Genomic DNA, 453996 nt, shown 5'->3' with positions numbered 1-453996 from the left:
TCGGCATGAAGGGTCACCCGGTCCCCACCGACGAAGGGGGCCGCATGGACCTCGACGCCCTGGAGGACGTCCTTCGCGGCGGCGACGTCGGCACCGTCGTCCTCACCGCGGGGACCACCGGCCTCGGCGCCGTCGACCCGATCGACCGCGCGCTCGCCCTGAGAGACCGCTACGGCGTGCGCCTCCACGTCGACGCCGCCTACGGGGGCTTCTTCACCCTGCTGGCCGGCGCCACCGGCCCCGAGGGGCTCCCGCCCGAGCCCTGGCGGGCGATCGCCCGGTGCGACTCGATCGTCGTCGACCCGCACAAGCACGGACTCCAGCCCTACGGCTGCGGGGCCGTCCTGTTCCGCGATCCCGAGGTGGGGCGCTTCTACCTCCACGACTCGCCGTACACCTACTTCACCTCCACCGAGCTCCACCTCGGCGAGATCAGCCTGGAGTGTTCCCGGGCGGGCGCAGCAGCCGCCGCGCTGTGGCTCACCTTCCGCCTCGTCCCGCCCACCCCCGCCGGTCTCGGCCGCGTGCTGGCGGCCGGCCGCCGGGCCGCACTGCGATGGGCCGACCTGATCTCGCGGTCCGACGCGCTGGAGCTCTACCAGCGCCCCGAGCTGGACATCGTCGGATACTTCCCGACCGTGGACCCGGCCACCCTGTCCGCCGTGGACGCCGCGTCCGCGCGGGTACTGACCGCCGGGATGAACGACGGCGATCCGGTCTTCCTGAGCACCCTCAAGGCCGGTCGTGAGGCGTTCACGGTCCGCCACCCCGGGATCACCGCGGACGTCGACGGTGCGCGCATCCTCCGCAGCGTCCTGATGAAGCCGGAATCCGAACAGCACGTCGAACGCCTCCACGACCGAGTGGAACAGCTCGCGCGGCCGCACTGACCGCAACCTGCGAGCGCCGCGGGTCTGCCGCGTCCGTGGCGGTGACGGCGGTGGGGGTGGCGGAGGCGGGATGCGTCGGTGAGGGCCGATCCCCGCACTCGGTGCGCCAGGCGGGTCGTCACCGGGGGCGGCGGGGCGCGGCCTCACCGCCGGGCGGGTCCGCCAGGACGATGCGGGCGATGATGCGCTTGCCGTCCGGCTGCCGCTCGACGACGAGGTCATGGGCTACGGCCTGGACGATCTCGAGGCCGTGCTGGCCGATCCGGCCGGGGTCGGCGGCCCCCACCGCCGGCACGGTGGGATCGCTGTCCCGGACCACGACCTCCACCATGGCTCCGGCGACGCGCAGCTGCATCAGCGCCGGTCCCGGCGCGTACTTGCGGACGTTGGTGACCAGCTCGCTGACCACCAGCTGGGTCAGGTCCATCGCGCGCGAGGAGACGTCCACACCGCGTTCGTCACGGGCCCGGGCGAGGAAGTCGGCGGCATCGCGGCGAGCCTGGGCGATGCACCCGTCACCTCCGGCCAGGGCGTACCCCGCCTCGATCAGGTCGGCGCCGAACCCCGTGCCGCCCTCGTCGTCGGATCGCGATTCCACCAGGCATCGTCCTTCTGCTCCCCACTCACGGGTGTGCGTGTACCCGCCACGTTGTCATGCATGTCACGGGCCGTGTTCTTCGGCACAGCCGGTCGGGAGCGGGCGGCTGACACCGTACGGCAGAATTGCTCTCACAGACGCTGCCCCCGGCAGCCTAGGTGCGATTGAGGAAACGGTGACTGACAACCAGGAAACGGGCCGATCCGACCGGCTGTCCGTCGAACACGCCAGCGTCGGCGACATCCGTGTCGTGATCCTGCGCGGCGAGATCGACCACGACGTCAAGGACGCGCTGAGCGAGGCACTGCTGTCCCGGAACGGCGATCAGGGGCACCGGATCGTGGCGGACCTCAGCGGCGTGACCTTCCTGGACTCCAGCGGCATCAACGTGTTCGTCCAGGTACACCAGCACGTGAGTGCCGCCGACGGGTGGCTGCGCCTGGCCGCCGCCCAGGAATCGGTGGCGCGGGTCGTCCAGCTCGTCGGCCTCGACGCGGTGCTCTCCTGCCACAGCAGCGTCGAACAGGCGCTCACCGCCTGATCGCCGGTCTGCCCGGCCGGCCGGCCTCGGGCCGCTCGCTGCGAGCGGGCGGCCCCGGGCGGGAAGCCGCGGATCAGGAGTCCGTCTCCGGTCCGTGGCCGGCGGCGCGGTCGGCGTCTAGTCCGGCGACCAGGCCCCGCAGGACCGGCCCGTACTCGGGGTGGGCGAGCGCGAACGCCATCTGCGCGACGAGGTAGTCGGCCGGGTTGCCGGTGTCGTACCAACGCCCCTGGATGACCTGCCCGTACACCGCGCGGGTGGCGGCGTAGGCGTTGATCGCGTCGGTCAGGTAGACCTCGCCCGTCCGGTGCTCGTACCAGCGGCGCGTCTGCTCCCGCAGTTCGTCGATGATCCCGGGGGTGACGACGTAGCCGCCGATGGCCGCGTACGACGACGGGGCGTCGGCCGGCCGGGGCTTCTCGACCAGGCCGGTGATGCGCAGAGTGCCTCCGCCGAGGTCCTCCTTGACGATGGGCACGCCGTATCGCTGCGAGTCGCCCGGGTCCATCGGCAGCAGGGCCAGGACCGGACACCCCGTCAGTTCGTAGGCGCGGATCAGCTGTTGGGCGCGGGGCACCTCCGCCACGAAGACGTCGTCGGGCCACAGCACCAGGACGGGCTCGTCGCCGAAGGCACGGGCGGCGTTGAGGACAGGGGTGCCGTTGCCGTACGGGCCTTGCTGGTCGAGGTAGGTGATGTGGCCCTGCCGGGCCAGCTCGGCGACCTCCTCCACGGCGTCCGCGTAGGCCGTCTTGCCGTCCGCGCGAAGCTGGGCGACGAGGGCGGGGTTGGGCCGGAAGTGGTCCTGGATGAGGCTCTTGCCGCCGGAGACGACGATGGTGATGTCGGTGATCCCGGAGTCCACCAGCTCGCGCACGGTGTGCTCGATGACCGGCTTGTCGCCGACCGGGAGCATCTCCTTGGGAATCGCCTTCGTCAGGGGCAGCAGACGGGAGCCCAGTCCGGCGGCGGGGATCACGGCCCTGCGGATCGTCGGGGACATGAGGTCTCTCTCGGTCGAGCGGCACACCGTACCGGCCGGCACGGCACAGGCCGACGCTACCAACGCCCGCGACCGCCGCCGCCCGGACGCCGGTCTCGCCGGCCGTTCACGACGCGATCGGCGCCGGCGGGCTCCGCGTCGCCGCCCGGCCGGTCACCGCGGAACACCCGATCGGGGTCGGCCGGCCGGCCCTGCCACCCGGCCGTACGGCCTTCGGGGGAACTCCGGGGCGGCCCCGCGATCCGGCAGCCGACGCGTGGTACGGGCATGAGATGTCCACACCCCCTGATCAGCCCGCTGCGCCGCCGGAGCGGCGCAGCGGCGAAGGGCCGCGCGTTCCGGGTCTGCTGCGGACCGCGGCCGCGTACGCATGGAGGATCATCGCCGTCGGCGTCGTCGTCCGCGTCGCCTTCTCCGTGCTCGGACAGTTTCACCGGATCGCCGTCGCCGTCTTCCTCGGCCTCGTCATCACCGCCGTACTCCGCCCGGTGGTCGGCCTCCTCGCCCGGCTCATGCCCCGGCCGCTCGCGGTGGCCACGGCGCTCATCGGCGGAATCGTCCTCGTCCTCGGCGTGCTGGCGCTGGTCGGCGAGACCGCGGCCGATCAGCGAAGCGGGCTGGAGAAGGAGTTCGTGGCGGGCATCGACCGGATCGAGCGGCAGCTGGAGGACGCTCCCTTCCGGCTTCCCCCGAACGCGTTCGACGATCTCCAGTCCCGGATCGGCGATCTCCTGTCGAGTCACCGCTCCACCCTCATCAGTACGGCGCTCAGCGGGGCGAGCCGCCTGGTCGAGGTGCTGACCGTGCTCGCCCTGGCCCTGTTCTGCGCGGTCTTCTTCACACACTCCGGCGACCGGCAGTGGCAGTGGGTGTGCGACCAGCTGCCCGACGACGCACGGCGGCGGTTCACCGTCACGGGCCACGCCGCCTGGCGGACGTTCACCGGCTACACCCACGGCATCCTGCTGGTGGCCGTGATCAACGCGGTCCTCGTGGGCATCGCGCTGTTCGCCCTCGGTGTGCCGCTGGCCCTCCCGTTGGCCTTGCTGGAGTTCCTGGCCGCGTTCATTCCGCTGATCGGCTCGCCGATCGCCCTTGCGGTCGCGGCCGTCGTCGCCCTGGCGGCGAAGGGGCCCCTCATCGCGCTGCTGGTCGTGGCCCTGATCGTGGTCATCGGTCAGATCGAGGGCCATCTGCTGCATCCCATCGTGATGAGCTGGGCCGTCCGGCTGCATCCGGTGGTGGTCGCACTGGCGGTCGTCGGCGGAGCGGTCGCGGCGGGGGTCATCGGCGCCGTGGTCGCCGTACCGCTGGTGGCCGTCGTGTGGTCGGTGTACCAGGCGCTGCGCGATGCTCCCGAGGCCCCGAGTTAGATCCGGCCCGTGCCGTGGCCGGGACGGTCAGGGCGAGGCCGCCTCGGGTCTGTGTCCCCACGCGGTCAGCATGCCGGCCGACAGAGCGGCGCATTCCTCGGAGCCCAGGTACCGCACCGCCGCGTCGATGCCCGCGTCGTCGACCAGGCCGGTGGCCAGCATCGTCGCCCTGCTCCGCTCCCACGTGTCCGCCCAGAAGCTGCTGAGCGGACCGCCCGGCAGCAGCGGCGGCACATGGACCTCGGCGGCGACGGACACGAGCCCCGCGTCGCGCAACAGGTGCGGGTAGGACGGCACCCAGGAGACATCGGTGCCGATGGTGGCCCGCAGCCCCTCCCACATCGCCCGCATCGCCGCGCTGTACGGGGTGGCGGGCGTCCGCTCGTTCGTCAGGTCGACCGCGTCACTGAGCACCAGCACGCCGCCGGGTGCGACGAGTTCGGCCAGCGCACAGATCAGTCGCTCGTGCTCGGGCAGATGCATCAGCACGAACCGGGCATGGACGAGCCGGAACCGGCCGGGCGCGGAAACCGGGGCGGTGACGTCGGCCTCCAGCACACGGAGTCCGGGAATGCGACGCGCCTCGAGGAAGCGCACGTCCCGGTCCACCGCGAGCACGCTCGCCACCCCGGCCTCCTCCAGCAGCCGGCGGGAGACCGTGCCCGTGCCGGCGCCCACGTCGAGGCAGTCCCACCCCGGGCCGACGCCGAGCGCCCGCAGCCGCGCCATGGTGATGTCGTCGTAGGCGAGCGCGCCGAAGTCGATGCGCTCGTCCTCGCCGGCCTGTTCGGGGCGGAAGACGCTCTCGCCGTAGCGTCCGCCGTGCGGCGTGTCCCCGCTCTCGGCGGCGCTCACGTCGCGATCGGTGTGACGCCGGGGGCGCAGGCCCTGTCGAGTCTCGGAGCCCGGCCGGCGAGGGGCCGAAGCGGCGGGAAGTCGAACGGTTTCATGGCCGGGCCTCTTTACGCGCGATGGGCGGTGCCGGGCGGCGGCCCGTCCCGGGGCCGCCGCTTCACCGATCCTGCACGGACACCCACGCGTGTGGACGAGGCGCGCCGCGTCTGGGCCGATCGGCCCAGGGACGCCGACGGGGCGAGTGAAAGACCCTCACGAGGAATCCGCACAGAGACGTTTGTTCGGGCGCGGACGGTGCACACGAGAAGCTAACACTGTCCTTATACGAGGAAGCGGAGACGCATCATGGGCATCATCGCGTGGATTGTCATCGGCCTGCTCGCCGGCGCCATAGCCAAGGCCTTGATGCCGGGCAAGGACCCCGGCGGCATCATCGTCACCATGCTCATCGGCATCGTCGGCGGACTGCTGGGCGGCTGGCTCGGCAAGGTGATCTTCGGCGTCGACTCCATCGACGGGTTCTTCGACCTCTCCACCTGGATCGCCGCGATCGTCGGCTCCTTCATCCTGCTCGCCCTCTACCGCCTCGTCACCGGCAACCGTCACTCGCATCGCCACGCATGACCTGCCGATGACGTACGCGCCCCTGGCGCGTGACCGGCTCCCCCCTGCTCGCGGGGTGGGAGCCGTCGGCGTACCCGGCGCCGCCCCTCCCGCAGTCGCGCGGATCACGGACGCCCATGACGCAAAGGCGAAGGGGCCCGGCGGTGAGCCGGGCCCCTTCTTCTCGTAGCGGGGACAGGATTTGAACCTGCGACCTCTGGGTTATGAGCCCAGCGAGCTACCGAGCTGCTCCACCCCGCGTCGGTGATGCCACTCTACACGGTGGCGACGGCGGGGCGGTGCGGGGCCGTGCCGCGGTGTCAGCCGCGGACGATGTTCTCGGCCTGAGGTCCCTTCTGGCCCTGGGTCACGTCGAACGTGACCGGCTCTCCCTCCACCAGTTCCCGGTAGCCGTTGCCGGAGATGTTGGAGTAGTGGGCGAAGACATCCGGTCCGCCGCCGTCCTGGGCGATGAATCCGAAGCCCTTCTCGGAGTTGAACCACTTCACGGTGCCGCTGGCCATGCTGCTTGTCCTTCAGTTCTCGCCGGGGGTCCCGGCTGGTCCGTGTACGGGGCCTGCCCGTGAGCGGGAGGCACCCGGCTCCGTTCTACCCCGCCGACGCCGGGGTTATCCGACTATTGCGCCGGTCGCGGCGCGTCGTGTACCCGAGCAGGTGACGAGGGTGGCTGTCGCACGGCCCGTCCGAGGGTGTGGGCCCGGTCGGCCACTCGTGCGGGCGGGCCTTCGTTCTTCGTTGATCCACACCGACGTGGGGTAGACGCGATGACATGACGCAAGCAGTGCAGGCAGGACTGTGGGGACTCGTGGCGGGCTCGGCGCTGCTGCTGGGGGCGGCGCTGGGGTACGGGCTTCGGGTGCCGCAGAAGGTGATCGCCACCGTGATGGCCTTCGGCGCCGGAGTGCTGATCTCGGCGGTCTCCTTCGAACTGGTCGGGGAGGCCTACGACGAGGCGGGGCTCGCTCCCACCGTCCTCGGCACACTCATCGGGGCCATGGCCTACACCGGAGGCAACGTGTGGCTGGCCCGCCGGGGCGCCCGGCACCGCAAGCGCTCGGGCGCCGAGCGGACCAAGGCGCAGCCGTCGGAGGCGGAGCAGGGCGGTTCCGGGGCGGCGCTCGCGTTGGGCGCGCTGCTCGACGGGGTGCCGGAGTCCGCGGTCATCGGTGTCAGTCTGCTCGACGGCGGCGCGGTGAGCCTGGTGACCGTGGCGGCGGTGTTCATCAGCAACGTACCGGAGGGGCTGTCGAGTTCGGCGGGAATGAAGCAGGCCGGACGGGGCGCCGCGTACGTCTTCGGCGTGTGGGGAGCCATCGCCGCCGCGAGCACGGTGTCGGCCGTCCTCGGCTACACGGTCGTCGGAGCCTTCTCCCCCGCGGTGATCGCCGCTGTGACGGCCGTGGCCGCGGGGGCCATTCTCGCCATGATCGCGGACACGATGATCCCCGAGGCCTTCGAGGACGCCCATCTGGCCATCGGCCTGATCACCGTGAGCGGCTTCCTCGTGTCCTTCGCCCTGTCCCACGTATGACCCCCGTGAGCACAGCACCGGTCCGCCTGGACGCGCCGGAGTCGACCCGCGGCGCGGGCCACGGTCCGCGAGGCGGGTGACGGTCCGCGAGCCGGATCGTCGCCCGGATCGGGACGTCAGGTGAAGTACACAGCCGCCTTGTCCAGGGCATGGCGGCTGAACATCCCGCCGTACATGACCCTGCCCCGGTACATGGTGACCCGGCTGACCCCCGAGCCCGCGGTCTCCACCGTGAGGGGCCGGCCGATCACGGACGTCCCGAGGATCCGGGCGTCCGCCGCGACCCAGGTCCGCGCGGCCGGCTGGACGGCGCCGCTGACCATGGCGGGCAGGACCATCGCGGCGTTGCGGGCGCCGGCCAGGCCGCTGCGGATGCTCTTCGCGTAGTCCATGGCCCACCCCGTGAACTGGGCCATCGACGCTTCGTCCACCGCGGGGGCGGCGGCGGCGAAGACGAACAGTTCCACCTTGGTGCCGAACCATCGCGCCTTGCGGTCCGACCGGGTGCCGATCACCACGGGGCAGTCACGCCAGACGGATGCGGTCACCTCGCATCCGTCTGACGCCAGCCGTCCGCGGAGCGCCTCCAGATAGGCGCCGGCCGGGTCGGTCGGTCGCGCCCCATCGGTTCGCTGCTGAGTCATACGCGAGCCCTCCCCCGTCGCTGTCACAGGCCGTCCGACCGGCCTGGGCCGGGTCGGACGTCAGCCCATGATCGCGCCTGAGGGAGGCCGCGTAAATACTTCCCCGCTGTCACACCGTCACGAGCGGACGATGCGGCGCACGTTGTCCACGTCGCCGCAGCCTGCCTTCAGCTGCCGCTCCCTCTCCTCCAGGAACGCGTCGCCGAGTTCCTCGCGGCGTTCCATGGCGGCGTTCTCCCGGGCCCCGTTGAGGATCGTGCGCTCCTCCTCGTCGGCGTGGTGAGTGACAGCCTGCACGAGCTCTTCGAGCTTCTCGTCCCACTCCTCGGAGCCGACCTCGTCGACTTCCAGGAGCTCGAGGAGCGCCTTGTTGCCCTCCTCGTGCTCCTCCTCGCCGTGCTCCACCTCTTCGTCGTCGATCTTCTTGTAGCGCTTGAGGGCGGGGTACACCTTCGCCTCCTCGGCGAGGGCGTGGGCGATCAGCAGGTCGGCGAACTCCCGCAGCGCGGCTGCCCGGTCGGCTTCGACGCTGCGCATCAGACGAAAGAGATCTTCCATTCTTCTGTGGTCCTGGAGAATGAGTTCTACGACGTCTCGTGTCTCGGCCATGGAACAGGTTTCACTTTCGTACGAGGGAACCTTGCCGGATCCGACTACCCCCGCCCACCGTCTTCAACAGTCGGAACTCAGACGTCCGCGAGCCGGAGGGCCCGCTTCGGCCCGGCACGACGTCAGCCGGCGGTGAGTGGCCGTTCCGGTACGACGGTGCCACCATGAAATGAGCGGGGTGTGCGGCCCCCCATCTCTGCTGCGGCGTCGGAGAGTACGCGCCCGGGGAGACTCGCCGCGGCATCGAGACGTTTCGCGCCCCGACGGGCGGTGCGGCCATGCTCGCGCATGAGGTACGGCCCGGACGCTCCCCTTTCAGGAGGGACCCCATGGCCAAGCGTCTGATCGTCTGCTGTGACGGCACATGGAACTTCGCGGACCAGCCCAGCAGGACGAACGTCACCAAGGTCGCCCTGTCCGTCCGCCCACAGGACGGGGACATCACGCAACGCGTCTACTACCACAGCGGTGTCGGCACGAACCGACGGGAGCGGTTGCGCGGCGGCGCGTTCGGCGTGGGACTGTCCCGCAACATCGTCGACGCCTACCGATTCCTGGTCGACAACTACGAGCCCGAGGACCAGCTGTACCTCTTCGGGTTCAGCCGGGGCGCGTTCACCGCCCGCAGCCTGGCCGGTCTGGTGCGCAACTCCGGCATCCTGCGCCGGGAGTACAGGGATCGGGTCGGCGAGGCCTGGACCCTCTACCGCAACCGAACGGAGAAGCCGACGGGTACGGCGTCCACGTTGTTCCGGCGTTCCTACGCGCACGAGACGGGCATCCGGTTCATCGGGGTGTGGGACACCGTCGGAGCTCTGGGCATCCCGATGCCGGCGTCGCCCCGGCTCGCGGCCGGCGTGAACCACTTCAACCGCCGCTGGGCGTTCCACGACACCACGTTGAGCAGTTGGGTGCAGGGTGCGTTCCATGCGCTGGCCGTCGACGAGCAGCGCTCGCCTTTCCCGCCCACGTTGTGGAGCCAACGGACCGACAGGGACAACGAGGAAGCACTGCGTCGGCGCGGCGGCAACCCCCAGGAACTCAAGCAGGTGTGGTTCACGGGGGTGCACTGCGACATCGGCGGCGGCTACGCGGAGCCGGCTCTGTCCGACATCCCCCTGCTCTGGATGGTGGGGGAGGCGACCCGCTGCGGCCTGAAGTTCGAGGACACGGCGTTCAAGTGGCCCCAGCCGGGCGCGGCACCGTCCGACGACTCCACGGACATCACGGTCGAGCCCGACGTGATGGGCACTCTGCACGACTCGCGGACCGGGTTGTACCGGTGGGTCCCCCCGGTCCCGCGGCCCATCGGCGAGGCCGTCGGCGGCCTCGAATTCGTCTCCGACACCGTCCTGCGACGCCATGACGCCGACCCGGCCTACCAGCCGACGAAGCTCACCGACTACCTCAAGGCCTCGGACCCGAAGGTCGAGACGATACGCCCGCGGATCCCGGGCGCGGACCGGTAGTCGTCCGCCACGGATCGATCGCCTCGCCTCGCCTCGCACCAGATTCTCGGTGGTGCACGGAGTGCGCCCGTTCGTCGCTCACGCACCGTCGTCGGCGCGCACCGTTCGGTGCGGTCTCCCGCTGTTTCCGCGTTCGGGCGGGCGTCGCGGACACTGGACGGCAGGAGAGGGGAGGCCGACCGTGCTGACCACCGTCCGTGAACACCTCGGGCAGGCCCTGTTCCGCCGCGTCGCCGGCCCCGACGGGCCCACGACCCGCGCCCTCATCCACGACACCCCCGGACCTCGCTGGTTCGCCCCTGAGCGCCCGATCCGCATCGTCCACGGCGACGCCTCCATGTTCATCGGCGGGCTGAGCGCACTGCTGCTTCAGTCCCTGCATCCCCTCGCCATGGCCGCGGTGGCCGGGCACTCCGGCTACCGCGGCGACCCGTGGGGCCGGCTCCAGCGCACCAGCACCTTCCTCGCCGTGACGACCTACGGCACCGCCTCGGACGCCCAGCGGGCGGTGGACCACGTCCGCGGCATCCACCAGCGCATCCACGGGACGACGTCCGACGGCGTGCCGTACCACGCGGCCGATCCGCATCTGCTCGGCTGGGTGCACGCCGCCGAGACGGACAGTTTCCTGCGCGCGCACGAACGCTACGGCGCCGATCCGCTGGACGCGGCCGGCTATGACGCGTACGTCGCCAACACCGCGCGCGTCGCCGAAGCCCTCGGTGTGAGCGACCCGCCACGCGACCGCCGGGCGCTGTCCGAACGCCTGGCCGCCTACCGGCCGGAGCTCACGGCGACGCCCGAGGCCAGGGCCGCCGCCCGTTTCCTGCTGTTCCAGCCTCCCCTGCCCCTCGCGGTCCGACCGCTCTACGGGGGACTGGCCGCGAACGCCGTCGCGCTGCTGCCGGACTGGGCCCGCGGCATGCTGTGGCTGCCCCGCGTCCCGGTCGTCGAGCAGTTCGCCGTACAGCCCGCCGGACAGATCCTGACCCGCACCATCCGCTGGGTCATGACGCCACCGCGCCGGCCCCGGCCGGCGTGAGCGTGCCGTCGGCCGCCCGTCGCCACGAACCTCGGCCGCCCGTCGCCGCGGCCCTCACCGAGCCCGGCGGACCGGCACGTTCCAGGACCCCTCGAGTGGGCGCGGTCCTGCTGTGACACCGACGCCGGCCGCGGGCGCGCCCTGGTCAGGCGGTGGACTTCTGCTGTGGCGCCCCGTGCTGGTTGCGCAGTTCCTCGTTCATGCGCTGCGCTTCCTCGAGTTGGTCTTCCAGGATGACGATGCGGCAGGCGGCCTCGACAGGGGTGCCCTGGTCGACGAGTTCGCGGGCACGCGCAGCGACGCGCAGTTGGTAGCGGGAGTAGCGGCGGTGACCGCCTTCGGAGCGCAAAGGGGTGATCAGACGGTGTTCGCCGAGGGCGCGGAGGAAGGCGGGGGTGGCGCCGAGCATCTCGGCGGCCCGGCCCATGGTGTAGGCGGGGTAGTCGTCGTCGTCCAGAGGGGCGACCGGGCGGGTACTGCGTGGGGGCATAGACCTCTTCTTCCGGGGGACGCGTCGGGGGGCCCGGGTGCCGTACCGGCACCCGGGCCCCGAGCTGTCAACACCATCTGCCGGCCGACTGCTCCGGCACCTTGTTCCGCAGAGTCCGCCCGGAGGGGCGGGGCTGCGGGGATCGCTGCTGCGTGACCGGGGACCACCTTCCAATCCGGGGTCTGCGGTACCCGGGCGGACTTCCTCCGCGCCCGGGCGATCCGATGGCGTCTGCTCCTTACTTTCGGCTACACGGTTGCACTGCTCACTGCTGGATACCGCGGGTACTGCTCGCGACCCGGTGGGCCGCGTCCTTCTTGGACCGCATGTGCGGCAGTTCGTGTCTGCCGCACCCTCTCGACTTCTTGAGTACGAGAGAAACAGTAACCCAGCAACCGATCCATGTCTACCGTCGCCAGCATAGATTTTCTCGATCATCGTCACTCGGTCTTCTGACCAGGCCACATCCGGAAGACTGCCGTCGCACAGTCGGAACCGGACCCCATGGACCCGGACCTCCGTGGAACCGGACTTCCGTGGACCCGGACCACCGTGGACCCGGACGCGCCATCGGCGGCGACCAGGCCCCCGGCCGTTTCGGTGCGGGACGGGCGCCTCCGGACCCGGGCCGTGGTCGCGCCCGCCGATCACACCCCACGGGCCCTGCACCTGATGGATACTGACGCTCCCTGACCGGCGGAACGAGGAGCAACGGCAAGTGACCCGCGACGATCGCACCGGCCCACCCAGCTTCGGCACCGAACGAGACATGCTGCGGGCCTTCCTCGACTACCACCGCGCAACGCTCGCCATGAAGTGCGAGGGTCTGACCGACGAGGAGCTGCGGCAGCAGTCGATGCCTCCGTCCACACTCTCCCTCCTCGGCCTGGTGCGGCACATGGCGGAGGTCGAACGCGCCTGGTTCCGGCGGGTGTTCGAGGACAACGACGCCCCCATGGTCTGGTCGGACAAGATCGACTTCCAGGCCGCCTACGACGCGAGCGCGTCGACCAGAGAAGAGGCGTTCGGCGCCTGGCAGGCGGAGGTGGAGAACTCGCGCCGGGTCGAGCGGGCCGCCGAGTCCCTGGATCAGGCCGGCTACCAGCCGAGGTGGGAGGAGGATGTGTCGCTGCGGATGGTGATGGTGCACGTGCTCCTGGAGTACGGCCGTCACAACGGACATGCGGACTTCCTGCGCGAAGGCGTCGACGGAACCGTGGGCGCCTGAGCCGACGGAAGAGGTCACCCGAGAAACAACGTCCGCACTCTCGACAGACCTGGGGTAACCGGCGGTAACTTCTGGCGTGTTGTCATCACAACCGCTTTCCCTCCCCAGGAGGCACTCCCCCATGCGCAGACTTCTCGCCTGCCTGACGGCCGCGGCCGCCGCCATCGGCGCGCTCACCGCGGCCGCGCCTTCGGCGGCGGCCGCCGACTCGGGCGCCTTCAGCGTCCTGTCCTACAACGTGGCGGGCCTGCCCGCGATCATCTCCAGCGCCTCCACACCGCGCGACACCAGCACCACGGCCATCGGCCAACGGATCGCGCCGTACGACATCGTCCACGCGCAGGAGGACTTCAACTACCACGCCTACCTCTACGCCGCCGACACCGCGCACGCCTACCGCACCCCCACCAGCGGCGGCGCCGCCATCGGCAGCGGCCTCAACACCCTCTCGAAACTCCCCTACGACGAGGACGACTTCGAGCGGGTGCGCTGGAACACCTGCACCTACGGATCGGGTGACTGCCTGACCCCCAAGGGCTTCACGTTCATCCGCGAACGGCTCGCCGAGGGCGTCTACGTCGACTTCTACAACCTGCACGCCAACGCCGGCACCAACGACGACGACCTCGCCGCGCGCGCCGCCAACCTCGCCCAGCTCACCGCGTTCATCGCCACCCACTCCGCCGGCAACGCCGTCGTCGTCATGGGCGACACCAACACCCGCTACACCCGCTCCGGCGACACCATCGCCGAGTTCGCCGCCGCGGGCGGACTCACCGACGCCTGGGTCAAGTTGGTCCGTGGCGGCACCCCGCCCGCCAAGGGCAGCGACGCCTTGGTCTGCGACCAGACCGGCCCCACCGTGCCCAACACCTGCGAGGTCGTCGACAAGGTCCTCTACCGCGGCAGCGCACTGGTCACGCTCAACGCCACCTCCTACAACAACGAGCACGCGAGGTTCCTCACCGCCGACGGGCGCATGCTCTCCGACCACGACCCCATCGGCGTCGGCTTCTCCTGGTCGCGCAACCCCGCCTACCAGCTCAGCGACCAGTTCGGCGGACCGCACGGCGACTACTACAACGACATCACCCGGGTCCCGGCCGGGGCCCGCGCCACCACCGTCGCCCTGCGCACCGGCGCCCGCGTCGACCAGGTGAGCCTCACGCTCGCGGGCGGCACCACCCTCACCCACGGCGGCAGCGGCGGCACCGCCGCCTCCCTGACGCTGGGCGGCGACGAGTACCTCACCACCGCCTACCTGTGCCAGGCCCAGAAGGACGGCCACACCCGGATCTTCTACGCCAGGTTCACCACCAACCTCGGCCGCACGCTGGCCGGCGGGACCACGACCTCCACGTGCGTCACCCGCACCGCGCCCACCGGCTGGCAGATCGCCGGGTTCCACGGACGGTCCGGCGACGCGGTCGACAAGATCGGATTCGTCTACACCCGGCGTTGAGCCGGCCCTCGACGAACCGCCCCGGGCCGGGGCTCGACGCCGAATGGACAGCCCGCTCCGCTGGCCGGACTCGGCTCATGACCCCTGGCGCCCGCCCCCTCAAGGAGCCCGCCGCCCCGCCTCGGCGCAGTGACGCCGAGCGCAACCGGGCGAGGCTCATCGCGGCCGGGCGCACCGTGCTCGGCCGCGACGGCCTGAACGCCTCGATGGCCTCGGTCGCCCGCGAGGCGGGGGTCGGCATCGCCACCATCCTGCGTCACTTCCCGGCGAAGGAAGACCTGGTCGCCGCCGTCTTCTCCGACCGCGTGGACGCCCATGCCGACGCGGTGGCGGTCGCCCTCGACGACCCCGACCCCTGGCGCGGCTGCGTCGGCCACCTCGAGGCCGCGTGCGCGATGCAGGCCGCCGACCACGGGTTCGCCGACGTGCTGACGACGACCTTCCCCTCCGCCAAGGAGATGGAGAAGCGCCGCGGCGAGGCGTACGAGGCGATGGTGCGGCTCATCGACCGCGCCAAGGCGACAGGCCGCCTCCGCGAGGACTTCGACCCCTCGGACCTGGTCCTGATCCACATGGCGAACGCCGGCGTCGTCAACGCCACCGGGGAGGCCGCGCCCGACGCCTGGCGACGCGTCGTCGCCCTGTTCGTCCAGTCCCTCGAAGCCCCGGCCCGCGGTCCCCTGCCGGCCTCCCCCGAACACGACGCCCTGTACCGTGCCATGCTCCGGGCCGGTCCGCAGGGCGCGACCTCACCGAAGCCGCGGGAAGGCGACTGACGTCCCGCCTCGGTGCCGGGCCCGTCACCTCCCCTTCGGAGCGGTCGATACGACGCCGACCGTGCGGGTCACCGTAGACGGCGCCCGTCACGATCCCGGCCTCAGCCAAGTCGGGCGAGTCGGCGCAGCAGCGCGCCGCGGCCCCGGTCCGGCACGGTCCACAGGGTCTGGCCGCTGACGCCCCAGCGTTCCAGCAGCGCGTTGGCGGCGAGGAAGCCGCTCGTGGCGGCGCGTTCCATGAGCGCCACCGGCAGTTCCGTGCGCACGAGGTCGCCGGCCACCACCAGGCCCGGGTCGCAGGTGCGCACGGTGGGCCGGTCCTCGTAGCCGCCGACCGGGAAGAGGGGGCAGTCGGACCGCCACTCGTGCCGTTCGTCGACCACCCTCGCCGCTCGCGTCTCCGGATACACCCGGTGCAGTTGCTCCACCAGCCGCTTCTGCTCCACGTCATGGGCCGGGCGGTCGGGCAGCGCGTAGGCGTGCAGTTCGACGACCGAGCCACCGGTGCGGGAGGACCAGCGCGCGGCCTCGCCCTCCCAGCGTTCCAGCACGCTGACGTTGTCGAGGCTCCCGTAGCCGCTGGTCCCGAGGAATCCCGGGCGGTCGGCGGCGACCGGGCGGTCCAGCCACAGGCGTGAGACGAGGAAGGGCGGCGCGGTGCGCAGCCTGGTCGTCCGCTCACGCCAGGCGGCGTCCGCCAGCTGTGGGGAACGGGCGACGAGGGACCGCAGGCCCGCCGCGTCCAGGGCCAGCACGGTGGCGTCGTAGCGCCGCTGCGCGGCGTCGGCGGCGACGAGGAAGCCTCCGTCCGGGGTCGCTTCGACCGCCTCGACGGGGGTGCCGGTGCGCAGGTCGACTCCGTGGCCGCGCAGATAGCCGGCGAGAGGATCCCAGAGAGCCGCGGGGAAGGGCTCGTCCGGCACGTCGAACAGCAGCCCCTCCGACGAGCCGAGGAAGTAGATGTGGAACATCAGCACCATCTCCGCCGCCGAGAGATGGCGAGGGTCGGCGAAGAAGCTCCGGGAGAAGACCTCGAACGCGAGGTGGTGGGCGGCCTCGGGGAAGCCGATCGACCGGAGGAAGTCGTGGGCGCTGACGTCGTCGAGCCGCGCGTAGACCTCGGGGACGCGCACGTCCAGGAGGGGCAGTGCCGCGACGGGGTTCATGCGGGCCAGATCGCGCAGTCCGAAGGTCGGGCTGAGGGCCACGAATCCGAGAGCGCTCCAGGGCGGGGTGCGCGGGACGTGCCGGAAGCTGTCGTGCATGCCGTCGCCGTGCCGCAGGGGGTAGTCGGGCAGCCCGCGCAGACGTCGCAGCCCCGGATCGGTGCGGCGCAGCAGTCCGCGCAGGTTGTAGTACTGCCGGAAGAAGGCGTGGAAGCCCCGGCTCATGGTGACTTCGCTGCCGTCGGCGAGGACGGTGGGCCGGCCGGCGAGGCGTCCTCCCAGGGCGTCCTCGCGTTCGTAGAGCGTGACGCGCACTCCCCGTTCGGCCAGGGCCGTCGCCGCGGCCAGTCCGGCGATGCCGCCGCCCACGACCGCGGCCGTCGGACGACGGTCGCCGGTCAGGCGGGGCGCGCCCGGCGCGGGGAGCAGGGTGCGGGCGCGGCGGTCCCTGCCGCGTCGGGGCGCGGTCGGCCGCGGGGAGCGGGTCATCGGGCGTTCTCCGCGGCGAGGTGGGGGCGGCGGGCGACGACGGTGTGGGTGACGCCGGTCTGCCAGCCCGGCAGGGGCAGTACCCGCACGTCGCGCAGGCCCGCCGCGCCGACCCGGGCGGCGAAGCGGTCCGCGGTGTCGAACTCCACGACACTGCGCCACAGATGGCGGTAGAGGCCGCCGTCGCCGAGCACGGTGGCGACGGGCAGGACGAGGCCGCGGCACACGCCCGTCCACACCGCGCGGTGAACGGTCCGGCCGCTCAGCGTGTACTCGTGGACCGCGAGCCGGCCCCCTGGCGCGAGCACGTCGTGCACCGACGAGAGCACGGCGTCGGGGTCGGTGACGTTGCGGAAGAGATAGGCGGCGAAGACCGCGTCGAAGGGGCCGTGCACGCCTGCCTCGGCCAGGCGCTCTGCGGGGGCCCGCACGAACGTCACCCCGCTCCGCCACGGTTTCCCGGCGGCGCGCTCCAGCATGCCGGCCGACGCGTCCACGGCGGTGATCTCGGCGTCGGGCAGGACGGCGGCCAGGGCGGCCGTCGAGGCGCCCGTGCCGCAGCCGAGGTCCAGTACGCGAAGGCCGGCGCCGCCGTCGGGCAGGCCGAGACGGCGTGCCGAGCGGCGCAGGTGCCCGTGGTAGCCGGGGTTGGCGGCGACCAGGGCGTCGTAGCTGCGGGAAGCGTGGTCGAACGCGGCGGCCAGGTCCTCGTCGCGCAGCAGGGTCATACGGTCTCCTCGGTAGGGGTGCGCGGAACTGCTTGCGAGCCCGGGGGTCACGGTCCGTGACGGGGCCTGCGGGGAAGCCAGGGGAGCTCGGCCGCGCTGCGGAGCATCGGCAGGACGGGGGTGCGGATGCCGACGGAGAGGTCCTCGTGCAGACGGGTCTCGCCGTCGAGGAAGCGCAGCAGCCGTCGCATCGGCACCTGGGCGAAGAGCCGGGCGAAGAACGCGGCGCCGTCGACGCGGCCGCTGTCCAGGGCCCGCAGCATCACCGCGTCCATGGCACGCGAGCGGGCCGAGTGGGCGGGCGGGGGCAGCGGGTCGCGGCCCGCGCGCAGGGCTTCGGCGACGGCCCGCGTCTGGCGCTGGACGGCGGAGAACGTGTACCCCGTGGACGGCCGGGTGGCGCCGCCCGCCGCGCCGATGCGGAAGACCGACGGCGCCGTCCGGCGGGGGAAGCGGGCGTCGGTCATGGGGATGACGCCGGTCTCGGTCGCGGTGACCTCGAAGCGGCCGAGGCGCAGCACGTCGCCGGTGTAGCGGCGCAGCGCCTCCTCGTAGGCGTGTCGTGGGAGGACGGCGCGGGAGAACTCGGTGTACTCCACGAGTGCCCGGTGGCGGTCGGTGGGCAGCAGGTAGCCGAAGGCGAGTCCCTGCGGGGGCTGCGGCACCCGGAAGTCCATGAGCAGCGCCGTGCCGGGGTCGAACGCCGGGCGGTCGGTGCGCACGAACCAGCCGCGGAAGTGCTGCAGCAGGGTGGTGCGGGCCGCCGGGAGGCGGGCGAGCGGCCGGGAGTCGAACACCCAGCGGGCGTGCACGGTGACGGGGCGGCCGTCGTCGGTGCGCGCGAGGATCTCGGCGCCGCCGGCGTCGCCGCGCACCGTCTCGACGGCCGCCTCCAGCCGTCGCACGTCGTCGCTGTGGGCCAGGGCGTGGCCGACGTGGCGTTCGAAGTCGTCGGAGCGCAGCATCTTGTAGCGGAGCGGGGCGATGTCGTCCTCGGACGACCGGCCGGCGGGGTCGTGTACGCGCAACCGCCGCCATTCGGCGGTCACGGCGTCGTCGTAGCGCCCGTCCCCCGCTTCCCAGTAGCACCAGGTGCGCCGCGGTGGCCGGAGGGGGCCCGGCGGGGGGTCCAGCAGCACCGTGGACACCCGCCGGCCTTGCCGGGCGGGGTGCGAGAGGCGGTGGGCGAGGGAGAGTCCGGCTGCTCCCGCGCCCAGGATGGCCACCTCTGCGTGCAGCACGAGCCGCTCCCTCCGTCCGGCGCTCCCCACCGGCGGCGCGTCCACGGCCGGTGATCTGTCAGAAGCATTCACCCGGGGAGGCCTCGGCGGATGCAGGCTCCGCCGGGTTGTCGGCCGTGTGGGTCCCACCTGCCCGATCCGAAGGGGGACGGGACGCGGGGGCGGGGGGCAGTACGGCGGAGGGGGCGGCCCGGGGCGGGGCGCGGTGGAGGGCGGCTCAGGGGCTCGGCTTGCGCCGCCGGCCCGGCGGGAGTCGGGTGAGGCGCAGGAGCGCGGCCTTCGTCGCGTCGAAGGAGCACTGCCACACCTGTCGGCAGACGCGCCGGAGGGAGCGGACACGCGACGGCGGGAGCAGGGGTGGAGGCGGCCGCAGCGGCGGGCCCGGCCGTCGGCGGTCGGCGTCCAGGTGGGCCCGCACGGTCGCCCACACCCGGGCGGGGGGCGGGTGCAGCGTCTCGCCCGGACGGTGGAGGCGTCCGGCGGCGGCAGCGCGTTCGTAGGCGGTGAGCCGTTCGCGGCAGATGTGACACAGGCTCAGGTGCCGTGCGGCGCCGGCGCCCCAGGCGGCACGCTCGCCGTCCAGGGCGTGAGCGGCCAGTTCGGCGGAGGGAATGTGGGGCAGCGCCCGCCACTCGGCCACGCCGGCGCCTCCTTCCTGCGGCCGCGCTCCGGTCGCCTCGTCACCTCTACCGGGGGACGGGGGACGGCGGATGCATCGCGGATACCTGCTCGGCGCGGTGGCCGGCCGGGCCGACCGGTCGTGAGGGTGACCCGCAGGTAGTGCGGAGGCCGCCCGGACAGTCGCGTCGCTTGTGCGTCGGATCACCCGGCGCGGTCGTGGGCGCCGCCCTCCTGGAGGCAGCGGCCGAGCCGGTGCAGACCGCGCCTGGCGTGGCTCTTGACCGTGCCCAGGGGCCAGCCGGTGAGTGCGGCGATCTGCGGCTGCGTCAGGTCGTCGTAGAAGGCGAGCGTGAGCACACGTCGCTGGGCGGCTGGCAGTCTGGCGAGCTCGCTGCCGACGAGGACCCGGTCGAGCACGGCCTCGGGCTGTGCGTCGTGGTCCACGGACCCGACCGACATGCGTGCCCCGGCCGCCGCCACCAGCTCGGCGCGTCGTGTGCGGGCCGACAGGGCGTCGGCGATCTTGCGGCGGGTGATCCCGACGAGCCACGCCCCCAGCGCACCCCGCTCCGGAGCGAACCCGGCACGTCCCCGCCAGGCGGCCAGGAACACCGTCTGGGTGACGTCCTCCGCTTCCCGGGCGTCCGCGAGGGAGCGCAGCGCGAGCGTGTGCACCAGTGCACCCCACCGGTGGTAGACGGCGGCCAGACACGCCTCGTCACCGGCGACGAAGCCCGCCGCGAGTTCCTCGTCGGCCAGGGAGTCCTCCGTCGGGGCCCGCAGCGGGGCACTGCCGGCGGTCTGCTCGGTGACTGGGCGTGCAGTCATGACGCTGCTCCTCGTGCGGGCGGTGACCATGCCGTCTCGGGCGGATGCGCCGGGGAGGTTCCCGTGCGGGGGCTCCCCTGCCGACGCGTCGGTCGCGGACGGCGGTCGCGGCTCCCTCACCATGCGAAGCGCGCGCGAGGCGCGACAACTCGCGTCGTCTGTGCATCGGTTTGGAGCCCGCTCCGGGTGCGGAGTCGTCGCTCGATCGCCCTTTCGGGCGAGAACCGACCGCACGTTCTCCCCCGATGGCGCATCCGTGGCGGCCTCGGCTGCGGAAGGCATTACGTCAGACCCGAAGCGACCGTGGCGAGAGGAACCGGGATGCGTCCCACCGAGGCGAAGGATCTTCCCGTGCCCGAGAAGGCACCCGATCCTCGGACCGAGCGCCCGCCGAGCGCCCGCCCCCGCCCTGCGGACGGCCGCTGCTCCCCAGGCGGCCGCACTCAGCCCCCGCCGGTCCCGCACGACCGGCCGGACGCGAGCCGCCCCGACGCCGTCGAAGCCGTCGAAGCCGTCGAAGCCGTCGAAGCCGTCGAAGCCGATGTGCCCGCGGCCGTGGGGCGCGTCCTCGACGCCCTCCTGGCCGAACGGGTGGAGCACGCCGCCGCCCTCGACCCGGTGTTCGGCCGTGACCTCGCCGAACGCGTCGCGCGGTGCACCGTGGAGGGCGGCAAGCGCATGCGCTCCCAGCTCGTCTGGTGGGCGCTGCGCGCCTGCGGCGGCGGAGCCGGGGAGGCGGAGGCCGCCCTGCGCGTCGGGGCCGCCCTCGAACTGATCCAGACCTGCGCCCTCGTCCACGACGACGTCATGGACGGCTCCCGGCTGCGCCGCGGACGGCTCGCCCTGCACGCGGACGTCACCGCCCAGTACGCCGACGCCGTGCCCGCCGACCGCGCCCGGCGCTTCGGCGAAGCCGCGGCGATCCTCGCCGGGGACCTGGCCCTGGCCTGGGCCGACGACACCGTCGCGGCCGTCGAGGCGCCCCGGGAGACGGTCCGCGCCGTGCGCGACCTGTGGAGCACGATGCGCACGGAGATGGTGGCCGGGCAGTACCTGGACATCCAGGGCCAGGCGACCTCCTCGGCGTCCCTGGCCCGGGCCGTCCGCGCCGCCTGCCTCAAGAGCGCGCTGTACTCGGTCGAACGCCCGCTGGCGCTCGGCGCCGCCCTGGCGGGAGCGGACGCCGCGCGGAGCGCGGCCCTGTGCTCGGCGGGCCGATGCGTCGGCATCGCGTTCCAGCTGCGCGACGACCTCGCCGACGCCTTCGGCGACCCTCTGCGCACCGGCAAACCCGCGGGCGGTGACATCCGGGCGGGCAAGCCCACCTACCTGGTGGCGGTGGCGCAGGCCCGTGCCGAGTCGACGGGCGACCGCCGCGGCGGCGCCGTCCTGCGGCGTTCCCTCGGCCGCGCCGACCTCTCCGAGAGCGGTCTCGCCGAGGTCCGTGACGTGCTGGTGTCCACCGGCGCCCGTGATCTCGTCGAGGCGAAGATCGACCGGCTGGTCGCCCAGGGGATGCGCCACCTGGACTCCGTCGTCCTGGAGCCGCAGGGCCGAGAGCGCCTGCGACGGCTGCTGCACGCCTCGGCCGGCACGACCCCCGCACCCGCACCCCAACCCCACCCCGCATCCGGAGCGTGCGGAGCGGAGGATGGCGGCCTGCCGCTCTCCCTCCTCCTCTCCGCCGGCGCCGACGGAGTCCTGCGATGACCAGAACCGTTCCCGGACCCACGGATCACGTCGTGGTGATCGGCGCCGGGCTCTCCGGCCTCGCGGCCACGCTGCACCTGCTCGGCGCGGGGCGCCGGGTCACCCTGCTCGAACGCGACACGCTGCCCGGAGGCCGCGCCGGACGCCTGGAGCGTGCCGGCTACCGCATCGACACCGGGCCCACCGTGCTGACCATGCCCGACCTCGCCGACGAGGCGTTCGCGGCGGTCGGCGAGAACCTTCGCGACCGCGTCGACCTCATTCCCCTGCACCCCGCCTACCGGGCGCAGTTCGCCGACGGCAGCGGCCTCGACGTGCACACCGATCCGCAGGCGATGGAGGCGGAGGTCGAGCGCTTCGCGGGCGTCGCGGAAGCCGCGGGGTACCGACGGCTGCGCGCGTGGCTGGAGCGGTTGTACCGGGCGCAGATGCGGCGCTTCATCGACGCCAACTTCGACTCCCCCTTCCAGTTGCTGACCCCGGACCTGGCCCGGCTCGCCGCCCTCGGCGGATTCGGACGGCTGGACGCGAGGATCGGCCGTCATCTGCGCGACGAACGGCTGCGCCGCGTCTTCTCCTTCCAGGCGCTGTACGCCGGAGTCACGCCGGCGCGGGCCCTGGCCGCGTACGCCGTCATCGCCTACATGGACACCGTCGCCGGCGTGTACTTCCCCCGCGGAGGCATGCACGCCCTGCCGCGGGCCATGGCGGACGCCGCCGCGAAGGCCGGCGCCGATCTGCGGTTCGGCCAGGACGTCGCCCGGCTGGAACGCTCCGCCGGCCGGGTCACCGCCGTCGTCACCGGCCAGGACCGCATCGCCTGCGACGCCGTCGTCCTGACCCCGGATCTGCCCGTCTCCTACGCGCTCCTCGGCCGCACACCGCACCGCCCCCTGGGCATCCGGCACGCGCCGTCGGCCGTCGTCCTGCACGCCGGAACCGACCGCACCTGGCCCGGACTCGCCCACCACACCCTGTCGTTCGGAGCGCGGTGGCACCGAACCTTCGACGAACTCACCCGCGAGGGGCGCCTGATGAGCGACCCGTCGCTGCTCATCACCCGTCCCACCGCCACCGACCCGACGCTCGCCCCGCCCGGCCGCCACCTCCACTACATCCTGGCCCCCTGCCCGAACACCGACATCGGGCCGGACGCCGCCGCCTGGAGCGACCTCGCGCCGCGGTACCGCGACAGCGTCCTGCGGGAACTCGAACGGCGCGGACTCCACGGCATCGCCGACGCCGTGGAGGAGGAGGTCCTCGTCACTCCCGCCGACTGGACGGCCCAGGGGCACGCGGCCGGCACGCCGTTCTCGGCCGCCCACACCTTCGCCCAGACCGGCCCCTTCCGGCCGCGCAACCTCGTCCGCGGCACCGACAACGCCGTGCTGGCGGGCTGCGGCACCACACCCGGGGTCGGCGTACCCACCGTGCTGCTGTCCGGCAAGCTCGCCGCGGCACGGATCACCGGCCGGCACGCACCCCCCGGACCGCGGCGCGGGCGCACCCCCTCCACGACGGCGGTCGCGCCGGCCGTGTCGCCCCTGCAGGAAGGAGCGCGCCCATGACCGCCCGGGAACTGGACGCGGCCCGCATCACCGAACCGGCGCTGCGCGCGGCCTACGCACAGTGCCGTCGGCTCAACGCCCGGCACGGCAGGACGTACTTCCTCGCCACCCGGCTGCTCCCCGTGGAACGCCGTCCCGCCGTCCACGCTCTCTACGGCTTCGCCCGCTGGGCCGACGACATCGTCGACTCACTGGAACCCGGCGTCCCCGTCCATCGCCGCGCGGCCGACCTCACCCGCCTCCAGGAGCGCCTGCACCGCGGGCTCCGGGACGGCCGCAGCACCGAGCCGGTGGTCCTCGCGCTCGCCGACACGGCGCGGCGTTACGCCATCGACCACCGGCACTTCCACGACTTCATGGCGTCCATGCGCAGCGACCTGGAGGTCACCGACTACCCGACCTACGCCGACCTGCGCGCCTACATGCACGGCTCGGCCGCGGTGATCGGGCTGCAGATGCTGCCGATCCTGGGCACCGTGGTCCCCCGCGAGGAAGCGGCCCCGCACGCCGCGGCCCTGGGGGTCGCCTTCCAGCTGAGCAACTTCCTGCGCGACGCGGGCGAGGACCTCGACCGCGGGCGCGTCTACCTGCCCGCCGACCTGCTGTCCGCGCACGGCGTGGACCGCGAGCTGCTGCACTGGAGCCGGAGCACCGGCCGCCGCGACCCGCGGATCCGCGCGGCCCTGGAAGCCTTCGCGCACCTGACCCGCGGCGTCTACCGCGAGGCGGCGCCGGGGATCGCCATGCTCGACCCGGTGTCCCGTCCCTGCATCCGCACCGCGTTCGTGCTGTACGGCGGCATCCTGGACGCCGTCGCCGACGACGGATACACGGTGTTGCACCGCCGGGCCGTGGTCCCGCGGCGACGGCGGGCCGCGGTGGCCGCCGACGGGCTGGTGCGTCTGCTCGCCGCCCGCGCCGCCGCCCGCCCCGGCCGCCGGACGGTGCTTCCCCCCTTGTCCGCGTCCGCCGGACGACGGCCCACGGCGTCCGGGAGCGCCGCGGAGACCCTTCAAGAGGAGGTCGTGTGAGCCCTGACCGTCACCCGCGCCGCGGACGTCTTCCGCTGTCGCTGCGCAGGCGTCCGGTCGCCTGGGAGCGACAGCGTCCGACCTGGCGCGAGGCCCGTCCGGCGGTGATCGCCCGGGCGCTCAAACGTGCGCAGGCCCGTCCGTCGGGCAACTGGTACGTGGTGGGCGCGAGCCGGGACGTCGGCGACGACCGACCCCTGGCCCGCACGATCGCCGGACGGGAGATCGTCGTCTGGCGCGACGCCTCGGGCCGGCTCGTCGCCGGGCCGGGAATCTGCCCGCACCTGGGGGCGCCGCTGCGCGACAGCCCCGTGCGGTGCGGCGCCTTGGTCTGCCACTGGCACGGACTCGCCCTGCGCGGCGGGCCGTTCGCGGGCTGGGACCCCCTGCCCGCGCACGACGACGGCGTGCTGGTGTGGGTGCGCCTGGACGACGTGGGCGGCGAGCCTCCTCTCGAAGCGCCGGTGGTGCCGGCCAGGCCCGCACTGGCGGGCGCGGTGTCCGCGGTCTACGTGGGCGTCGGCACGTGTGAGCCGGAGGACGTCGTGGCCAACCGGCTGGATCCGTGGCACGGCGCCTGGTTCCACCCCTACTCCTTCGTCGACCTGACCGTCGTCGACGCTCCCGCGACGCAGGCGCGGAGCACGGCGGAGGCACGGGGGACGAAGGAGGCGCACGGGACGACGGAGGCGAACGCCACACAGGCGCACGACGCGGAGGGGCAGGACGGAGAGGGGCAGGACGCCTTCACCGTCGACGTCTCGTTCAAGCTCGCCGGCCGGCTGGTGGTGCCGGTCCGTGCGGTGTTCACCGCTCCCGAGCCGCGCACGGTCGTCATGCGCATCACCGAGGGCGAGGGCCTGGGCTCGGTGGTGGAGACGCACGCGACGCCGCTCGGGAGCGACGACCGGGGCAGGCCGCGTACCGCGGTGGTGGAGGCCGTGGTGGCAGCGTCGGACCGCCCCGGCTTCGGCGTGGCGCGCGCGTTGTCGCCGCTGCTTCGTCCGCTCGTTCGTGCCGCCGCCGGACGACTGTGGCGTGACGACCTGGCCTACGCGGAGAGGCGCTGGCAACTGCGCTCGACGGGACGTTTCCCCGGCTGAGCAGAACCCGTCCCGGTCCTCACCGCCGTTCCCGGTGGGCGGGCGTCGCGGGCAGGGCGTCGAGGGCCGTGCGGAGGAACGTGAGCGCGCGGGGGAAGTCGTGGAGCCGCTCGGCCAGGACGCCCAGCCCGAGACGCAGGCTGTGGGCGGGCACCCCGCGGGCGGTGAGGATGCCGGCGCTCCACGTGGTGAACGTCGTGAACAGGTCGGCGTCGTCGACGTAGAGGGCGGTGGCCAGGAAGTCGACGATGTGGGCGAGGTCTTCCGCGGTGCGTTCACGCTGGGCGGGCGTGTAGGAGCGCATGGCGGGCAAGCGCTCGTCCAGGTCCGACAGGCAACTCCGGACCAGGGTGGTCCGGCTGCCCTTGACGAGGGTGTACTCCTGGTCGGCGAGGTGCGAAAGGTCATGGATCCCATGGCGCCGGTCCGTCCGTGGCGGGGTGACTCCCCGGGCCAGGCGGTCCGCGGCGGTGCGGGCGTCGGGGGCCCAGCCGTCGGCCTGGACGAGGCGGGCGTAGCGCCCGTCCGGGCCGAACGCGGCGCCGCCGACCATGACGGGGACGCCGAGGGACTGCACGGCGGTCACCGCCTTGTGCGCGGCGGGCAGATGGGTGGGGATCGAGGCCGACAGCAGCACGGCGACGGGGTTGGCCCGGTGCACGTGCGCGACGAGATGCGGGGTGGGGGTGTGGGCGCCGAGGAAGTCCACCCGCCAGCCCCGCCGGACGAGCACCTCGGCGAGCAGCCGGGCGGGGAGGAAGTGCCACTCGCCGTCGACGCAGGCCACCGTGATCCGCCCCCGCTCGTGCGGCCCGGACGGTACGGGACGGCGGTGGGCGAGAGCCGCGACGATCCGGTCGGTGATCGCGCTGGCGGCGTGCTCCTCGGCCACGCTGATCCGGTCGGCGGCCCACTCCGCTCCCACGCGTTGCTGCACACCGGCGACGACGTCCAGCAACAGCGCCTCCTCGTCCGCTCCCGCGTCGGCCGCCGCGGTCACCATCCGTACGGCGGCCGACTCGTCCCTGCCGATCACGGCGGCCCACAGCCGGGCCGACAGCGCCGTCGGGTCCGTGCCGGTCCCGGCGCCCGCCGTCACCGCCGTGCTCGGCGCGCAGGTCGGTCCCGGTGCCCGTCGACGACGCGGCCCGGGCCGTCCCCGACGGCGGAGTTGGTGATCGCGAGGGTGGCGAGGTCGTCGTGACTGCCGTCGCCCAGCCACTGCGCGGCCAGCATCTGCACCCGTTCCACCACCGCCCCGGCGGGCATCCGCGCGCACTCCCGCAGGGCCGCCTGCAGCCGGGCCTCGCCGTAGAGCTGGTCGCCGAGCGGGCCGCCGCGGGCCTCGGTGACGCCGTCCGTGTACAGCAGGCACGTCTCCCCCGGCGCCAGGACCACGTCGGCGCTGCGTGCGGTGATCTCGGGCAGTGCGCCCACCAGGGTTCCGCCGGTGTCGGCCTCCTCGACCCGGCCGTCGCCGCGAATGATCAGCGGCGGCAGATGCCCGGCGCTGGTCAGCCGCAGTTCCACCTGATCCGCCCGGCGGCGCACGGAGGCCAGCACCAGCGTCGCGAACCGCGTGTGGTGGGAGTCGAGGAGCGCGTTGTTCAGGAGGGTGAGGACCTGCCGGTGGTCGCCGGACAGCGGCAGGAGCGCATGCAGCACGCTGCGGATCTTCCCGGTCAGCACGGCGGCCTCCAGCCCCTTGCCGGCCACGTCGCCGAGGACGACGAACGTCTCCTTCGTCGGGTCCGCGCCGGGGTGGACGTCGTAGAAGTCACCGCCGACGAGTTCGTGGTCCTGCGACGCCCGGAAGGCGCCCGCGTACTCCACGCCGTGGACCCGTTCCAGCCGCGGGGGCAGCAACTCCCGCAGCAGTGTGGCCGTGATGGTCGCCTGCTCCGCGTACAGACGCGCCGCGGACAGGGCCGCGCCGGCCCGCGCGGCGAAGAGCCCGGCGAAGACCTCCTCGCCGTCTGTGAAGGCACGGCGGGTGCCGGCGCGCAGCAGTATCAGCACTCCGGCCGGGACCCCGTGCCCGGGCAGCGGCGTGATGATCACCGATCCGATCGGGCCGTCGAAACCGGGCGGGAGGGCCCACTCCGGCAGGCCGTCAGGGTCGATCCAGCGGGTGGGGACGGGCGGGAAGCCCTGCAACGCCTCCGCGAGTCCGGGCACCGCCGCCGCATCGACCTGCGCAACCGTCCGGGAGAGCGCGCCGCCCGCCCGCGCGTACGTCAGCGAATGTCGGCGTCCTCGGGCCGGGGCGACGATGACCGCCGCGTCGGCCAGATGATCGGCGGCCATCCTCGCCGTCACCTCCGTGCAGCGGTCCACGTTCAGTGACGACAGCAGCGCGCCGGAGATGTCGGCGAGCAGTGCCGTGCGTTCGCGTTCGCCGAGCAGCGCCTGCTGGACCGAGCGGAGATCGGTGTCCTCCACCAGCCACCACACCACGCTCCCGCCCTCACCGGGCGAGGGATGTGCCGCGAAGGTGCGGCCCGCGACCGCGCCGGAGGCGGCAGCGGCCGACGGTGTTCCGGTCGCTCGCAGGCTGCCGTGCGCCGTCGCGAGCCAGTGCGGCAGGCCGCCCTCGGCGAAGTCGTTTCCGGACTGGTGGGAGAACAGGCTGTGGGCCGCGGGGTTCGCTTCGACGAGGGTCCCGCCGGCGTCGACGACGAGCACGGGGCAGGGGGCGCTCCACGCGGCGCCCATGGCGACGCCATGTGGAATGTCGGAGACATCCGGAGAAGCAGTCACGAGCGGGGGAGCGCGGCGCGCACCCCACCGCCTCTCCGCCGGTCAGAAAAGGTTGCCATCCGGCAACCATCCCCCATCGTCCGGTCCCGTGCAACGTCCGGGGTGATTCCTCACGACTTCACCACCTCGACGTGACGCCGTCCCGCGCGGCCACGAGCCCGCGGGCGACGGCGTCCGGACGCCCGCCGTCAGGCGGCCGACCACTGGTGGGGCCTGCCGTCCCGCCATTCGACCCATCGTGCGTCGTCGAGCACGCCGTCCGGGTCGGCGACGCCGGCAGCTTCGAGGAACACGGTCAGATCGTGGTCCGAGTAGGCCGTGCCGAGGATCTCGTCCCGCCCGCCGGTGTGCACGGTCACCCGCCGGCCGCCCGACGGGGACGGCCGGTGGACGACGATCGGAGCACCGGCCACCCCTCCAGCGTGCCTCCCGGCCGCCGCCGGAGCCAGTCCGCGGCGGCCGGGGTCCGACGCGACGGTGACCGCGGCGGTCGGGCCCGCGACGGGGGGTCCGTTCAACCGTTCGGTTGACGCCGGGTTCCGTCTTTCGCCGCCCCGGTCGATACGGACGGAGGACGCGAGGCGGCGTCGCGCCCGCCCACACTGGCAGGGCCCAGGCGCCGGGCCCCTACGCCACCCCCTCAGAGAGGCCTGTTCAGCGTGTCCAGTTTTCTCAGCAGACGACATGTCCTCGCCACCGGCGCCGGCGCCGCTCTCGGCCTCGGCACGGCAGGCGCGAACGCGGCCCCGGCGGCCGCCGCCCCCACCTCCGCCCGACGCGCGGCCGGAGCCGGGGCCGAGGAGAAAAGGACGCTCGACGAGCTGTACCGGGCCGCCGTCGCGGAAGGCGGCCGGCTCGTGGTCTACGCCGGCGGGGACACCCCCACCCAGCAGGACTTCACGAAGGCCGCGTTCCGCAGCCGCTTCCCGGACATCGACCTGACGCTCATCGTCGACTACAGCAAGTACCACGACGTCCGCCTCGACAACCAGTTCGCGACCGGCAGCGTGGTGCCGGACGTCATGCAGCTCCAGACCCTCCAGGACTTCACGCGCTGGAAGGACCAGGGCCGTCTGCTGCACTACCGGCCCGCCGGGTTCTCCCAGGTGCACGACGGCTTCAAGGACCCCGAGGGCGCGTGGGTGGCCGTCTCCGCCCTCGCCTTCAGCTTCATGTACGGCCCGGCGGCGGCCGGCGCCCACCCGCCGCGCACCCCGCTCGACCTCGTCGACCCCCGGTGGAAGGGGCGGATCGCCTCCTCGTACCCGCACGACGACGACGCGGTGCTGTACCTGTACTCCCTGTACGTGCGCAAGTACGGGTGGCAGTGGGCGGCGAAGCTCGCCGCCCAGGACGTGCGCTTCGCCCGGGGCAGCCACTCGCCCGGGGCGGCCGTGGTCGCCGGCGAGAAGGCGATCGGCATCGGCGGCGCGGGCACGCTGACCGCGCCGTCGTCCTCACCGGTCCGCTTCGTCGTCGCCGACGGCCACCCGTTCATGTCGTGGGGGCAGCGCGCGGCGATCCTCAAGCAGGCCGCCCATCCCACGGCCGCCAAGCTGTTCCTCAACTGGCAGCTGTCTTTGGATGTGCAGAACGGCTCCTTCAACGGCTGGTCCGTGCGCACCGACGTCACCCCGCCCAGCGGTCTGAAGCGGATCTGGGAGTACCCGAACGGCAACCTGGACGGCTTCCCCCGCTTCATGGCGGACCGGGCGCAGGTCGAGCGCTGGAAGCAGACCTTCGCCCTGTACTTCGGCGAGGTCCAGGGCGAGCCGACGCCCGGCCGGCTGGGGCTGCACCCGGGGGCGTAGCCCGCGCGGATCAGTCCGCGCGGCGGGGGCCGCCGGCGCGCCGGAGAGACGACCGGCGGCCGGCGGTCCTGGCCGGACACGGCCCGCAGCGGCGGTGGATAGACTCGGGCGCCTGTCCGAGTGGATCATCCGCCCAGGGAGTTCGCCGTGACCGACCACGTCTCCGTCCGCACCCTGTCGTCGGCCCGCCGCGGCGCCCTGTCGACGCTGGACCGCGTCCCGCATCTCGTCTTCTTCTCCGTCGTCGGCGCCGCGTCGGTCCGCCTCGTCCGTGAGCCGAACGAGCTGTGCACGGAGATCGTGGCCGTCAGCGGACTGCTCGCAGTGGTCTATGCGGCGGGCCTCATGATGTGGAGCAGTTTCGGCCGGCCGGCCCGCCGTCTGTGGGTGAGCACCCTGCTGCTGCTCTGGACCGCGCTCATGGTTCTCAACCCGCCGCCCCTGGCCGCCGCCTACGCCTGGTGCGGTGTGCCGCTGGCCTGCCTGGTCCTGCGCGCCCTCGGCCGGCGCGGCGCGACGGTCGCGCTGGCCGGCATCACCGCGGTGCTGTTCGGCCGGCTGAGCCACCAGGCGGGGGGATTCGACGCCGAGCTGGTCCTGATCCCGGTGGCGGCCGTATGGGGGACCGTGACGTTGTACCGCACGATGCAGCGGGACGCGGCGGAGCGTCAGCGGCTGCTGGCGGAGCTGCGCGGGACGCGGCGCGTCCTGGCGGCCGAGCAGCGCAGGGCGGGCGCGCTGGCGGAGCGTGAGCGGATCGCCAGGGATCTGCACGACACTCTCGCGCAGGAGCTCGCCGGCCATCTGATGCTGCTGCACGCCGCGGAACGGGATCTGACGGAACGTCCGGACGCCGCGCGCGACCGGGTCCGCGCGGCCGTCGACGGTCTGGACGCGGGCCTCGCGGAGACCCGGCGGATCATTCACGACCTCACGCCGTCCGCCGTGGTCGAGTCCGGCCTCGAGGACTCGTTGAGACTTCTGTGCGGCCGCGCACAGCAGGAGGGGACGGCCCGGTGCGTGACGTTCCGTTCGGTGGGGGCTCGCCCCGCGGAGGTGAGCGTGGAATCGGCGGCCACGCTCTTCCGGATCGCCCAGAGCTCGCTCGCCAACGTCAGGGAGCACGCGCGCGCCGGGAACGTGCTGGTGACGCTTCGTCAGCGGCAGGGCACCCTCGAGCTGGAACTGCTGGACGACGGCATCGGTTTCGTCCCCGACGCCGCCGTCGCTGCCGCGGCACGGGGCCGGGGCCTCGGTCTGCCGGCGGCTCGGGCCCGGCTGCGCGAGCTGGACGGTGACCTGCACGTCGACAGCGCTCCTGGTCGGGGCACGCGGATACGGGCCGTGGTCGCGTCCCGACGCAGGTCGGGCCGTGCGCTGCCCGCGGCCACGGCCGTGAACCGGTGACGGTGACCGGAGTGCGGCTGCTGATCGCCGACGACCATGTGGTCGTCCGCGCGGGCCTGCGGGCGCTGCTGGAGGGCGAGCCCGGCATCGAGGTGGTCGGGGAGGCCGGCAGCGGCGAGGAGGCCGTGCGTCTGGCGCGGGAGGTCACGCCCGACGTCGTCCTGATGGATCTGCGGTTCGCGGGCGCCGGCCGCGGCATGGACGGCGTCGAGGCGGTCCGGCGGCTGACGGCCGAGTCGCCGGGCCTGCCGGTGGTCATGCTGACCAGTTACGCGGGTCGGGCGGACGTCGTGCGCGCGCTGGAGGCCGGTGCACGCGGGTACGTGTTGAAGGCCGGGCCGCCCGAGGAGCTCTTCCGTGCCGTGCGCGGCGTGGCCGCCGGCGGCATGGGTCTGACGTCGGAGATCGTCGAGGGTCTCGTCGGCCGGGTGATCGGCGACCGGACCGATCTGACGCAACGTGAGCTGGACGTCGTCCGGCTGATGGCGGAGGGGCACGGCAACCGCTCCATCGCGGAGGCTCTCTTCCTGAGCGAGGCGACGGTCAAGACGCATCTGGTGCGCGTCTATCGCAAACTCGGGGTCGACAACCGGGCGGCAGCCGTCTCGGAGGCGGCTCGCAGGGGCCTGATCGACCTCTCGCCCTGAGCCCCCCGGTCGCCGGGCGGCTCCCTGATCGCGGCATGATCGGTACGGTGGAGCAGGGCGACGAGAGGGGCTGCGGGACTGTGAGCGAGCACCCGGCGATCACGACGGCCAAGGAAGCCGCGGATGACGAGCTGATCCTGGCGTTCGGGCGTCTGCAGGGCGCGGCCAACCGGCTCGAGTACATCCTCGGACGGGCCCTCGAGGTGGAGTGCGGGATCAGCCACCTGATGTTCGAGGTGCTGCTGATCCTGGGGCGGGCGGGCACGCCGGGTCTGTCGATGAGGGCCGTCGCCCAGGAGCAGGTGCTCACCACGGGGGGCGCGACCCGGTTGGTGGACCGTATGGAGGCGGCGGGTCTGGTGGCGCGGGTGGAATCCCCCGCGGACCGGCGGGGGAAGCTCGTCAGTCTCACCGCGCTGGGCGAGGAGACGGTCGTCCGGGCTGCCCGAGTGCACGCCGAGAACATCCGCCGCCACTTCGTGGAGCCGCTTCCGGCGGACCACCGCGCGCAGTTCGCCGAGGATCTGCGCGTCCTGAGCCACGCGGCTCGGGACACGCTGCCACGGCTGCCCTGACCTCTGCCGGGCCGGTCACCGGGGCGCCGGGAACCGGCCCGGCTCCTGTCCGAGGGGCGTCGACGGCCCTTCCCGCGTCCTTCCCCCCCGCCCTTCCCGTCGTGCCGCACGAACCGACGAATCTGGTCCGAACGCTTGACGTCAGGCTCAACTGACCCTGCAGAACTCGGCCACCGGCGGCTCGCAGGACCGGGAGCTCGTCCAGTAACACCCCCTCATCCCCTCACCCCGCCGCCCCGGCCGGGTGGTCCTGGCTCCGGACCGCGCCCGCCGGAGTCCGGTCCCGCCCGGCCGGAGCGCGGGCCGTCAGCGCCTCCAGCAGCAGGTCCACCGCCTCCTCGCGCGGGTCAGGTCCAGGAGGCGGGTCCGTCGGGCGAGATGCCCGTGTGGGATTCCAGGGTCTGCAGGAGGCGCGCCTGGAACCCTTCGTCCCGCGACGCGGGATGCGGGGTCTGCGTCCGGCGGTGGTGCCAGTAGCCGCCGGTGCGCGGAGTCACGTCGGGGTGCGTGGCCAGCCAGGTCTGGGTCCGGTGCCCGGCGGTCAGGTCGTCCGGCGCACCGGCGCCGCCCATCCGGGTGGGCACCCAGCCGGGGTCGACCGCGTGGCTGGAGGTGCCGGCCCAGCGCGACGCGAAGGCGAGCGCGAGCGTCGTGACCCACAGCTTGCTGTCGTCGTAGGAGGCGGTCCCGGCCGACAGCCGCGCCAGATCGGTGGAGCCGGTCCGGTGGAGGGAACTGCTCAGGTAGACGAGCCGGGCGGGTCTGTCCATCAGCGCCGTCAGCACATAGGGCGCGACCGTGTTGACGGTGCTCACGTCGGGAGAGTGCAGGACGCCCGCGTTGTGGACGACGACGTCGAAACGGCCGAACGCCCGGGCCTGCCGGGCGACGGCGCGGATCTCGTCGAGGACGGCGAGATCGCCTGCGACGACGCCCTTCCACCGGGCGGCGTTCCCGTCCGAGAGGCGGGCGGGGTCGCGGACGTGGACGACCACGTCATGCCCTTCGTCGGCCAACGCGTCCGCCGTGTGGCGTCCGAGGCCGCTGGACGCGCCGGTCACGAGGATCATCGCCATGTCGGTCGTCTCTCGTCGGTGGGGTGACGGGCCGGGTGAACGGAAGTGGTCACTGCGGCGGCCCGGCCGGGGAACGCGGAGTGGAGTCGGCGGGGCCCTGGGTGGCGGCCCAGGAGGACAGCAGGCGCAGGCCTGCTTCGGACGACGAGCCGGGCTCCGCGGTGTAGACGGTGACGTTGAGCCCGGGTTCGGCACTCATCGCCAGGGACTCCCAGGCCAGGGTGAGTTCGCCGACGACGGGATGCCGGAAGCGCTTGACGCCTGTGCCGTGACGGGTGACGTTGTGGGCGCCCCAGCGCGTGCGGAACGCGTCGCTGCGGGTGGACAGTTCGCCCACCAGGTCGTGCAGGTCCCTGTCGTGGGGGTTGCGGCCCGCCTCGGTGCGCAGCAGGTCCACGGTCATGTCGGCCGCGAGGTCCCAGTCCCGGTAGAAGCGGCGGGCCGCGGGGTCGAGGAACTGGTAGCGGGCCAGGTTCGGCGCAGGCCCGCCGTCGGCGTGGCCGTCGTAGACGTCGCTGTAGAAGGCGCGGGCGAGCAGGTTGGCCGCGAGCAGGTCCAGGCGCCCGTTGACGACGATCGCGGCTCCTGCGGTGACGGCGTCCAGGGTCCACTGCAGACTGGGGTGCAGGGTCCGCTGCCTGCCGGAGCGCGCCCGGGGACGGGCGAGTCCGTCGGAACCCTCCTGGGCCTGGGCGAGGTGCAGCAGGTGGGCACGCTCCGCGTCGTCGAGTTGCAGCGCGCGGGCGACGGCCTCGAGCACGGCGGGCGAGACGCCGGCGAGGTTGCCGCGCTCCAGTTTCGCGTAGTACTCGACGCTGACGTCCGCCAGCGCCGCGACCTCGCTGCGACGCAGACCCGGCACCCGACGCCGGGTGCCGGCCGGCAGCCCCGCCCGCTCGGGGGTGATCTTGGCTCGCCGCGAGGTGAGGAACTCGCGGACTTCGTCACGATGGTCCACGCCTTCGACCGTACGCCGGGTGCTCGGCCGGAGGGATGCACTGCCGGTACACCCCTCGTCGGTGCCTCGCTCCCCGCACGCGAGGAGGGTTACCTGGGTGACGTCGGCATCGGAAGCCGACCGCGTCGGCAGCGCCCGCACAGCGCGCAGGCGCGGGAACGCTGCGGATCGCCGCCCGGTCGGGCGCCTCGGGCGCCACCCCCACGAAGCGAGGAGACACAGACATGCGTGGCGTAGTCATGTACAAGGCCGGTGACGTCCGGGTGGAGGAGCGGGACGACCCGGAGATCGTGGAGCCCACCGACGCGATCGTCCGGCTGACCGCGACCTGTATCTGCGGATCGGACCTGTGGCCCTACCGCGGGATCGAGCCCGCCGATCACACGGCCATGGGCCACGAGTACGTGGGCGTGGTCGAGGAGATCGGCTCCGCCGTCAGGACCGTCGAGGTGGGCGACTTCGTCGTCGGGTCGTTCGTCATCTCCGACAACACCTGCGAGATCTGCCGCTCGGGCTACCAGTCCGGGTGCGTGCACCGGGAGTTCGTGGCGCAGACGGTCGGCACCCAGGCGGAGAGAGCACGCATCCCCCACGCGGACGGCACCCTCGTGCGCACTCCGGGACAGCCGGACCCGGAGCTGATCCCCTCGCTGCTGGCCGCCTCCGACGTGCTGGGCACCGGCTGGTACGGCGCGGTCGCCGCCGAGGCCGGACCCGGCAAGACGGTCGCGGTCGTCGGCGACGGCGCGGTCGGCCTGATGGCCGTCCTCGCCGCCGGACAGCTGGGCGCGGAGCGGATCATCGCGATGTCCCGCCACCCCGAGCGGCAGGAACTGGCACGGTTCTACGGCGCGACCGACATCGTGGAGGAGCGCGGCGACGCGGGTGTGGCGAAGATCAGGGAACTCACCGGCGGGCTCGGCGCGCACTCGGTGGTCGAGGCCGTGGGGACCCGTGAATCGACCATGCAGGCGATCGGCGCCACCCGGCCCGGCGGGCACATGGGCTTCGTCGGCGTCAACTACGACGTCTCGATCCCCGGCTTCGACCTGTTCCTGGCCGGCATCCATCTGGAGGGCGGGCCCGCCCCGGTGCGCCGGTTCCTGCCGGACCTGATCCAGCTGATCTGGGACCGCGTGATTGACCCCGGCAAGGTCTTCGACCTGACCCTGCCGCTGGAGGAGGCCGCGGAGGGCTACCGGGCCATGGACGAGCGGCGCGCCACCAAGGTGCTGCTCACCTTCTGACCCCCGTGCGGACAGTGACCGACGGCGGCTGCGGCGCCGCGTCCGGTCGTGAGGACGACGGCGGGCGGACGGGGGCCGGATCGCCGTCGGGCGGCCGCCCTCACGGACGCGGTTCCACCGTGATGTGCGGCGACAGCGCACGAAGGAAGTCCGGCGCGTCGAAGACCTCACCCGCGGAGACGACGCCGACCGCCTCGGTACGTCCCGTGAGAACGCGGCCGACGGCCTCGACCACCAGGGGCGCGGTGACGGCGTAGATGTCCCGGCCGCGGGCCACGGCCCGCCGTTCGGCGTCGCCGGAGCGCACGACGACGTCGACGAGAAACGTCTGGTCGGAGCGCCCCTGCTCGTCGGCGGCGGCCGGCACCGGGGTGTCGGGGGCCGCGATGTCGCGGGCCGCCTCGACGGTCATGTAGGTCCGCACGTCGGGGATGGACAGGTGGCTCGGCACGGTCACGACGTCGGCCATCGTGAACTCCCCGATGACGGAGCGCTTCCCCAGCGGCTCGGGGAAGGACCACTCCAGGATCGGCGAGGCGTCGTCGCGGTACTCCAGCCGCCCCCCGGCGTAGCGCACGCGCCGGCCGTCGCGCCGCTGCCGGGAGACCGCGCCCGCCGTGCGCGTCCCGGCGGTGGGATGCCAGCTGCTCAGCCCGTACGCGATGTGGGCCTCGTCGGCCGTCGCCCAGTCCTGCGCCACTGCGGTGACCAGCAGGTCGCCGAGGCCGCCGAAGAAGGCCATCGCGGGGACGACCAGCGTTCCCGCCTCCCGTGCCCGGTCGGCGAAGCGCGCGAAGGTGTCGACGTTGGCCTCGATCTCGGCCGCCACGTCGAGGTACGGGATGCGGGCCCGCAGCGCCGCCTCGATCACGGGGGCGGCCGTCGTGGCGAAGGGCCCGGCGCAGTTGATCACCGCCGCGGCTCCGGCCAGCGCCCGGTCGAGGGCGGCCGGGTCGTCGACGGACGCCGGGCGGGCCTCCCAGCCCGTCTCGTGTGCCAGCGCCTTCAGTCGGACGGCGTCGCGGCCGGAGAGGACCGGAAGGAACCCCCGCTCGCCGAGCTCCGTCACCACGAACCGCCCGGTGTGTCCGTAAGCCCCGAACACCGCCACCCGCTGTCCCGTTCCCATGGTCTCTCCTCCGCACTGGATCGTTCGGTTGAGCGCTCTCGGTCCGCCGCGCTCCGTCATGAACATCGTCGCGGAGTTCCGCTCCCGGCCGCGACGGTCCGGAACGCCATGCCTCGTACACTTCCGGACATGACCACCGTCGCGCTGGCCGTCACCGACGGCATGCTGCACTTCGAACTGTCCCTGGCCTGCGAGGTGTTCGGCTCCGATCTGACCGGCGTGGCGGACCCCTGGTACCGCTTCTCGCTCTGCGGACCGACCGCCGTGCGGGTGGGCCACTTCCGGCTGGAGCCCGACCACCGACTCGACCGGCTCGAGCACGCCGACACCGTGATCGTGCCGGGCTGGGCCGACATCGACCGCGATCCGCCGGCCGAGCTGGTGGAGGCGGTGCGCGCGGCCCACGAGGCGGGCGCCCGCGTGGCCTCGCTCTGCACGGGCGCCTTCGTGCTGGCCGCCGCCGGTCTGCTGGACGGCCGGCGCGCGACCACGCACTGGGCGCACGCCGAGGAGCTGGCCGCGCGGCACCCGCAAGTGACGGTCGACCCGGACGTCCTCTACGTCGACGACGGTCGCGTGCTCACCTCCGCCGGCAAGGCCGCCGCCATGGACCTGTGCCTGCATCTCGTCCGCCTCGACCACGGATCGTCGGTCGCCAACACGCTCGCCCGCCGTCTGGTCGTGCCGCCGCACCGGGACGGCGGCCAGGCGCAGTTCGTGCGGACGCCGGTTCCCGCACCGGGCAACCACCCGCTCGCCGAACTGTTCCCCTGGGTGCTGCGCCGGCTGGACCGTCCGCTCACCGTGGAGGACCTGGCCCGCCGGGCGCGGATGAGTTCGCGGCATCTGGGCCGTCACTTCAGGTCGGTCACCGGCACCACCCCGCTGCAGTGGCTGCTCACTCAGCGGATCCGCCGTGCGCAGGAACTGCTGGAGACCACCGACGACACCGTCGACGCCATCGCGACGGTCACCGGCATGGGCACCGCCACGACGCTGCGACGACACTTCAACCGGACGGTCGGGGTGCCTCCGGACGCCTATCGCCGCACCTTCCGCTCCCGCAGCCTCCCCCTGGCGCACAGGCGACAGCCGCCGACGGTCCGCCCGTCGTGACGCAGCGTGTCGACATGCCTTCGGTTCACCCCCGGCCGGGCGACCCAGTCCGTACCCCTCCCAAGTGTGGGCAACTATGAAAAAATCGCACATGAGGCAGAAGGAGGTCCTTGTGAGCGATCCTGCCGACAAGCTCGGCTACGGGAGCATGAAGCTCGACCGCGCGGGTCAGGCCGAGGCCTTCGACGCCATCGGCGACCACTACGACGAGGCCTTCCCCCACAAGGAGGGACAGGTCGCGTCCGCCGAGTGGCTCATCGCCTCCCTGCCGGCCGGCTCCCGGGTCCTGGACCTGGGATGCGGTACCGGGGTCCCGACCGCCCGCCGACTGGCGGAGGCGGGGCTGCAGGTGGTCGGCGTCGACCTGGCGGACCGGATGGTCGCGCTCGCCCGCGGGAACGTGCCCACCGGAGTGTTCCACCAGGCCGACATCGCTGACCTGCGGCCCGGAGGCCCACGCGACCTCGGCCGCTTCGACGCGGTGACGGCGTTCTTCGCGCTGCTCATGCTGCCGCGCGCGGAGATCCCCCTCGCCCTGCGGACCGTCCACCACCTGGTGCTCCCGCACGGACTGTTCGCGCTGTCGATGGTCGAGGCAGATGTGGACGACTTCTCCATCCCGTTCATCGGCAGGACGATCCGGGTGTCCGGCTACCTCCGGGAGGAGCTGCGCGAGATCGTCGAGGCGACCGGCTTCGAGGTCGTCGAGGAGACCTCGTACACGTACGCTCCGGCGACCGCGGACGTCCAGCCCGAGGTGCAGATCTTCCTGCGGTGCAGGCGGCGCGCCTGACAATCCGGATCCACCCTCCCCGGCGGGCCCGCAGGGCAGGAAGGACGCGCGTGACGAACCACCTCGGAGCCGACGCAGGCTCCGGCGACCAGACGGCCGGGGTGCACGATCCCGCTGCTCGCAGGCACGGACGGGAGCGTCCCGCTGCGTCCCCGGGGGCCGCAGAGCGCGCCCAGGGAGCACCCGTACGGCCCGACGACCCTCCCTGTCGCCGGGGCGGCGGCCGAGCGGTGCGCCTGCCGGCCGCGGAGGCGCCCGCGGAACGGACGAGGGACGCCGGGCGCGACGCCGCCGAGCCGCAGACCGACCGGTTGCGGTACCTCGACGCGGCGACCCGGGAGATCGCCCGCGGCATGAACCTCGACGAGACGCTGCGGGAACTGTGCCGGGCGGCCGTACCGGCCTTCGCCGACCTGGCATTCGTCCACCTGTACGCGCCGCTTCCGGTCGGTGACGAGATCGCCTCCTCTCCCGGTGTCCTGCGACTGCACGCGACGGACCGCGCCCCCGGGGTCAGGGCGACCCCGAAAGGGCCGCGCCCGACGCCGTCGGCCGCCGACACCGTCCGGGCGGCGGAGGTCGTACGGAGCGCCCCCACCGGTCGGCTCGCCCGGCTGCTGCGGGCCGGGCGGCCGGTGTTCGGGGACCTGCCGGGCGTGCGCTCGGTGGTCGCCGAACTGCTGGGGGCGACTGACGCTCCCGGCGTGGTGCCGCCCGGGCGGCGGCTGATCCTCGCCCCCCTGCACGGCCGCAGCCGCGCCATGGGCAGCGTCGTCCTCGTCCGCGGGCCGGGCCGGGCGGACTTCACCGGCGACGACCTGCTCGTCGCCTCCCAACTCGCCACGCACACCGCTCTCGGAATCCACAAGGCCGTGCTCTACGCCCGCGAGGCGTCCGTCGCGGACACGCTCCAGCGCACGATGCTTCCGCAGTCGCTGCCGGACCCGGCCGGAGTCACGCTGGCCGGCCGCTATCTGCCGGCCTCGCGGACCGCACAGGTCGGCGGCGACTGGTACGACGCGATCCCGCTGCCCGGCAACCGCGTCGCGCTGGTCATCGGCGACGTGATGGGCCACTCCATGACCTCGGCCGCGATCATGGGGCAGCTGCGCACCATCGTGCAGACGCTGGCCGGGCTCGACCTGCCGCCGGACGAGATCCTGCACCACCTCGACGAACAGGCGGAGCGTCTGGGCAGCGAGCACACGGCGACGTGTCTGTACGCCATGTACGACCCCGTGCTGCACCGGCTGCTGGTGTCCAACGCCGGCCATCTGCCTCCGGTGCTCCTCCACCCCGACGGCAGGACGGAGGTGCTGCCGGCCCCGCCCGGGGCGCCGATCGGTGTGGGCGCCGGCGGCTTCGAGTCCACCGAGATGCACGCCCCGGCCGGAGCGACCCTGCTGTTGTACACCGACGGCCTGGTCGAGTCCCGCGACTCGGACGTGCTGACCGGGGTGGACCGGCTGCGCGCCCGACTGCGGACGGCCGCCTCGGGATCCGCGCCCCCGGCGCTGGAAGAGCTGTGCGATCTGGCGCTCGGACCGCTCGGGTCGGGAGGCCGGGACGACGACATCGCGCTGCTCGCGGCCCGTTTCGAGGGCATCCCGCCGGAGACCGTCGCGTACTGGTACATGGCCCCGCGTCCGCAGACCGCGCGGCAGGCCCGCCGACTGACCCGCAGGACCCTGCACCTCTGGGGCCTCGACTCCCTGGTGGAGTCCACCGAGCTCCTGGTCAGCGAGGTCGTGGCGAACGCCGTGCGCTTCGCCTCCCGTCCGATCGTCCTGCGGCTGCTCCGCACGGACGTGCTGCGCTGCGAGGTGGAGGACGACTCACCCCTGGTGCCCCGGATGCGGCACGCCCGGCTGAGCGACGAGGGCGGGCGCGGACTCTTCCTGGTGGATCAGCTGGCCGGGCGCTGGGGGGCGACGCGGATCAGCGTGGGAAAGGTCGTCTGGTTCGAGCAGTCGCTGTCCTACGGCCAGGACCCCGGCTGACGGAAACGGGCGGTGCGGGAAACGGGCCGTCCGCAGCCCGGCCGGGGCACGCTCGCCCCGGCCGGAGGGGTCACGGTCGATCACGGTGGAGGGGCGGCTGCGGGGAGATGGGAGCACGCCCCCGCAGCCGCCCGGCCTGTCGGCCGGGGTCGTCAGAGCGCGGTGAAGGTCCACAGCAGGTTGGTGCTGGAGCCGTAGGTCCACTGCTTGGTGAGGGCGCCCGAGGCGACGCTGCCGCCCCCGTCGAGCACCAGCCCCGTGGTGCGGTTGGCGATCGAGTAGCGGTCACCGCCGCGCGGCGTGATCGTCCACTGCTGGTTGGGGCTGCCGTTCCAGGCGGCCTGTCGGGCCGGCGAGCCGTCGACGGTGACGCCCCAGCCGTCGGCGACCATGCCGTTGGTGCGGTTGACCAGCTTGTAGAAGCCGCCTCCGACGTCCACCGCCTGCCACTGCAGGTTGGGGCTGCCGTCCCACGACCACTGCTTGAGGTTGGAGCCGGAGGCGACGTTGCCGCCGCTGTCCAGGGCCAGGCCGTCGGTGACGTTGGTGATCCGCAGGTACGTCGCCGGGTTGAACTGGACCTTCAGGGAGGCGATCTGGTCGTTGTTGCCGGTGGCCCGCAGGTCGGGGTTGTCGGCGGTGAAGGTCCACGAGGTGCCGGTGAAGTTGTCTCCGGAGTAGCCGATCAGCTGGTAGCCGGGGGACGGCCGGAGGGAGGAGATCGTGCGAAGGGCCAGGCCCGACGAGGCCAGATCGGCCGCGCTGTGGTCGCCGAGGGCGAGCACGGCGGACACGCCGGAGTAGCCGGTGTCCGCGAAGGCGATCACCCCGGCTTGCGGCCGCAGTTCCGGGATCGTGCCGGAGAAGGCGAGCTTGAGCACGTAAGCGTTGGCGCTGTAGGGAGCCGAGGAGGGCAGGGCGACCGTGAGGCCGGACGCGCTCTGCGTCGGCGTGGCCAGGTTGATGTAGGTGCCGGCGGTGGAGTCGAGGAGCTTCACCGAGGTCAGTGAGGAGAGGTTGATCCGGTCCGAGCCGAGCGTCTTGATCGTCAGGGAGCTGCCCGGCCAGCCGAGGACGGTGGCGTACAGGACGTTGTTGGCCTTGTTGCGGGTGAAGCGGATGTCCTGTGCGGTGCCGGCCGTCGGATTGGTGAACGCGCCGCCTCCCATCTTCGTCGGGCCTTCGCCGTACACCGTCCAGGCGCGGGTCGAGTAGATCGACTCGCCGAAGCGCTTCAGGTAGTCACCCATGCCGAGCAGGATGTCCTTCTGTCCCTGCGGGATGGTGCCGTCGGCCATCGGCGCGATGTTCAACAGCACGTTGCCGTTCTTGCTGACCCGGTCGATGAACGAGTGCAGCATCTGCTTGGCGCTGTAGTAGCCGATGCCCTGGGTGTAGCACCAGCTGCTGTTGGAGATGCTGTCGTCGGTCAGCCAGTACGGGGTGGTGAGGTCCGCGGGGCCGCCGCGCTCGTAGTCGAAGACCTCGCCCTTGCCGTTGAACCCGTCCTTGTAGGTGGCGACGACCTCTCGGCCCCAGGCGTTGGCCCGGTTGTAGTAGTAGGACAGGAAGTTCAGGCGCTGCTGCTCGTCGACCGCGTCCAGATTGAAGTCCTGCCACAGGATGTCGGGCTGGGAGCGGTCGACGACCTCCTTGAGCTTGTCGTACCAGAGCTGGTTCTCCGCGGTCGAACCCAGTTGCCCGTAGAGCTTCTTGAGGCTCGGGTCGGACTGTGCGGGGGCGTTCTCGTAGAAGCCGGTGAAGTTGTACGCGTGGTGCATGGCCACCAGCAGCTTGAGGTTCTTGGCGCGGATGGCCGTGGTGAACAGCTGCAGCAGGTCGAGGTGCGGGCCCTTGGCGACCGAGTTCCACTCGTTGACCTGGCTGTCCCACATCGAGAAGCCGTCGTGGTGCTCCGCGACCGGGCCGGCGTACTTGGCGCCCGCGTCGGCGAACAGCTGCGCCCACTCGTCGGGGTCGAAGTTCCCGCCCGCCGACTTCAGCTTCGGGGCGAACTGGACGTTGTTGCCCGCCAGGTCCTTCGCGCCGTTGATGAAGTTGTGGTAAGGCCAGGCGGAGGGCTGACCGTAGGTCGCGATGTGGTGCTGGTTGGCCTTGCTGCCGCTCGCGTACATGTTGCGCGGATACCACTCGTTGTCGTACGCGGGAACGCTGAAGACACCCCAGTGGAAGTAGATGCCGAACTTGGCGTCCTGGAACCACTCCGGGGCCGGCGGGTGCTGGTCCACCGAGTTCCAGTCCGGCGTGTACGTGCTGGGGGCGGCCTGCGCGCCGCCCGCGCCGAACAAGCCGCCGGCGACCGTCGCCGCGGCCACGAAGGTGGCTCCCGCCAAGAACTGGCGTCTGTTGATCGAACTCGGCATGACACATCCCTGGTACGAAGGGGGTGGCGGAGGAGGGTGGCGCCCGGCGTGGTCCCTGTGCCGGGTCGCTTCGTTACGCATGAAGGTCGACCATGCGTCCTTCCCGTGTCAACGGGCGTGCAGGGATGAAACCCGGTTATCGAGCAGGCTCTTTGCCGCCTATAGCCCATTTTCTCCGCTTTCGTCACGCCGCAGACATGGCATGTTTCGCAAGTGAATCGCGGTGAAGACACATCACGGATGAGCCACGATTGATGGGATGGATCGGTAATCAATCCAGCTCCCCCAAGGTTCGAGCACCGCAGGCCAGCCGGAGATACGCAGCAAATCGCACCAAGGGCTAGACACGCCGCCAATCGGCCACCTATAAACATCCCATCTCTCCTGGACGGCGTCACACGGTCGTCGCCCATGCGAAACATCTCCCGCTACGGGACCAGCGCGAGGAAGTACCCATGAGACTCAGAACCGCCCTCTGTTCCGCTGCCTCCATCCTCTCGGCGATGACCCTGCTCAGCGCGTGCGGCGGCTCCGGCGCCACGGCCGGCGCCGACGGCAAGCCGCTGGTCGGCGTCGACTACCCGCGGTCCGACACCGACTTCTGGAACTCGTACATCAAGTACACGCCGGAGTACGCCAAGGAGCTCGGCCTCTCGCTCAAGACCACCAACTCGCAGAACGACGTCGCCAAGCTGACCGCCAACGCGCAGACTTTCATCAGCCAGGGCGTCAAGGGCCTCGCGATGGCCCCGCAGGACACCGCCGCCATCGCGCCGACACTGGCGCAGCTGGAGGCGAAGAAGATCCCCGTCGTCACGGTCGACACCCGCCCTGACAGCGGCAAGGTGTTCATGGTGGTGCGCGCCGACAACCGCGCGTACGGCGAGAAGGCCTGCCAGTACCTGGGCACCAAGCTCGGCGGCAAGGGCAAGGTCGTGATGCTGGAGGGCGGCCTGGACTCCATCAACGGCCGTGACCGCACCGAGGCGTTCAACGACTGCATGAAGAAGAACTTCCCGGACATCAAGGTGTTCGGTGAGGCCACCAACTGGGACGGCGCCGTCGCCGCGCAGAAGCTGCAGACCGACCTGACCGCCAACCCGGACATCAAGGGCGTCTACATGGAGTCCAGCTTCGCACTGGCCGGCACGCTCCAGGTCCTCAAGCAGAAGGGCCTCCTGGTCGGTCCCGAGGACAAGAAGCACGTCTTCATCGTCTCCAACGACGGTATTCCGGAGGAGCTGAAGTCCATCGCCGCCGGAAAGATCGACGCCACCGTCTCCCAGCCGGCCGACCTCTACGCCAAGTACGCCCTGTACTACCTCAAGGCCGCCATCGACGGGAAGACGTTCAAGCCCGGCAAGACGGACCACGACAGCAACATCATCCAGGTCCGCGACGGCGTCCTCGAGGACCAGCTCTCCGCTCCGCTCGTCACCGCCGACGGCGGCACCTACGGCGGCGTGCCCAGCCTCAAGAGCGACGACAAGTCCCTGTGGGGCAACAACCTCGGCTGACGAATCGCCAGGACTTCAGGCCAACGAACACAAGGCGGTTGAGATGAGCGACGGGGAGCGAGCAGTCACCCCCGCCCCCGCCCCGGCGGACGACGGACGGGCCCAGACCGGCCCGCCCGTCGTCGAGGCGACGGGCATTGTCAAACGATTCGGTCAGACGGTCGCGCTGAACGGCGCCCAAATCACCATCAGGCCCGGCGAGACCCACGCTCTCGTCGGCCGCAACGGAGCCGGCAAATCGACGCTGGTCTCCGTCCTCACCGGACTTCAGTCCCCGGACGAGGGCTCGGTCACCTTCGGCGGCGCCGCCGCTCCCCGGCTCGCCGACCGCGACGCCTGGCGGCAACGGGTCGCCTGTGTCTACCAGAAGTCGACGATCATCCCCACGCTGACCGTCGCCGAGAACCTCTTCCTGAACCGGCACGAGCACGGCCGCGGCGGGCTCATCACCTGGCCGGGGGTCCGACGCCGGGCGCAAGAGCTGTTGACGACCTACTCGGTGGACGTGGACCCGCAGACCCCCGCCGGTGAACTGAACGTGGAGCAGCGTCAGTTCGTCGAGATCGCCCGAGCGCTGTCCTTCGGCGCCCGGTTCATCATTCTCGACGAGCCGACTGCCCAACTCGACGGCGCAGCGATCAACCGGCTCTTCGACCGCATCCGCGATCTGCAGCGGCAGGGCGTCACCTTCCTGTTCATCAGTCACCACCTCCAGGAGATCTACGAGATCTGCGACATGGTGACGGTGTTCCGGGACGCCCGGCACATCCTGACCGCGCCGGTCGCCGAACTCCCCCACGCCGACCTCGTCGCCGCCATGACGGGCGAGGCGGCGGCCGACAGCACGGATGCGCGGGCGAGTTCGCTGGACTCCGCCGCCACCGCGGCCCTGAACATCAGCGGCCTGCACGGCGAGACCTACCAGGACGTCAGTTTCACGGTGGGCGCCGGGGAGATCGTCGGGCTCGCGGGGGCGGCCGGCAGCGGTCGTACGGAGGTCGCCGAGACCGTCGTAGGACTGCGGGCGCCGGCTGCGGGCGAGGTGCGGATCGCCGGAACGCGCCCCCGGTCGGGCAGCGTCCCGGCGGCGCTCAAGGCGGGCGCCGGGTTCGTGCCCCAGGACCGCCACCACCAGGGCTTCGTCCCCGACATGTCGATCGCGGACAACGCCACCCTGTCGGTGCCCCACCGGCTCGGCAGGAACGGCTTCGTCAGCAGCCGCACCCGGGACGGGCTCGCCGAGGACATGATCGAGAACCTGGCGATCAAGACGCCTGGTCCCGAGCTGCCCGTGTCGGCGCTGTCCGGCGGAAACCAGCAGAAGGTCGTCATGGCACGCGCGCTGGCCGACGACCCCAAGCTGCTGGTGCTGATCAACCCGACCGCGGGTGTGGACGTGCGCTCCAAGGAGTTCCTCCTCGGCAAGGTCGAGGAGACCGCGGACACCGGCACCGGAGTGCTCATCGCCTCCGACGAGCTCGACGACCTGCGTATGTGCGACCGGATCCTGGTGATGTTCCAGGGCCGTGTGACCTCAGAGATAAGCCGCGGCTGGCACGACCACGACCTCGTGGCCGCGATGGAAGGAGTGGACCTCGATGCCTGAAACCGTCGTCGCGGAAACGCCCGCGCCGAAGGCCGCCGAGGCACGGGCCGAGCGAACCGCGCTGTTCGGCGGCAAGATCCCGCTGGCGAAGCTGCGTGACCTCGCGCTCGTCCCCGCGATCGTGGTGATCGCGATCATCGGGCAGATCGTCAGCCCGATCTTCCTGCAGCCCGACAACCTGATCAACGTGCTGCAGCAGATGGCCGAGATCGCGGTGCTGGTCCTCGCCCAGACGATGATCCTCATCGTCAAGAAGATGGACCTCTCGCTGGAGTCGACCATGGGCCTCGCGCCCGGTGTCGCGGCCTGGCTGGTGGTACCGACGGGTGCGACACACGGCCTCGGGCTTCTTCCGGGCGCCTGGGCGGTCCCGGTCACCCTCGCCGTGGGCGCGCTGATCGGTGTGATCAACTCCCTGCTGATCATTCGCTTCGGCCTCAACGGCTTCATCGTCACCCTCGGCATGCTGATCGTCGTGCGCGGTATCCTCACGGGCATCTCGGGCGGCCAGACCTTCTTCCAGCTCCCGGAGTCGATGCTCTACCTGGGCACGGCGGAGTGGTTCGGGATGCCCGCCTCCATCTGGCTCTGCCTGCTGCTGTTCGCCGTGGCCGTCGTGGTCCTCGGCTGGACCAGCTTCGGCCGCTCCCTGTACGCGATCGGCGGCAACGTCGACGCGGCGAAGGCGGCCGGCATCCGCACCGACCGGGTGCTGTGGATCGTCCTGGTCACCGGCAGCGTGCTCGCCGCCCTCGCCGGCCTGATGCTGTCGGGCCGCCTGGCCTCGGTGGCCTCCGCTCAGGGCAACGGCTACATCTTCACCGTCTTCGCCGCCGCCGTCATCGGTGGAATCAGCCTCAACGGCGGCAAGGGCACCATGTTCGGGGCCTTCTGCGGCATCCTGCTGCTCTTCATGATCCAGAACGTGCTGACGCTGGGCGGTGTCCCCGCGCAGTGGATCGGCGCCCTCAACGGCCTGATCATCCTCGTCGCCCTGATGATCTCCCGCATCACGGGCGGCAAGGTCCAGGAGTGATCCCGGGCGGCCGTGACGGGTCCCCCCGGACCGCGCGGCCGCCGGACTCCGCCTCGTTCCCCCATCTCGTCGCAGGGCCGTCACCCCCTGCTCCTTCAGGAGTTGCCCCATGTCCTCCGCTGCGTCCGCCGCACCGGCCTCCGCCCGCATCACCGCTCTCGATGTACTGGACGTGCGTTTCCCGACGTCCGAGCACCTCGACGGATCCGACGCCATGAACCCCGAGCCCGACTACTCGGCCGCCTACGTCGTCCTGCACACCGACGCCGGGGACGGCCTGGAGGGCCACGCCCTGGCCTTCACCACCGGCCGCGGCAACGACGTCCAGGCCGCCGCCATCGCGGCACTCGCCCCCTACGTGGTGGGCCGCTCGGTCGACGAGGTGTGCGGGGATCTCGGCGCGTTCTCCCGCTCGCTCGTCCACGACCCCCAACTGCGCTGGCTGGGACCGGAGAAGGGCGCCATCCACATGGCGACCGGCGCCGTCGTCAACGCGGCCTGGGACCTGGCGGCCAAGCGCGTGGACAAGCCGGTCTGGCGCTTCCTCGGCGAGATGTCGCCCGAGGAGCTGGTCGCGCAGGTCGACTTCCGCTGGCTCAGCGACGCCCTCACGCCCGACGAGGCCCTCGAGATCCTGCGCCGCGCCGAACCGGGCCGCGCCGAGCGCATCGCCGGCCTGCTGGAGCGCGGCTACCCCGCCTACACCACCACGCCCGGCTGGCTCGGCTACTCCGACGAGAAGCTGGCCCGCCTCGCCCGCGAGGCCGTCGCCGACGGCTTCACCCAGATCAAGCTGAAGGTCGGCGCCGACCTGGAGGACGACGTACGGCGCATGCGCACCGCCCGCGAGACCGTCGGCGACGGCATCCGCATCGCCGTGGACGCCAACCAGAGATGGGACGTCCAGCCCGCCATCGACTGGATGCGCGAACTGGCCCCCTACCAGCCGTACTGGATCGAGGAGCCCACCTCCCCGGACGACATCCTCGGGCACGCCGCGGTCCGTAGGGCACTGAGCCCGATCAAGGTCGCCACCGGTGAGCACATCGCCAACAGGGTCGTCTTCAAGCAGCTGCTCCAGGCCGGTGCGGTGGACATCGTGCAGATCGACTCCGCCCGGGTCGGCGGAGTCAACGAGAACCTCGCCATCCTGCTCCTGGCCGCCAAGTTCGGCGTGCCGGTCTGCCCGCACGCCGGCGGTGTCGGCCTGTGCGAGATGGTGCAGCACCTGTCGATGTTCGACTACGTCGCCGTCTCCGGCACCCTCGAGGACCGGGTCATCGAGTACGTCGACCACCTCCACGAGCACTTCGTCGACCCGGTGCGCATCGCCGACGGCCACTACCTCGCCCCCACCCGTGCGGGACTGAGCGCGGAGATGCACCAGGAGTCACTGAAGGAGTACACGTACCCCGACGGCCCCGTCTGGTCCGTCCGTGTCTGAGGACCGTCCGCCGACCGGGCCCGGGGAGCTGGTGGACGCCCACCACCATCTGTGGGACCTGGACCGCCGGCCCCAGCCCTGGCTGGACGAGCCCGGCCTCGAGACCATCCGCCGCACCTTCGGTGTGGACGACCTGCGATCGGCCGCGACGCGACCGACAGCGGGTCGGGGGCTGGCGAGCACCGTGGTCGTCCAGTGTGTGACCTCCGTGCCGGAGACACGGGAGCTGCTCGCCCTCGCCGGCGCCGAACCGCTGATCGGCGCGGTCGTCGGCTGGGTCGACCTCACCTCCCCGTCGGTCGCGGACGTGCTCGACGAACTGCTCGCCGGCCCGGGCGGCGGGTACCTCCGCGCCCTGCGGCATCTCGTCCAGGGCGAGCCGGACCCGCAGTGGCTGCAACAACCGTCCGTGGAGCGGGGGTTGCGGACGGTCGGGCAGCTCGGACTGGCCTACGACCTGTTGATCCGCGACCACCAGTTCGACCAGGCCGTGCGGCTCGCCGAACGTCTCCCCGACCTGCCGCTCGTGCTCGACCACGCGGGCAAACCACCCGTGGCCCGGGGCGAGCTGGGCGACTGGGAACGCGACGTACGACGCCTGGCCGCCCACCCGCAGGTGCGCTGCAAGGTCTCGGGCCTGGTCACGGAGGCCGACCACCGGAAGTGGACGATCGACGACATCCGCCCCGTGTGGGACGTCCTGCTCTCCGCCTTCGGACCCCAGCGGCTGATGTTCGGCTCCGACTGGCCGGTCTGCCTCCTCGCGGGCGGCTGGAACAAGTGGGCCGCGACCGTAGAGGAACTCCTCCTCGGCTGCTCCGCCGCCGAGACCGAGGCCGTCCTCGCGGGCACCGCGACCGGCTTCTACCGCCTCGACCCGGCGAACCCGAAGGCACCTGAAAGCAAGAAGGGAACACCGTGCTCCTGACCGACCTGCTGCACCCCGGAATCCTCGAAGCCCTGGCCGGCGCCGGTCACGGCGCCCGCGTACTGCTCGCCGACGGCCACTACCCCGCGAGCACCGCCACCGGCGACCGCGCCCGCATCGTCCATCTGAACCTGGCGCCGGGCCTGTTGGACGTCACCACCGTGCTCGACGTCCTGACCACCGCCCTGCCCCTCGAGTCGGCCCACGTGATGGTGCCGCCCGAGGGGGCGCCCGAGCCGCCCGCCATCGGCGAGTACCGCGCCCGGCTGACGCCCGTCCCCGTCGAGACGCTCGGCCGCTTCGAGTTCTACGACGCCGCCCGCTCGCCCGACCTGGCGCTGGCCATCGTCACCGCCGACGTCCGTACCTACGCCAACCTGCTGCTGACCATCGGCGTCCGCGCTGAAGGGACCCTGACGACACGATGACCACCCTCGCCGTCCGCTACACCGCTGCCCGCACCCTGGACACCGCGCCCGCCGAGACCTCCCCGCCGGGTCCGGGCGAGGTGGAACTGGCCCCCGCCTTCGTCGGGATCTGCGGCACCGACCTGCACATCTTCCACGGGGACATGGACACCCGGGTCCGCACGCCCGCCGTCCTCGGACACGAGATGTCCGGCCGCATCGTCCGCGTCGGCCCCGACGTCGACGACTGGCAGCCCGGAGACGCCGTCACCGTCATGCCCCTGCGCTGGGACGACACCTGCCCCGCCTGCCGAGCCGGCCACCAGCACATCTGCCAGCACCTCGACTTCATCGGCATCGACTCCCCCGGCGCCATGCAACAACGCTGGACCGTCCCCGCCACCACCCTCGTCCGCCTGCCCGACTCCCTCCCCCTCGACCACGCCGCGCTCGTCGAACCCACCGCCGTCGCCGTCCACGACGTCGCCCGCGCCGCGGTACGCGAGGGCGAGAAGACCGTCGTCGTCGGCGGCGGACCCGTCGGCGTCCTCATCGCCCTCGTCGCCCGAGCCGCCGGCGCCGACGTCCGCGTGATCGAACTCAGCGCCCACCGACGCGCCCTCGCCGAACAGTCCGGACTCACCGCCTGGGACCCCACCGCCGCGAACGTGCCCGAACTCGTCCGGGCATGGACCCAGGACGCCGGCGCGGACGTCGCCTTCGAGGTCTCCGGCGCCGCCGCCGGCGTCGACACCGCCGTCGACGTCCTCGGCGTACGCGGCCGCCTCTGCCTGGTCGCCATCCACCCCAAGCCCCGCGAGATCAACCTCCACCGCTTCTTCTGGCGCGAACTCACCCTCGTCGGAGCCCGGTTGTACGACCGCGGCGACTTCGAGAAGGCCGTCGCCCTCGTCGCCGACGGCACCGTCCCCGCCGACCTCCTCATCAGCAAAATCGTGCCCCTCACCGAAGCACCCGCCGCGTTCGAGGCACTCGAAGGCGGCGGCGACGTCATGAAGATCCTCGTCGACTGCACCACCCGGACCACCCACGCAGACACAGACGCCACCCGGGGAGCCGCCGTATGAACGCCTTCGACCTCACCGGCAGGCTCGCCGTGGTCACCGGCGCACGCCGCGGCATCGGTCGGGCCATGGCCCGCGCACTCGCCCAGGCCGGCGCGGACGTCATCGGCGTCAGCGCCACCCTCGAGGAGACCGGCAGCGACGTCGAGAAGGACGTCACCGCCGCCGGCCGCACCTTCGAGGCGATCCGCGCCGACTTCGCCGACCCCCAGGCCGTCCACGCCCTCGGCGCCGACCTCGCCGCACGCGAACGGCCCGTGGACATCCTCGTCAACAACGCGGGCACGATCCGCCGCGCACCCGCCGCCCAGCACACCGACACCGACTGGGACACCGTCCTCCAGGTCAACCTCACCGCCCAGTTCGCCCTGACCCGAGCCGTCGGCGCCGCGATGGCGGCCCGCGGCCACGGCAAGATCGTCTTCACCGCCTCACTGCTCAGCTACCAAGGCGGCATCACCGTGCCCGGCTACACCGCCGCCAAGCACGGCATCGCCGGACTGACCAAAGCCCTCGCCAACGAATGGGCCCCGCACGGCGTCAACGTCAACGCCCTCGCCCCCGGCTACATCGCCACCGACAACACCCAGGCCCTGCGCGACGACCCCGCCCGCAGCAAAGCCATTCTCGACCGCATCCCCGCCGCACGCTGGGGCAACGCCGACGACCTCGCCGGCGCCACCGTCTTCCTCGCCTCCGACGCCGCCGCCTACATCCACGGCACCGTCCTCCCCGTCGACGGCGGATGGCTCGGTCGATGAACACCACTCACCCCACCACCGATCCGGCCTCCGTCCTGGCCGGTGCGCGGGTGATGCCCGTGCTGACCATTGCGTCCGCGACGACGGCCGGCCCGCTGGCCGAGGCACTCGTGGCCGGCGGCGCCCGGTGTGCCGAGGTCACCTTCCGCACCCCGGACGCCGAGCAGGCACTCGAGGCGATGGCCGCCCACGGCGGACTCACCGTCGGCGCCGGCACGGTTCTCACCCCCGGACAGGTGGACCGGGCCGTGGCGGCGGGCGCCCGCTTCGTCGTCTCACCCGGCTTCGACGAACAAGTCGTCGCCAGATGCCGGGAGTCGGGCGTCCCCGTGATACCCGGTGTCGCCACCGCCACCGAGCTGATGCGCGCCCTTCGCGCGGGCCTGGACACCGTGAAGCTGTTCCCCGCCGAACAGCTCGGCGGCCTCGCCACGCTCCGGGCGCTCGCCGCGCCGTTCCCCGGGACGCGCTTCATCCCGACGGGCGGCATCCGCGCCGCCCACCTGGCCGCCTACCTCGCCGAACCGTCGGTCCTCGCGGTAGGCGGCACCTGGCTCGCGCCTCCCGGTCATCTCGAGCGGGGCGACTACGGGGAGATCCGCCGGCTCACCGCCGAGGCCGTGGCGAGGAGCACGTCATGACCGACGTGGTGGCCCTCGGCGAGGTGATGCTGCGCTTCGACCCGGGTGAGGGACGCATCCGCACCGGCCGGACCTTCCAGGTGTGGGAGGGCGGCGGCGAGTACAACGTCGTACGGGGTCTGCGGCGCTGCTTCGGACTCCGTACCGCCGTCGTGACCGCTCTCGTCGACAACGCGGTGGGCCGGCTCGTCGAGGACCTGATCCTCCAGGGCGGTGTGGACACCTCCCTCATCCGGTGGACACGGGACGACGGGATCGGCCGCACCGCCCGCAACGGACTCAACTTCGTCGAACGCGGCTACGGCATCCGCGGCGCCCTGGGTGTCAGCGACCGCGCCCACACCGCCGTCTCCCAGCTGCGCAAGGGCGACGTCGACTGGGACGCCGTGTTCTCGGCCGACGTCCGCTGGTTCCACACCGGCGGCGTCTTCGCGGGCCTGTCCGACACCACCGTCGACGTCGCCGACGAGGCGATGGCGGCCGCCCGCCGCCACGGTGTCACCGTCTCCTACGATCCCAACTACCGCCCGAGCCTGTGGACCGGCCGGGGCGGCCCGGACCGGGCACGCGAGGTGGACCTGCGCCTCGCCCGCCACGCGGACGTCGTGGTGGGCGCGCTGGGGCTGGCCGGCCCGCGCCCCGGCGCCGTACGCGTTCCGGCCGGTGAGGTACCGGACGCGCTCGCGGGAGTGGCGGGACTGGTCCCTTCGGCCAGGGTGCTGGCGACGACGCTGCGGGAGGTGCCCTCGGCCGGGGTCAACGATTGGTCCTCGGCCGCCTGGTCCGCCGAAACCGGTGTCGTCACCGGCCCCCTGATGCCCGGACTGCACGTCCTGGACCGCATCGGTTCCGGCGACGGGTTCGCCGCCGGCCTGATCCACGGCCTGCTGAGCGGTGACGACCCCTGGCCCGGCCCGTTGACCGCGGCCGGTCTGGAGCGGGCCCTGGCGTACGGCACCGCTCACGGCGCGCTCACGATGACCACCCCCGGGGACGTCTCCATGGCCTCGCTCGCCGAGGTCCATGCGCTGATGGAGGGCGGCTCGGCCGCCGTCAGACGCTGACCGGGCGCCGGACGGCCCCGCCCCACCCGTACTCGCGAGGAGCACAGTTGACACACCAGAGCATCGGACGCCGGACCATCGCGAACACCCCCGTCGAGCTCACCGGGCTCGGCTTCGGGGCGTCCGTCATCGGCAACCTCTACCGGGTCACTCCGGCCGACGACGCGGCCGCCGCCGTCGAGGCCGCCTGGGAGGCCGGCATCCGCTACTTCGACACGGCGCCGCACTACGGGCTGGGCCTCTCCGAACAGCGCCTGGGTGCGGCCCTGCGGCACCGCCCCCGCGCCGAGTACACCGTCTCCTCCAAGGTCGGGCGGCTGCTCGTGCCCAACGAGCGCCCCCGGGGCGTGGACAGCGAGGGCTTCGTCGTGCGGGACGACCTGCGCCGCGAGTGGGACTTCAGCCGTGACGGCGTCCTGCGGTCCATCGAGGACACCCTCCACCGCACCGGACTGGACCGCCTCGACATCGTCTACCTGCACGACCCCGACGACCACTGGCGGCAGGCCGCGGACGAAGCCCTCCCCACCCTCGCCGACCTGCGCGACCAGGGAGTCATCGGTGCGATCGGCGCCGGCATGAACCAGTCGGCCATGCTGGCCCGCTTCCTGCGCGAGACCGCCGCCGACGTCGTCATGCTCGCCGGCCGCTACACCCTCCTCGACCAGTCCGCCCTCGACGACGTGCTGCCCGCCGCGCAGGAACACGGCAAAAGCGTCGTCGCGGTCGGCGTCTTCAACTCCGGCCTGCTCTCCCGCGACCGGCCCGCCGACGGCATGAAGTACGACTACCAGGACGCCCCGCCCGACCTCGTCGCCCGCGCCCGCACCATCGCCGACGTCTGCACCGCGCACGGCACCACCCTCCCCGCCGCCGCAATCGCCTTCCCCCGCACCCACCCCGCCGTCGTGAACGTCACCCTCGGCATGCGCAGCCCCGACCAGGTCGCACGCAACGCCGAACTCCACCGGCGACACGTCCCCGAAGCCCTGTGGGACGACCTCCGCGCCCAGGGCCTGATCAGGTCCGAGGAGCCCGGGGTCACCGGCCGTGCGGGGAGTGCGCGATGTCCCTGACGGACAAGGCCATCGAGCAGATCCGTGAGCTGATCCGCACCGGGGCCCTGCCCCCGGGGTCGAGGCTGCCCCCGGAACCGGACCTGGCGGCGCAGCTGGGGCTGTCCCGCAACCTCGCCCGCGAAGCGGTCAAGGCCCTGTCGGTCGCGCGGGTCCTCGAGATCCGCAGGGGCGACGGCACCTACGTCACCAGTCTGCAGCCCAGTCTGCTGCTGGAGGGGCTCGGCGGGGCGGTGGAACTCCTCCAGAGCGACGCAGCGGCGCTCCAGGATCTGATGGAGGTACGGCGGCTCCTCGAACCCATGGCCACCGCGCTCGCGGCCACCCGGATCACCGATGCCCAACTGGCGCAGCTCGAAGCCCATTTGGAGGCGATGCGCGAGGCCCGCGACGACGTAGAGCGACTCAACGCGCACGACGCCGCCTTCCACCGGGCCGTCGTCGCCGCCACCGGCAACGAGACCCTGCTCGCCCTGCTGGAGAGCGTCTCCGGCCGCACCCTGCGCGCCCGCATCTGGCGTGGCCGGACGGACGCCCGGTCCGCGGGCCGCACCCTGGCCGAGCACGAGGCGATCCACCGGGCGCTGTGCACCCGCGACGCCGCCCTCAGTCAGGCCGCCGCGCTGCTGCACGTGAGCACCACCGAGCGGTGGCTCAAGGAGCACCTGCGCGCCAACGGGCCGCTGGTCACCGCGGCGCCCGCCCAGCGCCCGCGCAGCGGCACGGCGGACGCCGCCCCCGGTCGGCGCGGCCCGGGACGGCGGGGAACCGGGCCCGGATGACGGGCCCCGGCCCGGTACCGGTGGTCACGGCCGTCGGGCGAGGCGGGCGGGAACGGCCGGATTCCGTAGGCGGTCCGCCGGGCGGCGGCAGCGCGGCGGCCGACGGTGGCGGTCACCTCGCCGTACTCGTCGGTGAGGTCGGTGCCGGGAGCGCCTCCCGTCCGACGTGCGGCGCATGGCCGACAGTGATCCGGGGGACTCCGGGGTGACGGTGTCCCCCGCCGGTGCGGCCGGGCCGGCGCCACGTGAACGACAACGACGAGAACAACGAGCACAAGGAGCAGTCGTGAACGCTTCCGAGCCCCTCGCCCTGCAGCGGGAGATCGCCAGGGAACTCCAGGTCGCCGAGAGCTTCGAGGCCGGGGCGGAGATCGAGCGCCGGGTGGCCTTCCTCGCGGAACGGCTGACCTCGACCGGGCTGTCCTCCCTCGTGCTCGGCATCAGCGGCGGCGTCGACTCCACGACCGCCGGCCGGCTCTGCCAGCTCGCGGTCGAGCGGGCCCGGGACGCCGGGCACGACGCCCGGTTCTACACCATGCGGTTGCCCTACGGAGTCCAGGCCGACGAGCACGACGCCCAGCTGGCCCTCTCCTTCATCAACCCCGACCGGGTGCTGACGGTGGACGTCAAACCCGCCAGCGACGCGGCTCTCGAAGCTCTGCGCGCCACCGACGTCGCCTTCCGGGACGCCGGCCACGAGGACTTCGTGCACGGCAACATCAAGGCCCGGCAGCGCATGATCGCCCAGTACGCGGTGGCCGGCGCCCACCACGGCATGGTCGTCGGCACCGATCACGCCGCCGAAGCGGTCTCCGGCTTCTTCACCAAGTTCGGCGACGGCGCGGCCGACCTCATCCCCCTGTCCGGTCTGACCAAACGCCGGGTGCGGGCCGTGGCGGACGCCTTGGGAGCGCCCGCCGAGCTGGTCCGGAAGGTTCCCACGGCCGACCTGGAGACCCTCGACCCCGGCAAGGCGGACGAGGATGCGCTGGGCGTCGCGTACGACGAGATCGACGACTTCCTGGAGGGCAGACCCGTCACGGAGCACGCCTTCGAGACGATCGTCCGGCGCTATCACCTCACGGACCACAAGCGGCGCCTGCCCATCGCCCCGTAGCCCGACGAGGGACGCCCCGCCGTGGGGCCACCGGCGCGGTCGGCCGCGGTGGCGTGAGCTTCGTGCCCCTCGCAGCTCAGGCCGAGGAGGAAGGGCGAAGGCGGAGGGCGTGTCGCGGTTCCGTGAAACCGGCCGGCCCGTGCGACACGTCCCGGTCCGGGGCGGGCCGGGGAATGTGGCCGGCCCAGTCCAGGATCTGCACGGCGGCTCCCGCGGCCTCCAGTCCCCGGCAGTGGGCGTGGTGCCGGCGGGCGATGCCGTCCAGGTCGAGGTGGGCGCCGAAGGCGGGATCGGCGGCGAGACGGCGCGCATAGGCCCACAGGTGCGGATGCCCGGCGATGCGGTGGACGGCGGCGGCGTCCAGGTGCAGGCGGTGAACGGTGTCGAGCTGCACCAGGGTGACCCACAGTTGCACATCGGCGGCCGTGACGGCGTCGCCGAGGACGAACTGCCGGTCGGCGAGCCGACATTCGAGGGAACCGAGGACGCGCAGCAAGGAGCCGAGCGCGCTCTGCCGTTCCGCCGCGTCACCGCCGGCCTGGCCCGCCCGCTGGGCGGCTTCGTTGATGTGCCGCTCGCAGAGGCGGGCGACGGCTTCGATCTCCTCCTCCGCGCCGCGGGGGTGAAGGGCGGGCCGGGCCAGTCCGTCGCCGTCGAAGTGGCCTACGAGGTCACGGAGGATGTCCGGAGCGTGGGTGCTGACGATCCGTCCGCTCCAGTCGTCGCTCAGGACGGGCGCGGCGGCCGGCCCGGGGTGCCGGTGTGAACTGGCCTCGTACAGCGGGCGCAGCGCGGAGTGTCCGCCGTCGGGGCTGTCGGGCACGGCGGGGAGCAGGACCACCGGGAGCGTCCGCTCCAGTCCGAGGAGGCTGTGCGTCACGGCGATCTGCAGACAGTGCGGACAGGACGGCGAGAGGTGGAGGCGGTAGCGGCGTGGCGCCGCGTAGTAGCCGCTGCCGTCATGGCAGCCGATCCTGCCCCGCAGCGGCGGGGCGGAGGCGAGGGACGGCGCGGTGGGCAGGGGTGCGGCGGGCATGGGTCTCCCTGGGTCCGGGGCCGGCTTCTGGTTCTCAGAAGTGCGACGGGGCAGCGCACATGGGCTGAGGGGCGCGCGGCGGCGTCGGCGCGCGCCCGTTCTCGACGGGAGTGGGGCGCTGGTGAGCGCCGGCGGTTCAGCGCGGCGGGCTTGTCGCGCTGCAGACCCGCAGGAGGTCGATGTGGCGACGGGAGGTCAGCAGGAGCGGCGGTCGGTCCGCGCATTCGGCGCGGTCGGCGGGTGACTCCGCACGACGCTCCATCTGTTTCCTACCCATTCACTAGGAATCTCTCCTCCGGAGTTTCGGGGCGGCCGCCGCGCCCCGTCAAGAGGGCCGCACACCGTCTCACCCGGCGTCTCACATCGTGAGAGCATGCGGTTCCGGCCGCTCAACTCGTCGCCGCGCTCTTCCGCGGTCGCCCGGCGCCGGACCGGTGACAGGCGGAGGCAGGGGCGGCGGTGCTCATCCGGCGGCCGCCAGGAGGGCGGTGCGGCCGCCGAGGGCGTGGGAGAACTGGTCGACGACCTGGGCCAGGCTCTCCCCCGTGCCCGGCGTGACGGTCAGGGTCCCGTCGTCGGCCACGGTGATGTCCTTGTCCAGCGTGAACCAGCCCTGGACGATGTGGGCGGCGCCCATGGAACTGAGCACCGGGCGCAGGGCGTAGTCGATCGCCAGGACGTGGGCCGTGCTCCCGCCCGTCGCGAGGGGCAGGACGGTCTTCCCGGCCAGGGCGTACTGCGGCAGCAGATCCAGCAGGGACTTGAGCAGTCCGGAGTAGGCAGCCTTGTAGACGGGCGTGCCGATCACGACACCGTCGACGCGGTCGAACAACTCGGTCGCCTCGACGATCGCCGGATGCCGGAAGTCGGCGCCGAGGAGCGCCTCGGCGGGGATGGTGCGGACGTCCAGGGGGATCACGTCATGCCCCTGGGCGGTGAGCCGCCGGTCCAGGTGACGCAGCAGGCGGGCGGTGCGGGAGGCGGGGGACGGACTTCCGGAGACGGACAGAACGGTGGCCATGGCGGACCCTTCGCGAACAGGAGGCGGGCGTGCATCGTGGTGGAGCGTGGGCGTGAAGCGTGGTGGGCGTGAAGCGTGGTGAGGGTGGGGTGTGGTGGCGGGGGCGCGTGCGGCGGCGTGTCGTGAGGCGCGGCGGCACCCTCCGGGAGCGGCGCGGTGCGGGGTGCGGCAGGTCGTCAGACAGAGGGAGGGCGACTCGGTTTGGCGGGGGCCGGTGGTCATGCGGATCCGCCTGCAGTCGCGGGCGGCCGCCGCGCGCTCGGGTTCGGCGACGACGCATCGGGCTGGACCGCGCCGCCGGTGCGCCGCCGGTGCGCGTCAGGTCTCGCGGGCCGATCGGTGCGCGGATGCGGGGCGTTGTGCCGGCGCCTGCGTACGACGGGACCACGCGGCGAGGCACTCGGCCCGTGACGGGGTCACCGAGAGGGGGAAGGGCCGGTCAGACGGCCCGCTGCCGGGTCAGGCGCAACACGCCGCGGACCACACGCGACCGAAGTCGATGTGGTCGCGGGTGACCAGGCGCTGCTCGGCGTTCATGCGATCACTTGAGCAGGACATCCCGCATCTCGTCAACTACCGCCCGAATGCCGGACCTGCGCCTCGCCGTGGCGTTCACGGCGCCCGTCCGGCAAGCTTCCCTATATTTCCTATCGGATAACTAGGAAAGCATTGACGGCCCGCCCGCCGGATGCGCAGGATGATGCACATGCCACCCATGCACGACGTGAGCCGCGCGCCCTGTACGGCTCCGCTCCGCGCATGTCCCGGACACCCCCGCACCGCCACGCGCACGTGATGCCCGCCCCCTGTTCGCCGCATCCACCGCATCCACGCCGACCCCGAGGAGACCGCCGTCATGGGCGTTGCCACCGCGCCGTCCGCACCCGCCTCGCCGCACCACCGGACCGCGCCGGACCGTGCGCACTGGCTGCGCGCGGCCCGCGAGACGGCGGACGACCTGGCCACGGACGCGGTGACCAGGGAGCAGGCGGGCAAGGTCCCGTTCGACGAGGTGTCGCGACTGCGTGAGGCGGGGCTGCTGGCGCTCCTGGTCCCGGCCGGGCAGGGAGGCGGCGGCGCGGACTGGAGCACGGCCTACGCGGTGGTCCGGGAGATCGCCGCCGCGGACGGCGCGATCGCCCAACTCCTCGGATGTCACTACTTCCTGGGGTGGGCCACCCGGTCGCTCACCGAGCCCGGTCGCGCCGCACTGGTCGAGCGGCAGTCCGTGGCGGAGGGCTGGTGCTGGGGCGGCGGCCTCGCCCGCCGGGAACCGTGTCCGACGCTGACCAGGACGGCCCAGGGGTTCGTACTGGACGGCCGTCAGAGCTACGCGTCGGGGATTCTGGTCGCCGACCGCATCGCCGTGCGCGCGGTGCGGTCGGACACCGGCGAACCGCTCGCCGTCGTCGTCGACCCGACCGACCACCGGGTGCGGACCGACGGCGACGCCGGGGCCTTCGGCCAGCGGCTCGCGGCCGGCGGCGCCGTGGAGTTCGACGCCGTGCCCGTCGCCCCCCATGACGTGCTCGGCTCCCTGTCCGCCGACGAGGACGTCCTGTCTCCCGCGCTCGCGCTGACCTCGCCCGTCGGACGCCTCCTCTCCGTCCAGCTCCTGCTCGGCATGACCGAGGGAGTGCTCGCCGAGGCCCGGGAGTACCGCAGCGCGGGCCACGCTCCCTGGCATCCCGCCTGGCCGACGGGCTCCTCCCAGGACCCGCACGTGCTGACCGCGTACGGAGAACTGACCGTCCTCGCCCGCTCCGCCTCCGCGCTCGCCGGGCAGGCGCTCTCGGCCGTGGAGGGCGCACTGGCGCGCGGCGCGGACCTGTCCTACGACGAGTGCGCGGAGGCGTCCGTCCTGGTGGCCGTGGCCGAAGCCGCCGCCACCAGGGCCGCGCAGGAGTCCACCACCCGCGCCCTCGACATCATCGGCGCCCGCTCCGCGTCCTCGCGTCTGGGCTTCGACCGCTTCTGGCGCAACGCACGGGCCCACACGCTGTACGAGCCCGCGTCCCACCGTCTGCGCGACGTAGGCGACTACTTCCTCAACGGCGCCCACCCTCCGTTCGTACTGCCCGCCTGACCTGCGGACTCAGGCCCGGACCCAGGCAGGCCAGACCCCGCCCGGAAGCCACCGTCTCACTGGGTGAGATAAGGCTGTCCATCATACGAACACCCTCTTGGGGGAAGCGCGCGCTTCTGCCACGATCCCTATCAGCCAGGTAGGAAAACTAGGGATCAGGGGGTGGCCATGAGATCGTTCGACCGCACCAGCCGGGCACTGCCCCTGCTGACCTCGCGCCGTCACATCGACCTCGGCCGTACCTCCAGCGCCTTCTGTCGGCCTTTCTGACGCCACAGCAGCTGCACTTCTCCGCATCAGCGCTGACTTCCCGTCCGGCCGCCGCACTCGGCGCGCCGGACACCCCGGCTCGCCGCTCCCCCCACTCCCCCGCGCTCCGTCGCCCCGCCCGCCACGGCTCCTCTGCCACCGGCGGCCGAGGCGCGGTGTGCCGGTGCACGCGGAAGGCCGTCGTCCCGACCGCCCGTAACGCCCCGCTCTCTCCGCTTCCCTGAAAGGACACTGCCGTGTCTGCCGCAAGACCGCTCGCCACACTGCGCGCCATCGCCGCCCTCGCCGCCCTGCCTCTCCTGCTCACCGCCTGCGGCTACGGTTCCGAGGCCACCGACGACGACGGCGGCAAGCAGACCGCGGTGGCGGCGGACGCCAAGAAGCTGTCCGCCGACGAGGTCAGCATCGGCTACTTCCCCAACCTCACGCACGCCACCGCGCTGGTGGGCGTCCAGGAGGGCCTGTTCCAGAAGGAGCTCGGCGGCACCAAGATCAAGGCGTCCACCTTCAACGCCGGCCCCTCCGAGATCGAGGCGCTGAACGCCGGCTCCATCGACATCGGCTGGATCGGCCCCTCCCCCTCGATCAACGGCTACACCAAGTCCAAGGGCAAGAACCTGCGCATCATCGGCGGTTCGGCGTCCGGCGGCGTGAAGCTGGTGGTCAACCCCGACAAGATCAAGACCCTGGACGACCTCAAGGGCAAGAAGATCGCCACGCCGCAGCTCGGCAACACCCAGGACGTCGCGTTCCTCAACTGGATCGCGGAGAAGGGCTGGAAGGTCGACGCGCAGAGCGGCAAGGGCGACGTCTCGGTCGTCCGCACGGACAACAAGATCACCCCGGACGCCTACAAGTCCGGCTCCATCGACGGCGCCTGGGTGCCGGAGCCGACCGCGTCCAAGCTGGTCGCCGAGGGCGCCAAGGTGCTGCTGGACGAGTCGACGCTGTGGCCGAAGAACCAGTTCGTGATCACGAACATCATCGTGTCGCAGAAGTTCCTCAAGGAGCACCCGGACGTCGTCGAGGCCGTGCTGCGCGGCTCGGTGAAGACCAACGAGTGGATCAACGCCAACCCCGACAAGGCGAAGGCGTCCGCCAACACGGCGCTGGAGAAGCTGTCGGGCAAGGCGCTGCCCGCCGAGGTCCTCGACCCGGCCTGGAAGTCCGTCACCTTCCTCGACGACCCGCTGGCCGCCACGCTCGACACCGAGGCTCAGCACGCCGTCAAGGCCGGTCTGCTGGACAAGCCCGACCTCAAGGGGATCTACGACCTCGCGCCGCTGAACAAGGTTCTCAAGGCCGCGGGCAAGCCCGAGGTCAGTGACGCCGGCCTCGGCGCCGAGTAGCGGCAATCCCCCACAACCGAACAGCTCCCAGGAGGTGACGACCATGGCCACCACGATCGCCCAGGCTGCCGAGACCGCCACGGCGGCGACCCACGCCGCCCGCATCGCGCACGTCTCGAAGTCCTTTCCCGCCCCGGGCGCTCCCGGCGGACATCAGCTCGTGCTGGACGACATCACCCTCGATGTCGCACCCGGCGAGTTCGTCACCCTCCTGGGGGCCTCCGGCTGCGGCAAGTCCACGCTGCTCAACCTGGTCGCGGGACTGGACCGGCCGTCCGCCGGCTCGATCGCCACGGACGGCCGGCCCGCCCTGATGTTCCAGGAACACGCCCTGTTCCCGTGGCTGACCGCGGGCAAGAACATCGAACTCGCCCTCAAGCTGCGGGGGGTCGCCGCTCCCGAACGCCGCCAGGAGGCGGAACGGCTCCTGGACCTCGTCCGGCTGCGGGGCGCGCACGGCAAGCGCGTGCACGAACTCTCCGGCGGGATGCGCCAGCGCGTGGCCCTGGCCCGTGCGCTGGCCCAGGACAGCCGACTGCTGCTGATGGACGAGCCGTTCGCGGCCCTCGACGCCATCACCCGTGACGTGCTGCACGACGAACTGACCCGGATCTGGCGCGAGACGGGACTGTCGGTCCTCTTCGTCACGCACAACGTGCGGGAGGCCGTGCGCCTCGCCCAGCGGGTGGTGCTCCTGTCCTCACGGCCGGGGCGCATCGCCCGCGAGTGGACGATCGGCATTCCGCAGCCGCGCCGCATCGAGGACAGCGCGGTCGCCGAGCTGTCCGTCGAGATCACCGAAGAACTGCGTAGGGAGATCCGCCGACATGGCCAGCACTGACACCGGCGTCACCGTCGACGGGGACGGTCACCCGGAAGCCGGACGCCCCGGGGACCCGCACGACCTGACGGGGCTCGAGGCCGGACTCGACGCGCTGGACGCGGTGCAGACCGGCCGTACGCCGCTGCGCGAGACCCTGCTGCGCAAGGTGCTGCCGCCCGTCACCGCCGTCGTCCTGGTCCTCGCGGTCTGGCAGTTGCTGGTGTGGTTCGAGGTCGCCCCCGACTACAAGCTGCCCTCGCCGGCCGACGTGGGGAGCGAGATCCGCGACGCCTGGGTGCAGGGCACCCTGCTCGACTACATCTGGACCAGCGTGTCGCGCGGGCTGCTCGGCTTCCTCCTGGCACTCGTCATCGGCACGCCGCTCGGCCTGCTGGTCGCTCGGGTGCGGTTCGTCCGGGCCGCGATCGGCCCCATCCTGTCGGGACTGCAGTCGCTGCCGTCGGTGGCCTGGGTGCCGCCCGCCGTGATCTGGCTCGGGCTGGACGACTCGATGATGTACGCCGTGATCCTGCTCGGCGCGGTGCCGTCCATCGCCAACGGCCTCGTGGCGGGCGTCGACCAGATCCCGCCGCTGTTCCTGCGGGCCGGGCGCACCCTGGGCGCGACCGGGCTGCGCGAGGCCTGGCACATCGTGATGCCGGCGGCGCTCCCCGGCTATCTGGCGGGTCTGAAGCAGGGCTGGGCGTTCGCCTGGCGGTCCCTGATGGCTGCCGAGATCATCGCCTCCTCGCCCGACCTGGGCGTCGGTCTCGGCCAGCTGCTGGAGAACGGCCGCAGCAACTCGAGCATGTCGCAGGTGTTCCTGGCCATCTTCCTGATCCTGCTCGTCGGCATCGCCATCGACCTGCTGATCTTCAGCCCGCTGGAACGACGGGTGCTGCGCGGCCGGGGTCTGCTGGTGACCCACTGAGGCGACGGCGGGAGCCGCGGCCTCAGTTCGGGCCGGCGCAGAGCTTGTCGCGGGGAACGGGGGAACTTCCCAGCTTCTGCTGTACCTGGTCGAGATCCGCGAGGAACCGGCCGGGGTCCCTCGTCCCGGCGGTTGCGTAGTCGAGGACGGCCCGGTAGAACGCGGCCGACACGTCCGGCGTCATCGCGTCGGCGGCGCCGAAGCACAAGGTGTAGCCGGAGTGCGGGCGGAGCATCCGGGCTATCCGCCGCTGCACCGAGGTGGCGTAGCGGGTGACGTGGCTGTCGGCGGAGAAGGCCGCGCCCGCCTCCTGGTCCACCCACAGCTGCTGGGCGCTCGTCCCCGCGAGGAAGGCGATGAACGCCTCGGCGCCCGGGTTGTCGTCGGTGAACATGCCGACGAAGTCCGCCGAGACCTCCAGCCGGCGCGTCGGGGAGGAGGTCACGAAGTCGTGCTCGTGCCCCTTGTCGAATCCCATGGCGGACAGCGCGCCGTGCGCGAGGGAACACCTGGGGGGCTCCGTGGTCATTCCCGCGGCCGCCTCGCCGAAGTTACGGACGGCCGCGCCCCGCACGCCGGCGCCCATCAGGGCGCGCCAGGTGGTCCAGGCCTCGTCGAGCTGGGGCGAGCTCCACTTCTCGCCGCCGGTCAGCCATTTCGTGTAGAAGTCGGCGCCGGACCGGGCCAGGAGGATGTCCGCGATCCAGTCCGCGCCCGGCCAGCCGGAGGTGGGACCGGACTCCAGTCCCAGGCACCAGACCCCCGGCGTGCCGAGGTCTGGCGGCGCGGACCGCCCGGTCGCCGGCTTCGCGAACCAGGCGAGGCTCTTGACGTCCGCCTTGACGGGCACCGCGTAGACCTTGCCCCGCACCGTGGCCAGCCCGCGGAACGGCTCCAGGTAGGCGCCGGTGGGCACGTCGAGCGGCTGCAGTCCCCGCTCCTTCCCGGTCCCCCTCTGTGCGTAGCCGTGGACGGCTCCCACGCTCGGCAGCATGGCGAGGTCGGGCGGCGCCCCGGCCGTCACGGCGGCGTCGAGCTGCTGGGTCAGGGCGCGGGTGACCTGGACGTCCACCTGGATGCCGGTCTTCTTCTCGAACGCCGTCAGAACCGAGTAGAAGGCCTGGAACTCGTCACCGGACCAGGGGATCATGATCGTCACACGGTCGGGCCCGGACCCGCCGCCGCAGCCGGCCGCGGCCAGCAGCAGGCCGAGGACCAGGACACAGCGCGTGAGCCGCGCCGTCAGCGTCTTCCTCATGGGCGCGGGAACCTGTACTCGGAGAGACGGGGGCGGTAGCCGAGGTAGGCGAGCACCGCGGCGACCGCGAGGAGGCCCAGCGTGAGCGTGGTGGTCAGCCAGTGCCCGAGCAGCGGGGTCTGGTGCAGGGCCAGGGTGTCGCGTCGGCTCAGCCGGACGGCGGTGATCCCGACCGCCGCGGTGGCGGCCAGGGCGACGACCAGGGGCAGGCCGACGAAGCGCCGGAAGCGCCGGGCGACGACGTGAGCGGTCGCGAGGACGCACACGAGCATGACGGCCGTCGGCCCGACGAGCAGGGAGCGGACGTACACGGGGTTCAGCCAGCGCGACCCCTTCTGCGCGTCGAGGGCTTCGTTCTGCAGATCCTCGAGGTCGGTGAGGGAGGCCGTGAGACCGCCCGTGCCCGGAATCCATTCCCCCGTCCGCGGGTCCTTCGCCCGTGGCGCGGTCAGGGCCAGCCGGGCGGAGTCGAGGATGCCGGGACCGCTGCGGGCGTAGTCGCGCACCGCGGTGTTGGCCAGTTGCAGACAGGTCGTCAACTGGCTCTGGACGTACTCGAACTGGGTGCGGCCCCGGTTGCCCGCCTCGTTGCCCGCGGCCGCCGAGGTGACGAGGGTGTTCACCCGCGCGGTGTCGTTGGCGAACTCCGTGCCCGTGCCGATCAGTGTGACCTGCCGGGTGGCGGCGACCTTCGCGAGCGCCGCCTCCGCCGCCACTGCCGTACCGCGCGCCTGCTCGATGTCCTCGACCGCGGCCTCGGTGCGCCGGGCGGCGGCCATCTGTTCTCCGGCCTGGGCCGACACCAGCAGGTAGAGCAGCGCTGTGGCCGCCACCATGGCGAGGACGCCCGCCCTGAGCCAGCGCAGCACTCTGACGGGGTGGACCGCACGCGCCCGCCGGCGCCCGTCGGCGGCTCGCTCGCGCAAGGACCGCCGGGTCCGGCCGGTCGTCGCGCTCACGGGGCGTCCACCGGCCCGCCGTCCGGCTCGTCGACCGTCGTGTCGAGGCGGTGGCCGCACTCCTCGCAGAACGTCGCCGAGTGCGCCGACGGCGGCGTGCCGCACCGGGGACAGCGGCGGACGGCGGCGTCGCCCGAGGGCGGTGGGCGCACCGCGTCGACGGGCGGGGCCGCGGTCTTGGTCGAGTCGAGTCCCAGTCGTTGCACCTGTCCGCGGGAGACGTCGCGGCGCAGGTGCGGCAGGTCGTCGGGGCCGGTGACCGACACCGAGCGCAGCAGCCGCAGGCGCGCGGCGTCGCGCAGTTCCGCGGCGAGCCGTGTCGCGATGCGCAGTTCCCGGTCGGCGCGTTCGTGCTGCCCTTTCTGCCAGGCGTCGGCGCAGGCCCGCATCGCCATGCCCAGCTCGTGCTCGTTCTCCACGCGGGTGAGGTCGGCGGACGGCGGGATGCCGAACCCGGGTGACCCGCGCCGCCGTACGACCATGGCCCGGGGCTCGCTGCACGGCACGCGTGTCCCGTCCATCTGCTCGGCGTGCAGCGTGACGCGGACGGCGCGCAGGTCCTCCCCGACGGTCAGCGCGTCGGGGTCGAAGCGCAGGGACACCTGGTACTGGCGGGTTTCCGGCGGCCACGAGCCGAGGGGTACGTGGATCTCGTCGCCGTGCCGCCGACGGGCCGTCAGCTCCGCCTCCACCGGGCGGGTCTGACGGACGAAGCCCAGCCGGAACCGGCTGTTGAGGCGCAGGCCGAGGTAGACCCGGGGCACCACGACGCGCTGGGCCTGCCGCATGGTCCGGGTGAAGTCCTGTGCGAGGTCGGAGGCGTTGACGACGGCTTCCGCGCTTCCGTGCAGTGCCTGGGTGATCCGCAGCAGCTCCGCGTAGTTCCAGTCCTCGCCCAGCCCCCGCGCGTCGCAGACGAACCGGTCGGTGCACGTCTCCAGGACGCCGTCCAGTTCTTCGGGTGTCTCGTGCTCGTCCTTGCCGTCCGTGTAGAGCACCGCGTGGCGGACGACGCCGGGCGAGGGCACCGACGCGAAGAGGCGGTCCGCGCAGGCCAGCCACCGTCCGATCGCCGTGCCGCCCTCGGCCGGCTGGCCGATGATCCGGCTCTTGGCCTCCTGCCGGGTGTCGGCGTCGACCGATGCGAGGCCGCCGGTGGCGGGGAAGACGACCTCGGCCTCGTGATGGCCCGCGACGACGCCCAGGAGGGTCCCGTCCCGCAGGGCGTCGACGGCAGCGCACATGGCGCGTTTGGCCTCGTCCAGCTTGCCGTGGCCGGCCATCGACAGCGACCTGTCCATGATGAGGACTTCGGCGCTCTGCGTCGGCGTCGCGGGCCCGGCGGCCGGACGGGCCCGGACCGTGACGAGGGCGTCGGCGCGCGTCTCGTCGTGTGCCAGGTCGGCTGGTGCGTCCACGTCCACTTCGAAGCTGAGCCCTGTCAACGGCGGCCTGTCCCCCACCGGCACCACCCGACTGTGTCCCGTGTGTCCCGTGTGTCCCCTGGATGCCTGCGCATCTCCGTATGCCCGTGCGTAGCGACTCAGGAGCTTAGCGTGTCGGGTCCCGCTTCGACATGGGAACGACCGGTTCGCCGGCGCAGCGCCGGCCACCGCCAGTCCAGCGGCGGGCGAAGCCGGTTCGCCAGGTCCACGAGGGCCACGTAGGCGCGCTCGGTGGGAGCGTGCGCGCCCAGCCCGCGGACCGCTTCGGACAACCTCAGCCGGTCGTGGATGCGCAGGAACTCGGCGTACTGGATCTCCGCCTCGAGAGCGGCGGCCGCGGCGTCGTCCACATGGAGACCGTCCAGCGCCGCACGGGCGCCGGCCAGGTCGTCGTGCGTCGGCGGGGCGGGCGGGGTCTGCCGGACGGGGACGGTGACCAACAGTCGGATGACCGCGACGCGCGCCTCGCGCTCGTAGCGGAACTCCTGGGTGAGCCGTTCCGCGGTGGCCACCGCCTCCGCGCGCCGGCCGGACAGCAGGTGCACCCTGGCCAGCCCGAAGCCGGCCCCGCCGAGCGCGGGCGTGGTGTCGAAGACGGTGCCGTAGTGCGAGCGGGCGACCTGGTGGTCGTCGCGGAACTCGGCGCACAGGCCGAGCGCGAGCTGGGGGATCAGCTCACCCGGGAGGGCCCGCCGCACCTCGGTGAAGTGTCCGGCGGCTCTGGGCACGTCCTCCCGGGCCAGCGCGATCAGGCCGGAGTACCAGGCGTGCAGCCAGTGCCAGTCGGGCAGTCCCGCGTGCGCGAGCGCCTGTGCGGCCCGGGTGACGTCACTGCGGCGCAGCGCCAGCCGGCTCTCGGCCAGCGCGTTTCCGGCCGCGTCACCGATGCGCGGATCGTCGGGGTCGGACAGGGGTGTGGGGAGCGCGCCCGCGATGTCGCGGGGGCCCGGGCAGGAGAACGGCTCGGGCATGGTCAGCAGGGCGTCCCCGGTCGCGGTCGCCCGGACCCAGTGGTCGAGGGGACGCGCCGTGCCCAGCCCGCCGTGCAGGGGCTCGGTCATCGAGCCGAAGAGCGCCGACGGCCGGGCCACCTGCCGGCCGGCCGGCGGCGCCGCCACGATCTGCCGGACCACTCCGCTGAGCTGCTCGCCGAACTGCCGTGCCGAAACGAATCTCCGCTCGGGCACGACGACGTCCGTGGCACGGTCCAGCAGCAGCATCAGCGAGTCCACCCCCGGCGCCGCCCGGTCGGCGCCGTGCGAGCGGCACACCTCCCGCAGGGTCATGCCGAGGCCGTACAGGTCGAATCCGGGCGTGGGCCTCACATGCTCGGGATCGCCCTCGGGCGGCGCGTACGCCTTGGTGTAGGCGACGATCGGCCCTGCCTCCTCCTGCGAGCGCACCGCGCCGAAGTCGATGAGGCGCACCCGGTCCAGCGGCGCGGCGGAGCCGGCGGAGCCCTCCTCCCGGAACCGGATGACGTTCAGGGGTTTGACGTCGCAGTGCAGCAGCCCCCTGGCGTGCAGGTAGTCGAGCGCCTGGAGGATGCGCACGCCGTGCGCGAGGAGCGTCTCGAGCCGGTCTCCGTCGCGCGCCGACAGGGCGACGCCCGGCACGTACTCGAGCACGAGGTGGGGTCCCTCGGGTTCGTAGCCGAGGATGCGGACGATGCTGTCGTGCCGGAGCCCGACCAGCACGTCCCGCTCGTGCTCGGCCGTTCTGGCAACCGACCGGTTCAGCGCCTTGAGGACGACCTGCGTCTCGAGGTTGCGGTCGTGTGCGAGATACGCGGCGCCGTAGGCCCCCGAGCCGAGGACCCGCTCGACGTCGTAGCGTCCGGCGATGGTGAGGCCGTGCGGCTGGGCGAAGTCGAAGCGGGTTCCGCAGTCGGCGCAGAAGCCCGCGGTGCGGCCGGGCTCCCCGCCGTGCCCTCGGCCCACCGGCTGCCCGCAGACGGGGTTCGCGCAGAACCGGTGTTCCTCGGCGACCGGGCCGACCACGGGAGGCGGCGGCTCGGGGAGGTCGGCAGCGGGGCCGGAATCGATCAGGCCGAGGCCGTACCAGGGGTCCGGACGCACCTGCGCCACGCCGACGCTGACGCCCCGTGGCGATCCGACACGCTGTTCCCGGGCCACGGCGGCGGACGGGGCGGCGCGTTCCGGCGGCAGCGGGCGGCGGTCGCACACCGCGCAGAACCCCTCGTCGTCGATCTCGCCCAGGCCGCAGTCGGGACGGTTGCACCTCGGCAAGACGTCACCTTTCGTCGATCCGTCGGTTGACCTCGGCGGTGTGCAGCCGGACCAGCCTGCGGGCGGCCGCGAGGTCGATCGGCACGGTCTGCAGGGCGCGGGCCGCCGGGGCGTGCAGCTCGGCGAGCCGCCGGTCCTCCTCCCCGAAGAACCGCGCCGCGCGAACCCGGTGCAGTTCGAGGCTCGTGGCGAGGTCGGCGTGGTCCTCGGCCAGCCGCCGCAGCGCCCGGTCGAAGGCGGCGACCTCGGCGCGGGCCTCGAGGGCGCGGTCACGGACCGCGGTCAGCTCGGGGTCGGGCTCGGTGGTCCGGGCGACGGCCAGCCGGATCCGCAGGCGGGGCGCGGCGCTGCGCGGCGGGCGGGGCGCGCCGAAGAACTTCCCGCCCCACCGCGCCCACAGCCGTGCCGCCGCCTCCTCCTCGGCGGCGAGCTGTCCGACCGCCGACTGCGCCTGGGCGGAGGTCACGCTCGCGGAGGCCGGTCCGACGACGGGCGCCGGGTCGAGGGACACGTCATGGGGGAGGTCCTCCGGGGGCTGGTCCTCGAAGCCCAGGACCAGCCGCAGACCGCTCGAGCGGGCCCGGCGTGCCAGCGGCCCCAGCAGATCGCGTACGAGTGCCTCCGGGTCCGCGGCCCGGTCGACGCGGGCCACCACCAGGCACGCGGGAGGCCGGCGACGCGCCAGCCGGCGCACCACGTCCCGGTCGTCCTCCGCGCGCAGCCCGAACCGGCCCGTCAGGTACCGGCGCACCTCGGCGACGGACCTGCCGCAGGCGTCGTAGGCCGCGTCGATGGAGCCGAGTCCGAGGACGGTGTCCCCGGGGGCCCCGGTCAGCTCGGCGTCGGACACGGTCGCGCGGGCCGCCGGGTCGGCCGTGCGCACCAGACGCACCAGCCACGAGGAGCCCGCGCCGACCGAGGCGTCGGTGCCGACGGCCACGGTGCCCGACCAGTCGCCGTCGAGCAGCCGGGTGAGCTCCTGGGTGAGCGCGAGGCGCAGCGGGTCGTGCAGCACGTCCTGCGGCAACTCGCCGCCGGACGGGCTGAGTTCGTCGGTCCGGTGGCCGCCGGTGAACTCCTTGATGGCCGGCAGGTACGTCAGCAGCGTCTCGGTCGGCAGCATCCAGGCCGCCCGGGCGTCGCCGTTGACGTAGTCGGCGACCACGATGCCGATGACGCTGCCCTTGAACTCGCCGTCCAGCGCGATGACTCCGGCGCCGGAGTAGCCCGCCTCGATCCACGGGTCGCCGACGCGGATCTGCCGCAGCAGACCCCACTCGCCCTCCCGGCCGCCGGAACCCGCCAATTCGGCGTCCGTCCCTATGCCGTAGGGCTCGGCCTGCGGAAAGCCGTACACCCGTACCCTGCCGCCGGAGATCGGCACCTTCCACAGGGTGGTCCTGGTCGCGCAGTCGACCGGCTCGTCGAGTGCGAGCAGTGCCACGTCGCCGCGCCGTGTGCCGTGCTCGTGCACCCACGATCCGGGGGCCACGCGCGCGGTGCGCGTCCACTCCGGACTGCACGCCACACTCCTGATCCGCACGCAGGACGCCGTGCCCTGCGGCTGCGCTCCCGCATACCGGACGACATGGGCGCAGGTCAGCACGTGCCGGTCGTCGAGCAGCACCCCGGCACCGCAGGGAGCCCCACGCTCGTCGTCCACCCTCACCCGCCACGCGTTCTCGCTGTGGTGATGCAGCGCCATCCCTCAACAGTAGGACAACTCCCGCCCCAGGGGCCCGAGATGACTCGAACGCGGTGTCACCCGGCGTGGGCCCGGGCGTACTGCAACCGGCGCCGGATAAGAAACAGATAAGGATTCAGGCATGCAGGGCGTGGAGCGGGGCACACGGCGTGACGGAGGTTGATAACCATGGTTCCCTTGCTGCTGGTTCTTCTGCTCGCCCTGATCCTCTTCGGCGCCGGGTTCGCCCTCAAGGCGCTGTGGTGGATCGCCGTGATCGTCCTCGTGGTCTGGCTGGTCGGCTTCTTCGCCCGCTCGACCGGAGCAGGCGGGACACGGGGCCGCTGGTACCGCTGGTAGAGCGGGCCGGCACACGTCGGCAGGCACGACGTGACATGTGGGTGGGGCGCACCGGACACCGGTGCGCCCCACCCACATGTGCGCAGCAACCTCACCCGACGCACACACGCCTGCTCGTATCGTCGGCCTGCCCGTGGGTAGGTGGTTGGTCAGCTCGGGGCCGGCGCCTGTGCCGGCAGGGAACCCCGGCGCCTCCAGCAGGCGCCGGCCCCGAGTCGGTCGTCGTGCGGTGGTTCAGGCGTTGGCGTGCCCGCGCCATGCCGTCCTGCGCGGCGCGGCATGGTGCACCGGCTCGCTCGTCCGGGAGAGCCGCTGCCGGCCCAGCCACAGGGACGTCACGGACAACAGCCCCGTGAAGACGAGGAGGAAGAGCACCGACACCCACATCTGGCGGCTCCCCGGGTCCTCCCATCCCGTCCAGCCCGCCGACGCGGCCCACAGGACGGCACCGCCCGCGTAGACGGGGCGGATGCGCCGCAGCTGCCGCACGGCACGCACGGATTCAGCGTGATCGATTTTCGATGCCATGTCGGCCCAGGTACCCCGATCCGCGCCCTCCACCGGAATGACGCGGACTACTTTCCGGGGACTACGTGTTCGGGCCGGGCTACAGGGGGTGCTTGTGGGCGAGGGCGGTGACCCGGGCCTTGAGGGTGTGGGTGTCGGAGGCGGGTTTGTGGGTCTGGGCGATGACGTCGGCGACCTCGGCGAAGTCCTCGGCGGTGAAGCCGCGGGTGGCCAGGGCGGGGGCGCCGATGCGCAGCCCGGAGGTGACCATCGGCGGGCGAGGGTCGTCGGGGACGGCGTTGCGGTCGACGGTGATGCCGACCTCGTGGAGGCGGTCCTCGGCCTGTCGCCCGTCGAGGGCGCAGGCGCGCAGGCGCGCAGGTCGACGAGACCAGGCACGACGACAGCCCGGAAAAGGGGAATGCCCGGCGGGCGGTGCGCACAGTTGCGCACCGCCCGCCGGGCATGTCAGGCCGGCACCCGCGTCAGGCGTCCGGCGTCACTTGATCCAGGCGTCCACCTTGGCGCGGTTGGCGTCGACCCACTTCTTCGCCGCGGCCTCGGGGGTCATCTTGTCGACCGCGATGTACTTGGCCACGACGTTCTGGTCGTCGTTCGTCCAGTTGAACTTCTTCACCAGGTCGTAGGCCGGGCTGCCGGACTTGGCGAACTCGGCGCTGACGACCTTGTCGAGGTCGTACACCGGGTAGTCGCACGCGATCTTCTCCGCGTCGGCGTCGCAACCCGTCTTGTAGGCGGGCAGGTTCACCTTGACCAGCGGCACCTCGGAGAGGAACCACTGCGGCTCGTAGAAGTAGCCGATCACCCATTCCTTGTTCTTCTCGGCCTTGCGGTAGGCCTGGATGAGCGCGGTCTCGCTGCCGGCGTACACCACCTTGAAGTCCAGCTTCAGGTTCTTCACCAGCGCCTCGTCGTTGGTGACGTACGACGGGTCGCCGTCGAGGAGCTGGCCCTTGCCTCCCGACTCCGAGGTCTTGAAGTTCGCGGCGTACTTGTTGAGGTTGTTCCAGTCGGTGATGTCCGGATGCGCCTTCGCCAGCCACGGCGGCACGTACCAGCCGATGATGCCCTTGTTCCCGGTCGAGCCGGCCTCCACGGCCGTCTTCTGCTGGGTGATGTACTTCTTCTTCAGGTCGTCATGGCCCCAGTTCTCCAGGACGGCGTCCACCTCGCCCGTCCCGAAGCCCTGCCAGGCGATCTCCTCCTTCAGATCCTTCTTGGTGACCTTGCAGTGCAGGTCGTTCTCCGCGACGTACGCGACGACCGCGGCGTCCGCCTCGTAGCCCACCCACGGGTTGACCGCGAGGTTGAAGGCCCCGCACTTGCCCGCGCCGCCCGCGCTGCTGCCGGACTCCGAGGAGCTGTCGCCGACCTTCGCACCGCCGCAGGCGGTGAGGGTGAGCCCGAGAACCGCCACGCCCACCGCGCCGGCTCTCCAGTGTTTCGCTTGCCTTGCCATGGCCAGTAGCTCCTTACGCGCTGGTTCGCCGCGCCGCGGCCTGAGTGATGCGGTCGAACATGACTCCGAGAAGGACGATGGCGAGCCCTGCGGCGAGCCCCTTCCCGAACAGTTGGCCCTGCGAGAATCCGGCCACGACGTCGTAGCCGAGGGCGCCCGCGCCTACCAGGCCGCCCACCACAACCATCGACAGCACGTAGATCAGGCCCTGGTTCGTGGCGAGGGTCAGGGCGCTGCGTGCCATCGGCAGCTGGACCTTGGTGATGATCTGCCAGGTGTCGCACCCGGCGGCGGTGGCCGCCTCCACGGTGGTCGTGGGCACGTTCCGCACCCCGTCCGCGATGATCTTGATGGCGACGGGGGCCGCGTAGACGACGGCGGCGACGATGGCCGTGAAGCGGGTCGCGCCGAACAGCGCGAGGAACGGCACCAGATAGACGAACGGCGGCATGACCTGCGCCGCGTCCAGGCTCGGCCGCAGCATGCGGTCCACCAGCCGGTTGCGGCCCATCCACACGCCGAACACGACGCCCAGCAGCATCACGAGAAGGGTGGCGACCACGGTCGAGGCCAGCGTCGTCATGCTGTCCGACCACATCCCGGTGGCGACCAGCAGCCCCACGCACACCGCCGTGGTGATTCCGGCCCGGCGGCCGCCGAGCACGACGCCGAGCGCGATCAGCACGGCGCCGACGAGCCACCACGGCGAGTCGGTGAGCAGCGACTGGAAGGGGTTGAGCAGTGCGTTGGTGATGAGGTCGCGGACAGTGTTGGTGAGGCCCGACAGGTTGTCCTGGACCCAAGTCGTCGTGGTGTCCGCCGCCCTCGCGATGGAACTGCCGACGCCGCCGTCACCGGGGAACTCGGCCGCCCACAGATAGGTGTGCGACATGAAGACCAGGACGGCCGTGACGGCCGCGCCCGCGGCGAGCAGCGGGCGGCGCCAGGCGAGGAACCGGTTCTTGGAGCGCCGGGCTTCCTCCTCGCGCACGCTGGCCGCGGTGGTGACCCGGTCGAGGACGATCGCCAGGACGACGATGGACAGACCCGCGTTGAAGGCCGTGCCCACGTCGAGCGACTGCAGCGCCTGGACGACGGTCTTGCCGAGGCCCGGGGCGTCGATCAGGGCGGCGATGGTGACCATGGCCAGGGCGGCCATGATGGTCTGGTTGACGCCCATCACCACGGTCCGTTTGGACATCGGCAGCAGGACCTTCACCAGCGCCTGCCGCCGGGTCGCCCCGAGCGAGTCGGCCGCCTCCACCGTCGTCTCCGGCACGGTCCGGATGGCGTGCGCGGTGATGCGGATCGCCGGCGGGGCCGCGTAGATCACCGTGGCGATGCTGGCGGAGGCTCCGCCGATGAGGAAGAACAGCGTCAGCGGGGCGAGGTAGACGAACGTCGGCATCGTCTGCATGAAGTCCAGGAAGGGCGTCATGATCCGGTGGAAGCGGTCGGACAGCCCCGCCCACACGCCGAGCGGGATCGCGAACAGCAGCGCCACGAAGACCGCGGACAGGGTCAGCGCCAGGGTGTCCATGCTCTCCTGCCACAGGCCCTGCAGCCCGAGGAAGGTGAACCCGGCCACCGCCAACAGCGCCACCCGCCAGTTGCCGAAGGCCCAGGAGACATAGCCCGCGATGCCGACGACGCCGAGCCAGCCGATCTGCGGGACGGGCCGGGCGCCGGACGGCTGCGAGATCAGCTCCTGCACGAACGTCACCAGGTTGTCGATGACCAGGCGGATCTCGTTGAAGAAGTAGAGGAAGAGCGGGTTGGAGTCGCGGTTCGCGCCGATCGAGTCGTTGACGTCGTTGAACCACCGGTGCAGATCCGTGAGGTCGGCCGCCGCCAGCGACAGCGTCTGCCTGCCGCGCAGCACGGCGAACAGCGCCAGCCACAGGACCAGGATCGCGGCGATCAGCAGCGGCCGGCTGACGGTGCGCGCGCTCCTGACGGGGGCGAGGGGCTCCACCGTCCCGGTCTTCTCCGGTTTCTCCACGACTACGGTCATCGCAGGTCGCCTTCCTGTCCGGCGACCACGGCGAGGATCTCCTCGTCGCCGACGATGCCGAGCAGCTTGCCGTTCTCGACGACCTTGACGGGCTTGTCCGCCGCGAGCACCGCCCGGGTCGCCTCGCGCACCACGACGTCCGGGCCCAGCTCGGGGCCGTCCAGGGCGTCGCCGTCGGCCGGCGGGCGCATGATCCAGCGCAGGGTGAGCACGTCGGCGCGGGGCACGTCCTTGACGAACTCGCGCACGTAGTCGTCGGCCGGGGCGCCCACGAGCTCGTCGCCGGTACCGCACTGGACCGTCTTGCCGTCACGCATGATCAGGATCCGGTCGCCCAGCTTGAGCGCCTCGGACAGGTCGTGGGTGATGAACACCATCGTCTTGCCGACCTCGTGGTGCAGACGGATGACCTCGTTCTGCATGTCGCGGCGGATCAGCGGGTCGAGCGCCGAGAACGGCTCGTCGAAGAAGAGCACGTCCGGGTCGCCGGCCAGCGCCCGGGCCAGGCCGACACGCTGCTGCATGCCGCCGGAGAGCTGGTCGGGATAGGAGTTCTCGTAGCCGGCGAGGCCGACCAGCTCGACGACCTCCAGGGCCCGCTTGACGCGCTCGGCCCTGCCCATGCCGCGGATCTCCAGGCCGAAGGACACGTTGTCGACCACCCGGCGGTGCGGCAGCAGACCGAAGTGCTGGAAGACCATGGAGAACTTGCGGCGGCGCAGGTCGCGCAGACGCCTGTCGTCGGCCTGACGGATGTCCTCGCCCTCGAAGACGATCTCGCCCGCGGTGGGCTCGATCAGCCGGGTGAGACATCGCACCAGGGTGGACTTCCCGGAGCCGGACAGCCCCATGACGACGAACACCTCGCCGGGCGCCACCTCGAAGTCGATGTCGCGCACGGCGGCGGTGCAGCCGGTGCGGTCCATCAGCTCACGGCGGGTGAGACCGCACAGCTCCTCGGACTCCGGCACCCGGTCGGCCTTCGGCCCGAACACCTTCCACAGATTGCGCACGGAGATGACCGCGGTGCCGTCCGAGTCCGGGAGCGAGCCACGCCGCTGTGGCGCCTCGGTCTGTGTGGGGGTCACGATCGACCTCATTTCGGCGTTCAGCCGCTGAACCAGCGCTGCGGCCGGGGTTGGATGTTCTGCCAGATGTGCTTGGGCTCTCGGTACTCGCTCAGGCCGGTCGGTCCCAGCTCCCGGCCCACGCCCGAATGCCCGAAACCGCCCCATTCCGCTTGCGGCACATAGGGGTGGTAGTCGTTGATCCACACAGTGCCGTGCCGCAGCCGCCGGGCGACCCGCTGGGCCTTGCCGGCGTCCTGCGTCCACACGGCTCCGGCGAGTCCGTACTCGGTGTCGTTGGCGATGCGCACGGCATCGTCCTCGTCGGCGAAGCGCTCCACGGTGAGCACCGGACCGAAGGACTCCTCGTGCACCACGCGCATGTCCTGCCGGCACTCGTCGAGCACAGTGGGCAGGTAGTAGTGGCCGCCCGCCAGCGCGGGGTCGCCGGGGCGTTCCCCGCCGCAGCGCAGGACGGCGCCTTCGGCGAGGCCCGCCGCGACGTACTCCTCGACCTTGGCCAGGTGCTGTGCGGAGATCAGCGCCCCGGTCTCGGCCTCGGGGTCGAAGGGACCGCCGAGGCGGATCAGCCGGGCCCGGCGGACGACCTCGTCGACGAAACGGTCGTGCAGGCAGTCCTCGACGATCAGCCGGGCCCCGGCCGAGCACACCTGGCCCGAGTGCAGGAAGACCGCGGTGAGGGCGAAGTCCACGGCCGTCTCAAAGTCGGCGTCGGCGAAGACGACGTTGGGGTTCTTGCCGCCCAGTTCCAGCGCCACCTTCTTCACGGTCGAGGCGGCGGTGGCCATGACGCCCCTGCCGGTGGCCAGGCCGCCGGTGAAGGACACCATGTCGACCGCCGGGTCCTCGCAGAGCGGTGCGCCGACCTCGGAACCGGCGCCGAGCACGAGGTTGGCGGCGCCGGCCGGGAGGCCGGCCTCCTCGAGCGCCTTCATCAGCAGGATCGAGGTCGAGGGGGTCAGCTCGCTGGGCTTCAGGACGATCGTGTTCCCGGCGGCCAGGGCCGGGGCGACCTTCCAACTCGCCTGCAGCAGCGGATAGTTCCACGGGGTGATCAACGCGCACACCCCGATCGGCTCGTAGACGACCCGGCTGACGGCGTCGTCGCGGCCGGTGTCGATCACGCGGCCCGCGTCGGTTCCGGCGATCCCGCCGTAGTATCGGAAGCACGAGACGACGTCGGCGATGTCGTACTCGCTCTCCACGAGCCGCTTGCCGGTGTCGAGCGACTCCGCGCGGGCGAAGGTCTTGATGTCGCGCTCGATGATGTCGGCAGTGCGCAGCAGCAGTGCGCCGCGCTCCCGCTCGGGGGTGTGCGGCCAGAGGCCGGCGTCGAAAGCCTCCCGGGCCGCGGCGATCGCCGCCTCGGCGTCGGGACGCGTCCCTTCCGAGACGGTCGCCGTGAGCGTGCCGTCAGCGGGACATCGGATCTCCCGGCACCCGCCGGCCAGCGGGTCCCGCCATTCGCCAGCCACATACAGGTCTGCCACGCCCCGAGCCTTTCAAGAGAACTTCGTTGCGCATTGTGCACCCAATTGCTTGTGATGGAACACCTTTGCGAATGTCCAGACGCACGTCAAGGGGTTGACAGATGACGATTTCGCTCGGCGAGCAGTCGGGGGGCCACCCTCGGCCGGAGCGGGCGCCGGGAGCGCCTCCCGGTGGGCCCCGGCGGGCGGGTCGGCGTCGCCCGCCGGAACGAAGACGTCGTCCACGCCCGCCTCCCGCAGCCGGTTCGCAACGCCCTTCAGGTGCGCGTCGTCGCGCAGCAGCCGCGCCGGCACGTGCGGGACGACGCGGTAGCCGTGGCCCGCGAGCCGGACGGCGAAGTCGACGGTCGGCTCCAGTCCCCTGACCGGCGAGGCCGTCACGGTGACGGCTGATCCCGCGCGGGACGTGCGCCAGGACCTTGTCCTCGGTCGACCTCGCGGGCAGCACCTCGTAGCGGACGCCGTCCAGCAGCGCCGCGAGCCCTGGGCCGCCCAACCCCTACTCCGCCCGCAGCCGCGCGTCGCGGTGACGGTAGTAGGCCGCCGCCGACGGCGCGGCCGGCTTCCTGCCGAGGATGAGGTCGGCGGCCTTCTCGGCGATCATCATGACGGGGGCGTAGATGTTGCCGTTGGTGACGTAGGGCATGACGGAGGCGTCCACCACCCGCAGTCCGTCCACGCCGTGCACGCGCATGCTGGTGGGGTCGACGACCGCCATCTCGTCGGTGCCCATCTTGCAGGTGCAGGACGGGTGCAGGGCCGTCTCGCCGTCCTTGGCGACCCAGGCGAGGATCTCCTCGTCCGACTCGACGGACGGTCCGGGGGAGATCTCCCCGCCGTTGTAAGGGGCGAGCGCGGGCTGGTTGAGGAGCTTGCGGGCCACCCTGATCGCCTCGACCCACTCGCGGCGGTCCTGCTCGGTGGAGAGGTAGTTGAAGCGCAGTGCCGGGTGTTCGCGGGGGTCCTTGCTCTTGATCTTCACCGAGCCGATGGCGTCGGAGTACATCGGACCCACGTGCACCTGGTAGCCGTGGCCGCCGGCCGGCACGGAGCCGTCGTAGCGGACCGCGATGGGCAGGAAGTGGAACATCAGGTTGGGGTAGTCCACGTCCTCGTTGCTGCGGGCGAACCCGCCGGCCTCGAAGTGGTTGGTGGCGGCCGGGCCCTTGCGGAACAGCCACTGGAGCCCGATGAAGGGCGCCCGCCACTTCGCCAGGTACGGCTGCATGGAGACGGGCTGCTTGCAGGCGTACTGGATGTAGACCTCCAGGTGGTCCTGCATGTTCTCGCCGACGCCCGGGAGGTCGTGGACGACGTCGATGCCGAGGGCGCGCAGTTCCTCCGCGTTGCCGACGCCGGAGAGCTGGAGCAGCTGCGGGGAGTTGATCGCGCCGCCGCAGAGGATGACCTCCTTGGCGCGGACCTGCTGCGGGGCGCCCTTGCCGCGCCGGTACTCGACGCCGACGGCCTTCTTGCCCTCGAAGAGGACGCGGGTGACGAGGGCGCGGGTGGTGACGGTGAGGTTGGGCCGCTTGCGGACGGGCTTGAGGTAGGCCTTCGATGCCGACAGCCGGCGACCGCGGTGGACGTTGCGGTCGAACGCGGCGAAGCCCTCCTGCCGGTAGCCGTTGACGTCGTCGGTGGGGGCGTATCCCGCCTCCTCGGTGGCCTTGAGGAAGGCCCCGAAGAGCGGGTTGGAGGCCGGCCCGCGTTCCAGGACGAGGGGGCCGTCGTGGCCGCGGAACTCGTCGTCGGGGTCGGCCGCGAGGCAGTTCTCCATCCGCCGGAAATAGGGCAGGCAGTGCGCGTAGTCCCAGGTCTCCATCCCGGGATCGGCGGCCCAGCGCTCGTAGTCCATGGGGTTGCCGCGCTGGAAGATCATGCCGTTGATGCTGCTGGAGCCGCCCAGCACCTTGCCCCGCGCGTGATAGACGCGCCGCCCGCCCATGTGCGGTTCCGGCTCGGACTCGTACTTCCAGTCGTAGAACCGGCTGCCGATCGGATAGGTCAGCGCCGCCGGCATGTGGATGAAGACGTCCCACGGGAAGTCCGACCGGCCCGCCTCCAGGACCAGAACCCGGTTCGCCGGGTCCGCGGAGAGTCTGTTCGCCAATGCGCTGCCGGCCGACCCGCCGCCGACGATGACGAAGTCGTACTGCGTAGCCATGGTGCCTCGTCTCGCTCGCGCCGTAGATACGGGACGCATGCTAGTACCAGTCCCGCCATGCGCACCAGGTTGCGCGCCACGCAACTTCCGATGTCCCGGTTCCCGGCGCCGACACTTGCAATCGCGTTGTTTACTGCGCGTATAGTTTCGCTGTGAGCAACTACAGCCTTGGCGCAGAAACATCCACTCCCCAGGCCGGCGGCGTGCAGTCGGTCGACCGCGCCGTCAGCGTCCTGGAGATCCTGGCCCAGCGCGGCGAGGCGGGCGTCAGCGAGGTCGCGGCCGAGATCGATGTTCACAAGTCCACCGCGTTCCGCCTGCTCGGCGCCCTGGAAGCGCGCGGACTGGTGGAACAGGCCGGCGACCGCGGCAAGTACCGCCTCGGCTTCGGGATCGTACGTCTGGCCGGCGCGGTCACCGGGCGGATCGACCTCACCCAGCAGGGCCGCCCGGTGTGCGAGGAACTGGCGGAGGAGATCGGCGAGACGGTCAACATCGCCGTGCTCCAGGAGCACTACGCGGTCAACCTCTACCAGGTGCGCGGCCCCGGCGCCGTCACCGCGCAGAACTGGGTCGGCCAGCTGACCCCGCTGCACGCCACCTCGAGCGGCAAGGTCCTGCTGGCCCACCTGCCGGCCAAGCAGCGCACCGCACTGCTCGCCGAGGCCGGCCTGAAGAAGGTCACCCCGCACACCATCACGGCGAAGACGAAGCTCGAGCTCAACCTCGCCGAGGCCCGGGAGCGCGGTTACGCCTGGGCCCGGGAGGAGCTGGAGATCGGCCTGCACGCCATGGCCGCGCCGATCCGCAACCGGGAGGGCGACGTGATCGCCGCCGTGAGCGCTTCCGGGCCCTCCTACCGGTTCACCGAGGAACGTCTGCACGAACTGGCTCCGGTACTGCTGAAGGGCGCGGAGGAGATCAGTCACCGCATGGGCTACCTGGGCTGAGCCACCCGGCTGCCGCCGTCACGCCCGCCGGGTGCCGAGGCGCTCGTTCACCCAGTCGTGGAAGGCGCCTATGTGGTGCTCGCTGGGCACCAGCACGCCCCCCCTTGGCGTACATCCGCGAGCTCATCCCCGGCTGGGTGCGCTCACAGGCGTCGAAGTCCTGCCGGTTGACCCGGTCGAAGAGCTCCACGGACCGGCTGACGTCCTTCCCGCTCTCGACGACGTGCGGCAGATACAGCCAGTCGCACTCCACGATCGTGCGGTCGACCGCCACCGGATACATCCGGTGGAAGATCACATGGTCCGGCACGAGGTTGATGAACACCTGCGGCCGCACGGTGATCGCGTAGTAACGACGGCCCTGCTCCTCCGCGACGCCCGGGATACGGTCCAGACCCTCCGAGCCGTCGACCGTGAACCCCCGCACCTCCTCACCGAACTCAGCGCCGTGGCCCACGTAGTACTGCGCGGCGTACCCGTCCGCGAACTCCGGCAGCACCTCGGTCAGTTCCGGATGGATCGTCGCGCAGTGATAGCACTCCATGAAGTTCTCGATGATGAGCTTCCAGTTCGCCTTCACGTCATAGACGATCCGCCGGCCGACCGACAGATTGTCGATGTCGTACCGCTCGATCGACTCCACGTCGCCCAGCCGGGCGACGACCTCACCGATGACGTCCTCCTCGAAGGGCGGCGGATCCTCCGCCAGACACACCCACACATAGCCGAGCCACTCCCGCACGGCCACGCTCACCAGGCCGAACTCGGTACGGCCCACATCAGGCATCTTGGTCAGGTTCGGCGCCGCGACGAGCTTGCCGTTCAGGTCGTACGTCCAGGCGTGGTACGGACACTGGAAGGCCCGCTTCACCTCGCCCGACCCCTCGGTGCACAGCTTGGCCCCACGGTGCCGGCAGACGTTGAAGTACGCGCGGACCGAGTGGTCCCGGGCCCGGGTGACCAGAATGCTCTCGCGGCCCACGTCGACGGTGCGGAAGGCGCCCGGCTTCGCCAGCTCGGAGGCCCGCGCGACGCAGAACCACATCGTCTCGAAGATGCGCTCCTGCTCCTGGGCGAAGACCACCGGATCGGTGTACGAAGAGCCGGGAAGAGTGGCGATCAGGCTGTCGGGCAGGCCGGTCGAGGTCACGGGTCACTCCTCGGTGAACGTCGCGGAGGGGTCAATCGGACGCCGGGAACAGCGACTCCGGACGGCGTTGGGTGTGGAGCTGGCGCCGCGGGCCGGTGGGCCGACGGCGCGGTACGGCTCGCGTGCGGTGTCAGGCCGGCACTGCCGCGAGCTGCTTGCGCCAGCGGGTGAACAGCCGCGGCTGGTTCATCCCGAGGACGGCGACCGGCCGGCCGGCCCGCCGGTAGACGGCCAGGACGTTGCGATCGCCCGGGGCGCCCTCCTCGATGCCCACGCTGTCGGCGCGGGCCGAGTGACCGGCGAACTGGATCTTCACGCGGTACTGGTCGGACCAGAAGTACGGCGGCTTCGGCAGGCCCGGTTCCGTCTCGCCCCAGGACAGCAGGGCCGCGACGGCGGCGTCCGGCCGCTCCCGCGCACCCGTCCAGTGCTCGACCCGGCGGTGCGCGCCGGTACGGGGGTCGTACCAGTTGGCGCAGTCGCCGACGGCCACCACACCGCCCAGTCCGGTCCGGCCGTCGGCGCCGCACTTGACGCCGTTGTCGAGCTCGACGCCGGATCCCTCCAGCCACTCGACGCACGGGCGGGCGCCCACCCCGACCACGACGATGTCGGCGGGCACGGTGCTGCCGTCCTCGAGCAGGACGGCGTTGACGCGCCGCTCCCCGCTGAGCCCCTTCACGCCCACGCCGCACTGCAGGCGTACGCCGTGGTCCGCGTGGAGCCCGGACACGACGGCGCCCATGGTCTCGCCGAGCGCCGCGGCGAGCGGTGTCGCGGCCGCCTCGATCACCGTCACGTCGAGTCCGAGGGCGCAGGCGGTGGAGGCGACCTCGGCGCCGATGAAGCCGCCGCCGATCACCGCCAGCCGCCCGCCGGCCGCCAGCTCGTCCCGCAGGGCCCGGGCGTCGTCCAGGGTGCGCAGGACGTGGACGCCGGCCAGCCCTTCGGCGCCGGGCAGGGTGCGCGCGGCAGCGCCGGTCGCGATGACGAAACCGTCGGCGCGGACCTGCCGGCCGTCGGCGAGCCGGACGGCGCGCTCGCGGCGGTCGAGCCCGACGGCACGGGCGCCCAGCAGCCATTCGGCCCCCAGGTCCTCGTCGTCCGTCTCCAGGGCGAGGTCGGCCTCGGTGAGGGCGCCGGCGAGGAACTCCTTGGACAACGGGGGCCGGTCGTAGGGGCGGTGGAGTTCGTCGCCGATGACGACGAGCCGCCCGTCGTAGCCCTGTCTGCGCAGCGAGCGCGCCGCCGACAGGCCGGCGAGCGAGGCGCCCACCACGGCCACGGTTCTCACGCGGGGCCCGTGGCAAGCCGCGCCGCGATGCAGGGCGGCAGGTTGGGGGCGTCCATGGACAGCCGGACGTGGATCATGCCGTCCTCGACGACGACCTCGTGCGTCCGCACGGGCAGCTTGGCCGGCGGTGAGTCCACCGCGCCGGTCCTGAGGTCGAACTTCGAGGCGTGCAGGGGGCACTCCACCTCGCAGCCCTCCAGCCAGCCGTCGGCGAGCGAGGCGTCCTGGTGGGTGCAGGTGTCGTCGATGGCGAAGAGCTCGCCGTCGTCGGTGTGGAACACCGAGACCGGCGGGTCGACGTCGAGCCGGTAGGCCTCGCCTCGCGGGAGATCGGCGAGACGGCACGCGGGAACCATCATGACACCTCGGTGCGTATAACGAAACGGATTGCGGTAAGCGCAACATCAGTCTGAGGTCGCCCAGAATGCTTGTCAAGGCATCCAAGGGCCTGGACGGGTGGCGAATTCGCGTTGCATATCACGGAACCCCAAGCGTGATAGGCAACAACGCGCCTTCTCCGCGGACGCGCCGACACCGAGGGCCGGCGAGAGTTCGGGCACCCTTGCCCCGCGCGACGACGGCACAGGCCTGGTGCGTCACGGCCACTCCTCGGCTGATACGAGAACAACGACAACCACGGGAACCACAGGAACCACAGGAACCCATGAGCATCTGCGAGAGCATTCGTTGATGTTGCTCATTACGGCACACACCTCATGAATCGCAACAAGCATCGTGGAGGGTCGACCGGCGGTCAAGGAGTCGGCACGCCGCAGAGTCGCCCGGGAGCGCCCACGGACAGGAAAGGGCGCCGCCCGCTCGGTGAGCGTGGCGGCGCCCGGGGCGTCGTCGGGGTTACTTCCGGCCGCGCCGCAGGAAGAGGAAGGCGAGGGCGGCCGCCGCGGCGAGGCCGATGACCGCCTTGCGGTGATCACGGACCGGCTCGGGCGCCTTGTCCTGCCACAGCTGTTCGGCCTGCTCCGCCCTGGTCCTGACCTGCCCCGCGGCCGCGACCGCCTTGTCCTTCACCGGAGCGGGGACCTTCTCCTCCAGGGCGTGGGCCGCCTCGGCCGCCTTCGACCTGGCCTGTTCCGACAGGTGCGTCGCCTTGGCGCCCGCCTGTTGCTTCAGCTCGGCGGCCTTCTCCTGGGCGCGGGCCTTCACATCCGTCTTCGCGGCCAGCGACTCGACCGTCGCGCCGAGTTCATGGCGCGTCCGCTCGACCTGGTGGCGCAGCTCGTCGGGGCCCGCGGGCTCGTTCTGGGAGGGCTGGGTCATCGTCGTGCACTCTCCTTGATCTCCGACACATCGGCTTTCACGCTTTCCACGGCCCGCTGGGGCACCGGAGGGGCGGCCCGGCCGACCTGCTTCCTGCCGGTCAGCGCCAGCACGGCGGTGATCACCGCCAGCACGCCGGTGACGATCAGGGCGGCGGCCCACACCGGGAGCGGCACCGCCAGCCCGGCGATCGCGGCGGCGATCAGCGCCTGCAGGGTGAGGACGCCGAAGAGACCCGCCCCGCCGAACAGTCCGCCGCCCTTGCCGTACCGCTTCCCCTTCTCCACCATCTCCGCCTGCGCGAGGCGCATTTCGCCACGCACCAACTCGCTCAGCTGTTGCGAGGCGCGTTGCACCAGTGCGCCGACCGACTCCCCGCCGTCCCCGGCGCCGCGGTCGCCGGACATGCCGTACCGGCCCGTCTCATCCATCGTCATCACCCCTTTTCAGCGTGCGGTGCCGACCGAGTACCCGCCGCCCGGCGAGAAAGGCATACGGACCGGACATACGGACCGGACGACGGGGCCGCGCCGTGACGGCCGGGCCGGGCGGCCATGTCAGGGGGCAGCGACCACACAGGTGCGCACTCCGGTGACGTAGTTCAGTTGCGGCCCGTATCCGGCGAAGGTCGCCCGGTCGCCCGGTGCGATACGGCGGCAGGGCGCCGGCTGCCCGTCGAGGTACTCCACGGTGACGTCCTGGGAGGCTGCGCAGTCGTTGACGACGGTGGTGTAACGCCAGTCGGAGCTGTGGTGCACGCAGTCGGGCGCGGGCTCCGGGGCGCTTTCCGCCGCCCGGCCGGCACCGGCGACGGGGAGGAGCCAGGCGAGTGCGGCCACGGCGAGTACGCCGGCGCGTATCGGAGGACGAGTCATGGCATGCCCCTTTGGGGGTCGGGGGGAGGCGGACGGGCGTCATCCTCACCAGCTCGACGGTTCTTGCGCAAAAGAATGCAAGGGATTTCAGCCGTGCTCCAGGGCTCAACCACCGGGGCTGTGGTCCAGAGCTGAACCACCCGGCGCCGCCTCGGGCGCCGCAGGCCGCGGTTCGGCGGCTCTCGGCACGATCCACCGACCCCCGAACGGCGGAACCCGGGTATGACGACCGTCCGCGGCCGGGCGGGTGCACCCGGTTGGCCCCTCGCCCCGCGCGGTGGCACCGGTCGTTGCCTAGCGTCGAGGCGAAGGCCACCTCGGCCGGGAGGAGACGCCCATGCCACGCCGTGCCACCGTCGCAGGCATAGCCGCCGCGGTCCTGACCGTCGCTCTGCTGAGCGGCGTCGCCCACGCCCAGGACCTGAACTGCAGCGACTTCACCTACCAGGAAGACGCCCAGGCCGTCTTCGACCAGGACCCCAGCGACCCCAACCGGCTCGACGAGGACCGGGGGCCGGACGACGGCATCGCCTGTGAGGCCCTTCCCCACCGGTCGCTGCCCACGCTGGTCCCCGCGACGAGCATCCCCGCACCACGGCCGACCGGCCCCGCACCGGCCGTCACCGGTTCCGCGTCCGCCTCGAGCAGCCCGGCGCCGCTGCCCACCCTCGGCGTCCGGGGCGGCGTCGGCGGCGCCGTCACCGCCGGCCCGTCCGGCTGGGACGTCGGCATCGGCGCGACCCTCACCACGGCGGGCCTGCTGGCCGCGGCCGGCTGTCTGCGACGTCGCCGGCGCCGCCTCTAGGGCGAAACACGCCCGAGTGCCGTGACCCGCCCTTCGCGATCAGGGCTCCCCGTCCGGATCAGGCCGTGCCGCCGGGATGCCGTCCGGGACCCTCGGTCTGCGGGGTGAGCGGAGTCGGCGAGAGGACGGTGTCCTCCTCGCCGGGCTCCAGGAGGGTGGCCGCGGCGCCGACGATGAGCGGGTCCGGACGGCCGACCGCGCCCGGGTCCTTGGCCGCGTACTCGACGCGGTGCAGGAGACTGCGCATGGCTTCGAGCCGGCCCCGTCGTTTGTCGTTGCTCTTGACGACGGTCCAGGGCGCGTGGTCGGTGTCGGTGGCGCGGAACATCTCGACCTTGGCGGTGGTGTACTCGTCCCAGCGGTCGAGGGAAGCGAGATCGGTGGGCGACAGCTTCCACTGGCGCACCGGGTCCACCTGGCGGATCGCGAACCGCGTCCGCTGCTCGGCCCGGGACACCGAGAACCAGAACTTCACCAGGATGATGCCGTCCTCGACCAGCATGTCCTCGAAGAGCGGGCACTGCTTGAGGAACAGTCCGTGTTCACGCGGCGTGCAGAACCCCATGACCCGCTCGACCCCGGCCCGGTTGTACCAGGAGCGGTCGAAGAAGACGATCTCACCCGGTCCGGGGAGGTGGTCGACGTACCGCTGGAAGTACCACTGCCCCTTCTCGCGCTCCGTGGGCTGGGACAGCGCCACGATGCGGGCGCCGCGGGGGTTGAGCCGTTCGGTGAAGCGCTGGATGGTGCCGCCCTTGCCCGCCGCGTCCCGCCCCTCGCAGATCACGACCAGCCGACCGCCGGTGTCCTTGATCCAGCGCTGCAGTTTCAGCATCTCGATCTGCAGGACGCGCTTGGCGCGCTCGTACTCCTGGCGCCCGACCTTCCGGCCGTAGGGATAGTTCTCGCGCCACGTCGTGATGGGCCGGCCGGCCTCGTCGAGCAGCACCGGCTGTTCCGGCCGGCGGTCGTCCACTGTCAGCCCGTCGAGCAGCCGGGCCTCGGCCTCGTCACGATCCATGCGGTCCGCGCCTCCCTGGTGTGCGTCGTGGTCCACCGTCGACTTCCCCGGTGTCCCGGCGACATGTGGGTTCCGTGCCGGCGTCGGCCCGAAACACGCAGGCCGTGCAAGCTCCCGCGCCCGCCCGATGCGCCGGTGGCTGCAGCCGGGGTACGCGGAACGGACCATGCAGACCTTCCTGCCGTATCCGGACTTCACCGCATCGGCCGCCGCCCTGGATCCGCGGCGGCTGGGCAAACAGCGCGTGGAGGCGCTGCAGGTGCTGCGCGGCCTGACCGTCGCGGGCTACGGGTGGCGCCACCATCCGGCGGTGCGCATGTGGACCGGCTACGAGGAGGCCCTGGTGCGCTACGGCCTCGAGATCTGCGGCGTCTGGACGGCGACCGGTCGCGCGGACACCTGCGCCGCCTCGCTGCTGGCCGGCTTCGACGGCAGACGGCCCGGCGTGCGCACCCAGGAGGAGCTCGCCGAGGCCCGCGAACTGCCGCCGTGGCTGGGCGACGACCCGTTCCACCGCAGTCACCGGTCGGCGCTCGTGCGCAAGGACCCGACGTTCTACACGGCGCGGTTCCCGGACGTGCCCGACGATCTGCCGTACGTCTGGCCCGCCTCCGACCGGGGCGGCGGTCGTCTCGAGCGTGGGCGGGCTTGAGGCCGCCCGGGCGCACGTCGCCGGCATCGCCCGACCGCCACCCATGTCCGATATGTGGCAAATCTGCGCATAGCCCGTGGGAGGGCGGATACCCGAGCGGCATGATGCGGACACTGAAGCGCCACGGACGGCACAACGGGCACGCCACGGCCGCCCCCGAGGCGGAGAACGGCCGGGCCCCCGCCGCGGGACCGGACGGCCAGGCGCAGGAGCAGGCTCCCACCGCGGGGCCGGACGAGCAGGCACAGGACGCCCACACCGCGGGGCCGGACGCACAGGTGGAGGAGCGGGCCCCGGACAGTCCGTCGGAACTGCCCGGACACTCCTGGAAAGCGGTGCTCAAAGGCACGCTCAGGGAGTTCAAGAAGGACGAGCTGACCGACCGGGCGGCGGCCCTCACCTACTACGGGATCCTGGCGCTGTTCCCGGCGCTCCTCGCACTCGTGTCCCTGCTGGGCATCATCGGGCAGTCGGCGACGCAGCAGGTGCTGGACAACATCCAGAAGCTCGCCCCCGGGCCCGCACAGGACATCCTGCGCAACGCCGTGCGGCAGATGCAGAGCGGCAGCGGGCTGGGCTCGGTCATGGCGATCGTGGGTCTGGTGCTCGCGGTGTGGTCGGCGTCCGGCTATGTAGCCGCGTTCATCCGCAGCGCGAACGCGGTCTACGACGTCCCCGAGGGCCGGCCGGTCTGGAAGGTGCTGCCGGTCCGGGTCGGCGTCACCGTGGCCCTCATGGTGATGGCCGTGATCAGCGCGCTGATCGTGGTGTTCACCGGCGGACTCGCACGTCAGGCGGGCACCGCCCTTGGAGTGGGTGACGCAGGACTGACCGCGTGGTCGATCGCCAAATGGCCGGTACTGGTCGTTCTGGTCACGATGATGATCGCGCTGCTGTACTGGGCGACCCCGAACGCGAAGGTCCGCGGCTTCCGCTGGATCACGCCGGGAAGCTTCCTCGCGCTGCTGATCTGGATGATCGCCTCCGCCGGGTTCGCGCTCTACGTGGCGAACTTCGGGTCGTACAACAAGACGTACGGCACGCTCGCGGGCGTGATCGTCTTCCTGGTGTGGCTGTGGATCACCAACCTGGCGATTCTGCTGGGCCTGGAGTTCGACGCGGAGCTGGTGCGCCAGCGCGCCGTCGTCGGAGGCCACCCGGTCGACGAGGAGCCGTACGTCCAGCCGCGCGACACCCGCACGTGGGACGAGGGGGACCATCGCCGCCTCGGCTCCTGACGTGCGGGCGTAGGCGACAGGCCGTTCGCCGACCGGGACGGGACAGGGCGGCGGACGTGGCTACGCTTGGCAGGATTCGCTCATCACGGGATAAAATCTGACAAAAATTCCCTAAGGAACCGAAGATGGGTCCTCGTGTCAGCCTTCCGGCCGGGAAGGGCCGGTCCCTCGTCCGTGCGTTCATGGCGCTCACGGTCGCCGCCGTCCTGGCCCTGTCCGGGGCCTGCGCCGGGGACGACGGTGGCAGCGGAGGGAAGGACAACCCCACGGTCGGCCTGCTGCTCCCGGGCGGCGGGGCCTCCCGCTTCGGACAGTTCGACCGGCCCCTGATCGTGAACAAGCTGAAGGAACTGTGCCCGCGCTGCCCGGTCACCGTCGCCGCCACGCCCGACCCGGCGGTCCAGCGACAGCAGCTGGAATCCATGATCACGCGAGGGGTGGACGTGCTGATCGTCGCCGCCGTCGACCCGGAGCTGCTGCGCCCCTCGGTCGAGGCCGCGCACCGGGCCGACATTCCGGTCGTCGCCTACGACCGTCTCGCACAGGGCCCGATCTCCGGATACGTCACCTTCGACGGCGCACAGGTCGGCAGGCTCCAGGGCGAGGGGCTCCTGACGGGCATGGGGGCGAAGGCGGACGGCGGACAGATCGTCATGATGAACGGCGCCACGACCGACCCCAATGCCGCCTGGTTCAAGCGGGGAGCCCTCTCCGTCCTCCAGGGCAAGGTGAAGGTCGGCAAGTCGTACGACGTCGTCGGCTGGCGTCCGGAGAACGCCTTCGTCGACATGCGGAGCGCCATCGCCGCGCTGGGCGGGGACCAGATCGACGGTGTCCTCGCCGCCAACGACAGCCTCGCCGGCGCCGTGATCTCCGCCCTTCGGGCAGCCGAGGTGCGTCCGCTGCCGCCGATCACCGGCCAGGACGCCGACCTCGTGGCCGTCCGCCGCATCGTCAGGGGCGAGCAGTACATGACCGTCTACAAGCCGTTCAAGCCGGCCGCCGACGCGACGGTCGAGATGGCCGTCGCCGTGGGACGCGGCGAGTCGGTCGGATCGATCGCCACCGGCACCGTCGACAACACCACCACGAAGGACATCCCCGCGGTCCTGCTCCCCGCCGTCTCCGTCACCGTCGGCACCATCAAGGAGACTCTGGTAAAGGATGGTATGTACTCCATTGCTCAGATATGTCCCCCGAGTCTCCGGGCCGCCTGCGCCGAAGCCGGACTCATCTGACGGGCATTGCCGGAAACCGACAGGAGGTGGCCCGTGGCGGTTCAGCCCTTGCTGGCGCTGCGCGGCGTCTCCAAGCGGTTCGCCGCCGTCCAGGCACTGGTGGACGTGGAGCTGGAGATCAGGGGCGGAGAAGTGGTCGCCCTCGTGGGCGACAACGCCGCGGGCAAGTCCACGCTCGTCAAGGTGATCTCTGGCGTCGGGCCCGCCGACCGGGGCGTCATCGAGTGGCGCGGCGCACCCATACAGATCAAGCGACCCCAGGACGCCCAGCTGCTGGGCATCGCGACCGTCTACCAGGACCTCGCGATGTGCGACAACCTCGATGTCGTCGGCAATCTGTTCCTCGGCCGGGAGATCCACCGGCTCGGCGTCCTCGACGAGGTCGAAATGGAGCGCCGCACCCGCGATCTGCTGCACACCCTGTCCATCCGCATCCCCGACGTGCGGGTGCCCGTCGCCGCCCTGTCCGGCGGGCAGCGGCAGGTCGTCGCGATCACCCGTTCGCTCCTCGGCGAGCCCCGACTCCTCCTGCTGGACGAGCCCACCGCCTCGCTGGGCGTCGAGCAGACGAGTCAGCTCCTCGACCTCATCGAGCAGCTGCGCGACCGGGGTCTCGGGGTTCTGCTCATCAGCCACAACATGGGCGACATCAAGGCCGTCGCCGACCGGATCGCCGTCCTGCGCCTCGGACGCAACAACGGTGTGTTCGACGTGAACACGGCCTCCCAGGAGCAGATCATCGCCTCCATCACCGGCGCGTCGGACAACGCCGTCGGCCACCGCTCGACCCGGGCCGAGGAGACCTGGCCGTGACGGGGAGGGAGAGCGGGGCGCGCGCCGACGCGGACGCGCCCGGCGCCGGGCGGCTGCGCGACGGGCCACGGCGCGGCGTCGCAGGCTTCCGGGCGTGCGCCGACGCGGTGGCCCGCCGGCTGCACGCACACGACCTCGGCCCGGTCCCCGTCCTGCTCGCTCTCGTGGTGACCTGGACGATCTTCCAGATCCTGGACCCCAACTTCCTTTCGCCGCGCAACCTGTCCGTGCTCAGCGTGGACATCGTCGGCACCGGCATGATCGCCGTGGGGATCGTCTTCGTGCTGCTGATCGGCGAGATCGACCTGTCGGTGGGCTCGCTCGCCGGCCTCGCGGGCGCCGTGTTCGCGGCGCTCAACGTGAACCTCGGAATGCCGGAATGGCTCGCGGTGATCATCGCCGTGCTCTGCGGTGCGGCCGCCGGGGCGGTGCACGGGTTCTCCTTCGCCCGGATCGGCGTTCCCGCGTTCGTCGTCACCCTCGCCGGCCTGCTCGCCTGGAACGGCGTGATGCTCTACCTGCTGGGGACGGAGACCGCCATCAACTTCAGCGAGACCGGTCTGGTCGCCACGCTGACCAGCCGCTACTTCAGCGCCCCCGCCGTCACCTACGGCCTCGCCACGCTCGCCCCGGTCGCTTGCCTCCTGGCCTCCCTGCGTGAGCGCAGACGCCGCGAAGCCGCCGGGATGCCCTGCCGGCCGGTGGGCGGGATCTGGGCGCGCGCGGTCCTGCTCGCGATCGTCGCGTTCGCCGCCGTCCTGGTCCTGAACCGGTTCGAGGGACTGCCCCTCGCCCTGCTGATCTTCCTCGCGGTCGTCGTCGCCTCCGACCTCTTTCTGCGCCGCACACCGTACGGCCGGCAGATCCTCGCCCTCGGCGGCGGCGTGGAGGCGGCCCGGCGGTCCGGCGTGGACGTGACGCGCGTACGGACCGCGGTGTTCGTGGTGTCGGGAACGCTGGCGGCGGTCGGCGGTCTGTTCGTCGCGTCACGGCTCACCTCGGCGAGCCAGGTGCCGGGCTCCGGCATGCTGCTGATCAACGCCATCGCGGCGGCCGTCGTCGGCGGCACCAGCCTGTTCGGCGGGCGCGGCTCGCCCTGGTCGGCGCTGTTGGGCGTGCTCATGATCCAGTCGATCGCCTCCGGCATGGCACTGCTGGGAGTCGAGCCCCCGGTGCAGTTCATGGTCACCGGCGGGGTGCTGTACGCCGCGGTGGTCCTCGACTCGCTGGCACGCCGCGCCGCGCGCGCCCGGGGAGGCCCCTGACGGCGCGGCTCGCCCCGGCGGCCGGAAACCCCTGTGCACCCCTCGCACACCACTGCGATCATCCCCGAACGGACGACGGTCTCGTATCGCTGGTCATCCGGCACAGGTACGCACTCGGGCGATGTCACCGAGGCGCCCGACGGGGACTCGGAGTTCATCGACCTGCCCCTGGACCAGGTGCGCAGCGCGTTCATCGTCCCGCAGGTCAACATCTACACCGGCGAGGGCTTCGACGAGGTCGAGGAGTCGTGCTTCGGTTTCATGGTGCGCGACGGCGAGCAGAAGGGCCGGCCGTTCGAGCCGCGCACGGTGCGGATGAAGTCGGAGCTGCGCGGGGTGGGCCGGGTGGCGCTGCCGCTGGTGTTCCGGCGCGAGGACGACGGCCGGTGGCGGGCGAAGGGGCTCCACCTGTACCTCCGGGGCATCTCGTCGGCCAACCGGGTCGAGGACAACCAGGCGTCGGTGTCCACGGTGGTGCGCGCCCTCGTGGAACGCGAGCTGCTGACGGTGCGGTATCTGATCGGGCTGATGTCCGACGGCGCCACCGCCGTGGATTTGTGGGCCGGCGGCCCGGTGCCGGACGAGCCCGTCACGTACATCGGCCTGGAACGGCCCGAGTGCCTGCACCCCGGCTCCCGGGTCGTCACGCTCGAGAACCTGCGCGACCTGATCCCGGGCTGAGTGCCGGCGTTGGCCGCGGCGAGGCCGGGCCGGTCTGATCCACTCCGTGCAGGGCAAGTCGGGGGGTTACGCCCTCACCCGGCCCCCTGAGATGATCTCCGTCCTCGATGTGGTGGACGCAGTGGACGGGACCGGCCCCCTCTTCGTGTGCACGGAGATCCGCCGGCGCGGCCCGATGGCCACCCCCGCCGAGGGCTGCACGACGCCTTGCGCGATCTCGCGCGCCATGGCGGCGGCCGAGGCCGCGCGCCGTGAGGCCCTGCAGGCCGTCAGCGTGGCCGACCTCGCGGCGGAGGTCGAGTCGGACTACGGCGCGGGCGCGCTGAACGGCATCGCCGCCTGGCTGGGCACGCCGGGGGCTGACGAAGCGACCCGCGGGCGCCGGACCACCGCGCGGTCCGGAACTTCACCGGTGCGGAGCCCGCGGTGAGCGCGGCCTGCCCGGGTCCCCGCCGGCTGCGAGGCCGACCCGGGCCCGCTGCATGCGCCGGGACGACGCACGGCGCGGTCGTCGGGGCTCAGGCGTCGAGCACTGCGGCGACGGCCTCGATCTCGACGAGCTGGTCCTTGTAGCCGAGCACGGTGACACCCATCAGGGTGCTCGGGACGTCATGGTCGGCGAACGCGTCCCGGACCACCTCCCAGGCCGTCACGAGGTCCTGCTGCCGGGCCGACGCCACGAGCACCCGGGTGCTGATGACGTCGTGGAGCGACGCGCCGGAGGCGGCGAGCGCCGTCCGCATGTTCTCGACGGCCTTGCGAGCCTGGCCGGCGTAGTCCCCGACAGCCGCCGTGGAGCCGTCCTCGTTCAGGGGGCACGCGCCGGCGAGGAAGATCAGGCGTGACTCCGCGGGCGCCGTGGCCGCGTACGCGTACTCGGCGACGTCGGACAGGGCGGCGGAGCGGATCAGGGTGACGGCACGGGGCACGGTCTGCGGGTCCTTTCCCGGGGGACGAGGAGCCCGGACATCCTGTCAAAGGCTCCAGGCCGGCCGCCTCTCCTTTTCCGACGGCGTCACCGGGGACCGCGGTTCAGTCTTCCCGGACGTCGTCACCGGTGACCGGTGTCAGCCGACGCGAGGCGCGAGGCCGAGACCGGTGAGCGCAGCCTCGCCCGCGGTCGCGTGCGTGTCCCCGGCGAGCAGCAGGGTCCGGGCCGCCTGATAGCGGCAGCCCGCCGCCTCGAACGCCGCCGCGACGGTGAGCAGTCGCGCCCGGTCGCCGTCCAACAGTGCTTCGGAACGGTCCAGTTGGGCGGTGGCGACGGGGTTTCCGGCGACCAGGCCGCGGGCGTCCCCGATCCGCTCGCGGGCGTCCGGGTGTCCGGCCAGCGCCGACGCCTCCGCCCGCACCGTCGCATACCAGTGCAGCCAGACCCAGGTGACCCACTTCCACACCCGCTCCGGCGGCGGCGCCACCCGCTCCAGGGCCGCGTCGGCTTCCCCGTGGTGGAGCGACACCGTCGCGTCGAAGACCGCGCCGTAGCCGTGGCGGTGCTCGGACTCGTGACCGGCCTCCTGGACGATCGCGAGCCACGCCGCCCTGGCCTCGTGATCGCCGCGCAGCCCGTGGACCATCGCGACGGACGCGGCGGCCGGGCCGAGCGAGAACGACCGCGGCCGGCCGCCGCGCTCCCACGCGTCGAGGAAGCGCGCACCGCCCGCGAGCACGTCGGCGGCGGCGCCCGCGTAGGCGTCCGCGACCAGCAGCCAGGAGACGGCGTGATGGCCGGCCTCGGCCAGCAGCGGGTGCCCGGCGAGCTGCCTGCCCCACCGCCGGGCCTGTTCCAGCTCGCCCACCCCGAGTGCGGTCGCGGACGCCATGGCGAGGGCGTCCATGCGCTCGTGCGCGGCGGCGGGCGTGCGCGGCGCCGCGCTCAGAACGTCGATGCGGCGGCGGGCGGCGTCCGCCGCCCCGAACGGCCGGCCCGCCCAGCTGTGGGCGCCGGAGAGCGCGTCGAGGGCCGCGGACTCGGCCACCGCGTCCTTCGCACGCCGGGCCAGTTCCACGGCCCGCTCGGCGTATCCGACCGTCTCGTGCGCGGTGTTGTCCGTGTCGCCCTGGACCGCGCCGAAGGCGTCCGCCACCACCGCGGCCTCGGCCAGCGCCACCGCGGCCCCGGCCGCCGGGCCCGCGTCGCGGGACAGTTCGCGCGCCTGCGCGAGCAGGCCGGCCGCCTCCTGCGCGGTGGGGACCCGTGCGAACGTGCTGGAGAAGCGGTACGCGACGGTGGCGGCGGCCGCGAGGTCACGGCCGGCCTCCGTCGTGTCGCCGGCCCGGCGGGCCGCGTCCGCGGCGGCACGGTGCAGACGGAACATGTCGTCGCCGAGCCGACGGCAGCCGGCCACCCCGGCAGCCCGGCGCAGCGCGGCGGCGGCGCCGGCCGGGTCGCCCGCGGCGTCGGCGAGCGCGGCCGCCTGCTCGAAGCGCTGCTGGGCCTCGCCGACCAGGGTGCGGGCGAAGGCCAGGCCCGCCAGGGACAGTGCGAGACGACGGGCGTCCTCGCGCCGCCGCGGACCGTCGGCCGCCCAGGCCAGGGCGGTCCGCAGGTCGTCGGCCGTGCCGTCGAACCGTGCCCAGCGGCCATCGTCAACGAACTCCGCCGACGCATCGGCCCGTTGGGCGTCCTCCAGGGCGGACGCGGCGGCGAGGCACCAGCCGAGGTGGCGTGAGCGGACGTCCGCCCACTCGCCGGCGTCGGCCAGCCGCCGGGTCCCGTACTGGCGGACGGTCTCCAGGGCCCGGTACCGGACCCCTGCCGAAGTCGGCGTCGCGGTCAGCAGACTCTGCTCGGCGAGTCTGCCGAGGCCGTCGGCGACCGCGGCCGGGTCCAGCGGCGCGAAGGCGGCCACCGCGCCCGCCGCCTCGGCCGTGAAGGGCGCCGCGAACACCGAGATCCGGCGCAGCAGCGCCCGGTCCCGCGGCTCCAGCAGGTCGTGGCTCCAGTCCAGCACCGCCCCCACCGAGCGGTGTCGGTGGTGCGCACGCGGCCCTCCGGCGAGCATGCGCACCTGGTCGGTGAGGCCGGCCGTGAGTCCCTCCAGCCCCAGGGCGGGATACCGCGCGGCCGCCAGTTCGATGGCCAGCGCCATCCCGTCGAGGCCGGCGCAGAGGGCCGCGACGCCCTCGCGCGCCGCCGCGTCCGGAGCGCGGCCGGCCGCCGACGCCCGCTCGACGAACAGCGCCACGGCCTCCGACTCCGCCCCGTCCGCCCAGGACAGCGGCGGCACCTCGAAGGCCCACTCGAACGGCACCAGCATCCGGGCGCGGCTCGTCGCGAGCACCTGCACTCCCGGGCAGGCCGTCAGCAGCCGCTCCACGAACGGGGCCACGCCCTCGACGATCTGCTCGCAGTTGTCCAGCACCAGCAGGGCCCGATGGCCGGCCAGCGCGGCGAGCACCGTCTCGTCGACGCCCCGCGCCGGCTGCTCGCCCGTGCCCATCGTCGCCGCGACCGCCGCGCCCACCCGTCCCGGATCGGTGACCGGGGCCAGATCCACGAACCACACCCCGTCGGGGAAGTCGCCGGCCGTCTGCGCCGCGACCGCCAGCGCGAGCCGGGTCTTGCCCACCCCGCCCGGCCCGACCGCGGTCACCAGCCGGCGCGTCTTCACGGCTTCGGCGAGGTCGGCGCGCTCGCGCGTCCGGCCCACGAACGCCGTCAGGGGTGCCGGCAGGGCCGGTGCCGGGCGCGTCGTCTGCCCGGCGCGGGCGAGGTCGGCCGCACGCCGGGACAGGGCGCGCCGGTCCGGAGCCCCGAGCTTGCGCAGCAGCGCGGAGACGTGGGACTCCACCGTGCGTACCGAGATGAACAACCGCGCGGAGATCTCCGCGTTGCTGAGGTGCTCGCCGAGCAGCTCGAGCACTTCCGCTTCCCGGGCCGAGATCACTGGAGTGGACACCGGGACATTATCCGCGGCGACCGCTCCGCGGCCCCGGGCGGTGCGGGCCCTCCCCGTGGTCCGGTCCGCGGTGCGTTCCGTGGCCCTCCCCGTGGTGCTCCCCGTGGTGCGTTCCGTGCTGCTTTCCGTGGTGAGCACGGACGCGGCGGCCACAGCGCTCGGGAGAGTCTGTGACCACGGCGTTCGAGCCCCGGCAGGGACACCACGGCGCCGCTCGTGACCACACCACCGACCGCAGGAGCGACCATGACCGGATCGTCCGCACCGGCGTCCGACACCACGGATCCGCTGCCCGGGCCCACGGGGGCCGGCCCCCGCCCCCGCGCCGTGCGCCGCCGCGACACCGAGCACCGGCTCGCCCACGACGTCGACGTCTGGGTGGCCAGCGCCTCTCCCGACGGCACACCCCACCTCGTGCCGCTCTCCTTCGACTGGGACGGCCGCACGCTGCTCATGGCGACCTTGGCGGACAGCCCGACCGGCCGGAACCTGGCAGCCTCCCGGACCGCCCGGCTGGCCCTCGGACTCACCCGTGACGTCTGCATGATCGAGGGCGAGGCCGAGGTCCTCGGCATCGACGCCCTGCCGCCGCGGCAGGGCGACCGGTTCGCCGACCGCACGGGCTTCGACCCGCGCACCCTCACCACGCCCTACCGCTGGTTCCGCGTCACCCCCCGCCGCATCCAGAGCTGGCGCGAGGCGGACGAGCTGGCCGGCCGCGAACTCATGCGCGACGGCCGCTGGCTGGCCTGACCGCCCCCGTGCCACCGTTCAGCCGCCCCGAAGTACCCGTCTGTACATACGATCTGATGGACCGTCGACAAAGGAGATCCTCGATGACGAACACCCAGCAGCCCGCCGCCGGCAGCGCCGCCCCCGAGAAGTTCGACGGGTTCACGGCCGAGGAGCGCGCCGCGATGAAGGAACACGCCCGGGACCTCAAGACGACCGCGCGCCGCAGCCCGCGCACCGCGAAGGCGGACGGCGAGAAGGACGTGCTGGCGAAGATCGCCGACATGGCGGACGCCGACCGCGTCCTCGCCGAAGCACTGCACCGGATCGTCACGGCGGCCGCCCCGGACCTGGCGCCCAAGCTCTGGTACGGCATGCCCGCCTACGCCAGGAACGGCAAGGTGGTGTGCTTCTTCCAGAGCGCGCAGAAGTTCAAGACCCGGTACGCCACCCTCGGCTTCAGCGACCAGGCGTACCTCGACGACGACGCCATGTGGCCCACGACGTACGCCCTGACGAAGCTGGACGCCGCCACCGAGAGCCGCATCACCGAGCTCGTCGCGAGGGCGGCGGGCTGAGGCGGCCGGCTGAACCGCCGGCGCGCCGGTGGTTCAGCCCCCTTCGCGTTCCACGGGAAGCCACAGCTCGGCCTCGGCCTCGGTTCCGTCCGGCGACAGACGGGTGCGCAGGATCTCGGGGCCGGGGCGGCCGCGGTAGGGGTTGGCGGGGAACCACTCGGTGAACACGTCCCGCCACAGGACCTGGATGGCCTCCGGCACCGGTCCTGAAGTGGTGAACACCGCCCACGTACCGGCCGGGACATCCAGCGGGGCGGTCCCCTCGGGCGCTTCCGCGGACGTGATCACCCCGTGGTAGTAGTCGAGTTCGGTGCCCTCCGCGCGGCTCGGGTCCAGGTCGTCGCAGACCGCGACGACACCGTGCGGCTCCTGGTCCGAGAGGGTCCGCAGGCCCTCCAGAGCTTCCGGGTCGATCCCGCGCACGAGGTCGATGATCGCCTGGTTGGGCCCCAAGTGCACCAGTGGCACCCGGGCCTTGAATCCGACGACGGTGAAGTCCGTCCTGTCCACCACGCGATAGCGCATGCTGCTGCTCCCTTCGACGGTGAGACGGAAGGTCAGCCGGGGCTGGGAGACGAGCGCGGCGCCGGTGCGCCGGGCCTCGCCCGGGCCGACGCCGTGCACGGCGCGGAACGCCCGCGCGAACGCCTCGCCCGAGCCGTAGCCGTAGCGGACCGCGATCTCCAGCAGCGGCTCGCGCCCCGCGAGCACGTCGGCGCCCGCGACCGTCAGCCGCCGACGCCGGACGTACTCCGACAGCGGCATGCCCGCCAGCGCGGAGAACATCCGGCGCAGGTGGTACTCCGAGGTGGCCGCGGTGCGCGCCAGCACCGCCACGTCGACGACCTGGTCGAGATGGCTCTCGATGTGGTCCATGGCCTGGTTGAGCCGCTCCAGCACGCCAGGTCCCCTTCCTTTTCGTGATCACCACGCTAGGCGTGCCGCACCCCGGCCGACCCGACATCCTGTGCCCGATCGGATCGGGCGCACGGGACGCGTGAGAGGTGGATCACATTTCGGCGGCCGATGTCACACCCGGGCCCCCTCACGCCCTCTCAGTTCGCAATGCACCCGCGACGGAAGGCCCGAGAATGCACGACCCCCTGCCCGGCTCGCCGGTGCGCCCCGAGCCGGTGGACCCCGAGCCGGTGGCGCCCGGTGTGACGCAGGTCTTCCACGACCACCGTGAGCTGCTGTTCTCCCTCGTCTACAACATGCTCGGCAGTGTCGCCGACACCGAGGACGTACTGCAGGAGACCTGGCTGTCCTGGGCGGCCAGGAACCGGGCGCCTGACGCGGAGCGGATCGACCATCCGCGCGCCTACCTGGTGCGGATCGCCGTGAACGCGGCGCTCGCGCACCGGGACGCCGTCGACCGCCGTCGCGAGACCTACGTCGGCCCCTGGCTCCCCGAACCGCTCGTCGGCCCCCTCTCCGGGACTGCCGCGCCTGACGACGCCGCCGACGCGGCGCTGCGCGCCGAGTCGGTGTCGATGGCCGTGCTGGTGGTCCTGGAGACGCTGACCCCGCTGGAACGCGGGGTGTTCGTGCTGCACGAGGTGTTCGGCTACGCCCACACCGAGATCGCGGAGATCCTCGGCCGCAGCCCCGCGGCGATCCGTCAGCTCGCCCATCGGGCCCGCGAGCACGTGCACGCCCGCCGGCCCCGCTACGAACCCGACGCGCGCCTGCGGCAGCAGGTGACCGAGCGGTTCCTGGCCGCCGCGCTCGGCGGTGACCTCGATGCGCTGCTGCGGATGCTTGCGCCGGACGTCACCCTGTGGGGCGACGGCGGCGGCCGGGGGGTGGGGGGTCTGCGACCGCTGCACGGACGGGAGAAGGTCGCCCGGCTGTTCGCCGCCGTCGCGCCCCGCTCGGGCCGGGGACTTCACATCGCCTATCGCAGCCTCAACGGCGACCCGTCCGCGGTGCTGTTCCTCGGCGACACCCCGTACGCCGTCCTCGTCCTCGACCTCACTCCCGACGGCGACCAGGTGTGCGGCATCTACGCGGTCGCCAACCCGGACAAGCTCTCACACGTCGACTGACGCCCGGCGGCGTCGACCGAACCACGAGGAATCCACGTGATGCGAAGAATGGTGTCCTGGCCCGGCGGCAGGACGGCGAAATGGGTCGTCCTCGCCGTCTGGGCGCTCGTCCTGATCCCGGCCCTCCTGCTGGCCGGGCGACTCGGTGACGTCGAGGAGAACGACAACGCGGCCTGGCTGCCCGGCGACGCAGAGTCGACCGCGGTCGTCGCCCGGGCCGAGCGGTTCGAGCTCGCCGACACCCTGCCCGCGATCGTGCTCTACGACCGCCCGGAGGGCGTCTCGGCCGCCGACATGGCGAAGGCCCGGGCCGACGCCGAGGCCTTCGCGGGTGTCGCGAACGTCGTCGGGCGGCCGCAGGGCCCCGTGAAGGCACGGGACGGCAAGGCCATCCGGACCGTGGTCCAGGTGCACAAGGACAGAACGGGCTGGGAAGGCATCGGCAGGGTCGTGGACGCGCTCACCGAGGTGGGCGAGACCGACGCGGACGGGCTCGGTTTCCACGTCACCGGGTCGGCCGGTCAGGCCTCCGACTCGATCAGGGCGTTCGGCGGCGGGGGCGGTCTGACGACGATCACCGCCGCGGTGGTCGTCGTCATCCTGCTGCTCACCTACCGCAGTCCGGTGCTGCCCCTGCTGCCGCTGCTGACCGCGGGCGGTGCCCTGGTCACCTCGGAGGCGGTGATCTACCTGCTGGCGAGGGACGCCGGACTCACCGTCAACAAGCAGACCGGCTTCATCCTGACGGTGCTGGTCTTCGGGGCCGCCACCGACTACGGCCTGCTGCTGATCTCGCGGTACCGGGAGGAGCTGCTGCGGCACGAGGACCACCACGAGGCGATGTCCGAGGCGCTGCGCCGGTCGGTCCCCGCGATCGTGGCGAGCGCCGGCACCGTCGCGGTGAGCCTGCTGCTGCTGATGCTGGCCACCCTCAACTCCACGCAGGGTCTCGGTCCGGCCTGCGCCGTCGGCGTCCTCGTCGGACTGGTCGCCATGATCACCCTCATGCCCGCCCTGCTGGTCGTCTGCGGCCGGTGGATCTTCTGGCCGGTCCGGCCGTCGCGGGGGCCCGGCACGGCGGCCGGACCGGGTGTGTGGGACCGGGTCGGCGCCGCCGTCGCGGGCCGGCCGCGGACCGTGTGGATCGGCACCGCGCTCGTCCTCGGCGTCATGGCGATGGGGATGCTCGGGCTGAGGGCCGACGGGCTGTCCGGCACGGACCAGTTCACCGGCCGGCCGCAGTCGGTCGCCGGCGAGGAGATCATGTCCGCGCACTTCCCCGCCGGATCGGGCGACCCGCTCCTCGTCGTGGCCGACGCGGCCTCGGCTGAGCGGGTGAGATCCGCGCTGGCCGCGGTCCCGGGAGTCGCCGGCGTCTCGGCGCCGACGGTCGAGGACACGACGGCGATGGTGCTCGCGGAGCTCGAGGACGACCCCAGCAGCACGGCCGCGACGCGTACCGTCGAACGTGCCCGGGCGGCCGTCCACCCCATCGAGGGTGCGCGGGCCCAGGTGGGAGGCAACACCGCGATCCTGCTCGACACGCAGAAAGCCGCCGCCCGCGACTCCGAGGTGATCATCCCCGTCGTGCTGCTCGCGGTGTTCCTCGTCCTGATGCTGCTGCTGCGGTCGGTCGTCGCGCCGCTGCTGCTGATGGCGACGGTGGTGCTGTCGTTCGCGGCCGCCCTCGGCGTCAGCGGCCTGGTGTTCCGGCACGTGTTCGGCTTCGCCGGTACGGAGGCGTCCTTCCCGCTGCTGACGTTCGTGTTCCTGGTCGCGCTGGGCATCGACTACAACATCTTCCTCGTCACCCGGGTGCGCGAGGTGGTGCTGCTGCACGGCACCCGGCAGGGCGCGCTGACCGGGCTGTCCGCGACCGGCGGTGTGATCACGTCGGCCGGGCTCGTGCTGGCCGGCACGTTCGCGGCGATGGCCTCGCTGCCGTTGGTGTTCGCGGCGGAGCTGGGGTTCGCGGTGGCGTTCGGCGTGCTGCTGGACACGCTCGTCGTCCGTTCGGTGCTGGTCACCGCGCTGACGCTGGACGTGGGCCGGTGGATGTGGTGGCCCGGGCGCCTGTTCCGGCGTCAGGACCCGCCGCAGCCGCCGTCGTCGAAGGGCGCGCCCTCGCGCGAGCCGATGCTCCGGGGCATGTGAGGGCGGCGCCGAGGGCGCTCGGTGCGGGACTGCTTCCTCTGAGGCTGCTCAAGTGGCTTGGCAGGAGCGGCACTCGGCGGCCACGATGATCGACATGACGGGACTCACGGGACTCAGCAGGAAACACGACGCCGTACTGATCGTCCGGGACTCGGACGTGATCGCGGCCGCCCTCCGCCAGGCGCTCGCCGAGGCCTCGCCCGAGGAGCGTCCCGGACTGGAACGCGCCGCCGCCCTCGTCGAGTCCACCGCCGCCGCCACCGACGGTCGGATGCGAGCCCGTTGGGTCCGCTCCCGGCTCGCCTCGGCCGGCTTCACCGGCGACCTCGCCTCGGTCTCGGCGGTGAAGGCGCTGCGCAAGGCGGAACCGGACCTGAGCCTGCTGGCGGCCGTGCGTCTGCAGAAGGACGCGGTGGCCTTCCCGGAGTGACACGGACGCGTCCGGGCGCCGCGCCCGCGACCTGCCGCCCACCGCTCGCCGCTCGCCGCTCGCCGCTCGCCGGAAGGGTCAGCGGGGTGTCCGCCAGGTCATGATCTCGGTGGCCGGCAGGCGTTCGGCGAAGCGGCCGTCGGACGCCTCCTGCCGCAGCAGGGCGCGCAGATCCCGCTCGAAGTCGCCCAGCCGGTCGCCGAACAGATGGGGCGCGGAGTCGGAGCGGGAGAACGCCCACGCCACGATGTCATCCGCGGTGCGCTCTACCGCTGCTCCCCCGGCGGGCACGACATGTCGCCGGAAGTCCACGAACCCGGCCCGGGCCAGGACGAGGTCCTCCCGATTGGGCGTGCCGTTCAGGAGAACTCCGCGTCCGGCGCGGCGCACCGGACCGAGATATCGGCGCACGAGGGCGGCGATCCGGTCGTACGGGGGCGCGGGCGACGGCAGCGGGCTCGGATCGGGGGGCACGTTCTTGTGGTCGCTGACGTGGACGAAGAACCCTCCCGGCTCCAGCATCCGCAGCACCGTGGCGGCGACGCGGTCCCGGTCGGTCCAGTGGAAGGACTGGGCGAACACCACCGCCCGGAACTCCCCGAGGCCCGCCGGCAGCTCCTCGGCACGGGCGGCCACCCAGCGGGCGGTGACGCCGTGCCGGCCAGCTTGGCGTTCGGCCTCGGCCAGCATGTCCTCGTCCGGGTCGACGCCCACCGCCTCGGTGAAGCGGTGCGCGAGGGCGAGCAGGACGGTCCCCGGGCCGCAGCCCACGTCGAGGAGTCTGCCCCGGCCGTCCAGACCGAGGGCGTCGGCGACGGTCTCGGCGAAGCCCGCAGCGTAGGGGAGTCGGCCGCGCTCGTAGTGGGCCGCGCTGCCCCGGAACAGAGAACTGTCCCACTCCCACCCGTCAGGCATCCCGTCCTCCGACCGCCCGGCCCGCGGGCTTCGGCGTCACCGGCCGGCCCCGTCCGCCGCGGCGGGCTTGGCGCGCTCGCTCGGTCCGTACGTCACCATCGGCAAGCTGTCCGATGTGCCCCGCCACGGACACCGCGTTCCCGCCGACTCGGCTGTCCCCTCGGACCCTTCTCGGACCCTTCGCCGGTCCACACGTCAAGTTCCCTTCCTCCCTTCGCGCTCCCGACACGGCTGCCTCGCGCCCGTGCGGACGCCTCACCGCACGGCCTCGGCCGGCCGGGGCACCACCACGCGCGCCAGCCGCAGGACGCCACAGAGGAGGACGAGCGCGCCGATCGCCTGGGGAACCAGCCACCAGCCGGTGCGGATCCGTTCGCCGAACAGGGCGACGCCCAGCAGGAGGCTCACCGAGGCGTCGCCGATGGTCAGCGCCGGCTGGGAGGCGGTGAGGGGGCCTGCCTGGAGCGCGTTCTCCAGGAGGAGGACGGAGGCGATGCCGGTGAGGGCGAAGCCGTAGGTCTGCCAGGCGCCGAGAAAGGCGGGCAGGCCGTCGTCGGCGAGGCGGTCCGTCGCCGACTTCAGCAGGGCCGCGGTCAGCGCGTTGCCGACCGCGGCGGCCGAGGCCAGCGCGGCGGCCCGGAACAGCCGGGACGACGAGGAGCGGGCGAGCAGGACCGCGCCGGCCATCACTCCCAGGGTGATCACCAGGACCGGGACCCACCGGGCCATGGCCGCCTGCGCACGCGTGCCCGAAGGAGCCGCCGCGGCCAGGAGGAGGGCGAGTCCGCCCACCACCGCGCCGACCGCCGTCCAGCCGTCGGCCGACAGCCGCCGGTGCAGCAGGGGCGCCGCCACCAGCAGAGCGAACGGGAGTTCTAGGATGAACACGGGCTGGACGAGTGCCATGGGCCCGTTGACGAGCGCCAGTGCCTGGAACAGCGCCGCGCCGGCCACACCGGCGATCCCGATCGCCCAGGCCGGCCGCCGTACGAGGGCCAGCATGAGTCGCATCCCGCCGCCCTGGTCCACGGTGGAGGCGGCCTTGCGCTGGAACGCCGTGCCCACCGCGTTGCTGGCGGCCCCGAGGACGGCGAAGAGCACGGCGAGCTCGATCATGACTCCACCATGCCCTGCGTGCGCGCTCCCTTCAGCGCGACGCGAGCCCCACCGGCCGCGACGCACGCCCTCAGCCGCTCCGAAGCGCTACGCGGCGGGCGGCGGGCGGTCGCGTCCCGGCCTACGGCGGGCGGCTGGCAGCGGGCGGCGCGCGGAGTGACGTCGTCCGGCGCGGCCGTGAGGAGGCGTCAGCGGCGGGTGCGCAGCCGGGCGAGGAGGCCGCGCGCCTGGGCGCGGCGCCGCGGGTCGGCCGCGGCACGCCGTGCCTGCTCGATCGTGCGCTGCCCCTGAGGGCTGCGGGCGAACGTCTTGATGCGCTGGATGAGGCTCATCGCTCTGCTCCCGTTGGGGTCCGTCGACGTCGTTCGTCTTCTCGGCTCAGTCCTACCCCCGAACGGGTCGAACAGGCCGGTCGGTCGCCGGTTCACGCACACCGTGCCGCCGGCGCGACGCCGAGGCCGCGCGTCATCTGGCCGACCGTGGTGCGAACGGGTACGGACGTGGTCCGGGCGGCCGCGGGCGCGGTGCGGGCCGGCCGGACCCGGTAGGTCGTCTTCGCCGGATCCGCGACGGGCTCGCCGAGCGTGATGCGTCCGGCCCCGTGCAGCGCGTCGCACTCGGCGCGGGACAGGGCGACGTAGCAGCCTCCCCGGCCGCTTCCCGCGTCCAGCGGCCGCCAGTAGCCGTAGGTGCGCCGGCCGTTCGCGTGCTCGGTGACGAAGACGGGGGTTCGCGGATCGGAGACGATGCGCAGGATGTCGGCTCCGGCACGGCTCAGCGGTTCCGCGGGGCGGGAGGGAGCCTTCCGCACGACGGTCCCTGCACCGCGCTCGTCCGGGAGGGGCAGACGTCGTGCCGCGGCTGGCCGGCGATTGGCGGTGGTCGGCATCATCGGTGACCTTTCCTGGGCGGGGACTGGAGACCGCCTACCCGGCGAGCCGGAGTTGATCTCTCTCCGGAGGCATCCTTCATCACACCACTGACAACGGGCCGTCCCTCAAGCACCGTCGCCCTTGCGGCGTCTGACGGATCCTCACGGCGTCAGGAGAAGAACCCCCGGGGCGCGGGCAGGCCCGGCGTGAAAGAGGACGGCGCGCTCATGACACGGTCCAGTTCGCGGCGGATGCGTTCGGCCTCGCCACGCACCTGCGCGGGCACATCACCTCGTTCGCTGACGAGGCGGTGGTAGATCGGGGTGTCGTCGAAGACGGGGGTCACCGAGGAGACTCTTCTTTCGGGTCGAACCGGCGCTTACGGGCAGTCGCCTGACGGCCCGGCAGCGGAACCGCCGAACGGCGACATCATCGTATTGTCCCCGATGCGCCGCGGTGCGCGTGACGCGGGGCTCCGTGGAGGGCCGTGCGGCGCCGGGCGCCGCGCGTGTCCGGCGTCACCAGAGCAGGGGGTTCTCCGCCGCGCAGGCGCGTCCGGCCAGGCCTTCGAGGGCGCCGGACGCCGGCTGTGCCCGCAGCAGCTGCGCGACGACCGCCGTCGTGGCACGGTGCCAGTCGGCGCCGCGCCGGAGCATCGCGTGGTCGCCCCCGCGGACGAGGACGAGACCGGCCTGCGCGCCCGCCTGCCGGGCCCGCCGCACGTACTCCGCGGACGCCCCGGGGTCGGTGACCCGGTCGCGGTCGCCGTGCAGGACGACGACCCGCGTCCCGGCGAGGTGGGCGACGGGTTCGCCGGGCGGACACCACGGCGCCAGCGCCAGCACAGCGCGCACCGCCGGGTCGGCGGCCGCGCGCAGCGCGGCCCGGCCGCCCATCGAATGGCCGACCAGGGTCACGGGCACGTCACCGGCGAGGCGCCGTAGCTCGTCGAGGGCCCTTGCCGCGTCGTCCACCGGGTCCTCGGTGGCGTTCCAGCCCTGGTAGCGGTAGCGCACCTCGGCGACGAGGACGTCCCGGCGGTCCGTCGACGCGGCCGCGGCCCGCAGGACGGGACGCATGCGCAGGGCGGCCGGATGCCAGGCCCTCGACGCCCTGCGGCTGTGCTCCCGGCCGCCGTGCAGCATCAGGACGGCGGCCCCGGCCCGCGTCGTCGGCCGGCGCCGCACCACCAGCGCGGCAGCGCCCGCCACGGCCGTTCCCTTCTCGCCCGCTCCTCTTACGCCGGCTCCCTTTTCGCCCACTGCCCCGCCGCCTCCCGCAGCTCGCCCCGGACCGCCACGGGCGACCCGGACGCCTGTCGGCCAGGTCCGGCGGACACGGCCGAGGATGTCAGAGACGGCCCCGGTCCGCAGGGGTGAGGGCTCACCCCCGGCCGACGGAGGGCTGCTCGGCCGCGCGTTCGTCGGCCCCGCCGAGGGCGCCGGCGGCCCTGGCCCGCTCCCGGGTGCGGACCACCACGGCGCGCATCACGGGGCGGATCTCGTCGGGCAGGCGGCCGCACTCCACCCAGCGCAGCACGAGTTGCGCGACCTCGCGCAGCTTGATGTTGGTGTGCTGGGAGACCTGCTTCAGCACGTCCCAGCTGTCCTGCGGCGGAAGGCGGCACACCGCCGCGACCACACCGATCGCCTGGTCGATGACGGCGTGCGAGGTCAGGGCATGCCGGAGTTGCTCCACCTCCTGCTCGAGCGCGGCCACTCTCCGGACGAGTTCGTCGTTTTCCGACATACGAGGTCGCTCTTCCTCCTCAGCCCCTGACAGCCGCCTGTCCGCAGACGAGTGGCCTGCGTCATCGTGACGTCCGCGTCCGCGAGCGTGACGTCGTCACCAGCCTGGGCGCCCGGACCGCCCCCGCGCGATCCCGTAAACGAACGACATCGGGGACGACAGTCCGCGCAACGAAAAAACACACCCTCCACGCGTCCCCCACAGGCATCCGGAGCCGTACGCGGGGCAGATGTGGTCCGAGAGGGGCAGATCGCTCCGTGGCGAGGAGATCCGGGCGCATGCACACGCTCACGTTCGACAGTGACGACCTCGAACTGACCGAGGACTTCCTCAGTCGTGCCTACGCCACCATGCGCATCGGCAGCAGCACCCCGGAGACCAGCAGGGCGCGGATCAGCCGCGGGGACCTCGGCCCGGTCACCGTCGACGAGCTCGACCTCGACTTCGACATGAGCTACGCCGTCACACCGCTGGGCCGGATCTGTCTGTGCGTGGTCCACGAGGGCACGATCCGCGACCACGTCTACCCGGGGGTGGAGGACTCCTTCGGCCCCGGGGACGTGGTCTCCTTCGCGCCGCCGACGCAGTCCTACGCGGGTCGCGTCTGCCGTGCCCGCTACAACATCACCATGCTGGACACCGATCTGCTGACCCAGGTGGCCTCCAGCGGGGGAACAGCGGTCACCGAGCCCGTCCGGCTGACCGGGCACCGGCCGCACTCCCCCGAGGCGGGCAGACGCCTGCGGGACACGATCTCCTACGTGCGCGACCACATCCTGGCCGACCCGGCGCTCGCCGAGCAGCCGCTGATCGCGTCGACGGCGTCCCAGCACCTGGCCGCGAGCGTGCTCGCCGCGTTCCCCAACACGGCGCTGACCGACCCCACGGCCGCCGACCGGCGCGACGCGCATCCGGACATGCTGCGCCGCGCGCTGGCGTACATCGACGACCACGCCGACCAGCCGATCACCGTCGCCGACATCGCCGCGGCGGCGCACGTCACCGTCCGCGCGCTCCAGTACGCCTTCCGGCGCCACCTGGACAGCACCCCGCTGGCGTATGTGCGGGGCGTTCGGCTGTCCCACGCCCACCGGGACCTGCTGGCCGCCGCCCCGCAGGAAGGGACGACGGTCACCGGCATCGCGGCCCGCTGGGGCTTCCACCACCCGGGGCGCTTCGCCGCGCTCTACCGCGAGACCTACCTGCGCAGCCCCGGCCAGACCCTCCAGGGCGGCTGACCGGGACCGGACCGGCGCTCGGCCCGGGCCCGGTCCGGCCGTCGCGGGTCAGCGGGCGGCGAGGAGTTCGAGGGTGTCGATCACGCGGTTCGAGAACCCCCACTCGTTGTCGTACCAGGCGACCACCTTGACGTGGCGGCCGTCGACGCGGGTGAGGGCCGAGTCGAAGATCGACGAGGCCGGGTTGCCGGTGATGTCGGACGACACCAGCGCGTCCTCCGAGTACTCGAGGACGCCGGCGAGCGGACCCTCGGCCGCGGTGCGGTAGGCCGCCAGCACCTCGTCGCGTGTCACCTCACGGGCGACGGTCGTGTTCAGCTCGACGATCGACCCCACCGGGACCGGCACCCGGATCGAGTCGCCGGACAGCTTCCCGTCGAGGTCCGGCAGCACGAGCCCGATCGCCTTGGCGGCGCCCGTAGTGGTCGGGACGATGTTCACTCCGGCGGCACGGGCACGGCGCGGGTCGCGGTGCGGGCCGTCCTGGAGGTTCTGCTCCTGCGTGTACGCGTGCACGGTCGTCATGAAGCCGTGCTCGATGCCCGCGAGACCGTGGAGGACGGCGGCCAGCGGGGCGAGCGCGTTCGTGGTGCAGGACGCGTTCGACACGATCGTGTGCAGCTCGGGGTCGTAGGCGTCGGTGTTGACGCCGTAGGCGAGGGTGACGTCGGCGCCGTCCGAGGGCGCGCTGACGAGCACCTTGCGCGCGCCCGCGTCGAGATGGGCGCGGGCGGCCTTGGCGGAGGTGAAGCGGCCGGTCGCCTCCAGCACGATGTCGACGTCGAGTTCGGCCCACGGCAGCTGCGCCGGCTCGCGCTCGGCGAGCACCTTGATGCGGCGGCCGTCGACGACGAGTGCGCCGTCCTCGACGGTGACCGGTCGGCCGAGCCGGCCCGACGTGGAGTCGAAGGCCAGCAGCCGCGCGAGGGCGGTGGGCTCGGTGAGGTCGTTGACGGCGACGATCTCGAGGTCGCTGTCGCGTTCGAGGAGCGCACGCAGCACGTTGCGTCCGATGCGGCCGAATCCGTTGACGGCGATGCGAGTCATGAGTGGTGTCCCTTCGGTTCGCCACCAGCCTCGCGCGGGGCGGGCGGCGCCGGCCACGGCGTGAGCGCCATGGTTCGAAAGGATCCCGCCAGCCGCGCGGAGGGCCCGGCCCGCCGCTACTCGCCGCGGGTGAAGGTACGCCGGTATTCGCTCGGCGTGGTGCCCAGGATCTGCTGGAAGTGCGTCCGCAGGTTCGCGCCCGTGCCGAGACCGACGTCGTTCGCGATCTGCTCGACCCCGCGCTCGGAGCGCTCGAGCAGCTCACGGGCCGCGTCGATACGGGCACGCATGATCCACTGCATCGGCGTGTACCCGGTGTCCTCGACGAAGCGCCGGGAGAAGGTGCGCTCGGAGACCGCCGCGTGGCGGGCCATCGCCTCCAGGGTCAGCGGCTCGTCGAGGCGGTGCAGCGCCCATTCGCGGGTGGCCGCGAACCGCTCGCCCAGCGGCTCCGGCACACTGCGGGGCACGTACTGAGCCTGGCCGCCGCTGCGGTAGGGGGCGGCGACCAGCCGCCGGGCCGCGTGGTTGGAGGCCGCCACGCCGAGGTCGCGGCGCAGGACGTGCAGGCAGAGGTCGATGCCGGAGGCGGCGCCGGCCGAGGTGAGGACACTGCCCTCGTCGACGAAGAGGACGTTCTCGTCGACCCTGACGCGCGGGTGCTTCGCCGCGAGGGCCCGGGCGTAGTGCCAGTGCGTCGTGGCGCGGCGGCCGTCGAGCAGACCGGTGGCGGCGAGCGCGAAGGCGCCGGTCGAGATGGCGGCGAGTCGCGCGCCACGGGCGTGGGCGGCGATCAGTGCGCGGACCACGGCCTGCGGCGGGTCGTCACGGTCCGGGAAACGGTAGCCGGGGATGAAGACGACGTCGGCCCATTCGAGCGCCTCCAGGCCGTGGGCGACGTGGTACGACAGTCCGTCGCCGCCGCTCACCGGGCCGGGCGCCGCACCGCAGACCCGGACCTCGTACGGCATGCTCGCGCGGGTCGTGAAGACCTGCGCCGGGATGCCGACGTCGAGGGGCTTCGCTCCGTCGAGCACGAGGACGGCGACGCGCCGGAGGCGGGAGGACGACATTCGCCACAGCGTACGGGGCGGGTCCCGGGGAGCCTCCGCCGCGCCGCCCGGGGTGTCGGAGGACGTCGCAGGGGCTTCCTGGGGCGGGCCGGGCGCTGAACACGCCCGCGGCCGCACGCGTATGGCTCTGCGACGGTTCATCGAAAGGCGCGGTGCTCACGTGACAGCTCACTCTCCCCACTCCGGTCACCGCAGGCGTCAGAACCGCACCCCTCTGATCGCCGCCGCCGCGGCCGGCGTCCTCGCGGTCACGCTGGCGGCGCAGGCCGCCCTCGCGAGCGGCGAACCGGGGACGGCCGCCGAACCGGCCGGCGCCCACGTCCTCGCCGTACCGCGGGCCTCGGGCGAGCAGCGGCTGACCGCGACCCGGCGGATCACCGGGGTCGTGGACGGCGCGTGGACCCGGTTCACCGGAGCGGGCGCCCTGGGCGGGGACGGTCGGGGGAAGGGCCAAAAACCGCTGTTCGAGCTGGCGGACGGCGCCGTCCTGAAGAACGTCATCCTGGGCGCCTCCGCCGCCGGCGGCGTGCGCTGCCTGGGCAGTTGCACCCTGCAGAACGTGTACTGGGAGGACGTCGGCGAGAACGCGGCCGCCTTCCTCGGCACGTCCGCGGACGCGGCGTACACCGTCAGCGGCGGCGGTGCCGCCGACGCCGCGGGCACGGTGTTCCGGTTCGACGGGGCGGGCACGTTGTCGGTGCGCGACTTCGCCGTGGCCGGTTTCGGGGAACTGGTGCGCTCCTGCGGCGACTGCGGTGAGCAGTTCCGCCGGGACGTGGTGCTGCAGGACGTCACGGCCACCGCTCCCGGCGGCGAACTGGTCGGCGTCAACCGCAACTTCGGTGACACCGCCCGGCTGAGCGGTGTCACCGTGGTCGGCGACCCGGGCCGGGACGTCGTGCCCTGCCAGAGGTTCGAGGGGGTGACCTCCGGCGAGCCGGCGAAGCTCGACGCCGGACCCGACGGAGTGACCTGTCTCTACGAGGAGTCCGACGTCGCCTTCCGGTGAGCCCGCGACCGCGGCCCGCCGGTCACGCGGTCACCCCGTCGTCGGAGCAACCGGCCGCCCGGTCACAGCTTGGCGCCGAAGTTCTGCGTCCACCACGGGCCGCCGGCGCCATCGTGGATGCCCACGCCGATGTTCTTGAAGTCGCAGTTGAGGATGTTGGCGCGGTGGCCGGGGCTGTTCATCCAGGACGTCATCACCGACTGCGCCGTCTGCTGACCCTTGGCTATGTTCTCGCCGTACGTGGACCAGCGGTAGCCGGTGGCGGTGATGCGCGCTCCGGGGTCGGCGCCGTCGGGGTTGGTGTGGTCGAAGAAGTCGCGCGCGGCCATGTTGTCCGAGTGGCCCTGGGCGGACTTGTGCAGCAGCGGGTCTGCGGTGAGGGGGCCGCAGCCCGCGGCCGCCCGTTCCTCGTTGACCAGGGCGATCACCTGACTCTCGCGGTCGGACGAAGCGGACTGCGCGAACGGCGTCCTGGACGTGGACCGCTGCGTGCCGGCGGCCGGCTTCGCCGGTGTCTTCGCCGGGGCGCTGCGGGAGGCGCGGGCGCTCGGCGTGGCGGTCGCGGCCGGCGACTTCGACGCCGAGGGCGAGGCGGTGACCGACGGGGACGGCGAGGGCGGCGAACTCACGCGGCCGGCGTCCGGGGAGGGCCGCTCGGAGACGAGGGCGTCGTTCGCCGGCTGCACCGCGGTGCTCTGGCCGGACCCCGTGTCCGGCTGCGTCCCGAAGTAGTACAGGCCGCCGCCCGCCACGCACGCGGCCACCACGGCTCCGCCGACCGCCCGCCGCCGTGTGCGCCGCCTGCGTCGGGCCGCGGTGCGCGAGACGCCGTGATCGCCCGCGGCGCGGCGCCCCGTCCGCACGATCACGGTGGGATCACCGTCCGCGGTCGGCGGGACGGCCGAGGCGGCCAGGGCGACGGTGTCGGCGACGCCGGGAGTCTTCGCGAGGAGCGCGGACGACACCGCGACCAGCGCCAGCCCGGCCAGCAGCCCCTCCGCGGGCAGCAGTCCGCTCCACAGGCCCGAGCACCGGGCGCAGCCGCGTGCGTGGCGGGCTATGCGCTTGCGCCACAACGCCGAGGGCCGCCCGTCGAACCCCGCGAGGGCGTCCCGCAGTTCCGCGCACGGCGGCTGCGCGTCCAGCGCCCGCACCACCACCCGCGCCGCTTCCAACTGCGCCTTCATCCGCTGCACGCGCACAGCCGTGTGCTGCGGTGTCAGCGTCAGGGCGTCGGCGATCTCGGCGCGGGTCAGCTCGCCCGCGCACTCCAGCCACCACAGGGACAGCAGGCCGCGGTCCTCGGGCTCCAGCCAGCGGGTGGCGCGCGCGGTCTCCTGCCGCTGGCCGGACAACTGCAGCTGCACGATGGTCAGGTCGACGAAGTCGGCGCCCGGATCGGCCACCTCGTCGGCCTCCTCCATGCCGCCCTGCGCGGGCTGGAGGCGGTTGAAGTGCGCGCGTACCTGGTTCATCGCGATGGCGACCAGCCAGGAGCGGAAGCTCTCGGGCGACCTCAGCGTGCTCAGCGAGTCGAGGGCGCGCAGCATGGTGTCCTGCACGACGTCGTCCACGTCCACCGAACCGTTCAACGCCCGGCCCACGATGTTGTAGACCAGCGGGAGGTAGGCGCCGACGAGCGCGTCCTGAGCCGCCTGGTCGCCCGCCCGGGCAGCCCTCACCAGCTCCGCCGCGTCCACCGTGTGCCGTTCACTCATTGCTGCTTCCCTGTCCTCGACTCCGAACGATGCTGTCCCTCAATTCGGGGATCGCCGCGGGAGCACCGGATAACGGTTCTTCGGAAAAACGTGCGAGGAGAGAGTGGCCGCTGTGACGTCGCCGGCGCAATGGAGGGGGTCACATTGCCGCGGGCGGACCGCCGGCGGAGGGCGCCGCGGCGGAGCTCGCGACGCGACGGACGCGTGATCGACCGGCGAGGAGTGCTGGCACCGATCGGCAAATGAAGTTAGGCTAACCTAAGTTCATCGAGGCAACGTCAAGTGCCTTGCGTCATCGGTCCGGAGGGACACATGAGGAAGGCGGATCCGCCCGGCCGGAGAGTCCTGCGCGTGGGCCGGTGAACGCGCCTCGCTGACCACCGCTCACCGGCTCAGGGCCGAACTCGTGGCCCGCGTCCTCGCCCCCGAGGGAGGCGCGGAGGAGGGCCGGCTCCCGGGCGAGCTGGCCACCATCGCGACGGAGGACGCCAAACGGGTGGGCGCCGTCATGATGGCGCTGATCGTCGCCGTCGCGTCCGCGACCGGTCTGGCCGTCGGCGCCGTCGTCCTGCTCGGGGTGTCCCTCCCCCTCGGGCTGCTCGCCCTGACGGGCGCCCCGCTGCTCCTGTGGCTCGCCCATCTGCTGAGCAGGCCGCTGGAGCGGCGCAGCGAGACCGAACAGGAACAGGCGGCGCGGGCCTCGGGCGTCGCGGCGGACCTGGTGGCGGGGCTGCGGATCCTCAAGGGCATCGGCGCCGAGCGCACAGTCGTCTCCCGCTACCGGCGGATCAGCCAGGAGTCCCTGACCGCCACCCTGCGCGCCGCCCGCGCCGAGGCCTGGCAGAACGCGGTGGTGACCGTCCTGACGGGCGTGTTCCTCGCACTGGTCGCGCTGGTCGGAGGGCAGCTCGCGGCACGCGGGGACATCGGGGTCGGCGAACTCGTCTCGTCCGTCGCCCTCGCCCTGTTCCTCATCGGCCCCCTTTCCGAATTCTCCTGGGTGTACGCGGAGTTGGCCCAGGGCCGCGCCTCCGCCGGCCGGATCGCGGGCGTCCTCGACGCGGAACAGGCCGTGTCCCCCGCTCCGGCGCCCGGCCGGATCCCCGTGCCGCGCGCCGGCGGCGGACCGGGGCTGCCGCTGCGGCTGCGCGGTCTGGCCCACGGCCCGCTGCGCGACCTGCACCTCGACGTGGCTCGTCCGTCCTCGGCTCCGACTACAGGATCACCCTCACGGCCCTGCGGTCGACCGCGGACGGGTACGCCGCGTCCGTGCGACTGCAGGTCTACACGCAGATCAACGGCCCCTGGAAGGAGTCGGACCGGGTCACCGTGGGCGACGTGGACGGCTGGTTCTGGTACCCGCTCACCGGCAGGGAAGCGGTCTGTCAGCTGTCCACCGCCTCCACCGAACCCGCCCCGCTCACCGTGAGCCTGCTGCGCACGCCGTCGCTGGGCTGCTCGGCACCGGCGCGGTACCTCGTCAAGCACGGCCGCGTGTACGCCGGCTGACACCGTGACGGCCGGCCCGGAGGCCGACCGCGCCGACGCGCGCCGGTCGGTCGCCGGGGCGGCGCACGGGGTTACTGTCGCCCGCATGGACCGTGAACGCCGAGGCCGGCTCCGGTGTCTGCTCGCCGGCGCCGTGTTCGCCGTGTGCATGGCCGGCACCACGCTGCCCACCCCTCTCTACGGCCTCTACCAGGAGAAGTTCGGCTTCTCCGAACTGACGGTCACCGTCGTGTACGCCGTGTACGCCTTCGGCGTCATCGGGATTCTGCTGCTGGCGGGCAATGCCTCGGACACCGTCGGCCGACGTCCGGTGCTGCTGTGGGGCCTGGGCTTCGCGGCCGCGAGCGCGGTCTGCTTCCTGTGCGCGACCGGGCTGGGCTGGCTGTACGCGGGGCGGCTGCTGTCGGGGTTCTCCGCCGGCCTGTGCACCGGGGCCGCCACGGCGTACGTGATGGACCTCGCCCCGCCGGGCGGCGCCGCCCGGGCCACCCTCGTGGCCACGGCCGCCAACATGGGCGGCCTCGGCTGCGGTCCGCTGCTGGCCGGGGTGCTCGCGCAGTACGCGGACCGGCCGTTGTACCTGCCCTTCGCCGTGCACCTCGTCCTGATCGCCGGCTCGGCCGCCGTCCTCGCGCGCCTTCCGGAGACCGTGGCGGAGCGGGGACCGGTCGGCGCGGTGCGTCCACAGCGGCCCGGTCTGCCGTCGCAGGTGCGGACGGTGTTCGGGCCGGCGGCCGCCGCCTCGTTCGCCGGGTTCGCGCTGTTCGGCGTGTTCACCTCGGTCAGCCCGGCGTTCCTCGCCCGGTCACTGGACGTCGGCAACCACGCCGTGAGCGGACTCGTCGTCGCGCTGGCCTTCTTCGCCTCCATCACCGGGCAGACGGCCGTCGGCCGCGTCGGCGTCGCACGGTCGCTGCCGCTGGGGTGCGCCGTGCTCCTCGCCGGTCTGGCGCTGCTCGCCGGCGCGCTGCGCTGGGACCTGCTCACCCTGGTCGTGCTCAGCGCGGTCGTCGGCGGCGCGGGGCAGGGGATGACCTTCCGCGGGGCGCTGTCCGCGGTGGCCGCGGCGTCCCCGGCGGAGCAGCGCGCGGCGGTGATCTCGACGCTCTTCGTGGTGGCCTACACGGGCATCTCGGTGCCGGTGATCGGTGTGGGTGTGCTGGTCGGTCCCCTCGGACTGGAGGGCGCCGGGCTGGTGTTCATCGGGTGCATGGCCGTACTCGTGTCGCTTTCGGCGGCCTACCTGCTGCGGCGACCGGTGCCGGCGAAGAGCTGACCGCAGGGGCGGGCCGACGGCCGGCCGCGCGCCGCGTGCACGCCTGGCCGCGTCCGTACGGGTGGGTTCGGCCCTCGGGCGAAGCGCCACGAGGCAGTTCCGCGTTGTGCAGACCCCATCCGTCATCACGTCATCACGGGAAAGGCCCTTCGATGCGACGTACCGCTCTGCTCGCCGTCTGCGCCCTGGTCAGCGCCGCGGCCACGGGATTCTTCACCACCAGCGCCCTGCGCAGCCGCTGACGGCGCGGCCGGGGCGGCCCCCACGGGCTCCCCGGCCCGGTCCGTGCGGTCCGGGCACACCGCCGCCCACCACGCGTGGACCCGCCGCCCGCCGCCTCTCCCCCGGCGATTCAGCGCCCTCCGTTCGCGCCCTCGCGCGCGCCAGCCCCCTTCCGCCGGCGTTCTCAACGCCGCGCGAGCGGCTCCTGCGGCGCCTTCTCGGGATGTGCCGCGCCGCCGGGATGCCGGCCGGCGCACAGGAAGCCGACGCCCAGCGCGATGGCCATCCCGTAGAACACCCACTGGTTGGCCTGGGCGAAGTCCATGCGGATCGCGGACATCGACTCCCGCACCGTGGTCGCGACCGGCCCGTCCCCGCTGGGCTGCCGGTTGTCGGCGTTGCCCGTCACCGCTTCCGCAACCCCCCGCGCCGCGTCGCCAGCGGTGCCGGACGGCACCCCGCGCGACTCGAGCGTGTTCCGCACGTTGTCGGTCATGGCGTGGGTCAGCAACGTGCTGAAGAGTGCCAGGCCGACGCTGGCCGCGTAGTTGCGGATCGTCTGCGTGATGCCCGTGACCTCGCCGTACGAGGCGTCGATCGCCCGGTTGACGGCGTCCGTGGAGGCGGGAGCGAGGATGAAGCCGATCCCGGCGCCCGCGAGTGCCGCGTAGGGCCACTGGTCGTGCATGGACAGATCGGTCAGCTTCCCCGCCCACAGGGCGAACCCGACGGCCCCGACGACGCAGCCGATCCTCAGGGCGGGCCGCGCGCCGCGTCTGTCGAGGATCCGCCCGCCCCACTGCGAGGCGAGCGCGAAGCCCGCGAAGAAGTACAGCAGGTACAGCGCCGCCTGGTTGGGCGAGGCGCTCAGGGACACCTGGGCGTAGACGGACGCGAAGAAGAACAGCGGGACGAACGCGAGCATGGCGAAGAACAGCACGACCGAGTCGACGACGAAGGCCCGGTCCCGGAAGACCGCGAGCCTGACCAACGGACTGGCCGTGCGCAGTTCGTAGCGGCAGAACAGCCACAGCACGGCGAGACCGCCCACGATGCAGACCCAGGTGAGCACGCTGTCCCAGCCCCACGCCGAGGCCTGCTGGAAGCCGAGCACGCTCGCGCCCATGCCGAGGGCGATCAGCGCCGCGCCCGGCACGTCCAGCTTCTCGTCGCGGCGACGGTCGGACACACGGGCGAGCGCCGTCAGGATCAGCGCGACGACGGCCACGGGCACGTTGACCCAGAAGATGGCGCGCCAGGTCCAGTCCGTGAGCCAGCCGCCGAGCAGCGGCCCCAGCGCCGTCAGCGCCCCGGTGACGCCGAAGAACAGGGCCAGCGCACGACCGCGTCGCTCCACCGGGAACACCGCCACGACCACGGCCAGGGCCGCGGGGAAGAGCAGGGCGGCGCCGAGCCCCTGGGTCGAGCGGAAGACGACGAGCCAGGTCAGGGCGAAGTCGCCGCGAGGGACACAGCCGCACAGGATCGACGAGATCACGAACACCAGGGTGCCGATCACGACGATGCGACGGGGACCGAACAGGTCCGCCAGACGTCCTCCGAGGGCGAAGAAGGCTGCCAGCGCCAGGAGGTAGGCGTTGACCACCCACTGCATGCCGGAGGCGGAGAGGCCCAGCTCGTCGACGATGTCCGGCGTCGCGATCGCCACGATGGTCTGGTCGATGAACGTCATCGCGACCGCGAACATCATGGCCGCGAGGGCCACCGACGGCGACGGCGCACCCCGGCCCGCCGGCGCGTTCCCCGCCCGATGCTTGGTGTACATGCCAGTCATCACCTCAGTCTGCGCCCGGCCGACCGGTGACGCATGTGCTGAGCCGGACGGCCCGGGCCCGGTGACCGGGGCCGCCCGTACCCGTGCCGGACGGCGACGACGCCTGCCCGCGGCGATGTCCGCGACGCCCGGAACGCCGCGTTCTCCGTCCGCCGCCCACCAGGGATCCGGCGGGCTCCGTCCCGCGCCCGTCTCAGCGGCCGGCGGGAAGCACCAGGTCACGCACCCCTTGTCGGCTTCGTGTCCCGCGGTGACGCGTTGCGCTGTCCCGTCTCGGCCGGCCCGTGAGAGCGTCGGTCCCGCGGAACGGCGTGCGGGCGCAGCGGGTTTGGGCGCGGCGCACGGCTCGGGCGGCCGGGCTCCCTCGGGGGAGGGCCCGGCGTGGGCCACCGCGCGCCGTGCCGCCGCGACGGGCCACGTCCACCACGTCGCGACGCGGCACCCGGGACACGCACCCGAGCACACGACAGGCACCCCGGAACACGGGCACGGGACGCAGACCACGGACGGCAGGCCACCGGCCGGATGGCCCAGGCCGCATGAACGACAGATCCAGGACCCCGGCCACATGACCGAGGCCCCAGGACCCAGGACCCAGGACCCAGGACAAGGAATCCCATGACCAGATCGGATCGGCATCCGGCTCGCCGCCCGGCCCCGTTCCTCTCCACGATGCTGCTGGCGGCCGCCGTCGCACTCGCCGGGGCGGCCCGGAGCGACGCCGCGGACCGCAGCGGCCCGGCCTCACGACCGGCTGCCGCGGCGGCGGCCGACGCGGCCGGGCCCGGCGTCGCGGCCGCGACCGCGGTGTGCGGTCACACCGACGAACAGCCGCCGCTGGCACAGGGATCGGCGGGTCTCGCGACGCGCGAGGCGCAGTGCGAGCTGAACCTGGCCACCAAGACCGGGCACCACACGCCGATCGCGGCGGACGGATCCTTCGGCGCCGGCACCGCGGAACGGGTCCGGACGTTCCAGCGGTGCGCGGGACTCACCGCCGACGGGGCGATCGGGCCCGGCACCTGGGCCGCGCTCAACGCCCGGGCCGCGCATCCACAGCCCTGCACGCCCGACGGCACGCCGAGCGCCCCGCAGGCCTCCGTGTGCGGACACACCGACACACGTCCCACACTGCGCCGGGGCGCGAAGGGCGTCGAGGTCGAAGAGCTGCAGTGCCGTCTCAACCTGGCGATGGAGCCGGGCCACTACCCACCGCTCACGATCGACGGCGACTTCGGCGGCGGCACCGAGAACCGGGTCGTGGAGTTCCAGATGTGCGCCGACCTGGGCACGGACGGCGTCGTCGGCCCCAACACCTGGGCCAGGCTGACCGATTGGTCGAGCCGCGACGCGTACTGCACGCCGCCTCGGCCGGCCGGGTATCCGATCGACGGTCTGGACACCGCCAAGTACCAGCATCCGGGCGGCGCTCCGATCGACTGGGCCGCGGTGCGGGCGGCGGGCGTGGAGTTCGCGACCGTCAAGGCCACCCGGGGGCTCGACGTGACGGACGAGTACCTCGCCTCCGACATGGACGCCGCCCGGGCGGTGGGGCTCGCGGTCGCGCCGTACCACTTCTACACCGGCACCGCCGTCGGCACCGGCGCCGCGCAGGCCGACCGGTTCATCACCGCGGTGCGCGCGGCCGGCTACACCGGACAGCGCCCCGGAGACCTGCCGCCGGTCCTCGACCTGGAGCGCATGGACGACGGCAGCGGACGCTGCCCGACCCATCTCACGGTCGCCGACGCCACCGCCTGGCTCGACACGGTGGAGGCCGCCTTCGGCCGCAGGCCCGTCGTCTACACCCAGAAGTCGTTCCTCGACGACTGCCTGGGGTCGACTCCGGCCTTCGCCGCCTATCCGCTGCAGCTCGCGGACTACCGTCGGTCGATCACCGCGCCGCCCCTGCCGAACGGCTCCGGCACCTGGATCATGTGGCAGTACACCGAGTCCGCGCTCTTCGACGGCATCCGGGCCCCGGCCACCGGGGACGTCTTCAACGGCACCCAGGAGGATCTCGACCGGCTGGCCAACCGCTGACCCGGCCCGTCGGGGTGCGCGGCCGCCCGACCGGGGGGAAGCTGACGATCATGGCAGGCAAGCGGGTGGGACCGGGCGGGGAGACCGGCGTGGAGCAGGTGCTCGACGAGCTCTACGCCACGCCGCCGTCCGACTTCGTCGCCCGGCGGGAGCAGGAGGCCCTGGCGGCCCGGTCCGCCGGGCGTGTGGCCGACGCCCGCCGGATCCGGGCCGCCCGCCGCCCGACACAGGCCGCCTGGGCGGCGAACCTGCTGCTGCGCGCCCGGCCTCAGGAGAGCCGCCGGTTCCTCGAGCTGGGGCAGGCGCTGCGCGAGGCCTACCGCACGCTGGACGCCGACGGCGTCAGGGAACTGTCCGAGCAGCGCCGCAGCATCGTCTCGGCGCTGTCCCGGCAGGCGGCCGAGCTGGCTCGCGAGGCCGGGCACCGGCTGTCGGACGCGACCCGGCAGGACGTCGACTCCACCCTGCGCGCGGTCCTCGCCGACCAGGACGCGGCGGAGCGCTGGTCGGCCGGCCGCCTGGAGAGCGCCCTCACCCCGCCGGCCGACTTCCCGGCCGGCTCGGCCGGCTCGGCCGGCTCGGCGGCGGGCGAGCGGTCCGGGCGCGCCCGGACCGAGCGCGCCCGAGTGGAGGCGCCGCGGCCGTCACCGCGGTCACGGGAACAGGACGAGCTCGCCGAGCGGCGCCGTCGGCGTCAGGAGCAGTTCGAAGCGGCCCGGCAGGCGGCCGAGGAGGCCGCACGCGCGCTGCGCGACCTGCGCACCGCCCGGGCGGACGCCGCGTCGGCCCTCCAGCAGGCCCGCGACCGCCACGACCTCGCCGAACAGCGCCGTGCCGCGGCCGAGGAGGAGCTGCGCACGGCGGGCGAGGAGCTGACGAGGGCCGGACGGGAACGGCAGGACGCCGAGGACCGGCTGCGGGCGGCCGGCGACGCGGTGAAACGGGCCGAACGGACGGCACGGGACGCCGAGAAGCAGGCGGCACGCCTGGCCGGACCGGCCGGCTGGGTGTATTGATCACGAGCGTCGACAACGCTCGTGATCAATACACCCAGGGCGCGGCGCGGGAACGGGTGCGGCCGGGGTGGCCCCGATGTCGCCTGGTGAGGGTCGTCCGGCAGTGCGACGCTGGAGGCGAGAGGCGTCCGAGAAGGGACGCGCCGGGAGGGCCGATGGGACGCGACGTCCCGGCGCTGGTCTTCACCCGCGAGGACCGCCGCCGGTACCGGATCAAGATGCAGGAGTGCCTCGAGGTGTTCGCGCAGATGCTGCGCGAGTCGCGGTTCGAGTCCGAGCGGCCCCAGGTGGGCCTGGAGATCGAGCTGAACCTGGTCGACGCCGAGGCCGAACCGGCGATGCGCAACACCGACGTCCTCGAGGCGATCGCGGACCCCGCCTGGTCCACCGAGCTGGGCCGTTTCAACCTCGAGATCAACGTTCCGCCCCGCCGGCTGACGCAGGGCGGCCCCGACGCCTGGGAATCCGAGATCCGGGCCGCGCTCAACCACGCCGAGGAGCGCGCCGGCTCGGTCGGCACCCGACTGATCATGATCGGCATTCTGCCCACCCTGCGGCAGGAGAACGTCGGAGCCTCCTCGCTGTCGGAGAACGCCCGGTACCGGCTGCTCAACGACCAGGTGTTCGCGGCGCGCGGTGAGGACCTGCACATCGAGTTGGACGGCGTCGACCGGCTGCGCACCTACGCGGACACGATCACCCCGGAGGCCGCCTGCACCAGCACCCAGTTCCATCTACAGGTCTCCCCCGACGAGTTCGCCGCGTACTGGAACGCGGCCCAGGCGATCGCGGGCGTCCAGGTGGCGCTCGCGGCCAACTCGCCGTTCCTGTTCGGCAAGGAGTTGTGGCACGAGACCCGCATCCCGCTGTTCGAGCAGACCACCGACACCCGTCCGCAGGAGATCAAGGCGCAGGGCGTGCGCCCCCGGGTGTGGTTCGGGGAGCGGTGGATCACCAGCGTGTTCGACCTGTTCGAGGAGAACCTGCGCTACTTCCCGGCGCTGCTGCCGCTGTGCGACGAACAGGACCCGCGCGAGACCCTGGCGGGAGGGGACGTCCCCGAGCTCGGCGAGCTGACCCTGCACAACGGCACCATCTACCGCTGGAACCGTCCGGTCTACGCCGTCGCCCACGACCGGCCGCACGTCCGGGTGGAGAACCGCTGCCTTCCGGCCGGGCCGACAGTGGCGGACACCCTCGCCAACGGCGCGTTCTACTACGGACTGACCCGCGCCCTGGTGGAGGAGGAGCGGCCGGTGTGGTCGCGGATGTCCTTCCGCACCGCCGAGGACAACCTGCACGCCGCCGCCCGGCACGGCATCGAGGCCCGGCTGTACTGGCCCGGCATGGGCGAGGTCACGGCGCCGGAACTCGTCCTGCGGCGACTGCTGCCGCTGGCCCACCGCGGGCTGGAGCTGTCCGGGATGGACGCGGACTGGCGGGAGCCGCTGCTCGGCGTCATCGAGCAGCGGTGCGTCACCGGCCGCAACGGGGCCGTCTGGCAGAAGGAGATGTTCCACCGCATCACCGCCTCGTCCCACGCGGGCCGGCACGAGGCACTGCGGCGGATGACGCAGCTCTACATCGACTACATGCATCTCAACGCACCCGCCCACACCTGGCCGGTCGACTGACCGGCCGCGACCGGGCGCGGCGGTCGCGGCACCGGGCGCGGCCGGGCGTCTTTCCCGCTGGCGTGCCACCCTGGAACACGCGCTACGCAAACCGGACACAAGAGACAACACGGCACCCGCAGTGCGACAGCACTCGCCGGAGCGTGCAGGATGGTCCTATGACGATCAAGGTTTACTTCGACATCACCATCAACGACGAGCCCGCCGGGCGGATCAACTTCAACCTGTTCGACGACGTCGTGCCCAGGACCGCGGAGAACTTCCGCGCGCTCGCCACCGGCGAGAAGGGATTCGGCTACGCCGGCTCCTCCTTCCACCGGGTCATCCCCGCCTTCATGCTCCAGGGCGGCGACTTCACGCGCGGCAACGGGACCGGCGGCAAGAGCATCTACGGCGAGAAGTTCGCCGACGAGAACTTCACGCTCAAGCACGACCGTCCCGGTCTGCTGTCCATGGCGAACGCGGGCCCGAACAGCAACGGCTCGCAGTTCTTCGTCACCACCATCGTGACGGACTGGCTCGACGGCAAGCACGTCGTGTTCGGCGAGGTCGCGGACGACGACAGCATGGCCCTCGTCAAGAAGATCGAGGCGCTCGGCTCCCGCAGCGGCTCGACCTCGGCGAAGATCACCATCGCGGCCTCCGGCCAGCTCTGAGTCGGACCTCCGCAGCACCCGCCCGGCCGGGGGGCCGCCTCGGCCGGGCGCCGTGACGCGTCATCGCCGGCCGACCGGGCCGGGTGCGCACCGGGCCGGGCTGCGGTAGGCGCGGGGTCGGCCGACACTGAGGTGGAAGGGCACCTGCCCGGCCCGCCCGGCACGCCTCGGCGGCCTCGGCCCGAGAGGAACCTGGCTATGCGCGCTGCGTTCTCCCCGGCCGCGCGCACCGGCGCCTTCGTCGCGGTCTCGCTGGCGCTGTTCTGCATCCAGCTCGACTTCTTCGCGCTGAACCTGGCGGTCCCGGGGATCGCCGAGGAGTTCGGCGTCACCGCCTCGGCCGCCCAGTGGACTCTCTCCGCCTACATGCTCGCCGTCGGCTGCTGCTTCATCGTCGGCGGCCGGGTGGGCGACGTCTTCGGCCGCAGGGGCACCCTGCTCGCCGGGACCGCGCTGTTCACCGCCGGGTCCGTCGGCTGCGCGCTCGCGCCGGACCTGTGGCCGCTGGTGGGGGCACGGATCGTGCAGGGCGTCGGCGCGGGCTTCGTCTTCCCGGTCGCGGTCTCCGTGATCACCAACGTGTTCCCGGAGACGACCCGCACACGCGCACTGGGGGCGGCCTTCGGGATCGCCAACGTCGGCACGGCCCTCGGTCCGTTCGTCGGAGGCGGCTTCACCGAGGGGCCCGGCTGGCGCTGGATCTTCTGGCTGCTCGTCCCCTTGAGCGCGCTCTCCCTGGTGGTGGCGTACGGGTGCGTGCCCGACTCCTTCGACCCCGGCGCTCCGCGTCAGCTCGACCTGGCCGGCGCGCTCGCCCTGGTGTGCGCCCTGGCGGCGCTCACTCTGGCCGTGGAACGGGGCAGCGCCTGGGGCTGGGACCACGCCCGCACCCTGACCCTGCTGAGCGTCGCCGCGGCCGCGGGCGTGCTGTTCGCGCTGCGGGAGCGGACGGCCCGGCATCCGCTGGTCGACTCCCGGCTCTTCCGCAACGTTCCGTACGTCCTGGTGACGGGCATGGGCTCGGTCGGCAACATGGGGTACGCCGTCACGGTCTTCGTCTCCACGCTGTATCTGCAGCAGGTGCGGGGGCTGACGCCGATCCAGGCCGGCGTGGTGTTCCTGGCGCCCGCGGTGCTCGTCGCGTGCAGCGGACCGCTCGGCGCACGACTGTCCGGGCGGCTGCCGCCGACGGTGGTGATGGCGCTCGCCGGGGCCGCCGCCGGCACGGGCATGATCATGCTGAGCATGGTGACCGCCTGGTGGCTGTACGTCGTGGTGTTCGCCTGGTGCGGCCTGGGGCTCGGGCTCGGCTGGACCTTCGCCGGCGTCGCCACCCAGCGGGTCGTGGCCCCCGAACGGGCCGGCGAGGCCTCGGGCGTCCTGCTCACGTTCCTGGTCACGCTGGGCGGTGTCGCGCTCGCGGCGGCCGCGGCCGCGATCACCGCCATGACACCGCAGCGGACGCCGGAGGCGGCCTACGACGCGATCCTGCGTCTGGGCGGAGCGGTGATTCTGGCCGCTTCCGCCGTCGTCACGGTCGCGCGCCGGCGGCCTGCGGTCCAAAGCGGGGACCGGGACGGGGACCCCGGCGGGGACCGGGACCGCCTTCCGGCAGCGGGCTCGCGCACGACGCACGGCCGGGGGACGCGGTGACGGCCGACGGCGCAAGGGCCGAGGTCCTGCGCCGCTCGGTGCGGGTGACGGCGGCCGCCGCCACCGGTTTCTACGTCTTCCTGTACGGGCTCGACGAGCCGGTGCCGGCGCTGTACGCGCTGTTCGCGCCCATCTCTCTCGGGCTGCTGTCCTCGATCCCGGGGTCCGGACGGCAGCGGGCCGCCGTGATGCTCGAGGCGCTGCCCGCGGGTCTGGCGCTCGTGACGCTGGGCACCGTGCTGGCGGTGCACACCTGGACGGCCGTGCTGGGCATGCTCCTCGTCGGCTTCGTCCTCGCCTTCGCCGCCGTCGCGGGGCCCCGGCCGGCCGGGGCGGCGCCGGGCCTGCAGCTCTTCTACATCCTGGCCTGCTTCCCGCCCTACGCACCGCAGACCCTGGGACAGCGCCTGACCGGGCTCGCGGTCGGCGTGGTGCTGCTCGCGCTCTGCGAGAGGTTCCTGCTGCCGCGGCCCGCCGGCGAGTCGTACCGGTCGATTCTCGCGAGGGCCGTGGCGATCTCGGGCGACACCCTCGCCGGCCGCGCCGGTCCCCCAGCCGACGTCCTGCGTTCCGCCGGCGCCCGGCTGCGGCTCTCGCAGATCCCGCCCGCGGAACGCCCCGCGGGCGCGAGCCGTGCGGACCGCGGCCTGTCCCAGGCGGGCTCCGCCGCGCGCCGGCTGCTGGAGCAGCTGGCTCATCTCACCGAGACGGGCCGGCTGCGCGACCTGCTCGGCGACGGAGGTCCGGCGGACCAGGGCGCCGACGGCTCACCGGGCGACGCGGCGTGCGCGTGGCTGCTGCCCCGGCTGGTGACCCGGTGCGACGACACTTCCGCGGAGCTGCGCGCGGGCCGGGCCGATCCGGGACCGGAACGCATGGACGCGGCGATCAGGGCCTTCCAGCAGCTGCGCGGACGGCAGGGCCCGCAGCCCTCCGGGACGCGCCCGTCCGCATCCCCGCCGGCGTCGACGGCCTCGGCGGTTGCGACCCCGACGCCGGCGGAGTCGAGGTCACCGGCCTCGCGGTGGGCGCCGGTGCGGCGCCAGGCGGCGCTGCTGGGCGTCGCCGAATCGGTGCGGGTGCTGGAGATCGCCGTACGGGTCGGTCTCGACGGGCGGCGCACCGGGCCGATCGAGCCGCGGGAGCTGTTCTGGTACACGGAGGCGGTCGCGCCCCGGCTGTGGCTGCGCCGGATCGTCGGCAACATGACGCTCCGCTCGGTGCAGTTCCACAACGCCGTCCGGATCGCGGCGGCCCTCGGCGCGGCCCGCCTGGTCGCCGGTTCGCTGGAGCTCACCCACGGGTTCTGGGTGCTGCTGGCGGTGCTCACGCTGAGCCGGACCACCGCCGGGGAGACCTGGGCGGCCATCCGCAAGGCGGTGGCGGGCAACCTCGTGGGCGCCGTCGCCGCGGGCGCGCTGCTCATCGGCGTCGGGCCGCACACCGACGCCTACGCCGCGATCCTCGCGCCGGGCATGCTGCTCGCCTTCGCGCTCGGGCCACTGCTGGGGATCGCCTGGGCCCAGGGGCTGTTCACCCTCGTGGTGGCCACCGCGTTCGCCCAGATCGCTCCGGCCTCCTGGCAGTTGGCCGAGGCCCGGATCGTGGACGTGGTCACCGGCAGCGCCATCGGTCTGGTGTGCGCGATGCTCGCCTGGCCGACCGGCGCCCGGCGGGAGGTGCGCCGGACCATGGCCGGTCTGCTGCGCGAGTGCGGGCCGCTGATCGACGGCACCCTCGCGGTGCTGACGGCGGTGCCGCCGGGCTCCGCACCCCTTCCGCCGACGCTGCCCGCCCTGCACCGGATGCGGCTGGCCGAGTCCGCCTACGCCCAGTTCCGCAGCGAACCCGGCGCCGGCGCCTCGGTCGGCGCCGACTGGCACAGCGTGCTCATCGCCACCCATCAGGTCCTGCTCGGCGCCCACTGGCTGCCCCGCTTCGACCTGCCCGCCGACCCGCTGCCGCCGGCCGCCGCGGCGCGGGCGCGTACCGATGCCCGGGCGGCGGTGACCGCCATCGGCCGGCTGGCCGCCCTGTGCGCCGGGGAACCGCCGTCGGCGACCGGTGGGCAACCGTCGGCGGGGGGACCGAACGCACCGCGGGGCGGAGCCGAGCCCGCACCCGGTCGTCGGCCCGCGCCGCCGTTGCCGGCACTGGTCGACTTCGAGGTCTGGCTGACCAGCCTCACGGCCCAACTCGCCCACGCCGAAAGAGGCCTGTCCGGCATGCCCCGCCGCCGCACCGCCGGGGGTCGGCGAGGCGACCGCTGACGCACGGGGAGGGACCCGGAGGCGGAGGAACGGGGACGAGGAGGGGCCCGCACAAGCCGCATGAGCCGCACACACCCCAGGCGCACCACCGGCGCACCGCGTCCTCGGGCGCACCCCACATAAGGCACGGGACAGCGCAACCTTTCGGTCATTCAGGTTGTCTCAGTTGATGTCCGACACGCGACTCCTTCGGGGGAGATCATGGTGCGAAACAGAACCGTCTGGGCCACCGCGGCCCTCATGACCGCCACCCTGGCCGTTGCCGTGGCTCCGGCCGAAGCCGCCCCGGCGACCGCCGCCCGGGCCGCCGCCGCCTGCCCCACCGGCTGGGGCAGCCTGGCCGAAAGCTATGTCACCAGCACGGCGACCCCCGTGACCGACGTCCGGACCGGCCGCCACGACTGCTACGACCGGTTCGTCGTCGACGTTCCCGGTGCGAGCGCCTCCCGACTCGGCTTCTCCGTCGCCTACGTCGACCAGCTCTACCAGGACGGGTCGGGCCGGCCCATCCCCGTCGGCGGCGGCGCGATCCTGGAGGTGCGGGTCAACGCCCCGGCCTACAACCCGCAGACCGGCACGCCCACCTACCCGGGACGGCCCGCTCAGCCCCTCCCGGGCGTGAACCTCGCCGGATACAGCACCTTCCGGGACACCCGGTACGGCGGGAGCTTCGAAGGCGTGACGCAGTTCGGGCTCGGCGTGCGCGCCCGTCTGCCCTTCCGGGTGCAGCGCCTGACCGACCACCTCGTGGTGGACGTCGCCCACACCTGGTGACACCGACCACCGAGTGGCGTCGGGCGTCGGCTCGTTCCGGAGCCGGCGCCCGGCGCCGCACAGGTGCGCCCTCACGCCGACCGCCGTCGCCGCGCCGACGGCCATCGGCGTGCCCCGTCGGGTCGCCCGGCCGTACTTCCGTTCCGCGCGCGGACGTTCGCGCGTCGCCGAACGCCCGCAGAACTGTCCGTGATCTGTAACAGCGGGATCCCCCGGCCGCCTTTCTCCGTCCTGTCATCTGCAGGGGCTCCACCGGGACGAAGGACAGGGCAGACATGGCGCGGCATGGCGGGCGGGGTTGGTACGGCCGGGTAATCGCGGCGGCGGTAGGGGTCACGGCGATGGCCGCGGTCACCTCGGTGTGGACCGCGCAGGCCGACGGCAGCGGGGCGGAATCGGGGGCGGAGGCGTCCGCGCGTCCCTCCGCGGCGGCGTCCGCCCCGGCGCGGGTCGCCGTGGACATCGCCCACGCCTCCGACCGCGGCCCCCGGGGCGTCAACATCACCATCGACGACGGCCCCGACCCCGTCTGGACGCCCCAAGTCCTCGACGTGCTGCGGGAGAACGGGGTGAAGGCGACCTTCTGCATGGTGGGCGCCCAGGCCCAGGCGCACCCGGACCTGGTCAAGGCCGTGGTGGCGGCGGGCCACCGGCTGTGCGACCACAGCGTCTCGCACGACACGTCCATGGACGCCAAGCCGCAGGCCTACCAGTCGCAGCAGATCCTGGACGCGGAGCGCATGATCACCGAGGCGTCCGGAGGCGTCCGCCCGCTGTACTACCGGGCGCCGGGCGGCGCGTTCACCCCCTACAGCCGGGATCTCGCCGCCTCCCGCGGGATGCGCCCGCTGGGCTGGAACGTCGACACCAAGGACTTCGAGCGGCCGGGCGCCGCCGCCATCGTCGCCAACGTCAAGAGCGAGGTGGGCAACGGTCCGACCATCCTCTTCCACGACGCGGGCGGCGACCGCTCCCAGACCGTGACCGCGCTGCGCGAGGTCCTGCCCTGGCTGAAGCAGCAGGGATACTCCTTCGGCTTCCCGGTGCGCTGAACCGTCCGGCCCCCGCCCCGCGTCGGCGTGCGTCACTCCGCCCGGCGCTTGTCCTCCTCGCTCCACGCACGGGTGTCGCGCGGCTCGACGTAGGGTTCCTCGCCCTCCGCCAGGCCGCCCGCGACGGCACGCTGACGGGCCAGCTCCGCGTCGAACTCCAGGCCCAGCAGGATCGCGATGTTGCTGATCCACAGCCACACCAGGAAGACGATCACGCCGGCGAGCGTGCCGTACGTCTTGTTGTACGAGGCGAAGTTGGCGACGTAGAACGCGAAGCCGGCGGAGGCGATCAGCCACAGCAGCAGCGCGAGCACACTGCCCGGCGTGATCCACTTCAGGCCCCGGCCCCGCACGTTGGGCGTCGCCCAGTACAGCAGGGCGATCATGACGGTGACGAGGACGATCAGCACCGGCCACTTCGCGATGGACCAGACGGTCAGGGCCGTGTCCCCGATGCCCAGCGCGGCGCCGGCCTGACGGGCCAGTCCGCCGGTGAACACCACGATGAGCGCGCTGACCACGGCGAGCACGAGCAGCACCACCGTGACACCGACGCGCACCGGCAGCACCTTCCACACCGGCCGCCCCTCGGGCATGTCGTACACGGCGTTGGCGCTGCGGATGAAGGCCGCGGTGTAGCCGGAGGCCGACCAGATGGCGAGGACGAGGCCGACCAGCGCCATGACCGAGCCGACGCCGCCCCGGCCCTGCAACTCCGCGACCGCGTCGCTGATGACGTCCCGGGCCGAACCCGGCGCCACCTTGCGCAGGTTGTCCAGCACCTCGTCGGTCGCCGACTTGCCGGCCAGCCCCAGGAGCGATACCAGCACCAGCAGGGCGGGGAACATCGACAGAACGCCGTAGTACGTCAGCGCGGCGGCCCGGTCCGTGAGTTCGTCGTCCTGGAACTCGCGCACGGTGCCTTTCAGCACGGCCCACCACGACCGTTTCGGCAACTGCCCCGGCTCCCCCGGCTCCCCCGGCTCCTGCCGCTCCACCTGCTTCTCCGGCTCCGCCGTGTTCCGACCGGGCACCGACGCCATGGCGTGGTCGTGGTCGGAGTTCGATGTCGCTGCCATGGCAAGGGGGTAACCGCGTCCGACGGTTTCATGCGCCGGGAGGCGCGCTCGTCGGCCGGTCCGCTCACCGCCGTCCGGCCGCGGAAGCCTGCGCGAGGCGGGAGGCCTGCGCGTGGCGGTTGGGGGCGGGGGGTGACCCGCGCCGTCGTCCACGCGGCATGGACGGGACGGGAGGCGCGGTGGCTGCACAACCCGGGGGCTGGAGCGATGAGACGGCTCACGCCACGGCCCCGGCCCCCGGTGCGCGGGCACCGGGGGCCGCCTGGCACTGCCCTGGTCGCAGCCACGGCTGCGCAAGGTCAGATCCGGCCGCCGGTGAGCCGGGTGAGGGGGCCGTGCGCGTGGCGGGCCGAACGGCGGCCGACGGCGTACGAGGCGGCCGTCAGCGCCGACAGCCCCGCGCCCACGCCCGCCGCGATCAGCTTGCGGTGCGCGACGACCGTCCAGGCCGTCTTCGCGGTCGCGGCCACCTGGCCCGAGGTCGCGACGATCGCCTGACGGCTCGCCTCGACGCCCCGTGCGGCGCTGTGCGCCGCGCTCTGCACCGCGCCGGTCGTCACCTCGGCCGTGCGCTGGACACCGGTCTTCGCGGCCGCGGCGGCGTCGTCCGTCTTCGTCGCGGCGTCACGCGCGGCGCGTGCGGCCGGAGCCGTCGCCTCGGCGGTGGTGTGGCGGGCCTTGGCCGCGGTCGCCCGCTTCGCCGCGGACCCGTCGCCCGCGTCCGCCTTCGTAGAGGGGTTCGTATGGGTGCTCGTCTTCTTGTTCGGTTCACTCATGGACATCGCGTTGCCCCTCACTCCGACGGCAAACCCGTCCGCTCACGCCGGGTGAGGGCCGCGCTCGCTCGGTCGGCGTTCCCTGGCGCTCCGTGACGGCCGGATCGTCCTGGTGGGCGCGTGGGCGCCTCCCACTCCGTCCGGGCGTCACCCGCCGCCGCCTCGGCGGGGAACCCTCAGACTCCGCCCGGGACCGTGCCGCCCTTGAGGCGTTCCAGGTCCGACGGACGGACCTGGATGACCAGCACCGCGATCAGAGCGGCGAGAACCGTGAAGATCGCCGCCATGACGAAGGCAGCCGAGACGCCTGCGGTGAGCACCTCGTCCCCCCAGGGGTCGGGGAGCACTCCGGTCTGCCGGAAACGCAGGCGTTCGGCGGGTGTCGCCTGCGCGAGGAAGTCGGAGACCTGCTGGTCGGCCTCGTTCCGGCTGGCCGTGCCGTACATGGTGACCAGGATGGACAGGCCGAGCGAACCGCCCACCTGCTGGGTGGCGTTGAGCAGGCCCGAGGCCGCCCCGGTCTCCTGTGGGGTGACGTTGGAGAGCGCCATGAGGGTCAGGGAGACGAACTCCATGCCCATGCCGAGGCTGAAGACGAGCATCGGCCCGAGGACGCTGCCCGCGTACGTGGAGTGCACGTCCGTCAGCGTCAGCCAGGACAGGCCGACGGCGGCGAGGACCGCGCCCACCACCATGAACGGCTTGGGGCCGTATTTCGGCAGGAACCGTGAGGCCAGTCCGGCACCGACCGCGATGACCGCGCTCACCGGCAGGAAGGCGAACCCGGCCGCGAGCGGGCTGAAGCCGAGCACGTTCTGCACGAAGAGCGTGAGGAAGAAGAACATGCCGAAGATCGCCGCGGCGAGGCACAGCATGATGCCGTACGTGCCCGCCCGGTTGCGGTCGGCGAACATGTGCAGCGGCGTGATGGGCTGCCGGGAGCGCCGCTCGATCAGGACGAACACGGCGAGGACGACGACGGCCGCGGCGAACGAGAGCAGCGTGATGGTGTCCCGCCACCCTTCCTGGGCGGCTCTGATGAACCCGTACACCAGCAGGACCATGCCGACGGTGGACGTCAGTGCCCCGGCGATGTCGAAGCGGCCGGGATGGCGCTCGGACTCCTTGATGTAGCGGGGCGTGGCCAGTGCGATGAGCAGCCCGATGGGGACGTTGACGAAGAGCACCCACCGCCAGTTCAGCCACTCGACGAGCATGCCGCCGGCGAGCAGTCCGATCGCGCCGCCGCCGGCCGAGACCGCGGCGAAGACCCCGAACGCCCGGTTGCGCTCCGGGCCTTCACGGAACGTCGTGCTGACGAGGGAGAGCGCGGTCGGGGACGCGATGGCCCCGCCGACGCCCTGCAGGGCGCGCGCGGCGAGGAGTTGCGGTTCGTTCTGGGCGAGACCGCCCAGCAGCGAGGCGAGGACGAAGAGCAGCACGCCGAAGACGAACACGCGCCGACGGCCGAGGATGTCGCCGGCGCGCCCGCCGAGCAGCAGCAGTCCGCCGAAGGTGAGGGTGTAGGCGTTGACCACCCAGGCCAGGCTCGTCGTGGAGAAGTCCAGGGAGCGCTGGATGTCCGGCAGTGCGATGTTCACGATGGTGATGTCGAGGACCACCATCAGCTGACACGAGGCGATGACCAGCAGCGCCATGGCGTTGCCGCCGCCGTCCTTGCGGGCGGCGGTCCGGGCTGCTGAGGTCGGTTGGGGAATGCTGCTCATGACGCCTCGTCCGCTCGGGAAGCGGGCCCTGAGGAAGAGGTCGGTGGACGGATGCGTCCACCGCCGGGTCCACCGTTCGACCGTACGCCGGTGGCAGGACCCTCACCACTCGGGCCGTGCCAGGACTCCCCTGTGATCCTGGCACGGCTTCCGCAGGTCGCGGGCGGTGCCGCGGGTGACCATGATGCAGGAGGAACGCCCGGTGTGTCGTTGGCGGAGGGTCCACATCCGCTTGGCACAGCGTCCACGGCTGACGGGTCCCGGACCTGGTCCGGCGGCCGGGAGGGTCAGCCCTCGGTGAGCGCCCGTTCGCGCACCTCGCTGGGCGGAACGCCGTAGGCGACGCGGAACGCCCGGGTGAACTCGGCGGCGCGGAGGAAACCCCAGCGCGCTGCGACGGCGTGGACGGGCAGGGAGTGCAGCCGGGGGTCGGCGAGGTCGCGGCGGGCGTGTTCGAGGCGCTGGTCGCGGATGTAGGAGGCGACGGTGAGACCTTCGGCCTGGAAGAGGCGGTACAGGTAGCTGCGGGAGATGTGGTGCGCCGCGGCGATACCGGCGGGGGTCAGGTCCGGGTCGCCCAGGCGCCGGTTGATGAACGACTTAATCTGGAGGGCGAGGGTGCGGCCGCGGCTTTCCGGCGCGAACCTGAGGTCGGCGTCCGCGACGTGTGCGAAGACCGCCGTGACCAGGTCGGCGGCGACCGCGCCCAACCGGGGCGCGTCCGAGGGCTGATAGGCCGAGGTGTCCGACACCAGGTGCAGGAGGAACTGCGCGAGCAGTGCGCCGACGCCTTCGCGGCCCGATATGTGGCGTCCGATGACCTGGTCGGCGCGGTGCCCCGGCAGGGCCACCAGCGACTGCGGGATCTCGACGCCGACCATGGTGACGGGCTCGGGGCCGGTGTGGATGTCGTAGCTGCGGGAGGAGGAGTTGGTGTGGAACTCGTTGACGTGGTAGGCCGCCTGCCGTCGCCCCCAGTCGGCGGCGGCCTCGCCTTGCAGCAGGAGGGAGAGGTGATAGACCTCGGGATCGGACTGGCGGACGAGTTTCGGGGTGCGCCGGAAGACCAGATGGTCGAAGGTGGCCGGCCACACGGTCACGTCGCCCAAGGAGATGACGCGTTGGCGGCCCCGGTAGTCCGCCGTGCGGTCGCTGGTGAGCTGCATGGGCGCGTGGGTACGGCCCATGCGCTCCGCCCACGCCTCGAACCGGGCGTCCACCGGCAGGTCCGTGGTGCGGAAGACCGACTCGTGCAACACGGGCGTAGTCAACCACACCGCCCATACGGGCCGTTCGGCGGCGCCGGGGTCACTTCAGGTGGGCCGTGTCCACGGTGACGGAGTCGTTGTCGTGGGCGGTGACGGAGATGTAGCCGGGGTCTCCGTTGCGGTCGAGGTAGCACATCACGTAGGCGACGCCGACCGCGGTCCGGCGCACGGGGTGCTCGGCGACGGCCTTGCGGCATCCCTCCGCCGTGGGCGGCTCGGACGTTCCCCACTCGGCCAGTTTGCCGGCGGTGGACAACAGGTATCCGCCCTGCGCGTAGACGGCGTCCGTGCCGGCGTCGGCCACCGCGGGCGGGGAGTGCGTGAAGTCGTAACCCGTGGGCGCCGTCTGGCCGTCCGCCGCCTTCATGACGAAGCCGCGGACCACCGCGGTCGACGGCGTGGGCGTCGAATCGGGCAGGGCGGCCGAGACCGCCGCGCCGCCGCCCCCGACGACCGCCACGGCCGTGAGGCCGGCGATCACGGGATGGGCGAAGGCCATGCTGAGCAAGGGCCCGACGACCGGGACGGAGAACTTCATCTGGGTGTTCTTCTGCGTGATCCTGGCGTTGTCGCCGGCGGTCACCGTCTGTGTCGGGGAGTGGTGGGCGCCGGGCGGTGGCGGGACGTCGGTGTCGTCCTGCGGGGCGGGGACGCCGGGTCGCGCGCCGCGCATACGGTCGGTGTTCATGGCTCGGGACGCTAGCGACGCGGCGTCCCGCGATCCTGTTTTGTCAGAGATTGTCGCCAACAGGCCACTTGTGAACGCCCCGAGGGATGAGCCTGACCGGCGCGACGAAGAGTTCGGACATGCTACCGGGCAGTCATATTACCGAACCGTAACCTACCGACCGCTACCCGAGGTAACAGGGCCCTCGCTACGGTCCTGACAGTTCGTCTAAGAGCGGAACGGGGCAGCGGAGGCGACCGCGGCTCCGGGCCGCTCGGTCGTCACGGCCCGCACCCCACCGGGCCGTCCTCCGTCCGAGCCGCAGACGAAGGCTCGGCCTCCCACTTCCCGGAGGTCCGCCATGCCCGCCCCCACCCGCCTGCTGGCCGCGGCCGTCACCGCTGCCGCCTGCCTCGGCGTCACCGCAGTACCGGCCGACGCCGCTTCCGAGCCCGAGGCCGTGGTCTCCCGCGGCGTCACGATCCCCGCCTTCTACACCCCGCCCGCCGCGCTTCCGGCGGCCGACGGCGCACTGATCCGCTCCGAACCGCTCCCCCTGGCGCTGAGCCTGCCGGGGATCGACGGACCGCTGCCGGGCGCCGCGACCCGCCTCATGTACAAGTCCACCGACTCCGCCGGCCGGCCCACGGCGGTCACCGGCGCCTACATCGAGCCGTCCGCCCGCTGGAAGGGCGAGGGACCACGACCGCTGGTCGCGGTGGCCCCCGGCACCATGGGCCAGGGCGACCAGTGCGCCGCGTCGCTCGGCCTCGAACGCCCGCTCCTGGTCAACGGGCAGACGCTGTCCGTCGGTTACGAGAACCTGGCGATATACCGCCTCCTCGCCCGCGGCATCGCCGTAGTCGTCACCGACTACACCGGCCTCGGCGCCACGGACCGGCTGCACACGTACGTCAACCGGGTCGACGAGGCACACGCCGTCCTCGACGCCGTCCGCGCCGCCCGCGCGCTCCCCGGCGCCTCGCCGGCGGCCGGCTCCCGGGTGGCGCTGTACGGCTACAGCCAGGGCGGCGGGGCCACGGCCGCCGCCGCCGAACTCCAGCCGTCCTACGCCCCGGACGTCACCCTCGCCGGAACCTACAGCGGCGCGCCGCCCGCCGATCTGGTCGCCGTCACCAAGGCCATCGACGGCAGTGACCTGGCCGGCGCGCTGGGCTGGTCGGTCAACGGCTTCCTGCAGTCCGACCCCGAGCTCGAGCCGATCGCCCGGGCGCACCTGAACGACGCGGGCCGGGCCGCGCTCAAGGACCTGTCGACGATGTGCGTCGGCGACGCCCTGCTCGCCTACAACTCGGCGCGCAGCAACGCCTGGACCACCGACGGGCGTTCCCTCAGCGCCGTCGTCGAGTCGGAGCCGAGGCTCCGGGCGTTCCTGGCCGACCAGCGCATCGGCGCCCGCACACCGGCGTCCCCGGTGCGGGTGGCTACCGGCACCGCCGACGACCTGGTGCCGCACGCGCAGGCACGCGCCCTCGCCGTGGCCTGGTGCGCCAAGGGCGCCTCTGTCACCTACAAGCCGGTGATCCTGCCGGGTCTCGGCCGCGCACTGATCAACCACTTCACGCCGTTGCTCGTCGACCAGGGCGAGGCGATCTCCTGGCTGACGGACCGGCTCGACGGCAAGCCCGCCACGTCCGACTGCGCCACGCTCCCGCTGCGCCCCTGACCCCGCCCGCTGCGGCCGCGGCCGGTGCGCACCCTCACGGACGCACCGGCCGTCGCCGTGCCCACCATGTCCCTCCACCGTGTCCGCCCGCCGCGGCCGTCGGCGCCGCCGGGCCTAGGCTGGGCCCATGAAGGAGGTCGAGGTGGTGGACGTCGAGGTGATGCAGGCCGAGGTGGTGCAGGTCGAGGTGGTGGAGCTGCTGGTGTCCGCCTCGCACCGGTTGGCGGGGCGTCCGGCCGACGGGCCTTCAATGGGTCCGGCCGACGAGCGGGTGCCGCAGGTCGAGGTGCGCCGCGGCCTGGGCCTGGTCGGCGACCGCTACTTCGGCCGCCCGGCCCACCGGGACGCGTCGGTGACCGTCATGTCCGCCGAGAACCTCCCCCGGCACATCGCCCCGGCCGTCGGTCTGCTGCAGACCCGCCGGAACATCCTCCTGCGCGGCGTGGACGTCGACTCGTGCGTCGGCTCGACGATCGTGCTGGACGGGGCGACCGGACCCCTCGCCTTCGCCGTGAACCGGCCGGCGCGGCCCTGCGCGTGGATGGACGTCACCGTCGGCCCCGGCGCCCAGCGTGCGCTGCGCGGCAAGGGCGGCGTGCGCTGCACCCCGCTGACCGACGGGGTCCTGGCCCTGGGCCGCACGGGGTTCCGCGTGGTGGACGTGTGGTCGCCGCCCGGCTGAGAACAGTCCGGACGGCGACCGTCGGGGCACGAGTGCGCCCACCCCGCGTCACGGCCGGGTACCGCCCGGCGCCCGACCGTGACGCGGCGACCGTCGGCGTCACCGACGGGTCGTGGTGACGCGGTCCGGGTCAGCCGAGGTGGTAGCTGTCGCCGTACACCTTCCAGTCCAGGGGCGGCTCGAGGTCGAGGTTGCCCTTGCGGAGGAAGACGCGCTGAGCGGTGTCGACGCGGCTGGTGTCGCTGTGCGCCTCCTCCTGTTTCATGGCCCAGACACGGGCGTCGAGGAAGGCGTTGAGGTACGTCGTCTCGTCGCCGCCCTGGGCCGGCGGCTTCGCCTTGCTCAGCGCACGCTTGCGGATGTTGCGGAAGCTGGTGGAATCGCCGCCGTCGCCGTGCATGACGATGGCGTCGTAGTAGGCGAACTGGCCGAGGGCACGCAGGCCGTCCGTTCTGCCCTGGCGGACGGCCGGGTCGAAGTAGACCCGGTCTCGTTCGTCGTTCTGGGCCTGCTGGAAGGCGGCGTCCTGTGCGGCCTTGCGCCAGTCCTTCGGGTAGTTCGGGTCGAGCCCGGCGTGCGAGTCGGTGCCGTTCACGGTGCGCAGGGCCGGCAGGTACTTCGCGAGGACGTTGCCGGGTTTGCGGGCGGCGTAGAGCTCCACGAGGTCGAGCATGTCGCCGGTGCCGGAGCAGAACCCGATGATGCCGGCGGTGTAGCCGCGGCCGTCGCCGATGTCCTCGATGTACTTGTACTGGGCCTTCCAGTCGAGCGAGGAGTTCTCCGCGCTCGACACCAGCTTCATGGCGATCTCCTTCTTCGCCGGGTCGTCGAGGCCCCGGGCCGCGGGGGCCGCCGCCGCGCCTCGGGCGTCGAGGAGGGGGGCGGCCGCCAACGCTCCGGCGAGCGCGAGGAAGAAGCGGCGGGAGGTGGGGGCGAGGCCGTCGAGAGGCCGCGATAGGTGCACCACAGTGGCTCCAGGTGAGGAGTGGGGGGTGGGGTGACTCGGCGTTGCAACTGACAGGAAAGTTTCCTATCAAGCGCAGGTCGCAGAAGTAACCCCATCGAAGCCATGTTCGTACGATCGAACAAAAAACCTGTCAGCCGATCGCGGACAGGCCCCCCGGAACCTGCCTCAGAACCACCACTGGACGAACAGGGAGCTCAGGAAGCCCGTGAGGCCGATATGGAACAGGACCATCCAGATCCACTGCGACACGCGCATCCGCCAGGCGGTGGACTTGAGGATCTCCCACTCGCTGACCGCGTAGGCGGCCAGGCCGAGCGCCAGCACCTCCCACACCACGAGCCACCAGCCCGACGGAGTCTCCCCGGTCGTCGCGGCCATCGCGGTCGGGACACGGGCGACGCGCCCCAGGACGATGAGGGCGATGAAGAGCTTGTGCCAGCCATGACGGACCGCCGGCGGTGCGGCGGTGACGTGAGGGGCGGAAGTGGAACCTGTGGACATTCGCACATTTGATCACCCTCCCGCGACGGAAGCCATCCCTCCTCTCGTCCGGGCCGCGAGGACCGTCGAGGACCGACCGACGAGAACCTGTCGACGCGGCGGGAGGATCGACCGCAGGCCCCGTCGGCGCGCTCCGCTCAGTCGGCGGCCGGGGCGTCGCCCCGCCAGTCGAAACGGCGACCGTCTGCGCCGCGCCGCCCGTACAGGGCACGGCCACCCGGTCCGTAGCGCCCGATCTCCGTGGTGAGCGCCACCTCGCGCAGGTCATGATCGGGCCGGTCCGTGACGTCCAGCAGCAGCCCGTCCAGAGGACCGCCCACCAGCTGTGCGTAGGCGCGGCCCGGGCGGGGGCCCGCGTCGTCGTGGTCGGCGCCGTACACCCGGCCCCGCAAGAACTCAGCCTCGTCCATGACCGACAGCCTGGCATCCACCACTGACAACGCCCCACCGGACGGGCGCGGCGAAGCCGGGCGGCCGGCCACGGTCCCCCCGCCTGACGCACTTCGGCCAAGGAGCTGGCGGAAAAGCGGCGTACGGGCGCAATTGCCGACGAGAGGGGTATGCAGCATCTACACAGAGCCGTGCGGGGGTGGGGGGCCGACCCTGATGGCACACAGGTGGGAGCGAGCCGGGGCCGGCGAGTCCGCGCGCACCCGGCGCCGTCGGACGGTGCGCGAACTCCGCGCGTCGGGACGCTACGGGCCTCGACTGCGCGAGGTACTGCCCGTTCTCGCCGTCGCGGTCGCCGTCCCCTGCGCCTGTCTCACCGGACTCGCGCTGCTCTCCCGCGCTTTCGGCTGGGCGGTCAGCGCAACGGCGCTCCTGCCGCTCGCGGCGGCGGCCGTCGCCGTACACCGCCGCTCCCGCCGGCCGGCCCGGCGGCGGAACGGTTACTACACCGCGCAGGAACTGGCGGAGCTGGACATGCCGGCGCTGGTGCTGGCCGTGGCCCGGATGCTGCGCCGCGACGGCTGGCGGGTACTGCCGCCGCCACGCCATGACACTCCTCATCTCGCCGCCCGCGACGGCCGGGGGCGGCTGCTCGACGTGGCGTTCCGACCCGTCGCCGAGCCGTTGCCCGACGAGGAGACGGCCTGCTCCTGTCGCGTGCGGCTGCGCCGGCGCGGTGCGTCCGGTCCCCCGCTGCGGCTCGTGGTGCACCGGGGGGCCTTCACCCACCGGGACGAGGTGTGGGCCTCACGTGACGGGCGCACCTGCCTCATCGACGGCCCCCGTCTCCTGTTGTGGGCTCGCGGCACACCGCTGGCCCACGTCGCGGGCGGCATCGTCCCGCCGCCCGGGCGGGGGTGAGACCGCGCTCACGCGGGCTCAACAGGACGCGTTCCAGGGCCTGCCGGGACGCGGCGGGCAGATCACGACGCCGATCCGCCCGGATGCCGCACGGACGGCGGACACGTCCGCGACGTGAAGGAGTCGTGGATGTGAAAGGGGCAACCCGTGCGGAGGGTCCGGTCGTCTCTCCGTACGCTGGAGCCGCTCCGGAGACCGCACAGGACGGCGTACGCGAAAAGGGTGGGGTATGTCCCGATGGAAGGCGCTGCCCGAGGGGCTAGACCCGCAGGTCCGGCGACTCGTCGTGCAGTTACGCCAGGTGAAGGACCACAGCGGGCTGAGCCTGGCCGCGCTGGCGAGCAGGACGTCGTACAGCAGGTCGTCCTGGGAGCGCTATCTCAACGGCAAGGCGACCCCGCCCCGGCATGCCGTCGAGAAGATGGCCCAGGTGTGCGGCGGCGACCTGATCGGCCTGACGGCGCTCTGGGAAGTGGCCTCATCCGCACCCGCCGGGCCGCAAGCTCCACAGGCGCAGGCACTGGGACAGCCCCAGTCGGCATCGGCATCGGCATCGGCATCGGCATCGGACCAAACGGCCTCCACGCACGGGCCGTTGCGTACACGCCGTGGTCTGCGCGGACGCAGACCGATGGTGGCGGCCGTCGTCGTGGTGGCGGCCGGAATCCTGTGCGCCGCCTGGTCCTGGACGTCGTCGGCCCAGCCGGAGTCCCGGGAGGCCGAGGCCGCGGTCACGCACGTGCCGACCTCCTCGTACTCCGCCAAGACCTTCCCCTGTCACTTCACGGTGCTCGACGGTCGTCTCTACGCCGGTCACAGCACCACGCTCACCGACCAGTACGGCGTCGGCGCCACGGTCGAGGCGGTGGCCGAGGTGCAGTGCCTGGTCCGGCGGCACGGCTTCGACCCGAAGGGGATCGACGGGTCGTTCGGCCCCAACACCCGGGCGGCGGTGCAGGGGTTCCAGCGGTCCCGCGGACTAGACGCCGACGGGATCGTGGGTCCGATGACCTGGCGCGAGCTCAGGAAGCCGGGTGGCTGAGGGCGCCCGGCCACGTCCGGACGGCTCGTCACGAGCGTCCGCGCCCGAGGTCCGTCACCTTGTCGAACGGCTGCGGGAGGCCAGGGAGAGCACCGGGCTGAGCTTTGCCACACTCGCGGCGCGGACGGCCTACAGCAAGTCGTCCTGGGAGCGCTATCTCAACGGCAAGACCCTGCCGCCCCGGGACGCGGTGGAGGCGCTGGCGAAACTGAGCGGCGCCGATCCGGCTCGGCTGCTGGCGCTGTGGCTGCTCGCCGACCGTGCCTGGAGCGGACGCGACGCACACGACGTACGCGGTGCCGGGAACCCGGGCGCCGGGGCGGCGGACACCCCGGGCAGGGAGCAGGGGGACGCGGCGCCCCGCCGGCCCGCCGGGCCGTTCGGGCCGGCCCGGCGCAGAAGGGCCGCCGTGCTCGCCGCGGCGGTGGCCGCGCTGGCCGGCGCGCTGGGCGTGGGGGCGTGGACGGCCTGGACGTACGGCGTCGGACACCGGAGCGAGGCGGCGTCGCCCAGCACCGGGCCGTGCAGCGGCGAGGCCTGCACGAACCGTGACCCCGAACAGCAGGACACCGACTGCTGGACCGACGCGGGAACCCGGGCGCAGCGGGAAGTCGCCGGGCGTACGGTCGAGTTGCGCGTCAGTCCGGCCTGCCGGGCGGCCTGGGGCCGCATCGTGGGTCCGCGCGACGGAGACCGGATCCGGGTCGTCACCGCCGACGGACGGCGGCAGTCGCGGCAGGTCGCCGTGCCGGGCCACTACCAGTACACCCTCATGACCGGTATCGACCGGGCGTCCGAGGCGCGGGTCTGTTTCGAGCTCGTCGACGGCCCGTCGGGCTGCACCGCCTGGGGGCGCTGAGGAATCGGACGTGGTTCTCACCGGCGCGGGGTCCGGTGCCGCGGGGTCCGGTGCCCCGGCGAATGCAGGTGGGGGTCGAAGAGCTGGGCGGCCAGGCCCGCGAGGACCAGTCCGGCGGCGAGCAGGAGGCCGTGGGGCGGGGCGACGCCGACGGCGAGGGCGGCCGCCGCGGCCAGGAGCCACCGCCATGCCCGCGCGTGGCGGTACTCGCGCGGCCTCGGCGGCCGCCCCTCCCCCAGGGACCGCGCGAACCATGGGTCTTTCTCGGTAGGGCAGGGGTGGATGGGCAACTCTCCTTCGGGCGTGGGCGGACGGGCCGGGGCGTTGCTCGGCTCGCTCCGGCGGCCCCGGATCACCGGGCCTTCTCCACGATCACGTGTCCCCGGTGGTCCGCGCCATCGGGGTCAACACCCATTTGTCCCCGACGGGATGATCCGGACGCACCGCCGCCCGGGTCTCGGAAGACCCGGGCGGCGGTGTGGGACGGTCGGTCGGTGTCAGGGGGTGAGCTGCCAGCGCTGGATGTATCCGACGTCGATCGACGCACGGTCCTGGACGCGCAGCTTCCAGGTTCCGTTCAGGGGCTGCCCGGAGGCGTTGACGGTGAAGGTCTGGTCGACGTTGTCGGCGGAGCCGCCGCTGCGGTTGAGGAGGGAGTAGACGGTGCCGTTGGGGCCGACGAGGTCGACGGTCAGGTCACCGCGGTACGTGTGGACGATGTTGACGTAGACCGAGGTCGTGGCCGAGGCGTTGCCGTCGCGGCCCGTGATGGTGACCGGGGACTCCACGGCGGCGCCGTTGTCGGGGATGTCCACCCGGTCGGCGTTGGCGTAGATGTACGCGATCCGCCAGGTGAAGTCGTCCGAGACGGAGGCGCCGGTGCTGTCCGTGACCTTGACGGTGACGTCGCTGCTGCCCAGGGTGGTGGGCGTCCCGGTGATGAGGCCGCTCGGGCTGATGCTCAGACCGTCGGGCAGACCGGTCGCCTCGTAGGTGAGACCCGCACCGGAGTTGGTGGTGTAGGCGTCCACCTGGAGGCTGACCGCCTGGCCGACGCCGCTGGTCTGGTCGGCGAGCGGGGCGACGTTGACGCCGAGGGCTATCCGGCTGCCGACGTTGATGGCGGCCCAGGAGTCGGCCACGGCGAGGTAGGCCGGGCTGTAGGCGCCGAACAGATCGCTCGCGGCCTGGAGGGTGGCGGTACGGGCGCCGGCGTAGTTCGTCGACGAGGTCATGTACGTCGTCAGAGCCCGGTACCAGACGGCGGCGGCGTTGTCGATGCCGATGCCGGTGACGGGACGGCCGTCGGCGGTCGGGCTGTTGTAGGAGACGCCGTTGACGGTCTTCGCGCCGCTGCCCTCGGAGAGCAGGTAGAAGAAGTGGTTCGCGGGGCCCGAGGAATAGTGGACGTCGACGCCGCCGAGGGCGGAGCTCCAGTTGTCGTGGGAGGAGCCGTCCTTGGAGGGTTTGTCCATGTAACGCAGCGGCGTGCCGTCGCCGTTGATGTCGATCTTCTCGCCGACGAGGTAGTCGCCGGGGTCGGCGGCGAGACCGGCGTGGAACTCGACGGCCGCGGCGAAGATGTCGGAGGTCGCCTCGTTGAGGCCGCCGGACTCGCCCGAGTAGGTGAGGTTGGCGGTGGCTGCGGTGACGCCGTGGCTCATCTCGTGGGCGGCCACGTCGAGGGCGGTCAGCGGGTGCGTGTTGCCCGACCCGTCGCCGTAGGTCATGCAGAAGCAGCTGTCCTGCCAGAAGGCGTTGACGTAGTTGCTGCCGTAGTGGGCGCGGCTGTAGGCGGCGACTCCGTCGTTGCGGATGCCGTTGCGGCCGAACACGTCCTTGTAGTAGTCCCAGGTCGCGGCGGCGCCGAAGGCCACGTCGACGCCGGCCGTCTGCCGGTTGGACGGCAGACCGTTGCCCCAGACATCGTTGTCGTCCGTGAAGAGCGTTCCGGTGCCGGACGTGCCCTGGTTCAGGTCGTACGTCTTGTGTCCCGCGCGTCCGCCGTCGACGAGCTGGTACGTCGATCCCGACAGCGTGGTGCCGAGCGGGACCGTGCCGCTGAACTGGCCGGTGCCGGTGCCGGTGTGGACCTTCTCGGCGGCGAGGATCTGCTTGCCCGTGGTGGCGTCGGTCACGACCTGGAGTTCGCTGGGGGTGCCGTCCTGCTGCACGCCCTCGACGACCGTCTCCCAGGCGAGGACGGGCTTCGCGGTACCGGCCCACACGACCAGGCGTGGCGCGCGTTCCGCCCCGGCGCCCTTGACCTCGGCGTTCCTCGCGGCCGCGAGAGCCTTGCCGGCGGCCTGGGAGGCGGCGAGCTTCGGGGTGAGGGAGGGCAGGGTGAGCGTCGCCCCGCTCGCCCTGGTCACGGTGGTCCGGCCGCTCCCGAGGTGCACGACCAGGTCGCCGCCGAGGACGGGAAGTCCGGCGTAGGTGCGCTCGTAGCGGGTGTGGGTGGTGCCGTCGGCGTCTCGGACGACGTCCTTGACGAGCAGCTTCTCCTGGGCTCCGAGCGCGAGCCGTCGGGCCTCGACGCCGGCCGCGGCCTGCGCGGTCCTGATCAGCGAGGCTCGGCCGGCCGGCGACAGGGGCGTCGCCGCTGCGCCCGCGCGGGGCGTCGCGGTGATGCCGGCCGCGCCGGGCCCGGCGGGCGCGGCGACTCCGGTGCCCGTCTGGACCCCGAGGGTCAGCAGGGTGGCGGCGGTGGAGAGGGCGAGGGCGGTGGCGCGTCTGCGCCCGAGGATGGGGAGGTGTCGCCGGGGCAACGGGTTCTCCTTCAGTGCGACGGTCGGCCGGTGAGGGTGACCGAGGTGGGGCGGACCGGCGGGAGGGGGCCGATCCGGAGCGCTGCACAGTTGGGGGGTGGAAGGAGGTGGGGGGTGGGTGACAGGTGCTCCGCGTGATGCGGACGTGAAGGAATGGTGAACTTCGGCAGCAGCGTGGCACTGAGTGCACAGTTTTGTCATGGGAATGCCAAGACAACGGCTTGAAATGACCATGAGCGGCTGGGGATTCGGCCTGCTCGGCGCACATTTTCAGCCGCCGGCACAGGCATCCCGTCCCCGAAAGGATGAATGCGGGCAGGGTGACGGCGTGTCGCGGCACGGCGGGCCCCACCTTGCGAGTTCAGGTGTCGACGGAGTCGTCGGCGGGTGGGGTCACAGTTGGTGGGCTTGGAAGGGCAGCGGCGGCCTCGGGCTTCGCCGAAGGTCACGGACCCGGCTGCGGAGCGCCGGGGACGACGTCGTCGTGATCGTGACGGAGGGCCGCAGCGCAGACCGCGGAAGCGGAACGGCCCGTACGACGGAAGTCCACGGCGCGACGCCGGCGGACGTCCCCTGGACCGCCCCCGTGCGCCGCGCCCCGTCGGCTCGCCGGACGCGTCCTGGCCGGCCGGTCCCGCCGCGACGCATCCGGGTGCGCCGAGGCGACCGCTGCGCCGTTCGAGTGGCCCTCCTCCGCTTCCCGTCGTAGCGTCGACAGCGCACCTCGCCGGGGCGCGGCACACAGCCGGGCCCCGGTTCGGGCGGCTGGGAGCCACGATGCGACACACGACGAGAACAACGGTCACGCTCTGTGCGGCGCTGGGCCTCACGGCGGCCGTCGGGTCGGCCGCGGCGACGCCGGCCGCCTCACCGCCCGCGGCCCGCGCGGCCTCGGTCCGCCAGGCCGCCGCACCGGTCCTCGTCGACTGCTTCTGGCACGCCCGGGTACGGCCAGGCAGCTTCGTCCTCGCGTGCGGCGACGGCAACAGCCGACTGGTCTCGCTGCACTGGAAGAGCTGGGGCGCCGGCTCGGCCCGGGCCACCGGGGTGAACGTCGTCAACGACTGCGACCCGTACTGCGCGGCGGGCGCCTTCCACCGGTACGCCGTCAGGGTCAAACTGGACCGGCCGCAGCCGTGGAAGAAGGACCCCCGGGTTCAGCACTACAGCCGGATCACCCTGACCTACCCGGGCGACCGGCCGGAGCAGTTCGGACGCGTCGTCACCTACCCCCTGTGGAACTGACCGCGCGCTCGCCCCGGCCACCCTGCCGCCCGGCCTGCCGTGGGCGCCTGCCATCATCCGTGAATGACACGGACAGGGACTCGGCGCCGCGTCGGCGCTCCGTTTCTCCTCGCTCTGCTCTTCCTCACGGCCGCGTGCGCCGATCCCTCGGCCGATCCCCGGGCGGCCGGTCCGGCCACGGCGGCCTCGCCCTCGGCCTCACGCTCGCCGAAGGGTTTCTGCCCGCCGCCGCAGGACACGCGGGCCGCCCCGTCGCCGTGCATCTCCGCCGACTGGGACAAGCGGGTCGCGGAGAACCACGCCTACCGTCAGCAGCAGCCGATCACCGCCGAGCAGGAGCGCGAGGCCCGACCCCCGGCGACGGCCCTCGCCACGGTCCTGCAGAGCCTCGCGGCCTCGGGCACCACCGCGGACGCTCTGCGGACCGCCGCCGCCACGGCGCTCGGCCTGAAGCCGGACGAGATCGAGATCCAGGGCGAGGTCCTGAAGCCGTTGCACGATGTGCTCGTGGGCGGCGGCGAGGGCCGGGTGTGCGTCAACGGAACCGTGGACGGCAGCGGTCACGCCACCGCCGAGGTCGTCGGCCGCACCCTCGACGGGGCCTGCCTGCCCGGGCAGGGCGGTCACTGACGCACGACGCCGGCGCGGCCGGTCACGCCATCAGACCGGCGGCCACCGTCGCGCCCAGTTCCCAGCAGGCCGCCATCTCCGCCTTGTCCGGTTCGCCGGTGACGGTGACCGGATCGGCCGCCCTTCGCCAGCCCAGCCCCGTGGTGACGGCCTCGATGCCGCGCACCGCGCCCGTCACGTCGTTGCCGCCGTGCACGTAGTAGCCGAAGGGACGGCCCCGGGTGGCGTCGAGGCACGGGTAGTAGATCTGGTCGAAGAAGTGCTTGAGCGCCCCCGACATGTAGCCGAGGTTGGCCGGGGTGCCCAGCAGGAAGGCGTCGGCGGCCAGGACGTCGGAGGCGGTCGCGGCGAGGGCCGCCCGCCGTTCGACGCGGACGCCCTCGATCTCGGGCGCCGTCGCACCCGCGACCACCGCCTCGAACAGCGCCTGGCAGTGGGGCGAGGGAGTGTGATGAACGATCAGCAAGGTGGGCACGGCACATGACCCTGCCCGCTCCCTCGGCCCCGCCGCAAGCCGGGCCGGGCCGATCCGGGCCGGACCGACCCGAAGCCGCGCCGCCGGGCCGGGCCGCGCGCCTCGTCCGCCCTCCCGCCTTCCGGCTCCCGCGCGTGAAGTCCCCGTACGGGGTGCGCCGGTTACGTTCGACGCCCTCCGGGCACTCTGTTACGACGACTGTCCGACTGTCGGGACGCGGGGGTGCAGGGTGCTCGCTCGGAGTGCGGCGATGATGTGCGCGGCCGGCGTGCTGGTCCTGGTCGGCTGCTCGCCCGGGGACGACGGGCGCAACGCGGAGCCGGCGCACACGGCCTCCGTCACGGCGACCGCCTCCCCCGCCTCGTCGTCCGCCCCGCCCTCCCCGTCCGCTCCTGCTCCGTCGGCCTCCCCTTCCCCCTCCCCTTCCGCGACCGCCTCCGCGTCTGCGCGTCCCTCGCCGGTGCCCGTCACCGGCCCGGACCAGAAACTGGTGGTCATGACCGTCAGTGGTGGCTTCGCCGGGGTGAACCAGGAGGTCACGGTCCGGGGTGACGGAACCGTCCGTACCACCGACAAGGGCCGCTCCGCGGTGCGCCGCACCACCGCGGAGCAGTTCACGCACCTGCGCACGCTGCTCGGCGACCCCGCGCTCGACGACGTCCCCGCGTTCACGACGGACCTGGGTTCCGCGGACAAGTTCCAGTACGCCCTCCAGTTCGACGGCCGCACGATCATGACGGACCGCTCCGCCGACGAGCCCGCGCTCGACCGTCTCATCGGCGCCCTGGAGAAATGGCTGCCGTAGGACCGCTGCCGTGGAACCGAGGCTCGCCCGGCGTACGCGTGGGTCCCGGCGCGCACCTGGGTGGACCTCGTCGCCGGTCAGCGCCCCGGGTCTGGCATCATCGGTTCGCATCCAAGGCCACAGGGGGACACCATGCAGCGGGCGACGGGACGAGGCGCAGCCTCCGCGACGCCGCGGAGCGTCGACGTGGCCCGCCTCGCCGGCGTCTCCCAGAAGACGGTCTCGCGGGTTTTCAACGACGAGCAGTACGTCTCCGCGGAGGTGCGCCGACGCGTCCTCCAGGCCGCCGAAGAACTCGGCTACCGGCGCAACAACGCCGCCCGGGCGCTGGCCTCGGGACGGACCCGGGCCATCGGCGTGGTGACGCTGGGCACCGCCCTCTACGGTCCCGCCTCCCTGCTCATGGGCGTCGAGCGGGCCGTCAGGGACACCGGGTACGCGCTCCGCGTGGTCAACACGGTGGAAGGCGATCCCGCGGGCGTCGCGGGGGCGGTCGGCTCGCTCCTCGACCAGGGCGTCGACGGCATCGTCATCTCCGAACCGATCGACGAGCGGGACGGTGAGGACACGCAGGACGACTGGCAGGACCGGCCGGAGCAGCCGGCCGCGGTGGACGAGCGGCGCCGGCAGGAGGCCGACGGCGACGGCCGCCTCCACGTCGACGTGCCCGTGCTGGTGCTCAGCGCACCCTCGCCCGTCGTCGCCCCCGGGGTGCTGACCGCGGGCCACGGCGCCGACCGGATGGCCCGGATCGCCACCGAACACCTGCTGGGACTGGGGCATGTGACGGTCCATCACCTGGCTGGGCCGCAACGCTGGTACGCCGCGCGGGACCGGCTGGAGGGCTGGCGGACGGCACTGACGGCGCACGGCAGAACGGTGCCGCCGGTGGTCGAGGGTGACTGGTCCGCCGCGTCCGGGTACGCGGCGGGCCGCGCCCTCGCCGCGGACGGTGACGTCACCGCGGTGTTCGCGGCCAACGACGACATGGCGATCGGCCTGATCCGCGCACTGGCGGAAGCCGGCGTCCGGGTGCCCGAGGACATCAGCGTCGTCGGCTTCGACGACATCCCGGTCGCCGCGTTCGTGACGCCTCCCCTCACCACGGTGCCGCAGCCGTTCGACGCCGTGGCGCAGGACGGCCTCAAACGTCTCGTGCACGTCATCGAGAACCCGGACGCTCCGCCCCTGCCGGCGAGCGACCCGCCGGTCGACCTGGTCGTCCGCGCCTCCACCGCGGCGCCGTCCGCCCGGCGGAGCCCCGCCCGCTGACCGGTCCGACGCTCATCTCGGCGGCCGGACGAGCCGCAGTCGCGTCAACCGGCGGCCAGTGCCGAGCGCAGCGTGGCGGCCATCAGCGCGATGGCCTCCTTCGCCGCCGGCACGGGCCCGGTGTGGGTGAAGTAGTGGTCGACGTCCGCGAACACGCGGTGGGTGACGGGCACGCCAGCGGCCTCCAGAGCCCTGGCGTAGGCGTCGCCCTCGTCGCGGAGGCGGTCGTTCTCCGCGACGACGACCAGGGCGGGCGGCAGTCCGGCGAGGTCGTCGGCAAGGCCCGGCGAGACGAGCGGGTGGGCGCGATCGGCGGGATCGGGCACGTAGGCGCCGGTGAATGCCCGCATGAGCCACGGGGTGAGCAGCGGCTTGGCCGTACGGGCCGTCTTGGCCGCCGGGTCGGTGACCATGTCGAGCGGCGCGGAGTCGATGATCTGCAGGCGCGGTGAGAAGGCGCCGCGGTCCCGGGCCGTGCGGCACACCGCGGCGGTCAGGTTGGCGCCGGCGCTGTGGCCGCCGACGGCCAGCCGGGATCCGTCCCAGCCGTGCGCCTCGCCGTTCTCGGCCACCCACGCGGTCACGTCGTAGGCCTGGGTGACGGCGGCGGGGTACGGCCGCTGCGGGGCGACGGCGTAGTCCACGTTGATCACGACGCAGCCCGCCGTGGAGGCTATGCAGCGGCACAGATGGTCGTCCTGCTCCGCACGCGCCACGACGAAGCCGCCGCCGTGGAAGTTGACGTAGACGGGGGCCGGCGGGTCGGCGACGACCGGTGGCCGGTAGACGGTGCAGGCCACCGGACCGGCACCGGTCTCCACCCGGAGCGTCTGCGTGTTCCTGGGCACGTCCGAGAAGCGCAGATCCTGGTGCACGCGGGACATCACCCCGCCGAGCAGCAGTTGGACGGCCCTGGCCTGGATGCGGGGGCTGAGCGGCATGGTCGGTCCCGTTCTCGCGGTGAGGAATCGCCGATCGGCGTCGCTCGATCGACAGGATTCCTGTCAATGAAGGTACATCCTGCACCCGGGCGGGCGAGCGCGCCACCCTCCGGGCGCAGCAGAAGGAGCACCGAGCCCGGCGGCCGTCGTGACCGGCCTTCGATCAGCGTCGAGCCCGCGTTCCCACCGCCCACCGCGTATCCGTTCAATTGCCTCGTTCTCGCGGTCAATTGCGTGCAGAGACCTTCGCGTTGCGAAGCCACTTGAGCCAGTCCCGGAGCACATCACCCGGTAGGAGGACGCCCTTCGTACGGTCGGTGCATCAGGGGAGCCGGAGGAGCCCGGCCCGCGCAACCGGCAGGAGAAGCGTCATGGCGAACGTGGAGATCTCGATGAAGGAGACGATGACGGCGATCGAGGGGGCATTGGGGGTCGCCGTCGTGGACTACACCAGCGGCATGGCACTCGGCACGCTCGGCGGAGGCAAGGATCTCGACCTGACCGTCGCCGCGGCCGGCAACACCGACGTGATCCGCGCCAAGGTGCGCACCATGGATCACCTGGGGCTCAAGGGCGAGATCGAGGATGTCCTGATCACCCTCGCGAACCAGTACCACCTCATCCGACTGCTCAAGGGCCGTGGCGGAAGTGGCTTGTTCATGTACCTGGTGCTGGACCGCGAACGGTCCAACCTGGCGATGGCCCGCCACCAGCTCAAGCGGATCGAGGCCGAGCTCGAGGTCTAGTCGGCCGGACGCCCGGACCTCACGGGCGGACGGCCGCCGGCTTCGCACACCCTCGAATTGAAGATGTCTTCATCTCGACACATCCAGATCAGCGCATCACACGGGTGTGCGGAGCCCGCAACCATCAGGATCGAGGCGCGGCACGTCGCGCGCGGCGGCGCACGGACAGCCGGGCGGCCGCCGCGCCCTCGAGATCCACCCCACCGAACACGGCAGGGAGCGAGCGACCATGCAGGTTCCCCTCTACCAGGCGAAGGCCGAGTTCTTCCGCATGCTCGGACACCCCGTGCGGATCAGGGTCCTCGAACTGCTGCAGAACGGGCCCGTCGCCGTGCGGGACCTGCTCGCCGAGATCGAGATCGAGCCCTCCAGCCTCTCCCAGCAGCTGGCGGTGCTGCGCCGGTCGGGGATCGTCGTGTCGATCCGGGAGGGCTCGACCGTCAGCTACGCGCTGGCGGGCGGCGACGTGGCCGAACTGCTGCGGGCCGCCCGCCGCATCCTCACCGAACTCCTCGCCGGGCAGAACGAGTTGCTGGCCGAGCTGCGCCAGTCCGAGCAGCCGCTGCCGGTGCCCCACGGCCGTGCGGGGCTGCCCGTGCCGCAGGGCGGCGCCGGACGGGCGTGACAGCCGCAAGCCCCGAGCCGAACAGCGGCGCGGGGCTCGAACGAAACACACCGAAACGCCACGGTCCGCCACCCCTTCCGCCACGTAGAAATATCTACAAGCATGCATATGCCGGGCGGCATGCGGTCGCCGGTGGAGTCACACGGAGCCGACATGAGCGATGCGATGCCGACATGATCGATGCGATGTGGATGCGCGGCGTGGAGTGGCTCGCCGCCGCCGCGACGGATCCGCGGTCGTGCAAGCGGGAGTGGGACCAGGGCGACGGGATCACGCTGCTGGAAGCGGGGCGTTACTGGGACGTGCTGAGCGTCCCCGACCGGCTGGGGCTGCTCACCCTGGACCTGCTGTGGCAGGCCTCGCGCCCCACACCGGGTCCCACGCTCGTGGACACCGCCGCCCACCGCGTCGGCTTCTTCCTGCCCCCCGACCCCGGCAGCCGCTGGATCGGGTCCGGACTGCGGTACGCCGGCCGGGGCTCCTGGGTCGCGGTGCCCCCGCCCTACCGGGCCGCCCGGTTCCTGGAGTGGCTGGTCCCACCGGACGGCAGCGGCGCGCTGCACGCGCCGGCCACCCTGGAACTGGCACTGCGTCAGGCCAACGGCACACTGGCCGTCCTGAGGCCGGTGTGCGGGCCCTGATGCGTCAGGTGCGCGGCGTCCCGGCTAGTCCCGTCGCGGACGACGCGCGATGAAGGATGAGGGATGCAGGATACGGGCGGGCCGGGGCCACCCACCGCGCGCCGGGACCGGCGGGCACGGTGCGGCCCCGCGCGCTCACCGGAGCCGGTGAGCGCGGCCCCCGTCCGGCGGCGCGGACGGCGGCGGGCCCGCGTCCCGGCCGCACCCGGCCCGCGGCAGCACTGCGGTACCGCCGCAGAACCGCGGACATGCGGCCAACTCCAGCGCCGCGCACGGCAATTCCGACAGTCGACGCACAAGCGAACAGATGCCGGGCGCTTTGGCGCGAAGTCTCGCCCGACGGTGCGGGATCGATCAACGACGGTGTGTACTGTGCTGCGAGTGCCCGTTCGGGCACCGAACGCACGCCTGCCCCGCAACCGACGACGCCCGACCCCCTGGACCCAATCGATGATCGAATTGCCGGACCTGGCGGCCGGCGGCCTCACCGCCGGCACGCTGTCCGCGCTCGCCCTGGCCGGCGGGCTGCTGCGCGCGCGGCGGCGGCAGGCCCGGCAGCGAGCGGAGATCGCCGCGCTGCGCACCCGACTCGACGGCTCCCTCAAGGCGGTCACGGCGGAGGTGGAGCACCTGGCGACCCGGCGCGTGCCCGCCGCCGCCCGTCGCGTCGCCCATCCGCACGTCACCGTGCCGGGCCCGCTCCAGCCGCTCACCGCCGGCACCCCGCTGGGCATCGCCCTGGAGAACGTGGTGCTGGCGCTGCAGGCCGAGACAGCCGCCCAGCGCACGTCCGTCGACGCCGCGGCGCAGGCCGGGATGCGCGGCGCCGTCCGGGAGATCCAGGCGGCCCTGTACCGCCTGCAGGACGCGCTGCGCGGACTGCAACAGCGCTACGACGAACCGGAGTTGGCACAGACCCTGTTCCGACTCGACCACGAGAACGAGCAGTCGCTGCGGCGCGCGCAGGTCACCGCCGTGGTGTGCGGGGCCTGGGTCGGGCTGGCCCGCGAGGAGTCCCACCTGGTGGACGCGGTGACCGGCGGTCAGGCCCGGCTCGCCGGCTATCACCGGGTCCAGGTCCACAACCACCTCGAGCCCGGCACCGCCCTGGTCTCGCACGCCGTCGAACCGGTCGCCATCATCGTCGCCGAGCTGCTCGACAACGCCCTCCGGCACTCCGCTCCGGACACCGACGTCGTGGTCAGTCTGCAGCACGTGCACCACGGTGTGTGCGTCACCGTCGACGACGCGGGCCTCGGCATGACCCGGGACGAACGCGAGCGCGCCCAGCGGCTGGTGGCAGGCGACGAGCCCATCCTGCTGACCGACCTCGGCGACCCGCCCCGCATGGGACTGGCCGCGATCGGCCGGCTGACCCGCCAGTTCGACCTCGGCGTGGACGTCTCCTCGGCCTCCCCGTACGGCGGTGTGCGGGCGGTGCTGCGGGTCGACACCCACCTCCTCAGCCACCTCGACCCGGCCGAGCGGCCGCCGGCCGCGAGCGCCCCGCGCACGACACGCACCGCGCGCCAGGCCCTCCCCGACCCTCCCGGCCCCTCCCACGCGTACGGCGCCGAGACCGGTGCACCGGAACGGGAGCCGGCGCCGGGACACCACGCGCCGCAGGACGAGGACGACGGCCTGCCGCAGCGCAGACGCCGCACCCGGTCCGCGGCGCCGGCACCGACGCCGGAGCGGACGCCGGAGCGGACGCCTCAGCGTCGTCCGGCGCGCAGCCCGGAGGAGGCCGCCGCGGCGCTCGGCGCACTGCAGTCCGGCACGGCGGCGGCCCGCGCCGCCACGGGGAACACCGGGGCGGGCGGCACGGGGGACGCGCCCGCCGACCAGACCGACCAGACCGACGACGAAGGGGGAGCGGCCCGATGACCAGCCGCAACACGGGTGACACGGCATGGGTGCTGGAACCGGTCCTGCAGGTGCCGCACGTGGTGGCCGCCGTCATGCTGACCCGGGACGGGCTCGTGACCGGATACACCGACGCCCTCTCCCAGCCGTCGGCCGAGCGGGTGGCCGCCATCACCAGCACCGTGCAGGGCGCCTGCCGGACGGCGGCGGCCGCGTTCGCCGACCATGAGACGGCCGACGTCCGGCAGATCGTCATCGAGTCGGACCACGGGTACGTGCTGATCGTTCCGACCGACCACGGCACCTGTGTGGCCGCCTACGGCGACGGCGAGGTGCGGCTGGACCTGCTGGCGCACCGGGTGCACTCCCAGGTGGCCCGACTGGGCGAGAAGGCGATGGCAGCCCCGTCCCGAGGAGCCGACGACAACCCGCCGGCATGACCGGACGCCCGGCCGGCCGTCCTCTGGTTCCCGCGTATCTGTCGACCGGCGGTGTGGCCCGGCCCAGCCGCCCCCACCTGGAGCGGCTGTCGGTGCTCGCCCGCACCGACGCACCGCTGCCCGCCGGGCTCTCCGCCGCCGAACTCGCCCTGCTGGAAACCCTGGAGGACGGTTCCCTGGCGGTGGTGGAGGCGGCGGCGCTGCTCAGACTGCCGTTCTCCGCGGTGCGGGTGCTGGCGGCCGGTCTCGTCGACCGGGACCTGGTCCTCGCCCGTGCGCCGATCCCGCCCGCCGAACGGTTCGACCCCGACCTGCTGAAGAGAGTGGCCGATGGCCTCCGCGCCCTCAAACACCGCGCCTAGCGCCGGCGGACCCGGCGCCGTCCACCTGCCCGACGCCGCCCGCGACCTGGTGAAGATCCTGGTGGCGGGGCCGTTCGGAGTGGGCAAGACGACGCTGATCGACTCGGTCTCCGAGATCCGCCCGCTGCACACCGAGGAGCCCCTCTCCGAGGCGTCGGCGCAGGTGGACGACCTGGACGGGGTGCGGGACAAGGCGACGACCACCGTCGCCATCGACTTCGGCCGGATCAGCCTGCCCGGCGACGTCGTGCTGTACCTGTTCGGCACGCCCGGTCAGGAACGCTTCCGGAGCCTGTGGGACGACATCGCCTACGGCGCGCTGGGGGCGCTCGTGCTCGTCGACAGCCGCCGCCTCGACGCCTCGTTCGACGTGTTGGGGCTGGTGGAGGAGAGCGGGCTGCCGTACGCGGTCGCCTTCAACGCCTTTCCCGACGCCCCCCGTCACCACAGCGAGGAGCGGCTGCGCCGGGCGCTGGACCTGGAGCCCACGACACCGCTGGTCACCTGCGACGCCCGGGACGCCGGCTCCTCGATCGACGCGCTGCTCGCGCTCGTGGACCATCTGATCGGCCGTGACCCCGTGGAGGCCCGGTGACCGCCCGTACCCCGGACCGGATCGACTTCGCCCGCTCCGCGCCCGTGCGGCTGTGGGAGGACGGCTTCGCGCCGGATCCGCAGCGCTACTACGCCGCGCTCCGCGCCCAAGGCCCCGTGGGCTGGGCAGAGTTGGCGCCGGGGATTCCGGCGTACGTGGTCACCGACCGGCGGGCGGCGCTGGACGTCCTGCACGACCAGGAGACCTTCTCGCACGACCCGCGGGCGTGGGAGGCGACCGTCCCCGACGACGCGCCGGTGCTGGGCATGATGCGGTGGCGGCCCAACGCCCTGTTCTCCGACGGACCCGCGCACCTGCGCTACCGGACCACTCTCATCGACGTCTTCGACCTGGTGGAACCGCACGACCTGCGCGGGCGGGTGCACCGGGCGGTGCGGCTGCTGGCCGAGCGCATGGGCCCGCGCGGCGAGGCCGACCTCGTCGCGGACTTCGCGCGCCCGCTGCTGGCTCTGGTGCTCAACGACCTGTTCGGGCTGCCGGACAGCCAGGGCGATCGGCTCAACGAGGGTCTGGGCAAGATGATGGAGGGCGGCGCGCAGGCCGCCGAGGGCGAGGCGCAGTTCGCCCGGTACGTGCTGGAGCTCATCGCCGCCAAGGCCGAGAAACCCGGCGACGACCTGCCCAGCCGGCTGCTGGAACACCCGGCGGGACTGACCCGTGAGGAAGTCACCTGGCAGGTGTTCCTCACCCTCGGGGCGGGGTACGAGCCGACCGCGAACCTGCTCTCCAACACGCTGTCCCGGGTGCTCGGCAACCCGGCGTACTACTCCACGCTCACCAGCGGCGCCCGGCCGGTGATGGACGCGGTGGTGGAGGTGCTGCACCACGAGACGCCGCTGGCGAACTACGGCATCTACTACGCGCGCAGGCCGGTGGCCTTCCACGGGGTGTGGCTGCGCGACGCCGTGCCGGTGGTGGTGTCGTACGGGGCGCTGGGACTCGCCCACGGCACGGACGGCGCCCCGGTCGGCGGGCGGACGGCGTCCGGCGGGCGCCATCCGCGCGACGCCTCGCACCTGTCGTGGGGAGCCGGACCGCACGCCTGCCCGGTCAGACAGCACACCCTGCTGCTCGTCACCGAGGCGATCGAGCGCCTCACCCAGTGGCTGCCGGACCTCGATCCCGTCGTGCCCCGTGACCGGCTCGCCTGGCGGCCGGGGCCGTTCCACCGGTCGCTGACGGCGCTTCCCGTGCGTTTCAGCCCCCGCTCCCCCGCTTCCGACCCCTCAGGAGTCCGTTCGTGACCGTGACCGACCGCATCGTCCTCGACCCGTTCGGCGCCGACGTGCACGCCGAGAGCGCCCGGCTGCGCGCCCTCGGCCCGATCGTGCCCGTCGAACTGCCCGGCGGCATCCCCGCGTGGGCGCCCACGGAGTACGACACCCTCAAGGCGCTGATCCTGGACCCGCAGGTCAGCAAGGACCCGCGGCGGCACTGGCGCCAGTGGCCGGAACTGGGAGAGCACCCGTCGTGGGGCTGGATCCTCGGCTGGGTCGGCGTCGTCAACATGCTCTCCACTTACGGCGCCGACCACGCCCGGCTGCGCAAGCTGGTGGCGCCGAGCTTCACCCACCGGCGCACCGAGTCGCTGCGGGAACGGGTGGAGGCGATCACCGCGGAGCTGCTCGACACACTGGAACAGCGCGCCGAGAACGGCGCCGTCGTCGATCTGAGGGCCGAGTTCGCGCATCCGCTGCCGATGCGGATCATCTGCGAACTCTTCGGCGTCCCCGAGGAGTTGCGGGAGGCCACCGGACGGCTCATCGCGGCGATCATGGACACCTCCGATCCCAGTCCGGAGCACGCCGCGTTCGTTCAGGAGCAGATCGGCACGGTGTTGGGCTCGCTCATCGCCCACAAGAGCGAGCACCCCGGCGACGACATGACGACCGAGCTGATCCGGGTGCGCGACGAGGGCGGCGACCGGCTCAGCGACGAGGAACTGCTGTACACGCTGCTCCTCGTCATCGGCGCCGGTTTCGAGACGACGGTGAACCTCATCGGCAACGCGGTGGTGGCGCTGCTGCGCCGGCCCGAGCAGCTGGCGGCGGTGCGGCGGGGCGAGATCGGCTGGGACGGCGTGGTGGACGAGACGCTGCGGCTGTACCCGTCGATCGCGACGCTGCCGCTGCGGTTCGCCGTGAGCGACCTGAAGGTGGGCGACGTGACGATCCCGGCCGGGGACGCCATCGTCACGACGTACGCGGCGGCCAACGTGGACCCGGTCCGGTACGGGCCGGACGCGGAGGCGTTCGACGCGGCGCGCGCGGCGGACGACCATCTGGCCTTCGGCATCGGGGTGCACCGCTGCATCGGCTCGCCGCTGGCCCGGATGGAGGCGCTGACGGCGCTGCCCGCGCTCTTCGACCGGTTCCCCGGGCTGCGGCTGCACAAGGCGGACGGGGAGCTCAGGCAGGTGCCGTCGTTCATCGCGAGCGGCTGGCAGGAGATCCCGGTCCGGCTACGGGACTGACAGCGCCGCGGGGTGCGACCGGACCCCCGTTCCGGTCGTACCCCCACGGCTGCTGAGAACCTACGGGGCGGTGCGCGGCCAGGGAATCGTCTCGGTGCCCGCTCTCGGGGCCGGAGGACTCACCTGTGCACAGATGAGTCCGGATGGCCCGATTCCGCCGGGTGGCCGCTTCCGTGCAGGTCGGGCTGATCGAGGTCGCCGGCCGCGACATGGGCGAGAACGACCTCGTAGAGGTCGCTGCCCGTGGCGAGCAGCTGGCGCTCGAGGACGGGCTCGGCGCTGCGGACGTGCTCGCGGACGGTCTGCGCGTGGACACCCAGCAGGTGGGAGGCCCGCTCGGCGTTGCCGCCGGCCGCGATCCAGGACCGCAGGGTGCCTCGCAGATCCCGGCCGTCGGTGTCGAGGCGGGCCAGCAGCTCCTGCGCCCAGGAGCGCAGCGCGGGCCCGGTGAGGAGTTCGCCGAGCTGCGCCGGGGTCGCCGGGGCGCCCGCCGGGTCCTCGGCGATGCCGAACTGGTGGTGGAGGGCGAGATGGACGACGGCCCGGACGGTGAGGTCGGAGAAGTCGGCGCGCAGCAGGTGCTCGACGCGCTCCATGCGCGCGCGGACCGTGTTGCGGCTGACGCCGAGCACCTTCGCCGCGTTGACGGCCGTGAACTCCAGGCCCAGCCGGGTGGTGGCGAGGAGTTCCGCGCGGGTGTGGTGCGGCAGGGTGTCCAGGGGGCGCAGCAGGCGGGTCGTCCAGGTGCGCAGCGCGTCGGGGTCCATGAGGCGCTCGGGGCGGGTGCGCTCGGCGTAGAAGGCGGTCCTGCCGGGGCGGAAGCGGGCCACGGCCAGGGCGCTGACGGCCTGTCCGTAGGCAGTGGCGGTGCGGGCGAGGCTCTGCCGGGCGCTGCCGCCGAGGTACGCCCCGGGGCGGCCGGCGCACAGCGCGCGCAGCTCGGGCCCGGCGGCGTCGTCCGGGACGACGACGATGACATGCCCGTCCATGGCGGGGCAGCGTACGACGAGGGCCTCCTCGTGGGTCGCCGCGAGACAGGCCGCGGCGAGGCCGTCGCGCTCCTCGGGCGTGCTCTCGACGACGTACACGCAGGCGGTGTCGGCGTCGAGGAGGCGGGGCCACAGACCGGCGGCGACCCGGCGGGCGGCGACGACGTCCTCGACCATGAGCAGCTGCAGGATGGCCAGCCGGAGGTCGGCGGTGGCGCGGGCCAGCCGGTGTCCGGTCGCCGCGGTCTCCTGCGTCCGCAGGAGGACTTCGAGGACGCTCACGGTGTGCGTGACGATGTCGGAGGCGCGTCGGTCGAAGGGACTCGTCCGGCTCACCGTGAGCACTCCGACGGCGGCGGGCCCCGGGAGTTCGACCCGGATCAGGCGTACGTGGCGGCCCTCGCCCTCCCATGCGGCGGAGGCGAGGCGGCCGTCGGCGATGTCGGCCGCCAGTGCCTCGTCGACGGGGGTGCGCGGCCCGACGACCAGGACGCCGTCGCCGTCGCGCAGGGAGACGGACGCCTCGACGGTCCCCGACAGCCACTCGACGAGCCTTTGGACGTCGCGTCCGGTGGGGCGCAGATGGTCGAGGAGTTCCCGGGCCCACCCCGGTCCGGCGTCGTCCGGCGCGCCCGAGCGGAGGTTGTCGTGGTCCCGGCCGACCATGTCGGCGCTCTCCTCGTCCTTCACGGCCCGCGCGGGCCGAACCAGTCATATCGGTCGGGACGTTACCTCAACCGCGCCGGACGGGCGGTGCGGGAGAGGGACCCGCGCGGATCCGGGCGTTCCGCGTCCGCCGCGGCGTCCCCGGTTCCCGGGCGGCCGCGGCGGTCGGGCGGGGCGGGGCGGCGTCTGCGGGGACCGGCCCTGCGCGGGCCCTCGGCGCGTGGACGGCATAAGCTCGGCCAATGGCGAAGTACTACGACGTGCACCCCGACAACCCCCAGCCGCGCACCATCTCCCAGGTCGCGGCCGCCATCCGGTCGGACGCGCTGATCGCGTACCCGACGGATTCCTGCTACGCGCTGGGATGCCGGCTGGGCAGCAAGGACGGCATCGACCGGATCCGGGCCATCCGCGACCTGGACGACCGGCACCACTTCACCCTCGTGTGCCAGGACTTCGCGCAGCTCGGCCAGTTCGTGCGGGTGGACAAGGACGTGTTCCGGGCGATCAAGGCGTCGACACCCGGCAGCTACACCTTCATCCTCCCGGCGACGAAGGAGGTGCCGCGCATGCTCCAGCACCCGAAGAAGAAGACGGTGGGCGTGCGCATCCCGGACCACGTGGTCACCCAGGCGCTGCTCGCCGAGCTCGGTGACCCGCTGCTGTCCAGCACCCTGCTGCTGCCCGGCGAGGACGAGCCGATGACCCAGGGCTGGGAGATCAAGGACCGGCTCGATCACGTGGTGGACGGCGTGCTCGACTCCGGCGAGTGCGGCACCGAGCCCACGACCGTGATCGACTTCTCCGACGGCGAGGCCCAGATCGTCCGGTACGGGGCGGGCGACGCGTCCCGGTTCGAGTAGCGGTTCCGCGCCGGGGTCCCTCGAGGGCGGATGGATGGCGCGTGCAACGATGGGCGCTGCCCGGCCCCCACCGGGCCGAACGCACGCTCGTCGCCGTGCATCGCGCTGAGGAGCCCCCATGACCTCCGTACAGGGAACAGCACTGGACATCCCCACCGAGGACGGCGTGGCCGACGCCTATCTGGCGTGTCCGGACGACGGCGTGCCCCGCCCGGGCGTCCTGCTCTACCAGGACGCGTTCGGCCTGCGTCCGCAACTGCGGGCGATGGCCGACCGGCTGGCCGAAGCCGGCTACGCGGTGCTGGTGCCCAACCTGTTCTACCGTCACGGACACGCTCCCGTCATGGAGTTGCCCGCGTTCATCGACCCCGCCGCGCGGCCGGAGATATTCGAGACGCTGTACCCGCTCGTGCTGGCCCTCACTCCCGAGCTGATCGTCCGGGACGCCGACGCGTACCTGCGGTGGATGGAGCAGAGCGCGCTGGTCGCCGAGGGCCCGGTCGCGGTGACCGGATACTGCATGGGCGCCCGGCTCGTCCTGGCGACCGCCGACGCGCATCCGGACCGGGTCGCGGCGGCGGCGGGTTTCCACGGCAGCCGTCTCGTGACCGACGCGCCGGACAGCCCTCACCTGGCCGTCGGGCGCATCACGGCCGAGGTCTACTTCGGCCACGCCGACGACGACCCGGGTCTGCCGCCCGAGCAGATCGAGCGCTTCGAGGAGGCCCTCACCGCGGCCGGGGTCCGGCACACCTGCGAGGTCTACGCCGGGGCCCCGCACGGTTACACGCAGGCCGACACGTCGGCGTACGACGAGGAGGCCTCGGAGCGGCACTGGGCCGCGCTGCTGGATCTGCTGAAGCGGACCCTCTGACGCTTTGCCGATCGACCGGGACGCCCGTGGCCGGGGCAGGCCGCGGGCGTCCTCTTTTGCGGAAATCGTTGACATGGGCACAACCCGGTGCAACGTTGAGAGCGCTCTCAACATGGTACGGACCAACCCCACAGGCCTACCCGCACGGAGGTGGAGAGTGCTCACAAGGACCGCCCTCGGACTGGTGGCAGCCGTCGCTCTCGTCGGCGCGCTGCTCACCCTCGGCCCACCGGCCGGGGCCGCCGTCCCCGACACCGTCCCCCTGAAGATCACCAACAACTCGGGCCGCTCCGAACGGCTCTACGTCTACAACCTCGGCACCCTCCTCGCCAGCGGGCGGCAGGGCTGGGCGGACGCCGGCGGCGGCTTCCACGCGTGGCCCGCCGGAGGCACGCCCCCCACCCCGGCCCCCGACGCCTCGATCGCCGGTCCCGCGGCCGGCCAGTCCGCCACGATCCGCATCCCCAGGTTCTCCGGCCGGATCTACTTCTCCTACGGTCAGAAGCTCGACTTCCGACTCACCACCGGCGGGCTCGTCCAGCCGGCCGTGCAGAACCCCTCCGACCCCAACCGGAACATCCTGTTCAACTGGTCGGAGTACACGCTCGACGACTCCGGTCTCTGGCTGAACAGCACGCAGGTCGACATGTTCTCCGCCCCGTACGCGGTCGGTGTGCAGCGGGCCGACGGCAGCACGCTCAGCACCGGGCATCTCAAGGCGGGCGGCTACAGCGGGTTCTTCAACGCCCTGCGCGGGCAGCCCGGCGGCTGGGCGAACCTCGTCCAGACCCGCTCCGACGGCACGGTCCTGCGCGCCCTCTCCCCGCTGTACGGAGTGGAGACCGGGGCCCTCCCCGCGAACGTCATGGCGGACTACGTCAACCGCGTCTGGCAGAAGTACGCCACGACGACGCTGACCGTCACCCCGTTCGCCGACCGGCCGGGCACGAGGTACTACGGCCGGGTCTCGGGCGGGGTGCTGAACTTCACCGACTCCTCCGGAGCGGTCGTGACCGCCTTCCAGAAGCCGGACGCGGCCAGCGTCTTCGGCTGCCACCGCCTGCTCGACGCCCCCAACGACGCCGTGCGCGGACCGATCTCCCGCACCCTGTGCGCGGGCTTCAACCGCTCCACCCTGCTGGTGAACCCCGACCAGCCGGACACCACGACGACCGCCTTCTACCAGGACGCGGTGACCAACCACTACGCCCGCAAGATCCATGCGCAGATGGCCGACGGGAAGGCGTACGCGTTCGCCTTCGACGACGTCGGGCGGCAGGAGTCCCTCGTCCACGACGGATCGCCGCGCCAGGCCTACCTGACGCTCGACCCGTTGAGCTGAGCGGACACGCCGACGTCCCGCACACGGAGGGAGCCCGTGTGCGGGACGTCGTCAGCGGGGCGGATCAGCCGGTGGTGACGGCGGTGTCGTCCACCACGAAGCTGGTCTGCAGCGAGGAGTCCTCGACGCCGGAGAACTTCAGCGCGACGGTGGTGCCCGCGAAGGCGCCGAGGCTGAAGGACTTCTGCACGTAGCCGGAGGCCGCGTTGAGGTTGGAGTACGTGGCCAGCGTGGTGGACCCGGCGGTGACCGTCAGCTTGTCGTACTGGGAGCTGGTGGTGGTCTCGGCCGTGTCGACGTGCAGGTAGAAGGTGAACGTGGTGTTGGTGCAGCCGCTCGGGATCGTCACCGACTGCGAGAGCGTGTCGGTGTGGGTCGAGCCGTAGCCGTCGAGCCAGGCCTTGTAGGAACCCGTGCGGGCCGCCTGGCTGCTGGAGTTGGTGATGACACCGCTGGACGCCGTCCAGGTGGTGTTGCCCGACTCGAAGCCCGCGTTGCCCAGCAGTTGCGTGGCGGTGCAGCCGCCGCCGGTGGCGCTGACCGTCCAGGTGAAGGACGCGGTGCCGGTGGCGCCGGTCGAGTCGGTCACCGTGACGGTGGTGCTCGAGGAGCCGGCCGTGGTCGGCGTGCCGGAGATCAGACCGGTCGAGCTGTTGATCGACAGGCCGGCGGGCAGACCGGTCGCCGCGTACGTCAGGGAGCCGCTGTTGGTGCTGCTCGCGGAGATCTGCAGGCTCACCGCGGTGCCGACCGTGGCGCTGCGGCTGCCCGGGTTGGTGACGGTGACGCCCGTCGACGGGACCGTGATGTGGCTGCCGACGTTGATGCCCGCGAACGCGTTGCCCACCCCGGCGTACTGGGTGGAGCTCGCACCGTACAGCGCGGCCGCCGCGTTGAGGGCGGCGGTGCGGGCGCCCGCGTAGGTGGTGCCGGACGTCATGTACGTCGTCAGCGCCTTGTACCAGATCTGCAGTGCGGCGGCCCGGCCGATGCCCGCGACGGCGACGCCGTCGGAGGTCGAGCTGTTGTAGGTCACGCCGTTGATCGTCTTGCTGCCGCTGCCCTCGGAGAGCAGGTAGAACATGTGGTTCGCCGGACCCGACGAGTAGTGCACGTCGAGGTTGCCGACGCCGGAGTACCAACTGTCGGCGGAGCCGCCGTCCTTGCTGGGTTTGTCCATGTAACGCAGCGGCGTGCCGTCGCCGTTGATGTCGATCTTCTCGCCGATGAGGTAGTCGCCCACGTCGGAGGAGTTGTTGGCGTAGAACTCGACGCCGGTGCCGAAGATGTCGGAGGTGGCCTCGTTGAGGCCGCCGGACTCGCCGGAGTAGTCCAGTCCGGCCGTGTTCGAGGTGACGCCGTGGCTCATCTCGTGGCCGGCCACGTCCAGCGACGTCAGCGCGTGGGTGCTGCCGGTGCCGTCGCCGTACGTCATGCAGAAGCAGTCGTCGTCCCAGAAGGCGTTGACGTACGCCGTGCTGTAGTGGACGCGGGAGTAGGCGGCGACGCCGTCGTTCTTGATGCCGCTGCGCCCGAAGGTGTTCTTGTAGAAGTCCCACGTCACCTGGGCGCCGTAGTGCGCGTCCACACCGGCGGTCTGGGTGTTGGAACCGGAGCCCGTGCCCCAGGTGTCGTCGGCGTCCGTCATCAGCGTGCCGGTGCCGGACGTGCCGTTGTTGAGGCTGTACGTCTTGTGCGTGCCGCGCGTGGTGTCGTTCAGCTGGTACGTCGAACCGGACAGCGTGGTCCCGATGGAGACGGTGCCGCTGTACTGGCTGTTGCCGGTGCCGGTCTCGACGCCCTCGAACTGGGCGAGCTTCGCGCCGGTGGCGGCGTCGGTGACGACGTGCAGCTTGCTCGGGGTGCCGTCGTCCTGGAGGCCGCTGACCACGGTCTCCCAGGCGAGCTTCGGCGTGCCCTCGCCGGCCCAGACCACCTTGCGGGCGCTCTGCGCAGCCGGCGCCTTCGCGTCGAGCGCCTTGGCCGCCGTCAGGGCCTTGGCCTGCGCGGCAGCCTTGCTGTACGTCGCGGTGGTGGAGCTGACGGAGACGGTGCGGCGGTTGTTGTTGAAGGTCGTGCTGACCGTGCCGACGGCCAGTGAGGCCGGGGGCGTGTGCACGACGAGGTCGCCGCCGAGGACGGGCAGGCCGGCAAAAGTGCGCTCGTAACGCGTGTGCACGGTGCCGTCGTTGTCCTTGACGACGTCCTTGACGACCAGTTTCTCCTGGGCGCCGAGGCCGAGCGTCTCGGCTGTCTGCGTCGTCCTCGCCTCGGCCCCCCTGATCAGCGTGGCGCGCTGGGCGGGCGTCAGGTCGGCCGGCAGGCCGCCGGTGCGCACGGGGCTGGGGTGGGGGGCTGCGGGCTTCGCGGCTGCCGGGACCGTCGAGACGCCGACGGCCAGGAGGGCGGCGGTGGAGAGCAGGGCCGCTCCGACCGCGGTCCGCTTGCGGGGGTTGGGTCTCACTCGTTCTCCTACTGCTGCGGCCGTGGGGAACGGCCGGTGACAGACCGGGCAGACGGGTGTGCTGTCCGGGACGAGCTGCCAGAGCTGAACCGTGCGGGACCGTGCACCGATGAAGGCAACGTTTCGCCGGTGTACGGCGGTTGGCCAGGAGAATGACAGGCTTGTCAGTGGCATGTCAGCCATAACGAGACGCTTCGAGGGTTATCCCTCGGTACCCGAGCCGCCCAGGGCCTCCCGACCCCGAGGAACTGTGAACGACCTGTGCGTTTCCCGGGAAGACGCGCTCACACTCGGGGCCGGAGCGGCGCGGCGGGCTCGCGGACCGTCGAGGCGACCGCCCTCCGCCCGACGGGGCACGAAACCGACTTGCCGGAAACGCTTGCGTTCACCGCCGCCCTACCCGTAGACATTCCTCCACGAACGTCCGTCACTCTGGGGGGAGTTGGCGATGGAAGGCACCATCGACGGATTCCGGTACGGGGCGGTGACGCCGGCGGCCGCCTTTGTGATGGCCTGCCTGGGCGGAGCCCTGGGGCTGCGCTGCATCGTGCGGACACTGCTCAACCCCGCGTCCTTCAAGCCCGGATGGCTGGCGCTGGGCGCCGCGTCGATCGGCTGCGGCATCTGGACGATGCACTTCATCGCCATGATCGGCTTTCAGGTGGCGGAGACCCGGGTCGGCTACGACGTCGGCCTGACGGTCCTCAGCCTCGCCGTCGCGGTCGTGGTGGTCGGCGTCGGCGTGTTCATCGTCGGCTACCGCGGCGCCGGCCGCGCGGCGCTGTCACTCGCGGGCGCCGTCACCGGCCTCGGGGTCGCCGCCATGCACTATCTGGGCATGGCGGCCATGCAGCTCAACGGGGCGGTGTCGTACGCCCCGTTCACCGTGGCGCTCTCGGTGGTGATCGCGGTGGTCGCCGCGACCGCCGCCCTGTGGGCCGCCGTCACGATCCGCGGGTTCCTGACCAGCCTCGGCGCCAGTCTGGTGATGGGCCTGGCCGTGTCGGGCATGCACTACACGGCCATGGCCGCGGTCAGCGTCCACGTGCACGACACGACGGCGTCCTGGACCGGCGACACCGCGACCTCACTGCTGCTGCCGATGCTCATCGGTCCGGTGATCTTCCTGCTGCTGGCCGGCGTGGTGGTGATGTTCGATCCGCTGCTCGTGCTGGGCGACGGCGAGTGGAACCGGCCCGCCCGGTCGGGCCGGACCGGGACGCCTTCAGAACCGGCCGAACGCCCGGCGACCGTCCGGTCGTGGAGCCGTGAGTGAACGACCGCCCGCGCCCGCCGCGCACGACGTCGTCGCCGGTCGCCCGACTGCCGCCGCACTGTGGATCATTGCTACGGTGCACCGGTGTCTGACTCCTCACGCGATACCGCCGAAGGCGCCGGCTGGGGCGGAGCCGACCACGGCGCGTACCGCCAGCTCATGCCGGGACGGGTCGAGAAGATCTCGTGGCTGAACCCCAGGCTCCTGTGGGCCGCCCGCAACGGGGTGCTCGCCTCCTGGTTCGGCGATCCCACCGGCCGTACCCGCAGCCGTCTGGTGGCGCAGCGCACGGCGGCCGGCGCACCCGCCGACAAGGTGATCCGGCGTGCGGACGCGGACCGCTTCTCCTTCATGGTCATCGGCGACACGGGTGAGGGCGACGATCCCCAGTACGCCGTGGTGCCGGGCTTCCTGAGGGCGAGTCAGGGCACCTCCTTCGCCGTCCTGGCCAGCGACGTCATCTACCCGGTCGGCAGCGCCGACGACTACGGCCCCAAGTTCTTCCGCCCCTACCGCGACTACCAGGCCCCCATTTACGCGATACCGGGCAACCACGACTGGTACGAGGACCTCGGCGCGTTCATGCGGGTCTTCTGCGGCGACGCCCCGGCCCTGCCGGCCGAGCCCGCCGCACGTCCCCTGACCCGTGCGTGGCTGCGCTCCCTGCTGTGGCACCGGCCGCGCGCGCACGACGGCCGACGGCTCGACGAGGCCCGCGCGCTGCGGTCCGGGGCGGGCCGGCAGGCCGTGCAGCCCGGGCCGTACTGGGCGATCGACACGGGGCCCGTGCGGATCATCGGCATCGACACCGGGCTCCTCGGCGTCCTCGACGCCGAACAGGGCGCGTGGCTGCGCGAGGTGTCCCGGGGGCCTCGGCCGAAGATCCTCGTCACGGGATCGCCCCTGTACGTCGACGGCGAGCACCACCCGTGCCCCGTCGAAGGGGGCGGCACCGTCGACGACATCGTGAGCGCGCCGGAGCACCGCTACGTGGCCGCGATAGGCGGTGACATCCACAACTACCAGCGGTATCCGGTGCGTCTGGCGGACGGCCGGACCCTGCAGTACGTCGTCGCCGGCGGCGGGGGCGCCTTCATGCACGCCACGCACACCATCCCGCGGGTTTCCGTCGCCGGCGTCACCGAGCAGGACTTCCGCTGCTATCCGCTGCGCGGCGACTCCCTTGCCTTCTACAGCAGGCTCTACGGGCGGCGGCTGCGGCTGCGGCGCTTCTTCGCCCTGACCGAGGAGGAGGCGCAGGCGGTCGTCGCGGAACGCCTGGGCATCCCGCCGACACGCACACCGGGTCCGCAGGTCCGGGTGACTCCCCGGATCCGGCTGCTGGCCGGCCTGCTGGGGACGGGGAGCCGACCGGAACGCCGCAAGCGGTTCCGGCTGCCGGTACGCAAGATCTACACGCAGTTGTTCTCGCCGAGCTCGGTGACGTACAGCCCACCGTTCTTCAAGTGCTTCCTGCGGCTGGACGTCACACCGGAGTCGGTGCGACTGCGCTGTTTCGCGGCCACCGGCAACCTCGCCCAGGAACTGAACCCGCCGGTCGAGGACGAGGTCACGATCCCGCTGGTCTGAAGCCGCCTGCGACAATCGGCGCCACACCGCTGAACGGCCGTGCACGCCGTCGGACCATGGAGGAGCCCCATGTCGTCGACCCCTCGCCCCTTGCGCAAGCTGGGCTTCCTGACCATCGGACTGTTCGACGGGGACGACCCGGGCCGGGGCCACGAGACCACGCTCGAGATCATCGAACTCGGCGAGCGCCTCGGATTCGACAGCGCGTGGGTGCGTCACCGGCACCTGCAGTACGGCATCTCCTCCCCCGTCGCCGTCCTCGCAGCCGCGTCGCAGCGCACCCGGCGCATCGAGCTCGGCACCGCGGTCATCCCGCTGGGCTGGGAGAACCCGCTGCGCCTCGCGGAGGACCTGGCCACCGTCGACGTCCTGTCCGCGGGCCGTCTGAACCCGGGTGTGAGCGTCGGGCCGCCGATGCACTACGAGCAGGTCAGGGAGGCCCTGTACCCCGACACCTCGGACGCGGAGGACTTCGGCTACGAGCGGGTGCGACGGCTGCTGGACTTCGTGCGCGGCAAACCGGCCACCGACTTCAGCGGGGCGGAGGGCTTCGAGGTGTTCTCGGACCGGGTGCAGCCGCAGTCCCCCGGTCTGGGCCGTCGCCTGTGGTACGGCGGCGGCAGCCTCGGATCGGCGCGGTGGGCCGGGGAACACGGCATGAACTTCCTCACCAGCAGCGTGGTGAAGGCCGAAGGGCCCGACGACGCACGGGACTTCGCCGAGATTCAGCTCTCCCACGTCCAGGCCTTCCGAGCGGCCCACCCCGACGGCGCGGCGGCGCGTGTCTCGCAGGGGCTCGTGGTCGTCCCCACCGACTCCGCCTCACCTCGGCAGCGAGAGAAGTACGAGGAGTTCGCGGCGAAGCGGCTCCCCCGTACGACCTCCCCACAGGGCCCGGCCTGCCTGCTCTTCGCCCCGGACCTGGTCGGCGCCTCGGACGAGATCGCCGAACGCCTGCACGCCCACGCCGCGTTCCGCGAGATCGACGAGGTGGCTTTCGCCCTGCCGTTCGCCTTCGAGCACGAGGACTACGTGCAGATCCTGACCGACATGGCGACGAAGCTCGGTCCGGCGCTCGGATGGCGGCCCGGCGCCGGAGTCTGAACAGCCTCACCAGCGGCCCGGCTCGGTTCCCGTCACCGCCTCGGACGGCCGGCCGTCCACGCCGACGGGGACCTCGCCGGTGAGCATCACCCGGTGCATGGTCCGCGGGAAGCGCAGATGCGCGTTGTCGCTCGGCGCGAGGTGGATGGTGGCGCGGTTGTCCCAGAAGGCCACGCTGCCCGGCTCCCAGCGGAAGCGGACCGTGTACTCGGGACGGGTCGCCTCCTCCAGCAGCATGTCCAGGATCGCCCGGCTCTCCGCGCGGGAGAGGTCGGTGATCTGCTCGAGGTAATAGCCGTTGACGTACAGAACGCGCTCGCCGGTCTCCGGGTGAACGCGTACCAGGGGGTGCACGGAGGCGACCTGGTGGTCGAGGAGGTGGCGGACGTAGGCGTCGTCGCCGGGGCGGGGCTGGTAGCCGACGCCGAGCCGGTGCTCGGCGCGCAGCCCGGCCACGAACTCCCGTACCGGCGCGGAGAGTCCGGCGTAGGCCGCCGCCAGGTTGGACCAGGTCGTGTCGCCGCCGTAGGGCGGCACCCTCTCGGCGCGCAGGATCGTCGCCGCCGGCGGATCGATACGGGCCCCGTGGTCGCAGTGCCAGCCACGCAGCAGCGTGTGGCGGCGGCGGCGGAGCCACTCCTCGTGCTCCATGCCGAACCTGCCGCCCAGTTCGAGCCGGTCGGCGGTCGTCTCGATCTCCGGGAAGTCCGGCGGTGAGGCGCTGCCGCGCCGGCCCGGCACGACGGGTTCGCCGAACCGTCGGGCGAACGCGACATGCGCCGTGTGGTCGAGGCGCTGCCCGCGGAAGAACACCACCTTCCAGCGCAGCATCGCCGCCAGGATCACGGCGACCTGGGCGTCGTCGAGGCCTGCGGACAGGTCGACGCCCTCGATCTCGGCGCCGATGTGCCCGGCGACCGGTCGCACCTGCACACCGGCCGCCCGCGCGGCCTCGTCGTCCGTCCGGCTGTCGAAGTCCGTCGTCATGCCCGCTCCGCTCGTCGTCGGATACCGCTCCGGGGAAGATCGTGACAGCGAAACGGCGGCGTGGCGACAGTGCCCCGGGCCGGGGCGGGCCGAGGCGGGCCAGGCCGGGGCGGGGCGGCTCCGGTCGATCGACCCGACCCCTGTCCGTGAGGCCGGGGGCACGCCCGCACCGCACGGTCGGGGGGAAGGCTCCATCGTGATCGACATCCCGGAGTACGCGCTCGACGCCGGCACGACCGGCCCGGAGCGTCGGCGTGCCGATCTCGACGTCTTCGGCTTCGGGCTCAGCCCCGCGCAGACGGCGGCCGTGGCGGGTCGGACCCGCCGGGGGCCCCGGCAGGGACCTCGAGGTGCACGAGGAGTTCTGAGCGCGGACGTCCGGCCGCCGCCGCTGCGCCGGACTCCGCGCCCTGGCAGCCTGCGCGCGGCCGACTCGCGCGTCGGCAAGCGCGGCACGGGGTCCGGCCACGTGCGACGAGCAGCTCATGGGTCGGACCGAACCAGATCAGACCGGACCAGACCGGACGGGCTGACGGCTAGGTCGGGGGCACCGGCCGGCGGGGCCGGCCCGGACCCGCCCCGGCCCCGGCCCCGCCCGATTCGACCGAGTGGAGCCTCGCGCCGGTGACCGCCGGTGACCGCCGGTGACCGCCGGTGACCGCCGGTGACCGTCGGGAGCGGTCGGCGGTCGGCCGCGTCACTCCGGGTCGAGCGACTGCTCCGCCCAGATCGTCTTGCCCCGGTCGGTCTGCCGGCTGCCCCAGCGCTGGGTGAGCTGTGCGACGAGCAACAGGCCGCGTCCGCCCTCGTCGAAGGCGTGGGCGCGGCGTAGATGGGGCGAGGTGGAGCTGCCGTCGGAGACCTCGCAGATGAGGCTGCGATCGCGGATCAGGCGGAGCCTGATGGGCGGCGCGCCGTAGCGGATGGCGTTGGTGACGAGTTCGCTGACCACGAGTTCGGTGACGAAGGCGGCCTCCTCCAGGCCCCAGGCTGCCAGTTGCTCGGTGGCCGCCTGCCGGGCCTCGGCCACGTGGGCCGGGTCGGGGGCGACGTCCCAGGTCGCGACCCGGTCCGCGCCGAGGGCGCGGGTGCGGGCTAGCAGGAGGGCAACGTCGTCGCCGGGCTCCTCCGGCAGGACCGCCTTGAGCACGCTGTCGCAGAGCGCGTCGAGCGAGGCGGTGGGCGCGGTGAGGGCGCTGCACAGTTCGCCGGTGGCACGGTCGACGTCACGGTCGCGGTCCTCGATCAGGCCGTCCGTGTAGAGGGCGACGACCGAGCCCTCGGGCAGTTCCAGCTCGACGGCCTCGAAGGGCAGGCCGCCCACGCCGAGCGGAGGGCCGGGCGTCATACGGACCAGTTGCGCGCTGCCGTCGGGCAGTACGACGGCGGGCGCGGGGTGGCCCGCGGCGGCGACGGCGAGGCGGCGGCTGACGGGGTCGTAGACGGCGTAGAGACAGGTGGCGCCGAGTTCGGCGACGTCGTCGCCGCCTTCGTCGTAGGCCGCCAGATGGGTGACGAGGTCGTCGAGGTGCGTGAGCAGTTCGTCGGGCGGCAGGTCCACGTCGGCCAGGGTGCGCACGGCCATGCAGAGCCGTCCCATGGTCGCCGAGGACGGGATGCCGTGTCCGACGACATCCCCCACGACCAGGGCGACGCGGCTGCCGGACAGCGGGATGACGTCGAACCAGTCGCCGCCGATGCCCGCCGTGGACCCGCTGGGCAGATAGCGATGGGCCACCTCGACGGCGGCCTGACCGGGCAGACCGCGGGGCAGCAGGCTGTGCTGGAGAGCGAGGGCGGTGGTGCGCTCGCGGGCGAACCGGCGGGCGTTGTCGATGCAGACCGCGGCCCGGCTGGCGAGTTCCTCGGCGAAGACGGCGTCGTCGTCCTCGTAGTCGTCGGAATGTGCGATACGGACGCCGACCAGGACGCCCAGCGTGGTGCCGCGGGCCTGCAGGGGCACCGAGATCACCGAGTGGACCCCGCTGCGGAAGCGGCGGCCCTCGGGGGCGCGCGCGTTGCGTTCGACGAGCCAGAGCATGAAATCGGGCTCGCCGGCCTGGATGCGCACCGCCCGCCCCTCCCGCAGGGCCCGGGCGGGCGGGCTGAAGGGCGGATGGACGTCGGTCTCGCCGAGGCGGACGGCCGCTTCGGGGGTGCCCTCGTGGGCGGAGCCGTGGGCGACCCGGCGCAGCACGACCTCGCCGGTCGGAACGGGTGGCGGCTCGTCGGCGCCGAGCACCCAGTCCAGGAGGTCGACGCTGACGAAGTCGGCGAACCGGGGGACCAGGAGCTCGACCACCTCCTCGGTGGTGCGGACCACGTCCAGGGTGGTGCCGATGGAGGCCGCGGCCTCGTTCAGCAGGGTCAGCCGCTGGCGGGCCAGGTACTGCTCGGTGCTGTCGAACGCGGCCAGGGCGACCCCGGCGACCGCGCCGGAGGTGTCCCGCACGGGCCACATCTCGGTGGTCCAGGCGTGCTCGCGATTGAGGGAGGGGGCTGCGGTGAAGCTCTCGTAGCGGAGCGGGCGGCCGGTCTCGACGACCTGGCGAAGGTGCCGGTTGAAGCCCCGGTGCGGCTCGACGTCGGCGACGGTGTCCGGGAAGTGGCGGCCGAGCAGGACGTCCTCCGAGACGCCCATGACCTTGCAGGCGACCTCGTTCAGCCGCAGGTAGTGCTGCTGGGGGTCGAAGACGGACATCGACATGGAGGCCTGCTGGAAGGCCCGACCGGCCAGGGTCGGCTCGGGGGCCGCGGGGCGCTCGGCGCTGAGCGTGTAGCCGGTGTGCCGGCCGTCGGGGCCGGTCACCGGGCAGGCCGTGACAGTGAGGGTGACGGGGTGGCCGTCGTGGTGGCGCACGACGACCGGGCCGGTCCACTGGCCGTCCGCACGCCGCGGCAGGTCCTCGGCGAGCAGGTCGACCGCCGTCCGGCCCACGGCCTCCTCGGCCGGATGGCCCGTCAGCAGACGGGCGCCCTCGCTCCAGGCCGTCACGATGCCGTCGGCATCGATGACCGCCGCAGCGACGACTTGCTCCATGTCGTCCAGAATGGTCCCTTTGGCCCGGCGCATCAACCGCGACGGGCCAGTGGGGCGTGACGACTCCGGCGGCCTTCCGCCCGGGCCCCGGCGCCCCCGCGCCCCCGTGCCGCCCTCGGTGCGACGGCGGCCCCGCGGGCCCGGTCCGTCGGCCTCGTCAGGCCCGACGGGCGCGCAGCGCGTCGAGGGCGCGGTCTGCGTGGGTGTTCATGCGCAGTTCGCTGCGCACGACCTCCAGGACGGTGCGGTCCTGCCCGATGACGTAGGTGACCCGCTTGTTCGGAGCCAGCGAGAAGCCGCGCTTCACGCCGAACCGCTCCCGGACCGTCCCGTCCTCGTCGGACAGCAGCGGCATGCCGAGGGTGTGCCGGTCGGCGAACTCCTGCTGGCGGTCGACGGAGTCCCCGCTGATGCCGACGGGCTGCGCCCCGACGGCTGCGAACTCCGCCGCGAGGTCGCGGAAGTGGCACGCCTCGGCGGTGCAGCCCGGGGTCAGGGCGGCGGGATAGAAGAAGAGGACCACCGGCCCGTCGGCGAGCAGTTCGGTCAGACTGCGCGGGGTGCCGGTCTCGTCCTTCAGGGCGAAGTCCTCGACGAGGTCGCCCGTCTGCGGAGCCTTGCTCATGCCCGTCCCTCCGTTCCGTTCGCGACGCTGCGGGCCCACATGACGAGCGGGGCCTGCAGGGGCAGGCGACCGACGGCGGCGGCCTTGACCGCGGCGGGACGGTGCCGCCAGTCCCACGCCATCTTGACGTTGGCGGGGAAGACCCCGACGAAGAACGCGGCCGTGGCCAGCGCCGCCGCCTTCCGGGTCCGCGGCAGGGCCACTCCCGCCGCCAGCGCCAGTTCGGCGACGCCGCTCGCGTACGTCCAGGCCCTGGGCGAGCCGGGCAGCGCGCGCGGGACGGTCGCGTCGAAGGAGCGCGGCGCGGCGAAATGCGCGACACCTGCGGTGGCCAGCAGGCCCGCCAGCAGCAGGGGTGAGCGTTCGGACCTGGACACGGGGTTCCTCCTCAGATGACCTTGCGGTCGACACTACTGGACGGTAGACCGGGTTCCGGCGGCGGGGTCGTCACAGCGCACCGCCCCAACTGGCCCCGGTGGCACCGATGTTGCAGGCACCGGGCCGGGCGCCGCCCCCGAGGTGGGCCGGGGCAGCCCGTCGGCACGCCGCCCGGCCGGCTCCGGCTCCCTCCGCGCCGCCGGGTCGGCTCGAGGGGCGGGCGTCAGGCGCCCGGGGCCGTGCCGGACCGCTCGCTCTCCTCGTCGGCGGCGTGGGAGAGGAAGTCGTCGGCCATCCGGTGGAAGAGTGCGGCGAGGCGGCCCAGGTCCTCCCGGCCCCAGTCGCTCAGCGCCAGCTGCATCCCCCGGGCGCCTGCGTCGCGGATCCGGTCGACGGCGTCGCGACCGGCCTCGGTGAGCTGGATCCGCTGGGCGCGGCGGTCGTCAGGGTCGGGCGCCCGGGTGACGTATCCGGTCCTCTGGAGCTGCTGCACGGTGCGGGTCACGTGGGAGGCCTCGACGCCCAGGCGCTGGGCCAGCTCCCCCGGCCGCTGCGGCTCCGAGTCGGCGACCTGCCGCAGCAGGGCCACGGCCGCGCGGTCCAGGGAGATGCCCGCGATCGCCATGAGCCGGTCGTGCATGCGGGCCCGGGTGCTCAGGTAGGTGACGCGAGTGAGCGCGCGCTCGATCTCGATCACCTCCGGCGACGCGACGGAGGGCAGCGGGAGCGGTTCGGTGGGCATGGAACGCATTTTACCATCTTATTGCGTAACTCAAGTAACTGCCTGTGGACGTCGCGGTCCGCTCCGTACGGGGACCCCGCGCGGTCGTCCCACGGTCGATCCCGGGCGCCGCCCACGGCTCCCACGGCTGCCGCACGGCCGGTGAAGCGCAGGCCCACGGGCCGGCGGCGGCGCACAGCCGTTCAGGCGAAACCGGCGCGGCTTTCGCGTGCGGCGGTCCGTCCGCGTCCACACCTCACCCGTGACCCTTCCTCGCATCGCCCCCATGCTCGCCACCCCGGGCCGGCTGCCGCCCGCCGCCCAGGACGCCCGGTGGGCCTACGAGACCAAACAGGACGGCCAGCGGGCCGTGGCGTACCTCGCCGGCGACGGAAGCGTCGTCCTGCGGGCCCGTTCGGGCGAGGACATCACCGGGGCGTATCCGGAGCTGTGGCCGCTGGGCGAGGCGCTCGGCCGCACGCCGGCCGTGCTGGACGGGGAGGTGCTCGCCCTCGACGAAGAGGGCCGCGCCGACTTCCAGTTGCTGCAGTCCCGCATGGGGCTGGTGCAGGCGCCGGGAAAGGCCGCGCGGCTCGCCGCGACGGCGCCCGTGCACCTGGTCCTGTTCGACGTTCTGCATCTCGGCGGGCGCTCGCTGCTGTCCCTGCCCTACACCCGGCGCCGAGCCCGGCTCGAGGCGCTCGCGCTGGACGGGGCCCGCTGGTCGACGCCGGCCGCACTGGTCGGCCACGGGCGTGAGGCCCTGGAGGCGACCCGGGCGCACGGTCTCGAGGGACTGGTCTGCAAACGGCTGGACTCCCCGTACGAGCCCGGGGTGCGCTCCCGGTCCTGGATCAAGATCCGGAACATGCGCGTCGCGGACGTCCTGGTGGGCGGCTGGCTCCCCGGCAAGGGCCGGCTGACCGGACTGCCCGGCGCCCTCCTCGTCGGGCAGCGCGCCACGACGGGACTGCGCTACGTGGGCGGGGTGGGCACCGGCTGGAGCGAGGCCGAGCGCACCGAACTCGCCGCGCTGCTGCGGGCCGCTTCGACCGACGCCTGCCCGTTCGACGCCGTGCCGCGGGCGCCGGGCGCGCACTGGGTCGTGCCCCGGCTGGTCGGCGAGGTCCGCTACAGCACCCGTACCCGGGCCGGGCTGCTGCGCCAGCCGTCCTGGCTGCGGCTGCGACCGGACCTGACGCCGCAGGAGTCGGCGGCCGACCTTCCGGACACTTCCGCCTGACCCAGCACCGGATCCCCGGCCGCGGGACGTCCTGCGCCACGAACCCCCTGCGGACCTCTTGGCGCGGCACCCGAAAACGAGGAAGCTGAACTCCCTTTCCCCCCACAGCCGTTCGGCTGCGCCCGCAAACCGAGGGAGAACTCCGTGTCCGCACGCAGGTTCAAGGCCCACCGCAGGAGATGGCTCACCGGGCTCGCCGGTGCCGCCGCACTCGTCCTCGCCGTCCCCGCCACCGCCTTCGCCGCCCCTCCCCCGGCGCTGCCGCAGAACGCCGAGGCCGACGAACTGGCGTACCAGCCCGCCTTCGACTACGACACGGACGGGTGTTACTCCACGGCCGCGATCGGCCCGGACGGCACGATCAACGGCGGGCTGAAGCCGACGGGCGCGCTCAACGGCAACTGCCGCGACGCCTCCGACCTCGCCTCCACCAACACCTACTCGCGCTACAAGTGCAACAACGGCTGGTGCGCCTACCTCTACGGGCTGTACTTCGAGAAGGACCAGGCGCTCCCGGGCGTCAGCCTCGGCGGGCACCGGCACGACTGGGAGCACGTCGTGGTCTGGGTGCAGGACGGCCGGGTCCAGTACGTATCGACGTCCAACCACGGCTCGTTCACCGTGCACACGGCGTCCTCGGTCCGCTTCGAGGGCACCCACGCGAAGGTCGTCTACCACAAGGACGGCATCAGCACGCATTGCTTCCGGACCGCGGGCCCGGGCGACGAACCGCCGGAGAACCACCGGGGCGTCTGGCAGTACCCCCCGCTCGTCGGCTGGAACGGCTATCCGGCGGGCCTGCGCGACAAGCTCGTCTCCTACGACTTCGGCAGCGCCCACTTCGGCCTGCGGGACGACAGCTTCGCCGGCCACCTGTCGAAGGCCCTGCCCTCCGGGGTCGCCTTCGACCCCAACGCATAGCCGCACCCGCAGGGTTCGGCCCCGGATATGGCGTCCGGGGCCGTCCTGGCGGGCATGATGACCGGATGGATCTTCATGAGGGACTCCCGACGGCGACGTCCGCGCAGGCGCCGCACTCCCCCGCCCGGCCTCCGATGAGGGCGGACACGGTAGAGGGGACGGTCAGGTGATCGCCGCCCGGGTACGGCACGCCGAACGGGCCGATCTGCCGCGGGTCGCCGAACTGACCGCCCAGCACGCCGAGTACGAGCGCGCCGACCACCCGCCCGTGCCCGACCTCGCCCAGCGGCTGGCGGGACTCCTCTTCGACGCGGCGGCGCCCCGCCTGTGCTGCCTGGTCGCCGAGCTCCCCGACGGCGCCATCGTCGGCTACGCCACCTGCGCGCCCGAACTCTCCACCTGGGAGGCGCGCGAGTACCTGCACATGGACTGCCTCTTCCTGGCGCCCGACCATCGGGGGCTGGGCATCGGCGCCCTGCTGATGGACGCGGTCGCGGCCGAGGCCCGGAGCAGAGGGCTGGCCGAGGTGGTGTGGCAGACCCCCGTCTGGAACGAGGGGGCGATCCGCTTCTACGCCCGGCGCGGGGCCCTCGGCGCGGACAAGCGACGCTTCACTCTGAAGGTCAACCCCTGACGCCCGCCGCAGACGTCCACGGAAAGCGGGAGTTTAGCGAGGCATGAGCCGCGAGGGTCTATCGTGTCCCGCATGTCCGTTCCGGAACTGATCCGCATCGTCTCCCGCGACTCGCCCATGGCACTGGCCCAAGTGGAGCGGGTGCGCGCGGAGTTGACCACCCTGTACCCCGGTGTGCGCACCGAGGTCGTGCCCGTGAGGACGACCGGCGACAAGTGGATGGGAGACCTCTCCCAGGTCGAGGGGAAGGGCGCGTTCACCAAGGAGGTCGACGCCGCGCTGCTGGCGGGCGAGGCGGACCTCGCGGTGCACTGCGTCAAGGACGTCCCCGCCGACCGACCGCTGCCCGTGGGCACCGTGTTCGCCGCGTTCCTGCGGCGCGACGACATCCGTGACGCCCTGATCCACCCCGGCGGCCTCACTCTGGACGAGCTGCCGGACGGGACGCGCGTCGGCACCTCGTCGGTGCGCCGGATCGCCCAGCTCGCCGCAACCCACCCGCAGCTGGAGTGCGTGCCGTTCCGCGGCAACGCCAACCGGCGGCTGGAGAAGCTCGCCGCGGGCGAGGCGGACGCGCTGCTGCTCGCGGTGTCCGGCCTGGAGCGCATCGGCCGGCACGACGTGATCAGCGAGGTGCTGTCGACGGAGACGATGATGCCGCCGATCGGCGCGGGCATCCTCGCCCTGCAGTGCCGCGAGGGCGACACGGACCTCATCGACGCGGTCAGCGCCCTGGGCGACCCGGCGACCCACCGCGAGGCCACGGCGGAGCGCATGTTCCTGCACGTGCTCCAGGGCCACTGCAACAGTCCGATCGCGGGCTTCGCGCGGGTGGACCGCAGCGGTGAACTGTCCCTGCGGGCCTGCGTGTTCACTCCGGACGGCAAGACCCGGCTGAACGCCCACGAGTGGGCGGGCCGTCTCGACCCGGCGACCCTCGGCACGTCCGTGGCGGTGGCGCTGCTGCGTCAGGGCGCCCGCGAGATCATCGACGGCATCCCGCACTGACCGCACCGCCGCCGATCAGCGCGCGGCGGCGACCGGCACGGAGGGCGGCCGCCGTCAGGCGGTGCCCTCTTCGGCCTGGTCGCGCAGGAAGTTGCTGACCTGGCGGGCCAGGCTCTCGCGTCCCGCACCGGTCGCGGCGCCGCCGGAGCCCTCCTGCAGTCCGATGCCGCCGCTCCACAGCCGGCGGTCGGCCCAGTCGTCGTCCACCCGCAGCTGGATCTGGACGTCGACCTGCTTCAGGGACGCCTCGGCTCCCGCCGCGTACAGCACGGCGGTGGCCCGGCGCAGCGGGTAGACGTCGAAGCCCTCGATGAACTGCGAGTTGCGCCAGTCGATGAACGCGCTCTCGCCGTCCGGGCCGAGCCGGACGTCGATCTGGCCGTCCTCGAGGTGGATCGTGGAGTGGCCGTCGCCGCGGTTCTCGACCGTCACCCGCAGACAGAAGTACGTCAGCCCCTCGGCTGCGTCGTCGCGCCCCCGCGGCGGCTCGCTCTGCTCCAGGCGGTGGACGCGGACCCGCAGACCGGCATGCTCGTCGTACTCCTGCCAGTCCCCGACCACGTTCGGCTCGTACACGGTGCACCTCTCGACTTCTACCGGCTGCTTCCTATCCGTGCGCCGATCGCACTGTCAAATGAGCGGAATGCGCTGTGGCCAGGGGCTTCGCCCCCTTTGATCGCTGATCAAGCCGTGCGCAGGCACTATCCGCCGACGAAGTCCGCAGCGGCTTGCCGAGGGCGTGCCGCACATCACGTCGCGGACAAGATCAGCGAGCCGGCCGGGCATGACGTCCACCGGGTACAGGGCGTTGGATCCGAAGAAGAGCGGCATCGTGATCGCCTGGGGATGCCGCCGCTGGGGATCGCCTCGAGGCGGGTGAAGGTCTGACCGAAGATCAGCAGCCACAGGGCCGAAGACCTCGCCTTCCCGGACGGTCAGGTCGAGCCCGTCGACGGCGGGGGTGTTCCCGAAGGCGTGCGTGAGCCCTGTGCAGGCGACGGCGTCCGCTGCGCTGCCGTCGGCCGTCATGAGTCCTCGGCCTCCTCGTGCAGATCGACGGCGAGCGCGCGCAGGGCGGGCAGCGCCGCGCGCAGGGCCGCCCGGTCGGCGGCGTCCAGACGGGCGACATGCCGTTCCACGAGAGCGGACCGCCGCTCCCGCCAGGCCCGCAGCCGGACCTCGGCGGCCTCGGTGAGCTGCAGCCGGGCGGCGCGCCGGTCCGCCGGGTCGGTCTCCCGCAGCAGGTGTCCGTCCCTGACCAGCCGGTTGACGAGCGTGGAGACGGAGTTTCCCGCGAGGTACAGCTCCTTCGCCGCGTCCGAGACGCCGACGCCGGGGCGCGTCTCGACCAGGCGCAGCAGCTCGACCTCGGCGCCGCGCAGCCGCGGCACGGTCAGACCGGCTCGCAGCCGCCGTCTGAGCAGCCGCTGGACGCCGACGAGCGCGTCGGCGAGCTCCTCCGGGAACGTCTTCTCCTCCACCCGACCGACGTTACCTCTGTGTCAGAGGTAATCCTTCCAAGACGGGGCCAAGGGCCAGGAGGGTGATAGACAAAGCGACAAAGAGGACAAATCTGTTTCAAGGGGCCCGAACGAGGGAAACTACAGGTAAGTGCTTCGGACAGGAGGCACGTCCGTGGGACCGCCGCAACGGCCGGCCCCGGGTGTCCTGGATCCGTCCGAGTACGCGATTCCCACGGTGTCCGCCTTTTCACCGGCATCCTCCCTGAGGGAGGTGCGCGTGATGCGTGCCACCGTCCGAACCAAGCAGCATCCCCATGACGACGCCCCGGACACGGGCGAGTCCTTCGCACGGTTCGCCGGACTGCCCGACGGGCCCGAGCGCCGGGCGCTCAGAGACGAACTGGTCGCACTCTGGCTCCCCATGGCCGAGCGGATCGCCGTCCGCTTCCGCGGCCGCGGCGAGGCCCTCGAGGACCTCTACCAGGTCGCGGCGCTGGGGCTGGTCAAGGCCGTCGACCACTACGACCCGGACCGCGGGCGCGCCTTCGAGGCGTACGCGGTGCCCACGATCACCGGCGAGATCAAGCGGCACTTCCGTGACCACATGTGGACGCTGCACGTGCCGCGCCGGGTCCAGGACCTGCGCAACCGGGTGCGGCACGCCGGCAAGGAACTGTCGCAGACCATCCCCGGCCGCCCGCCGACGATCGCCGAGATCGCCGCGTACGCCCAGCTGACCGAGGACGAGGTGCGCACCGGCGCCGAGGCCCTGGAGTGCTTCTCCGCGCTGTCGCTGGAGGCCGAACTGCCCGGCACCGACGGCTACGCCCTCGAGGACGCGCTCGGCGACCCCGACCCCGGCTACGACACCGTCGTCGACCGGGTGGCCGCGGCGCCCTGTCTGCGGGCCCTGCCGGAACGCGAACGGACGATCCTGTACCTGCGGTTCTTCGCGGGGATGACGCAGAGCCGCATCGCGGAGCAGCTGGGCATCTCCCAGATGCACGTCTCCCGCCTGCTGAGCGGCTGCTTCGAGCGGCTGCGCGAGGAGATCGGCGCCGAGGAGGGCGGCTGACCCGTGGGCGGGCCCCCTACTCCAGCGGGGGCGCGCCCGGGACCTGCGTGGGGCCGTGCCGGTCCAGGACGTCCTCCAGTTCGGCCCGGATGTCCGGGGGCAGCTCCCCCCGGCGCCCCCACAGGAGGATCAGCTCGGCGACGCTGCGCAGCTTGACGTTGGTGTGCTGGGAGACCTCTTTCAGCACGGCCCAGCCCTCGTCGGGCGTCATCCGCCCCAGCGCCACGACCACTCCGATGGCCTGGTCGACCACCGCGTGGGAGGCGACGGCCGCCTTCAGCTGCTCGACCTCCTCCTGAAGCGCGAAGATCCGGGCCGTTTCGTCACGGGATGTGCGCGGTACTCGTCCCATCACCCCATCGTGCCATCGGGCCGCTCGGCAGGCGGCCCGGGCCGGGTCGGCCGGACACTGGTGGCATATCCCGCCCGCCGGGAGACCCGCCCGCCGAGAGACCAGGAACGCGAGCGCCATGAACCGTCGTCCGACATCCTCCCCCGGTGCCCGGGGAGCCCTCTCCACGCACTCCGTGTTCGGCGCGCCCTGCTGGGTGAGCCTGACCAGCCGTGACCTCGAGGCCACCCAGGAGTTCTACAGCGCGGTGCTGGGCTGGAAGTGGCTCCGGGGCACGCTGGGCGACCACTTCCGCACCGCCCTGGTCGGCGGCGTGCCGGTCGCGGGGATCGCGGCGGTCGCCTCGATGTGGCAGATGGCGGTCGCGTGGACGCCGTACTTCGCGGTGCCCAGCGCGGACGAAGCCGCCTCCCGGGCCCGTGAGCGGGGCGGCACGGTGGCCGTGGGGCCCATCTCGCTCCCGCCGGGCCGGGCGGCGCTGCTGGCCGACCGGGACGGCGCCACCTTCGGCATCTGGGAGGGCGAGCTGATCGGCAACTGGGAGGCGTGGCGGCAGGCGGCGCCCGCCTTCATCAGGCTGCACACGCGCGACGCCTTCGACTCCGCCATCTTCTACGGCGAGATCCTCGACTGGGCCACCGACCGCCCCGGCGCCTGCGAGGTCCACTACGAGTCCGGCGAGGTCTGGCTGCGCAACCGCGGCGACGTCGTCGCCCGGATCGAGTCCGGCGCCCTGGAGGCGGCGCCGGACCCGACGATCCGCCCGCACTGGCAGGTCCACTTCGCCGTGGCGGACGTGCCGGCCTGCGCGCGCGCCGCGGAGAAGCACGGCGGCTCGGTCCTGCTCGAGAACGCCGACGAAGCGGTGTTGCGGGACCCGGACGGGGCCCAGTTCACGGTCACTTCGCGCCGCGAACGCTGAGCCCCACCCGTCCCGAGGGGGCCCGCTACGGGCGTCGCGGGGGCCGGGCCAGCACGAGGAGACTGCGGGCCTCCAGCGTGACCTCCGCGCCCGCCTTGTACTCCGTCTCGTCCGGACCGCCGTCCGGTTCCGCGGTGTCGACGCACACCGTCCAGCGTTCGCCGTAGGCGGCGTCGGGCAGCCGGAAGGCGACCGGCTCCCAGTAGCTGTTGAACAGCAGCAGGAACGAGTCGTCCACGACGGGCCCCCCGCGCGGACCGGGTTCGGCGATGGCGTCGCCGTTGAGGAAGACGCCGACGCTGTGCGCGTCGGGGCGCAGCCAGTCGCGGTCCGTCATCTCGCCCGCGTCGGGCCGAAGCCAGACCAGGTCGGGCAGCGGCTGCCCCGCGTGCGTGACCGTCTCGCCGCGGAAGAAGCGCCGCCGCCGCAAGCCGGGGTGACCGGCGCGCAGGGCGATCAGACGCCGGCAGAAGCCGGTCAGGGCCTGCTGCTCGCCGGACAACCGCCAGTCGATCCAGGACACTTCGCCGTCCTGGCAGTAGGCGTTGTTGTTGCCGCCCTGGGTGCGGCCGAGCTCGTCGCCGTGGGAGAGCATCGGAATGCCCTGCGACAGCAGCAGCGTGGCGAGCAGGTTGCGCTGCTGCCGGGCCCGCAGGGCGAGGACCCCGGGGCGCTCCGTGGGCCCCTCGACGCCGCAGTTCCAGGAGCGGTTGTCGCTCTCGCCGTCGCGGTTGTCCTCGCCGTTGGCCTCGTTGTGCTTGTCGTTGTACGAGACCAGGTCGCGCAGGGTGAAACCGTCGTGCGCGGTGACGAAGTTGACGCTGGCGCGGGGGCGGCGCCTGCTGTGGGCGTAGAGGTCGGAGGAGCCGGTCAGGCGGGAGGCGAACTCGCCCAGCGAGCCCGGCTCGGCGCGCCAGAAGTCGCGGACGGCGTCACGGTAGCGGCCGTTCCACTCCGACCACAGGGGCGGGAAGTTGCCCACCTGGTAGCCGCCCTCGCCGACGTCCCACGGCTCGGCGATGAGCTTGACGCGACTGATCACCGGGTCCTGCTGGATGAGGTCGAAGAACGCCGAGAGCCGGTCCACCTCGTGGAACTGCCGGGCCAGCGTGGCCGCGAGGTCGAAGCGGAAGCCGTCGACGTGCATCTCCGTGACCCAGTAGCGCAGCGAGTCCATGATCAGTTGGAGCACGTGCGGGTGTCGCATGAGCAGGCTGTTGCCGGTGCCGGTGGTGTCGTAGTAGTGCGCCCAGTCGCTGTCCACGAGCCGGTAGTAGGAGGCGTTGTCGATGCCGCGGAAGGAGAGCGTGGGGCCCTGCTCGTTGCCCTCGGCCGTGTGGTTGTAGACCACGTCGAGGATCACCTCGAGCCCCGCGGCGTGCAGCGCCTTGACCATGGACTTGAACTCGTCGACCTGCCGGCCGCGGGCGCCGTGAGCGGCGTAGTCGTTGTGCGGGGCGAAGAAGCCGATGGTGTTGTAACCCCAGTAGTTGGACACGCCCCGGTCCCGCAGCACGCCGTCCTGCACGTACTGGTGCACGGGCATCAGCTCGATCGCCGTCACGCCGAGCGAGGTCAGGTGTCCGGTCACGGCGGGGTGGGCGAGTCCGGCATAGGTGCCGCGCAGTGCGGGCGGGACGTCGGGGTGGGTCCGGGTCAGACCGCGCACGTGGGCCTCGTAGATCACGGTGTCGGCGTACGGACGGCGCGGCGGCGCGTCGTCGCCCCAGTCGAACGCGGGATCGGTGACCACGCCCAGCAGCGTGTGACCGGAGCTGTCCGCCGGGTCGGGACGGTCGCCGGCCCGTTCGAACAGCGAGGCGTCGTTGTCGATCTGGCCGTCGACGGCCCGCGCGTAGGGGTCGAGGAGCAGCTTCGCCGGGTTGCACCGGTGGCCGCAGGAGGGGTTCCACGGCCCGTGCACCCGGTAGCCGTATCGCTGCCCGGGGCCGACGCCGGGCAGGTACGCGTGCCAGACGAAGCCGTCGACCTCGGTCAGCGGGACCTCGCGGGCGGTGCCGTCGTCGTCCACGAGAACGAGGTCGACGCGGTCGGCGACCTCGCTGAAGAGTGCGAAGTTGGTCCCCTGGCCGTCGAAGTCGGCGCCCAGCGGGTAAGGGTGCCCGCTCCAGGCGGGCACCCCTGCACGGCGATCCGTCCGACGGCGCCGTGACGTCATCGGGCCCCCACCAGAACGCGCGCTTCCTCGGCGGCCGGGGCGGCCACGACGGCCACCGGCAGCGCGCGGGGCACCGTGCGCCCTTCGCGCAGGTTCGGCGCCGGCGCGGTCGGCACCAGCGGCTTGCGCTCGCCCGAGCGGGCCCGCTGGGAGAACCAGATGACCTTGCTGCCGGTGCCGGTGGAGCAGCAGCCCCAGCCGTCGCTCATCGCGGCGATGCGCTCCAGACAGGCCCGCAGGTGCTGATCGGGGCGCAGATGACGGTCGTCGCCCCCGAGGGCCGTGATCAGATGCTGGCCGTTCCACCACATCTCGATCGACGTGTGCTTGTCCGTGGCGTGCTCGTCGATGGCCTCGAGCAGCATCCCTGCGCCGCGGCAGACGGGCTCGACGAGCGTCTGGAGGTCCCAGTGGTTCAGGTGTGCGGCCAGGATGCGCCTGACCTGTCCTACGCGTTCCGGGCTGACGTCCACATCGAGGTGGTAGTAGCAGGGGACTGCGGTCTTCATCTCGTTCGCTCCTCACCGGCGAGGCTCCGCTTCTGCCGGCCCGACGGGCGGGCCACCGACACGAAGCGTGAGCGGTAATCGCTTCAGAGTCACAACCACAGTGGGACTGCTACGCCATTCGTGCAACACGAGCACACCACAATCAAGATCCAACAGGACGTTGGGTGATGCGCCGTGCACCATAAGTGAAGGCCTCGGGAGGTTGGACGTTTTCGCACCTCTGCGGAAAGGGCCGACCCGCTCGTCTCGAGCGGCGTACCTCGTGAACTCCCGGAAGGTGAACAGCGCGATGCTGCAACCAGCGAAGACCGAAGTCGCCAGAACCCTGCGCAGTTTCCGGTCCTGGGAGCGGGCCATGCTCGCGCATCCCGAGGACCGCACGGCGCGGGCCGCCTTCGAGGACTGCGGGTACACGCTGTGCGTGCTGATGGGCAAGCGGTGCGCCCGGGAGGCCGCGGACGCCGCGGAGCAGTACCTGCGCGCCGGCACGGCCGCCCGCCACCGCGAGCGCCGGGGCGCGAACCTGAGGAACGGCGCCGCACGGCTCACCGTGACGCGTCCCCTCCCCTGCCTGCCCGCGGAGACGTAGCCGCCCGCGGCGGTGCAGGTCCCTCGCCCAACACCGGGCGGGCAAAGCCATTTTCAGTCAGCGGAGGTACAGAGGTGAAGTCCACCAGGGCGATCGGCCGGATCCCGGTGCGGGACGTCGAACCGCGTGTGGAGTGCGGCAGACGGCCGGCGAAAGCCGTGGTCGGTGAGACGGTGCGGATCTCCGCGACGGTGTTCCGCGAGGGTCACGACGCCATCGGCGCCAACGTGGTCCTCAAGAGCCCGGAGGGCGGTCGTGGGTCCTGGACTCCGATGCGGGAGCTCGCCCCCGGCAGCGACCGCTGGGGCGCGGACGTGACCCTGGAGGCGATGGGCCGCTGGACCTTCACCGTCGAGGCCTGGAGCGACCCGATCACCACCTGGCGCCGCGCCGCCGAGATCAAGATCCCGGCGGGGATCGACCCGGGGCTGGTCCTGGAGGAGGGCGGCCTGCTCCACGAGAAGGCGGCCGCCCGGGCCCCGCGCGGTCCGCAGCGCACCCTGCTGCGGGAGACGGCGAAGAAGCTGCTCGACGACTCGGCCTCGGTGGCCGAGCGCCATGCCGCGGCGTTGACGCCGGAGGTGGACGCCGTGCTGGCGCGGTTTCCGCTGCGGGAGCTGGTGACCGCGTCGGAAGCGCTGCCCCTGCTGGTGGAACGCGAACGGGCCCTGTACGGCTCCTGGTACGAGTTCTTCCCCCGCTCCGAGGGCACCCCGCAGCAGCCGCACGGCACCTTCCGCACCGCCGCCCGCAGACTCCCCGCGATCGCCGCGATGGGCTTCGACGTCGTCTACCTCCCCCCGATCCACCCCATCGGCGCCACCTTCCGCAAAGGCCGCAACAACACCCTCGACCCACGGCCCGACGACGTCGGCGTGCCCTGGGCGATCGGCTCCCCCGAAGGCGGCCACGACGCCGTCCACCCCGCACTGGGCACCCTGGAGGACTTCACCTGGTTCGTGGAGCGGGCCCGCTCCCTCGGCCTGGAGATCGCCCTCGACTTCGCCCTGCAGTGCTCCCCCGACCACCCCTGGGTCCACAAACACCCCGAGTGGTTCCACCACCGCCCCGACGGCACCATCGCCCACGCCGAGAACCCGCCGAAGAAGTACCAGGACATCTACCCCGTCGCCTTCGACGCCGACATGAAGGGCCTCATCGCCGAGACCGTGCGCCTGCTGCGGCACTGGACCGGCCACGGCGTGCGGATCTTCCGCGTCGACAACCCCCACACCAAACCCGTGGTGTTCTGGGAACGCGTCATCGCCGAGGTCAACCGCACCGACCCCGACGTGATCTTCCTGGCCGAGGCGTTCACCCGGCCCGCGATGATGCACACCCTCGCCCAGATCGGCTTCCAGCAGTCCTACACCTACTTCACCTGGCGTACCACCAAGGACGAGCTGACCGACTACCTCACCGAGCTGTCCGGGCAGGCCGCCTCGTACATGCGGCCCAACTTCTTCGCCAACACCCCCGACATCCTGCCCGCCCACCTCCAGCACGGCGGCCGGGCCGCCTTCGAGGCCCGCGCCGTCCTCGCCGCCACCCTCTCGCCCACCTGGGGCATCTACAGCGGCTACGAACTCTGCGAGAACACCCCCCTGCGCGAGGGCGGCGAGGAATACCTCGACTCCGAGAAATACCAGCTCACCCCCCGCGACTGGGACACCGCCGAACGCGAGGGCCGCACCATCGCCCCCCTCATCACCCGCCTCAACGACATCCGACGCGCCAACCCCGCCCTGCACCGACTGCGCAACCTCCGGTTCCACGGCACGGACAACCCCTCCGTGATCGCCTACAGCAAGCGCGAGGGATCGAACACGGTTCTGGTGGTCGTCAACCTCGACCCCCACCACACCCAGGAGGCCACGGTCTCGTTGGACATGCCGCAACTCGGCGTGGAACACGACGCGGCCCTGACCGTACGCGACGAACTGACCGGTGACACCTACGCCTGGGGCAGGACGAACTACGTGCGCCTGGAGCCCGGTCGGACCCCTGCCCACGTGTTCCACGTCCGGTGACCCACCCCGCCGATCGGAGGCCCCAGACCGCCATGACCGTCAACTCTCCCGTTCCGGACACCTTCGAGGACACGCCCGCCAAGGACCGCGATCCCGAGTGGTTCAAACGCGCCGTGTTCTACGAGGTCCTCGTCCGCTCCTTCCAGGACAGCAACGGCGACGGCATCGGCGACCTCAAAGGCATCACCGCCAAACTCGACTACCTGCAATGGCTCGGCGTCGACTGCCTCTGGCTCCCGCCCTTCTTCAAATCCCCCCTGCGCGACGGCGGATACGACGTCTCCGACTACACCGCCGTCCTCCCCGAATTCGGCGACCTCGCCGACTTCGTCGAATTCGTCGACGCCGCCCACCAACGCGGCATGCGCGTCATCATCGACTTCGTCATGAACCACACCAGCGACCAGCACCCGTGGTTCCAGGAGTCCAGGAACAACCCCGACGGACCCTACGGCGACTACTACATGTGGGCCGACGACGACAAGCAGTACGCCGACGCCCGCATCATCTTCGTCGACACCGAAGTCTCCAACTGGACCTTCGACCCCGTCCGCAAGCAGTACTTCTTCCACCGCTTCTTCGCCCACCAGCCCGACCTCAACTACGAGAACCCCGCCGTCCAGGAAGAGATCCTGGCCGCCCTGCGGTTCTGGCTGGACCTGGGCATCGACGGCTTCCGCCTCGACGCCGTGCCCTATCTCTACGCGGCCGACGGCACCAACTGCGAGAACCTGCCCGCGACCCACCAATTCCTCAAGCGGGTGCGCCGTGACATCGACGCGCACTATCCGGACACGGTGATCCTGGCCGAGGCCAACCAATGGCCCGAGGACGTCGTCGACTACTTCGGCGACTACGCCTCAGGCGGCGACGAATGCCACATGGCGTTCCACTTCCCCGTCATGCCCCGCATCTTCATGGCCGTCCGCCGGGAATCCCGCTACCCCGTCTCCGAGATCCTCGCCAAGACCCCCGCCATCCCCGCCAGCTGCCAATGGGGCATCTTCCTGCGCAACCACGACGAGCTCACCCTCGAAATGGTCACCGACGAAGAACGCGACTACATGTACGCCGAATACGCGAAAGACCCGCGTATGCGCGCCAACATCGGCATCCGCCGCCGCCTCGCACCCCTCCTCGACAACGACCGCAACCAGATCGAGCTCTTCACCGCCCTCCTGCTCTCCCTCCCCGGCTCCCCGATCCTCTACTACGGCGACGAGATCGGCATGGGCGACAACATCTGGCTCGGCGACCGCGACGCCGTCCGCACCCCCATGCAGTGGACCCCCGACCGCAACGCCGGATTCTCCTCCTGCGACCCCGGCCGCCTCTCCCTGCCCACCATCATGGACCCCGTCTACGGCTACCAGGTCACCAACGTCGAGGCGTCCATGTCGTCGCCCTCCTCGCTCCTGCACTGGACCCGCCGCATGATCGAGATCCGCAAACAGAACCCCGCCTTCGGCCTCGGCACCTACACCGAACTCCCCTCCTCCAACCCCGCCGTCCTCGCCTTCCTGCGCGAACACGAGGACGACCTCGTCCTGTGCGTCCACAACTTCTCCCGCTTCGCCCAGCCCACCGAACTCGACCTCAGCCGCTTCCACGGCCGCTACCCCGTCGAACTCTTCGGCGGCGTCCGCTTCCCACCCGTCGGCGAACTCCCCTACCTCCTCACCCTCGCCGGCCACGGCTTCTACTGGTTCCGGCTCACCAGAGCCGCGTCCCGGACCGGCCGCCGCCCGTGAGCGTGCGCCGACGAAAGGATGGGTCACCGTGACGAAGACCGCGAAGACCGCAACCCTGCGCCCGGACACCGCGAGCGGCACCCGTTCCGCGGGGCCGCTCGGCGCGCTGCTGCACGAGTGGCTGCCCCGGCAGCGCTGGTTCGCCGGCAAGGACCGCCCGCTCACCGACCTGCGCATGCTGTCCATGACCGAGCTGTACCCGGGCTGTCTGCATCTGCTCGTGCACGCCGGCCAGTCGGGCGTCCCCACCCCCGGGGGCACCCCCCCGGCCGGCGACTGCTACCAGCTGCTCCTCGGCATCCAGGAGCATCTGTCGCCGCGGCTGGGACGGGCGCTGATCGGCAGGGTGGAGGAGGGGCCGCTGGCCGGGCTGACCGTCCATGACGCGCTCCAGGACCCGCGGTCGGCGCATCTTCTCCTGGAGCGGATGCGGCATCCCGGCACTCTCGGCCCGTTGTCGTTCGAGTCGGACCCGTCCGTGTCGCTTCCCCCGGGGCTCGCGCCGCGCCTGCTTGAGGCCGAGCAGTCCAACACCTCCCTGGTGTACGGGGACGCGTTCATCCTGAAGATCTTCCGGCGCATCCAGCCCGGGGTGAACCCCGATCTGGAGGTGCCGGTCGCGCTGGCCGGACAGGGGTGCGGGCGGGTGCCCGCCCCCGTGGCCTGGTTCCGGACGACCCATCCGCAGGAGGCGACGCTCGGCGTGCTGCAGCCGTTCCTGCCCGACGCCTCGGACGGCTGGACGCTGGCGCTGCGCGCGCTCTCCCGCGGCGAGGACTTCACGGCGGAGGCCGAGGAGCTGGGGCGGGCCACGGCGGACGTCCATCTGGCGCTCGCCGCGGCCCTTCCGGCCGGTCCGGACGCAGAGGACGGGCGCACGGCGGCCGCGATGACCGAGCGGCTGGAGGCGGCCGCGCACCATGTGCCGGCGCTGCGGCCGTTCGTGCCGGGTCTCATCACCGCGTTCGGCGCCCTCTCGGCGTGCGACGCGGGGCCGCCCGCCCAGCGCATCCACGGCGACCTGCACCTCGGACAGGTCCTGCGCGCCGGACGCGACTGGTTCGTCATCGACTTCGAGGGCGAGCCGTCCCGTCCGCTGGCCGAGCGGCGCAGCGCCCACTCGCCGGTCCGGGACATCGCCGGAATGCTGCGCTCCTTCGACTACGCCGCCCGCCAGCGCCGCCCGTGGCGGCCGGAGTGGGCCCGGCGTTGCCGGGAGGCCTACTGCGCGGGCTATGCGGCCCGCGCGGGCTGGGACCCCCGTAAGAAACATGCCCTGCTGCGTGCCTACGAGACGGACCGAGCCGTGTACGAAGTGCTGTACGAGGCCCGTAACCGTCCCGACTGGCTGCCCGTACCCATGGCGGCGATCGAACGACTCGCCGTCCGAGGAGGCTGACCCCTGTGGCCCTGCGTGACACCTCTCCGCCCGAGTCGGCCGGTCCCCGCCCGCGTACGGCGCCCGCGCTCGACGCGGGCGACCGCGGACGGCTGCTCTGTGGCGCTCACCACGATCCGCACGCGCTGCTCGGCGCGCGCCAGGTGCCGGGCGGGGTCCTGTTCCGGGCGCTGCGGCCCTTCGCCGACGCCGTGAGCGTGGTGATCGACGGTGATCCCACCCCGCTGGTCTCGGAGGGCGACGGCCTCTTCGCGGTCGTGCTGCCGCTCGACGCCGTGCCCGCGTACACGCTGCTGGTGTCGTACGAGGGCGCCGAGCACAAGGTGGACGATCCGTACCGGTTCCTGCCGGCCCTGGGCGATCTCGATCTGCATCTGATCCGGGAGGGGCGGCACGAGGAGCTGTGGAAGGCGCTCGGCGCCGAGCCGATGGCCCACGAGGGTGTGCTCGGGACCCGGTTCACCGTATGGGCGCCCAACGCGCAGGGGGTGCGGATCGCCGGGGACTTCTGCTTCTGGGACGGGACGGCCTTCCCCATGCGGTCCCTCGGCTCGTCCGGGGTGTGGGAGCTGTTCCTGCCGGGGATCGGTGAGGGCGCCCGGTACAAGTTCGAGATCACCTCGCGCCACGGCGACCGGTTCCTCAAGGCGGACCCGATGGCCCGGCGTGCCGAGGTGCCGCCGGACACCGCGTCGATCGTGCACACCTCGCACTACGAGTGGTCGGACGAGGAGTGGATGGCGCACCGGGGCGACGTTCCCGTGCACGTCGCCCCGTTCTCCGTGTACGAGGTCCATCTGCCGTCCTGGCGGCCGGGCCTGACGTACCGGGAGCTGGCGCGGGAGCTGCCCGCGTATGTCCGCGACCTGGGCTTCACGCATGTGGAGCTGATGCCCGTCGCGCAGCATCCGTTCTCGGGTTCCTGGGGTTACCAGGTCACCGGCTTCTACGCGCCGACCGCCCGGCTCGGCACGCCGGACGACTTCAAGTACCTGGTGGACGCGCTGCACCGGGCCGGCATCGGCGTGATCGTGGACTGGGTGCCCGCGCACTTCCCCAAGGACGACTGGGCGCTCGGCCGCTTCGACGGGGAGCCGCTGTACGAGCCCGGCGACTCCCGTCGGGCCGAGCATCCGGACTGGGGGACTTACGAGTTCGACTTCGGCCGGACCGAGGTGCGCAACTTCCTGGTGGCGAACGCCACCTACTGGTGCGAGGAGTTCCACGTCGACGGCCTGCGGGTGGACGCCGTCGCCTCCATGCTCTACCTGGACTACTCGCGCGACTCCGGACAGTGGACGCCGAACGTGTTCGGCGGCCGCGAGGACCTGGCCGCCATGGCGTTCCTGCAGGAGATGAACGCGACGGTGTACCGCCGCAACCCGGGCGTCGTGACGATCGCCGAGGAGTCCACCGCCTGGGACGGCGTGACCCGGCCGACGGACAGCGCAGGCCTGGGCTTCGGGCTGAAGTGGAACATGGGCTGGATGCACGACTCGCTGCAGTACATCGGCAAGGAGCCGGTGCACCGCAAGTACCACCACAACGAGATGACCTTCTCGATGGTGTACGCCTACAGCGAGAACTACGTGCTGCCCATCTCGCACGACGAGGTGGTGCACGGCAAGCAGGCACTGGTCTCCAAGATGCCGGGCGACTGGTGGCAGCGGCGCGCCAACCACCGTGCCTACCTGGGCTTCATGTGGGCGCATCCGGGCAAGCAACTCCTCTTCATGGGGCAGGAGTTCGCGCAGGGCGCCGAGTGGTCCGAGGCGCACGGCCCCGAGTGGTGGCTGCTCGACGCCGGGTACGCGTCGGCGGGCGACCACCGGGGCGTGCAGGACCTGGTCCGCGACCTCAACTCCGTGTACCGGGCCACTCCCGCCCTCTGGGAGCGCGACACCGACCCCGCCGGCTTCCGGTGGGTGCTGGGGGACGCCGCGGAGGACAACGTCTTCGCGTTCCTGCGGCACGACGCGCACGGTGCGCCGCTCCTGGCCGTCAGCAACTTCTCCCCGGTGGTGCGCCACGACTACCGTCTCGTGGTCCCCGCCGGCGTCCCGGCCTGGCGTGAGGTGCTCAACACCGACGCCGAGCGCTACGGCGGCAGCGGCGTCGTCGGCCTGCCCGGTGCCGTCGCCGTGCGCGACGGAGAGCTCAGGCTGACGTTGCCCCCGCTCGCGACGGTCTGGATGGCTCCGTCGTCCGTGTGAAGGGGGCCGGACGGGGCAGTCGGGTGCGTACCACCCACCAGAGAAGGGCTGACGTCGCGTGCGCACCGTGGGAGTGGAGGAGGAACTCCTCCTGGTCGACCCGGAGACCGGCGAACCGCAGGCACTGTCCGCCGCCGTCCTCGCCCGCGCCGCGCGGTGCGAGGACGGCAAGGACGACGTCTTCGAGAAGGAACTGCACAACCAGATGCTCGAGTTCGCCACCCATCCCCAGTCGGGGATGGACGAGCTCGGCGCGGAGATCGTGCGGATACGGGGGGAGGCGGCCCGGCACGCCCGGGCGGCCGGCTGCGCGGTGGCGGCGCTGGCCACGTCACCGCTGCCGGTGCGCCCTTCCATCAGCATGAACGAGCGCTACCAGTGGATGGCGGAGCAGTTCGGCATCGCCACGCAGGAGCAGATGGTGTGCGGTTGCCACGTCCATGTGTCCGTCGGCTCGGACGAGGAGGGCGTCGCGGTCGTCGACCGCATCCGCCCCTGGCTGTCGGTGCTGATGGCACTGAGCGCCAACTCGCCCTTCTGGCAGGGCCGGGAGACGGGATACAGCAGCTATCGCAGCCGGGTGTGGCAGCGCTGGCCGTCGGCCGGCCCGACCGAGCTGTTCGGTTCGGCGGAGCGCTACCACCGGCGGGTGGCGGACATGGTGGCCACGGGCACGATCCTCGACGAGGGCATGGTCTATTTCGACGCCCGGCTGTCGGCGCGTTATCCGACGGTGGAGGTGCGCGTGTCGGACGTCTGTCTGCACGCGGACACCGCGGTGCTGATCGCCACGCTGGTGCGCGGGCTCGTCGAGACGGCCGCCCGGGACCTGGAGGCCGGCCGGGGGCCGGTGGACCACAGTGTGAGCCTGCTGCGGATGGCCGGCTGGCGGGCGGCCCGCTCGGGGCTGACGGGCGACCTCCTGCATCCGGCGACCATGCGGCGCGCTCCCGCCGAGACGGTCGTCGGGGCCCTGCTGGAACACGTGGAGGACGCGCTGGCGGACGCCGGGGACCTGGAGCGGGCCCGCGCTTCGTGCGCCGGGCTGCTGCGGCGGGGCAACGGCGCGCACGTCCAGCGCGAGGTGTGGGAGCGCACGGGCAGTCTGCGCGAGGTGGTCGCCGCCTGCGTGCGCCACACCCAGGCCTGAGGGCGTCCGAGAGCGCAACCGGACGGTGCGGCTCCGGCGGCCGGTGCGGACCGGCGCTCCGCGCACCGACAGGTCGAGATCATCAACGCGGATTACTTATTCGTTCCAGGCCACAAGCGGTCTCACCTGGGCTAGATTCGACCACCGTCGATAACAGTTCCCGTCGGCGGAGTCACAGCCCGTACACGTCAGGAGCAGCGCATGCGCGACTTCGCTCTCGCTCCCCCAGCCGCCCCGCCCCTGACCGGGGGCCTCGCCGACACCGTCTTCGACACCGCCGCCCGTACTCCGACACTCGCGGTGCTCTCCCGCCGTGCGGACCCGGCCCTCGACGCCTGGGAGGAGGTCACCGCCGTCGAGCTGCGGGACGAGGTGGTGGATCTCGCGAAGGGGTTCGTGGCGTCCGGCATCTCCCCCGGGCACCGCGTCGCGATCATGGCGCGCACCCGGTACGAGTGGACCGTGCTGTGCCACGCCCTGTGGGCGGTGGGCGCCGAGGTCGTCCCCGTCTATCCGACGTCCTCGCGCGAGCAGGTCGAGTGGATCCTGCGGGACGCCGACTGCGTCGGCGTGGTCGTCGAGGACGAACAGAGCGTGATGACCGTCGGATCGGTGTGCGCGGCCCTGCCGGCGTTGCGGCACGTGTGGCAGTTGGACGCCGGAGCCCTCGACGAGCTCACCCGGCGCGGCGAGCGGGTGTCCATCACCACGGTGAACTCGCTGCGCAGGATCGTGCTGCCCGACTCGACCGCGGTGATCGCCTACACCTCCGGCACCTCGGGCCGGGCGCTGGGCTGCGCGCTGAGCCACCGCAGCCTGGCCAGCCCCTGTGACACCCTGCTGGACGGCTGGGGGCACACCGCCGCGCCCGCGGGCCGGCAGGCCAGCGTGCTCGCCTTCCTGCCGTTCTCCCACGTGTACGGGCTGATGATCCAGGGGCTGTGCCTGCGCGGCGGCATCGTGATGGGCCACCAGCCCGACATAGGCGCGGACGCGCTCGCGGAGTCGCTGCGCACCTTCAGGCCGACGTATCTGTACGCCGTCCCCTCGGTGTTCGAGAAGATCTACAAGAACTTCCTGCGGGCGGCCCAGGAGGCGGGGCGCGGCGCCCTGTTCGAACGGGCGGCGGAGACGGCCCGCGACTTCGCGGCCGCCGTCGAACGGCAGCGGCTGGGCCGCGGCTCCGGGCCCGGCCTCGACCTGCGGCTCCAGCACGCCCTGTTCGAACGGACGGTGTACCGCAGACTCCGGGCCGCGCTCGGCGGCCGGGTCCACCGCGGCACGTCGGGCGGCTCCCCGCTGCACCGGGACCTGTCCCTGTTCTACGAGGGCATCGGCATCTATGTGCACGACGGGTACGGCCTGACGGAGACCGCCGGCGGGATCACCATGCAGCCGCTCGGCCGGGAGAAGTCGGGCACCGTCGGACAGCCCCTGCCGGGCGTCGACATCCGGGTGGCGAACGACGGGGAGATCCTGGTGCGCGGCCCGTCGGTGTTCCAGGGCTACGTCAACGACGACGCCGCGACGCGGGCCGCCCTGGCGGGCGGCTGGCTGGCCACCGGCGACCTCGGTTTCCTGGACTCCGACGGCTACCTCACGATCACCGGCCGCAAGAAGGACGTCATCATCACCAGCAGCGGCAAAAGCGTGGCGCCGACGGCGCTCGAGCAGCGGCTGCGCATGCATCCCCTGGTCCACCAGGCCGTGGTGGTGGGCGACAACCGGCCCTGCGTGGGCGCACTGATCACGCTGGACCCGGATTTCCTGGCGCACTGGCGGGGAAGTCTGGCGCTGCACGGCGACCCGCAGAGCCGGGAGGCGCGCGAGGAGAACGCCCTGCGCGAGGAGATCGGACGGGCCGTGGCGGCCGCCAACAGCTCGGTGTCGCGCTCGGAGTCGATCCGGGCGTTCCGCATACTGCCGCAGGCGTTCGACCAGGCCAACGGGCTGCTGACGCCCTCGATGAAACTGCGCCGCGACTCGATCGTGGCGCACTACGCGGCGGAGATCGAGGCGATGTACCAGGCGCGGGCCCGGCTGCCCCGGCAGAGCCCGCAGGAGGAGGTCCTGAGCTGGGACGACGCGGACGACGTCTTCCGGTGAGCCGGGCCGGGCGGCCACGCCGCGCGGCCGCAGGGCCGCGCCGCTCGTACCGTGCCCGGGGCCGTATGCCGCCGGCATCCGAGCGCGTAACCTGCGAGTCCTCGGGAACCCAGAGAGGGCGACGCCAGAGAACCGTACGAGAAAGGACGACGGCCCCCGGACGCTGCGGGGCCGTACTGACGACATGGCAGCCGAACCGCGGGGTAATGACGCATTGTCCTCCTGGGCGATTCCGGGCCGTACGGCCCGCTTCACGGGTGAACCGCAGGACGTGACGGGTGCGCGTCTGGCCACGGAGGAGTTCCTCCGGGAGCTGGCGCGGGCCTCGCCGCCCACGGCGTCGGAGTGCTGGCACGACATCGTGCTGATCGTCACGGAGCTGGCGGCCAACGCGGTCCAGTACGCGCCGGGTCCCTTCGAGCTGCATCTGCGGCGCACGTTCGACGGGGTGCACGTCACGGTGCACGACACCAGCAGCACGCCGCCGACCCCGCGGCCCTTTCATCCCGACACCGGCGGCGGGGGCATCGGCTGGTATCTGGTGGACACGCTCTGCAGTCAGGTCAGCGTGGTGCCGAACGAGGCGGGTCGGGGCGAGGGCAAGGACGTCCACGTCTTCCTGCCCTGGTGAGGCGGTCTCCCCTGCGGTTCCCGCGGGCCGTCAGATCGGCTTGTCGCCCGTGCGGACCGGTACGAACACCCTGATCGTCTTGCCGCCCCCGGGCTCCTTCTCGATGTCGATCCCGCGGGCCAGCCGGAGCACCAGCGGCCAGCCGTAGCCGCCGGCGGCCCCACCGGCCGGCGGCGGGGCGGGACCGCCCACGCCGGACGGGACCTCGTCGCTGTGATCGCGCACGGCCAGCCGGATCCCGTCGGGGACGGGCACAGCCTCGAACCCGGCCAGTCCGCCGCCGTGCCGCAGGGCGTTGGTCACCAGCTCCGAGACGACCAGCAGCAGGTCGATCACGTCCGTCTCGTGCGCCGGTCCCGTCGAGGCGTCCCAGCAGGCCTCCACCACCGCCCGGGCGTGCGCCCGGGCAGCGGCAGCGGTCGCCACCGGCGTCTGCGTCTGCGTCTGCGCAGGCGCGAACGTCGGCCGTGCGGGCGCGAGTTCGTCCTCCCTCACGCCGGCGTCGTTCCCCGCGGGGCCTGCCGCCGGTAGTGCTCGCCCACGGCGGTGAGGTATCCGGGATCGGCCGTCTCGCTGTCGGTGTGGAAGCGCGGCGCCTCCTTCACCTCGTCCCCCGTGCAGGCCAGGGAGACCTGGCCGGCCTCGGTGTCGACCCCGCTCACCACGCCGACCGGGACGACGGCGCTCCTGCCGAACACCCATACTCCCGTGTCGACGACCAGGTGCCGCATGCCGTGCGGGTCCGCCTCGCGTTCCACGTGCCCGAGAGTGCCGTCGGCCGTCGTGACGGCGTAGCCGGTCAGATCCTGTCCCTCGACATGCCCACTGCCCGGCGTGTACGACCAGATTGCGTCGGTGGTCACGCTGCTCCCTTCTCGCGTTCCAGAGCAGCGGCTACCCTGCCGTCGCGGCCGCATTCGGGGCGTGGCGGCCCGTTGCCGACCGGGCCCGGCGGACGGCGCCGGCCGCCCGGGCGGCTGTGCGGAACGTCTCGGCATACCCCGCGGAATCGGGGGCAGACGCATCCCGTCATCGACCACCCCCACGAACGGAGTGAACGGCATGGACGCCGTGACGGTAGAGGCAGCGACGGCCACGGCAGAGCGTGCGGGCGCAGACGACCCGTGCGCGGCGGTTCCGTTCATCGACATGCCGGCCCAGGTGAGCCCGCGCGACGCGCGGGAGCTCTCGCGCCGCTTCTTCGACCGGCTGGCGGTCGTGGAGGAAGGCACCCACGAGTACCAGTACGTGCGCAACACCCTGATCGAGATGAACCTGTCGCTCGTGCGGTACGCGGCCTCCCGCTTCCGGGGCCGCGGCGACGCGATGGAGGACATCGTCCAGGTCGGCACGATCGGGCTGATCAAGGCCATCGACCGGTTCGAGCTGACCCGTGAGGTCGAGTTCACGTCCTTCGCCGTTCCGTACATCGTCGGTGAGATCAAGCGCTTCTTCCGCGACACGAGCTGGGCGGTGCACGTGCCGCGCCGCCTCCAGGAGGCCCGGGTCGAACTGGCGAAGGCGACGGAGGAGTTGCAGACGCGGCTGGGCCGGATGCCCACCACGCGCGAGCTGTCCCAGCTGATGTCGCTGTCCGAGGAGGAGGTCATCGAGGCGCGCAAGGCCTCCAACTGCTACACGTCCGCCTCCCTGGACGCGGCCCTGACCTTCGACGGCGGCGTGGACGGCGAGTCGGTGCTGGCCGACTTCATCGGCACGGAGGAGCCGGCCCTGGAACTGGTGGAGGACTTCCACTCACTGGCGCCGCTCATCGCCGAGCTGGACGACAGGGAACGGCGGATCATCCATCTGCGGTTCGTCGAGGAGCGCACGCAGGCGGAGATCGGCCGGGAGCTCGGCATCTCGCAGATGCACGTGTCCCGGTTGATCAGCCGCATGATGCAGAGGCTGCGGACCGGGCTGCTGGGGGCCGAGGTCGCCTGAGGCGGGCCCGGGGAACCGGGTCCTGGACACTCCGGGATCGCCCGGGACGGCGAAGGCGCCGTCCCGGGCGAAACTGTGTCGGGTACCCGCCTTTCCGCCATGTATGCATGGTGTGCGACATCGGGAATTCCTGTGTGCACGACGTGACGCGAGGCTTTGTTTCCGCCCGCTTCCGTGGGTTAGCCTGCGGCGGATTTCTCTCATCGCACACTTCCGTGAACTGCGGAAACACAGGCGCGACATGCGGGGCCGCTCACCCGGGCGGCCCGGTTCCGAGTCCCCGCCCGGGGGCTCCTGGGGAGCGGAACGAGGGTACGCATGACCAGCAACGCGACCGAGTCGTCGGACACGGTTCCGGGCGACCACGAGCTTCGCCAGCTCCTGGCCGGCCTGACGGCCGTACGGGACGGGGACTTCGGCACCCGGTTGCCCACCGACGGCGACGGTCTGATGGGCGACATCGCCACCGTCTTCAACGGCATGGTCGACCAGTTGTCCGTCTTCACCTCCGAGGTGACCCGGGTGGCCCGCGAGGTCGGCACCGAGGGCACCCTCGGCGGTCAGGCGGAGGTGCCCGGGGTGTCCGGGACGTGGGCCGATCTGACGGACTCCGTGAACGCCATGGCGGGCAACCTCACCACCCAGGTGCGGGACATCGCCCAGGTGGCGACGGCGGTCGCGAAGGGCGATCTCTCCCAGAAGATCGACGTGCCGGCCCGGGGCGAGATCCTGCAGCTGAAGGAGACCGTCAACACGATGGTCGACCAGCTGTCCGCGTTCGCCGACGAGGTCACCCGCGTCGCCCGCGAGGTCGGCACCGAAGGGCGCCTCGGCGGCCAGGCCCAGGTGCCCGGGGTGGCCGGGGTCTGGCGGGACCTCACCGATTCGGTCAACTTCATGGCCGGAAACCTCACCAACCAGGTCCGCAACGTCGCCCAGGTGACGACGGCGGTCGCCAAGGGCGACCTCTCCCAGAAGATCACCGTCGACGCCCGCGGCGAGATCCTCGAGCTGAAGAACACGATCAACACCATGGTCGACCAGCTCTCCGCGTTCGCCGACGAGGTCACCCGCGTCGCCCGCGAGGTCGGCACCGAAGGACGCCTCGGCGGCCAGGCCGACGTCAAGGGGGTCAAGGGCACCTGGCGGGACCTCACCGACTCGGTCAACTTCATGGCCGGAAACCTCACCAACCAGGTCCGCAACGTCGCCCAGGTGGCGACCGCGGTCGCCAAGGGCGACCTCTCCCAGAAGATCACCGTCGACGCCCGCGGCGAGATCCTGGAACTCAAGAACACCATCAACACCATGGTCGACCAGCTCTCCGCCTTCGCCGACGAGGTCACCCGCGTCGCCCGCGAGGTCGGCACGGCGGGCAACCTGGGCGGCCAGGCGACGGTCCGCGGGGTGTCCGGCACCTGGAAGGACCTCACCGACAACGTCAACGTGATGGCGTCGAACCTGACGGGCCAGGTGCGCTCCATCGCCCAGGTCGCCACCGCCGTGGCCCGCGGCGACCTGTCGCAGAAGATCACCGTCGAGGCCAAGGGCGAGGTCGCGGCCCTCGCGGACGTCATCAACACCATGGTGGACACGCTGTCCGCGTTCGCCGACGAGGTCACCCGCGTCGCCCGCGAGGTCGGCACCGAAGGACGCCTCGGCGGCCAGGCCCAGGTGCCCAACGTGGCCGGCACCTGGAAGGACCTGACCGACAACGTCAACTCGATGGCCAACAACCTCACCGGCCAGGTCCGCAACATCGCGCTGGTGACCACGGCGGTGGCCCGCGGCGACCTGTCGAAGAAGATCGACGTCGACGCCCGCGGCGAGATCCTCGAGCTCAAGACGACCATCAACACCATGGTCGACCAGCTCTCCGCGTTCGCCGACGAGGTCACCCGCGTCGCCCGCGAGGTCGGCACCGAAGGACGCCTCGGCGGCCAGGCCGAGGTGGAGGGCGTGTCGGGCACCTGGAAGCGCCTCACGGAGAACGTCAACGAACTGGCCGGCAACCTGACCCGCCAGGTCCGCGCGATCGCCGAGGTCACCAGCGCCGTCGCCGAGGGCGATCTGACCCGGTCGATCACCGTGGTGGCCTCCGGCGAGGTCGCCGACCTCAAGGACAACATCAACTCGATGGTGGAGTCCCTGCGCGAGACCACCCGCGCCAACCAGGAACAGGACTGGCTCAAGACCAACCTGGCGCGCATCTCCGGCCTGATGCAGGGCCACCGCGACCTGCCGGTGGTCGCCGAGCTGATCATGGACGAGCTGGTGCCGCTGGTGTCCGCCCAGTTCGGCGCCTTCCACCTGGCCGAGGAGGGCCCCGAAGGGCCCGAGCTGCGGCTCGTGGGCGCCTACGGCTACCCCGCCGACGACACCCGGCCCACCCGCATCCCCTTCGGCCGCTCGCTGGTGGGGCAGGCCGCCCGCAGTCGCCGCACCATCACCGTGGACGAGCTGCCGCCCGGCTACGTCACCGTCTCCTCGGGCCTCGGCGAGACCGAGCCCAGCGCCCTGCTCCTGCTGCCCATCGTCTTCGAGGGGCAGGTGCTCGGCGTCATCGAACTGGCGTCGGTCTCCGCCTTCACGCAGACGCACGTGGACTTCCTGGAGCAGCTGCGGGTGACCATCGGCGTCAACGTCAACACCATCGTGGCGAACGCCCGTACCGACGAGCTGCTCGACGAGTCGCAGCGGCTCACCGCCGAACTGCAGGCCCGTTCCGCCGAGTTGCAGTCCCAGCAGGAGGAGCTGCAGCACTCCAACGCCGAACTGGAGGAGAAGGCCTCCCTGCTGGTGGCGCAGAACCGCGACATCGAGGCGAAGAACCTGCAGATCGAGCAGGCCCGGCAGGAGCTGGAGGCGCGGGCGCAGCAGCTGTCGCTGGCCTCGAAGTACAAGTCGGAGTTCCTGGCGAACATGAGCCACGAGCTGCGCACCCCGCTCAACAGCCTCCTCATCCTGGCCCAGTTGCTGGCCCAGAACCCCTCGCGCAACCTCACTCCGAAGCAGGTCGAGTACGCGGGCATCATCCACTCGGCCGGATCGGACCTGCTGCAGCTGATCAACGACATCCTGGACCTGTCGAAGGTCGAGGCCGGCAAGATGGACGTCTCGCCGGAGCGGGTCTCGCTGCGGCAGCTCATCGAGTACGTAGAGGCCACGTTCCGGCCGATGACGTCGCAGAAGAGCCTCGAGTTCACCATCGACACGGCCGCCGGCGCCCCGGCCGACCTGCTGACCGACGACTCGCGGCTGCGGCAGGTGCTGCGCAACCTGCTGTCCAACGCGGTGAAGTTCACCGAGGAGGGCGGTGTGGAGCTGCGCATCGAGCCGGCCTCCGACGACGAGGTGCCGAGCGGGGTGGTGCGGGGCGGCACGGTAGTGGCGTTCCGGGTGAAGGACACCGGCATCGGCATCCCGGAGCAGCAGCTGGAGACCATCTTCGGCGCCTTCCAGCAGGCGGACGGCACCACCAGCCGCAAGTACGGCGGCACGGGCCTGGGTCTGTCCATCACCCGGGAGATCGCCCATCTGCTCGGCGGTGCGGTCACGGTCGACAGCACGCCGGGGCGCGGCAGCACGTTCACGCTCTATCTGCCGGTGGCTCGACGGGACTTCAAGGAGGTCATCGACGGCGGCCGGCCGGTGGAGCGGGTCCTCGGGGAGTCGCCCGCGGCGATCCCGGTCGACGCCCCGGGCGTGCCGGTGGCGCTCGGTCCTCCCGGGCGGCGTCCGCGCCGGCTGCTGGTGGTGGAGGAGCGGCCCCGCGGTCTGCTGACGCTGGTGGCCGAGTCCGTCGTCGCGGACATGGTGCGCGGCCGGGACGACGGCACGCCGGCGGCCCCCGTGGACATCGTCACCGCGGTCGGGGCGCACGAGGCGGCGGGCGCGCTGGCGGCGGAGCCCTGCCACTGCGTCGTCCTGGAACTGGGCATGCCCGACGCGGAGGCGTCCCGGTTCCTGGAGGCCCTGCACGACGACTCGGCGCTGACCGGTGTGCCGGTGCTCGTGCACAGCGGGCACCGCGCGGACCTCGCCCAGGAGCGGAGCCTGCAGTCCCGTGCGGCGGGCAAGCCGATGGAGTTCCTGTCCAGCCTGGACGAGCTGCGCGAGCGCATCACCCTGCATCTCTCCGCCGAGCAGCCGGGGGACGTGCTGGCCCTGGTCCGCCCGGACGACCCGCAGCCCGAGGGGCCGCCGCCGGTCGACGACGCCGTCGTGGGCCGCACGGTCCTCGTCGTCGACGACGACGCGCGCAACCTGTTCGCGCTCAGCGGGATCCTGGAGCTGCACGGGGTCCGGGTGCTGCACGCCGAGAACGGCCGTGAGGGGATCGAGACACTGCGCAACAACCCGGAGATCGCGCTGGTGCTGATGGACGTGATGATGCCGGAGATGGACGGGTACACGGCCACGGCCGAGATCCGCCGCATGCCCGAGTACGCTGAGCTGCCGATCGTCGCGGTGACCGCCAAGGCGATGCCGGGAGACCGGGAGAAGAGCCTCGCCTCAGGGGCCAGCGACTACGTCACCAAGCCCGTCGACACGCATGACCTCATGGCCTGCGTCCGACGCTGGCTGACCGTCTGAGGACGTCCTGCCCCACCCGCGCCCAGGCGTTCCCAGCCGAGGAGTCCGCACACCGTGACCATTCCCGCCCAGCCGACAGAACCCGACGACGCCCGGTCCCTGCCCGTACCGGCCGCCGCGCCGGGGAGCCCCGCCCCGCAGGCCGGGAACCGGCTCGTGTCCGGGGAGGACGCGGGCCCGCCGGAGGCGGACGCGCGGGCGGAGGGCGCCACGCCCTCGCCGGTGGGCCGGCTCGCCGCCACCGTGGACCGGCTGCGGCGGGAGGTGCGGGCGGCGCAGGCCGAGGCGGACGGACGGGCGCTGGTCGAACTCGCCAAGGGCATCCTGGTGGAGCGCCTCGGCTGTGGACCGGCCGAGGCGGCGCAGCAGCTGTCCGATCTCGCCGAACAGGCCGGGACGACTGCCCTGGAGTTCGCGGTGGACGTCATCAACCAGGCGGCCAAGGACCGGGTGTCCGAGGTCACCGAGGCCTTCCTGGCCACCGTCGCGGGAACGGAGGATCCGGCGGAGCGGTCGGCCGCCGTGCGGCTGCGGGCCGCGGAGAGCGGAGCACTGGCGGCGGCCCACGACACCCAGGCGGTCGCCGACTCCCTGCTCCAGCACGCGCTGGGGCCGCTGGGCGCGGTGGCGGTGGCGATCTGGGCGGTGAGCTCCGACGGTTCGCTGACGCTGGCGGGCAGCGCGGGGTTCTCCCCCGGCGAGGCCGAGCGCTGGCGGTATGTGCCGCCGGACGTGGCGACCGTGGCCCGGCACGCCCTCGCCGAGGGGTCGACCCAGTGGATCGGGTCGCTCGGCGGGACGGGACTGCCCACCGTGGGGCGTCAGCTGCACCCGGGCGGAGGGCGGGTCGCGGTGCCCGCCGCGACCGCGGGACGCGTGCACGGGATTCTGGAGATCGCCTGGCCGGCCCCGCTCCCCCCGCAGCCGCCCCAGGTGATGCGCCAGGTGGAGGCGCTGGCGGAGCTGTGCGCACACACGCTCCAGTCGTACGTGCACGTGGGCGGGCCCGGCCGGCAGCCGGTCGTGCTGCCGGACGCGTCGGAGCTGATGGACCTGACGGACGGCCTGCACGACCCCGCCCTGGTCCTGGTGCCGCACGTCGACGCCGGGGGCAAGCTCCTCGACTTCCGCATCCAGCACGTCAACGACCGCTTCCTCGACCCGGCGGGCCGGCCCCGGGCCGTGATCAACGGCGCGCTGCTGCTTGAGGCCTATCCGATGGCCGCCGGTGGCGGTGACCTCTTCCAGCGCATCGAGCGCGTGCACGCCACGGGCGAGCCGTTCCGGGCCCGCCGGATGAGTCTGACGGCACTGGTCGGCGAGGTGCCGCTGGCGGCCGTGGCGGACCTCAGCATCAGCCGGCACGGCGCGTGCGTGCTGCTGATCTGGCGGATCGAGGACGAGGCGGCGCGGTTGGCGAGCCTGCTGCAGAACGCCCAGCGCCTCGGCCGCATCGGCGGTTTCGAGGAGGACCTGCTCACCGGCGAGACCACCTGGAACGGGCAGCTGTTCGCCCTGTACGGGCGGCCGCTGTCGAGTCCTCCGGTACGGCTGGAGGACCTGTCGGCGCACACGCACCCCGACGACGCGGTGATCGTGGGCCGTCTGCTGCGCACGCTGCTGCACCGCCGCCGTCCGGCCTCCGCCGCGTTCCGGCTGCAACGGCCGGACGGGGTGACCCGGCACATGCGGATCGTCGCCGAGCCGGTGCTGGACACCGACGGTCGGCTGGTCGCCGTCCGCGGGGCCTACCAGGACATCTCGTCGCAGCACTGGACGGAGGTGGCGCTGGCAGCCACCCGCGACCAGTTGGCGCAGACCGAGCAGCACGCGAGCGAGCGCAGTCGGCTGGCGCTGCAGTTGCAGCACGCCATCATGCCGCCCACCCGGGCCCCGCTGGAGGCTCCCGGCCTCCAGGTGGCCGTCCGCTACCGGCCGGCCGAGGAGGAGCACCTGGTGGGGGGCGACTGGTACGACGCCGTCGTGCTGCCCTCCGGCCTGGTGATGCTGTGCGTGGGCGACGTGGCCGGGCACGGCATCGAGGCGGCCACCAGCATGGTGGTGCTGCGCAACGCGCTGCGCGGGCTGGCGGTGACCGGGGCGGGGCCGGGGCAGCTGCTGTCGTGGCTCAACATCGTCGCGCACCATCTGACGGGCTCGATCACGGCCACGGCGGTGTGCGGTCTGTACGACCCCGCCCGGCACACCCTGCGCTGGGCCAGGGCGGGTCATCTGCCGCCGGTGCTGGTGCGGGAGGCCCAGGCGGCTCCGCTGCCCCTGCTGAGGGGGATGCTGCTGGGTGCCGTGCCGGAGACGGTGTACGAGGAGGAGGAGGTCCAGCTGGCCGCGGACGACACCCTGCTGATGTACACGGACGGGCTCATCGAGCGGCGCGACCGGTCCGTGGAGGAGTCGCTGACGCAGTTGCTGGTCCAGGCCCGCACCGTGCCGCCGACGCTGGACCAGCAGCTGGACCGGCTGCTCACCTACAGCAGGTCCGACACCGACGACGACACCTGCATCGTGGGCATCCGTCTGCGGTAGGACCCCCGCGGTGACGGTGTGCGGGGGCGATGCATGAGGTGGCGATCAGGGGGTATCCGGCTGTGCGCACCGACAGGCCGGGGATCCGCAGGTGGAAAGGGGCAGGACAGGACGATGGGGAACTTTCCCGTGCCGCGCCCGCCCGTCCCCGCCCGCCGCCTCGGCGCATCGAAGTCGCCCGCCGGGGTAGACGCCCCGACCGCCAGCTTTCGGAGGAACACGTGTCCATCGCCCAGAACCCCCTGTCCGTCGAGGTCACGCTGCCTCGTGAGGACGTCGCTCTGGTCACGGTCGAGGGCCACCTGGATCTCGACACCGCGACCGAGTTCCAGGCCCATCTGGCCAACCAGCTCCATCACGGACGACGGCACTTCCTGATCGACCTCTCCGGGGTCCCGTTCATGGACTCGTCCGGGATGAACATCATCCTGCGGGTCTACCAGGAGGCCCGGAACCTGCCGGGCAGCGTCCACGTGATCAATCCGAGGCCGGCCGTGCGCCGGGTGCTGGAGCTGACCGGGGTCAGCATCACGGTGCCGATATCGGAGAAGGCGGACGAGGCCCTGGAGCTCATCGACCGGCAGCAGGGGCCGCAGACCTCGGCCGGCTGACGGCCGCCGTCCGCGGGCCGCGCAGGGCCCGCCGTCTCCCGGAGAAAAGCGCAGGTGTGGACGACTGCCGCCCGACAGTTGTCATTTGACAACTGTCCACACGAGGCAACAGAGTGAGCAGGACAGATGCGGAAGGGATCACCGATGTGCCTGTGGGCGAACCCGAGCACGCGGGGACACCGTCAGGCGGTACGGGCGTCAGCGGCGTCGGAGTCGTGGATCTGCGAGGCCGCGGCCGCGCAGAACGCCTCCAGCCCCCTCAGCAGGGCGCTGCGCTGCACCGCCGGCATCTGCTCCAGCACGTCCTCCAGCGCCGCCTCCCGGCGGGACCTGAGGTCGGCCAGGAACGCGCGCCCGCGACGGCTCAGGAACAGTTCCAGCTCCCGGCGGCTGCCGGCGGCGGTCCGGCGTTCGACGAAGCCGACGGCCTGGAGCCGGTCGCAGAGACGGCTGGTGGACGGCGGTGTGGACCCGAGGGAGTCGGCGAGCGTGCGCAGGTTGATGCCCTCGTGGTGCTCCAGGATGAACAGCACGCGCAGCTGGGACGCGGAGACCGGCGCCGTGGAGGCGCGACCCCACAGGACTTCCAGCAGCTCGGACGCCTGTGAGGTCACACGCGCCACCTGGTCGGGCTGCGGACGCGAGGAGGAGGACATCACGGTGACACTCTCGCAGGGATCGAGGCGACTGTCAGCCCGCACCCGGCGTGGGGCGACGACGGGACCGGCCGCGTGAACAGACTCGTCGCCGCGGGACGCGCGCTGCGCGCCGCGGCACCGCACCGGCTGCCCGACGCGCTGCGCGAGGTGCTGCGCGCCCACTACGCGGCACAAGCGGTCGAACTCCGGCTCGCCGACTACGGACTGACGGTGCTGCTGCCCGTGCCGTTCGGCGGCGCGCCGGGCACGAGCGTCCCGGCGCCGGCCGCCGTGCACGGCAGCGCGCCCGGCCGGGCCTTCGGCGCCCAGGAACCGCATGTCGAGGAGCTCGGCGACGGGATCGTCCTCGCGCACCTGCCGGTGACCGTGCGCGGCGACCGCCTGGGCGTCCTGTCGGTCACGCTGCCCGGGACGCAGGCCCGGGAGCGGCTCACCGAGCTCACCGAGCTGGCGCAGCTGCTGGGCCACGAGATCCTCGTCGCCGAGCGCGACACCGACGCGTACCGGTGTGCGCGCCGCACGGACCGGCTGACACTGGCGGCCGAGATCCAGTGGCAGCTGCTCCCGGCCCGGTCCTGTGCCCGGGACGAGTACGCGCTGGGCGCCCAACTGCAGCCCGCCTACGCCGTGTTCGGCGACAACTTCGACTGGGCGGCCGACGACGACCGTCTGACGGTGTGCGTCACCGACGGGATGGGCGAGGGCATCGAGGCGTCGCTGCTGACCAGTCTGGGCATCAACGCGCTGCGCAACGCGCGCCGGGCCGGCGTCCCGATCGCGGACCAGGCGGCCCTGGCGGACCAGGCCATCCACGCCCACTACGGGGGCGAGGCCCACCTGTCGGTGCTCCTGGTGGACATCGAGCTGTCCACCGGGCGCCTGCGGGTCGTCGACGCGGGCTCGCCGCACCTGCTGCTGGTGCGCGACCGCGCGCTCACCCGGGTGGACCTGGACGCGCAGCTCCCGCTGGGCATGTTCGAGGAGACCGACTACGTGGCCCAGGAGCTCACCCTGCTGCCCGGCGACCGGCTGCTGTTCGTCAGCGACGGGGTGCACGCGGTCGTGGCGCCGGGCGGCGAGGCGTACGGCGAGCACGCCCTCGCCCGGGCGGTGGCGTCGGCGGCCCTGCTGCCGGCGGCGGACGTGCCTGGCGCGGTGCTGCGCGCGCTGACCGACCACCGGGGCAGACCCGAGCCGGACGACGACGCGCTGGTCGTGTGTCTCGACTGGTTCGGACAGCCGTCCCCGTCGCCGTCCGGCCACCCCGGCTCACAGCCGTCGCCCGGCGAGGTGCACGGCCCGGTCCCGCCGTCACCGTCGGGACCGCAGCGGCACGACGCGGACGAGGAGTGAAAGAGATGCCGGAGGACGAGACGGCGACGGAGCCGGCCGAGTGGACGGCGCCCGCGGAGGAGGTGGGGGCATTCCTGGGCCGTCGCCGCGAGCAGATCGCCCAGCGCTGGGCCGACGAGCCCCTGTTCCGCGTGGTGTTCACGGTCTCGCGGGACGAGGCGGTGGAGGCGGGCCGGGGCGTCGTCGACGCGATCGCCCAGGTGGCCCTCTCCGGGCGGATGGAGGACACCGACAACGCCGGATTCACGCTGGTGCGTGAGCAGTTGGCCCGGATGGCGGCCGCCCGGGCGCGCGCCGGTCTCAGCAACGCACAGATCTCCCGCGAGGTGGACGCCCTGCGCACGCCCGTGGTGAATCTCCTCGTCACCGACCTGCCGGAGGCGTCCGCCGAGCATGTCAGGGAATGCGCGACGACCCTGACCGCGCTGATGGGCACCCTGCGGCTGGTGGTCATGGAGACCTCGCTGACCGAGGGCCAGGCCCTCATCGACCGCCAGCAGCTGCAGCTGACGGAGGTCGCCACGCCGGTCATCCGGCTGTGGGACGGCATCGTCGCCGTCCCCCTGATCGGGACGCTCGACAGCGCGCGCAGCCAGGTCGTGATGGAGACGCTGCTGGAGTCCGTCGTCGACCAGCAGGCGCGGTTCGCGATCCTGGACATCACCGGGGTGCCGACCGTCGACTCGCTGGTCGCGCAGCACCTGATGAAGACCGTCGCCGCCGTGCGGCTGATGGGCGCGGAGTGCGTCGTCTCGGGCATCCGGCCCGCCATCGCGCAGACGATCGTGCACCTCGGCCTGGACCTGCCCGTGGTCACCCGGTCGAGCCTCGCCGACGCCCTGGCGTACGCCCTCGACCGGCTGGGCGCCGGCATCGTGCCCGCAGCGTCCGGCGGTGCGGGTCCCCGGTGAACCACGACCTCTCGCGCGCGGGCACCGCCCATGTGCCGGTGCTGCGGCTCGGCGACGTCCTGCTGATCACCCTTCAGGGGGACCTGCACGACGGAGCGGCGGAACAGCTCCAGCAGGACGTCGCGGAGTCGATCGTCCGCAGCCGGGTGACCGGCGTGGTCATCGACATCTCCGGCGTGGAGATCGTCGACTCCTTCCTGGGGCGGGTGCTGGCCGAGATCGCGGCGAGCGCACGGCTGCTCGCCGCCCGGACCGTGGTGGCCGGCATGCGTCCCGCGGTGGCGATCACGCTGGTGGAGCTGGGGCTGACGCTGCCCGGACTGCGGACGGCGCTGAGCACCGAGGCCGCCATGGACCTGCTCGCCGCGTCGCCGGACGACCCGCTCCGGGAGCCTCGGTGAGCGAGACGTCCGCGGGCGTCGACGCCCGCCTGCCGATCCGCTCGGACCTGGACCTGGTGTGGGTGCGCCAGCATGTGCGCCAGGCGGCGGCGACGCTCGGTTTCGGGCTGGTGGAGCAGACCAAGCTGGTCACCGCGGCCAGCGAACTGGCCCGCAACACGCTGGTCTACGGCGGTGGCGGCGAGATGGCGGCCCAGGAGGCGTCGGACGGACGCGCGGCGCGCGGGCTGCGGCTGACGTTCACCGACGCCGGGCCCGGCATCGCCGACCTGGACCAGGCCCTGAGCGACGGCTTCACCTCGGGCGAGGGGCTGGGGATGGGCCTGGGCGGCGCGCGCCGGCTGGTGCACGACTTCGCCATCGACAGCGCGCCCGGGGCCGGCACCACGGTCACCGTGACGTCCTGGGCGGTCCGGCCGCCCCGCCCGCGTGAGGAGCAGCCCCGATGACCCGCGTGTGGGACGTTCCGGTGCACGACTCGACGCGGGTGCGCGACGCCCGGGTGGCCGCGGAGGACGCGGCGGCGCTGGCGGGACTGGACGGGCCGCGCACCGCCGACGCGGCGCTGGTCGCCACCGAACTGGCGACGAACCTGCTCAAGCACGCGCGGGGCGGCCAGTTGCTCGTGGAGCCGGTCGCCGCGCCGGGCGCACGCTCCGAAGCCCTGATGGTGCAGATCGTCGCCGTGGACCACGGACCGGGCATGTCCGACGTCCCCGCCGCACTCGGCGACGGGTTCTCCACCGCGGGCTCGCTGGGAGCGGGGCTGGGCACCTGCCGACGGCTGTCGGACGACTTCGACCTGCACAGCGTCCCGGGCCGCGGGACGGTCGCGCTGGCCCGCATCGGCGGCGGCGCGGCGGCCTCCTCCGGCCGCCGGGAGGCGGCCGACGTACCGTCCCCGCGCTCCCCCGCCGCCGTGCGGGCCGGCGGGGTCAACATCCCCTTCCGGGGCGCCGAGTGCTCCGGGGACGCCTGGACCTGCGTGCGGGACGGCGACCTGGTGACACTGATGATGGCCGACGGCCTGGGACACGGCCCCGAGGCGGCCCGCGCCTCGACCGCGGCGGTGGCGGAGGTGCGGCGCAGCGCGCACCTCCCGCCGGCCGAGCTGCTGCGCCGCCTGGACGCCGCACTGCGCGACACGCGGGGCGCGGCCGTCGGGGTGGCCCGGCTCGACCTGCGCGCCGGACGGCTGCTCTTCGCCGGCATCGGCAATATCGGGGCGCGACTGCGCGAGGGCGACTCCTGGCGGCATCTGATCTCCCGGCCGGGCATAGTCGGCGTGCACCGGCCCACCACCCTGCCGCAGACGGGGGCCGACTGGGCCGCGGACCGGCTGCTCGTGCTGCACAGCGACGGGCTGCCCAGCCGCTGGGCGCCGCCCGCCGACCCCCGTCTGCTGTCCGCGGACCCCGCGCTCACGGCCGCCGTGACGGTGCGCGACGCCGGCAGTTCCGCCCGCCCCGTCCGGGACGACACCGCCGTCGCCGTCCTGTCCCCGAGCCCGTCGGATCGTCCATGAAGCGCAGCTGGCGGATCGGCGCCGTCGACGACGCGGCACGCGCGCGTATCGCCGTGGCCCGGGCGGCCGCCGCGTACGGCGTCACACCGCTGGAGCGCACCCGGTTGTCGGCCGCGCTCAGCGCGCGGCTGCGCCGGTGTCTGACCGAGGGCGGCGTCTGGCGGCTCGAGCTGACCGTCGCCGGGGGGTCGATGCGCGTCGAGGTCGCCGCCTCCCCCGACGGCGACGAACCGCCGTGGCGGTTCGCCGCGCCCTGCCCGGAGCCGGTCGCGGCCCCCGTCAGCGATCCGGTGGCGGGTGACGTCACCGCCTTGTCGGAGGCGCTGCTCGGCGCGGACGAGGACACCGCGCTCGTGCTGGACAGACTCACCGAGCAGGAGGAGCTCGTCGCCTTCCACCGGGAGGAGCTGCACCAGACCAACCAGGGCGTCCTGGCGCTGCACGCCGACCTCGACGCCGCCGGGCGGGCCGAGCGCGAGGCCTTCGCGGCGGAACGCGCGGCCCGCCGGGAGGCGGAGAGCGCCCGCCGCAGGCTGACCTTCCTGGCCGACGCCAGCGCCGCGCTCACGGCATCCCTCAACCACGAGGAGATCGTGCGGCGGCTGCCCGAGCTGCTGGTGCCCGAGTATGCCCGCACGGTCGACGTGTGGCTGTTCGACGCCGAGGACGAGCGGGGGGCGTCCGCTCCGCGCCCCGCGGCCGCGGTGATCGCGGCCCGCACCGGCAGACCCCAGTACGCGGCCGCCCGCCCGGGCGGTCTGCCCGGGGTGGACGACCAGCCAGCCTCGGCGCTGCATCCGACCCGGCCCCTGCTGTGCGTGCCGTTGCCGACGCGCCGGGCGCCGCTGGGCGTGCTGACGCTCACCCCGCCCGGCGAGCGCTGGGACCCCGACGACGCCGTCATGCTCGTGGAGCTCACCCGGCGGGCGGGCGGTGCGCTCGACAACGCCCGCCGCTTCGAGCACAACCGGGACATCGCCGAGACCCTGCAGCGCGCCCTGCTGACGGAGCTGCCCGCCCCCTCGGGGCTGCGGCTGGCGGCCCGCTATCTGCCGGCCACGTACGGGCTGAACATCGGCGGCGACTGGTACGACGCGTTCCGGCAGCCCGACGGCAGCCTGATCACCGTCATCGGCGACGTGACCGGGCACGGGCTGCACGCTGCGGTGATGATGAGCCAGCTGCGCACCGCGCTGCGCGCCTACGCCGTCGACGGGGGCAGCCCCGGCGAGTTGCTGACCCGGCTGCACACCTTTCTGCACCACCTCCAGCCCGACCTGTACGCGACCGCCGTGATCGCCCGCTTCACACCCGGCGAACCCGTGCTGACGTGGGCGGCCGCGGGTCATCCGCCGCCTGTGCTGCGCGGCCCGGACGGGCGGGTGCGCACGCTGGACGCCAAGCCGGGGGCGATGCTCGGCATCCCCTTGCACCAGGAGATCGCCGACCACACGGTGCCGCTGGAGCCCGGCTCCACGCTGGCGCTCTACACCGACGGCCTGGTCGAGCGGCGGGCGCAGGGCATAGACCCGGGGATCGACCGGCTGGCGGCGGCGCTCGGCGGGTTCCGCGCCGAGGAGCTGGACGCGGACCTGGACGGGGCGGCCGAGCGCATCCTGGAGCCGATGCTGAGCGACTCCGAACGTGACGACGACGTCTGTCTGCTGCTGTGCCACATCGACAGTCACATCGACAGCCGGGCCGACGGCCGTGCGGGCGGCGGTGCCGGCGGCCACACCGCCGGCCGCGTCGGCAGCCGGGCCGGTGGCGTGCGCGGCGGGGCCTGAGCGGGGCGGTCAGCAGTCGCCACCGGCGGGCCCCTGGCCGCAAGCCGGTGGCCCTGTCGCCGTGCGGGCCTGGTGGAAGGCGAACAGTCCGTGCTCCAGAGCGGCCCGCTGGGCCGGCGTCATGGCCTCGAACACCGAGGTGAGCCGCCGGACCCGGCGCTCGGCCACGTCCGCGAGGACGCGGTGGCCGTAGGCGGTCAGCACGAGCTGCACCTCACGCCGGTTGTGCGGCTGCACGGTCCGCTCGATGAGCCCCGCGACCTCCAGCCGGTCGCAGAGGCGGCTCGCGGTGGGCAGGCCGACGCCGAGGTGCTCGGCCAGCGCCGTCAGGTTCAGCTCCGGGCGGCCCCGGACCGTGCGCAGGGCGTGCAGCTGCCGGGCGGGCAGCCGGGGAGAGGCCTCCTCCGCCGCCGAGAGCCAGCAGGCGACCAGGCTCTCCACGGCGTCGGCGACCTGCCGTGCCTGCGTCCCGTTGTTCGTCCACCGTCCGTCGTCGGAGCCGTCCGCGTACCGCGCTGTCACTGCTCTCGGACCACCGGATTTGTCATGTACGTCGGCCTACCCTAAGCACCGGGGCGTACACAGGTCCATCGGGGGGTACGACGCTGACCTCAGGAGAAACGTTCGTCTGCATGCCTCGCCCGACTGGCGGAACCGGTCCGGGCGCGGTGGTATCGATGAGGTGCGAACGGCCCGGGGCGGGGCACGCGCATGACGTCGGGGCAGACCGCCTGGAGCCGCAGAAAGGGATGGACATCGTGACACGACCCAGGATCCTGGTGGTGGGCGCGGGCTTCGCGGGGGTGGGGTGCGTTCGGCGACTGGAACGCGAACTCTCCGCCGCGGAGGCCGACGTCACTCTGGTGACACCGTTCGCCTACCAGCTCTATCTGCCGCTGCTGCCGCAGGTCGCCTCCGGCGTGCTGACACCCCAGTCGATCGCCGTATCGCTGCGCCGCAGCAAGAAGTACCGCACCCGCATCATCCCGGGCGGCGCCATCGGCGTGGACCTCGCATCGAAGGTCTGCGTCATCCGCACCATCACGGACGAGATCGTGAACGAGCCGTACGACTACATCGTGCTGGCTCCCGGCAGCGTCACCCGCACCTTCGACATCCCCGGGCTGACCGACCACGCGTTCGGGATGAAGACCCTCGCGGAGGCCGCGTACATCCGCGACCACGTCATCACCCAGCTGGACCTCGCCGACGCCAGCAACGACCCCGCCGAGCGGGCCTCGCGGCTGCAGTTCGTGGTCGTCGGCGGCGGCTACGCCGGCACCGAGACGGCCGCCTGTCTGCAACTGCTCACCCACAACGCGGTCAAACGCTATCCGCGGCTGGACCCGAGCCTGATCAAGTGGCATCTCATCGACATCGCCCCGAAGCTGATGCCGGAACTCGGCGACAAACTGGGCCGCAGCGCCCAGGAGGTGCTGCGCAAGCGCGGCATCGACATCTCGCTCGGCGTCTCGATCGCCAAGGCGGGCCCGGAGGAGGTCACCTTCACCGACGGGAGGGTGATCCCGACGCGGACGCTCATCTGGACGGCGGGGGTCGTGGCGAGCCCGCTGATCGCGACGCTCGGCGCGGAGACGCAGCGCGGGCGGCTCGTGGTCGGGGCCGAGATGAACCTGCCCGGGAACGACGGGGTGTTCGCGCTCGGGGACGCCGCCGCCGTGCCCGACCGGGCCAAGGGCGAGGAGGGCGCGGTCTGCCCGCCCACCGCGCAGCACGCGATGCGGCAGGGCAAGGTGGTCGCCGACAACGTCATCGCCACGCTGCGCGGCCGTCCGATGCGGCCGTACGTGCACAGGGACCTCGGTCTGGTCGTCGACCTCGGCGGCACCGACGCCGTCTCCAAGCCGCTCGGCATCGAACTGCGGGGGCTGCCCGCGCAGGCCGTGGCGCGCGGTTACCACTGGTCGGCGCTGCGCACCGGCGTCGCCAAGGCGCGGGTCCTGACCAACTGGACGCTCAACGCGATCGCGGGGGACGATTTCGTGCGGACCGGATTCCAGGCGCGCCGGACCGCGAAACTGAAGGACTTCGAGTACACCGACAGTTATCTGACGCCCGAGCAGGTACGGGCGCGGGTCGAGGGGACCGGCCCGGAGAGCGCCTGACATCCGCACGGCAGGAGAGTACGACGGCGTGAGGGCTGCGGCACGGGCGTTCGGCGCACGGTGGCGGGATCGCGTCGCCGCGTCCGATCCCGGGCTGCTGCGTCTGGCGGCGGGGCTGCGGACGGTCGGCGCGATCGCCCTCGCGCTGGCCGTGCTCTCCGTGCTGGGCGCGGACGTCTCGCATCTGGTGGCGGGCGCCATCGCCTCGATGGTCGCCACCTTCGCCGTCCGGGAGAAGCAGCGCGGCCGGCAGGCCGTCACCCTGGTGCTGGGTCTGCCCGTGGCGCTCGCCTCGGTGTCGCTCGCGGCGCTGCTCAGCTCCCGGACGGTGGCCGGCGACTTCTTCTTCATCGCCCTGATCTTCTGCGCCGTCTACGGCCGCCGGTTCGGCGACCGGGGGACCGCGCTCGGCCTGATCGGCTTCCAGGTCTACTTCATGGCCCTGTTCGTCGGGGTCGGGATCTCGTCCCTGCCCGGCTATCTGGGGGTCGTTGCGCTGGCCTTCGCCTGCAGCGCGACGGCCCGGTTCCTGCTCGTGCCGCAGACCCCGTCCGGCATTCTGGAACGACTGCGGCAGGCCTTCCGGGCGCGGCTCGCCCAGCTCCTGGACGCCCAGCTGGACCTGCTGGACGCCGGCCAGGACGACGCGGAGAAGGCTCTCGGCCAGGTGCGCGAGGGCACCGCCCGGCTCCACGAGACGGCCATGATGATCCAGGGCCGGCTGGCGGAGGGCACGCCCGACGAGACGGTCGCCCGCCTGGTGCAGCGCCGGATCGCCGACGCCGAGATCGCCGCCGAGCGGCTGGGGCTGCTCCTGCTCACCGCCCGCAGCGCCGAGCGGGCCGACACCCTGACCCTGCACCTGCCCGGCGCGCCGCTCCCCGAGGCCACCCGGCTCCCGGTGCGGGACGAGGCTCTCGACACCCTCCGTCACGATCTGCGGGCGCTGCGGCTGCTGGTGCGGCATCCCGTCGAGGCGAGGTCGGGCACCGTGCTGTCGCAGATGCGCAACCGGCTGCTCGGCTACCGGGAGGAGGAGAACCTGCCGCAGGCGCCGCCTCCCGTGCAGGACGTCTTCCGGGGCCTCGGCGAGGCGGCGCGCGCGGTGCTGGGCCTGCGGATAGCGCTCGACGGGCCGCAGGACGAGTCCGGCGACAGCCCCGAGACGGCCCGCTCCCGCGAGGAGCTGGACGCGGAGGACGCGGCGATCGGCGGCGCCGAGGAGGACGAGGCCCCGGCGACCGAGGACACCGGGCTGCGGCGGCCGACCACCCGGGCCGCCGTGCAGGTCGCCGTCGGGTCCTCGCTGGCCATCCTCGGCGGCGAGCTGCTCTCCGCGCACCGCTGGTACTGGGCGGTGCTGACCTGCTGGATCGTGTTCATCAACACGTCCTCCACCGGGGAGATCCTGGTCAAGGGCTACCGGCGGCTGCTGGGCACCGTGCTCGGCGTGGTGGCCGGCATCGTGCTGGCGGGCCTGGTCGGCCACCACACGTGGACGGCGTTCGCGGTGGTGCTGCTGTGCGTGTTCGCGATGTTCTACACGGCGCCGCTGTCGTACACGCTGATGTCGTTCTTCGTGACCGCCGCGCTCGGTGTGCTCTACACGCTGCTGCACACCTACAGCCTGTCCGTCCTGGTGCTGCGGGTGGAGGAGACGGCGCTGGGCGCGGCCTGCGGGATCGTCGCGGCGGCGCTGGTGCTGCCGGTGCGCACGGACCGGCGGACCAACGAACTGCTGGCGACCGTGCTGGAACGGCTCAGGGGGGTCACCGAGGCCGCCGTGGAGCAGCTGAGCGGCGCTCCCCCGGTCGATCTGCTGGAGCAGGCCCGGGACCTGGACCAGGCGCTGGCCGACCTGCGGGCCGCCACCCAGCCCCTGACCCACCCGGTCACCCCGCTGCGGTCGCGGCGGGACACCGCCCGTTACGTCGTCGCGCTGCTGGAGACCTGTGCCTACCACGCCCGGTCCCTGGCGGCCACGGCGGAACTGCTGCCCACCCATCCGTCGATAGCGGCGGACCCGCGGCTGCGCCGGGCCGGTGCGCGCATCCTGCACAACATCGGCGCGATCGACGCGCGCGTCGCGGACGAGCGGAGCACGGCGGAGGTGCTGGCCGGGCCGAGCGTCGCCGCGCTGCTGAAGCCGGGCGTCCCGGGGACACCGCGCTACGGGCGGGTGACCGACCGGGTGCTGCGGCATCTCCAGCGCCTGGACGAGGCGGTGGTGGGCCTCGCCCGCCCGCTCGGGGCGCCGGTGGCGGAGCCGAAATGAGAGCGGGCCGCAGCGGACCCGGAGGCCGGAGGCGGCCGGGGCTTTCCGCGGGCGGCGGGGCCGCCCGGCGGGGCTCAGAAGTCGGTGGACATTCCGCTGGCCGCCGCGATGCCCCGCAGGGCCTCGGTGTCCTTCTGACGCTGCTGTATGCAGCCGGCGATCTCGGCGAGACGGGACGGGTCGGACGCGGTGACCGCGTCGGTGACCACCCGGACCGGGCCGGTTCCGTCCACCTGGATCTCCACCAGCTGGTTGTCCAGGCGGCCGGTGACCGCGGTGGCGATGACCAGAGCGGCCTCGTCGCGGATCTCCTGCGGCAGGTCCTGTGTCTCCTGCGGGTCGAGGGCGAAGTCGATGCTTTCGGGTCGCTGTTCGTCGAGGGCGCGCAGCGCCGGGGCGACGACCTCCAGCAGCAGCTGGTAGTCGTCGCTGTCCATGCGGACGCGCAGCAGGTCGAGATACATGTCCACGGGCCGTCCGTCGCGCGGGAACTCTGCTTCGTTCATTTGGTCCGTGTTCCCCGCCAGGCGGCCGTCAGACCTTGCGCCAGCGAGCCATGCAGAAAGAGAAGAGTCCGAAGAGGACGAGCCCGGCGGCGACGCAGGCCAGCAGGGCCGGCCCCGCGGGCGTGCCGGCGAAGGAGCGCAGGGTGTCGTCGAGCCCCTTGGCCTTGTCGGGCCGGTAGTCCACGGCGGCCCGGACGGCGAACGCCCCGGCGGCCGCGAACACCAGCCCGCGGGTCGCACCGCCGCCCACTCCGGTGACGTCCACCATGCGCCGTGCACCCGGGGACATCTCCCCCAGCCGCAGCTGCTTGTGGTAGGAGCGCATGACGGCGCGGGCCCCGATCCACAGGCCGGCGCCGACGATCCCGACGCCGGCCGCGCCGACGATCCACTGACCGCCGGGCAGGTCGAGCACCCGGGCGGTGACGTCGCGGGACTGTTCATCGCTGGAACCGCCCCCGTCGCCCGAACCGGCGGCGAACTCCAGCACGGAGTAGGCGACGAAGGAGTAGAAGGCGCACCGAACGAGCGCGGTCAGCCGCTTCTTGGCGCTGCGCCCGTCCTCGCCGGCCCCGCCGAAGACGGCCTCGGACAGCCGCCACAACGCCATGCCCACCAGTCCGACGCCCAATGCCCACAGCAGGACGGCACCGAAGGGCTTCTCCGCTATCTCGGCGAGGGCGCCGCGGCGGTCGGCCTCCTGTCCGCTCTCGCCGAAGGCGATCTGCAGGGCGATCACGCCCACCAGCAGATAGATCACACCGCGCGCGGCGAGTCCGGCCCGGGCCGCCCCCTTGGTCAGCGAACCCCGCGCCGCCCGCTCCGCCTCGACGCGCCCGTTGCGCGCCCACGCACTCGCATTCATCCCGGTCCTCCCCTGATCCTCCCCGAACTTCGCGAGATCCGACTGCCCCGGCTCGGGCCGTACACACCCGCCGGGCCGGCAGGGCCCCGGCTGCCCCGCAGCGGGACGGATGCACACACGGAAGGGCGCACAGACGGACGGCGCGCCGAAGAGCGGGCGCACAGAAGGGGCGCACACACAGACAGGCGCACCGCGGCCCCTGCCGTGGTGCGCCTGCCCGTCCCGGCCGCTCAGGCGTACACGCGTGGGCCGTCGTCGGTGTGGCGTCCGGCGGCGTCGGTGTGGCGTCCGGCGGCGTCGGTGTGGCGTCCGGCGGCGTCGGCGGCCGAGGCCGCGTCGAGCCACTGGCGCGCCGTCTCCAGTGCGTGGCGCGCGTCCCGGGTGCCGGTGGACACGCACAGGGTGTAGGCGAGGTCGCGGGCCTGCGGATGCCGGTCGCCCGCGCCGGACTCCCTCAACGCCTCGTACTCGTCGACGAGTTTGCGCAGAACGGCAGGATGGGGCATCAGCATGGGTCTCTTCTCTCCTTCGGTGGGGACCCGGCGGTGAAGGGGTGGACGTCGTACGGTGTCGTCAACTCAACGCAGCGCCTCCTGGCGCACCCGCTCGCAGCTGCGGCTGATGAGGCGGGAGACGTGCATCTGGGAGATGCCCAGCTGGTCGGCGATCCTGCTCTGCGTCATGTCCTCGAAGAAGCGCATGTAGAGGATGGCGCGTTCGCGTTCCGGCAGCCGCCGCAGACCCTCCTTGGCGGACTCGCGGTCCACCACGGTGTCGAAGGAGGAGTCGGCGGCGCCGAGCGTGTCGGCGAGGCTGTACCCGTCGTCGCCGGCCGGGAGCTCGGCGTCCAGCGAGAGCGTGCTGAAGCTCTCCAGGGCCTCCAGACCGGCCGCGACCTCGTCCTCGGTGAGGCCGGTGTGCGCGGCGATGTCGGCGACCGAGGGCTCGGGGGCGCCCGGAGCCTGGGCCAGTTCCCGGCGGGCGACGCGCACCTTGTTGCGCAGCTCCTGCACCCGGCGGGGCACGCGCAGCGCCCACATACGGTCACGGAAGTGGCGCTTGATCTCGCCGGTGATGGTGGGCACGGCGTAGCTCTCGAAGGCGCCGCGCTCGGGGTCGAAGCGGTCGACGGCCTTCACCAGGCCGAGGGCCGCCACCTGACGCAGATCCTCGGTCGCCTCCCCGCGGTCGCGGAACCGGCCCGCGATGCGGTGGGCCATGGGCAGCCACGCGGTGACGAGCTCGTCGCGCAGGGCGTCCCGTTCCGGCCCGTCCGCCAGTGCGGCGAGCCTGGCGAACCGGCTCGCCGTGTCGGGCGCGTCGTCGTGGGTGCGGCGCAGCTGGGCAGTGGTCTGCGCGGTGGGTCGGGAACTGGGCTGAGCAGGGGTGGAAGCCGTGACGTCGTGACGGCTTGTCGACATGTCGATAGGCATGCGGATTCGCTCCTGAACGGTCATTTCAGGGACAGACGACGAGAGGGCTCCTGCCACCCGGAGCGCACGGGGCGCCCCGGGGCGGACGTACCGCTCCCGACGGCGCGCCTCCGGTCCGAAGCACGAACCTCCGTCTGCCCTACCCCTGGGGGCGCAAACTCCGCTTGCCCGAAACCCGCTCACGGAAATTTCGGGGCATGCCCGGAAGGGCCGCCGCCCGGGTCAGAACACGGGCACGACGGCGGTGACGCGCTTGCCGCCGGAGGGGAGACCGGCCACCCGGACGTCGCGCGCCAGCCGGCAGACGATCGGCCAGCCACGTCCGCCCGCACGGTGCCGTCCCCGTTCGTCGTACGGATCGACGGCGACGGGCAGTCGGTCGCTGCGATCGCTGACGGAGACCCGCACGGCCCGGCCGTCCACGTCGACGTCGAATCCCGTCATGCCGCCCCCGTGGAGGATGGCGTTAGTGGAGAGCTCCGAGGCGACGAGCAGCGCGTCGGAGAGGCCCTCCTCGTCGTACGGGCGCCCGGTGGCCCCGCATCGGCCGGCCACCGCCCGCCGTACCGCGTTGCGGACGTCGGCAGGTCGGCACCGCTCGTGCTCCCCGCACCGGAACGGGTCGCCCGGCGTGTCCACGAAATCGGTGGAGTCGTTCGTACGCATCCCTTCGCTCCCCTGGCTGTTGCCGAGTGGTGGTGGTCGATGAGTGAGTTGTCGCGCCGGCTGCTCCGCCGACCCGTGGTCGTCGTGACGGCCGTCGGGCGCACGCCGTCGTCCTCGGCGCCGACTCGGCGGCCTCGCGGGCCGTGGAGCTCGCACGGTCGACGCCGGCCTCGCTCACGGCCCGGGCGGCCCGGGACCGTGCACCGCGGCCCGGCGTCTGCGGGCGACGGGCGACGCGCCGACGGTCCGGGTCCTGGAACGCCGGGTCCAGCCTGGGCCGGACCGCATCGCACGGTCGCCTTCTCTTCGGCTGGCCGCCCCGCCCGCGGCCAAACCTCCCGGACGGGGAGCAATCGTCTGCCCCGGCCGGGGTAGACGGCGTACATGATGGATGTCGTGGACTCGGACGAACTGCTGCGCCGCATCCAGCGGGCCAGGACCTGCGCACAGGAGGAGGTGCGGGCCTGGCGGGCCCGCGACGCGGATCTCACGGACGCCGACGCCGACGCGGCGCGCGACGCCCGCACACGGGGGATCGCCTACGAGGCCGTGCTCAGGGTGCTGGACGAAATCGTGACCCCGGGTCGTTCGGCCGAGGGTCGCTGACCCGGCCGGCGACGACCGGGCCGGCGCCCGGACTACGTCAAGTGAGGTCGCCCGGACGGCAGATGAGGTGAACAGGTCACGCAACCGGGTTTTTGGTGTGCCAAATACCCGGGAATGGTTTACGGTTCATACATACGTGGTGGTCGGGGTCGACTCACTTCTCCTCCGCACCCCACACCTGTACTGCCCTGGCTGGCTTCCCCCGTCCAGCCAGGGCTTTTCTCTGCCCGCACGCGGAAAGTCCCGTCCGCCGAGGTGCCCCGCGCGTCCCGAGCGGCTGAAATGGGATAAGGCAAGCACCCCAGTCGATCGCCGGCGAGAGGCCCGCGCCATGACCAGAGCGACCAAGCTGCTGACCGCCCTCCCCCCGCCCCAGCGCCAGCGCCTGATGACCCTCGCCCGCGAGGTCTCCTTCCCCGAGGACGCCCGGATCTTCGAGGCGGGGGGCACGGCCGACCGCTTCTGGATCCTGCGCTCCGGCGCGGTCTCGCTCGTCCAGCAGGTGACGTCGCTGCGCCGGGTGACCGTGGCCGGCCTCGGCTCCGGCGACCTGCTGGGATGGTCGTGGCTGTTTCCGCCGTACCGGTGGGACTTCGGCGCGGAGGCCTTCAGCCCCGTGCGCGCCTACGAGTTCGAGGCGCAGCCGGTGCTCAAGCTGTGCGAGGAGGACCCGGCGCTCGGCATGACGCTGGTGCGCATCGTGGCCGAGATCCTCGCGCACCGGCTGGAGATGACCCGGGGCAAGCTCATGGAACAGTACGGGACACACCGGCGCGGAGTGCTGTAACGCGTCCGGCCCTCAACCGGCGTCGCCGCGCCCTCGCCCGACCCACGCCCGGGCCTCCGGCGTCCGCCGCGCCCTCGCCCGACCCACGCCCGGGCCCCGGGGTCAGATGCGGTAGCGGCGCAGTGCGGGGACCGCGGCCGCCAGGCCCAGCATCGAAACGACGACCAGCAGTCCGCCGCCCGTCACGGCCGCGCGGGGCCCGAAGGCGGCCCCCGCCGTGCCGTGCAGGACGTCCGCCAGGCGCGGGCCGCCCGCCACCACCACCGTGAACACGCCCTGCATACGGCCGCGCATCTCGTCGGTGGCCGCCGACAGCAGGATCGCCCCGCGGAACACCATGGAGACCATGTCGGCGACACCGGCACAGGCCAGGAACAGCACGGCGAGCCACAGACTGCCGCTGAGCCCGAAGCCGGCGATCGCCGCTCCCCACGCGACCACCGCCCCGACGACCATCCAGCCGTGCCGTCGCGCACGGGAGAACGTGCCGGACAGCAGTCCGCCCGCCACCGCTCCGATGGGGATCGCCGCGAACAGCAGGCCGAGGGCGAGGCCCTCGCCGTAGGGGGCGAAGGTCTCGGCGGCGAGCTGCGGGAACAGGGCGCGGGGCATGCCGAAGACCATGGCGATGACGTCGGCGAGGAAGGACAGCAACAGCACCTTGTGCCGGGCGATGTAGCGGAAACCCTCCGCGATCTCCCGGATCCCCGCGCGCCGGACCGTCGCGGTCGCCGTCGGCGGCAGCGCGGGCAGGCGGACCACGGCCCACAGGGTGAAGCAGAGCGCGACGGCGTCGAGGAGGTACAGCTCCGGCAGGCCGATGACGGGGATCAGGGCACCGGCGAGCAGCGGGCCCGCGACCAGACCGGTCTGCATGACGGTCGAGCCGAGGGCGTTGGCGGCGGCCAGTTCGCCGGCCGGGACCAGCCGGGCGATGGAGGCGTTGCGAGCCGGCGCGTTCAGACCGAAGAACGCCTGCTGGGCGGCGAGCAGCACCATCAGCACGGCCACCGACCCGAGTCCCGCCGCCGCCTGGAGCCAGAACAGCACCGACGTGACGGCGATGCCGCTGTTGGTGACCAGCAGCAGCTTGCGCCGGTCGACGGTGTCGGCGACCGCACCGCCCCACAGGGCGAACAGCACCATCGGCGCCAGTCCGGCCAGGCTCGCGTAACCGACCCAGGCGGAGGAGCCGGTGAGGTCGTAGATCTGCTTGGGGACGGCGACGGCGGTGAGCTGACTGCCCACCGCCGTGACGATGGTGGAGGACCACAGCCGCCGGTAGGCCGGGCGGCGCAGCGGCCGCGTGTCCATCGCCCAGCGTCGCCAGCCGCGCCGGGGACGCCCCGGTGGGCTCGGGTCGGCCTCCTCTGCCTCGGGTGCGGTGCTGCTGTCGCTCGTGTCCACTCGAATCCTGGTTGCTCGATACATCTTTCTGGTCCGGGGCCACTATCCCAGTACGCGCCGGAGTCCCGCCGCCCTTTGGACGGACGATCTCAGCAAGCGGACGCCGCTCCTCGCCCGCCGCCCACGATCCGCGCCCCTCGGCCGGCCGGCGCGGGACCGCCCGGGCCCGGGTTCCGCACGACTCAGGCCCCCACGACGAGCGTCACGCCGAGGACGATCATCGTGGCGGCGACCAGGCCGTCCAGGACGCGCCAGGCCGAGGGCCGGGACAGGAAACGGCCGAGCAGCCGGGCCCCGAAGCCCAGCGCGGCGAACCAGCACACGCTGGCGAGCGCGGCGCCGAGGCCGAAGGTCCAGCGCAGCGGCCCGCGGTCGGCGGCGACGGAACCGAGCAGGAACACGGTGTCGAGGTAGACGTGCGGGTTGAGCCAGGTCATCGCGAGACAGGTGAGGACCGCACGCCGGCGGGAGCCCACCGGGTCGCCCCCGGTCACCAGCGCGCCCGACGGCCGGAACACCCGCCGGGCCGCCAGCGCCCCGTACCCGAGCAGGAACAGGCCGCCGATCCAGGCGACCGCGGTGAGCGCGCCCGGCCAGGCCGTCACCAGCGCGCCCACCCCGCCCACGCCGAGCGCGATGAGCAGGGCGTCCGAGAGGGCGCAGATCCCGACGACGGCGAGGACCGCCTCCCGTCGGATCCCCTGGCGCAGGACGAAGGCGTTCTGGGCGCCGATGGCGACGATGAGCGAGAGACCGGTGCCGAACCCGGCGGTCGCGGCGGCGAGGGCGTGGGACATGCCGTCCACGCTAGGGAAGCGATCACCGCGCGTACAGCTAAAGATTCTTACGTATCATTAGCCCTCGTGATGACGACGTGATGACGGACCTGCCCCTCGACCAGGTACGGACGCTGCTCGCCGTGGTGGACGAGGGCACCTTCGACGCGGCCGCCGCCGCGCTGCACGTGACGCCGTCGGCGGTCAGTCAGCGGGTGAAGGCCCTGGAGCAGCGCACGGGCCGGGTGCTGCTGCTGCGCACCAAGCCGGTGCGGGCGACGGAGTCCGGGGAGATCGTCGTGCGGTTCGCCCGCCAGCTGGCCCGGCTTGAGCGCGACACGCGGTCCGAGCTGGGCATGAGCGCAGAGGGCGAGCCCACCCGGGTGACGGTCGCGGTGAACGCCGACTCCCTCGCCACCTGGTTCCTGCCCGCCCTGGCCCGGGTGCCGCAGGAACCGCCGCTCTGTTTCGAACTGCACCGCGAGGACGAGACGCGGACGGCGGAACTGCTGCGCGAGGGGCTGGTGATGGCGGCGGTGACCTCGTCGCCCGACGCGGTGACGGGCTGCTCCGTGCGCGCGCTGGGCACGATGCGCTACCTGGCCGCCGCGAGCCCCGAGTTCGCGGCCCGTCATCTCGCCGACGGCCCGCTGCGCGAGACCCTCCCCCGGGCGCCCGTGATGACGCTGGACCGCAGCGACGACCTCCAGGACGCCTTCGTACGCGGCCTGCGCCGCGGGGCGGGCGGCGCGAGCACCCTGCGCCACGCCGTGCCGACCTCGGAGGGCTTCGTGAGCTCGGTCGTCGCGGGCTTCGGCTGGGGCATGGTCCCCGAGGCGCAGGCGCAAGCGCCGCTGCGGGCCGGCCGGCTGCTCTCCCTCGCCCCGCGCCGGCCCCTGGACGTCCCCCTGTACTGGCAGCAGTGGCGGCTCGACTCGCCCGCGCTGGCCGCGGTCGCGGACGCGGTGGCGGCGACGGCGGCCGAGGCCCTGCACCCTCCACGCCGGGACGCACCGCAGCGCCAGGACCTCCCCGCGGCGGATGATGCGGAGACCTGCGACCCGACCTGATCGGGCCTTCAGGGTGCGGGGGGACGGTTCTCGCGCAGGGCCGCCAGTCGGGTCTGCGCGCTGTCCAGCAGCATCTCCAGTGCCGTCGGGTAGGCGCTCGTCACCATGCGGGTCGACAGCAACGCGGCCGCCTCGGCGATCCGCGGGTGGGTCTCGGCGGGCAGACGGGCGTAGGTCGAGCGCCACATGCCGTCGTCGGCGCGCTGCGCGGCCCGCGGCAGCGCCAGGGCCGCGGCGTCCAGGGCGGCGAAGGCCAGGGTCTGGTCGATGAAGGCGTGGTAGATCCGCACGGTCTCCGGCAGCGGGAAGCCGGCCGTGCGCAGCACGTCCAACACGGCCTCGTCGGCGGCGAGTTCGTTGGGCCGGCCGGTCACCCGGCCGGCGGTGAGCTGGGCGGCCTGCGGATGCGCGACATAGGCCGCGTGGATGCGCACGCCGACGGCGTGCAGGTCGGCCCGCCACTTTCCCGTCGGCCGCCAGCCGCGCAGCGCCTCGCCGATGAGGGCGTCGCCGATGGCCAGGGTGAGTTCGTCCATGCCCCGGAAGTAGCGGTAGAGGGTGCTGGGGTCGCAGTCGAGGGCGAGGCCGAGTCGGCGGGCGGTGAGTCCGGCGCTGCCGTGCTCGCGCAGCAGCCGCAGCGCCGCCTCGACGATCAGCCGCTCGGACAGCACGGTGCCGCTCCTGGTGGGCCGGCGCCTGCGTCGCTTCTCCTCGGGCACGACCTGCTTGGCCATACGTCCCGCACGCTCCCTCCGGCCTGTCGCCGTCGTGCCCTCGAGTCCGGGCCCCATCCTTATGCCAACGCCATTGACCTTACGCGAGCCCCGGGCGTTGTATCGGTGCCGGGCCCCGCTTCGCACACGTCGTTGTCAGGTTGAGCCGAGGGAGTTCTTCTCATGCGTGTCCTGCTCGTTGGCGCCGGCGGTGTGGGCACCGCCGTCACCCGCATCGCCGCCCGCCGTCCGTTCTTCGAGGTGATGGTGGTCGCCGACTACGACCCCGCCCGCGCCGCGGCCGCCGTCGCCGCTCTGGACGGCGACGCGCGGTTCGTCGCCGAGCGGATCGACGCCGCCGACGAGGCGGCCGTGGCCGCCCTGCTCGCCCGTCACCGCTGCGACGTCCTGCTGAACGCCACGGACCCGCGGTTCGTGATGCCGCTCTTCGGCGCGGCGCGCACGGCCGGCGCCACCTATGTCGACATGGCGATGTCGCTGTCCCGCCCGCACCCGGAACGGCCGCACCAGGAGTGCGGCGTCAAGCTCGGCGACGCGCAGTTCGCCGAGGCCGACGACTGGGCCGCCGCCGGCGCCCTGGCGCTGGTCGGCATGGGCGTCGAGCCGGGCCTCTCGGACGTCTTCGCCCGGTACGCGGCCGACGAGCTCTTCGACGAGATCGAGGAGATCGGCATCCGCGACGGCGCGAACCTCACCGTCGACGGTTACGACTTCGCCCCCTCCTTCAGCATCTGGACCACGATCGAGGAGTGCCTGAACCCGCCGGTCGTCTACGAGGCCGACCGCGGCTGGTTCACCACCGCGCCCTTCAGCGAGCCCGAGGTGTTCGACTTCCCCGAGGGCATCGGGCCGGTGGAGTGCGTCAACGTGGAGCATGAGGAGGTGCTGCTCGTACCGCGCTGGGTGAAGGCGGACCGGGTCACCTTCAAGTACGGCCTCGGCGCGGAGTTCGTCGAGACGCTCAGGACGCTGCACCGCCTGGGACTGGACGGCACCACGCCGGTGACGGTGCCGAGCGCGCAGGGACCGGTTCGCGTCTCGCCCCGGGACGTGGTCGCCGCCTGTCTGCCCGATCCGGCGACGCTGGGCGAGCGCATGCACGGCAAGACCTGCGCGGGCACCTGGGTGCGCGGCGTCAAGGACGGGGCGCCCCGCGAGGTGTACCTGTACCACGTGGTCGACAACCAGTGGTCGATGGCGGAGTACGGCAGCCAGGCCGTGGTGTGGCAGACGGCGGTCAACCCGGTCGTCGCCCTCGAACTGCTCGCGACGGGCGCCTGGTCGGGGGCGGGCGTCCTCGGACCCGAGGCGTTCCCGGCCCGCCCGTTCCTCGACCTGCTGACGGAGTACGGCTCGCCCTGGGGGCTGCGGGAACAGTGAACGCCTTTCGGGGCGCGGCCTGTTTCACTTCCGTCTCGCCGGTGACCCGAACGTGAGCAACCCATCCGGCAGAACACAGACGACGAGATCGCAGGTGACTTCGATGGACGACTGGCGACAGCACGCCGCGTGCCGCCGCGAGGACCCGGACCTCTTCTTCCCGATCGGCACCTCGGGCCCGGCACTGATGCAGGAGGAGCAGGCGAAGGCGGTCTGCCGGCGCTGCCCCGTGCAGGAGGCGTGCCTGGAGTGGGCCATGGAGACCGATCAGACGCTCGGGGTGTGGGGCGGCACGAGCGAGACGGAACGCCGCGCCCTCAAGCGGCGCATCAAGGCACGGCGCAGTTCGTGACCGTGAACGCGGTCCGGGCGGCCGGGCCTTGACGCCTCAGCCGTCTCCCGGCGGCGGCGCGGCGGGCAGCCGCAGGGTGAAGACGCTGCCCTCGCCGGGAGTGCTGGCCGCTTCGACCGTGCCCCCGTGGGCGTCCGTCAGCTGGCGGACGATCGGCAGACCCAGCCCGCTGCCGCCGGTGCGCCGGCTCCGCGACTTCTCCGCCCGCCAGAACCGCTCGAAGACGTGCGGCAGATCCCCGGGGGCGATGCCCGTGCCGGTGTCGGCGACCTTCAGCACGACCCGGTCGCCGTCCCCGCGGGCGGTCAGAGTGACCGTGCCGTCCGCCGGGGTGTGGCGCACGGCGTTGGCCACGAGGTTGCCGAGGACCTGCCGCAGCCGCACCGGGTCGGCGTCCAGCCAGACGGCGTCCTCGGTGTCGGTACGCAGAGTCACCCCGGCGGTGTCGGCGGCCACCCGGTGCGCGGCGGCGACCTGGGCGAGCAGATCGTCGGCGGCCACCGGTTCACGGTGCAGCAGAAGGGTGCCGGCGTCGGCGGCGGCGAGGTCGCGCAGGTCGTCGATGACCCGCTGCAGGACCAGCGCCTCCTCGTGCAGCGCACCGAGCAGCTCGGCGTCGGGTTCGACGAGACCGTCGCGGGTGACCTCCAGCCAGCCCCGGATGTTGGTGAGCGGGCTGCGCAGTTCGTGGGCGACGTCCGCGACGAAGGCCTTGCGCTGCGCCTCCAGCCGTTGCCTGCGTTCGGTCAGGTCGTTGAACGCCTCCGCGAGGATGCCGGTCTCGTCCCGCGTCGTGACGGGAACCCTGGCGTGCCGGTCCGGGGGCTGCTGCGCGGCCTCCGTCAGGGCCCGCAGGGGGCGGACGAGACGGGTGGCGACGAGGGCGCTCACCGCGACGGTGACGGCCAGCACCAGCCCGGCCACGCCGACGACCTTCGCCTTGTTGGCCCGTGACATGTCCCAGCGGGGCTGCGCGCCGGTGTTCCCGCCGCCCAAGAACAGTTCGGCGACCGGGGCCACGTACGGGTCGAGCTGAACCCGGCGGCCTTCCTCGATGCAGGTCTGCGCCGCCCGCATCGCCTTGGCGCCGCGCGCCTTGCCGAACACGGGCCCGGGGGTCGCGTCCCGGCCGAGGGCGCCGGGCCCGCCGAGGCCGAGGAACAACGGCGTCCCGGGATCGAGGCCCGCGCGGGTCAGGCAGCCGGCCGCGAGCCCCTGGAGCGCGGTCAGCGCCTTCTCCTCGGTGGGCATCGGGGTGTTGAGCCGCCCGTCCGCGCATTCGTCGGGCACATAGCCGGACGAGGTCGTGCCGTCCGCGTCCTCGACCACCGGGCGGCCGCTCGGGGTCCGGGTCACGGTCGTCTCCATGCCGTACCGGGCGAAGCACGCCTGCCGGTCGTGGGCGGCCGAGTCGAGCTCGTGGCGTTCCCCGGGGGTGAGCCGATAGGGGCCCACCACCCGCGGATCGGTGCCGCTGAGCTGGGCGCCGCGCTCGGTGTACGTGTCGGTGCGCAGCGGGTCGACGGTGGCGGCGGCGCGCGGCGGCAGCGACGTGCCCCGCGGCGCCGAGTCGGCGAGGGGGGTGCGGTCGGTCGTGGTGAGGGCGATGCGTCTGCCGGTGACCGCGGACAGCTCACGCACCGCGTCCTGGACGCCGGTCCACTCGGGGTGCGTGGCCGCGTAGCCGCTGAGCCGGGCGAGGATGTCCATGTCGTCGGCGAGCGCCTGGCCCTGTTCCTCCCGCAGCGCGCGGGTGGTGGTGGTCACCGCCAGCCAGGCGGTCGCGGCCACCGAGCACACGGCGATGAGGACGGATGCGCTCAGCAGCCGGACGAGCAGCCGTTTGCGCAGCGGTATCCGGGCGCGGTTCACGGCCGGCCGCCGCTCAGCTTGTAGCCGACGCCGAACACGGTGAGCAGCCGCACGGGCTTGCGCGGGTCGGCCTCGATCTTGCGGCGCAGGTTCATGATGTGCACGTCGACGGCCCGTTCGGTGGAGGAGCGGTCGAAGCCGCGGGTGCACTGGAGCAACTGCCTCCGGGAGAAGACACGTTCGGGTTCGGAGGCCATCGCCAGCAGGATCTGGAACTCGGCCGGTGTGCAGTCCACCGGCTCGCCCTCGCAGCGCACCTCGTGCCGCTCCGGGTCGACGGCGAGCCCCGCGGCCCGCACGACGGGCCCGTCCCGCCGGTCGGCGCCGGCCCGGCCGCTGCGCCGCAGGACGGTGCGGATGCGGGCCATCAGCTCGCGTGGGCTGTACGGCTTGGTCATGTAGTCGTCGGCGCCGAGTTCGAGGCCGAGCAGGAGGTCGTCCTCGGCGGCGCGGGCGGTCAGCATCAGCACCGGGATGTCGTCGTCGCCCTGCCGCAGCACCCGGCACACCCCGAACCCGTCGACGAGCGGCAGCATGAGGTCGAGGACGACGAGGTCCGGCCGGTCCCGCCGCACCGCCTCCAGCGCGGCGGAGCCGTCGTGCACGACGGTGGCGGTGTGGCCCTCGGCGAGCAGCGAGCGGCGGATGAGCTCGGCCTGCATCGTGTCGTCCTCGGCCACCAGTACATGAGCGCACACGCGACTGCTCCCTCGTCCTCAGCGGGCCAGAGAGGCATGGTCGCCCATGACGGTCACGGGGTGCAGGGCGGGGTCGAGGGCGCGCAGCAGTTCCTTCATGTGGCGCTCGGCGACGCTCACGCATCCGTGGGTGGGGCCGCCGTGGTCGACGTGGAGCCAGATCCCGCCGCCGCGGCCCGCGCCGAGCGGGCGGGTCCAGTCGAGCGGGGAGACGCCGGGCGTGCGGTTGTAGTCGATGGCGACCACGTAGTCGAACGAGCCCTCCAGCGACTCGCCCTCGAATCCGGTGCCCGGCGAGCGAAAACCCCTCCCGTGGTCGTAGGGGAGTTTCGTGCCCGGGTCGGGCAGCAGGCCGCCGGCGTCGGTGAGGCCGTAGACGCCGATGGGCGAGCGCAGGTCGCCACCCGTGTGGTGGTCGCTCCAGCCGCGCAGGGCGTTGTGCGCGGGCCAGCGCTCGCCGGCCTGCCAGCCGGTCGCGGTGCGCCGGTAGAGGACGACGGTGGAGAGCGGGGAGTTCTTCCCGGCGCCGGTCACCACGACCGCCTGCCGTGCGTCGCCCGGCACCTGGGACCAGGTCCTCGGCCCCAGGCCCGGTATCCGCTGCGGCACGGTCGGGGCGGCGGACGCGGGTGCGGGGGCGCCCGGCGCGGCGCTCACCGCGGCGGGGGCGGCGGGCGCGCCGTGGGCCCCGGCTCCGTCGGAGGACGCGGTGCCGCCGCATCCCGTGAGCAGCAGGGACGCGGCGAGCAGCACGGCACGGGGGCGGGGCAGGGGCCGACGGCGCGGGATGGCGATCATGGGTCGACTCTCGCCGACAGGTGTGTGGAACTCGTCAGGTTGCGGGTCCTGTTCGCCGGCTACGGCCTTGCGGGCTTGCCGTCGCCGTACAGCCAGGTCCGGAACAGAGGGCCGAGTTTTCTGCCGGACGTCCGTTCCGCGAGGCGTTCGAACTGGGCGGTGGTGCCGTTGCCGTTGCGGTGTGCGGCCGCCCAGGCACGCAGGATGCGGAAGAAGGCACGGTCTCCGACCGTGCTGCGCAGCACGTGCAGGGTCATGGCGCCGCGGGCGTAGACCGGGGTGCCGAAGATGTTCGCGCCACTGCCGGGGTCGCCGGGCGGGAACGCCCACAGTCCGTCGGTCGCCGGGAGGGCGTACAGGTCGTCGAAGGCCTTCTGGGCGCTGTCGCCGCCGTGCTGCTCGGCGTAGAGCCACTCGGCGTAGGTGGCGAAGCCCTCGTTGAGCCAGATGTCCTTCCAGGAGGTGAGGGAGACGGAGTCGCCGTACCACTGGTGGGCGCTCTCGTGGACGAGGGTGCTCAGGGAGGGCGCCCGGTCGTACACCGGCCGGGTCTGGGTCTCCAGGGCGTAGCCGACGTTCGGGGCGTGGTCGACGATCGCCCCGGCGGCGCGGAACGGGTAGGGCCCGAACAGCCGGCTCTCCCACTCCAGCACGGAGGGCAGTTTCTTCAGCACCGGCGCGGCGGCCGCGGCCTCGCGCGGGTCGACGGCGTTGTAGACCTCGAGTCCGTCGCGGGTGGTGTACTGCTCGACCTGGAACTTCCCGACGGTCGCGGTGGCGAGGTAGGCGGCCATGGGCTCCTTCTGCCGCCAGCGGTAGGTGGTCGTGCCGTGCGTGGTGCGCCGGCCGACCAGGACGCCGTTGGCGACGGCGGCGCGGCCGGCGGGGACGGTGATGGCGAAGTCGTAGGAGGACTTGTCGAGAGGGTGGTTGTTCGCCGGGAACCAGGTCATGGCGCCCTGCGGCTCGCCGGCGACGAAGGCGCCGTCGTCGGTGGGGATCCAGCCGTCCAGGGACCCGTCGGGGTCGGTGACCGGGCCGGGGGTGCCTTTGTAGGTGACGGTGATCTGGAAGCGCTCGCCCTTGCGCAGCGCGCGCTTGGGGGTGACGACGAGTTCCTGGCCCCGGCGCCGGTGAGCGGCCTTGACGTGCTCGACCGTCAGGCCGGTGACGTTCAGCCCCTGGAAGTCGAGGTCGAAGCGGGTCAGGCGCTGGGTGGCGCGGGCGGTGAGGACCGCCTTGCCGTCGAGGTGGCGGCTGCCGGGGTCGTAACGGAGGGTCAGGTCGTAGTGGGCCACGTGATAGCCGCCGTTGCCGGCGAGCGGGAAGTAGGGGTCGCCGACGCCGGCCGTGCCCGTCGGGCCGGCCGCCGCGGCGGGGCCGGCCGCCGCGAGCAGCGCGGCCACGGCGACGGGGACGGTGGCGGCGACGGCTTCGCGGCGCAGCAGGGCGGTGGTGCGTCTGCGGGGGTGTGTCACGTGCGCTCCTGGGGGGTGGCCTGTGATCAAACGTCCTCAGACTAGGACCGGACGCCGCGGTGTTCCCCCTCATTCAGGTCAAGCCGAGCGGCGCCCCAGGACGCCCCGGGCCTACGATCGACACGATCCGCCGACCCGAGGACGGCCGCCATGAAGGTCCGCGTACGTCGCGTCTACGACCCGCCCGAGCCGCAGGACGGTGTGCGGGTGCTGGTCGACCGGTTGTGGCCGCGCGGGGTGTCCAAGGAGGCGGCGCGCGTCGACGAGTGGCCCAAGGGCCTCACGCCGTCCACGGAACTGCGCCGCTGGTACCACGCGGGCGAGGGCTCCCACGAGGAGTTCGCCCGCCGGTACGAGGCGGAGCTCACCGCGCCCGAGGCGTCTGAACTCCTCGATCATGTACGCGAGTTGGCGACGAAGGGGCCGGTGACGCTGCTGACCTCCGCGAAATCCCCCGAGCAGAGCCACACGGCGGTGCTGGTCCGCCTGCTGACGGCGGACCAGCCCTGAGGTCAGCCGGTCTGCTTCGCCGCCGCCCGCCCGGCCGCCCGCCCGGAGAAGAGGCAGCCGCCGAGGAAGGTGCCTTCGAGAGCGTTGTAGCCGTGGACGCCGCCGCCGCCGAAGCCGGCCACCTCCCCCGCCGCGTAGAGGCCCTCGACCGGCTGACCGTCGGCGCCCAGGGCGCGTGAGTCGAGGTCGGTCTGGATGCCGCCGAGCGTCTTGCGGGTGAGGACGTGCAGCTTGACGGCGATCAGCGGCCCGGCCTCGGGGTCGAGGACGCGGTGCGGGGTGGCGACGCGGCCGAGCCGGTCGCCGATGTAGCGGCGGGCGTTGCGGATGCCCTGGACCTGGGCGTCCTTGCTGTACGGGTTGGCCATCTGCAGGTCACGCGCCTCGATCTGCCGGCGCAGTCCGTCCACGTCGAGCAGCGGCTTCCCGGTGAGGGCGTTCATCTTGCCGACGAGCTCGTCGAGGGTGTCGGCGATCACGAAGTCCGCGCCGTGGTCGAGGAACGCCTGCACCGGCGCCGGGGCGCCCTTGCCGAGCAGCCGGTCGCGCAGCACGGCCCGGCGGTCCTTGGCGGTGATGTCGGGGTTCTGCTCGGAGCCCGACAGCGCGAACTCCTTCTCGACGATCCTGCGGGTGAGGATGAACCAGGAGTGGTCGTGGCCGGCGATGTCCTCGGTCGTGCGCAGGTACTTGAGCGTGCCGAGGGTGTCGTAGCCGGGCAGGCACGGGTCGGGCAGCCGACGGCCGAGGGCGTCGAACCACAGGGAGGACGGACCGGGCAGGATGCGGATGCCGTGGCCGGGCCAGATGGGGTCCCAGTTCTGGATGCCCTCGGTGTAGTGCCACATGCGGTCGCGGTTGACCAGCCGGACGCCGGCCTCGGCGCTGATGTCGAGCATCCGGCCGTCGACGTAGGCGGGCACGCCGGTCACCATCTCGGCGGGGGGCGTGCCGAGCCGCTCGGGCCAGTAGCGCCGCACGATGTCGTGGTCGGCGCCGATGCCACCGCTGGTGACGACCACGGCCCGGGCGGTCAGCTCGAAGTCGCCGATCGGGTCGCGGCCGGAGGCGACTCCGCGCGCGGAGTCGTCGGGGGCGAGGACCGTGCCGCGTACGCCGCGGGCGGCGCCGTCCTCCATGACCAGTTCGTCCACGCGGTGACGGTGGTGGAAGGTCAGCAGTCCGTCCCGGGCGGCCTGCTTGGCATGGCGGACGAACGGATCGACGACGCCGGTGCCGGTCCCCCACGCGACGTGGAAGCGGGGCACGGAGTTGCCGTGCCCGTCGGCCCGCAGATCGCCGCGTTCGGCCCAGCCGACGGTCGGCACGAAGGAGATCCCGTGCCCGGCGAGCCAGCTGCGCTTCTCCCCCGCCGCCCACTCCACGTAGGCGCGCGCCCAGCGCACCGCCCAGGAGTCCTCGTCCTCGGTCCGGTCGAACTGCGCGCTGCCCTGCCAGTCGCTCCAGGCCAGGTCGAAGGAGTCCTTGATGCCGAGGCGGCGCTGTTCCGGAGAGTCGACGAGGAAGAGCCCGCCGAAGGACCAGAACGCCTGGCCGCCGAGGTTGGCGGCGTTCTCCTGGTCGACCAGGGCGACCCGCCGGCCTCTGCTGGTGAGTTCGTGCGCCGCGACCAGGCCGGCGAGGCCCGCTCCGACGACGATGACGTCCGCGTCCATGGCGACCGTTTGCCCTTCTGTCCGAGTCTCTCTGAGACTGTCTGAGATCGTCTTGGTCTGTCTGAGGTGGGTGCGCGTGGGTGTCAGGCGTGTTGTCCGCTGCCGTCGGTCAGCAGCGCGGTGAGCAGTTGCTTGAGCCAGGCGCGGGCGCTGTTCACATCCTTGTCCAGCAGCAGTTGGGTGGTGACGCCGTCGTAGGCGGCGACCACCGCGCGGGCGGCGCAGTCGGCGTCGCCGAGCACGACGGGCAGGGGCGTGTGGCCGCGGGCCCGGGACAGCCGGTCGGCGATCGCGCGGCGCAGTCGGGCCCGGTGTTCGAGCAGGGTCTGCGCGACGGCCGGGTCGCGGGCGGCGTGCACCAGGAAGTCCGTCTTCACCAGCAGCCAGTCCAGGTCGAGGAGGAGCACCTCGGTGACGCGGTCCACGGAGGCCGGCACGTCGAGGTCGGGCCCGTCGCCGGCGAGGGCGTCGGCGACCTGCCGGGCGATGACGTCCGCACGCTCCTGGTAGAGGGCGAAGAACAGTTCGTCGAGGCTGCCGAAGTTGGAGTAGAAGGCACCCCTGCTGTAGCCGGCGGCCTCGCAGACCTCCTCGATCGAGACCCGGCCGTAGCCCTTGGCGGCGAACACGGCGAAGGCGGCGTCGAGCAGGTTGGCGCGGGTGCGGACGCGGCGCCGGGTGACGCGTCCCGTCGTCTGCTGCACTGCCATGCCCGCACCTCCGTTCGATACGCGAATGTATCCGATACATCGATGCATCGAAAGGGCCGCCGACGGACGGCTCCGCCTCCACACCCCCCGAGGCCCGCCCACAGCGAACATATTTTCGATTCAGGCGTACGCTGGAACCATGACCGCGCACCACCTCCAGGGCTCCCTCTTCGACCAGACCGACGAGCTGCACCTCGGCCCCCTCCACGGGCTGCGCCGCACCGTGCTCGGCGCGGGCGCCTGGATCGACGTGCTCCCGGGCTGGCTCACCGGCTCGGACGTCCTGTTCGAACACCTCGCGGCCGAGGTCCCCTGGCGGGCCGAACAGCGCAGGATGTACGACAACGTCGTCGCCGTGCCGCGCCTGCTGGCGTTCTACGGGGAGCATGAGGCGCTGCCCCACCCGGTGCTCGACGACGCCCGCCGTGCGCTGTCCGCGCACTACGCCGGGGAACTGGGCGAGCCGTTCGTCACCGCCGGCCTCTGCCACTACCGCGACGGCCGGGACAGCGTCGCGTGGCACGGCGACCGGACCGGCCGCGGCGCCGACCAGGACACGATGGTCGCGATCCTCTCCGTGGGCTCGCCGCGCGACCTGCTGCTGCGTCCCGCGCGCGGAGGCGAGACCGTGCGGCGCCCGCTCGGCCACGGCGACCTGATCGTGATGGGCGGCTCCTGCCAGCGGACCTGGGAGCACTGCGTCCCGAAGTCCGGCCGCGCCGCGGGGCCGCGCATCAGCGTCCAGTTCCGCCCGCGCGGGGTGCGATGACGCCGGGCGCGGAGCAGCGACCGCGGGCGGGGCGGGCGCCCCGCGCGTGCGACCGGCTCGGAACCCCGGCGTCCGCATCCGTCCGCTGATCTGCTTTGCTGTCCCCCGTCGAGCACGAACCTCCAGGACACGGGGACGGCCATGCGGGCAGACGTACGGCAAGTGGCGGACGGCGCCTACCTGGTGCACGGCTCGCACACCAACTGGGTGATCCTCTCCGAGGGGGACGCCTTCACCCTGATCGACACCGGCTACCCGGGCGACCGTGAGCAGGTCCTCGACTCCCTGGCGTCGGTGGGCGGTTCACCCGAGGCGCTCACCGCCGTGCTCATCACCCACGCCCACAACGACCACCTGGGCTCCGCCGAGCACCTGCGCTCGGCGTACGGCGTCCCGGTCTATCTGCACGAGGCCGAAGTCCCGCACGCCCGCCGGGATTTCCTCCAGCAGGTGAGCGTCGGGGCGATCCTGCGCAACGCCTGGCGGCCCGGCGTCGTGCCGTGGCTGGTGCACGTGGTGCGCTCCGGCGGGGCCGAACAGCACCCGGTCGGCGCGCCCGAGGCGTTCCCGGTCGCCGACGGCCCGCTCGACCTGCCCGGCCGGCCGGTGCCTGTGCACACCCCGGGTCACACCGACGGCCACACGGTGTACCACCTGCCGCAGGCGGGGATCGTCGTCTCCGGCGACGCGCTGGTCAGCGGCCACGCGACCTCACGGGTGAAGGGGCCGCAGCTCCTGCCGGACATGTTCCACCACGAGCGGGCTCGCGCGCTCGCGTCGCTGGACGTGATCGGCGGCCTTGCGGCCGACCGGCTGCTGCCCGGGCACGGCCCGCTGCACCAGGGGTCCGTACGGGCTGCGGCCGAGCTCGCCCGCGAACGCGCCGTCTAAGGTCAGGCCATGGCTTTGCAGATCAGCGCCACCAACCCGGAGCACCCGGCACTCCTGCTGGAGCTGCCCTGGCACCTGCCCCTGGAGGAGTGGCCGGAGGAGGTCCTCGTCCCGCTGCCGCGCGGCATCTCGCGCCACGTGGTGCGCTACGCCCGGGCCGGCGACGAGGTCATCGCCGTCAAGGAGCTCGCCGAACGGCCCGCGCTGCGCGAGTACGAGCTGCTGCGCGACCTGGACCGGCTCGGCATCCCCTCCGTCGACCCGCTGGCCGTGGTCACCGGCCGCACCGACCCGGGCGGCGCCTCCCTGGAACCGGTGCTGGTCACCCGCCATCTCGGCGGTTCGCTCCCGTACCGCTCGATGTTCGAGACGACGATGCGCCCGGCGACCATGCACCGGCTGATGGACGCCCTCGCCGTGCTGCTGGTGCGGCTCCACCTGGCCGGTTTCGCGTGGGGCGACTGCTCGCTGTCCAACACGCTGTTCCGGCGGGACGCGGGCGCCTACGCCGCCTACCTCGTGGACGCCGAGACCGGCGACCTGCACCCGCAGCTCAGCCCCGGCCAGCGCGACTACGACCTCGACCTCGCCCGCGTCAACATCAGCGGCGAGCTGCTCGACCTGGAGGCCTCGGGGGCGCTGCACCCGTCCGTGGACCCGATCGAGTTCGGCACCGAGATCTGCGGCCGCTACGGGGCGCTGTGGGACGAGCTGACCCGCACCTCGGTGTACCCGGCGGGCAAGTACCACTACATCGAGCGCCGCATCCGCCGGCTCAACGAGCTCGGCTTCGACGTCGCCGAGATGCAGATCGAGCACTCCTCCAACGGCGACTCGGTGGCCTTCGTGCCGAAGGTCGTGGACGCCGGCCACCACCAGCGCCAGCTGCTGCGCCTGACCGGCCTGGACACCGAGGAGAACCAGGCCCGGCGACTGCTCAGCGACCTCGAGAGCTGGATGGCCACCCAGGACGACTACGCCCCGGGCGACCCCCTCGCCGCCCGCCCGGAGGTGCTGGCGCACCGCTGGGTGCGGGACGTGTTCCGGCCCACCGTGCGCGAGGTCCCCCTCGAACTGCGCGGCTCCATGGACTCGGCGGAGATCTACCACGAGCTCCTGGAGCACCGCTGGTACCTCTCGGAGCGCGCGCAGCACGACATCGGGCTCGACACCGTGGTCGCCGACTACATCAGGAACATCCTGCCCAAGGCACGCGAGACCCTGGAACCGACGCTCCCGGAGTGAGTCAGCCCTGCGGCACGACGGCGACCGGGCAGTCCGCGTGGTGCAGTACGCCGTGCGCCACCGAGCCGATCCGGGCGCCCACGGCCGTGCGGTGGGCGCGCCTGCCGACCACCATCAGCTGCGCCCGGCCGGACACCGAGAGCAGCACCTGCCCGGCGCTGCCCATCTCCACGTGCTCCACCACGGGCACGTCAGGGAAGCGCTCCCGCCACGGCTCCAGGGCCGCGGCCAGCGCCTTCTTCTCGTACGGCTCCAGACCGCCGGCTTCGTCGGCGAGCCGGAGCGAGCCGGGGCTGTAGGCGAACACGGGCGGCAGCGTCCAGGCACGCACGGCGCGCACGGCCGCGCCCCGGGCCGCGGCCGTCTCGAACGCGAAACGCAGCGCGGCGGCGCTGTCCTCGGGGTCGCCCTGCTGACCGACGACGATCTCCTGCCCCCCGGCCTCGGCCAAGGCGCGGTCGCCCGCCCGCACCAGCACCACCGGGCGCGGCGCCTCGGCGATCACCTGCTGGCCCACCGAGCCCAGCAGGAACCCGACGACCGGGCCGTGCCCGCGGGAGCCGAGCACCAGCAGCTCCGCCTCGGCCGCCGCGGCGACCAGCGTCTCGACCGGGCCGCCCTCACGCACGTCGGTGACGACGGCCAGTCCGGGGTGCCGCTCGGCGATCTCCGCGACGGCCCGCTCGGCCGCGTCGCGCACCCAGCGTTCCTGCGCGTCCCGGTCGGCCACGTCCTGCGCCGCGTTCGGCTGGAACCGCCAGGCGTGCACCACCCGCAGCTCCAGGTCGCGCCGGACGGCCTCGCGGGCCGCCCAGGCGAGCGCCGCCACGCTCTCGTCCGTCCCGTCGACCCCTGCCGTGATCGGGCCCGTCATCCCGCCGCCTCCTCGTGTCGTGATCACATCCGTCGGGCCCCAGTCTTCCCTAAGCTGCGAGCATGGCTTTGGAGTGGGAGCAAGTGATCGTCGACGCGGCCGACCCGGTGGCGCTCGGGCGCTGGTGGGCGGCGGCCCTCGGATGGGTCGTGGTCGACGAGTCGTCCGACGAGTACGAGATCCGACCGGAGCCCGACCGGCTGCCGGGCCTGCTGTTCGGCCGGACGCCGGATGCGAAGACGGTCAAGAACCGGCTCCACCTGGACTTCCGGCCGGACGACCGGGACGCCGAGGTCGCCCGTCTGGTCTCGCTGGGCGCCCGGCACGTGGACATCGGCCAGGGCGAGCAGCCGTGGGTGGTGCTGGCCGACCCGGAGGGCAACGAGTTCTGCGTGCTGGGAGCGCGGCGGACGCCTTGACCGTGCGCGCCCGGCACTGTGCCGGCAGTGCACGGCCCGCCGACAACTCCGAGCGAACCCCGGCGATCGAACATACGATGGGCGAAGCCGGCGCGGGCTTCGCCGTGCCGCGACGACCGACGACCCTTCTCGGGGTGGGAGACGCATGGCACAGGCCGCCGATTCGGCGCGGACCGTCATCCTGACCGTGGACGACGACCCGGGGGTATCCCGTGCCGTCGCCCGTGACCTGAGGCGCCGCTACGGCGCCTCGTACCGGATCGTGCGCGCCGAGTCCGGGGAGTCCGCGCTGGAGGCGCTGCGCGAGCTGAAGCTGCGCGGCGACCTGGTGGCGGTGATCCTGGCCGACTACCGGATGCCGCAGATGAACGGCATCGAGTTCCTCGAACAGGCGCTGGACGTGTATCCGGGCGCCCGGCGGGTGCTGCTGACCGCCTACGCGGACACGAGCGCGGCGATCGACGCGATCAACGTCGTCGACCTCGACCACTACCTGCTGAAGCCGTGGGACCCGCCGGAGGAGAAGCTCTACCCCGTCCTGGACGATCTGCTGGACGCCTGGCGCGCCAGCGACTACCGGCCCGTGCCCGCCACGAAGGTCGTCGGGCACCGCTGGTCGGCACGGTCCTCGCAGGTGCGGGAGTTCCTGGCCCGCAACCAGGTGCCCTACCGCTGGTACTCCGCCGACGAGCCCGAGGGGCAGCGGCTGCTGGCCGCGGCCGGCGTGGACGAGCGGCGGCTGCCGCTGGTGGTCACCGCGGAGGGCACGCCCCTGGTCGAGCCGGACGTGCCCGAGCTGGCCGCCCAGGTGGGCCTGGCGACCACGCCGACGGCCGAGTTCTACGACCTCGTGGTGATCGGCGGCGGGCCGGCCGGACTCGGCGCGGCCGTGTACGGGGCCTCCGAGGGGCTGCGCACGGTGCTCGTGGAGCGGTCGGCGACCGGCGGACAGGCCGGGCAGAGCTCCCGCATCGAGAACTACCTGGGCTTCCCGGACGGGGTCTCCGGAGGACAGCTCACCGAGCGGGCGCGCCGTCAGGCCGCCAAGTTCGGCGCGGAGATCCTCACCGCCCGCGAGGTGACCGGGCTCGAGGTCAACGGGTCCGCCCGGGTGGTGCGCTTCTCGGACGGCTCCGCGGTGGCCGCGCACAGCGTGATCCTCGCGACGGGCGTGTCCTACCGGCAGCTGGCCGCCCCGGGCTGCGACGACCTGACCGGCTGCGGGGTGTTCTACGGGTCGGCGCTCACCGAGGCGGCCTCCTGTCAGGGGCACGACGTGTACATCGTGGGCGGCGCCAACTCGGCCGGGCAGGCGGCGATGTACCTGTCGCGGGGCGCCAAGTCCGTGACGCTGCTGGTGCGCGGGGAGTCCCTGGCGGCGTCGATGTCGCACTACCTGATCCAGCAGATCGAGGAGGCGCCCAACATCTCGGTGCGCGCCGGGACGGTCGTCGAGAGCGCGCACGGGGAGGGGCACCTGGAGCAGCTGACGCTGCGGGACGTGGCCACCGGGCAGAGCGAACTCGTCGACGCGCAGTGGCTGTTCGTGTTCATCGGCGCGGCCCCGCTGACGGGCTGGCTGGACGGCGCGGTGCTGCGCGACGAGCGCGGGTTCATCCTCGCCGGACCCGACCTCACACCGGACGGGCGGCCGCCGGCGGACTGGGAGCTGGACCGGCCGCCGTACCACCTGGAGACCAACATCCCCGGCGTGTTCGTGGCGGGCGACGCGCGCGCCGAGTCCGCGAAACGCGTCGCGTCCGCCGTCGGAGAGGGAGCCATGGCCGTGATGCTCGTCCACCGTTACCTGGAGCAGTCGTGAGCGGGCGGCTGATGCCGTGCAGCCCGGCCGAGATCAGTTCGCTGTTCCTGTTCGAGAAGCTCTCCCCCGACCAGCTGGGGCGGCTGTGCGGCGAGGGGCGGGTGGAGAAGTTCGAGCCCGGCCCGGTCTACACCGAGGGCGATCCGGCGACCTGCTTCTACGTGATGCTCGAGGGCTCGGTCGTGATGTACCGCCGGGTCGGCGGGGACGACATCGAGGTCAGCCGCACCTCCCAGCGCGGGGTGTACGCCGGGGCCATGCAGGCCTACCTCGGCGACCGGGTGCCGCAGGTCTACCAGAACTCCATGCGGGTGACGGAGCCGACGCGGTTCTTCGTGCTGCCCGCCGAGTCCTTCTCGGCGGTCATGCAGGAGTGGTTCCCGATGGCGGCCCACCTGCTGGAGGGGCTGTTCTTCGGTTCGAAGAACACCCAGCGGGCCATCGGTCAGCGCGAACGGCTGCTGGCGCTGGGCTCGCTGTCGGCCGGTCTCACGCACGAGCTGAACAACCCGGCTGCGGCTGCCGTGCGGGCCACCGCCACGCTGCGCGAACGGGTGGCGAAGATGCGGCACAAGCTGGCCGTGATCGCCTCCGGCGGCTACGAGCCGGCGGCGCTGACCCGGCTGATCGAGATCCAGGAGCGCACGGCCGAACTGGTCGCCAAGGCACCGACGTTGAGTCCGCTGGAGGCCTCCGACCGGGAGGACGCGCTCACCGACTGGCTCGACGACCACGGCCTCCCCGAGGGCTGGCGCATCGCGCCGACCTTCGTGCAGGCCGGCCTCGACGTGGACTGGCTGGAGCAGGTGGCCGCCGCGGTCGACGAGGACATCCTGCCGAGCGCGATCGGGTGGCTCAGCTACACCGTCGAGACCGAGCTGTTGATGGACGAGATCGACGACTCGACCAACCGCATCTCCCATCTCGTCGACGCCGCCAAGCAGTACTCCCAGCTCGACCGTGCTCCCTACCGGGTCGTCGACGTGCACGAACTCCTCGACAGCACCCTGCTGATGCTCGGGGGCAAGATCGGCCGGCGCATCCAGGTCGTCAAGGACTACGACCGCAGCCTGCCGAAGATCCCCGCCTACCCGGCCGAGCTCAACCAGGTGTGGACGAACCTCGTCGACAACGCCGTGTTCGCCGTCGACAGCGCCGGAGGCGACGGCACGCTGACGGTGCGGACCGCGCGGGAGGGCGACCGGCTGCTGGTGGAGTTCCGCGACACCGGCCCCGGCATCCCGCCGGACATCCGGGGCCGGATCTTCGACCCGTTCTTCACCACCAAGCCGGTGGGCGAGGGCACCGGTCTGGGCCTGGACATCTCGTGGCGGATCGTCGTCAACAAGCACCACGGCAGCCTGCACGTCGAGTCCGCGCCGGGCGACACCCGCTTCCAGGTCCTGCTGCCGCTGACCGCCACCGATCCCGGCGCCGACGGCGACCAGGACCTCGACAACCCCGAGACTCTTGAGGAGCCCGTATGACCGACGTGGACGGCATCGACCCGAGCGTCCCGCCCAGCGGGGACGGCTGCGTCGACTGCGACGCCGCGGGCGGCTGGTGGTTCCACCTGCGGCGCTGCGCGAGCTGCGGGCACGTCGGCTGCTGCGACTCCTCCCCCGCCCAGCACGCCACCGCCCACTACAAGACCACCGGGCATCCCCTGGTCCGAAGCTTCGAGCCGGGCGAGGAGTGGTTCTGGGACTACTCGTCCGACGAGCTCTACGAGTCGGGGCCGGAACTGGCCCCGCCGGTCAGCCACCCCGCGGACCAGCCGACGCCGGGGCCGGCCGGGCGGGTGCCGCAGGACTGGGCGCGCTCACTGCACCGCTGACGCCGCCGGGTCCCCGTTCGCGGCCCTCCGTCCCTGGTCGCGGCCCGCGTCATCGGCGCCGCGTGCCAGGATGGAGGCGTGTCGCAGACCGTGTTCAGCACTCCGTTCATCGGCCGGGAAGCGGAACTCGCCCGGCTCCTCGGCGTGCTGGAGCGCGCCCGCGACGGCGAGGCGCGCGCCGTGCTGCTCGCCGGGGACGCGGGCGTCGGCAAGACGCGCGTGCTCGGCGAGGTCGCCGTGCGGGCCGCGGAATCCGGCCTGACCGTGCTGACCGGCCACTGCGTCGACCTCGGCGACGTGGGGCTGCCCTATCTGCCGTTCACCGAGATCCTGGGCGCGCTGGCGGCCGACGAGCGGTTCGCCGCCGTCCTCTGCGCGCATCCGCTGGTCGACCGGCTGCTGGGCGCGGGCTCCGGCGCGGCTCCGGGCGACGGGGACCCCGCCCGCGCGGCCGGCGGAGAGGGCCGGCTGCGGCTGTTCGAGGGGATGGCGGCACTGCTCGCCGACCTGTCGCAGGTCGCTCCGCTGCTGCTCGTCCTGGAGGACCTGCACTGGGCCGACCAGTCGTCCCGGGACCTGCTGCGCTTCCTGCTCAGCCGCGGGTTCCTGCAACGCCCGGCGGGCGACGGGCGGGGCCACCGGATGGCGGTGCTGGCCTCCTACCGTGCGGACGACCTGCACCGCAGGCACCCGCTGCGCCCGCTGCTGGCGGAGCTGGTACGGCTGCCGGCCGTGGACCGGCTGGAATTGCGGCCGCTGGCGGACGCGGAGGTGACCCGCCTGGTGCGGGCCCTGGAGGAGCGCCCGCTGCCGGACGCCACGGTGCGCGGGATCGTGGCACGGGCGGAGGGCAACGCCTTCTACGCGGAAGAGCTGTCCGCCGCCGCGTGCGGGGAGGCCGGCGGGATGCCGAGCGGGCTGGCCGATCTCCTGCTCATCCGCGTCGAGCAACTCCCCGACGCCGCGCAGCAGGTGCTGCGGACGGCCGCCGTCGCCGGCCGTCGGGTGGAGCACGCCCTGCTGCGGGACGCGATGGGCCTGCCGGACGACGAGCTGGAGTCGGCGCTGCGCGAGGCCGTCGGCCGCCGGCTGCTGGCCGCGGGCGACGACGGCACGTACGCCTTCCGGCACGCGCTCGCACGCGAGGCGGTGTACGCCGACCTGCTGCCGGGCGAACGGGCCCGGCTGCACGGCGCGTTCGCCCGGCTGCTGGACGGCCGGGGCCGGCGGGCCGAGACGGCGGCCGAGCGGGCGCACCATTACCGCGAGAGCCACGACCTGCTCGAGGCCCTCACCGCCTCGCTGGAGGCCGCCGACCACGCCCAGCGCGTCGGGGCGCCCGCCGAGGAGCTGCGGCATCTGGAATCCGTCCTCGACCTGTGGGAGTCCGTGCCCACCGAAGCCCTGCCGGCGGGTGAGGGCGGCGACCGGGTCACGCTGACGCTGCGCGCCTCGGCGGCCGCCGCGCACGCCGGGGAGGCGCACCGCGCGGTCTCCCTGACCCGGGCCGCGCTGGCGGGCGTCGGCCAGGACACCGACTCCGAACTGGCGGCCCGGGTGCGGTACACGCTCGCGGGCACCCTGATGAACGTGGACAGCCTGACGGCGGCCTTCGCCTACAGCAGCGAGGCGCTGGCGATGATCCCCGCCGAACCGCCGTCGCCCACGTGGGTGTGGGCGGCCGCCACGCATGTTCTGGCCGCGCGTCAGGTCGGCGACTTCGGCACCGCCCTCAGGGTCGCCCGGCAGGCCCTCGGGGTCGCCGAGCGGCTGGACCTGACGGACGCCCGGGCCGATCTGCTGGTCTCGCTGGCCAACCTGGAGGGCGACGGCCGCCGCTCCCCCGAGGGCCGGGCCCGCCTCAAGGAGGCGCGAGAGCTCGCCCGGCGGGGCGGCAACGCCTCCGTGGAGATGCGCGCCCTGTTCACCCTGGCCATCGGCGCCTACGAGGCCGGGGAGCCGCAGGAGTGCCTGCCCTGGCTGGCCGAGGGCCTGGACCGGGCCCGCCGCGCGGGGCTGCTGTCCTCTCCGTACCCGCTGGAGATGCGCTATCTGCAGCTGCTGGTGCTCTACACCCTGGGCCGCTGGGACGAGTGTCTGCGCACGGCGGCCGCCGATCTCGCGGTGCTGCCCGCCTCGGGCGGCTTCGCGGTCGGTCCCGCGTTGTACGTGGATCTCGCGCGCGGCGAACGCACCGCCGTCGAACGGGCCCGGGGCCTGCTCGAGGGGGGCTTCGACTGGATGGCGACGCTCGTCGCGGGCATCGTGCTGACGGACGCGGCGGCGTCGGACGGCGACCCGGAGGCGGTGGTGGCGCGGCTGCGGTCCTCGGTGGAGTCCCTCACGGACGATGCGGGGACGCGCCCCGACGTCACCGTGCGGCTCACCGCGCTCGCCCTCCCGGCCGTCGCGGACGCGGCCGCCGAGGCACGGCACGCCGGTGACGAGGCGACGGCTCGGCGCTGGGCGGCCGTGGCCGCCGAACTCCTGGAGCCCGCGCGGGCGGTGGCCCTGCGCGGCGGGACCGGCGTGCCGCAGGGGCCGGAGGGGCGCGCCTGGCTGGCCCGCGCCGAGGCCGAATGCGCCTGGGCCGCCACGGGGCCGGACACGGCGCTCTGGGAGCGGGCGGTGGCGGCGTTCGGCCAGGGCGACGTGTACGAGCTCGCGCGGTGCCGGCTCCGGTACGCGCAGGCCCTGCTCACGGACGGCCGTCGTGAGGAGGCCGCCGTCGAGGCGGGCGCGGCCCGGGAGACGGCCGTCAGGCTGGGCGCCGGCCCGCTGCGGGAGCGGGCGGACGCCCTGATCCGGCGCGGCCGGCTCGCCGACGGACCGGCGGGCGCCCGGGACCGTCCGGCGTCGCTGACGGCCCGGGAGCAGGAGGTGCTGCGGCTGCTCGGGCTCGGCCGCAGCAACCGGCAGATCGGCGAGGAGCTGTTCATCAGCGGCAAGACGGCGAGCGTGCACGTCTCCAACATCCTCGCCAAGCTCGGCGCGGCGAGCCGCACGGAGGCCGTGGCGATCGCCTACCGCGAGCGGCTGCTGGAACCGGAGGCCGGGGTGTCGGGCTGAGCCCCGCGCGGACACCCGGCGAGTTGACCTGCACGGCGGCGCCGGGTGAGGGTGCGAGGACACTACGAGCCAAGGCGCGGTCCCGTCGTCTCCCGCCGCCCGCGCCGGAAGGGTGACCGCCTTGATCGGCATCTCGGACATCGAAGCCGCCGCCGTACGGATCGCCGGACATGTCGTCCGCACCCCGACCGTGCCGAGCCCCGGGCTGTCGGGCCAGCTCGGCGTCCCCGTGACCGTGAAACTCGAACTCCTCCAGCGCACCGGCTCGTTCAAGGCGCGGGGCGCGACGGCGAAGCTGCTGTCGTTGGGCGAGGCCGAGCGGGCCGCCGGAGTGGTGGCCGTGAGCGGCGGGAACCACGGCGTCGCGCTCGCGGTGATGGCCGCCGCCCTGGACGTGAAGGCCACGGTCGTGATGCCGCGCTCGGCGCCCGCGCGTTCCGTGGAGACCGCGGAGGCGGCCGGCGCCTCGGTGCGGCTGACCGACGGCATGGACGCCGCGTTCGCGCTGGTGGAGCGGTTGCGCGACGAAGGCCTCACGCTGGTGCACCCGTTCGACGATCCGCTGGTCGTCGCCGGACAGGGCACCGTCGGTCTGGAGCTCGCCGCCGACGCCGACGAGCTCACGGACGTGCTGGTCAGCATCGGCGGCGGCGGGCTGATCGCGGGTGTCGCGGCGGCCCTGCGGGCGCGGCGGCCGGGTGTGCGGATCTGGGGCGTGGAGACGGAGGGCGCACAGGCGATGTCGCAGGCGCTGGCGGCGGGCGGGCCGGTGCCGGTGGCGCTGTCGTCGATCGTCACCACCCTCAGCGCGCCCAGCGTCTCGCGGTTGACGTACGACCACGTCCGCGCGCTCGTCACCGAGGTGCTGGTGGTCTCCGACCGGGAGGCCGTGCGGGGGTCCGTGGAGTTCGCCGAGCACGCGAAGGTGTGGACCGAGCCGGCCGCCGGCTGTCTGCTGCCCGCGGCCCGCCGGGTCGTCGAGCGGGTCGGCGACGGGGCACGGCTGGGACTGGTGGTCTGCGGGGGCAACGCGACGGCTGCCGACATGAGGGCTTGGACGGACCGGTTCGAGGTGCGCTGAGTCGATTCGCCGGGAAGAGGGAAATCCCGGCCGAGGCGTCGCCGAACGGAATGGACCGCGGCCGGGAAGGTCGTTTTCCGGACGCCCGAGGAGACCCCCACGTCCTGTTTACCGCGGGTTACACCCGCAGGACGGGACGGGTGCGGCCCGTACCGAAGCCCGTCAATTCCCTTTTCTCGCACACTTACTCGACCCGCGGCGAAGTCTCTTTCTTGAATGAAGGACAGGAATCGGGCCGAGTTGCCGTCTCGTTGAACGCACCCCCTCGCGCCGGTCGTACCACTGGGAAAGGTGACAGCGGTTTCGACGAGGGATGACCATGGTCAAGACGCACGTCTCCACGCACGAGTGGGTCGCCGGGAGGTACCGGCTGCTCGACGTCGTCCACCGGGAGACGAACCGCGTCAGCTGGTACGGCGAGTACGTCGAGGAGACCGGGGCGGCCCGGCCCTGCCTGGTCACCAGGATCGGTCTGCCCGCCGACCAGGGCGAGGAGAAGGCACGCCAGGCCGCCGACCGGGTGCTGCGCATGTCGGAGACGATGGCCCGGCTGTGCCCGGGCCGGATCGCCTCGGTCGTCGACGCCCTGGAGGAGGAGGGGTCCCTGTGGACCGTCACCGAATGGATCGACGGCCTCCCGCTGGGCCAGCTCATCACGCAGAAGGGCGCGTTCAGCCCGGGACGGGCCGCGGCGATCGGGCTGCAGCTGCTCGACGTGCTCGAGGTCGCGCACGGTGAGGGCATCACCCACGGCGAGCTGAGCCCCGGCCAGATCTTCGTGCGGAGCCAGGGTCCCCTCGTCCTCACCGGGTTCGGGCTGGCCGGCGCGACCCTGGCCCCGCGCGTGGCGGCCCCGTCGTACGCCTCGCCCGAACAGGCCCGCGACGAACGGATCGGCCCGGCCGCGGACCTGTGGACGCTGGGCGCGCTCCTCTACACGATGGTCGAGGGACGGCCGCCGTACCGGGACCGGGACCGACCCGAGGCCACCCTGAAGGGCGTGGACAAGCTGCCCCTGCGCACTCCGCTGCGCGCCGGTCCCCTCACCCCGGTCGTGCAGGGGCTGCTGCGCAAGGACTCCCGGGAGCGGCTGACCCGCACGGTCGTGCGCCAGTCCCTGACCCGACTGCTGGACGACGACCCGCACGCCGCCGTGCCCGCTCCCCGGCTGCGCCGCGTCCGCGCCGCCGCACGGCACATGGGCCCGCAGTGGAGCGGCCGGGCGATGGCGACCGGGACCGCGATGGCCGTCGTCACCGTGGCGCTCGCCGCGCTCGCCGTGGCCCAGGGCCTGCCCGACGGCGACGACACGGCGGCGGGCGACGCGCAGGCCCGACCGTCCGCCACCGCCACGGGGCCCGGTGAGGACGCCGGGGACAGAGTCTCCGGCACGCCGGACCCGGCCCCGACGCCGACTCCCGCACCCAGCAGGCCGGCCAGTCCCTCCCCGAGCACACCCCCGCGGACCTCGCCGCCCGCCACCGCCGACGCCCTCCCGGACGGCTTCCGGGTCTACCACGCCGACGAGGGCTTCTCGGTGGCCCTGCCCAAGGGCTGGCAGCGGCTGAACACCGCCCGCGCCTCCGACGGGGCCTATCGCGTCACCTTCGGCGCCAAGGGCGACCCGCGCACCCTGGCGGTCACCTTCAGCAAGGACGCCGGACCCGACCCGGTCGCCGTCTGGCGCGACGACGTCGAACCCAACCTGAGGCGGACCGCGGGTTTCCGGCGGATCGGCCAGATCAGGGCCACGACGTACCTCGGCTACAAGGGCGCCGACATGGAATGGCTCTCCGACGGCGCCGACGGGCAGGAGCGCACGTTCGGCCGCGGATTCCTGCTCGGCGGGCAGCGCAGCTTCTCGCTCCGCTGGACGACGCCCGCCGCGGACTGGAACACACGCGCCAACCGGCAGGCCCTCGACACGTTCTTCAAGACCTTCCGGCCCGGTTCGACCGCCTGAGCCCGGCGACCGGGGGGCGCAGAGGCCCGCGGGAAGGCGCCGCCGCCCTTCCCGATCGCCGCGCCCTTTCCGGTCGCCGGCGCCCCTTCCCGGTCACCGGCGGTCTGTTTCCACCCGCGGCGGCCGGGGACTCGGGGCCCATGGTGCAAATCGGATACACGATGATGACCGAGCAGGCCGGCCCTCGTGACCTGGTCGACCACGTGGTGCGGGCCGAGGAGGCGGGCTTCGACTTCTCGGTGACGTCGGACCACTCCTTCCCGTGGCTGCGCTCGCAGGGACACGCTCCGTACGCCTGGAGCGTGCTCGGAGCGGCGGCCCAGGCCACCTCGCGCATTCCGCTGATGACGTACGTGACGTGTCCGACCTTCCGCTACCACCCGGCGGTGGTGGCGCAGAAGGCGGCCACGATGCAGTTGCTGTCCGAAGGCCGCTTCCGGCTGGGGCTCGGCTCGGGCGAGAACCTCAACGAGCACGTGGTGGGCGGCGGGTGGCCGTCGGTGGACGTCCGGCACGAGATGCTCGAGGAGGCCGTGGAGATCATCCGGGCCCTGTTCGAGGGCCGGCACGTCACCCGGCACGGCACTCACTTCGACGTGGACTCGGCGCGGTTGTGGGACCTTCCCGACGAGCCGCCGCCGATCGGGATCGCCGTCTCCGGCGACCGCTCGTGCGCGCTCGCGGGCAGGCTGGCAGACCTGGTGATCGCCACCGAGCCCGAGCCGGGACTGCTCGAGGCGTTCGACCGGCACGGCGGCGCGGGCAAGCCGCGCGTGGGCCAGCTCCCCGTGTCGCACGACGCCGACCGGGACACGGCCGTGCAGCGGGCGCACGCGCAGTTCCGCTGGTTCGGCAACGGCTGGAAGGTGAACTCCGAACTGCCGCACCCGGATTCCTTCGAGGCGGCGACCCGGTTCGTGACGCCCGACGACGTCGCCGCCTCGATACCCTGCGGCGACGACCCGGAGGACTTCGTCGAGGCCGTACGCCCCTACGTCGAGGCCGGGTTCACGGAGGTCGCCCTGGTGCAGATCGGCGGCGACGCCCAACCGGCCTACCTCGACTGGTCGGAGAAGACCCTGCTGCCCGCGCTGCGCAGCGCCTTCGGGTGACCGGCCGGCCGGCCCCGCGCGCGGGTCTGCCCGGGGCCGGCCGCGAAGCGCGTATAGGCTGCCGTTCCGGACGTCCGCGGCGCCCATCCCGCGGTCGCCAGCCTGTAGAGGAGAGCCACCCGTGACCCTGGCGATCGACCTGCCCGAGACGGCCGTCGAGGCTTCCGCCGAGACGTCCCCCGCGCCCCTGTCCGACCTCGTGGCGCGCGACGCCCGTGAGTTCGGCGTCTACGCGCGGACCGGCGGATGGGCCTTCGGCCTGCTGGTGGCGCGCAGCGTCCGGCCGGGCGGGCAGAGCGCGCAGGAGACGCCGAAGGTGTCGGCGAAGGAGTTCGCCGGGCTGGCCGGCTGCTCCCCGGAGCGCGTCCTGCGGTTCTACAAGGCGTGGGACCGGGCCGCGGACGACGGCCTCGTCCCGCACTTCGAGGAGCTGGCTCCCGGCCAGGAGGTCGAGCTGCCGGACGCCGAGGTCTGGCTGACCTACTACGTCTCGCGCTCCAGCGCGACGTCCGAGCGCGGCGCCGCGATCGCGGAGGCCGCCGAGGCCGAGGGAATCCGGCCGACGAAGGCGCTGGAGGTGGCGGAGAACCCCACCGCCCTGCGGGCCGCGATCCTCGCCGATCCCTCGACCGCCCGTGCGGCCCGCGCCGCCCTCCTGGACCGCATCAAGGAGGACCCGGAACTGCAGCACGAGCTGGCCCGTGACGTCGTGCGCACCGACGACCTCAAGAAGGCCGTGGCCTCCGAGAGCCGCTCCGCCGACCGCATCGGCTATGTGCGCCAGATCGCCGAGTCCGGCCAGATCAGGACGCCCGCCGGGCAGACCCTCGACGCACCCGCCGAGCTGCGTCAGGAAGCCGAGCGGCACCTCTCCCTGCTCGACGAGCTGGACGACGGCGAGGACTCCGGCGAGTGGGCGAACGACGCCTACGACACCATGAAGAACCTGGTCGTGGAGACCGTCGAGGCCGACCCCGAACTGCGCGTGCAGGAGCGGCGCACGAAGTTCTACAGCAGCCTGCAGCGGGCGACCAGGGTCTTCGAGGAGCTGACCTTCGACGACGTCGACGCGCAGGAGATCTACGAGGACGACATGGTCCAGCAGCTGGAGGAACTCCAGCAGGCGATCGGCAGCTGCATCACCGCGCTGCGCGGCGCACGGGGCGCGGCCCCCGAGGCGGGTGGCCCGGCTCAGTCCGTCGTGTAGTGGTTCCGGGTCCACAGGGGCAGCACGAACCAGCACAGCCCGTACCACGCGACCACGCCCGCGACCAGCCACGGCACGAACGCGTCATGGGTGGCCACCCTCAGGATGAGCAGCAGCGAGGAGGTCATGGTGGCGAGCAGCAGGAGCAGGCCGACGAGGGTCAGCCTGGACGCCACCCGCACCGCCTGCGGCTTGACCCGCCGCCCGGAGACCAGCCGATGCAGGGACACCGGGCCTATGAGGGCGCCGGTCGCGCAGGCGCCGAGGACCACGGTCACGATGTAGATGACCTGGTCGACGACCTGCAGATCCACGTAGCGCGGGGTGAACACGACGGTCAGGAGGAAGCCGAAGAGGATCTGCACACCCGTCTGGGCGACGCGGATCTCCTGGATGAGCTCCCCCCACATCCGGTCGGCTCTCTCCTCCTCGGTCTCGTCGCGCCCCGTGCGCCTCTCGGCACTCGTCGCCGTGTCGGTCACCTCTGCCGTCCTCCCGGTTCGCGGGGTCCCTCGACCCTCTCCTCACCGCGAGTACCCCGCGAGCGGCGGTTCTTGCCGCCCGGCGCCGGGATCTTCTACCAGCGGCCCTCGACCTGCTCCTTGATCCGCCGGTCGTAGAGGTCGCGGACGGCCGCGAGGGTGGCCTCGGAGAGCTCCGGCAGCCGGGCGGCGGCCGCGTTGGCGCGGGCCTGCTCGGGCGAGCGGGCGCCTGGGATCACGGTGGTCACGCCGGGCTGCTGGACGATCCAGCGCAGCGCCAGCTGGGCCGGGGTGTACCCCTCGGGGGCGAGGGCCGCGAACTCGACGGCGGCCTCGACGCCGCTGGCGTAGTCGACGCCGGAGAAGGTCTCGCCCTGGTCGAAGGCCTCGCCGTGCCGGTTGTAGGCGCGGTGGTCGTTCTCCGGGAAGACGGTGTCCCTGGTGTACTTCCCGGACAGCAGCCCGGAGGCGAGCGGAACCCGGGCGATGATGCCGACGCCGGCCTCGCGGGCCGCGGGGAGCACCTCGATCAGGGGCTTGAGCCGGAACGGGTTGAGGATGATCTGCACACTCGCCACGCCCGGCCGGGCGATCGCGGTGAGGGCTTCGGCGCAGGTCTCCACGCTGACCCCGTAGTGCGCGATGCGCTCCTCCTCGACGAGGGTGTCGAGGGCGTCGAACACCTCGTCGCTGGAGTAGACGGGAGTCGGCGGACAGTGCAGCTGCACGAGGTCGACGCGGTCGACTCCGAGGTTGCGGCGGGAGCGGTCGTTCCAGGCGCGGAAGTTGTCCAGGACGTAGTTCTCGGGGATCTGGTCGACGCGGCGGCCCATCTTCGTGGCGACCAGCACATGCAGGTCGGGCCGGCCGCTCAGGAAGGCGGCGATGGTCTGCTCGCTGCGTCCGTCGCCGTACACGTCGGCGGTGTCGAAGAAGGTGACTCCCGACTCGGCCGCCGCTTCCAGCACGGTCAGGGCTTCCTTGTCGTCGACGTCGCCCCAGTCGGCCCCCAGCTGCCAGGTGCCGAGACCGACGACGGACGCGTGCTGACCGGACCTGCCGAATTCGCGCTCTTCCATGCCGTCAGTGTGTCATCCGCCGTGGGCGCCCGCGGCACCTGGCCCGCCGTCGCCCGGCCCGCCGTCGAGGTGGGTCTGGATCGTCGGCCCGTACCGGTCGGCGACGTCGTCGACCGGCGCCGCCCGCAGTTCGCTCCCGCGGGCGATGCCGAACATGACGCCGAGGCCGAGCAGGGCGGCGACGGCGAGTTCGGCGCGGACACCGCGGTCGGCGCCGGTGAGGCGGGCGGCGAGACGTTCGGTGACCTGGGTGCGGAAGTTGGCGCGCAGGACGTCGCCGTGGTCGCCGTGCAGGGGCGCGAACGCGATGCGCAGCAGGGGGTCGGCGCCCCGCTCGCGCTGACTGACCAGCACATGCCGGACCATGTGCCGGCCGAGTCGCTCCAGTGGGGCGTCCAGCAGGGCGTCGGCGTCCTCCTGGAAGGACATCACCCGGGCGAACAGGGCGTCCTTGTTGCCGAAGTACTTCAGGACCAGGGGTGCGCTCACTCCGGCTCGCTCCGCGACGGCCTTGAGTGTGATGTCGGCGTGGGCCTGGCGGGCGAGGAGGTACCGGGCCGCGCGCAGGATGGCGGCCCTGGTCGCCTCGGCGTCGCGGCGGGCGGGAGCCGGGGGGCCGGTCGGGACCGAGGCGTCGGGTGGGGTGCTCACGGGTTCATGCTCCCTCCCTCGCCCCGTCGCGCACCGGCCGGGTGCGGCCCCGGGGCATCGGCGTGTCGTCGGACCGGGCGTCGCCGGGGATGGCGAGCGCCACCGCGCACGCGCCGAGCGCCACCGCGCCCGCTACCCCGAAGGCCAGCAGGTAGCCGTGCAGCGTGGGCACCCGGGCTCCGCCGAGGAGGCTGGTGTGATGCACGAGGACGGCGGCGACGGCGGCGCTGGAGACGGCCTGTCCGATGGTGCGCATCAGGACGTTGACGCCGTTCGCCGACGCGGTCTGCCCGGGCGGGACGGCGCGCAGGATCAGCGCGGGCAGCGCGGAGTAGGCGAGGGTCGTGCCGGTGGCCACGATCGTCGCTCCCACCATGATCATCCACAGTTCACGGCTGTCGGCGACGCGCACGCCGTACCCGGCGGCGATGACGGCGGCGCCGAGGGCGAGGGTGATCCGGGGGCCGCGCGTCTCGGAGATGCGGGCGGAGAGCGGTGAGAACAGCAGCATGGTGATGCCGCCGGGCAGCAGGCACAGACCCGTCTGGACGATGGACAGCCCGAGCCCGTATCCGCTCGCCTCGGGAGCCTGCACCAGCTGGGCGGTCACGAGCGAGTTGGCGTAGAAGGCGAAGCCGGTCAGCAGTGCGGCCACGTGGGCGAGGCCCACTGCCGGGCGGGACACCAGCCGCAGGTCGACCAGCGGCTCCGCGGAGCGCAGCTGTCGGCGCCACCACAGGCCGAGCACGGCGACGGCGCCGAGGAAGAGACCGACGATCCGGGGACCGCCCCAGCCCCACTGGCCGCCCTGGGACACGGCGAGCAGGAGACAGACCAGTCCGGCGGCGAGGCCGAGCGCGCCGCTCACGTCGAACCGGCCCGGCTCGCGCACCGGCGACTCGGGCACCGCCCAGCGGATGAGCGCGACGCCGGTCACGCCCAGGGCGGCGGTCACCCAGAACATCACGTGCCAGTTCGCGTACTGCACCACCACGGCCGCGGCGGGCAGTCCCAGCGCGGCGCCGACGCCGACGGTGGAACTCATCAGCGCGATGGCGGATCCCCGGCGCTGCGGGGGCAGTTCGTCGCGCAGGATGCTGATGGACAGCGGGACGACGCAGGACGCGGCGCCCTGCAGGGCGCGGGCCGCGATCAGCACACCGATGTCGGAGGTGAGGGCGCAGATCACGGAGCCGGCGGCCATCAGGGAGAACGACAGGAGCAGGACCCGTCGCTTGCCGTACATGTCGCCGGCGCGGCCGAGGACCGGGGTGAGGACGGCGCCGGAGAGCAGTGCGGCGGTCACCGTCCAGGAGACGGCGCCCGGCGAGGCGCCGGTCAGCCGGGGCAGGTCGGGCAGCAGCGGGACGACGACCGTCTGCATGACCGCCATGAGAATTCCGCAGTACGCGAGGACCGGAATGGTGAGCCGGGTCCGTCGGGCGGGGTTCCCGCTGGTCGGAGCGGGTATCGGAGCGGGCGACGCCATGGGCACTCCAACGGCCGGAACAGCACGCGAAAAAGAGGTGAATGACCATTCACCCTAGCAGTGAATGGCCATTCACCCAAGGATCGCCCGGAGCGAAGGGGCCCGCCCGGAACTGCCGGAACTACTTGCCGGAGGTCAGCGTGCGGGCGTGCGCGCCGCGCGCCAGCTTCGGACCCAGCCAGCGCTTGAGGCGGCGCAGCGCCTCCAGGCGTCCCGCCGCCCGGTCGAGGCGGTAGTACAGCTGGGGCGGGACATAGGGCAACAGGGGCGAGTGACGCTGCCCGAGCAGGGCGAACATCTGCTCCGGGGGGAGGTGGATGTAGCGGGTGAGGTTCTCGTACCACTGGGCGCTGTAGCGGGCGGCGCTCTGCTGGGACAGCAGGGCGGACTTGCGTACGCGTTCGTAGCGGTCGAGGGCCTGGGGAAGGTCCGCGCACTCGCGCAGCGCCGCGGCGAGGGCGATGGCGTCCTCCAGGGCGAGGGTGGTGCCGGCGCCGATCGAGTAGTGGGTGGTGTGGGCGGCGTCGCCCAGGAGGACGAGGTTGCCGCGGCGCCAGGTGCGGTTGACCAGGGTGCGGAAGGTGAGCCACTGGGCGCTGCCGCCGGCGGAGGAGGCGCGGCCGACGAGGGAGTGGCCGTCGAGGATGTGCGCGAAGTACTTCTCCAGGTCGGCGAGGCCGTCGGCCTCGCTCGCCCGGTCGAGGCCGAGCCCGGCCAGGGTCTCGGGGGCGCACTCGATCACACAGGTGCTCTGCTCGTCGCTGAAGGGGTAGCCGTAGCACCAGATCCAGCCGTGCGCGGTCTCCACGAAGGCGAAGGTGAAGGAGTCGAAGACCTTGGTCGTGCCGAGCCAGACGTAGGAGTTACGGCCCTCGGTGAGCTGCGCGCCGAAGTCGTCCGCGTGGTGGGTGCGCAGCGCGCTGCGGACGCCGTCGCCTGCCACCACCAGATCGGCGTCCGGCAGGTTCTCGGCGGTGATCTCGCTCTCGAACTCCAGCCGCACGCCGAGCGCGCGGGCCCGGTCCGCGAGGATCTCCAGCAGTCGGTGGCGGCCGATGCCGTGCCCCTTGTCGCCGGGCTGACGGGTCGCCAGGTCCCGTACGTGCGCGACGCCCTCGTTCCAGCGGACGGAGCTCTCCTCGATCGCGCGCGCCGACTCGGGGTCGTGGAAGCGGAGTTCGTCGAGAAGACCCTGCCAGTACGTGACGCCCCAGCCGTAGGTCGAGCCTTCCGGGTTGCGCTCGTGGACGGTGATGTCGTGGGACGGGTCCTGCCGCTTGAGCAGGATCGAGAGATACAGGCCGGCGGGCCCGCCGCCGACACAGGCGACCTTCACGCGCACCCCTTGGAGTTACCAGACGTGATTGATTGACGACGCAGGGTAGCAGGGAGTGGGGGTGCCCCGTCGACGCCCCACCTGCCCGATCGCGCCACTTTTCGCACGTGAGCCACACCACCGACGTCGCCGCGACCCGAGAAAGATCACCGGAAGCGGTGTCCCGGCGGAAAGGAATTGCCCGTTCCGCCCCACAGCGGCCGCGTCCACGGCCAAGATCATCTTGGTTCAAGATTGCACGACATGTAAGCGAATGTCCGGATCGGGGCCAACCGCTCCCGGGAGATTTCCCGGCCCCGCAGCCCCACCGATAGGCATGCGGAGTCGTCAACCCTTCGCCCTCCGGGAGATCCCGCATGCCGCAACTCAGCCGTCGTCGCGCACTCACCGCGGCCGCCGTCGCCGTCGGCGCCACGCTCGCCGCCGTCCCCGCCGCCCGCGCCGCCCGCGGCGCCGACGGCGGGCACCATGCGCACGGCGCCCCCGAGGCCTTCGACGAGGTCTACCGGGGCCGCCGGATACAGGGCCGGAGCCAGGGCGGCGGCGGCCATCACCACGGCGGCGGCTACGCCGTGTACGTCGACGGGGTCGAGCTGCATGTGATGCGCAACGCCGACGGCTCCTGGATCAGCGTGGTCAGTCACTACGACCCGGTGGCCACACCGCGGGCCGCGGCCCGCGCCGCGGTCGACGAGCTGCAGGGCGCCCGGCTCGTCCCGTTCCCGGCCGGCTGACCCGCCGACCGCCCTGCCCTTCCGCACCCTTGGAGCACCGCACATGACCGTCCGCAAGAACCAGGCCGCCCTGACCGCCGACGAGAAGCGGCGGTTCGTCGCCGCCGTCCTCGAACTCAAGCGCACCGGCCGCTACGACACCTTCGTCACCACGCACAACGCGTTCATCCTCGGCGACACCGACGACGGCGAGCGCACCGGCCACCGTTCACCCTCCTTCCTGCCGTGGCACCGCAGATTCCTGCTGGAGTTCGAGCGGGCGCTGCAGTCGGTGGACGCCTCGGTGGCGCTGCCGTACTGGGACTGGTCCGCCGACCGTTCGCCCCGTTCCTCGCTGTGGGCTCCGGACTTCCTCGGCGGCAGCGGGCGCAGCCGGGACGGCCAGGTGATGGACGGTCCGTTCGCCGCGGCGGCGGGCGGCTGGCCGATCAACGTCCGGGTGGACGGCCGCACCTACCTGCGTCGCTCACTGGGCACGGGCGTCCGCGAGCTGCCGACCCGGGCCGAGGTCGAGTCGGTGCTCGCGATGGCGACGTACGACATGGCCCCCTGGAACAGTGCCTCGGACGGCTTCCGCAATCACCTGGAGGGCTGGCGCGGCGTCAACCTGCACAACCGGGTCCATGTATGGGTCGGGGGGCAGATGTCGACCGGGGTCTCCCCCAACGACCCGGTGTTCTGGCTGCACCACGCCTACATCGACAAGCTGTGGGCCCGGTGGCAGCGCCGGCACCCGGGGTCCGGGTACGTCCCCGGTGGCGGCACCCCGGACGTCGTCGACCTGCACGAGACGATGCGGCCCTGGAACGACACCACCCCGGCGGACCTGCTCGACCACACCGCCCACTACACCTTCGACGTCGACTGACCGAACCGGCCTGTTTGCCGCCGCGGTGACGGGTACCCGCCACGGGCAACACCGACAGGATGAACCCGACAACGCAGGAGGAGACGACCGTGTCGCAGGTCGAGGAATCCATCGAGGTCGACGTGCCCGTGCACACGGCCTACAACCAGTGGACGCAGTTCGAGAGCTTCCCCGAGTTCATGGGCGGCGTGCAGCGCGTCGAGCAGCGGACCGACACGCTCACGCACTGGGTGACCAGTGTCAACGGGGTGCACCGGGAGTTCGACGCGGAGATCACCGAGCAGATCCCGGACGAACGGGTCGCCTGGACCACGGTCTCGGGCGAGGCCCGGCAGGCCGGGGTGGTGACCTTCCACCGGCTGGACGACGCCCACACCAAGGTGATGCTCCAGATGGAGTTCCAGCCGGAAGGCGTCGCCGAGAACGTCGGCGACAAGCTGGGCTTCGTGAAGCGCCAGACCAAGGGGGACCTCGAGCGCTTCAAGACGTTCATCGAGAAGCGCGGCCTGGAGACCGGGGGCTGGCGCGGCGCGGTGGTGTGACCGCCGTCGCCGGGCCCCGCACCGCCGGTCAGCCCCCGTCGGCGGCCGCCGTCCGGCACTCCGGGTGTCCCCAGCCCTGGTCGTTCTTGGCGATCTGCTCGCCGGCCGCGTAGGGACGGCCGCACAGACAGCGGCCGGGGAACTTGGCGCTGATCGTGCGGGTCGACGAACCGCCGCTCCGCCGGGGCGACTTGCCCCCGGCGGAGCGGCCCGGCTTCGAGGCGGGCCGCGCCTTCGGGGTGTCCGGCGAGGCCGGCGGCTCGGGCGAGCCCTGAGCGCTGCCGGCCGGCTGCTGGACGACCGCCGCCTGGCTGGCCGCACGGTCCGCGAAGTCGTTGAGCGGGTCGCCGTCCACCTGGTGCGCGGGCACGTAGCGGAAGTCGACGGAGCGGCCCGAGAGCAGCTCGTCGATGCGGACGACCAGCTCCTGGTTGGCCACCGGCTTTCCGGCGGACGTCTTCCAGCCGTTGCGCTTCCAGCCGGGCAGCCATGTGGTCACGGCCTTCATCGCGTACTGCGAGTCCATCCGGACCTCGAGCGGGACGGCCGGATCGGTGGCCGCCAACAGACGTTCCAGCGCGGTGAGTTCGGCGACGTTGTTGGTGGCCTTGCCGAGCGGGCCCGCCTCCCAGCGGGTCGGCGTCTCCGTGTCGTCCGCGACCACCCACGCCCAGGCCGCGGGTCCCGGGTTCCCCTTCGAAGCCCCGTCGCACGCGGCCACCAGTCGTTCACGCATGCGCCCGATCATGCCATGACCCGCCCGGAGCCTCGCCCCGCTCCTCGGCCGCGGAGGGCCGCACACGGATCTCGGCGGGACCGGGTCAGACGTCCGTGGTCCGCGGCATCTCGCCCGCCGTGGTCGTCACGTCGATCACCGAGAAGTTCGCGCCCTGCGGGTCGCTGATCGCCGCGAACCGTCCGAACGGGGTGTCCATCGGGCCGAAGCGCAGGATGCCGCCGTTCTTGGTCGCGCGCGCCACGGCGTCGTCGCAGTTGTCCACGGTGAAGTAGACGTTGACGTAGGAGGGCACCTCGGGCGGGAACTCCTCCGTCATCCGCATACGGCCCAGCACGGTGTCGCCGCCGATCTCGAACATCCGGAAGTCGACCGCGTCGTCCTGCATCTGCTTCGCCGTGTACGGGAAGACGGCCGGAAGGAAGGCGTCCGTCCGCTCCGGTTCGCGGGTGAAGACCTCGGCCCAGCAGTACGCTCCGGGCTGCTCGGGCGGAGCCTCGAAGCCCTCGTGGACGCCTGCCTGCCACACGCCGAACACCGCGCCGCCCGGCTCGCGCCCCAGGCACATCGTGCCGAAGTCGCCCACCTGCATGGGTTCCATCAGCACCTCGCCGCCGTTCTCACGGATCCGGGCGGCGGTCGCGGCGGCGTCCGCGGAGGCCAGGTACAGGCACCACTGCGACTGGCCCTCCTGGCCGGACATCGGCGGGACGACCGCGGCGACCGCCTTGCCGTCGACGTAGGCCTGCGTGTAGTTCCCGTACTCCGACGACGCGTCGCCGAAGGTCCAGCCGAGGACCTCGCCGTAGAAGTGCTTGGCGGCGTCCACATCGCTGAACATCGCGTCGGCCCAGCACGGGGTTCCCTCTGGTCGTACGGCCATGACGGCGGCCCTCCCGATGAGATGGATTGTCCGGTTCCTCACGCTAGCCACCCCGCCGCCGCATCGCGCGCCGAACACCCCTGGTCGGGGAACCGGACGCGCCCGCGACCGGTGGCTACGCGCCGTCGTAGGCCTTCTTCAGGGCCGCGACGTCGAGCTTGCCCATGGCGTACATGGCCTTGGTGGTGCGGGTGGACTTCTCCGGGTCGGGGTCGCTGATCATCTCGATCAGTCCGTCGGGGATGACCTGCCAGGACACGCCGTACTTGTCCTTGAGCCACCCGCAGGGGCCGGGCTCACCGCCGTTCTCGGTGAGCCTGGTCCAGTAGTGGTCGACCTCGTCCTGGTCCGCGCAGTAGATCTGGAAGGAGATCGCCTCGCTGAAGGTGAACTGCGGGCCGCCGTTGATGCCGACGAACTTCTGCCCGTTGGCGGTGAATTCCACCGCGAGCACGGATCCGGCCGGACCGGGACCGGCCTCGTTGTAGCGTCCGATGGAGCCGATGCCGGAGTTCTTGAAGACCGAGACGTAGAAATGGGCGGCTTCCTCGGCCTGGCCGTCGAACCAGAGACACGTGGTGAATCCGTCGGTGGTCATGAGCACCTCCTGGGTGGGAACGCGGTCGTCTGTATCGACTCCCGCCCGTCCGAAAACTCATCGGCCGGCCGGTGCCTTTCGCTCTGCCCTCAGCGGATCTGCCACGGGCAGAGAACCGGCGTGCGGGCGTCCGCCGAGGTCAAGAGTGGAGTCGACGGCATCACGCCACGACGAGGAGACCCGATGACTCCACTCACCATGCTCGCTCCCCGCGCCGCGGACGGCGACACCCAGCCCTCCCGCTTCGACGACCAGCTCGCCGCCCAACTGCTCGGTCAGCGCATCGTGCTGCTGGGCACCCAGGTCGACGAGGTGTCCGCGAACCGGGTCTGCGCGCAGCTGCTGATCCTGTCGGCGGAGGACTCCCGCACCGACATCGGCCTGTACATCAACAGCCCCGGCGGCTCCGTGCACGCCGGGCTCGCCATCTACGACACCATGCGGCTGATCCCCAACGACGTGTCGACCCTCGCGATGGGATTCGCGGCCAGCATGGGCCAGTTCCTGCTCAGCGTGGGCGCGGCGGGCAAGCGGTACGCGCTGCCGAACGCGCGCGTCATGATGCACCAGCCGTCGGCCGGGATCGGCGGCACCACGGCGGACATCGAGATCCAGGCGGAGAACCTGGAGCACACCAAGCGGACCATCGAGCGGATCACCGCCGAGCACACCGGGCAGTCGCCGCAGACCATCTCGCGCGACGGCGACCGCGACCGCTGGTTCACGGCCGAGGAGGCCAGGGAGTACGGGATGGTGGACCGGGTCGTGGAGTCCCTCGCGGACGTCCGCCCGGCCGCGCAGAAGCGACGGATGGGGCTGTGACATGGGGACCTACACGATTCCGAACGTGGTCGAGCGGACCCCGCAGGGCGAGCGGTCCTACGACGTGTTCAGCCGGCTGCTGTCCGAGCGGATCATCTTCCTCGGCACCGAGATCGACGACGGCGTCGCCAACGTCGTGATCGCGCAGCTCCTGCATCTGGAGGCGGCGTCCCCGGAGAGCGAGATCTCGATCTACCTCAACTCCCCCGGCGGCTCGTTCACCTCGCTGATGGCGATCTACGACACGATGACGTTCGTCCGGGCGCCCATCTCCACGCTCTGCGTCGGACAGGCGGCCTCGACGGCGGCCGTGCTGCTGGCGGGCGGCGATCCCGGCCGACGGCTCGTGCTGGAGCACGCGCGCGTGCTGCTGGGGCAGCCGGCCAGCGGCGGCCGGCAGGGCACGGTCTCGGATCTCGCGCTGCAGGCCAAGGAGATGGTCCGTATCCGCGCCCAGGTGGAGGAGGTGCTGGCCCGTCACTCCGGCCACGACATCGCGACGCTGCGCGCGGACATGGACCGCGACAAGGTGTTCACCGCACAGGAGGCGGTCGCGTACGGCCTGGCCGACGAGGTGCTGAGCCGGCGTCCCCTGACGGTGTGAGACGCCGGCCCGCGCGGCTCGTCAGGCGGCCAGGCAGAGCCCGTCGTACGCCGACGCGGTCGTCGTCCGGCTTCGCACGGGGCGCCGGGCGGCGTGCCGGACCAGCTCCCCCTGAGCCCGGGACAGCAGGTCCGCGAGGCTGAGGCCGAGGGCCTGGGCGGCGGCCGCGAGCACCTCCGAGGAGGCCTCCTTGCGGCCCCGCTCCACCTCCGAGAGGTAGGGCATGGAGATGCGCGCCTCGTCGGCGACGTCCTTGAGCGTGCGCTCCTGTGCCCGCCGTTCACGGCGCAGGACGTCTCCGACGAGGTCGCGCAACAGGGGTTCGCGGGGCGTCGGTCGGGGGGCGGCCCCGGGCGCCGCGGCGGGCGCGGGGACTGCGGGGGCGGTGTCCGGGCGCTCGGCAGGCGGGCGCAGCGGGATCACGCGGGCTCGGTTCGGCGTCTGGTGGCTCACCTTCCCAGCCTAGGAGAGCGGGCCGCACCGGGAAGAGCGGGGCGTTGCGCCCTGGGTGGAATCGACGGGCCGTGGTGGAAGCAGGCGACGCGGAGCGCGCCACGACCGGTCCCGGTGGGCATGGGTCGTCCGAAAGCGGGTACCCGCACCGTCCAGGGGTGCCGCACGCGGGTGCCCGCTCACGGAACGAGCACGACGCACGCCGAACCGTGACGGCGCGGGCACGGTGACCGAGTACCGCGACTTTCGAGGGAGAGGCCATGCAGACCGCAACTGTCCGGTCGGAGGCCGAGATCGCCGAGAACGCCGCCGGGACCGGACCGCACGACGCGCCGCTGCCCGACATCGCGGCGCCGCGGCGCGTGGCTCCGCGCGACGCGCGCGAGCTGTCCCGCCAGTTCTTCCGGCGGCTGAGCGTTCTCGAGGAGGGCACGCCCGACTACCAGTACGCGCGCAACACCCTCATCGAGATGAACATGTCCCTGGTGCGTTTCGCGGCGGGCCGGTTCCGCGGCCGCGGGGACGACATGGAGGACATCGTCCAGACCGGGATGATCGGTCTGATCAAGGCCATCGACCGGTTCGAGGTCGCGCGCGAGGTCGAGTTCACGTCGTTCGCGGTGCCGTACATCGTCGGTGAGATCAAGCGGTTCTTCCGGGACACGACGTGGGCGGTGCACGTCCCGCGGCGGCTCCAGGAACTGCGCGTGGAGCTGGCGAAGGCGCGCGACGAGCTCTCCAGCCGGCTGGACCGGGAGCCGACGGTGGCGGAGCTGGCCACGCTGATGAACCTCTCGCCGGAGCAGGTGGTCGAGGCGCAGATCGCCTCCAACGGCTACAACTCCTCCTCGCTCGACGCGGCGCTCACCGGCGACGGACCCGAGCAGGGCGAGTCGGTCCTGGCGGACTTCATCGGCGTCGAGGAGGACCGGCTGGGACTCGTCGACGACTTCCACTCGCTGGCCCCGCTCATGGCGCGGCTCAGCGAGCGCGACCGGCGGATCATCCATCTGCGGTTCGTGGAGGAGGCCACCCAGGCGGAGATCGGCGAGCGGCTCGGGTGCTCCCAGATGCACGTGTCCCGCCTGATCAAGCGGATCATCGGCCGGCTGCGCCACGGCATGCTGGGCGAGCTGGGCTGCGCCTGACCCGTCCGGCCCGGCCCGCGGTCCACCGGGCCGGCGGTCAGAAGCTGAGCACGGCGCGCACCCGCTTGCCGACCGGCACGCGCTCGGCGGTGACCTGCGCCGCCACCGCGTGCACGATCTCCAGTCCGTGCCGGCCGACCCGCTCGGGGTCCTTGGGGTACCGCATGGGCAGGGCGTCGCTGCTGTCGTAGACGCTCACGGTGACCGAGGCCGCGGTGCCCTCCAGCTCGAGGATGTACGGCCCGTTGCTGTGCCGGTCGGCGTTGGTGACCAGTTCGCTGACCACCAGCATCACGTCACCGCACACGCGGGCGCCCACCGTGGCGCACCACTCGGTCCTGAGCTGGTCGACGAAATGCGCGGCGAAGGCACGGGCCTCGGCTATGCAGCCGGGGTCGCCCGTGTAGTGCGCCGCGCGCCGTAGCGGTTCCACTGGTACGTCGAAACCAGTCGGTATCACTGCCCCGTCCAGATGCTCGATCATGCAGTTCTCTCTTGGAGGCCGGACTGGCCGGACGCTGCTGTGCACCAGTGCTCGTACCCCGTGCCGCGCCGTGCAGTCCCCGTCATTCCTGACCTGTTCAGGCTACGGCCATGCTGTACCTCACACTGCGGGCGGCCCCGGCTGCAACCGGCCGTGAGCGAGGTGAACGACTCGTCGCGGCCGGCGCACCCGTCTACTGGGGCAGCGAGGAGAGCGAGCTGCCGGGCGCGCTCGACAGCTCGGACAGCGAGCTCGACGACGAGGGCGGCGCCGGCGCTTCGGACGAGGGCGGCTTCGAGGACGGCGGCTCGGAACTCGGCGGCTCGGAGGACGGCGGCTTCGAGCTCGGGGGTTCGGAGGACGGCGGCTTCGAGGACGGCGCCTCGGTGGAGGAGCCGGACGACGGCGGCAGGACGCATCCCGGCCGGCTGGCGCCGGTCGCGTCACCGGTCGACGGCGACACGCACGGCGGGGACGCGGGGCTGGTCAGGGAGCTCGGCGGGGCGACGATGATGGACGGCGTCGTGTGCGCCGGCGGGTGCGTGGGCCGGTCCTTGCGACCGTCGTCGCCCGGCCGGCGGGCGAACCAGTGGTGGGAGTGGTCGGGGTCGTAGAGGACGAAGACCTTGATCACGGTCGTCGAGGGCATGACCGTGACGGTGGTCGCGGGGCTGTACGCCGGCCACGACCGGCCCGTCCGCCGGTACCCGCTCTGCTGCGCGACGGGCGGGGTCAGCGGGTTGCCGCAGGCGCAGCGGACCCGGGGCACGCCGTGCCGGTCGACCAGGACGGCCGTGCCGGCCTGCAGAACCGCCTGGTAGGCGGTGGCCCCGCCGTCGCGGTATCCGTGGTTGGTGACGCGGGTGTCCAGGCGCAGCTGCACCGAGGTGAGCGAACGCAGGTAGGCGGGGACGCCGGCCGGGTCGATCCCGGCCACCGAGGCGAACGCCTCGTTCTTGTCGGGCGCCTGTTGGAGGGCCCTGATCTGCTGCTCCACGTCGCAGCTGGCGACGTTGCGGGTGCCGCCGTACAGGCCGGGGTCGCCGCCGCGGACGGCGGGCACGGTGTTCCCGGCCGGGGCGGAGCCCGACGGGGCGACCGTGGCGGGCGGGACGGACGTCTTGGTCGTGGAGGTCGTGGTCACGGGGTCCGGGCCGACGTCACCCGCCGGCTGCATGAACACCTCGCCCGCCTGGTCGGACGTGCCGCCGCCGGGCAGCGTCAGCACGAGGGCGAGAGCCGTGGCGGCCACGACGGCGATGGCGATCAGCGCGATCCGGGGCGCGGACTTCCACCACGGCCGACGCGGCGGCCCGCCGCCCGCTCCGGAGTCGCCGCCGCCCCGCGGCGGGGAAGGCGGCCCCTGGGGCGGCTGCGAGGAACCCGCGGACAGCGGACCGGAGGGCGGGCCGGTCGGCCGCCCGGACGGTTCGGTGGGCGGTTCCGAGGGACGGCCGGACGACGGCGGTTCGATGCTCACGAGCACTCCCGACGTGGGGTTTCCCGCGGCACGGTGTCCGGCGGAGCCGAGGCGATCGGCGGTGACGGCAGGACCGCGCGGCTGCGGGACGTGCGACCGGCGCAGACCGAAACAACCCGATGTGCGCCGCTTTTTCCACAATGACCATTGTGTGCTCCGGTCGGGCGTCGCCCGCAAGCCGGGCCCGGACGGTCCCTCCCGACGGGCGCGCTCCCCCGGCGCTGCTTAGCGTGGCAGGGTGAGTGCGCACACCCCCCACGACCAGGCAGGATCCCGACCGCACGGCTGGGGCCGTGCGGTCGTCACGGCGTTGGCCGGACTGATCGCCATGGGCGTGACAGCCGCACTGGGACTGTGGGCGGCCGGAGCCGCTGACCTGCCCGAGGGCGCCTTCCCCCGGGTGGTCGCGGCGACCGTCGTCACGGCCGTCGGCGGCACGGTCGAACTCGTCGGCGACGCGGGCGGCCTCGCCGAGAGCGACGCCGGCCTGACGGTGACCCCGCTCTCCGTGGCCCTCGTCGGGGCGCTCGTCGTCGGCGCCGGATTCCTGCGGCCGCTGCGGCACCGGGCGGTCGCGGGCGTCGCCGAGCTGGCCGGCTGGGCGGCCCGGATCGCCGTCGTGTGGCTGCTCGGTCTGCTCGGCCTGTCGTTCGCCGCCCGTCAGACCTTCAAGGTCTCCCTCGGCGACGGCACACTGAGCGATCTGGGTGACCTGTTCGACGTCGGCCCCGAGGTCGGCTTCCGGACGGACGTGGCGCTGACGGTGGTGGTCGGGCTGCTGTGGCTGGCCGGTGTGCTGGTGCTGGCCCTGCTGGTCGCGCGCGGGGCGCCGTTGCCGGCCCGGTTGCTGCGCTTCCAGGAGCCGGTGCGACCGGCCGCGCACGCGATGACCGTGCTGCTGCTGGTCTGCGTCGCCCTCGGAGTCCTCGTCGCGCTCGTCGTCGCGGCGACCCGTGGACAGGCCGCCGAGACCCTCGCGGTGATCCTGCTCGGTCTGCCCAACCTGGTGTGGCTGGCGTTCACCGTCGGACTGGGCGCCACCTGGGACGGCCGGGTGGAAGGCCCCTTCGGGCTGCCGATGCCGCATGTGCTGGACGAGGTGCTGCGCGGCAAGGACACCGCGCGGCTCGACCTCGGGACCCTCGCCGCGTACGACGGCCGGGTCTGGTGGCTCGTCGTGGTGGACGCCGTCCTGCTGCTGGGGGCGGGGTTCCTGATGGCGGCGCACTCACCGCCGGACATGCCGGCCTGGCGGCACGCCCTGCACATGGCCGTCGCGCTGGTGCTCACGGTGCTGATGATCTGCCTGGCCGGCCGGGTGTCCGCGCACTACGGCCTGTCCGTGCTCGGGCTCGGCGACCTCGGCGGCAATCTGTCCGGCCGGCTGTTCCTGCGGCCCCGCCTGTGGTCGGCGCTGGGCCTCGCCGCGTTGTGGGGCCTGGTCACCGGGTTCCTCGGCGGCCTCCTGGCGGGCCTCGTCCGCCGCCGGGCAGCGCCGCCCCCGCTGCGTTGACGCCGCCGCCCGGGTCACCTGGGGACCTCCGCCGCCCGGGTCACCTGGGACCTCGGGGCCGACGGGGTCAGGACCGACGGCCGCCGAACACCGGGCGCGCCCAGAGCGGAGGCTCCGGCGCCGGCGGCAGGGCGTCGACCCGTTCCGTGGGCGGATGAGCCGCCCGGTGCGCACCGCCCCCCGTCGACCGCAGCTCGGCGACGAACGCGCCGCAGGTGTCCTGCCGGTCGTCCGGGCTCTTCGCGAGAGCCCGGCCGAACACCCCGTCGACGTGCGGTGACAGGTCGGGCCGGGTCTGCGTCAGTGCCGGCGGATCGGCGTTCTGGTGGGCCCACAGCAGCGCCATGTCGTCGTCGCGGAGGAAGGGCGGACGGCCCGCGAGGCATTCGTAGACGACACAGGCGAAGCCGTACACGTCGCAGCGACCGTCGACGGGGCGGCCGGAGATCTGCTCGGGTGAGACGTAGTCGAGCGTGCCGACGAACTGGCCGACCGTGGTGAACCCGGTCAGGGACAGCGACTTCTTCGTCAGCCCGAAGTCGGTGAGATAGGCGTGTTCGGGGTGGTCGGTGTCGGTGCCCCGGGCCACCAGGATGTTGCCGGGCTTGACGTCCCGGTGCACGAGCCCGTGCTCATGGGCGGCGTCCAGCGCCGAGGCGACCTGCGCGGCGATGCGGACGGCCTTCGCCAGCGGCAGCGGCCCCTGTCGGTCGAGCAGATGCCGCAGGTCGCTGCCCTCGACGTACCGCATCGCGATGTACAGGACGCCGTCGGTCTCGTCGGCCTCGAAGACGGGCACGATGTGCGGGTGGTCGATCGCCGCGGCCGCCCGCGACTCGTGGGTGAACCGCTTGCGGAAGACGTCGTTGCGGGCCAGCTCCGGGGCGAGCAGCTTGAGCGCGACCGTCCGGTCCAGGCGCAGGTCGTGGGCGCGGTAGACGACGGCCATGCCGCCGCGGCCGATCTCGCGCTCGATGCGGTAGCCGGCCACCTGCCGCCCGACCAGTTCGGAGGGCCGGCCGGAGAACGGACTGGTCGTGTGCGCCATCAAGGGCTCCCGTCCCGGTTCACGATCCGGGTGACGGTGTGGTCGAGGTCCTCAGGCCGTCCCTGCTCCTCGGTCCCGGCGCGGTCACGGCCCCGGTCCCGGTCCCCGCCGCGATCCCGGTCCAGGCGCTCCGCCGGGTCCGGCGGCGGGTCGCCCGCCGCGTGCGGGGCACGGTCCGTCGCGTACGTGCTGAGGCGGGCCCCGTCGCCGTACACCCAGCGTCTGCCGACGGAGTCGTACATCCAGACGTCCTCGCCGTCGACGACCACGCCGAGCCGCAGCCCCTGGGTGCGGCGGCGGAAGGCCTCGCCGTCGAGGTCGCCGTCCGCGAGTTCCTCCATCGCCGCCCGGTACCGCGCCAGCGCCTGTTCGGCGCGGTCGAGGAGGGGGCGGGGGTCGGCCGCGCTCGTGTGCGGACCGTCGGAGCGGGGCGGGTCCTTGGGGACGGCGACCAGACAGCGGCCGTCCACCCAGGCCGACCAGCCGTTGGAGCACAGCACGCGTCCCCAGTCGCCGCGCCGCTCCAGGAGCCTGACCGGCAGCAACGGGTCGAGCGGCATGGTGGGGCGGGCCGGATCGGGTTCCTCCCAGGCGGGCATGCCGTGCTGGGGGACGACGTGCGTGGGACTGAATCCGGGAGTCGTCATGCGCCGCCCTACTTCCGCATCACCGCGGGCTCGTGCCGGCGCAGCAGCCGGGAGACGACGAATCCGAAGGCCGCCGAGAGCACGACCAGCATGCCCACGTCGAGCAGCCACACCCCGGCCGAGTGCTCGAACAGCGGGTCGCCGGTGAGGTCGCCGGGCACGATCCGGGACAGCCCGATGGTGCCGGCCATCGCGCCGAGCGCCCACCGTGAGGGCACCAGCCACGACAGCTGGTCCAGTCCGGGCACACCGCTCAGCTGCAGCAGCGCCCCGCAGAAGACCACCTGGACGATGGCGAGCAGCACCAGCAACGGCATCGTCACCTCCTCCTTGCGCACCAGCGCGGACACCAGGAGCCCGAGCATCATCGCGGTGAAGGACAGCAGCGCGACGGCGACGGTGATCTCCACGAGGGGCGGCATCAGCACGCCCTTGCCGCCGGGCGCGTGCAGGTCGACGCCGAGCAGGGCGACCAGCGTGAGGACCACCGCCTGCACGACGGTCACCGCGCCCAGCACGACGACCTTGGACATCAGGTACGCCGATCTGGACAGGCCCACCGCGCGTTCCCGCTGGTAGATCACGCGTTCCTTGACGAGTTCGCGCACCGCGTTGGCCGCTCCGGTCAGGACTCCGCCCACGCACAGGATGAGCAGCGCGTTCATCGCGGTGTCCCGGGTGAGTTCGCCGCCGGCGAGGGCCCGGGCCATGACGCCCATGACGAACGGCAGGGCGATCATGATCGCGAGGAAGGTGCGGTCGGCGGCGAGGGCCGCGGTGTAGCGGCGCACCAGGGTGCCGACCTGGGCGCTCCGGCTGCGGGGCCGCGGCGGCGGCAGCATGATCACCGGCCCGGAGCGCGGCAGCCGGGGCTGTTCGCTGTCGTCGAGGACGTAGCGCCGGCGCGACGGCGAGTCGCGGTACTCCCCCGCCCAGTCCCGGTCCTGGTCGCGTTCGAAGGCCTCGAAGGCCTCGGGCCACTGTTCGAAGCCGAAGAAGGCGAGCGCGTCCTCGGGCGGCCCGTAGTAGGCGACCTTGCCGCCGGGCGCGAGCACCAGCAGCCGGTCGCAGACGTCGAGGCTGAGGACGCTGTGCGTGACGACGATGACGGTGCGGCCGTCGTCGGCGAGGCCGCGCAGCATGTGCATCACCGAGCGGTCCATGCCGGGGTCGAGGCCGGACGTCGGCTCGTCGAGGAAGAGCAGCGAGGGCTTGGTGAGCAGTTCCAGAGCGACGCTGACGCGTTTGCGCTGTCCACCGGAGAGGCTGTGCACGGGCTGGTCGGCGCGCTCCTGGAGGCCGAGTTCCCGGATGACCTCCTCGACCCGCGCGCGGCGCTCCGCCTTGGCGGTGTCCTGCGGGAAGCGGAGTTCGGCGGCGTAGGCGAGGGCGCTGCGCACGGTCAGCTGGGCGTGCAGGATGTCGTCCTGCGGGACGAGGCCGATGCGCTGGCGCAGTTCGGCGTAGTCGCGGTAGAGGTCGCGGCCGTCGTAGACCACCGTGCCGTGGCCCGCGGGACGCTGGCCGGTGAGGGCGCCGAGCAGCGTGGACTTGCCCGCGCCGCTGGGGCCGACGACGGCGAGCAGGCACTTCTCCCCCACCGGGAACGACACGTGGTCGAGGAGCACCTTGCGGCCGCGGTCGACGGTGACCGTCAGGTCCTGCACGTCGAGGGAGATCTCACCGGTGTCGACGTACTCCTGGAGCTGGTCGCCGACCAGGCAGAACGCGGAGTGGCCGATGCCGACGATGTCGCCGGCGCCGACCGGGGCGCGGTCGACGGGCAGCCCGTTGAGGTAGGTGCCGTTGTGGCTGCCGAGGTCGACGATCTCGTGGCCGCCGTCGGGCAGCGCGCGCAGTTCGGCGTGCCGGCGTGAGACGACGAGGTCGTCGACGACGAGGTCGTTGTCGGCGGCCCGGCCGATGCGCACGGTGCGCGGGGACAGCGGCCGGACGTTGGTGGGCTGCCGGAAAGTGCCGGTCAGGGCGGGCATGGAGACGGCCGACGGTCGCTCGGGCGGCGCCGGCGCCAGGCCGGACAGGACGACACAGGGGCCGTCGGACGGGCTGCCGAAGCGGATCACGCTGCCGGGGCCGACGCCCCATTCGTGGACCTGACGGCCGTCGGCGTAGGTGCCGTTGGTGCTGTGGTCGTCCTCGAGGGTCCAGTGGTCGCCGTCGGGGCGCAGCACGGCGTGGTGCCAGGAGACGCGGGTGTCGTCGATGACGATGTCGCTCTGCGGGTCCCGCCCGAGACGGTAGTCGTGGCCCGGGAACAGCAGAGTGGAGCCCGTCTCGGTCTCCAGCACGAGTTCGGGCGCAGTCGAGGAGACCGGCCGCTCCGTCATGCCTGAATTCTATCGATGTGCACCCTTATGCGCCCGACGGGGAGGACGGCGGGAGAGGACGGTCGGCCCGGGCGGCGGGCGTGGGCGGCGACCCGTCAGCCGACCGGGAGGACGAGGGCCGGGACGGTGCGCTGCATGCGCAGTGCGTCGACGGACTCCGCGAGGAGCTCGTACTCGGTGGTGTCGTCGCTGACCGCGATCCGCACCAGCCTGCCCCCCGCGAGCTCGTCGGCCACCAGCTCCTGCCGGCCCGTGTCGGCGCACCAGGCCCGCAGCAGCCCGGGCACGTCCTGCACGGTGGCGGCGACGGGGACGAGCGCCCCCGGCGGGAAGTACTCGCTCTCGGGCAGCGGATCCAGTCGCTCAGCCATCCAGGACGCCCGGTCCCGCAGCCACCACAGGGCGAGCGCCAGCGTCGGCGCGCGATAGGTGCCCAGCGGTACGCCGATACGCCGGCCGCCGCAGACGCCGTACGCGGTGACATGGCACAGGAATTCGTCGTGCACGTCTCTCTCCCCCGGTGCTCGCTTGCCGGTCGCGCCTCGCTTTCCGTGCAACTCCTGTGGGGAAACTGCCCCCGACGTTCGAGTATGTTCACTGCTAAAACACTGTCACCATGTCTTTTTAGCCAGTCTCCTGGCATATTCCCTGCGGTTCATGGCCGAAATGCGGCGAGCTTTGCCGGAGACCGTCATTACCTGGCGGGTAATCGACCGGGGCGGCGGCCGCGGGCAAGGTGGTCACACCGGATCGGCGAAGGCCGGAATCCCGGACCTGACCAGTGTCGACGACCTTCTTGGAGGCTGATTTCCCATGTCCGCGAACACCGATCGCTACGAGACCGCCGTCGCCCGCTACTTCGAGGCCTGGAACGCCCGGGAGCCCGAGGCGCTGGCGAAGGCCGTCGCCGCCGCATGGGCCGAGCGGGGCGGATACACCGACCCGCTCGCCGACGTCCGCGGCCACGAGGAGATCGCGGCCCTGGTCGCGGCGGCGCACGCGCAGTTCCCGGGCTTCGTCTTCCGGCTCTCCGGCGCGGTCGACGGCCACCACGACACCGCCCGGTTCTCCTGGGAGCTGGTGAGCGAGGCCTCAGGCGCCGCCCCGGTGGCCGGATCCGACGTCATCACCCTGGACGCGCAGGACCGGATCACGTCCGTCCTCGGATTCCTGGACCGCGTGCCGGCCGGAAGCTGAGTCCGGCGGCTGTGAATTCCCCCCGCCCGCGGCGGTCCGAACGGTGAGAGATCGCCGTACGGCCGCTGCGAGCGGAGGACGTCATGAGCACGGACGACGGCCGGGTATAAACGGAATACTCGATGCCGGACATCCTTTTCGGAGTTCGCTCACGGCCGTCGGAATACCGGAGGGCGACCCGCTGTCCGGTCGGCCGGCGGAGCGGTTCAGCCGTTGATCACCGCGTCGATACGGGCCAGCTCCTCGTCCTCGAAGTCCAGGCGCGCCAGGGCGCCGACGCTGTCCTCGATCTGGCGGGCGCTGCTCGCGCCGACCAGTGCGGAGGTCACCCGGCCGCCGCGCAGCACCCAGGCGAGCGCGAGCTGGGCGAGGGACTGGCCGCGGGACTTCGCGATGCCGTCGAGGTCGCGCAGCTTGCCGACGAGTTCCTCGGTGACCGCCTCGGACTTCAGGAACGGGCTGTCGCTCGCCGCCCGCGAGTCTTCCGGGATGCCGTTCAGATAGCGGCCGGTCAGCAGTCCCTGCTCCAGCGGCGAGAACACGATCGACCCGACCTGGAGCTCGTCCAGGGCGTCCAGCAGGCCCTCGCTCTCCGGGCGGCGGTCGAGCATGGAGTAGCGCGGCTGGTGGATGAGGAGCGGGGTGCCCAGTTCACCGAGGATCCGGGCCGCCTCCCGGGTCTGCTCCGCCGAGTAGTTGGAGACGCCGACGTACAGCGCCTTGCCCTGCTGGACGGCCGAGTGCAGGGCGCCCATCGTCTCCTCCAGCGGAGTCTCCGGGTCCGGGCGGTGCGAGTAGAAGACGTCCACGTAGTCCAGGCCCATCCGCTTCAGGCTCTGGTCCAGCGACGACAGCACGTACTTGCGCGAGCCCCACTCGCCGTACGGGCCGGGCCACATCAGGTAGCCGGCCTTGGTGGAGACGACCAGCTCGTCGCGGTACGGCGCGAAGTCGGTCCGGAGGAACTCACCGAGGGCGGACTCGGCCGCGCCGGGCGGCGGGCCGTAGTTGTTGGCCAGGTCGAAGTGGGTGATGCCGAGGTCGAAGGCGCGGCGCAGGATGGCCCGCTGCGTCTCGACCGGGCGGTCCGGACCGAAGTTGTGCCACAGGCCGAGCGACAGCGCGGGGAGCTTCAGGCCGCTGCGTCCGGTGCGCCGGTAGGGCATGTCCGCGTAACGGTCGGGGTGTGCGGTGTACAACGCGACTCCAGAAGGGGTTGACACGACGATCGGGTTCGGGAGGCCCAGGCCTCGGGGAGGCCGGGTCCGGGCAGGACGGGTCCGGAAAGATCCGTTCCGGGAACCGTGACCCACTCTGACCCCGCCCGCGGGCAGTGGTCCAACAGAAGAATCCGATGAGATTCAGCGGATACGCTTCTCAATCATGGAACTGCGCCACCTCCAGCACTTCGTAGCCGTCGCCGAGGACCAGCATTTCACCCGGGCCGCCGAACGCCTGATGGTCTCCCAGTCCGGCCTGTCGGCGTCGATCCGGGCCCTGGAGCGGGAGCTGCGCGCCCCCCTCTTCGTCCGGACCACCCGGCGGGTGACGCTGACGGAGGCGGGCCGGGCGCTGCTCGGCGAGGCGGAGCGCGTCCTGGCGCAGGTACGGGCGGCCCACGAGGCGGTCGCGGCCGTACAGGGCGTGGTCCGCGGCACCCTCTCCGTGGGCACCGAGCAGTGCATCGCCGGGGTGCATGTGGCGGGGCTGCTGGCGGCGTTCCGGCGGCGCCACCCCGACGTGGAGATCCGGCTGCGGCAGACCGGCTCGGGCGCGCTCGGCGAGGAGGTGGCGGCCGGCCGGCTCGACCTGGCCTTCGCCTACCGCACCCAGAGCGACACCGACCAGCTGCGCTGCGTGCCGCTGGCGGCGGAGCCGATGTACGTGCTGTGCCACCCCGACCACCGCCTCGCCGGAGCGTCGACGGCCCTGACGCCGCAGGAGCTGGCCGGCGAGGTGTTCGTCGACTTCCACCCGGACTGGGGGCCGCGCAGCGCCACCGACGCCGCGTTCGCCGGGGCGGGGGTGCACCGCACGGTCGCGCTGGAGGTCAACGACGTGCACAGTCTGCTGGACCTGGTGGACGAGAACCTCGGCGTCGCCGTGGTGCCACGCCATTTCCGGCACAAGCGCGAGGCCCTCACCGCCCTCGCGCTGAAGGGCACCGGCGAGGCGGCCTACGAGACGGTGGCCCTGCTGCCGCCGGCCCGGGCGACCAGCCCGGCGGCCCGGGCGCTCATGGGACTGCTGGAAACAGGGGGCGCGTGAGCGCCTGCTGGGCGATGGTGGTCCCATGCATGCGAAGGACATCCTCATCGACGGGTACGGCCGCATCCAGGAAGAGGTCCGCGCCGCCGTCGAGGGCCTCGACCCCGAAGCGCTCGACAGCCGGCCCGCGGCCGGGGCCAACTCGATCGCCTGGCTGGTCTGGCACCTCACCCGGGTCCAGGACGACCACCTGGCCGACGCCTTCGGGCTCGACCAGGTGTGGCTGTCCCAGGACTGGGAGAAACGGTTCGGCCTCGACCTGCCGCGCGAGGACACCGGGTACGGGCACAGCGCCGCGCAGGTCGCGAAGGTGCGGGTCCGTGACGCCGGCCTGCTGACCGGCTACCACGACGCCGTGCACGCGCAGAGCGTCCAGGCCCTGCGCACGCTGACCGCCGCCGACCTGGAGCGCGTGGTGGACGAGCGCTGGGATCCGCCGGTCACGCTGGGCGTACGGCTGGTCAGCGTCCTGTCCGACGACCTGCAGCACGTCGGACAGGCCGCCTACCTGCGGGGGCTGCTTCAGAGCGCGGCGGCGTAGCCGGGCAGGACGACGTCCTCCACGAGGGCGGTGCGCTCGTCGAACGGGATGAACGCGCTCTTGAGGGCGTTCACCGTGACCGTGCGCAGATCCTCGACGCCCCAGCCCGCGTGCTCGACGAGCAGCGACATCTCGCGGGTCATCGTGGTGCCGGAGACCAGACGGTTGTCCGTGTTGAGCGTGACGCGGAAGCCGAGGTCCTTCAACGCGGTGATCGGGTGCTCGGCGATCGAGACGGCCGCGCCGGTCTGGAGGTTGGACGTCGGACACATCTCCAGGGCGATCCGGCGGTCGCGCACCCAGCCGGCGAGGCGGCCGAGCTTGCCGTCCACGATGTCGTCGGTGATGCGCACACCGTGCCCGATGCGCTGGGCGCCGCACACCTGGAGCGCCTGGTGGATGCTGGGCAGGCCGTGGGCCTCGCCGGCGTGGATGGTGAAGGGCACGTTCTCGCGGCGCAGGTGCTCGAAGGCGTCGAGGTGGTCGGCGGGCGGGAAGCCGTCCTCGGCGCCGGCGATGTCGAAGCCGACGACGCCGGCGTCCCGGAAGGCGACCGCGAGGTCGGCGGTCTCCCGGGTGCGGTCGAACATGCGCATGCCGCACAGCAGGGTGCCGACCCGGACGGGCGTACCCGCGGCGGCGGCCTTGGCCATGCCGGCGGCGAGGCCCTCCTGGACCGTCTCGACGACCTCGGGAAGCGTCAGCCCGCCGTTCAGCATCAGCTCGGGGGCGTACCGGACCTCGCCGTAGACGACGCCGTCCGCCGCCAGGTCGAGGACGTACTCCTCGGCGGTGCGCAGCAGGCCCTCGCGGGTCTGCATGACGGCGAGGGTGTGCTCGAAGGTGGCTATGTAGCGCACCAGGTCGCCCGAGTTGGCGGCCTCGAAGTACCAGGCGGCGAGCTCGTCGGCGTCGGTGGTGGGCAGCGTGTGGCCGGCCTCCGCCGCCAGCTCGACGACGGTGGCGGGGCGCAGGCCGCCGTCGAGGTGGTCGTGCAGGACGGCCTTGGGGAGCCGGCGGAGGGTGTCGATGTCGATGCGGGGCGCGGTCATGTGCGTGAAGTCTTTCTCGGGTCAGTCGGTGGCGGCGGGCTGGAGCAGGTCCCAGCGGTTTCCGTACAGGTCCTGGAAGACGGCGACGGATCCGTACGGTTCGTGACGGGGCTCCTCCAGGAAGGTCACCCCCGCGGCGAGCATCCGGGCGTGGTCGCCGGCGAAGTCGTCGGTGTGCAGGAAGAAGCCCACCCTGCCGCCGGTCTGGTCCCCGACGCGGGCGCGCTGCTGCTCGCCCTTGGCCCGGGCGAGCAGCAGCCCTGCAGCGTCCTGGCCGTCCCCGGGCCGGACGACGACCCAGCGGGCTCCGCCGGGCCGCGGCTCGTCCTCGACGAGCCGGAATCCGAGCGCCTCGGTGTAGAAGCGGATCGCCTCGTCGTAGTCGTCGACGACAAGGGTGACCAGGGCGATACGACTCATCGGGGCCTTTCGGGAGAGCGCCGGGGCACGGACGGCAACGCCGGCGGGACGCTTGCCGGAGGTGCGACTGACCGGTGAGGTTATACGTAAAACCTCACCCACGCCAAGTCGTCCCCTTGAGCACCGGAGGGCGACCGGCGGGGACGGAGGCGGCGAGGAAGGCGCAGGCGGAGGCGGGTCGCCGCCCGGGCAGCGGACGGCGACGGGGCAGTGGACGTCCCGCGGGGGCGGACGCGGAGGCGGGTCGCGGGCGGGGGAGCGGGCGGGGGTCAGTCGGTGGGCGTTCCGCCGGCCCTGCGGTGGGCCGCGTTCAGGCGGTCCAGCTGATCCGGGGTGAGGCGCAGCGCCCCCGCGGCCACGTTCTCGGCGAGGTGGCCGGGGTCGCCCGTGCCCGGGATGGCGAGGACGTGCGGGCCACGGCTGAGGGTCCAGGCGAGCCGGACCTGCGCGGGCGTCACACCGTGCGCCCGGGCGACTGCGAGCACCTCGTCGTCGTGGGCGGCGGTCGCGCCACCGGGGCCCGCGTCGCCCGCGATGGCGAAGAACGGGACGAAGGCGATGCCCTGTTCGCCGCAGAGCCGCATGAGCTCCTCGTTCTCGGGATCGTGGTCACCGAGCCCGAACCGGTTCTGCACGCTCACCACCGGGGCGACGGCCTGGGCCTCGGCGAGGTGGCTGGGCCGGACCGCGGACAGGCCGAGGTGACGGATCAGACCGGCCTCGCGCAACTCGGCCAGGGCGCCGAAGTGTTCGGCGATCGACTCCTGCCCCGTCCGGCGCAGGTAGACGAGGTCGAGGTGGTCGCGGCCCAGTTGACGCAGGTTCTCCTCGACGTGGGCGCGCAGGTCCTCGGGCCGGGCCGACGTGCCCCACTCGCCCCGGTAGTCCCGGAACGGGCCGACCTTCGTGGCGATGAGCAGCCCCTCGGGGTAGGGGGAGAGCGCGCTGTTGATGAGCTCGTTGGCCGAGCGCAGGGCGGAGAAGTAGAAGGCCGCGGTGTCGATGTGGTCGACACCGAGCTCGATCGCCCTGCGCAGCACGGCGATCGACCGTGCGCGGTCGCTCGGTGCGCCGAGGTGGAAGGCGGCACTGCCGGTCAGCCGCATCGCGCCGAATCCGACGCGGCGGACCGGGATGCCGCCCATGTTCCAACTGCCCGTGGCTTCCGCGGTGATCGCTCCGATGGTCATCCGGGCAGTCTCGCACGCCCGGCGGGACGCTGGGCGGCGCTGACCTGGCCGGCGGCCAGGCCGTCTTTCGGCAACGGGGCCCGGCCCGTCGTCCGCCGACGGGCCTCGCCGCCCCTCGCCGCCGGGTGTCGGGCGGCCGGGCCGGTTCGGCCACGCCCGCGGCCGGTGACGGCCGGTCCGTCGCGGGCCCGGCGGAGGAGGAGAACCCCCTCCGCCGTCATCGACCTGCCGGCGCTCGGTGCAGGGGCTTCTCCAGCACGGCCTTGCGGTGGCTGAACGTCTCGATGGAGTAGCGCCCGTGGTAGCTGCCCATACCGCTCGCGCCCACCCCGCCGAACGGCAGGTCGGAGACGGTGAGATGGGCCAGCGGCAGACCGTGGCCGAGGCCGCCGGAGGAGGTCTCGGCGGCGATCCGGCCGCGGGTGTCCTCGGAGTCGGTGAAGACGTACAGGGCGAGGGGCTTGTCGCGGTCGTTGATGAAGCCGATCGCCGCGTCCAGCCCGTCGACGGTGACGATCGGCAGGATCGGGCCGAAGATCTCCTCCTGCATGACGGGCGACTTCGGGTCGACGTCGGCGAGCACGGTCGGCGCGAGGTACTTGTCGGCGCGGTCCTTGCCGCCGCCGACCACGACACGGCCGGAGTCCAGCAGTCCGGCGAGCCGGTCGAAGTGGCGTTCGTTGACGATGCGGCCGTACTCGGCGGAGGTCTGCGGGTCGGCGCCGTAGACGGTCTCGACCGCCCGCGCCAGCAGCGGCTCCAGGGCGGCGGCCGTCTCCGGGTCGGTGAGGACGTAGTCGGGGGCGACGCAGGTCTGGCCGGCGTTGAGGAACTTGCCGCGGGCCAGGCGGTCGGCGACGACGGCGAGATCGGCGTCACGGTCGACGAACGCCGGTGACTTGCCGCCGAGTTCGAGGGTGACCGGGGTGAGGTGCTCGGCGGCGGCGCGCAGCACGACGCGGCCGACGGCGCCGTTGCCGGTGTAGAAGATGTGGTCGAACCGCTCGGCCAGCAGGGCGGTGGTCTCCGGGACGCCGCCTTCGACGACGGCGACCGCCTCGGTGTCCAGGTGCGCCGGCAGCAGTCGGGCCAGGGCGGCGGAGGTGGCGGGGGCGAGCTCGCTGGGCTTGACGACCACCGCGTTGCCGGCGGCGAGGGCGCCGACCAGCGGGGCGAGCAGGAGCTGGGCGGGGTAGTTCCACGGGGCGATGACGAGGACGACGCCGAGCGGGTCGTACTGCGTCCAGGCGCGCGCGTCGGCGCCCAGGTGGGCGGGGACCGGGGCCGGCTCGGGGCGCAGCCAGCCGTCGAGGTGCTCGAGGGTGTGGTCGATCTCCCGGACCGTGAAGTCGATCTCGGTGCGGTAGGCCTCGGCGGAGCTCTTGCCCAGGTCGGCGTGGAGGGCGGCGGCAAGCTCCGCGCCCTGGTCCGTGAGCAGCCGGCGCAGGCGGCGCAGCTGGTCCGTGCGCCACGCGACCGGCTTGGTCCGGCCGGTGCGGAAGGCGGCGCGCAGCCGGGCCACGACGTCGGCGGGCTGCTCGGGGGTGGCGGCGGTGGTCATCGTGCCTCGCTGGGGTGCGCGGGCCTTGCGGCCCTGGGTCGTCGGACGAGCGGTCAGCTCGATGTATATGCCAACCATTCCGGAACCAAAATACATTCCCGCGGACGACGACCTCGCGCACGGCGTTCTGGGCGAGCCCCGGAACGACGTGCCGGACCGCATCAGTGGGGGAGCTCGCGCAGCCGCCGTTCGAGGAAGGCGCGCTCCGCCGGGCTCTCGCTCAGCGCGAGGGCCGCCCGGTAGGCCCGCCCGGCCTCGGCCGTGCGGTCCAGCCGACGCAGCAGGTCGGCGCGGACGGCGTGCCAGACGCGGTAGCCGTGGAGGTCCAGCGCGTCCACGAGGTCGAGGGCCGGACGCGGGCCCTGTGTCTCGGCCACGGCGACCGCCCGGTTCAGGGCCACGACCGGACTCGGGGCGAGGGCCGTCAACCGGTCGTACAGGCGCAGGATCTGCCCCCAGTCGGTGGCGTCGGCGGCCGGCGCGTCGCTGTGGACGGCCTGGACGGCGGCCTGGATCTGGTACGGCCCGGGCCGGTCGCGGCGCAGGCAGCGGCGGACCAGCGCCTGGCCTTCGGCGATCAGTGCGCGGTCCCACCGGTCGCGGTCCTGCTCGGGCAGCGGCACGAGGGTGCCGTCGGCGTCCACGCGTGCGGCCCGGCGGGACTCGACCAGCAGCATCAGCGCCAGCAGGCCGACGGCCTCCGGTTCGTCCGGCATCAGCTCGACGAGGAGCCTGCCGAGCCGCACCGCCTCCGCGCACAGGCCCGCCTCGCCCTCGTATCCCTGGTTGAAGACCAGGTAGAGGACGGCGAGGACGCCCCTCAGCCGGTCGGGCAGATCCGCGTCGCGCGGCACCCGGTACGGGATGTGCGCGTCCCGGATCTTCGCCTTGGCGCGGACCAGGCGCTGGGCCATGGTCGGTTCGGGGACGAGGAAGGCACGGGCGATCTGGGCGGTGGTGAGCCCGCCGAGCAGCCGCAGGGTCAGGGCGACCTGTGCCTGCGGGGCCAGCGCGGGATGGCAGCAGGTGAAGATCAGCCGGAGCCGGTCGTCGCGCACGGGGCCCTCCTCCACGGGCGGGTCGGCGGTGTGCAGCAGGGCGGCCTCGGCCTGACGGGCGTCCCGGGTGGACTCCCGGCGCAGCCGGTCGACGGCCCTGTTGCGGGCGGTGGTGATGATCCAGCCGGCCGGGGCGGGCGGCACCCCGGTCTGCGGCCAGCGGTGCACGGCCGTGGCGAAGGCGTCCTGGACCGCCTCCTCGGCGAGGTCGATGTCGCCCAGGAAGCGGACGAGGACGGCGACGGCCCGGCCGTACTCCGCGCGGAACACGGCCTCGACGTCCGTGGCGTCCGGCATCGGTCAGTGACTGTCCACGAACGGGCGGACCTCGATCGGCAGCGTGGTGGCGAGCGCGGCCTTGCGGCCCCACTCCAGGGCCTCGTCCAGGTCGGCGGCCGTGATCAGGCAGAGCCCGCCGAGGTACTCCTTGCCTTCGGCGTACGGCCCGTCGGTGATGAGCACGTCACCGTTCTCGGGCCGCAGCACGGTGGCCGTCTCCGGGCCGTGCAGACCTCCGGCGAAGACCCAGGCCCCGGCGGCGCGCAGTTCGTCGTTGTAGGCCTGCACCCGGCTCATGATCTCGGCCAGCTCGTCGGCGGCGGGCGGCTCACCGCCGGCCGGCTGGACCACGCTGAGCAGATAGTGCTTCATGACGTCCTCCTTGGCGTCGTGGCGTTGTCTCACCTCCTACACGAACGACCCTCCCCCGGATCGACACCCCGCGCCGCGATCCGCGAAAGAATTCCGCCCATGAACGCACCGCACCCGCTCGTCGCCCGCGCCCGCCGCCTCGCCGAAGACCTGCTGGCCCCGCACGCCGAGCGGGTCGACCAGGGCGAGGTGCCGAGGAGCCACCTCACGGAGATCGGCCGCGCGGGCCTGCTCGGCGTGAACGCGCCGAGCGGGTACGGCGGTGCCGGGGCGCCGGCGTCGGTGGTGCGGGAGACGACGGAGATCCTGGCCGGGGCCTGCTGCTCGACCTGGTTCGTGCAGGCCCAGCACCACACGCCGGTGCTGGCGCTGGCCGGGAGCGACGGTCCGCAGCGCGAGCGTCTGCTGCCCCGGCTGGCCACGGGCGAGCTGCTGGCCGGCGTGGCGTACGCCCAACTGCGGGCGTACCCGCGCACGCCGGTGCGGGCCGCCCGGGAACGCGGCGGCTGGCGCTTCGACGGGACGGTGCCCTGGTACACGGGCTGGGGCCTGAACGACGTCATGCTGCTGGCCGGGGTGACGGAGGCCGGCGAGGCCCTGTTCGCGTTCACCGAGGCGCGCGAACAGCCCGGCCTGCGGGCCTCGGCCCCGCTGCGGCTCGCCGCCCTGACGGCCGCCCGCACGGTCTCGCTGGAGCTGGACGGCCTGTGGGTCCCCGCCGAGGCGGTCGTCGTGCGCACCCCGCACGAACTCTGGTCGGCGACCGACCGCCGCAGGACGGTCAACCCCAATCCCGCGGTCTTCGGCGTCACACGGGCGGCCCTGGCACTGCTGGACGAGGAGACGGCGGCCCCGCTGCGCAGCCGTCTCGAGGAGACCCGCCGTCAGGCCTACGCCCTCGCCGACGGCGCGGCGCCCGACGAGTGCCTCGGGGACCGTCTGGCCCTGCGGACGCAGGCCTTCACGGTGCTGCAGACGGCGACCACGGCGGCCGTCGTCGCGGGCGGCGGCCGCTCCATGCTGCTGGCGAACCGCGCCCAACGCCTCGCGCGCGAGGCCCTGTTCCTCATGGTGCAGGCCCAGACCCTGGAGTCGCGCCGGGCCCAGCTGGCCGCCCTGACGGCCTGAAGCGCCCGTGCGCGCGGCACGCGGTCCGCCGCCGCGTCCGGCCGGTCAGTCCTCGTCCGAGCCCGGGACCACGACGAGGAACGCGTCCGACTTCAGATCCATGACCACGGTCGCGGGCTCGCCCTCGGCCCGTCGGCGGGCCGCGTACTCCTCCGCGGGCCACGATCCGCGCGGCGCTCCCGCGGGGAACCTCTCCAACACCTTCGCGCGCATAGCGGCAGACACCTCCACTGCGAGAACGGACACCGCCGGGACCGACGACCCGTGCAGGGATCGGCTTCCCGCGATCCGGGCGGGCATGTTCACACGCGCGCGAGACGGTCCTCCTCGACGGGCTTGCAGGTGCGGCTGAGCCGGCCCGGCCACCAGGCCCGGGCCCCGATGTCCCGGACGAGCGCGGGGACCAGCAGCGACCTGACCACGAGGGTGTCGAGAAGGACCCCGAAGGCCACGATGAAGGCGATCTGGACCAGGAAGGCCAGCGGGATCACCCGAGGGCCCGGGAGCGTCTCGCCCTGGCGGAACGCCCGCTGGGCGGCGATCACCTCGGTCGACTCGGCGCTGCGCGGCAGGAAAGCGGCCCGGTCGTTGGTGGCGACCTCGCCGAGCCGTCCGGCGAAGGGGCCGAGGACGCCCCCGACGCCGAGCCAGACGGCGACGAGCAGCAGGGGGACGAACCATCGGGTGCGTCGAAGCGTGGCGGGCATCGCGCTCCTGATTCCGGGACCGCGTCAGTGGCGGCCACATGTGTCTCGATGATGAACAATCTCAATCATCGAGTCAGTTGCCGCGGGCGATCGTAGACGGCACCTGTACTTCCGTCGCGGCCGGGTGTGCGGATGCGGTGCGGGCGGACGTACGTCCGCGCAGTCCTCTACGTAGATCCACCGATGTGCCGGCACGGCCGCCCGGGCGAGGATGCGAGCCCGCGCACTTCCTCGGCCGGAGCGAAAGGACGTCGCACGCGGTGCTCCCCTGGATCATGTTCTCGGTCATCCTCCTCGCCCCGTTCGTCGTGGGCGGAACACTCGCCGCCCGTACCGCCCGCCGGGCGAACAAGGCGGACCGGGCTATGCGCGTCCTCGCCCAACGCCCCGGCTGGAGCCGTCTCTCGAGCGACGGGCAAGGGCCGCCCACGACCGGCTACGCGGGACACTTCCCCTGGTTGCTGCGCACCCACCACGGCACCGGCGTGACCGGCCCGCTCGGCGATCTGCGAGTCGGCGTCACCAGAGTCTGGGAGCCGGTCGGGCGCCGGGACGTGCGGCACTGGCTCGTCGTGTCCTTCGACCTGCCCGTCGACGGGCTCTTCCTCCGGCTGGAGCGCGACTGGAGCGCGGCGGAACTCAACCTGCGCTGCGAGGGCCTTCCGTACCTGCCGATGAGCCAGGACCAGGCGGGGACGGTCGAGCGGTTCTACTCCTCCGATCTGCCCGAGCGCCTGATGAGGTTCGCCGCACCGGCGGTCTCGCTGTACAAAGACGGGGTGTGCTTCGTCTACCCGATGCCCGACGTGGTGGCCATGGGCACCCTGCTGAAGGAACTGGCGGCACTGCTCCCGGACCTCACCGCGCTCGCCCGGGCCGCCGGCCCGAAGGAACCGCGGGAGCCGGCGGAACCGCAGGACACTCCCTAGCCACGGCTGCCGTCGCCTCCGCAGCCCCGAGCGGTGCGGAGCTGCGCGGACGCTGCCGCCGGGCCGGTCAGCGCGCCGAGGGCGGCCCGGTCCCGGAGAGCTCCTCGTTGAGGGCCGCGAGGAAGCGCACCACGACCGACAGCTCGTCCGCCGTGAAGCGGGCCCGGGCGGCCTCGGTGGCCTCGGCCAGCGGACGGAAGTAGGTGCGGGCCGCCGACCGGGCGTCGGAGGCGTAGTACAGGTGGACCACCCGGCGGTCGGCGCTCTCCCGGACGCGCCGGATGTGTCCGGCCCGCTCGAGCCGGTCCACGCACGCCGTGACCGCGCCCGAGGTCAGTCCCAGGAGCTCGCGCAGCCGCTTCGGCGTCATCGGCTCCTCGGCGTCCAGGATCGCCGCGAGCGCCTGGACGTCGGTGGCGTGCAGGGCGTGCTCGCCCGCGAACCCGTGCACCAGCCGGTTGATCCCGCCGTTCATCCGCCGCAGCTGGACGGCGAAGGCGTGCAGGTCGGCTGGGTGCGGGAGCGCCTCGGACTCCCGTGCCGCCGCCGGGCGTTCCCGGTCGTTCGCTGTGGCCACGCGATCAGCGTAGTCGGCCGCAGTCGGCCGCCGTCTCACTCGATCGTGCGCACAAACCGGCGTCCCCGCATCCATGACGGCACTCGGCGTGGAAGCGATCAACGGGGGACCGTCGAGGCGGAGGACCGAGGACTCATGAGCGCAACTGTCGACCGCACGGGGCCGCTGAGCCTGGTGACCGGCGCGACCGGATACATCGGCGGCCGGCTCGTACCGGAGCTGCTCGCGGCCGGGCACCGGGTGCGCTGTCTGGCCCGCTCCCCCGACCGGCTGCGCGACCACGCGTGGGCGGGCGACGCCGAGACCGTGCGCGGCGACGTCACGGACGCCGCGTCGGTCGCGACGGCGATGCGGGGCGTGGACGTCGCCTACTACCTGGTCCACGCCCTGGGCACCGGCGACGACTTCGAGGAGACCGACCGCCGGGCGGCGCGGATCTTCGGCGAACAGGCCCGGGCCGCCGGGGTCCGTCGCGTCGTCTACCTCGGCGGACTCACCCCGGCCGGCGTGCCCGAGCGCGAGCTCTCGCCGCATCTGCGCTCGCGTGCCGAGGTGGGCCGCATCCTGCTGGCCTCGGGGACGCCGACGACGGTCCTGCGGGCGGCGGTCGTCATCGGCTCCGGCTCGGCCTCCTTCGAGATGCTGCGCTATCTGACGGAGCGCCTGCCGGTGATGGTCACCCCGAGCTGGGTGCACACCCGCATCCAGCCCGTCGCGGTGCGCGACGTGCTGCGCGCGCTCGTCGGCAGCGCCGCCATGCCGGGCGACGTCAGCCGGGCCTTCGACATCGGCGGCCCGGACGTGCTGACGTACCGCGAGATGATGCTCCGCTACGCCGCGGTCGCCGAACTGCCGCGTCGCATCATCCTGTCCGTCCCGATGCTCACCCCCGGCCTGTCCAGTCACTGGGTCGGCCTGGTGACGCCGGTGCCCGCGTCGATCGCCCGGCCGCTCACCGAGTCGCTGCGGCACGAGGTGGTCTGCCACGAGCACGACATCGCCCGGTACGTGCCCGACCCGCCGGGGCATCCGGTCGGGTTCGACGAGGCGGTCCGGCTCGCGCTGCGCAAGGTCCGCGACGCGCAGGTCGCCACCCGCTGGTCGTCCGCGTCGGTGCCGGGGGCCCCGAGCGATCCGCTGCCGACCGACCCCGGCTGGGCCGGCGGCAGCCTGTACACCGACGACCGGGAACTCGCCGTCGACGCACCGCGCGCCGCCCTGTGGCGGGTGATCGAGGGCATCGGCGGCGAGAACGGCTGGTACTCGTTCCCGCTCGCCTGGGCGGTCCGCGGCGGGCTCGACCGGCTGGTCGGCGGGGTGGGGCTGCGCCGCGGCCGCCGGGACGCCGTCCGGCTCCGGGTGGGCGACTCGCTGGACTTCTGGCGGGTCGAGGAGATCGAGCCCGGACGGCTGCTGCGCCTGCGGGCGGAGATGCGGCTGCCGGGCCGGGCCTGGCTGGAGCTGTACGCGCGGACGGACCCCGAGGGCCGCACCCGGTTCCGCCAGCGCGCCCTGTTCCATCCGCACGGGCTCCTCGGCCACGCCTACTGGTGGAGCGTGGCGCCCTTCCACACGGTCGTCTTCGGCGGCATGGCCCGCAACGTCGCCCGGGCGGCCGAGGCGCAGGCGCGCACCCCGAAGCCCACGCCCGTGCGCTGACCCGGCGTGCGCGCTCCCGCGCGATCTCCCCGCGGGGCGGTGCATCCCCCCGCGCCCCGCCGTCCGCAAGCAGTTCCTCGTCCGCCCTTTCGCCCCGGAGCCCGATCATGAACGTCTCGGTCGTCCTGTTCACCGCCGACCTGCGCCTGCACGACCATCCGCCGCTGCGCGCGGCCCTCGACGGGTCGCGGCAGGTGGTGCCCCTGTTCGTGCGTGACCGGGCCGTGGACGCCGCGGGGTTCGCGGCGCCGAACCGGCTGGCCTTCCTCGCGGACAGCCTGCGCGACCTCGACGCCGGGCTGCGCGAACGGGGCGGCCGGCTCGTCCTACGCTCCGGCGACCTGGTGGACGAGGTGTGCAAGGCGGCCGGGGAGGCGGACGCCGACGAGGTCCATCTGGCCGCCGACGTGAGCGCGCACGCACGACGCCGCGAGGAACGGCTGCGGGCCGCGCTGGAGACACAGGGCGTACGACTGCACGTGCACGACGCGGTGACGGCGGCGGTCGATCCCGGAGCGGTGGTGCCGTCCTCCTCGGACCACTTCGCGGTCTTCACGCCGTACTTCCGGCACTGGTCGCAGCGGCGGCTGCGGACCCCCCTGCGCGCGCCCGGCCGGGTACGGGTGCCGGACGGCGTCGGCTCGCAGGAGCTGCCCTTGCGAGGAGACCTGCCGGGACTGTCGCCGGCGCTGGCCGAGGGCGGCGAGACGCAGGGACGCCGGCGGTTCGCCGCCTGGCTGCGGTCCGGCATCGCCGCCTACGAGGACCGGCACGACGACCTGGCCGGCGACGCCACGTCACGGCTCTCCCCCCATCTGCACTTCGGCACGCTGTCCCCGGTGGAGCTCGTGCACCGTGCGCGCCGGGCCGGCGGCCCGGGCGCCGAGGCCTTCGTACGGCAGCTCGCCTGGCGCGACTTCCACCGTCAGGTGCTGGCCGCCCGGCCCCGCGCGGCGCACGCCGACTACCGCACCAAACACGACCGCTGGCGCTCGGAGCGCACCGCGCGCGAGGACGTCGAGGCGTGGCGGGCGGGCCGCACCGGCTACCCGATCGTCGACGCGGCGATGCGGCAGCTGCGGCACGAGGGATGGATGCACAACCGAGGAAGGCTGCTGACCGCGAGCTTCCTCGCCAAGACCCTCTACGTGGACTGGCGCGTCGGCGCCCGGCACTTCCTGGAGCTGCTGGTCGACGGGGACGTGGCCAACAACCAGCTCAACTGGCAGTGGATGGCGGGCACCGGCACCGACTCCCGCCCCAACCGGGTCCTCAACCCGGTCACCCAGGCGAAGCGGTACGACCCCGACGGCGCGTACGTGCGGCGCTGGCTGCCGGAACTGCGGGACGTGGCGGTCCCCGGGATCCACGAGCCGTGGAAGCTGCCCGGCCCGGTCCGGGCGGCGCTCGACTACCCGGACCCGATCGTCGAGCTCTCCGCGGGCCTCGACCGCTTCCGGCGAGCCCGGGAACGCCGCTGAACGAGGCCGTGCCGCGACGGTCGGGCTCAGGCGGCGTCGTACAACCCGGCCAGCATCGTCAGGGCCTCGGCCAGTCCGGTCGGCCGGTGCAGGCCCGGCGCGGGGCGGCCGGCCCAGCCGGGGCCGCCGAGCACCACCACGGGAGCGCGCCGGGCGCCGGCGACGCCCCACCGGGTGTCCGCGATGTGCCGGGCCAGCGGCAGATTCGCGGTGGAGCGCGCCTGGGCCCACAGCACGACGGCGACCGGACCGAGCCGCCGGACGGCCGAGTCCAGCGCCTCGGCGGGCACGGCCGCCCCGAACATGCGGGTGGGCACCCCCCGTCGGCCGAGCGCGGCGTCGAGCGCCTCCAGCGGCAGGCTGTGCTGTTCGCCGGGCACGCAGGCCAGCAGCGCGGGCCCCGGCCCGCCCGCCGCCTCCCGCGACGCCGCGGCCCGCGCGGCGCGGCGCAGCACGCTGGAGACGTGCCAGGACAGCAGGTGCTCCACCTCGACGTACCGGTCGCCGGAGGAGACCCATTTACGTCCCACGGCGTGCAGCGTCGGGACCATCACCTCCTGCCAGGCGACGACCAGTCCGTGCCGCTCGACGGCCGCGTCCAGCAGCTCCGCGACGCCCGGCGCGTCGAGCCGTACGGCGGCGCGGGCCAGCCCCCGGCACTCCTGGCGTACGTCGACGGCGAGCTGGAGGACGTCGTCCGGCCGCGCCGGTCCCGGGCCGTCGCCCGCCGGACCGTCCCGGCCCACGGCGCTCCCGCCCGTCGGACGCGTGTCCGCCCCGCCCCTGTCTCCCCGGCCCGGGTCCGCCGGCTTCGCGTGTGCCGGAGCCGCGCCCGCGTCCGGACCCGCCGGAGCCGTCGCCGCCGGGTCCGCGAGGGTCCGGCGGATCGCCTCCTTCGCCGCCCGGGCCGCTTCGGCCGGGGGCACCCCTGACGCGGTGAGCCGGCACATCGCCTCCAGTACGGCCACGTCACCCGGCCGCCAGCGCCGGTGCCGCCCGTCGTCGCGGACGACGGGCCCGATGCCGTACCGCCGGTCCCAGGAGCGCAGGGTGGTGGGCGCCACGCCCAGCCGGCGGGCCAGCGCCCCGGTCGTCAGTCCGGCTTCGTCCGGGCTCGGGATCTCGCTCATGGACCGACGATACGAGAACCGCCGTTCCGCCCCTCCCACCTCTACACATAAGGAGTAAATAAGAGCAGAATGAACATGCGCGGCACTTACCGCACACCGCAGCGAAGCGGTCAGGCCGGAAAGTCGAAGGAGACGAACCATGGCCAACGTCTCGCCCACCAGAGGTGACATGTCGACGCACCCCGACGTTTCCGAGATGCAGGCGCGGTACGCGCGCATGCTCGGTGGTCGCGATGTGGCACTCGTGGACGGACCGGTGTTCCTGCTCGGTCTGTACTGCGCCGTGTCCCCGTGGATCCTCCACTACACCGTCAGTCAGCCCGCTCTCATGACCCACAACCTGATCGTGGGCATCGCGATCGCTCTGCTGGGCCTCGGCTTCACCGCGGCTCCCGCCCGTATGTACGGCCTGAGCTGGGCCATGTGCGCGGCCGGCATCTGGATGATCATCGCGCCGTGGGTCGTCGGCGACAGCCCGGACGCCGGTGTCGCGGTCAACAACATCATCATCGGCGCCCTGGCGCTGGTCCTGGGGCTGCTGTGCACCGCCACGGCGGCGAAGAGCACGCCCAAGCCGTAGGGCACGCCCAAGCCGTAGGGACGGCCGGACGCCCGGAAGACGGCCGGGCCGGTCCGCAGGGGGCCGACCGGCCCGGCCGCGTCACGGCGCGTACACGTACGGCGTCGTCGTGCTGAGCGCCGTGAAGCCGAGGCGTTCGAGGATGGGACGGCTCTGGTCGGAGGCGTCGACCTGGAGGTAGCGGTAGCCGCGTTCGGCGGCGATCCGGGCGCGGTGGGCGATCAGGGCGCGGTAGACGCCGCGGCCACGCCAGCCCTCGACCGTGCCGCCGCCCCACAGCCCGGCGAACGCGGCCCCCTCGACCAGCTCCATCCGCGCCGAGCTCACCGGCGTCTCCCCGGCCAGGGCGACGACGGCGACGAGGGTGTCCGGGTCGGTCGCGAGGCGGGCCAGCAGCATGTCCCGCAGCCGGGAGCCGTCCCGGCCGAAGGCCTTCTCGTGGGTCTCGACCATGAGCTCGACGCCCGCCCGGTCGGTGACCGGCACGATACGGACGCCTTCGGGGGGCCGTGTGTCGTCGAGCTGATCGCCCGTCTCGGAGATCAGCAGGGTCTCCTCCGGCTCGGGCGTGAACCCGGCCGACCTGAGCCGCCGCCCGAGATCGGCCGGGCGGTCGTGCCCGTACAGCTTCCACTCGAACTCGCGGCCGAGCCCGGCGAAGAAGGCGACCTGCTCCGCGATGGCCGCGTCGGCGCCGGCGGGGTCCAGGTCCGACCAGAGAACGCCGTTCCAGCCGCCGTCCCCGCCGAGGTGACGGACGACGTTCCCGGCCCGTTCGACCCGTGCGCCGGAGCTGTCGGGACGTGCGCGTTCACGCATGTCCCGGTCGTACAGGGCGAGTACCGCGGCATGATCCATGCGCCCACCCCAACACCCCGGGTCGCCGCGCACAACGCAATTACGGCCGCGCGGGCAGCCGACGCGCGCATCCGGGAGGGCCGGGCGCGGCCGCGCCGGTCGGTGGGCCGCGGGCCCCGGCTCACCGGGGCCCGCGGTCCCCGCCCGCAGGCCCCGCTCAGCGCTCCGCGCCGGGGCGGAACCTGCGGTACAGCAGCACTCCGCCGAGCAGCATCGCCGTACTGCCCGCCAGCGCGGTCCGCGTGGCGTCGGCGCCCGTGTGGGCCAGCGACGACAGCGCCTCGGGACCCCTGCTCCCGGACTCGACGGCCGGCACCGAGGGGTTGGCCTTCGGCCCCGGGTGCTGGGGCTGCTCGGGCGGGGTGTGCCGGGTCGGCGGCCGGTGCACGGGCTGCTCGGGCTTCTCGCCGGAGATGTTCACCGACTCGTTGCCGAACGCCGGATCGCCGATGCCGACGACGTTGACGCTGTTCCCGCTGACGTTCACCGGGAGCTGCACCGGCAGCTGAAGGCCGTTGCCGGAGACGACGCCCGGGGAGTTCTCCATGTCGCCCTGCGCGGTGGCGCCGCCGCCGGACGACGCCCCGGACCCGCCGCGCCCGCCGTGCTCACCGTGCTCACCCTGCTCGCCATGCCCGCCGCGCCCGCCATGCCCGCTGTGCGCACCCTGCCCGCCGCGCCCGCCGGAGGCGTCGGCGCCGCCCTTGTTGGCACAGGTGTTGCCCGCGGCGGGGTTCAGCACCCCCACCACGTCGACCGTGTTCCCGCACAGGTTCACCGGGAGGTGTACCGGCAGCTGCACCCCGTTGCCGGAGATCAGCCCCGGCGAGCCGGCCGCGACGCCGTTCGCCGCGGAGTCGGCGTGTGCGGGCAGTGTCACAGCCATCGCGCCGGAGACCACCGCGACGGCCATCACACCGGTTCGGGTAACCCGCTTCATGGGTCCCTGCCTTCCAGACTTGAATCGCGGGCACTCGCCCGCACCCGATAGAACGTCGGCGAAGCGTCCGAGTTATGCCTGAACGTCCTTTCACTCCATCGGGTGTCACCCGCGCGGAACGGACGGCGGGCTGCGCTGCGGGGCCCGCCCTGCCGCCCGGAGGCGGCGTGTGCACCTGCCGCTTATCGTGATCGAGGGCGCCGTTCCCGGACCGCTGCGGGCGTCCTTGGAGGCACTGATGCTGGCCCATCTGTCGACGCGGCCCGGGCTGCGGAGCTGTGCGCTCGCCGCGACCGCCGCACTGACCCTGCTCGGCGGCGCGGGTCTGCCGACGGTCGCCGCGAACCGCGCGGGCGACGGGGACGACCGTCCCGACCTGTCCCGGTTCTCCGGTCAGAAGGTCACCTGGTCGGCGTGCAAGGGCGAGGGCATGCCCAAGGACCTGCAGTGCGCCAAGCTGACCGTGCCGCTCGACTACTCCCGTCCCCGGGCGGGCACGCTCGACCTCGCGCTCGCCCGATACCGGGCCACCGGGGACAGGCGCGGTTCGGTGGTGCTCAACTTCGGCGGTCCCGGCGGCGCGGGCGTCCCCGAACTCGCCTACGGCGGCAAGGAGTTCATGGATCTGACGGACGGCTACGACGTGGTCACCCTCGATCCGCGCGGCGTCGGCCGCTCCTCCCCCGTCAGCTGCGGGGACGGCGAGGAGAGCGGGCTGGCCCCGCTGAACGACGACACCGCCGTCGCCGATCCGCCGGAGCTGCTCAGCCGGCTGAAGCAGGCGGCCGCCGACTGCGCGGAGCACTCCGGACCGGTCCTGCCGCACATCGGCACCGTCGACGCGGCCCAGGACCTCGACGTCATGCGCCAGGCGCTCGGTGACAGGAAGCTCAACTATCTCGGCTTCTCCTACGGCAGCCGGCTGGGCGCGGTCTACGCGGCCCGGTTCCCCGACAAGGTGGGGCGGATGGTCCTCGACGGGGTCGACACCCTCACCGAGCCGCTCACCGAGCAGGGCATGGCGGGCGCCCGGGGCCAGCAGATCGCGCTCGACGACTTCGTCAACTGGTGCGTGAAGGACATCGCCTGCCCCTTCGGGCAGGATCCGCGGGTGGCACGCCAGGAGGTCGTGCGGCTCGTCCGCTCGCTCGACGAGGATCCCCTGCCGACCGACTTCGGCGACGACTTCACCGGGCAGGACCTCGTCGGCGCCCTCGGGCAGGGCCTGTACAGCAGGGAACTGTGGCCCCTGCTGGAGAGGTCGCTGGCCCAGCTGATCGAGAACGGCGACCCCAGCGGGGTCCTCGGGTTCACGACCGGCGGCTTCGCCCGTCCGCTGCCGTTCCCCGTGCCGCTGCCGCCGCGGTCCGCGGGCCGCACCGACCCCTCCCCCGGCGCCCTGGTCGACGCGGAGGACGTCCCCCTCGACAACCTGCCCGCGGCGCTGATGGCGATCAACTGCGCGGACGACCCGGACCGGCCCACCGCCGCCCGGATCACCGCGGACCTCGAACGGCTGCGGGCCGCCTACGACAAGGCGTCGCCGGTCTTCGGCCGGTACCGGCTCAACGAGGTCCTGCTGTGCTACGGCCGCCCCAAGGGCACCGACTTCATCCGGGACGAGGTGAAAGACCTCCGCTCGCCGAAGATCCTCCTGGTCGGCACGCGTGGCGACCCGGCGACGCCGTACCGCTGGACCGTGGAGACGGCGAAGCGCCTCGGATCGCCGGCCGTGGTGCTCGACAACAAGGGCGAGGGCCACACCGGGTACGGATCGTCGAAGTGCGTGCACCGCAAGGTCGACGACTTCCTGCTGTACGGTTCGCTCCCGCCCAGCGGCAGCTCGTGCGGGCCGGACGAGGACGCCGGCTGAGTGCGCCGGTTCCTGCCGCTGCTGCTCGTCGCCCTGGGCGCGGCCGTGGCGACGCTCGCGGCGGCCGGCCTGTCCGCCCGGTGGTGGATCGCGGCCGGACCGCTGCTGGCTGCGGCCTGCCTCGGCGTCCGGGATCTGGTGCAGCGCGGCCGCTCCGTACCGCGCAACTACCCGCTGGTCGGACGTCTGCGGTACCCGACGGCGCGGGCGCTGCCCGAGAGGGCCGGCCGGAAGGACCCGGCCGAAGCCGCCGGCGAGCCGGACGAGCACGAGTACCTGGTGCCCTCACTGCGTCCCGTCGAGGCGGCCGAGGAGCCGCCGGTGGTGCGGGTGGGCGGGCCCGACTGCTCCCAGCCGTACGACATGGCCCTGCTGAACGTGTCCGCGATGAGCTTCGGCGCGCTGTCCTCGCGTGCGGTCCTCGCCCTCAACCGGGGTGCCGCACTGGGGCGTTTCGCCCAGGACACCGGCGAGGGCGGGTTGTCGGAGCACCATCTGCGCGGCGGGGGCGACCTCGTGTGGGAGATCGGGACGGGGTACTTCGGCTGTCGTACCGCCGACGGCGGGTTCGACGAGCGGGAGTTCGCGGACAAGGCGGCGCTGCCCGAGGTGAAGTGCGTGTCGCTGAAGCTGTCGCAGGGCGCGTCGCCGGGCAGCGGCGCGGTGCTCCCCGGCGTGAAGGTCGGCGTCGAGATCGCCCGGGAGCGGAAGGTACCGGTGGGTGAACCCGTGGTGTCGCCGCCCGTCCACCGGACGTTCTCGACGCCGCGCGAACTGGTGCTGTTCGTGGCCCGGTTGCGGGAACTCGCGGGCGGCAAGCCGACCGGGTTCAAGCTGTGCGTGGGCTCGCGGCGGGAGTTCCTCGCGGTCTGCCGGGCGATGGCGGCGGAGGGCGTGACGCCCGACTTCGTGGTGGTGGACGGGTCGGAGGGCGGCACGGGCGCGGCGCCGGCGGAGTTCTCCGGGCGGCTGGGCATGCCGCTCACCCAGGGGCTGATCACGGTGCACAACGCCCTCGCCGGCGTCGGCCTCCGGGACCGGGTGCGGATCGGGGCGAGCGGTCGGGTGGCGTCGGGCTCGGACATCGTCCGACGGCTCGTGCAGGGCGCCGACTACACCAACGCGGCCCGCGCCATGATGCTCGCCGTCGGCTGCGTGCGGGCCGGGCGCTGCCACACCGGCGCCTGTCCGGCCGGCGTGGCGACGCAGGACCCGTTGCGGGTCCGCGCGCTGCATGTGGCCGACAAGGCCCGCCAGGTCCGGCGCTACCAGCGCGAGACGGTCCGTGACGCGGTGCGGATCATGGCCGCCATGGGCGTGCGCGAACCGGGCGGGCTCACCCCCGCCCTGCTGGTCCGGCGGACCGGGCCCGGCTCCGAGCGCTCGTACGCGGAGCTGTACGAGTGGCTCGCGCCGGGCGAACTGCTCGCCGGACCGCCCGAGTCGTGGGAGGCGGACTGGAAGGCGGCGGACCCGGACAGCTTCGGGTGACGTCGCGAGGACTACACGGACCCGACGGACCCGACGGACCCGACGGTCACGAAGGCGTCGATCGCCGCGGTCAGCTCGGCCGGCTTCTCCACCGGGAGTTCGTGACCGGCGTCGATGATGCGCACGGTGGCGTCCGGGTATGCCTTGGCCATCCGCAGCATCTGCCCCACCGGGAGCTGGATGTCGTGGTAGCCGTGGATCATCAGCGTCGGGGCCTGGATCTCGCCGACCCGGTCGAGGACGTCGAAGGCCCGCATGGCGCCGTACAGGGTCATGACGACCTCGCGAGGGGTGTCCGCCGAGGACTTGACGTACGCGCGGATCTCGTCACGCGGGTAGCCGGGGGCGAAGGCGCGCTGGATGTTGGCGGCGACGAACCACTTGAAGGGGACGAGGGTGGAGACGCCCATCAGCAGGCCCCGGCCCCGGCTGTAGGTCATGCGGCCGATGGAGTTCACCAGCACCATGCGCTCCACCCGCTCGGGGTGGGAGAGGGCCACGGTCTGCGAGATCATCCCGCCCATCGAGTGGCCGACCAGCACGAACCGCTCGATCTCCAGGTGGTCGAGGAGGGCGAGGAGGTCCCGGGCCAGCTCCTCGACCGTCTTCACGCCCGCCCCGCTGCTCTCGCCGTGCCCGCGCAGGTCGAACCGGATGACACGGCGCTTCGCGGCGAAGTGCGCCATCTGGTGGTCCCAGCGGTGCCGGTTGGCCGTCCAGCCGTGCACGAACACCAGGGGCACGCCGTCGCCGTCGCGCGGGCCCTCGTCGTCGTACGTCAGTGCTGCGCCGTCGACTTCGAGCTGCGGCATGGATGCCTCCTGCGGTGCGGTCCCGGTTACTGACGCGTACGGTAACCGGCCGCGGGGGTCGCCGTCACCGGCGGCCACCGGGGAGACCGAAGTGTGACCACGCACGCCTCCTCCGCGCCCGCCTTGCCCCGAATGCCCGCTACGCGATTCGGACCTATCGTGCTCGTATGGAGCACGCACTCAGCCCCGCCACCCTCTCCGAACTGCGCCGCCCACGGCCCTATCCGGCGGTGTCCGTGCTGACGCCGACGCACCGCCGCGAACCCGGCAACGCCCAGGACCGGGTCCGGCTCCGCAACGTCGTGGCGGAGGCGAAGAGACAGCTGGAGCACGATCCGGCGATCACCCGCGAGCGGCGCGCCGACGTCGCGGGACACCTGGATCGCGCGCTGGCCGAGGTCGACCTGACGCACAGCGAGGACGGCCTGGTCATCTACGCGGCGCCGGGCGAGCACCAGGTGTGGTCGCTGGCCCGCCCCGTGCCCGAACGCGTGGTGCTCTCCGACACCTTCCTGACCCGCAACCTGGTCTCCGCGCAGGCCGCCGAACGGCCCTTCTGGGTGCTCTCGGTCTCCGCGGACCGCGTCACGCTGTGGAACGGCGGCGCCGACCGGGTCACCGAGGAGCACACCGGCGGCTTCCCCCTGGTCAGGAGCCGGCCGAACTTCGACGCCGAGCGCATGCAGCGGACCGGCGACCTGCCCAGCACGTTCCGCGACGAGGGCACGCGCCACTTCCTGCGCGACGCCGACACCGCCGTCGGCGGACTGCTGCGCTCGCACCCGCGCCCACTGTTCGTCACCGGCGAGCAGGCGGCGCTGTCGCTCCTCGACGAGCTGGGCGGCGTCACCCGCGACGCCCTGCACATCGCGCACGGCGGACTCTCGCACGGCCCGCCCGAGGCCGTGTGGCAGGCGGTGCGCCCGCTGCTCGACGCGGAGTCCCGCCGGGACCTGGCGTCGATCGCCCGGGTCTTCGACTCGGCGCGCGGGCACCGCATGTTCGCGGCCGGCGTCGACGAGGTGTGGCAGAACGCGCGGGAGGGCCGGGTCCGGCTGCTGGCCGTCGAGGAGAACTACCGGATCACGGTCCGCGACCACGGGGACCACCTCGTCCCGGCCGCGAGCGGCGATCTGGACGCCCGCGAGGACATCGTCGACGAGATCGTCGAGCAGTGTCTGGAGACGGGCGCCGCGGTGCGCTTCGTGCCGGACGGCACCCTGGGCGAGATGGACGGCATCGCGGGGGTGCTGCGCTACTGACCGCGAGCTCGCCACGGCCCTGTTCAGCTGCTTTCCCCGGCGGCGTACGCTACGGCGTGATCGTCGAGGGGGAGGGGGCGGGCGCGTGGGCGACCTGCTGGGCGTGGCCGTACTGGGCGCCGGACACATGGGCGCCGACCACGTACGCCGCCTGGATCGTGTGGTGAGCGGCGCCAGGGTGGCCGCTGTGGCCGACCCCGACGCGGCGCGCGCCGAGGAGGCCGCGGCCGGCCTCGACGCGGTGACGGTCCACACGGAGGCGGAGGCCGCGCTCGACGCGCCCGGCGTCGCGGCCGTGCTGATCGCCTCGCCCGGCCCCGCCCACCAGGAGGCGTTGCTCGCGGCCTTCGCCCGCGGCCTTCCGGTCCTCTGCGAGAAACCCATGGTTCCGGACCCGGCGGGGGCGCTGCGGGTGCTGGAGGCGGAGGCCCGGCTCGGACGGCGGCTGGCGCAGATCGGGTTCATGCGGCGGTACGACGCCGAGTACCGCCGCCTGAAGGCGCTGCTGGACGACGGGCGGCTGGGACGGCCGCTGATGCTGCACTGCGTGCACCGCAACGTGTCCTCGCCGCCGGGCTTCACGAGCGCGATGCTGGTCGACAGTTCGGTGTCGCACGAGATCGACGCGGCCCGCTGGCTGCTCGGCCAGGAGCTGACCTCGGTCTCCGTGCTGCGGCCGCGCCCCTCGCCCGGCGCCCCGCAGGGCCTGCTGGACCCCCAGTTCGTGCTCTTCGAGACCTCGGGCGGCGCCCTGGTCGACGTGGAGGTCTTCGTCAACTGCGGCTTCGGGTACCAGGTGCGCTGCGAGGCCGTGTGCGAGGCGGGCAGCGCGCGCGTCGGCGACGACCACGGCCCGCTCGTCACCGCGCGGGGCTCCGCCGGCGTGGAGGTGCCGCAGGACTACCTCGTGCGGTTCGCCGACGCCTACGACCGCGAGGTGCAGACCTGGGTCGACGCCACGCGGCGGGGCCGGGTCACCGGACCGTCCGTGTGGGACGGCTACGCGGCCTCGGCCGTCGCCGAGGCCGGGGTCCGGGCCCTGGAGACCGGGGCGCGCGTCGGCGTCGAACTCGCCCCGCGCCCCGGGCTGTACGCCGCCGGCGACCGCTGAGCGGGAGCGGTCTCAGACGTTGCCGAGCAGGGCCTGCAGACCCCGGTCGAGCGCGCCGTCGACGTCCTCGCCGCCACGGGCCACGACCGCGTAGCTGCGCAGCAGGAAACGGCGCAGGGCCCCGGTGTCGAACTGGAGCAGGGCCATCCCGAGCGGGGAGTGGAACTCCACCACCGTACGGACCCGCCCGCAGGGCCAGATGTGCACGTCGCCGCTCCCGGCCGGACCGTCCACGCCCTCCTCCAGCAACCCGCGGCCGAAGGTCCAGGTCACCGGCTCGCCCGCGAGGGAGACCTCGGACGGGAAGTCCACGTGCACGGCGAACGGGTCGGCGCCGTCGTAGCGGAGCGTGGCGGGCACGGGCAGCGCCTGGTCCTCCGCGGTGACCAACCAGGCGCGGACGGGTTGTTCCAGAGTGGTGTCCATGCACATAGGACCTCGCGGGGGCCGATCGCATTACGCCTTGCCCGCCACCAATTGATGTGACCTGCATCACACCCCCGGAAGCGTAGAACATATGCCCGTCGAACACCCGGATGACACTCACCCCAGCCCCCTCACCAGTCCCTCAAGTCACGTACTCTGTCTACGACTTGAAGCCTGCTCGAGGCGTCCGCGCCGCACCCCCGCACCCCTTCGTGAAGACACTGGCATATGCCGGAAGCACCACCGAATCGTGTGTTGCCAAATCCCTTACACCGCGTCGCGGGCTGTGCCACAGTCGTAACGGCCCTCGCGTCAGCCTTCGTCGTACCGTCCCGCATCGGAGAGCCTCATGCCGCCCCACGTCTCTGCGGATCACCCCGCCGCCCAGCCGCCGGCGCGCGGCTCGGTGGACGCGCTGATCTCGCAGACCAGACGGCTCAAGGGCGACATCGACGCCGTACGGCAGGACGCCCAGGGCGACGCGACGGACCCCGAGGGACGCTGGCAACGCGCCCTCTGCGATCTGGCACGGCACCAACTCGACGACCTCGACGCGCACTTGGCCCAGTTACGGGACGGCCCCCGGCTCGCGCCGCCCGCCGGCCCCCCGCCCGCAGCCGCGGCTCCCCGCCAGGGGTCCCTGGTCAGCCGGGTCGGCAGCGCGGAGTGGAACCTGCTGACGGACGAAGCCGTGTGGTCCGAGGAGCTCTTCCGCATCCTCGGCCGCGACCCCGCCACTCCCCCGCTCACCCTCGACGAACTCCCCTGTCTCGTCCTCGAGGAGGACCGGCCCAAACTGACCTCGATGGTCACGGACTGCCTGGTCGACGCCCGGCCCATCGACGGCGAGTTCCGCCTCCTGCGCCCGACGGGCACCCCGCGCACCGTGCACATGATGGGCGAACCCGTGCTCGACTCCGACGGCGCCACCGCCGCCATGTGGGCCGTGCTGCGGGACGTCAGCGAACTGCGCCGCACCCAGCGCGCGGTGCGCGAGAGCCACGACTCGCTGCAGGCCAGGCGTCAGGCGCAGACCGAGCACCGGCGGGCGGTCGAACTGCAGGAGGCGGTCCTGCCCCCGCACCGCGTCCCCCTGCGCCTGCCGCACGAGGGACCGAGCACGCTCGACGTCGCCGCCCGTTACCTGCCCGCCGCCAGCACCTCCCTGATCGGCGGCGACTGGTACGACGCGCTCGAACTCCCCGACGACGAGACGCTGCTCAGCGTCGGCGACCTCACCGGACACGGCCCGGCCGTCACCTCGAACACGGCGATGCTGCTGGGCGCCCTGCGCGGCATGGCCATGGCGGGCGCCCAGCCGGCCCGGCTGCTGTCCTGGCTGAACCAGTTGCTCGACGCCACCGTCCGACCGGTCCTCGGCAGCGCCCTGTGCTGCCGCTACCGGCCGCGGACCCGCACCCTGGTGTGGGCGCAGGCCGGTCACCCCGCCCCGCTGCTGTTCCGCGACGGGACGGGACGCCGACTGCGGGCGCCGGAGGGCTTCCTGCTCGGAGCCGCCCCGCGCACCGCATACGAGCAGGCCGAGGAGCCCCTCCGTGAGGGCGACCTGATCCTGCTGCACACCGACGCCCTGGCAGCCCCTGACCGTCTCCTCGCGCTGGCCCCGCTCCTGGACGGAGCACGCAGCGCCCAGGAGTGCGTCGAAACGGCCGTGCGGGAGTGCGGCGAGGCCGAACGCACCGACGACGCCTGTGTGCTCGTCGCCCGGGTGACCCGGTAGCAGGCCGGGCGACCCGGTGACGGGTGACGGCGGAGAGGCCGACTCGCTCACGCCCGGGCGCTGTTGCCCCCTTTCGCACCCTTCTGCTTCGGCAGCGCCAGCCTGATCTCCTCGCGCAGCTCGCTGATCCTCGGGTAGCCGGCGTACTGCGCGGTGAGCCGGTACATCTGGCTCAGCCGGTCCCAGGTGCGCCGGGAGGAGTTCGACCCCATCGACATCAGGGCCAACCGTGCGAACCGGTCCGCCTGTTCGGGGTCGTCCGCGATGAAGCAGGCGGACGCCATGGACAGATGGTCGAAGATCTTCGACCGCTCGCGCCCGTCGACGCGCAGCGCCAGCGCCTTCTCCGCGTAGTACTGGGCGTGGGCGGCCGCCTGCGGCTCGAACTCGGCCAGCGTGCGGTAGGCGAGCGCCTGCATCCCGTACAGGTCCTCGTCCTTGAAGGTCTGCATCCAGGACGGCGGGACGATGTCGCCCTTGTCGGAGACGAAGAGGTCCTCCGCACGGCCGAGAGTGCGCCGCATCGCCTGCCCCTTGCCCATCGCCGCCTGCGCCCAGGCCTCGATGGTGTGGAACATCGCCCGGGTACGCGGCAGTACCTCCTCGCCGGAGCCGGACTGGGCCAGTTCCATGAGGTCGAGGGCGTCGTCGGGGCGTCCGAGGTGCACCATCTGCCGGGCGGCCCGGGACAGCGCCTCACCGGCCCGCGGCCGGTCGCCGCCCTCCCGTGCGGCATGGGCGGCGATGACGAAGTACTTCTGGGCGGTGGGTTCGAGGCCGACGTCGTGCGACATCCAGCCGGCGAGGACGGCGAGGTTGGCCGCGACGCCCCACAGGCGTCGCTGGAGATGGGCGGGGTGACGGTAGGCCAGGATGCCGCCCACCTCGTTGAGCTGGCCCACCACCGCCTTGCGTTGCAGCCCGCCTCCGCGGGCCGCGTCCCAGGCTCGGAACACCTCGACCGAGCGCTCCAGTTCGTCGACCTCCTCCGCCCCGATGGGAGCGGCCTCGTAGCGGTCGAACCCGGCGGGATCGGCGTGATGGACGAGCGGATGGTCGACGGTGGGAGCGTCGGCGGAGAGAGTGGGGTCGGTGTGCAGCCAGTCGTGCATGGCGCTGCTGAGAGCTGATCCCGCGGCGAGCGCGGCACCCGCGCCCACCAGACCGCGTCGGTTGAGCATGAGGTCCATTCCCGTGAATTCGGTGAGGACCGCAGCAGTCCGTTCGGGCGCCCACGGCACGCCGTCGGGGTGTTCAGCACTCCCGCCGCCGGGCCGTTTACCTGTACGCCCGTGCCGGACCAGACCGAGGTCCTCTATGGTCACGACACGGCCGAGACGCTCGGTGAACAGGGCTGCCAGCACCCGCGGCACCGGATCGCGCGGGATCTCTCCCGTGTCGATCCACCGCCGCACCCGCGAGGTGTCGGTCGACAGCTGGGGGTGGCCCATGGCCGCCGCCTGCCGGTTGACCAGCCTCGCGAGTTCGCCCTTGGACCAGCCGGCCAGGCCGAACAGATCCGAGAGACGGGTGTTGGGTTGTCCGCTCACGTCAAGCCCCCAGGTTCTCGGCTGAGTTGACAGTAGCCCCGGGAAAGTTGCCGGGCGACTATTCGCCAGGGTTCGCCAGGGTTCGCCAGATGGTGTGCCACTGGGCGACGGGTGTCAGGTAGGAATGCGCCACCCCGACCCGGTCGCCGAGGGACATTCCCCAGGGTGCACCCGAAAGGGCCGGTCGGGGCAGCGCTCTGACGTCCGGCACACGAAGGGATCTGTTTCCCCCATGTACGCAGCATCGTCCTCCGTGTCCGCCCCGCCCCGGTCGCTGCACACCCGCCCGGGCGGTGGCGGCCCCTACCTGGCCCCCGCGCGAACGGCGGCCCCCGCGCTCGGCGCGGGCGGCGTGCGCCGTCCCGCGGGGCTCGGCACGCAACCGCTCAGCGGAAGGCTCGACCTGTCCGGCCCCCAGGGCGCCCAGCTGCGCACGGCGATCGCCTCGGTGCACCGCATCTGCCCGGAGTTCGCGCCGGTCCAGGTGCTGCGCCGCAGCGGACGTTCCGTGCTCCTGGTCGGCACGACGGGACGCAGCACGGCCGTCGCCAAGTGCTTACTGGACCACTCCCCGGTATGGGCCGAGCGGATCCGGCACGAAATAGCGGCATACCGCACGTTCGTCCGGCAGCGCCCCCCGGTGCGGGTGCCGAGACTGATCGCGGCGGACCCGGACAACTGCACGCTGGTGATCGAGCGGATGCCGGGGCGGGCGGCAGCCCTGCAGCGGCACCCCACGGAAGCGCCGCCGCGGGCGGACATCAGGGCCGCGCTCGGCGCGATCTGCCGGCTCAACGCCTGGCGGCCGCCGGCCGGCTCGTTCGACGCGCCGCTGGACTACGCCGCCCGTATCTCCCGCTACCACGAGCTGGGTCTGCTCACCGACCGGGACCTGGGCGACCTGCAGAAGCTGCTGCACGGCATCGCGGCCACCGCGGGCCGGCAGGGCATGGGCCAGTTCTGCCACGGCGACGCCCTCCTGTCGAACATCCTCCTCTCGCCGGCCGGTCCCGTGCTGGTGGACTGGGAGCACGCCGGCTGGTACCTGCCGGGCTACGACCTGGCGACGCTGTGGTCGGCGCTGGGCGACGCGCCGGTGGCACGCCGTCAGATCAGCCAGATCGCCCAGTCGGCGGGCCCGGCCTCCCGAGACGCCTTCCTGGTGAACCTGATGCTGGTCCTGACCCGCGAGATCCGCACCTACGAGACGGCCGTGCAGCGCTCGATGCACGACACGAGCCCGACGGCCCCGGGGGCGGCCCACGCGGGAGGCGCGCCGTCCGGCGAGGAACAGCGTCTGCTGCTGCGGCGGCTGCACGACGACTGCCAGCTGGCCCGTCGGGCCGTACGCGCGGCGGTCGGCACGCGCTGAGAGAGTCGGTCCCGGTGCGCCTGAACGGCGGCGCACCGGGGCTGACGTATGCGGTGTCTTGACGAGGGAATTCATCCCGCTATGGGCATGATTGACGGGTCGTCGGCCCGGCCGACCAGCTGACCGTGGCCGGCCCGCACGCCCCGCTCTCTCGTCCCAGGAGGCCCCGTTGCGCAGACCCGCCACTCCCCCCGGACCGCACAGACATATGCGCAGAGCCGCAGGCGCCCTCGCGTCGGCGGCTCTCGTGCTGCCGCTCCTCGGCGCCGCCCGCCCGGCCGACGCCGCACCCCGGCCCGCGAACAGCCTCCAGCGGGCCTTCGCGGCCGCGGCAGCCGAGTACCACGTACCGCAGAGCGTCCTGCTGGGCGTGTCCTACCTCCAGTCCCGCTGGGACGCGCATGCCGGAGCGCCGAGTGTGACCGGCGGCTACGGCCCGATGCATCTCACCGACGTCCGGGCGGCCCTCGCCGCGGCCCCGCGCCACGGCGCCGGCCCGGCGAACCCGCGCGGCGACTCCGCACGGACGGCGCGGACGGCCCGGCCCCCGGCCACCGCCCCACGCGTCCGGACGCCGTCGAACGGGCGGATCCCGGCCCGTCTGAAGACCCTGCCGAGGGCCGCGAAGCTCACCGGTCTCGCCGCCGAGGTCCTGCGCACCGACCCCGCGGCCAACATCGCGGGCGGCGCCGCCCTGCTCGCCGACGTCCAGCGCCGCCTGGGCGAGCCCCTGAGCGCCGACCCGGCCGACTGGTACGGCGCGGTGGCGCGTTTCTCGGGGGCGGACGACACCGCGACCGCCGCCGCCTACGCGAACGACGTGTTCGGCGTGCTGCGCACCGGCGAACGGCGCACCACGGACGCCGGCCAGAGGGTGGCCCTCGCCGCACAGCCGGGCCTCGCGCCGCGGACCGCCCAGCTGCGCGGGACCGGCCTGCGCCACGTCTCCGCGGCGGGCGTCGAATGCCCGTCCACGGTGTCCTGCGAATGGATCCCCGCGCCCTACGAGCAGTTCGGCGACAACGACTACGGCAACCACGACGTCGCCGACCGGCCCGCCTCGCCCGACATCGACTACCTCGTCGTCCACGACACCGAGGGCGGCTGGGACGGGGTGCTGACCATGGTCCAGGACCCGACCTACGTTTCCTGGAACTACTCGCTGCGCGCCACCGACGGGCATGTCGCCCAGCATGTGAAGGCCAAGGACGTGGCCTGGCACTCGGGCAACTGGTACGTCAACTCCAAGTCGATCGGCCTGGAGCACGAGGGATTCCTCGCCGCCCCGGACTCCTGGTACACGGAGGCCATGTACCGCTCGTCCGCCCGGCTGGTGAAGTACCTGGCCGACCGGTACGACATCCCGCTCGACCGGCAGCACGTCCTCGGCCATGACAACGTGCCCGGCCCGACGGCGGCGAGCATCTCGGGGATGCACACCGATCCCGGCCCCTTCTGGGACTGGGGGCACTACTTCGAGCTGCTGGACGCCCCCTTCACGGCGACCGCCGACGGCGGCGGCGGTCTGGTGACGATCCGGCCCGACTACGCCGCGAACCGGCCGGTGTACACGAACTGCGCCGCCCGGCGTGAGACCTGCGCCGCGCACGGCTCCAGCGCGGTGCGGCTGTACGCCGACCACGACGAGAAGTCCGCGCTGATCAACGACGCCGGGCAGGGCTCGGGCCCGACCAAGGACCTCGACGACACCTCGTCACGGGTGTCCACCGGGCAGCAGTACGCGGTCGCCGACCGGTGGGGCGACTGGACGGCGATCTGGTACCTCGGCCAGAAGGCGTGGTTCGAGAACCCCGCCGCGCGGCCGACGGCCGTTCCCGCGGCGGGCCAGGTGGTCACGCCGAGGGACGGCGTCGCGAGCGTTCCGCTCTACGGCCGCGCCTACCCCGAGGCGTCGGCCTATCCGGCGGGCGTCCCGGTGCAGCCGCTCTCCGCGCTGCCGTACAGGCTGCCCGAGGGGCAGCGGTACGTGGTCGGCGGCAAGGTGCCGGGCGAGTACTACTACGCGGCGACCTTCGCCACCGGTTCGCACCGGCTCGTCGTCGGCCGCGAGCAGTACTACGAGATCCAGTACGGCCACCGGGTGGCGTTCGTACGGGCCGCGGACGTGAAGGTGCTGCCGTCGGGTTCCTAGGCTCCTCGGGCTCCCGGGCGGACCCAGGCGTGCCTCAGCCCTGCTGGAACAGCTCCGCCGGGAGCGGCTTCAGCAGGGCGTACAGGTCGTCGGTGATGGGGCGGTCCCAGGCGGCGATGGTCACCAGGACGTTGTCGCTGCGGTCGAACTGCACGCAGGAGATGCGCCCCTCGGACAGCTTCAGACGGCGCACGATCAGCAGGTTGTCGCCCTGCATCACCGGCATGTCCTCGACGCCGACGACGGTCACCTCCTCGTCGTTCTCCAGCGCGAGCAGCAGCTGGGCCACCTCGAAGGGGATCTCCCCCTCCTCCACCTCACGGGCCGGGGAGCCCTCGGGCAGATTGCCGATGATCATCGCGGGGCCGCGGTCGCCGAAGAGGTCGTAGCGCAGGAAGACGCCCTGGCAGCTGCCGTCGGGGGCGGGCAGCAGCCCGGCGCCCAGATTGCCGGGCCAGTCGCCCGGGTCCATGGCCAGAACGTCGAATTCGGGCCCGGCGGGCGTGGCGCTGCGGCGGCGGAGGAACGACATGCGGCCATGGTACGTGGCCGCGGCCGTTCGGCGGCGGCTGGGAGGGTCCCGGACCGTCGTTTCGCAGCGGCCCGGGGACGGCCGCTCCCGCCGGTCCGAAGGCTCCTTCGGCCGGGCCCGCTCGCCGTGCGCGAGGGCGGGGTCCGTCCGACTGCCGGGACCCGTCGCCCGCGCCGGCTCCGACGGGGTCACGGCGGCCGGGAAAACCCCCGGCCGCGCTCGTCCTCGAGGGGCCGCAGCGGCGGTCGGCGGACCGGCCGGCTCCGGGGGCGACCGGTCTCAGGTCAGGTCGAACTCCCCTTCTCGCGCCCCCGACACGAACGCTCCCCACTCCGCGGGGGTGAAGATCAGAGAAGGGCTCTGGGGGCTGCCGCTGTTGCGCATCGCGATGAACCCCTCGACGAAGGCGATCTGGACATCCCCCCGCCCCCGGCTGCTGGACTGCCACTCGGCGTTGCTGAGGTCCAGCTCCGGCTTGTCCCAGCCCGTGAGCGGCGGCTGCTGGATGGTGCTCTCGGCCACGTCCGTGCTCCTCCCGGTTCGTCGTCCGCGGGCCAGCCTAGCGACCGGGTCCGGACGCCGACAGGGCACGTGGGAAGGACCTTTCAGGACTCCGGCGGTCGCGCTCCCACGAGCCACATGGAGAAGAACTGCGAGCCGCCCCCGTACGCGTGCCCGAGGACTCTGCGGGCCCGCTCCACCTGGTGTTCGCCGGCCTGTCCGCGCACCTGGAGCGCCGCCTCCGCGAAGCGGATCATGCCGGAGGCGCCGATCGGGTTGGTGGACAGGACGCCGCCCGACATGTTGACCGGCAGGTCGCCGTCGAGTTCGGTGACGCCGGCCTCGGTGAGCTTCCAGCCCTCGCCCTCGTCGGCGAAGCCGAGGTTCTCCAGCCACATGGGCTCGTACCAGGAGAACGGCACGTACATCTCGACGGCGTCGATGTCCCGGCGCGGGTCGCCGATCCCGGCCTGGCGGTAGACGTCCGCCGCGCAGTCCTTGCCTGCCTGCGGCGAGACGGCGTCCTTGCCTGCGAAGAGGGTTGGTTCGCTGCGCATCGCCCCGCCGAGCATCCAGGCGGGCGGGCGGGGGGCGCGGGCGGCGCCGGCCCGGTCGGTGAGGACCATCGCACAGGCGCCGTCGGAGGAGGGGCAGGTCTCCGAGTAGCGGATCGGGTCCCACAGCATCGGCGAGGCCTGGACCTTCTCCAGGGTGATGTCGTGCTCGTGGAGGTGGGCGTAGGGGTTCTTCAGCGCGTTGCGGCGGTCCTTGTACGCCACGAGGGAGCCGACGGTGTCGGGCGCGCCGCTGCGGCGCATGTAGGCGCGTACGTGCGGGGCGAAGAACCCGCCCGCCCCGGCGAGCAGGGGCTGCTGGAAGGGGACGGGCAGGGACAGCCCCCACATGGCGTTGGATTCGGACTGCTTCTCGAAGGCGAGGGTGAGGACGGTGCCGTGGACGCGGGCGGCGACGAGGCCGGCGGCGACCAGTGCCGTCGAGCCGCCGACGGAGCCGGCCGTGTGCACGCGCAGCATGGGCTTGCCGACCGCGCCGAGGGCGTCGGCGAGGTACAGCTCGGGCATCATGACGCCCTCGAAGAAGTCGGGGGCCTTGCCGATGACGACGGCGTCGACGTCTGCCCAGGTCAGCTCGGCGTCGTCGAGGGCGCGCCGGGCCGCCTCCCGGACCAGCCCGGCGATCGAGACGTCCCGCCGGGCGGCGACGTGCTTGGTCTGGCCGATCCCGACGACGGCCACGGGCTCCTTGCTCATCGCGCATCCCCTTCGAGTACGGCGACCAGGTTCTGTTGCAGACAGGGGCCGGACGTGGCGTGGGCGAGGGCCCGGTCGGACTCGCCCCGGTGGATGCGGGCGGCGGCCTCGCCCATGCGGATGAGGCCGGCGGCCATCATCGGGTTGGCGGCGAGGGCGCCGCCGGACAGGTTCACCCGCACGCTGTCGTCCAGCCGCAGCGCCTTGCGCAGGACGATCTCCTGCGCGCTGAACGGGGCGTGCAGTTCGGCGGTGTCGACGGGCCGTTCGAAGACGCCGGCCCGCTCGGCGGCGAGGCGGGTGGAGGGCGAGTCGGTGAGGTCGCGCACGCCGAGCGAGTGGGCCTCGATGCGGTGGTCGATGCCCCGGATCCACGCGGGCCGGGAGCACAGCTCACGGGCGCGCTCCCCCGCCGCGAGGATCACGGCGGCGGCCCCGTCGCCGACGGGCGGGCAGTCGCCGGTGCGCAGCGGCCGTACCGCGTAGTCGCCCTGGGGGACCGTGCCGCGCAGCTGGGCGTGGGAGTTGAGGGTCGCCACCCGTCGGCTGCGGGTGCCGATCGTGGCGAGTGCGCTCTCGTCGGCCTCGCCCGCGTCGATGAGTGCCTGGGCCTGGAGCGCGGCGAGCGCGACGGAGTCGGGCCACAGGGGGGCGACGTAGTACGGGTCGAGCTGGCGGGTGAGGACATCGCGCAGGGAGCCGGGCGAGGACTTGCCGTAGGAGTAGACGAGCGCGGTGTCGGCGTCGCCGGTGAGGAGCTTGGTCCACGCCTCGTACAGCGCCCAGGCGCCGTCCATCTCGACGTGCGACTCGGAGATGGGCGGCCAGGCGCCGACGCCGTCCAGGGCGAGGGTGAAGGAGAAGGCGCGGCCGGCGAGGTAGTCGCTGGAGCCGGAGCAGGTGAAGCCGATGTCGGCGGTCTTCAGGCCGGTCCGGTCGAGGACGCTGTGCAGGACCGGCATGAGCATCTCGACCTCGGAGAGCTCGTCGGTGGTGCGCAGGACGTCGGTCTGCGCGAAGGCCACGATCGCGATGTCGCGGACGCCCGGGGTTTCCTCACGGGTCACAGCAGCTCCTTGTAGGCGTCGTAGTCCGCGTCGGGTTCGCCGGTCGGCCGGTAGTGGTCGGGGTAGCGGGCGCCGTCCGTCCACACGGGTTCGACGCGCAGGCCCATGCGCACCTGGTCGTAGGGGATGCCGCCGATGCGGCCGTGCAGGGCGAGGCCCGCGCCGTCGAGAGCGATGTGGGCGTAGACGTAGGGGACCTCGATGTCGAGGTTCTTCGCCTTGATGTTCACGATGCAGAAGGTGGTGACGGTCCCGCGCGGTCCGACCTCGACCTGCTCGGCGGTCGGGACGCCGCACGTGGGGCAGGCTCCGCGCGGCGGGACGTACACCTTGCGGCAGGACGGGCAGCGTTCGCCGACGGTGCGCCGGGTGGAGAGCGCCTCGATGTAGGCGGACTGGGCGCGGCCGGGCGAGTAGGTGTAGTCGAGGCGGGCGGGGGCGACGATGCCGGTGACGCGTTCGCCGTCGGACTCCTGTCGTTCGCCGCCCGGTCGGCCGGGTTCGCCGTCGTGGGGCTCGAAGCAGGCGATGTCCGTGATGGCGCCGGTGCGGTTCTCCGCCCAGCGGATCCGGACCCGCATGCCGGTGTGGACGGCGTCGGGGCCGGGGGCGTCGAGGGCGTGCAGGAGGGCGGTGCCGGCGCCGTCGAGGCGGACCAGGACCCAGGCGAACGGGGTGGCGAGGGGCTGGCCGCGCCGGGGGGCGTGGTTCCAGGCCCAGGTGGTGACCGTGCCGGTGGCGGCGACCTCGACGAGCTCGTGGAGCTCCTCGGCGGTGACGGGGTCGTACTCGACGGGCGGGACCAGGGTGCGGCCGTCTGCGGTGCGCACGCCGAGGACGAGGCGTTCGCGCAGGCCGGTGAGGAAGGCACTCTGGACGGGGCCGAGGGACCGGGTGAACGGGAACTCGACGACGAGCGGAGCTTTGAGCACTTCGGGCATCGGAGCTGCCTCCCTGGGAAGCCGACGTCAGCGGGAGCGCCCCGAAAGGGGCGCGGGGAACTGCGCGACCAGCCACAACGGACCCGCAGTATGGCGAACTGCTCTTACCGCCCACTCGCCCGGCGGAGCGTCACGCGCGTCGGTAGACCGGCGGCCGTTTCTCCGCGAAGGCGCGGGCGCCTTCCTTCGCGTCGTCCGTGTCGAACACCGGCCAGCCCCGTGCCAGTTCGGCGGCCAGCCCGTCGGCCTCGGTCAACTCGGCGGCCTCGTACACGGACGCCTTCACGGCCTCCACGGCGAGCGGGGCACAGGCGTTGACGCGTTCGGCGATCTCCAGGGCCCGGTCCAGGGCGGTCCCGGTGGGCACGACGTGCCCGATCAGGCCGATGCCGGCGGCCTCGCGGGCGCTGTAGGGCCGTCCGGTGAGCAGCATCTCCAGGGCGTGGGTGCGCGGGATCTGCCGTGGCAGGCGGACCGTGGAACCGCCGATCGGGAACAGGCCGCGCCTGACCTCGAAGAGGCCGAAGGTGGCGGACTCCCCCGCGACGCGGATGTCGGTGCCCTGGAGCATCTCGGTCCCGCCCGCCACGCAGTGGCCCTCGACGGCGGCGATCACCGGTTTGCGGGGGCGATGGTGGCGCAGCATCGCCTTCCAGTGCAGGTCCGGGTCGGCCTTGAGCCGGTCGCGGTGCTGCTCGCCCTCCATGCCCTGGCCGGCGAGCGCCTTGAGGTCCATGCCGGCGCAGAAGGAGCCGCCGGCGCCGGTGAGGACGACCGATCGGACCGAGTCGTCCGCGTCGGCCTCGAGCCAGCCGTCGTACAGGCCGACGAGCATGGCGATCGAGAGCGCGTTCCTGGCCTCCGGCCTGTTGAGCGTGAGCACCAGTGTGGCGCCCTCGCGCCGCACGGTGAGGTGTTCGGTACCGCCCATCGCAGATCTCCCCTCGGAAAGAACGAGAACAGGTTGCAGGAGGCGTGATGGCAGTTCAAGGGTTTTCTGACAGACAGTCAGATTTCTTCGCCGGAGGCCTTCCCACTTGCCGTGCCCTTTGCTCTGATGACCGGCGAACCGTCTGGGAGCCAGGCCGTCGTGAGGTCAGGAGGAACGGTGGAGTACAACCTTGCCGACCTGTTCGAGTCGGTCGTCGACGTGGCGGCGGACCGCGAGGCGCTCGTCCACGTGGACCACCCGGGCTCGGGCGCGGAACGCCGTCTGACGTACGCGGAGCTGGACGCCGCGGCCAACCGCATCGGCCACCACCTCCTCGACAGCGGGATCCGCCCCGGCGAGCATCTCGGCCTGCACCTGTACAACGGCGTCGAGTACCTGCAGACGGTGCTGGGCTGCCTCAAGGCCCGGATCGTGCCGGTCAACGTCAACTACCGGTACGTCGAGGAGGAGCTGGTCTACCTCTACCGGGACGCCGACCTGGCCGCCCTCGTCTTCGAGGCGGAGTTCACCGACCGGGTGACGGCCGCGCTGCCGCAGACTTCGGCGCTGCGGCACCTGATACGGGTCGGCCCGGCGGGCGAGGAGGTCGCTCCCCTCGCGGACGTCGTCTCCTTCGCGGACGCCGAGGCGGGCGGCTCCCCGGAGCGCGGCTTCCCGGCCCGCTCGGGGGACGACCAGTTCATCATCTACACGGGCGGCACGACCGGTATGCCCAAGGGCGTGATGTGGCGTCAGGAGGACCTGTTCTTCGCCGGCCTGGGGGGCGGGGCGCCGACCGGGGAGCCGGTGAAGAAGCCGGAGGAGCTCGCCGAGCGGGTCGCCGCCGGCGGCTCCGGGATCACCTTCTTCCCCACGCCCCCGCTGATGCACGGCACGTCGACCCTCACCGCGTTCATCGGCTTCAACTTCGGCCAACGGGTCGTGCTGCACCGCAAGTTCGTGCCCGAGGAGGTGTTGCGGACCATCGCCAGGGAGAAGGTCAACGCCATCTCCCTGGTGGGTGACGCGATGCTGCGGCCGCTGATCGACGCGCTCGAGGGCCCGATGCGGGGAACGGACTGCTCGTCCGTGTTCAGCGTCTCCTCGTCCGGGGCCATCATGTCGGACACGGTCCGCCGGCAGTTCCGGGAGCTGATGCCGAACGCGATGCTGCTCAACAACTTCGGCTCCTCGGAGTCCGGGTTCAACGGCACGGCAACGGACGACTCGGGCCCCGAGCGCGGCTTCCGCGTCCGGGTCAACTCCCGCACCCGGGTGGTCGATCCGGCCACCAAGGAGGCGACCGCGCCGGGCGAGGTCGGCCGGGTCGCCCAGTGCGGCCATGTCCCCCTCGGCTACTACAACGACCCGGCGAAGACCGCCGAGACCTTCTTCGAGAAGGACGGCGAGCGCTGGGTTCTGCTCGGCGACATGGCCACCGTCGACGAGGACGGCGTGGTCGTCGTCCTCGGGCGCGGCTCGCAGTGCATCAACACCGGCGGCGAGAAGGTGTACCCCGAGGAGGTCGAACAGGCGCTGAAGGCGCATCCGGACGTGTACGACGCCCTGGTGGCGGGGGTGCCGAACGCGAGGTGGGGCGCCCACGTGGCGGCGGTGGTCCAGGTGCGCCGGGGCGCCCCGCCGCTCTCCCTGGAGGAGATCCAGAGTCACTGCCGCACCCGGCTGGCCGGCTACAAGATCCCGCGCCAACTGGTGCTCACCGAGTCCATCCGCCGCTCCCCGAGCGGGAAGGCCGACTACCGGTGGGCGCGGGAGGCGGCGGTGGCGGAGAACTCCTGATCGCGATCTCCGGGCAGAACCGGTAGCCGAACCCTTGCCTGACGGCCTCGGGCCTGGATTACTGATCCCGAGGAAGATCGACCGAATGATCGGTCGGCAGCATCGGCACGATTCGGGTGAGGGAGAACCTCGATGGCGGACACGAGGAACGCGCTGGACGAGGGCGAGCGCCTCACCGAGGACGCCCTGCGCGCACGACAGCTGGAGCGTCTGCGTGCCTCACTGCGTCACGCGTACGCCGGCGTGCCCTTCTACCGCGAGGCCTTCGACAAGGCCGGCGTCCACCCCGACGACTGCCGCGACCTCGGCGACCTGGCCCGCTTCCCCTTCACCGGCAAGGCCGACCTGCGCGCGCACTACCCCTACGGCATGTTCGCCGTCCCCAGGGAGCGCATCCGCCGCATCCACGCCTCCAGCGGCACCACGGGCCGCCCGACGGTCGTCGGCTACACGGACGCCGACCTGTCCCTGTGGGCGGACCTGGTGGCCCGTTCGATCCGCGCGGCGGGCGGCAGGCCGGGCGACACGGTCCATGTGGCCTACGGCTACGGCCTGTTCACCGGTGGCCTCGGCGCGCACTACGGCGCCGAACGCCTCGGCTGCACGGTGATCCCGGCGTCCGGCGGAATGACGTCCCGTCAGGTCCAGCTGATCCAGGACCTCGAGCCCCGGGTCATCATGGTGACCCCGTCCTACATGCTGACCCTGCTGGACGAGTTCGAGCGGCAGGGCGTCGATCCTCGCTCCACCTCGCTGCGGGTGGGGATCTTCGGCGCCGAGCCGTGGACCGAGCGGATGCGGCAGGAGATCGAGGAGCGGTTCGCGATCGACGCGGTCGACATCTACGGGCTGTCGGAGGTGATCGGTCCGGGGGTGGCGCAGGAGTGCGTGGAGACGAAGGACGGGCTGCACATCTGGGAGGACCACTTCTACCCCGAGGTCGTCGACCCGGTCACCGGCGAGGTCCTGCCGGACGGCGAGGAGGGCGAGCTGGTGTTCACCTCGCTCACCAAGGAGGCCATGCCGATCGTCCGCTACCGCACCCGGGACCTGACCCGGCTGCTGCCGGGGACGGCCCGCGTCTTCCGCCGCATGGCGAAGGTGACCGGCCGCAGCGACGACATGGTCATCCTGCGCGGCGTGAACCTCTTCCCCACCCAGATCGAGGAGATCGTGCTGCGCACCGAGGCCGTGGCGCCCCACTTCCAGCTCCGGCTGACCCGGGAGGGCCGGCTCGACGCCCTCACGGTCCGCGCGGAGGCCCGACGCGACGCCACGCCCGCCGACCGCGACACGGCCGCCCGGGCCATCGCGGCGGCGGTGAAGGAAGGCATCGGCGTGTCCGCCGCCGTGGAGATCGTCGACCCCGAGACGCTGGAGCGGTCGGTCGGCAAGATCAGGCGGATCGTGGACCTGCGGCCCCGGGAGTGACGGGGCGCGCGCGGGTCACGAGCCGAACCGCTCGCGCAGTTCCCTCTTGAGGACCTTCCCGCTGGCGTTGCGCGGGAGTCCGTCGACGAAGAAGACGCGCTTGGGGGCCTTGAACGCCGGCAGCCTCTCCCGGGCGTGCGCGATGAGCTCCTCCTCGGTGACCTCGTCGCGCGCGACGACCACCGCGGTCACCGCCTCGATCCACTTCTCGTCGGGCAGCCCGATCACCGCGGCGTCCGCGACTGCGTCGTGGGCGTACAGCGCGTCCTCGACCTGGCGTGAGGCGACCAGTACGCCACCGGTGTTGATGACGTCCTTCACCCGGTCGACGATCGTGAAGTAGCCGTGGGCGTCACGCACGGCGAGGTCCCCGGAGCGGAACCAGCCGTCACGGAAGGCCGCGGCGGTCTCCTCGGGCTTGTCCCAGTAGCCCTCGCACAGCTGCGGGGAGCGGTAGACGATCTCGCCGGGCGTGCCGTCGGGGACGTCCGCGCCGTCCTCGTCGACGACCCGGGCGTCCACGAACAGCACCGTGCGCCCGCAGGAGTCCAGGCGTCCCTTGTGCTCGTCGGGCGCGAGGACGGTCGCGAGCGGACCGATCTCGCTCTGCCCGAAGCAGTTGTAGAAGCCGAGCTTCGGCAGGCGTGCGCGCAGCCGCTCCAGCACGGGCACCGGCATGACCGACGCGCCGTAGTACGCCTTGCGCAGCCCGCTCAGGTCACGCTCGTCGAAGTCGGGGCGGCCCGCCAGGGCGACCCACACGGTCGGCGGGGCGAACAGGCTGTCGACGCGGTCCGCCTCGATCAGTTCGAGGAGACGGTCGCCGTCCGGGGCGTCCAGCACGAGGTTCGTCGCGCCGACCGCGAGATAGGGCAGCAGGAAGACGTGCATCTGCGCCGAGTGGTACAGCGGCAGGGAGTGCGCGGGACGGTCGCCGGCGCTGAGGTCGAGGGCGGCGATGGCGCTCAGGTACTCGTGCACCAGGGCGCGGTGCGTCATCATCGCGCCCTTCGGCAGGGCGGTCGTGCCCGAGGTGTACAGCAGCTGCACCAGGTCCTCGGGGCGCGGCTCGGGGCCGTCGTACGGGTCGGCCGCGGGCAGCAGGGCCAGCAGCGAGTCGTCGGCGTCGCGCAGGGCCGACGTGCGCACGCCCTCGGGGAGCCGGGACGCGAGAGGGGGGTCGGCGAGGACCAGCGCGCTGCCCGACTGGCGGACCACGTACGCCAGGTCGTCGCCGGTGAGGTTCTGGTTCACGGGCACATGGACCAGGCCGGCGCGGGCGCAGGCGAGGAACGCGATGACGTAGGCGTCGGAGTTGTGGCCGTAGGCGCCGACCCGGTCGCCCGGGGCGAGGCCGGCGCCGAGCAGGACGCTCGCCGCACGCGAGACGGCCTCGTCGAGTTCCTCGTAGGTCCAGGTGCGGTCGCGGTATTCGATCGCGACGCGCGCCGGGGTGCGGCGGGCGCTGCGCCGCAGCACCCCGTCGACCGTGCTGCCGTGTCCGGGCGTCATGACCCATGATCCTCGGGCGAGGGCGGGGGCAGGTCAAGTCGCCGTGAGGGGACGACGGCGCGGGCGGACCCGGAACACCGGCGGCGCGCGGCGGATCCGCCCCGGCGCCGAAGAGGCCTGCGGCCGCCGTCCTCGCCGACCGGGCGGAGCCGTCCTGCCGCCGAACGGCCGTGGCCGGCCTTCGCCCAGGGGGCGGAGCCGGCGACTCCGCCGAACGACCCGACCCGGCCCACGCCGCGATGCGGCACCGAGACCCGCCGCGCACGGCCCCGGGCCCGTCGCCGACGGACCGGGGCCGCCCGCCCAGGGGCCGAGGCCGCCCGACCGCCGGGCGGGCGGGCTCACGCCGCACGGTCGGGGGCGGCCTTCCGCCGAGGGGCGGCCGCCGTGCCGTCGGCCGGGCACGCTCACACCGGACGCGTCCGGCCCTCCCAGTACGGCTCCCGCAGCCGCCGCTTGTACAGCTTGCCGTTGGGATCGCGGGGCATCTCGGCGAGGAAGTCGACGCTCCTGGGCCGCTTGTAGCCGGCCAGCCGGTCGGCGCAGTGGTCGAGGAGAGCCGCGGCGAGGGCGGGCCCCGGCTCGTGGCCCGGCGCCGGTTCGACGACGGCCTTCACCTGCTCGCCCCAGTCGTCGTGCGGGATGCCGAAGACGGCCGCGTCGGCGACGGCCGGGTGGGCGAGCAGCGCGGACTCGATCTCGGCGGGGTAGATGTTGACGCCGCCGGATATGATCATGTCGATCTTGCGGTCGCGGAGGAACAGGTAGCCGTCCTCGTCGAGCACGCCGAGGTCGCCGACGGTGAAGAAGTCGCCGATGCGGTTCTTGCGGGTCTTGTCCTCGTCCTTGTGGTAGGCGAAGCCGCCGGTCGTCATCTTCATGTACACCGTGCCGAGTTCACCGGCCGGCAGCCGTTCGCCGTCGTCGTCGAAGACCGCCAGCTCGCTGATGGGCCACGCCTTCCCGACGGTGCCGGGCTTCTTCAGCCAGTCCTCCGCCGTGGCGAACGCGCCGCCGCCCTCGCTGGCCGCGTAGTACTCCTCGACGCAGTTCCCCCACCAGTCGATCATCGCCCGTTTCACATGGTCGGGGCAGGGCGCGGCGCCGTGGATGGCGTGCCGCATGGACGACACGTCGTAGCGCGCCCGCACCTCGTCGGGGAGGGCGAGCAGCCGGTGGAACTGGGTGGGGACCATGTGGGTGTGGGTGCAGCGGCCGCTGTCGATGAGCCGCAGCATCTCCTCGGGCGTCCACTTGTCCATCACGACCAGCCGGTGGCCGATGTGCAGGGACGCGCCCGCGAACTGGAGCACCGCCGTGTGGTAGAGCGGCGAGCAGACGAGATGCACGTTGTCGTCGAAGGGCTTGATGCCGAAGATGCCGAGGAAGCCGCCGAGGTACGCCTCCTCGGGCGGTTTGCCGGGCAGCGGCCGCCGGATGCCGCGCGGGCGGCCCGTCGTGCCCGACGTGTAGTTCATGACCCACCCGAGGGTGCGGTCGGCGGGCGGCGACTCGGGTTGTCCGGCGAGGAGTTCGGCGTACGGCCGGAACCCGTCGATCGCACCGACGGCGTACCGCTGACCGGCGGGCAGCGACGCCTCGTCGGCGGCGCGGCGGGCCTGGTCGGCGAACCGCTCGTGGGCCAGCAGCACCTTGGCGCCGGAGTCGGAGACGATCCAGGCGATCTCGGGGCCCATCAGGTGGTGGTTGACGGGGACCAGGTAGAAGCCTGCCTGGCTGGCGGCGAGATGGGCGGTGAAGAACTCGGCCGAGTTGGGCAGGACGACGGCGAAGGCGTCGCCGCGTTCCAGTCCGGCGGCGCGCAGACCGTGCACGAGCCGGTTGGCGGCGGCGTGCAGGCGTCCTGCCGTCCACTCCTCGCCGTCGGGGGCGATGAGGACGACGCGGTCGGGGTCCTGGGTCGCCTGGGCCCAGAATCCCGCGGGGGGTGTGCTGGTCACTGGCCGCTCCTTCCGGCGATGCGGTCGACGCGGTCGACGGCTTGTTCGAAACCGCGGGTGAGGTCGTCGAAGACCTCCTGCACGCTGCGGACTTCGTTCATCCGGCCGACGATCTGGCCGACCGGCGTACCGAGCAGGGGGTCGACCTCGTACTTCTGGATGCGGGAGACCGCTTCGGCGACGAGCAGGCCCTGCAGGGGCATCGGGAGGGTGCCGGGCCCGTCGAGGGCGTCCCAGGCGTCGGTCCACTCGGTGCGCAGCTGGCGGGCGGGTTTGCCGGTCAGCGCGCGGGAGCGGACCGTGTCGCCGGAGCCCGCCGCGAGAAGCTTGCGGGTGAGGGCGGGCGAGTGCAGGTCGGCCTCGGCGGTCGTCAGCCAGAGCGACCCGAGCCAGACGCCCTGGGCGCCCAGCGCGAGGGCCGCGGCGATCTGCCGCCCGCTGCCGATGCCGCCGGCGGCGAGGACCGGCAGCGGGGCGACGGCGTCGACGGCTTCCGGGGTGAGCACCATGGAGGCGATCTCGCCGGTGTGGCCGCCGGCCTCGTACCCCTGGGCGACGACGATGTCGATGCCGGCGTCCTTGTGCTTGCGGGCGTGCCGGGCGCTGCCGGCGAGCGCGGCCACGAGGACGCCCCGCTCGTGGGCCCGGGCGACGACGTCGGCCGGCGGTGAGCCGAGGGCGTTGGCCAGCAGCCGGATCGGGTAGTCGAAGGCGACGTCGAGTTGACTGCGGGCGACCTGCTCCATCCAGCCGGTGATCCGCCACCCGGAGGCCTCGCCCTCGGCCAGTTCGGGCACCTCGTAGGCGGCGAGGGTGTCGCGCACGAACTGCCGGTGCCCCTCGGGGATCATCGCCTCGACGTCGGCTTCGGTCACCCCTTCGACCTTCTTGGCGGGCATGACGACGTCGAGCCCGTACGGCCGGCCGTCGACGTGCGCCTCGATCCAGTCGAGGTCGCGTTTGAGGTCGTCGGGGTCGGTGTAGCGGACCGCGCCGAGCACGCCGAAGCCGCCCGCGCGACTGATGGCCGCGGCGACCGCGGGGAACGGCGTGAAGCCGAAGACGGCGTGCTCGACTCCCAGTTGTGTGCTCAGCTCCGTCTGCATGGGCGCAGGATGCCGCAGCGACGCGGACGACGGAAGAGCTTTTCTGATAGACCGTCAGATTCTTGCCGTCCGATGCCCGACCGGATGCGCGATCGGGCGCCTGAACGGATGCGCGATCGGATGCGCGATCGGGTGCGCGATCGGGTGCCTGAACGGACGCCTGACCGGATGCCCGTCGTCAGGCTCCGGTGTGCTCTTCGAGCACCGCCATGGCGGCGTTGTGTCCCGGCACGCCGCTCACTCCGCCGCCGCGCACCGCGCCGGCCCCGCACAGCAGCACGTTGGCGTGCGGGGTCGACACGCCCCAGCGCCCTGCCCCCTCCTGGACGTGGGGCCAGCTCAGGTCGCGGTGGAAGATGTTGCCGCCGGGCAGCCCGAGGTCGCGCTCCAGGTCGAGCGGGGTCCTCGCCTCGATGCACGGGCGGCCGTCGGCGTCCGTGGCCAGGCAGTCCGCCAGGGGCTCGGCGAGGTGGGCGTCCAGCTGGGCGAGGGTCGACCGCAGCAGCTCCTCGCGCACGGCGTCGTTGTCCCGGGCGAACAGCCGGGCGGGCGTGTGCAGGCCGAACAGCGTCAGCGTCTGGTACCCCCGCTCGACGAGGTCGCGGCCGAGGATGCTCGGGTCGGTCAGGGAGTGGCAGTAGATCTCGGAGGGCGGGGCGGCGGGCAGCTCGCCGACGGCGGCCTGGGCGTGGGCGGCGGCCAGCTGACGGTAGCCCTCGGCGATGTGGAAGGTGCCGGCGAACGCCTCGCGCGGGTCGACGGAGCTGTCCCGCAGCCTCGGCAGCCGCTCGAGCAGCATGTTCACCTTGAGCTGGGCGCCCTCGGCGGGGGCCGGCGGTGTCTCGCCGGTGAGGGCCGCGAGCGCCTGCGGCGAGGCGTTCACCAGGACGTGCCGGGCCACGGCGACTCCCTCGCCGTCGGCCGTGCGGTAGGCGACCTCCGCGGTGCGGCCGTCCGTGTCGATCCGCACGGCCTCGTGGCCGGTGGCGAGGACCGCGCCCGCGTCGCGGGCGGCGGCGGCCAGGGCGTCGGTGAGGGCGCCCATGCCGCCGACGGGGACGTCCCAGGCGCCGGTCCCGCCGCCGATCACGTGGTAGAGGAAGCAGCGGTTCTGCCGGAGCGAGGGGTCGTGGGCGTCGGCGAAGGTGCCGATGAGGGCGTCCGTCAGGACCACGCCGCGCACCAGGTCGTCCGCGAAGCGCTCCTCGACGGCGACGCCGATCGGCTCCTCGAACAGGGTCCGCCAGGCCTCCTCGTCGTCGACGCGCCGGCGCAGCTCCTCGCGGGTCGGCAACGGCTCGGTGAGCGTGGGGAACACCCGCTGGGCGACCCGCCCGGTCATGTCGTAGAAACGCTCCCAGGCCGCGTACTCGCGCTCGCCGCCGGTCAGTCGCGCGAACGCCTCCCGTGTGCGCCGGGCGCCGCCGCCCACCAGCAGCCCGGTGGCCCGTCCGTCGCGTTCCACCGGGGTGTATGAGGAGATCGTGCGGCCCTGGACGCGGAAACTGAGCCCCAGATCCCGCACGATCTTCTGCGGCAGCAGGCTGACCAGGTAGGAGTAGCGCGAGAGCCGGGCGTCGACCCCGGCGAACGGCCGGGTGGAGACGGCGGCTCCCCCGGTGTGGTCCAGCCGCTCCAGCACCAGCACGGACCGTCCGGCCCGGGCCAGGTAGGCGGCGGCGACCAGGCCGTTGTGCCCGCCGCCGACGACGACGGCGTCGTAGACGCGGCGGCCCAGGTGATCCCGCTGATCCCGATCGCCCTGGTGCCGCTCTCGTCCGTGGTGTCCCTCGTGTGCAGCCATGGTTCTTCGTAACACGAGCCGATCAAGGTCGGCCAGAGGGGGCTGCGCCGGGCCGCTCGGGGCCTGCGGAGCCGCAATCCGAAGCGCGGGCCGGTGCGGTCCGGGCTCCCCTACGATCGTCACGACCTCAAGTGCGTTGAAGCGCAAGCCCGTTGGATTCAGGGGGAGCCCATGACCGCCCGGACGCCCGCCATGCCCGCAGCCGAGTCCCGCAACTGCGCCGCCCTGCTGGTCAACCGGCGCGGCCAGTACCTCCTGCATCTGCGGGACGCGCACAAACCGATCTGTGACGCCGGCCTCTGGTCGCTGCCCGGCGGCGCGTGCGAGGGGGACGAGACGCCCGAGGAGGCCGTCGCCCGCGAGCTGCTGGAGGAGACGGGACTGGTCCTCGAGGGGCTGGCCCGGTACGCGGTCGTCGACGGCATCCAGATCTTCCTGGGCGGCTGGGACGGCGATCCCTCACGGCTGCCGGTCACCGAGGGCATCATGTTCGCGTTCTTCGACGCGGCGACCACCGCGCACCTGACGATGGCGCCGGGCGCCGCGCAGGTCGTCGCCCTGCACCAGGCGGCCCCCGTCGCCCCGACGCCGCAGCCGACCGTGCGGGAGACCGTCCTCAACGCCGTCGGCGTCCACCTCTACCTGGAACGCGACGGCGAGATCCTGCTCGGGCTGCGCCATCCGGACTCGCCGTTCGCGCCCCTGAACCACCACTTCCTGGCCGGCCACTGCGAGCGGGAGTCCGCGGTGGCGTGTCTCGTCCGCGAGGCCGGGGAAGAGGCCGGACTGGAGATCGCGGCAGGAGACGTCGAGCTCGTGCACGTGGTGCACGTCGTCGACTCGCCCGCCGTCCGGCCGCGCCTGCAGCTCGTCTTCCGGGCCCGCCGCTGGGGCGGCGAGCCGCGGCTGCTGGAGCCGGACAAGTGTCTGAGCTGGGGCTGGTGGCCGCTGGACGCGCTGCCGGAGCCGATGGTCCCCTACGCGCGCACGGCCGTCGCCGGGATCCGCGCCGGGCGGCCGTACTCGGAGCTGGGTTGGGAGCGGCAACAGCGCTGCTGATCGGCCCGGGCGTGACGGCGGGCAGCGGCCGGCAGGCCGGCGCGCGCCCTGCGGCCCCGGCGCCTCCCCCGTCTCGGCGCGTGCGGCCGGGCCGTGCGGTTCGAGGCCGTCCGTGTCGTCGTGCGGCGCGCGCCGGCGGACACCGCTCGACCGGGGTTCACGGGGCCTGCGCACCGTCCGGGGTCGGTACCGCCACGAGGGTCGCCCGGGGTATCCACTCGTCGGTCAGGGCCGCCCCGGTGTCCGGGCCCGCGGCCCGCGGTCCGGCGCCGACGGCCGGGTGGCCGACGGTCATGCCCCGGGTCCAGGAAGGCAGTCGGGGGCCGGCGCCGGCGGCCGCGTGGCGCTCGGACGGCCGCGGCCCGGGCCGCTGCGGCACGGGCGCGGTCAGGCGGCCCGGTGCGCCGGGGGCGGCGTCGGCGAGGCGCTGGACGATGTCCCGGGCGTCCTGGGGGCGCTGGGCGGGCTGCTTGGCGAGCAGGTCGAGGATGACCCGGTCGAGGTGGGCCGGCAGGTCGGCGCGGTGCTCGCGCGGCGGCCGGGGCGGGGTGTCCCGGTGTCCGACGAGGATCGCCCAGGGGTCGTCCAGGTCGAACGGCGGACGGCCGGTGGCGATCTCGTAGAGCACGCATCCCAGCGAGTACAGGTCGCTGCGCCGGTCGACCTCCTCGCCCGCGATCTGCTCGGGCGACATGTAGTGCGGGGTGCCCATGGCGATGCCGGTGCCGGTTAGCCGGGAGGTGAAGCCCACGTCGTGGCTGAGGCGGGCGATGCCGAAGTCGCAGATCTTCACGGTGCCGTCGCCGAGGCGCACGATGTTCGCCGGCTTCAGGTCGCGGTGCACGACGCCCTGCCGGTGGGTGTAGGCGAGGGCCGCGGCCACCTGGTCGGCGATGTCGAGGACCTGCGGCACCGGCAGCGGCCGGCGTTCGCCGTCGTCCAGCAGCTGGCACAGGTTGCGGCCGTCCAGGAGTTCCATGACGAGGAAGAGGACGCCTTCGTGGTCGCCGAAGTCGTGGACGACCGTCACCCCGCGGTGCTGGAGCGCGGCGGCCACCCGGCCCTCGCGCCGGAACCTCTCACGCAGGACGCGTCCCGAGGACGGGTCGTGGTGCGGGCCGGCCGGTTTGAGGCACTTCACGGCGACCTGCCGGCCGAGGGACTCGTCGCGGGCCCGCCACACCTCGCCCATGCCACCGCGTCCGATCCGGTCCAGCAGCCGGTACCGGCCCTGGATCAGTCTGCTCTCCGCCATGGTGTGCCGCCCCCGTCGCCTTCCAGCCCTCCCCCAGAGGGTTCAGTATGGCGGCCTATCGTCGCACCTTGTACGGTGCCGGACGGCTTTCGGGGCCCAGTCTCGCCATCGCCCGCAGGACGTGTTTGGGCGGGAGCAGCCATCGCAGACGTGCGGGAACACAGCGCAGCGCCGCGCCCGTGGCGCGCAGCCGGCGGGTGACGACGTCGGGTTCGGGGGCCGGTCTGCCGTACAGCGCGTGGGCGTACGGGGGCAGCGAGGCGTACGCCAGATCCGCCACGCGCCGCCACAGCACCGCGCGCGCCGGAACGAGCAGCGGGTGGACGGGCGGACGGCGCAGGAAGTCGTCGACCTCGCGGGCCTCCGCTCCCGCGGCGAGCTCGGGGAGGGTCCGGTCGAAGTACGCCGCCATCTGCGCCCGGTCGGCGGGCACCGACTCCGGGTCGAGACCGACCAGACGGGCGCTGACGCGGTGTTCGGCGAGGTAGCGGTCGGCGGCGGCGTCGGTGAGCGGGTAGCCGGAGCGGCGCAGCACGTGCAGATAGGAGTCGATCTCGGCGCAGTGCACCCACAGCAGCAGTGCGGGCTCGTCGACGCCGTACCGCTCCCCCGTCTCCGGGTCGGTCGCGGACAGCTTGCGGTGGATCCGGCGGACGCGGGCGCCCGCCTTCTCGGCCGCCTCGGCCGTGCCGTACGCCGTGGTGCCGACGAATTCGGCGGTCCGCATCAGCCGGCCCCAGGCGTCACGCCGGAAGTCGGAGTTCTGCGTGACGCCGCGTACGGCTCGCGGGTGCAGCGCCTGGAGGTAGAGCGCGCGGATCCCGGCGACCCACATCATCGGGTCGTCGTGCATCTGCCAGGTCACGCTGCGCGGAGTGAACAAGCCCGGGTCGCCCGTCATAGCGGCAGTCTGCCAGGGACGGCCGGACGGCACTACGGGCTTCGGTTCCCCCGTTCCCGAGGCCGACGGGTCCCCGCCGGGGCCGGGTCCGTGCCTGCGGTCCACATGCGCCGCGGAGGGAACTGGGGTCTCCTCGAAGGGAGAGGAACGCCCCACGCCCGGCATGCCGACGATGTCGCACCAGTCCCTGCCACCGCACTCGCTCACCGTCGCATCCGGCTTCGTACGAGACGGAGGCCGCTGCCATGCAACCGGTCGTCACCGTGGGCCTCGACGGCTCACCCGCCAGCCTCGCCGCCGCCCGCTGGGCCGCCGACGAGGCCGAGAAGCGCAAGCTGACCCTGCGGCTGCTGCATGCCTGGCCCCTTCTGGCGCCGGAACCCGCGCGGCTGCCCTCCGAGATCGACCAGAACTACTGGGCGAAGCGTCTGGTCCACACCGCGCAGGCGGAACTGCAGACACGCCACCCGGGTCTGACCGTCGTAGGGAGCCTGGTCGCCGAGGACGCCCACGAGGCCCTGCTCCAGGCGGCCTCGGAGGCCGAGATGCTGGTGCTCGGCTCGCGGGGGATGGAGGCCGTCGAGAGCTACTTCATGGGCGAGGTCAGCCTGCCGGTCGTGGCCCGGGCGGAGCGGCCCGTGGTCCTCGTCCGCGCGGAGCCGGCGGACGAGGACCGCGCCCCCGCCCCGCCGGCCCGGGTGGTCGTGGCGCTGAAACTGCACACCGCCGGTGACGGACTGCTCGACTTCGCCTTCCACACCGCCGCCGCCCGGGGTGCTCCCCTCGTGGCCGTCCACGGCCGCAGCGTGCCGCTCCACGCACGCATGCCGTGGGGCGCCGACCACGCCGTCACCGAGGAGATGACGAAGGACGCGCGCAAGGCGCTGGGCGATGCGCTTCGCCCCTGGCAGGAGAAGTACCCGCAGGTGGAGGTCGCCGAGAGCATCCGGCTCGCGAGTCCGGCCAAGGCCGTCGTGCGGGCCGCCGAGGGCGCGGCGCTGCTGGTCGTGGGCAGACGCGCGCACCGGCGCGGCACGGGACACCACCTGGGACCGATCGCCCAGGCCGCCATCCATCACGGCCGCTGCCCCGTCGCCGTCGTCCCCCACGACTGAGAGCCGCCCGGGCGGTGTGCGACCGCCGCGCGCGGATCTGTGTGCGGGACCCGCACGGCGACACGGCGCGTGAATGTTCCACGACGACGGCTTTCGCGGACTCGACCGGCAGGAGTGCCTGCGCCTGCTCGCGCGCGTCCCGGTCGGCCGTGTCGTCCACACCCGGCATGCGCGGCCGGCGGTGCTTCCGGTCGGCTTCTCCCTGGACGCGGACGCCTCCGTGCTGCTGTGCACCGCGCGGGGCTCGGACCTGGTACGCGCCGTCGACGGCGTCGGTCGCGTTCGAGGCCGACGGCGCCGCCGCTGCGTCCCCTGCCCGCCGGAGCACGGCGTGGACGCGCGGCGCGCCGTGAGCTCCCCGCGCTCCGGCTGCGTGCCCGCCCGGACGGTGTGTCAGACCACGGCGAGCCGGTCCACCAGCAGCTCCACCCGCTGCACGGCGTCCTCCGGCAGCAGCCGCCCCGCCCGGGTCAGGGTCGCGAGGCCGTGCAGGGACGCCCAGAACACCTCGGTGAACAGCCCCGGGGGGACGCCGTCCCCGGCGACCTCGCCCAGGCTCTCCAGCAGCGCGGCGAATGCGTCCTTGAGAGGTTCCGGGGTGTCCTCCCGTGCGTACGCCAGGCCGCCGTCGAGCTGGAACAGGGCGTCGTAGACCGCCACGTTGCGTGCGGCGAAGTCGAGGTAGGTGCGCGCGAGCGCGAGGACCCGCTCGCGCGGGCCGTCCGCGGCGCCGGTCGCGGCACGCACCGCCACGGCCAGCTCGGCGGCGCCCTCCAGGGCGACGGCGCCGATGATCTCGCGCTTGCCGCGGAAGTGGCTGTAGAGCACGGGCTGGCTGTACTCGATGCGCTCGGCGAGCCGACGGGTGGTGACCGCGTCCCAGCCCTGCTGCTCGGCGAGTTCGCGGGCCGTCGCCACGATGAGGCGCTCGCGCTCCGCCCGTTCACGCTGCTTGCGTTCCTGTACCGACATACCTCGACCCTAGCACCGCTAGACAGACGAGCGGCAGTAGTACTAGCGTTGCCTCATCCGCTAGCAACACTAGATCCGTGGAGGGTCATCATGCTCAACGCACTCGAGGTGGTCACGACCGTGTCCTTCGGCGTGATGGTGGGGGTGGAGTTCTCCGTCGCCTTCGTCATGAACCCGATCTTCAACGCCCTCCCGGAGGACAGCGGCCAACTCGGCCGCGCCCACGGGGGCCGGATGCTCGGCGCCGTGATGCCCGTCTGGTACCTCACCTCGCTCGCCCTCGTCGCGGTCTGGGCCGTCGCCGGACGGCACCACACCGGCGCCGGCCTCGTCGTCACCGCCGGCGCGCTGCTGATCCTCAGCGTGATCATGTCGCTGCTGCTGCTCGTCCCGATCAACAACAGGAACAAGACGTGGACCCCGGAGAACCGGCCCGCCGACTGGAAGGAGCAGACGGACCGCTGGAACCGTTACCACTACGTCCGCGTAGCCATCCTCATCGCGGCCTTCGCCCTGCTCGTCGCCGCACTCACCTGATCCCGCGGGCACACCCGCGGACCGAGAAGCTCCACGACGCTCACCGAGCAGCTCACCCAGCTGACGAGACCCGCAGGGAGAACCATGTCACCGAAGAGGATCAACACCGCTCTGACCGCCGCCTTCGTCGTCTTCATCCTCTGGTTCGGGACGGAGTTCATCCTGAGCCCGGAGACGGCGGCCGCGGGCTTCGGCCTGCCGAACCGGCCGTCCGGCGACGGCGGCGGCTTCCTGGTCGTCAAGGGAATCCGCGACGTCGTCCTGGCCCTGGTCCTGGGCGTCCTGCTGGTGACGGGCCACCGCCGGGCGCTGGGCTGGGTTCTGCTGGTGGAAGCCCTCGCCGCGTACGGCGACATGGCCACCGTGCTGACCCACCACGGTTCCGTCGCCACCGCGCTCGGCGTCCACGGCCTGACGGCGACGCTGATGGCGGTCAACGGACTGCTGATGCTGCGCGAGACCCGCAAGGTCGCCGCCGCTCCGGCAACGCCCGCCCCACAGCCCGCCTGACACCACCTCGGCGGCGCCCCGGTCCGTCGCTCCGGGACGGCGCAACGCGCCCCCCGCCCCACCCGCCGGACTCCGGCACGCGCCGACGCGGTCGGCGATCACATCCACTGTGACCGGGCTCGCAGTAGTACAGAATTCCTGATCAAGCTGTTCTGCATGCCACCCCATCCCGTCTGCGCAGTGGCGGGATGTGCCGAGATACCGCCGGCCACCCACTTGCATCCGGTCGGGCAGGCATTGAACACGAAGCACGGTTTCGGTCGGCTATTCCGTGGTCGGTGGGGTTCAGAGGAAGGCCGGCGGGACGTCCTTCTCGATGCAGAGCCGCAGGACGCTCGCCAGTTGGCGGGCGTCCTCCATGTGCTGCTGGAGGAACTGGTCGCTGCCTTCCGTGCCCACTGGTCGGTGATCGCCTCCAGCCTGGGATGATCTCGGGGTGGCTGGTGTGATCACGGCGTCGGAGCCGTCCTGGACAGCCCCGTTGCAGGACCCAGGGTCGCGATTCCCTTCCAGGAACGCCGGTTGGGCGCGGTCGAGGCCGGTCATGGACCACTCGCGCCGTTTCGGTCAAGCTGTCGCATCCGGCGCCCGCTGGTCCGGGTCGGCAGTCCACGACGCGAGGAAGCGCAGTCCGTCATGGGATGAGGTCCCGGGCTCCGCGGTCAGGACCACAAGCTGCTGCACGGGGTCGGCCGTGCAGGTCAGGCTGTCCCAGTCGAGGGTGAGGTCACCGGCGATCGGATGCCGCAGCCTCTTCGTGCCGACCCGCAGGCCGGGCATCTGGCGGCCTGCCCACCACTGCCGGAAGTCGGCGTCGGTCACCGACAGCTCTCCGACCAGTGCGGTGAACTCGCGATCGCCGGGGCACTTGGCGGCCTCCATGCGTAGCTGGGTGACGCAGATCCGGGCGATCGTCCTCCAGTCGAGGTGGAGCTCCCGGAAGGCGGGGTCAGTGAAGAGCAGCCGGGCGTAGTTGCGCTTCTTGTCCGGAACCCGTTCGAAGTCGGTGAGGAGAGCCGCTGCCATCGCGTTCCAGGCCAAGACGTCCGTGCGACGACCCAGGACGAGCGCGGGGGTCGCGCTCAGTTCGTCCAGGAGACGCCTGAGTTGGGGCTGGACCTTCTGCGCCGGTCTGCGGCGCGGCGGGCGCTCGTCCTTCGCGGCCAGCGCGAACAGGTGGTCACGCTGGTCGTCGTCGAGGTGCAGAACACGGACGAGAGCGGCGAGCACCGACTTCGGCGCAGGGGCACGCCCCTGCTCCAACCGCGCGTAGGAGTAGCTGCTGATCCCCGCGAGATGGGCGACCTCCTCACGGCGCAGCCCCGTCACTCGTCGGGGCGCTCCGAACTCGGGCAGGCCCACCGTTCGCGGACTGAGTCGGGCCCGGCACGCAATGAGGAATTCTCCCAGTTCAGGCAAATATTCATTCATGCGCATGGCATTCAGTGTCGCGGTATTCACCTGCAAAATCAGGGCGAGAGTTTTCTCCCAGGTCTGGTCGACATCTCGTTCTTCCCAAGTCAGCGAGGCCGGATCAGACCGTCAGGCCAGTCGACCTGATCGGCTGCGGGCCCGCCGAGCCGACCTGATGCCCCTGAGGCGAGGGCGCGTAGCCCGTCGTACGAGGGCGTGCCGCGTTCCGCCGTCCAGACGACGAGTTCCTGATCGGGATCGCTGCCGCAGGTGAAGGTGTCCCGGTCGAGGACGAGTTCGCCGACGAGGGGGTGGTGGAACCGCTTCATGCCCCGCCCGCGCGACGCCACGTGACTGCTCCCCCACCACCGCCCGAAGTCCTTGTCCTGCACGGAGAGTTCGCCGACCAGGCCGGTCAGCCGCGGGTCGTCCGGGGATGCGGCGGCCGTCATACGCAGGTGCGACACGCAGCCACGGGCGGCGGCCCGCCAGTCCGCGCAGAGCGTCCGCATGGAGGGCTCGATGAAGAGGATGCGGACGCAGTTGCGCTTGTCTTCCGGCACCTTCTCGAAATCGGTCAGCAGGGCGGATGCGAGCGGATTCCACGCCAGGATGTCCATACGGCGGCCGATGACCACGCCGGGACTCACGGTGAGATCGTCGAGGAGGCGACGCAACTGCGCATGCACCTTCGGTGCGGCCCGGCGGCGAGGTCGGGCCGACCGTCGGCCGACCAGCTCGAACAGGTGGTCGCGCTGGTCGTCGGCCAGACGCAGGACCTGGGCGAGTGCGGCCAGCACTGACACGGACGGCTGGATGCGGCCCTGCTCCAGCCGGGTGTAGTAGTCGGTGCTGATGGAGGCGAGAAGGGCGACTTCCTCCCTGCGCAGGCCAGGCACCCGCCGGCCACCGGTGTCGGGCAGGCCGACCGTGCGCGGGCTCAACTCGGCTCTCCGCAGCTTGAGGAATTGTCCCAGCTCGTTCAGATGCGCGTCGCTGGTCATGCCAGCCAGTGTCACACCGCTCGGTCCGCACAAGGGGGGTAAGAATCCCTCCCCTGGATAACTGCTCCCCAGGGTGGAATTCTCCCCTTTGCGGATTCCCGTGGAGGTGGCAGGGTCAATGGCGTGTTCGGCGATCAGAGGCGACCTACGCAGAGCATCCACCCGAACAAGCGGGACGGCCCACCCCCGGGTCAGAATTGCTTTCACACGTCACCGATATCGCGTATTTCCATACTGCAGGCAGAGGAGGCGAGTGAGAACAGTGCGGACGGATGTCACCTTCGTCAGCAATGGCCTGACGCCGACCGGTCACCTGCACACTCCCGACTCCCGCGCCGGACATCCGCTGCCCGCGATCGTGGTCGTAGAGCCGTGGGGTTCAGGAGCAGACCGCCGGACTCCACGCCCGGCGTCCGACCGTGGCGGGCTTCGCCGCCCTCGCCTTCGACGCCGCTCACCAGGCGCGAGTGAAGGCGAACGCCGTTATTTCCTGGAGCACCCCGTCCGGCGAGGCGAGGACGTCAAGAGCGCCGTCAGCTACCTCAGCACCCGGAAGGGCGTCCCTCCCGAGCGCCTCGGCGTGCTGGGCATCTCCAGCAGCGGCCACGCGGTGTACGCCGCCATGAGCGACCGTCGCATCAGGGCGGTCGGCACGGTCAGCGCCGCCTGCCTCGGCGGCCTGCTGCGCGTCCGGCTCGGTGGCGGTCAGGACCCGGTCGTCTTCCGCGATCCAGTCGCCTGCGCCGGGGTGCCGACGGAGTTGTTCTGGATCGACGGTACGTCCCGCTTCGACCCACACGGCGAGGACGAATACGTCTGACCGCCCTCGCCGAGTCACCTCGTTCTTCGGTGAGCACCCCTCCCGCCACCCGGCTCAAGACCGAGCGGCGTGAATCCCCCCGCACACAGGCTAGGAGCACCACCTCATGTCAGAACGGAAGAAGTTCGCGCCGCCGGCGATCCAGGAGTTCGCCCCCAAGCTCGCGGAGGTGACCGACACCGTCCTGTTCGGCGACATCTGGGAGCGGCCGGGTCTGTCCCCGCGCGACCGCAGCCTCGTCACCGTCACCGCTCTCGCCGCCCTGTACCGAGCCGACCAGCTCAGCTTCCACCTCGGCAAGGCGCTGGAGAACGGCGTGACCAAGGACGAGCTGGTCGAGGCCATCACCCATCTGGCCTTCTACGCCGGATGGCCCAACGCCATGACTGCGATGACCCAGCTCAAGGAGATCGTGGAGAAGTCCGACCAGTCCGGCTGATACTCCTCCGCCCAGGCACACCCCCACGTCCCGGGCTCCCCCCACCTCGCCGCCGCATGGTCCGGCGGCAGCACCACACCGGAGGAACGACACACCATGGAACTGCTGAAGCGGCCTCCCACCATGAAGCTCCCGGCCGAGTGGTTCACCGGCGACGCCTACGCCGACGTGATCCACCGCGGTGAGCACCCCTCGCGGATGCGGGCCAACCTGGTCCGATTCACTCCCGGCGCCCGCACCGCGTGGCACTCCCACGCCCTGGGCCAGACCCTCTACATCGTCGAGGGCGTCGCGCTGGTGCAGTCCCGTGGCGGCGACGTCACCGAGGCCCATCCCGGCGACGTCATCCACACACCCCCGGGTGAGGAGCACTGGCACGGTGCCGCTCCCGACCAGTTCATGGTCCATCTCGCGCTGTGGGAGACGGACGACACCACCTGGCTCGAACACGTCCCGGACGACGACTACAACGCCCCGCGCGTCAGCACCCGTACCCGCCCCTGACGCCACGACAGACCGAAAGGAACCGGGAAGCCATCATGCGAGCAACCATCATTCACGCGCCTGGGGACATCCGGGTGGAGAACGCCCCCGAGCCGAAGATCGTGGCGCCCACGGACGCGGTCATCCGCACCGTCGCCACCTGCGTGTGCGGCTCCGACCTGTGGAGCTACCGCGGCATCAACCCGGTCAACGAGCCGCAGCCGATCGGCCACGAGTACGTCGGCATCGTCGAAGAGATCGGCAGCGACGTCTCGGCTGTGAAGCCCGGCCAGTTCGTCATCGGCTCCTTCATCGCCTCCGACAACACCTGCCCGATCTGTCGGGCCGGGTATCACACCTCCTGTCTGCACCGGGACTTCCCGAACGGCTGCCAGGCCGAGTACGTCCGCGTCCCCCTCGCCGACGGCACCCTGGTCGCCACCCCGGAGCAGCCGGCCGAGGAGCTGATCCCCAGCCTGCTGGCGCTCTCCGACGTCATGGGCACAGGCTGGTACGCCGCCAAGGCCGCCGAGGTCAAACCCGGTTCGACGGCCGTGGTCGTCGGTGACGGGGCGGTGGGCCTGTGTGGGGTCATCGCCGCCAAGGAACTGGGCGCCGAGCGCATCATCGCCATGAGCCGGCACGAGTCCCGGCAGAAACTGGCCCTGGAATTCGGCGCGACCGACATCGTCGCCGAACGCGGCGAGGATGGCGTGGCCCGCGTCAAGGAACTGACCGACGGCATCGGCGCCGAGTCCGTCCTCGAATGCGTAGGCACCCAGCAGTCCATGCACCAGGCCCTGCAGTCCACCCGCCCCGGCGGCAATGTCGGCTTCGTCGGCATGCCGCACGACGTGCAGATCGACGGCCAGGAACTCTTCTTCTCCCACGTCGGTCTGCGCGGTGGTCCCGCCCCCGTGCGCGCCTACCTTCCCGACCTGATCGAGCGCGTCGTCGGCGGCCGTATCAACCCGGGCAAGGTCTTCGACCTCACTCTGCCCCTGGACGAGGTCGCAGAAGGTTACAAGGCCATGGACGAGCGCCGCGCCGTCAAGGCATTGCTGCGCCCGTGACCTGAAGCCCGGGCGGTGGTGAGCGCCGGTCGACGGCTCCCAGGACCGCCGGCCCCGTCGGGCGGCGGCTCGGCCGCCTGCCCGTCGCGGCCGCCAGACAGAACGGACCTACAGCCATGACCAGCGAGGCGATCGCCACCGTCGAGGCGTACTTCGATGCCTTCGGCACGCGTGACATGGAGCGCGTGCTCTCCCACTTCACCCCTGAGGCGACCTGGACGATCCCGGGCGATCCAGCGCTCACCCCGTGGGCCGGGAGCCGCACCGGGCCGGTGGAGATCCGGCAGTCCCTCACCGCGTTCTTCGCCGCCGTCGAGCCGCTCGCGTTCGAGCTGGGCACCATGGTGGAGGTCGACGGACGGGTTTGGGCGCCGGGCTGGTACTCCTCCCGGTTCCACCCCTCGGGACAGGTACTCGAGAGCGAGATGATCCTGCGTTTCACCGTCGCCGACGGACTGATCGACGACTATCGCGTTTTCGAGGACTCACTCGGAATCACCCGTACCCACCTCGGTGACCCGCTCACCAGCACTCCCAGCTGACCACGAGTCCTCCGGCACCCTTCACCACAGCGGCGCGCCGCCCCTCAGGAGTTCCCGCTCGTCCGCCCCGCCCGCCGCCTCCTCGACCGGAGAACACCGATGACGAAATGGACGAACGACGAGCTCGACCGCATCGCCGCGGCCGACGAGTTGGAGATGGCGCCGCGCCGCGACGACGGCACTCTGCGGGGTCCGGTGCCGGTCTGGGTCGTCCGCGACGGCGACGATCTGTACGTCCGCTCCTTCCGCGGTACGGACGGCGGCTGGTGGCGCACGGCCCGCTCCGGCCACGAGGGGCACATCCGCTCCGGAGGCGTCGACAAGGACGTCACGTTCGTTCAGGTGGCGGACTCCGAGGTCGACGACCGCGTCGACACCGCGTACCGCACCAAGTACGGCCGCTTCGGCGGCGCGTACGTCAACCCCTTGGTCGCGGCGCGCTCCACGACACTGCGACTGGTGCCCCGATGACCGAGGCGATCCCGGTGGAAGCCGCCGCCGTTGGGCCAACGCCGACAGCCAGTCCCCCACAGGAGTAAGCACCATGCTCGGTCTCGAACTCGTTGTCGTCCTGGGTGCGGCCGTGCTGGTGGGCAACGTTCTGGGGCAGCGCTTCCACGTCGCGCCGCCCGTCGTGCTGCTCGTCGTGGGCGCGCTCATCGGCCTCGTCCCGGCCGTCCGCCAGACCCAACTCCCTCCCGAAGTAGTGTTGTTGCTCTTCCTTCCCGTACTGCTCTACTGGGAGAGCCTCACCACCTCGATGCGGGAGATCCGTACGAACCTGCGCGGCATCGTCCTGCTGAGCACGGTCCTGGTGATCCTCACCGCAGGTGCTGTGGCGGTCGCCGGGCATGCGCTCGGGCTGCCGTGGGGACCGGCGTGGGCCCTGGGCGCGGCCGTCGCTCCCACCGACGCCACCGCAGTGAGCGCCCTGGCGGGCTCCCTGCCGCGCCGTCAGATCACTGTGCTGCGTGCGGAAAGCCTCGTCAACGACGGCACCGCACTGGTCGTCTACGGCCTGGCGGTCGGTATCACCGTAGGCGAGGAACACCTGACACTGCCGCACGTCGGAGCGCTGTTCCTGCTGGCCTACGGCGGAGGGGCCGCGGTCGGAGTGGCGGTCGCCTGGGTCAACATGAACCTGCGGCGCCGGCTGGACGATCCCCTGCTCGGCAATCTCGTCATGATCCTGGCGCCGTTCACGGCATATCTGCTGGCCGAACAGATTCACGCCTCTGGTGTCCTCGCGGTCGTCGTGAGCGGTCTGATCATGGCCCAGGTCGCTCCGAGCCTCATCCGCGCCGATCACCGCCGTCAGGCACTGGCCTTCTGGCCGCTGGCCACGTTCATCATCAACGGCGCCCTGTTCGTCCTGGTCGGAGTGGAACTGCAGTACGCGCTGCGCCACTTGAGCCGATCCGACCTCAGGGACGCCCTCATCGCGATCGGGGCAGTCAGCGTGGTCCTGGTCGCGGTCCGGTTCGCGTTCCTGTTCTCCTCCGCCTACCTGATCCGCGCGATCGACCGGCGTCCCGAGCAGCGGCTGCGGAGAATGAGCGACCGGGCACGAGTGGTCAGCGGCTTGGCGGGCTTCCGGGGCGCTGTGTCGCTGGCCGTGGCGCTCTCCGTGCCGGAGAACCTCGACTCGGGCGAGCCGTTCCCCGGACGGGCGTTCATCGTCTTCGTCACCTCCGGCGTCATCGTGGTGACCCTCGTGGTGCAGGGACTGCTGCTGCCGGGCGTGGTGCGCTGGGCCCGGCTGCCGCGCGACACGTCCGTCGACGAGGAGCAGGTCCTCGCCGAGACGGCGGCGACCGAGGAAGCCATCAAGGCGCTGCCCCGGCTCGCCGCCGAACAGGGGACCACTCCGAAAGTCGTGGAGTGGCTGCGCCAGGAGTACGAGGCCAACCTGGCGACCGTACGGGCAAGGGGCGCAGGCACCGACGACGATCCGGCCCTGCTCCACAACCACCACTACACCGAGCTCCGCCTCGCCCTCATCGCCACGAAGCGTGCGACCGTCGTCCGCCTGCGCGACGAGTCGCAGATCGACGACACCGTGCTCCGCCGTCTCCAGGCGGCCCTGGACAACGAAGAGGTCCGGTTGGCCGGAGGCGAGCAGGTGGAGTAGGCCGCTTGCGGTGCGTGCCCTGACGACGCGAGCCCCACGAGAAGGAATCCCGCTGCCATGTCCTCCAGCCTCATCGATGTCCACGCCCACATGCTTCCCGACTTCTACGTCCAGCACGCGACGGCCGCAGGCCACGCCCACCCCGACGGCATGGGCGGCTGGCCGTCCTGGTCCCTGCAAGCCCATCTCGATCTGATGGACCGCAACGGCATCGAGACCGCGATGCTCTCCATGTCCTCCCCCGGTGTGCACTTCGGCGACGACAAGGCGGCCCGCCTCCTAGCCCGGCGCGTCAACGAGTACACCGCCGAACTGACCCGGGACCACCCGGGCCGTTTCGGCAACTTCGTGTCACTTCCGCTGCCGGACGTCGACGGCGCGGTCGAGGAGATCGCCTTCTCCTTCGACGAACTCGGCGCCGACGGCGTGGCGTTGCTGACCCACACCCACGGGGTGTACCTGGGCGACCAGCGCCTCGACCCGGTCTTCGCGGAGCTCGACCGGCGGCGGGCGGTGGTCTTCCTGCACCCCACCTCGCCCGTCTGCTGGGAGCAGTCGGCGCTCGGCAGACCGCGTCCGATGGTCGAGTACATCTTCGACACGGCCCGGACCGTCACGGACCTGGTGATGGAGGGCGTCCTGACGCGTCATCCGAACATGCGGGTGATCGTCCCGCACTGCGGCGGCGCGATTCCCGTCCTGGCCGACCGCATCAACGAGTTCATGAGCCTGTTCCTGCATGCGCGGCAACCGCCCGGCCCCGACGCGGTGCAGCAACTCCGCGGTCTGTACTACGACATGGCGAGCACAGCCTTCCCTCGCCAGGTCCCCGCACTGCTGAAGCTCGTCGACCCTGACCGCGTGCTCTTCGGCAGCGACTACTGCTGGACGCCCGCGCCGCTGGCCGACGCCCACATCGCGGCGATCGACGCGGCCGAACCACCGGCGCGGGACACGACATGGCGATCGCTCACGACGGCGAACGCCCAGCGCCTGTTTCCGCGGACAGCGCGGTGAACCACGTACGCGGGCCCTCAGCGCGATCACCCGAATGAAAAGCAGTCTGCGACAACACCGGATGCGGCGGCGGCCTGCCAATGGCCTGAAGCCCACCCACCGGCATTGACAGCAACGAGTCGGCAGCAACGAGGAGGAACAATGCACACCCGAACGCTCGGACGCGACCTGCATGTCTCCGCCATCGGTCTCGGCGTCATGGGAATGTCCCAGAGCTACGGCCCCAATCCCGGCGATCGCACCGACATGATCGCCGTACTGCGTGGCGCCGTCGACCGCGGAGTCACGTTCTTCGACACCGCGGAGGTGTACGGCCCCTACGTCAACGAAGAGCTCCTGGGAGAAGCCCTCGCCCCGGTGCGAGACCAGACGGTGATCGCCACCAAGTTCGGATTCCGCATCGAGAACGGCGCCCCCGCCGGACTCAACAGCCGGCCCGAGCAGATCCGAGCCGTCGCCACGGCCTCCCTCAAACGGCTCGGGGTCGAAACGCTCGACCTTTTCTACCAGCACCGCGTCGATCCGGACGTGCCCATCGAAGACGTCGCCGGAGCCGTGGGGGAGCTCGTACAGGAAGGCAAGGTGCGCTGCTTCGGGCTTTCCGAGGCCAGTGCGCAGACCATCCGCCGCGCCCACGCGGTCCACCCGGTGACGGCAGTACAGAGCGAGTACTCGCTGTGGACCCGGGACCCCGAACATGAGGTTCTGCCGACCTGCTCGGAACTCGGCATCGGATTCGTACCCTTCAGCCCGCTCGGCAAGGGGTTCCTGACCGGGACGGTGGACGCCACGACGCCGTTCACCGCCGACGACGTCCGCACGAACATCCCACGGTTCACAGCCGAGAACCGGGCAGCGAACCAAGCGCTCGTCGACCACGTCACCCTGCTCGCGCAGGCCAAGGACGCCACACCGGGCCAGGTCGCGCTCGCCTGGCTGCTCGCACGGCATCCGTCGGTCGTTCCGATCCCCGGAACCCGGCGCACCGCACGCATCGAGGAGAACATCGGCGCCACCCGACTGCCCCTCTCCGCCGACGAACTCGCCGACCTCGACGGACTCGTCGGCCGCGTCGGGGTACAGGGAAACCGCTACAACGAGCACCACATGTCCCTGGTCGACAAGTAGCTCGGCGTATCCATTTCGCCCAGCGGTCTTTCCTGCACCGCTGGAATCCGCTCCCACCTCCCACCTCCCACTCCCCTCCTTCCCCTTTCCCCCTTCCCCCTTCGCTCGACGATTGAGGAACTCCGTCATGCGGATCGACACGCACGCTCACGTCTACCCCAGCGACTACCTGGACTTCCTGGCCGACTCGGGCGTCACGACCACCGGCGGCCAGCGCGGGCTCGGGGCCGACGACACCGACAAGGAGCTCGAGGCCCGCTTCTCCCTGATGGAACGGGCCGGTGTGGACCGACAGGTGATCTCGGCCTCACCCATGACGGGCGCTCTGCCGGATCCGGAGCAGGCCGCCGCAGCCGCACACATGATCAACGACCGGTACGTCGCCCTGGTGGACCGCCACCCCGACCGCTTCCTGGCCTTCGTCGTGCTTCCTCTGCCGCACGTCGACGCGGCTCTGACCGAACTCGACCGCGTCCTCGAGGCGCCGGGGGTGGTGGGCGTGGCCCTGACCACCTCTGCCGCGGGCCGGGCGCTGACCGACCCTGCCTTCGCACCGGTATGGCAGGAACTCGACCGCCGCGGCACCGTGATGTACCTCCACCCCGCCGGCGACGGCGTCGCCTCCCCGCAGATCACCGACCACCACCTCACCTGGATGGTCGGCGCGCCCGTGGAGGACACCGTCGTAGCGGCCCAGCTCATCACCCGTGGGTTCGTGACGCGCTACCCCCGTGTACGCATCCTCAACTCCCACTTCGGCGGCGCGTTGCCCATGCTGCTGGAGCGGTGGGACAACCTCGCCCACTTCGAGGCACCTGACGCCCCCCTTCCGCCGAGCCAGGCGGCGCGCCGGATGTGGTACGACACCGTCGCCCACAGTTCCCAGGCGGCACTGCAGGCCGCGGTCCAGGCGGTCGGCGCGGACCGGCTCGTCCTCGGCAGCGACTTCCCGTACCAGGGCGGCGAGCACTACCTCGACACCGTCGCCTACATCGAACGGGCCGGGCTCGACGCAGCGGACACCCAGGGCATCCTGGCCGGCAACGCCGAAGCACTTCTGGGACTGGCCTGATCCTCGGGGCCTGTCGAAACCATCCGGGGCCGGCAGTACAGCCGTGCTCGCCGATGCGATCCGGGCGTCGCCGGCCGGGGTTCCTGCGGGACGCCGGCCGTGTCGCGCGCCGCGGCAGCCGCACTGTCTCCGGAGCCGGCGACGCTCACCGGGCGCACGGCTCGGCGTCTTCGCGACCGCGACCTGCTCATCACCGCCGTTCCGGGCTGGGTCGTTGGAGTCAGCGGGAGACCGGAGGCATGCCGGCCCCGGGGACGTGTTCCTGCGGTAGGCGAAGGGTGAACGTTGCGCCCTTGCCCGGTCCAGCGGATTCCGCGGTGATGTCTCCGCCGTGGGCTCGGGCGATGCCCCGGGCGATGGTCAGGCCGATGCCACTGCCACCGGCAGCAGCAGGTCGACCGAGACGCTCGAGGCGTTCGAAGCGGCGGAAGACGCGTTCGAGGTTGTGTGCGGCGATGCCGATGCCGTCGTCCGTGACGCGGACGGTGACGTGGCGTACGGGAGCAGGTTCGGTGTGCACGGACAGCACCACATGCCCGTGCGGATCGCATGCGGCCAGTGCGTTGCCCAGCAGGTTCACCAGGATCTGAGTGATCCGGTCCGGGTCGCAGAACGTGCCGACGGGTGTGCCTGCGTCCACGGTCAGGACTACCGTCTGGTCGTCGTACTGGGGGCGCAGCCGCTCGGCCGTGGCCCGGGCCAACGTGGCCACGTCGGTGGGCTCGTGGTGAAGATCGAAGGCCGCCTCCTCCGACCGGGACAGGCTGGACAGGTCGCCCGCCAAGCGCTCCAGCCGGTGAAGGTCGTCGGCGAGGGAGGCGAACATCGCCTCATCGGGGACGAAGATGCCGTCGGCCACACCCTCGATCTGGCCGCGGAGGATGGTGATGGGGGTGCGCATCTCGTGGGCGACCTCGGAGATGAGCCGGGCGCGGCGGCGTTGGGTGTCATCGAGGGCTGCCGCCAGCGTGTTGACGTCTTGGACCAGCGCGGCCAGGCCCGGCTCGCTGGGGAGTTCGAGGACGTCGTCGTAGTGTCCCTCGGCGAGCCGACGCGTGGCGGCGCGCACCCTGTCGAGGGGACGCAGCAGAAACCGGCTCAGGGCGAGGGACGCCGGGAAAGCCGCGGCCCCTCCGAACAAGAGGCCGATCTGCAGGACCACGTCGCCTTCGATGTCGTCAAAGCCGAGCCACACCTCGATCAGCGCGCTGATCGCCGCCATGGCCGCCAGCGCCAGGAGGAGGACCATGAGGTGTGAGAGCACCAGCCGGTCACGCAGCGACATCCGCTGCTGGATTCGGCGCAGCCGCGCACGAGATCGGCGGTAGGCCGGGAAGCCGGAGAACGGCATCGATAGGTGTCCTTCCTGGCCGCCGGCTAGGCGGGGCGCCCGACGAACCGGTAGCCGATGGTGCGGACGGTGCCTACGAACCGAGGTGCGCTCGCCTCGTCGCCCAGCGCACGCCGCAGAGTACGGATGTGCACGTCCACGACGCGCTCGTCGCCGAAGAAGTCCTCGCCCCACACCTGGGCCAACAGGCCGCGCCGAGTGAAGACCCGCCCGGGGACACGGGCCATCGCGAACAACAGATCGAAGTCGAGAGCGGACAGCTCCACCGTCCGGTCGGCATCTACCTGCACGGTCCGCGTCACGCGATCGACAGTCAGTCCGTCGAAGCGCAGCACGCCGTCCTCGTGATCCGCCTCGGACCGGCTGTCGGTGCGCCGCAGGATGGCCCGCACCCGTAGTGCCAGTTCGCGAGGGCTGAACGGCTTGGTGACGTAGTCGTCGCTGCCGGTGGTGAAGCCGATCAGCCGGTCGACCTCCTCGTCGCGGGCGGTGAGCATGATCACCGGGATCTGGCTCGCCTCCCGGATGCGGCGCAGGACCTCGAAACCGTCCAGGCCCGGAAGCATCACGTCGAGTACCACGAGGTCCGGTCGGTCATGGGTGAGCGCCTTCAGGGCGGACGGTCCGTCCGCGGCTTCGGCGACGTGGAAACCGTCCGCCTCCAGGTAGCCGCGCACGGTCATGCGGATCTTGGGCTCGTCATCGACGACCAGAACGCGCTGCGTACTCATCGTGCTCGCTTTCCATCGCCGAGACAGGAAGAGGGAGGGGGACGGCAGTCATGGCCGCGGGACACCGGCGGCATGGAGGCAGAGGGCCTCGAACGCAGCCAGCGTACGGTGTCTGTCCCGCGCCCCTTGCCTGGGGAGCGGGCGGTAGGCCGGGCCTGCGTACGGTCGCGGGTCAGCGAGAGCCGGAGCGGCGTATACGCGCCTTCAGCTTCGGGAACTGCTCGAGGGCGTTGTCCCGCTCGAGAGCGATCCGCCGGCGCCGGCTGTAGATCTCGTCGACGTTCGGTTCGGGGTCGCCTGCCTTGAGATTCGGCAGGCTGCCCTTGAGGAAGGGCATCGTCTCGACGTTGTCGGCCGCGTAGAGATGGCGGGTCGCCGGCCAGTCGCTGCCGAACATGATGTGGCTGTCGGGTACCAGCGACGACAGCGGCTGCAACTGCGCGGCGGTGAATGCCTGTGCGTTGTCGAAGTACATCCGCTTCATGTACGTGAGGGGGCCTTCGGGCAGCACCTCGTTGAACGGTGGGAAGGCCGAGTGCCGGGTCGCGAGCCGGAAGGCCAGGAACGGCAGTGCCCCGCCGCTGTGGGTGAAGTGCCAGCGGATGTTCGGGTAGTCCCGCAGGACACCGTTGTAGATCAGGCTCGTCATCGCGCGGGTCGCGTCGAAGTTGTACTCGAAGACGTTGTTCCCGGCCGGGATGTCGGGGCCGAAGCACAACTTGGGAGCCGGGTTGTTCTCCGGCCCCGTCGGGTGGACGTACACGTAGGCACCGCGGTCGTTGAGGATCTCGTACAGAGGCGCGAACGAAGGGTCCCCCAGGTAGGTGCCCTTGTAGTTGGTGAGCAGGCAGATGCCGTCGAGATCCAGTTCGCCGAGCGCGCGGTCCACCTCGGCCACCGAGCCCTCGATGTCGGGCATCGGGGTGACCGCGAAGATCCCGAATCGGTCACCACGGGTCTGCACGAGGTCGCGGGCGTAGTCGTTGACCGCGCGGGCGGTGGCGCGCCGGTCGTCCACCGGGCCGACGGTGATCTGAAGGTCGCCGAACGACAGGACGCTGGCCTGGATCCGGTACTGGTCCATGAAGGCCACGTGCCGCTCGACCGACCAGGGACCGTAGGCCCCGGTAATGGCGCCGAGGAGGCCATAGCGCTTGAGGTAGTCGTTGTACACGTCGGGCGAGTAGTGCGCGTGGGTGTCGATACGCCAGTTGCCTTTCGGCAGTCCCGGGCCGGACGATGCCGTCTCCGGACTGGCCATGGCAGCAGGCATGGTGGCCGCAGCAGCCGTGACGAGTGCCGCGGCCGATGCTCCTTCAATCATCCTTCGACGCGAGATGTTCCGTCGCAGGTTCATTTCCAGTTCCCCATTCCTTCTGTGTGCGAGTCAGTTCGTGTGTGCGTGGGTCACGGCGCCGTCGCCGGGCCGGCAGGGCCCGCGCGGGAAGGGCGATGGTCCCCGCGATGGTGGAGACCGCTCCCTCCCCGGGCCGGCGTGCACGCGGTCCGGCCGACCGGGGAGCGTGAGCGGCCAAGTCGCTCTTTGAACTGGGCGGTTGCCGCCGACAGACCGGTCCGGCGCTCAGACGTGGGAACCCACAGCACCGACGTGGCCGCGTAGGCCGCCGTTCACCGGTCGGCTAGTGGAGCGGACCCGCGAGCAACGCCGTCGCTGCCCCACCGAGGTGAACAGGCGGGCGGTTCCTTCATGCCCTGCGTCATCGCCTAGCTCCGGCAGCGAGGCGCCGACCGCGGAAGGCCGGTGCCGCACAGCAGGCTGGCCGATGTCGCCCACCGGCGGGACGAGGAGTACGTGCATGACCGCCAGACAACAGCCGCCTCATAAAGCACGTACCACTCAGCACATGAAGCCTCCATGAAGCCGATCGCCGGAGCGACGCCCATGCCTTCGAGAGCTTCGCACCGGCGCAGAGCACCGCTCGGTTCATTGGTCGACCACACCGGCTCGGCCGGCCAAGGGTCGGCGAGCACGTCCCGGAGCACCTGACGGCGCTCCACATGCGGACACGGACAGGTGACCGGCGGCCATGCCGGTGTGCCGTAGTGCTCAGCAGCCGTAGTGCCCAGCAGCGGACGGCGAGGCTCACTCGACAGAGGCGGCGGTGACGGGTTGCCAGGAGCCCGGGCCAGCTGCCTGAACGCGGTTGTTCCCCTCCGTCAGGAGCTTTCGGCGACTACTACCGGAGATCCTGCGGTGCGTCGGCGGGCTCCAGCGTGGTGAGCCATTGGGCGACCACGGCGTCGATGAAGGCGTCGGTGACCTGACCGCGGTCGAGGAAGAGGCGGGCGAGGACGGGCCCGTAGAGCAGGGTGAACTCGTCGTCGCTGATCTGGATGCCCGAAGGCTCCAGCAGCTTGTTGAAGCCGACGTAGCGGTCTTCGCCGATGCGGACGAGCGCCCGGGCGCTGTCGGGGTCGTGGTCGGCCTGGGCGGTGACGGCCAGGGCCGCGGCTCGCACGGCCGGCACGCTGACGCCGGCACGCAGGCTCTTCAGCCAGGCGGTGGCCACGGCGCGTACGTCGCTGCCCGGTTCGGGGTAGGTGCCGAGGTCGGGGCCTTCGAGGACGAGGTCGAAGAGCAGCGCGGCCCTGGTGGGCCAGTGCCGGTAGAGGGTCTGGCGGGTCACCTCCGACCGCTCGGCGAGCAGGGCGTAGGTCAGTCCGGCCGGTCCGACCTCAGGCAGCAGCTCCCGCGCGACCGCCAGCACGCGATTGCGGGTGCGCTGTACGCGTGGGTTGCCCGGTGTCGGCTGACGGCGGTGGAGGGGCTGCTTCATGCCGCCACCCTACCCCCACATCATACGAAGTGTGTGATTGACGTCACAGGCGGCAATCATACGCACCGTGTGATAGACCTGAGGAAGTAATCACACGCACTGGATGATTCTCGCGTGTCGACGATTCGAAAGGCAGACGCTCATGTCACCCCGCAACCTCACCGCACCCGCCTTCGCCCGCACCCGCCTCGGCTCCGGCCCCGGCCTGCTCCTCGCCCACGGCGCCGGCAGCAGCCTGGCCGGCACTTACGGCCCCGTCCTGGAAGCCCTCGCCGCCCGCCACACCGTCGTCGGCATCGACTACCCCGGCAGCGGCGACACCCCCCGCTCCACCACCCCGCTGTCCGTCGACGACCTCGCCGACCAGCTCGTCGCCGCCGCCGACGCGGAGGGCGTCGACCGCTTCGCCGTGTCCGGCTACTCCCTCGGCGGCCCGGTCGCCATCCGCGCCGCCACCCGCCACCCCGAGCGCGTCACCGCACTCGTCCTGACCGCCGCCTTCCCGCACCGCGACAACCGGCTCTCTCTCGCCTCCTCGATCCAGAGCAAGATCGCCGCGTCCGGCGACCGCGAGCTGCTCGCCGAGTTCCAGCTCATGGTGGCCCTCGGCACCCAGGCGCTGGAGTCGATGCCGGCCGAGCAACTGCGGCAGACCCTCGGCTACGTCGCCGCCAGTACGGTCGACGGCAGCTCCGAGCAGACCGACCTCGTCGGCCGGGTCGATGTCCGGGACGACCTCGCCGGCATCACGGTCCCCACTCTGGTCGTCTCGACCACCGACGACCGCCTCGTCTCCAGCGCCCTGCACCGCCGGCTCGCAGAGACCATCCCCGGCGCCCAACTCGCCGAGATCGCCACCGGCCACCTGCCGATGCTGGAGCGGACCGAGGAGTGGCTGCAGCTCATCACCGACTTCCTCGACAAGCACCACGCCTGAACGCACACCACGGGCGGTGCCCCAGGGGCCAGGCCCCTCACCCGGACCGCCCCTCGATCACAACTCACCACACGCGCGTACATGGAGGAACCATGCTGAGTTTCGGCCGACTCGACGAGTCCGCCCACTTCCACGACCAGCAGAAGGAGGAGGCCGGCCCGGTCACCATCATCAACACCTTTGTCGCCCCGGAGGGCAAGGAGGACGAGGTGGTGGCCGCCTGGAAGGACGACGCGGAGTACATGAAGAGGTCGGGGAGCCTTCTCTCGGTGCAACTGTACCGGGGGATAGCCGGCAGCCGGCTCTTCACCAACGTCGCGGTCTGGAAGTCCACGGAGCACCTCCGTGCAGCGCTCGGCACACCGGAGTTCGCCTCGCATCTGGCGAACTACCCTGCCGGAACCGTGGCCTACCCGCACCTCTACCAGAAGTTCGCCGTAGAGGGCGTCTGCGACGGGGAATGACGACCGTCACCCGATTCCGGGCCGTCGTTCGCCACGCGCACGACGTGGCAGCGACGTTCGGTTCCGGGTCAGCCGCGGGCTCGTGCCGACGACGCCGATCCGTGTCCTTTGACCGACCGACCGGTGCTCGAAGTACTCGGCCTGGGCCGCACGGAGAAAGACTCGGCGGCAGGACGTGCGAGGCGTACGAGAGGACGCGTGTCGCTGGTCACCGGGACGGTGTACATCCCGCTGCCGGTCCGACGATCGGGGCACGGGTCGACGGCGACGGCGGTACCTGGAGCCGTTTCCCAGGTACCGCCGGATGGCCGGCGACGCCGATCGACTCCCTCCGGGAAAGCGGAAGCATCACGCAACGCCGCCGGACCCTTCGCCGCCGCGGCGAGCGCCGTCACACCGCCTCGACGGAGTCCGCCGTGCCACGGACGACCTCCCGCAGGCGTTTCTTGTCGATCTTGCCGACCTTTGTCAGCGGCAACTCCTCCACGACCATGAGGTCTTCGGGGAGCTTGTAGCGGGCCACCTGCATGGCGGTGAGGGCGGCACGCACCGATTCGAGGCTCAGGTGGGTCCCCGGCTCGACGACCACGACGGCGCACACCCGCTCCCCCAGGTCAGGATCGGCCTTCGCGACGGCCGCGACGCGGGCGACACCGGGCAGGCGGTAGATCAGGTTCTCGACCTCCTCGGCGGAGATCTTCTCGCCGCCCCGGTTGATGAGGTCCTTGTCCCGTCCTTCGACGACGAGATTGCCCGACGGGTGCAGCCGTACGACGTCACCCGTGCGGTACCAGCCGTCAGGGGTGAACGCTCGGGCGTTGTGATCGGCTGCCCGGTAGTAGCCGCGTGGGGTGTACGGGCCGCGGGTGAGCAGCGCGCCCATCTCGCCGGGCCGGACCGGCTCGTCGGAGGCGTCGACGACGAGGATCTCGTCGTCCGGGCACATGGGGCGGCCCTGCGTCTCGATCTTGATCTCGTCTGGGTCGTCGGGGCGCGTGTAGTTCAGCAGCCCTTCCGCCATGCCGAACACCTGCTGGAGTGTGCCGCCGAGCACGGGTTCGGCGCGGCGGGCGACCTCCGGCGCGAGGCGGGCGCCCCCCACCTGCAACAGCCGTAGGGCCGGCGGGGCGGGGTGGCGGCCCGAGGCCACCGCGTCGATCCAGCGCTGGACGACGGCCGGTACGGCGGCGGTGACCGTCACGCCCTCGGCGGCCATCAGCGGCAGCACCTTGCCGGGTTCCGGGGTGCGGGCCAGGACGACCCGGCCGCCGTTCATGAGGGTGCCCAGGATGCCGGGGCAGGCCAGGGGGAAGTTGTGTCCGGCGGGCAGCGCCACCAGGTAGACGGAGTCGGCGTCGAGGCCGCAGACCTCGGCGCTGCGCCGTGCGTTGTACTCGTAGTCGTCATGGGTGCGGGTGATGAGCTTCGGCAGTCCGGTCGTGCCGCCGGAGAGCAGGAAGACGGCGATGTCTCCGCTGTCCGGAGAGATGTCGTCGAGCCGGGCCCGTGCGCCGGCCGGGTCGTCGGCCGGTTCGGCCAGGGCGCGCAGGTCCGTGACGTCGGTACCGGCAGTGCCACCGGCGACGAGCAACAACCGTACGCTCGGGGTGTCTTCGGCGACCTCCCGGCCCAGGGCCCGGTGGTCGAAGTCGCCGAGTCGGTCCGGTACGGCGATCGCGGTGACCTCTGCATGGGCGGCCAGGTAGCGCAGTTCGTGACCGCGGTGCGCGGGCATCGCCATCACGGGAGCGATGCCGGCCCGCAGACAGGCGAGGGTGAGTGTGACGAACTCCCAGCCGTTGGGCAGCTGGAGGAGCATCGCGTCACCGGGGTTAAGGCCCCTGTCCAGCAGGCGGCACGCCAGTCCGTCAGCCCTGTCGACGAGTTGACGGTATGTCAGGCGCGTGTCGCCATCCACAACGGCCACTGTGCCGCCGTAGGTCTCCGCCCACTCGTGCAGGTACGAGCCGAGCGGCCTGCCACGCCAGTACCCGGCCTCGCGGTAGCGGTCGGCCGCCTCCTTGGGCCAGGGTACGAATCCCTCACGCGTCATCGGATCCTCCTTGATCCCGGGGGTCACGCAGCAGCAGTACGGCGTCGAGCGCGACGACGTCGCCGTCGGGCAGGACGCGCAAAGGGTTGATCTCGCACTCGGCCACGGCATCGTCGGCGGCAAGGGAGGCCAGGGCGAGCAGCACGTGGGTGAGTCGCGCACGGTCGACCGGGGTGGCACCGCGCGCGCCGAGGAACAGCTGGCTGGTCGCTAGCTCGTCGAGCATCCCATGGGCCTCGTTCGCGGACAGGGGCGCGAGGCGCAGGGAGACGTCGCCGAGGATTTCGGCGGCCGTTCCCCCGGCGCCCAGAGCCAGCACGGGGCCGAAGACCGGGTCCCGGCGTACGCCGACGATGAGTTCGGGACCCGCGGGGGCCATCTGCTCCACCAGCAGCGCGGGGCTCGCGGGCATGCGGACAAGGGCTTCGTCGAGCTCGTCGTGCGTGCGGATGCCGACCTGGACCCCGCCCACTTCCGTCTTGTGCAGGATGTCCGCGTCGAGGATCTTCACGACGACCGAGCCGCCGAGCTCGTCGAGAGCCGCGTGCGCTTCGGCGGGGTCGGCGCACACGCGCCGTACGGGTGTGTGGATGCCCAAGTCCGCCAGGACGCCCTTGGCCGTGTGCTCGTCGACCGGCCCCGGTGGGGGCAGGACGGGGGCATCGGAGGCGGTGAGGACGGCCTCCAGTCGAGTGCGCGCAGCCGCGTCCTCGACGAGCGCGCGCACCATCGCCGATCCGGAGGCAGGCGTGGCCGCGCAGGGAATGCCGGCTTCACCGAGTTCACGGCGGGCCCGCCGCGCCTGTTCCACGGGTCCGCCGACGACGGCGACGAGCGGGGTGGCCGTACGTGCGGCGGCCAGCGCGGCCGGGAGGTCCACGGTGGTGGGTTCCAACAGCCCGTAGACGGCGGTGACGTCGATACCGGGGTCCTCCGAGACCCGCTCCACCACCTGCGTGAGCACGGGCGAAGGGCGGCCGGTGTCGACGGGGTTGTTCAGATAGGTGAGGGCCGGGAGCAGCTCACGCAGCTCCTTCGCGGTCCGTTCGACCAGCGGCGGAACCTGGATGCCGTGGGAGCGCAGGTCGTCCGTGAGCAGCAGACCGGGTCCGGCCTGGGCGGTGACCAGGCCGATGCCTGGGCGTGGGTTGGCGGGTAGGCGTACGCGGCTGAGCGCGGTGACGGCGTCGACGAGGTCGCGTTCGTCGTCGACGAGGACGGCTCCGGCCTGGCGCAGGGCCGTCCGGGTCACGCGCCAGGAGGTGGCCAGGGCACCGGTGTGGGAGCGGGCGAAGTCTCCGATGTCGCTGCGGCCCACGACCAGGGCCACCACGGGGACACTATCGGTCAGACGCCGCACCGCCTCGGTGAGGCGGCGGCCTTCCGCGGCGGTCTCCACGTGCAGGGCGACGGCCCTTACGCCGTCGTCCTCGGCGAGGTGGCGCAGGACGTCGCCCTGGGTGACGTCCAGGCTGTTGCCGAGGCCGACCCCGAGGCGCAGGCCGACGCCGGCCTCGGCCAGGGCGAACGCCAGCGCGTGGTTCACGCCGCCGCTCGCGGCCACGACCGCCACCGGACCCGGTTCCAGGTCGGGCGCGCCCGGGACGAAACTGGCCGTGAGCCGTCGGTGGGGGACGAGGAAGCCCGAGGTGTTCGGTCCGAGGACCCGGATGCCGGTGTCCCGCACCACCTCGGTCAACGCCTGCTGGTGCAGCGCACCGTCACCCCCGGCTTCCGCGAAACCGCCGGCGCACACGAGTGCGGCGCGGGCGCCGACGGCGGCCGCCTCGCGCAGGGCGTCGGCGGTCACGGCGGCCGGGATGCAGGAGACGACCAGGTCGGGTGTGATGCCGTGACTTGCGGCGGCCTCGCCGACGGTGGGGAAGAAGCCCCGATCGGGGTCCGGACGGCCGGAGTTGACCTTCATCACCGGCCCCGGGAAGGAATCCAGGGAGTCGGCCATCGCCGCGCCGAGCTTCCCGGGCGTGGCCGATGCGCCGAGCACGGCGATGGCTCGGGGGGCGAACAGCGGTTCCAGGGTGGTCACTTGGTGCCTCCGACGAGGTCGGCCCGGCCGGAGAGGACGAGCGTGGTCGCGGTGTCGTCGTCGTACGCGCCGACGATCGCGGCGGGCAGGCTGTGCACGAGCCGGGCCTCCTCCGCGACCAGTACGCGGGTCAGCGCCGTACCGCCGCGTACACCGACGAGCAGGGCGCCCGCCTCTGCCGTCCCACGCACCTGATCAAGGGCGAGCGGCAGGCCCTCCTCGGTGTCCGGGGCGTCGATCCATACGCCCACCCCCGACGACCGACCGCTGAAGGGGACCATCGGGATGCCGGTGCCGTCGGTTCCGGTCAGGAGGTCGTCGTCGACCGTCACCCGCCGCGTGGGAAGGCGGTGCGGCCCGCCCTGGAATGGCGTCTGCAGGGGCTCCGCCTCGTGACGGCCCCGCCACCATCCGTCGACGCGGTCCACGTACAACGCGTCGCGCACGGCGAGTTTGCCCCGCGGGATGCTGCGGGTGAGGAAGTGGAAGGCGAACTGCGTCGGGTCGTCGAGCGTACGGACGTAGCGGCCGAAGTGCTCCCACCAGGACAGGCTGGGCCGCGCCGAGTTCTGGATCTTCTCCACCTTGGGGCGGCGGCGCTCCTCGTAGATCTCCAGTGCCTCCGGCACGCTGTGAGACGCCTCCCCCAGGGCCTCGGCCAGCGCGACCGCGTCCTCCATGGCCATCTTGGTTCCGGACCCGACGGAGAAGTGCGCGGTGTGCGCGGCGTCGCCCAGCAGCACCCACTTGCCCCGTCGCCACGAACGGGCCCTGCGGGTGGCGAAGTTGGCCCAGCGGGAGTTGTTGCCGACCAGCGGGTGCCCGTCGATCTGCTCACGGAACAGGTTTTCCAGGTAGCCCTTGGTCTTCTCGTCGCTCAGGCCCGGCGGAGTCGAGGGATCGAAGGCGTCCAGACCGGCCCTGGCCCATGAGTCCGCGTCGGTCTCGACGATGAAGGTGCTCAGCGAGTCACTGATCGGATAGGCGTGGGCGGCGAAGACACCGTGGGGGCCGTCCTGGTGGACGAAAGTGAGCCCGTCGAACGCGTAGGTCGTGCCGAACCAGATGAACTTCGCGCTCGCCACCTCGGCGGTCGGTCCGAAGTCGTCGGCGAACAGGGTGCGCAAACGGCTGTTGGCGCCGTCGCACACCACTACGAGGTCGAAGTCGTCCAGCTCGGAGGCGTCGCGGACCTCGTGCTGGAAGCGCATCCGCACGCCCTCGGCGCGGGCCCGTTCCTGCAGCAGGCTCAGCAGCGTCTTGCGGACCACAGCCGCCATGCCCATACCGCCCACGCGCTCCCGTGCCCCGTGCACGCGGACCTCGATGTCGTCCCAGTGCCGACCGTGCTTCTCCAGCGCCTCGCTGAGGACAGGGTCGGCGGCGTCAATGGCGTCGAGTGTGGCGTCCGAGAAGACCACTCCGAAGCCGAACGTGTCGTCCGGGCGGTTGCGTTCGAAGACCACGACCTCGGCGTCGGGCCGGCTGCGCTTGAGCAGTGTGGCGAAGAACAGTCCTCCGGGACCTGCGCCGATGCAGGCAACTTTCATCGTCTTTCCTTCGTGCTCACAGCCACGCGGGCAGCTTCGGCAGGAATCCCCCGCCGGTCGGGTACAAGGGACCGGGCACGGGGCGCCCGGTCACGTAGGCGGCCAGGCTGGGCAGACCACCACTGACCACGACCGGCTCGACGTCGACCGAGTCGCCCAGCAGCCAGGTGTGAGCGCCGTCCTCGGACTGCAGCCGGACGGAGGGGCAGTCCGGTCGACCCTGGAAGGATGCGGCCACGTCGTCGACCAGGGCCACGCACACATCGTGCGGGACATCGTCGAAGCTGGCGCCCATGTCCATGTCGACGGTGTGGACCCATACCTCCCGCACCCGCATCCAGGGCACCTGAGAGGCGGGCACCTCACGGCCTCGCGCGGTGCGCACGGTCGCCGCCCAGCACTCGTCGGGCAGGGCGGCGAGCTCCCCGGCGAGACGGCCGTCGGCCGCGAGCAGCTCGGCACGCAGCTTTTCGGCCGGCTGCCGGGCACCCTCCTCTATCTCCCGCGCACGCTGGTCGCCGCTTGCGTACATGGGCGTCTCGACACCGGTACGCGCCCAGGTCAGCAGGTTGACGAGTGCATCGGCGTTACGGGCGACGTGGGCGACCACGTGGGCGCGGCTCCAGCCCGGCAGATACGAAGGCCTGGTGAATCCTGGGTCGGTCAGCCGGTGCACGGCGGCTTCGAAGGCCGCCGTGCCCTTGGTCACTCGCCCCAGCATCGCGGCCGGGCGTTCGCTCACCGCGTCTCCCGACGGCAGGTGTTGCGGGTCTCGCCGATTCCCTCGATCCGGGTGACGAGGAGTGTTCCGTCCTGCAGATAGCGGGCGGGCTTGCGGGCGTGGCCGACCCCGCCCGGAGTGCCGGTGGCGATCACGTCGCCGGGCACGAGGGTGACGATCTCGGACAGGTACGCGATCAGTGCGGCCGGGTCGAAGACGAGGTCACCGGTGTCGGCCTTCTGGACCGTGTCGCCGTCGACCTCACACGTCAGGTTCAGGCCCTGTGCGGAGACCGTGGGGTCGTCGGCGGTCACCAGCCACGGTCCGATGGGTGTGGTGGCCTCGAAGTTCTTGCCCTGGTCCCACTGGGTGGTGCGGTACTGCCAATCGCGGGCGGTGACATCGTTGAGCACGGTGTACCCGGCGATCGCGGCCCGCGCCTGCTCCGTGTCGGCGTGCCGGACCTCGGCACCGATGACGACGCCGAGCTCGGCCTCCCAGTCCATCTGCGTGGACGCGGCGGGCAGGGTCACGTCGTCGTACGCGCCGACCAGCACCCGCGCGAACTTGGAGAACAGCGTGGGGTGCGAGGGGAGTTCGCGGCCCATCTCCAGAATGTGGGTGCGGTAGTTGAGACCGACGCACACGACCTTCTCCGGGGCGACGACCACGGGGGCGTAGTCCAGTGGGCCTTCGTACGTCTCACCGTCGGCGTCCGCGGCACGCGTCGCCCAGTCACCGTGGCGCAGGAAGACCGCCAGGTCGCTGTCGCCCAGGTCCACCGCCTTGTCTTCATCGATGCGGACGGCGCGCGTGGTGCCGTTGACGCGGATGGTGGCGAGCTTCACTTGTGTTCTCCTCGGGAGGTACGGGCGAGACCGAGGGCCTCGTAGACGGGCTCGTCGCTGAAGCGGAAGAGGTCGACCTGGGTGCGGGCGGACAGCGAGACCTCGCACCAGGAGGGGACGACGAACAGGTCGCCCTTGGCGATCTCGAAGACCTTGTCGCCGACCTGGGCGACCGCCTCGCCCTCGAACACCTGCCAGACCGCGGAGCCGGTTGTGCGCACCGGGGTGGTCCGGGCGCCGGCCCTCAGACGGCGCATCTCGGTGCGCATCGTGACCAGGGCGTCCTTGCCGGTGGTGGGGTTCGAGAAGCGGACTCCGGCGTGCCCGGGCTCGAGCACGCCGGGGACGCCCTCGTCCTCCAGTTCCAGCTGGGCGGTCAGAGCGGCATCGGTGTGCTCCCAGCGGTACGCGTTCAGCGGGGAGTTGGGCTGGTCAGGCCGGCTGATCGGGCGCAGTCCGGGGTGGCCCCACAGTCGCTGGCCGCGCGAGCGCTCGGGGGTTTCACGGGTGGAGAGCTCGTCGGGGCCGAATTCGAAGAAGCCGGCGTCCAGCTCGGAGACGAGCGGGATGTCCAGGCCGTCGAGCCAGGCCATCGGCTCATCGGTGACGTTCTGGTGCTCGTGGAAGGCCCAGCTCGGCGTGAGCAGCAGGTCACCCCGTCGCATCGCCACCGCGTCCCCGTCGACGTTGGTCCACACGCCCTCGCCTTCGACCACGAACCGGAAGGCGCCCTGGCTGTGCCGGTGCGAGGGCGCGACCTCGCGCGGTCCCAGGTACTGGATCGCGGTCCACAGCGTCGGGGTGGCGTAAGGCAGGCCCGGAAGACCGGGGTTGGACAGGGCCATGGCGCGGCGCTCGCCGCCACGCCCCACCGGCACGAGCTCTCCGGAGCGCTGTGCGATGGGCAGCAGCTCCGCCCACCGCCACAGGTGCGGCACCGCGGCTGGCTGCGGCACCATCGGCATGAGGCCGTCCACCTGGGTCCACAGCGGGATCAGGCCCGCGTCCTCGAAATCCGCGTAGAGCTCGTCGAGCAGCTTGCGCTCGGTCTGTTCGCTGGTGGTGTCGGTCATGGAAAACCTCCACGTTCGTGTCGTACGGCGACCGCCGGAAGAAGCGCGCATCGTTCTGCGCCGTCCCTGACGCTACGCCGCGATTTCCCCTCACCGGAATCTATGAGGGGTAGAATTCCTCTATGGAGAATTCAAGCAGCCCCTCGCCGAGCCCCTCGTATCCGGTGAGCGCCGCCGGCAACGCCCTGCGCGTCGTCCGGCTGCTGCACGAGCTCGACGAGCTTCGGGTGATGGACGTCGCCGACCGGCTCGGCGTCGCGCGCTCGACCGCGCACCGGATCCTCGCGATGCTCGTCTTCGAGGGATTCGCCGTGCAGGACCGCCACAAGGTGTACCGGCCGGGGCCGGCTCTGCAGGCGATCAGGGGAAGCCAGGCGCCCCCTCCTCCGGACCTGATCACCATCGCCCATCCCCACCTGCAACGGCTGGCGGACGCCGTCCGGGAGACGACCCACCTGATGGTGCTCGAGGGCAACGGCAGCCGCTTCCTCGACGGCGTGGAAGGCTCACAGGCGCTGCGCGTCAGCTACCGCACCGGCACACTCCTGCCCGCCCACGTGACCTCGGGCGGCAAGGCCCTGCTCGCCGCACTGCCGACTGACCGGCTCCGGGCTCTCTACCCCAACGGGCTCCCCGAGGACCGGGCCAGAGCTCCCAAGGACTTCGAGAGCCTGATGAAGGAGCTGGTGTCCGTGCGCCGCCACGGCTACGCCCTCAATTTTCAGGAGAGCGAGCGCGGAGTGCACGCCGTCGGCGCGTGCGTGCGCGACCGTACGGGCGTCGCCGTAGCAGCCGTGGTCGTGGCGGCTCCGTCCGTCCGCTGCACCCGCGCACGGCTCGCCGAACTGTCCGAACCCCTGCTCGCGACAGCGCGGGAGATCGGTCAGGGTCTGTGAACGGCGGCGGCGCACGCCACCGTCAAACCGCATGGTGGCGTGCGCCGTAGCGTCTTCGAGGCATGCCGTACGACCTCTGCGAAGGGCACCCGGTGAAGGCGGCAGCTGTAGTCGTTCTCCAGAGCGGCCCCAGCCCGCGCCGCCGACCCACCGGCTGGGCGCGAACGTCGTTCATCAGCGGGGGCGAGAGTTCGTCAACGCTTGAGCATCGTGGCTCGTCACAGTCCCAGAACGCGCTCGGCGTTGCCGTGCGCGATGCTCGCGAGGTCGGCCGGCGCGTACGGTGCGGAGCGCAGGAATTCCACCGCCGCAGCACTGGACTCGAACGGGTAGTCGATGGAGAACAGGACCCGGTCGACACCCACGGCATGGACGGCTCCCAGCAGCGCGGCGTGCGACATGACTCCGCTGGTGGTGACGTACACGTTGTTCCGCAGGTAGTACGAGGGCAGGTGTTGCACCCTGCGCTCGGGGGGCACCTGGCCGTAGCGGCTGTCGAGCCTGGCCATCTGGAACGGCAGCAGCTCGCCCATGTGGCCCAACATCACCGACGCGCGCGGGAACTCGTCGAACACACCGCCGTAGATCAACCGGAGCGCATGGGCACCCGTCGTCGCGGTCCACCCCCACGACGGCCCGACCAGCACGGGGTACCCGTCGAAGACGCGCCAGTTGTCGGCCGGGACAACGGCCGGATGCAGATACAGCGTCACACCGAGGCGCTCCAGTTCAGCCCATACCGGCCTGAACTGCGGCTCGTCCAGGTAGTGCCCCCGCACATGGTCGTTGTACAGCACGCCTTTGAGCCCGAGTTCCTTCACCGCTCGGCGCAGCTCCACGACCGCGGCCTTGGGGTCCTGCAGCGGAAGGACCGCGAAGCCCGCGAACCGTTTCGGATGTGCGGCGACCGCCTTGGCAAGATGGTCGTTGACCCGCCGCGCGACGGCCACCGCCTCCGCCGGGTCCTCGATCACTTCCAAGCCCGGCGTGGCGTACGAGAGGACCTGGACATCGACGCCGTTGGCATCCATGTCCGCCAGGCGCAGGTCGGTCAGATCGTCCAGGCGACGGAACCACTCCTGCTTGATCGCCTCTGGCGCCTCCAAGCGCTGACGGATCGCTCCCTCCTGCCGGATGGCTCCAGGAATGGAGAACGCCTCTTCCACGGCCACGATGCGCATCTTCTTCTCCTTTGTTTCGGCATGCCGATGTCCCTTTGAGCCGGCCCCCGCCGTGGAGGCACGACTGCCGGACACCGCCTCGGCGGCGAGCGCGGGTTGCCCCCCGGCCAGACCGCCGACCATGGCGGCTCCTCCGGCAGCGGCAGTAGCGGCGATGAATCTTCGCCGGGTGGACTCGGCAGGAGGCTCGGTACGGGGCTCAGCGGGCGGATTCATGGCTTGGAAGGAACGGTCGTCGGGCATGTCCACTCTCCCTCTGGGGCGCGCGGGTGATTGCCAGGGTCCTGCCAATGGCTGTTGCGCTCCGCGAGGGTGCGCGTCGTTCGCGATCAGGCCGATGACCCTTGGAGCCGCAGCCGTCGAAGGCATGGCGGCAGGCAGGGAGTGGGCTGGTCGTGACCGGCTCGCAGAGTTGACGGGCCGCGTCCGGCGACCGGGTCGCGCTCCAGAGCGCTCCTGGGTGACGTGGGCTGCTACCCACTCCCTCTCTTGAACTGGAGCCAAGCTAGTTCTAGGATATTTTCCAGTCAAGACCAGTAACGTAGCCGGACATGCTCGGCCGCATCTCATGACTCGCAGTCAAGAACCTGGGCGGTCTGTCAACCTGTACCGACCGCCACGGCCAGGCCACGCAAACGGGCTACCCCGGATCGTCAGACTGGTCAGTTCTCTGGTCCGCCCCGGATGAGCCGCATGGTCGGGGTCTGCTCGCGCAGGGTCTTCCCGGGGCGGGTGAGGTGCCGGCGGCCGTGCCGGGCCTGCGATGAACCGCGTAACGATCTGAAGGAACGTGAGAGTGGAACAGACCATGATGGCGGTCCGCCTGTTCGAACATGGCGGGCCCGAGGTGCTCAAGTACATCGAGGCACCGATCCCCGACATCGGCCCCGACGACGTCTTGTTGCGCGTGCACGCCACGGCCGTCAACAGCTGGGACCTGCGCTACCGCTCGGGCAACCTGCCGCAGCCTCTCCCGGGACGGCCGGCCTGGCCCCTGCCGTTCCAGCTCGGCCGTGACGCGGCCGGTGAGATCGTCGCCACCGGCGAGAACGTCACCCGCTGGCGCACCGGCGACAGGGCGGTCCAGCTTCCGCACCCGCCATGCCGCAACTGCGCCCTGTGCGTACGCGGACTCGAAAACCTGTGTGTCGACACCGCCTATCCCGGACACCAGGTCTTCGGCGGATACGCCCAGTACGTCGCGCGTCGCCAGGACGCCGTCCTGCCCATCCCCGACGGCGTCGACTACGAGACGGCCGCGGCCACCATGTGGACCTACACCACCCCGCTCAACTGCGCCCGGCAAGCGCCCGTCGGCCCCGGCGACACGGTGGTCATCACCGGCGCCAGCGGCGGAATGGCGATCGCCTGCGCACAACTGGCCAAGCTGAGCGGGGCCACCGTCATCGGCACCACAACGAAGCCGGACCGCGACGAAGCACTCGGCAGGCTCGGCTACGACCACATCGTGCACTCCACCGACCCCCGGATGCCGGCACAGATACGCGAGCTGACCCACGGCCTGGGCGCCGACGCCGTCTGGGACTGCGTCGGCGGCAACGACTTCTTCCAGCTCTCCCTTGCCTGCACACGCCTCGGCGGCACGGTCATCGTCCTTGGCACACCGACCGACCAGGGATCCCGCCTCGAACTGGACGCACTCGCCCTCATCGGCCAACAGGTCAAGATCGCCAGCGTGCGCGGTGCCACTCTGCGCGACCAACAACTGTGCCTGGAACTGCTGGCAGACAAGAAGATCACCCCGATCATCGACCGCGCCTACCCCCTCGAAGAAGCAGCCGAAGCCCACACCTACCTCGAAAGCCAACGACAGACCGGCAAAGTCATCCTCCTGCCCTGACGCCCGGCCAACTGCCACAGGGGTACGGGTGGAGCCCTGGGGGGTGGCCTTCACGGGCCCCGCCGCTGTTCGCTGCGTGACCCCACCCGTGCCGTGCCGCCTGGTCCACCCGGGCCCGGGCCGCCGCCACGCGGCCATCGCCGTGCGGGTGGGTGACGCCGTTCGTTGTCCTGCGTGCCGGCGCTTCGCGCGCACCGCGCGCAGCCGGGCCTGAGCGGGACACGGGTCTTCAGGCGCAGGTGGGTGCTGCTCCGCGGGCGGCGTGACCGCGCGGACGTGCGACGTTCACCGGTGCGCTGCGAGTGAAAGGACGGAGAGCCATGCGCCGTCGTACGGTTCCACCCACGGTCGTCCCCGCAGCAAGGCCGTGGAACAGGCGATTCTGGAAGCGCTGACGGAACTGTGCGAGGACGGTGTTCCGTTGGCCGATCTCTCCGTCGAACGCGCCGCCCGCACCGCCGGCGTCGACAAGGCGGCCATCTACCGCCGCCGGAGCGGCAAGGAGGACCTGTCCTTCGACGTCATCCGCGCCGCTGAGCCCGGCCGCCCCGACCACCGCGAACGGGCGGTTCCTGGCTGCGTACGGCTTCTGATTCGGACACTTCCTGGCCTCCTCCCGCTGTTGTGAGGCGGCTCCTCGGAGCCGTGACGGTGCTCGTGCGTCGGGTCAGGGGTTGATCACGGTCATCCACATCGGGTCGTCGGCACGTTGCTCTATGGCGTCCATGGCCTTGAGCGCTTCGGTGAGCGGGAACCGATGGGTGATGAGCTCGTCGGCGGTGAGGGTGCCCGTCTCGAGCAGCCGAAGGACATCCGTCGTGTCCTGGCGGGTGCACGCACGAGTGGCGACGAAGCGCCAGCAGTGCATCATCAGGGCGATAGGGGGCAGCGACAGCGGGGTGGAGTTGCCGCCCATGTGCACGAGTGTGCCGCCGGTGGCCATGCCGGCCATGGTCTGGCCGAGGGCGGGACCGTCCGGGATGAAGTCGATGACGGCGTGGGCTCCGGCCGGTGCCAGCCGGCGCAGCCTGCGGGTGAGAGTGCCGTCGGTCGACCAGTCCTCAGGGAGTTCGTCGAGTGCGACGATGCCGGCCGGTATGCCGCCGGCGAGCCCCGCGACGCGCTGGAGGCGCTCTGTGTCACGGCCTACGAGGACAAGACGGGCGACTCCGAAGTGCTCCGCGAGTTTGACCGTCGCGGTTCCCATGGTGCCGGTCGCGGCGGTGACCACGAGAGTGGCCCGTTCCGGAAGGTCGGCGCACTTGAGTGCGCGCACGGCGTTGGCCAGATCCTGGACCTTGGCCGCGACGTCGAAGCTGACGGAGTCCGGCAGGGAATCGATCAGCCAGTGCGGAACACGGACGTATTCCGCGAGTCCGCCGTCGTGGTACTGCTCGTACAGGGGCATCGGAGCAGCGCCGAAGGCGGCATGGCCGAGCATGGCCTGCTGGGCGCACATCATGTCCCGGCCGGTACGGCAGTAGTCGCACTCACGGCAGTTCAGCAGGGGGTGGACCCGCACCCGGTCGCCGACCGCGTGGCCCGTGACATCGCGGCCGACGGCGGAGACGACTCCTGCGGCCTCGTGGCCGAGGGTGGTGGGCAGGTGCTTCAGCGCTCCCATCCGCAGCAGGCGCATGATCCCCGGGGCCAGGCCGGCGGAGGCGACTTTCACGACCACGTCGAGCGGACCAGGCTCGGGGACGGGCAGCTCGTCCAGGACGAGCGCTTCGGCGCCCTGGTGCGCTCGCAGGGCAAGCATCGTGGCCATCAGCGGACCTCCATGGTGAGGCTCGAAAGCCGTTCGGGGGTACAGGCATCCGCCGTACGCGCGGTCTCGGCGACCTGGGGCAGTTCCTGGTGCGAGAGAAGACTGACGTAGTCACCGGGCTCGGTCACGACGCTGGCGTGGGAGATCCCGAGCGGGATGCGGACGAAGTCGCCCGGCTGAAGGTCGACGATGCCCCGCTGGGTGATCAGCGTGCGGTGGCCATGGGCCTGGTACTGGATTTCGTCGGCGTCGAGGGTGCGCCGGTAGCGGCGCTGTCCGCCCGGGGTGGTGGTGACCATGCCGAGGCGGATGCGATCGGTCGTGTACAGCCAGGTGACGTCCTGACTGGGATCGGCCCGGAGCACCGCCATCCGCTGCTCCTCCTGGTGCACCTGCTCGAGCAGGAGCTTTTCGTCGACCCCGAAGACGGTGATGTCGTGGCCGAGCGCGGCCATGCATTGAGTGATCGCCTCGTTGGCCTTGCCGGGCTGCCAGCCGGGGAACGGCGGGAACGTGGCCCGGGACTCCCGCTGGGCCGGTGCCAGCTCGGTGACCGGTGCGGGGATGTAGAACAGCAGGTGGCTGTCCTCGCGACCGTAGTTGTCGTGGGCGACGCCGCGCGGGATACGGGAGAAATCGCCGGGCTGGAACTCGATCACGCCGAGTTCGGACATCAGCGTCCGCCCGCCGCCGATCTGGTAGGAGATCTCGTCGACGTCGCAGTTGCGATGGTAGAACGGCTGCCGGCCGTCCATTTTCTGCCACTCGACGCGGATCTCGTCGTTCTCGTAGACACCGCGCGGAGGGGCGAATGCCTCCGGCTCGTACTGCTGCGGGTAGTGCACCACGGTCAGCGGCGGGTGCTCCTGCCACAGTTTGACGGGCACCTTCGGGGGATGCGGCGGCGAGAGCAGCAAGCCCTCGTCGCGGACGATACTGCGCAGCGGATGGTCGGAGCCCAGGACCATGACGTCTTCAACGACACCCACGGGGACCTCCTTGTCCTTCGGTGAACGGCTGGATCAACTTGGGTGACGGGGAGGGAGTGTGTGCCGCCGCCTGCTGGCCGAAGCCCGTGGCAGTGGTCACCTCTTTCGGCCCCAGTACATCTCGATGCCCTTCCACTCCATCAGCTGAGGGCTGTCGACCTTGTCCCCGAACGCCTCGCGGATCTGCTCTCCGGAGTAGTAGGGGATGTCGTCCACGGGGACGTGCCCGAAGAGTTTGTCGAACCACTGCCGCAGGTGGACGTCGGAGTCGACACGGGAGAAGAACGTCGCTCCCTTCAAGACCGCTTCGGCCAGCACGATGCGCCGGCCGGGCTTCATCACCCGCAGCAGGTCCGCAGCCGTCTCAGGCCAGTCGTCACAGTGCTGTGTCGCCTGCAGCACGGCGACGCAATCGTATGCCTCGTCGCCCACCGAGTCCGTGTACGACCAGCGCCAGCAGCCAACCTGGCCGTTCCGCCCGGGAACCTTGCCCAGGACGGCGTTTCGTCCGTCCTTGATGATCTCCACGGTGTCGATGACGCCCTCCGGTCCCACCAAGGCCCGCATGTCCTCGACCCACCCGGCGGGGGCGATGCCCTCACCGATGAGCAGAACCCGGTCTCCCCGACGGAGTTCGAGGAGACCGTAGACGATCTCGGAGATCGGCCGGGCCAGCTCCTGCCAGATGTACGGCAGGCCACCGGCGATGGCCATGGCCATCTCCCATTTCGCCCGCAGCTTCACATCGTGGATCTCCGGGCCGAAGCGCTCCTCGTCCCACTGCTGGATGTACTTCCACGGGTCTCCGCCGCCGAAGCTGTCCTTGGCTTCCGTACTCATGTCGTCGTGTCCTCCGTTGGCTGCCGGAATCGTGTGGTGAGGGCGACATTTCTCCGGCTGGAACGCCGCCGCCGCGCCCTGACCAGGGCGCCGATGCGTTCGACCTCGAATCGCACCTCGGTGCCCCCGTCAATCGGTGAGGCGCGACGGCACCATCGGGCTGCCGCATATGGGCAGTTACGCGGATGGTCTGCCGTCTGCCAACTGGTCGATCCCGGCAGCGGGCCGGCCCAGAGCCAGGCAGTGGCTCCCGGTATCGCTGTGATCAGCGGGAGGCGTCATGACGCCCCTCTCTCTTGAACCCAAGACGAGCGTAGCACCGCACACGATCGGTCAAAAGTCTTGTGTTTTTCCAGGTCTTCCATACAGCGACATGCGCGTGTAATTCTGACCCGGGTTCAAGAGATGGGACCATGAGTGGTCCGACCCTTGCTCAGGAAGGCAGATCTTCAATGTCTGACCAGCACGAAGGAGCCGCATCCCGGCGCGTCCTGATCGTGGGAGCAGGGCCTGTGGGCCTCGCCCTCGCGACCGAGTTGGGGTGGCGTGGTGTACCGGTCACCGTGATCGATCAGGGTGACGGCCATGTGCCCTTTCCAGCAGGTGAAGCGATCTTTTCGCGCACCATGGAACATCTGCGCCGCTGGGGGTGCGCGGAAGAGGCACGCACGGAGTCGGCACCGCCCCCGGACTACCCGCACCGTACGGTGTTCGCCACCTCCGCCACGGGGCGCGTCCTCACCGACTTCGACTACGGGGTCACCAACCGGTCTCCGGGCGTGTACACCCCGCTGACGCCGGAGGGCCCCGCGTTCCTGTCCAAGTTCTCCTTCGTGCCGCTGCTCGCGCGCACCGCCGGCGAACTGCCGGGAGTCGAGATCAGGTACGGCACCCGCCTGGAGACGATGGAGCAGGACTTGGAGGGTGTCCTGGCCGTGGTGCGCGACGTGGCGAGCGGTGTCACCGAGACGCTGGCCGGCGCGTACCTGGTGGCCTGCGACGGAGGCCGCAGCGGCATCCGTCGGGCGCTCGGCATCGAGTTCGAGGGCATGTTCGCCCAGGGTCACAACTTCGCCGTGCACTTCCGTGCGCCACAGCTACTGGACCTGCTGCGGGAACGGCTGGGCGGCCCCGCGGTCCAGATCCACACCCTGTCGTCGGCACGCAGGCCGTACATCACGGTCGTCAACGGCGTGGACGAGTGGCGGCTCTCGGTCTACCTGGACGAGGAGCCCGACCCCGACGACGCGGTCGCCTGGATACGCGAGGCCGCCGGTGCGCCGATCGACGTGGAGATCCTCGCGGCGCAGCCCTGGAGCGGACACTGCGTCGTGGCCCGCACCTACCGTGCGGGGCGGGTGTTCCTCGCGGGCGACGCGGCGCATCTGCTGTGGCCCAAGGGGGGCTTCGGAGCCAACACCGGGATCGGTGACGCCGTGGACCTCGGCTGGAAGCTCGCCGCGACACTCCACGGATGGGGAGGCCCGGCGCTCCTGGACAGCTACGAGCAGGAGCGGCGGCCGATCGCCGTCCGCAACGTCACCGAAGCCTCCAGCAACTGGAGGGCCGACGCGCAGCTCGTGCCCGATCCGGCGCTCGACCGCATGGACGCGGAAGGCGAACGGCTGCGCCGTGAGCTGGGCGAGGAGATCCGCCGGTCCCGGGCCAAGGAGTTCCGCTGCACGGGCGTCCAGCTCGGATACCGCTACAGCGGCTCCCCGATCTGCGTGCCGGACGGCAGTCCGGAGCCGCCCGACGAGCCGGACGAGTACGTGCCGTCGACGTGGCCCGGTTGCCGCGCACCGCACGTCTGGCTGCCCGACGGCAGTTCGGTGCTCGACCACTTCGGGCGCGGGTTCACGCTCGTGGTCTCGGGTTCCGCGGACCCGACGCCTGTGGTGCAGGCCGCGCGCGGGTGTGGTGTGCCGTTGACGGTGCTGCGCCTAGCCGACCGGGCCGCCGTGGAGCTGTACGAGCGGCCGCTGGTGCTCGTCCGCCCGGACGGTCACGTCGGCTGGCGGGGCCGGCAGGCTCCCGCGGATCCCACCGCCGTGCTCGACGTGCTGCGCGGGGCGACGCTTCCGCCCCGGGACGCGGAAGCGGAAGCGGTCGGTGCGGGGCGGGCGGTGTCAGCGGGAGTCGGGCCTCACCTCGTCTGAGGCACCGCGTTCAGCGCTTGCGCCCCTTGGCCGCCGCACTCCTGGCCACGACGGACTCCAACAGGAACCGGATCATCTCGTGGGCCGGTCTGTTCCAGTCGTTGGGCACGTGCGCCCCTTCGAAGACGGCGACCGCGACATCGCGGACGAGCTCTGCATCGATACCGGAGGAGTCGTCGAGGCCGCGCTCGGCCATGAACTCGTCGACCAGTCCGACGATCCAGTTCAGGAAGGTGTTGTGGGCCTCGCGAACTGCCTCCGAATGGGGAAGCCGGTCGTGCATGGCCTGGTGCAGCGGCCGGGAGTAGCGCATGTCGGACAGCCCGCGCACCAGGCGGCTCAGTGGGTCGGCACCGGCCTGCTCCTCGTTCAGGATGCGGATCTCGCGACTGAGCATGCGGTTGATGACGGCGGCGAAGATGTGGTCCTTCGAGTCGAAGTACCAATAGACGTTGCCCCGGGCCACGCCTGCGGCGGCACTGATGTCCGCCATCGTCGTCTTGTCGTAGCCCTTCGCCAGAAAGAGCTCGGTGGCCGCGGCTAGCAGATCACCCGTGCGCTCCTCCCGCGGGATCTGCTGGCGGTTGCGCGGCATCCCGACTCCTCCCGTGAGTTCACCCCGTCTCCCGTGAGTGTAGACACCTGGCAGGCCGCCCCCTGCGCAGGAGGAAGGAGTGCCGCGCCCACCGGGCCCCGGCGAGGAGTCCCTGGAATCCTTCGCCGCGGAAGTGGCGGCGCGTTCCACGCACGGCGATGGCGGACATCCGCGCGGCAGCCAGGGTCGCCCGAGGCGATGTCCACGGGTACTACTCGTCGCGGTGATGGACTCGCCGCATCGGGCGTCGTACGAGCGACTCGGCCACTCGTCGGCCGTACGGGAGGCCGAGCCGGATCCTGCACCGGATGTGGTCGAGTTCGGTGGCGACGCGGCCCTTGACCAAACCCAACGCGGCCGTTCGACGCTTGTGCAGGGGCCTGCCGGGGGCACCCTCCTCCGCCTGAGAACTCCGCACTCGGACCTGCTCGTCGGCGCTCGGGTCCCGGGCCGACGGCGTTCCTGCAGGCCGCCGCTCGTCGGTTCAGTCCGCGGTGGGCCGGGCGAGGCCGTGGTCGTAGGCGAAGATCACGGCCTGGATGCGGTCGCGGGCTCCGATCTTGGCCAGGACACGGCCGACATGCGTCTTGACCGTGGACTCGGACAGCACGAACCGCGTGGCGATCTCCCCGTTGGTCCAGCCTTTGCCGACGGCCACGAGGATCTCGCGTTCACGGTCGGTCAGGGAGGTGAGCCTCGGGTCCTCGGCCGGGTCGGTTCTGTGGGAGGGGACGTACTGGGCGTACTCCTCAAGGAGGCGGCGGGTGAGAGCGGGCGCGATGACCGCGTCGCCGACGGCGACCGCGCGGATCCCGGCGAGGAGCTCCTCGGGACGCGCGTCCTTGAGCAGGAACCCGCTCGCGCCGGCCCGCAGGGCGGCGTGGACGTACTCGTCGAGGTCGAACGTCGTGAGCACGAGGACGTGCGAGCGGCCGCCGGCGGCGACGATGCGGCGGGTGGCCTCGATGCCGTCCATGCCGGGCATGCGGACGTCCATCAGGACGACGTCCGGACGCAGTTCGGCCGTCTTGCGGACGGCCTCGGCGCCGTGGGCGGCCTCACCGACGACATCGGTCTCGGGGACGGAGCCCAGGAGCAGGTGGAAGCCGTAGCGTTGCAGCGGCTGGTCGTCCACGATGAGCACGGTGGTCATCGGTCACCGCCGCTTCCCGGCGTGAGGTCGAGGACGGCCTCGACGCTCCATCCTCCGCCCGCCGTCGGTCCCGCGCTGACGGTGCCGCCGTACAAGGCCGCTCTCTCCCGCATGCCCACCAGGCCATGTCCTTCCTCGTTCGGCGGTCCGGGCGATGTGTCCGGGCCGGTGTCCTGGACCCTGATGGTCAGCCGACTGTCCTCGGCGAGGATCGCCAGGTGTACCCGGGTGTCGGGTGCGGCGTGCTTCAGGGTGTTGGTGAGGGCTTCCTGGACGATGCGGTACACCGTCAGCTGCACCCCGCTGTCCAGGGCGTCGACGTCGCCGGAGGTCCGATAGACGACCTCCAGTCCTGCGGCGCGCACCGTGGCGCACAGGGCGCCGAGGTCCAGGATGCCGGGCTGCGGGCTGAGCTCGGGTCCACCGGTTGGACCGCCACCGGCCTCGCGCAGCACCCCGAGCACCCGCCGCAGTTCGCCGAGGGCCTGTCGGCCGGTGTCGCCGATGAGCAGCAGGGCCTCCTTGCCTCGCGCGGGTTGGATGTCCGCGGCGTAGGCGCCGGCGTCGGCGAGCGTGATGATGACGGACAGGTTGTGGCCGACGATGTCGTGCATCTCGCGGGCGACACGGGTGCGTTCGGTGGCCGTGGCCAGCCTGCTGCGCTGGTCGCGCTCGATCTCCAGCCGGGCTGCCCTCTCGCGCAGTCCGGCGAGCTGGGCGCGGCGGATCCGGACCATCATGCCGAGCGCGAGGGCCGCGGTCGCCGTGCTCAGCAGGAAGAACAGCGCGTCCCCGACGGACACGGCCGAGGACGCGCGGACCGCGACCAGCGTCATGGCGCCCGCCATGGCCGCACAGGCCCACGGCAGCTGCCGCAGCCGCCCGTGCAGGGCCAGGCTGTACAGCCCGACGAAGAGGGCGATGTCCGCGCGCAGCGCGGCGCCCAGGGACCACTGCAGGACGAACACCGCGGCGATGACGCCGAAGGCCACCGCGGGCTTGCGCCGCCGCCACAGCAGCGGCAGTACCAGGCCGGCCTGCAGGGCCAGCATTCCCGCTACGGGAAGATGGGTGAAGGCGACCCGGAACCGGCGCGGGCTGTCGCCGTCGTCCACACCGCCGTGGATCAGATCGGGCAGGCAGAACATCAGGAAGACCAGGACGACGATGGCGGTGTCCAGCATCCAGGGATGTGTCCGGTCGGCCTGCCGCAGCCGCTGGCCGCCCCGGGAGAGCCGGGCGACCAGCGGTCCCATGCCGCTGATGTCATCGGTGGTCACGGACGTCACCTGCCCATGATGCGGGCGTCAGACGTCACTGCGTACGAGCCGGTACGCCGCGCCGCCCAGCGCCAGCACCGTCCAGCAGAGGAAGACCAGCAGTCCCGCGCCCGGCGAGAGGGTCGTGGAGTCGTGAGTCAGGGCGAACATCGCCTCACCCGCGTTCGACGGCAGGTAGGGGCTGATGTCGTTCTGCCAGGAGCTGGGCAGCAGGGAGATGAGCCCCGGGATCAGCATGAACGTGGCGACCAGGACCGAGATCCCGCCGGCCACCGACCGCAGCAGTGCGCCGAGGGCTGCGCCGATCACCCCGACCAGGCCGAGGTACAGCCCTGCGCCCAGCAGACTCCGCAGGACACCCGCGTGGGAGAAGCTCATGTCCGCGGGCGTGCCCGAGACGATGCCGCTCCCGATCAGGAAGGTGACGAACGCACCCAGCGTCCCCACCGCCAGGGCGACCAGCCCGAACACGGTCGCCTTGGACCACAGCACGGGCAGTCGGCGGGGCACCGCCGCGAGCGTCGAGCGGATCATGCCGGTCGAGTACTCGCCCGCCGTGACCAGCACGCCGAGCACACCCAGGGCCAGCTGGGCGAAGTTCGTACCGAACAGGGACAGGCTGACGGTCGTCGAGTCGGCGAAGTCCGAGTCCATGTTGCCGGAGTCGATTCCCGACTTGTAGCGGCTCGCGGCGATGAGACCGAAGGCGACCAGGAAGAGCAGGCCGAGGCCCAGGGTGATCCAGGTCGAGCGCAGGGACCACAGTTTGGCCCATTCGGAGGAGAGCACGCGTCGTCCGGTTACCCGGTAGACGGGTCGGGCGGGGGTGGTGCGCGGTTTCTCGGCGGTTGCGGTGAGGGTGCTCACGCGGGCCTCCCGGCGGCCTCGAGGGTCTCGATGGTCTCGATCCCGGTCGTCGTGCCGTGGTACTCCACGGCATCCCTGGTCAGGTCCATGAACGCCTCCTCCAGCGACACCGTCCGCGCGCTCAGCTCGAACAGCGCGATCCCGTGTTCGGCGGCCTTCAGTCCGATCTCGCGGGCGGTCAGCCCGGTCACCTGGAGTTCCTCGGAGCCGATCCGGCCGGTGACGTCGACGCCCGGCCCGGCCAGCACGTCCCGCAGACGCGCCGGGTCCTGGGCCGCGACGTTCACCATGTCGCCGCCCGCCTTGCGGATGAGTTCCGCCACGGTCGTGTCGGCCAGCAGCCGGCCGCGTCCCACGATGATCAGGTGGTCCGCCACCAGGGCCATCTCGCTCATCAGGTGCGAGGACACGAACACCGTCCGGCCCTCGTCGGCGAGCCCCTTGAGCAGGTTGCGGATCCAGAGCACGCCCTCCGGGTCCAGCCCGTTGACCGGCTCGTCCAACATCACCGTCTGCGGGTCGCCCAGCAGCGCTGCGGCGATGCCGAGCCGCTGGCCCATTCCGAGAGAAAAGGCGCCGGCCCGTTTCTTCGCCACACTGCCCAGTCCGGCGAGGCCGATGACCTCGTCGACCCGACTGCCCGGAATGCCGTGAGTCAGCGCGAGTGCCTTGAGGTGGTTGTACGCCGAGCGGCCCGGGTGGATCGACTTCGCCTCCAGGAGAGCGCCGACCTCCTGCAACGGCGCCTGGTGCCGGGCGTAGTGGTGGCCGTTGACGGTGACGGAGCCGCTCGTCGGGGCGTCCAGGCCGACGATCATGCGCATGGTCGTGGACTTGCCCGCGCCGTTGGGCCCCAGGAAGCCGGTCACCGTGCCCGGCTTCACGACGAAGTCCAGCCCGTCGACAGCCGTCTTCTCGCCGTATTTCTTGGTCAACTGCCGTGCGTCGATCATGCGCGTTCTTTCTCTCGGGCTCCGGCGTCCGTCACTTCGACGCCGCACCGGCAACGCTAGGTGCCCAATCACCCCGGTCCGGTGGTACCAGGAGGCTGACCTGCGCCGTACTCGTGGTACCGCGGTACTACGCACCCACCTGCGGTGCTTTCCGTGTTCGTGTTCGTGTTCGTGGACTCCGCCGTGGTCGCGGCAGGCATCCGGCCACCGCGGAGCGCGACCCGCCCACGCCGCACCGGCGAGGCGGTCACGGTGCCTCGAAGGCCGGGTTGTTCATTCGTCGTGTCCGGTCACCTCGAGGGACGGCGCCCAGCGAGGGATCTGGCCCCTCCCGGAGACCAGGCGGATGTTCTTGCTGTAGCCGTACTCGCGCAGGGTTTCCGCCGCGGTCTCCCGGCCGAAGCCGCTCGCACCGACACCGCCGAACGGCGCGCCCGTGAAATTCCGGTTGTAGTTGTTCACGAAGACGAATTCTGCTGTGGGGTGACGACTCGCTCGCCGGATGCGGCAGCCGTCGCTCGGCGATGGCCCCCAGAGCCTGAGAAACGACCTGGCCGTTCGTGTCTCGGCGTTCCAGCGCTCGGAGGCCCTCTCGGAATCCGCCGAGCCGGCGGAGACCTTTGCCGGGGATCTTCAGCTCCCCGGCGGCGATCCGCTCGTCGTCGCCCCCACCGCGCGGACCGGCTACTCCCTCTGCCCGGTGATGGCGGACAACGGCGCCGGCGATCCCGTGGCACCTCGCCGCTGAATGCCGCGGCACGAACGCCCTTGCCGACGCCCGCTCCGCAGGTCAGCCGGATCGCCCGAGCCGGGCAAGCCGTGCGTGGTGGGACTCGCTCGCCAGAGCGATGACGGTGGCCCCGGCGTGCGGAGCGAGTTGTACGGCGAGAGAACCCACTCCGCCGGCGGGCCCCGGAGACGGCGACTGTCCCGCCTCCACGGTCGGCTGATCAGTCGGTCTACTGGCCGCCCTCGGCCAGGATCCTGTTGCGAACGCCGGCGAGGGCTCCCGCCATCGCGCCCGCGGGCCTGCCGAAGGTGGTCGCCGAGAACTGGGCGGGGCCGGTCTTGGCCGTGAAGGAGTGCGGGTAGGCGAACTCCCGGAGTCCTTCCTCACCTTGCTTGCGCCCGTAGCCGCTGTCGCCGCGACCTCCGAAGGGCACGGCGGGGTTGATGGAGAACACCAGGGCGTCGTTGATGCTGGTCATTCCCACGCGGAGTTGACGGGCGATGGCTTCGCCGCGGTCGCGGCTGAAGACGGCGCTGCCCAGTCCGTACCGCCCTGCGTTGATGTGTGCGACGGCCTCCTGCGTGTCGGTGACCTTGACGACGGCCAGCGTGGGCCCGAACGTCTCCTCCGTCACCGCCAGGGCGTCGGGGCTCACGCCGACGAGGATGGTGGGAGTGACATAGCGTTCCCCCACCGCCTCGATGCCACCGACAGTGGCTGTCGCGCCGCGATCGAGCGCGTCCTGGATGTGCTCCCTGATGGTCGGGATCTGGGTGGGCAGGGGAACCGGCCCGATCTCCGCGTCCTCGTCGCTGCCGACGCGTACCTGCTTGGCGAGCTCGCTGATCTTCTCGACGAACTCGTCGTGAACCGACTCGGCGACGTAGGCCACTTCGAGGCTGATGCAGCCGTGGCCGGTGTTCTGCATGGCGCCCCACACGACGTGCCTGGCGGCTTCGTCCAGGTCGGCGTCCTCAGCCACGATGACGCCGTCCTTGCCCCCGAGTTCCAGCAGTACGGGGGTCAGGGTCTGCGCGCACTGGGCGGCCACCGTCTTGCCCGTGGTGACGCTGCCGGTGAACGCTAGCTTGTTCAGGCCGGCCTCGATGAGCGCTCCGCCGGTGGCCCCGAACCCGTTGAGGCACTGGAGGACGTCCGGGAAGTCGGGGACCGCACGCTGCCAGGTCCGGACGATCCACTCCCCGACGCCGGGAGTGATCTGGCTGGGCTTGAGGATGGCGGCGTTTCCGGCCGCGATCGCCTCGATCAGGATGGCCCCCGGCGTCAGGAGCGGGAAGTTCCACGGGCCGATGACACCGACGACGCCGTAGGGCTGGTATTCGACCCACGCTCGCTGGTTGGGCACGGTGGGGCTGGCGGGGACCTCCCGGCGTCCCAGCACGCGCTCGGCGTTCTCGATGGCGTACTGCACGTGCTCCAGAATCCCGAGCACCTCGACGCGGGCGTCGTCGAGGGGCTTGCCGTTTTCGGTGTGGATGAGGGCGGCCCCCTCCTCGCCGCCTACGGCTATCTCCCGCCGCCACGCGCGCAGTCGCTCCGCGCGGCCCTCGAATCCGAGGTCCCACCAGGGCCCGGCGGACGAGCGTGCGGCAGCGACAGCCGCGACCGCCTCTTCCTTGCCGGCCACGGGGTACCGGGCGAACTCCGCCCCGGTGGCCTGATCGACGGTGACCACCTGGTTCCCGTCCTGCCCGATGGCTCCGTCACGCGTGATCGTCGGGGTGTTGTTGGTCATGAACTTTCCCACTTTCTCGGGACCGCCGGCATCCGAGCAGCACCCTGCGGGTGGCGGCAGATGGGGGACACGCTCTTCGGCGCGATGAAGGGCCGCCGCGCGAGGGCGGGGGCGCGCCGACATCAATGACTTCAGCGAAGGCTCGCGAGCCTGACAAGCATCAGAATATCAACCGGCTGCATGGTGTCAAGCATTTGATATCTGTCAAGATTCTTGCGACCCGATGAGCGCCCCAGAAACGTCACGACGCCGCTGCCCTCATCGAGGCCGCAGCGGCGACAGCCACCCTCACGCGACCCGAACCGGCCGAGCGGCGAGCGGGCGGACAGGGCCTCGGGAACTGCCACCAGGTGCGCACATCACGTCGGCCGCCCCGCGCGGGGAAGGCAGCCGACCGGCGGGCAGACGGCTGGTGACACTCACCTACCCGCCGACTGTCACTGCCCTAATCTCGCGGCTCCGTGTAGCGAACCGCGGGTGTCGGCTGGTTGCCGCCCGCGACAAAGGCGGCCTCCGCACCGAGCAAGGCAGCAAGGGCCGAGTCCTGGCCCTCCAGGCCAGGGGCACAGACGGTCTCACCGAGGCGCAGCCCGGCCAGGCTGGCCGCTGCGACGTCCTCGGGCGACATCGCCCAGGGGATGCTGCGGCCGGCGCCACTGTTCCACTCTGTTGCCACAACGCCGGGGCACACCACCTGGACGCGGACCGGGGTGTCGGCGAGCTCACCGGCGAGGGTGCGCGTGAAGCCCAAGACGGCGGCCTTCGCGGCGACGTACAAGGTGCGCCGGGGGGCTCGCGAGTCAGCAAGGCCCGCACTGAAGGCGAGGAGCGAGGCGACGGTGACGATCACACCTTCGCCCGCTGCGAGCATTCCGGGGAGTGCGGCGTGGACCAGCCGGACGGGGGCGACGGCGTTGAGGGTGAGCAGGCGGTCGATGTCGGCAGGGTCGACGTCGACGAGCGGGGCGTAGCCGCCGGCGCCGGCATTGCTGATCAGCATGCGCACGTCCCCGGCGGCCAGCCGGTCGGTGACAGCGGCGATGCCGTCATGGGCCATGAGGTCGGCGGGCAGCACCTCGACGGCTGCTCCACGGGCGCGGAGTTCCTGGGCAAGATCGGCGAGCCGGTCGGCGCGTCGCGCGACCAGCACCAGGTCGTGATCGTCCGCCAGGAGACGGGCATAGGCGGCGCCGATGCCGGAGGAGGCGCCAGTGATCAAAGCGATGGGGCGAGTCATGGAACCAGGGTTCATCAACCTCTAGGCACATGTCAAACATTTGATTCCACTGAAGTGTCGTATCCTTCTCGCGTGATACGCAATGATGAGGAGCCGGTCGGGCTCGGCGCGCTCGACCGGGTGACCTGGGCGTTGCGCCGCGCGGAGCTGGCGGTGCAGAGCCTCAAGGAGCAGCGACTGCGTCCGCTGGGCATGGCGGCGGCGCACTACACGCTCCTGATCTCCGTGCACGACGAGCCGGGGCTGACCGGCGCCGAACTTGCCCGCCGCCTCAACGTGACCCCCCAGGCCGTCGCCTCACTGGTGGCGCGCCTGGAGGGCCGCGGCCAGCTGGAGAGACGTGAGCATTCGCGCCACCGGCACATCCAGGAGCTGCACCTGACCGACGCCGGTCGGGAGGCGTTGCGCGCGGCCGACGCAGTGATCGCCGACATCGAGCGGCAGGTCACCGATGGTCTCGGCTCGGAGTCAGCACAACTGCGAGCGCTGCTCGACCGAGTGGCCGAGGCGGTTCGCGAGGTCTCGATTCACGGTCCCGTCGACTGAGCGCCCCCAGGCAGTGGCCTCCCAGCTGGCCCGTGGGGAGGACCGACGCCACGTGGCCCGCTCGGCCAGATCAAGAGAGATTCACGTACTTGAGGGCAATCAAGCACTTGACAAGCGGCAGGTGCCGTATTCTCGCCGGGTGACAAAGGATGATGAACGGTCGATCCCTGCCGAGCACCTGACCCGGGTGACCTGGGCCCTGCGTCGGGCGGAGTGGGCCGTGCAGGCCCGGAAAGAGCAACGGCTACGACCGCTGGGCATCGCGGCCGCGCAGTACACCCTGCTGATCTCCGTCCACACCGATCCCGGCCTGACCGGCGCGGAACTGGCCCGCCGCCTGAACGTCACCCCGCAAGCAGTGGCCTCCCAGGTGGCCCGCCTGGAGGAGCGGGGTCAACTGGAACGCCGACCGCACCCGCGCCACCGTCACGTGCAGGAGTTGCACCTCACCGACGCCGGCCGCGACTCCCTGCGGGATGCCGAGGCCGTGATCGTGGACATCGAACAGCGGATCGCCGAGAAGCTCGGTCCGAAGAAGGCCGCACAGCTGAGGGCACTGCTGGACGAGGTGGCCGACGTGGTCCGGGAGGCGTGAGACGGCGCGCTTGCGGCTGCCGAAGGCGCTTGTGCGGGGATCACGGCGCCGTCACCAGGCCGGGCAGAGGCTGCGCGGGAACGTGTATGGGGCCGGTGCTGTGTGAAAGCGGCCTTCCCGTGCCGCGGTTGGTGTGAGCGATGATCTCGGAAGTGATGGAGATCGCTGTCTCCTCGGGAGTAAGGGCTCCGATGTCCAGGCCGATCGGTGAGTGCAGACGCGCCAGTTGGTCCTGGGAGACGCCGGCTTCCCGCAGCAGGTCGACGCGACGCTCGTGGGTGCGTCGCGAGCCCATGGCGCCGACGTAGCCGACGGGGAGGGTCAGTGCCAGACACAGCAGGGGGATGTCGAACTTGGCGTCGTGGGTGAGGACGCAGACGACGGTGCGGGCATCGGTCTCGGTGGCCGCGAGGTAGCGGTGGGGCCAGTCGGTGACGACCTCGTCGGCGTGCGGGAGGCGGGCCGGGGTGGCGAAGACCGGACGGGCGTCGCAGACGGTCACCCGGTAGCCGAGGAAGCTCCCCGCCCGGCTGAGAGCGGCGGCGAAGTCGACGGCACCGAAGATCAGCATACGGGGGCGGGACGCGTGCACGTGGACGAGGACGGTGAGCTTGCGCGGGCAAGTGCCGACGTCCGGGTTCTCTGCTTCTCCCCAACCGCCGCCGACCTCGATCGAGGCGGTACGACCCGCCCGCAGCAGCGCACGTGCGTGCGCCACGACCGCCCGGTCCTCGCTCTCGACCCCGAGTGTGCCGTCGTGAGTGCCCTCGGCGGGGATGTGGAGCATACGGCCGACAAGTTCACCGGGACCGTCGACGACGTGGGCGACGGCCGACGGACGCCCCGCGGTCACGGCATCGAGGGCGACGGCGAGCTGGGGTTGGCCGCCGGGCTCCACGCGCTGTACCAGGACACCGATCTCTCCGCCGCAGGTCAGGCCGGCGGCGAAGGCATCGGAATCGGAGTACCCGAAGGCAACACGTGCGGGGGCAGCGCGGTCTGCCAGCACTTGGCGGGCCAGTTCGTACACCGCTGCTTCGACGCAGCCGCCGGAGACGCCACCGACCGCGTTGCCGTCGGCGTCCACGGCCAGCGCGGTGCCGACCGGCAGGGGTGCACTGCCTCTGACCTCGATGACGGTGGCGAGGGCGAACGGCCGGCCCTCGTGGCACCAGGCGTGCAGTGTGTCCGTGATGTTCAGCATGGGGGGCTTTCCGTGAGGTGGGGTCAACGGGCCGTCGCCGCGCTCTAGGGGAGGAAACCGCGACGACGGCCCTGGTACCCGGGTAGCCGCGTGTTGTGGGGTACACCGGCCGCCCGGGGGCTCAGAGCAGTGCTTCCGCGGTGACGGGCAGTTCGCGGATGCGGCGGCCGGTGGCGTTGAACACCGCGTTGGCGATGGCGGGCGCCACTCCGACGATGACGACCTCACCGAGTCCTTTGACGCCGATGGGGTCGGCTTCGTAGTCCTGCCCGTCGATGAAGATCGCCTTCAGGTCGGGCATGTCGGCGTGGGTCGGCACGAGGTAGTCGGCGAAGTTCGCGTTGACGATCCGGCCGTCGCGGTGATCGGTGACCGTGTGCTCGAGGAGTGCCTGGCCGATCCCGCCTGTCATGGCTCCGATGGCCTGGCTGTCGGCGAGCCTCGGGTTGACGATCCGGGCGGCGTCGTACACGCCGCGCATGCGCCGGACCCGGACCAGGCCGAGGCGGGCGTCGACGGCCACCTCGGCGAAGATCGCGGAGTAGGCGTAGAGAGAGAACCTCTCAGGTTCCGGCGCCCCGGCGTACGAACCGAGCACTTCGAGATGGGTCCGGTCGTTGCGGGCCAGGAGCCGCTGGTAGGTCTCCCCGCGTGCGGGGTCGTCCTTCACGTACAACCGACCACCTCGTACGACGATGTCGGCGGCGTCGGCGCCGTACAGCGGTGATCTCTCGTCGTCGACCGCGAGCGTGATCGCCTGCCTGCGCAGCTTGTCGCAGCCGTCCTGGACGGCGGATCCGACACTGGCCATGGTCATCGAGCCGGCGTGGACGGGGGCCGGAGGCATGAGGGAGTCTCCGAGCCGGAAGGTCACCTGGCGCATCGTCAGGCCGAGGGCGTCGGCGGCGACCTGACTCATGGACGTGGCCGTGCCAGGGCCCATGTCGCTGGTCGAGGACTGCACCAGGGCGGTGCCGTCGGCGTCGAGCCTGACCGAGGCCTGGGCCCGGCTGCGCGCGGTGTCGTAGACACCGGCGGCCATGCCCATGCCGATGAGCCAGTCACCGTCACGCGTCGAGCGAGGCTTGGGGTTGCGCCGGTGCCAGCCGAACTCACGGGCACCCGTGAGGTAGCACTCGCGCAGGCGGCGGGTGGAGAACGGCAGGCCGCTCGACTCGTCGTCGGCCGGTTCGTTGCGCACGCGCAGCTCGATCGGGTCCACACCCAGTTCGTGCGCGAGTTCGTCCATGGCCGACTCGACGGGGTAAGCGCCGCTGGCGTAGCCGGGGCCGCGCATGAACCACGGTGTGCTCACATCGAGCGGAACGTGGTCGTAGGCCTGGCGGACGTTGGGCGTGCTGTAGAGCATGCGGCCTGGGACGAGAACGCTTTCGCTGTAGGTCTCGTAGCGGGAGGACTCGGCGCGGACGTCGTGCGTCGACGCGGTCAGGCGGCCCCCTCGGTCGGCGCCCAGTCGCAGTGCGTACTCGTATGCGGGCCGGAATCCCACGGTGAAGTACATCTGCCTGCGGGTGAGGACGAGTTTCACGGGGCGTTTCACTTCGCGTGCGGCCATGGCCGCGATGACGGAGTGCACCCAGGTGCGGGCGGCGTTGCCGAAGGCTCCGCCGACGAACGGCGAGATGACGCGGATGTGGTCCGGCGGGATGCCGAACTCGCCGGACAAGGTGAACACGGCCCCCTGCACGTACTGGGTCTTCTCCCAGACGGTCAGCCGGTCGCCGTCCCAGTGGGCGACGATGCCGGCCGGTTCCATCGGGTTGTGGTGGTTGCGGGCCGTCCGGTACGTCGTCTCCAGCCGGACGGGGGCGGCGTCCAGGGCCCGGGCGGCGTCGCCCCGTGCATAGGTCTGGGTTTCGCCGTCGGCGTCGGCGACGCTGATGTCGGTCGAGGAGGTCTCGGCATCGTAGGAGACCTTCACCAGGCTCGCGGCGTGCTGTGCGATCTCCAGCGTGGTCGCCACCGCGACCGCGACCGGCTGTCCGAAGAACTGGACCCGGTCGTCCTGGAAAGCGCGCAACGGTTTGCCCGGCGGGAACCGCCCTTCGACGGGCGGCAGTTTGGGCGCGTTGAGGTGGCTGATCACCTTCAGGACGCCGGTCTGGGCTTCGGCCGCGCGGGTGTCGATGCCGGTGACCCTGCCCCGGCCGACGCTGCTTTCCACGATGACCGCGTGCACGACCCCGTCGGGGCTGTTGTCGGCGGCGTACTTGGCTCCCCCGGTCACCCTCAGCCGTGCGTCGACCCGGGGCAGCCCCGCACCGACTGCTGCCTGCGGCTGGCTCACTTGGCGCCTCCAACGGTGCGCAGCTGGCGTTCGACGGTGCGTTTGAGCAGCTCGGCCTTGAAGCCGTTGTGCGTGAGGGGGCGCGCCCCGTCGGCCGCGTGCTCGGCGGCCTCGGCCCACAGCCGGTCGGAGGGGCGTTCGCCGATGAGGTGGCGCTCGACGACGGGCAGTTTCCAGGGCACGGTGCCCACGCCGCCGGCGGCGACCTTCGCCTCTCGGATGACGCCGCCACGGATGTGCAGCGCGACCGCGGCCGACGTGAGCGCGAACTCGTAGGACTGGCGGTCGCGCACTTTCAGGTAGCCGGACTTCAGTGGGCGCGGAAGGGCGGGGATCTCCACGGCGGTGATCAACTCACCCTTGTACAGGGCCTGTTCACGGTTCGGGGTGCTGCCTGGCCGCAGTAGGAAGTCGGCGAAGGCAATACGCCGTTCCCCGTCCTGGCCCAGTACGTGCACCGTCGCCTCGAGTGCCGCGAAGGCCACGGCGACGTCGGAGGGATGGGTTGCTACGCAGTGGTCGGAGGTGCCGAGGATGGCATGGCTGCGGTTGTAGCCGTGCAGGGCGGCGCACCCGGAGCCGGGCTCACGCTTGTTGCAGGCGGCGGTCACGTCCCGGAAGTACGTGCACCGGGTGCGCTGCATGATGTTGCCACCGATGGTCGCCATGTTCCGCAGCTGGGCCGACGCGCTCAGTTCCAGCGCCTCGGAGACGACGGGGTGCAGGACACGCACCTTCGGGTGGGCGGCGGCCTCGGCCATGCGGACCAGGGCCCCGATGCGCAGGCCCCCGCGTTCGGTGACGGTGACCTCGCGCAGCGGCAGGGTGCTGATGTCCACGAGCGAGCCGGGGCGTTCGACGGTCTCCCGCATCAGGTCGACGAGCGTGGTGCCGCCTGCGATGTAACGCCCGCCGCGCCAACCGGCGCTGAGGGCCTCACGCATGTCCGCGGCCTTGGTGAAGGTGAAGGGATACACAGGGATCAGCCCTTCCGGTCGGCGGCGGCCCGCTCGACCGCGCGCTCGATCTTCACGTAGCAGCCGCAGCGGCAGAGGTTGCCGCTCATCCACTCCCGGATCTCCGCCCTGGAGCCGGTGTGACCCTCCTGGATGCATCCCACGCCCGACACGATCTGGCCCGACGTGCAGAAGCCGCACTGGAAGGCGTCCTGATCGATGAACGCCTGCTGCAGTGGGTGAAGTCGGTCGCCCTTCGCCAGGCCCTCGATCGTGATGACCTCGGCGCCCTCCAGCCGCACCGCCAGCGTCAGACAGGAGTTGACCCGGCGTCCGTCGACCAGGACCGTACAGGCCCCGCAGGCACCGGCGTTGCAGCCCTTCTTCGAGCCGGTCAGGTCGAGATGCTCGCGCAGGAGGTCCAGCAGCGAGGTGCGGTTGTCGATCGTCACGGTGTGCCGGACGCCGTTGACCGTCAAGGAGAGGCGGCTGCCTGGCGGACCCTCGGCAGCCACCGCTCCCTCGGCGGCGAGCGCGGGCGGCGCCGCGATCAGACCGCCTGCCACAGCGGCTCCTCCGACAACGGTGGTCGCGACGATGACGGTACGCCGGGTGGGTGGTGGTGTGGGGGACGCGCCAGGGGGAGTCACGGCTTGGGGGGAACGTTCGGTGGACATGTCCACTCTCCCTCGGTGGGGGGTGCGGGTGGTGGTCAGGGGCGTATCGATGGCCGAGCCGCATCGCGAAGGCGCGTGCGGACTGCTGATCCCGCCGGCGTGATGGCAGGAGATGGGTGGTGGCGCCGGGCAGCAGGGCGGATTCGGCGCCCCGGTGGGTGTTGAGCGCGAAACCCTTGTCTTCCAGGCCCGGTACGTACACCCATTCCTCCGGGCGCGGCCCGGCAAGGTCTGCGGAGCGGCGCGAAGCCGCCCACTTCGGCGAGGCCATCCCACAGCCGGACGTCGTCGGCGGTCAGCAGGTCCGCCGCCGCTGTGTGGGCCCGGCGTCGCTTGATGGCCGGGCCGTTCGGCCGGGCCGCCGGGAGGGCGGCGCAGCCGTCGGCCAAGGGCACGGCACAAGCGTGACCGCCGGCCGAGGAGCCGTCGGTGATCAGGGCCAGCGTTCGATGCACCTGCCCAGCATTAACCTCTTGATTCACATCAAGCAAGCCTAATTGCATCAAGCACCTTTACACTCACTCCTCTGATGGCTCGACGCCCGTGTCCACACCAGGGACCGCCGGCGAGGAGGACTGTCGACCGCGCGCTGCACGCTGCCGCGTCCGCACTCAGGACGACATCGCGTTCGGCCGTAGGACCGATCCTGGGTAAACGGCCGGGCGAAGTCCCACAGGGGGCCAAGGAGGGCGGACCGGCCAGGGCGGACCGGCCAGGGCGGACCGGCCAGGGCGGACCGGCCAGGGCGGACCGGCCAGGGCGGACCGGCCAGGGCGGACCGGGCTGGAAGCACCTCAGCCCTTTCGGTCCGGCGCGGAGGATTCACTGGACAAGCTGGTCAACGGCCACGGGACGCGCCGCTGCCCCCTTCTCATGACGGGACGCAGCCGCACGGCGCACGTGACAGGGCCGTGCGCCGCGCCCCCGGGCCCCGCTCCCCCGGCTGTGGAGGCGCGCCGCGGCGCTCAGCCCGGCGGTGGGAGCGACATGGCCGGCGGACGCCATGGCCAGGCTCGTCGGGAAGATCGCCGCGGCCGGCGACACCGTAGAAGTAACTCCTGCCATCCTCTATGGACCTGTTCGTTGGACGAACAGGCCACCGCTCGTCGACAGCCACGATGCACCCCGTCAACAAACCGTGTACACCGTGAAAACCGCACGTCAGCTGGCTTGGTGTGCGTAGGTACCGGGCATCTCGGCCAGGTCCGGGACGGCCGCGCATCGCAAGCATCACCACTCAGCCGGAGGCTTTCCGGCATTGCGCACCGAAGTCGCGGGCCGACAGGCGATCTGGGGAGTGCTCCCGATGTTCGGCCTGCCCTTGCCGCCTCGCGTCGTCGCACCCCGCATCCGGTCGTGCGCGTCCGCCCCGTTTCAGGCGGCTGGCGTCAGGGAACGGGCGATGGGCACGATGCTCCACCAGGTGACGCTGCGCAGGCACCACTCCAGAGGCCCATAGCGCATCCGGCACAGCCACCAGCGGCTGAGGAAGGCCTGTACCACGAGGATCCCCGCGGCCAGCAGCATGGCGATGTCCCAACGCGCGGAGCCCCTGAGCCCTAGCAGCGGGGTGGCGGCGGTCACGGCGAGCGTGGCGGTGATGTAGTTGGTCAGTGCCATCCGGCCGAGCGGTTCCAGCACCGCCGACAACGATCGGCCGAGCCGTGTGTGCAACAGGAGCAGCAGGGCGGTGGCGTAGGCGAGGGCACCGAGCAGCCCGGCGCCGGCGGCGATGCGGGTGGCGAACGGCCCGGCCGGCGCATAGGTGTACTGCCACCGCACCGCCGCAGCTGCCGCCGGAGCCGCCAGGGTGAGAACGGCGGCCAGTTGGCCGGTGCGCCGGTCCAGGGTGTGGACGACGCCGAGGCGGGCAACCCCCAGGCCGAGCAGGAACAGACCCGGGATGCTGGCAATGCCGGCACTGACCAGAGTGACCGAAGCGACGGTGCCCACCAGACCGGCGATCAGCACCAGCCGGGTCGGCAGGCAGGTGGCAGGCAGCAGGATGACGAGTCCGATGACCGCGTACGGAGCCAGCGCCTCACCGGGCTGGAGGAGTTGGTGGGCGGCGCCGAGCAGGCCCAGAGCTGTCAGTCGACGCACCAGGAGGAACCGGGGATGGGGAGCCAGTGGAAGGTGCTGGAAATCCGTTCCATGGGGGTGATCTGGTCGATGTTCACCAGGAGGATGCCGCAGAGCGCGAACCCGCGCAGGGCGGGAAGTGAGAGCTTCACGATGTGCTGGCCATCGACGCTTGCGGTGGCGAAAGATGCATCGGCAAGCTCAGTGCAGCTGCTGGGTGCCGGTGCTGTCGTGGACGAAGATGGACCGGGTGTCGGTGGAGGGGTAGCTCTCCTTCAGGGTGAAGGCATGGGGGGTCCCGCCCGCGGGAGCATCCGGGGCTTCGAAGTACAGGACGTACGTCTTCGAGGTGGCCGTCTCGCTCTCCAGTTGCAGCCAGCCCACGACGCCAACGGCCGGAAAAGCGCCGGTCGCGGTGATGGTGGTCTTCGTGGTGTCCTGTTGGAAGGCGAAGGTGGCTGTGCCGAGGTCCAGGCGCTTGCGGGCGCCGTCCTTCCAGCGTTGGAAGAGCGTGATCCACTCCTCCGGCCACAGCCCGCCGGTCGCTGTGGGCGGCATGTCGCTCTGCAGCCGCGCCAGGATGGCGTCGGCATTCGCGACGACATCGTCGTAGTCCCACAGGTCGACCGCAAAGTCCATGTGTGCCTTGTCGGTAGCGCGGAACATCGGCCGGATGTGGAGCTCGAACACGGGCGTGCGCATGCTAGCCGTACACCTCCTTCAGAACGTTCTTCAGCGTGATCCCCCCGATGAGCTCGGGTGGGCTGTTGCGGCTCACCCAGGCGTGAGGGAGGGCGTCAGCATTGTGCTCCTCGGCTTCGGGCGTGGCAGCGAGCACGGCTGTCACGTCGAAGCGCGCGGTGACCACATGTCGATCGCATGGATGTAGTTGCTCAGCTCGTTCGGGCTGAACAAATTCATATCCCGTCGGCTTCTCACCATCACTCCACCTCCGGTCCGGCTCTCCTATACATACCAGCGGGAGCGTTGTGGCGCGCGTCACCACTGTGGGGTGTCCGTGTGAAGAGGTGCCCGGGGGCCGGAGTCAGGATGGGCTCGGCCGCCTGCACCAGCCGTCTCGCCGCACACGGACCCGGAAGCTGACGGACCGCCCCTCTGGACGTGCCCCGGCATCGCCCCCGCGTCGTCCGACGAGTTCCTCGCCGAGCTGCTCGGCGCAGAGGCTTCGGTCATCCCTTGCGCCACGGTCTCGCTGCGTCGCCGCCGAGGACGACTCGCGTGACCGCGGGCTTCGAGGCGGCATGCGTCGATCGGGTGAACCGCCAGAGGGCGCGCCTGCCCCTCACTCGCCTGGCCTGCTGAATGAATAGGGTTTTCATGCTGTCTACATTCAGACGAGAAGGGTGTGTGGCATGACCGCGGTCCTTGAGTATGAGAGCAACGCCATCGTCGAGCTGATGGGAGTCCTCCCCGCGGACCGCGATGGGGAGTGGCTGAAGAACTCCCTGCAGCAGGCGATCATGGTGGAGATCGCGACCATTGGTCCGTACGCGAGCGCCCTGTGGTCGATCAAGGAGCCGAACGGGGCAGTCGCCAAGGCCATCCGGGAGATCATCTTCGACGAGATGACCCACATGGGACTGGTGTGCAACATGCTCACCACCATCGGAGGGACGCCGGTCCTCGCCGATCCGAAGGTGGTACCGAAGTACGAGCACGCGCTGCCGGGCGGCGTGCGGCCCGAACTCATCGTCTTCCTGGAGGGGCTGACCAAGGACTCGGTCGAGATGTTCTCCGAGATCGAGAGCCCGGAGCACCCGGTCGCTCTGTTCGACACCTTCGCCACCATCGGGGCCTTCTACACCGCGATCGAGGAAACCTTCGAGACGCACCAGCACTTGATCGGCGGCGACCGGCAGATCGACTTCTCCCTTGAGAGCCACGGTCAGGGCAACAGGATCCTTCCGCTCGACACCATCGAGAAGGTGCGAGCCGCCATCGAGGTCATCAAGGAGCAGGGTGAGGGCACCTCCGCCTCGCCCGAGAACCCCTTCCCCGGCAAGCCCGGGGAACTGGCGCACTTCTACGTGTTCCGGGAGATGTTCCGTGGCAAGAAGCTGATCAAGGTGTCGGAGGATCCGGTCGTCTGGGACTTCAAGGGCGACGACGTCCCGTTGCCCCCGGCCTTCCCGATGGGGAGGGTGCCCGAGGGCGGTTGGGCCAACGGCGGGCTGAATGCGCCCACGCCCGAGGTTCAGCAGGTGCTCGGCGCGTTCAACACGCATTTCAGCGCAATGCTGCGGGCGCTGGAGACAGCCTGGCAGACGGGTGACTCGGACGCACTGTTGCCGGCGATCAGCCACATGCGCGGGATGCGCACCGAGGCGCGGAAGCTTGTCCAGCTGAAGCTGCCCGACGGCAGCGGAAAGACCTACGGGCCGGAGTTCCTGTACGTCGAGGAGTGAGACGTCCCGTTCGATGCAGGCACTCGCCGTCTTGCATCAGGCGCGGCTGGTCCTTGTCCGGGTGGTGTTCTTCGTGCTCATCACGCTGCCCCTTCGCCCGTGCTCAGCCCGCCGTCGATGACGCCGAAGATCCGGTCGTAGGTGTCCGGCAACCGCTCCTCGACCTCCGTCACGTCCACCGGCGCCGCTTTCGTGCCGGCTGCGGCCTTGCGGGGGGGCCGCGGCAGCCGCCGCATGGTCCGGATCGGTGATGGTCTGGTGGCGGGCCCAGCCGCGTGCATGGCGGGCGACCTCGACGCCGTCGCAGGTCACCAGGACCTGGTCCAGTTTGGCGGCGACCTCGATGCGGCGGCCGACGGCCAGCGGATGCACCGAGTAGTCGCAGGTGTCCAGGCGGACATAGTGATCCCTCAGCAGCCGCAGCGATGCCTTCCACCAGCCCGGCGGCGCGACCGGCGGCAGGGCCCGCATCCGAGAGCGGTCGGCCTCCAGCCGGTCCGACGGGCGGACCTGCAAGGTCCGGTGGATGCGCCGGTTGGCCTTGGTCGGTCAGTCGGCGAGCTGAATGGTGAAGTCGGACGGCGAGGTGAACACCCGCCCGGGCAGGAACGACGTCTCCAGATAGCCGTTGGCCCGCTCGACCAGACCCTTGGCTTCTGGATCCCCGGGCTTACATAGCAGGAACTTGATGCCCAGCAGCCCGGCGAACGCGGCGAATTCATCGGTAAGTTGAGGACCGCCCAGCCGCCAGGAGCCGACGGCTCCCTCGTTGTTCCAGACCAGCACCCGGGGAACGGCGCTCAACTCGGTCAGCAGCCGCCAGTGCCCTGCGATCAGATCCGCCGCAGACCTGGACGGCAGCATCCGCGCGATGATCCACCGCGAAGAGCCCGCGACCATGACCAGCACCGGCGGCCGCTCGACCTGTCCGAAGCCGAGCGGGATGTCCGCGGGCGGGAACCACAGGTCGCACTGGCCGATCTCGCCCGGCTCATAGACCGTCCGCGAGGCCGGGTCCGCGGGCCGATAGGTCGGCCGCAGGTCCCCTGACGTCAATCAGCCCCTGCACCAGCACCACACCGGGAACGACGAGGGCACAGGTCGCCTCTCACCCACCACCGGGCTCAAGGACCTCTTCCACGCGCGACCACCAAGTACCGTCTCCAGCTCGCCGAACTCGCCGTCCCCACCGCCGCGACCGCCGTCACCGCCAACTACACACTGGAGAACGGCGGCTGGGGGCAAGACCCGGCATCGCCAGTCCGGGCCGTGACGGCGCCCGAGGGCGCTTTGCCCCCGCCCTGGCCCCGCAGCGTCCGCGACCGTGACCCCCGGCAATCGCACTAAGCCATCCCATCCAGGCCCCGGGCAGCCGCCCGACGTGCAGAACAAGCGCAGGTCAGTAGGGACGACTATCAAGATGGTCGACAAACGACTATCTGGCGGCTATCTGGAGCCACCACGCGGCAGCGAAAGCAGGTCGCCCGATGGTTTCGGCTTTGTCCTTGTCGCGGAGTTCCTTGAGCCGTACGACCTGTTTGCGGAGCCGGGTCTCGGTGTCCGTGGGTTGTCCGCGCTCTTTGACCTTGGCGTAGAGCTCGTTCTTCAGATCGAGGTGGCGCTGGGTGAGGGCGTTGCGGGGGACGCTGGCCTCGATGGCGAGGGCCACGATGGTCAGGGCTCCATTGGAGCGCTCGGGTCGGCCGGTCAGGATGCGGTCCATGGCTATGCGGATGCGGTCGCGCTCGTCTGCTGCTCCGCTCACGGTGTGGGGTCCTTCAGGGTGATCCGGGCGCGGTCGTGGGCGTCTGCGATGCCCCGCAGACGTTCGGCGTGGTCACGTAGCCGTTCACCTGGTTTACGGCACCAGGACGATTTTTCCGCTCGTGTGACCTGTCATGATCTCGCGATGGGCGGCAGCGGCCTCGCTGAGCGGGTAGCTGCCGGCGATCAGGACTCGCAGTCGCCCGGCCTCCGCAGCCTCGGTGAGCTGCAGGCGGGCGGCGGCACGGATGTCCGTGCCCGGATCCGCGCCGGGACTGCCGCCGAGAAGCTTGATGCCGGCCTGGGCCCCGCGCACGATGCCCGCGATCGTGGCGATGCGGGAACGGTCCGCCACCAGTTCCACGGAGACGTCCACCGCCTCGTCGGTGCCCACAAGGTCTGCCGCCGCATGGACGCCCTCCGATGCTGCCGCGCGTACCCGGTCGGCCAGACCGGGCCCGTACGCGACCGGCACCGCCCCCAGCTCGCGCAACATGTCATGCTTGGCCGGGCTCGCAGTTCCCAGGACAGTGGCGCCGCGCGCGACCGCCAGCTGCACGGCCATCAGACCGACTCCGCCGGCAGCGCCATGGATCAACACCGACTCGCCCTTGCGCAGGCCGATCGCCTCGAGAGCGTGCACGGCTGTAACGCCGGCGAGCATCAGCCCGCCGGCCTGCTCCCAGGACAGGTTGGCGGGCTTCGGCACCACCGAGGAGGCCGGGACAACGAGTTCGGCGGCATAAGCGCCGGGCGCACGGTAGGCGATCACCTCGTCGCCGACCTCGACCGGACCTGCGGGGCCGGTCGCATGGTCGCCCGCCGCGGTCACCACTCCTGCCGCCTCGAGACCGAGCCGTAGGGGCAAGTTCCCCGGATCGGTGCCGAAGGCGCCGCTGTACACCTTCTGATCGAAGGGGTTGACGCCGGCGGCGCGGACCGCAATGCGCACCTGGCCCGGCCCGGGCTCGGGTACGGCTTCGTCGATCACCGACAGCACCTCAGGACCGCCGTACGCGCTCGCCACCACTACCCGGGCTTCGCTCAAGTCAGAGGCCGACTCTGTATCGGAGGGGTTCATCCTGCTCACTGGTGGTCACTTCCTATCCGTGCCGCGCTGTGCGTCGTGTGCGTTGGGTCATCGGTGTTGGACACCGGTTCGGGCCAGCGGGGCGAGCGTCGCCGGACAACTCCACGCCGGTGGCGGCATTGACCGGGACGGCTTGTCCCATGCTCTGGTGAAACTCGGTGGCCACCGGGCCGGAGCGGAGCACCTGGGTGCGTATCCCAGTGAAGGCAACCGTGGCGGCCTGGCCGCGATGTACAGGGTGCTGCGGGGCCCGTCCGGCGCCGGCAGCGGGCAACGAGGCGATGGCGCCGTCTTCGGCGGCGAGCATGCCGGGGAGTGCGACGCCGGCGAGTTGTCTCTGCGCCTCAGCGTTGAGAGTGAACGGGCCATCGGCCTCGGTCGAATCGACGTCGATGAGCGGAGCGGAACGGAGCCGCCGACACCGACGTTGTCGATCAGGAGACGGACAGCCCCAGCGCTCGAACGGTCCCTCACCGTGACGATGTCCTCACGAGTGGAAAGGTCCGCAGGAAGAGCTTCCACTGCGGCACAGGCCTTACGGAGTTCGTCAGCCAGGTCCTGCAACCGGTAGACACGGCGGGCCATCAGGACGACATCCGAGGCGTCCGCCAGGAGGCAGGCGCACGCGGCGCCAATGCCGGAGGAAGGGCCCGTTGTCAGAGCAAGGGTCCGAGTCATAGCTTCAAAGTACTTCAGGTGACTGTATCTAATCAAGCATTTGATATCCATGAAGAGGCCTTATTCTCGGACCTGGGAGCGGAGCAGATCCAAGCCCTGCCGATCCGGATCTGCAGCGCACCCAGTCTCACGGGCAGTACCGGCCCGAGGCCCGAACGTCACGTCCGGCAATGGCACCCCTTATGACGAGGCTGGACATCTAGGAAACGGATGCGCCATAACACGGCCGCCCACGAAACTCTGGTGGAACCGGTCGAAATAGTGGCTTACCGCGATCCAGACCCGACCGGGGTGGCGGCCATCCACGGCGACCAGCTTTAAAAGGGCGAAAGAGTTGGCCGTTACCGAAGGTGCGACTCATATCGCCATCCAGGACGTACCGAATACATGCATCTGGCGATTACCAAGAGGGTGGCGCTCTTCGCCGTTCCCTGATGTCCTAAGACACCTCATCCGAGTATGCACAGAAACCGAGTCTCCGACGAGCGGCGAACCCGAACTGCAACTGCCGTATCGCGCGAGTGCGGGACGCCCCACTCTGCAAGATCCGGCCGTCGGACCGGATGCGCATACCGGGAGAGCGGTAGGCAGGGGAAAATTTCTTCCCCCTCACAGCGTGCTCTTGCGATGCAATGCTCGGCCGTACACCGGACGAAGACTTTCGAGGAGCCCGATCATCATGCCCCCTTCCGGCCGCACCACGATCGCCGTCGGCTCTCATTCGGGCTACGGCGACACGGCCGCCGTCGCCGAGATCGTGGCGTGTGGCACGGCGGGAGCCGGCGCGGACGTGGTCGTGATCTCCGTGGACACCATCACGGATGAGCGGTGGGCGCAGTGGGACGACGCTGACGCGATCACCTTCGGTGCCGCCACGGACACGGATACCGCCTCCGCGCCTTTCCACACGGCGGACCTCACCGCCGCGGAACATCCGGGCGCCCGCGTCGCACATCAGGCCGCGATCTTCCATGCCGGACGGGCGACCCTCACGGCCTGATCACCAGGCCCTTCCCTCCATCCGTCTCCATTTCCCCCGCACAAGGAGCAAACCCATGTCCGAATCCCCGAATCTCGCTCTCATCCGGCGGGTCTACGAATCCCGGATGGCGCCCGAGGTCACCAAGGAGGTCATGGCTCCGGACCTCGTCTGGGACATCACCCCCGGCTTCCCGAACAGCGGCGTCTACCACGGCTGGGACAGCGTGGCAAAGGACTTCTTCGGCACGCCGATGCCGAACATCGTGTCCCTCGGCGCGGTGCCCGAGAACTTCTACGCGGACGACGAAGGCCACGTCTTCGTGGCCGGGCACTACCACGCCGAGACGAAGTCCGGCAGCACTGCCGACGTCCGGTTCATCCACCTGTGGACCGTCCGTGACGGCCAGGCCGTCAGTATGCGGCAGGCCGCCGACAGCCACGTCCTGCAGGAAGCCATCAAAGGCTGAGACGACCCCCTCAAGGAGATCCACCCATGGCGAAGATCCTCTTCGTGATCACCGCGTCCGACCACTGGACGCTGGCCGACGGAACCCGGCAGCCGGCCGGTTTCTGGGCCGAGGAAGCGATCGGCCCCTACCAGGTCTTCAAGGAGGCCGGATTCGAGATCGCGGCGGCGACGCCCGGCGGTGTGCCGCCCACGGCGGACGCGCTCAGCCTCACCGCGGACTTCAACGGCGGCGAGGAAGGCGCCGAGCGCATGCGGACCGCCCTGCGTGAGGCGACCGAGCTGGCGCACCCGATCCGCATCGAGGACGTCGACATCGACGACTACGTGGCCGTGTTCTATCCCGGCGGCTGGGGCCCGATGGAGGACCTGCCCGACGACGCCGCCTCCGGCAAGCTGCTCACCGAGTGGCTCGCCTCGGGCAAGCCTGTGTCGCTGGTCTGCCACGGGCCCGCAGCGCTGCTGGCCACCATCGGCCCGGACGGAACGTCCCCGTTCGCCGGCTACCGTCTGACAGGCCTCTCCAACGCCGAGGAGAAGCTGAACGGTCTCGCGGACCGCGCGAAGTGGCTGCTGCAGGACCGCCTCGTCGACGAACTCGGCGCGGACTACCGAGAGACCGAGCCGTTCGCCCCGCACGTCGAGACGGACCGCACCCTGTACACCGGCCAGAACCCGGGCTCTGCGGTACCCCTCGCCCAGGAACTGCTCAAGGCACTGTGAGCTGACACCTGAGCCATGTGTTCGCTCGGCGGCCTGGTACGCACCCTGGGCCGCCGAGCCTTCTTCCACTTGTCGTAGCGCAGGTCGGAGCTAACATCATTCTCATATATGAGTAAAGCCCAACATGGACAGGATCACCCACCCTCACAGCTCCGGGTTCCTGTGCGAGGCTGCAAATCATGAACCGCGACCCTCATCTGAACGAGCTGGGTGAGTTCCTCAAAGCCCGCCGAGCCGAACTCAGTCCTTCCGAGGTTGGACTCCGCGCCGGGGAACGGCGGCGCGTGAGCGGTCTGCGCCGTGAGGAAGTGGCCCTTCTCGCCGCGATCAGCACCGAGTACTACACGCGCATCGAGCAGGGCCGTCTCCAGGCATCGGCTCCCCTGCTCGACGAACTCGCCAAGACACTCCGCCTCAACGACGACCAGCGCGCCTACCTCTTCGACCTCGCGGCGAAAGAGAGGGTGCGCCCCTCCGCGTCACGCGAGCGCCAGCAGGTGGACACACAGCTACAGCGCATGCTGGACGATCTCACCGCCTCCCCGGCCTTCGTCATCGGCCGACGCACCGACATCCTGGGCTGGAACCAGCTCGCCGCCGCCCTGTGGACCGATTTCGGGCGCTACCCGGAACAGGAGCGCGTGTTCGTCCGGCTGCTGTTCACCGAACCCTGGATGCGCACGCTGTACGCCGACTGGGACGAGGTCACCCGGCTGGCCATCGCCCAACTGCGCATGGAAAGCGCCCGCTATCCCGACGACCAGCGCCTCGCCGCTCTGGTCGAGGAACTCTCCGCCCGCGACACACAGTTCCGGCAGTGGTGGACCGAACACGACGTCGCGATGCGGGGCAAGGGCGTCAAGAAGCTTCATCACCCGGTGGTGGGAGAGCTGACCCTCGACTGGAACACACTCACCTGCGGCACGGACCCCGACCAGCACATCATCGTGTGGAACGCCGAACCCGCCACCCCGTCCCACGACGGGCTGCGCCTCCTGGCCTCCTGGGCCGCGGACCAGAAACGGACAACGTCCGACACCGCCACCTGAGCCCTCTCGCCCTTACGGGCGGCCAGCGGGCCGTGACCGTTGTCGGCTCGGTCGTCAGTTACTGTCGTCAGCTGCTTCGATCCCACCGTCTGGGCGGCGCGCGGACGCCGGGCCCGCTCGTTCCGCCTCTGGAGGTCCTGCCTCAGACTGCTCCGCGTGCCTGCTCTCATCGGCGTACCGGAGCACCACCGCGAGGAGCATCGCATTCTCTCGTCGGCACCGGTGGCATGGGGGGAGAGACTCGTCCCCCCTACGGCCGTATCCCAGCCTAGAACCCTCCCCTTTTCCGGGCGCACGCGAGACGGAAGGGTCGGACACCTCAACGACCGCATGCCAGGCAATGAGGTGCTTCGAATGAAGGCAGTGGGTTATACGGAATTCGGTGGACCAGAGGTGCTTCAGATTCTTGAGCTGCCCGCGCCAGAGGCAGGTCCGGGCGAGGTGCGCATCCGGGTGCACGCTGCGACCGTCAACGCTGTCGACGCCCTCCAGCGCAGCGGCCCCGCCCGCTCGCCGGACGCCCGGCCGCCGTTCGTCCGCGGCATGGAGGCCGCAGGCGTCGTGGACCAGATAGGCACGGGCACGGACACGGATCTGAGCGTCGGCGACCGCGTGATGGCGATCGTGCTCGCCGACGGCTCACGTGGTGCGTACGCCGAACAGGTCGTGGTCCCGGCGGAGTCGGTCGTCCGCGCTCCCCACGGCGTGAGCGACGTGCAGGCCTCCTCCCTCCCGATGAACGGACTGACCGCGCGCCTGGCCCTGGACACCCTCGGCCTGGAACCCGGCCAGACCGTCGCGATCACGGGAGCGGCCGGCGCGGTGGGCGGATACGCCGTCCAGCTGGCCAAGGCGGACGGGCTCCGTGTGGTCGCCGACGCCTCGGAGCAGGACGAGGCCCTGATCAAGGAACTCGGCGCCGACGTCGTACTCCGTCGCGGCGCGGAGTACCCGGACCGGGTACGCGCAGAGGTCCCGGAGGGCGTCGACGGCCTCCTGGACGGCGCGTCGCTCGGCGCTCTCACCGCACGAGCGGTCCGCGACGGCGGCCGGGTGGTGACACTGCGCGGCTATGACGCCCCCGGCGAACGGGACATCGTCTTCGAGCCGATCGTCGTGTTCTCGTACATCCGGGAGCACGCCAAACTCGACAGACTCAGGCAGCAGGTGGAGGACGGCCTCATCACTCTCCGGGTCGCCAAGTCGCTCCCGGCCGAACAGGCCGCCGAAGCGCACCGACTCCTCGCCGCAGGCGGCGTTCGGGGCCGACTGGTCCTGACGTTCTGAGCAGAATCCAGTGCTTCAGCGCCACCGCACGGCTGTGGCCGGACGTCGAACAACCTCCGGCCGTACTAGGGGCGTGTATCGAAAGCAGACCTTGGGATCGTCGAGTGGCAGCTGAAGGGGCTCGGTTACTGGTCAGGGGGCGGTAGACGTCGTCGATGGCCGTCGCGTCTGCGATCACCGCGTCCCGGGTAGCGCCGTGGCCCAGGTTCCTCTGCAGGCTGTCGATCATGAGGAAACCGGGGGGTGGGCGGCCGATGTTTCGACGGCCGTAGTCACGGCTGACGCCAGCAAGGCGCAGGCACCGGATCCGGACGGCTATGTCGAGCGGAAGCTCCGTGCCTTGGTCGCAGGTTGCATCACATGTGTCGCGTACGGGTTCAGACGTCGACAGCGGCGGAACGGGCGGTCACGGCGGAGGTGAGCTTCGTGCTGCGCACTTGTACGGGAGGTGAGGGTTCGGGTTCAGGGGAGCGGCGTCGGACGTTGGACACCTGAGACATCAATGTGGCAGGAGTAGCGGCGATCTCGCGTCGGAGCCCCGGAGGTAACGGCCATCCGTGCCTCGAACACTGCAGCCTCGCCCCGACATAACAGCAGTTCGAAGCCCAGTCAGCAGCATCACTGACGGATCTGCACCACCGCCGCCGAACGTTGAGCTCAGCGCCAACTGTCCCCCTTTGTGCCAACTAAAAGGCCTCGTCACAACAACCCTCAGCGTCGCACGCGGGGCATTCCGAGGCCGATCCACGAGATGATCTCCCGCTGGATCTCGTTGTTGCCGCCGCCGAAGGTGAAGATCACGGCAGAGCGATAGCCGCGCTCCAGTTCGCCGCGGAGCACCGCGCCCGCGGAGCCCTCCTGGAGCGCACCGGGCACCGCGACGACCTCCAGCAGCCACGAGTAGGCGTCGCGCCGGGCCTCGGAGCCGTAGACCTTGACGGCGGAGGCGTCCTGCGGGGTGAGGGTGCCGTTCTGCAGGGCCCCGACCATCTGCCAGTTGAGGAGCTTGAGGGCGTCGAGCTTCACATGGGTCTGGGCCAGCCGGCGGCGCACCCAGGCCAGGTCGATGACGCGGCGGCCGTCGGCGAGCTTGGTCTCGGTCGCCCAGCGCTGCACGTCGTGCAGGGCGCGGATGGCCATGGTGCCGTGCGCGGCGAGGGTGACGCGCTCGTGGTTGAGCTGGTTGGTGATCAGCCGCCAGCCCTGGTTCTCCGCGCCGACGCGCCGGGAAACGGGGACGCGGATGTTCTCGTAGTAGCTGGCGGTGGTGTCGTGGGAGGCGAGCGTGCGGATGACGGTGCAGGAGTAGCCGGGATCGGTGGTCGGCACGAGGAGCATGGAGATGCCCTTGTGCGGCGGGGCCTCGGGGTCGGTGCGCACGGCGAGCCACACCCAGTCGGCGGTGTCGCCGTTGGTCGTCCAGATCTTCTGCCCGTTGACGACGTAGGCGTCGCCGTCGCGCACCGCGCGCGTCCTGAGGGCCGCCAGGTCGGTGCCCGCGTCGGGTTCGCTGTAGCCGATGGCGAAGTCGATCTCCCCGGCGAGGATCTTCGGCAGGAAGTACGCCTTCTGTTCGTCGGTGCCGTACCGCATGATCGTCGGCCCGACGGTGTTCAGCGCCATCAGGGGCAGCGGTACGCCGGCCTGGGCGGCCTCGTCGAAGAAGACGAACTGCTCGATCGGGGTCAGGCCGCGACCGCCGTATTCCTCGGGCCAGCCGACGCCGAGCCAGCCGTCGGCGCCGAGGCGGCGGATGGTGGCGCGGTAGAAGGCCTTCGCGCCGACCGGATCGGAGTGCCGGGCGTAGGCGTTGTCCGGCACCAACTCGGCGAAGTAGGCGCGCAGTTCCGTGCGCAGCCGCAGTTGCTCGGGCGTGTGGTCGAGGTGCACGGCGCCTCCTGGCTCCCCAAGGCCGGTGTCCTGACGGCGCACACCGTAGAACGTGTTCCAGAAATTGGGAATGCACAGGGGCGGCGTAAAGCGATGGCGCTCCGGTTCGTCGGCGCGGCATGCCCCCCCGGTCGGCGCTGCCCCTCCGGTCGGCGCGGTCTCCGTTCGCGCGGTCGCCAAGTGGCGCTGTCGCCGTTCGCCGGAACGGCTCGGTTCAGCGGCGTGGCCGGCTCAGTTCAACGTCCGGATGAAGTCCGTGCAGGCCTGCGCGCACGCCCGGCAGGCCGCCGCGCTCTCCTCGGCGCCGGGGTACCCGTCGAAGGCGTGCGCGCACTCCAGGCAGACGGTGCGGCACCACTCCAACTGGGCGCGGATGCCGTCCTCGTCCATCCGGTTCTCCTCGGACAGCACGCGGCAGGTCGCGTCGCAGACCTCCGCGCACATGATGCCCTTGCGGCGCACCAGCGCCTTCCGGTCGGTTCCGTCCGGGTCCACGAGGCTCGCGCGCAGCGCACACGCCTGCGCACACTCGGTGCACGCCTGCGCACAGGCGAAGCGGTCCTCCAGGAACCGGAAGAGCTCCTGCTGGGATGTCGTCGAAGTCACGTGTGAGCGGGTAGCCGGTGCGCGCCGAGCCAAACCGTCCGCCGAGCCAAACCGTCCGCCGCCGACCCGCGGACGGCACGGCATGAATTCAGGAGCGCCCGGGATGTCGGCGGGCCGGAACCGGAACCGGAATGTTCGGTTTGTAGTCCTTTTCGTGGGTATTTTCCTGATATGACTACCGCAAGCCAGCAGCTGGCCGCCACGAGCGGCCTGCTCAGCCTCGGGCTGTTCATGGTCCCCGTGCTCCTCGTGATCGTTCTGGGCGGGAGCTTCTGGCTGGGCGCGCGTATCAAGTCGCGCGAGTCGGACCGGCCGCGCCCCGAGGAACAGCCGCAGCTCCCGCCCGGCGGGGCGGTGCGCGAGATCCGCGAGCACCGGGAACCCGAGGAGGTGCCCCGGATGCCGGACGGCGGACGCCCCCTCACCCCCTACGAGCTGACCAACATGCAGACCAAGGCGAGCACCGACCAGAAACGGCCGCGCTGGAGCCGCGGCAGCAGCGGGTCGTTCGGCGGCGGCGGACTCGGCGCGCACTGACGTGACCCCCTGCTGACGCCGGGTGGTCGGCTCGCCCGGGCCGCGGCGTGCGGAACGGCACGCCGCGGCCTCGGACTGTCGGGCCGGCGCGTCGAGACGCCCCCGCGCCGGCCCGGGGGCGTCAGGCGCCGACGTAGTCCGCCAGGTGCTCGCCGGTGAGGGTGGAGCGGGCGGCGACGAGGTCGGCGGGGGTGCCCTCGAAGACGATGCGGCCGCCGTCGTGGCCGGCGCCGGGCCCGAGGTCGATGATCCAGTCGGCGTGCGCCATCACCGCCGGGTGGTGCTCGACCACGACGACGGACTTCCCGGCGTCGACCAGCCGGTCGAGCAGGCCGAGCAACTGCTCGACGTCGGCGAGATGGAGGCCGGTGGTCGGCTCGTCGAGGACGTAGACGCCGCCCTTGTCGGCCATGTGCGTGGCCAGCTTGAGCCGCTGGCGCTCGCCGCCGGAGAGCGTGGTGAGCGGCTGACCGAGGCTGACGTAGCCGAGACCGACGTCGGCGAGCCTCCCGAGGACGCGGTGCGCGGCCGGCGTGGCCGCCTCGCCCGCGGCGAAGAACTCCTCGGCCTCGGTCACCGACATCGCCAGCACCTCGCTGATGTCACGGCCGCCGAGTCGGTACTCCAGCACCGACGCCTGGAACCGCTTCCCCTCGCACTCCTCGCAGGTCGTGGCGACGCCCGCCATCATCGCCAGGTCGGTGTAGACGACGCCTGCGCCGTTGCACGTGGGACAGGCCCCCTCGGAGTTGGCACTGAACAGCGCAGGCTTCACGCCATTCACCTTCGCGAACGCCTTGCGGATGGGGTCGAGCAGCCCCGTGTACGTGGCGGGGTTGCTGCGCCGGGAACCGCGGATCGCCCCCTGGTCGACCGCCACCACGCCTTCTCCGGGCGGGATCGACCCGTGTACGAGCGAGCTCTTTCCGGAGCCGGCCACGCCGGTCACCACGACCAGCACCCCGAGCGGGATGTCGACGTCGACGCCTTGCAGGTTGTGCTCCGACGCGCCCCGGACCTCCAGCGCGCCGGTGGGCTTGCGCACCGTCTCCTTGACCGCGGCCCGGTCGTCGAGGTGACGGCCGGTGATGGTGTCGCCGGCCCGCAGTCCCTCCACCGTGCCCTCGAAGCAGACGCTGCCGCCCGCCGTGCCCGCGCCGGGGCCGAGGTCGACGACATGGTCGGCGATGGCGATGGTCTGCGGCTTGTGCTCCACGACGAGCACCGTGTTGCCCTTGTCCCGCAGACGCAGCAGCAGGTTGTTCATCCGGCTGATGTCGTGCGGGTGCAGACCCGTGGTGGGCTCGTCGAAGACGTAGGTGACGTCGGTCAGCGAGGAGCCGAGATGGCGGATCATCTTGACACGCTGCGCCTCGCCGCCCGAGAGCGTGCCCGAGGGCCGCTCGAGCGAGAGGTAGCCGAGGCCGATCTCCGCGAACGAGTCCAGCGTGTGCTGCAGTGCGGTGAGCAGCGGCGCCACCGACGGCTCGTGGACGCCGCGGACCCACTCGGCCAGGTCGCTGATCTGCATCGCGCAGGCGTCGGCGATGCTCACCCCGTCGATCTTCGACGCCCGGGCGCCCTCACTCAGTCGCGTGCCGTCGCACTCGGGGCAGACGGTGAACGTCATCGCCCGCTCCACGAAGGCCCGGATGTGCGGCTGCAACGCATCGATGTCCTTGGACAGCATCGACTTCTGGATCTTGGGGATCAGGCCCTCGTAGGTGAGGTTGATCCCGTCGACCTTGATCTTGGTCGGTTCCTTGTGGAGGAGGTCGTGCAGCTCCCTCTTGGTGAACCTGCGGATCGGCTTGTCCGGGTCGAAGAAGCCGCAGCCGCCGAAGATGCGGCCGTACCAGCCGTCCATGCTGTAGCCGGGGATCGTCAGCGCGCCCTCGTTGAGCGACTTGCTGTCGTCGTAGAGCTGGGTGAGGTCGATGTCGGAGACCGTGCCGCGGCCTTCGCAGCGGGGGCACATGCCGCCGGTGCGGGAGTAGGTCGCCTTGACGGCCTTCTTGGCGCCGCGCTCCACGGTGATCGCACCGCTCGCCCGGACGGAGGCGGTGTTGAAGGAGTAGGCACTGGGCGGGCCGATGTGCGGCTCGCCCAGTCTGCTGAAGAGGATGCGCAGCATGGCGTTGGCGTCGGTGGCGGTGCCCACGGTGGAGCGGGGATCGGCCCCCAGCCGCTGCTGGTCGACGATGATCGCGGTCGTGAGCCCGTCGAGCACGTCCACCTCGGGCCGCGACAGGTTCGGCATGAAGCCCTGCACGAAGGCGCTGTAGGTCTCGTTGATCAGCCGCTGCGACTCCGCGGCGATGGTGTCGAAGACGAGGGAGCTCTTCCCCGAGCCGGAGACGCCGGTGAACACCGTCAGCCGGCGCTTGGGGATCTCGATGCTCACGTCCTTGAGGTTGTTCTCGCGCGCGCCGTGCACCCTGATCAGGTCGTGGCTGTCCGCGACATGGGACGCCGACGACTGCGCGTCCGTCCTCCTGGCCATGCTCATCGTTTCTCCCTCGACTCGCCCGGGAGCACCTGCGCGCTCCCCCCGTTGTCCGACCCGGTCCACCCGGCAGTCCAACCGTCCGGCAGTCCAACCGTCCGGCAGTCCGGCCGTCCGACGCCACGCTATCCACGGGCCGGGTCAGCCGCTTCTCGAATACTGACGGGTTCGGTGGCGTTCAGGTTCGAACAGGGGACGGACAGTAAACGACAACCACAGCGGGGCCGGGCCGGAGGCGCTGAGATGGCCTGATTCGTCGTGCAGGATGAGGTGGGAAATGGCCGGCGTGATGCGGGCGGAACCGGCGCGGCGCGCGAAGGCGGGGGCGGGCGCTGCGAAGCAAGGCGGGAAGCAGGACGCGAAGAAGGACACGAAGGGCGCGCAGCAGGGCGTCCGACAGGTGGGTGAGCAGAAAAAACGGTGCGCCTGTCAGAAGGCGGAGGACGCGGTCGGCGGGGCGGAGGAGCGGTTCCGGGGTTTGCTCGAGGCGGCGCCGGACGCCATGGTCATCGTCGACGACACGGGTGCCATCCGGCTCGTCAACGCCCAGACCGAGGCCCTGTTCGGGCACGGCCGTGAGGAACTGCTGGGCCGTCCGGTCGAGTTGCTGATCCCGCACCGGTTCCACGGCCAGCACACCGCGCACCGGAGCGGGTACACGACCAATCGGCAGGTGCGCCCGATGGGCGCCGGTCTCGAACTGCACGGGCTCCGCAAGGACGGCACGGAGTTCCCCGTCGAGATCAGCCTGAGCCCGCTGGAGACCCCGGACGGCCTGCTGGTGTCGGCGGCCGTGCGCGACGTCAGCGACCGCAAGCGCGCGGAGGCCGAGCTCACCGCTCTCTACGAGCAGCAGCGGCACATCGCGCTGACGCTGCAGCGCAGTCTGATGGGGACACCGCCCGCGCTGCCGGGGCTGGCCACCGCGAGCCGCTACCGGCCGGCGACCCAGGGCGCCGGGGTGGGCGGCGACTGGTTCGACCTGATTCCGCTGGGCGCCGACCGGGTCGGTGTGCTGATAGGCGACGTCATGGGACGCGGCCTTGAAGCGGCCGCCGTGATGGGTCAGTTGAGGTCGGCGGCGCACGCGCTGGCGAAGACCGGCATGCAACCGCGGCAGCTGATGCGGGCGCTGGACACCTGTGTCGCCGACCTGGACGTGCCCGACCAGCTCGTCACCTGCTGCTATCTGGTGATCGCCCCGGACGCGGGCACGGTGACGGTCTGCTCGGCGGGGCATCTGCCCGTCCTGGTGGCCGGGGCGGGCGACGGGATCAGCGCGCTGCCCTGTCCGGTCAACGCCCCGCTCGGTGTGGGCGACGTCCTGTACGAGCAGTCCAGTTCGGAGATACCTCCGGGCGCGACGCTGGTGCTCTACACCGACGGCCTGATCGAGACGCCGGGCTGCGACATCGAGGTGCGCATCGGCGAACTGAGCGTGCTGCTGGACGATCTGTTCGTCGGGACGCCGTGTCTGGAGGCCGCCGCGGACCATGTCCTCGCGGGTCTGCTGCTGGACGCCGACAGCCACAACGACGACGTCACCCTGCTGCTGGCGCAACTCCCGGCCGCGCCACTGGCCACCCTCACCACCCACTTCCCGGCTGTCCCGGCCTCCGTGCCGGAGGGGCGTGCCTTTCTGCACAAGGCGCTGACCTCGTGGAACTGCGCGGACAGCGCCGCCGACGCCCTTCTGCTGCTGTCGGAGACGCTGACCAACGCCGTCCAGCACGCCTCGGGGCCGGTCGGCCTGCACCTGCACCGGACGGAGACCGACCTCACGGTGGAGGTGAGCGACGGCAGCGCGCAGCTCCCCCAGCCGCGCTCGGCGATCGAGGACGAGGAGTCGGGCCGCGGTCTGATCCTGGTCCGCGCCCTCGCCGCCAGCTGGGGCGTGCGGCCGACGGACGAGGGCAAGACGACATGGTTCACGCTGAGGCTGTGAGCCCCCGGGGCGGCCCGCCGCAGCTCCAGGCGAGGGCGTCGAGGTGCGCCTGGACGTAGGGCACCGCCACCGCGTGCAGTTCGCGCTCCCCGTCGACGAAGGCCGGCTGGACGTTGACCTCGAAGACGACTCCGCCGTTCTCCACGGCCAGGTCGACGCCGGCGAAGGGCAGCCCGACCGAGGCGGTGGCGGCGACGGCGAGCTCGGCCAGCCGGGGGTCCAGGTCCGGCGGGGCGATGTGGACGGCGGTCGCGCCCTGGCAGGTGTTGCAGGGGGTGTCGGTCTCGGGCTGGAGGTGCTCGCGGGCGTGCACGACGCGGTCGCCGAGGACGAAGACGCGGAACTGGTGGCGCCGGCCGTCGGCGGTCACGTTGCCGGCGTCGCGGGAGAGCAGCCAGTCGGTGCCGCGCTCGGCGTAGTAGGCGGCGGCGTCCTCCAGCTGGGCGGAGGTGGTGACATGGAAGGTGTCGTTGCCGCCGGTGCCGACGACGGGCCTGGCCCAGGTGTCCCCGCCGAGCCGGTCGAACGCGTCGGCCGCCTCCTGCGGGGCTGGGCGGGACAGCACGGCGGTCTCCATCTGGGCGACGCCGTCCCGGCGGAAGCGTTCGACGGTGAGGTTCTTCTCGGTCGCCGTCCGCCAGGCGTCGGGACCTGCGGCCAGGGTGACCACGCCGTGGGCTTCCAGGAGCTGCTGGAATCCGGCGAGGCCCCGGCGGCGGTGCGGCGGGATCTCGTAGAGCAGAACGACGTCGGGCGCGACGTCGAGCCGCTCCTCGGGGACCCGTAGCCGTAACCGGTCCCCGTGGCGGGTCGCCTGCCCTGTTCCGCCGGTCGCGAAGTGCCGGGAGTCGACCCGGACGGGCGGTGCGCCGGTGAGCAGTTCCACGGCGTCGGCGAGGTACTCACGGCACCCCTCGGGAGAGGTGGGGTCGGCGATCAGGGCGATGCACGGTCGGGACACAGCGGCCTCCTGGGGCTCTCGACGCGCGCTCGTACCGCGGACGGCCCTCGCACGGCCCGAGCGGTGTCACGGGATGGTGCCTGTCGCGCGGGTGGTCGCGCACCCGTCGCCGCGGAAGCCGCGCCGGTGTGCGGGCCGTCGCCGGTCCCGGACGGGCGCCGGGCCGGTCGGCCGGTGACCAGGGGTGTGGGGCGGGCCCCGGGGATCCGTGTGCGGGACCGGCCGACCACTGTAGGCACCGGACGCGGCGTCGTGCCAGGGCGCACGACGGCCCGGTGTCTGCCCCTTCCCCTGCGCCGTCCGCCCCGGCCCGTGCGCCCTGATCGGACGCCCCGGGGGCGGCGTCCTTGCCGTCGCCTCAGCCGTCCCAGGCCCAGTCCGCCACCTCGGGAAGGTCGGTGCCGTGGGCGCGGATCCAGTCGTGGTGGCGCAGCCGCGCGTCCTCCATCCGCTGACGCACCGCCGCGGCGCGCACGGCGAGGCCGGGGACGCGGTCGATGACGTCCATGACGAGCCGGTAGCGGTCGAGGTCGTTGCTGACGACCATGTCGAACGGCGTGGTCGTGGTGCCGATCTCCTTGTAGCCGCGCACGTGCAGGTTCCGGTGTCCGGTGCGGCGGTAGGCGAGACGGTGGATCAGCCACGGGTAGCCGTGGTAGGCGAAGATCACCGGTTTGTCTGCGGTGAACAGCCCGTCGTACTCGAAGTCGCCCATGCCGTGCGGGTGTTCGCCGCTCGGCAGCAGCCGGGCGATGTCCACGACGTTGACCACGCGGACCGCCAGCTCCGGCAGATGGCGGCGCAGCAACTGGGCCGCGGCCAGCACCTCCTGGGTGGGCACGTCCCCCGCGCAGGCGAGGACCACGTCGGGTTCGCGGGCGCCGTTCTCGGTGCCGGCCCACTCCCACACGCCGGCCCCGCGCGCGCAGTGCGCGCGGGCCTGGTCCATCGTCAGCCAGTCGTAGCAGGGCTGTTTTCCCGCCACGACGACGTTGACGTAGTCGCGGCTGCGCAGCACGTGGTCCGCCACGGCCAGCAGGGTGTTGGCGTCCGGCGGCAGATAGACCCGCACGACCTCGGGACTCTTGTTGAGGACGTGGTCCACGAACCCGGGGTCCTGGTGCGAGAACCCGTTGTGGTCCTGGCGCCAGACGTGCGAGGTCAGCAGGTAGTTGAGGGAGGCGACGGGCGCACGCCAGGGCAGCCTGCGGGTCACGCGCAGCCACTTGATGTGCTGGTTGACCATCGAGTCGACGATGTGCGCGAACGCCTCGTAGCAGGAGAACAGGCCATGACGGCCCGTCAGCAGATAGCCCTCCAGCCAGCCCTGACAGGTGTGTTCGGACAGGATCTCCATCACCCGGCCGTGCCGGTCGAGGTTCTCGTCCACCTGGAGGGTCTGCGCCTGCCAGGCCTTGCCGGTGGCGCCGTAGACGGCCTGGAGCCGGTTGGAGGCGGTCTCGTCCGGGCCGACGAGCCGGAAGTCACGCCGGTCGGCGGTGGAGCGCATCAGGTCCTCGAGCAACTCGCCGAGCACGGACGTCGGTTCGTGCAGCGCGGCGCCCGGCTTGTCCACGGGGACGGCGTACGCGTCCAGGTCGCGCAGCGGGAGTTCGCGCAGCAGCAGCCCGCCGTTGGCGTGCGGGGTGGCGCCGAGCCGGCGGTCCCCTTCGGGAATCCACGCCTGCACGTCGAGGCGGGGCGCGCCGCGTTCGTCGAAGAGCTCCTCCGGCCGGTAGGAGCGCAGCCACGCTTCCAGCTGCCGCAGGTGTTCGGGGTTGTCGCGGACGGCGGACAGCGGCACCTGGTGGGCGCGCCAGGTCCCCTCGACCGGCACGCGGTCGACGTGGGCCGGACCGGTCCAGCCCTTCGGGGTGCGCAGCACGATCAGCGGCCAGCGGGGGCGTTCGCCGGAGCCCTCCTCGCGGGCGGCGTGCTGGAGAGCGGCGATGCGGTCCAGGGCGGTGTCCATGGCCTGCGCCATCGCGCGGTGGACGGCGTTCGGCTCGTCGCCGGTGACATGGATCGGGTCGTGGCCGTAGCCGCGCAGCAGGTCGTCGAGCTCGGGCTCGGGGATGCGGGCGAGCACCGTCGGGTTGGCGATCTTGTAGCCGTTGAGGTGCAGGATCGGCAGGACGGCGCCGTCGTGGACCGGGTCGAGGAACTTGTCGGAGTGCCAGGAGGCGGCCAGCGGCCCGGTCTCCGCCTCGCCGTCGCCGATCACGCAGGCGACCAGCAGGTCGGGGTTGTCGAAGGCGGCGCCGTAGGCGTGGGAGAGCGAGTAGCCGAGTTCGCCGCCCTCGTGGATGGAGCCGGGGGTCTCCGGGGCGACGTGGCTGGGGATGCCGCCGGGGAAGGAGAACTGCCTGAACAGCCGGGCCATGCCGGCCGCGTCCTGGGTGACGTCCGGATAGGTCTCGGAGTAGGAGCCCTCCAGCCAGGAGTTCGCCACCACCGCCGGCCCGCCGTGACCGGGCCCCCAGATGCACAGGGCGTGCAGGTCACGGGTGCGGATGACGCGGTTGAGGTGCGTGTACACGAGGTTCAACCCGGGCGAGGTGCCCCAGTGGCCCAGCAGCCGCGGCTTGACGTGCTCCGGCCGCAGCGGCTCGGTGAGCAGCGGGTTGGCCATGAGGTAGATCTGGCCGACTGCCAGATAGTTCGCGGCGCGCCAGTGGGCGTGCAGCGTCCTGAGTTCGTCGTCGGTGAGCCGGGCGGACGTCGCTTGCGGGTCGACGGGCATCTCGGGTTCCCTTCCCGATCGGGTTCGCTCGGAGGTGCGTGCCGGTCCGTACCTGACCTCCCTCCCCGTCGGCCGGGTACCCCACACGGCCGAGCGACCCATACGGAGCAGCGAAACCGCGAAGCCGTCCGTATGGGGGCGCAGATCCTACGGTCCCGAGTGCGCCCCGCCCACGCCGAAGGCGTCGGGGGCGGGGGCGGGGGCGGAGACCGGGCGGGAGACGTCCGACGCGCCCGGCCCGTGTGAAGCACCCGCCGCGCGGGGCGCACCTGACGCACCTGCCGTGCGTCGCGCACCTGACGCGTCGAGTGCGGCGACGTGCGCGAGGTTCTGCCGGTCCTCGGCGTCGTGGCCGGCCTCGGCCGCGAACCACGCGTCCAGGATCTCCTTGAGCAGCGGCTCGGAGGTCAGACGCAGGCTGAGCGCGAGGACGTTGGCGTCGTTCCAGCGCCGGGCGCCCTCGGCCGTGCACGCGTCCGTGCACAGGGCGGCCCGGACGCCGGCGACCTTGTTCGCGGCGATGGACGCGCCCGTGCCGGTCCAGCAGCACACGACCGCCTGCTCGGAGGTCCCGTCGGCCACGTCACGCGCCGCCGCCGCGGAGCAGATCGCCCACCGGGGGTCGTCGCCGGAGCGCAGCGCGCCGTGCGGCACCACGTCGTGCCCGCGGCCGCGCAGCTCCGCGACGAGGGCGCGGGCGACTGGTTCGTCCATGTCCGAGGAGACGGAGATCCGCATGCCGCGAGCCTACTGACGGCAGGCCCGCGCTGTCGCCCCGAACGCTTCGACGAAGCGGGGCCGGCGGGACATCGCCCCGCCGACGGGGGCGCGCACACCGCCCGCTCACGCGCCGCCACCGCAGGCGCCGCCCGGCCCCACCGCGGGTGCCTCGCGCCCCTCATGCGCCTCACGCCCCTGATGCCCGGCCGTCCGCGTCGGCCGGACAGTCACCTCGCGGCAGCGGGCCGCCCGCTCGGCTCCCCGCTGGGCGACCCGTCCATGACGCCGCCGTCGAACGCGCCCGTGAGGCCGGCCGGATTGCCGCCCGGGACGATCCCCGAGTCCAGGACGGTGCGGGCGAGCGGCTCGAGCAGATGGGCGAGGCGGGCGGTGGCGGCGGACCCCAGGGTCGTCCACGGCGTGACGGCGGCCGCGTCCGTGTCGGCCTCCACCCCGGCCCGGGCGGCCGCTCCGGCTTCGGTGAGACGTGCGTCCTCGTCGAGCCAGCCACGCTCGCGGAGTTCCCTCTGCGCCGCATGCCAGGCCGCCATGTCCCACCTGCGGGTCTGCCGCTGGAACTCCGCGTCCGCCTCACCCGTCGCACACTTGAGCACCATGGCCCCGACCGGCCCCAGACGGCGGGCGACGAGAGCCGCGACATGGCCGTCGCCGCGGTGTTCGCGCAGGGTGGTCAGCGCCTGCCACAGCCTGACGTGCGGCTGTTCCGGGCGGGGCAGCGCCTGGTTGGCCGCCCCGAGCACGCGCCCCGCGGTGTCCGCCGCCCGCGCCGCCTCCCAGGCGAGTTCCGCGGCCTCGGCCATCTCGGGCGAGCCCACGACCGCCGGCCCGTAGAGGGCCGTCATGGCGGCGTCCACCGCCCGCTCACGCGCCGTCAGCACGTCCTGGGACGTCGCCGCATGCCAGGCGTCCGGCAGGGCGCGCGCCACGCGGTCGGGGTGAAACACGTAGAAACAGCTGGTGACGACGGCCGCGGGGGCGGGCCCGAGGGGCGCCGCACGGAGGGCGAAGTAGCCCATCCAGTAGCCCCTCATCCCGAGGCCGTCTGCGGCGGCGCGCACCTCGGGCGCGAAGTACACCAACTGATGGACCGGTTCGAACCTCTCCCACATCGCCCGTGCGACGGTGTCGTTCACCCAGTCCTCCCGACCGGTCGGCGGCTGCATCTTCATCCGCGTCTGTATCTGCATCTGCATCTCGACTTGCGCCTCCGGCCCCCCGCTCCGGCCCCCGGCTCCGGCTTCCTGCTCCTGCTCCGGGCTCCAGCTCCGGCTTCCGGCTTCCGGCTTCCGGCCCCAATGTCCCGGCCGTTCCGCTTCGGCGTGAGCCCGCGTCGCGCGGCGGGTCGGCCCGCTCGGGCACAGACACGGACGCCGCGCCGGGCACAGACACGGACGCCGCGCCGGGCACGGACCCGGACGCCGACCGGGACGCGGCTCCGGGCACTGACCCGGACGCCGAGAGGCAGCATCCGTCATGACGGCGGTCATAACAACCCCGCCCGCCCGAAGCCGGCCACGCGCGGACCCCACCGTCGGCCCGCGCCGCACGGATATGGACGTCGGCGTCCGCGCTGGCTTAGAGTGCCGGGGAAAGCGCTTTCTAGCATGGTCATGCCAGTGTCTAGTCGGGAGCGTCGATGTCGCACACCGCACCACAGGACACCTCGCAGCCATGGAGCCGAAAGGCGTTTCTGCGGGGCTTGACGGCCGTCGGAGTGGCCCCGCTGCTGCCGGCGACGTCCCCCTCGGCCGCCCGGGCCGCCGAGGGCGCTCCGGCCTCCGCCCGGCCCGACTTCGACCTGGTGCGGAACGGTGTCGCCGTCGACGTGTTCGTGGACGCGGGCGCGGACCCCGCCGTGCTGCGCGCGGCCGGCGACCTGCAGGCCGACGTGGAACGGGTCACCGGGGTCCGGCCCGCCCTGCGGCGCACCCTGCCGGAACGGGCCACGGCACTGATCGTGGTCGGCACGCTCGACTCGAGCCCGGTCCTGGACCGTCTCGTCGCGCACGAGCGGCTCGGCGTGCGGCGGGTGACGGGACGCCGGGAGGCGTCCGTGACCCAGGTGGTCGAGCGTCCCGCGCCCGGGGTGGACCGCGCCCTGGTGATCGCCGGCAGCGACCCGCGCGGCACGGTCTACGGGATCTACGACACCTCGGAGCGCATCGGGGTCTCGCCCTGGTACTGGTGGGCCGACGTGCCCGTCGAGCGGCGGGACGCGGTCGCCGTGCCCGCGGGGCCCTTCGTGCGCCCCGAACCGTCGGTCCGCTACCGGGGCGTCTTCATCAACGACGAGCAGAACCTGACCACTTGGTCGCACCGCACGCAGGAGCCGGACAAGAACATCGGTCCGCGGACGTACGAGCGCCTCTTCGAGCTGCTGCTCCGACTGAAGGCCAACTACCTCTGGCCGGCCATGCATCCGTACTCCGACTTCTTCAACAAGTACCGGGAGAACCCCGAACTGGCCGACCGGTACGGCATCGTGGTCGGCTCCAGCCATCCGGAGGCCCTGCTGCGCAACGGCGTCCACGAGTGGGCCCCGTGGGCCGAGGACCACCGGGGCGCGGACGGCACACCGCCGGTCTACGACTACACGGTGAACCCGGCGGTGATCTCCGACTACTGGCGGGCGCGGGCCCGGGAGAACGCGGCCTACGAGAGCAGCTGGACGCTCGGCATGCGCGGGCTGCACGACAGCGCGCTGGAGACGAAGAACGCCACCACGATCCCGGAGAAGGTGGCGGTGATGAACGACATCATCGCCGACCAGCGCCGGATCCTCGCGGAGGAGGTCGGAACGGCGGCCGAGCCGCAGATCTTCATCCCGTACAAGGAGGTGCTGGACCTGTACAACGCGGGCGTCCGGGTGCCCGACGACGTCACGCTGATCTGGCCGGACGACAACCACGGCAACATGCGCCAGCTGCCGACCGAGGCGGAGCGCGCCCGTCCGGGCGGCAACGGCATCTACTACCACCTCTCCTACTGGGGCCGTCCGCGCAGCTATCTCTGGCTGGACACGACGCAACTGGCCAAGGTGTGGCAGGAGTTGCGCAGGGTGTACGAGCACCGGGCCGACCGGATGTGGATCTTCAACGTCGGCGACCTGAAGTCGATCGAGACGGGCCTGTCCTTCTCCATGGACATGGCCTGGGACGTGGACCGGTGGACGGCCGAGGACGTCGAGGGCTTCCTCGCGGAGTGGTACGGGCGGCAGTTCGGGCTGCGGTACGGCCGGGAGATCACCTCGATCCGCACCGAGTACTACCGGCTCGCGGCGGAGCGGCGCCCGGAGTTCATCGACCGCGGCGTCTTCTCCGTGGTCCACCACGGCGACGAGGCGGGACGCCGCATGGCCGCCTACGACCGTCTGCTGCGACGGACCGCGGCGCTCGGGGACGAACTCCCCGCGGCCCTGCGGGACGCCTTCTTCGAACTCGTCCACTATCCGGTGCACGGCGCGTACCTGATGAACCTGAAGTACTACTGGGCGGACCGCAACGCCCTGGCGGCACGGCAGGGGCGCGGCGCCGGGACCAACCGCTTCGCGGACCTCGCCGAGGCGGCGCACGCCCAGGAGGCGGCGCTGACCCAGCGGTACAACACCGAGGTGGCGGGCGGGAAGTGGAACGGCTACATCAATCCGTACCCCTCCCAGATCCCGAAGGCGCCGGGCCGTCCGGCGGTCACCCGGGTCGTCCGGCGGGAGACGTCCGGGCTGGGGATCGCCGCCGAGGGGAACGAGGTCGGCGCCGCACGGCCGCTGCCGTTCTCCTCCGTGACCCGGGACCGGCGTTTCGTGGACGTTTTCAACACCGGTTTCCTCCCGCTTTCCTGGGTGGCCGAGGCGGACCGGCCCTGGGTCCGGTTGAGCACGGCGGGCGGCTCGCTCACCGAGCAGACCCGGGTGTGGATCGAGATCGACTGGCCCGCCGCGCCGGAGGGCACACACGCCGTCACGGTCGCGTTCGCCAGCGGTGACGAGCGTTTCGAGGTGCCGCTGACGGTCGTCCACGACGGTCAGCGGGCGCGTCTGCGGGCGCGCGGGTTCGTCGAGGCGAACGGCTGGGTGTCGATCGACGCCGTGCACACCGAGCGCCGGGTGGCGCGCGGCGGGGCTCGCTGGCGAACGGTGCGCGGGCTCGGCCGTGGCGCGGCCGCGGTGGAGGCCGCGCCGTCGACGGCGGCCCCGGTGACCGCCGACCTCGCCACCCGTGCGCCGGAGCTGCGCTACCGGGTGCGCTTCACCAGCACCGGGACGTTCCCGGTCACCGTCTTCCGGCTGCCCTCGCTGGACGAGCGGGGCGCGCGGCGGCTCGCCGTCGCCCTGGACGACCAGCCGCCCGCGCTCCTGTCGGGGCAGTCCGTGGCCACCGGCAACCGCGGTGACGCCTGGGCGCGCAACGTCGAGGAAGGAGTGGAGAAGCTGACCGCGTCGGTGACCGTCGCCGAGCCCGGCGAGCACGTCCTGCGGGTCTTCATGGTCGACCCGGGGATCGCCGTGGACCAGATCGTCGTCGACACCGGCGGCCTGCCCGCCGCGTACCTCGCGCCGCCGGAGAGCTACCACCCGGTGTTCAACCCGGACCCGGACACGTCGCCGGGACTGGACGCGCCGAGCCGTTAGGGCGTCGCCTTCCCGGGCCGCGCCCGTCGGCCGGTGGCCGCGGCCGTCGACCGGTGGCGCCGGGCGGGACGGGCCAAGGACCGGCCACGACGCTCCCGCCGGGTCACGCGGTGGTGAAGTCGGCGGCGTGGTCGGCCGCCCAGACGGTGAAGGGGCGGGCGGGGTGGCCGGTGAGTTCCTCGACGGCGGAGGTGAGGGCGACGGGCTTGCCGTCGTTCGACTCCCACCAGTTCAGGAGGGCGTCGGCGTACACGCCGGGAACGTAGTCGGCCATCTCCCGCTTCCACTCCTCCCGGGTGACCCGCTGGGTCGCGACGGGACGGCCGATGACGGTCGCGAGCTGGTCGATCTGCTCGGTGAAGGTCAGCGACCGGGGGCCGCTGAGGGTGAAGCGGCCCCCGTGGTGGCGGGGGTCGACGAGGACGGCGTGGGCGGCTTCGGCGAGGTCCGCCTCGTGCACGGGGTCGGTGTGGGCGTCGGGGAAGGGCAGGCTGATCGGCCGGCCGGCCTTCACGGGCCAGGCCCAGGCCGAGGCGTTGGAGGCGAAGGAGCCCGGTCGCAGGATCGTGGTGGTGATCGGCGAGGCGAGCAGGGCGTTCTCGACGTCGAGGTGGGACCTGGCGAGGGGGTCGTTCCCGGCGTCGGGTCCGAGCACGCCGGCGGAGGACAGCAGCACGACGTGTTCGACCCCGGCCGCGTGGGCGTGGTGGACGAAGTCCGTGATGCGGTCCGAACTGGCGTAGAGGAACACGGACGTCACGCCGGCCAGTGCGGCCGGGAAACAGTCCGGGTCGGTGAGGTCCAGTCGGACGGTGGGCACGCCCGCGGGGGGTGAGAGCTCGTCGGGGCGGGCGGAGCCGAGCCTGACCGACAGGCCGGCGTCGTGCAGCAGCGTGGTGAGGCGGGCGGCGACCGCTCCGCGGCCGCCGGTGATCAGAATCATGGTGACGTAGGTCTTTCTGCTGGTCAGAGGTGTGATGTGCGGAGCGCCCGCGGCAGGCCGGAAGCAGCCCGAATCGCATCATGTTCGTGACGAACACCGTTCGGCGACGCTCTTCCACCGTAGGGAGCGAACACCGTTCGTGTCAAACATCGTTCGTTCCAAACATCGTTCGCCCAGGGCTACGCTCTCCCCCATGAGCTCGCAGCCGATCAGCCGCCGCGCGCGGCCCGCCAAGGCCCCCCTCAGCCGTGACGCCGTCGTGCGGACCGGTCTGCGGATCCTCGATCGCGACGGACTGGACGCGCTGACCATGCGTCGCGTCGCCAAGGAGCTGGACACCGGCCCCGCCTCGCTCTACGTCTACGTGGCCAACCGCGACGACCTCATGGCCGCCATGCTCGACGCGGCCCTCGCCCAGGTGCCCCTCCCCCCGGACGACGCCGACGACGGTTCCTGGCAGGAAGGGCTCCAAGCCCTGGCCGGCGCCGCGATCGAGGCCATGAGCCGTCACGAGGGCCTGGCCGCCGTCGCCCTCGGGGCCATCCCCACCGGCGAGCACGCCCTGCTGGTCCTGGACCGCATGCTCGCGCTGCTCAAGCAGGGCGGCCTCGACGACATCACCGCCGCCTGGGCGGTCGACCTGCTCTATCTGCACATCGCCGCGGCCGCCGCCGAGCAGAGCGTCCGCAACCGCCAGGCGACGGGTGAGGAGAACGTCGTCGCCGCGGCCGACCGCCGTTACGCCTCCCTGCCCGCGGACCGCTACCCGATGGTCACCTCACTGCGCGAGGCACTGCTCTCGCCCGGCGACCGGGACGCCTGGGGCCTGAACGTCCTCATCAACGGCCTTCTCCACACTCCCGCCGGCTGACACCGGACCGCCCCGCACAAGGGCCCCCGAACAGGGCCCCGGCGAGGTTCCTCCCCCGCCTCGGGCGGGTCGGCGCTCGCGGTCAGCCGTGGTGCGCGGCGTTTCCGTCCTGCGGGTGGTTTGCCGCCGTACGGCCGTACCCGTGTCCCGGACGGCTCGGAGACTGGCCGGGCGCGGCATGCCGCCGCCGGGAGGGAGAAACCGCATGGCGGACAGCAGGGTTCTGGTGGCGGTACCGGAGCGTCCGCGCGACGAGGGCGCCGGCGCCGAGCAGTTGGTGCGCATCCGCGACGCGATCGAGGCGCGGGGGTTCGAGGTCCGCTGGGCGGTCGACGCCCGCGACGCGGAGGCGGTCCTGCGGACGGAGGCGGGGCTGACCGCGGCGCTGGTCGCCTGGGAGCTTCCGGGGCGGACGGCCGCCGCCGGGAGCGAGTCCGGCGGCGCCGGCGTGCTGCGGGCGATCGGCCGGCGGTTCCGGGACCTGCCGGTCTTCCTCGTCATGAGCGACGACGGCGTACGGGACCTGCCGCTGTGGGTGTCCGAGTCGGTCGTGGGCTACGTGTGGCCGCTGGAGGACACCCCCGGGTTCATCGCGGGCCGGATCACCACCGCGGCGGTCGCCTACCGGGAAGCCGTCCTGCCGCCCTTCTTCCGAGCGCTGCGCCGCTTCGACGACGCGCACGAGTACTCCTGGCACACCCCGGCCCACTCCGGCGGCGTCGCTCTGCTGAAGTCGCCCGCGGGGCGGGCCTTCCACGACTACTTCGGGGAACGGCTGCTGCGCAGCGACCTGTCGATCTCGGTCGGCGAACTCGGCTCGCTGTTCGAGCACACCGGTCCGATCGGCGAGGCGGAGCGCAACGCCGCCCGCGTCTTCGGCTCCGACCTCACCTACTTCGTGCTGCACGGGGACAGCACCTGCAACCGGGTGGTCGGCCACTTCAGCGTCACCCGGGACGAGATCGCGCTGGTGGACCGCAACTGCCACAAGTCGGTACTGCACGGCCTGGTCGTCTCCGGCGCACGCCCCGTCTACCTCGTCCCCACCCGCAACGGCTACGGGCTGGCCGGGCCGCTTCCCCCGGCCGAGCTCACGGCGGACTCCGTCGCGGCCCGCATCGCGGCGAACCCGCTGACCGGCGACGCCCTTTCGCCGGACGCCCGCTACGCGGTCTTCACCAACTCCACCTACGACGGCCTGTGTTACGACGCCTCGGCGGCGGCCCGGGCGCTCGCCGCGAGCACGCCCCGGCTGCACTTCGACGAGGCGTGGTTCGCCTACGCGCGGTTCCATCCGCTCTACGCGGGCCGCTACGGCATGTCGGTGGACGAGGAGGCGTTCCCCGGCCCGGACCGGCCGACGGTCTTCTCGACGCAGTCCACGCACAAACTGCTGGCGGCGCTCTCGCAGAGCGCCATGGTGCACGTGCGGTCCGCGCCCCGGGCGCCCGTCGAACACGACCGGTTCAACGAGGCGTTGATGATGCACGGCACCACCTCCCCCCTCTACCCGATGATCGCCTCCCTGGACGTGGCGACGGCGATGATGGACGGGCCGCAGGGTCGCTGGCTGATCGACGAGGCGGTGGCGGAGGCGGTCCGGTTCCGTCAGGAGACGGTCCGCCTCCGGCGCCGCATCGAGGAGGCCGACGACCGGCCGCCGTGGTTCTTCGGGGTGTGGCAGCCCGAGACGGTCACCGATCCGGCCACCGGCGTCCGTCTGCCGTTCGAGGAGGCGTCGCCCGACCTGCTGCGCACCGAGCCGTCGTGCTGGCATCTGGAGCCCGGCGCCGACTGGCACGGGTTCCCCGGGCTGACGGACGGCTACTGCATGCTCGACCCGATCAAGGTCACCCTGACCTGCCCGGGCGTCGACGCGACCGGGGAGACTGCCGACCGGGGCATCCCGGCACGGGTGCTCACCGCCTACCTCTCCGCACGGAACATCGTGGTGGAGAAGACCGACAGCTACACCACGCTGGTGCTGTTCTCCATGGGCATCACGAAGGGCAAGTGGGGCACGCTCCTCGACGCCCTGATGGACTTCAAGGCCCTCTACGACCAGGACGCCCCGCTCGACGGGGTGCTGCCCGCGCTGGTCGCCGAGCACCCCCGGCGGTACGCCGGCCTGACCCTGCGCGACCTGTGCCAGGAGATGCACGACCACCTGCGCACGGCCCGCCTCGTCGACCTGCTGGACACGGCGTTCCAGGAGCTGCCGGAGCCGGTCGCGCCCCCGCAGCTGTGCTACCAGCGGCTGGTGCGCGGCGGCACCCACCGCGTCAGGTTGGCCGACGCGGCCGGCCAGGTGGCCGCCGCCATGGTCACCGTCACGCCGCCGGGCATCCCCGTCCTGATGCCCGGCGAGAGCGTCGGCGATCCCGACGGCCCGCTGCTGCGCTATCTCGGCGCCCTGGAGTCCTTCGACCGCCGTTTCCCCGGCTTCCGCAGCGAGACCCACGGCGTGACCCTCGACCCCGACACCGGCGACTACCTCATCGAGTGCCTGCGCCCCACGGCCGACGACGCGACGGCCCCGGCCGCACCCGGGAGACAGGCCGCGGCGCCCGCCCAGCGCGGTCCGGCCGAGGAGGGCCGGCTGCTCCCGGACCGAAATCCGCCGACGGGCCGGCGCCGTTCGCCATGACATCGGCTCGACGCCGGTCGGACCGGCAGAATGGAAGCAGGGACTCACCTGCTAGCCCACCTGGAGGTATCCATGAGGATGCTGATCAACGTTGCGGAGAACGTGGTCGCGGACGCGCTGCGCGGTATGGCGGCCGCCCATCCCGAGCTGACGGTCGACGTCGAGAACCGGGTGATCGTGCGGCGGGACGCGCCGGTGGCCGGGAAGGTCGCGCTGGTGTCGGGCGGTGGTTCCGGGCACGAGCCGCTGCACGGCGGGTTCGTCGGACCCGGGATGCTCTCGGCGGCCTGCCCGGGCGAGGTGTTCACCTCGCCGGTTCCCGATCAGATGCTGCGCGCGGCGGCGGCCGTGGACAGCGGGGCCGGCGTGCTGTTCATCGTGAAGAACTACACCGGCGACGTGCTGAACTTCGACATGGCCGCCGAGCTCGCCGAGGACGAGGGCATCCGGATCGCGAAGGTGCTGATCAACGACGACGTGGCGGTGACCGACAGTCTCTACACGGCGGGGCGGCGCGGCACCGGCGCGACGCTCTTCGTGGAGAAGATCGCGGGCGCCGCCGCCGAGGAGGGCCGGCCGCTGGAGCAGGTCGAGGCGCTCGCCCGGCAGGTCAACGAGAACTCGCGCAGCTTCGGCGTGGCGCTCAGCGCCTGCACGACGCCGGCCAAGGGCAGCCCGACCTTCGAGCTGCCGCCCGGCGAGCTGGAGCTGGGCGTCGGCATCCACGGCGAGCCGGGCCGGGAGCGGCGGGCGATGATGACGTCCGGTGAGATCGCGGACTTCGCCGTCCAGGCGATCCTGGACGACTTCACGCCCCGTAACCCCGTCCTGCTGCTGGTCAACGGCATGGGCGCGACACCGCTGCTGGAGCTGTACGGCTTCAACGCCGAGGTGCAGCGCGTGCTGTCCCAGCGCGGGGTGCCGGTCGCCCGTACGCTCGTCGGCAACTATGTGACGTCCCTCGACATGGCGGGCGCCTCGGTCACCCTGTGCCAGGTCGACGAGGAACTGCTGCAGCTGTGGGACGCCCCGGTCAGGACCCCGGGGCTGCGCTGGGGCGTGTGAGGCGGAGACAGCAGTCCGGCAGACACCGACCACGCAAGGAGATCCTGTGCTCGACGCCGACTTCTTCCGCCGTTGGATGACGGCGACCGCCGCGTCCGTCGACCGCGAGGCGGACCGGCTCACCGCCCTCGACTCGCCGATCGGGGACGCCGACCACGGCAGCAACCTGCGGCGCGGCTTCACCGCCGTGACCGCGGCGCTGGAGAAGGAGGCGCCCCAGACACCGGGCGCCGTCCTGATCCTGGCGGGACGGCAGCTGATCTCGACGGTCGGCGGCGCCTCCGGGCCCCTCTACGGCACCTTGCTGCGCCGTACCGGCAAGGCTCTCGGGGACACCGCCGAGGTCGACGAACAACAGTTCGCCGAGGCGTTGCGCGCGGGCGTCGACGCCGTCATGGCACTCGGCGGCGCCGCGCCCGGCGACAAGACCATGATCGACGCGCTGGTGCCGGCCGTCGACGCTCTCACCGAGGGCTTCGACGCCGCCCGGGCGGCCGCCGGGCAGGGGGCCGAGGCGACGACGCCGCTGCAGGCGCGCAAGGGCCGGGCCAGCTATCTGGGCGAGCGAAGCATCGGCCATCAGGATCCGGGGGCCACCTCGGCGGCGCTGCTCGTCGCCGCCCTCTGCACGGCCGGCGGGGAGTGAGGCGACGATGAGCGACGACAAGACGGTGGGCGTCGTACTGGTCTCGCACAGCGCGGAGGTGGCCGCGGCCGTGGCCGAGCTGGCGCGAGGGCTCACGGGCGGCGGCGCGGCCGTCCCGGTCGCCGCGGCGGGCGGCACGGAGGGCGGAGGGCTGGGCACCAGCGCCGAGCTGATCTGCGCCGCCGCCGCGTCGGTCGACCGGGGCGCCGGGGTCGCCGTCCTCGCCGATCTGGGCAGCGCCGTCCTCACGGTCAAGGCACTGCTCGCCGAGGGCGACGAACTGCCGGACACGGCGCGCCTGGTGGACGCCCCGTTCGTCGAGGGCGCGGTGGCCGCGGTCGTCACGGCGGCGGCGGGCGGCGACCTCGACGCGGTGGAGGCGGCGGCCGCGGACGCGTACACGTACCGGAAGGTGTGACACCGGCGAGTCGAGCGGGGCGGGCCGTGCCGACGGCCCGCCCCCCGGCCGCTCACTCCCCCGACCGGCCCTCCTCGTCCCCCTTGCCGGCGCCGTGCTCCTCGTCCCGCTTGCCGGTCCCGCCCTTCCCGTCCCCCTCGGCGTCGTCGGACGGGCCCCAGTCCTCCTCCCAGCCCGGCGGCCGGACGGACGTCGTGCCGTCCGCGCCCTCCTCGCCGTCCCGCTCCGGGAGCAGCGGCGATCCGTCCGGGCTCGCGTCCGCCGCCTGCGCGAACTGCCGGGCGAGCCGCTCCCCGACCGCCACGGCGGACGCGTGGCTCTCGATGGGGGTCGCCCTGGAGTTCTTGAACACGATGTACGTGACGCCGGACGGCGCGCCGCCCCCACGCGGGTCGGGGCGGATGCCGAGCGCCTCGGCGGCGGCGTACGAGGCCTCGCCGATGATCTCGCGCGGTCCGGTGTCGCCGACCACCGCGTACGCCACCCGGTCCCGGTAGACGACGGCGGCGACGGATCCGCCGCGCACCCCGTGGTCGCGGTGGTCCCAGACCTCGCTCGCGCCCGGTACCACGATGTAGGGCAGGGACTCGGCGCTGAGATAGCGGCCGTCGGACTGCTGGAAGGCCGTGGCGGCGGAGAACAGCGGATCGGTGCGGCTGTTGCACTGCGGGCCCGGACGGCCGTCGCAGTCGATGTCCATGTCGGCGGTCCAGAAGACCGCCTCGTCGGTGCCGCAGACCGGGATCGTGGCGGGTGTGCCGTCGTCCGTGCGGTAGCGGCCTCGGGAGACGGGCGTGCAGTCGCGGACCCGGGACAGCAGGTCGGCAGCGCGGACCGAGCCCTCCTGGTGCGCCGCCGGGGCCCCGGGGGCGCCCGCGGACGGCCGCACGGCGGCGGGCGGGGTGGTCGGGGCCAGCAGGGCGAGGCCTGCCACGGCCAGTGTCAGCGACTGGACGCGCACGGTTCGGAACCCTCTCGTGGGGGCGTGGACGGACGCACTTTGACGGGCACTCGGAACAATCTGGTGTCCGCCGGAGCGCGCGGCCACTCCGAGAGGGCCGTACGGGGACCGCTGCTGACGGACCGACAGCGCAACGGGAGGGGCCAGGGGCCCCCGCGCCGTGCTGCGGTTCCGGACCCCGGGCCACCGCGCCGGTGCGGGGACGGCGACGGCGACGGGCCGCGCCGCCGAGGTGAACTCGTCCGGTCTCAGGGAGAGTTCGGCCGGCACGGGCCTCGGCGGACGCACCGCACGCGAGCGGACGTTCCGAGCGGCGGCGGACGGCCGCCCGCCCCGCCCTCTTGATGTGCTCGCACGCCCTCTTGATGTGCTCGCACCACCGCGCCATATTGGTCCGGACCATTGCCGCCGTGCCGGGCCGGGAGGCGACGCCGTGCGACGTGTTGTGCTGTGGGTGACCGGATGCGCGCTGGTGTCGGCCCTGTCGGGCGGCTGCGCCGTCGGCGCGGCCGACGACGACGGCCGGGCGCCCGGCGCTCCGACGGGAGTGACGGCCGCGGCCGGCAGCGCGACGAGCGTCCACGTCATGTGGAACGCGGTCGCGGCGGAGGCCGGAATCAGCGCGTACGAGGTGTACCTGGGCGCGGAGAAGGCCGGGGAGGCGCCCGGCTCGGCGCACATGCTGGACGTCGTCCGCCTCGCCCCGTCCACCGCATACGTCTTCACCGTGCGGGCCCGTGACGCGCGGGGCCGGCTCGGACCGCCCGGCCGGGAGGTACGGGCCACCACTCCGGCGGCCGGCGCGGCGGACCGCTCGGCGCCGACCGCGCCGGGCGGGGTGACCGGCCGGGCCGCCGGGAGCCGGGCCGTCCAGCTGTCCTGGTCGCCCTCCACGGACGACCGGAAGGTGGTCTCGTACGAGGTCTACCGGGGCGACGCGAAGATCCACAGTGTCGGAGCGGCGCAGACGGCGACCGTCGTCACGGGGCTGCGGCCGGGCACGAGTTACGCGTTGACGGTGCGGGCCCGGGACGCGGCCGACAACCTCTCGCCCGCGGGACCGGCGGTGCGGATCACCACGGCGAAGGGGGACGACGAGGGGACGGACACGGCGCCCGTCGACTTCCGGGCGACCGGTCACCGGGGCGCCGACGGCGGCTACTACATCGACCTGTCCTGGACGCCGCCCCGCGTGGACGGCGTGGTCACGGAGTACCGGATCCAGCTCGACGGGCAGCCCGCCACCTCGCTGGTGTGGGGCGGGACCCCGCCGCGGGGGACGGCGGCGTACAGCTTCTACGCCGGCGGGAGGGCCGGGGTCGCGCACCGGGTGCGGCTGCGGGCCCGACTGCCGGACGGAAGCTGGGGCGCGTTCTCGGCGGAGCGGACGGTGACGACGGGCCCCGGGTCGTGAGACACCCCGGGCCGTGCCGTCGTTGGCCCGTCCGAAGGAGTCCCTCACCTGCTCGGCGGCGGTCCGCGTGCGGGGCGGCGCGGGGCGGCGTTGGCTGCCTCTGAGGCAGCACGGACGAACCCGATCCTCGGCGGCGCAAGGGATGTACCGCCAACCGTGCCGCCGCCGGAGGACATCCCATGCGCATTTCCCGTCTGTTCGTCAGCTCAGGACTGGGCGTGGCGGTCGCCGCCGCGCTGCCGCTCGCCCTGGCCGCCGGTCCCGCCGCCGCCCGGGCGTCGGGCATCTCGGTCAGCACCACCGGCTCCACGGTGTCGGTGGTGACCAGCGCCTGCACCCAGATCAACGGCAGCTGGGGCACCGCGGCGCTGCTCACCAGCGGCCAGGGGAGCTTCGCCCAGGGGCGTCAGGTGGCCCTGTCCGGGACGGCCGCGAGCCAGTCGGCCGCGTGGTCGGCGGTCTCCCCGGGCACCTACACCGTTGTGGTCATGTGCTCCAACGGCAGCACCGCGGGCACCCAGTCCGTGATCGTCTCGACGCCGTCCACGCCGGCGCCCACCCCGACGACCTCGCCCTCGCGCGGCGTCATGGGCGGCCTCGGCGGTGCGGCCCGTGACTACGGCCCCGTCACCATGGCGGTGGGCGGGGCGCTGGTGGGGGCCGGCGTCATCGGAGCGGCCTGGTTCCTGCGCCGGCGCTCGAAGCCCTACCGGCTGTAGTCCCGGGCCTTCTGCGAAACGGGACTCAGCCGGGCTCGCCCTCCACGACGGGCAGGTTCGCCAGAGCCTCGGTGAGCCACTGCGTCCAGAAGGTCTCCAGCTCGATGCCCGCGCGCAGGACCAGGTGCTGCAGCCTGGCCTGCGCGCTGTCGTCGCCGGCCGGGAAGTCACGCTGCTCGATCTCCCGGTACTCGGCCAGCTGCCGCCGGTGCAGGTCGAGATGCCGGCGCAGGTCGGCGTCGAGACCGGCGGTGCCGACGACGGCCGCGGCCCGCAGCCGCAGCAACAGGGCGTCGCGGTGCGGCTTCGGGTCCTGCGCGGCGGCCGTCCACCGGGCGAGTTCGGCACGACCGGCGGGCAGGACCTCGTAGGCCTTCTTCTGCCCGCGGGCCGGCTGCTCCGCGGGCAGGGCCCGGATGTGCCCCTCGGCCTCCAGCCGTCCCAGCTCGCGATAGATCTGCTGGTGCGTGGCCGACCAGAAGTAGCCGATCGACTTGTCGAACCGGCGGGTCAGATCCAGCCCCGACGAGGAGGGCCGCTCGAGGAGGGCGGTGAGGATCGCGTGCGGCAGTGACATGCAGTCATCCTAGGGACGGTCCCGGACGGCTCCGCGTGGCCGGCCTACAGCGCCGCCGCCAGCTCGGTGCCCTGCTGGACGGCGCGCTTGGCGTCCAGCTCGGCGGCCACGTCCGCGCCGCCGATGAGGTGCACGCTGCGGCCTGCGGCGACCAGCGCGTGGTAGAGGTCGCGGCGCGGGTCCTGGCCGGTGCACAGGACGACGGTGTCGACCTCCAGGACCGTGCTCTGCCCGCCCACGGTGACGTGCAGCCCGGCGTCGTCGATCCGGTCGTAGCGCACGCCCGGGACCATGGTGACGCCCCGGTGCTTGAGCTCGGTGCGGTGGATCCAGCCGGTGGTCTTGCCGAGGCCCGCGCCGACCTTGCTGGTCTTGCGCTGCAGGAGGTGGACGGTGCGCGGCGGGACGGCCCGCTCGGGGGCGGCGAGACCGCCGGGCCCCTGGTAGTCCATGTCCACACCCCACTGACGGAAGTAGGCCGCGGGGTCCTCGCTCGTCTTGCCGCCGCCGTCGGTGAGGAACTCGGCGACGTCGAAGCCGATGCCGCCCGCCCCGAGGATCGCGACGCGGTCGCCGACGGGCGCGCCGTCGCGCAGCACGTCGAGGTAGCCGACGACGCTCGGGTGGTCGGCCCCGGGGATGTCGGGGGTGCGGGGGCTTACGCCGGTGGCGACGACGACCTCGTCGTAACCGGCGACGTCCTCGGCGGCGACGAACGTGTCCAGTCGCACGTCGACGCCGTGGGCGTCGAGCTGGTGGCGGAAGTAGCGCAGCGTCTCGTCGAACTCCTGCTTGCCGGGGACCCTGCGGGCCACGTTGAGCTGGCCGCCGATCTCGCTCGCGGCGTCGAAGAGCGTGACGTCGTGGCCGCGTTCGGCCGCGCTCACCGCGCATGCCAGACCGGCCGGGCCCGCGCCCACCACGGCGACCCGCTTGCGCAGCCGGGTCGGGGCGAGGACCAGCTCGGTCTCGTGACAGGCGCGCGGGTTGACCAGACAGGAGGTGATCCTGCCGCTGAAGGTGTGGTCCAGGCAGGCCTGGTTGCAGCCGATGCAGGTGTTGATCGCCTCGGGCGTGCCCGCCGCGGCCTTGTTGACGAAGTCGGGGTCGGCGAGCATCGGGCGGGCCATCGACACCATGTCCGCGCAGCCGTCGGCGAGCAACTGCTCGGCCACTTCGGGGGTGTTGATGCGGTTGGTGGTGACGAGGGGCACGGAGACCGCGCCCATCAGCTTCTTCGTCACCCAGGTGTAGGCGCCGCGCGGCACCGAGGTGGCGATGGTGGGGATACGCGCCTCGTGCCATCCGATGCCGGTGTTGATGATGGTCGCGCCGGCGGCCTCGACGGCCCTGGCGAGGGTGACGACCTCGTCGAGGGTCGATCCGCCGGGCACCAGGTCCAGCATGGACAGCCGGTAGACGACGATGAAGTCCTCGCCGACCGCCTCGCGCACCCGTCGGACGATCTCGACCGGGAACCGCATCCGGTTCTCGTAAGCGCCGCCCCAGCGGTCGGTGCGGTGGTTGGTCTGCGCCGCGATGAACTCGTTGACGAGGTAGCCCTCGGAGCCCATGATCTCGACGCCGTCGTAGCCGGCCTGCCGGGCCAGACGGGCGGTGCGGGCGTAGTCGTCGATGGTTCGCTCGATGTCGGCGTCGGTCAGCTCGCGGGGCACGAAGGGGCTGATGGGCGCCTGGAGCGGGCTGGGGGCGACCAGGTCCCGGTGGTAGGCGTAGCGGCCGAAGTGCAGGATCTGCATCGCGATCCGGCCGCCCTCGCCGTGCACGGCGTCGGTGACGATCCGGTGCTGTTCGGCCTCCGCCTCGGTGGTGAGCTTGGCGCCGCCCTCGCCCGGCCGGCCTTCGTCGTTGGGGGCGATGCCGCCCGTGACGATGAGGCCGACTCCCCCGCGTGCCCGGGCCGCGTAGAACGCGGCCATGCGCGCGAACCCGTTCTCGGCCTCTTCCAGGCCGACGTGCATCGAGCCCATGAGGACCCGGTTGGGCAGTGTGGTGAAGCCCAGGTCGAGGGGGCTCAGCAGGTGGGGGTATCGGCTCATGGCAGGCCTCCGTGCGCGGCGGTAGTCCCTCAGTTCTAGAGGACCGCGCACGGGTTGTGCAACTAGTTGCACAATCAGGCCGGGGTGATGTGCCGCAGGTCACCGGCGACGCCGTCCCGGCGGACCTGCGGCGGACTCCGCCTCAGCGGCTCTCGAGCAAGACGTGCAGCTCGCGCTCCTGGTCCCCGGAGGCCGAGGAGAGGTCGCGCACCGAGAACACCGAGTCCAGCGTGGAGCGCAGCCGTTCGATCGCCCAGTAGCTGCCCTGCGCGTCGGCCTCGACCGAGGACGAGAGCCGGGCCGGCTCGGCGCAGTCGCGCGCCTCGGTGACCTCGAAGGTGCCCAGCCAGACCATCGGCCGGCTCTCGTGCAGCTGCTGCGGATCCTCGCCGCTGCCACGGTCCGACTCGAAACAGGCGTTCAGCGTGTCGAACACGATCCGGGCGTCCTCCTTGCTGCATCCGCTGATCTCGACGGAGACGGATTCCTCGTGCGATCGCTCGCGATCCATCGTGATCGCTCCTCTCATGGCGGTGGCGCGGCTGTGCGGGTTCCCCGCGAACCGCGCCACATCCCCAGAAAAGCATCACTTTCCGAGCGGGACCAGCGACGGAGCGGTCGCCGTCCCCGTCCTCAGCCGCGGGTGAAGCGGTAGGTCTTGCTGTCGGTGAGCACGCAGAAGCCCGGCGAGACGACGATCACCCGCAGGGTGCCGGTCCTGCGGTCGTAGTCGACCCCCTCGGCCTCGAAGGACCCGGAGCACGAGCTGCGCAGCGGCAGCTGACGCAGGGCCGTGACATGACCGGTGACGTCCGAGGAACCGTTGGGGGCGGCGGACAGATCGATCTGCAGGAGGGGCTTGGTGATGCCGAAGAGCGTCCCCGCGGGGTCGTCGGAGGCACACAGCAAGGTGGTGGGGCCGGTGAAGTCGCACCCCTGGACGTCCCGGACGGCGTGGTCGAGACGGACCGTCGAGGCCTGCGGCAGGTTGGCGGAGGGCGAGGTGGCGGCGTTGGCGCCGGGGGTCGGGAAGACGAGGAAGCGGGTCATGGTGCCCCACTCGCCCGACAGCATCCACTGGCTGTCCGGGGTGATCGCCACCCAGGAGTTGTTCAGCGCCTCGCCCGGGCCGAGCGTGTGGACGTACTCCGACCACGCGCCGCCCGGCGCCTGCACGCGGTACATCTTCGAGCCGGACGAATCGCTCTGGTACGGCTCGACGTAGTAGCCGCCGTAGGTGGCGTCGGGGTCGCCGACGTGGTTCCAGCCCCGCACGGACAGGCCGATGGGGATGGTGCCGATGCCGGTGTAGCGGTTGGCGCTGTTCGCCGGCACCTCGACGGAGGCCAGCCCCTGGCTCTCGGTCAGCGGATCGGCGCGGTCGGAGCCGACCTCGGTCCAGGTGTCGGCGGCGGCGGCGGGCGGGGCCGCCGAGAGGGCGGCGACCGCGGCGACGGACAGCGCGAGAACTGCGGCGCGGACGGTGCGGGCGGCGCCGGCCAGGGGGGTGCGGCGGCGGGCAGGGCGCAGGGGCATGGGTCTCCTCGTCGAGGGGGGTGGGCGCGCTCGGCGGACAGTCTGGCCCGGCCGCGATGGGCATGTACAGACCAAATTCATGGACGGGTTCGGGCCCTGAGGAGAACAGCGCGCGAAGGCGTACTGGAGGAGCATGGAGAAGGGCCGCCGAAGGCGTGGGAGAAATGGGTTGAGCACGGTAGAACAGGGGGAGTCGGCACGGGGGACGGCGTGCCGCATCGACGTGCGGAGGCGGTGCGTGGCATGAGCGAAGCCGGATCGTCCGCAGCCGACGGCGTCCCGAGCGGGCCCAGCGGACTGCTGGACATCCTCAACGTGGCCTCGGTGGTCCTCGACACCGAGGGCCGCATCGCGCTCTGGAGCCCTCAGGCGGAGGAGCTGTTCGGCTACTCGGCGCAGGAGGCGCTCGGGCGCTTCGCGGCCCGCGTGATGGTCCACGAACGGCACGTCGACCTGGTCGTGAAACTGTTCGCGGACGTGATGGCCACCGGCCAGAGCTGGGCGGGAGCGTTCCCCATCCGGCGCAAGGACGGCACCACCCGCCTCGTCGAGTTCCGCAACATGCGGCTGATGGACGACCGGGGCCGGGTCTACGCCCTGGGCCTCGCCGCCGACCAGACGACGGTGCGGCGGCTGGAGCGGGACGTCGCCATGGCCACCCGCATGGTCGCGCAGTCCCCCAACGGTCTCGCCGTCCTGGACACCGACCTGCGGTACGTCTCCGTCAACCCGGCCCTGGAGCGCATCGACGGGCTGCCGGCCGAGGAGCACATCGGCCGCACCGTCCGCGAGGTCCTGCCCCGGCTGGACGCGGACGCCCTGGAGGCCGCGGCGCGCCAGGTGCTGGAGACGGGGGAGCCGCTCCTCGACCGATCCGCGACGGGCCGCACCCCCGCGGACCCGGACCAGGAGCACGCCTGGTCGCTCTCGCTGTACCGGCTGGAGGACGCCCGCGGCACGGTGCTGGGCGTTGCCGTCTCGGTCAGAGACGTCACCGACCGGCACCGGGCCGCCGTGGAGGCCGAGGCGGCACGCCGACGGCTGGCCCTGATCGCCGACGCCTCCACCCGCATCGGCACCACCCTGGATCTGGAGCGCACGGCGCGCGAGCTGGCCGACGTGGCCGTGCCGGAGCTGGCGGACGTGGCCGCCGTGGATCTGCTCGACGCCGTGGTGGCGGGCCGGCGCACCAGCCTCGGGCCCGCCGAGTCGGCGGTGATCCGCGCCCTCGCGGTGCGGGCCGTCGACGAGCCGGACGCGCTGCTGGCGGCCGATCAGCCCGGGCAGGTGGCCGGTTACGCGCCCGACCGCCTCGTCACCGAGTGCGTGCGCTCCGGCCGGCCGGTCATGGTGGCGCACGTCAAGGACGACGACCTCGGGCGCATCGCCCGCTCCCCGGACGCGGTGGGCCTGCTGGCCCGGGCCGGCGTGCACTCCTACCTCGCCGTGCCGCTCATCGCGCGGGGCGAGGTGCTGGGCGCCCTCGACCTCAAACGCACCCGCAACCCGCTGCCCTTCAGCCGCGACGACCTGCTGCTCGCCCGCGAGCTCGCCGCCCGCGCGGCCGTCCAGATCGACAACGCCCGCTGGTACCAGAACGCGCGGACCACCGCGCTCACCCTCCAGCGCAGCCTGCTGCCGAGCCATCCGCCCGTCACCGGCGGCCTCGAGGTCGCCTCCCGCTACCAGCCCGCGGACGCCACCACCGAGGTCGGCGGCGACTGGTTCGACGTCATCCCGCTGCCGGACGGCAAGACCGCGCTGGTCGTCGGCGACGTCATGGGCAGCGGCATCGACGCCGCCGCCGCGATGGGCCGGCTGCGCACCGCGACGACGACGCTGGCCTCCCTCGCCCTCGACCCAGCGGTGCTCCTGGAACACCTGGACCGGATCACCCAGGGCCTGGACCACTCCATCGCCACGTGCGTGTACGCCGTGCACGACCCCCTGCTGGGGAGGTGCCGGATCGCCAACGCCGGGCATCTGCCGCCGGTGCGGGTGCGCCCGGGACGTCCGCCGGAGCTGCTCGACCTGCCGACCGGCGCGCCGCTGGGCGTGGGCGGCGTGGCGTTCTCCACCACCGACGTCGACTTCGCACCCGGCGACCAGCTCGTGCTGTACACCGACGGCCTCGTGGAGACCCGCACGCATTCCCTGGACGAGCGCCTCGAGGCGCTGTTGGCGCTGCTCGACGATCCCGCGCGACCGCTGGAGGAGGTCTGCGACCAGCTGCTCAGCGCGCTCCACCACCCCGACAACCACGACGACGTGGCCCTGCTGGTGGCGCGGGCACTGCCTCGGCGGTAACGGCCGGCGGCGGCCGCGCGGCGGAATCCGGGCACTCCGCAGGGCCGCCGCCGTGCCCGATTCACAGCTCTTTGTTACCGGCTCCTTACTCGTCCCCGCGGACAATCACAGGGAGACGTGTCCGTGACGCCGCCGTCGTGGCCGAGGAGCGTGAGCCGTGATGCAGCAGCCCGACAAGCCGGACCCCGCCGAGGTGCTCCCGGGGCCGGCGAACGCCGAGGAACGCAACCACTGCGGCCCGCCCACGTCGTGGCGTCGCCGGTCGCCCCGCGGGCGGGCGGTGATCGCGGCGACGGCCGTCGCGGTCCTGGCGCTCGGCGGCACCGTCGCGTACGCGGCCGCCTCCGACGGCTCCGGCGGTGCGCCGTCCGCATCGCCGTCCGCGTCCTCCTCGCACGGGCCCGGGGAGCGGCACGGCCACGGCGGCCCGTGGTTCGGCTTCAGCGGCGACGCGGCCCACGGCGAGGCGACCGTGAAGGACCCCGACACCGGCGACTGGGTGGTCCGCGTCTGGCAGCGGGGCACGGTGCAGAAGGCGGACGACGGCCGGATCACCGTCCGGAGCGAGGACGGCGTCTCGTGGACCTGGAAACTCGGTCCCGACGCCACCGCGTCCGCCCACGGCTCCTCCGGAGCCGACGCGCCGAAGAAGGGCGACACGGTGACCGTCGCCGGGTCCCGCTCCGGCGACGCGTACACGGCCGACCGCGTCCTGTCCGGCTCCCCCGACGGACATCGCCGGGACGACCGGCACGGCGGCTTCCCCGGGCACGGCCCGTGGGGTCGCGGGGGCGACGACCGCTCCCCGGGCCCCGCGGACAGCGGAGCGGCTACCTGACCCGGGTCCCGACGACGACGTGGGCGTACAGCTCCTCGTCCCGCGCCACCCGTACCGTCAGACCGCCGCGCGCGAACGCCTCGACCGCGGCCGGCGCCTGACGCTCACTGGTCTCCACCAGCAGGCAGCCGCCGGGGGCCAGCCAGCATCGCGCCTCGGCGGCGACCCGGCGCAGCACGTCCAGTCCGTCGCCGCCGCCGTCGAGAGCGACGAGCGGTTCGTGCTCGCGGGCCTCGGCCGGGAGCAGCGGCACCTCGGCGCTGGGAACGTACGGCACATTGGCGGCCAGGATGTCGACCCGGCCGCGCAGCCGGTCCGGCAGCGCCGTGAACAGGTCCCCGGTGTGCACGTGCCCGCGGGCGGCGGCGATGTTCCCCCGGGCGCAGCGCACCGCCGCCGGGTCGATGTCCGCGGCGTGCAGCTCGACCTGCCCGAGTGACGCGGCGAGCGCGGCGCCGACCGCGCCGGAGCCGCAGCACAGGTCGACGAGGACGGACGCGTGGGGCGCGGCGGCGAGCGCCTGGTCGACGAGGAACTCGGTGCGACGGCGAGGCACGAAGACGCCCGGCTCGACGCGGACGCGCAGACCGTGGAACTCGGCCCAGCCCACGACGTGTTCCAGGGGCAGGCCGGCCGCGCGCCGCCGTGCCATGGCGGCGGCCTCGGACGGGGTCCGGGCGGCGGCGAGGATCAACTCGGCCTCCTCCTCGGCGAAGACGCAGCCGCCGGCCCGCAGAACGGCGACGAGGGTGTCACGGGAGAGGCCGGGAGAGGAAGGGGAACGCGGCGCGGAAGCCGCGTCGGGCGGGAAGGGCGAAGACATGGGAGGCATGGAGCCTGGGAGCCTTTCGGGATCCGAAGGGCGCTCCCTCGACCGCCTACGAACGGCGGCTGACGCCGTCGCGAGAGGAGAGCACCCGACCTGACACTGCGGTAATGGGTCTCACCCCCTCGGCCTCGCGCGACTGGGGACCTCCGCAGCCGGACGGCCACCCTACCCCAACGACGAGCCGCTCCCCGGAGCGCCGTGCCCGCCCCGAGTGTCCGTCAGGTCACCCCGGCCTTGGATCGTGCATGCCCGGTCCGCCTACAGCCACCCCTGCCCGGTCCTGGACCCGTCGACCGCGCTTGGCCGGTCTCCAGGGTGCGGTGCCGATCGCGGGTGGAGCCGGACGAGGTGCTGCGATCCGCGACGAGACGCAGCCGCAGGAGGCCAGGGATCCGCTCGTTCGCTGGTCCGTCCGTGGGCGACTACCTCGCGGCCACACTCGCGAAAATCTATGCTGGCTGGAGTAGACATTGGATTGCGGGCCGGTTATGGTTTCTGTCGTAGACGAGATCACGAAGGGCCCGGCAGAAATGAACTGCCGGGCAGCAGTACGCAGGACGGTGCGGCGGTGGAGTTCCGAAGCCAGGGTTGTCGCAGGACGGCGACGGGACTGACGGCCGGACCGGGCGGCCCGCAGTGATCAGGGGCTGCCATGAGCAGGACCGCAGCACGACCGCAGTATCCGCAGTGTGTCTTCCAGTGGTTCCCCGGTAAAGGCGTCTGGCTGCGGGCGCGCGTACCGGGAAGTTCGGCAGTGGGGTTCCAAGCCAGAGCAGATGCAGGACGGGCGACGGGGCTGGCTGCCGGAGAGTGGCGCTTGTGCCAGGCCATCAGCAGTACCGCAGTACCGGTTTCGCAAGTGATCGATCAGAGGGAAGAACGGAGGAGCCCGCGCCATCAGGATCGCCCGGACGAACAGTAGGTCCGGGTACCGCAGGACATCGACAGTGAGGTGGTCTCCGGTCACGCATCCGCGATCCCCGCATCCCCGGCAGCGCTCAGGCCGGGCGCGCGGTAACAGAAGGCCGGCGCATCACTGGGGCCGGCAGATGGTGTAGTAGTTCCCTCGGGGCCCTGGTGCGATATGGCACCAGGGCCCCTCCACGTGTTCCACAGAGAGGTGCAATGACAGCAGACGATTCCTTCGGGCGTCTGGATGACGACGACTACCCCGCCTACACCATGGGCCGGGCCGCCGAGATGCTCGGCACCACCCAGGGCTTCCTCCGCGCCGTCGGCGAAGCCCGCCTCATCACCCCGCTGCGCTCCGCAGGCGGACACCGCCGCTACTCCCGCTACCAACTGCGCATCGCCGCCCGCGCCCGCGAACTCGTCGACCACGGCACCCCCATCGAGGCCGCCTGCCGCATCATCATCCTCGAAGACCAACTCGAGGAAGCCCAGCGCATCAACGCCGAACACCGCCGCGCAGCCGAAGCGTCCAAACCACCCGCGGCCTGAGGCAGAGCGCGGTCATTGCCTCAGCTGACAGGGTGTACGGGCGTGCAGCGCCTGCGTCAGCCGTCATGGTCCGGAAGTTTCCCTTCGCCCACGTCTTCGGCGTGGGCGATCTGCTGCGCTGCTGGAACCAGGCGGTCCGCCGCGCCCGCCGGCTGAGGGCTACGGGCCGTCAGAAGTCGTGCCCATCGGCCCGGACATGGTCGAGGCGCTCTTGCGGACGGGTCCTACGCTGGAGGCATGGCCACAGATCCCTTACTGAGACAAGGTCCCGACTCGACGGATCTGGTCCTGCGCGCCGGCCCGGCCGGGCCGGCGTGGAACGCGCTGACCTCGGCGGGGCCGGCGCTGTTCACTCCGCTCGCCCTGGGCGTGCCGACCCTGCTCGTCGCCTTCTGGATGGCGCTGGCCGGGGCGCGGGCGTCGACCGTGTTCGTGGTGGTGGGGGTGATCGCCGGGCTGGAGTACCTGATCGGCTGGCCGGCGCTGGCCTTTTCCCGGGCCCGGGACATCCTGCGGGTGGAGTTCGCGCCGGCCGGGGTGCCCGCGTCCCTGCGGTTGGTCCGAGCCGCCGGGCCGGACGACTGGCTGCCCGTCGAGACCCTGCGCGAGGTGCGGCTGACGCACAAGGTGGTGGAGCCGTACCAGGGGGACTACAAGCCGGCCGTCTCCACGCTCACGCTGGAACTCGTCCTGCGCGGCGTCCGGGAGCGGCTCGCGCTCCCGTTCGGCGGCGACCCGCAGCGGCTCGCCGACGCGCTGGAGGCTTTGCTCGGCCCGGCTGGGGTCGTGGTGGAGCTGCGCACCGAGCGCAGCACGCGCAATCGGCCGCAGCCCAACTCCAGCTGGACCTCCGGCGGTTCGGCCTCGGCCGGCTCGGCCGGCGGCTGACCCCGGGCTGCCCGTGGCGCTCCCCGGCCGGGGAGCGCCCGTCGACGCAGCCGGCGGCAGGCGGTGCGGGGCAGCCTGCCGCCGCTGGGGCGCGTTGAGCCGCCCGGTCGGCTCGGCCGCAGCCGGGGTCCTCCGGCCACGGGTGGCGGGGGTAGCGGCCGCGGAACTCAGCCCGCCCGGCGCGGCAGCCCTCGCGCCGCGCGCCGACGCCGACCAGCCGGCGTTCGCGATCCGGCTCACCGCAGCCGGCCCCGAGGCCACCGGCGCCGACCTCGCCGAGGCCTCGCCCCCGTCAAGAACGGGACCGACCGCTGCAGGGCGTCGAACGCTGGGCCGCATGGCGCGGTCCCACGCCGCCGACAGCTTGGTGCGACACCGCGACGCCGCTCGGCAAGGCGAGTACGACCAAGCCCGGAGGAGGGCTGCGCCGAGTTCTTGGTCAGTCCCAGGTGCAGTCACCGCCAGGCTTCACCTGGATCGGCGATACCGCCATGTCTGTTGCACTTGCTAGCCTCACCCAGACGCGGGAGCGCAGGGAGTGGCCATGCAGGAAGCCGAGGCGGTGGAGACCATCCAGCGCGAGATGACGGTCTTCGCGCGACGGGCGCGGGCCTCGGCGGGCCGGCTGCACCCCGAACTGTCGCTGGTGTCGTACACACTGCTCGGTCATCTCGAGGAGAGCGGCGGCTGCCGGGCGACCGACCTCGCCGCGCACTACGCGCTGGACAAGTCCACGGTCAGCCGCCAGGTCACCGCCCTGGAGCGGGCCGACCTGATCGAACGGCGCCAGGACCCCGAGGACCACCGCGTCCACGTCCTCCATCTCACCGACGCCGGCCGCCGCATCCTCGCCCGGGTCACCGAGAGCCGCCGCACGGCCTTCCGCCGACGGCTCGCCGAGTGGCCGCCGGAGGACCTGGAACGGTTCGCGGAATACCTGGAGCGGTACAACGCCTGGACCGCCCCCTAGTCAGCGCGCCATGGGGCGGCCCGGCGCCGGACCGCACGCCCCCGCGTGGGCCCGTGCGGGTGGCGTGCCGTCGGCGAGCCGTCGTGAACGATGCGTGAAACCATGTACTCCAGACGGGGTAGACCCCCCATGGGGGCACTCGTCCGCGTGACGGCGAGGAGGTCGACATGCGAACCCGGGTGCGTGGCTGGCGCTGGCGGCACAATCCGCTGCGACGCCGTTCGGACGTCGTGGAGGCGTGGGCGACGCTCGTCGTCGCCGTGCTGCTGCTGGTCGCCGCGCCCCTGGCCGGAGCACTGGCCGGCCAGTGGGCCCACGACGACGCTCGGACGGTCGCGGCGCGGCTGCAGGCCGACCGCCACCGGGTGCGGGCCGAGGTCGTCGGCCGCATGCCGCCGGCGCTGCCGTCGGCGGAGGGCGGCCGGCAGCAGACGGTCCGGGCGACCGTGCGCTGGACGCCGCCGGGCGAGCCGGCCCGCACGGCCCCCGCCCGGGTGCCGGCGGGCACACGCCAGGGGCAGACGGTGGACGTGTGGTTCGACGCGCGCGGCCACAACGTCGCGCCGCCGCCGAACAGCACGATGGTGTGGCAGCAGACCCTCACCATGGGGGTGTGCGTGGCCGGGGGCACGGCCGCCACGGTTCTGCTCGGGCACGCCCTGGTCCGGCGGCTGGCGATGCGCCGCCGACTGGGCGAATGGGAGCGGGAATGGGCGCGCACGGAACCGCAGTGGAGCCGGCGCAGGCCCGCCTGAGGCTGCCGGCCGGGGGCTGGCGAGCCTTCCCGCCGTCCCCGTACGGTGTGATCATTCGTACGGGCACTTAACAAAAGGCGGTCCTTCATGCCCCTGTTCGACCTGTCGCTCGAAGAGCTCCGCACGTACCGCAGCGCCTCCACCGAGCCGGAGGATTTCGACGCGTTCTGGTCCAAGACCCTCCAGGAAGCCCGCGAGCACGACCTGGACGCCCACTTCGAGCCGGTCGACACGGGCCTGACCACGGTGCAGGTGTACGACGTCACGTTCGCCGGGTTCGGCGGCCACCCGGTCAAGGGCTGGCTGACGCTGCCCACCGGAGCGACGCAACCGCTGCCGCTGGTCGTGGAGTTCGTCGGCTACGGCGGGGGGCGCGGTCTGCCGCACGAGCATCTTCTGTGGGCGTCGACGGGCCGCGCGCACTTCGTCATGGACACCCGCGGTCAGGGCAGCGCCTGGGGCGGCGGGGGCGGCACGGCGGACCCGGTGGGCGGCGGGCCCTCGTACCCCGGATTCATGACGCGGGGCATCGACGACCCGGAGAGCTACTACTACCGCCGGGTGTTCACGGACGCGGTGCGCGCGATCGAGGCGGCCCGCTCGCACCCGCTGACCGACGCCTCGCGGACCGTGGCGGTCGGCGGGAGCCAGGGCGGCGGCATCGCGACAGCCGTGGGCGGTCTGGTGTCCGACCTGGCGGGCGTCGCGCCGGACGTGCCGTTCCTCTGCGACTTCCCGCGGGCCGCTACTCTGACGGACCGTCACCCCTACCGCGAGATAGGCCTGTTCCTCAAGACGCACCGCGGCCGCACGCAGGACGCGCTGCGCACCCTGTCGTACTTCGACGGCGTGCACTTCGCCGCCCGCGGCGCGGCGCCCGCGCTGTTCTCGGCGGCCCTCGAGGACCAGACCTGCCCTCCCTCGACGGTGTTCGCCGCCTTCAACGCGTGGGCGCACGACGACAAGGCGATCGAGGTGTACGACTTCAACGACCACGAGGGCGGCGGCCCCTTCCAGCAGGCGGCCAAGCTGCGCTGGCTGCGCGCATACGCCTGATCGGCCCGGTCCGGGTCCGCGCCGGCCCGCCCGGGCCGGCGCGGACCCGGACCGGCGACGGGCGCCGATCCCTCCGGAGATCCTCCCCGACCCGCTTCCCTCCAGTCCGACCAGTCGGTACGTTCGGTGGGTCCGGGCCGCACCGTCGCGGTCCGGGGTTCCGGCGGACCACGGAGGACCCATGTCCGAGCACACGCCACAGGTTCACGGCCACTGCGACCAGCGGTTCGCGGCGCTGCGCACCGCCTTCGAGGAGAACTTCCGCGAGCGCGGCGAACTGGGCGCCGCGGTCAGCGTCACGGTCGACGGGGTGACGGTGGCCGACCTGTGGGGCGGCTGGGCGGACGCCGCCCGCACCCGCGCCTGGGAACGGGACACCCTGGTCAACGTCTGGTCCACCTCGAAGGGGCCGACGGCGCTGTGCGCGCACATCCTCGCCGACCGGGGTCTCCTCGACTTCGACGCGCCGGTGGCCGCCTACTGGCCGGAGTTCGCCGCCGCCGGCAAGGAGCGGGTCCTGGTGCGGCATCTGCTGTCCCACCGCGCGGGCCTCTCGGGGCTGCGCGAACCGCACTCGCTCGACCAGCTCTACGACTGGGAGCTGACCACCGGGCGTCTCGCCGCCACGGAGCCCTGGTGGGAGCCGGGCACCCGGTCCGGCTATCACGCGCTCACCTACGGATTCCTGGTCGGAGAGGTCGTGCGGCGGGTGTCGGGGCTGCTGCCGGGGGCCTTCCTGGAGCGTGAGGTGACCGGCCCGCTGGGCGTCGACTTCACGATCGGTCTGCCCGAGAAGGAGTCCGCCCGGGCCGCCGAACTGGTGCACCCGGCGGCCGTCTCGTCCAGTGAACAGGCGGCCGTCTTCAGCCAGTTGTCCCCCGCAGCCATCGCCGCGCTGACCAACCCGCTCGCGGGCGCGGCCGAGGCCAACTCGGCCGCGTGGCGAGCCGCGGAGATCCCGGCCGCCAACGGCCACGGCACCGCACGCGCGGTCGCCGCGCTCTACGGGATCCTCGCCTGCCGGGGCACGTACGGCGGCCGGCGCGTCCTGTCCCCCGGGGCCGCCGAGCGGGTGCGCGAGGGCCAGGGCAGCTGCCGGGACCTGGTGCTGGGGGCCGGTTTCGCGCACGAGACGGAGATCGGGCTGGGGCTCTGGCTCAGCGGCCCGAACGGCTCCTACGGACCCAACCCGCGCGCTTTCGGACACGACGGCTTCGGCGGCTCCTGCGGGCTCGCGGACCCCGAGGCCGGCGTCTCGCTCGGATACGTCATGAACCGCATGGGTCCGCACATCGCCGACGACCCGCGCAAGACGGCGCTGGTGGACGCCCTCTACGGCGCACTGTGAGCGGCGGCCCGACCACGCCGCGCCACGGTCGCCCGGCAGCGGGGCGCGGCGCGGTCGGGCGGGGCGCGGCGCACGGCGCCGGAGCGCGACGGCGAGGGAGGCGGGGCGGTTCGGTTTCGGCCGATCACGCCTTCCGCCCTTCCCTGCTGGTTTAGACCAATGCTAGATCTGGTGGCGCACCGATTCCGTCCGACTACGGCACGTCACTCACAGGAGGCGCGCGGCATGGCCCGCACCACCCCCCTTGTCCCCCCGTCCGCCGGCGACCGTCCCCTGTACCGGCGGATCGCGGCGGAGTTGCTCGGCGCGTCGGGCGACATCGTCGTGCCCGGCGAACGGCTGCCGAGCGAACGCCGGCTGGCCGGGCGCTTCGGCGTCAGCAGAGAGACCGTGCGGCAGGCGCTGGAGGTGCTGCGCCGCGACGGTCTGGTCGAGACCGACCGGCGGGGCAGCCGCGTCGCCCCACGGGAGATCTCGCCGAGCGGCCCGCCGCCGGGAGCGACCGCGGCCGGCTCCCCGGCGTTCCTCGCCTTCCCGGTGGGCGCGCCGTCCGCGGGCGAAGCCCCGGCGACGGCGCGGACGGCGGTCAGCTGGGAGCCGCCGCCGCCCGAACACGCCGAGGCCCTCGGACTCGCCCCGGACCGGCCGACGCTGGTCCACCGTTACGAGTCCGCCGACGCCGACGGCGGCGGTCTGCGCACGGCGGTCACGTCCTTCTCCGCGGTGGCCGTGGCGGAGGTGGCGGAGCTCGCCCGCTGCCGCGACCGCGCCGGCGCGAGCGGCGCCGCGCAGCTCGGGCGCGCCTACGACTGGATGCGCCGGGCGGGCCTGACCCTGCACCACCGGGACTGCATCACGCATCTCGAGGACGCGCCGTCGATGCGGGTGACCCGGCGGGTGCACGACCAGTACGCACGCCCGCTGGAGATCACCGACCTGGTGGTGGACACCCGGCGGGAGGCGCTGGTCTACGCGTTCACGCTCCCGGCGGCCGGGTGACCCCGTCCGGGCCGTCGCCGCACGGGTCCGCCCGTCGCGCCTCGACCAAACGGACCCGGGGGCTGCCGTCGCCCCGGGCCCCGAACCCGGGCAGGGCGCGCAGCTCCACCCGGAATCCGGCCCGCGTCAGTTCGCGCCGCACCTCGCCGAGCCGGAAGGCCCGGTAGTACATCACGAACGGCGGCCGCCACAGGGCGTTGCGCACCCGCATCGCGGCGTCGAAGCCGAGGAGCGCCCAGTACAGCGGGGAGGACGGCGGGGGCGGGGCGAGGACCGGGAACGCGAAGCGGCCGCCCGGCCGCAGCGCGGTGTGCACCTGGGCGAACAGGCCCGGCAGCTCCCGGGGCAGGAAGTGGCCGAACGCGCCGAAGCTGACGACGAGGTCGAAGCGGGCCGTGAACGGCAGGGCGCGGGCGTCCGCGCGCACCCAGGACACCCTCGGGCCCGCAGTCGGCGCCCGCCGGCGCGCCTCGTCGAGCATGCCGGCGCTGAAGTCGACGCCGGTCACGCTGGACCGGCACACCGCCGCCAGGACGTCCACGCCGGCGCCCGTGCCGCAGCACAGGTCGAGGCCGTCCTCGTAGGGGCCGGTCTCCTTCAGCGCCGCGGCGACCGCGTCGAGGACGGAGTCCGGGGTGCGGAACGGCGTGTGGTCGAACTTCGGCGCGAGGAGGTCGTATCCGTGCTCGACGGACGACAGGGCCTGGACGGCGAGTTCGCGCAGCGTGGGGCCTTCGGGGCTGAACATCGACGTCAGCCTACGACCGTCCGGCGCTTCAGGAGCAAGAGCGCCCGTTCGCACCAGCGCACGTTCGTCTCCTCGAAGGCACTCGAGGGACATGTGGACACGGTAACAGCAGGTGATTATTCTCAGTCGCACCTAATCAACAAATTGACTATCGATGTGAACGAGGAGATACGATGCGCGCATTCCGCGAGGCCGTCGAGGCCGGCGATCTCGACGCCGTCGAGGCGCTGCTGTCCGAGGACGTGGTCTTCACCAGCCCGGTCGTCTTCAAGCCCTACCCGGGCAAGGCGATCACGGCGGCGATCCTGCGCGCGGTGTCGCAGGTCTTCGAGGACTTCCGGTACGAACAGGAGCTGGAGGGCGGCGAGGGGCGCGACCACGCCCTGGTCTTCACGGCACGGGTGGGGGAACGCCGGCTCAGCGGCTGCGACTTCATCCACCTCGACGAGAACGGCCTCATCGACGAACTGACGGTCATGGTCCGCCCGTTGTCCGGCGCACAGGCCCTGGCGGCGGCCATGGGCGCGCGGTTCGACGACATCGCGAAGGAGGCGGAGGCACGGGCGGCCTCCGCCTCCTGAGGCGCGTCAGTCCTTGAGCTCGGCGAGCGTGGCCCGGGAGTCGGTCTTCAGCCAGCCCGAGACCTCGGCGAGCGTCGGCGGGTCCTTGTCGTTGCTGTACGAGGAGTAGTAGGCGCTGTAGCTCATCGTGTAGGTCACCCAGCCGTCGCGCACGGCGAGGGTGGCGTACAGCGAGCCGCTCGACGAGGAGGACGTGGTGTCGTCACTGACGAGATAGGCCTCGTCGCCGATGCCCGTCACCGCTTCCACGTCGTAACCCGAGTGGCTCTCCGAGTAGTTCTTCCAGGTGGCGGTGAACTCCGGTCCCGGATCGGTCTTCTTGTGCAGGTCCAGCTGGACGTACAGGTACGCGTCCGCGTAGCTCGACCCCGTCTTCTTCAGGCTGAGGTTGCACAGCACCTCGTCGAGGGCGTCGTCCCCGAGGCTGTTGTGGGTCGGGGTGCTGTCGTTCGCCGCGTACTCCGTCCGGAAGGACGAGTAGTCGGTGGAGTTGCACAGGTTGACCGGCGCCGAGTAGCCGCGCAGGTCGACGTCGGACCCGGCGGGGACCAGGAAGACGGCTGCCGCCCACGCGGCGGACGCCACCACCGCGCCGACGACGGCCCACAGGACCGCCCGCCCCGCGCCGCCTCCACCCGTGGGCGGTGGCGGCGCGACGGCCGGGTACGGGCCGGGCTGGGCATAGGGGTTGCCCGGCTGCGGCTGCGGCTGCGGCTGCGGCACCAGGGGGCCGACCAGGGTCGGCTGGGCGTAGACGCTCGCTTGCGCGGACGGGGCGGCGGGCGCCGCCGGGGGGAACCCCAACGGCCCGCCGGGGGCTGGTGACTGCGGATTCGGATAGGGGTACGCGCTCGGCTGGGCCGGCGCCCCGGACGGCGGCTCCGGCTGCTGCGGAGGCTGAGACGGCGTGGACATGACGTGAAGATAATGCACACATAGCAGTCAAGTCCGGTGTCGTCACGGATCGTTACCCGCTGAGGACATCTGCGGCAAACCACGGAAGATTCCATGCGCGCCCGATCGGCGTGCTAGAGTTCAAATGGCACTTGTGTACGCCCCTTCCGAGGCGCCGGTGCCGATTCCTTCTCTGTCCGCCGAGTCACCCGCCGTTCCCGGCCGGTGCAGCGGCCTTTCCGCACCACCTCGTCGACGGAACAGCTCCGTCGTGACCAGGTGTCGTTCCCGCCGCCCGAGGCGCCTCTCGCGCCCGTTTCCCGCGGCCGCTCCCACCCTCTCGCACGTCCCGTGCCTCCGTCCGTGAAAGGACACACCACCATGACCGCCCCCACACTCGAACAGCCCCCCGTCCACCAGCAGCCCCCGGTCCGGATCGCCGTCGGCGTCCTCGACGTCGACGCGGGCGGGAAGGGCCGCCTGCGCCCGCTCGACTGCCTGCCCACCCCGGACGACGTCCAGGTCCCCGCGGCGCTGATCCGCCGTCACGGTCTGCGCAGCGGTGACCTCGTCGAAGGGGTGCGCGGAGCCCAGCGCACCCTGACCGAGGTGGCCCGCGTCGGCGGCCGCGCGCCCGGCGAACTGCGCGGCCGCCGCCACTTCCGCGACCTCACCCCGATCCACCCGCACCGCCGGCTGCGCCTGGAACACCCCGCGGCCGGCCTCGCCGGGCGGGTCACCGATCTCCTCGCGCCCGTCGGCAAGGGCCAGCGCGGGCTGATCGTCGCCCCGCCCAAGACCGGCAAGACCGTGCTGCTCCAGCAGATCGCCGCCGCGGTCGCCGGCAACCACCCCGAGGCCCGGCTGATGGTCCTGCTCCTCGACGAGCGGCCCGAGGAGGTCACCGACATGCGGCGCTCCGTGCGCGGCGAGGTGTACGCCTCGACCTTCGACCGGGCGCCCCGGCAGCACATCGCCCTCGCCGACCTGGTGGTCGAGCGGGCCAAGCGGCTCGTGGAGGCCGGCGAGGACGTCGTGATCCTCCTCGACTCGCTGACCCGGCTGTGCCGGGCCCACAACAACGCGGCCGCCGCCGGGGGCCGCACCCTCAGCGGCGGCGTAGACGCGACCGCGCTGATCGGCCCGAAGCGGTTCTTCGGCGCGGCACGCGCGGCGGAGGAGGGCGGGTCACTCACGATCCTCGCCACCGCCCTGGTCGAAACGGGTTCCCGCGCCGACGACTTCTACTTCGAGGAGCTGAAGAGCACCGGCAACATGGAACTGCGCCTGGACCGCGAACCGGCCTCCCGGCGGGTGTTCCCCGCGGTCGACGTCAACGGCTCCGGCACCCGCCGTGAGGAACTGCTGCTGTCCCCGGCCGAGTCGGCCGCCGTGCGCGGGCTGCGCCGGGCGCTGCAGACCGTGCACGGCCAGGCGAACCTGGAGACGCTCCTGGAGCGGCTGCGGCAGACCCCCGACAACGCCGCCTTCCTGCGGCTGATCCAGCCGACCCTGCCGACCGGCTGAGGGGAGGTACCCCATTGGGGTGCTCACCGGCCCGCCTTCGGCACGGGCGGGACGGGGAAGAAGGCGATCGTTCCTAGGTTGATCGTATGACGATCGGATTCTCCTCCCGGGTCGCTCTCTCGGCCGGCGTGTTCTGTGCGGCAGGCGCCCTGGCGCTCGGTCCCGTCGCCGCCGTCGCCCCGGCCACGGCGGCCCCCGGCCCGCCCGGCTCCCCCGGCCCGGCCCCCGCAGCCGCCGGCGCCCCCGGCGGCGCCGGCGCCGCCGGGCTCCCCGCCGCACGCGCGCAGGCGTCGCGGACGGCGGTGCTGTACCGCTCCGGCGTCCAGGTGAGGCCGCGCGACGGCGTGCCCGACGTGCCGGACGTCTCCGCGCTGTCCTGGCTGGTCGCGGACGCCGACACCGGCGAGGTGCTCGCCGCGTCCCACGCCCACCGCAGGCTGCCGCCCGCCAGCACGCTCAAGACGCTGTTCGCCCTCACGGTGCTGCCGACGCTGCCCGCCGGCCTGCGGCACCGGGTCTCCGAGGAGGAACTCGCGGGCATCGGGCCGGGGAGCAGCCTGGTCGGGGTCGCCGAGGGGCAGACGTACACCGTCGCCGACCTGTGGCGCGGGGTGTTCCTCAACTCGGGCAACGACGCCGTGCACGTGCTGGCGTCCCTCAACGGCGGCTGGAGCGCGACCACCGCCCGCATGCAGGAGAAGGCCCGCTCCCTCGGCGCACTGGACACCCACGTCCGCTCGCCCGACGGATACGACACACCCGGCCAGGTGTCCTCCGCGTACGACCTGGCGGTGTTCGGCCGGGCCGGGCTGCGCAACGCCGACTTCGCCCGCTACTGCGGCACGGCGGAGGCCGCGTTCCCCGGCGGCGAAGGATGGTCGTACGGCATCGCCAACACCAACCGGCTGCTCACCGGACACGACGGCGTCGAACCGTACCCCGGGCTGATCGGGATCAAGAACGGCTACACCAGCAACGCCGGCAACACCCTGGTGGCCGCCGCCCGCCGGGACGGGCGCACCCTCGTGGTGACGGTGATGAACCCTCAGGCGGGCGGCGGGCACGCCGTCTACGAGGAGGCCCGGGACCTGCTCGACTGGGGGTTCGAGGCGGCCGGCCGTGTCGAGCCGGTCGGCTCGCTCGACGCACTGCGCCCCCCGGCGTCTCCCGTCGCGGGACCGCAGGCGGCGTCCACCCGGACTCCCACCCGCACTCCGCCGCGGACCTCCACGGCGAATCCGGGCCCCCCGTCGGCACGGACGTCCACGCCGTCCCCGGCGGGGACACGGACGGCGACGGCAGCCTCGGTCGCCGCCGCCGATCCGCCACGGCGTCCCGGATGGCCGACGGCGGCCGCGGAGATCGCCGGCGCGGCCGTCCTCGGCGGTGCGGCGGTGGCGCTGGTGCTGCGGGTCGCGCGCCGCCGGTTCACCCGCGACTGACCCCCGACGGGCCGCGCCGCGGTCCCGCGCGCAGACGCGCAGACGCCCAGGCGGGGGCCGACGACCGTCCTGGACCGACCGCGCGCCTGCTCACGCCACGCGGGGTGGGACGACCGGGACGGGAACGACGCGGGGTCAGAACACGGACAGTCCCGTGAGCGTCGTGAACCGGTCGAGCGCGGCCACTCCCGCCACCGAGTTGCCGTGCTCGTCCAGGCCCGGACTCCACACACACAGCGTGCAGCGGCCCGGCACGACGGCGATGATGCCGCCGCCGACGCCGCTCTTGCCGGGCAGGCCGACCCGGTAGGCGAACTCACCGGCGGCGTCGTACGTCCCGCAGGTCAGCATCACCGCGTTGACCTGTTTGGCCTGGCTCCGGGTGAGCAGCCGGGCGCCGTCGGCACGCACGCCGTGCCGGGCGAGGAAGCCGGTCGCCAGGGCGAGGTCGGCGCAGGAGGCGGTGAGGGAGCACTGCCGGAAGTACTGGTCGAGCAGGACCGGCACCTCGTTGTCGATGTTGCCGTACGACGCCATGAAGTGGGCGAGGGCGGCGTTGCGGTGGCCGTGCGCGGCCTCGGAGGCGGCGATCTCCTCGTCGAAGTCGAGCCCGGGGTTGCCGCTCTCGACGCGCAGGAACTCCAGCAGCTCTTGGGACGCGTCTCCGCTGCGGGTGTGCAGGCGGTCGGTGACGACCAGCGCGCCCGCGTTGATGAACGGGTTGCGCGGGATGCCTCCCTCGTACTCCAGTTGCACCAGGGAGTTGAAGGGGTTGCCCGAGGGCTCCCGGCCCACGTGCTCCCAGAGTTCGTCGCCCTCCCGGGCGAGACCGAGCGCGAGCGTGAAGACCTTGGTGAGGGACTGCGTGGAGAACGGCTCCCGCCAGTCCCCCACGCCGTACACCGTGCCGTCCGGCTCCGCCACGGCCATGCCGAAGCGGCGCGGGTCGCAGGCGGCGAGCGCCGGGATGTAGTCGGCGGGCCGGCCCCGGCCGGGGGTGCGCTCTATCTCCTCGGCGATGCGCTCCAGAACCGGCTGGAAGGCGAGGGACGACGTCGTTGTCATGATCACCATTGTGCCTCCGCGCCGGTCCTGGCGCGTTCGTCGCAGGTCGTAAGGGGTCGGCCGGGTCAGGCCAGCGCGTGCCCGCTGCCCGCCAGCACCTCGGGGCGCAGCAGACCGGCCAGGCGTTCTGCGGGCAGCAGTCCCTTCTCCAGGACGAGTTCGGCGACGCCGCGGCCGGTGACGAGGGCCTCCTTGGCGATCTCGGTGGCCGCCGTGTAGCCGATGTGCGGGTTGAGGGCGGTCACCAGGCCGATGGAGTTCTCCACGCTCGCGCGCAGCGCCTCGGTGTTGGCGGTGATGCCGTCGACACAGCGCTCGGCGAGGGTGAGGCAGGCGGCGCGCAGGTGGGTGATGCTCTCCGACAGGGAGTGCAGGATGATCGGCTCGAAGGCGTTGAGCTGGAGCTGTCCCGCCTCGGCGGCCATGGTGATGGTGACGTCGTTGCCGATCACCTCGAAGGCGACCTGGTTGACGACCTCCGGGATCACCGGGTTGACCTTGCCGGGCATGATCGACGAACCCGCCTGCACCGGCGGCAGGTTGATCTCCCCGAGGCCCGCGCGCGGCCCGGAGGACAGCAGCCGCAGGTCGTTGCAGCTCTTCGAGAGCTTGACGGCGATCCGCTTCAGGACGCCGGACATCTGTACGAACGCGCCGCAGTCCTGGGTGGCCTCGACCAGGTTCGCGGCGGTCACCAGCGGCAGCCCCGTGATCTTCGCGAGGTGGCTGCGGGCCGACTCCGCGTAGCCGGCGGGCGCGTTGAGGCCGGTGCCGATCGCGGTCGCGCCCAGGTTGATCTCGTGGATCAGCTCGACGGCCTCGGCGAGACGGCTGCGGTCCTCGTCCGTCATGACGGCGTACGCGGAGAACTCCTGGCCGAGCGTCATCGGCACCGCGTCCTGCAGCTGGGTCCGGCCCATTTTGAGCACGTCGCGGAACTCGACGGCCTTGCGGGCGTAGGAGTCCTGCAGCACGGCCATCGCGTCGAGCAGTCCGCGCACCGCGAACACCGTCGCCACCTTGACGGCGGTCGGGTACACGTCGTTGGTGGACTGGCCGAGGTTGACGTGCTCGTTGGGGTGCAGGAACCGGTACTCCCCCTTCGCGTGGCCCAGCAGCTCCAGTGCCCGGTTGGCGATCACCTCGTTGGCGTTCATGTTGGTCGAGGTGCCCGCGCCGCCCTGGACGACGTCCACGACGAACTGGTCGTGCAGCCGGCCCGTGCGGATCTCGCGGCAGGCGGCGACGATGGCGGCCGCCTTCTCCGGCTCCAGCAGACCCAGCTCCTCGTTCGCGAGGGCGGCGGCCTCCTTGACGGCGGCGAGGGCGTCGACGAGATGCGGGTGGGCCGAGATCGGCGTGCCGGTGATGGGGAAGTTCTCGATGGCGCGCAGGGTGTGCACGCCCCAGTAGACCTCGGCGGGGACGTCCCGGTCTCCGAGCAGGTCGTGTTCGCTGCGGGTGACGGCGGTGGTCATGAGGGTGCGACCTCTTTCTGAGGCTGGCGCTGAGGGTGGAGGTACGGAGGAGGTGGTGTCCGGTGACGGCCGGCTCGGGCGGTGCGGGGTGACGTCCGCCCGAGCCGGTCGGGTGCCGTCCGGTGGTGACCGGACCGGCGGTTCGGCGGCCGGGCGCGGGGCCCGGCCGGGTCTGCGGTGGCGGGAATCGCCGGGGGCCGGCGGTCCGCCGCCGGTGGCCACCGCGCACACCCGGTGGCCACCGGAGCCGTCAGGCGCAGGCCCGCACGGTGACCGGGTCCAGCGCCCGGACGGGTCGCAGGCCGCCCACAGGCCGGCCGCCGCCGAGGAGGGGCTCGCCCGCGAACTCCGTGAGCAGGCGCGGGTCGACGCCGGCCCGGACGAGGGCCGCCGCGGTGACGGGGACGCGGGCGCGGTTCGCGCCGTCGGAGATCTTGACGGCGACGGCGCGGCCGTCGGGAAGCGCGGCGACCTCGACGCCCTCGAAGCCGTCCTTGGCGAGCAGCCCGGGCACGGCGTGCATCAGGGCCGCGACGTCCCGGCCGGCGCCGGAGGCCATCTCGGCGTGGGCGCGCATCGCGTCGGCCACGCGCGCCTCGGGGGTGCCGGGTGCGGAGGCGGTGACGCGGGAGACGGCCCGGGCGAGGCCGTGCAGGGAGACGGAGAACAGGGGGGCGCCGCATCCGTCGACGGTGACCCGGGCGATGCGCTGCCCGGTGAGGTCCTCGACGATCTCGGCGATCGCCTGCTGGAGCGGGTGCGCCGGGTCGAGGTAGCCGTCGAGGGACCAGCCGTTGAGCTTGCAGGTGTAGAGCATGGCCGCGTGCTTGCCGGAGCAGTTCTGGGCCAGGCGGGAGGGCTCGCGGCCCTCGCGTATCCAGTCGTCGCGGACTGCCGGGGCGTACGGCAGGTCCTCGACGTTGCGCAGGTCGTCCTCCGTGACGCCCGCGAGTTCGAGGATGCGCCGGGTCCCGGCGAGGTGGCGTTCCTCGCCGGAGTGGCTGGCCGCCGCGAGCGAGAGGAGCTCGCCGTCGAGCGGCAGCCCGGCCCGGACCATGGCGACGGCCTGGACGGGTTTGAGCGCCGAGCGCGGGTAGAAGGCGGCCTCGACGTCGCCGAGCTGGAGCTCGACGGCGCCGTCCGCGCCGAGGACGACGACGGAGCCGTAGTGGACGCCCTCGGTCACCCCGCCGCGGACCAGGTGGGCGACGGGCGCGTGGAGGGGTTCGCGGATCACGGGTGCGTCGGCGAGGGAACTGCTGTACATCACTGCCTGCATCACTGGTGGGTGGTCGGCGGCCGGCGACGGGGTCACGCGTCGGCCTCGGACGAGGTGCGGGCGAGGTTGCGGCGGATGGCGTACCACCCGGCGACCAGGGCCGCGGCGATCAGCGGCAGGCACAGCACGGTGGTGCGTCCGGCGCCGCCGTCGGCGTACATGAGGACCAGGACCGAGGCGAGGAAGAACAGCGTCACGAGTTCGGTCCAGGGGGAGCCCGGCAGCCGGTAGCCGGGGCGGGTCAGCTCGCCCTTCTGGGTCTTCTGCCAGAAGAGGAGGTGACAGATCATGATCATGCCCCAGGTGGCGAGGATGCCGATCGCCGCGAAGTTGAGGACGATCTCGAAGGCGTCCGCCGGGACGACGAAGTTCAGGCCCACACCGAGGACGCAGATGCCGCTGGTGAGGAGAATGCCGCCGTAGGGGACCTGGCTGCGGCTCATGACCGAGGTGAACTTCGGCGCGGAGCCCGATATCGCCATGGAGCGCAGGATGCGGCCGGTGGAGTACAGGCCGGAGTTGAGCGAGGACATGGCCGCGGTGAGGACGACGAGGTTCATGACCCCGCCCGCCGCCGGGATGCCGACGTTGGACAGGACCGTCACGAAGGGGCTCTCGCCGGAGGTGTACTTGTTCCACGGCAGCAGCATCGACAGCAGGACCACCGAGCCGACGTAGAACAGACCCACCCGCCACATGATCGAGTTGATCGCCTTCGGCACGATCTTCTCGGGGTTCTCGGTCTCGCCGGCGGCGACGCCGACCAGTTCGACGGAGGCGTAGGCGAAGACGACGCCCTGAATGATCAGCAGCATGGGCAGCAGGCCGCTGGGAAAGAGGCCGCCGTTGTCGCTGATGAGCGAGGGGCCGGGGGTGGCGCCGTCCACCGGGTGCTGGGTGACCAGCAGGAAGATCCCGATGCACATGAAGATCACCAGGGCGCTGACCTTGACGATGGCGAACCAGAACTCCAGTTCGCCGAAGATCTTCACGGAGATCAGGTTCACGGTGAGGACCACGGCCAGGGCGATGAGCGCGATCACCCACTGGGGTATGTCGGAGAACATGCCCCAGTAGTGGGTGTAGGTGGCGACCGCGGTGATGTCGGCGATGCCGGTGGTGGCCCAGTTCAGGAAGTACATCCAGCCGGCCGTGTATGCGCCCTTCTCACCCATGAACTCACGGGCGTAGGACACGAAGGCGCCGGACGAGGGGCGGTACAGGACGAGTTCGCCCAGGGCGCGCACGACGAGGAAGGCGAAGATCCCGCAGACCGCGTAGGCGATGAAGAGGGAGGGTCCGGCGTCGGCGAGCCGGCCGCCGGCGCCGAGGAACAGGCCGGTGCCGATGGCCCCGCCGATGGCGATCATGTTGACGTGGCGGGACTTCAGCGACTTGCTGTAGCCCTCGTCTCCGGCGTCGACGTGAGGGGTGGAGGGTCGCGTCTCGTCTTTGAGGTGCTGGTCGCTCACGCCTCGGGTCCGCCTTCCAGGGGGGCGTCCGTGCCGGCGGCGCGGACGATGTCGGTGAGGGTGGTCTCGACGCGGTCGAGGTGGTGGCTCATGGCCTCCACGGCGTCGGTCTCGGAACCGTCGATCAGCGCTTCGACGATCGCCCGGTGCTCGCGGTTGGACTGTTCGCGCCGGCCGCCCAGTTCGTTGAGGAAGGCCGACTGACGCGCCAGTGCGTCCCGGATCTCCTCGATGACCCGGCGGAAGACCGGGTTCTGGGCGGCTTCGGCGACGGCCAGGTGGAAGAGGGTGTCCATCGCGACCCACGCGGTGGTGTCCGTCTCCCGCTCCATGCGCTCGAGCAGATGGGCGAGGTGGTCCAGGTTCTCCGCGGTGCGACGCCGGGCCGCGTACCCGGCGACCGGGATCTCGACGTGGCGGCGCACCTCGAGCAGGTCGCTGGCCGCGTAGTCGCCGAAGGTGGGGTCCTCGACGGTGTTGGCGACCACGAACGTGCCCTTGCCGGTCTTGGCGACCGTCAGGCCCATGGTCTGCAGGGCGCGCAGGGCCTCCCGCAGCACGGGCCGGGACACCTCGAGGGTGCGGCAGAGCTCCGCCTCGGAGGGGAGCTTGTCGCCGATGGCGTACTCGCCGCGTTCGATGGCGCCGCGGAGGTGGACGAGCACCGCTTCCATGGCACTGACGCGCCGCGGCATCCCGCCACCTGTCTGGCTGTCTGACAGGTTCACGGGACAGATACTCCGGGTGGCCCGAGGGCCCTGTCAAGACGACTGAAGACAAAAATTCCGGGGCGGGCGGCCTGAAAGGCAACGTCCCGCCCCGGAACGGGGACCGGCGGCTCAGCTGTCGAGGACTCCGGAGGCCAGCAGCCCGAACAGGGCGAGTCCGACGACGATCCGGTAGACGACGAACGCGTTGAAGGAGTGCTTGGCGACGAACTTCAGCAGCCAGGCGATGGAGGCGTAGGCGACCACGAAGGACACCGCCGTGCCGACGGCGAGGGGCGCCGCGCCCGCGCCCGTGCCCAGGGCGTCCTTCAGCTCGTAGATGCCGGCGCCGGTGAGGGCGGGGATGCCGAGGAAGAACGACAGACGGGTGGCGGCGACCCGGTCCAGGTCCAGGATGAGCGCGGTGGACATGGTGGCGCCGGAGCGGGAGAAGCCGGGGAAGAGCAGCGCGAGGATCTGGGAGCTGCCGACGAGCATCGCGTCCTTGAACGAGGTGTCGTCCTCGCCGCGCTTGTGCCGGCCCATCTGGTCGGCCGCCCACATCACGCCGCTGCCGGCGATGAGCGAGCCCGCCACCACCCACAGCGAGGCCAGCGGTCCCTCGATGAGCGGCTTGGCGGCGAGGCCGACCACGACGATCGGGATCGTCGCGTAGATCACCCACCAGGCGAACTTGTAGTCGTGGTGGTGGCGCTCCTCACGGTCGCGCAGCCCGCGGAACCACGCCGACACGATCCGCACGATGTCCTTGCGGAAGTAGACGAGCACCGCGGCGATCGCCCCGACCTGGATGACGGCGGAGAACCCGACGACGGCGTCGTCGTCGACCGGGATGTGCATCAGCCCTTCGGTGATCTTCAGATGACCGGTGGAGGAGACGGGGAGGAACTCGGTCACTCCCTCGACGGCTCCGAGGACGACGGCTTGGCCGACGGAGATGGCGCTCATGGAATCCAGTTCTGAGGAGACGGGTCGGTCGACGGCGTGGTGGACGCCCCGGTGTCGGAGACAGTCCTACCAGGCCCGACGCCTGGCGGACGTCTTCACGGCCACGCCCACTGTCCCAGGGCGACCCCCGCGAACGCGGCCCCCAGCCCCACGGCCACGCTCCCGACGGCATTGGCGGCGGCCTGCAGTCCGGCGCCGCTCTCGGTCAGCCGCAGCGTCTCGTACGAGAAGGTGGAGTACGTGGTCAGCGCCCCGCAGAGCCCCGTCCCCAGGAACAACCGCAGGTCGGGGCCGACGGTCGCGGCGCCGGTCAGCGCACCGAGGATCAGGCAGCCGACGACGTTGACGACGAAGGTGCCCCAGGGGAAGACGGAGTCGTGCCGGGACTGCACCGCGCGGTCGGTCAGGTAGCGCAGCGGCGCGCCGATCATGCCGCCGGCGACGACCACCAGCCAGTTCACAACGAGTTCTTACCCTTCATGTCCGAATCGTCCCGCCGGTCGCCGCCGCCTCCGACTCCGCTTCCGCCCCTGTTTCCGTCCCCGTCCCCGTCGCCGTCCGCGCCTCCGCCCCGGCCCGCGAATCTGAGGACACGGCATTCGTCGAGAACCACCAGCCCGTCCGTGACCAGCTCGTCGAGCTGCGGCAGGAAGGCCTCCACCCGTTCCGGCGTGTCGACGATCACGACGGCGACCGGCAGGTCCTCGCTGAGCGAGAGAAGCCGAGAGGTGTGGATCAGCGAGGAGGCGCCGAAGCCCTCGACGCCGCGGAAGACGCTGGCCCCCGCGAGACCGGCCGCGTGGGCGCGGTGCACGATCTCCGAGTACAGGGGTCTGTGCCGCCAGGTGTCGTTCTCGCCGACGAAGACGGTCAGCCGCAGGGCGCCGCCGGAGAGCCGGGTCATCGCCGCCCCCTCGCAAGGACGCGGCGGGTCGCCGTGGCCGCGAGCCACACCGCGGCGAGCGCCCCGGCCAGGGTCGCGGCGAGGTAGGCCAGGGCGGTGCCGGTGCGACCCGCGTCGATCAGCCTCTGGATGTCGACGGCGTACGTCGAGAAGGTGGTGAAGCCGCCGAGCACCCCGGTGCCGAAGAACGGCCGCACCAGCCGGTGAACCGTCACGACCTCGGTGATCACCACCAGGAAGACGCCGATCACGGCGCATCCGACCACGTTCACCCAGAACGTCGTCCAGGGGAAGCCGCCGGCCCCGACGGGCCACCGGAGCGCGGCGGCGTAGCGGGCGGCGGCGCCGACGCCACCGCCGAGGGCCACGACGGCGACCACCGGAAGCTGACCCGAGCGGGCGGTCCTGCGCGGGGCCCCGGCGCGCAGGCCCTGGGCCTGTGGGGCTGTCATGTCGTCATGTCTCCTGCCCGTCCGCCCGCCCCGCCGGATCCCGAGTGATCACAGCCGGGCACCAGCGTAGCTCCGTCGCACCAGCGCCTTCCGGCACATCACGCCGGCGCAGGACGGGTCGCGGGGGGGCGCCGCGGCAGGCGCTAGACCACCGGTGCCTCGCAGATCGCGATACCCCGCTCCCACAGGCTGCCCAGGACCAGCCTGCCGCCGGTCTCGCAGACGCTGGTGACCATGCGGAAGCCGGATCCGCGCCGGGTGAGCCGCTGCAGGACCCGGCCGTCGTCGTCGATCGCGAGCACGCCCGTCGTGGCGGAGGGGCGGTAGGGGACGTGCAGGGCGAGACGGGCGGCGCGACGGCGTACGGCGGGGGCCGCGCGGTGCAGAAGGCCGAGCGGGGGGACCCGCGGACCGGCCAGCGCCACCCAGACCGGGCCGTCCGGCGCGCCGCGCCACATGTTGTCCGGGAAGCCGGGCAGGTTCCCGGCGAGCGGTTCGGCCTGTCCGGCCCGGGGGCCGGTGAGCCGGAAGCGGGTGAGGCGGCGGGCGCCGGTCTCGGCGACGATCAGACACGAGTCGTCGCCGCCGCGCACCAGGCCGTTGGCGAACTGCAGCCCCTCCAGCACGACGTCGGCCTCGCGGGCGCCGGGCGCCAGACGCAGCAGGCGTCCGGTGCCGCTGTGCTCGACGATGTCGCCCATCCAGTCCCGCAGGGGGTGGACCCGGCTGGACACGGTGAAGTAGACCGTCCCGTCGGGCAGGGCGACGACATTGCTGCAGAAGCGCAGCCGCTCCCCCGCCGCCGTCTCGGTCACCACCTGGACCCGACCGGCGCCGCCGAGGTCGACGCGCAACAGCGCTCCGTCGGCCGAGCACACCAACAGGTCGCCGTCCGGGAGGAGTTCGAGGCCGAGCGGGCGGCCGGCGATCTCGGCGAGGCATTCGACCCGGGCGGCGGACGGATCGTCCAGTCCGTCGACGCGCAGGATCCGTCCGTCCGCCACCCCGGTCAGGATCCGCCCTTCGGAGTCGGCGACGACGTCCTCGGGGCCGTGCCCGGGGAGCGCGACGTACCGGAGCGGGACGAGGGCCGTCCGTCGGTCCATGAGATCCATCCTTCGTTGGGGAAGACTGCCGGTCTCGCAGGTGGCGCGTCCGGGCCGACGGGCCGTCACCGGGTTTCTCGCCGGGGCCTTTGCGCGCGGCGCTCCCAGCGGCCTCTCCCCCGCACCCGCTACCAGCCCTTCTCGAACATGCGGGCCACTTCGGCTATGCGCATCTCGTCGCGCCGGTAGTAGGTGCGGCGTCCTATCCGCCTGGCGCGCAGCAGGCCGATGCCGGCGAGCAGGGCGAGGTGGGTGTCGGCCACCCGGCGGCGCACGCCGAGTTTCGCCGCGACGACGTCCGCGGTGACGCCGTCCTGGACGAGGTCGCCGTGTCGTGGCCGCGGAAAGTGCCGGGCCGGCTCCTTCAGCCACTCCAGGATCTCGAGTCGCCGCTCACTTGCGGGAGTCCTCAGCATCGTCGTCCCCTCCGTCCGAGCCTCCTCGTACCGCGTCGTCCCACTCTTCCGCAGTCGGGGCCGTCGTGTCCCGAACTCCGCGAGCCTCGTCCCGGATCGAACGCCCCTGACTCACAGGGCCGTTGGGGCAGGACCGGGACGGGCGGGGAGGACTGCGGGCAGGACGGGCGGGGGCCCGGCCGCGGGAGTGCGGCCGGGCCCCCGCTGTGCGAGGCCGGTGGGTCAGCGGTGGCCGAACCAGGACATCGAGGACAGCGCCCTGTCGTCGTAGCCGAACAGGGCCTGGTTCTCCCAGCCGTTGCCGGAGGAGGCGTCGGTCGGGTCCCAGCCGTTGCCGCCGACGGCCGTCCAGGTGGACTCCCAGTAGAAGACGCCGAGCCCGCGGCCGTTCGGGACGGCCTCCACGATGCTCGCCACGTCGTTCATCCACCGCGTCTGGCCGGAGACGGAGGCCGGGTATCCGGACACCAGCTCGCTCGGCAGGTCGATGATGTTCTCGTGCGGGTCCTCACTGTCCAGCCGGAAGGGGTAGGCCGTCTCGGCGACGTAGACCGGCTTGGCGTAGCGGGCGGCCGCGTCGTCGAGGGTGGTCTGGAAGTCGGCGAGCGTGCCGTGCCAGTAGCCGTAGTACGACAGGCCGATGACGTCGAACTTCACGCCGTGGGAGACGGCGTTGTCGAACCACCAGCGGGTGCCGGCCAGGTCCCCGCCCTTGGCGAGGTGGAGCGCCACGGGCGTGGCGGAGCCGACCGCCTTGACCGCGGAATAGCCGGAGTTGAGCAGTCCGGCCAGCTGTGACCAGTTGTCGGTGGAGCCCGCCGACCACAGCATGCCGCCGTTGATCTCGTTGCCGACCTGCACCATGTCGGCGGCGGTGCCCTGTGCCTTGAGGGCGTTGAGCACGTCGTAGGTGTGCTGGTAGACGTCCGTCTTCAGCTGGCTGTAGGAGTGTCCGGCCCAGGCGGAGGGCACGGTCTGCGCTCCCGGGTCGGCCCAGGTGTCCGAGTAGTGGAAGTCCACCAGCAGCTTCATGCCCCGGGCCTTGACGCGCTTGGCCGCCGTGAGGACCCGGGCCTTGTTGTTGTATCCGTCGGCCGGGTTCACCCAGACCTTCAGCCGGGCGTAGTTCTGCCCGGCGTTCCGCAGCACGGCGAGCGCGTCCTGGGCGGTGCCGGAGCTGTTCCGGTAGACGCCGCCGAGGGCTTCGCTCTTCACGAGCGACGACACGTCCGAGCCCTTGACGGCGAGGCCCGTGGAACCCGGCGCGAAGGTCAGGTCGTCGACGTTGATCCAGTTTCCGGCGTTGGCGTCGGAGGTGACGCTGACGGTGCACTGGTTGTTCGTCACCGCGACGGAGGTGACGATCCGGATCCATCCGCCGGCGGAGACCGGGATGTCGGTGCGCTGCTCGGCGCCGCCGCAGTTCTTCAACGCGATGTACGCGGACTTCTGGCCGCCGCCGGAGCGCACCCAGGCGGTGAGTGTGTAGGCGCCGTTGGCGAGCCCGGAGAGGTACTGGTACGTCTCGACCTTGTACGCGGCCGCCGAGTAGTGCGAGAGGCGGTGACTGCCGCCGTGGCCGCCGGACTCGGTGAAGGAGGCGGAGTTCTGCCCGGCCGCCGAGTACGTCGACCAGCCGGCCGGTGTGGCGGTGCCGGTGCCGTCCGTCTCGAAGCCGCCGTTGGTCAGCGTGGCCGCCGCCTGCGCGGTCTGCGCGGGCAGGGCGGTGAGGGCGAGGCCCGCGGCGAGCGGCAGCAGCAGGGCCCTGAGCGTGCGTCTGGGATGGAACATCGTCGTCCGTCGTCCCTTCGACGTGATGGGTGGGGTTCCCTCGTGGGGTGAGGGCCCCCTCCGCCCGCGGCTCGCGGCTCCACGGGCGAAGGGGGAGTCGGCTCAGCCGTCGAGTCGCACGACCCGTACGGCTCCCGCCGGGACCGCGAGGCGGCCGGCGGCACGCTCGCCCGTCAGCAGTTCGGTGCCGGGGGTCTCCAGCGGCACCTTGACGTCGGCGGCGGTGTGGTTGATCGCGAAGAGGTAGCTGCCCGTCTCGCCGGAGCGGCGCACCACTTCGACGTCCCTGGGCAGTTCGGCGCGCGGGGCGAGCGCCGCGTCCTCGGCCGCGCAGCCGATCAGCGCGTCGAGGCCGTCGGGGCCGAGGCGGGTGGAGACGTACCAGGCGGTCCCCTCGCCGAGGCGGTGCCGGGTGACGGCGGGGCGGCCGGCGGCGAGGCCGTCGGCGTACGTCCACACGGTCTCGGCGCCGTGCGGAGTGACGAACTCCGTCCACACGTCGCCTTCGAGCTCGGAGCCGTCGAGGCCGGCGACGTGCACGCGCTCGCCGGGCAGCAGCGGCGAGAACTCCTCGACGGTCAGGCCGAGGACGTCGCGCAACGGTCCGGGGTGGGCGCCCTCGTGCACGGCGTCGTGCTCGTCGACGATGCCGGAGAAGTAGGACACGACGAGGGTGCCGCCGTTCTCCACGTACTCCGTGAGGTTGTGGCCGGCCTCCTCCGTCATCAGGTACAGGGCGGGCACCACGACCAGCGGGTACCGCGACAGGTCGGCCTCAGGGTGGGCGAAGTCGACGGTGAGGTGCCGGTCGTGGAGGGCCTCGTAGTAGGCGTCGGCGCGCTCGCGCGGGTCGGCGTCCTCGCTGGGCCGCCAGTCGAGGTTCTGCGCCCACCAGGAGTGCCAGTCCCACAGCACGGCCGCGTCGGCGACGGTGCGGGTGCCGCGGATCGCGGCCAGGGAGTCGAGGGCCGCGCCGAGCTCGACGACCTCGCGCCACACCCGCGTGTCGGTGCCGCCGTGCGGGACCATCGCCGAGTGGAACTTCTCGGCGCCGCGCCGGGACTGGCGCCACTGGAAGAACATGGCGCCCTCGGAACCGCGCGCCACGTGCGACAGCGAGTTGCGCGCCATCTGGCCGGGGGCCTTCGCGGGGTTGCGCGGCTGCCAGTTGATGCCCGAGGTGGAGTGTTCGAGCAGGATCCAGGGGGCTCCGCCCGCGACGGACCGGGTGAGGTCGGCGGCCATGGCGAGGTTGACGTGGGTACGGCGGCCGTCGGTGATCAGGTAGTGGTCGTTGGTGACGATGTCGACCTCGCGGCCCCAGGCCCAGTAGTCGACGGAGTCGCACTGGCTGAGGGCGGTCATGAAGTTGGTCGTGACCGGGACGCCGGGTGCCAGGCGGTGAAGGATGTCCCGCTCCGCGCGGAAGTTCTCGCGCATCGTCGCGTCGGCGAACCGCTTGTAGTCGAGGGCCTGGCCCGGGTTGCCGACCGTCGGGGTGGCGCGCGGCGGGTTGACGTCCTCGAAGCTCGCGTACCGCTGGCCCCAGAAGGCGGTGCCCCAGGCCTCGTTGACGGCGTCGACCGTGCCGTACGTCGTCCCCAGCCAGCGGCGGAAGTGGGCGGCGCAGGAGTCGCAGTAGCAGGCGGAGACGGGGACGCCGTACTCGTTGTGCACGTGCCACATGGCCAGCGCCGGGTGGCCGCCGTAGCGCTCGGCGAGGCGCGTGGTGATGGTCGCCGCGGCCGCGCGGTAGTCCGCGTTGCTGTGGCAGATCGCGCCACGGGAGCCGAACTCGTAGCGCACGCCCTCGGCGGTGACCGGCAGGGCGTCGGGATGGCGGCGGTAGAACCAGACCGGCGGCGACACGGTCGGGGTGCCGAGGTCGACGCGGATGCCGTGCTCGTGCAGCAGATCGATCACCCGGTCGAGCCAGCCGAAGTCGTACTCCCCCGGCGAGGGTTCGAGGAGGGCCCAGGAGAAGATCCCGACGCTGACCATGGTGACGCCGGCCTCCCGCATCAGCCGGACGTCGTCCTGCCAGACGGATTCCGGCCACTGCTCGGGGTTGTAGTCCCCACCGAAGGCGAGCCCGGTGAGGCCCTTGGGGGTGGTCGCCGGCATGGATCTCTCCCGTTTTATCGATCATTTGGGAACGTGCACACACGTCATCAGCAGTGCGAGCCCAACATAACCGCACAGCAACAACCATTGACAAGTGTCCGGGATGTTTCTCTACTGTGAACGCTCACAGACACAGAACCCAGGTCAGGGAGAGATCCATGTCCATCACGAAGCGCCGACGCCTCGTGGCAACTGCTGTTGCCGTCGCTCTGGGCAGCACCGCCCTCGCCGCCTGCGGCTCGTCCGACGAGGACGGCGGCGCCGAGTCCGGTCCGGTCTCGCTCACGTACTGGACGTGGACGCCCGGCATGGACAAGGTCGTCGACCTGTGGAACAAGGGCCAGGGCAAGAAGGACCGGATCACGGTCACGGTGAAGAAGCAGGCCTCCGGCGACACGCTGATCACCAAGATCCTCACCGCGCACAAGGCCGGCAAGGCCCCGGACCTGGTCCAGGCCGAGTACCAGGCGCTGCCGACGCTGGTCAGCAACGACGCGCTGGCGGACATAGGCAAGGACGTCGGCGACGCGAAGAGCAAGTTCGCGGACGGCGTCTGGCAGCAGACCACCCTCGGCACGGACGCCGTCTACGCGGTGCCGCAGGACATCGGGCCGATGATGTTCTACTACCGCGCCGACCTCTTCAAGAAGTACGGGCTCACCGTCCCCACGACCTGGGAGCAGTTCGCCGAGACCGCCCGCGCGCTGAAGAAGAAGTCCCCGGACACGGACCTCACCACGTTCTCCGCCAACGACTCCGGCCTCTTCGCGGGCCTCGCCCAGCAGGCCGGCGCCAAGTGGTGGACCACCGCCGGCGACAAGTGGAAGGTCGGCATCGACGACGCGGCCACCAAGAAGGTCGCCGACTTCTGGGGCGGCCTGGTCAAGGAGGGCGCCGTCGACAACCAGCCGATGTACACCCCGGCCTGGAACAAGGCGCTCAACACCGGCAAGCAGATCGCCTGGGTCTCCGCCGTGTGGGCGCCGGGCACGCTGACCACCGCCGCGCCCGACACCAAGGGCAAGTGGGCGATGGCCCCGCTCCCCCAGTGGTCCGCCGGCGAGAACGTCACCGGCAGCTGGGGCGGCTCCTCCACGGCCGTGACGACGGACTCGAAGCACAAGTCGGCCGCCGCGAAGTTCGCCGCCTGGCTGAACACCGACGGCGACGCCCTCAACGCGCTGGCCAAGGAGGGCGGCATCTACCCGGCCTCCACATCCGCGCAGCTCAGCGGCGCCTTCATCACCCCGCCGGACTACTTCTCGAACCAGGCGGACTTCTACACCACCGCCGCCGAGATCGCGAAGACCACGGCGCCCTCGGCCTGGGGCCCGAACGTGAACGTGGCCTACACGAGCTTCAAGGACGCGTTCGGCGCCGCCGCCAAGAACAAGTCGGACTTCTCCGCCGCCCTCGCCACGATGCAGTCGGACACGGTCGCCGACATGAAGAAGCAGGGCTTCGAGGTCTCCGAGTGACCACCGCACGCCGCACGTCGTACGGGGTCAAGGGCGCCCCGTACGCGTTCCTCATCCCCGCGACGATCCTCTTCGCGCTGTTCTTCGCGCTGCCCATCGGGTACGCGGTCTGGCTCAGCTTCCACAAGGTGCGCGTCTCGGGCCTCGGCCTGGGTTCGGGCGCCCGCAGGGAGGTCTGGGC

General features: G+C 72.4%; 410 protein-coding genes, 1 tRNA gene and 16 pseudogenes (2 of these 427 only partly in view). 213 read left to right on the top strand and 214 right to left on the bottom strand.

Going from position 1 to position 453996, the window contains the following annotated elements; genetic code table 11:
* Positions 1–890, top strand: the 3' portion of a protein-coding gene (locus tag OHS82_RS40360; protein ID WP_328435676.1) for a pyridoxal phosphate-dependent decarboxylase family protein. 478 nt of this gene lie to the left of the window's left edge; 890 of the gene's 1368 nt are visible here — the last part of the coding sequence; its start codon lies off the left edge, out of view; it ends in the stop codon at positions 888–890.
* Between the two features lie 118 nt (positions 891–1008).
* On the opposite strand, the gene OHS82_RS40355 is transcribed toward OHS82_RS40360, so the two are convergent.
* Positions 1009–1488, bottom strand: a complete 480-nt coding sequence (locus tag OHS82_RS40355; protein ID WP_057577106.1) for an ATP-binding protein — start codon at positions 1486–1488, stop codon at positions 1009–1011.
* Positions 1489–1663: 175 nt separating this feature from the next.
* On the opposite strand from OHS82_RS40355, the gene OHS82_RS40350 reads away from it, so the two are divergent.
* Positions 1664–2029: an STAS domain-containing protein gene (locus tag OHS82_RS40350; RefSeq protein WP_057577105.1), complete on the top strand. Its 366-nt coding sequence runs from the start codon at positions 1664–1666 to the stop codon at positions 2027–2029.
* Between the two features lie 73 nt (positions 2030–2102).
* On the opposite strand, the gene OHS82_RS40345 is transcribed toward OHS82_RS40350, so the two are convergent.
* Positions 2103–3032, bottom strand: a complete 930-nt coding sequence (locus OHS82_RS40345) for a UTP--glucose-1-phosphate uridylyltransferase (RefSeq protein ID WP_057577104.1) — start codon at positions 3030–3032, stop codon at positions 2103–2105.
* Between the two features lie 272 nt (positions 3033–3304).
* On the opposite strand from OHS82_RS40345, the gene OHS82_RS40340 reads away from it, so the two are divergent.
* Positions 3305–4405, top strand: coding sequence for an AI-2E family transporter (locus OHS82_RS40340; protein ID WP_328435675.1), 1101 nt, complete (start codon positions 3305–3307; stop codon positions 4403–4405).
* Between the two features lie 27 nt (positions 4406–4432).
* On the opposite strand, the gene OHS82_RS40335 is transcribed toward OHS82_RS40340, so the two are convergent.
* Entirely contained in the window at positions 4433–5260 is an 828-nt protein-coding gene (locus tag OHS82_RS40335; RefSeq protein ID WP_057577100.1) for a class I SAM-dependent methyltransferase, read from the bottom strand.
* Between the two features lie 345 nt (positions 5261–5605).
* Between OHS82_RS40335 and OHS82_RS40330 the strand changes: the two genes are divergently transcribed.
* Positions 5606–5884, top strand: a complete 279-nt coding sequence (locus OHS82_RS40330; RefSeq protein WP_057577098.1) for a GlsB/YeaQ/YmgE family stress response membrane protein — start codon at positions 5606–5608, stop codon at positions 5882–5884.
* A gap of 166 nt (positions 5885–6050) precedes the next feature.
* Here OHS82_RS40330 and OHS82_RS40325 read toward each other — a convergent pair.
* Both OHS82_RS40325 and OHS82_RS40320 read right to left on the bottom strand, forming a co-directional pair.
* A tRNA-Met gene (locus OHS82_RS40325) sits at positions 6051–6124 on the bottom strand.
* A gap of 59 nt (positions 6125–6183) precedes the next feature.
* The gene (locus OHS82_RS40320; RefSeq protein ID WP_009192932.1) at positions 6184–6387 is read right to left on the bottom strand and encodes a cold-shock protein; all 204 of its coding nucleotides are present in this window, start codon (positions 6385–6387) and stop codon (positions 6184–6186) included.
* Between the two features lie 266 nt (positions 6388–6653).
* On the opposite strand from OHS82_RS40320, the gene OHS82_RS40315 reads away from it, so the two are divergent.
* Positions 6654–7415, top strand: a complete 762-nt coding sequence (locus OHS82_RS40315; protein ID WP_057577096.1) for a ZIP family metal transporter — start codon at positions 6654–6656, stop codon at positions 7413–7415.
* A 116-nt stretch (positions 7416–7531) separates the two neighbouring features.
* On the opposite strand, the gene OHS82_RS40310 is transcribed toward OHS82_RS40315, so the two are convergent.
* Both OHS82_RS40310 and OHS82_RS40305 read right to left on the bottom strand, forming a co-directional pair.
* Positions 7532–8059 (bottom strand): hypothetical protein, encoded by a 528-nt coding sequence (locus tag OHS82_RS40310; protein WP_328435673.1) that lies wholly within the window; start codon positions 8057–8059, stop codon positions 7532–7534.
* A gap of 117 nt (positions 8060–8176) precedes the next feature.
* Entirely contained in the window at positions 8177–8668 is a 492-nt protein-coding gene (locus tag OHS82_RS40305) for a hemerythrin domain-containing protein (protein ID WP_057577092.1), read from the bottom strand.
* A gap of 329 nt (positions 8669–8997) precedes the next feature.
* Here OHS82_RS40305 and OHS82_RS40300 point away from each other — a divergent pair, with 329 nt between their 5' ends.
* Both OHS82_RS40300 and OHS82_RS40295 read left to right on the top strand, forming a co-directional pair.
* Positions 8998–10137: a DUF2235 domain-containing protein gene (locus OHS82_RS40300; protein ID WP_057577090.1), complete on the top strand. Its 1140-nt coding sequence runs from the start codon at positions 8998–9000 to the stop codon at positions 10135–10137.
* Positions 10138–10318: 181 nt separating this feature from the next.
* Positions 10319–11179 (top strand): oxygenase MpaB family protein, encoded by an 861-nt coding sequence (locus tag OHS82_RS40295; RefSeq protein WP_328435672.1) that lies wholly within the window; start codon positions 10319–10321, stop codon positions 11177–11179.
* A 145-nt stretch (positions 11180–11324) separates the two neighbouring features.
* Here the strand turns inward: OHS82_RS40295 and OHS82_RS40290 are convergent, their stop codons facing one another.
* A complete protein-coding gene (locus OHS82_RS40290) occupies positions 11325–11669 on the bottom strand; it encodes a MerR family transcriptional regulator (protein WP_328435671.1) in 345 nt (114 codons plus the stop codon).
* Positions 11670–12387: 718 nt separating this feature from the next.
* Between OHS82_RS40290 and OHS82_RS40285 the strand changes: the two genes are divergently transcribed.
* The 3 genes from OHS82_RS40285 to OHS82_RS40275 all read left to right on the top strand — a co-directional run bounded on the left by OHS82_RS40285 (position 12388) and on the right by OHS82_RS40275 (position 15135).
* On the top strand, positions 12388–12897 hold the full coding sequence (locus OHS82_RS40285; RefSeq protein WP_057577086.1) for a DinB family protein: 510 nt from the start codon (positions 12388–12390) through the stop codon (positions 12895–12897).
* Positions 12898–13018: 121 nt separating this feature from the next.
* Positions 13019–14359, top strand: coding sequence for a jacalin-like lectin (locus tag OHS82_RS40280; RefSeq protein ID WP_328435670.1), 1341 nt, complete (start codon positions 13019–13021; stop codon positions 14357–14359).
* A gap of 77 nt (positions 14360–14436) precedes the next feature.
* Entirely contained in the window at positions 14437–15135 is a 699-nt protein-coding gene (locus tag OHS82_RS40275; protein WP_328435669.1) for a TetR/AcrR family transcriptional regulator, read from the top strand.
* A 101-nt stretch (positions 15136–15236) separates the two neighbouring features.
* On the opposite strand, the gene OHS82_RS40270 is transcribed toward OHS82_RS40275, so the two are convergent.
* From OHS82_RS40270 to OHS82_RS40250, 5 genes are all read right to left on the bottom strand, one after another.
* Positions 15237–16790 carry an FAD-dependent oxidoreductase gene (locus OHS82_RS40270; protein ID WP_057577082.1) on the bottom strand — a complete coding sequence of 518 codons (1554 nt, stop codon included), beginning with the start codon at positions 16788–16790 and terminating at the stop codon, positions 15237–15239.
* Positions 16787–17518, bottom strand: coding sequence for a methyltransferase domain-containing protein (locus tag OHS82_RS40265; RefSeq protein WP_057577080.1), 732 nt, complete (start codon positions 17516–17518; stop codon positions 16787–16789). Before OHS82_RS40265 ends, OHS82_RS40270 begins: the two co-directional genes overlap by 4 nt.
* Before the next feature lie 47 nt (positions 17519–17565).
* A complete protein-coding gene (locus OHS82_RS40260; RefSeq protein ID WP_328435668.1) occupies positions 17566–18759 on the bottom strand; it encodes a lycopene cyclase family protein in 1194 nt (397 codons plus the stop codon).
* A 217-nt stretch (positions 18760–18976) separates the two neighbouring features.
* Positions 18977–19399, bottom strand: coding sequence for a hypothetical protein (locus tag OHS82_RS40255; RefSeq protein WP_057577078.1), 423 nt, complete (start codon positions 19397–19399; stop codon positions 18977–18979).
* 182 nt (positions 19400–19581) lie between these two features.
* Positions 19582–20208, bottom strand: a complete 627-nt coding sequence (locus OHS82_RS40250; RefSeq protein ID WP_057577077.1) for a sigma-70 family RNA polymerase sigma factor — start codon at positions 20206–20208, stop codon at positions 19582–19584.
* A 321-nt stretch (positions 20209–20529) separates the two neighbouring features.
* Here OHS82_RS40250 and OHS82_RS40245 point away from each other — a divergent pair, with 321 nt between their 5' ends.
* Genes OHS82_RS40245 through OHS82_RS40230 form a run of 4 tightly spaced genes read left to right on the top strand, consistent with a single transcriptional unit; the run spans position 20530 to position 25620 of the window.
* The gene (locus OHS82_RS40245; protein ID WP_328435667.1) at positions 20530–21918 is read left to right on the top strand and encodes a polyprenyl synthetase family protein; all 1389 of its coding nucleotides are present in this window, start codon (positions 20530–20532) and stop codon (positions 21916–21918) included.
* A complete protein-coding gene (locus OHS82_RS40240) occupies positions 21915–23486 on the top strand; it encodes a phytoene desaturase (protein WP_328435666.1) in 1572 nt (523 codons plus the stop codon). Before OHS82_RS40245 ends, OHS82_RS40240 begins: the two co-directional genes overlap by 4 nt.
* Complete coding sequence (locus OHS82_RS40235) at positions 23483–24517, top strand: phytoene/squalene synthase family protein (RefSeq protein WP_328435665.1); 1035 nt, start codon at positions 23483–23485, stop codon at positions 24515–24517. Before OHS82_RS40240 ends, OHS82_RS40235 begins: the two co-directional genes overlap by 4 nt.
* Positions 24514–25620 carry a DUF5914 domain-containing protein gene (locus OHS82_RS40230; protein ID WP_057577071.1) on the top strand — a complete coding sequence of 369 codons (1107 nt, stop codon included), beginning with the start codon at positions 24514–24516 and terminating at the stop codon, positions 25618–25620. The genes OHS82_RS40235 and OHS82_RS40230 overlap by 4 nt, the downstream gene beginning before the upstream one ends.
* Positions 25621–25639: 19 nt before the next feature.
* Here the strand turns inward: OHS82_RS40230 and OHS82_RS40225 are convergent, their stop codons facing one another.
* The 3 genes from OHS82_RS40225 to OHS82_RS40215 all read right to left on the bottom strand — a co-directional run bounded on the left by OHS82_RS40225 (position 25640) and on the right by OHS82_RS40215 (position 28793).
* Entirely contained in the window at positions 25640–26719 is a 1080-nt protein-coding gene (locus OHS82_RS40225) for a cobalamin B12-binding domain-containing protein (protein ID WP_057577069.1), read from the bottom strand.
* Positions 26716–28335 (bottom strand): PP2C family protein-serine/threonine phosphatase, encoded by a 1620-nt coding sequence (locus OHS82_RS40220; protein WP_328435664.1) that lies wholly within the window; start codon positions 28333–28335, stop codon positions 26716–26718. Before OHS82_RS40220 ends, OHS82_RS40225 begins: the two co-directional genes overlap by 4 nt.
* A gap of 233 nt (positions 28336–28568) precedes the next feature.
* On the bottom strand, positions 28569–28793 hold the full coding sequence (locus OHS82_RS40215) for a hypothetical protein (protein WP_057577366.1): 225 nt from the start codon (positions 28791–28793) through the stop codon (positions 28569–28571).
* Between the two features lie 246 nt (positions 28794–29039).
* Here OHS82_RS40215 and OHS82_RS40210 point away from each other — a divergent pair, with 246 nt between their 5' ends.
* The 4 genes from OHS82_RS40210 to OHS82_RS40195 all read left to right on the top strand — a co-directional run bounded on the left by OHS82_RS40210 (position 29040) and on the right by OHS82_RS40195 (position 32820).
* Positions 29040–30191 carry an ABC transporter substrate-binding protein gene (locus tag OHS82_RS40210; RefSeq protein WP_057577066.1) on the top strand — a complete coding sequence of 384 codons (1152 nt, stop codon included), beginning with the start codon at positions 29040–29042 and terminating at the stop codon, positions 30189–30191.
* Positions 30192–30338: 147 nt separating this feature from the next.
* A complete protein-coding gene (locus OHS82_RS40205) occupies positions 30339–31598 on the top strand; it encodes a sensor histidine kinase (protein ID WP_057577064.1) in 1260 nt (419 codons plus the stop codon).
* Between the two features lie 2 nt (positions 31599–31600).
* Positions 31601–32245, top strand: a complete 645-nt coding sequence (locus OHS82_RS40200; protein WP_328436164.1) for a response regulator transcription factor — start codon at positions 31601–31603, stop codon at positions 32243–32245.
* Positions 32246–32325: 80 nt separating this feature from the next.
* On the top strand, positions 32326–32820 hold the full coding sequence (locus OHS82_RS40195; protein ID WP_057577365.1) for a MarR family winged helix-turn-helix transcriptional regulator: 495 nt from the start codon (positions 32326–32328) through the stop codon (positions 32818–32820).
* Positions 32821–33167: 347 nt separating this feature from the next.
* On the opposite strand, the gene OHS82_RS40190 is transcribed toward OHS82_RS40195, so the two are convergent.
* Both OHS82_RS40190 and OHS82_RS40185 read right to left on the bottom strand, forming a co-directional pair.
* Positions 33168–33896: an SDR family NAD(P)-dependent oxidoreductase gene (locus OHS82_RS40190; protein WP_057577060.1), complete on the bottom strand. Its 729-nt coding sequence runs from the start codon at positions 33894–33896 to the stop codon at positions 33168–33170.
* Between the two features lie 49 nt (positions 33897–33945).
* On the bottom strand, positions 33946–34854 hold the full coding sequence (locus OHS82_RS40185) for a helix-turn-helix transcriptional regulator (protein ID WP_057577058.1): 909 nt from the start codon (positions 34852–34854) through the stop codon (positions 33946–33948).
* A gap of 224 nt (positions 34855–35078) precedes the next feature.
* Between OHS82_RS40185 and OHS82_RS40180 the strand changes: the two genes are divergently transcribed.
* Entirely contained in the window at positions 35079–36101 is a 1023-nt protein-coding gene (locus OHS82_RS40180; protein ID WP_328435663.1) for a zinc-dependent alcohol dehydrogenase family protein, read from the top strand.
* 100 nt (positions 36102–36201) lie between these two features.
* On the opposite strand, the gene OHS82_RS40175 is transcribed toward OHS82_RS40180, so the two are convergent.
* A complete protein-coding gene (locus OHS82_RS40175; protein ID WP_057577050.1) occupies positions 36202–37230 on the bottom strand; it encodes a saccharopine dehydrogenase family protein in 1029 nt (342 codons plus the stop codon).
* A 129-nt stretch (positions 37231–37359) separates the two neighbouring features.
* On the opposite strand from OHS82_RS40175, the gene OHS82_RS40170 reads away from it, so the two are divergent.
* The 3 genes from OHS82_RS40170 (at position 37360) to OHS82_RS40160 (ending at position 41139) form a co-directional block, all read left to right on the top strand.
* Complete coding sequence (locus OHS82_RS40170) at positions 37360–38346, top strand: helix-turn-helix domain-containing protein (RefSeq protein WP_328435662.1); 987 nt, start codon at positions 37360–37362, stop codon at positions 38344–38346.
* Positions 38347–38494: 148 nt separating this feature from the next.
* A complete protein-coding gene (locus tag OHS82_RS40165; RefSeq protein WP_242433077.1) occupies positions 38495–39139 on the top strand; it encodes a class I SAM-dependent DNA methyltransferase in 645 nt (214 codons plus the stop codon).
* Positions 39140–39492: 353 nt separating this feature from the next.
* Entirely contained in the window at positions 39493–41139 is a 1647-nt protein-coding gene (locus tag OHS82_RS40160) for an ATP-binding SpoIIE family protein phosphatase (RefSeq protein WP_328436163.1), read from the top strand.
* Between the two features lie 152 nt (positions 41140–41291).
* Here OHS82_RS40160 and OHS82_RS40155 read toward each other — a convergent pair whose 3' ends face one another.
* Positions 41292–43523, bottom strand: a complete 2232-nt coding sequence (locus OHS82_RS40155; RefSeq protein WP_328435661.1) for an alpha-L-fucosidase — start codon at positions 43521–43523, stop codon at positions 41292–41294.
* 455 nt (positions 43524–43978) lie between these two features.
* On the opposite strand from OHS82_RS40155, the gene OHS82_RS40150 reads away from it, so the two are divergent.
* From OHS82_RS40150 to nadE, 13 genes are all read left to right on the top strand, one after another.
* The gene (locus OHS82_RS40150; RefSeq protein WP_057577038.1) at positions 43979–45040 is read left to right on the top strand and encodes a sugar ABC transporter substrate-binding protein; all 1062 of its coding nucleotides are present in this window, start codon (positions 43979–43981) and stop codon (positions 45038–45040) included.
* A 43-nt stretch (positions 45041–45083) separates the two neighbouring features.
* Positions 45084–46646, top strand: coding sequence for a sugar ABC transporter ATP-binding protein (locus OHS82_RS40145; protein WP_057577036.1), 1563 nt, complete (start codon positions 45084–45086; stop codon positions 46644–46646).
* The gene (locus tag OHS82_RS40140) at positions 46639–47682 is read left to right on the top strand and encodes an ABC transporter permease (RefSeq protein WP_057577034.1); all 1044 of its coding nucleotides are present in this window, start codon (positions 46639–46641) and stop codon (positions 47680–47682) included. Before OHS82_RS40145 ends, OHS82_RS40140 begins: the two co-directional genes overlap by 8 nt.
* Positions 47683–47791: 109 nt before the next feature.
* Positions 47792–49126 carry an L-fuconate dehydratase gene (locus tag OHS82_RS40135; protein ID WP_057577032.1) on the top strand — a complete coding sequence of 445 codons (1335 nt, stop codon included), beginning with the start codon at positions 47792–47794 and terminating at the stop codon, positions 49124–49126.
* A complete protein-coding gene (locus tag OHS82_RS40130) occupies positions 49119–50054 on the top strand; it encodes an amidohydrolase family protein (RefSeq protein WP_242433044.1) in 936 nt (311 codons plus the stop codon). Before OHS82_RS40135 ends, OHS82_RS40130 begins: the two co-directional genes overlap by 8 nt.
* On the top strand, positions 50045–50482 hold the full coding sequence (locus OHS82_RS40125) for an RbsD/FucU domain-containing protein (RefSeq protein WP_328435660.1): 438 nt from the start codon (positions 50045–50047) through the stop codon (positions 50480–50482). The genes OHS82_RS40130 and OHS82_RS40125 overlap by 10 nt, the downstream gene beginning before the upstream one ends.
* A complete protein-coding gene (locus OHS82_RS40120; RefSeq protein WP_328435659.1) occupies positions 50479–51549 on the top strand; it encodes a zinc-dependent alcohol dehydrogenase in 1071 nt (356 codons plus the stop codon). Before OHS82_RS40125 ends, OHS82_RS40120 begins: the two co-directional genes overlap by 4 nt.
* Positions 51546–52307 carry an SDR family oxidoreductase gene (locus tag OHS82_RS40115; RefSeq protein WP_057580446.1) on the top strand — a complete coding sequence of 254 codons (762 nt, stop codon included), beginning with the start codon at positions 51546–51548 and terminating at the stop codon, positions 52305–52307. Before OHS82_RS40120 ends, OHS82_RS40115 begins: the two co-directional genes overlap by 4 nt.
* Positions 52304–52948, top strand: a complete 645-nt coding sequence (locus tag OHS82_RS40110) for a bifunctional 4-hydroxy-2-oxoglutarate aldolase/2-dehydro-3-deoxy-phosphogluconate aldolase (RefSeq protein WP_328435658.1) — start codon at positions 52304–52306, stop codon at positions 52946–52948. Before OHS82_RS40115 ends, OHS82_RS40110 begins: the two co-directional genes overlap by 4 nt.
* Positions 52945–54012, top strand: a complete 1068-nt coding sequence (locus OHS82_RS40105; RefSeq protein ID WP_057580448.1) for a sugar kinase — start codon at positions 52945–52947, stop codon at positions 54010–54012. Before OHS82_RS40110 ends, OHS82_RS40105 begins: the two co-directional genes overlap by 4 nt.
* Positions 54013–54059: 47 nt before the next feature.
* Entirely contained in the window at positions 54060–55088 is a 1029-nt protein-coding gene (locus OHS82_RS40100; RefSeq protein WP_057580449.1) for an aldo/keto reductase, read from the top strand.
* The gene (locus OHS82_RS40095) at positions 55079–55870 is read left to right on the top strand and encodes a FadR/GntR family transcriptional regulator (RefSeq protein WP_079041361.1); all 792 of its coding nucleotides are present in this window, start codon (positions 55079–55081) and stop codon (positions 55868–55870) included. Before OHS82_RS40100 ends, OHS82_RS40095 begins: the two co-directional genes overlap by 10 nt.
* Positions 55871–56156: 286 nt before the next feature.
* Complete coding sequence (nadE, locus tag OHS82_RS40090; protein ID WP_328435657.1) at positions 56157–56987, top strand: ammonia-dependent NAD(+) synthetase; 831 nt, start codon at positions 56157–56159, stop codon at positions 56985–56987.
* 76 nt (positions 56988–57063) lie between these two features.
* Here nadE and OHS82_RS40085 read toward each other — a convergent pair whose 3' ends face one another.
* Both OHS82_RS40085 and ssuE read right to left on the bottom strand, forming a co-directional pair.
* Complete coding sequence (locus OHS82_RS40085) at positions 57064–58023, bottom strand: glutathione S-transferase C-terminal domain-containing protein (RefSeq protein WP_328435656.1); 960 nt, start codon at positions 58021–58023, stop codon at positions 57064–57066.
* Positions 58024–58486: 463 nt separating this feature from the next.
* Positions 58487–59044 carry an NADPH-dependent FMN reductase gene (gene ssuE / locus OHS82_RS40080; RefSeq protein ID WP_057580452.1) on the bottom strand — a complete coding sequence of 186 codons (558 nt, stop codon included), beginning with the start codon at positions 59042–59044 and terminating at the stop codon, positions 58487–58489.
* A gap of 856 nt (positions 59045–59900) precedes the next feature.
* Here ssuE and OHS82_RS40075 point away from each other — a divergent pair.
* From OHS82_RS40075 to OHS82_RS40055, 5 genes are all read left to right on the top strand, one after another.
* Positions 59901–61130 (top strand): acyl-CoA dehydrogenase family protein, encoded by a 1230-nt coding sequence (locus tag OHS82_RS40075; RefSeq protein ID WP_057580453.1) that lies wholly within the window; start codon positions 59901–59903, stop codon positions 61128–61130.
* Between the two features lie 168 nt (positions 61131–61298).
* Positions 61299–61400, top strand: coding sequence for a putative leader peptide (locus OHS82_RS40070; RefSeq protein ID WP_328435655.1), 102 nt, complete (start codon positions 61299–61301; stop codon positions 61398–61400).
* A 236-nt stretch (positions 61401–61636) separates the two neighbouring features.
* A complete protein-coding gene (locus OHS82_RS40065; RefSeq protein ID WP_057580454.1) occupies positions 61637–62749 on the top strand; it encodes an aliphatic sulfonate ABC transporter substrate-binding protein in 1113 nt (370 codons plus the stop codon).
* A 43-nt stretch (positions 62750–62792) separates the two neighbouring features.
* Positions 62793–63590, top strand: a complete 798-nt coding sequence (locus OHS82_RS40060) for an ABC transporter ATP-binding protein (protein ID WP_057580455.1) — start codon at positions 62793–62795, stop codon at positions 63588–63590.
* Positions 63577–64503 (top strand): ABC transporter permease, encoded by a 927-nt coding sequence (locus OHS82_RS40055; protein ID WP_328435654.1) that lies wholly within the window; start codon positions 63577–63579, stop codon positions 64501–64503. The genes OHS82_RS40060 and OHS82_RS40055 overlap by 14 nt, the downstream gene beginning before the upstream one ends.
* A 22-nt stretch (positions 64504–64525) precedes the next feature.
* Here the strand turns inward: OHS82_RS40055 and OHS82_RS40050 are convergent, their stop codons facing one another.
* The 5 genes from OHS82_RS40050 to OHS82_RS40030 all read right to left on the bottom strand — a co-directional run bounded on the left by OHS82_RS40050 (position 64526) and on the right by OHS82_RS40030 (position 72119).
* The gene (locus OHS82_RS40050) at positions 64526–65761 is read right to left on the bottom strand and encodes an extracellular solute-binding protein (RefSeq protein WP_057580456.1); all 1236 of its coding nucleotides are present in this window, start codon (positions 65759–65761) and stop codon (positions 64526–64528) included.
* Positions 65758–66720 carry a hypothetical protein gene (locus OHS82_RS40045; RefSeq protein ID WP_328435653.1) on the bottom strand — a complete coding sequence of 321 codons (963 nt, stop codon included), beginning with the start codon at positions 66718–66720 and terminating at the stop codon, positions 65758–65760. Before OHS82_RS40045 ends, OHS82_RS40050 begins: the two co-directional genes overlap by 4 nt.
* A complete protein-coding gene (locus OHS82_RS40040; protein WP_328435651.1) occupies positions 66717–68138 on the bottom strand; it encodes a VWA domain-containing protein in 1422 nt (473 codons plus the stop codon). The genes OHS82_RS40045 and OHS82_RS40040 overlap by 4 nt, the downstream gene beginning before the upstream one ends.
* Positions 68139–68263: 125 nt before the next feature.
* Entirely contained in the window at positions 68264–70414 is a 2151-nt protein-coding gene (locus OHS82_RS40035; protein ID WP_057580459.1) for a tetratricopeptide repeat protein, read from the bottom strand.
* A 4-nt stretch (positions 70415–70418) separates the two neighbouring features.
* Entirely contained in the window at positions 70419–72119 is a 1701-nt protein-coding gene (locus OHS82_RS40030) for a serine protease (protein ID WP_328435650.1), read from the bottom strand.
* Positions 72120–72287: 168 nt separating this feature from the next.
* Here OHS82_RS40030 and OHS82_RS40025 point away from each other — a divergent pair, with 168 nt between their 5' ends.
* A complete protein-coding gene (locus OHS82_RS40025) occupies positions 72288–72458 on the top strand; it encodes a DUF5670 family protein (protein WP_057580461.1) in 171 nt (56 codons plus the stop codon).
* A 234-nt stretch (positions 72459–72692) separates the two neighbouring features.
* Here OHS82_RS40025 and OHS82_RS40020 read toward each other — a convergent pair whose 3' ends face one another.
* The 8 genes and pseudogenes from OHS82_RS40020 to betA all read right to left on the bottom strand — a co-directional run bounded on the left by OHS82_RS40020 (position 72693) and on the right by betA (position 81204).
* The gene (locus tag OHS82_RS40020; protein WP_370444154.1) at positions 72693–72956 is read right to left on the bottom strand and encodes a hypothetical protein; all 264 of its coding nucleotides are present in this window, start codon (positions 72954–72956) and stop codon (positions 72693–72695) included.
* Positions 72957–73065: 109 nt separating this feature from the next.
* A pseudogene (locus OHS82_RS40015) lies at positions 73066–73338 on the bottom strand (serine hydroxymethyltransferase); the annotation flags it as partial.
* A 126-nt stretch (positions 73339–73464) separates the two neighbouring features.
* Positions 73465–74445, bottom strand: coding sequence for an ABC transporter substrate-binding protein (locus OHS82_RS40010; protein WP_328435649.1), 981 nt, complete (start codon positions 74443–74445; stop codon positions 73465–73467).
* A 13-nt stretch (positions 74446–74458) separates the two neighbouring features.
* Positions 74459–76459, bottom strand: a complete 2001-nt coding sequence (locus OHS82_RS40005; RefSeq protein ID WP_328435648.1) for an ABC transporter permease — start codon at positions 76457–76459, stop codon at positions 74459–74461.
* Positions 76456–77547, bottom strand: coding sequence for a quaternary amine ABC transporter ATP-binding protein (locus OHS82_RS40000; protein ID WP_328435647.1), 1092 nt, complete (start codon positions 77545–77547; stop codon positions 76456–76458). The genes OHS82_RS40005 and OHS82_RS40000 overlap by 4 nt, the downstream gene beginning before the upstream one ends.
* A 20-nt stretch (positions 77548–77567) precedes the next feature.
* A complete protein-coding gene (locus OHS82_RS39995) occupies positions 77568–79037 on the bottom strand; it encodes an aldehyde dehydrogenase family protein (protein WP_328435646.1) in 1470 nt (489 codons plus the stop codon).
* 117 nt (positions 79038–79154) lie between these two features.
* Positions 79155–79533: pseudogene (locus OHS82_RS39990) on the bottom strand (5,10-methylenetetrahydrofolate reductase); the annotation flags it as partial.
* A 3-nt stretch (positions 79534–79536) separates the two neighbouring features.
* Entirely contained in the window at positions 79537–81204 is a 1668-nt protein-coding gene (gene betA / locus OHS82_RS39985; protein ID WP_328435645.1) for a choline dehydrogenase, read from the bottom strand.
* Positions 81205–81407: 203 nt separating this feature from the next.
* Between betA and OHS82_RS39980 the strand changes: the two genes are divergently transcribed.
* Positions 81408–82154, top strand: a complete 747-nt coding sequence (locus OHS82_RS39980; RefSeq protein ID WP_057583913.1) for an IclR family transcriptional regulator — start codon at positions 81408–81410, stop codon at positions 82152–82154.
* 18 nt (positions 82155–82172) lie between these two features.
* Here OHS82_RS39980 and OHS82_RS39975 read toward each other — a convergent pair.
* The 6 genes and pseudogenes from OHS82_RS39975 to OHS82_RS39950 form a co-directional block, all read right to left on the bottom strand.
* Positions 82173–83304 (bottom strand): annotated as a pseudogene (locus OHS82_RS39975) (aromatic ring-hydroxylating oxygenase subunit alpha).
* 130 nt (positions 83305–83434) lie between these two features.
* Entirely contained in the window at positions 83435–84598 is a 1164-nt protein-coding gene (locus tag OHS82_RS39970; RefSeq protein ID WP_328435644.1) for an NAD(P)/FAD-dependent oxidoreductase, read from the bottom strand.
* Positions 84595–84957 (bottom strand): bifunctional 3-phenylpropionate/cinnamic acid dioxygenase ferredoxin subunit, encoded by a 363-nt coding sequence (locus tag OHS82_RS39965; RefSeq protein ID WP_328435643.1) that lies wholly within the window; start codon positions 84955–84957, stop codon positions 84595–84597. Before OHS82_RS39965 ends, OHS82_RS39970 begins: the two co-directional genes overlap by 4 nt.
* Before the next feature lie 496 nt (positions 84958–85453).
* Entirely contained in the window at positions 85454–85876 is a 423-nt protein-coding gene (locus OHS82_RS39960; protein WP_328435642.1) for a DUF3618 domain-containing protein, read from the bottom strand.
* The gene (locus tag OHS82_RS39955; RefSeq protein WP_057581178.1) at positions 85873–86283 is read right to left on the bottom strand and encodes a phage holin family protein; all 411 of its coding nucleotides are present in this window, start codon (positions 86281–86283) and stop codon (positions 85873–85875) included. The genes OHS82_RS39960 and OHS82_RS39955 overlap by 4 nt, the downstream gene beginning before the upstream one ends.
* A gap of 150 nt (positions 86284–86433) precedes the next feature.
* A complete protein-coding gene (locus OHS82_RS39950) occupies positions 86434–86751 on the bottom strand; it encodes an alpha-amylase (protein ID WP_328435641.1) in 318 nt (105 codons plus the stop codon).
* Positions 86752–87088: 337 nt separating this feature from the next.
* On the opposite strand from OHS82_RS39950, the gene OHS82_RS39945 reads away from it, so the two are divergent.
* Positions 87089–87556 carry an excalibur calcium-binding protein gene (locus OHS82_RS39945; protein WP_057581109.1) on the top strand — a complete coding sequence of 156 codons (468 nt, stop codon included), beginning with the start codon at positions 87089–87091 and terminating at the stop codon, positions 87554–87556.
* A gap of 58 nt (positions 87557–87614) precedes the next feature.
* Here OHS82_RS39945 and ppk2 read toward each other — a convergent pair whose 3' ends face one another.
* A complete protein-coding gene (gene ppk2 / locus OHS82_RS39940) occupies positions 87615–88577 on the bottom strand; it encodes a polyphosphate kinase 2 (protein ID WP_057581179.1) in 963 nt (320 codons plus the stop codon).
* 166 nt (positions 88578–88743) lie between these two features.
* On the opposite strand from ppk2, the gene OHS82_RS39935 reads away from it, so the two are divergent.
* The 7 genes and pseudogenes from OHS82_RS39935 to OHS82_RS39905 all read left to right on the top strand — a co-directional run.
* Positions 88744–89229: an MSMEG_6728 family protein gene (locus tag OHS82_RS39935; RefSeq protein ID WP_057581180.1), complete on the top strand. Its 486-nt coding sequence runs from the start codon at positions 88744–88746 to the stop codon at positions 89227–89229.
* Positions 89230–89330: 101 nt separating this feature from the next.
* A complete protein-coding gene (locus OHS82_RS39930) occupies positions 89331–90467 on the top strand; it encodes a YihY/virulence factor BrkB family protein (RefSeq protein WP_328435640.1) in 1137 nt (378 codons plus the stop codon).
* A gap of 125 nt (positions 90468–90592) precedes the next feature.
* Positions 90593–91705, top strand: coding sequence for a sugar ABC transporter substrate-binding protein (locus OHS82_RS39925; protein ID WP_057581110.1), 1113 nt, complete (start codon positions 90593–90595; stop codon positions 91703–91705).
* A gap of 33 nt (positions 91706–91738) precedes the next feature.
* Complete coding sequence (locus OHS82_RS39920; protein ID WP_199863865.1) at positions 91739–92518, top strand: ATP-binding cassette domain-containing protein; 780 nt, start codon at positions 91739–91741, stop codon at positions 92516–92518.
* Positions 92509–93783 (top strand): sugar ABC transporter permease, encoded by a 1275-nt coding sequence (locus tag OHS82_RS39915; protein WP_443041920.1) that lies wholly within the window; start codon positions 92509–92511, stop codon positions 93781–93783. Before OHS82_RS39920 ends, OHS82_RS39915 begins: the two co-directional genes overlap by 10 nt.
* A 105-nt stretch (positions 93784–93888) precedes the next feature.
* Positions 93889–94464 (top strand): annotated as a pseudogene (locus tag OHS82_RS39910) (hypothetical protein); the annotation flags it as partial.
* A gap of 25 nt (positions 94465–94489) precedes the next feature.
* Positions 94490–94894, top strand: a pseudogene (locus OHS82_RS39905) (RrF2 family transcriptional regulator); the annotation flags it as partial.
* Between the two features lie 88 nt (positions 94895–94982).
* Here OHS82_RS39905 and OHS82_RS39900 read toward each other — a convergent pair.
* Together OHS82_RS39900 and OHS82_RS39895 are read right to left on the bottom strand one after the other, a co-directional pair.
* Complete coding sequence (locus OHS82_RS39900; protein ID WP_057581113.1) at positions 94983–95393, bottom strand: RidA family protein; 411 nt, start codon at positions 95391–95393, stop codon at positions 94983–94985.
* A 138-nt stretch (positions 95394–95531) separates the two neighbouring features.
* Positions 95532–98366, bottom strand: a complete 2835-nt coding sequence (locus tag OHS82_RS39895) for an ATP-binding protein (RefSeq protein ID WP_328435639.1) — start codon at positions 98364–98366, stop codon at positions 95532–95534.
* A gap of 246 nt (positions 98367–98612) precedes the next feature.
* Here OHS82_RS39895 and OHS82_RS39890 point away from each other — a divergent pair, with 246 nt between their 5' ends.
* Together OHS82_RS39890 and OHS82_RS39885 are read left to right on the top strand one after the other, a co-directional pair.
* Positions 98613–99119 carry a pyridoxamine 5'-phosphate oxidase family protein gene (locus OHS82_RS39890; protein WP_079041429.1) on the top strand — a complete coding sequence of 169 codons (507 nt, stop codon included), beginning with the start codon at positions 98613–98615 and terminating at the stop codon, positions 99117–99119.
* A gap of 83 nt (positions 99120–99202) precedes the next feature.
* Positions 99203–99676, top strand: a complete 474-nt coding sequence (locus OHS82_RS39885; RefSeq protein ID WP_328435638.1) for an iron chaperone — start codon at positions 99203–99205, stop codon at positions 99674–99676.
* Positions 99677–99709: 33 nt separating this feature from the next.
* Here the strand turns inward: OHS82_RS39885 and OHS82_RS39880 are convergent, their stop codons facing one another.
* The gene (locus OHS82_RS39880; protein ID WP_057581115.1) at positions 99710–100576 is read right to left on the bottom strand and encodes an AraC family transcriptional regulator; all 867 of its coding nucleotides are present in this window, start codon (positions 100574–100576) and stop codon (positions 99710–99712) included.
* Between the two features lie 191 nt (positions 100577–100767).
* On the opposite strand from OHS82_RS39880, the gene sigJ reads away from it, so the two are divergent.
* The 3 genes from sigJ to OHS82_RS39865 all read left to right on the top strand — a co-directional run bounded on the left by sigJ (position 100768) and on the right by OHS82_RS39865 (position 104308).
* Complete coding sequence (gene sigJ, locus OHS82_RS39875) at positions 100768–101724, top strand: RNA polymerase sigma factor SigJ (protein ID WP_328435637.1); 957 nt, start codon at positions 100768–100770, stop codon at positions 101722–101724.
* A gap of 36 nt (positions 101725–101760) precedes the next feature.
* Positions 101761–103878 carry an MMPL family transporter gene (locus tag OHS82_RS39870; RefSeq protein WP_328435636.1) on the top strand — a complete coding sequence of 706 codons (2118 nt, stop codon included), beginning with the start codon at positions 101761–101763 and terminating at the stop codon, positions 103876–103878.
* 94 nt (positions 103879–103972) lie between these two features.
* Entirely contained in the window at positions 103973–104308 is a 336-nt protein-coding gene (locus tag OHS82_RS39865) for a hypothetical protein (protein WP_057581186.1), read from the top strand.
* Positions 104309–104386: 78 nt separating this feature from the next.
* Here OHS82_RS39865 and OHS82_RS39860 read toward each other — a convergent pair whose 3' ends face one another.
* The 7 genes from OHS82_RS39860 to OHS82_RS39830 all read right to left on the bottom strand — a co-directional run bounded on the left by OHS82_RS39860 (position 104387) and on the right by OHS82_RS39830 (position 108960).
* Complete coding sequence (locus OHS82_RS39860; protein ID WP_057581117.1) at positions 104387–105223, bottom strand: class I SAM-dependent methyltransferase; 837 nt, start codon at positions 105221–105223, stop codon at positions 104387–104389.
* Between the two features lie 255 nt (positions 105224–105478).
* Positions 105479–106339, bottom strand: a complete 861-nt coding sequence (locus tag OHS82_RS39855; protein WP_057581118.1) for a DMT family transporter — start codon at positions 106337–106339, stop codon at positions 105479–105481.
* A gap of 188 nt (positions 106340–106527) precedes the next feature.
* On the bottom strand, positions 106528–106671 hold the full coding sequence (locus tag OHS82_RS39850; RefSeq protein ID WP_199863867.1) for a hypothetical protein: 144 nt from the start codon (positions 106669–106671) through the stop codon (positions 106528–106530).
* A 92-nt stretch (positions 106672–106763) separates the two neighbouring features.
* Positions 106764–107150, bottom strand: coding sequence for a hypothetical protein (locus OHS82_RS39845; protein WP_199863869.1), 387 nt, complete (start codon positions 107148–107150; stop codon positions 106764–106766).
* Positions 107151–107380: 230 nt separating this feature from the next.
* Positions 107381–107557 (bottom strand): hypothetical protein, encoded by a 177-nt coding sequence (locus OHS82_RS39840; protein ID WP_199863871.1) that lies wholly within the window; start codon positions 107555–107557, stop codon positions 107381–107383.
* A gap of 172 nt (positions 107558–107729) precedes the next feature.
* Entirely contained in the window at positions 107730–108422 is a 693-nt protein-coding gene (locus OHS82_RS39835) for an alpha/beta hydrolase (protein WP_443061821.1), read from the bottom strand.
* Between the two features lie 172 nt (positions 108423–108594).
* Positions 108595–108960, bottom strand: a complete 366-nt coding sequence (locus OHS82_RS39830; RefSeq protein WP_057581119.1) for an ANTAR domain-containing protein — start codon at positions 108958–108960, stop codon at positions 108595–108597.
* Between the two features lie 278 nt (positions 108961–109238).
* Between OHS82_RS39830 and OHS82_RS39825 the strand changes: the two genes are divergently transcribed.
* Positions 109239–110198: a helix-turn-helix transcriptional regulator gene (locus OHS82_RS39825; RefSeq protein WP_057581120.1), complete on the top strand. Its 960-nt coding sequence runs from the start codon at positions 109239–109241 to the stop codon at positions 110196–110198.
* Between the two features lie 48 nt (positions 110199–110246).
* On the opposite strand, the gene gap is transcribed toward OHS82_RS39825, so the two are convergent.
* A complete protein-coding gene (gene gap, locus OHS82_RS39820; protein WP_266719652.1) occupies positions 110247–111245 on the bottom strand; it encodes a type I glyceraldehyde-3-phosphate dehydrogenase in 999 nt (332 codons plus the stop codon).
* A 116-nt stretch (positions 111246–111361) separates the two neighbouring features.
* Positions 111362–112318 carry a GlxA family transcriptional regulator gene (locus OHS82_RS39815; protein ID WP_057581121.1) on the bottom strand — a complete coding sequence of 319 codons (957 nt, stop codon included), beginning with the start codon at positions 112316–112318 and terminating at the stop codon, positions 111362–111364.
* A gap of 160 nt (positions 112319–112478) precedes the next feature.
* On the opposite strand from OHS82_RS39815, the gene OHS82_RS39810 reads away from it, so the two are divergent.
* Positions 112479–113327 (top strand): pectate lyase, encoded by an 849-nt coding sequence (locus OHS82_RS39810; protein ID WP_328435635.1) that lies wholly within the window; start codon positions 112479–112481, stop codon positions 113325–113327.
* A gap of 62 nt (positions 113328–113389) precedes the next feature.
* On the opposite strand, the gene OHS82_RS39805 is transcribed toward OHS82_RS39810, so the two are convergent.
* Positions 113390–115045 carry a sigma-70 family RNA polymerase sigma factor gene (locus OHS82_RS39805; RefSeq protein WP_328435634.1) on the bottom strand — a complete coding sequence of 552 codons (1656 nt, stop codon included), beginning with the start codon at positions 115043–115045 and terminating at the stop codon, positions 113390–113392.
* 325 nt (positions 115046–115370) lie between these two features.
* On the opposite strand from OHS82_RS39805, the gene OHS82_RS39800 reads away from it, so the two are divergent.
* Both OHS82_RS39800 and OHS82_RS39790 read left to right on the top strand, forming a co-directional pair.
* Entirely contained in the window at positions 115371–116474 is a 1104-nt protein-coding gene (locus OHS82_RS39800; protein ID WP_443061841.1) for an ABC transporter transmembrane domain-containing protein, read from the top strand.
* A gap of 165 nt (positions 116475–116639) precedes the next feature.
* The gene (locus OHS82_RS39790) at positions 116640–117830 is read left to right on the top strand and encodes an MFS transporter (protein ID WP_057581190.1); all 1191 of its coding nucleotides are present in this window, start codon (positions 116640–116642) and stop codon (positions 117828–117830) included.
* A gap of 406 nt (positions 117831–118236) precedes the next feature.
* On the opposite strand, the gene OHS82_RS39785 is transcribed toward OHS82_RS39790, so the two are convergent.
* Positions 118237–119838 (bottom strand): MFS transporter, encoded by a 1602-nt coding sequence (locus tag OHS82_RS39785; RefSeq protein ID WP_057581123.1) that lies wholly within the window; start codon positions 119836–119838, stop codon positions 118237–118239.
* 627 nt (positions 119839–120465) lie between these two features.
* Between OHS82_RS39785 and OHS82_RS39780 the strand changes: the two genes are divergently transcribed.
* The 8 genes from OHS82_RS39780 to OHS82_RS39745 all read left to right on the top strand — a co-directional run bounded on the left by OHS82_RS39780 (position 120466) and on the right by OHS82_RS39745 (position 130945).
* On the top strand, positions 120466–121890 hold the full coding sequence (locus OHS82_RS39780; RefSeq protein WP_328435633.1) for a GH25 family lysozyme: 1425 nt from the start codon (positions 120466–120468) through the stop codon (positions 121888–121890).
* A 50-nt stretch (positions 121891–121940) separates the two neighbouring features.
* Positions 121941–122906 (top strand): hypothetical protein, encoded by a 966-nt coding sequence (locus OHS82_RS39775; protein ID WP_328435632.1) that lies wholly within the window; start codon positions 121941–121943, stop codon positions 122904–122906.
* 155 nt (positions 122907–123061) lie between these two features.
* Positions 123062–124540 (top strand): glutamate-cysteine ligase family protein, encoded by a 1479-nt coding sequence (locus OHS82_RS39770; protein ID WP_057581124.1) that lies wholly within the window; start codon positions 123062–123064, stop codon positions 124538–124540.
* Between the two features lie 158 nt (positions 124541–124698).
* Entirely contained in the window at positions 124699–125196 is a 498-nt protein-coding gene (locus tag OHS82_RS39765) for a peptidylprolyl isomerase (RefSeq protein ID WP_057581125.1), read from the top strand.
* A 198-nt stretch (positions 125197–125394) separates the two neighbouring features.
* A complete protein-coding gene (locus tag OHS82_RS39760; RefSeq protein WP_328435631.1) occupies positions 125395–126849 on the top strand; it encodes an MFS transporter in 1455 nt (484 codons plus the stop codon).
* On the top strand, positions 126846–129119 hold the full coding sequence (locus OHS82_RS39755) for an FUSC family protein (RefSeq protein ID WP_328435630.1): 2274 nt from the start codon (positions 126846–126848) through the stop codon (positions 129117–129119). Before OHS82_RS39760 ends, OHS82_RS39755 begins: the two co-directional genes overlap by 4 nt.
* 201 nt (positions 129120–129320) lie before the next feature.
* Entirely contained in the window at positions 129321–129893 is a 573-nt protein-coding gene (locus OHS82_RS39750) for an AMIN-like domain-containing (lipo)protein (protein ID WP_199863872.1), read from the top strand.
* A 275-nt stretch (positions 129894–130168) separates the two neighbouring features.
* On the top strand, positions 130169–130945 hold the full coding sequence (locus OHS82_RS39745) for a polysaccharide deacetylase family protein (protein WP_057581129.1): 777 nt from the start codon (positions 130169–130171) through the stop codon (positions 130943–130945).
* 32 nt (positions 130946–130977) lie between these two features.
* Here OHS82_RS39745 and OHS82_RS39740 read toward each other — a convergent pair whose 3' ends face one another.
* The 5 genes from OHS82_RS39740 to OHS82_RS39720 all read right to left on the bottom strand — a co-directional run bounded on the left by OHS82_RS39740 (position 130978) and on the right by OHS82_RS39720 (position 136483).
* A complete protein-coding gene (locus OHS82_RS39740; protein ID WP_443061820.1) occupies positions 130978–132024 on the bottom strand; it encodes a YihY/virulence factor BrkB family protein in 1047 nt (348 codons plus the stop codon).
* A gap of 299 nt (positions 132025–132323) precedes the next feature.
* Entirely contained in the window at positions 132324–132806 is a 483-nt protein-coding gene (locus OHS82_RS39735; protein ID WP_057581130.1) for a hypothetical protein, read from the bottom strand.
* Positions 132807–132976: 170 nt separating this feature from the next.
* Positions 132977–134458 (bottom strand): MFS transporter, encoded by a 1482-nt coding sequence (locus OHS82_RS39730; protein ID WP_057581193.1) that lies wholly within the window; start codon positions 134456–134458, stop codon positions 132977–132979.
* Between the two features lie 356 nt (positions 134459–134814).
* Positions 134815–135786: a helix-turn-helix domain-containing protein gene (locus OHS82_RS39725; protein WP_328435629.1), complete on the bottom strand. Its 972-nt coding sequence runs from the start codon at positions 135784–135786 to the stop codon at positions 134815–134817.
* Positions 135787–135835: 49 nt separating this feature from the next.
* Complete coding sequence (locus tag OHS82_RS39720; RefSeq protein ID WP_057581132.1) at positions 135836–136483, bottom strand: hypothetical protein; 648 nt, start codon at positions 136481–136483, stop codon at positions 135836–135838.
* Between the two features lie 340 nt (positions 136484–136823).
* On the opposite strand from OHS82_RS39720, the gene OHS82_RS39715 reads away from it, so the two are divergent.
* Both OHS82_RS39715 and OHS82_RS39710 read left to right on the top strand, forming a co-directional pair.
* Complete coding sequence (locus OHS82_RS39715) at positions 136824–138149, top strand: alpha/beta fold hydrolase (protein ID WP_057581133.1); 1326 nt, start codon at positions 136824–136826, stop codon at positions 138147–138149.
* A gap of 127 nt (positions 138150–138276) precedes the next feature.
* Positions 138277–138831 (top strand): molybdenum cofactor biosysynthesis protein, encoded by a 555-nt coding sequence (locus tag OHS82_RS39710; protein WP_328435628.1) that lies wholly within the window; start codon positions 138277–138279, stop codon positions 138829–138831.
* Between the two features lie 130 nt (positions 138832–138961).
* On the opposite strand, the gene OHS82_RS39705 is transcribed toward OHS82_RS39710, so the two are convergent.
* The 3 genes from OHS82_RS39705 to OHS82_RS39695 form a co-directional block, all read right to left on the bottom strand.
* A complete protein-coding gene (locus tag OHS82_RS39705) occupies positions 138962–139798 on the bottom strand; it encodes a chitosanase (protein WP_057581134.1) in 837 nt (278 codons plus the stop codon).
* A 165-nt stretch (positions 139799–139963) separates the two neighbouring features.
* The gene (locus OHS82_RS39700; protein ID WP_057581135.1) at positions 139964–140299 is read right to left on the bottom strand and encodes a hypothetical protein; all 336 of its coding nucleotides are present in this window, start codon (positions 140297–140299) and stop codon (positions 139964–139966) included.
* 137 nt (positions 140300–140436) lie between these two features.
* Positions 140437–140709, bottom strand: a complete 273-nt coding sequence (locus tag OHS82_RS39695) for a hypothetical protein (RefSeq protein WP_057581136.1) — start codon at positions 140707–140709, stop codon at positions 140437–140439.
* A gap of 196 nt (positions 140710–140905) precedes the next feature.
* Between OHS82_RS39695 and OHS82_RS39690 the strand changes: the two genes are divergently transcribed.
* The 3 genes from OHS82_RS39690 to OHS82_RS39680 all read left to right on the top strand — a co-directional run bounded on the left by OHS82_RS39690 (position 140906) and on the right by OHS82_RS39680 (position 143511).
* Positions 140906–141610: a hypothetical protein gene (locus OHS82_RS39690; protein ID WP_057581137.1), complete on the top strand. Its 705-nt coding sequence runs from the start codon at positions 140906–140908 to the stop codon at positions 141608–141610.
* Positions 141611–141839: 229 nt separating this feature from the next.
* Positions 141840–142652: a peptidoglycan-binding protein gene (locus tag OHS82_RS39685; RefSeq protein ID WP_328435627.1), complete on the top strand. Its 813-nt coding sequence runs from the start codon at positions 141840–141842 to the stop codon at positions 142650–142652.
* Positions 142645–143511 carry a helix-turn-helix domain-containing protein gene (locus OHS82_RS39680; RefSeq protein ID WP_057581139.1) on the top strand — a complete coding sequence of 289 codons (867 nt, stop codon included), beginning with the start codon at positions 142645–142647 and terminating at the stop codon, positions 143509–143511. Before OHS82_RS39685 ends, OHS82_RS39680 begins: the two co-directional genes overlap by 8 nt.
* Before the next feature lie 17 nt (positions 143512–143528).
* Here OHS82_RS39680 and OHS82_RS39675 read toward each other — a convergent pair whose 3' ends face one another.
* Positions 143529–143801, bottom strand: a complete 273-nt coding sequence (locus OHS82_RS39675) for a hypothetical protein (protein WP_328435626.1) — start codon at positions 143799–143801, stop codon at positions 143529–143531.
* A 207-nt stretch (positions 143802–144008) separates the two neighbouring features.
* Complete coding sequence (locus tag OHS82_RS39670; protein WP_328435625.1) at positions 144009–146279, bottom strand: M4 family metallopeptidase; 2271 nt, start codon at positions 146277–146279, stop codon at positions 144009–144011.
* Between the two features lie 777 nt (positions 146280–147056).
* On the opposite strand from OHS82_RS39670, the gene OHS82_RS39665 reads away from it, so the two are divergent.
* Together OHS82_RS39665 and OHS82_RS39660 are read left to right on the top strand one after the other, a co-directional pair.
* A complete protein-coding gene (locus OHS82_RS39665; RefSeq protein ID WP_328435624.1) occupies positions 147057–147524 on the top strand; it encodes a hypothetical protein in 468 nt (155 codons plus the stop codon).
* A 63-nt stretch (positions 147525–147587) separates the two neighbouring features.
* Positions 147588–148154, top strand: coding sequence for a precorrin-3B C(17)-methyltransferase (locus OHS82_RS39660; protein ID WP_328435623.1), 567 nt, complete (start codon positions 147588–147590; stop codon positions 148152–148154).
* Between the two features lie 22 nt (positions 148155–148176).
* On the opposite strand, the gene OHS82_RS39655 is transcribed toward OHS82_RS39660, so the two are convergent.
* Entirely contained in the window at positions 148177–148629 is a 453-nt protein-coding gene (locus tag OHS82_RS39655; protein ID WP_057581143.1) for a flavodoxin family protein, read from the bottom strand.
* 189 nt (positions 148630–148818) lie between these two features.
* The gene (locus OHS82_RS39650; RefSeq protein WP_242433258.1) at positions 148819–149127 is read right to left on the bottom strand and encodes a hypothetical protein; all 309 of its coding nucleotides are present in this window, start codon (positions 149125–149127) and stop codon (positions 148819–148821) included.
* Here OHS82_RS39650 and OHS82_RS39645 point away from each other — a divergent pair.
* Together OHS82_RS39645 and OHS82_RS39640 are read left to right on the top strand one after the other, a co-directional pair.
* Entirely contained in the window at positions 149126–149434 is a 309-nt protein-coding gene (locus OHS82_RS39645) for a hypothetical protein (protein WP_242433259.1), read from the top strand. The two genes, OHS82_RS39650 and OHS82_RS39645, sit on opposite strands and share 2 nt — an antisense overlap.
* Before the next feature lie 132 nt (positions 149435–149566).
* A complete protein-coding gene (locus OHS82_RS39640) occupies positions 149567–150706 on the top strand; it encodes a LacI family DNA-binding transcriptional regulator (protein WP_328435622.1) in 1140 nt (379 codons plus the stop codon).
* Between the two features lie 44 nt (positions 150707–150750).
* On the opposite strand, the gene OHS82_RS39635 is transcribed toward OHS82_RS39640, so the two are convergent.
* The gene (locus OHS82_RS39635; RefSeq protein ID WP_328435621.1) at positions 150751–151647 is read right to left on the bottom strand and encodes an alpha/beta hydrolase; all 897 of its coding nucleotides are present in this window, start codon (positions 151645–151647) and stop codon (positions 150751–150753) included.
* 371 nt (positions 151648–152018) lie between these two features.
* On the opposite strand from OHS82_RS39635, the gene OHS82_RS39630 reads away from it, so the two are divergent.
* The 9 genes from OHS82_RS39630 to OHS82_RS39590 all read left to right on the top strand — a co-directional run bounded on the left by OHS82_RS39630 (position 152019) and on the right by OHS82_RS39590 (position 159416).
* Positions 152019–152393 carry a hypothetical protein gene (locus OHS82_RS39630; protein WP_057581147.1) on the top strand — a complete coding sequence of 125 codons (375 nt, stop codon included), beginning with the start codon at positions 152019–152021 and terminating at the stop codon, positions 152391–152393.
* A gap of 229 nt (positions 152394–152622) precedes the next feature.
* A complete protein-coding gene (locus OHS82_RS39625) occupies positions 152623–153018 on the top strand; it encodes an ArsR/SmtB family transcription factor (protein ID WP_057581148.1) in 396 nt (131 codons plus the stop codon).
* A 173-nt stretch (positions 153019–153191) separates the two neighbouring features.
* Positions 153192–153659 carry a hypothetical protein gene (locus OHS82_RS39620; protein ID WP_057581149.1) on the top strand — a complete coding sequence of 156 codons (468 nt, stop codon included), beginning with the start codon at positions 153192–153194 and terminating at the stop codon, positions 153657–153659.
* A gap of 450 nt (positions 153660–154109) precedes the next feature.
* Complete coding sequence (locus OHS82_RS39615; RefSeq protein ID WP_328435620.1) at positions 154110–155546, top strand: ATP-binding protein; 1437 nt, start codon at positions 154110–154112, stop codon at positions 155544–155546.
* On the top strand, positions 155543–155965 hold the full coding sequence (locus OHS82_RS39610) for a roadblock/LC7 domain-containing protein (protein ID WP_057581151.1): 423 nt from the start codon (positions 155543–155545) through the stop codon (positions 155963–155965). The genes OHS82_RS39615 and OHS82_RS39610 overlap by 4 nt, the downstream gene beginning before the upstream one ends.
* Positions 155962–156327, top strand: a complete 366-nt coding sequence (locus OHS82_RS39605; protein ID WP_057581152.1) for a DUF742 domain-containing protein — start codon at positions 155962–155964, stop codon at positions 156325–156327. Before OHS82_RS39610 ends, OHS82_RS39605 begins: the two co-directional genes overlap by 4 nt.
* Complete coding sequence (locus OHS82_RS39600; protein WP_057581153.1) at positions 156296–156922, top strand: GTP-binding protein; 627 nt, start codon at positions 156296–156298, stop codon at positions 156920–156922. Before OHS82_RS39605 ends, OHS82_RS39600 begins: the two co-directional genes overlap by 32 nt.
* Positions 156919–158187, top strand: coding sequence for a cytochrome P450 (locus OHS82_RS39595; RefSeq protein WP_057581154.1), 1269 nt, complete (start codon positions 156919–156921; stop codon positions 158185–158187). Before OHS82_RS39600 ends, OHS82_RS39595 begins: the two co-directional genes overlap by 4 nt.
* Complete coding sequence (locus tag OHS82_RS39590) at positions 158184–159416, top strand: cytochrome P450 family protein (RefSeq protein WP_328435619.1); 1233 nt, start codon at positions 158184–158186, stop codon at positions 159414–159416. Before OHS82_RS39595 ends, OHS82_RS39590 begins: the two co-directional genes overlap by 4 nt.
* 119 nt (positions 159417–159535) lie before the next feature.
* On the opposite strand, the gene OHS82_RS39585 is transcribed toward OHS82_RS39590, so the two are convergent.
* On the bottom strand, positions 159536–161071 hold the full coding sequence (locus OHS82_RS39585) for a helix-turn-helix domain-containing protein (protein ID WP_328436159.1): 1536 nt from the start codon (positions 161069–161071) through the stop codon (positions 159536–159538).
* Between the two features lie 242 nt (positions 161072–161313).
* Here OHS82_RS39585 and OHS82_RS39580 point away from each other — a divergent pair, with 242 nt between their 5' ends.
* The 3 genes from OHS82_RS39580 to OHS82_RS39570 all read left to right on the top strand — a co-directional run bounded on the left by OHS82_RS39580 (position 161314) and on the right by OHS82_RS39570 (position 164150).
* Positions 161314–161934, top strand: coding sequence for an L-threonylcarbamoyladenylate synthase (locus OHS82_RS39580; protein WP_057581156.1), 621 nt, complete (start codon positions 161314–161316; stop codon positions 161932–161934).
* 118 nt (positions 161935–162052) lie between these two features.
* Positions 162053–162808, top strand: coding sequence for a dienelactone hydrolase family protein (locus tag OHS82_RS39575; protein ID WP_057581157.1), 756 nt, complete (start codon positions 162053–162055; stop codon positions 162806–162808).
* Between the two features lie 112 nt (positions 162809–162920).
* Entirely contained in the window at positions 162921–164150 is a 1230-nt protein-coding gene (locus OHS82_RS39570) for a glycoside hydrolase family 64 protein (protein ID WP_057581158.1), read from the top strand.
* Between the two features lie 64 nt (positions 164151–164214).
* Here OHS82_RS39570 and OHS82_RS39565 read toward each other — a convergent pair whose 3' ends face one another.
* The gene (locus tag OHS82_RS39565; protein WP_057581159.1) at positions 164215–166614 is read right to left on the bottom strand and encodes a M4 family metallopeptidase; all 2400 of its coding nucleotides are present in this window, start codon (positions 166612–166614) and stop codon (positions 164215–164217) included.
* Positions 166615–167062: 448 nt separating this feature from the next.
* Between OHS82_RS39565 and OHS82_RS39560 the strand changes: the two genes are divergently transcribed.
* The 3 genes from OHS82_RS39560 (at position 167063) to OHS82_RS39550 (ending at position 170584) form a co-directional block, all read left to right on the top strand.
* The gene (locus OHS82_RS39560; RefSeq protein WP_057581160.1) at positions 167063–167890 is read left to right on the top strand and encodes an MHYT domain-containing protein; all 828 of its coding nucleotides are present in this window, start codon (positions 167063–167065) and stop codon (positions 167888–167890) included.
* 84 nt (positions 167891–167974) lie between these two features.
* On the top strand, positions 167975–169480 hold the full coding sequence (locus OHS82_RS39555) for a metallophosphoesterase family protein (RefSeq protein WP_328435618.1): 1506 nt from the start codon (positions 167975–167977) through the stop codon (positions 169478–169480).
* 69 nt (positions 169481–169549) lie between these two features.
* Positions 169550–170584, top strand: a complete 1035-nt coding sequence (locus tag OHS82_RS39550; protein ID WP_328435617.1) for an LLM class flavin-dependent oxidoreductase — start codon at positions 169550–169552, stop codon at positions 170582–170584.
* 6 nt (positions 170585–170590) lie between these two features.
* On the opposite strand, the gene OHS82_RS39545 is transcribed toward OHS82_RS39550, so the two are convergent.
* The 5 genes from OHS82_RS39545 to OHS82_RS39525 all read right to left on the bottom strand — a co-directional run bounded on the left by OHS82_RS39545 (position 170591) and on the right by OHS82_RS39525 (position 176356).
* On the bottom strand, positions 170591–171571 hold the full coding sequence (locus OHS82_RS39545; protein ID WP_328435616.1) for a TauD/TfdA dioxygenase family protein: 981 nt from the start codon (positions 171569–171571) through the stop codon (positions 170591–170593).
* A gap of 697 nt (positions 171572–172268) precedes the next feature.
* Positions 172269–174611: a SpoIIE family protein phosphatase gene (locus OHS82_RS39540; RefSeq protein WP_057581196.1), complete on the bottom strand. Its 2343-nt coding sequence runs from the start codon at positions 174609–174611 to the stop codon at positions 172269–172271.
* A 157-nt stretch (positions 174612–174768) separates the two neighbouring features.
* On the bottom strand, positions 174769–175236 hold the full coding sequence (locus tag OHS82_RS39535) for a peroxiredoxin (protein ID WP_057581164.1): 468 nt from the start codon (positions 175234–175236) through the stop codon (positions 174769–174771).
* Positions 175233–175613, bottom strand: a complete 381-nt coding sequence (locus tag OHS82_RS39530; protein ID WP_057581165.1) for a DoxX family protein — start codon at positions 175611–175613, stop codon at positions 175233–175235. Before OHS82_RS39530 ends, OHS82_RS39535 begins: the two co-directional genes overlap by 4 nt.
* A gap of 224 nt (positions 175614–175837) precedes the next feature.
* A complete protein-coding gene (locus tag OHS82_RS39525) occupies positions 175838–176356 on the bottom strand; it encodes a MarR family winged helix-turn-helix transcriptional regulator (RefSeq protein WP_328435615.1) in 519 nt (172 codons plus the stop codon).
* Between the two features lie 241 nt (positions 176357–176597).
* Here OHS82_RS39525 and ligD point away from each other — a divergent pair, with 241 nt between their 5' ends.
* The 4 genes from ligD (at position 176598) to hemC (ending at position 180141) form a co-directional block, all read left to right on the top strand.
* Complete coding sequence (gene ligD, locus OHS82_RS39520) at positions 176598–177578, top strand: non-homologous end-joining DNA ligase (protein WP_063894291.1); 981 nt, start codon at positions 176598–176600, stop codon at positions 177576–177578.
* A 144-nt stretch (positions 177579–177722) separates the two neighbouring features.
* Positions 177723–178499 (top strand): NPP1 family protein, encoded by a 777-nt coding sequence (locus OHS82_RS39515; RefSeq protein WP_057581167.1) that lies wholly within the window; start codon positions 177723–177725, stop codon positions 178497–178499.
* 166 nt (positions 178500–178665) lie between these two features.
* Positions 178666–179133, top strand: a complete 468-nt coding sequence (locus tag OHS82_RS39510) for a GNAT family N-acetyltransferase (RefSeq protein WP_057581168.1) — start codon at positions 178666–178668, stop codon at positions 179131–179133.
* Between the two features lie 72 nt (positions 179134–179205).
* Positions 179206–180141, top strand: coding sequence for a hydroxymethylbilane synthase (gene hemC / locus OHS82_RS39505; RefSeq protein ID WP_057581169.1), 936 nt, complete (start codon positions 179206–179208; stop codon positions 180139–180141).
* 54 nt (positions 180142–180195) lie between these two features.
* Here hemC and OHS82_RS39500 read toward each other — a convergent pair whose 3' ends face one another.
* The 4 genes and pseudogenes from OHS82_RS39500 to OHS82_RS39490 form a co-directional block, all read right to left on the bottom strand.
* On the bottom strand, positions 180196–180717 hold the full coding sequence (locus OHS82_RS39500; RefSeq protein ID WP_057581170.1) for a hypothetical protein: 522 nt from the start codon (positions 180715–180717) through the stop codon (positions 180196–180198).
* 156 nt (positions 180718–180873) lie between these two features.
* Positions 180874–180984 (bottom strand): annotated as a pseudogene (locus tag OHS82_RS43640) (ABC transporter permease); the annotation flags it as partial.
* Positions 180985–181050: 66 nt separating this feature from the next.
* Positions 181051–181170: pseudogene (locus tag OHS82_RS39495) on the bottom strand (ABC transporter ATP-binding protein); the annotation flags it as partial.
* Positions 181167–181622, bottom strand: coding sequence for a MarR family winged helix-turn-helix transcriptional regulator (locus tag OHS82_RS39490; RefSeq protein WP_057581171.1), 456 nt, complete (start codon positions 181620–181622; stop codon positions 181167–181169). The gene OHS82_RS39490 and the pseudogene OHS82_RS39495, both read right to left, overlap by 4 nt.
* Positions 181623–181884: 262 nt before the next feature.
* Here OHS82_RS39490 and OHS82_RS39485 point away from each other — a divergent pair, with 262 nt between their 5' ends.
* A complete protein-coding gene (locus tag OHS82_RS39485; RefSeq protein ID WP_328435614.1) occupies positions 181885–182679 on the top strand; it encodes a SigB/SigF/SigG family RNA polymerase sigma factor in 795 nt (264 codons plus the stop codon).
* Positions 182680–182695: 16 nt separating this feature from the next.
* On the opposite strand, the gene OHS82_RS39480 is transcribed toward OHS82_RS39485, so the two are convergent.
* On the bottom strand, positions 182696–183031 hold the full coding sequence (locus OHS82_RS39480; protein ID WP_328435613.1) for an ANTAR domain-containing protein: 336 nt from the start codon (positions 183029–183031) through the stop codon (positions 182696–182698).
* A 118-nt stretch (positions 183032–183149) separates the two neighbouring features.
* Here OHS82_RS39480 and OHS82_RS39475 point away from each other — a divergent pair, with 118 nt between their 5' ends.
* Entirely contained in the window at positions 183150–183953 is an 804-nt protein-coding gene (locus OHS82_RS39475) for a VOC family protein (RefSeq protein ID WP_328435612.1), read from the top strand.
* A 25-nt stretch (positions 183954–183978) separates the two neighbouring features.
* Here the strand turns inward: OHS82_RS39475 and glgX are convergent, their stop codons facing one another.
* Complete coding sequence (gene glgX, locus OHS82_RS39470) at positions 183979–186132, bottom strand: glycogen debranching protein GlgX (protein WP_079041434.1); 2154 nt, start codon at positions 186130–186132, stop codon at positions 183979–183981.
* A complete protein-coding gene (locus tag OHS82_RS39465; protein ID WP_328435611.1) occupies positions 186129–186641 on the bottom strand; it encodes a pep a2 in 513 nt (170 codons plus the stop codon). The genes glgX and OHS82_RS39465 overlap by 4 nt, the downstream gene beginning before the upstream one ends.
* 289 nt (positions 186642–186930) lie before the next feature.
* On the opposite strand from OHS82_RS39465, the gene OHS82_RS39460 reads away from it, so the two are divergent.
* The 8 genes from OHS82_RS39460 to OHS82_RS39425 all read left to right on the top strand — a co-directional run bounded on the left by OHS82_RS39460 (position 186931) and on the right by OHS82_RS39425 (position 198510).
* On the top strand, positions 186931–187230 hold the full coding sequence (locus tag OHS82_RS39460) for a DUF5133 domain-containing protein (protein ID WP_057581198.1): 300 nt from the start codon (positions 186931–186933) through the stop codon (positions 187228–187230).
* A gap of 74 nt (positions 187231–187304) precedes the next feature.
* Entirely contained in the window at positions 187305–189260 is a 1956-nt protein-coding gene (locus OHS82_RS39455; RefSeq protein WP_328435610.1) for an alpha-1,4-glucan--maltose-1-phosphate maltosyltransferase, read from the top strand.
* 32 nt (positions 189261–189292) lie between these two features.
* Positions 189293–191011, top strand: coding sequence for a maltose alpha-D-glucosyltransferase (gene treS, locus OHS82_RS39450; protein WP_328435609.1), 1719 nt, complete (start codon positions 189293–189295; stop codon positions 191009–191011).
* 28 nt (positions 191012–191039) lie between these two features.
* Entirely contained in the window at positions 191040–192410 is a 1371-nt protein-coding gene (locus OHS82_RS39445; RefSeq protein ID WP_057581799.1) for a maltokinase N-terminal cap-like domain-containing protein, read from the top strand.
* Between the two features lie 5 nt (positions 192411–192415).
* On the top strand, positions 192416–194623 hold the full coding sequence (gene glgB / locus OHS82_RS39440) for a 1,4-alpha-glucan branching enzyme (protein WP_057581798.1): 2208 nt from the start codon (positions 192416–192418) through the stop codon (positions 194621–194623).
* A gap of 58 nt (positions 194624–194681) precedes the next feature.
* Entirely contained in the window at positions 194682–195773 is a 1092-nt protein-coding gene (locus OHS82_RS39435; RefSeq protein WP_057581797.1) for a glutamate--cysteine ligase 2, read from the top strand.
* A 201-nt stretch (positions 195774–195974) separates the two neighbouring features.
* The gene (locus OHS82_RS39430) at positions 195975–197879 is read left to right on the top strand and encodes an AMP-dependent synthetase/ligase (protein WP_328435608.1); all 1905 of its coding nucleotides are present in this window, start codon (positions 195975–195977) and stop codon (positions 197877–197879) included.
* A gap of 184 nt (positions 197880–198063) precedes the next feature.
* Complete coding sequence (locus OHS82_RS39425; protein ID WP_057581795.1) at positions 198064–198510, top strand: ATP-binding protein; 447 nt, start codon at positions 198064–198066, stop codon at positions 198508–198510.
* A 30-nt stretch (positions 198511–198540) separates the two neighbouring features.
* Here OHS82_RS39425 and OHS82_RS39420 read toward each other — a convergent pair whose 3' ends face one another.
* Together OHS82_RS39420 and OHS82_RS39415 are read right to left on the bottom strand one after the other, a co-directional pair.
* Positions 198541–199005 (bottom strand): ATP-binding protein, encoded by a 465-nt coding sequence (locus OHS82_RS39420; RefSeq protein WP_328435607.1) that lies wholly within the window; start codon positions 199003–199005, stop codon positions 198541–198543.
* On the bottom strand, positions 199002–199373 hold the full coding sequence (locus OHS82_RS39415) for a hypothetical protein (protein ID WP_057581794.1): 372 nt from the start codon (positions 199371–199373) through the stop codon (positions 199002–199004). The genes OHS82_RS39420 and OHS82_RS39415 overlap by 4 nt, the downstream gene beginning before the upstream one ends.
* 199 nt (positions 199374–199572) lie before the next feature.
* Here OHS82_RS39415 and OHS82_RS39410 point away from each other — a divergent pair, with 199 nt between their 5' ends.
* From OHS82_RS39410 to OHS82_RS39395, 4 genes are all read left to right on the top strand, one after another.
* The gene (locus tag OHS82_RS39410) at positions 199573–200454 is read left to right on the top strand and encodes an RNA polymerase sigma factor SigF (RefSeq protein ID WP_443041120.1); all 882 of its coding nucleotides are present in this window, start codon (positions 199573–199575) and stop codon (positions 200452–200454) included.
* 318 nt (positions 200455–200772) lie between these two features.
* Positions 200773–205050: a HAMP domain-containing protein gene (locus tag OHS82_RS39405; RefSeq protein ID WP_328435606.1), complete on the top strand. Its 4278-nt coding sequence runs from the start codon at positions 200773–200775 to the stop codon at positions 205048–205050.
* 156 nt (positions 205051–205206) lie between these two features.
* Positions 205207–207594, top strand: a complete 2388-nt coding sequence (locus OHS82_RS39400; protein WP_328436157.1) for a SpoIIE family protein phosphatase — start codon at positions 205207–205209, stop codon at positions 207592–207594.
* Positions 207595–207815: 221 nt separating this feature from the next.
* Positions 207816–208205, top strand: a complete 390-nt coding sequence (locus tag OHS82_RS39395; RefSeq protein WP_057581792.1) for an STAS domain-containing protein — start codon at positions 207816–207818, stop codon at positions 208203–208205.
* A gap of 182 nt (positions 208206–208387) precedes the next feature.
* Here OHS82_RS39395 and OHS82_RS39390 read toward each other — a convergent pair whose 3' ends face one another.
* Positions 208388–208861 (bottom strand): MarR family winged helix-turn-helix transcriptional regulator, encoded by a 474-nt coding sequence (locus OHS82_RS39390; protein WP_057581817.1) that lies wholly within the window; start codon positions 208859–208861, stop codon positions 208388–208390.
* 75 nt (positions 208862–208936) lie between these two features.
* Between OHS82_RS39390 and OHS82_RS39385 the strand changes: the two genes are divergently transcribed.
* From OHS82_RS39385 to OHS82_RS39360, 6 genes are read left to right on the top strand one after another with little or no spacing between them, the layout of a single operon-like run.
* On the top strand, positions 208937–210217 hold the full coding sequence (locus OHS82_RS39385) for a PP2C family protein-serine/threonine phosphatase (protein WP_079041456.1): 1281 nt from the start codon (positions 208937–208939) through the stop codon (positions 210215–210217).
* Between the two features lie 5 nt (positions 210218–210222).
* Positions 210223–211128, top strand: a complete 906-nt coding sequence (locus OHS82_RS39380; RefSeq protein WP_057581791.1) for an STAS domain-containing protein — start codon at positions 210223–210225, stop codon at positions 211126–211128.
* Entirely contained in the window at positions 211125–211529 is a 405-nt protein-coding gene (locus OHS82_RS39375) for an STAS domain-containing protein (protein ID WP_057581790.1), read from the top strand. Before OHS82_RS39380 ends, OHS82_RS39375 begins: the two co-directional genes overlap by 4 nt.
* Entirely contained in the window at positions 211526–211978 is a 453-nt protein-coding gene (locus tag OHS82_RS39370) for an anti-sigma regulatory factor (protein ID WP_057581789.1), read from the top strand. The genes OHS82_RS39375 and OHS82_RS39370 overlap by 4 nt, the downstream gene beginning before the upstream one ends.
* On the top strand, positions 211975–213054 hold the full coding sequence (locus OHS82_RS39365; protein ID WP_328435605.1) for an ATP-binding SpoIIE family protein phosphatase: 1080 nt from the start codon (positions 211975–211977) through the stop codon (positions 213052–213054). Before OHS82_RS39370 ends, OHS82_RS39365 begins: the two co-directional genes overlap by 4 nt.
* On the top strand, positions 213051–214841 hold the full coding sequence (locus OHS82_RS39360; protein ID WP_328435604.1) for a PP2C family protein-serine/threonine phosphatase: 1791 nt from the start codon (positions 213051–213053) through the stop codon (positions 214839–214841). Before OHS82_RS39365 ends, OHS82_RS39360 begins: the two co-directional genes overlap by 4 nt.
* Positions 214842–214850: 9 nt before the next feature.
* Here OHS82_RS39360 and OHS82_RS39355 read toward each other — a convergent pair whose 3' ends face one another.
* On the bottom strand, positions 214851–215363 hold the full coding sequence (locus OHS82_RS39355) for a MarR family winged helix-turn-helix transcriptional regulator (protein ID WP_079041461.1): 513 nt from the start codon (positions 215361–215363) through the stop codon (positions 214851–214853).
* Between the two features lie 227 nt (positions 215364–215590).
* On the opposite strand from OHS82_RS39355, the gene OHS82_RS39350 reads away from it, so the two are divergent.
* Positions 215591–216967: an NAD(P)/FAD-dependent oxidoreductase gene (locus OHS82_RS39350; RefSeq protein ID WP_328435603.1), complete on the top strand. Its 1377-nt coding sequence runs from the start codon at positions 215591–215593 to the stop codon at positions 216965–216967.
* A 28-nt stretch (positions 216968–216995) separates the two neighbouring features.
* Entirely contained in the window at positions 216996–219242 is a 2247-nt protein-coding gene (locus OHS82_RS39345; protein WP_057581787.1) for an FUSC family protein, read from the top strand.
* A gap of 74 nt (positions 219243–219316) precedes the next feature.
* On the opposite strand, the gene OHS82_RS39340 is transcribed toward OHS82_RS39345, so the two are convergent.
* From OHS82_RS39340 to OHS82_RS39320, 5 genes are all read right to left on the bottom strand, one after another.
* Positions 219317–219748 carry a hypothetical protein gene (locus OHS82_RS39340; RefSeq protein ID WP_057581786.1) on the bottom strand — a complete coding sequence of 144 codons (432 nt, stop codon included), beginning with the start codon at positions 219746–219748 and terminating at the stop codon, positions 219317–219319.
* A 28-nt stretch (positions 219749–219776) separates the two neighbouring features.
* Positions 219777–220613, bottom strand: coding sequence for a DUF1206 domain-containing protein (locus OHS82_RS39335; protein ID WP_057581785.1), 837 nt, complete (start codon positions 220611–220613; stop codon positions 219777–219779).
* A 230-nt stretch (positions 220614–220843) separates the two neighbouring features.
* Entirely contained in the window at positions 220844–221125 is a 282-nt protein-coding gene (locus tag OHS82_RS39330) for a DUF5133 domain-containing protein (RefSeq protein ID WP_057581784.1), read from the bottom strand.
* Between the two features lie 66 nt (positions 221126–221191).
* Positions 221192–222046 carry a SigB/SigF/SigG family RNA polymerase sigma factor gene (locus OHS82_RS39325; RefSeq protein WP_057581783.1) on the bottom strand — a complete coding sequence of 285 codons (855 nt, stop codon included), beginning with the start codon at positions 222044–222046 and terminating at the stop codon, positions 221192–221194.
* 222 nt (positions 222047–222268) lie between these two features.
* Complete coding sequence (locus OHS82_RS39320; RefSeq protein WP_107105304.1) at positions 222269–222712, bottom strand: ATP-binding protein; 444 nt, start codon at positions 222710–222712, stop codon at positions 222269–222271.
* 384 nt (positions 222713–223096) lie between these two features.
* Here OHS82_RS39320 and OHS82_RS39315 point away from each other — a divergent pair, with 384 nt between their 5' ends.
* Both OHS82_RS39315 and OHS82_RS39310 read left to right on the top strand, forming a co-directional pair.
* Positions 223097–223318 carry a hypothetical protein gene (locus OHS82_RS39315; RefSeq protein WP_057581782.1) on the top strand — a complete coding sequence of 74 codons (222 nt, stop codon included), beginning with the start codon at positions 223097–223099 and terminating at the stop codon, positions 223316–223318.
* A 331-nt stretch (positions 223319–223649) separates the two neighbouring features.
* Entirely contained in the window at positions 223650–224105 is a 456-nt protein-coding gene (locus OHS82_RS39310; protein WP_057581781.1) for a cyclic nucleotide-binding domain-containing protein, read from the top strand.
* Positions 224106–224207: 102 nt separating this feature from the next.
* Here the strand turns inward: OHS82_RS39310 and OHS82_RS39305 are convergent, their stop codons facing one another.
* Both OHS82_RS39305 and OHS82_RS39300 read right to left on the bottom strand, forming a co-directional pair.
* Entirely contained in the window at positions 224208–225536 is a 1329-nt protein-coding gene (locus OHS82_RS39305) for an MFS transporter (protein WP_107105303.1), read from the bottom strand.
* Positions 225537–225694: 158 nt separating this feature from the next.
* The gene (locus OHS82_RS39300; RefSeq protein ID WP_057581779.1) at positions 225695–226309 is read right to left on the bottom strand and encodes a LysE/ArgO family amino acid transporter; all 615 of its coding nucleotides are present in this window, start codon (positions 226307–226309) and stop codon (positions 225695–225697) included.
* 80 nt (positions 226310–226389) lie between these two features.
* Between OHS82_RS39300 and OHS82_RS39295 the strand changes: the two genes are divergently transcribed.
* Positions 226390–227358, top strand: a complete 969-nt coding sequence (locus OHS82_RS39295) for a LysR family transcriptional regulator ArgP (protein WP_079041455.1) — start codon at positions 226390–226392, stop codon at positions 227356–227358.
* Positions 227359–227366: 8 nt separating this feature from the next.
* Here OHS82_RS39295 and OHS82_RS39290 read toward each other — a convergent pair whose 3' ends face one another.
* Complete coding sequence (locus tag OHS82_RS39290) at positions 227367–228092, bottom strand: TetR/AcrR family transcriptional regulator (RefSeq protein WP_057581778.1); 726 nt, start codon at positions 228090–228092, stop codon at positions 227367–227369.
* 162 nt (positions 228093–228254) lie between these two features.
* Here OHS82_RS39290 and OHS82_RS39285 point away from each other — a divergent pair, with 162 nt between their 5' ends.
* A complete protein-coding gene (locus tag OHS82_RS39285) occupies positions 228255–229472 on the top strand; it encodes a saccharopine dehydrogenase C-terminal domain-containing protein (protein ID WP_057581777.1) in 1218 nt (405 codons plus the stop codon).
* A 103-nt stretch (positions 229473–229575) separates the two neighbouring features.
* Entirely contained in the window at positions 229576–229824 is a 249-nt protein-coding gene (locus tag OHS82_RS39280; RefSeq protein ID WP_057581776.1) for a WhiB family transcriptional regulator, read from the top strand.
* A gap of 36 nt (positions 229825–229860) precedes the next feature.
* On the opposite strand, the gene OHS82_RS39275 is transcribed toward OHS82_RS39280, so the two are convergent.
* From OHS82_RS39275 to OHS82_RS39260, 4 genes are read right to left on the bottom strand one after another with little or no spacing between them, the layout of a single operon-like run.
* Positions 229861–231696, bottom strand: coding sequence for a sensor histidine kinase (locus OHS82_RS39275; RefSeq protein ID WP_328435602.1), 1836 nt, complete (start codon positions 231694–231696; stop codon positions 229861–229863).
* Positions 231693–232394 (bottom strand): response regulator transcription factor, encoded by a 702-nt coding sequence (locus tag OHS82_RS39270; RefSeq protein ID WP_057581774.1) that lies wholly within the window; start codon positions 232392–232394, stop codon positions 231693–231695. The genes OHS82_RS39275 and OHS82_RS39270 overlap by 4 nt, the downstream gene beginning before the upstream one ends.
* An 18-nt stretch (positions 232395–232412) precedes the next feature.
* The gene (locus tag OHS82_RS39265; RefSeq protein WP_328435601.1) at positions 232413–233192 is read right to left on the bottom strand and encodes a L,D-transpeptidase family protein; all 780 of its coding nucleotides are present in this window, start codon (positions 233190–233192) and stop codon (positions 232413–232415) included.
* 59 nt (positions 233193–233251) lie between these two features.
* Positions 233252–234670 (bottom strand): M1 family metallopeptidase, encoded by a 1419-nt coding sequence (locus OHS82_RS39260; RefSeq protein ID WP_328435600.1) that lies wholly within the window; start codon positions 234668–234670, stop codon positions 233252–233254.
* A gap of 150 nt (positions 234671–234820) precedes the next feature.
* On the opposite strand from OHS82_RS39260, the gene OHS82_RS39255 reads away from it, so the two are divergent.
* Complete coding sequence (locus OHS82_RS39255; RefSeq protein WP_057581772.1) at positions 234821–235180, top strand: DUF488 domain-containing protein; 360 nt, start codon at positions 234821–234823, stop codon at positions 235178–235180.
* Positions 235181–235182: 2 nt separating this feature from the next.
* Here OHS82_RS39255 and OHS82_RS39250 read toward each other — a convergent pair whose 3' ends face one another.
* Positions 235183–236856, bottom strand: a complete 1674-nt coding sequence (locus OHS82_RS39250) for an FAD-binding dehydrogenase (RefSeq protein WP_057581771.1) — start codon at positions 236854–236856, stop codon at positions 235183–235185.
* A gap of 83 nt (positions 236857–236939) precedes the next feature.
* Complete coding sequence (locus tag OHS82_RS39245) at positions 236940–237566, bottom strand: TetR/AcrR family transcriptional regulator (protein ID WP_057581770.1); 627 nt, start codon at positions 237564–237566, stop codon at positions 236940–236942.
* Between the two features lie 139 nt (positions 237567–237705).
* On the opposite strand from OHS82_RS39245, the gene OHS82_RS39240 reads away from it, so the two are divergent.
* From OHS82_RS39240 to OHS82_RS39230, 3 genes are all read left to right on the top strand, one after another.
* Positions 237706–238335, top strand: a complete 630-nt coding sequence (locus OHS82_RS39240) for an alpha-ketoglutarate-dependent dioxygenase AlkB (protein ID WP_057581769.1) — start codon at positions 237706–237708, stop codon at positions 238333–238335.
* A 141-nt stretch (positions 238336–238476) separates the two neighbouring features.
* Positions 238477–239226 carry an MBL fold metallo-hydrolase gene (locus OHS82_RS39235; protein WP_328435599.1) on the top strand — a complete coding sequence of 250 codons (750 nt, stop codon included), beginning with the start codon at positions 238477–238479 and terminating at the stop codon, positions 239224–239226.
* Positions 239227–239235: 9 nt separating this feature from the next.
* Positions 239236–240471 (top strand): DUF4032 domain-containing protein, encoded by a 1236-nt coding sequence (locus OHS82_RS39230; protein WP_328435598.1) that lies wholly within the window; start codon positions 239236–239238, stop codon positions 240469–240471.
* Between the two features lies 1 nt (position 240472).
* Here the strand turns inward: OHS82_RS39230 and OHS82_RS39225 are convergent, their stop codons facing one another.
* Positions 240473–241345, bottom strand: coding sequence for a universal stress protein (locus OHS82_RS39225; RefSeq protein WP_057581766.1), 873 nt, complete (start codon positions 241343–241345; stop codon positions 240473–240475).
* 62 nt (positions 241346–241407) lie between these two features.
* Here OHS82_RS39225 and OHS82_RS39220 point away from each other — a divergent pair, with 62 nt between their 5' ends.
* From OHS82_RS39220 to OHS82_RS39180, 9 genes are all read left to right on the top strand, one after another.
* Positions 241408–241764, top strand: a complete 357-nt coding sequence (locus tag OHS82_RS39220) for a VOC family protein (protein WP_057581765.1) — start codon at positions 241408–241410, stop codon at positions 241762–241764.
* A 145-nt stretch (positions 241765–241909) separates the two neighbouring features.
* On the top strand, positions 241910–243586 hold the full coding sequence (locus tag OHS82_RS39215) for an FAD-dependent oxidoreductase (RefSeq protein ID WP_057581764.1): 1677 nt from the start codon (positions 241910–241912) through the stop codon (positions 243584–243586).
* Between the two features lie 11 nt (positions 243587–243597).
* Complete coding sequence (locus OHS82_RS39210; protein WP_370444170.1) at positions 243598–245073, top strand: ATP-binding protein; 1476 nt, start codon at positions 243598–243600, stop codon at positions 245071–245073.
* Complete coding sequence (locus tag OHS82_RS39205; protein ID WP_057581762.1) at positions 245070–245423, top strand: UBP-type zinc finger domain-containing protein; 354 nt, start codon at positions 245070–245072, stop codon at positions 245421–245423. Before OHS82_RS39210 ends, OHS82_RS39205 begins: the two co-directional genes overlap by 4 nt.
* Positions 245424–245501: 78 nt before the next feature.
* Positions 245502–248492, top strand: a complete 2991-nt coding sequence (locus OHS82_RS39200) for an ATP-binding protein (protein WP_328435597.1) — start codon at positions 245502–245504, stop codon at positions 248490–248492.
* A gap of 121 nt (positions 248493–248613) precedes the next feature.
* Entirely contained in the window at positions 248614–249573 is a 960-nt protein-coding gene (locus OHS82_RS39195; protein WP_328435596.1) for a threonine/serine dehydratase, read from the top strand.
* A 313-nt stretch (positions 249574–249886) separates the two neighbouring features.
* Positions 249887–251536 carry a serine/threonine protein kinase gene (locus OHS82_RS39190; protein WP_328435595.1) on the top strand — a complete coding sequence of 550 codons (1650 nt, stop codon included), beginning with the start codon at positions 249887–249889 and terminating at the stop codon, positions 251534–251536.
* A 140-nt stretch (positions 251537–251676) separates the two neighbouring features.
* Positions 251677–252648 (top strand): LLM class F420-dependent oxidoreductase, encoded by a 972-nt coding sequence (locus OHS82_RS39185; RefSeq protein ID WP_057581760.1) that lies wholly within the window; start codon positions 251677–251679, stop codon positions 252646–252648.
* A gap of 121 nt (positions 252649–252769) precedes the next feature.
* Positions 252770–253855, top strand: a complete 1086-nt coding sequence (locus OHS82_RS39180) for a hypothetical protein (RefSeq protein WP_057581759.1) — start codon at positions 252770–252772, stop codon at positions 253853–253855.
* Here the strand turns inward: OHS82_RS39180 and OHS82_RS39175 are convergent.
* The 5 genes from OHS82_RS39175 to OHS82_RS39155 form a co-directional block, all read right to left on the bottom strand.
* Complete coding sequence (locus OHS82_RS39175) at positions 253840–254265, bottom strand: DUF6328 family protein (protein WP_057581814.1); 426 nt, start codon at positions 254263–254265, stop codon at positions 253840–253842. The two genes, OHS82_RS39180 and OHS82_RS39175, sit on opposite strands and share 16 nt — an antisense overlap.
* Positions 254266–254432: 167 nt before the next feature.
* On the bottom strand, positions 254433–255416 hold the full coding sequence (locus OHS82_RS39170; RefSeq protein WP_057581758.1) for an aldo/keto reductase: 984 nt from the start codon (positions 255414–255416) through the stop codon (positions 254433–254435).
* Positions 255417–255428: 12 nt separating this feature from the next.
* The gene (locus tag OHS82_RS39165; protein WP_057581757.1) at positions 255429–256067 is read right to left on the bottom strand and encodes a TetR/AcrR family transcriptional regulator; all 639 of its coding nucleotides are present in this window, start codon (positions 256065–256067) and stop codon (positions 255429–255431) included.
* A 4-nt stretch (positions 256068–256071) separates the two neighbouring features.
* Positions 256072–257556: an MFS transporter gene (locus OHS82_RS39160; protein ID WP_328435594.1), complete on the bottom strand. Its 1485-nt coding sequence runs from the start codon at positions 257554–257556 to the stop codon at positions 256072–256074.
* 121 nt (positions 257557–257677) lie between these two features.
* A complete protein-coding gene (locus OHS82_RS39155; RefSeq protein ID WP_328435593.1) occupies positions 257678–258898 on the bottom strand; it encodes an FAD-dependent monooxygenase in 1221 nt (406 codons plus the stop codon).
* 350 nt (positions 258899–259248) lie between these two features.
* Here OHS82_RS39155 and melC1 point away from each other — a divergent pair, with 350 nt between their 5' ends.
* From melC1 to OHS82_RS39140, 3 genes are all read left to right on the top strand, one after another.
* Complete coding sequence (gene melC1, locus OHS82_RS39150; RefSeq protein ID WP_057581754.1) at positions 259249–259626, top strand: apotyrosinase chaperone MelC1; 378 nt, start codon at positions 259249–259251, stop codon at positions 259624–259626.
* Between the two features lie 43 nt (positions 259627–259669).
* A complete protein-coding gene (gene melC2, locus OHS82_RS39145) occupies positions 259670–260494 on the top strand; it encodes a tyrosinase MelC2 (protein ID WP_057581753.1) in 825 nt (274 codons plus the stop codon).
* An 89-nt stretch (positions 260495–260583) separates the two neighbouring features.
* A complete protein-coding gene (locus OHS82_RS39140) occupies positions 260584–261036 on the top strand; it encodes an SRPBCC family protein (protein ID WP_057581752.1) in 453 nt (150 codons plus the stop codon).
* A 28-nt stretch (positions 261037–261064) separates the two neighbouring features.
* Here the strand turns inward: OHS82_RS39140 and OHS82_RS39135 are convergent, their stop codons facing one another.
* The 3 genes from OHS82_RS39135 to OHS82_RS39125 all read right to left on the bottom strand — a co-directional run bounded on the left by OHS82_RS39135 (position 261065) and on the right by OHS82_RS39125 (position 263253).
* Positions 261065–261784 (bottom strand): ribonuclease H family protein, encoded by a 720-nt coding sequence (locus OHS82_RS39135; protein ID WP_328435592.1) that lies wholly within the window; start codon positions 261782–261784, stop codon positions 261065–261067.
* Between the two features lie 73 nt (positions 261785–261857).
* A complete protein-coding gene (locus OHS82_RS39130) occupies positions 261858–262655 on the bottom strand; it encodes a VOC family protein (protein WP_057581750.1) in 798 nt (265 codons plus the stop codon).
* A 115-nt stretch (positions 262656–262770) separates the two neighbouring features.
* On the bottom strand, positions 262771–263253 hold the full coding sequence (locus tag OHS82_RS39125; RefSeq protein WP_057581749.1) for a VOC family protein: 483 nt from the start codon (positions 263251–263253) through the stop codon (positions 262771–262773).
* Between the two features lie 183 nt (positions 263254–263436).
* Between OHS82_RS39125 and OHS82_RS39120 the strand changes: the two genes are divergently transcribed.
* Positions 263437–264075: an ATP-dependent Clp protease proteolytic subunit gene (locus tag OHS82_RS39120; protein WP_057581748.1), complete on the top strand. Its 639-nt coding sequence runs from the start codon at positions 263437–263439 to the stop codon at positions 264073–264075.
* Position 264076: 1 nt separating this feature from the next.
* Positions 264077–264679, top strand: coding sequence for a ClpP family protease (locus OHS82_RS39115; RefSeq protein ID WP_057581747.1), 603 nt, complete (start codon positions 264077–264079; stop codon positions 264677–264679).
* Positions 264680–264700: 21 nt separating this feature from the next.
* Here the strand turns inward: OHS82_RS39115 and OHS82_RS39110 are convergent, their stop codons facing one another.
* On the bottom strand, positions 264701–265132 hold the full coding sequence (locus tag OHS82_RS39110; protein ID WP_057581746.1) for a helix-turn-helix domain-containing protein: 432 nt from the start codon (positions 265130–265132) through the stop codon (positions 264701–264703).
* 260 nt (positions 265133–265392) lie between these two features.
* On the opposite strand from OHS82_RS39110, the gene OHS82_RS39105 reads away from it, so the two are divergent.
* Positions 265393–266280: an RNA polymerase sigma factor SigF gene (locus OHS82_RS39105; protein WP_057581745.1), complete on the top strand. Its 888-nt coding sequence runs from the start codon at positions 265393–265395 to the stop codon at positions 266278–266280.
* Positions 266281–266317: 37 nt separating this feature from the next.
* On the opposite strand, the gene OHS82_RS39100 is transcribed toward OHS82_RS39105, so the two are convergent.
* Together OHS82_RS39100 and OHS82_RS39095 are read right to left on the bottom strand one after the other, a co-directional pair.
* Entirely contained in the window at positions 266318–266764 is a 447-nt protein-coding gene (locus tag OHS82_RS39100) for an ATP-binding protein (protein WP_057581744.1), read from the bottom strand.
* A gap of 193 nt (positions 266765–266957) precedes the next feature.
* Positions 266958–268244, bottom strand: coding sequence for a DUF6777 domain-containing protein (locus OHS82_RS39095; RefSeq protein ID WP_328435591.1), 1287 nt, complete (start codon positions 268242–268244; stop codon positions 266958–266960).
* A gap of 238 nt (positions 268245–268482) precedes the next feature.
* Between OHS82_RS39095 and OHS82_RS39090 the strand changes: the two genes are divergently transcribed.
* Positions 268483–269757 (top strand): streptophobe family protein, encoded by a 1275-nt coding sequence (locus OHS82_RS39090; protein ID WP_057581742.1) that lies wholly within the window; start codon positions 268483–268485, stop codon positions 269755–269757.
* Between the two features lie 67 nt (positions 269758–269824).
* On the opposite strand, the gene OHS82_RS39085 is transcribed toward OHS82_RS39090, so the two are convergent.
* The 4 genes from OHS82_RS39085 to OHS82_RS39070 all read right to left on the bottom strand — a co-directional run bounded on the left by OHS82_RS39085 (position 269825) and on the right by OHS82_RS39070 (position 274306).
* Entirely contained in the window at positions 269825–270805 is a 981-nt protein-coding gene (locus OHS82_RS39085; protein ID WP_057581741.1) for a serine/threonine-protein kinase, read from the bottom strand.
* A complete protein-coding gene (locus OHS82_RS39080) occupies positions 270805–271452 on the bottom strand; it encodes a hypothetical protein (protein ID WP_242433281.1) in 648 nt (215 codons plus the stop codon). Before OHS82_RS39080 ends, OHS82_RS39085 begins: the two co-directional genes overlap by 1 nt.
* Before the next feature lie 8 nt (positions 271453–271460).
* The gene (locus OHS82_RS39075) at positions 271461–273800 is read right to left on the bottom strand and encodes an FHA domain-containing protein (RefSeq protein WP_057581740.1); all 2340 of its coding nucleotides are present in this window, start codon (positions 273798–273800) and stop codon (positions 271461–271463) included.
* A 95-nt stretch (positions 273801–273895) separates the two neighbouring features.
* Positions 273896–274306 (bottom strand): hypothetical protein, encoded by a 411-nt coding sequence (locus tag OHS82_RS39070; protein WP_057581739.1) that lies wholly within the window; start codon positions 274304–274306, stop codon positions 273896–273898.
* Between the two features lie 307 nt (positions 274307–274613).
* Here OHS82_RS39070 and OHS82_RS39065 point away from each other — a divergent pair, with 307 nt between their 5' ends.
* Positions 274614–274997: a nuclear transport factor 2 family protein gene (locus OHS82_RS39065; RefSeq protein WP_057581738.1), complete on the top strand. Its 384-nt coding sequence runs from the start codon at positions 274614–274616 to the stop codon at positions 274995–274997.
* A gap of 206 nt (positions 274998–275203) precedes the next feature.
* Here the strand turns inward: OHS82_RS39065 and mgrA are convergent, their stop codons facing one another.
* On the bottom strand, positions 275204–276196 hold the full coding sequence (mgrA, locus tag OHS82_RS39060; protein ID WP_057581737.1) for an L-glyceraldehyde 3-phosphate reductase: 993 nt from the start codon (positions 276194–276196) through the stop codon (positions 275204–275206).
* A gap of 184 nt (positions 276197–276380) precedes the next feature.
* On the opposite strand from mgrA, the gene OHS82_RS39055 reads away from it, so the two are divergent.
* Both OHS82_RS39055 and OHS82_RS39050 read left to right on the top strand, forming a co-directional pair.
* Complete coding sequence (locus OHS82_RS39055; protein ID WP_057581735.1) at positions 276381–277265, top strand: LysR family transcriptional regulator; 885 nt, start codon at positions 276381–276383, stop codon at positions 277263–277265.
* Positions 277266–277290: 25 nt separating this feature from the next.
* Entirely contained in the window at positions 277291–277806 is a 516-nt protein-coding gene (locus tag OHS82_RS39050) for a mycothiol transferase (RefSeq protein WP_328435590.1), read from the top strand.
* On the opposite strand, the gene OHS82_RS39045 is transcribed toward OHS82_RS39050, so the two are convergent.
* From OHS82_RS39045 to OHS82_RS39020, 6 genes are all read right to left on the bottom strand, one after another.
* The gene (locus OHS82_RS39045; protein ID WP_057581732.1) at positions 277788–278858 is read right to left on the bottom strand and encodes an adenosine deaminase; all 1071 of its coding nucleotides are present in this window, start codon (positions 278856–278858) and stop codon (positions 277788–277790) included. The two genes, OHS82_RS39050 and OHS82_RS39045, sit on opposite strands and share 19 nt — an antisense overlap.
* 21 nt (positions 278859–278879) lie before the next feature.
* Entirely contained in the window at positions 278880–279278 is a 399-nt protein-coding gene (locus OHS82_RS39040) for a VOC family protein (protein ID WP_057581730.1), read from the bottom strand.
* 269 nt (positions 279279–279547) lie between these two features.
* Positions 279548–280468, bottom strand: coding sequence for an aldo/keto reductase (locus OHS82_RS39035; protein ID WP_057581728.1), 921 nt, complete (start codon positions 280466–280468; stop codon positions 279548–279550).
* A 217-nt stretch (positions 280469–280685) separates the two neighbouring features.
* Positions 280686–282029: an aldehyde dehydrogenase family protein gene (locus OHS82_RS39030; RefSeq protein WP_328436156.1), complete on the bottom strand. Its 1344-nt coding sequence runs from the start codon at positions 282027–282029 to the stop codon at positions 280686–280688.
* A gap of 161 nt (positions 282030–282190) precedes the next feature.
* On the bottom strand, positions 282191–283384 hold the full coding sequence (locus OHS82_RS39025; protein WP_057581724.1) for an RNA polymerase sigma factor: 1194 nt from the start codon (positions 283382–283384) through the stop codon (positions 282191–282193).
* 3 nt (positions 283385–283387) lie between these two features.
* Positions 283388–283738 (bottom strand): YciI family protein, encoded by a 351-nt coding sequence (locus OHS82_RS39020; protein ID WP_057581722.1) that lies wholly within the window; start codon positions 283736–283738, stop codon positions 283388–283390.
* A gap of 99 nt (positions 283739–283837) precedes the next feature.
* On the opposite strand from OHS82_RS39020, the gene OHS82_RS39015 reads away from it, so the two are divergent.
* The gene (locus tag OHS82_RS39015) at positions 283838–284866 is read left to right on the top strand and encodes an acyl-CoA dehydrogenase (RefSeq protein ID WP_328435589.1); all 1029 of its coding nucleotides are present in this window, start codon (positions 283838–283840) and stop codon (positions 284864–284866) included.
* Positions 284867–284911: 45 nt separating this feature from the next.
* On the opposite strand, the gene OHS82_RS39010 is transcribed toward OHS82_RS39015, so the two are convergent.
* The 3 genes and pseudogenes from OHS82_RS39010 to OHS82_RS39000 form a co-directional block, all read right to left on the bottom strand.
* Complete coding sequence (locus OHS82_RS39010; RefSeq protein WP_199863893.1) at positions 284912–285079, bottom strand: hypothetical protein; 168 nt, start codon at positions 285077–285079, stop codon at positions 284912–284914.
* A gap of 89 nt (positions 285080–285168) precedes the next feature.
* Positions 285169–285357, bottom strand: a pseudogene (locus OHS82_RS39005) (MMPL family transporter); the annotation flags it as partial.
* A 9-nt stretch (positions 285358–285366) separates the two neighbouring features.
* A pseudogene (locus OHS82_RS39000) lies at positions 285367–285573 on the bottom strand (MMPL family transporter); the annotation flags it as partial.
* Between the two features lie 260 nt (positions 285574–285833).
* Between OHS82_RS39000 and OHS82_RS38995 the strand changes: the two are divergent.
* Complete coding sequence (locus tag OHS82_RS38995) at positions 285834–286502, top strand: hypothetical protein (protein ID WP_057581714.1); 669 nt, start codon at positions 285834–285836, stop codon at positions 286500–286502.
* A gap of 67 nt (positions 286503–286569) precedes the next feature.
* Here OHS82_RS38995 and OHS82_RS38990 read toward each other — a convergent pair whose 3' ends face one another.
* On the bottom strand, positions 286570–287079 hold the full coding sequence (locus OHS82_RS38990; RefSeq protein ID WP_057581712.1) for a MarR family winged helix-turn-helix transcriptional regulator: 510 nt from the start codon (positions 287077–287079) through the stop codon (positions 286570–286572).
* A 135-nt stretch (positions 287080–287214) separates the two neighbouring features.
* On the opposite strand from OHS82_RS38990, the gene OHS82_RS38985 reads away from it, so the two are divergent.
* Entirely contained in the window at positions 287215–288738 is a 1524-nt protein-coding gene (locus tag OHS82_RS38985; protein ID WP_328435588.1) for an SDR family oxidoreductase, read from the top strand.
* A 107-nt stretch (positions 288739–288845) separates the two neighbouring features.
* Complete coding sequence (locus tag OHS82_RS38980) at positions 288846–290219, top strand: cryptochrome/photolyase family protein (protein WP_328435587.1); 1374 nt, start codon at positions 288846–288848, stop codon at positions 290217–290219.
* Between the two features lie 26 nt (positions 290220–290245).
* On the opposite strand, the gene OHS82_RS38975 is transcribed toward OHS82_RS38980, so the two are convergent.
* Positions 290246–291349 carry a MerR family transcriptional regulator gene (locus OHS82_RS38975; protein ID WP_328435586.1) on the bottom strand — a complete coding sequence of 368 codons (1104 nt, stop codon included), beginning with the start codon at positions 291347–291349 and terminating at the stop codon, positions 290246–290248.
* Between the two features lie 139 nt (positions 291350–291488).
* On the opposite strand from OHS82_RS38975, the gene OHS82_RS38970 reads away from it, so the two are divergent.
* Complete coding sequence (locus OHS82_RS38970) at positions 291489–291929, top strand: SPW repeat protein (RefSeq protein ID WP_057581703.1); 441 nt, start codon at positions 291489–291491, stop codon at positions 291927–291929.
* 81 nt (positions 291930–292010) lie between these two features.
* On the opposite strand, the gene OHS82_RS38965 is transcribed toward OHS82_RS38970, so the two are convergent.
* Positions 292011–292787 (bottom strand): GNAT family N-acetyltransferase, encoded by a 777-nt coding sequence (locus OHS82_RS38965; RefSeq protein WP_057581702.1) that lies wholly within the window; start codon positions 292785–292787, stop codon positions 292011–292013.
* Between the two features lie 157 nt (positions 292788–292944).
* Positions 292945–293727, bottom strand: a complete 783-nt coding sequence (locus OHS82_RS38960; protein WP_328435585.1) for a chaplin — start codon at positions 293725–293727, stop codon at positions 292945–292947.
* A 238-nt stretch (positions 293728–293965) separates the two neighbouring features.
* On the opposite strand from OHS82_RS38960, the gene OHS82_RS38955 reads away from it, so the two are divergent.
* The gene (locus OHS82_RS38955; RefSeq protein WP_057581813.1) at positions 293966–295600 is read left to right on the top strand and encodes an alpha/beta hydrolase; all 1635 of its coding nucleotides are present in this window, start codon (positions 293966–293968) and stop codon (positions 295598–295600) included.
* The gene (locus OHS82_RS38950) at positions 295601–297091 is read left to right on the top strand and encodes an FMN-binding glutamate synthase family protein (RefSeq protein ID WP_328435584.1); all 1491 of its coding nucleotides are present in this window, start codon (positions 295601–295603) and stop codon (positions 297089–297091) included.
* A gap of 11 nt (positions 297092–297102) precedes the next feature.
* Here OHS82_RS38950 and OHS82_RS38945 read toward each other — a convergent pair whose 3' ends face one another.
* A complete protein-coding gene (locus OHS82_RS38945) occupies positions 297103–297903 on the bottom strand; it encodes an alpha/beta fold hydrolase (RefSeq protein WP_057581697.1) in 801 nt (266 codons plus the stop codon).
* A 167-nt stretch (positions 297904–298070) separates the two neighbouring features.
* On the opposite strand from OHS82_RS38945, the gene OHS82_RS38940 reads away from it, so the two are divergent.
* Together OHS82_RS38940 and OHS82_RS38935 are read left to right on the top strand one after the other, a co-directional pair.
* Positions 298071–299165, top strand: a complete 1095-nt coding sequence (locus tag OHS82_RS38940) for a baeRF3 domain-containing protein (RefSeq protein ID WP_057581696.1) — start codon at positions 298071–298073, stop codon at positions 299163–299165.
* A gap of 85 nt (positions 299166–299250) precedes the next feature.
* A complete protein-coding gene (locus OHS82_RS38935) occupies positions 299251–300276 on the top strand; it encodes a Gfo/Idh/MocA family protein (RefSeq protein ID WP_328435583.1) in 1026 nt (341 codons plus the stop codon).
* 12 nt (positions 300277–300288) lie between these two features.
* Here the strand turns inward: OHS82_RS38935 and OHS82_RS38930 are convergent, their stop codons facing one another.
* Entirely contained in the window at positions 300289–300702 is a 414-nt protein-coding gene (locus OHS82_RS38930; RefSeq protein WP_057581812.1) for an SsgA family sporulation/cell division regulator, read from the bottom strand.
* A gap of 349 nt (positions 300703–301051) precedes the next feature.
* Here OHS82_RS38930 and OHS82_RS38925 point away from each other — a divergent pair, with 349 nt between their 5' ends.
* On the top strand, positions 301052–302443 hold the full coding sequence (locus OHS82_RS38925; protein ID WP_057581688.1) for a PP2C family protein-serine/threonine phosphatase: 1392 nt from the start codon (positions 301052–301054) through the stop codon (positions 302441–302443).
* 47 nt (positions 302444–302490) lie between these two features.
* On the opposite strand, the gene OHS82_RS38920 is transcribed toward OHS82_RS38925, so the two are convergent.
* On the bottom strand, positions 302491–303993 hold the full coding sequence (locus tag OHS82_RS38920; RefSeq protein WP_057581684.1) for a DNA-binding protein NsdB: 1503 nt from the start codon (positions 303991–303993) through the stop codon (positions 302491–302493).
* Between the two features lie 232 nt (positions 303994–304225).
* Here OHS82_RS38920 and OHS82_RS38915 point away from each other — a divergent pair, with 232 nt between their 5' ends.
* Both OHS82_RS38915 and OHS82_RS38910 read left to right on the top strand, forming a co-directional pair.
* Complete coding sequence (locus OHS82_RS38915) at positions 304226–305365, top strand: aminoglycoside phosphotransferase family protein (protein ID WP_328435582.1); 1140 nt, start codon at positions 304226–304228, stop codon at positions 305363–305365.
* A gap of 208 nt (positions 305366–305573) precedes the next feature.
* Positions 305574–307517 (top strand): N-acetylmuramoyl-L-alanine amidase, encoded by a 1944-nt coding sequence (locus OHS82_RS38910; protein ID WP_057581680.1) that lies wholly within the window; start codon positions 305574–305576, stop codon positions 307515–307517.
* A 34-nt stretch (positions 307518–307551) separates the two neighbouring features.
* Here OHS82_RS38910 and OHS82_RS38905 read toward each other — a convergent pair whose 3' ends face one another.
* The 6 genes from OHS82_RS38905 to OHS82_RS38880 all read right to left on the bottom strand — a co-directional run bounded on the left by OHS82_RS38905 (position 307552) and on the right by OHS82_RS38880 (position 312760).
* On the bottom strand, positions 307552–308049 hold the full coding sequence (locus OHS82_RS38905) for a hypothetical protein (protein ID WP_057581678.1): 498 nt from the start codon (positions 308047–308049) through the stop codon (positions 307552–307554).
* 279 nt (positions 308050–308328) lie between these two features.
* Positions 308329–308571 (bottom strand): DUF397 domain-containing protein, encoded by a 243-nt coding sequence (locus tag OHS82_RS38900; RefSeq protein ID WP_057581675.1) that lies wholly within the window; start codon positions 308569–308571, stop codon positions 308329–308331.
* 83 nt (positions 308572–308654) lie between these two features.
* On the bottom strand, positions 308655–309821 hold the full coding sequence (locus OHS82_RS38895) for a thiolase domain-containing protein (protein ID WP_057581674.1): 1167 nt from the start codon (positions 309819–309821) through the stop codon (positions 308655–308657).
* Positions 309818–310888 carry a thiolase domain-containing protein gene (locus OHS82_RS38890; RefSeq protein WP_057581671.1) on the bottom strand — a complete coding sequence of 357 codons (1071 nt, stop codon included), beginning with the start codon at positions 310886–310888 and terminating at the stop codon, positions 309818–309820. The genes OHS82_RS38895 and OHS82_RS38890 overlap by 4 nt, the downstream gene beginning before the upstream one ends.
* Entirely contained in the window at positions 310885–311829 is a 945-nt protein-coding gene (locus OHS82_RS38885; RefSeq protein WP_057581669.1) for a Zn-ribbon domain-containing OB-fold protein, read from the bottom strand. The genes OHS82_RS38890 and OHS82_RS38885 overlap by 4 nt, the downstream gene beginning before the upstream one ends.
* 130 nt (positions 311830–311959) lie before the next feature.
* On the bottom strand, positions 311960–312760 hold the full coding sequence (locus OHS82_RS38880; protein ID WP_057581667.1) for a crotonase/enoyl-CoA hydratase family protein: 801 nt from the start codon (positions 312758–312760) through the stop codon (positions 311960–311962).
* 177 nt (positions 312761–312937) lie between these two features.
* On the opposite strand from OHS82_RS38880, the gene OHS82_RS38875 reads away from it, so the two are divergent.
* Entirely contained in the window at positions 312938–314560 is a 1623-nt protein-coding gene (locus OHS82_RS38875) for an acyl-CoA synthetase (RefSeq protein WP_057581664.1), read from the top strand.
* Between the two features lie 132 nt (positions 314561–314692).
* On the top strand, positions 314693–315991 hold the full coding sequence (gene paaK / locus OHS82_RS38870) for a phenylacetate--CoA ligase PaaK (RefSeq protein WP_328435581.1): 1299 nt from the start codon (positions 314693–314695) through the stop codon (positions 315989–315991).
* A 15-nt stretch (positions 315992–316006) separates the two neighbouring features.
* Here the strand turns inward: paaK and OHS82_RS38865 are convergent, their stop codons facing one another.
* The 4 genes from OHS82_RS38865 to OHS82_RS38850 form a co-directional block, all read right to left on the bottom strand.
* On the bottom strand, positions 316007–317503 hold the full coding sequence (locus tag OHS82_RS38865; protein ID WP_057581661.1) for a fatty acyl-CoA synthetase: 1497 nt from the start codon (positions 317501–317503) through the stop codon (positions 316007–316009).
* A 407-nt stretch (positions 317504–317910) separates the two neighbouring features.
* Positions 317911–319464, bottom strand: coding sequence for an acyl-CoA synthetase (locus tag OHS82_RS38860; protein ID WP_328435580.1), 1554 nt, complete (start codon positions 319462–319464; stop codon positions 317911–317913).
* Entirely contained in the window at positions 319461–320570 is a 1110-nt protein-coding gene (locus tag OHS82_RS38855; protein WP_328435579.1) for an NAD(P)H-dependent flavin oxidoreductase, read from the bottom strand. Before OHS82_RS38855 ends, OHS82_RS38860 begins: the two co-directional genes overlap by 4 nt.
* Before the next feature lie 178 nt (positions 320571–320748).
* Positions 320749–322374, bottom strand: a complete 1626-nt coding sequence (locus OHS82_RS38850) for a phytoene desaturase family protein (RefSeq protein ID WP_328435578.1) — start codon at positions 322372–322374, stop codon at positions 320749–320751.
* A gap of 171 nt (positions 322375–322545) precedes the next feature.
* Here OHS82_RS38850 and OHS82_RS38845 point away from each other — a divergent pair, with 171 nt between their 5' ends.
* On the top strand, positions 322546–323433 hold the full coding sequence (locus OHS82_RS38845) for an NUDIX hydrolase (protein WP_057581655.1): 888 nt from the start codon (positions 322546–322548) through the stop codon (positions 323431–323433).
* Between the two features lie 160 nt (positions 323434–323593).
* On the opposite strand, the pseudogene OHS82_RS38840 reads toward OHS82_RS38845, so the two are convergent.
* Together OHS82_RS38840 and OHS82_RS38835 are read right to left on the bottom strand one after the other, a co-directional pair.
* Positions 323594–324688: pseudogene (locus OHS82_RS38840) on the bottom strand (protein kinase domain-containing protein); the annotation flags it as partial.
* A 55-nt stretch (positions 324689–324743) separates the two neighbouring features.
* Entirely contained in the window at positions 324744–325589 is an 846-nt protein-coding gene (locus OHS82_RS38835) for an oxygenase MpaB family protein (RefSeq protein ID WP_057581653.1), read from the bottom strand.
* A 245-nt stretch (positions 325590–325834) separates the two neighbouring features.
* Between OHS82_RS38835 and OHS82_RS38830 the strand changes: the two genes are divergently transcribed.
* Together OHS82_RS38830 and OHS82_RS38825 are read left to right on the top strand one after the other, a co-directional pair.
* The gene (locus tag OHS82_RS38830) at positions 325835–326704 is read left to right on the top strand and encodes a universal stress protein (RefSeq protein ID WP_057581651.1); all 870 of its coding nucleotides are present in this window, start codon (positions 325835–325837) and stop codon (positions 326702–326704) included.
* Positions 326705–326777: 73 nt separating this feature from the next.
* Positions 326778–327015: pseudogene (locus tag OHS82_RS38825) on the top strand (pyridoxamine 5'-phosphate oxidase family protein); the annotation flags it as partial.
* A gap of 82 nt (positions 327016–327097) precedes the next feature.
* Here OHS82_RS38825 and OHS82_RS38820 read toward each other — a convergent pair.
* Complete coding sequence (locus OHS82_RS38820) at positions 327098–327676, bottom strand: TetR/AcrR family transcriptional regulator (protein WP_057581650.1); 579 nt, start codon at positions 327674–327676, stop codon at positions 327098–327100.
* Between the two features lie 90 nt (positions 327677–327766).
* On the opposite strand from OHS82_RS38820, the gene OHS82_RS38815 reads away from it, so the two are divergent.
* Positions 327767–328213 carry a DUF1772 domain-containing protein gene (locus tag OHS82_RS38815; protein WP_057581647.1) on the top strand — a complete coding sequence of 149 codons (447 nt, stop codon included), beginning with the start codon at positions 327767–327769 and terminating at the stop codon, positions 328211–328213.
* 84 nt (positions 328214–328297) lie between these two features.
* The gene (locus tag OHS82_RS38810) at positions 328298–328723 is read left to right on the top strand and encodes a DUF4267 domain-containing protein (protein WP_057581646.1); all 426 of its coding nucleotides are present in this window, start codon (positions 328298–328300) and stop codon (positions 328721–328723) included.
* A 567-nt stretch (positions 328724–329290) separates the two neighbouring features.
* On the opposite strand, the gene OHS82_RS38805 is transcribed toward OHS82_RS38810, so the two are convergent.
* Positions 329291–330160, bottom strand: coding sequence for a helix-turn-helix transcriptional regulator (locus tag OHS82_RS38805; RefSeq protein ID WP_057581644.1), 870 nt, complete (start codon positions 330158–330160; stop codon positions 329291–329293).
* Between the two features lie 83 nt (positions 330161–330243).
* Positions 330244–331140, bottom strand: a complete 897-nt coding sequence (locus OHS82_RS38800; protein WP_328435577.1) for a helix-turn-helix domain-containing protein — start codon at positions 331138–331140, stop codon at positions 330244–330246.
* Between the two features lie 253 nt (positions 331141–331393).
* Here OHS82_RS38800 and OHS82_RS38795 point away from each other — a divergent pair, with 253 nt between their 5' ends.
* From OHS82_RS38795 to OHS82_RS38750, 10 genes are all read left to right on the top strand, one after another.
* Positions 331394–331960, top strand: a complete 567-nt coding sequence (locus OHS82_RS38795; RefSeq protein ID WP_328435576.1) for an alpha/beta hydrolase — start codon at positions 331394–331396, stop codon at positions 331958–331960.
* Between the two features lie 106 nt (positions 331961–332066).
* Entirely contained in the window at positions 332067–332399 is a 333-nt protein-coding gene (locus tag OHS82_RS38790; protein WP_057581630.1) for a carboxymuconolactone decarboxylase family protein, read from the top strand.
* Positions 332400–332495: 96 nt separating this feature from the next.
* On the top strand, positions 332496–332903 hold the full coding sequence (locus tag OHS82_RS38785) for a (R)-mandelonitrile lyase (protein ID WP_057581628.1): 408 nt from the start codon (positions 332496–332498) through the stop codon (positions 332901–332903).
* Positions 332904–332938: 35 nt separating this feature from the next.
* Positions 332939–333955, top strand: coding sequence for a zinc-dependent alcohol dehydrogenase family protein (locus tag OHS82_RS38780; protein ID WP_057581626.1), 1017 nt, complete (start codon positions 332939–332941; stop codon positions 333953–333955).
* Between the two features lie 116 nt (positions 333956–334071).
* Positions 334072–334497 carry a nuclear transport factor 2 family protein gene (locus tag OHS82_RS38775; protein WP_328435575.1) on the top strand — a complete coding sequence of 142 codons (426 nt, stop codon included), beginning with the start codon at positions 334072–334074 and terminating at the stop codon, positions 334495–334497.
* A 99-nt stretch (positions 334498–334596) separates the two neighbouring features.
* Complete coding sequence (locus OHS82_RS38770) at positions 334597–334968, top strand: DUF2255 family protein (protein ID WP_057581623.1); 372 nt, start codon at positions 334597–334599, stop codon at positions 334966–334968.
* Positions 334969–335041: 73 nt separating this feature from the next.
* Complete coding sequence (locus tag OHS82_RS38765; protein ID WP_328435574.1) at positions 335042–336628, top strand: Na+/H+ antiporter; 1587 nt, start codon at positions 335042–335044, stop codon at positions 336626–336628.
* A 57-nt stretch (positions 336629–336685) separates the two neighbouring features.
* Complete coding sequence (locus OHS82_RS38760; RefSeq protein WP_328435573.1) at positions 336686–337645, top strand: amidohydrolase family protein; 960 nt, start codon at positions 336686–336688, stop codon at positions 337643–337645.
* 141 nt (positions 337646–337786) lie between these two features.
* Positions 337787–338773, top strand: coding sequence for an aldo/keto reductase (locus tag OHS82_RS38755; RefSeq protein ID WP_057581617.1), 987 nt, complete (start codon positions 337787–337789; stop codon positions 338771–338773).
* 127 nt (positions 338774–338900) lie between these two features.
* Entirely contained in the window at positions 338901–339845 is a 945-nt protein-coding gene (locus OHS82_RS38750) for an amidohydrolase family protein (RefSeq protein ID WP_328435572.1), read from the top strand.
* A gap of 220 nt (positions 339846–340065) precedes the next feature.
* On the opposite strand, the gene OHS82_RS38745 is transcribed toward OHS82_RS38750, so the two are convergent.
* The 4 genes from OHS82_RS38745 to OHS82_RS38730 all read right to left on the bottom strand — a co-directional run bounded on the left by OHS82_RS38745 (position 340066) and on the right by OHS82_RS38730 (position 344725).
* Positions 340066–341196: a sensor histidine kinase gene (locus tag OHS82_RS38745; RefSeq protein WP_328435571.1), complete on the bottom strand. Its 1131-nt coding sequence runs from the start codon at positions 341194–341196 to the stop codon at positions 340066–340068.
* Between the two features lie 26 nt (positions 341197–341222).
* On the bottom strand, positions 341223–341927 hold the full coding sequence (locus OHS82_RS38740) for a response regulator transcription factor (RefSeq protein WP_057581613.1): 705 nt from the start codon (positions 341925–341927) through the stop codon (positions 341223–341225).
* A gap of 172 nt (positions 341928–342099) precedes the next feature.
* Complete coding sequence (locus OHS82_RS38735) at positions 342100–343188, bottom strand: amidohydrolase family protein (protein ID WP_328435570.1); 1089 nt, start codon at positions 343186–343188, stop codon at positions 342100–342102.
* 937 nt (positions 343189–344125) lie between these two features.
* Complete coding sequence (locus tag OHS82_RS38730) at positions 344126–344725, bottom strand: TetR/AcrR family transcriptional regulator (RefSeq protein WP_057581608.1); 600 nt, start codon at positions 344723–344725, stop codon at positions 344126–344128.
* A 142-nt stretch (positions 344726–344867) separates the two neighbouring features.
* On the opposite strand from OHS82_RS38730, the gene OHS82_RS38725 reads away from it, so the two are divergent.
* Together OHS82_RS38725 and OHS82_RS38720 are read left to right on the top strand one after the other, a co-directional pair.
* Complete coding sequence (locus OHS82_RS38725; protein WP_328435569.1) at positions 344868–345662, top strand: alpha/beta fold hydrolase; 795 nt, start codon at positions 344868–344870, stop codon at positions 345660–345662.
* 92 nt (positions 345663–345754) lie between these two features.
* Positions 345755–346126, top strand: a complete 372-nt coding sequence (locus tag OHS82_RS38720) for an antibiotic biosynthesis monooxygenase family protein (RefSeq protein ID WP_328435568.1) — start codon at positions 345755–345757, stop codon at positions 346124–346126.
* Between the two features lie 391 nt (positions 346127–346517).
* On the opposite strand, the gene OHS82_RS38715 is transcribed toward OHS82_RS38720, so the two are convergent.
* From OHS82_RS38715 to OHS82_RS38690, 6 genes are read right to left on the bottom strand one after another with little or no spacing between them, the layout of a single operon-like run.
* Entirely contained in the window at positions 346518–348179 is a 1662-nt protein-coding gene (locus OHS82_RS38715; RefSeq protein WP_328435567.1) for a (2,3-dihydroxybenzoyl)adenylate synthase, read from the bottom strand.
* Positions 348169–350226, bottom strand: coding sequence for an acetate--CoA ligase family protein (locus tag OHS82_RS38710; RefSeq protein ID WP_057581602.1), 2058 nt, complete (start codon positions 350224–350226; stop codon positions 348169–348171). Before OHS82_RS38710 ends, OHS82_RS38715 begins: the two co-directional genes overlap by 11 nt.
* Positions 350223–351776 carry an FAD-dependent monooxygenase gene (locus OHS82_RS38705; protein ID WP_328435566.1) on the bottom strand — a complete coding sequence of 518 codons (1554 nt, stop codon included), beginning with the start codon at positions 351774–351776 and terminating at the stop codon, positions 350223–350225. The genes OHS82_RS38710 and OHS82_RS38705 overlap by 4 nt, the downstream gene beginning before the upstream one ends.
* Before the next feature lie 16 nt (positions 351777–351792).
* Entirely contained in the window at positions 351793–352518 is a 726-nt protein-coding gene (locus OHS82_RS38700) for a maleylpyruvate isomerase family mycothiol-dependent enzyme (protein WP_328435565.1), read from the bottom strand.
* On the bottom strand, positions 352515–353345 hold the full coding sequence (locus OHS82_RS38695; RefSeq protein ID WP_057581597.1) for a fumarylacetoacetate hydrolase family protein: 831 nt from the start codon (positions 353343–353345) through the stop codon (positions 352515–352517). The genes OHS82_RS38700 and OHS82_RS38695 overlap by 4 nt, the downstream gene beginning before the upstream one ends.
* Positions 353342–354418, bottom strand: coding sequence for a cupin domain-containing protein (locus tag OHS82_RS38690; protein WP_328435564.1), 1077 nt, complete (start codon positions 354416–354418; stop codon positions 353342–353344). Before OHS82_RS38690 ends, OHS82_RS38695 begins: the two co-directional genes overlap by 4 nt.
* Positions 354419–354540: 122 nt before the next feature.
* Between OHS82_RS38690 and OHS82_RS38685 the strand changes: the two genes are divergently transcribed.
* On the top strand, positions 354541–355314 hold the full coding sequence (locus OHS82_RS38685; RefSeq protein WP_328435563.1) for an IclR family transcriptional regulator: 774 nt from the start codon (positions 354541–354543) through the stop codon (positions 355312–355314).
* 218 nt (positions 355315–355532) lie between these two features.
* Here OHS82_RS38685 and OHS82_RS38680 read toward each other — a convergent pair whose 3' ends face one another.
* Positions 355533–356738, bottom strand: coding sequence for an amidohydrolase family protein (locus tag OHS82_RS38680; protein WP_242433277.1), 1206 nt, complete (start codon positions 356736–356738; stop codon positions 355533–355535).
* A gap of 553 nt (positions 356739–357291) precedes the next feature.
* Between OHS82_RS38680 and OHS82_RS38675 the strand changes: the two genes are divergently transcribed.
* Both OHS82_RS38675 and OHS82_RS38670 read left to right on the top strand, forming a co-directional pair.
* On the top strand, positions 357292–358356 hold the full coding sequence (locus tag OHS82_RS38675) for a quinone oxidoreductase family protein (protein WP_057581594.1): 1065 nt from the start codon (positions 357292–357294) through the stop codon (positions 358354–358356).
* 262 nt (positions 358357–358618) lie between these two features.
* Positions 358619–358909: pseudogene (locus tag OHS82_RS38670) on the top strand (hypothetical protein); the annotation flags it as partial.
* 114 nt (positions 358910–359023) lie between these two features.
* Here OHS82_RS38670 and OHS82_RS38665 read toward each other — a convergent pair.
* The 3 genes from OHS82_RS38665 to OHS82_RS38655 all read right to left on the bottom strand — a co-directional run bounded on the left by OHS82_RS38665 (position 359024) and on the right by OHS82_RS38655 (position 361956).
* A complete protein-coding gene (locus OHS82_RS38665; RefSeq protein WP_328435562.1) occupies positions 359024–360127 on the bottom strand; it encodes an alcohol dehydrogenase catalytic domain-containing protein in 1104 nt (367 codons plus the stop codon).
* Positions 360127–361116: a hypothetical protein gene (locus tag OHS82_RS38660; protein ID WP_328435561.1), complete on the bottom strand. Its 990-nt coding sequence runs from the start codon at positions 361114–361116 to the stop codon at positions 360127–360129. Before OHS82_RS38660 ends, OHS82_RS38665 begins: the two co-directional genes overlap by 1 nt.
* Positions 361117–361212: 96 nt before the next feature.
* A complete protein-coding gene (locus OHS82_RS38655; protein ID WP_057581589.1) occupies positions 361213–361956 on the bottom strand; it encodes a hypothetical protein in 744 nt (247 codons plus the stop codon).
* Between the two features lie 413 nt (positions 361957–362369).
* Between OHS82_RS38655 and OHS82_RS38650 the strand changes: the two genes are divergently transcribed.
* On the top strand, positions 362370–364115 hold the full coding sequence (locus tag OHS82_RS38650) for an FAD-dependent monooxygenase (protein WP_328435560.1): 1746 nt from the start codon (positions 362370–362372) through the stop codon (positions 364113–364115).
* 10 nt (positions 364116–364125) lie between these two features.
* Here OHS82_RS38650 and OHS82_RS38645 read toward each other — a convergent pair whose 3' ends face one another.
* The 6 genes from OHS82_RS38645 to OHS82_RS38620 all read right to left on the bottom strand — a co-directional run bounded on the left by OHS82_RS38645 (position 364126) and on the right by OHS82_RS38620 (position 369425).
* Entirely contained in the window at positions 364126–364710 is a 585-nt protein-coding gene (locus OHS82_RS38645; RefSeq protein ID WP_057581587.1) for a TetR/AcrR family transcriptional regulator, read from the bottom strand.
* A gap of 484 nt (positions 364711–365194) precedes the next feature.
* Positions 365195–365863, bottom strand: a complete 669-nt coding sequence (locus tag OHS82_RS38640) for a response regulator (protein ID WP_057581585.1) — start codon at positions 365861–365863, stop codon at positions 365195–365197.
* A complete protein-coding gene (locus OHS82_RS38635) occupies positions 365860–367143 on the bottom strand; it encodes a sensor histidine kinase (RefSeq protein WP_328435559.1) in 1284 nt (427 codons plus the stop codon). The genes OHS82_RS38640 and OHS82_RS38635 overlap by 4 nt, the downstream gene beginning before the upstream one ends.
* A 27-nt stretch (positions 367144–367170) precedes the next feature.
* Complete coding sequence (locus OHS82_RS38630) at positions 367171–368010, bottom strand: ABC transporter permease (RefSeq protein ID WP_057581581.1); 840 nt, start codon at positions 368008–368010, stop codon at positions 367171–367173.
* Complete coding sequence (locus OHS82_RS38625) at positions 368007–368963, bottom strand: ABC transporter ATP-binding protein (RefSeq protein WP_057581579.1); 957 nt, start codon at positions 368961–368963, stop codon at positions 368007–368009. The genes OHS82_RS38630 and OHS82_RS38625 overlap by 4 nt, the downstream gene beginning before the upstream one ends.
* 273 nt (positions 368964–369236) lie before the next feature.
* A complete protein-coding gene (locus OHS82_RS38620) occupies positions 369237–369425 on the bottom strand; it encodes a hypothetical protein (protein ID WP_328435558.1) in 189 nt (62 codons plus the stop codon).
* A 40-nt stretch (positions 369426–369465) separates the two neighbouring features.
* Here OHS82_RS38620 and OHS82_RS38615 point away from each other — a divergent pair, with 40 nt between their 5' ends.
* Entirely contained in the window at positions 369466–369711 is a 246-nt protein-coding gene (locus tag OHS82_RS38615; protein WP_328435557.1) for a hypothetical protein, read from the top strand.
* 211 nt (positions 369712–369922) lie between these two features.
* On the opposite strand, the gene OHS82_RS38610 is transcribed toward OHS82_RS38615, so the two are convergent.
* Both OHS82_RS38610 and OHS82_RS38605 read right to left on the bottom strand, forming a co-directional pair.
* On the bottom strand, positions 369923–371449 hold the full coding sequence (locus OHS82_RS38610; RefSeq protein WP_057581573.1) for an aldehyde dehydrogenase family protein: 1527 nt from the start codon (positions 371447–371449) through the stop codon (positions 369923–369925).
* 445 nt (positions 371450–371894) lie between these two features.
* On the bottom strand, positions 371895–372686 hold the full coding sequence (locus tag OHS82_RS38605; protein ID WP_057581570.1) for an SDR family NAD(P)-dependent oxidoreductase: 792 nt from the start codon (positions 372684–372686) through the stop codon (positions 371895–371897).
* Positions 372687–372758: 72 nt separating this feature from the next.
* On the opposite strand from OHS82_RS38605, the gene OHS82_RS38600 reads away from it, so the two are divergent.
* Both OHS82_RS38600 and OHS82_RS38595 read left to right on the top strand, forming a co-directional pair.
* Positions 372759–373232 (top strand): MarR family winged helix-turn-helix transcriptional regulator, encoded by a 474-nt coding sequence (locus tag OHS82_RS38600; RefSeq protein WP_057581569.1) that lies wholly within the window; start codon positions 372759–372761, stop codon positions 373230–373232.
* 139 nt (positions 373233–373371) lie between these two features.
* Positions 373372–373827, top strand: a complete 456-nt coding sequence (locus OHS82_RS38595) for a MarR family winged helix-turn-helix transcriptional regulator (RefSeq protein ID WP_057581567.1) — start codon at positions 373372–373374, stop codon at positions 373825–373827.
* Between the two features lie 40 nt (positions 373828–373867).
* Here the strand turns inward: OHS82_RS38595 and OHS82_RS38590 are convergent, their stop codons facing one another.
* The 8 genes from OHS82_RS38590 to OHS82_RS38555 form a co-directional block, all read right to left on the bottom strand.
* Positions 373868–375031, bottom strand: coding sequence for an XdhC family protein (locus OHS82_RS38590; protein ID WP_328435556.1), 1164 nt, complete (start codon positions 375029–375031; stop codon positions 373868–373870).
* A 121-nt stretch (positions 375032–375152) separates the two neighbouring features.
* The gene (locus OHS82_RS38585; protein ID WP_328435555.1) at positions 375153–377339 is read right to left on the bottom strand and encodes a xanthine dehydrogenase family protein molybdopterin-binding subunit; all 2187 of its coding nucleotides are present in this window, start codon (positions 377337–377339) and stop codon (positions 375153–375155) included.
* Positions 377336–378316: an FAD binding domain-containing protein gene (locus OHS82_RS38580; RefSeq protein ID WP_057581562.1), complete on the bottom strand. Its 981-nt coding sequence runs from the start codon at positions 378314–378316 to the stop codon at positions 377336–377338. Before OHS82_RS38580 ends, OHS82_RS38585 begins: the two co-directional genes overlap by 4 nt.
* Before the next feature lie 5 nt (positions 378317–378321).
* The gene (locus OHS82_RS38575; protein WP_328435553.1) at positions 378322–378972 is read right to left on the bottom strand and encodes a (2Fe-2S)-binding protein; all 651 of its coding nucleotides are present in this window, start codon (positions 378970–378972) and stop codon (positions 378322–378324) included.
* 1374 nt (positions 378973–380346) lie between these two features.
* The gene (locus OHS82_RS38570) at positions 380347–381075 is read right to left on the bottom strand and encodes a DUF418 domain-containing protein (protein WP_328435552.1); all 729 of its coding nucleotides are present in this window, start codon (positions 381073–381075) and stop codon (positions 380347–380349) included.
* A complete protein-coding gene (locus OHS82_RS38565; RefSeq protein ID WP_199863890.1) occupies positions 381063–381206 on the bottom strand; it encodes a hypothetical protein in 144 nt (47 codons plus the stop codon). Before OHS82_RS38565 ends, OHS82_RS38570 begins: the two co-directional genes overlap by 13 nt.
* Before the next feature lie 49 nt (positions 381207–381255).
* The gene (locus OHS82_RS38560) at positions 381256–381756 is read right to left on the bottom strand and encodes a hypothetical protein (RefSeq protein ID WP_057581555.1); all 501 of its coding nucleotides are present in this window, start codon (positions 381754–381756) and stop codon (positions 381256–381258) included.
* 1 nt (position 381757) lies between these two features.
* A complete protein-coding gene (locus OHS82_RS38555; RefSeq protein ID WP_328435551.1) occupies positions 381758–381922 on the bottom strand; it encodes a hypothetical protein in 165 nt (54 codons plus the stop codon).
* A gap of 505 nt (positions 381923–382427) precedes the next feature.
* Between OHS82_RS38555 and OHS82_RS38550 the strand changes: the two genes are divergently transcribed.
* The gene (locus OHS82_RS38550) at positions 382428–383480 is read left to right on the top strand and encodes a ferritin-like domain-containing protein (RefSeq protein ID WP_328435550.1); all 1053 of its coding nucleotides are present in this window, start codon (positions 382428–382430) and stop codon (positions 383478–383480) included.
* 80 nt (positions 383481–383560) lie between these two features.
* Here the strand turns inward: OHS82_RS38550 and OHS82_RS38545 are convergent, their stop codons facing one another.
* The 6 genes and pseudogenes from OHS82_RS38545 to OHS82_RS38525 all read right to left on the bottom strand — a co-directional run bounded on the left by OHS82_RS38545 (position 383561) and on the right by OHS82_RS38525 (position 387012).
* Entirely contained in the window at positions 383561–383716 is a 156-nt protein-coding gene (locus OHS82_RS38545; RefSeq protein ID WP_328435549.1) for a hypothetical protein, read from the bottom strand.
* A 67-nt stretch (positions 383717–383783) separates the two neighbouring features.
* Positions 383784–383951, bottom strand: a pseudogene (locus tag OHS82_RS43635) (Mu transposase domain-containing protein); the annotation flags it as partial.
* A gap of 78 nt (positions 383952–384029) precedes the next feature.
* Positions 384030–384536, bottom strand: coding sequence for a DDE-type integrase/transposase/recombinase (locus OHS82_RS38540; protein WP_242433275.1), 507 nt, complete (start codon positions 384534–384536; stop codon positions 384030–384032).
* 379 nt (positions 384537–384915) lie between these two features.
* On the bottom strand, positions 384916–385245 hold the full coding sequence (locus tag OHS82_RS38535; RefSeq protein ID WP_328435548.1) for a hypothetical protein: 330 nt from the start codon (positions 385243–385245) through the stop codon (positions 384916–384918).
* Positions 385246–385338: 93 nt separating this feature from the next.
* Positions 385339–386271 (bottom strand): quinone oxidoreductase family protein, encoded by a 933-nt coding sequence (locus OHS82_RS38530; RefSeq protein ID WP_057581808.1) that lies wholly within the window; start codon positions 386269–386271, stop codon positions 385339–385341.
* A 111-nt stretch (positions 386272–386382) separates the two neighbouring features.
* Entirely contained in the window at positions 386383–387012 is a 630-nt protein-coding gene (locus OHS82_RS38525) for an SDR family NAD(P)-dependent oxidoreductase (RefSeq protein WP_328435547.1), read from the bottom strand.
* Positions 387013–387691: 679 nt separating this feature from the next.
* Here OHS82_RS38525 and OHS82_RS38520 point away from each other — a divergent pair.
* The 5 genes from OHS82_RS38520 to OHS82_RS38500 all read left to right on the top strand — a co-directional run bounded on the left by OHS82_RS38520 (position 387692) and on the right by OHS82_RS38500 (position 391518).
* Entirely contained in the window at positions 387692–388012 is a 321-nt protein-coding gene (locus tag OHS82_RS38520) for a hypothetical protein (RefSeq protein WP_057581549.1), read from the top strand.
* Between the two features lie 55 nt (positions 388013–388067).
* Positions 388068–388460, top strand: a complete 393-nt coding sequence (locus OHS82_RS38515; RefSeq protein ID WP_057581548.1) for a nuclear transport factor 2 family protein — start codon at positions 388068–388070, stop codon at positions 388458–388460.
* A 26-nt stretch (positions 388461–388486) separates the two neighbouring features.
* Positions 388487–389182 (top strand): type 1 glutamine amidotransferase domain-containing protein, encoded by a 696-nt coding sequence (locus OHS82_RS38510; RefSeq protein ID WP_057581546.1) that lies wholly within the window; start codon positions 388487–388489, stop codon positions 389180–389182.
* A 179-nt stretch (positions 389183–389361) separates the two neighbouring features.
* Positions 389362–390231 carry a helix-turn-helix domain-containing protein gene (locus tag OHS82_RS38505; RefSeq protein ID WP_057581545.1) on the top strand — a complete coding sequence of 290 codons (870 nt, stop codon included), beginning with the start codon at positions 389362–389364 and terminating at the stop codon, positions 390229–390231.
* Positions 390232–390585: 354 nt separating this feature from the next.
* Positions 390586–391518: an NADP-dependent oxidoreductase gene (locus OHS82_RS38500; protein ID WP_057581543.1), complete on the top strand. Its 933-nt coding sequence runs from the start codon at positions 390586–390588 to the stop codon at positions 391516–391518.
* A 711-nt stretch (positions 391519–392229) separates the two neighbouring features.
* On the opposite strand, the gene OHS82_RS38495 is transcribed toward OHS82_RS38500, so the two are convergent.
* The gene (locus tag OHS82_RS38495) at positions 392230–393408 is read right to left on the bottom strand and encodes an acyl-CoA dehydrogenase family protein (RefSeq protein WP_057581542.1); all 1179 of its coding nucleotides are present in this window, start codon (positions 393406–393408) and stop codon (positions 392230–392232) included.
* A gap of 231 nt (positions 393409–393639) precedes the next feature.
* Complete coding sequence (locus OHS82_RS38490; RefSeq protein ID WP_057581540.1) at positions 393640–394014, bottom strand: ferredoxin; 375 nt, start codon at positions 394012–394014, stop codon at positions 393640–393642.
* A 171-nt stretch (positions 394015–394185) separates the two neighbouring features.
* Between OHS82_RS38490 and OHS82_RS38485 the strand changes: the two genes are divergently transcribed.
* On the top strand, positions 394186–394551 hold the full coding sequence (locus tag OHS82_RS38485) for a DUF6479 family protein (RefSeq protein WP_057581539.1): 366 nt from the start codon (positions 394186–394188) through the stop codon (positions 394549–394551).
* A 121-nt stretch (positions 394552–394672) separates the two neighbouring features.
* On the opposite strand, the gene OHS82_RS38480 is transcribed toward OHS82_RS38485, so the two are convergent.
* Positions 394673–397060, bottom strand: coding sequence for an ATP-binding cassette domain-containing protein (locus OHS82_RS38480; RefSeq protein ID WP_057581538.1), 2388 nt, complete (start codon positions 397058–397060; stop codon positions 394673–394675).
* A 274-nt stretch (positions 397061–397334) separates the two neighbouring features.
* Here OHS82_RS38480 and OHS82_RS38475 point away from each other — a divergent pair, with 274 nt between their 5' ends.
* Positions 397335–399002: an ATP-binding SpoIIE family protein phosphatase gene (locus tag OHS82_RS38475; protein WP_328435546.1), complete on the top strand. Its 1668-nt coding sequence runs from the start codon at positions 397335–397337 to the stop codon at positions 399000–399002.
* On the opposite strand, the gene OHS82_RS38470 is transcribed toward OHS82_RS38475, so the two are convergent.
* The 4 genes and pseudogenes from OHS82_RS38470 to OHS82_RS38455 all read right to left on the bottom strand — a co-directional run bounded on the left by OHS82_RS38470 (position 398986) and on the right by OHS82_RS38455 (position 404640).
* A complete protein-coding gene (locus OHS82_RS38470; RefSeq protein WP_328435545.1) occupies positions 398986–399963 on the bottom strand; it encodes an ATP-grasp domain-containing protein in 978 nt (325 codons plus the stop codon). The two genes, OHS82_RS38475 and OHS82_RS38470, sit on opposite strands and share 17 nt — an antisense overlap.
* Positions 399964–400321: 358 nt before the next feature.
* Positions 400322–402706 carry a phosphoketolase family protein gene (locus OHS82_RS38465; RefSeq protein WP_057581535.1) on the bottom strand — a complete coding sequence of 795 codons (2385 nt, stop codon included), beginning with the start codon at positions 402704–402706 and terminating at the stop codon, positions 400322–400324.
* Positions 402707–402994: 288 nt separating this feature from the next.
* A pseudogene (locus OHS82_RS38460) lies at positions 402995–403444 on the bottom strand (RpiB/LacA/LacB family sugar-phosphate isomerase); the annotation flags it as partial.
* A gap of 209 nt (positions 403445–403653) precedes the next feature.
* On the bottom strand, positions 403654–404640 hold the full coding sequence (locus tag OHS82_RS38455) for an SCO6745 family protein (protein WP_242433272.1): 987 nt from the start codon (positions 404638–404640) through the stop codon (positions 403654–403656).
* 443 nt (positions 404641–405083) lie between these two features.
* On the opposite strand from OHS82_RS38455, the gene OHS82_RS38450 reads away from it, so the two are divergent.
* Positions 405084–408074 carry a glycosyl hydrolase 115 family protein gene (locus tag OHS82_RS38450; RefSeq protein ID WP_443041918.1) on the top strand — a complete coding sequence of 997 codons (2991 nt, stop codon included), beginning with the start codon at positions 405084–405086 and terminating at the stop codon, positions 408072–408074.
* A 103-nt stretch (positions 408075–408177) separates the two neighbouring features.
* On the opposite strand, the gene OHS82_RS38445 is transcribed toward OHS82_RS38450, so the two are convergent.
* On the bottom strand, positions 408178–409017 hold the full coding sequence (locus OHS82_RS38445; RefSeq protein ID WP_057581531.1) for an SDR family oxidoreductase: 840 nt from the start codon (positions 409015–409017) through the stop codon (positions 408178–408180).
* Between the two features lie 193 nt (positions 409018–409210).
* Between OHS82_RS38445 and OHS82_RS38440 the strand changes: the two genes are divergently transcribed.
* The 5 genes from OHS82_RS38440 to OHS82_RS38420 all read left to right on the top strand — a co-directional run bounded on the left by OHS82_RS38440 (position 409211) and on the right by OHS82_RS38420 (position 414664).
* Positions 409211–409888: a TetR/AcrR family transcriptional regulator C-terminal domain-containing protein gene (locus OHS82_RS38440; protein WP_328435543.1), complete on the top strand. Its 678-nt coding sequence runs from the start codon at positions 409211–409213 to the stop codon at positions 409886–409888.
* A gap of 205 nt (positions 409889–410093) precedes the next feature.
* A complete protein-coding gene (locus tag OHS82_RS38435; RefSeq protein ID WP_328435541.1) occupies positions 410094–412535 on the top strand; it encodes an Orn/Lys/Arg decarboxylase N-terminal domain-containing protein in 2442 nt (813 codons plus the stop codon).
* A 72-nt stretch (positions 412536–412607) separates the two neighbouring features.
* Positions 412608–413600: a dihydroxyacetone kinase subunit DhaK gene (gene dhaK / locus OHS82_RS38430; protein ID WP_057581527.1), complete on the top strand. Its 993-nt coding sequence runs from the start codon at positions 412608–412610 to the stop codon at positions 413598–413600.
* Positions 413601–413646: 46 nt separating this feature from the next.
* On the top strand, positions 413647–414246 hold the full coding sequence (dhaL, locus tag OHS82_RS38425; RefSeq protein WP_057581525.1) for a dihydroxyacetone kinase subunit DhaL: 600 nt from the start codon (positions 413647–413649) through the stop codon (positions 414244–414246).
* Positions 414247–414253: 7 nt separating this feature from the next.
* A complete protein-coding gene (locus OHS82_RS38420) occupies positions 414254–414664 on the top strand; it encodes a PTS fructose transporter subunit IIA (RefSeq protein ID WP_057581524.1) in 411 nt (136 codons plus the stop codon).
* 259 nt (positions 414665–414923) lie between these two features.
* On the opposite strand, the pseudogene OHS82_RS38415 reads toward OHS82_RS38420, so the two are convergent.
* Positions 414924–415625: pseudogene (locus tag OHS82_RS38415) on the bottom strand (glycoside hydrolase family 75 protein); the annotation flags it as partial.
* Positions 415626–416058: 433 nt separating this feature from the next.
* Between OHS82_RS38415 and OHS82_RS38410 the strand changes: the two are divergent.
* Complete coding sequence (locus tag OHS82_RS38410; protein WP_057581522.1) at positions 416059–417039, top strand: fibronectin type III domain-containing protein; 981 nt, start codon at positions 416059–416061, stop codon at positions 417037–417039.
* Positions 417040–417218: 179 nt separating this feature from the next.
* Positions 417219–417758 (top strand): hypothetical protein, encoded by a 540-nt coding sequence (locus tag OHS82_RS38405; protein ID WP_057581520.1) that lies wholly within the window; start codon positions 417219–417221, stop codon positions 417756–417758.
* A gap of 25 nt (positions 417759–417783) precedes the next feature.
* On the opposite strand, the gene OHS82_RS38400 is transcribed toward OHS82_RS38405, so the two are convergent.
* From OHS82_RS38400 to OHS82_RS38385, 4 genes are all read right to left on the bottom strand, one after another.
* Complete coding sequence (locus OHS82_RS38400) at positions 417784–418335, bottom strand: PadR family transcriptional regulator (RefSeq protein WP_057581518.1); 552 nt, start codon at positions 418333–418335, stop codon at positions 417784–417786.
* Between the two features lie 44 nt (positions 418336–418379).
* Positions 418380–420395, bottom strand: coding sequence for an NADPH-dependent 2,4-dienoyl-CoA reductase (locus OHS82_RS38395; protein WP_328435540.1), 2016 nt, complete (start codon positions 420393–420395; stop codon positions 418380–418382).
* Positions 420396–420537: 142 nt separating this feature from the next.
* Positions 420538–420906, bottom strand: a complete 369-nt coding sequence (locus tag OHS82_RS38390; protein WP_057581514.1) for a hypothetical protein — start codon at positions 420904–420906, stop codon at positions 420538–420540.
* A 122-nt stretch (positions 420907–421028) separates the two neighbouring features.
* Entirely contained in the window at positions 421029–421931 is a 903-nt protein-coding gene (locus OHS82_RS38385; RefSeq protein WP_057581512.1) for a hypothetical protein, read from the bottom strand.
* A 243-nt stretch (positions 421932–422174) separates the two neighbouring features.
* On the opposite strand from OHS82_RS38385, the gene OHS82_RS38380 reads away from it, so the two are divergent.
* Both OHS82_RS38380 and OHS82_RS38375 read left to right on the top strand, forming a co-directional pair.
* Entirely contained in the window at positions 422175–424238 is a 2064-nt protein-coding gene (locus OHS82_RS38380; protein WP_057581510.1) for a SpoIIE family protein phosphatase, read from the top strand.
* Positions 424239–424398: 160 nt separating this feature from the next.
* Positions 424399–425076: a hypothetical protein gene (locus OHS82_RS38375; protein WP_057581508.1), complete on the top strand. Its 678-nt coding sequence runs from the start codon at positions 424399–424401 to the stop codon at positions 425074–425076.
* Here the strand turns inward: OHS82_RS38375 and OHS82_RS38370 are convergent.
* Positions 425069–425899 (bottom strand): putative protein N(5)-glutamine methyltransferase, encoded by an 831-nt coding sequence (locus OHS82_RS38370; protein ID WP_057581507.1) that lies wholly within the window; start codon positions 425897–425899, stop codon positions 425069–425071. The genes OHS82_RS38375 and OHS82_RS38370 overlap by 8 nt on opposite strands.
* Positions 425900–427030: 1131 nt before the next feature.
* Between OHS82_RS38370 and OHS82_RS38365 the strand changes: the two genes are divergently transcribed.
* From OHS82_RS38365 to OHS82_RS38335, 7 genes are all read left to right on the top strand, one after another.
* Positions 427031–427366 (top strand): helix-turn-helix domain-containing protein, encoded by a 336-nt coding sequence (locus tag OHS82_RS38365; RefSeq protein WP_057581505.1) that lies wholly within the window; start codon positions 427031–427033, stop codon positions 427364–427366.
* A gap of 237 nt (positions 427367–427603) precedes the next feature.
* On the top strand, positions 427604–428254 hold the full coding sequence (locus OHS82_RS38360; protein ID WP_328435539.1) for a hypothetical protein: 651 nt from the start codon (positions 427604–427606) through the stop codon (positions 428252–428254).
* Between the two features lie 544 nt (positions 428255–428798).
* A complete protein-coding gene (locus tag OHS82_RS38355; RefSeq protein ID WP_057581501.1) occupies positions 428799–429224 on the top strand; it encodes a MarR family winged helix-turn-helix transcriptional regulator in 426 nt (141 codons plus the stop codon).
* A gap of 167 nt (positions 429225–429391) precedes the next feature.
* Complete coding sequence (locus OHS82_RS38350; RefSeq protein ID WP_057581499.1) at positions 429392–429979, top strand: Rv1733c family protein; 588 nt, start codon at positions 429392–429394, stop codon at positions 429977–429979.
* A gap of 87 nt (positions 429980–430066) precedes the next feature.
* The gene (locus tag OHS82_RS38345; protein WP_057581497.1) at positions 430067–431035 is read left to right on the top strand and encodes an acetylxylan esterase; all 969 of its coding nucleotides are present in this window, start codon (positions 430067–430069) and stop codon (positions 431033–431035) included.
* A gap of 181 nt (positions 431036–431216) precedes the next feature.
* Complete coding sequence (locus tag OHS82_RS38340; RefSeq protein ID WP_057581495.1) at positions 431217–432383, top strand: serine hydrolase domain-containing protein; 1167 nt, start codon at positions 431217–431219, stop codon at positions 432381–432383.
* A 225-nt stretch (positions 432384–432608) separates the two neighbouring features.
* Complete coding sequence (locus OHS82_RS38335; RefSeq protein WP_057581494.1) at positions 432609–433382, top strand: GntR family transcriptional regulator; 774 nt, start codon at positions 432609–432611, stop codon at positions 433380–433382.
* Here the strand turns inward: OHS82_RS38335 and OHS82_RS38330 are convergent.
* The gene (locus OHS82_RS38330; RefSeq protein WP_057581492.1) at positions 433360–434130 is read right to left on the bottom strand and encodes a class I SAM-dependent methyltransferase; all 771 of its coding nucleotides are present in this window, start codon (positions 434128–434130) and stop codon (positions 433360–433362) included. The two genes, OHS82_RS38335 and OHS82_RS38330, sit on opposite strands and share 23 nt — an antisense overlap.
* A 173-nt stretch (positions 434131–434303) precedes the next feature.
* On the opposite strand from OHS82_RS38330, the gene OHS82_RS38325 reads away from it, so the two are divergent.
* The gene (locus OHS82_RS38325; RefSeq protein ID WP_057581490.1) at positions 434304–434711 is read left to right on the top strand and encodes a nuclear transport factor 2 family protein; all 408 of its coding nucleotides are present in this window, start codon (positions 434304–434306) and stop codon (positions 434709–434711) included.
* Positions 434712–434717: 6 nt separating this feature from the next.
* Here OHS82_RS38325 and OHS82_RS38320 read toward each other — a convergent pair whose 3' ends face one another.
* On the bottom strand, positions 434718–435626 hold the full coding sequence (locus OHS82_RS38320) for a hypothetical protein (RefSeq protein WP_328435538.1): 909 nt from the start codon (positions 435624–435626) through the stop codon (positions 434718–434720).
* A 281-nt stretch (positions 435627–435907) separates the two neighbouring features.
* Here OHS82_RS38320 and rho point away from each other — a divergent pair.
* Positions 435908–437132 (top strand): annotated as a pseudogene (gene rho, locus OHS82_RS38315) (transcription termination factor Rho); the annotation flags it as partial.
* 86 nt (positions 437133–437218) lie between these two features.
* The gene (locus tag OHS82_RS38310; RefSeq protein WP_328435537.1) at positions 437219–438574 is read left to right on the top strand and encodes a D-alanyl-D-alanine carboxypeptidase family protein; all 1356 of its coding nucleotides are present in this window, start codon (positions 437219–437221) and stop codon (positions 438572–438574) included.
* Positions 438575–438709: 135 nt separating this feature from the next.
* Here OHS82_RS38310 and OHS82_RS38305 read toward each other — a convergent pair whose 3' ends face one another.
* The 13 genes from OHS82_RS38305 to OHS82_RS38245 all read right to left on the bottom strand — a co-directional run bounded on the left by OHS82_RS38305 (position 438710) and on the right by OHS82_RS38245 (position 452337).
* A complete protein-coding gene (locus OHS82_RS38305) occupies positions 438710–439648 on the bottom strand; it encodes a glutaminase (RefSeq protein WP_057581482.1) in 939 nt (312 codons plus the stop codon).
* A gap of 56 nt (positions 439649–439704) precedes the next feature.
* The gene (aspA, locus tag OHS82_RS38300) at positions 439705–441117 is read right to left on the bottom strand and encodes an aspartate ammonia-lyase (RefSeq protein WP_057581480.1); all 1413 of its coding nucleotides are present in this window, start codon (positions 441115–441117) and stop codon (positions 439705–439707) included.
* 250 nt (positions 441118–441367) lie between these two features.
* Entirely contained in the window at positions 441368–442384 is a 1017-nt protein-coding gene (locus OHS82_RS38295; RefSeq protein WP_057581478.1) for an asparaginase, read from the bottom strand.
* A gap of 44 nt (positions 442385–442428) precedes the next feature.
* On the bottom strand, positions 442429–443868 hold the full coding sequence (locus OHS82_RS38290) for an amino acid permease (RefSeq protein WP_057581476.1): 1440 nt from the start codon (positions 443866–443868) through the stop codon (positions 442429–442431).
* On the bottom strand, positions 443865–444542 hold the full coding sequence (locus OHS82_RS38285; RefSeq protein ID WP_057581805.1) for a FadR/GntR family transcriptional regulator: 678 nt from the start codon (positions 444540–444542) through the stop codon (positions 443865–443867). Before OHS82_RS38285 ends, OHS82_RS38290 begins: the two co-directional genes overlap by 4 nt.
* A gap of 165 nt (positions 444543–444707) precedes the next feature.
* On the bottom strand, positions 444708–445544 hold the full coding sequence (locus OHS82_RS38280; protein ID WP_057581474.1) for an undecaprenyl-diphosphate phosphatase: 837 nt from the start codon (positions 445542–445544) through the stop codon (positions 444708–444710).
* A gap of 95 nt (positions 445545–445639) precedes the next feature.
* On the bottom strand, positions 445640–446005 hold the full coding sequence (gene crcB / locus OHS82_RS38275; protein ID WP_057581472.1) for a fluoride efflux transporter CrcB: 366 nt from the start codon (positions 446003–446005) through the stop codon (positions 445640–445642).
* Entirely contained in the window at positions 446002–446448 is a 447-nt protein-coding gene (locus OHS82_RS38270) for a DUF190 domain-containing protein (protein WP_079041443.1), read from the bottom strand. Before OHS82_RS38270 ends, crcB (OHS82_RS38275) begins: the two co-directional genes overlap by 4 nt.
* On the bottom strand, positions 446445–446900 hold the full coding sequence (crcB, locus tag OHS82_RS38265) for a fluoride efflux transporter CrcB (protein WP_057581470.1): 456 nt from the start codon (positions 446898–446900) through the stop codon (positions 446445–446447). The genes OHS82_RS38270 and crcB (OHS82_RS38265) overlap by 4 nt, the downstream gene beginning before the upstream one ends.
* Before the next feature lie 143 nt (positions 446901–447043).
* Positions 447044–448006, bottom strand: coding sequence for an SMP-30/gluconolactonase/LRE family protein (locus tag OHS82_RS38260; RefSeq protein WP_328435536.1), 963 nt, complete (start codon positions 448004–448006; stop codon positions 447044–447046).
* A 128-nt stretch (positions 448007–448134) separates the two neighbouring features.
* On the bottom strand, positions 448135–448422 hold the full coding sequence (locus OHS82_RS38255; RefSeq protein ID WP_328435535.1) for an ArsR family transcriptional regulator: 288 nt from the start codon (positions 448420–448422) through the stop codon (positions 448135–448137).
* Between the two features lie 222 nt (positions 448423–448644).
* Entirely contained in the window at positions 448645–450213 is a 1569-nt protein-coding gene (locus OHS82_RS38250) for a glycoside hydrolase family 53 protein (RefSeq protein WP_057581463.1), read from the bottom strand.
* 102 nt (positions 450214–450315) lie between these two features.
* The gene (locus OHS82_RS38245) at positions 450316–452337 is read right to left on the bottom strand and encodes a beta-galactosidase (protein WP_057581460.1); all 2022 of its coding nucleotides are present in this window, start codon (positions 452335–452337) and stop codon (positions 450316–450318) included.
* Between the two features lie 158 nt (positions 452338–452495).
* Here OHS82_RS38245 and OHS82_RS38240 point away from each other — a divergent pair, with 158 nt between their 5' ends.
* Together OHS82_RS38240 and OHS82_RS38235 are read left to right on the top strand one after the other, a co-directional pair.
* Positions 452496–453815 (top strand): ABC transporter substrate-binding protein, encoded by a 1320-nt coding sequence (locus OHS82_RS38240; RefSeq protein ID WP_328435534.1) that lies wholly within the window; start codon positions 452496–452498, stop codon positions 453813–453815.
* On the top strand, positions 453812–453996 hold the start of the coding sequence (locus tag OHS82_RS38235; protein ID WP_057581456.1) for a carbohydrate ABC transporter permease. 739 nt of this gene lie beyond the right edge of the window; 185 of the gene's 924 nt are visible here — the first part of the coding sequence; it begins with the start codon at positions 453812–453814; its stop codon lies off the right edge, out of view. The genes OHS82_RS38240 and OHS82_RS38235 overlap by 4 nt, the downstream gene beginning before the upstream one ends.

Origin of the sequence: Streptomyces sp. NBC_00425 (assembly GCF_036030735.1) — a bacterium.
Classification (GTDB): Bacteria; Actinomycetota; Actinomycetes; order Streptomycetales; family Streptomycetaceae; genus Streptomyces.
This window is presented reverse-complemented; position numbering and strand designations above follow the sequence as displayed.

Coding starts and splice junctions, on each gene's coding strand:
- OHS82_RS40345 (WP_057577104.1), bottom strand. CDS start 3,032: ATGTCCCCGACGATCCGCAGGGCCGTGATCCCCGCCGCCGGACTGGGC.
- OHS82_RS40340 (WP_328435675.1), top strand. CDS start 3,305: ATGTCCACACCCCCTGATCAGCCCGCTGCGCCGCCGGAGCGGCGCAGC.
- OHS82_RS40330 (WP_057577098.1), top strand. CDS start 5,606: ATGGGCATCATCGCGTGGATTGTCATCGGCCTGCTCGCCGGCGCCATA.
- OHS82_RS40320 (WP_009192932.1), bottom strand. CDS start 6,387: ATGGCCAGCGGCACCGTGAAGTGGTTCAACTCCGAGAAGGGCTTCGGA.
- OHS82_RS40315 (WP_057577096.1), top strand. CDS start 6,654: ATGACGCAAGCAGTGCAGGCAGGACTGTGGGGACTCGTGGCGGGCTCG.
- OHS82_RS40310 (WP_328435673.1), bottom strand. CDS start 8,059: ATGACTCAGCAGCGAACCGATGGGGCGCGACCGACCGACCCGGCCGGC.
- OHS82_RS40305 (WP_057577092.1), bottom strand. CDS start 8,668: ATGGCCGAGACACGAGACGTCGTAGAACTCATTCTCCAGGACCACAGA.
- OHS82_RS40300 (WP_057577090.1), top strand. CDS start 8,998: ATGGCCAAGCGTCTGATCGTCTGCTGTGACGGCACATGGAACTTCGCG.
- OHS82_RS40290 (WP_328435671.1), bottom strand. CDS start 11,669: ATGCCCCCACGCAGTACCCGCCCGGTCGCCCCTCTGGACGACGACGAC.
- OHS82_RS40280 (WP_328435670.1), top strand. CDS start 13,019: ATGCGCAGACTTCTCGCCTGCCTGACGGCCGCGGCCGCCGCCATCGGC.
- OHS82_RS40275 (WP_328435669.1), top strand. CDS start 14,437: ATGACCCCTGGCGCCCGCCCCCTCAAGGAGCCCGCCGCCCCGCCTCGG.
- OHS82_RS40270 (WP_057577082.1), bottom strand. CDS start 16,790: ATGACCCGCTCCCCGCGGCCGACCGCGCCCCGACGCGGCAGGGACCGC.
- OHS82_RS40265 (WP_057577080.1), bottom strand. CDS start 17,518: ATGACCCTGCTGCGCGACGAGGACCTGGCCGCCGCGTTCGACCACGCT.
- OHS82_RS40250 (WP_057577077.1), bottom strand. CDS start 20,208: ATGACTGCACGCCCAGTCACCGAGCAGACCGCCGGCAGTGCCCCGCTG.
- OHS82_RS40245 (WP_328435667.1), top strand. CDS start 20,530: ATGCGTCCCACCGAGGCGAAGGATCTTCCCGTGCCCGAGAAGGCACCC.
- OHS82_RS40240 (WP_328435666.1), top strand. CDS start 21,915: ATGACCAGAACCGTTCCCGGACCCACGGATCACGTCGTGGTGATCGGC.
- OHS82_RS40235 (WP_328435665.1), top strand. CDS start 23,483: ATGACCGCCCGGGAACTGGACGCGGCCCGCATCACCGAACCGGCGCTG.
- OHS82_RS40220 (WP_328435664.1), bottom strand. CDS start 28,335: ATGGGCGCCGCGTGGAGCGCCCCCTGCCCCGTGCTCGTCGTCGACGCC.
- OHS82_RS40190 (WP_057577060.1), bottom strand. CDS start 33,896: ATGGCGATGATCCTCGTGACCGGCGCGTCCAGCGGCCTCGGACGCCAC.
- OHS82_RS40180 (WP_328435663.1), top strand. CDS start 35,079: ATGCGTGGCGTAGTCATGTACAAGGCCGGTGACGTCCGGGTGGAGGAG.
- OHS82_RS40175 (WP_057577050.1), bottom strand. CDS start 37,230: ATGGGAACGGGACAGCGGGTGGCGGTGTTCGGGGCTTACGGACACACC.
- OHS82_RS40170 (WP_328435662.1), top strand. CDS start 37,360: ATGACCACCGTCGCGCTGGCCGTCACCGACGGCATGCTGCACTTCGAA.
- OHS82_RS40165 (WP_242433077.1), top strand. CDS start 38,495: ATGAAGCTCGACCGCGCGGGTCAGGCCGAGGCCTTCGACGCCATCGGC.
- OHS82_RS40160 (WP_328436163.1), top strand. CDS start 39,493: ATGAACCTCGACGAGACGCTGCGGGAACTGTGCCGGGCGGCCGTACCG.
- OHS82_RS40155 (WP_328435661.1), bottom strand. CDS start 43,523: ATGCCGAGTTCGATCAACAGACGCCAGTTCTTGGCGGGAGCCACCTTC.
- OHS82_RS40150 (WP_057577038.1), top strand. CDS start 43,979: ATGAGACTCAGAACCGCCCTCTGTTCCGCTGCCTCCATCCTCTCGGCG.
- OHS82_RS40145 (WP_057577036.1), top strand. CDS start 45,084: ATGAGCGACGGGGAGCGAGCAGTCACCCCCGCCCCCGCCCCGGCGGAC.
- OHS82_RS40140 (WP_057577034.1), top strand. CDS start 46,639: ATGCCTGAAACCGTCGTCGCGGAAACGCCCGCGCCGAAGGCCGCCGAG.
- OHS82_RS40135 (WP_057577032.1), top strand. CDS start 47,792: ATGTCCTCCGCTGCGTCCGCCGCACCGGCCTCCGCCCGCATCACCGCT.
- OHS82_RS40120 (WP_328435659.1), top strand. CDS start 50,479: ATGACCACCCTCGCCGTCCGCTACACCGCTGCCCGCACCCTGGACACC.
- OHS82_RS40115 (WP_057580446.1), top strand. CDS start 51,546: ATGAACGCCTTCGACCTCACCGGCAGGCTCGCCGTGGTCACCGGCGCA.
- OHS82_RS40110 (WP_328435658.1), top strand. CDS start 52,304: ATGAACACCACTCACCCCACCACCGATCCGGCCTCCGTCCTGGCCGGT.
- OHS82_RS40105 (WP_057580448.1), top strand. CDS start 52,945: ATGACCGACGTGGTGGCCCTCGGCGAGGTGATGCTGCGCTTCGACCCG.
- OHS82_RS40095 (WP_079041361.1), top strand. CDS start 55,079: ATGTCCCTGACGGACAAGGCCATCGAGCAGATCCGTGAGCTGATCCGC.
- OHS82_RS40085 (WP_328435656.1), bottom strand. CDS start 58,023: ATGCCCGCCGCACCCCTGCCCACCGCGCCGTCCCTCGCCTCCGCCCCG.
- ssuE (WP_057580452.1), bottom strand. CDS start 59,044: ATGGCCACCGTTCTGTCCGTCTCCGGAAGTCCGTCCCCCGCCTCCCGC.
- OHS82_RS40075 (WP_057580453.1), top strand. CDS start 59,901: ATGGGCGTTGCCACCGCGCCGTCCGCACCCGCCTCGCCGCACCACCGG.
- OHS82_RS40070 (WP_328435655.1), top strand. CDS start 61,299: ATGAGATCGTTCGACCGCACCAGCCGGGCACTGCCCCTGCTGACCTCG.
- OHS82_RS40060 (WP_057580455.1), top strand. CDS start 62,793: ATGGCCACCACGATCGCCCAGGCTGCCGAGACCGCCACGGCGGCGACC.
- OHS82_RS40055 (WP_328435654.1), top strand. CDS start 63,577: ATGGCCAGCACTGACACCGGCGTCACCGTCGACGGGGACGGTCACCCG.
- OHS82_RS40050 (WP_057580456.1), bottom strand. CDS start 65,761: ATGAGGAAGACGCTGACGGCGCGGCTCACGCGCTGTGTCCTGGTCCTC.
- OHS82_RS40030 (WP_328435650.1), bottom strand. CDS start 72,119: ATGGCGCTGCATCACCACAGCGAGAACGCGTGGCGGGTGAGGGTGGAC.
- OHS82_RS40025 (WP_057580461.1), top strand. CDS start 72,288: ATGGTTCCCTTGCTGCTGGTTCTTCTGCTCGCCCTGATCCTCTTCGGC.
- OHS82_RS40010 (WP_328435649.1), bottom strand. CDS start 74,445: ATGGCAAGGCAAGCGAAACACTGGAGAGCCGGCGCGGTGGGCGTGGCG.
- OHS82_RS40005 (WP_328435648.1), bottom strand. CDS start 76,459: ATGACCGTAGTCGTGGAGAAACCGGAGAAGACCGGGACGGTGGAGCCC.
- betA (WP_328435645.1), bottom strand. CDS start 81,204: ATGGCTACGCAGTACGACTTCGTCATCGTCGGCGGCGGGTCGGCCGGC.
- OHS82_RS39965 (WP_328435643.1), bottom strand. CDS start 84,957: ATGATGGTTCCCGCGTGCCGTCTCGCCGATCTCCCGCGAGGCGAGGCC.
- OHS82_RS39960 (WP_328435642.1), bottom strand. CDS start 85,876: ATGACCCAGCCCTCCCAGAACGAGCCCGCGGGCCCCGACGAGCTGCGC.
- OHS82_RS39955 (WP_057581178.1), bottom strand. CDS start 86,283: ATGTCCGGCGACCGCGGCGCCGGGGACGGCGGGGAGTCGGTCGGCGCA.
- OHS82_RS39950 (WP_328435641.1), bottom strand. CDS start 86,751: ATGACTCGTCCTCCGATACGCGCCGGCGTACTCGCCGTGGCCGCACTC.
- OHS82_RS39945 (WP_057581109.1), top strand. CDS start 87,089: ATGCCACGCCGTGCCACCGTCGCAGGCATAGCCGCCGCGGTCCTGACC.
- ppk2 (WP_057581179.1), bottom strand. CDS start 88,577: ATGGATCGTGACGAGGCCGAGGCCCGGCTGCTCGACGGGCTGACAGTG.
- OHS82_RS39935 (WP_057581180.1), top strand. CDS start 88,744: ATGCAGACCTTCCTGCCGTATCCGGACTTCACCGCATCGGCCGCCGCC.
- OHS82_RS39930 (WP_328435640.1), top strand. CDS start 89,331: ATGATGCGGACACTGAAGCGCCACGGACGGCACAACGGGCACGCCACG.
- OHS82_RS39925 (WP_057581110.1), top strand. CDS start 90,593: ATGGGTCCTCGTGTCAGCCTTCCGGCCGGGAAGGGCCGGTCCCTCGTC.
- OHS82_RS39890 (WP_079041429.1), top strand. CDS start 98,613: ATGACCGGATCGTCCGCACCGGCGTCCGACACCACGGATCCGCTGCCC.
- OHS82_RS39885 (WP_328435638.1), top strand. CDS start 99,203: ATGACGAACACCCAGCAGCCCGCCGCCGGCAGCGCCGCCCCCGAGAAG.
- sigJ (WP_328435637.1), top strand. CDS start 100,768: ATGCACGACCCCCTGCCCGGCTCGCCGGTGCGCCCCGAGCCGGTGGAC.
- OHS82_RS39865 (WP_057581186.1), top strand. CDS start 103,973: ATGACGGGACTCACGGGACTCAGCAGGAAACACGACGCCGTACTGATC.
- OHS82_RS39860 (WP_057581117.1), bottom strand. CDS start 105,223: ATGCCTGACGGGTGGGAGTGGGACAGTTCTCTGTTCCGGGGCAGCGCG.
- OHS82_RS39855 (WP_057581118.1), bottom strand. CDS start 106,339: ATGATCGAGCTCGCCGTGCTCTTCGCCGTCCTCGGGGCCGCCAGCAAC.
- OHS82_RS39850 (WP_199863867.1), bottom strand. CDS start 106,671: ATGAGCCTCATCCAGCGCATCAAGACGTTCGCCCGCAGCCCTCAGGGG.
- OHS82_RS39830 (WP_057581119.1), bottom strand. CDS start 108,960: ATGTCGGAAAACGACGAACTCGTCCGGAGAGTGGCCGCGCTCGAGCAG.
- OHS82_RS39825 (WP_057581120.1), top strand. CDS start 109,239: ATGCACACGCTCACGTTCGACAGTGACGACCTCGAACTGACCGAGGAC.
- gap (WP_266719652.1), bottom strand. CDS start 111,245: ATGACTCGCATCGCCGTCAACGGATTCGGCCGCATCGGACGCAACGTG.
- OHS82_RS39815 (WP_057581121.1), bottom strand. CDS start 112,318: ATGTCGTCCTCCCGCCTCCGGCGCGTCGCCGTCCTCGTGCTCGACGGA.
- OHS82_RS39805 (WP_328435634.1), bottom strand. CDS start 115,045: ATGAGTGAACGGCACACGGTGGACGCGGCGGAGCTGGTGAGGGCTGCC.
- OHS82_RS39790 (WP_057581190.1), top strand. CDS start 116,640: ATGGACCGTGAACGCCGAGGCCGGCTCCGGTGTCTGCTCGCCGGCGCC.
- OHS82_RS39785 (WP_057581123.1), bottom strand. CDS start 119,838: ATGTACACCAAGCATCGGGCGGGGAACGCGCCGGCGGGCCGGGGTGCG.
- OHS82_RS39780 (WP_328435633.1), top strand. CDS start 120,466: ATGACCAGATCGGATCGGCATCCGGCTCGCCGCCCGGCCCCGTTCCTC.
- OHS82_RS39775 (WP_328435632.1), top strand. CDS start 121,941: ATGGCAGGCAAGCGGGTGGGACCGGGCGGGGAGACCGGCGTGGAGCAG.
- OHS82_RS39770 (WP_057581124.1), top strand. CDS start 123,062: ATGGGACGCGACGTCCCGGCGCTGGTCTTCACCCGCGAGGACCGCCGC.
- OHS82_RS39765 (WP_057581125.1), top strand. CDS start 124,699: ATGACGATCAAGGTTTACTTCGACATCACCATCAACGACGAGCCCGCC.
- OHS82_RS39760 (WP_328435631.1), top strand. CDS start 125,395: ATGCGCGCTGCGTTCTCCCCGGCCGCGCGCACCGGCGCCTTCGTCGCG.
- OHS82_RS39750 (WP_199863872.1), top strand. CDS start 129,321: ATGGTGCGAAACAGAACCGTCTGGGCCACCGCGGCCCTCATGACCGCC.
- OHS82_RS39745 (WP_057581129.1), top strand. CDS start 130,169: ATGGCGCGGCATGGCGGGCGGGGTTGGTACGGCCGGGTAATCGCGGCG.
- OHS82_RS39740 (WP_443061820.1), bottom strand. CDS start 132,024: ATGGCAGCGACATCGAACTCCGACCACGACCACGCCATGGCGTCGGTG.
- OHS82_RS39735 (WP_057581130.1), bottom strand. CDS start 132,806: ATGTCCATGAGTGAACCGAACAAGAAGACGAGCACCCATACGAACCCC.
- OHS82_RS39730 (WP_057581193.1), bottom strand. CDS start 134,458: ATGGCGCTGCTGGTCATCGCCTCGTGTCAGCTGATGGTGGTCCTCGAC.
- OHS82_RS39720 (WP_057581132.1), bottom strand. CDS start 136,483: ATGAACACCGACCGTATGCGCGGCGCGCGACCCGGCGTCCCCGCCCCG.
- OHS82_RS39715 (WP_057581133.1), top strand. CDS start 136,824: ATGCCCGCCCCCACCCGCCTGCTGGCCGCGGCCGTCACCGCTGCCGCC.
- OHS82_RS39710 (WP_328435628.1), top strand. CDS start 138,277: ATGAAGGAGGTCGAGGTGGTGGACGTCGAGGTGATGCAGGCCGAGGTG.
- OHS82_RS39700 (WP_057581135.1), bottom strand. CDS start 140,299: ATGTCCACAGGTTCCACTTCCGCCCCTCACGTCACCGCCGCACCGCCG.
- OHS82_RS39695 (WP_057581136.1), bottom strand. CDS start 140,709: ATGGACGAGGCTGAGTTCTTGCGGGGCCGGGTGTACGGCGCCGACCAC.
- OHS82_RS39690 (WP_057581137.1), top strand. CDS start 140,906: ATGGCACACAGGTGGGAGCGAGCCGGGGCCGGCGAGTCCGCGCGCACC.
- OHS82_RS39685 (WP_328435627.1), top strand. CDS start 141,840: ATGTCCCGATGGAAGGCGCTGCCCGAGGGGCTAGACCCGCAGGTCCGG.
- OHS82_RS39665 (WP_328435624.1), top strand. CDS start 147,057: ATGCGACACACGACGAGAACAACGGTCACGCTCTGTGCGGCGCTGGGC.
- OHS82_RS39660 (WP_328435623.1), top strand. CDS start 147,588: ATGACACGGACAGGGACTCGGCGCCGCGTCGGCGCTCCGTTTCTCCTC.
- OHS82_RS39645 (WP_242433259.1), top strand. CDS start 149,126: ATGACCGTCAGTGGTGGCTTCGCCGGGGTGAACCAGGAGGTCACGGTC.
- OHS82_RS39650 (WP_242433258.1), bottom strand. CDS start 149,127: ATGACCACCAGTTTCTGGTCCGGGCCGGTGACGGGCACCGGCGAGGGA.
- OHS82_RS39640 (WP_328435622.1), top strand. CDS start 149,567: ATGCAGCGGGCGACGGGACGAGGCGCAGCCTCCGCGACGCCGCGGAGC.
- OHS82_RS39635 (WP_328435621.1), bottom strand. CDS start 151,647: ATGCCGCTCAGCCCCCGCATCCAGGCCAGGGCCGTCCAACTGCTGCTC.
- OHS82_RS39630 (WP_057581147.1), top strand. CDS start 152,019: ATGGCGAACGTGGAGATCTCGATGAAGGAGACGATGACGGCGATCGAG.
- OHS82_RS39625 (WP_057581148.1), top strand. CDS start 152,623: ATGCAGGTTCCCCTCTACCAGGCGAAGGCCGAGTTCTTCCGCATGCTC.
- OHS82_RS39620 (WP_057581149.1), top strand. CDS start 153,192: ATGATCGATGCGATGTGGATGCGCGGCGTGGAGTGGCTCGCCGCCGCC.
- OHS82_RS39615 (WP_328435620.1), top strand. CDS start 154,110: ATGATCGAATTGCCGGACCTGGCGGCCGGCGGCCTCACCGCCGGCACG.
- OHS82_RS39610 (WP_057581151.1), top strand. CDS start 155,543: ATGACCAGCCGCAACACGGGTGACACGGCATGGGTGCTGGAACCGGTC.
- OHS82_RS39605 (WP_057581152.1), top strand. CDS start 155,962: ATGACCGGACGCCCGGCCGGCCGTCCTCTGGTTCCCGCGTATCTGTCG.
- OHS82_RS39600 (WP_057581153.1), top strand. CDS start 156,296: ATGGCCTCCGCGCCCTCAAACACCGCGCCTAGCGCCGGCGGACCCGGC.
- OHS82_RS39585 (WP_328436159.1), bottom strand. CDS start 161,071: ATGGTCGGCCGGGACCACGACAACCTCCGCTCGGGCGCGCCGGACGAC.
- OHS82_RS39580 (WP_057581156.1), top strand. CDS start 161,314: ATGGCGAAGTACTACGACGTGCACCCCGACAACCCCCAGCCGCGCACC.
- OHS82_RS39575 (WP_057581157.1), top strand. CDS start 162,053: ATGACCTCCGTACAGGGAACAGCACTGGACATCCCCACCGAGGACGGC.
- OHS82_RS39570 (WP_057581158.1), top strand. CDS start 162,921: ATGGTACGGACCAACCCCACAGGCCTACCCGCACGGAGGTGGAGAGTG.
- OHS82_RS39560 (WP_057581160.1), top strand. CDS start 167,063: ATGGAAGGCACCATCGACGGATTCCGGTACGGGGCGGTGACGCCGGCG.
- OHS82_RS39550 (WP_328435617.1), top strand. CDS start 169,550: ATGTCGTCGACCCCTCGCCCCTTGCGCAAGCTGGGCTTCCTGACCATC.
- OHS82_RS39545 (WP_328435616.1), bottom strand. CDS start 171,571: ATGACGACGGACTTCGACAGCCGGACGGACGACGAGGCCGCGCGGGCG.
- OHS82_RS39540 (WP_057581196.1), bottom strand. CDS start 174,611: ATGGAGCAAGTCGTCGCTGCGGCGGTCATCGATGCCGACGGCATCGTG.
- OHS82_RS39535 (WP_057581164.1), bottom strand. CDS start 175,236: ATGAGCAAGGCTCCGCAGACGGGCGACCTCGTCGAGGACTTCGCCCTG.
- OHS82_RS39525 (WP_328435615.1), bottom strand. CDS start 176,356: ATGCCCACCGAACCGCTCCCGCTGCCCTCCGTCGCGTCGCCGGAGGTG.
- hemC (WP_057581169.1), top strand. CDS start 179,206: ATGTCCGTTCCGGAACTGATCCGCATCGTCTCCCGCGACTCGCCCATG.
- OHS82_RS39485 (WP_328435614.1), top strand. CDS start 181,885: ATGCGTGCCACCGTCCGAACCAAGCAGCATCCCCATGACGACGCCCCG.
- OHS82_RS39480 (WP_328435613.1), bottom strand. CDS start 183,031: ATGGGACGAGTACCGCGCACATCCCGTGACGAAACGGCCCGGATCTTC.
- OHS82_RS39475 (WP_328435612.1), top strand. CDS start 183,150: ATGAACCGTCGTCCGACATCCTCCCCCGGTGCCCGGGGAGCCCTCTCC.
- glgX (WP_079041434.1), bottom strand. CDS start 186,132: ATGACGTCACGGCGCCGTCGGACGGATCGCCGTGCAGGGGTGCCCGCC.
- OHS82_RS39465 (WP_328435611.1), bottom strand. CDS start 186,641: ATGAAGACCGCAGTCCCCTGCTACTACCACCTCGATGTGGACGTCAGC.
- OHS82_RS39460 (WP_057581198.1), top strand. CDS start 186,931: ATGCTGCAACCAGCGAAGACCGAAGTCGCCAGAACCCTGCGCAGTTTC.
- treS (WP_328435609.1), top strand. CDS start 189,293: ATGACCGTCAACTCTCCCGTTCCGGACACCTTCGAGGACACGCCCGCC.
- OHS82_RS39430 (WP_328435608.1), top strand. CDS start 195,975: ATGCGCGACTTCGCTCTCGCTCCCCCAGCCGCCCCGCCCCTGACCGGG.
- OHS82_RS39425 (WP_057581795.1), top strand. CDS start 198,064: ATGGCAGCCGAACCGCGGGGTAATGACGCATTGTCCTCCTGGGCGATT.
- OHS82_RS39410 (WP_443041120.1), top strand. CDS start 199,573: ATGGACGCCGTGACGGTAGAGGCAGCGACGGCCACGGCAGAGCGTGCG.
- OHS82_RS39405 (WP_328435606.1), top strand. CDS start 200,773: ATGACCAGCAACGCGACCGAGTCGTCGGACACGGTTCCGGGCGACCAC.
- OHS82_RS39390 (WP_057581817.1), bottom strand. CDS start 208,861: ATGTCCTCCTCCTCGCGTCCGCAGCCCGACCAGGTGGCGCGTGTGACC.
- OHS82_RS39380 (WP_057581791.1), top strand. CDS start 210,223: ATGCCGGAGGACGAGACGGCGACGGAGCCGGCCGAGTGGACGGCGCCC.
- OHS82_RS39365 (WP_328435605.1), top strand. CDS start 211,975: ATGACCCGCGTGTGGGACGTTCCGGTGCACGACTCGACGCGGGTGCGC.
- OHS82_RS39360 (WP_328435604.1), top strand. CDS start 213,051: ATGAAGCGCAGCTGGCGGATCGGCGCCGTCGACGACGCGGCACGCGCG.
- OHS82_RS39350 (WP_328435603.1), top strand. CDS start 215,591: ATGGACATCGTGACACGACCCAGGATCCTGGTGGTGGGCGCGGGCTTC.
- OHS82_RS39340 (WP_057581786.1), bottom strand. CDS start 219,748: ATGAACGAAGCAGAGTTCCCGCGCGACGGACGGCCCGTGGACATGTAT.
- OHS82_RS39335 (WP_057581785.1), bottom strand. CDS start 220,613: ATGAATGCGAGTGCGTGGGCGCGCAACGGGCGCGTCGAGGCGGAGCGG.
- OHS82_RS39330 (WP_057581784.1), bottom strand. CDS start 221,125: ATGCTGATGCCCCATCCTGCCGTTCTGCGCAAACTCGTCGACGAGTAC.
- OHS82_RS39325 (WP_057581783.1), bottom strand. CDS start 222,046: ATGCCTATCGACATGTCGACAAGCCGTCACGACGTCACGGCTTCCACC.
- OHS82_RS39320 (WP_107105304.1), bottom strand. CDS start 222,712: ATGCGTACGAACGACTCCACCGATTTCGTGGACACGCCGGGCGACCCG.
- OHS82_RS39315 (WP_057581782.1), top strand. CDS start 223,097: ATGATGGATGTCGTGGACTCGGACGAACTGCTGCGCCGCATCCAGCGG.
- OHS82_RS39310 (WP_057581781.1), top strand. CDS start 223,650: ATGACCAGAGCGACCAAGCTGCTGACCGCCCTCCCCCCGCCCCAGCGC.
- OHS82_RS39305 (WP_107105303.1), bottom strand. CDS start 225,536: ATGTATCGAGCAACCAGGATTCGAGTGGACACGAGCGACAGCAGCACC.
- OHS82_RS39300 (WP_057581779.1), bottom strand. CDS start 226,309: ATGTCCCACGCCCTCGCCGCCGCGACCGCCGGGTTCGGCACCGGTCTC.
- OHS82_RS39295 (WP_079041455.1), top strand. CDS start 226,390: ATGACGGACCTGCCCCTCGACCAGGTACGGACGCTGCTCGCCGTGGTG.
- OHS82_RS39290 (WP_057581778.1), bottom strand. CDS start 228,092: ATGGCCAAGCAGGTCGTGCCCGAGGAGAAGCGACGCAGGCGCCGGCCC.
- OHS82_RS39285 (WP_057581777.1), top strand. CDS start 228,255: ATGCGTGTCCTGCTCGTTGGCGCCGGCGGTGTGGGCACCGCCGTCACC.
- OHS82_RS39280 (WP_057581776.1), top strand. CDS start 229,576: ATGGACGACTGGCGACAGCACGCCGCGTGCCGCCGCGAGGACCCGGAC.
- OHS82_RS39265 (WP_328435601.1), bottom strand. CDS start 233,192: ATGATCGCCATCCCGCGCCGTCGGCCCCTGCCCCGCCCCCGTGCCGTG.
- OHS82_RS39255 (WP_057581772.1), top strand. CDS start 234,821: ATGAAGGTCCGCGTACGTCGCGTCTACGACCCGCCCGAGCCGCAGGAC.
- OHS82_RS39250 (WP_057581771.1), bottom strand. CDS start 236,856: ATGGACGCGGACGTCATCGTCGTCGGAGCGGGCCTCGCCGGCCTGGTC.
- OHS82_RS39245 (WP_057581770.1), bottom strand. CDS start 237,566: ATGGCAGTGCAGCAGACGACGGGACGCGTCACCCGGCGCCGCGTCCGC.
- OHS82_RS39240 (WP_057581769.1), top strand. CDS start 237,706: ATGACCGCGCACCACCTCCAGGGCTCCCTCTTCGACCAGACCGACGAG.
- OHS82_RS39235 (WP_328435599.1), top strand. CDS start 238,477: ATGCGGGCAGACGTACGGCAAGTGGCGGACGGCGCCTACCTGGTGCAC.
- OHS82_RS39230 (WP_328435598.1), top strand. CDS start 239,236: ATGGCTTTGCAGATCAGCGCCACCAACCCGGAGCACCCGGCACTCCTG.
- OHS82_RS39225 (WP_057581766.1), bottom strand. CDS start 241,345: ATGACGGGCCCGATCACGGCAGGGGTCGACGGGACGGACGAGAGCGTG.
- OHS82_RS39220 (WP_057581765.1), top strand. CDS start 241,408: ATGGCTTTGGAGTGGGAGCAAGTGATCGTCGACGCGGCCGACCCGGTG.
- OHS82_RS39215 (WP_057581764.1), top strand. CDS start 241,910: ATGGCACAGGCCGCCGATTCGGCGCGGACCGTCATCCTGACCGTGGAC.
- OHS82_RS39210 (WP_370444170.1), top strand. CDS start 243,598: ATGCCGTGCAGCCCGGCCGAGATCAGTTCGCTGTTCCTGTTCGAGAAG.
- OHS82_RS39205 (WP_057581762.1), top strand. CDS start 245,070: ATGACCGACGTGGACGGCATCGACCCGAGCGTCCCGCCCAGCGGGGAC.
- OHS82_RS39190 (WP_328435595.1), top strand. CDS start 249,887: ATGACCATGGTCAAGACGCACGTCTCCACGCACGAGTGGGTCGCCGGG.
- OHS82_RS39185 (WP_057581760.1), top strand. CDS start 251,677: ATGGTGCAAATCGGATACACGATGATGACCGAGCAGGCCGGCCCTCGT.
- OHS82_RS39175 (WP_057581814.1), bottom strand. CDS start 254,265: ATGTGGGGGGAGCTCATCCAGGAGATCCGCGTCGCCCAGACGGGTGTG.
- OHS82_RS39170 (WP_057581758.1), bottom strand. CDS start 255,416: ATGGAAGAGCGCGAATTCGGCAGGTCCGGTCAGCACGCGTCCGTCGTC.
- OHS82_RS39160 (WP_328435594.1), bottom strand. CDS start 257,556: ATGGCGTCGCCCGCTCCGATACCCGCTCCGACCAGCGGGAACCCCGCC.
- melC1 (WP_057581754.1), top strand. CDS start 259,249: ATGCCGCAACTCAGCCGTCGTCGCGCACTCACCGCGGCCGCCGTCGCC.
- melC2 (WP_057581753.1), top strand. CDS start 259,670: ATGACCGTCCGCAAGAACCAGGCCGCCCTGACCGCCGACGAGAAGCGG.
- OHS82_RS39135 (WP_328435592.1), bottom strand. CDS start 261,784: ATGATCGGGCGCATGCGTGAACGACTGGTGGCCGCGTGCGACGGGGCT.
- OHS82_RS39130 (WP_057581750.1), bottom strand. CDS start 262,655: ATGGCCGTACGACCAGAGGGAACCCCGTGCTGGGCCGACGCGATGTTC.
- OHS82_RS39125 (WP_057581749.1), bottom strand. CDS start 263,253: ATGACCACCGACGGATTCACCACGTGTCTCTGGTTCGACGGCCAGGCC.
- OHS82_RS39120 (WP_057581748.1), top strand. CDS start 263,437: ATGACTCCACTCACCATGCTCGCTCCCCGCGCCGCGGACGGCGACACC.
- OHS82_RS39115 (WP_057581747.1), top strand. CDS start 264,077: ATGGGGACCTACACGATTCCGAACGTGGTCGAGCGGACCCCGCAGGGC.
- OHS82_RS39105 (WP_057581745.1), top strand. CDS start 265,393: ATGCAGACCGCAACTGTCCGGTCGGAGGCCGAGATCGCCGAGAACGCC.
- OHS82_RS39100 (WP_057581744.1), bottom strand. CDS start 266,764: ATGATCGAGCATCTGGACGGGGCAGTGATACCGACTGGTTTCGACGTA.
- OHS82_RS39085 (WP_057581741.1), bottom strand. CDS start 270,805: ATGGCGCACACGACCAGTCCGTTCTCCGGCCGGCCCTCCGAACTGGTC.
- OHS82_RS39080 (WP_242433281.1), bottom strand. CDS start 271,452: ATGACGACTCCCGGATTCAGTCCCACGCACGTCGTCCCCCAGCACGGC.
- OHS82_RS39075 (WP_057581740.1), bottom strand. CDS start 273,800: ATGACGGAGCGGCCGGTCTCCTCGACTGCGCCCGAACTCGTGCTGGAG.
- OHS82_RS39065 (WP_057581738.1), top strand. CDS start 274,614: ATGTCCGCGAACACCGATCGCTACGAGACCGCCGTCGCCCGCTACTTC.
- OHS82_RS39055 (WP_057581735.1), top strand. CDS start 276,381: ATGGAACTGCGCCACCTCCAGCACTTCGTAGCCGTCGCCGAGGACCAG.
- OHS82_RS39050 (WP_328435590.1), top strand. CDS start 277,291: ATGCATGCGAAGGACATCCTCATCGACGGGTACGGCCGCATCCAGGAA.
- OHS82_RS39045 (WP_057581732.1), bottom strand. CDS start 278,858: ATGACCGCGCCCCGCATCGACATCGACACCCTCCGCCGGCTCCCCAAG.
- OHS82_RS39040 (WP_057581730.1), bottom strand. CDS start 279,278: ATGAGTCGTATCGCCCTGGTCACCCTTGTCGTCGACGACTACGACGAG.
- OHS82_RS39035 (WP_057581728.1), bottom strand. CDS start 280,468: ATGACCATCGGAGCGATCACCGCGGAAGCCACGGGCAGTTGGAACATG.
- OHS82_RS39030 (WP_328436156.1), bottom strand. CDS start 282,029: ATGACCACCGCCGCCACCCCCGAGCAGCCCGCCGACGTCGTGGCCCGG.
- OHS82_RS39025 (WP_057581724.1), bottom strand. CDS start 283,384: ATGCCGGACGCCACGGACGTCGAGGCCGTGTTCCGCGCGGAGTACGGC.
- OHS82_RS39020 (WP_057581722.1), bottom strand. CDS start 283,738: ATGAAGCACTATCTGCTCAGCGTGGTCCAGCCGGCCGGCGGTGAGCCG.
- OHS82_RS39015 (WP_328435589.1), top strand. CDS start 283,838: ATGAACGCACCGCACCCGCTCGTCGCCCGCGCCCGCCGCCTCGCCGAA.
- OHS82_RS39010 (WP_199863893.1), bottom strand. CDS start 285,079: ATGCGCGCGAAGGTGTTGGAGAGGTTCCCCGCGGGAGCGCCGCGCGGA.
- OHS82_RS38985 (WP_328435588.1), top strand. CDS start 287,215: ATGAGCGCAACTGTCGACCGCACGGGGCCGCTGAGCCTGGTGACCGGC.
- OHS82_RS38980 (WP_328435587.1), top strand. CDS start 288,846: ATGAACGTCTCGGTCGTCCTGTTCACCGCCGACCTGCGCCTGCACGAC.
- OHS82_RS38975 (WP_328435586.1), bottom strand. CDS start 291,349: ATGAGCGAGATCCCGAGCCCGGACGAAGCCGGACTGACGACCGGGGCG.
- OHS82_RS38970 (WP_057581703.1), top strand. CDS start 291,489: ATGGCCAACGTCTCGCCCACCAGAGGTGACATGTCGACGCACCCCGAC.
- OHS82_RS38965 (WP_057581702.1), bottom strand. CDS start 292,787: ATGGATCATGCCGCGGTACTCGCCCTGTACGACCGGGACATGCGTGAA.
- OHS82_RS38960 (WP_328435585.1), bottom strand. CDS start 293,727: ATGAAGCGGGTTACCCGAACCGGTGTGATGGCCGTCGCGGTGGTCTCC.
- OHS82_RS38955 (WP_057581813.1), top strand. CDS start 293,966: ATGCTGGCCCATCTGTCGACGCGGCCCGGGCTGCGGAGCTGTGCGCTC.
- OHS82_RS38945 (WP_057581697.1), bottom strand. CDS start 297,903: ATGCCGCAGCTCGAAGTCGACGGCGCAGCACTGACGTACGACGACGAG.
- OHS82_RS38940 (WP_057581696.1), top strand. CDS start 298,071: ATGGAGCACGCACTCAGCCCCGCCACCCTCTCCGAACTGCGCCGCCCA.
- OHS82_RS38930 (WP_057581812.1), bottom strand. CDS start 300,702: ATGGACACCACTCTGGAACAACCCGTCCGCGCCTGGTTGGTCACCGCG.
- OHS82_RS38925 (WP_057581688.1), top strand. CDS start 301,052: ATGCCGCCCCACGTCTCTGCGGATCACCCCGCCGCCCAGCCGCCGGCG.
- OHS82_RS38915 (WP_328435582.1), top strand. CDS start 304,226: ATGTACGCAGCATCGTCCTCCGTGTCCGCCCCGCCCCGGTCGCTGCAC.
- OHS82_RS38910 (WP_057581680.1), top strand. CDS start 305,574: ATGCGCAGAGCCGCAGGCGCCCTCGCGTCGGCGGCTCTCGTGCTGCCG.
- OHS82_RS38905 (WP_057581678.1), bottom strand. CDS start 308,049: ATGTCGTTCCTCCGCCGCCGCAGCGCCACGCCCGCCGGGCCCGAATTC.
- OHS82_RS38895 (WP_057581674.1), bottom strand. CDS start 309,821: ATGAGCAAGGAGCCCGTGGCCGTCGTCGGGATCGGCCAGACCAAGCAC.
- OHS82_RS38885 (WP_057581669.1), bottom strand. CDS start 311,829: ATGCCCGAAGTGCTCAAAGCTCCGCTCGTCGTCGAGTTCCCGTTCACC.
- OHS82_RS38880 (WP_057581667.1), bottom strand. CDS start 312,760: ATGGGCGGTACCGAACACCTCACCGTGCGGCGCGAGGGCGCCACACTG.
- paaK (WP_328435581.1), top strand. CDS start 314,693: ATGGCGGACACGAGGAACGCGCTGGACGAGGGCGAGCGCCTCACCGAG.
- OHS82_RS38865 (WP_057581661.1), bottom strand. CDS start 317,503: ATGACGCCCGGACACGGCAGCACGGTCGACGGGGTGCTGCGGCGCAGC.
- OHS82_RS38855 (WP_328435579.1), bottom strand. CDS start 320,570: ATGCAGACGGAGCTGAGCACACAACTGGGAGTCGAGCACGCCGTCTTC.
- OHS82_RS38850 (WP_328435578.1), bottom strand. CDS start 322,374: ATGGCTGCACACGAGGGACACCACGGACGAGAGCGGCACCAGGGCGAT.
- OHS82_RS38845 (WP_057581655.1), top strand. CDS start 322,546: ATGACCGCCCGGACGCCCGCCATGCCCGCAGCCGAGTCCCGCAACTGC.
- OHS82_RS38835 (WP_057581653.1), bottom strand. CDS start 325,589: ATGACGGGCGACCCGGGCTTGTTCACTCCGCGCAGCGTGACCTGGCAG.
- OHS82_RS38830 (WP_057581651.1), top strand. CDS start 325,835: ATGCAACCGGTCGTCACCGTGGGCCTCGACGGCTCACCCGCCAGCCTC.
- OHS82_RS38820 (WP_057581650.1), bottom strand. CDS start 327,676: ATGTCGGTACAGGAACGCAAGCAGCGTGAACGGGCGGAGCGCGAGCGC.
- OHS82_RS38815 (WP_057581647.1), top strand. CDS start 327,767: ATGCTCAACGCACTCGAGGTGGTCACGACCGTGTCCTTCGGCGTGATG.
- OHS82_RS38810 (WP_057581646.1), top strand. CDS start 328,298: ATGTCACCGAAGAGGATCAACACCGCTCTGACCGCCGCCTTCGTCGTC.
- OHS82_RS38805 (WP_057581644.1), bottom strand. CDS start 330,160: ATGCGCATGAATGAATATTTGCCTGAACTGGGAGAATTCCTCATTGCG.
- OHS82_RS38800 (WP_328435577.1), bottom strand. CDS start 331,140: ATGACCAGCGACGCGCATCTGAACGAGCTGGGACAATTCCTCAAGCTG.
- OHS82_RS38790 (WP_057581630.1), top strand. CDS start 332,067: ATGTCAGAACGGAAGAAGTTCGCGCCGCCGGCGATCCAGGAGTTCGCC.
- OHS82_RS38785 (WP_057581628.1), top strand. CDS start 332,496: ATGGAACTGCTGAAGCGGCCTCCCACCATGAAGCTCCCGGCCGAGTGG.
- OHS82_RS38780 (WP_057581626.1), top strand. CDS start 332,939: ATGCGAGCAACCATCATTCACGCGCCTGGGGACATCCGGGTGGAGAAC.
- OHS82_RS38775 (WP_328435575.1), top strand. CDS start 334,072: ATGACCAGCGAGGCGATCGCCACCGTCGAGGCGTACTTCGATGCCTTC.
- OHS82_RS38770 (WP_057581623.1), top strand. CDS start 334,597: ATGACGAAATGGACGAACGACGAGCTCGACCGCATCGCCGCGGCCGAC.
- OHS82_RS38765 (WP_328435574.1), top strand. CDS start 335,042: ATGCTCGGTCTCGAACTCGTTGTCGTCCTGGGTGCGGCCGTGCTGGTG.
- OHS82_RS38760 (WP_328435573.1), top strand. CDS start 336,686: ATGTCCTCCAGCCTCATCGATGTCCACGCCCACATGCTTCCCGACTTC.
- OHS82_RS38755 (WP_057581617.1), top strand. CDS start 337,787: ATGCACACCCGAACGCTCGGACGCGACCTGCATGTCTCCGCCATCGGT.
- OHS82_RS38750 (WP_328435572.1), top strand. CDS start 338,901: ATGCGGATCGACACGCACGCTCACGTCTACCCCAGCGACTACCTGGAC.
- OHS82_RS38745 (WP_328435571.1), bottom strand. CDS start 341,196: ATGCCGTTCTCCGGCTTCCCGGCCTACCGCCGATCTCGTGCGCGGCTG.
- OHS82_RS38740 (WP_057581613.1), bottom strand. CDS start 341,927: ATGAGTACGCAGCGCGTTCTGGTCGTCGATGACGAGCCCAAGATCCGC.
- OHS82_RS38735 (WP_328435570.1), bottom strand. CDS start 343,188: ATGGCCAGTCCGGAGACGGCATCGTCCGGCCCGGGACTGCCGAAAGGC.
- OHS82_RS38730 (WP_057581608.1), bottom strand. CDS start 344,725: ATGAAGCAGCCCCTCCACCGCCGTCAGCCGACACCGGGCAACCCACGC.
- OHS82_RS38725 (WP_328435569.1), top strand. CDS start 344,868: ATGTCACCCCGCAACCTCACCGCACCCGCCTTCGCCCGCACCCGCCTC.
- OHS82_RS38720 (WP_328435568.1), top strand. CDS start 345,755: ATGCTGAGTTTCGGCCGACTCGACGAGTCCGCCCACTTCCACGACCAG.
- OHS82_RS38715 (WP_328435567.1), bottom strand. CDS start 348,179: ATGACGCGTGAGGGATTCGTACCCTGGCCCAAGGAGGCGGCCGACCGC.
- OHS82_RS38705 (WP_328435566.1), bottom strand. CDS start 351,776: ATGAAAGTTGCCTGCATCGGCGCAGGTCCCGGAGGACTGTTCTTCGCC.
- OHS82_RS38690 (WP_328435564.1), bottom strand. CDS start 354,418: ATGACCGACACCACCAGCGAACAGACCGAGCGCAAGCTGCTCGACGAG.
- OHS82_RS38685 (WP_328435563.1), top strand. CDS start 354,541: ATGGAGAATTCAAGCAGCCCCTCGCCGAGCCCCTCGTATCCGGTGAGC.
- OHS82_RS38680 (WP_242433277.1), bottom strand. CDS start 356,738: ATGCCCGACGACCGTTCCTTCCAAGCCATGAATCCGCCCGCTGAGCCC.
- OHS82_RS38665 (WP_328435562.1), bottom strand. CDS start 360,127: ATGGCCACGATGCTTGCCCTGCGAGCGCACCAGGGCGCCGAAGCGCTC.
- OHS82_RS38655 (WP_057581589.1), bottom strand. CDS start 361,956: ATGAGTACGGAAGCCAAGGACAGCTTCGGCGGCGGAGACCCGTGGAAG.
- OHS82_RS38650 (WP_328435560.1), top strand. CDS start 362,370: ATGAGTGGTCCGACCCTTGCTCAGGAAGGCAGATCTTCAATGTCTGAC.
- OHS82_RS38645 (WP_057581587.1), bottom strand. CDS start 364,710: ATGCCGCGCAACCGCCAGCAGATCCCGCGGGAGGAGCGCACGGGTGAT.
- OHS82_RS38640 (WP_057581585.1), bottom strand. CDS start 365,863: ATGACCACCGTGCTCATCGTGGACGACCAGCCGCTGCAACGCTACGGC.
- OHS82_RS38625 (WP_057581579.1), bottom strand. CDS start 368,963: ATGATCGACGCACGGCAGTTGACCAAGAAATACGGCGAGAAGACGGCT.
- OHS82_RS38615 (WP_328435557.1), top strand. CDS start 369,466: ATGCGGCAGCCGTCGCTCGGCGATGGCCCCCAGAGCCTGAGAAACGAC.
- OHS82_RS38610 (WP_057581573.1), bottom strand. CDS start 371,449: ATGACCAACAACACCCCGACGATCACGCGTGACGGAGCCATCGGGCAG.
- OHS82_RS38605 (WP_057581570.1), bottom strand. CDS start 372,686: ATGACTCGCCCCATCGCTTTGATCACTGGCGCCTCCTCCGGCATCGGC.
- OHS82_RS38590 (WP_328435556.1), bottom strand. CDS start 375,031: ATGCTGAACATCACGGACACACTGCACGCCTGGTGCCACGAGGGCCGG.
- OHS82_RS38575 (WP_328435553.1), bottom strand. CDS start 378,972: ATGTCCACCGAACGTTCCCCCCAAGCCGTGACTCCCCCTGGCGCGTCC.
- OHS82_RS38560 (WP_057581555.1), bottom strand. CDS start 381,756: ATGCGCACGCCCGTGTTCGAGCTCCACATCCGGCCGATGTTCCGCGCT.
- OHS82_RS38550 (WP_328435550.1), top strand. CDS start 382,428: ATGACCGCGGTCCTTGAGTATGAGAGCAACGCCATCGTCGAGCTGATG.
- OHS82_RS38545 (WP_328435549.1), bottom strand. CDS start 383,716: ATGCGGCGGCTGCCGCGGCCCCCCCGCAAGGCCGCAGCCGGCACGAAA.
- OHS82_RS38525 (WP_328435547.1), bottom strand. CDS start 387,012: ATGACTCGGACCCTTGCTCTGACAACGGGCCCTTCCTCCGGCATTGGC.
- OHS82_RS38520 (WP_057581549.1), top strand. CDS start 387,692: ATGCCCCCTTCCGGCCGCACCACGATCGCCGTCGGCTCTCATTCGGGC.
- OHS82_RS38515 (WP_057581548.1), top strand. CDS start 388,068: ATGTCCGAATCCCCGAATCTCGCTCTCATCCGGCGGGTCTACGAATCC.
- OHS82_RS38510 (WP_057581546.1), top strand. CDS start 388,487: ATGGCGAAGATCCTCTTCGTGATCACCGCGTCCGACCACTGGACGCTG.
- OHS82_RS38505 (WP_057581545.1), top strand. CDS start 389,362: ATGAACCGCGACCCTCATCTGAACGAGCTGGGTGAGTTCCTCAAAGCC.
- OHS82_RS38500 (WP_057581543.1), top strand. CDS start 390,586: ATGAAGGCAGTGGGTTATACGGAATTCGGTGGACCAGAGGTGCTTCAG.
- OHS82_RS38485 (WP_057581539.1), top strand. CDS start 394,186: ATGACTACCGCAAGCCAGCAGCTGGCCGCCACGAGCGGCCTGCTCAGC.
- OHS82_RS38480 (WP_057581538.1), bottom strand. CDS start 397,060: ATGAGCATGGCCAGGAGGACGGACGCGCAGTCGTCGGCGTCCCATGTC.
- OHS82_RS38475 (WP_328435546.1), top strand. CDS start 397,335: ATGGCCGGCGTGATGCGGGCGGAACCGGCGCGGCGCGCGAAGGCGGGG.
- OHS82_RS38465 (WP_057581535.1), bottom strand. CDS start 402,706: ATGCCCGTCGACCCGCAAGCGACGTCCGCCCGGCTCACCGACGACGAA.
- OHS82_RS38455 (WP_242433272.1), bottom strand. CDS start 404,640: ATGCAGATGCAGATACAGACGCGGATGAAGATGCAGCCGCCGACCGGT.
- OHS82_RS38450 (WP_443041918.1), top strand. CDS start 405,084: ATGTCGCACACCGCACCACAGGACACCTCGCAGCCATGGAGCCGAAAG.
- OHS82_RS38445 (WP_057581531.1), bottom strand. CDS start 409,017: ATGATTCTGATCACCGGCGGCCGCGGAGCGGTCGCCGCCCGCCTCACC.
- OHS82_RS38440 (WP_328435543.1), top strand. CDS start 409,211: ATGAGCTCGCAGCCGATCAGCCGCCGCGCGCGGCCCGCCAAGGCCCCC.
- OHS82_RS38435 (WP_328435541.1), top strand. CDS start 410,094: ATGGCGGACAGCAGGGTTCTGGTGGCGGTACCGGAGCGTCCGCGCGAC.
- dhaK (WP_057581527.1), top strand. CDS start 412,608: ATGAGGATGCTGATCAACGTTGCGGAGAACGTGGTCGCGGACGCGCTG.
- OHS82_RS38420 (WP_057581524.1), top strand. CDS start 414,254: ATGAGCGACGACAAGACGGTGGGCGTCGTACTGGTCTCGCACAGCGCG.
- OHS82_RS38405 (WP_057581520.1), top strand. CDS start 417,219: ATGCGCATTTCCCGTCTGTTCGTCAGCTCAGGACTGGGCGTGGCGGTC.
- OHS82_RS38400 (WP_057581518.1), bottom strand. CDS start 418,335: ATGTCACTGCCGCACGCGATCCTCACCGCCCTCCTCGAGCGGCCCTCC.
- OHS82_RS38395 (WP_328435540.1), bottom strand. CDS start 420,395: ATGAGCCGATACCCCCACCTGCTGAGCCCCCTCGACCTGGGCTTCACC.
- OHS82_RS38390 (WP_057581514.1), bottom strand. CDS start 420,906: ATGGATCGCGAGCGATCGCACGAGGAATCCGTCTCCGTCGAGATCAGC.
- OHS82_RS38385 (WP_057581512.1), bottom strand. CDS start 421,931: ATGCCCCTGCGCCCTGCCCGCCGCCGCACCCCCCTGGCCGGCGCCGCC.
- OHS82_RS38380 (WP_057581510.1), top strand. CDS start 422,175: ATGAGCGAAGCCGGATCGTCCGCAGCCGACGGCGTCCCGAGCGGGCCC.
- OHS82_RS38375 (WP_057581508.1), top strand. CDS start 424,399: ATGCAGCAGCCCGACAAGCCGGACCCCGCCGAGGTGCTCCCGGGGCCG.
- OHS82_RS38370 (WP_057581507.1), bottom strand. CDS start 425,899: ATGTCTTCGCCCTTCCCGCCCGACGCGGCTTCCGCGCCGCGTTCCCCT.
- OHS82_RS38365 (WP_057581505.1), top strand. CDS start 427,031: ATGACAGCAGACGATTCCTTCGGGCGTCTGGATGACGACGACTACCCC.
- OHS82_RS38360 (WP_328435539.1), top strand. CDS start 427,604: ATGGCCACAGATCCCTTACTGAGACAAGGTCCCGACTCGACGGATCTG.
- OHS82_RS38355 (WP_057581501.1), top strand. CDS start 428,799: ATGCAGGAAGCCGAGGCGGTGGAGACCATCCAGCGCGAGATGACGGTC.
- OHS82_RS38350 (WP_057581499.1), top strand. CDS start 429,392: ATGCGAACCCGGGTGCGTGGCTGGCGCTGGCGGCACAATCCGCTGCGA.
- OHS82_RS38345 (WP_057581497.1), top strand. CDS start 430,067: ATGCCCCTGTTCGACCTGTCGCTCGAAGAGCTCCGCACGTACCGCAGC.
- OHS82_RS38340 (WP_057581495.1), top strand. CDS start 431,217: ATGTCCGAGCACACGCCACAGGTTCACGGCCACTGCGACCAGCGGTTC.
- OHS82_RS38335 (WP_057581494.1), top strand. CDS start 432,609: ATGGCCCGCACCACCCCCCTTGTCCCCCCGTCCGCCGGCGACCGTCCC.
- OHS82_RS38330 (WP_057581492.1), bottom strand. CDS start 434,130: ATGTTCAGCCCCGAAGGCCCCACGCTGCGCGAACTCGCCGTCCAGGCC.
- OHS82_RS38325 (WP_057581490.1), top strand. CDS start 434,304: ATGCGCGCATTCCGCGAGGCCGTCGAGGCCGGCGATCTCGACGCCGTC.
- OHS82_RS38320 (WP_328435538.1), bottom strand. CDS start 435,626: ATGTCCACGCCGTCTCAGCCTCCGCAGCAGCCGGAGCCGCCGTCCGGG.
- OHS82_RS38310 (WP_328435537.1), top strand. CDS start 437,219: ATGACGATCGGATTCTCCTCCCGGGTCGCTCTCTCGGCCGGCGTGTTC.
- OHS82_RS38305 (WP_057581482.1), bottom strand. CDS start 439,648: ATGGTGATCATGACAACGACGTCGTCCCTCGCCTTCCAGCCGGTTCTG.
- aspA (WP_057581480.1), bottom strand. CDS start 441,117: ATGACCACCGCCGTCACCCGCAGCGAACACGACCTGCTCGGAGACCGG.
- OHS82_RS38295 (WP_057581478.1), bottom strand. CDS start 442,384: ATGTACAGCAGTTCCCTCGCCGACGCACCCGTGATCCGCGAACCCCTC.
- OHS82_RS38285 (WP_057581805.1), bottom strand. CDS start 444,542: ATGGAAGCGGTGCTCGTCCACCTCCGCGGCGCCATCGAACGCGGCGAG.
- OHS82_RS38280 (WP_057581474.1), bottom strand. CDS start 445,544: ATGAGCGCCATCTCCGTCGGCCAAGCCGTCGTCCTCGGAGCCGTCGAG.
- OHS82_RS38270 (WP_079041443.1), bottom strand. CDS start 446,448: ATGACCCGGCTCTCCGGCGGCGCCCTGCGGCTGACCGTCTTCGTCGGC.
- crcB (WP_057581470.1), bottom strand. CDS start 446,900: ATGACAGCCCCACAGGCCCAGGGCCTGCGCGCCGGGGCCCCGCGCAGG.
- OHS82_RS38260 (WP_328435536.1), bottom strand. CDS start 448,006: ATGGACCGACGGACGGCCCTCGTCCCGCTCCGGTACGTCGCGCTCCCC.
- OHS82_RS38255 (WP_328435535.1), bottom strand. CDS start 448,422: ATGCTGAGGACTCCCGCAAGTGAGCGGCGACTCGAGATCCTGGAGTGG.
- OHS82_RS38250 (WP_057581463.1), bottom strand. CDS start 450,213: ATGTTCCATCCCAGACGCACGCTCAGGGCCCTGCTGCTGCCGCTCGCC.
- OHS82_RS38245 (WP_057581460.1), bottom strand. CDS start 452,337: ATGCCGGCGACCACCCCCAAGGGCCTCACCGGGCTCGCCTTCGGTGGG.
- OHS82_RS38240 (WP_328435534.1), top strand. CDS start 452,496: ATGTCCATCACGAAGCGCCGACGCCTCGTGGCAACTGCTGTTGCCGTC.